We start from the raw sequence: 461373 nt of genomic DNA on the forward strand, positions 1-461373 counted from the left end.
TGACCGAGACCCGGCTTGTTGGTCGTGCGCAAATACCTTCAACAGTTATTGGACTGTATGTGCATGCCGCCGAGCATACCATGCGGCATATTGGTCAGTTACTTGTAACCATTAATGTTATCAAAGCAGAAAATAAAAGGGCGTAAATTTTACGCTCTTTCTTGTTAATGTAATGGCAATGTGATGGTAAACAAAGCGCCGTTGTTGTTCATCACACTAATCTTTCCGCCATGGGCTTCAACGTATTGTTTAACTATGGCCAGTCCTAAACCGGTACCATTACTTTTACCTTTGGTGACAAATGGCTCAAACAAAGTCCGCAGAAGTTCAGCGGGTATACCGGGGCCGTTATCTTTAACCGCAATTTGTACATGATCGGTATCTTCATCTGCGACAACACTTATGCTAACCTGCGGATTTTCGATTTGTTGATCGAGTAACACATCGGTAGCATTATTTACCAGGTTAATAATAGTACGACGAAGTTTGCTTTCATCGCCCTGCACAGTAAGATCAAATGGTGAATTTATGGTGATGTTGACGGATTCAAGCCCATCGCGTGGCGGAAGGTGGCTTATAGCAGCCTCAAGCATAGGTTTAATTAACACCGGCTGTTTCGTTACCGGGGTTTCACGAATGAAATCGAGAAAATCATCAAATATCTCTGATGCCTGTGCCGCGTAACCTTCAATCATATACAGCCAGTCGCTCGGTACTCCTTCTTCGCGCATTAGTCCGGTAATCAGGCTAAGATTTTTTATGGGCGAACGCAGGTCGTGCATCACCATCCCGATTGCCTTACCTACTGCGGATAATTTTTCTTTGCGTAACAGCTCTTCATTCAGTTCGGCATTTCGTATAGCTTGTGCTGCGTTTTGTACAAAAAGCCGCAGCAGGTACATCTTTTCAGTTTTCAGGCGGCCTTGTTTCTTCAATACTGCAAATACTGAGTAGCCGTTCATGCGGGCAATTACCAGTTCATCAAATTGCAAAACTTCTTCGGGGTGCATTGGATGATCTTTTACGCGGCTAACCAGTTCGTCCAGATTGAACTTTTCATCCATGGCACCAATAGAAAGCACCTTTTCATAACTCAGGTCATCATGTAGCTTGCCAAGCAGCGCCATGTCGGTATCAATGGTGGTAGCTAACTGATCGAGTATGTTTTTAAGCAACGATGTAAGCTGGTTTTTATTAAGCCCGATAGATGATATGGATTCGATAAGGCTTTCCAGATTGCGTAAACGGTTGTAATCAGTAACACCTTTTGTAGCAAGTTGAATAATCTCTTCGGCAGCATAAGGTTTGCAATGGTAGCCAACGTTTTGACCGGCTTGTTCTACTATCTCCTCTATAGAGCGGTCGGTAAAGGCAGTTATGAATATAATTTCGGCCTTGCTGTCAAACTTACGTATTTGCATGGCGGTTTCCAGGCCATCCCAGCCGGGCATGCGCATATCCAGAAATATAACTGCATAAGGTGTTTTATTTTCAATGGATGCCTGTACTTTTTTAAGGCCTTCCATACCGTTTGAAGCTTTATCGATAGTAAACACCGGTATATTGCTGGTGCGGGGTGCCAGTATAGGTTCAGGTTCGTCAAACAGTATGCTCGCCGCCTGATTTATAGCGGTAGTTTCGGCGGCATATTTTCGTGGTGAAAGTATTTCTTCGATATTGTCGCGCACCAGTTCCTCGTCGTCAATTATCAATACCGATGTGTTTACTTCATTTATAGCGTTCATATATAGTAGTATAATTTATTTTATAAATTCAATAAAAGTTGATGTGCCGGTGCCCGGTCCGTTGCTTGTCATTTCAATTTGTCCTGAATGGCTTTCAATTATCGACCTGCAGTTATATAATCCTAAGCCTGAGCCTGTGTTTTTAGTAGTGTATCCTCGCTCAAACAAGTGCTTTCCAACTTCTTCGTCAAAGCCTGTACCTGTATCGGTCAGTGTCAGCTGTACTTTGTTGTCTGCTTCAAACAAACGCATTGTTATTTGTTTCTTTTCGGCTTCAAAGCCTATTGCTTCAATGCTGTTTTTAAGCAGATTAAGTATCACCTGCATTAGTTTAGTACGATCACCTTTTACATAAACCGCCTCAGTTGGTAAGGATACAGATAGTGTAATGCCTTTCTTCTCAAGATTAGCCAGAACCATTGCTTCACAATCGTGTATTACTTCTTTCAGGTTAACCGGTTTCCTGTCCTGCGAGGCATGGCCCATCAGGTACTGGCGCTGTATATTTAAAATATCCTGAATGTGCGATACAATGCGTAGTTGTTCAGTTATCGACTTACGCATTTCGTCTTCAGCAGACTTTTGCGATTGCGCTATGCCTTCTATTAAATTAACCAAAGCAACCGCTTTTTGCTCACCAATGGCGCCACCTATAACCTGCTGCTGTTGTTTCAGGAACATGATAACGTTATTCAGGTTGGTTTGATTTGTGTTATCCATACTGCGATTGGTACGCGTGAGGTATGAGCCGAAGCCTACCACAGCATTACCAATATCATGTAAAACCTCAGCAGCCAGTTCATACTTACCTTGTGCCACAGCTTTATCCTGCTCTGCCTGTTTGAATGCTCTTTCCTCTGCAATTTTTTCTGTAAGGTCCTCAAGACTTACGATAATGCAGTCGGCAAACATTTTTGTAATAGTAAATTTATAGTCCTTTTCCGTAGTGTCAGGATGAGTAAAATGATACACCTTATTGAAAATGATAAGCCCGGATGGTTCAGTAAATCCCTTAACCTGTTGAGAGATACCGCTATCAATTACATCAAGCACAGGAAATAAGTTACCACCTTCTTTAACTTCATCAGGAAGCAAAGGCAAGAGTAACTTTTCACCAAGTATATTTATATTAACTATAGCGCCGTTTTCTTGAATTTCGAGTAAACCGATAGGGGCGTAGCGCATTATAGAGCGTAATTTTTGTTCAGAAGGGCTGATGCCTGTGTTCATTTTAATTTTAGTAATAGGAAATAACTTTTACGTATAAGGCAATTAAATAGTTTGTGTTCATTGTATCCGTTAAATAAAAAAAGCCGGGCATTCCCGGCTTTTAAATAAAATAGTGTTAATATTAAGCTTCCAGTACTTCGTCGAGGTTGCCAAGTGCCATAGTAAAGCCTTCTTTGAAACCAAGGCTTACAATCTTTTCAAGATCGGCCTCGCTGTCAAAGTTGATGCTTACTTCAACTGTCGAATTTTCTCCGTTTGATTTAAATTTTGCCTTCCAATGCATTGGTGGGAAATCGGGGTTTATATTACCTTCCTCATCACAAAACGTTGCAGTAGAAGCAAAGCTTTTGTTTGTTTCTACTGATTCGATATCCACACGGCACCAGTGCCTTTCACCTGCAGGGCCAACCATACAGTACAGCCATAAGCCGCCGGATACAAAGTCAAGTATCTTGGTTTCAGCCTTAAAGGGTTTGGGTGCCCACCACTGTTCTAAAATTTCTTTTTCAGTCCACGCTCTCCATACTTTCTCAACAGGAGCGTTAAAGTTACGCGTTACATGCAGTTGCTTTCCCGAAGGATCTTTGGTAATTACGGTTTCGTTTTTCATGATTATTTAGTTAAGGTCTTTTAAAATGTTATCTAATTGATCAAAACGGTCTTCCCACAACGCGCGGAAGCGCTCAAGCCAAATGTCAACCTCTTTCATTTTTTCAGGATTAAAATGATAATATATTTCACGGCCATGTTGCTCTTGCGTTACAACTTCACATTCAGCCAAAATTTGTATATGTTTTGATACCGCCTGCCTGGTTGTTTTAAAATGTTCGGCAAGCGCATTTGGTGTCATTGCCTGAAAAGCAAGCAATGAAATTATTGCCCTGCGGGTGGGGTCGGCAATGGCTTGGAAAATATCACGACGAGTCATTTGCAACTATTTGATTGCAAATATATATGCAATTAGTTGGTTGCGCAAATTTTTTAATAAAAAAGTAAAGCTTAGTAACTAAACTTTGTGAAATATTATTTTGAGGGAGATAGGTCAGAAATACAAAAGCCCCTTAGCAAAGCTAAAGGGCTCGATCAGTGGGCTACACTGATTATATCCTATTAGTTGATTATTAATCACTTGAAAGAGCTTTACCCTGACCGCCTTCGGATCATTCATATACAAATTTACTAAATTATCTAAAGCTTTGTCCCCGTAAAAAACGGTGACAGGTTTATTCAGCAACACACTCCGCACGTACTCGCTAAGTTTACGGAAACGTGTTTTTTTAAACAGGGTATTCAATAAATTGTATTCGGCCTGCTTGAATCTCGTCAGCATAACTCTTGTTAGTTTATCAGTGTCTGTTGCCGTTTTTATCATTTTAAAAAGCCGACTTCGGAGGTTTTTTGCCAGGACCGCTGCTGACTTCGGAGGCAGGGGCAAGATTCGTTTGTAATACAAACGTACATCTTGCTAACTGCTGCGCAGTAGGCAGTTTAATCCAGCTATCAGTGTTTCAATCGGCATTTTATTTATTTGTTGTGGGCTTCGCCTTTTGTTGCAGGTAAAGTTCAAGTACCTTAATGGTGATTTCTTTCAATGAAATATCAAACTCGACGCCATGAGCTTTCACCAGTTTCAGCAGTGTCTTGGGAATCCAGTTATTGAATTGCATTTCAACTACTTTTTCCTGCTTATTATCTTTGACAGGCTGCACTTCCTGAATCGGCGTCTTGGGCGCTTCCTGTTTTAATTTGTTAGCCAGCCCGCCTAATTTTTCCTGGTAATTTTCCATGACCTTTTTATAGATTTATGGAATCATACACCCGCAATTGCCGATAGTATAGAATTGTAGATTTATAGCAAAACCTCCATAATGCTATATTTATAAAATTGTATAATGCTATTGATTTACAATTCCAGCATGCTATAATTTTAGATGCATAGTATTATAGAAATGTCGTTTACTAGGTACTGATCGCGTTGACAATTTCTTCCGCAAGTGAAGTCATTTCGTCTTTGGCTTTCTGATCGCTGCCGTTAAGTACCCCCGCGGTCATTGATGAACGTGCAATGCTAACTCGATCACGGACAACGGTATTTAGCAATGGCACTTCCATCGTTCCTGACAGATTCCTGACATCGTTGGTTATTCCGGATCTGGGTTTGACCATTTTCAGTACTATACCCGCACGAGTGGCAGGCGACTTACCGATCGCTTCTTTGATCAATGCAATTGTCGATCTGATTGCCATCGCATCAAAAAAACCTGCCTTGTCGGCACCAGTATAAAATCGGATTGTAGAAATAGCTCAGGCAATTTGCTTGATAATAGGGCGGCGTATCAACGATGATCAGATCATACTGCAACTTTTGAATTTCGCCTAATTGATTCGCACTGATTATTGCCAGTTCCGGAAAATCTTCGCGAATATGGAACAAACTGCCTTGCAGGTCCGTGTCCACCAATGCTACGGCCAACTGATCATGAAAACATAAAGCGAGGTTCATTGCTAAAGTGCTTTTACCGATACCACCTTTCTGGTGCGCGATAGTGATTATTTTTGCCATGATGATAGAATTATAAATTTATCGATTTGTATAATTATAGATGCTGCATTAAAAAAATCAACTTGAAGCCAGACGCAGGTTTTCACGCAGCCTGCGGCGCAGCTTGACTTACTGCTCATGGTTAAATATCCACTCGCCGGCCAGCAATTCCAGTTACGGTAAGGTGTTCCCTTCGCGCTGCGCCAGTCAGCTTTTTCAAAATGAGCGTAAAATTGTGCTGCCTCGTTCGGCAATCCTTTTTGGTCAAAGTAAATATCAACCAGTATTTTTTGCGGTGGCATTTCATTGCCAAAGCCTTTTTGCACTATCTTTTCGGGTTCTAGTGCAACCCGTTTGACCTTGCGCTTGGGTGTTTTAAACAACATAGCGTAGCGTTTTGGCCAGACACCAATGTAATGCCCGGCCGGTTCAACATCAGGTAGTTTTATTGCGGGCCATCATCAAGGTGATGTCCTCGTAATCGTAGTAAATAGAGCCACCAATTTTTGTGAAGGGCAATATGCCGCTATCCCGTAGTGATTGAAGGAAACCGTGTGAGATACCCAGCAACTTTTTGACCTCAACGGACTTTAGCCATCTTACCGGGCGCGCCGCTTACGCATTCTTTCATAGTGCGTTTTACTTCCTGAAGTATATCATTTTTAAAATCTTCAAGGTCACCGAGGGTTAGTATCTGGTTCCGCGTAGGAACCATACCCATTGTTTTTGTTCTGTGTTCATTTGCTTTTTCCATATCTGTAAATTTTGATTGGGCATCCAAGATGTGGAGAGAAAAAGGAACCTTTTGACAACTTGTGAGTTGATGGGGAGCTATTTAAGTTTACTTGAATCCGAAAAGACTGAAAGAACAGAAAATTAATTGTGCGATCAGTGATTGCACAATTAATTTAAAGTATCTGATTTATAAATTAAAATTTGAAGGCGATGTGAAGATGGCCGTCCAGCCCTTTGTTGATAATGGTTCGCAGGATAGATACTGGCACCTCCCCGATGTTATTTTCTGCTTTTGTGATGTAATATTTTGATAAGCCGCATTTATCGGCTAATTGCTGTTGAGTCATGTTTTGCGCAGACCGCGCCTGACGAACCATAGTGGATATTTGATTAATTTCTTCAATCGTTTTGATAATAATTATTGATTGGGACGCTTTACTATCTCAAAAAACTCATTAATTACTTGGATGCTGACCTTAATGGCGACATCGCTTTTGATGATTCCTGAAGCCATAAGAAGACCGGCTTCTGTAAACACCATCGGTATTTCTCCTTTACCAATCTTGAACGAGAGATCAGCCTGTTGCTGCAAGACCTGCCATTCTTCTAGGGTGGGCAAAAACACAAAATCTGGTGGAAAGCGCTGCTTGTTTCTACTAACGCGTTGCCTTAATAATTTAAGACTAACCTGAAACAGTGATGCTACATCCTCGTCAATCATTACTCTTTGTCCCCTTAACCAATGAACCTGGTTAAGGGGCTGTTGATCTTTCCCGCTCATAAAAATTGCTTTTTAAGTTCGTCCTTGCTGGGCAAATAGAGCTTATACTCCCGGCTGAAAATTTATTCGTTGTCAAGCGGAAACGTAAACTCTACTACCGCTTTGTTGTCTTCTTTGCAAAGGATGATACCGATCGTGGGTTTTTCGTCTTTCTCCTTTATTTTGCGATCATAATAATTGACATACATTTGCATTTGACCGATATCCTGATGCGTGAGTTTACCGATTTTCAGGTCGACCAGTACAAAGCATTTCAGTAAGCGGTTGTAAAAGCCTAGATCAATATAGAAATGGTCGCCTTCCAAAGTTATGCGGCGTTGACGGCCTTCAAAAAGAAAGCCCTTTCCCAATTCCAGCATAAAGTGTTCGAGTTTATTGATGACGGCAGTTTCGAGGTCATTCTCTGAATAGCGGTGATCTTCATTAAGATCGAGAAACTCCAGTATGAGCGGGCTTTTCAAAATATCGGTTGGACGTTGAATAATCTGACCGTCTTCGGCGAGTTTTTTTAAGCCATCCTTATCACGGCTTAAGGCCAGTCGTTCATAATAAGAAGAGTTGATCTGCCGTTGCAATTCCCTAACCGACCAATTGTTACGCGAGGTCTCCAGCCCCATAAAATTTTCCTTCCTGATCGTCCCTGACCTTCGTAAAGTTACATAATGTGACCAGCTCAAATTCAGGTCGGTTGGCAAATTCCGCATCACTGTTGCGGAATTTGTTTCGGGTTTCTCAAAATTACGAGACACTGTCTCGTAATTTTGAGAAACCATATAAAATAGGCGCATGTACTGGAGGTTATTTACAGAATAACCGCGTCCAAATACAGCAGTCAAATGCTGACTTAACTTAAATATAGTATTAGTACCGTATTCAGCGTAGGACGCGCCACCTTGTTCATCTTCAACGATCATTCGGCCGATTTGAAAATAGGTCAGGACCATCGTTGAATTAACATGTTTGACTATGCTTGATCTCGCTGTTCGATCAATTCCTGGACTAATCGAAATAGCTTTTGTTGTTCTGACGGTATCATTAGCTAACTCTTTTTAAGTGGGAATTGGTGTTTGCTTTTCGGTTCGCTTTGCGCTTTGCTGCGTCCGGTTCTAATTTTTCACGCAGGACATGCATATCCTCGCTGATCTTTTTAAGCAGTACGCGGGCATAGATCTGCGTGGTAGCGATCTTAGTGTGCCCCATCATTTTACTTACGGTTTCAATAGGCACGTTATTAGCCAGCGTGATGGTGGTGGCAAAGGTGTGCCGGGCTACACCGAAGGTTAGCTTCTTTTTAATACCGACGATCTTGGCGATCTCTTTCAGATATACATTCGTCTTCTGGTTGGTAATGGTTGGAAATATCTTTCCTAGTGATACAGAACGCGGATGATCCTTATACTTATTCACGATTGCTAAGCCGACGCAAGAAGCGGTATATTGGTAGGCTCATTACTTTTTTGGCGGAACAGTTTGAGCCATTTCCCATCCTCGCCCCGAACAATATTACCCCATCCAAATTCATCAGGTCGACGAACGATAAGCCGGTATAACAGGCAAACAAAAAGTAATCACGTATGACCTGCAAGGTTTCAGAGGCAAGGTCGTAGTTAATCAGTGACTGTAGTTCGTTGGTCGACAAAAAAGCTGTCTCTACTTTCTTGTAACGGAACTTATAATTCTTGAACGGGTCAATGCTGATCCATTGCAATTTAAAAGCCAGGGTTGTCATCTTCCGCAGCCGGATAAGGTGTTTCATCACACCATTATTTTTAATGGCTGAAAGTGGTCTGCCGGCTTATGGCTTCGCAAATAGGTCTCAAAATCGATAATGAATTTGTAATCAATGTCCCGGATGCGGATGTCCGTCGTGTTCATACGGGTCACGAGAAACTTTTCAAGATAGCGGCGGGTGACCGCATAATGTTTCAATGTGCTCCAGGTTAAGGCAGCCGATGCGGTTTCATAACGATAATCCATCAGTTTGCTCAAAGTATAGGTCTCATCCGTGTCCTCACCCAGAAACATGGACTTTAATAATTGCGGGGTTACTTCTTTACCTGCGAGTTGCAACTGCTGGTAGTAGGTGGTAATAGTGAATTTAACCTGCTCCAGATAAGCATTCGTTTCTTTGGCCTCCGCTACTTTCAACTTCAGACCGCCGCGACCTTTGTCCCAATCGTCGACGTTCACATAATGCTTCAGGGCAAGCAAAACCCTGTCCTTGTTGATAGTGATGTAAGCATAAACATTCGTTTTTCCATCCCTTGCTTTTTCCTTTTAATGGTGAAGTTAACACCAAATGACTGCGCTGTTTTCATTTTTTAACAGTTTTAAGTGAATAAATAATTGATTTACAGCCCGATACAAGCCTGTGCACCTAAATCGCACGCAGGTCGCGGGAAATTGACCGATTTTCAGTCTTTCTGAGTACTTTTTGATCTATATTTAAAGCAATTAAATATCTGATATACAATTCATTAAACCTTAAATGCGCCCCAAAATTAAAAACTAATTTCATGTAGCCGGAATGGGGTTCCAAGGGGTGTATCCGTAAGTACTGAAAAGGATTGGAATAAATGAAAAAACCCTCTAAATCAATGACTTAGAGGGTTTTTAGCGGCGTTTAAATCGCTTTTTGTGCGCCCACCTGGGCTCGAACCTTTTTCTAAAATGTGCTTATTATCAGCTTATTACAAAGAAAGTCAATCTTCAGGTGCTTAGTTAGGTGCCCACTTTATTGACTATTCAAATATACGAAAATGATAAAATTTGGAAAATTTGTTGTTATATCGTAATATTGCGATATTAATTATGGGCATCACCAAAACGGACATATTCAACAAGCAGCAAAACGAGCTGGCAGTGCAGTTAAAAGCTATTGCGCATCCTGCACGTATTGCTATTTTGCAGCATATTATCGCAGCGAATGCTTGTATATGTGGTGATTTGGTTGAAGAACTCGGGCTTGCGCAGGCAACTATTTCACAACATTTGAAAGAGCTAAAAAACGCCGGGCTTATACAAGGCACTATAGAGGGTGTTAGCGTTTGTTACTGCATTGAGCCGAAAGCCTGGAAAGCACTACAACTGGAACTAAATGTACTGTTTGGTTCTTACAAAGAAAAGCAAGACAATTGCTGTTAAAATTTTTTGAGTTAATCTATCGTAATATTGCAATAAATAAAGCATGCAGCCATGAATAATATAGAAGCAATCAACTGGAAAACCTTTAAGGATACCTTATTACAGCATTCGGACCTTGACCTGCAATTCCAATATGCAGAAGGCAAACTGGTAGATCCAGCTTACCATATCACCGAGATCAAACAAGCGCCGATCACTTCCGTGGATTGCGGCGGCGTAATGAATGCCTGGACAGAAATTATCGTACAGCTTTGGGTGCCGGAGGGCGAACAGCAAGAGCAATCGATGAAAGTAGGCAAAGCTTTATCTATCGTGGATATCGTCGAGAAAATGCTGCCACTGAACCCCAACGGTACAGTAAAGATCGAGTTCGGTAACTCTGAATTTGATACCCGCCAAATGTTCCCCAATGAAATGATCGTGAGTGAAAATGCTTTAACCGTTGACCTGCGCCCGGATGCGGTGCAATGCAAGGCTATTGGTCGCGGCGGCAATTGCGGCACGAATGATAAGGGTGAGGAATGTTGTGCGCCTGCGGTCGTTGAAAAACCAAAAGTACAATTAGTGAACCTGGCTGCACCCGCTGAAGCCTGCTGCACACCGGGCGGGGGCTGCTGTTAAACAACTTCATCATGGAGATCAAAGCTGCGCAACCTTACAAAGCAGAAGTAGTTGAACTTTTAAGTTTGGCCAAACTACCTTATGCAGATCTGCCGGAAACACTGAACAATTTCTTTGTCGCCATTAACGATGGCGAAGTCATCGGGGCCGCCGGAGTGGAGATCTACGGCAGTAATGGCCTATTGCGTTCGGTGGTCATTCACCCCAATTTCCGAAAACAAGGCATCGCCGCTCAACTCTTGCAAAAAATTGAAGCTACAGCCTTAGATCAAAACATGACCAAGCTTTTTCTGCTGACAGAAACAGCTCCTGGTCATTTTGAAAACCATGGCTTTAAACGCATCAGCCGGGAAGAAGTGCCCGAACCGTTAAAAGCTTCATCCGAATTTTCCCATGTCTGCCCGGTTTCGGCAGTCGTTATGTCAAAACCACTAATTAAATTATAAATGAAAAACATATTAGTGCTCTGTACAGGAAACAGTTGCCGCAGCCAAATAGCCGAAGGTTACCTGCGTTATTTTGCAGGCGACAAAGCAACTATTTACAGCGCAGGTATCGAAACGCATGGCGTAAACCCCAAAGCTATCGAGATCATGAAACGTGATGGTATAGATATATCCGGTCATACTTCCAACAACGTAGATGAGTATGCCGACATCGCCTTCGACTACGTGATCACCGTTTGCGATAACGCGAAGGAGAATTGTCCTTACTTTCCAACCAAGGCCATTAAACTACATCAAAATTTTCCGGACCCGGCCAAAGCTACCGGTACCGATGAACAAATTATGGAGCAGTTTCGCGAAGTGCGGGAAATGATCCGGCAATACGCAAGGAATTTCGTGAACGAAAACCTAAAGGACTAATGAGTATTGACCACTGCGCGCCGACCGTTGAAAGACAACGATTAGGCTTTATTGACCGTTACCTCACCTTGTGGATCTTCCTGGCGATGGCCATTGGTGTTGGCCTTGGTTATTTTTTCCCTTCATCGGCCACTTTTATTAATTCCTTTTCGAGCGGTACGACCAATATCCCGCTGGCCATTGGCCTCATCATGATGATGTACCCGCCATTGGCCAAAGTGAAATACGAGAAAATGGGCGAAGTATTCCGTAATACTAAGGTATTGAGTGCTTCGCTCATCCTCAACTGGATTGTCGGCCCGGTGCTGATGTTCGTGTTAGCTATTACTTTACTACGGGATCATCCTGATTATATGGTCGGCCTGATACTCATTGGCCTCGCACGTTGTATTGCTATGGTTGTGGTTTGGAACGAACTCGCTGAGGGCAACCGCGAATATGCCGCTGGCCTGATCGCTTTAAACAGTATTTTCCAAGTGCTATTATACAGTGTTTATGCTTATGTATTCATTACGCTCCTGCCGCCCTTGTTCGGCTTAAAAGGTCTGGCCGTTAACATCACGATCGCAGAAATTGCCAAGTCGGTCGGCATCTATTTAGGTGTTCCATTTGCAGCGGGCGTGATCAGCCGTTATACGCTCATTAAACTGAAAGGCGAAACATGGTTCAATACCAAATATGTACCCTTCATATCGCCGATAACTTTGATCGCCCTGCTATTCACTATTATCGTCATGTTCAGCTTAAAAGGTGATCTGATCGTAAAAATACCATTCGACGTAGTGCGCATCGCTATCCCATTAGTGATCTATTTTACCATTATGTTTATTGCCAGTTTTTTTATCGGCAAGTCATTCGGTGCCGATTATTCAAGATCGACTTCTATTGCCTTTACGGCAACCGGTAACAATTTTGAGCTGGCTATCGCTGTTGCCATCGGCGTGTTCGGCATTAATTCAGGTGAAGCATTTGCCGGTGTGATCGGCCCGCTTGTGGAAGTTCCGGCGCTGATAGCATTAGTGAATTTGGCTTTTTGGTTTAGAACCAAATACTACCCAGCCTGATCCTAAAAAATAAAATGACCGACCGAAAACAGGGTATTTGATACTTCTTGACCCCATGTTCATCTATACCAAATGCAGGATAGCGTACAAAGCGCTTACTGAGATCAATATCCACAATACCACACCCTGCACCAAAGGTTTGAATCCTACTGAAGCCAATACCTGGCGAGATAAACCGGCACCGATCAGGAACAAGGTCAAGGTGAGTCCCGCCTTAGCGATCATTACCATATAGGGGCTGATTAGTTTGACGACAGGCATGTAAGTGTTGGCGATCATTGCCAGAATGAATAACCCGATGAAATAAGGAATAGCTACTTTTTTAGATTGGTTTTTGAACAGAAAGGTCGACAAAAATGCGATCGGCACGATCCACAGCGCCCTGGCTAATTTCACTGTAGTAGCTACCTCTAAAGCGTGTGCGCCGTATTTACTGGCAGCCCCGACAACAGAACTGGTATCATGAATGGCAATGGCACACCATAAACCGAACTGGGTTTGTGATAAGTTGAAGTAATGCCCGACTACCGGGAACACAAACAGCGCGATAGAGTTCAGTATAAACACACAACCTAAAGCGACAGAGATCTGTTTTTCTTCAGCCTTGATTACCGGAGAGATGGCTGCAATGGCGCTGCCACCGCAGATAGCCGTACCGTTTGAGATCAGGTAAGAAGTTTTCGTTTCGATCTTCAGCCATTTGCCGATCAGGAAACCGAACACCAAAGTACTGCTGATCGATGCGATGGTAAACAGCACGCCTTCTTTACCGGCCTGCATGGCGCTATGCACGTTCATACCGAAACCCAACCCCACAACCGATACCTGTAACAACAAGTGTGTAGCCTTATGATTTAAATGCAGGTAAGGGTGACCTGATAATTGTGCAACCGCCAAACCTAATAACAGCGCGATAGCCGGACTGACGAATGGTGTAAGGCACAAGGTCACGCAAATAATAAAGATAAATTTGCGGGTGTTTTCGTTCAGGTGAAGAAATGTATGGGTTTGAGTTAATTGATGTTGGGTATCCATGATCTTTGCTTTTGATACCCCAAAATTCCGTCTTATTTAGTGATGATTTTTATCATAAAAGGCGATGGCCGATAACTACAGGTTATGGTAATTTTGAAACCAGCTGTAATTAAATAGCTGCCCGGTATTAAATGGCGTATGATGGATATGCTCCATACTTCCCGTTAAATGAAAGTGCTCCCGGAAAATGTTTGATAATGAAGCAGGTGAATGACGTTCAACCGCTAATCCGCTGCACTTTTCCGGGCCATCGATACTAAAAGTCCCGATGATAAGTTTTCCATTAGCGTTTAAATATTTAGCTACCGCCGCCACATATTTGATTTGATCTTCTGGTTCGGTAAGAAAATGAAAAGCTGCGCGGTCATGCCAAAGGTCATATTGATCGCCGGTTACAATATTCAGTACATCGCTCACGATCCATTTAATTTCATTGGATTTATCGCCTAATCTCAATTTTGCTCTACCAATGGCTTTAGCGGAAATATCCAAAACGGTGATGTTGGTGTAGCCCAATGCCAGCAGGTGATCGGCCAATAAACTGTCCCCGCCGCCGATGTCGATGATCGCGGCATCCTTGGGAAGGTCAAAACTATTGATGATCGTTAACGAGGTTTACGGTATTGGCTCGTACCAGCTTACTTCGGTCAGTTTTTTCTGAGCATAAACGTTTTCCCAGTGTTCTTTTTTGTTTGCCATTGTTAGGATATAAAGTTTTTGATCGCCTCGCCCAGATCAAATACCTTGGTTTTTGTCCCCAACGCGTTGGCAATGATACTGCTTCCCGCAGCACTGCGGTACCCACCGGCACAATGTACTACGACAGGCTTACTTAAAGGTATATTCGCTAAACATTCCCGAAGCTCGTACAGTGGAATATGGATGGCGTTCCTGAAGACCGGCTGTGTTTTTATTTCTGCTTCATTACGGATATCGACGATAGTATATTGCTCCGGGTGCGCTGCAAAATGCGCCAAATGCAGCTCTGCCATTTGTTCATCGCCACCCGCTACAACGAATGCAGCTTCTATAAAAGCTTCGTAACCGATCTTTGCCGTTTTGCTGATCAATTGCTTTAATTTCTCCTCATTTTCCGCTACCAGGTAAAACACTTCTTCCGGCGCGATGATACTACCCAGCCAAGTCTCGAACTTGCCGCCGTCCTGGATATTGATCGATCCCGGTAGATGCCCCTTTTTAAAATCTGCTTCAGGCCTTGCATCAATAATAAACAGTTTGCTGTTTAACGTAATTGGTTTTTTGACAGGGACATCGGCTAAAGCTGTTTTTAAGCCTATGGCACCATGCTTATTTAAGGCGACATCGTAGGCGAAATACTTGGGTATAAACGGTTGGTCTGCCAATAACTCGCGCACAAATTCCGCTTCGCTAATTTCCTGTAATGACCAGTTACCTGCCTTTTCCGCACCAATGGTACTGCGGTTAGCTTCGCTCAATGCTTTGCCGCATAAGGTACCTGCCCCATGTGCCGGATAAACCCCAACCACATCATCTAAAGTCAACAATTTATCGCGTAGCGAATGATACATTAGTTTAGCCAACTCCTCGCGCTTCGCAGTTAGGTTACCCGCCTGCTCGCGCAGATCGGGCCTGCCGCAATCACCAATAAATAAAGTATCACCTGTAAATACAGCTTTGTCCTTGCCATCATGCTCCAGAACAATGCTGATACTATCTGGCGAATGCCCTGGTGTGTTCAAAGCTTTCAATTTTATTTTACCGAATACGATCTCATCACCATCATCAAATGTTTGATGGGCATATTCCGCGCCCAATAGCTTGGAAGAATAAATGACCGCGCCGGTAACCTGTTGCAATTCCAGATGTCCGCTTACAAAATCCGCATGCGGATGGGTTTCGATCACAGCGATGATGTTGGCATCATGTGCTTTTGCAAAAGACAGGTACGGCGTAATGTCTCTTGACGGGTCGATCAGCACGATCTTGTTTTCGCATTCGCTTAATACCGCGTAAGAATAATGCGATAGCCCTTTATCTTCAAATTGTTCAATTTTCATATCAATGTGGAAGTTTTTCACGTAATAAACCATAAACCCAGGTACCTGCTATGGCGCTCAACAGGGTAACTGAGGTAACTAAAATGCCGCTGCCGATCTGCGCGAATATGGGGCCTGGGCACGCACCGGTAAGCGCCCAGCCCAATCCGAAGATCAAACCACCATAAACATAGCCCCAGTTAAACTGCTTATCCGGGATGATGATCGCTTCCTGATGGATCGTTTTGATATTGAATCGTTTGATCAACAAGATGGAGATCATGGCGACTACAATAGCACTGCCGATGATGCCATACATGTGGAAGGCTTGCAGGCGGAACATTTCCTGTATGCGGAACCACGATATCACTTCGGATTTGATCAGGATGATACCGAAGCACATCCCGACCAGTAAAAATTTCAGGTTCCTCATAGCTGTAATAAATAAGGTAAGATCAACCAGGTCATTACAAAGCCGCCGATCATAAAGCAACAGGTTGCGACCAGCGAAGGCCATTGCAAAGAGGAAATACCCATAATGGCATGCCCGGATGTGCAGCCCCCTGCATAGCGGGTACCGAAGCCGACCAGGAAACCGCCGACAACGATAAATACAAATCCTTTTAAAGTTGCAAGCCCTTTGAAACCAAAAATATCCTGCGGCAGCAGCCCTGTAAAATCTTTGATGCCTTGTTGCTGTAAAGCGGCGGTAGTTTTAGGGTTGATGGCTACCGGGCCGGGGTTGGATAACAAATGCGCAGCGATGAATCCTCCCAACACTATACCGGCGATAAAAAACAAGTTCCAGGCATCTTTCTTCCAATCAAACTTAAAAAAGGAAACATTTGCAGGAATGCATGCCGCACAGATCTGCCGCAAGGTGGATGAGATGCCGAATGTTTTGTTACCCAATAGCAATAGCGCCGGGACGATGAGGCCTATTAATGGCCCTGCTACATACCAGGGCCAGGGGTGTTTAATGATATTCATAGGAGTTGGTTAAAGTGCTTATTAAAACAAAGATACCCATAGCCAGTACAAACCAGCCAAAGGCCGGTTTCAGGCGCGTATCGCTGATAAACCGCGTAAGGTAACTGCCGAGAATGATACCGGCAATGGCGAAACCCGAAAAGATGGCTAAGAACGAATAATTGATGGCTACATGCCCGGTGATATCACCCAATACCCCCAATAGCGAGCTGATGGCCATCACCATGAGCGAGGTGCCTATAGCTTTTTTCATCGGCAGACCGGCGAATAATACCAGTGAAGGGATGATCAAAAAGCCACCGCCAACCCCCACAAAACCAGTGATGAGGCCAACCGCTATGGCCTGTAAGATAAGCCTTCGGTAATTGATCTCAATTGATGCAAGTTCGATTCCTTTTGTCCGTTGTAGCATGGAAACTGATGCGGCCAGCATCAACCCGGCAAATATCAGCATCAGCAGCATACTTTTGGTTAACGCCCAATGGCCGAGGGTAAATAAATGAACTGGCATGATCGGCATTACCCATCGCCGCATTATAAATACCGCCGTTAATGAGGGTAAACCGAATAAGAATGCCGTTTTCACATCTACATTGCCCTTTTGATAATGGCTGGCCGCACCTGCGGTGCTTGCGAGCCCAACTACAAATAAAGAATATGTGGTGGCCAATACCGGATCAATAGCAAAAAAACAAACGAGAATAGGTACGGTTAAGATAGAGCCACCACCGCCTATCAAACCGAGGGATAAACCAATTAAAACCGAAGCTGCGTAACCTGCTATTTCCAAAATCTGATGATTGATGGAACAAAGCTATCCGCTTTAAGCCCGGTAATTAGTGACTTATGTTACACAGGGAAATTTAAAGTGATCTTATTGCGGGAAAGAATGATCATTTCCTTCTTTTCCATCTGTTTAAGCAGGCGTGAGATCACTTCGCGCGTAGTGCCTAACTCTTCTGCCAGTTGCTGGTGCGTGAGCTGAAACTCATGGGAATTAAATACCGCAGCCTTCTTCTTCAGCAGTTCAACAATGCGGTCGTCCAGTTTTTGAAAGGCCACTTCGTTAATTACCGTGAGTAATTCCTCAAAACGCTGGTGGTAAAGCTTAAAGATAAAATCGGCCCATTCGGGATAGCTCTTTATCCATTCGCTGGCTTTGGTAATGGGCAACATCAGTACATCGGCATCCTCTTCCACCTCCAGGTGTACTTTCGAGGTATCTTCATGTATCCCGGCCAGGAATGACATGATGCAGCTTTCGCCGGGCTTAATGTAATAAAGTAATATTTCGCGGCCATCCTCATCCTGCCGCATCACCCGCATACTGCCGGATAAAAGCACCGGCAACGAACGCACATAACTGTTTGACGACATCAGCACCGTACCGGCAGGCAACTGCTTACGCTGGCTATTTGCCTCTAATTCTAATTGCAACGCAGGGCCAAACTGTATCATTGAGTAAATTTAGCAGTCTTAAGATCTATTACCTAATACTGCTTCTTCAAATGCTAATACTAAAACCCGGTTGCATGGCCTGATGAAATACGATCCCTCGTTTTTCAAAGTGCTTACTATAGGTCTCGTAGCGTTGTTTTAAAAAGAATTCCTTGGCGTAGCCATCGTGCACCGGTAGTACGGCCTTGGGTTTAATATGATCAGCAAACTCCGCTACCGCTATCTCTGTCGTAAACGGAGCCATAACAGGCAGTATTAATAATTCAGGCTGTTGAAATTCATCATCATAAGTGCCAAAAGAATCCGCAGGATTTAAGACCCTGCCATCGATCAAGTAGGCCTGCATATCAGGCAATGGACTATCAAGAATATTTTCATGTTTTACATTGATCGCCTGCAAAGCAAAAGGACCGATATCGAACAACCCGGCCTCAACCAAGTTATAAGATAGCCCGGACTCTTTTAATTCTTTAGCGACTTCTTTGTTGGTATAAATCTTAGCGCCGCTTAATTTAACGATGGCTTTCAGTTGTTCCACGTCCAGGTGGTCGGGATGACTATGGGTAATGATGACAGCATTGACTTTAATAAATTGCTCCACTTTTACTAAGTCCTCGGCAAATGTAAACTTACCGGGATCGAATAATAACTGAAAACCGTCTTTTTCCAGTAGTAGGCAAGAGTGGATATATTTAGATATTTTCATAGCATTTGAATATGATAAATAAACCCTCAAATGATGGGAAAGTTTCCAGCCCAACCAAGCTATCAGATCCTATTGCCGTAAAGAGATCTATTATGGTAAACAGACATCACGATAACTAAATATTATCGAACATTTTTTTTGATCAATTTGATACATCTCTTATAAAAAGCTGCCTGTTCCTTTCACTTCCTGCTGGATATGCTGTAATTAGAATTTTAGACGAGGGAAAATCAGCATCGACGGCAGCTTTGCAGATAACGGGAGCAATACGCTTCATTAGAATAATAACATGATCAGGTTGAAGCGAACGCATGCGATCTGCCAACTGCCGGGCAGCATAACCCGTTGGTTTAGTCAATATTTCTTTACCCAAAGGATAAAGGTGATCCAAGACGCATCCGGACTTGTTAAAAAAGTCAAGAAAGTCGTCAGCAGAACTAAATTTACCAAAAGCCTGTTCAAAGGCCGTGCGCATTGCCCGGAATAAATTGGTGTTCTTTAAATAAAAATGTTTATCGATAGAACCAGGCGCTTCAGCAATAAACATGATGATGACTTTATTTCTCTTTTCAGTCATATCAGAGGCTTATAGGCTCTTATAGCTTTTAGCGAATCGCATAAATATTTCTGCTAACGATGAAGGTTGACCGTGTGGCAGGATAAAATAAAATGGACGCTCTATAGTCAGATCTTTGATATCAATGATCCTGCATTCGTTGTATTTTAGTTCTTTTAATATCGACTGCACAGATACAAATGCAAAACATTTGCTGTGTAGCAAATAAGACTTTATACTTTCCGTGCCCCCTAACTGCATTTCTATTTTCAGATCTGATAATTTGATATTGAAAGGCTTTAAAGCGTGAGCAATAACGTCCAACGTTCCCGAACCGGGTTCACGCAGCAACAGCGGCAATTCTTTTAATTCCTCTGGCTTGATGCTGTCCTTTTTAAAGGTATTCGTGGCGCTGCAGATCAGTACCAGTTCATCACTCAAAAATTCCTGGTAGCTCAACTGCGGATTACGGAGGATGCCCTCTACAATGCCCAAGTCGATCTCTTTATTCAGTAAGGCCTGCTCAACCTGCTCCGTATTACCTGGCACCAGGTTCACTTGTACATCTTTAAACTTTTCATGAAACCTTGCCAGTACCGGCGGGATAACGTATTGCGCAACAGTATTACTGCCACCGATACGCAACGTACCCGAATGTTTTTTGATCAGCAGGTTCATGTCAAAATCCAGCTCGTTATAAACAGCGGCCAGTCTATCCGCATAAGCGAGCAACATTTCGCCAGCAGGTGTGAGAGATATTTTTTTGTTGCCACTACGTTCTATCAGCGTGGTTTTAAACTGTTCTTCCAGTTCTTTTATATGTTTGGTCACAGCAGGCTGGCTGATAAAAAGTTCCGTAGACGCCTTGGTAAAGTTCAGCCTCTTGGCTACCGTATGAAAAACCTGTAAGCGGAAATCGAACATATTGATAAAGAGTTATTAGCTAAGTCGGAAAAGTAACAACAAAAAAGGAAAAGTAGCTGCCGTCAATACGATAACAGGTACAGCGATTTTTAGAACTTTGTCGCCAATAATTATTGTTTGGTCATCAAATTCATAATGGACGTAATGTTGAATAGTTTTCATGATCTTCTTTGTTTATGTCTCAAAGATCAATCATAAAACTAAGTCATTTTCATTGTTAAAACAGATGGTTGATAATCTAAAGTTATGAAAAACAGCTCAAACATGTAAAGCAAAAGCAAACTGATTCTGTCGATCTGTTTTTGCTATAGTTTAACAGTGAGCTTTATTCCCATCCCCACTTTTTAAATAACGCATGGCCATCGGTACTTTGTAAGAATTGAATGAATTGTTTGGCTTGCGCTGCGTGTTTGGTATTGGATGTCAGCGCTACCGGCGTACCGCGAAATAGCCGTGATGCCAAAGGAAGTTCTACAACCTGTGTAACATCTTTTAGATTCTCATGCCATGAGGCATAGGTGATCCAAGCATCGTAACTTTGATCTTTCTTCCAAGCCTCAATACCCAACGCAGTATTGGCAAAAGATCCGCCAATGTTTCGCTGTATCCCACCGATCAGGTTTTCTTTACCGGCAAGGTCTTCCCACAAGCCCAACTGACCGGCTCCATTTACATCAAGTATTTTAATGCCAGGTTTGGCAAGGTCTTTTAAACCGATAATATGTTTGGGATTACCCGGCCTTACTAAAATAGCTGCACGTCTTTTATAAAGTTCTACACGTGTTGCTGCATCAATCATTCCCGGATGGGTTTGCATGAACTGCGTAAGCATATATTCCGCGCCACCGTAGATCACATCGGAATTAGCCTGCGCTTGCGAAAGCCACTTAGACTCGGGGCCACCGGTCACTTTTACCGGAATTCCTGTTTTAACGCTGAATGCTTTAGCGCAATCCTGCATGGCAGATAAAGGGCCACCTGGGCCGTAAATGTGTAAGGTGTCTTTTTGAGCATATAAGTTGCCGCAAATGGCGGCAACCAATGCTAAACTTATCATAATCTTTTTCATCGTTATTTAATTTATTGACCGGTCATAACCGTGACCTTGTTCGTGTCTTTAATTAATATCACCATTTTATAATTTGCCATGGTTTTGCCGACCGTTTTTATAATACCCGTAGACTGTCCGCTAAATGTTCCTTTATCATCTGTTTTAAATGAATTGATGACGTAATCTGCGTTGTAAGGCTGTTGGATAGAATTGGTAAGCGCCAAGGTATAAGCGGTGTTGGGTTCAAGTTTTTTGAAGTCCTGCTGTACGAGATCAGTTAGACCCACGCTTCTTATATTCAACATGCCGGTAGGCATGATCGCGCTGGTGCTTTTTAGCTTGATCACCTGGCTTTTATCAGCTGCGTTTAGCGGCGACAGGCCTGTAGTAACTGGTGTTACCGGCCCGGCGTTAACGGCATAAAGTAAAGCTTGCGGGCACTGGCCAATAGGGATCGTTTTTACAATAGCCATTTTTAGAAGGTCCACTACCTGCACCTGATCATCATTCTCCAGGCCGACATAAGCAAATTTCCCATCGCCGGAAGGCCAAACGCCATGCGGCAATGAACCAGTAGCTATGCTATCTACCAGTATGAAGCCCTGGTTAATATTAAAAATTTTCAGGGTGTTTTCGCCACCAACGGTCACAAGCATTAAGGGCACCTTATTGGTGACAGTAAACGTAACGTGATTGGTAATAGGCCCGGTATTGAATACCTTTTCAATTTTGTTAGTGGCTGTGTTAATCAATGTTACCTTGCCGATATCTTTATGTGTCAAGGCGATCCATTTACCATCGGGGCTGCAAAATATATTCGGCGAGAAAGGGCTAACCACCGGAATACTTTTCACTACCTGATAGGTAGCTGTATTAACAATATCCAGTCGGGGGGTGAAACTTGAACAAACGTAGGCCCATTTGCCATTTGGCGTAAAAGAAACCATGCCAGGGCCGTCCGCCACCTTCACCTGTTTAATTTCCTTCATCGTTGCCGCGTCGATCACACTGATATATGCTTCACCTCTTACCGAGATCCAGGCTTGCGAGCCAGATGGGTTAAATGTAGCCTCATGCGGAGACCGACCTACATAGATCGTCTTAAGCACCTTGTTAGTGGGGGTAGATATAAAAGTAACCGAATTTGAGCCAATTGATACGGCCGCAAGTAATTGTCTTTTAGGCGAATAACCTAATCCATGTACCAATGCCTGCCCCTTGTAAAGCGGGCTTAATATCTCAGGCTGTGGCTTTCCCAATACGATATCGCCCAGAAAAGTTTGCGTTTTAGGATCTATCACTGACACAGTATTGGATATTTGGTTACCCGTGTAGACGCGGTCCTGCGCGCTTAATTTGGTCAGCGGCAATACCAGGAACAGGAACATTAATTTTTTCATAGGTGTTTGTTTTACGGGATATGACTGAATTTCTTCATTTGATCAATTTCAATCTGCTCATCCGAGATAATACTTTCGGCAAGGCGCTTTATATTTTTGTTGGTGCCGTATTGCAGTGCCACTTTAGCCATGTCAATAGCGGCTTGGTGGTGAGGGATCATTACCCAGGCAAAAGCATTGTCATCATTGCTTAGCACTTTTTCCTTTGGCATCTGCTGCATCATTACCATCATCATTTTTTGGTTGGGCTGTTGATGGGCTGTGCCCGCGCTGACGAATGTTTTAGCACTACGCAGCAATAATTCCATTTGCTGTATCTGCACCAATTGTTCAGCCCTGATACTTTTGGCCAACTGGACCATCTCCCGGTTTTTACCGTGCTCTATTTCATAGTTCGCCATATCGACTGCGCCCTGATGGTGCGGAATCATCATTGTCAGGAAATCTTTATCCGATGAGTGGGTCGGTGCTGACTTATCCATACTCACCATCATTTGATCCATCATTTGCAAATAAACATTTTTTGAGGCAGGCATTGGCATAGACATATCGTGGTGTTGCGCTTTGGCTGCATCCAAAATTGACATCAACAAAATAAAAAAACTGAGTTTTAGCATAATATAAAACGAATACTTATAAACATTGAACCAGTCTATTGTTTTGTTGGGTCTGGCGTATAACGTAAATAGGGTTTCACAATGCGATGTCCTTCAGGGAATTTTGATTCAATATCTTCTGTTTTAACACCTAAGCCAATAATCACATCCTCGCCTGCTTCCCAATTCGCTGGGGTCGCCACACTGAATTCATCCGTCAACTGAAGGGAATCGATCACCCTCAACACTTCGTTAAAGTTGCGGCCGGTGGATGCCGGATAAGTGATCATCAGTTTGACCTTCTTATCAGGCCCGATTATAAACAGAGAACGGACGGTAGCTGTCGCTGATGCATTCGGGTGGATCATGTCGTATAATTCCGAAACTTTTCGATCGTCGTCGGCGATCAGCGGGAAGTCGACATTACAGTTTTGTGTTTCATTGATATCGCTTATCCATGATAAGTGCTTATCAAGCGGATCAATGCTTAAAGCTAGCGCCTTAACATTTCTTTTATCAAACTCGCTTTTTAATAAAGCCGTTCTTCCGAGTTCAGTTGTGCAAACAGGGGTATAATCTGCGGGGTGAGAGAATAATACTCCCCAGCTGTCGCCAAGGTATTCGTAAAAATCGATCTCGCCGATGGTCGTTTGTGCGGTAAAGTTGGGAGCTAAATCCCCTAAGTGTAATGACATATCTTTAATTATTAGTCGTTATTTTGTAATGAACCCGTATTTTTTATAGATGGCTTTTGCGGTCGGGCTCACCAAAAAGTCCATAAAATCCTGCGCAGCCTGTGCGTGTGGTGCGGTTTTTAGTTGCCCGGCCACATAAGTCGCGCTGATGTTTTCACCGTCTGGTATTTCTACCATATCTGTCGGGTGGCCGATCATTTTTTGATAATAGGCTTCGGTAAACCACACCGGTGCAGCATCGCTTTGTTTGTACATAATACGCATTGGCGTTTGGCGATGGTGTATTTGCGTAAGAAAGGTTTTGCCGTTTTTAACCTTGGTATCCATGATCGTGTTTTTTAAGGGTTCACCGCCCACTTTTACATAAGCTTCCTGTATACGCTTGCCGATCCCTTCCCATTCCGGATTGGGCATGCTTACACGCACATCATTACGCCCCAGGTCTTTCAATCCCTTCACTTTTTTAGGGTTACCCTTTTGCACCATAATAGCTAAGCGGTTGTAAGCATAAGGTGCGGTCTTGCTGAAATATTCCGGCATCTGGTCGATACGGCTTTTTCCTGCGGTGTAAACATCGGGCTTAAGCGCAATACGCATATTTCCGATAACGATACTACCCCCCATGATCTGTTTAGCTAATATGCCCGGTGGCAGGGTTTCGGCAAATACACGCTGGTATTGTGGATATTCTTTTTTGAACGCGGCCAGCAGGTCGTCTATACACATGAACTGATTTCCGGCAAAGAATACCACCAGTTGCGGGTCGTTAATGTCGCCGAACAGATCGGGTACATTGTCGACTCCCGGGACGGTAAATTGCACCTTGCTTTCAGGCGGGGTATTCCAGGGTGGATCAAATCGGTGATCCTGTGCTTTTACCTGGCTACTCAAGGCTGTTATTGCTGTTATTGCAAATGTTATTTTTTGAAGATATTTCATGATGGTTTATATAAATTGAATGAGGATGCTTATTAGGGATGTACAGTAGCCCAGCCTTCGTATTGGCGGATGATGATCTCACCGTTGCCGCTCGGCACATAGGAGATGAATGGAAACAGGTCGGCTTTGTCAATTTTCCTTTCCTTGATCGTGTTATCGCACTGTGCCAGCACCACTCCCTTTGCCTGTAGGTCCTTTAAAGTTTGCTCATAGGCGCTACTTTTCATGTAAACAGCCACGCCGTCACCAAAAGCGATCAGTTCAACATGGAGTTTACCTTTTAGTCTTGGATCTTCCAGCGCGTTATTGATGTTCCTTAACGTCCCCTTGATCTTTTTATCATCGCCGGAATTGATGATGTAAAGCGCATCGTAATGCTTGAGCTTTGCGGTTGCGCCCGTAAAGGCGGCGGGATCGGTTTGTTGTGCTTTAACAGTTTTTGTGAAAGCGGTCAGCGCGAAGGCTGCTAAAATGATGATGTACTTTTTCATGGTTCTTATTTTATGATTTGATGATTGATGCTTGTTTTTGTGCGTCTTTGATGGGTTTGAACGGCCCGTATTTATGCTGCTTCTCGCTGAACTGGTCGGCGTAAGGCCCGAACGGGAAATCGATCGGTTTCTTTTTCAGGTCTTTCCAGTCATGTTGCTGATCCTTATGAGGGCGCGGCTGGGAGTTAACAAAGGCGCCAACGTTCCAGGCCTCTTCATCTGTTAATTGCGGACTATGATATGAAGCGCCATATGGCATATTGTTTTTCACAAAACCTGCAAAATTGGTCAGCCTGTACATGCCTGCGCCATCGTTATAGCTGTGCTTTCCCCATAACGGCGGATTGGCGTAGGTTTTTTTATCGGCGTTAAGCAGGCCCTCGCCATTAGCACCATGGCAGCTTTGGCATTTCATCATAAACACTTCCTTGCCCTTGGCCGGGTCTGCTGCCTGGTCCATGAATGCCAGCTTTTCTGTTGCATTTCCAAATAGTTTCTGACCTTTCTTTACGTCCTTGCCGATCCACTTCATGTAAGCCAACATGGCCTGGATCTCTTTACTGGATGGGTTAGGTACTTTACCGGCCAAACTACGCTCGAAGCATTCAGCGATGCGTTCTTCAGGCTGCTCCACCCTGCCACTCCTGTTGCTCAGTTTTGGATAACTAGCAATAAAGCTGGCATAATTATTACCGAAAAGGCGTGACCCGGCATCAAGGTGGCAGTTCTGACAATTCATCCCGTTAGTGATCTTCGCGATGCTGCCTTGAGGGCCAAAATATCTGGCGGTATGTGCTACAAGCTCCCTGCCATATTTGATCATCTCGCCATCTTTACCGGCAGGTATCGTATTATCATTTGGAGCTTTCCATGCATCAGCCGGAATAGGGCGTGGTGTCGTACCGGCAGAGACTGCGGTAGATGGAACAATAGCAGGTTGGTCGGCTCTGCCATTTCCCTGTCGGGAATCCTCATTTGGATTATGATCAATTGGGGCCACCAATGTCACGATCACCACTATTATACAAACCGCAAACAAAACACTTACGGTTATTAAGGCCTTTGATACTTTGACCAAAGCTTTGGTCACTTCTCTATTTTCGTCTTGCTGCTTCATTTTGATCGTAATTGATATACCAAAAGTACAGGCGAAAATGGCTGAAGTTATATCACAAAATATGATGATTGATAATCTGTGGTTATGGTATTTCAACAAATGAACATTTTAGAAACGGTTGAGTTTTATTATAAAAGGTCGATCATGAATAAAAAAGTTTATACCTCCTTCCTGATCATGCTTACCATGTCATTTGGGATCATGTATGCCGTTATGTACCTTAATGTCTATGAGTGGGATCACATTTATCTTAACCTGACAAGATTTTACATGACGTTACTGATGATCTGCCCGATGGCAGTTCTGATGTTGTTGATGATGCGCCATATGTATACTAATCGAAAGAAGAATTTTTTGATCCTGATATGCAGCATCGTCATTTTTGGCACTGCCTTATGGGGTGTAAGAAGCCAATTCGCTGTGGGCGATATCCAATGGATGAAGGGCATGATCCCGCATCACTCTATAGCGGTGCTGACCAGCAAGAATGCTGATCTTAAAGACCCGGAAGTGAGGAAACTGGCAGATAGTATAATTAAGGCACAGCAGGCGGAGATCATCCAAATGAAAAAAATGATCGAAAGACTTGAGCGATAGTTCAGAAAGAATTACTTCTGATAATGGTCTTCAATAGCCTGCCCAATAATATTGGCGGACTCTTGGGAGATACCGCCATTGACAATGCTCCATGAATTATCACCGTTATTGATCAATATGATCGTTCCGCGACCATTCTCCACGGCAAATGTCTCGTCCTGGTGCGTTACTTTATATTGCTGCTCGGGACCGCCGGGCACAATAGCAGATACCATAAATTCAGCCTGTATTCCCATGTTTATTTAACCATAAAGCATAGAAATTGTTCCACAAGGGGTTTATCAGGTATTAGGTAACAGATACCAGAGCAGCAGCCCGCTGACCAGTACTATTGCGAGAGTCAGCAAAAGGGATAGCACAAAAGAAGGAAAATAGGCGTTCTCCAGCAATTGTTTTTCAATACGTCGGTACCTTAAATAACTTAATAAAGCCATCAGGGCACCGATAGCGACGAGTATGATCCCGATGGTCGCGGAAAAGCCCTTCCCTGGCAGAACGATCTTGTCAGTAATAACGAGGGATAATTGCTTGACGAACAAGCTGAATTTTACGACTACAAACCCAAAACCCATTAAAGCGATACTTGTCCTGATCCAGGCCAAAAAGGTGCGTTCATTGGCCAGATGATCACCGGGATTGATCTTTTCTTTGTTCGTGTTTGCGCTTGGTATTTCCATAAGATCTAAGCAATTGAAAAGCTGATTTGTTGGCAACCGGTCGAGATTGCCTGTTCAAACAAAATGCACTGCCGATCCTTAATTATTTAACACTCCAATCAAAATCGGTCAATTATGGATAAGGCGCAAAATAACGGAACGAACAATAACGGACGACGTGCTTTCCTGAAAGGGACAGTTCCCGTCATGGCAACCGCAATCATTCCGGGAATCGCTTCAGCGAGTAACGCAGATAAAGGATCTGAACCATCCTTCCCGGGCCTAATCATCAGGGAAAAGGAACCGGTCAATTTTGAATTCCCTTTTCCGATGCTTTCAGAAGCCATTACACCAAACAATCAGTTTTTTATACGCACTCATTTCCCAATCCCGAAGCTACAGGCGAAAGAGTGGAAAATGACGATCGGTGGGCATGTTAATAAAGAGATCACGCTCACCTATGATGAGTTACGTGCTTTGCCCGCAAAAAAAGTGATGGCGACATTGGAGTGCGCCGGAAATGGGCGCGCCAATTTGGCCCCAAAGGTAAAAGGCTTGTTGTGGGAACAGGGTGCCGTAGGGAATGCAGAATGGACAGGTGTGCCACTTGCTGTGTTACTTGAAAAGGCTGGGATAAAAGAGGGAGCAGTCGAGATCATCTTGGAAGGAGCAGATAAAGGTGAAGTTTCGGAAGAACCCAAGTCTCCCGGTGCTATCCACTTCGCCAGAAGTCTACCGCTTACTAAAGCGATGCAGGCGGAGGTGATCCTTGCCTATCAAATGAACGGAAAGGACCTTAGCCCTGAGCATGGGTACCCGGTAAGGGCGATCATCCCAGGCTGGTATGGCATGGCTTCCGTAAAGTGGCTTACCAAAATAACCGCGGTGGACAAGCCATTTGATGGCTACTGGCAAACCCTGGAATATGCTTACTGGAAACGCACTGATGACCAGCCGACACTGACCGCAGTGACCGAGGTACAGGTCAAAGCAGAGATCGCCAGACCTGCGCTAAGCGAGGTGGTCCCTGCAGGTAAAACATACCGGGTGCATGGTGCGGCCTGGTGCGGAGAAAATGAAGTAGCAAAAGTCGAGGTCAGCCTTGATGAAGGCGTAACCTGGCAACCGGCAAAATTATTAGGCAAGCACGTTAAGTTCGCCTGGCGGCTTTGGGAATACAACTGGCAGGTTCCTGCGGGCGAGAACCAGTATAAGCTGATGTCAAGGGCGACCGACAGTCAGGGAAATACGCAACCTATGGAACACGATAAGGATCGCAGGACCTATATGGTCAACAAGATCGTGACCGTTAAAATAGAGGCGCGGTAAAACCGCGCCCCGTCTTTGCAGTTATTACTTTAGAAACCGTTCATACCAATGCGGCCGGCTTTTACCCAGGTCACCCAAAGCGGAGTCGGGCGTTATACCGGCATTCAGCAATTTGGGGACAGCGATCCTTTGCGCGCTGTAAATGCCCGAATGGCCACTGAATAAATAGGCCGTAAAACAAGCGATCGCAAAATAAAGCACGTGTTCCCCGCCAAACAGTTCTACTCCCATGATCGTACAAGCCAGCGGCGTATTGGTCGCGCCGGCAAACACGGCAATAAATCCCAGCGCTGCAAATAAGCCCACCGGTGCATGCAATACATTAGACAACGTGTTACCCAAGGTAGCCCCTATATAAAATAAGGGGGTTACTTCTCCGCCTTTAAATCCAGAGCCAAGCGTGACGGCCGTATAGATCATTTTCCAAAACCAACTGAGCAGGTCTGCACCTCCGGTATGGAAAGCCGACTGGATCGTAACGGCCCCGGGATACTCTGCAGCAACACCAAGGCTCAGGTAGTCAGGTTTTCCGTTGAGATAGGTCAGCGCGATAATGACCAGGCCACCCGCAACAGGGATCAGCCATTTCAACCGTATAAAATGACCTGAAACGACCTTGATCGCGTGAACTAGTGAAGAGAACAAAGCGCTGGACATCCCAAATGCCGCGGACGCTAACATCACTTTCAGCATTAACAGACCATCAAAAGGAAGATAAGCTGATAAAGGGTATGCCTCATGCCGAAAGGCGCTGATCTGGTAGGCCGTATGGTGAACTCCCCAGACTGCTACCGTGTAGTCCCCGGCGACAGCGCCGATCAGTGCAGGCAGTAATGCGTTATACTGCATACGCCCTATGGCCAAGACCTCCAGGGCGAACAGCGCACCTGTCAGCGGTGTACCGAATACGGCACCGAACCCGGCGGCAACTCCGGACGTGAGCAATAACTGCATATCCTGAACGGACAGTCGGTACCACTTTCCAAATAAATGGGCAATGCTTCCGCCAATCTGTACCGCGGTACCTTCACGACCGGCAGAACCACCGAACAAGTGTGTCAATACCGTGGTCAGTAGAATGATCGGTGACATTTGCGGCGGGACGCCCCCGCCTGGTTCGTGTATCTCCTCCATGATCAGGTTGTTGCCTTTTTCGGAAGACCTGCCGACCGAGCGATAGATCAGGTGGATCAGTACCCCGGCCAGCGGGAGCAAAAATAGAAGCCAGGGATGATGGAACCGGTAATTGATGGCCAGGTCCAGTATCCATAGAAACAAGGCGACCATACTTCCGATAGCGACAGCTACCGGAAGTATAAGCAAGCTCCACCTGATCAGTTCTTTGATGATCTGGTAGCGCTCCGAGGTGATGAGAGCTTTCATATACTGATCTGCTGCTACCGTTTAAAAGTTTCGATCCCTGCAAAACGGGCTTTGCTACCCAGTTCCTGTTCGATGCGTAAAAGCTGATTGAATTTGGAGACCCGCTCCGAGCGGCAGCCACTTCCCGTTTTGATATGCCCGGCATTGGTGGCCACCACCAGGTCAGCGATGGTCGTGTCCTCTGTCTCACCGCTTCGGTGAGAGATAAAACAGTGGTAGCCGTTCTGCTGCGCCAGTGCTACAGCTTGCAAGGTCTCTGATACCGTGCCTATCTGATTAAGCTTGATCAACACGCTGTTCCCGATACCCCGATCGATACCTTCCTGAATGATCGAAGGGTTCGTGCAAAATATATCATCGCCGACCAGTTCCACTTCGCTGCCCAGCTGATTGGTCATGATCTTCCAGCCATTCCAGTCGTTTTCGCCCAAACCGTCCTCTAAAAGCACGATAGGATAAGTTCGGATCCATTTTGCCCAGAGATCGACCATCTCTTCCGAGCTATAACGCTGCTGGTTACTCTTGTACATTTTGTAATGACCATTGTCCCACATCTCACTGGTGGCCGGGTCCAGGCAAACAGAGATATCCTCTCCGGGTTTGTACCCGGCTTTCTGAATAGCTTCCAAGATCACTTCGATGGCCTCTTCGTTGGAGCTGAGGTTGGGTGCAAAACCGCCTTCATCGCCCACACCGGTGTAATAGCCCTTATTCGACAAGAGCTTTTTTAGCGTATGAAATACTTCTTCGCCCATGCGGATACTTTCTTTAAAGTTCGGCGCATGGTGCGGAGCGATCATGAATTCCTGAAAGTCTAGGTTATTGTCCGCGTGACGTCCACCGTTGATCACGTTCATACACGGGACCGGCATCACATAGGTATCGCGCTCGATAAGCTGACGGTAAAGGGGGATCTTTTTGGATACAGCGTTCACCCGCGCAAAGGCGATCGAAGCGGCCAGAATGGCGTTAGCGCCTAACCGGGCCTTATTGGGTGTTCCGTCCAGGTCGATCAGCACCTGATCAAAGGATGCCTGATCAGCGAATGCGGAGCCGATAAGTGCACGCTTTACTTCCTGATTGATACCGGCCACTGCTTTTTCAACGCCCTTGCCCTGATAGCGGCTTTGGTCGCCGTCGCGTAGTTCCACCGCTTCTTTCTCGCCGGTGCTGGCACCCGATGGTGAGATCCCCCTTGCTGTTGAGCCATCTTCTAGAGTGATCTCCGCTTCAACGGTCGGATTACCTCTTGAATCCAAAACTTCCCTGGCCATAATGTTCTTGATGTTCATTTTATGTTGTTTTTAAAAGTTTAAATCGCATGGACAAAACCATGAACTGATGCCGGAACAATGAGCAGGGAGGTGACCTGGCTAAATGCGAGACGGGATAGAAAAGGGATTGAAGTACCGCTGATCATTCACCTACAATAATGTTCACGACAAGACCTGCAAGGTTTCATCTATGCTATAATTGTAGGCGTCATCAGCACGAGGCGGTTATTTTGAACGGAAGACACCATTTCCGTTTAAATCATAACAATCAAAACGCTATTTGTTTTTAAAAAATATGAGCATACAATAGATATGTTAGGAATGAGTTATTTTAGTGCTGGATAATTGGTCGATGTCAAATTGGACACAGTTTGTGTCCAGTTTGCTGTTGATATGATAAGGTCTGGCCAGTTATCATTTTTGAATATAAACTTGGCTCAAAATAAAGCGCCCCCTGTTTTCACCAAAAATCATCATCGATACGGAAACAGGGGGCGTCCTAAATGGGCGGGCGATAGCCCGCCGTCCGGCAATTTTTGAAAACAAGGGGGATTGCTCCCCCTTGTTGGCTTTAGTTAAATATTAGTGCCTCATTGCCTCGCGTAGCGAAATCCCGGCAAAGATTAAAGGCGGTTTGTGCCCGCTGTTTGGCGGTGCCGTCCATGATGGATTTAAACTTCGCTTCCTCGCTTTTGAAACTGCGTACATTCTGAAAATACCCGGTTACCGCATTATAAGCACCAAATACCGTTCCTGCAGTCGTATCGATCTGTTGCGTCGGGCTGGCTAAAGCGTATTCATAAACGCTGTCAACAATGTTTGTGTAATGCGTAGAAAGCTGTTCAAACCTGCTTTCGGCTAAATGTTCTAATACCTCTTTATTAGGTGCCATAGCAATCTGTATCAGCTTTCTCACTTCACGGTCTGTAATGCGGACTTTTGCCCACTGGTTAAACAAGCCTTCCATTTCCTGGCTCAACTCACGGCTGATGCCCATGAGCGTATGCGCTTGTTTTAACCGCTCGGCAGCAGACGCGGTATGCCGTATCTTAATTGCTCCTGAATGATTCCGCATAGCAGCATTAAGCGTGTTATTACATACAATTCTGATAGGCGTAAAAGCTGCGGTTATACTGCCTAAACCATCATGCGAAGTGGTCAAAAACAAGTATTGCTCTATCCAGTCCTTGACACCTACACGGATATAATCAGGCAGCTTGGCGGTTATGAATACTCGTTCGCCGTTGCCTAATGCGCCTGCGGTCTCGTACAAAATACCATCACTACCGCCGACAATGGCGTCAAAGAACGAAAACGCATCACGGTTTTGCACAACTTCATAGTCATTGCCGACTACACCTAAAACCTGCTCCGTGTCTGCCCTTACGGTGGCAAAGAAATTCGGTACTTCTATTTCAGGAATGATCATATCGTCGCTGCCTTCACCCAAATGGTTGGCAGTATCATAAGTAAACAAAGGACGTTTTTCTACAATGTAGTCCAAACCCGCATGCTGTATCGCTTCGCTGCTGGTCGGGTAGCGGTCAATGATCTGCCCTAAACCGTGCCAGGCTTTTTCCTTTACGCTCATAAAGCTGTGTTTGCCTGTTTTCTGATTGAAATTGATCTGATGTGCCATTGCTTTAATTTTTTGTAGTTCTTGTATTCATGGGTATGATCTCGGTGCGCAGCACCTGTACATTGCCAGTGCTCGTAATTTTTACGTCGCTGTTTTGCAGTTCTGCAATAGCGTCGTGTATGTTAGGGTGCGTGGTTTGAATGGCCACTTTCACCAGTATGAAAATTTTGTCTTCCATTGCCTTAATATTGATAGGTGTTCAAAAAATCACGGAATTCCATTTGAAATTGTGCGGGGTTCTCCTGCGCCAGTTGTTCGGCGTAACCTTCCCAAAATAGCTGGTCGGTCAGTTCTATAAATTGCTCGTACATGGGAGTAGCTGTTTTGATGAAACTTAAAAATGCCCCCGGCTAAACGCCGGGAGCAATACCTGTTCAGGCGTTCGGAAAAACGATGTTAGCCTCGATGTCGGCCAGTTTTTCGTGGCAGGCATCAAAAATGAACTGTGCCACCATGCGGATAAGGTTCGGCGTGTTAGTGACGAATTCGCGGCGTTTATCATCCTGAATGATGAGTTTGCAGCCTTGGTAGGGGTTGCTTTCCAGTTCGTCGTTCTCTTCCTGTAATTGCACCTCAAAATCTTCTAAGGTCTTAATTCGGGCTATCAGGGCCAAACGCTGGATAGACAAGCGGTGCAGGTCATTCACGGATTTGAGCGTTTGCTCTAAATTCAGCGCGAACTTTTTAGGCTCAAATTTTACTTCTTCCGTTTTAGCGGGTTCGGCCTGTGCTTCGGCTTTCACTTCTTCGGTGGCTGGCTGGTTTGCAGCGTTAATGGGTTGGTTATCCACTGTAGCGGTGCCACTGGGCGCAGCCTGGGCAGGCGCAGGTTCCGCAGTTTGTGAATTTTCGGCGGGCTGTTCATTGGTAGTGTTTGCATGTTCTTTGGCTTCTTTGCCTGTAAGGCTTGGGCGGTTTGTAGTTCTGTTAGCTTCGTTTGCTTTTGCTGCTGCAACTTGTACACCGTTTGCATTTTTTTCTGCTGTTTTCATCTTAGAAGATTTTAAAGGGTTAAAAAATTTGTTTTTCGTTTCCCTCTTTTCCCGAAGACTTCCCTTAAAAAGCTATTTTTCAAAAGAAAAAACGGTAAAAAAGAAAGTCAAAAAAGCGGTCGTAAGCCAGAGCGGGAGAACTATAAGTCCCGAAGGGTGGCCGCAGCGAAGCGAAGGACATTATGCGTTCGTACGTAAAGGCTGACCGAGATTGACGCCGCTTTTGTCCGTTTTCGTTGGAAAATAGCAGCTAAAAGAAGTCCCTTAAATCGAATCAGCAAGGGCAGGAATGCAGGCAAGCGAAGCTTTTCCCGGCGAAGGGTAACGGAGCGGGTAAACGAGTGAAGTCCGGAATGATGCGCCTGCAGGACGTAGCCAGTCAAACGTTATAAGCGAATGCTTTTGCAGCGCAGCAAAAATGCAGGAGCGGAATTTTAAGCAATAGACATTGGAGAAGTTAGCCTGTCAAGGATTGCAACGGCATCCTTTTCATGGAAAAGATATAGTGAAAAGCCTGGCCTTGGGGACAGCCAACGAGCTTTCAATTTATACGCTTGTATAATATCTCGCTGTTTACCCAGAGAATATCACATGACAATCCTAATTTGTAAACAGCGCAGCTATGGTCTGTATCGTCAGAAACATTTTCCCAGAGTCCAGTTTAACAAAGTCATATTTTAAGTAAAAGGCTTCCGCATCGGCGTCAAGCGGATCGACGATCACAGCCATTGCCCCGACATGCGTCAAAGAGACGTCGTAGCACTTCTTTAACGCATCAATTAAAAGGTATTCGCCAAGGCGTTGTCCTTTATAGTTTTGATCCAATGCGAGCCTTCCTAATAATATAGCAGGGAGGTTATGGTAAGAAGGCGGCATTTTCTTTTGCACTTTTTCCGGCACCAGTTCGTAGGGTATGCTGGTACTTGATAGCGTATAATAGCCGATGATGCGGTCACCATCCAGCATGACAGACACGGTACTTAAACGCCTTTTGATATCCTGGCTTGCCTGTTTGTGCAGGTAATTATCCAGCATTTCCTTGCCGCAGGTAAACTCTTTTTTGTTAAGTCCTGAATGCAGCGGTTCAATCGGATAACTCATTAAACTTCCGTTGACTGATTATTTAATTCACGGTAGCGCTCAGCAGCCTCTTGTAAGCGTTTGCCAGGTTTCGGCGGGTTCATGATTGCTTCGAAAAAAACATTCCTGTCCCTTTCTGTAGCCAGAACAGCTTCGTGCTGTTCCACAATAAATTTTGCTTTTTCCTGAACAGTGGATACCACAAAATCGGTAAGCGTACGGTAACCGCCTAATTTTGCTGCCCGTTCAAATAATGTTTTCTGATCTGTTGTCAGTTTGGTATCGAATCTTGTCTTTTCAGCTTTGATCGCTCGTTCCATAATTATTGCCTTTCAAAACAAATATACGGAAAAATTCCGTACAAATAAATAGACCTTTGCAATAATCAATCCATTTTTATTCACACCAATATCGTTAAATAACATTCACGATTTAGCTGTTAACGAGAAGGTGACTGCTTTTTTATTTTAGCGGTACGGGTGCTTTCAAGTCGCAACGCTTGTTTTCGCATATCTTCGAGAGAAAGTTTAGGTTGACGGATTTTTATCTTCATAGCTAACCGGTTCATCTCTGCAAATGACACGTTGTAATTCATTGTTAGATTGATTATATAAAACAAGATAATTAATTGATAAACATTAGCTATCTATTGATAGTGCAGTGATGTAGATTGATCAGGCAGCGTCTTTTCCATCTAAGCTCAGGAAACATCAATGCATATCATAGCGAGCAGGGCGGCCTGAGAAACTCAAGCCGCCTGCCGCTACTACTGGCCGGTGCTTGGTGGAGCGGATTTTTCTTTAATAAACTGCTGGTAAATTTGCTCAATCTTAGCTATCAGCAGTTCAACTTTATCTTTTAAGCGCTTTACAGATTCTTCATCTGGATTAAATTGGCTTTTATATCGTGCTTCCGAATATCCTGATTGCAGCAAATTGAATAGCTGAACGCCTTCCGTCGTGTCTAACTGCAAAACCCGCTTAATTTCTTCAGTAAATAACAATGTTATTCTAATCTTTCTCGACAAATTATGCACCGATAAGCGGTAACCTAATACCGCCCGAATAATAGCAATCAAACTACTTTCAGCAGCCTGATGAAGGGAGAAAAGTGCCAGTGAATAATTGTTATCTTCAATGTAGCGAAGAGCGCCTTTCATGAATTCTTTGCCTTGAACACCCCATCTGTTCCAGTCGTGCCCGGCTCTTTCCAGCCACACACTATTATCAATGGAATGCGCACCTGTTAGCTCAACATCAGGAGCTTTATAAACATTAATACTTTTGAAGAGTGTGTTGTGCCAAAAACGCTTATTGTTTGCCAACGCATCTTTGGCACTGGCCAGTTTATGTACAAAGGCGAATACTGATGCCAGGTGACGACAGTTATCCTCAATTTTGTTGGCAATCTCGTGTTCAGGCGTTTTTTCCTTGTCGTCTATCAGTATCAGTAAATAATACGTAAATGGGTTGGAGTGTGTACCCATCAGGTAAATCATACAAACAGATGGAATACGCTCAACGATCAGGTTCTTTACTTCGTCAATGCCTGACTTTTCAGCTTGATTTAATACCGGATCAAGGTCTTTTAGTGGTGCTAATTTATCATCAATGCTTTCTTTTTCCGACGCATTCCGGTTTCTGCCCCAACCTTTATGCGTGATCGTTTCTTCGGTCTCGCGCTGGTGAATGAGCCATGCTGCGGAATAAAGTTTACGGATATTATCATACACGTCAATGATCTCGCCAGCGATCAGCGTTTCGTCAGCAGCACTGTTATACAAGGCGCTGTGCAGCCATTCGTGCAGATAGTCGCGATAATCCTGCGGCGTTATTTTTTTGAAACACTTCTTCACGGCTTTATATGGGTTAGCAAGTTCTTTTGCAGACAAATTTTTTGGAAAGTATACCCATTCCTTTTTTTCCTGTTCGATCTGCTCTTCGGTCACGTCCTGTAAGCGTGGCCACCTGTCGTAATTTCTGAGTAGTAATAAATGCAGAGCTTCGATCAACTGAAGGGTTTGATCATAAATGAATAACACGTGTCCAGGCCCATGCCGATCTTTATAAAACTTGTCATTTAATACATAAAAACGCCATTCCTTTAAATCCTCCCGGTGATCTTTGGGCCACCCAGAACTGAAAAAGTCGGTAATGACTTTTAAAGGATTCATAATTTCGCTAAAACGCAGATGTTTGGGGTACTGCTCCCACGGTGCTATGTTTCCTAAATACATCGTCATGGTCTTGATGCCGCCATTGTTGCCAGCAAGACAAATGACCGCAGGAACAGCTTTCTAACCTATTCTACAGCTTTCTATCGAAGTAGCAAACTCGTATAATTTATGCTTGCTTTAGGCCGATAAAACTGGTAACTTGAAACTTCAAATTTTCATACATTTGCTTAAACAACCATTTTCGTCATGAGGACAGCTACCGATTCGCCAAAAAATATTCATCAGGGACGCAATGTGAAGCGCTTTCGCGAGATGCTCGGGTTAAAGCAAGAAGCCTTGGCCTTGGCTTTAGCGTTAGGAGATGATTGGAGCCAAAAAAGAGTATCGTTATTGGAGGGAAAAGAGCTTATTGAAGAAGATATTCTTGCGCAAGTAGCTGCTATACTTAAAGTTCCCGTTGAAGCCATCAAAAACTTTGATGAGGAAAAGGCGGTGAATATCATCTCGAATACATTTAACGATACTTCGATGTTAAATGCTGTAAATTACAACCCTACATTCAATCCTATAGACAAGTTAATTGAAGTCTACGAAGAAAACAAGAAGCTTTATGAGCAACTTCTCGCAAGCGAACGGGAAAAAGTAGAAATTCTTAAAGGTAAAGCCAATTCATAATATCATGACAGTGGAGCAGCACGAAAAGCCATACAGAGAAAGGATGTTCAGTCTTGTTGCAGACCCCGAACTAAAAGCAATGGAAACCAGGTACGAGCCGTATCTTGACATTCATGCTATTGAGGACGTCTTAGAAGGCTGCGACATTATACAAGCCCCTCTGGGTGAGGTGCCTACAGGCAAGCTAATATGGAAAGAGGGTTATGATCTGCCGTTGGAACTCAAACGAGATATCATCAACTTATACAACAAGCACTTCATTGATCAGGAAGCGGGTTAAGCTCAAACAACGTTCTCCAGGTATCTTCTACAGGTTTTTCAACTTCTGCAAAAGGCACATCATCCCATAGATGCAGTTCCTCGTTGATGAACCGATATAGCTTCCTGATTCCAACTTCGTTACTCGCAAACACATGGGTGATACCTTCTTTTTCCAGATAGTCTTCCCAATAGCCGTCTGAACTAAGGGGTTCAATATATACGTCATCATCAATATCCTGGTCGAAGGCAAACCGGAATCCGGATACTTGTGGTAAAGGGTTACCATCAGTGGGATCATCTAAAATAGTCGTTAAACGAAAATGCATCGCCGGGTAATGGCCGACACTATACATAATCTCCACTTTTGCCAACGTGCGGGCATTCAGCTCTAACACGCCATAGGTTAGCATCTCGACGAGTTTCAGCCATTGCTCGTCTGATACGCTTAATAATACATTGTGTGCCTCATCTAATGTTTTCATAATAGAGTATTTTAGATAAATAGCAACAGGTCAATGATGACCTGTTGCCTAAAAATGTTAAACACTCATTTTGCTTTTACGCGACTGTTTTTTTTTTGGCAGCTCCTCCGAGGATTGCGCATGAGACTTCAAGCTTTTTGTTGCTTTGGCACTTGTACCTAACAGCTCTTCCCGCTTGATCTTCTTCATCTGATGGTCGTAAAGATCGACGGTTTTGAACTGCGGGTTAGCTGCAATGAAATACTTTTTTTCGCCTTCACCGGTTGCAACGGTGATCTGCTGCGCATTGCCCTTTTTCAGAGAACGATATAAATCTTCTTTTGCTTTTGGATCTTCCAGTTCCTTGATACCTTTTCCGGCAATGACCTTTTCAATATCATAGCCGTAATTCTCGTGGTAATGCTTGATCTTCTTATTGCCACTTTCGGTCAGATTTTGGTCGTCCAGCGTTAGCCAGGCCTGATATTTTTGATTTTCCAGGTTCGTTAGCTGTTTATGAACAGAACGTCCCTCCATCAAGTTGAAGGCTTCTTTAGCTGTAACGCCATTTCCTTTATTAATAAAAAACGTTTGGCTGACCTCCTTTGCAGCGTCTTCGTGCCGGATATGCGCATCGAACTTATTAAAAAAGTACATGTCCTGGTTGTCGCCTGCTTTAAAATGAAGGGTGTAATCGACGGTCTTTTGATTGAACTCGTGGCTTAGGCCTAACCTGAATTCCGGCGTTTTCGCTTCCATTTCCTTGTCAAGTTCCGCATTTACCTTTTCTCCAAAACCTAAATTCAAAAGGCTTTTCTTTAAAAATTCTGAATTTTGTGTCTTCATAACTGTATGAATTAAATGGTTAATTAAATGATTATTAATTAGCGGCCAGCGTCAGCGCAGCCCGTGATGGTACAGGAAGGACTTTGATATCATCCAGATCATCTTGCCTGATTTGTAAATAAAGGTGCCGGTTACCCGAACGCTCGTAAACCTCGATGAATAGCGCCTCGTCCTCCGATAGCGAAAACCGCTTAAAAGCAAATACTTTGGTAACATCATGATCTTTGACTACAGCTGTACGGCTCCGTAAAGTGCTGTAAAGCGGGACGATCTCCTGTTCGTGGGTAGCCATCCGGTCCACGGTTTTGCGGTCACGAATATAGAAACGGACAAAATCAATCCCGTAAGGCAGGTTCGAGCGATTTCGTAGATCAAGCCGCAAATAGATCCGGTTACCCGCAAGTGAAACTTTATTGATCCAGGCCTTGATACCGCCCGTTTTCTCATGGGTTGCGACATCAGCACGTTTTCCTGATGCCAATTGCTGCGCGATAACCTCTTCGGTATTTTCCGGCCTGTTATTTACAAGTGTACGTACAAGCGTCATACCATAGCCAATCCGTCGCCCTGCCCGTCCATAAGAATAAGCTACCGGGATGCTGTAGACCTTTTTGGTGCTTTGATCCTGAACACTAAGCGTAACATTTTTAAAATTCGACGCGACTGCTTTGATCGTTAACACCCCATTGCCTTTGTCCGTAATTACGTACTTGCTGCTTTGGCTGCCGAGCACTTTAACTGGCCCTTGAAAAAATAATGCTGTTGCCTTGTCGTGGCTTACATAGGCTGTGTCCTGTGCAAACGCTATTTTCCCTATCAACGCAAGGAAAAATATAACTGTTAATCTTTTCATATTACCTCCTTAATTATCGCGGTCATTGTTGTCCTTAAGCAGAACTTCATATCCGGCTTTGACTTTGACCTTAATCTGTTTTACCTTTTTGCCGAACAGCCCTTTAGCGGCTTCAATACCGGCCCCGGCTGCTTGTGCGCCTAACGATTGATCCATGGTCATCAGCTGCATGGAGCTAACGGCGTTGCCCATTCCGTTCTTAGCAGCGTCGCGGCTGATGGACCCAGGCACATATAAACCTTCCAGACCATCCAGGTCATACACAGTGAGTGCGACCGGCAAGATGTTATTCAGGTAGCGTATACTGGCAATCTTGATTTCCAAGCGTTCGTTGTTCAGGGCACAAGTGCCGTAAACGAAGCTGCCTTTAGGAATCATTTTGCCTTTAACATAAATCCCGTCCAACAGCCGCAGTTTAACCACCGCGCCGCTGACCAACGTTTGATCTTCGTGAATCACGGCTTGAATGGTATTCCCTTCCGCATTTTCACCCTGAGCGGTTTTATTGCTTGCATACCTAACGTTGGGCCCTTCACCATATTCGTCGCTATCATCGCTTACGGCAGTTACCGCATAGACACGGTTACGATTTTTTAGGGAGCGGGCGCGAAGGACGTTATCGGAGTTGCCGGGATTTTGAATATCATTGATCTGCTGAAGCATGCGGCTGAGCTGTTTCATTTCCGGGTCTTCAGCACTGCCGCTGTTCATGGAAGCCATCATCATTTGCAGTCGCTTAACGGCTGCACCGGAATTTGGCTGCGGCTCATAACCGCCCGTTTGTACCGGTGACGAAGACTGATTGAGCTGCGTATTGATTTGCGCAAGTTTCGCCTGAATTTTGGCTTCATTAGGATCGTTCGCCGCCAGTTCGCCTGGTAACGAAGAGGTGTTTTGCAGTTCTCCTTGTGAAGCCTGCTGTTCAGCAAAGCCCATCGAACTAACGAAGTTTTGGCTTACGCTGCCCGCGGCGGAACTGTCTGAGTTCTTCGCAGATGTTTGATAGACACCCATTTTATCCTGATCACTACCATTTTTAAATTTAGCTTGAGGTAAAGTAGTGTTCAGCCCTTTGACCGCCGTCTGTTCGCCGGTCATATGGCTACTGTTCCGTCCGCCACCCAACGCCCAAAAGGCCATCGTCAGAAAAGGAAAGATCAATACTGGTATCATCATTAAGAATTTACGCTCTTTAAGAAATTCAGGAGCGTGTGCAGGCAAATTGCCTTGTTTGAGTGTTGCTTCCATGATCTAATCATTTTTTAGTTAGTGAATCTGTTAATTGTGCATCCCTTCTTCCAGAGAGATTGACGTCGGATGCCATACCGATATGTGTTGCGGGTTTATAGGATTGATGAAGGGCCGGTATTGTATAGGAATTGGTAAAAAGTCCTGCTAACAATATGACCGTTATGATCGCCACGACACTCACCAGCAGGACCTTTTGCTTACCGGCGCTATAAGCATTGAACCGTTGGCCGATTGACGCTGCTAACTTAGCCTGAAAACTTACAATAAATTCCGAGACCACTTTCGCTATTCGGTCGTTCATCGGAGTGGATGAGCTATTATCGTTACTTTGTGTTTTCATGGCTATTGATGTTGAAGGGTAGTATCCCTGTTGGCTAATGTTTCCCAATGCTGAATCAGGAATCCGTGCGGGTTGTTATCTGAACGCGCCACGTTTCGGAGATAACCCTGGGTAACCAGACTGCGGTTAATGGTTGATGTTGCGCGGATCAGCTTTTGCGTAGCAAAGCATTTAAAGTAATAAGGGTACTTATCAATGTCGAGTTGAATGCTGTCCACCACAACCTGTTGGCTGATGTTGCCGGAAATCAAGTTGTTGTAATAGCTTTTTTCCTTAAGATCGTTGTACTGATTTTTGGCGCTTTCATCGGCCAGGTACAATGCCTTTCCGATGTTGGCATTGATCACTTTTTCATCAGGGTCAAGCGTGAAAAAGTAGTGATGAAACATTTTGATGTGATCCCGTGCCTCAACCGGGATGTTATCTTTGCGGTCTGCGGCGAAGGCTTCTAAAGCTTTGCCGTTCGCTAATATGTAAATATGCCTGCTGGCGAGGTCTGCTGCCTGGTAACTTTTATAAAGGGCAAAGCAGGAGATGATCGTGCAGGCCGCTATCAGGAAGTAACTGAACAACTTCACATGCCGGAAGGCAGTTTCAATATTCTTTAGGTGTGTAAACATGGCTACGAATTTTATGGTGAACTACTTAATTTCCGTTGATGCGAGCTGCCTGATGGTTAGCGGGCTGTGACTTATTTTCCTGACCCGCATTGTTCCAGCCGCTCATAAAGTCGCCTGGTGCATTGCTTAAATTAATTGCGCCGTTGACCATTCGTTCTCCCACTTGAGAACCAGCCGCCACGGTGGTATTGGAACTGGTGATGACCAGTGCATTTACTTTTTGTAAAAGCCCATGGCCGCTGCCTGCATTGACAATGTAATTGGCTACGCTCGGAACCGTGAAGTAGCCTATGATCCCAATGATCAGGAAAATGAGGTAAGCCGTATCAGTCGAACTAAAAAAGGTATCACCCGCTGATTGTACTTGTGAAATATCCAGTTTGAGCATATTTTCCTGCACTTTACCGATAATGGCACCGAATATATTCGCGACTGGTAACCATAGGAATACATTGATGTATTTAGCCAGCCACACCGTTAACGTGCTTTGAAAACCGTCAAATACCGCAAGCCCAAAAACGATCGGCCCGAGGATAGCCAGAATGATCAGGTAAAACGTACGAATAGTGTTGATACATAGTGCTGCGGCTTCATACAATACCTGTAGTACCTCTGACATCCATTGCTTCACGGTATTACGAAAGTTATAGGACGCTTTAGCCATAGCGAATTTCATATCATTTCCAACGCTTGCTAATACACCTTCACCACTGCCATCTTTGTCTTCAGGATGGGTATACTTGTACCATTTATCCCGGTCACCATCACCGTCAGGCCCAACGTACATTTGCCACGTATCTGTCTTCTCAACGGCTTCCTGTTTGGCTTTTAATAAGGCGGCAATCGCTGCATCTGAGTTTTGCACCATTCCGCCCGTCGCATTTACGGTAGGCTGCATGATGCCGTTGATGATTGCGATGACCGTGGGAAATAACAGGATCGCCAGCCCGAGAGCGAAGGGACGCATCAGCGGGTAAAAGTCTATAGGTTCTGCCGCCGCAATTTGCCGCCATACGCGGCTGCCGATGTACCACAGTGCGCCGAATCCTGCGATGGCCCTGCCTACGCCGATCAAGCCGCTGCACATCGGCAGCATATCATTGTAAACATTATTGAGCGTTCCCTGCAATCCCTGGATGTTATCTGCAAGCCCTGCTGCATTTGAAAATAATGGGAAAAGAATCCCCGTTACCGCAATGATTGCGGTTAAAAAAGCTGTCTTTTTCATAATGTCTGAATTAGTGGTTTATACCGTAGAGCTTCTTTAATGAGAGGGCATCGCCGGTTTCCTTCGTTCGCTGCAAACTGAGCATCACACCGTTGCGGTTGAAGTATCGCAAAAACTGAAGCTTATCAGTAGAGTTCACATAAATCCGATCTATTGCCCTGATCCTTTCATCATCGGTCATCCTCAATTTAGAAGCTGTCAATACATTGGTTAGCTCATTGATATTGTCAAGGCTTTGCTTTACCAGCCCGCCATATACCTTACCCATATAGTCAAGTTCGCCTGCGGAAAACGATCCGCTTTGTTTAAAGCGGGAAAAAGCCTTCTTGTACTCACTTAGCAAACTGGCCTGCTGGGAGATGATCTCGGCAACCCTGCCGTAGTTTTTGACAGCCGGACTGATCTGAAGCAAGCCGTTTAGATACACATCATGCAGATTAAAGTTTCCTTGGGATAGCGACGAAATCGTACTGTAGCCCCTTTGATAGATCTGGTAACCTGTCTTCATATCGGAAAGGATGCTCTTCAACTGAGTTAGCTTTTCTATATTCAATAACAACTGCTGTAGTTCCTGGCCCTGAGCCTTACATACCTGAGTATGCGAGAGAGTCGCTACTGTAAATCCTGTCAGCAAAAATGCTTTGATGTGCTTTTTCATAATCCTTGATATTATCGAATACCGAATATGTATTTGCTGGTTTCGAGGTTGGTATTTTCTTGCTGTTTCTGAAGGCCATAAACCTTGATCTTGCCTGCGAAGTCTGCGATAAACCGGTAATTGCTCTGCATCGCCAGGTGAATGCTGTTCAACCGCTTTAAACGTTCATCGTCAGTCATGGTCAGTTTGCCGTTTGTGAGGAGAATTTGCAGCGCTGTGATCTGTTCATCGCAGTCTGAAAGCAGTGCCTGTTTGACTTGACCAACGTAAACCTTTTCCTTCGTTGACAGGTAAGTTGCCTGATCAAGACCTTTAACTGCTCCTAGAATATCCCTTTGCCATGTCAGGATATTACCCACCTGCGGGTTATTCTTGACTACCATATTGATGGATCTCAACTTATCATAGTAGGTCGTATGCAAACTGAACTCGTCCTTTAACGAGCCGGTGATATAACCCAAGCCGCCGTTAGCGATTTGGTAACCTTGCTTCAAATAATTGGAGTAAACCTGTAAAGCTGCTATTTGCTGAAGCAGGTATTTCTTTTGGGTTTTCTTTTGAGAGAACCATTCGGCAAAAGTCTGCGCATGTGATTGTGACAACCATAACGAAGCAGCGGCGGTCACCAGCGCATAGGTTAATAGTGCCTTGCTTTTCCGGCCGATATCATCAGCACGGCGCTTTAACTGGCTAATTGATTCCATACAATTCCTTAATTGATTTCGTATCTGCAAGGTCACGGCTTCGTTGCAAGCAGATCCGAATGTTTTGATTGTTAAACTGCTGCAAGTCGTTGTAATTGATATCCAACTGGTCACTTGCATGATTAATCAGTTCGAGCCGATCAGCATCGGACATTTGCGTTTTGAAGCTATTGATGACCATTAATATCTGATCGAGGTTCTGAACGCTGGCATCTAAGATGCCGCTGTAAACCTTCTGCATGTAATTGATTTCTTCCGGACGAAAGTGGTTGTCTTTTTGAAACAGCCCCCAGGCCCGCTTGTACTGACCCACCAAAGCAGCCTGTTTCAAGGTGACATCTTTGATCCGCTGGTAATAAGCAATGGTGGATTTGATCTTCCATAGCTCTGTATAGTAGCCGCTGTACAATTGTTTTTGTTCTTCTGTCCAGCCGGATATCTCCGTAAGTTTAACTTTAGATAGCTCGTTTTCTAACACTTTCTGTGCATTCTGCAACCAGATGGTCTTGTTCTGCATCCGCTGAACTTTAAGGTCAATGGCCTTGATCACTTTCTTGACGGTGAGTTTAATTACTTCTGCTACTACGAACTGCGCATTAGCTTTCGGCACTGTGAACAATAACATTATCAAGGCGATTAATATCGCTGGTCGTACCTTAAATTTTTTCATAAGAAGTCCCTTTCCGATTATTTATCAGATTAAAAAAGGCAAGAAATAAATTGCTATTTTATTTTCTTGTATTCGGAATCGCCGAGTTTAACGCCGTTATGGTCTGTAATATAAACCTGATTTCCAAGGTCAGTTTGCTGTAGTACCTTTGAATCTTCGTTGTAAGTGGCATCCCATTTGGCAGACTTAAATTCCTTGCTCTTTAAAACGCCATTTCTGATTTTTTGAAAACCAGATTTTCGTTCAATGTTATATGCCTGGTTAGAAGAATTGATATTTCTGATAATAAGAGTATCGTCTGTAAGCGAATATTCATTCTTGAAATGGGTTACATAAGTCCCGGACGGGTCTGACTCTTTAGCGGTCTCTGAGCATCCGTAGATGATAAATAATATCAATAATAGAATGATTAATGCTTTCATAATGATATAATTTAATTAAGCTGCTTTTTCTAATTCTTCCTGAACAATAGCCGCAATGCCTCGCTGAATACTTCCATATTTCTTAGCGTATTCTTGAACACGAGCTTTTTCCGCTGATTCCGTTGTATAAGTCCAGTATTCCTCACGGCTCACCTCTGTCCGGTAAACTTTTGACAACTGACCATTGAGGCTGATAAACACCTCTTTGTATTTTAGCTTTTCATCATTGTTCCGGTTCATGCTCATGATCAGTGCCGTTTCTTTATCCGTGATGCCCAATAACTGCTGAATTTTCGGAAAGTCATTCTGGTACTTGCGTTGGTCAAGCAGAATTTTGCAGTCGCTGTTATTGATAATAGCCTGCTTGACCACCGGCGAACTGATGATATCTTCAATATCCTGGGTAACTACCAAAGCTTCACCAAAATATTTTCGAACCGTTTTAAATAAGTATTTGATGTATTCGGCCATGCCTTCACGCGCAATAGCTTTCCATGCTTCCTCGATTAAGATCATTTTGCGGGTGGCCTTACTGAGTTTGCGCATTTTGGATACAAAGGTTTCCATAATGATCAGTGTCACTACCGGGAAAAGAATGGGGTGATCTTTGATGTTATCCAATTCAAAGACAATAAAGCGGCGATGCAATAAGTCGAGATTTTCTCTTGCATTCAACAGGTAAGCGTACTCACCACCTTTGTAATATGGTTTTAATACGAACAGCATGTTATCAATATCAAAACGTTCATCTTTTACTTTTGATTGTTTCATGGTCTCATAAAACTCTCCTGCAAGGAAATCATAGAAGCTATCAAAGCAAGGAAAGATATCAGAATTCACTTTAAGCTTTTCATAATAGTGGTACAAAGCATCGGAAATCGCAATGTATTCTGAACGTTGTACGCCTTCATCTTCCTTCTTCCACAATGCCAGGATCATGGCTTTAATGCTTTCCTTCTTTTCCGTATCCAAGTAGTCGCCCTGAGCGATATAAAAGGGATTGAAGCTGATGGGGTTGTCTTCTGAATAAGTGAAGTAATATCCTCCGACGAACTCACAAAGCCCCTGGTAACTGTGCCCTACATCGACCAATACAATGTGAGCGCCCTGTTCAAAATAGCTTCGCAAAAGGTGGTTGGTAAAAAAAGACTTTCCACTGCCCGACGGACCCAAAATAAACTTATTCCGGTTAGTCGTTATGCCTTTCTCTATCGGTTCATCACTGATGTCTACATGGACAGGTTTGCCTGACAAGCGATCGCCGAGCCTAAGCCCGCAGGCACTGATACTGGATTGGTAGTTTGTTTCAAGATTTAAAAAGCAGGTTGCCTGTTCAACAAATGTATCAAAGGTATCATTCATTGGAAAGGTAGCTTCATTGCCTGGCAATCCCGACCACCATATCTGCGGTGCTCCGTCCGTTTCCTGTTTAGGTTGCGCATCCATTTGAGCTAAAGCTGAACTTACTTTATTTTTGAGGTCTTTAAGTTCGGCTCGGTCGCTTGTCCAGGCCATCACATTAAAGTGTGCTTTAACCGGCAGCCGCTGCTGACTGATTGCTTCATTTAAAAATTCGTGAGTCGCATCCCGGCTGATCGCATTTTCACGGGAATAAGCGGATAACGATTGTAAGCGCAGCTTCTTTGCCTCCAGCTTCTTTAAGGTTTGCTGGCTGTCTTCGATAAATATGTACTGGTTATACACATGGTTGCATCTCAACAAAGTGCCGATCGGTGAGGCAAATCCAGTACTAAACTTTGTTTTGTCCGTGCTGTACTTGTCAAAGGTTATCCTCGGGCCACAAAGCGGCGGCAAGTCTTCCGCATCGCTTAAAGTAAAAAGCTGACAATAATCATTGCCAATGCGGATCTCGTCCTGAATATGAATATCCTTTAAAACCGTATTGCTGTTCTTGTTGAGCAGAAAGCAGTACTGTTCCAGTATTCCGGGTGTCTTAGGCGTACCGGACAGTCCGTCGTCATTGATGCCCCGCAATGCAATTAGGCCGCTATCTTCCAGCACCTTTACAAACTGTCCGGCATTATCTAAAAAGTCACGAAACAGCTCTTCTGATGTGGTTTGAGAAGGGACTATGCGTTTTCGCATCAATGTGCTTACCGCGCTCGTATAGTGTTTGAATTTTTCGGGCTTCTTAGTCAGGAAAACATGGCAATGATGATGCAGGTATGGACGCTCGTGGAAATGCTTTTCGCTGGAATGTGACAGAAACGTTTTAACCTGCGTTTCGCCGTTTTCCTGAAACCTGGCCTTATACTGCTCACTTATAAACCAGTCCTGCTTATGGAAGATGGTATTTTTCGGCAGCAGCTTTATTGCCTTGATCCAAGCCTCGTGAAAGCTGTGGTATTCGTCATTGGACATGGTAAAAATTTCCGGTAGGTCAACTTCATAACCAATGGTCAGGTCGCCTTGCGCTGAAAGCATACAATCGTGTTCCACCTTATAAACAGGAAATACCTGTTCCGCTTTGCTGTGTGATCTCATGATCTTCTTTTTAATTGGAGAAATACGTTTCGTGTCTTGAATTGCAGGTAACGCGGCAGATATCGCTTTGCCGATCTCTTCATCAGCCCATATTGGCCATATTTATGGCTAAGCTTAAACACCTGGAAAAACAGCAGGCTCCCCAATGCACCTACGATTATCAGGCACATGGTCACCGGTATGCTCACCAGGTACATGATTGCAAAGCCGACGAGCAGAATAACGAGGCCTGCTCCGAGGTAGCCGATGTACTGGGCCTTTAGCCCTTTAAATTCGATGGGTTTATTGATGCCCTTATTGATCTGATACAATGCCATATTGATGCAGTTAAACGCCAAAAAAAGATTTGAGTACAGTAGCGACAACTACTAGAAAAATGCAGCTACCAAACCAGCTGGATGCAACCTTTCCGGTATCATGCTCGCCGTCGTTCCACTTTTTGTAAACCTTAATAGCACCTACCAGGCCTACCAAAGCACCAATAGCATACATCAAGGTTGTACCGGTAGTAAAATAGCTTTTGACCTGCGTGGTTGCCTCCTGAATGCCGGCATTACCGTCCTGTGCATACAAGGTGAAGGCGAAAAGGATAAATGTCAATGTGCCGAAGCCTTTCTTCAACAGATGCCTCAGATCGTTATTTCTTTTTACTTGCTGTGTTTTCATGATTATTTATTTTAAAGGGTTTAAAAAATGTTACTCATTCAAGGCAGGCAGGTCATTGCTTGTCAAGTCGAAAGGCAATTTTCCGTGCGATTCGTTCAAGATGTGCTCAATTACCTGTAGATAGTTTATTTCCGACTCGTAAGGTTTATAAGAGGTAAGCAGAATGTTCAGCAATGAAATAAATTCTGATTTACTGTCAACGTCTGCGAAAGCATCAATGAGTTTGTCCGTCTCATTAAGCAGTTGTGTTTGTGGCAAAAACTCAACGGGCTTTGCTGCTGTTGTTTCAGCAACTGGTTCGTTTAAGTCTTCGTCGATGTCGGCTTCCGCGAATTGTAACTCTTCGTCGGCTACGACGGTGATGCTTTGATCTTGCTTAGCTTGACCCATCACCGTAAAAGATGAAAGGGTGCTGCTTGGGGCAAGTAGCTGACCTGATTGCTTAGCTATAAAAAGATTGGTAACCTCGCGCTGATAGTAGCGAAGGATCACATACAGGTAGTAAGATGCGCTTATGATAGCGATGGCTGCTAAATACTGCTGCCAGGAGATGGATGACAACATAACACTTTGATTTTAAAGACCATCTGCACCATGCAGCGATCTCGAAAGCAAAGGTTGGCCTATCCAAAAAACTTTTATCACACCTCATGTACAGGGTAGGATAAATTTTTTATAACAGATTGAAAAACAAGTAGTTGAAAATAGCTATAATTTTAGCTTTTGCTGAATAGAGCCATCTTCATCAAGTTTTTGGTCTATTTTACGGAGTAAGGCAAGCTTCAGCTTATCAAGTAATATTGTACGATCCTTTTTTCGCCGCGTTATATCGGTGTACTTGTGATAGTACTGGCCAAGTTCGATATGAAAAACCGTTTGAAAAAAGCTAACAACAGTTTTGATCTCCGCATTGCCATTGTTAAATACGCCAGCAGCAACCAGCGCGTAAATCAGTTCGATCAGATCGGTCTTTGAAAATGTCCAGGTGAGCGGCAATTCGAGGCTCATCTCTGGCGGGCGCTCATCATGATTATTGAGCTTTTGAAGTTCGATATTTAAAAAGTCCTGATATTTTTCGTTCGCGATAATATTGGAAAGCTTGTAGTCGTGACTGGTTGAATACACCTCGTCTTCTTCAAATTTTTCCAGTTCCACATGTACGTCAAATCCACCACGCGTAAAATACACTTCATCCATCTGAGTGGAACCGGAGCGGTAGTACTGATAAAAAGCGGCGTTATGATCGAAATAACGTTTAAGATCGGCCAGTTCAGAGTTGATATATTCTTTTAAATGATCTTCGGCTCCTGTCGGCCTTTTCATTAGGTAGTTATAAACGCTGATGAAGTAAATGTATTTACTGTAGAATTGGGGTTTTACTTCTTTGAAGAAATGGATCTCGTCTTCGATACTTTCAAAAGAATAGCTGGAGATGTAGCTTTTCAGCTTGGCCATTGCTTTTTTGCAAAGGATAATAGAAGCTTTGTATTGTTCGGCTAAAGGTTCGCCGTTCGTGGAAATTTCGTTCAATTGATTTTCTAAAGCGCTGTAGAAACGCTCGGTGATAGTGCGCATAAGGAGTTGGATTAGGTAATTAGGATTATTGCTTAATACGCAAATTAAGAATAACGTGTTACGACACGTTATTCGTTTAACTTCACCTTAAATCAATATTACGTTAATATGACGATTGGCATTATTACTTAAGAATTAATCACAACGTCTTGAACGATAGCCTTTATGTCATCTTTGATTTGTTGGTAATTACGCAGGACTTCCACCTGATCGATATCTCGAACGGTAGGGATTGGCTGATAATTCAACTCTTCATTGCGTATACTGTCATGGTCATTTTGAATTTCGTTATGAAACACTTTTAAGCTGATCTTATTGGTCGGGTCATCGGCTACCATGCCCACAAATTCACCGGAGGACAACCCAGCAATTTTAGATGCAGGTATCGCGAAGTCCAGTAGAGTAGAACGGCTCACCGAGGTATCCTGACTGTTGATGGATACACTTTCTTTTTGTTGGTTAATTTTTCCAAAGCGTTCTGACAACTGTTTGGCTGTATCGCCTGTTACCTGCCCGCAAATAATATTACCTACGATATTCATAATAACCTCTGCCTGATCACGGCCATAATCCTTTTTAAGCTGGCTATAGTCTTGAACCGCCAATGTCACCGCTACCTTATTCGACCTTGCCGTAGCGATAAGGTTGTCAATGCCGTTAAAGTAAATGGTTGGGAATTCATCGAAGATCATGCTGCATTTCTGGCGGTTCTTTTGGTTGACCAGCTTGTTAATGCGGTTGATATACAAGGACAGCACAGCACCGTTAACCTGTGATTTTTGCGGCTTATTGGCAAGGCAGACGATCTTCGGTTCGTCAGGGTTATTAATGTCTAAAGAGAAATCATTGCCACTTAACACATAATAAAGCTGCGGTGATGATAGACGCGCCAAACTGATCTTAGCGCTTGCCACCTGACCTTCTAACTGTTCATAGGCTTCATTTTGCCAGGCAGAAATAAAAGGATTGATCAATACTTCGATTTCAGGTTCTTGTAGCAATACTTCAAACAATTCCTTGTAATCCACTTGAGCTAACTCAATAACATGAGGTAAAGTACAAAAGCGGCCATCCTGGTACTTTCGCAGAAACCACATGATCGCTGTGATAAAGTTGATCGGTGATTCCACAAAAAAGTCTCCCTGCTTTTTGATCCATTCCCGATTTAAACCAAGCATGATCGTTCGGCTGGCGTCAATCGCATCTGTTATATCCAGCATGGTTTCTGGCTCCAGTGGATTCGCGCGGTGCATAATCTGTTCGAGGTTAATCACATACTGGGTCGGTTTGACCTTGTACAAGTGACCATGTTGAAGCAATGCGTTATAGGCAATCTTGGTTAGGTCATCATACTTAAAATCATAGATCAGCATGGAAAAACCTTTTTGAATATGTTGGGTGATAATGTGGCGGATAACAAAGTAGGACTTACCTGAACCCGGACTGCCACCTATCAATGTGCCACGGAAAGGGTTGATGATATTGATCCAGCTTTTACGCGCTTTACCTTTCAGGTGGTAGATAGCAGGCAAGTTAATCGAATACTCATTGTTAAGGTACCGCTCTTCCTGTGGAAATGATTCGTTGGCCTTGTTAAAAATGTCATCAGCCAGCTTCAATTTAAGCATTCTGAACAGCGCACTTAGTCCTGACAAGATCAGTAGATACCCTAACGCGGTTAAGCCGATATATAGTGATGCCCTGATTGATACCGGATAGTTGGCGTTGAGGAATACTGCACTGATAAAGTATAACAGCAAGCCAGTAAACGCATAGGTAGTGATCGTCTTAAGTTTGATTTTCTCATCTTTCTTCCCCTTGCTGCCTAACAAGGAAATCATCAAAGCGCACAGTGCTGCAAGTTTTGCATAAAGTACACTTTTGACGACTGTAATTTTCGAGACAGACAGTAGGATACTGTTAATGACCGGCTTGGTCACCCCCCAATGCTGAAATGCGGCATAGCAGGAAATATAAAAATGAAGGATAAGAATGGCCAGGCTGATAAACCGGGTAAAATCAATGATCCTTCTTAATGCTTGTTCGTTTTCACCTGTTTGCATAACTGTAAAATTTAAAGTGAATGTCCTCTGCGTTTTTTCTTGCGCTTTCTTTGCTGAAGCCTGCCGATGGCTGTCATATCTTGTTTTTCCTCCTGGTATAAGGCTTCTAGGAATGCACTGCCACTGCTGAAGTTGTTACTACCTGTAATTCCTGTGTTATCAGGCAAATGTTTATTGCCGGATAGTTCAACGTTATGGCTTGGTTTAATGCTTCCTTCTGATCGTGCAAAGAATTGTGAAAGGCTGTTTGCGCTATATTTTTTGCCTAAGTCACTGCCGTTGAACACAGCTTTAGTTTTATGATCGACAAACGTCACCCCATACAACCGGCCATCCTCACTGTGCCTAAAAATGGCTTCAATATTCTGTTCCTTAAGCTTTAACTGAAACTCGGTTTTACCAATCGGTTTGTTCAGCAGATCATCAATCGTCTGCTTTACCTGCTCTCTTAATGATTTGCGTAGCACGTCATTTAAAGCAAAGCGTCCTTCGAGCGCCTTTAACGTTGGTTTACCGTAGATACTGCTGGCCTTGATGGGAACGCCGATCTTGCTGCCTTTACCATCCAGTGCCCAGTATACCAACCCGTTTTTCTCATACATTCTGGATTCTTTTGAACCCCGGTCAGCCGTCACGTTAAAGCCGTTCAGAACCGCGTTGAATTCCGGGATACTGGTAAACTTGTATGTTCGCAATACCTCACTTACGACATTAGTGATGGCCCGTTTAGTTTCTGATTTCCCGTAAGCTACTTGTTCCAGGGATAGAGATTTTATGTTATGTTGTGCTTTGCCTTGATCTTCTGCCTTGACTAATCCATAATTCAGCTCTACCTGCTTCCGCGACTGCTCAGAGGCTTTATTAGCCAGCAAATGAAAGCTGATCCTTTCACCATCCGGTTTAATATTGGTAGAAACGAGATGCAGGTGCGGATGTCCGGCATCGTAATGCTGGTAGACAAGGTAGGGTTGCTTACCAAATCCTAAGCCTTCCATGTATTCATCGGCAATTTGCTGAAGTGTCCATTTTTCCAAACTTTCGCCAACAGCAAAATTCAATGACACGTGTAAGGCATTGACCTGTGTGCGCTCATTCCGTTTTGTCAGGTCAGTCAACCGGTTCACCTTGTCGCTGAAAGACAGGTCAAGCGGCTCCTTCAAATAACCCTGTGCCAGGATCAATTCAGCCTTGCCTGAACGCACCTTATGCTCATTGTAATTTATTGCCCCGAGGATGCTTCGTCCGGTTTTAATTTTTGCGACCATAGTTCTGAAAAGTTTTGCATGCGGTCTTTGATCTGGGCGATGGCGGGATCAACTTTGGACCTGATGATAGACATAAGCGATAACCATAAACGGTTGTCTGCGGAGCCATGTGCCGCGTTGATCTGACGGACAGCTTGGTTTAGATTATTACCGATGGCATTGAGCTCCCGGCGCAGTAAAGCCAGCTCTTCCAGCATCTCATCCATGGACTTGTCCCGGTAAGTTACGGTGATCGGTTTCTCCAGTAAAACGCACCGGATGTACTCGCTCATCTTTCTGAACCGCGTCTTTTTGAAACGCTTGTCTATCAGTAAAAATTCACCTGGTTTAAATCGCGTGGTGATCTTTCGTAACCTGTTCTCTTCTTCATTTTCCATAACTCACATCTTCTAAAAATCCGACTTCGGAGGATTTTTATAGTGCCCCCAAACTGACTTTGGAAGGGAGGGCAAGATTCCGTTGTCCGACAACGGTTTATCTTGCTGCTGATTGCTCAAAAGTGCAATCTCGTCCTTATTCAAAGTCCTCGATTAAGATTTGTTCAACATCATCAACTTATAACGGCTCACTGTAAAATGCAGACAGCCTAAGCCTGCGTTTCACTTCCTGCCGATGGTTATAGATCCATTCGGCTGCACATACTTTCCAGTTGTAGATAATGCCACCAGTCGGGGTCTTCCATCCGCGAGCATCATGCTCGTTAAAGAATATTTCAGCCAATTCGCCTTCGCCTTTTTGGTCAAAATAGATCAGCAAAACGTCCTTGTCGGGTGGCATGGTCGTCCCCATGCCGTCATGAATTTGCACAGTATTCTTGCTGCTTTTCCCGACCCCATTCGGCTGCCTTGGCACAGTGCGTTTGGCCTTGCGTTTCATGCCATCTTCATCTGATCGTTTAACTTGCCGGAGGCCATCAGCTTTTCAATTTCCTCGGAATTGTAGTAGGTGATACCACCTAATTTCTTGAAAGGGATCAAGCCCTTATCCCGAAGGTATTGCAGTTTGCTTTCGGACAGCCGAAGCATTTTTTTGATCTCAAAAGCTTTCAGCCACTGGTGGCCGGGCTGGCCGGATTGTTCCTTGAGCAATTTCTTAATGTCTACAATTAGCTGTTGTTTAAAGTCTAGCAAGTCCTGAACCGTGATGAGCTGATCACGGTTTACTTTAGGAAAGTCATGTTGGATTTCATTATGATTTGCCATAGCTTAAAATTTAGCAAAGGCAAATGTGAAGAACTGCAAAATAAATTTATCACACCTCATGTACGAGGTAGGATATTTTATATTAAAAAGTGAGCTTGAAATTTACTTAATCGGTCAGATTAGGGCGACATAAGACATTTTCATATCTTTGTTGGTATCGAATCATTGTATGACTCAAAATTAGCTGTTTTTATACCTTAATTATAAGTTTCTAGACTTGTGAGGGATCAATTAATGAAGGTCTTGAACTTGTCAATCTTCAGTCGTATTAAATCATAACTCACTTGATGAACTCTATTGGCTTTAAAAATTTTCGTCGCTTTCGCGACTTTGTTCCGATTGAGTACAATAGCATTACGTTTTTGGTTGGTAGAAATAACTCAGGAAAATCGACATTGGTTAAAGCTTTATTGCTGATCATTGACTATGTTAAGTCTAATGACACATCTACCTTTTCTTTTAATCAAAAAAACCTTGAAGAAGCCAACATATCAACTTATGGTCGAGCGAAGTCAAAACATGCGGTTGACGATTACATTACATTTCATTTTTCCCAAGGTTCTTTTGAATTCAAATTGACAGTAAGCGGGGATAATGATAACACAACAGTTGGTGTCAATGAGTTTGAAATTCGCGATATCAAAGCAGGATTCTGCTTTAACGTGCGGCCAAGGGAGTACTCAATAAGCATTTCAAACAATGTTGACCAACAAAATTTGTCGATCGATGAAGAGGATAAACTGTTAAGCGAATTAGCAGATAAAGAGAAGGAATTAGTTCTTGCCCTAAAATCTATAGCTCAGAAAACAAGCCAAGAATACATTCAAAAAAATGGTGATCTTAAATCATTAAAAAAAAGAATCTCAACAATTAAAGCAGCAAAAAAAAAGGAGCAATCACAAGGCAATTTCCAGCTTCAAACCCACTATAAAGGATCAGAAATTCAGGAAATATTGGAAGAAGCGATTCAGGACTTTTCAGCTGAGTATGATGTGCAATATCGAGAGATTCAGCGAGGTAAAAAAGCAAAAGCCACGTTTGAAGGATTCAAAGCTTTTAAGGATAACAAATTTAAGGTTGAACGCTCGGTTGATGATTTTTTGCAATTTAGAAAAGAGGTTCAGAATATTTATTTAGGCGCTTCTTTAAATAAACAGTCCGCCCTGTTTTCAATACGTGATAAATCAAACCCTTTATCGCAATCTATACACGAGTTTAAGCAATTAGGGGTTGACAAGAATCCAAGTAGCTCAGCCTACCAATTTATTTTGAAATGGATGAGTGAGGAGTACTTTGCAATAGGAGAATCCTTTGATGTGGTTATGCACGCTGGCGAGGCGTACGAATTAATAATTCGAGAAGGTGATTTGACGATACACCTTGCTGATAAAGGAATGGGGTCAATTCAAATTATGTTGCTTTTAATTAGGTTAAGCACTATCATCTTCAAGCAACAAATTGACAAACACTTGTATACAGTGATTATCGAAGAACCTGAGTTAAATCTTCATCCTGCATTTCAGAGTAAACTTTCCTTTTTATTTTATGATGTAAGCAAAAATCATGGAATTAATTTCATCATCGAAACACATTCTGAGTATATGATCCGCAAAACACAAGTGATTGTGAACGAAAATGAATTCACAGACATTGACAGTCGTAATCCTTTCTCAGTTCTATATTTTGATATGGATTCTACGCAGTGGAAAATGAATTACCGTGCAGATGGTAAATTTATCGAAGAATTTGGAAGTGGTTTCTTTGACGAAACCCGTAAACTCGTTAAAAAAATCCTTTAACTCCATGATTGTTTACTTTGATAAAGCGAACTATATTAAATATTTAAAAACAGTTGATGACGATAAAGAAGGTCCAGATACCTTGCGAATGCTCAAAAATCAATTGAGTATTCACCTTAATTTTAAGACTGAAGATTTAGATGAATATGAGCAAGTTTTACTAGAAGAATTTCAGTCGGGTGTCTCAACCCACTTCAAATTTACATTCGGTGATAATGAAATTGTTCGGCCTATTAAGAAAGAAAATTTGCCTTCAAAAAATGGCATATACTTACTCGATGACTCAAGTCTTAGCTCGTTAAAAAAACAACATACTGTAGTTGCTGGAGGCGTTGGCGAAGAAATAGACGCCTTAAAGACTTTAATAATTGACATTGATTATTCTTTTCACGCAGAGAGGGTCATTGGAAAGGATATCACGTATACAAATCATCTCAATATATTGGGTTTGCCTTTTTCAACCCTTGTCGTGGTTGATCGATATATGTTCAAAGGACCTGAGGTAGGTGGCAATCTCGGATTGTACCAATACAATCTAGATTTAATATTAAAAAATGCTTTCATAAATAAACAGGGATATTCTCGACTGATCTTTGTCTACCAAATAAACACTAAGGTAGCTAATACAAGTCCTTATTATGACGAGGGACCGGATTTGGAAAAGCTAACGACGAAAATTAAAAAAGTCACGCATAAATATTGCCCTGCACCAGAACTTTATTTTATTGGTGTTCCTTCAGGAATCATTGATGATGAACATGACAGATTTATTATTTCAAACTATCTAAGAATAAAAAGTGGAGACTCTTTAATTTATTTTGACTCATCTGGTGTTGTGACCACAAAAAGTAAAACGGTTGACTTTTACTCATTAGGAAACAAAAATTATCGGGATGTTAATACCATCATTCTAAATAAACTATCACAAATTATTGAAGAAACACTTGATAAACATCCAAAATATTCGAAAGTGCCACATGGGACACAATCAAAAGAAGTAATTAATTTTAATTAATATATGTAAAGGGCATTGGTGTTCTAATGCTATAATTTAAATGAAGAGACTAGCGCCAAAAGTAGATGTATCATTCATCTTTCAAATTACTGATAGGGTTTTATGGAATGTTTTCAAAAAAAATGAAATTGGAGATGTACTACTTCCATTTATCGTAATTAGAAGGTTAGATTGTATGTTAGAACCGGTAAACACCAAGGTTCGTGATAAATATGAGAATATTAAAAATATTGAGAATTACGAAGCTACTGACTTTCAACTAAGAAAAGCTGCAGGGGGACTACAGTTTTACAATATTTCGAAACATACGTTGGAGTCCCTCAGGGCGTTTCCAAGAAATATAGAAATTGACTTCATTAATTACTTAGATGGATTTAACCTAGAAGTTAGAGAAATATTAGAAAATTTTCAATTCGAGAAAATAATAGGAAGACTGATTAAAAACAAATTGCTTTATCAAATGATTGATGCAATTTGTCAAGTTGATTTACATTTAAATACTGTTGACAACCATACAATGGGGTATATATTCGAAGAACTTATTCGAATATCTAACGAACAAAGCAATGAAACTGCTGGTGAGCATTTTACTCCCAGAGATGTCATTGATCTTATGGTGAAAATCGCCTTTAGTACTGAAAAGCGTAGACTGACCCAGCCAGGAATGCAAGTTTCCATTTATGACCCTACAATGGGTACCGGCGGAATGGTAAATCTTGCAAAGAAATACATTTTAGAAGAACTTTGTTTTTCGTCAAAAAATAAGCCAGAGGTCAATACATATGGACAGGAAATTAATGAGCAGTCATATGCCATAGCGAAATCAGAAGCGCTGATTACTGGTGAAAATTCTGATAATATTCGTCATGGAAATACCTTTACAGAAGACCGGTTCCAAGACAAGTTCTTCGATTACATATTTGCTAATCCGCCGTATGGTGTCACTTGGAGCAAAGATGCTGAGTTCATTAGAAACGAAAGCGTAATGTATTCAGGTAGATTTTTTGCTGGATTACCGTCAATTAGTGATGGACAATTGCTCTTCATTCAACATATGATTAGCAAAATGTCTCCAGATGGATGTCGAATGGCAGTTGTTACAAATGCATCACCACTTTTTAGTGGAAACGCAGGTAGCGGCGAAAGCGATATAAGAAGATGGTTAATTACTAAGGACTTTTTGGAATGTATAATTGCCTTGCCCAAGGATTTGTTCTACAATACGGGCATAAACACTTATTTATGGTTTTTTAATAATAAAAAATCTAAGATACGAGAAGGTAAAGTACAGCTTATTAACGCAAATGTCGCTGATAATTTAGACAATAATGTAATTGGCTTTTCTAGGCCAGAAAAGAGAAGTTTAGGTAACAAACGAAATAAAATCGAACCTTTCCATATTGAGAGACTGTTGGAAATTTATTTGAAATTTGAAGAAGGTGATTACTGTAAAATTTACAACAATGATTTTTTTGGTTACTACCAAATTGTTGTTGAACAGCCTAAATATAGTGTTAATGGTGAAAAGGTGGTTGAAAAAAATGGCAGACTAAAACCAGACCCGAAAAAGAGAATAAAGGAAATCGTGCCTTTAGATACTGATATAGATGATTACGTTAACAAAGAAATTTTGCCATATTTTCCAGATGCTTACATTGACTATGATCGATCAAGAATCGGATATGAAATAAACTTTACCAAGTATTTTTATCAATTTAAACAGGTAAGGCCATCAGAAGAAATTAAAGCGGAGATTGAGGCGATTGAGTTCGGAAGTAAAAACCAGGCTGGAATTCAAGAATTGTTGAAGAATTTATTAAAAACATAATGGTAGATAGAAGTTATGTTATTTCTAATCGGTCTCCAAGATTCCGTCAAAATTGGAAACTTGTTAAATTGAAGAATGTTTCTCAGGTACTATTCAGTACAGTAGACCGTCATGAATACGAGAGTGAAAATTCTGTTTCTATTTGCCACTATCCTCAAGCTTATAAAAATGAAATAATATGCCAGTCAACTATTTTGTCAACTGGAACCTGTACTAACAACGAAAAGAGTCAGTATTCATTGGAAAGAGGGAGGATAATCTTAACAAAAGATTCAGAGAATCCTGAGGATATTGGTATTGCAACTTACATAAATGAGGATATTCCAGAGGCTGTTTGCGGATATCACTTGGCGTTGATCGTTCCTGACGAAAAACTTGTTGATCCACAATTCTTATTTTGGTATTTAAAATCACAAGAGGTAAGGTATTATTTTACTATAAATGCTAATGGCGTTACCAGATTCGGGTTAAGTAAGTCTGCAATTCAAAACGTTGTAGTTCCGCTTCCTTCGTTAGAAGAACAAAAGTCTTTAGGTATTTACCTAACAGAAAAAATAAAAAATTGCGACGAGATTCTTAAAAGTAAAGAAGCCATTATTTCATTATTAAGAGAGAAGAAATTCTCATTGATAACCGAAGCCGTAACAAACGGACTTAACAAAAATGTGCTACTGAAAGATAGCGGCCAGGAATGGCTGGGCCGGATACCTAACCATTGGAACCTTAAGAAAAATAAGTTTCTTTTTAAAATAAAGAAAAATATCGCAAGAGACCTTGGTCATGATGTATTGTCCGTCACTCAAAAAGGGATTAAAATAAAAGATATTGATAGTAATAAAGGTCAAATCTCATTTGATTACAGCAAATATCAATTAGTCGAACCAGGAGATTTTATTATGAATCATATGGATTTGCTGACCGGATATATCGATATTTCCAAATGGTTTGGTGTTACAAGTCCTGATTATAGAGTTTTTCATTTAACCGATCACAATTCTTGTAATAAATATTATTTATATCTTTTCCAGCTTTGCTACGTAAATAGAATTTTTTATGGTTTAGGCCAGGGCGTATCCCAACTTGGAAGATGGCGAATGCGCAGCCATGAATTCAACGATTTCACAGTACCATGTCCTCCACTCTCTGAGCAAGCTGAAATTGTAGAGTACCTTGATAACGTTACTAGTAACATTGATGCTTTAATAATTCAGGAATTGGCGACAATTAATTTACTAAATGAGTACCGCACTGCGATCATCAGCGAATCTTATTCACTGAATGATTAAGTTATAGCTAAAGATTGCATTAGGCTTTGAAGCTAAAGTCGTGAATAAATCCATTTTTCAATCGTTCATAGACCTCATCCATTAATATTTCTACTACTTCTATAGCCCTAGATACGTCATCCGTGGTAACAATTATAGCATTGTTACCATGGGCGATGTCGTTTCTTATCTTTAACAAAAATTTGTCTAACTCAATTGCAATTGAATAACGAGGTCTTAAATAGTCGGGAATTGGTTTAAGATTGAAACTAGCTAGTATATTATTGAGGACATCAAAGCCTACGTTGCTCTTTGTATCAACAATTGGACTGATTTGAAACGATTCACTATTGATTAGCTGTTGCAACTTAGAAATCATTGCTACTTTCTTAGAAAGCTCTGATGGGTATTTTTTAAGCTGTTTTACTCTTAATTCCAAATTATAAATTTTGAGGGAATCGCAATATTCCTCCATTCTAAGATTAAGCCTATTTATTTCCCTAACATATGTTTGAAACGTGGTTTGAATAAACCCTTCCCAAACAGAATATATGATAGGAAAAGAATAATTTAAGAAATATTGTTGGTCGTTAGCATTTAAGGAATATCGTAAATGAAATGTTTTAGTTTGTAAAAGAAGCTCTTTTCTTTCAATTATATCAGCTTGAATGTCATTTTCCAAAATGGAAACGATTCCAGTACTATTCATTACTAAAAATTCGCTTAGCTTCTTTTATTCTATTTTGAATTCTTGTGATTTGATTGTTACCACCTTTGCGAGAGAACTTTAACAAAATCGTATCTTGACGCACCTCGTTGTCAATTTTTGCCTGAATGACTTGAGGCGATTGCGTTTTATAAAATGCCAAATTTTCAGCTACCCCTAATGTAATTACATCATATAAGGAAGTGGCAAATCGACCATCCCTTTGACGAAAGATCTTACTTTTAAGTGGCGACAGCAGCCTGAAAACGTCCATAAATACATCTCGGTATCGATTATAATCAAACTCATTATTTTCAAGCGCCGACTTCATAAATTCGGTCATGTGATGCGCAATGCTTATCCGAATATTTCCGCTATTGTTGAAAAGAGATAAAAATCTTAATGCTAACTCTTCGTTATATAATTGTTCATATTGTTCGTAATCTAAATTAATTAAATCTTTAAAAATTTGCTCATTGGCTAGTTCTTTCAAAAAATCATTAAATCTTGACGAAATATCTCTATATATGCAATTTCTTATTTCTTGAGGTGTTAAAGGTGATCCGCCTGTGTTTAATCGGTTAAAGAGCTCAAACCTCATGTCATAGCTACTGTTCCATCTTAAAATTTCAACCCTACAAGTAGCCCTTTTTATATTTCTCTGTAGTGCAATTGGTAGTGTCTGGTAGTTAAATCCTTCTAATGTTTCAACGCGATCTCCAGGAGTTAACACCCAATAATTGTTTTTTCTTATACCTTCATCTGATGAATTAAGGAGCCCAAAAAAAGAAAGCACTGTTGATACTCTCTGAAGTCCATCCACTAATTCCCACACGCCATCACCATCTTCAGCGACAAATATTGGTGGAATAGGAATGCCTAGTAATATTGACTCAATAAAACGACTTCTCTGTTCTTCATGCCAGCGGAAGTATCTCTGAAATGCTGGTTTTATAATAAGTTCTTTACGTTCGTATAAACTTATAATCTCTCCAAATGACAAATCAAGTCTATCAGTATTTAGAAGGTTTCTTTGTTTTTCAATTTGGTTTTTTAAGCTCTCTGGATTCATTGGGCACAAGATTTACTAATAACTTATTTTCTATACAGTCTTTTTAAGGTAATCTGTATAATTCATGCTGCTTTGGTTTAAATTTTTTTTGATATCTCTTAAAGCCTTTAAACTGTTTCCTGAATAGTAATCTTTTAAAAGTTTGTTGACTCTAAAGTGATTAAAATGAACAGTTTCAATGTTCCAATCTTTATAAGTAATAAAAATATAATTGGTATTGGCTCTGTTTTCTATTGCGCCAGCGTAACGAACAGACTTTTGAGCGTAGGGTAAGTTACTTAAAGAAGAGTTTTTCTTCCTGTCAACTAATATTATATTTCCAAGCTTGTGCAGCCATTGCTTGTGATCATCTTCACTAATTTCCCAAGTGGTACCTTCAATTTTTTGAGGGATCAAGTGTTCCACAGATGAAATTGTTTTGTTAAAGTATAACTGAGTATGAAAGTTACTTAATAGCAAATCTAGCTTTAAAAGTAAGTAGCGAGTTTTGTTGATTTTTGTCCCAGAAAAACTTCCCCATTTTTCCTTGTCAAATAACTCGTAAAGTTTCTCTATATCAAGAGCTGTCGACGCCTTCTCATCTTGATATTCATATTTCAATATATCGCTATTTAAAAAGTCATCGGCTGCCTGTTTTGGTAAATGAACGGATTTCGTAAGATCATCCATTTTTCGTAACATCATAAAGATTCTCGACTGCAATCCTCTATGTCCTAATAGCCATGAAGCGGAACACAAATTATCTAATTTTAATATAAATTCAACAATACGATATTCACCAAAACATTCCCTGTAATGCATCAGCGGCGCAATGTATGTGCTACCAAATGTTGAAGTTAAGATATAATTGAGGTTAGAAAAAAAACTTCCAGTATCATCACTTTGAAAATTATTACTAGTAACGGCTTCAAAGTGTTTTATATACCGGCCAATAAAATCAAATGTATCACTACCTTTTTGAATGACTTTACGCTCATACATGAAATTAAATGCTTTTGTTAAACTTAAGTTGTCATCACTTCTATATTTCATTTTTATAAATACCATCGCCCATAGAAACTCATCAAATGATTTGTAAGGAGCATCGATGCTACTTTCATAAGTTTCCCATAGCTTTGCGTATTCTTTCCTTTGTTTTTCATCAGCAATTACTCTCAAGTTTTGAGCTCTAAGTATATCACTGACTTGTAATTGAAGACCTCGGCTATTTAATACAGTGAATAAATTGTAAGCATCATCTAAATTATCTGGGGTAGCTAAGTATAGTGCTAAAACTTTTAACGACAAATAGTTATAAAAATCATTTAGATACTTTTGAATTGCGTCATCGCCGTCTAAATCATCGAACTTTTTTAACCACCATTTTCTCAAAGATAAAATCGCATTAGCCATATTTTTTATCGATGTGCTCGATTCTCTATTGACCGCGATTTCATTAATAAATGCTATATTATCAGAAGTGCTACCTTTTGTAATTATATGGTTGTCGATGAAATTTTTGTCATCCCTAATTTGAAATTCGATTCGGCTTCTTTTAGGTATGCCATCAAATTGATCTTCTTCTTGAAGCATTCTTTCTTGAACTTTGTCATGTAGTTGTTTACTAGTTGAAAAATCTCTTATAACGGCCTGTAATAAATACAAGGTAATAAATCGTTGTTGTCCATCTAGAATGTCTTGGCAAACATATTCGATATCTCCTTCCTTAACATTTTTGGTGTTCCATATCATACATCCCAAAAAGTATTCTTTGTTTTTGTCGTGCTCCATTGCCGAAGTGATATCATCTAAAAGCGCTGAGATCTGATCTTCCCCCCACACGTAAGGGCGTTGATATTCTGGGATATTATAAAAGCAATGAGAAGCGAAAATTTCTTTTATATATTTTTTACCTGTGTCTAGAGTGTAGTTGGACATTGTAATAAGATTAATTTGGTTTAAAATAAACTAAATTAATCTTATCACAAAAGATGTCAATCATTTACTAATAATATTTTGAAATTACTTGTTTTTTGAAATCCTGAGCCTGAGATTGTCCATGTCTTCCTTCAGCTTCCTTTCGACAACCTTAGCGTAAATTTGAGTGGTAGTGATTTTTGTATGTCCCAAAATCTTACTCACTGTCTCGATAGGTACACCATTAGATAGAGTTACTGTCGTTGCAAATGTGTGTCTGGCAATATGGAATGTTACGTTCTTTGTTATATCGCAACGGTCAGCTATCTCTTTTAAATAACTGTTTACTTTTTGATTTGAAATTTTAGGGAATACCCGCTCATCGTACAAAGCGCGTTCATTGTCTTTGTATTTATCTAAAATCACTAATGCTTTAGGCAGTAAAGGCACTATCACAGGTATAAGCGTCTTTTCTCTACATGTCCTAATCCAACGGTCGCCATCCGCACCAGTCACAATATGTTCTGGCTCAAGGTTGCTAACGTCAACGTATGATAGGCCGGTATAGCAGCAAAAGACGAACATGTCTCTCACCATTTCTAATCGCTCAATACCAAATTTCTTTTCTTCAATAGCCTTCAATTCGACTTCTGATAGCTGCTCCCGATTGACCTTTTGAATTTTAAGTTTATAAGTCGCAAAAGGATCAGCATCTATCCAATGGAGATTTAAGGCAAGGTTGGTCATCTTCTTTAACCGAATAATGTGTTTCATGACGCCGTTGTTGTTAAGCGGCTTTTGATGATCTTTCGGTTTGTGGTTACGTAAGAAGACTTCAAAGTCTTTCACAAACTTGTAATTGAGCTCGCGCAGATAAATGTCAGTAGCCTTATAATGCTCTTCAAGGAACTTCTTTAAATACCGCTGAGTAACGTAATAATGTTTAAGCGTACTCCATTTCAAATCAGAGGTGGCCGTTTCGTTATGGTAGCTCATTAGGCTACTGAGCGTAAAGGCTTCTTCTTTCTCGCCAAGGAAAAGGCTTTTTATCGATCTGGTATTAATCAGCTTTCCCTTTAATTGCAATTCTTTATAACAGTTGCCCAACTTAAGGCGGACCTCTTCCAGATAAGCATTCAGCTCTTTAATTTCGCTTTTGGTGCCCTTGGCCGCACCTTTTCCAAAATCCCAGATATTGAGGTTAACCAATTTTTGCTTTAAGGCTATAAAGCATTTTTCCTTGTTGATGGTCACCACTACATATAGGGGTGCCTTGCCGTCCTTCTCCTTATCACTCTTGATGGTAAAGTAGATGCGGAATGACTGTGATGTTTTCATACAATAACATTTTTAATGATTAATGAATTAATTACATCCTGTATCAGCTTCGTTTCCAGGTGTTCAAAAGGTGTTCACCGCTTTTTCCTTTTTTCTAAGTTTTAATATATCTAATAGATTATTTATCAGCATGTTACATCACTTTTGAACACCTAAGGTAAAAACTAAATTCAGGTAGTCAGTTAGGTGTTCAGAAGTTTGGCTTTCTTTGGGGTTAGGAAGGGTATAATTAATGAAAAAACCCTCTAAATAAGCTATTTAGAGGGTTCTGACAGCGTTTGATGGCTGACTTTGTGCGCCCACCTGGGCTCGAACCAGGGACCAAGAGATTATGAGTCTCCTACTCTAACCAACTGAGCTATAGGCGCTTACGGTTTTTTATCTTTTGGCCGAAGCCAAATTTTTAGATCTTATTTTTCTTTTTGTTAATCAAAAATTTTCAAGGGTTACTTGCAAATTTCTGTGACTAACAATTTCCAAATTTAACCTTTTTGCGCCTATATTTTCATCGATTATGAGTCTTCTACTCTAACCGACTGAGCTATAGGCGCGGTTGAAAATCGTTGTTGATTTTCGAGGCGCAATATTACATATTTGCGCCCAATTACTCAAATGAAATATGAAAAATATCAAAAATATCATTTTTGATTATGGCAACGTCATCTTCAATATCAGTTTTGAAAAAGCACAACAGGCCTGGACAGCGCTGGGTATCAGCAACGCAGCCGATTTTTTTGGCCATCGGCAGCAAGACCCGGTTTTTGATGCCTTTGATCGCGGTGAGATCACTCCGCAGGCTTTTCGTGACCGTATTCGTGAATTAACAGGTAACCCTGAACTTACCGACGAGCAAATTAACACTGCATGGAACAGTATGTTGCTCGGTATAAATGAAGGCACCCACGAACTGCTGTTACAGATCAAAGAAAAATACCGCACATTTTTATTGAGTAATATCAATGCCATCCATTACGATCATATAATGGAGTATTTAAATAAACAGTTCGGCATTGCAGGAAACGATCATTTGTTTGAGAAAACATATTATTCCCACTTTACAGGTAAGCGTAAACCCGAACCGGCCATATTTGAGCAAGTGCTCACTGAAAATAATCTTAAACCGGAAGAAACATTATTTATTGACGACAGTCCTCAACACCTTGCGGCTGCCGAAGCTTTAGGCATACATACCTTTTTAATGAAGGCACCTGATACGTTGCAAGCTTATTTCAGCAGAAACGGCTTATTGTAGGTGCTGTTGAAAAGGGACTTTAATAATAAAATGCGTGTGTTGCTTGGGTTTGCTTTGTACCCAGATATCACCGGCTAGCGATTTTACAAGTTTCCTGACAACATACAAGCCAAGACCACTGCCCGTTGATTGCGCATGACCACGGTAATACATGTCATATATCTTACCAATTATCCGGGTAGGAATACCTTGTCCGTTATCACTAAATTTTATAACCAGGTCGTCTTTATACTTAAATATATAAATCTGTACTAACAAGTCTCCTTTGTGATAGCATACTGAATTTTCAAGCAGGTTATCAAGAATGGTGATATAGGTATGTGGTACTGATATATGCATATTGTCTATTTGTATATCATATATCAGCCTGCCGCCAATTTCGTTCAGTTGTGACTGATACTTGTTTTTCAGATCATCAAGCAACTGCGCAAAATCTACAGGCTTAATCTGATGCTCATAGGCATAGTTGCTTAATACATTTAGCTTGTTCAGCATACCATCAAGCTTATGTACTACTTCTTCGCATTTCGCAAAAAGATCTAATGCTTCTTCGTCATCGGTAACCAGCTTCGCCAGGTTAGCGAGGCCCATAATGTTAGCAAGGGGGGCTCTAAAATCATGGGACGTGCGATAAAATAGCGTACGCATTTCTTCGTTTGCGCTTGTTAACTCGGCGGTACGCAAGGCGACGGTTTGTTCAAGAGTGCGGTTAAGCTTGGTAATCTGCGCGTTTTTTATCTTAAGTTCTTTATTACTGCTCTCTATTTTTTTAAGTAGTTCGAGTTGTAACAGTTTATTGGCTACTAAATCTGCTATCGCCTTTAGAAATTTAAAGTCGATCTCTATATAACTAACGCTGTTGGTAACCGAAATACTTATTATGATTTCTTGCTGCTCAAAGTATGTTACAGGTAATGAAAATATGGCGGCCACTTTGGGGTTGCTGAATAGTATCTTTCGCAGGTGAGGCCTGCTTTCAAAATCTTCAGGCTTAGAACTAACCGGTAATCCTTTCTTTAATACCTCATCCTCATACTCCCAAAGTGTATCATTTTTGGGAACGAATGTGATGCTTTCACCACGGTATATTTCAAAACACCTTGTACTTTTTTTGTGCCGGTGGCTGAGACGGAAACGGTAAAAATCGATGATGTATTTGGCATTGTCGGATAAAGCGGAACAAACATCTTTATAGTTTTCCGCCCGGTTTAACGAAGCCGCCAGATGTGAAAGTGCTTCGTAACGCAACCGCTGGGCATTTTGCAATATTCCGGTATCCATGCGTTATTTAGGCTCCATCAGTTCGTTGTCAATCTGTATGCCCGAAATATCGGCAATGGTATTTACCATATTCGTTAGATCAGCAAGAGCCATTAACTCCTGTACTTCTTCCAGACTGTATCCTACATCCCTCAACTCTTCAAAGTCTTCATCGCTGGTTTGGCGCGGAGAAAGAGCGCAGCGGGTTATAATTTCAATAGCCTTACGATATGATGATGGGATATAGGCGCTTGTTAGGTTTTCTGTCAGCCGGATATTGTCCTTGCCGGTTAACGCAGGACCAAGGCTATCGGCAATAATACCATGGGCTTGTGCGCAATAATCGCAACCTTTGAGATTAGATATATTGTAAATAATCAGCTGTTTCAAAACGAATGGCACTTTACCGCGAAGCATGGTATTGCGCAGTTTTTCCCAATTGCCACGCAAAACGGTGGGGTTATTGCCCTGGCATTTAAACCAATTTAAAACAAACGGGATACCCATTTCTTTCATGGTTTCTTCGTAAATAGCCTTTACTTCAGGACTCGCGTCGGCGTAATCAACAATCTTAAATCTTTTCGACATCGGCTATAGCAATAAGCATAACAAAAACCGGTCGGTTAATTCCAAACTGATCAGGGTTATGTGGTAATATTTTAAGACTAATCGATTTACCTGTACAACTGCCTGATTATCCCCTGCGTTTCCGCTCTTTAATAATAAGGCTTAGCTCGCGCCCCATTTGTCCTGCTATTGCAGTATTTTCCTGGGCCCGTCTGAACAAGTAAGGCAATACGGCCTTAATTGGTCCGTAAGGTACATATTTTACAACATTATATCCAGCGTTAGCCAAATTAAAGCTCAAATTGTCGCTCATGCCCAAAAGCTGCGAAAAGTAAACATGCGGATGTTTATGCTCAATGCCATATTCATCCATCATGTCGGCAAGCCTGCGACTGCTGATTTCATTATGCGTACCTGCTACAATTGCCAGCGTGTTAATGTTCTTTACGGCATATTCAACAGCTGCATCATAATCTCTGTCTGCCGAGGCCTTGTCGGGTTGAATAGGAGAGAGGTAACCTTTTTCTTCTGCACGTTTGCGCTCTTTTTCCATATAAGCGCCGCGGACAATTTTAGCACCCAATATAAAGCCTTCCTTCATGGCGATGGCATGGTCGGCTTTTAATGATGCCAGCTTATCATGGCGATATAACTGATAGGTATTATAAATGATGATCTTTTCCTTATTGAAGCGGCGCATCATATCAAGCGCCAGCCTGTCAATAGTTTCCTGTATCCAGCTTTCCTCTGCATCTATCATTACGGGTACCTGAGCATCATACGCCTTTTGGCAGATATTAAATACGCGTTGCTGTACCTTTTGCCATTCTGTTTCTTCTTCAGATGTCAGGGTACCGCCTTCATCCAGCTTTTCCAGTAACGAAAAACGGCCTACACCCGTAACCTTAAACACAGTAAGCGGAATCGCCGGGTCGCCGGTAGCTCGTTTTATTGTGCGGATAATTTCATCGCGGGTATGGTCAAATACTTTTTCGTCCTCTTCACCCTCAACAGAATAATCAAGTATGGTGCCAACGCCACCTGCATATAAATTTTGTATGGTTGGAGTACATTCCTCAATAGTTTCGCCACCGCAAAATTGCCTGAAGATAGTTGCTTTAATTATTCCTTTTATAGGTAAGCCGATGTTTATGGCAAAGTTGGTTATGGGCGGACCAATCTTAACAAGGGAATTAACATTGATAATGCGAAAAAGCCAGTAAGCTCGCTTCAAGTCAAGATTAGACGAATGCCGGAACGCTATCTCAGTATTATCAAAAGATAGTTCACCGGCGGGCACATTGCTGCCGTTGGTGGAATTAGAGGTCATATATACCTGCAAAATTAGAAATTGCAATAACATAATAACTCATTATTGCGTCAATAGTTTATTTTTGCCACACCCATGATAGATTTTCAATTAACAGGCGAGTATATTCCCCTTATTCAGTTGCTTAAGGCAACCAACCTTGTACAAACCGGTGGCGAGGCGCAGATTGTTGTAACAGAAGGTGAAGTAAAGTACAATGGCGAGGTTGACTACCGCAAACGTCTTAAGGTTAAACGCGGAGATACAGTTGAATTCAGGGAAAACACAATCAGGGTTATTTAATTATGGATACTATTTATAGCGACGGCTATCATATATACTTTAACAATGTTGTTGATGAACTGATACGCTTCATAAAGAATGGCGGTTACAGTCGTTTTTTTGTGCTAACAGACGAAAATACTTCTGAGCATTGCTTGCCGGTTATAAAAGAGCAGCTTGACGAACTGGGTAATTACGATGTTATTGAGATAAACGCCGGCGAGGAAAGCAAGAACATTGACTTTTGTATTGGTATTTGGCGGATGCTGGTTGATTTTGAGGCCGACCGTAAAGCGCTGATGGTAAACCTTGGCGGCGGGGTGGTGACCGATATGGGGGGGTTTGCTGCCTCAACCTACAAACGTGGGATTGACTTTGTGCAGGTGCCAACTACCTTATTATCTCAGGTTGATGCCTCGGTAGGCGGTAAAACCGGTATCGATGTAGAAGGAATTAAGAACATCATCGGGACATTTACCCAGCCTAAAGCGGTATTTATTGACGTGGCTTTTTTACAAACACTTCCTGAAAGGCAGATACTTTCAGGCCTTGCCGAAATGCTGAAGCACGGGTTAATACTTGATGCCGAATACTGGCAAAAGCTAAAAGATTCCGATCTAAAACAACCTTCTGCCGAGCTGATACATCACTCAGTAGTGCTGAAAAACAAAGTAGTGCTGGAAGATCCTAAAGAAAAGAACATTCGCAAAAGCCTGAACTTTGGCCATACAATTGGCCATGCGGTAGAAACCTGGAGCTTAACGCATGACAGCAACCCGCTTACACACGGCGAGGCCATTGCCTTAGGTATGATCTGCGAAGGGTACCTGGCGCATAAGAAGTCGGGCCTGAAAGCGGAAGAGCTTGAAGAGATCGTATCTGTTATTGATAGCCTGTATCCGCGCTATTCTTTTAAGCATAGTATTTACGAAGAGCTTTACAGCATTATGCTGAAAGACAAAAAGAACTTCGATGGAAAAGTAAATTGCACGCTGCTATCAGTCATTGGACAGTTTAGTATTGATAACGTTTGTACAAAAGAGGAACTTTTTGAGGCGCTGGATTATTATGTAAACAGGTAAGATTTGGGTCAACAATGCGGTTACCTTTCTATATACCATTTGCGCAAACAGTTCAATATCCTGCAAATTATATTTGGTGAAGTGGCGGAAAATAGAAAAAAATCAAATTTTATTTTGAGGTTGTAATTTTAACGCTTACATTAGCATCGCAATAGGACAATAATGAAATTTAACAATGTATATTTTTACGGCTTCTACTTTTACTTTACCAGTGAGAGCCGGGACTAATATGCAGTAAAACACATATAAAGAAACTAAAAAGTCCCGGCCCATAAAAGGCCGGGACTTTTTGCATATAAGGGCATTATGATAACAGGAAAACCAAGAGTTGCTATACAGGGAATACGCGCTTCTTTTCACGAAGAAGCCGCCTTCAGGTACTTTGGCGAAGATATTGAAACCGTTGAGTGCAATACTTTTAAGCAAACTTTTGAAGCGCTAAAGAACGGCCAGGCCGATTATGTGGTAATGGCGATTGAAAACAGCATTGCCGGCAGTATCTTACCCAACTACTCGCTGCTATTATCATACAACTTCCCGGTAGTAGGCGAGGTTTACCTGCCCATCCAACTGCATTTGATGGCATTGCCCGGTGTGGCCTTTGAAGATGTAAAGACCGCTATGTCGCACCCTATAGCTATCCGTCAGTGTGTCGACTTTTTTGATGAGTTTCCGCACATAAAGGTGGTTGAAAGTAATGACACTGCCGCCTGCGCACGCCGCATTCGCGAAGAACAGCTGACTGATACCGTAGCTATAGCCAATACTTTGGCTGCCAAGCTTTACGGGCTGGAGATTTTAGAGCGCCGTATTGAATCAAATAAAAAGAATTTTACCCGCTTTTTAATACTCACAACCCACGATAACGCCGGTAAAGTAGAACCTAACAAAGCATCGCTTTGCTTCCAGGTAAGTAACGAGGTTGGCGCTCTGGCCAAGGTGCTTAATATACTGGCCGAAGAAGGCGTGAACATGAGCAAAATACAAAGCATGCCGGTGCTGGGCAAGCGTAACGAGTATAACTTTTATGTGGATGTTGAATGGAACGAGCAGAACCAATACGACACCAGCATACGTCAGATATTAAAATACACACACAACTTTAATATACTGGGAGAATACAAGCGATATGAGGAAAGCGTATAGTAAGATAGACCATGGACGATAGACGATAGACCATAGAAAAAGTAAATAACGAATTAATTAAATAAATAAAACATTAAAACAACCATGGACCATCGACTATGGACCATGGACTAACAAAACAAGACCATGAAATTGAATTTGAACATACAGCCGTTAAGCACCTGGTTAAATACAGGCAAAGAGCCATTGGTAATTGCAGGTCCGTGCAGTGCCGAAACTGAAGATCAACTGGTAGCCACTGCGCACCTGTTAGCAAAAACCGGAAAAGTATCAGCACTGCGTGCCGGTATCTGGAAACCGCGTACCCGTCCGGGCGAGTTTGAAGGTATTGGCAGCATTGGCCTTGAGTGGTTAAAACGCGCTAAGGAAGAAACCGGCCTGCCAACCGCTATTGAGGTTGCCACAGGCAAACACGTTGAGGAAGCGTTAAAATCAGGTGTTGACATTCTTTGGGTTGGCGCACGTTCAACCGTAAACCCATTCACTGTACAGGAAATTGCTGACGCGCTGCAAGGCGTTGATGTACCGGTGATGGTAAAAAACCCGGTAAACCCTGATCTGTCATTATGGATTGGCGCTTTAGAGCGTATTAATCGTGCCGGCATCACTAAACTGGCTGCTATACACCGTGGTTTCTCGTCTTTCGGTAACACCACTTTCCGTAACGAGCCAATGTGGGATCTGGCTATCAGCCTTAAAACACATGCACCTGAGCTACCGATCATTAACGACCCAAGCCACATTACCGGTAACCGTGACCTGATTGGTTACGTAGCTCAAAAAGCATTCGACTTAGATATGCAAGGCGTAATGATTGAGTCGCACATCGACCCAGCCGTTGCCTGGACAGACGCTAAACAACAAGTTACACCGGCTGCTTTAGCTGATATTATTGACAATATCACTTTGCGCAAGCCTGACGTAAAAAGCGCTGAAGTAAGTGACAAACTTGCCGAACTACGTGCCAAAATTGATAAGATTGACGACCTGGTGATTCAAAAAGTTGCAGAGCGTATGAACATTGCCGAGCAAATTGGTCAGTATAAAAAAGATAACGATATTACTATTTTGCAGGTAAACCGTTGGGAAGAAATTCTGCAAAAACGTATCCCTTATGCCAACGCGTTGAAATTGAGCGCCGAGTTTACAGAGAAACTGTTAGAACTGGTTCACGCTGAGTCTATCCGTCGTCAGGCAGAAATACTGAACGCAGGTCAGGAACAACCAGCTGAAAAATTAAGCCACGTTTAAGGAATGAGCCACAACATCATTCTTAAAAAAAGTAACAAAACCGTTAACGGCACGGTGCGCCTAACCGGCTCAAAAAGCGAGTGCAACCGCGCGCTTGTAATTGAGGCGTTAAGCGAAGGCCGGGTGAAGGTGCAAAACGTGTCGGACGCGGCTGATACAGTAACGTTGGCGGGAATTTTACGAAATGTGGAGCGCGGAGTGGCGAATGCGGAATTGGCCGGTTCAAACCATGGACCATGGACTATGGACCATGGACTAAACACCGTGAACATCGGACCTGCCGGTACCGCTATGCGTTTTTTAACCGCTTACTTTGCCATACAACCCGGTGAGGTAGTGCTTACCGGCAGCGCAAGGATGAAGCAACGCCCTATCGGTATTTTGGTTGATGCCTTGCGCGCACTTGGTGCCAATATTGATTACGTGGAAAACGATGGTTATCCGCCGATAAAACTTAAGGATGGTTTTGTACAGCGCACTCGCGTAATCAATATTAAGGGGAATATCAGCAGCCAGTATATAACGGCGTTGTTGCTTATTGCCGCTAAGTTGCCTCATGGCTTGGAACTGCATATTGAAGGCGACCTTACCTCGCGCCCCTATGTTGAAATGACGCTGGCTATGCTTAACCAGGCAGGTATTCAGCATAAATGGAATGGCAACGTCATCAGCATTGAGCATCAGCAGTTCAGCGAAACATCGCTGCCTGTTGAGCCCGATTGGAGCGCGGCGTCATACTGGTACGCCATAGCGGCGCTATCTGATGAGGCGGAGCTTTTTCTACCCGGACTGACACAATACAGCCTGCAGGGCGACAGCGCGATCACCGAGATAATGGCCAACTTTGGCATTACCTCGCAGTTTAAAGATGGTGGTGTGCACCTGAAAAAAGAACCAAAACCGCTTGGTCGAAAAATATTCGACATGAAGGAATGCCCTGATCTGGCGCAAACCGTTATCGTGGTATGTGCGGCGTTAGGTCATGAAGCAACCTTTACAGGGCTTGAAACCTTGAAAATAAAAGAAACCGACCGTGTAAAGGCCTTGCAAACTGAACTCGCAAAAATTGGTGTAAAGCTGATTGAAAAAGGGCAGGTGTATAAGCTTGATTGCAGCCAAAAGTTTATTCCCGAGCAACTCTTCATCAATACTTATGAAGATCACCGCATGGCCATGGCCTTTGCGCCGCTGGCACTGGTGGTTCCGCAAATAGAATTTGAAGAAGCAGCGGTTGTTGAAAAATCCTATCCGGCGTTTTGGAGCGACTTGGAAAGTGTAGGGTTTAGTACGGAATTTACCGCTTAAAAATAAAATAAAACCAAGCGTCATTGGGAGGTACGAAACAATCTAAACAATTTTTGTCATGCTGAGGAACGAAGCATCTATCGGCGAAAAGATTCTTCACTATGTTCAGAATGACAAGTTTTTTAAACTTAAAGAGATTGTTTCGTATCTCGCAATGACGGGTTAAAATATAGGATGAGGCTATCTCAATACTCACATCTAAAAATCTCATATCTAAATTATGGCAGGCAATACCTTCGGGCAAATATTCAGAATAACAACATTTGGCGAATCGCATGGCGAGGCTATCGGTGTAATTGTAGACGGTTGCCCGGCGCAACTGACGGTTGATATTGACTATATTCAGGGCGAACTGGACAAACGTAAGCCCGGTCAATCTAAAATTACCACGCAGCGTAAAGAGAGCGATACGGTAAAGATATTATCGGGTGTTTTTGAAGGAAAAACCACGGGCACGCCCATTGCCATGATTATCCCGAATGAAGACCAGCGCAGTAAGGATTATGGGCACAATGTAGATGTATTCCGTCCCTCGCATGCTGATTATACGTACTTTTCGAAATACGGTATCCGCGACCATCGTGGCGGTGGCCGCTCGTCAGCACGTGAAACGGCAGCCCGCGTAGCTGCAGGAGCGCTGGCTAAATTATTTCTTAAAGCCAATGGCATTGATGTAATTGCCCATGTTAGCAGCGTTGGCAAGATCGACGCGCCAAATGTAGAGATAAGGGACGCTGAAGAATTTATCGCGCAGCGCGAACAAAATATTGTCCGTTGTGCCGACCCTGCCACAGCTGAGGAAATGATAGCTTTTATTGATGGTGTACGCAAAGATGGCGACACCGTTGGTGGCAAAGTAAGCTGCTATATCACCAACTGCCCGGTTGGCTTGGGTGAACCGGTATTTGACAAACTGCATGCCGATCTTGGTAAAGCTATGCTGAGCATAAACGCGGTGCATGGTTTCGAGTTCGGCTCAGGCTTTTCTGGCAGTGAAATGCGTGGGTCAGAACATAATGATATCTTCCGCAAAAATGGTGATAAGGTGGAAACCATTACCAATTTTTCGGGCGGCATACAGGGCGGTATCAGCAACGGTATGCCTGTAGAATTCAGGGTTGCATTTAAACCGGTGGCAACCATAATGCATAACCAGCAAACTGTAAATAGTGTAGGAGAAGCCGCAGAAATAAGCGGTAAGGGCCGTCACGATCCTTGTGTGGTACCACGCGCCGTGCCTATTGTAGAGGCTATGGCTGCGTTGGTATTGGCTGATCATTTGTTACGGGATAGGGCAGCGAAAACTTGATTTGTCATCCCGAACTTGTTTCGGGATCCCACAGGACATTCCAATTTTACTTAACATGAGGGATGCTGAAACAAGTTCAGCATGACGGAATGGTTTTTAAAACCATATGTCCCAAGTCATGTTAGTAGATTATGATACGTGCTTTAATTTACGACCTCGATAATACCATATATCCTGTAAAATCTATTTCCGACGAGCTTTTTGCAGAACTGTTTAGCCTGATGGATGAATACGCTGATGGCGTTGACCAATCAGATATAGCTGCAGCGAAGGAAGAAGTTACCCGTCGTCCGTTCCAAAAAATAGCTGATGAATACAGCTTTGATGATGAGCTTAAACAAAAAGCTATCGAACATCTTCGTCAGCTTACATATGATAAGCCCATGCAGGCCTTTGACGATTATAAGTATGTAAAAAGCTTGCAGGTCGATAAGTTTCTGGTAACTACCGGCTTCGTAAAACTTCAAACCAGCAAGGTGAAAATGCTTGATCTTGACAACGATTTTAAACAGATCTATATTGTTGATCCCGATACTACCGACAAAACCAAAAGGCATATTTTCCTTGAGATTCTGAAAAAATATAATTACAGCAAAGATGAAGTGCTGGTAGTAGGTGATGATCCAGAATCAGAAATAAAGGAAGCAAAAGCTATCGGCATAAAAACTGTTTTATACGACCCAGAACGGCAATACACCAACAATGATGCTGATTATTTGATCAGTAATCACCGTGAGGTTGAAGAACTGTTGTTGAAATAGCTTTAAGCTGACATCAGTCGATTTATTTTAGAGTACAGTACATCAACATCAAAAGGTTTGGCTACATAATCAGTTGCGCCGCTTTCCTTGGCTATTTGTTCACCATCAGTACTGGCTGATATCACTATTACCGGCAGATGACGTGTGTTGGTATGGCCGCGAAGGTTTTTTAATATCTGGTCGCCTGATAATACGGGCATCCATAAGTCGAGCAGAAGCAGGTCCGGTTTTTCCTCTTCTATCAGCTTGTAAAGGTTCAGGCTGTTAGGTTCGGTTATGATGTTGATGTTTTCATCCTCAAGCGCCAGCTCAAGCATTTCCAGTATACCTTTGTCATCATCACAAATCAAAACTTTTTTCTTAGTCATTTTCCGCCCTTTCTTTCAGCGGCAATGTAAAGCTGAAGTTTGATCCTTTTCCTTTTTCGCTGTCAACCCATAGCGTACCACCATGGTTTTTTATAATCTGGTCGCATACGTATAAGCCAATGCCCATGCCGGGATATTTTGTTTGTATCTCGCTAACGCGATAAAAACGTTCAAATATTTTTTTCTGCTCATCGTGACTGATGCCCATGCCTTTATCAATAACTGATACTTTCAGGAAATCGCTTACCAAAGATTTGTGCAATTCAACTGTTTCAGTATTGGGTGCATATTTAATCGCGTTTGAAAGCAGGTTATTTATAACTTGTATCAGGTGCGATTCATCACCATAATAATTACCCAGCTTTGTACCCTTTATAATAATTTGATGCGTTTTGGAAGCCGACTGGATACCGTCAACCGTTTCGTTGATCATTTCATCAAAATCAAACATTTTCCGGTGCAGTTCCATATTACCGGTTTGTATGCGTGATACATCCAGCAGTTCGCTTATTAAATTGCTTAACCGCTCAACAAACTGTCCCGTTTTCGCTACTATCTCTTTAAACTTATCAGTAGCGGTATCCGGCATAAAGCGGTTCATCATTTGTATATAGCCCTTTATGGTGGTAAGTGGCGTTTTTAGCTCGTGGCTGGCAATTGATAGGAAATCGTCTTTCCGGCGTTCAATAGCGCGCCTGTCGGTGATATCTTCAATGGCTAATAATATCCTGTCCTTATATTCTCCCTCAAGTTCTATACGATGCGCGTTTAGCAACATTAGTTTGTTGCCAATATGCGGAAAATCGTGCTCAACCTCAAAATCAAGCACCGGGTTATTGGTAGGTAATACCTTTTCCAAAAGCTCTTTAAGCGCTTCGATGTTCCATTGCCCGTTACCTAACTCATATAATAATTTACCCTCAGTTTCTGCTTTGTTAACCTTAAAAGTGCGTAAAAAGTGCTCGTTCACACTAAGAACACGGTAATCACGATCTAAAACAATCAGGCTTTCGCGTACCGTTTGAACTATACTATCCATATAATCCTGGCTTGCCTTTAGTCTTTCTGTGCGCTCAATAACCTTCTTTTCAATAAGCTCGCGTTCGCGTTCAAGTTCCTGCTCAGCCTTTTTACGACGGGTTACATCATTCTGTACACCAATAAAATGTGTGGTTACGCCATCTTTATTTTTTATTGGGGATACGTACAGCTCGTTCCAAAACAGAGTGCCGTCTTTTTTATAGTTACGTATTTCAACTATGCTGTGCTTACCTGCACTTATGTCTTCACGCAGCTTTTCCCGTACTTGCTGATTGCGGTCTTCCCTCTGCAGAAAACGACAGTTATGCCCAATTATCTCTTTACGTATATAACCCGTCATCAATTCAAATGCACGGTTGCAGTAAATAATGGGATTGTCGGGTAACTGGTTGTCAGTTATTATAATACCAGAAATACTTGCATCAAGGGCTGATGTAAGTAAACTGAAGTCCTGTTGTATGTTTTCATGGGAAAAGCTGAATTCCCCGTTCTCTGTATAGCTCACTTTTTTAAATGTCGATATAGATGTTTTCTGATCGGCTCAAAATGATACTTATAACACTTTGACGATTAATATGTTTTTCCGGCTTTTAAAACGGAAAATTAATATGAGAAATTATTATTTGAAAATATTATTCCTTTAAGCTATATTTTTAAGTGTAATTAAATACTAAACTTTTAGAAGATAGATGTTGTTATTAAATTGAAAGGAGTATAAATCATGACGGAGAAAAAGGAAAAGAAAGCAGAGAAAGTAGTTACTCCGGCTGATGCAAAAAAGAAGGGTGGCCAAAAAGCCGTCAGTGTATCGGCTAATGAAAGTAATATGTCGGCAGACCAAAAAAATATGCAGCATGGCGGTGAGCAACCGGCAAGATAAATTGAGTATATGAACAGCAACGAAGATTTTGATTTTGACGAAACGACCCAGCCAGAAGAGGCTTTTCATATAGAGGTTGACCTTTATGAAATTGGTGAATATAGTAATTTGCTTGTTGTGCCTTGTAATGATACATACATCGTTATTTCAAATAACGAGCATTTATGCACATTGATAAAAACATGCGACGAACCGGAGTGCTGGGAGCAGCAGGACGGTGGGCTTGATGAAGAAGTTGTTGAGAAATTAGGTGCAGCAATAGGCGGTTACATAAGCTCGATGTAAAACATGCGCTGCTTAACAATACCTTAATCAGTTATACACAACCGTTCGGTTAAGGCAATAATAACTTAATATCCAGGTTATACCCACCGGATATTTTTGGCGTATATGAAGAACATTACGCCTAAGCGAAAAACCAGGGTTTTGTTTTTTGCTGAAATTCTTACAGAAGGGCATGATGGTGCTACACGCACCATGTTTCAGTTACTGAAGCGGATACACGCATCACAATTTGAATATCTTTTTATATGCGGAGTAGGGCCTGATGAGCTTTATGGCTTCGAATGTTTTAAGATGCCTGCATAAGGCTTATTGCCTGATATAACAATTATAACCATGCGGTATGCACTTGCCCGTTCTCATAACTCGAATGCATACTCTTATACTTCTGAAGTATTGGCTTTACGCTTTTTAAGTATCGTTAGCTCCGCTTTAATATCTATCATCAAAGTAATAGACGTATTGTCATGGTGGATTATTTACAAATTGTTAAGGCATTTAACAAAATAGATATTAACAATTACTTAATACTGTCTTATTACTTTTAGCGTCTATTAAGGCGTGATTGCTAATGAACAAATTGTATTACAAGTTTTTATACTATATCGGTACATGCTGTTTATTGTTAATATTTACTATTCAGGTACTAGCTCAAACAAATAGCTCGCAAACCGATCTTGCTGGTGAATTCGCTAAAATAAAGCGTGACTTAAATGCAGCTTTGAAAACAAATAATCGGTTAGCCGCTGCTAAATGTTATGAAAAAATAGGCGGGTTATTTTATTATCAGGCTGCTTACTCACAGGCGCTCGACAATTATTTTAAGGCTGATAAACTATTTAGGGCCGAAAATGCGCAATTAAACATCGCCATTAATCTAAACAAAATTGGAGAAACATATTACCACGGCAGGCAATATAAAGCTGCCGAAAAAATCTTCCTGCAATCATTAAACATCTATAAGTCGTTAAAAAATATACATGGCATTGCCCAAACCTATGGTTTTATTGGGCAAACGTATGAAAAGACGAACGCGCGCGATAAGGGTGTAAAGTATCAGCAGCTTGCCCTGCGTGAATATGAAAAGACGAATGACAAGAGCGGGCTTGCGAAGATTTATGAGAATCTGGGCAGCCTGCATGAAGATAAGTTGGAATTAGATACAGCACTGAAGTATTTTACCCTGGCGCTTGAACTTGATAAAGCCGGCAATAATCGAATAGCGCAAATAGAAGTAATCAACAACATTGGCGATGTGTACCGGAAATCAGGGAGATATAAACAGTCATTAATTTATACACACCAGGCAGCAAATCTTGCTAAGGAGCTAAACGACCAATACCAGCTGGGCAGTGCTTACCGTGATCTGTCGAAAGCGTTTAACCTGCTTAACCGTAACGACAGTGCTTATTATTACAGCGAGGCCGGACGAAACATCTTTTTAGAAATATATACTCAGGATAACGAAAAACAAATGGCATTGCTGCAAACGCTGTTTGAAATTGAACAGAAAGATAATGCCATTACCCGTTTTGAAAATGAAAAAATCACAAACCGGGTCATCGCCATAGCCGCTGGTGTTATCGCTGTTTTGATAGCCTTGCTCGGTTATGCCATCATCAGCAGGCAGCGTCTTAAAATAAAGAACGAACAAAAGCTGCACGAGCAAAGTCAGCTTAACCTAAAGGGAGAACTTGAGCTAAAAAGTAAAGAACTTACCAGCCATACGCTGCATTTGATACAAAAGAACCAGTTGCTTGAAGAACTCAAGAATAAGCTAAACGCCATTGTAAAAGATGATAAGCGCGATCAGCGGAAAGAACTAAAGCAACTACTGAGCCTTATCAGCATGAACCATAATCAGGACAGGAACTGGGAAGATTTCAGGATTGTATTTGAGCAGGTGCACGAGGACTTTTTCGATAGTGTGAAAAAGCATTCCTCGCACCTTAACTCGTCAGATATGCGGTTGCTGGCCCTGTTGAAAATGAACCTTAGCTCGGCTGATATTGCTACCATGCTGGGCATATCACAGGATAGTTTACGTATTTCGCGCTATCGTCTTCGAAAAAAACTCAATCTTCCTGAAGGTGAAAATCTGGGTGCTTTTGTGCAAAATCTGTAGGTGTTTTCTCTGTTAAAATTACGGTAACTATTGATTAACAAAAACTTAATGGCTGAAATGTTACATGCTAATGTATTGATTATAAGTTATTTAAATTCTTAATGTTGCTCCTTGTTGCTATTGTGTTTATGGTGTTTTAAGGCTTGTATATATTTTGTAACGGCACAAAATCGCCGTTTCCCGATGCCTCAGATAATCTTTGCGGCATCGAATCACAAAACATATTTTATGAATTTCAGATCATTACTTTTTTTAGCCTTTATTTTATGCGGAAGCACCATTGCCATGGCGCAAAGGGGCATCATAAAAGGGAAGATCACCAGCCGCGAACATAACGAAGTGCTTACCGGCGCTACCGTGCTGGTTAACGGTACTACCAGCAGTACCGCTACCGATCTTGATGGTGAATACCAGTTTTATGTAAACCCCGGCAATCTTAATCTTACCGTTAGATATCTTGGCTACCGTGATACAGTTATTAATGTTAATGTAGTGGCTAACCAGCTTACAGTTGTCAACGTAGTTATGCAAAGCAGCCAATCGGTACTGCAGGACGTTGTTATTACCGGTTACACGCAGGGACAGGCCAAAGCGCTTAACCAGCAAAAAAATGCTGATAACATTAAAAACATCATCGCTGCCGATCAGATTGGCAAGTTCCCTGACCCTAATGCGGCCGAAGCCTTGCAACGCGTACCCGGTGTAAACATCGAGCGTGATCAGGGTGAGGGCCGTTATGTGTCGGTACGTGGTTTGGCGCCGCAGTTTACTAACACCAGTGTAAACGGTGAGCAGATCCCATCGCCTGAAGCCGATGTGCGTTATGTAGCGCTTGACGCGATTCCATCAGATCAGTTGGCGTCTATCGAGGTTAGTAAAGCTTTAACTCCTGATATGGATGGTGACGCGATAGGTGGTTCAATTAACCTGATTACCCGGTCGGCACAAAGCAAAAAACCAACTATACTGGGCTTTGTAGGCGGCGGTTACAATAACCTGATGAACAAAGGCAACATGCAGGGCCAACTGCAATATGGTCAGCGCTTTGGTAAAGACGAAAAGTTTGGGGTGTTACTAAACAGCAACTATTATCAAAACAACCTTGGATCTGACGGTGTTGAGCGCGCTATTGATGACAATGAAGTTGAGCTGCGTGACTATGAGCTTACCCGTACCCGTTTAGGCTTAAGTTCAACGTTAGACTATCGCTTCAACAACCACCATGAAGCTTATTTCCGCACGTTGTACTCACGTTTTACCGACCGTGAATGGCGCCGCAGGTATGTTTTCAAACCTGAAGATGAAGAGATTGAAAAGCTAACTAAAGACAGGTTCGAATCGCAATCCGTACTGTCGTTAAACGCTGGTGCCAAGCACATCTTCAAAGGCTTTTTGCTTGATTATGAAGCACAGTACAGCTATGCCGAGCAAAATACGCCTTACGATAACGAAGCAGGTTTTGTAGCAGGTATACCAAGTACTTTAAATTTCGCTGATACCAAATTCCCTAAAATTGAGGCCGATGAAGACTATACCAACAATTCGTTGTATGAGTTTGACGAATTGGGTATGGGCAACACCATTGCAAAAGATAAAAACATCACCGCAAAGTTCAATGTAGGGGTGCCGTACAAAATAAACGGAAGCGATGGTTTGCTGAAGTTCGGCGCTAAAGTGCGCTCGAAAGACAAAAGCTACACCATTACCCAAAATACATTTGAAAATCTGGGCGGTGTGCCAAACCTCGATCAGTTTGCCGGTACTCCGGTAAAAGATAAATATATGGGCGGCAGGTATGAGATGGGTAATCCATTGGATATTCCAAAAGTGATCAACTATTTTAATGCTAACCCGGGTCAGTTCGAACTGCAGATAGCCGATAAAGCTTCTGATGAGGCATTAGAATCATACAAAGCATCTGAAGATGTACTGGCCGCTTACCTGATGGGCCGCCAGCAAATAAACAAGCTGATGGTTTTGGCGGGTGTGCGTTATGAGCGTACAAAAGTAACTTACGACTCGAAAGACGTTATTATTGCCCCTAACGGCGACCTTGAGGCAATCCGTCCTGTAACAGGCAGCAGCACTTATGATTTTGTGTTACCGCAGGTACATTTTAAATATGAGCTTGATAAATTAACTAACCTTCGCGCCGCTGTAACAGCTTCATATGCCCGTCCCAATTTCTCGGAGATCATCCCGTCACAGGAAATTAATCGGGAAGACAATTTAGCAACTATTGGAAATGCCAACCTTAAGCCTGTAAGCGCAGTAAACTACGATTTGATGGCCGAGCATTATTTCGGTTCGGTAGGTATTGTATCAGCGGGCCTGTTTTACAAACAGTTGGATAACTTTATATACCGCAGGGTAACTTTTAATTCACCTTATCCAACTACCGGCACGCCTATTATTTCAAATATCGACATCACTCAATCGCAAAACGGTAACAATGCCGATGTAATGGGTGCCGAGGTTGCTTTTCAGCGCAGGTTGTCGTTCATTCCTTTCTTAAAGGATTTCAGCCTGTACCTGAACTATACCTATACCCATTCAAAAGCAAGGCTGCAAAGCCGAGAGGCATCTGCAGATAACGCTAACCTTACCGAAGAGATTAGGCTGCCTGGCCAAGCTAACCATGTGGGTAACGGCTCATTGGCTTATGAAGGACGCAAGTTCTCTGCCCGTGTATCACTTAACTTCAACGGCAGCTACCTGTCTGAAATTGGCGGTACTAAAGAAGAGGATATCTACATCAAAAACCGTATGCAGCTTGACGCAACAGCGGGTTACGCTATAAATAATCAGTTCAGGTTGTTTGTCGAAGCGCTTAACCTAACCAATCAGCCGCTGCAGGCTTACCAGGGCAATGCCAACCAGTATATCCAACGCGAGTTTTACTCATACTGGATGCGTTTTGGGGTGAAGTTTAACTTATAACAGGTAACCATTATCAATACAACAAATGAAAAAATTAAAATATAGCGTTCTTTCGCTTTTAGTATTTGCCATGGTGGCTTGCGATAAGAAGAACGATAACGTAATTAAGCCAAATGTAGGCAGCAACTTTCCGCAGATACTTAACCTGGCGGATGAAGGCGACGGCGAGATAGAGGATGAAGATAAATTTAGCTTCAAAATTGAACTGATTGACAGGGTTGACCCTGACGGTGAAGAATTGGAAGGCCGTATTGTTCCGCTTAAACAAACCGTGCGCGTGCACTTTGAAGTTACCGATCATGAAGGTTTTTCTAATCTTGCAGACTTTATTAAGGATGCCAAAGCGTTTTATGAGATAGACGATTGCACAACGTCGGAAGATGAAAACATCGATTTGCACCTTGAGTTTGATAAAGCCACAGGTAAAGGTAGTGTTGACTTCCCGGCCGGAGTAGAAGAAATAGAGATTGAGTTTGAAACCGATCCTGATCTGTTTGACGACAAAGTACTTAATGCTGACGATCGGAAACTCGAAATCAAGCTGACTTCGGTTGACGCTAAAGACGAAAAGGTTGTTGTAAATACAGCAAACAAGTTTGAATTTGAGGTGCTTGACGATGAGTCGATATATGGTAAATACGAGCTTGACATTGATGATGCCGACCAGTTTACAAAGTTTAAAAACCTGTTTGGACTAATAAATGAAGATGTTAAGGGACTGTCTGCCGACGACGTTGAAGAGATTGAAGTTGAATTTGAGTACGGCGAGTTTAAAGCGGTTGTTGTATTAAAAGAAACCGAAGAGGTTGACGAATGCGGCGAAACGGAAACCGTTAACAAAGAGATAGAAATTGAAGGCGGTATTGAAGAGCTTGATATCAAAGCACTTGAAGGCGCTGTTGAATTTGCTGATGATATCGAACAAGAAGACGGCTCCGAGAAAGAATTTAAGTATAGTGGTGAGTTTAAAATTGTTGGCGACAAACTTGAGCTAACGCTTAAAGGTGAGTACGACGATGAAGAAACCGATGGTATAACCCTGGTACTAAACAAGTAATAATAACCAATGCATAAACAAATTATAATAATCATATCTGCAGGCGCCTTTTTTTTAGGTGCCTGCATAAACAACACATCGCAGCAGCAAAGCACTGTTGCTGCGGATAGTGTTGTAAAACCGCTTTACGTAACCGAAGCCGTAAAGTTTGACAGCGACGATCCGGCTATATGGATAAACCCAACCGATCCTGCACAATCATTGGTGATAGGAACTGATAAAGACGAGAACGGCGGTTTGTATGTGTTCGATCTGAAAGGAAAGATCATTAAAGATAAAGTAGTGCATGGTCTTAAGCGTCCTAATAATGTTGATATAGCTTATGGCCTGTTGCTTAATGGTAAACCTGTCGACATCGCGGTAGCTACCGAAAGAATAACCCATAAGCTCAGGATATTTTCATTGCCTGATATGAAGCCGGTTGATAATGGCGGCATACCTGTATTTGAGGGCGAAACAGGAGAAGGCTTCCGCGATTTAATGGGTATTGCTTTATACATCAGTCCGTCAAAAGAAATATATGCTATTGTTGGCCGTAAAACCGGTCCGCAGGATGGGGGGTACTTGTGGCAATATTTGTTGACCGACGATGGTAAAGGCAACGTGAAAGCTATGCTAAAACGTAAGTTTGGCAAATACAGCGGAAAAAAGGAAATAGAAGCAATTGCCGTTGATAACGAACTGGGTTATGTATATTATTCAGACGAGCAGTTTGGTGTGCGTAAATACTATGCCGACCCTTCAAAAGGGGACGCTGAACTTGCTGTTTTCGCTAAGGACGGCTTTAAGGAAGATCACGAAGGTATCAGCATTTATAAAACTACTGATAGTACCGGTTATGTACTGGTGTCTGATCAATCGGCCAACCAGTTTAAAGTATTTAAGCGTGAAGGTAACAACGCGTTTGTAAAAAGCATACCTATGTCAACCAACAACAGCGATGGGTCTGACGTGGTATCTGTACCATTGAACAATGATTTTAAGCACGGCCTTTTTGTAGGCATGAGCGATAACCGCACTTTCCAGTTTTACCGATGGGAAGATATCGCCGGCAAAGATATTGACATCAGGAAGTAGCTTTTACGAGCTGGCTTCGCCGCTGTCATGTTTTTCAGGACTCTTATCCAGTTTATTTAAATCTTTTTCAAATGTTTTCTCATCTTTCATATTCCTGCGAATAAGAAGGATGAGAAACATTATTGCGGCCGCAATAACAGTACCTACAATTGGATAGTTGACGTCCATGATAACAGGTTTTACACAAAGTTAAAGTAACTAATATTACTTTAATGTTATCATTGTCAGATAATTACGCTTTAACGCTTTTAGCAACCGACGAACCGCGTATAATAAGTTCAGTATGTAATATTATCGACTGGTTTTTTATATTTTCGCCGCCGTTTTTAAGCTTAGCAAGTAAAGTTGATATTACACTTTCGGCAATTTCCTCAACCGGCTGTGCAATAGTGGTTATTTGCGGTGTATGAAGTTCATATGCGTCTGAATCATCAAAAGTTACTACAGCTAAATCATCGGGAATACGGATACCCAGGTTGTTTATTACCTTCAATCCGCAGGTAGCGTCGCGGTTGGTACCAAACAGTATAGCATCAATGTTCTTTTTTGATTTTAAGAATGAAGTAATAGGCTCAACCAGGCTCTTGGTGTTTTGCGTATACGGAAGTTCCTTTATACAAGGCTTAAGGTTATTCTCTTTTAGCGCCATTTTGTAGCCCTTTATACGATCAAGCATTTGCGTTTGATTGGTGAAAAAGCTTATCAACGCAATGTTTTTGTAACCCTGACCTATCAAATGTTGTGTAGCATTATACGCGCTGAACTGGTTGTTTACAATTACATAATCAGTATCAACAAGCGGCAAATACCTGTCAAACATGATAACCGGCATATTGTCGTCCTGTAAGCTTTTTATATCCTCTTCAATTCCTTCAGGCGGAACTATAATGTAACCGTCAACATGCCTGTCGCGGAACATATTGATCATTTCCTTGGTGCGCTGTGTTTCATTATAGGTGCTGCAATAAATAATTTTATATCCGTTTTTATATGCCTTATCCTCTATAAGGCGCGCAATCGCGCCAAAGAACGGATCAGAAATATCCTCAACAATTAAACCTATAATATTTGATTTACCGGTACGTAAGCTTTTGGCAAGCGAATTGGGTTTGTAGCCAACTTCTTTAACCAATTTCATAACGCGTTCAACCAGTTCAGGACTAATACGTTTTTCCTGAGCACGGCCATTCATAATAAACGACACCGACGTTTTTGAAATATTCAGCTTCTCAGCAATATCAACTATTGATAATCTTTTTTTTGACATCCTTTATACTTGTGATAGTTTATGGTTTTAGCGTTTCACAATAGGTAGCTAAAATTTCGCTAAAATTTTAGCAATAGTAATAATTATTCCCATTTTCTGAGCAATTAAATCGATATTTTATAAGTAGTTGTGAATATTTTGTAAAACACTACACATAACTGCTAAACAAAGTCCAGACCTTAATTTCATACTATGCTCATACTTCTGTAAAAGTAGCAGCTACCATTAATAAGAAATTAATACTGATGTTGAATCCACCGTAATGATTGGTAATCAACTGATAAGATAAAAAAGCTTAAAGTGGATTGTACAGATTATTTTTTAGAAAACGTAAAAATATTTATTGGTATTAATATTTTATTAGTCATCTGTTAAGCATCCTGCCTCATCTTTGAAGTATAAATGAAGAGCTTAATAAGCACTTACACTTATCCCCTCTACAACGGCAGCTCTGCCGGTATTAATAATTGGTTTAACCGTCTCATCTGCAAACGTGAGACGGTTTTTTATTGAAGGACAGTTTTTAGAAAATAGATTTCGATACCGGCAGCTTATTTCTTTTTTGCTTTTGCAGATGCCGGTGCCATGTTTACAGGTTCAGCTTTATCAGCTATAGCAGTTCCGTTTTTCGCTGCAGACTTTTCAGCTTTCGTGATTTTTTTTGTTTTTACAGGTGTTTTTTCAGCCTTTGTTTCAACCGAAGTGTTTTCGTTGCTTTTAGCAGGCTTAATTGCTTTAGCTATTTTTTTAGCCAATTGCCCTGATTCTTTTTCTATTTTTTTATCAAGCTTTTTTGAGTTTTGCCCCAATGCCGCAGTAGCCTCCTTAAGTTTGGCTACTACATCATTTTTAATGCTTTCGCGAAGTAATTTAATTGACGATTTTGGTTTAACTTGTTTCATATCTGCTAAGTATGAAGCAAAGGTATGTTGCTGAACAGTTAATTCAATGTTATCATTATGTTAATCAGTATTATTAAAAGTTATAGTTGTTAATATTAGATTACAAGCAGTTCCATGATTTTAGTTCTCTAAATAACTTGCAAAACTTATATCATTGAAAAAAATTAACTAAAACTTTATTTATTTTCCTTTTGTTGTGTGGTTAATAGATCTTTAATCGAACTGCCATGCTTCTACCATTCGCCATAGTTTTCGCCATAGCATTTGTTGCTATTGCTTTGTTTCTGGTAATCAGAAAAAGTAAAGGTAAGGATGATTAATTGCGCATATTTTATGATATAGCTAAAAACTAAATATAATGGTATATATTCAAACAAAATTATACTATTCTATATTTAGCTTTTTAACCGGTATCACCGTTTACTGATTAATGGATCATCAAACGCAACACTTACTTGACGAACTGCAAGCCCTTAAAGCTGAAAATAATTATTTAAAAGAGCAATTACTCTCAACTTCAAATAACAGCGCTTTTTCTAACCAGTCGCCTGAAGGTATTGATCATTTCAAAACTTTAGCTGATAATTTTCCTGTAGTTATATGGACAACAAGGGCTGATGGCAGTGTAGACTATTTTAACATGCGGTTTTATGAGTATACCGGGCTTAGTGCCGAACAAGCTCTTGACTGGGGATGGACCGCAGCCGTTCATCCGGACGATCTTAATGCAGCAACTGAGGCCTGGAACCGTTCTGTTAGAAGAGGGACGGAATATGAAATTGAGTACAGGCTAAAGCGAAAAGTTGACGAATCATGGAGATGGTATCTTGCTAAAGGTATACCCGTTAAAGACAGCGAAGGGAAGATAGTAAAGTGGTTTGGGGCTAATACTGATATACATGAACAAAAAGAAGCCGAAAATAAAAAGGATGAATTTTTAAGCGTAGCAAGCCATGAATTAAAAACACCCCTTACCTCACTGAAAGCTTTCTTGCAGTTGGGTGAAAAGAAAGTTTCGCCTGATGAAAGTGCATATGTGTTTATTGAAAAAGCGCGCCAGCAATCAGACCGATTACAAATGCTTATTGCCAATCTGCTTGATATTTCGAAGATTAACGCCGGTAAGCTTATATATGATAAAGCCGAATTTGAATTTGACGTAGCTTTAAAAGAGGCAGTAGAAAATTTTCAGTTAACAGCTCCTGATCATCATATTATACTTGAGCAAGGAGCAAATGTTTTGTATAATGGAGACAGGCTACGCATAGAACAAATAATTACCAACTTTTTAAGTAATGCCGTTAAGTATTCACCCGGTAAAAATAAAGTAATCATACGCTCACAAATACATCAGGAAAATATTGTAGTATCTGTTCAGGATTTTGGTATTGGTATTGAGCCGGAAAATTTGCATAACCTTTTTAACAGGTATTATCGGGTAGATAACCGTTCAACGCAGTTTCAGGGTTTAGGACTTGGGTTATTCATTGCATCAGATATTATAAAAAGGCACAATGGCAGTTTTTGGATTGAAAGCGTACCAGGCGAAGGCTCAACTTTTTATTTTTTATTGCCCATAAACGGCAAACAAGAGCTTATTGATATTGACACTGACAACCAAACATATTATATAGGCAATTTCATCGAAATAAACTATAATCCTGAAAAGAAGCAGATTGAGTCAAACTGGTTGGGCTATCAAAATTACGATTCGGTTAAGAAAGGTTGTTTGATAATGCTCGATTTATTGGCCAAAAACAATTGTACAAAAGTGCTGAATGATAACTCCTATGTTATCGGCAACTGGTCTGAAGCGGTTGATTGGGGCAGCGATTACTGGTTTCCGGCGATGCAGGCTGCGGGCTTAAAGCATTTTGCCTGGATATATTCGCCCAGTACATTCAGCCGTATGTCGGCACAAAAAAGCATTGATGTTATTTTAGGGCAGATAACCGCCCGCTTTTTTACAGAAAAGGATGAAGCTGCTGCATGGCTAGATGCACAGTAATGGCATTATTGCCCCCTTAATTGGTCGCCATTACACCCTGCCGGCGTATTAATAAAGCCGATACATTTGTACAGTAAACATCATTTATATTTTTGATGTTAACAGTTAATTACTGCTGATACCTATTGTATGACAAAAACCTTTTATGCCGTACTGGTAAATTCGCTTACCGCGTTCTTAACTAATATGTTTGTTTGGTTTGCGGTTACCTTCTGGCTTTATCTTGAAACTAAGTCGGTGTTCGCTACATCAGTAATGGCCGGTATATATTTAGGCACGGTTGCTTTTTCCGGTTTCTTTCTTGGCTCAATAGTCGATAAGTATAAAAAGAAAGTTAGTATGGTATTGTCGAGCGTGCTGTCGCTTGTATTATATACTGTAGCTGCCGTTATCTATATCAGCACACCAGAAGAAGCATTCAAAGATCCGTCAAGTGCAGCCCTTTGGGTATTTGTTGTGTTAAATCTTTTCGGCGCGATAGCCGGCAATATCCGCACCATCGCTTTGTCAACACTGGTAACCATTTTAATACCGGAAGAAAGTCGGGATAAAGCCAATGGTATGGTTGGTACAGCCAACGGCGTTTCGTTTTTGGTTGCATCAATATTCAGCGGAATGGTTATTGGGTTCTTAGGTATTTTCTGGACGCTTATATTTGCGCTCATCCTTACTACGCTTGCGCTGATACATCTATGGTTTATTCGCATAGATGAAAAAGACATAATGCATTCAGAGGGACATAAAACACAAAAAATCGACATAAAGGGCACCATCAAGGCGGTTAAACAAGTGCCCGGGTTATTCGGGCTGATCTTTTTCAACACTTTCAATAATTTTGTAGGGGGTATTTTTATGTCACTAATGGACGCTTACGGTCTATCATTGGTCACAGTACAAGTGTGGGGCATTTTATGGGGCGTGTTAAGTCTTGGTTTTATTATTGGCGGTTTAATAGTGGCCAAAAAAGGATTAGGTGCTAATCCACTGTACACGTTGTTTATATCAAACATTGTGATGTGGACGATATGTATTTTCTTCACAATACAAGCTTCTATTATTTTACTTGCTATTGGCATGTTTGTTTACCTGTGCCTGATACCCGTTGTTGAAGCTTGTGAGCAAACAATTATGCAAAAACTTATACCGCCCGAAAGGCAGGGCAGGGTGTTTGGTTTCGCGCAAAGTATTGAGCAGGCAGCATCGCCAATTACGGCATTTGTTATTGGTCCAATAGCGCAATTTATTTTTATTCCTTTTATGACAGACGGTGCAGGCGCTGAAGCCATAGGCGCATGGTTTGGTACAGGTGCCAGTCGTGGCATAGCGCTGCTGTTTACACTGGCAGGCATTGTTGGATTGATTGTAACATTATTGGCCATGCGCAGCTTCGCTTATCGTAAGTTGTCGGCTAATTATGCATAAATCATTGTCGCAAACGCACCCCTAAGTAGTCGTTTATGCACAGCACGAATGTTTTCAATCTTTTCGACATTTGCTATTACTATGGAAATAACAGAAGAAAGAAAGACAAAACTGCTTGATGAATTAAGCGGTACCCTGCAAAGCTTTATTGATGAAGCGGCATTATTCAATAATCAAGAGTTTAATTCTGTACCCTATCCGGGTAGTTGGACGCCGGGGCAATGTGCGCAGCATATACGTATGTCGGCTTCCGGATTTAACGATGTATTGAATGGCCGGGTAACTGATACAAACAGAGAGCCCGACGCAGGTGTTGAGCAGATTAAAGCGCAGTTTCTGAATTTTGACCTTAAAATGCAGTCGCCTGATTTCGTTGTGCCTGAAGAAAAGGCTTATGATCAGGAAGAGATGATACAGGCGTTAAAAGTAATTAGAGAGAACGTTCTTAATTCAGTGCAATCGCTTGATCTTGATAAAACCTGTATCTCGTTTAAAGTTCCCGGCGCGGGCTGGTTTACCCGTTTCGAGGCCGCATCATTTGTGTTGTACCATACTCAAAGGCATGTTCATCAGCTTAAAAAAATGCAAAAAGCGTTTGAAGAAGAGGCAGTATAATAAGCGCTAATTCATTGTATTTGTGATGCGGTAAAAATTGCATCTTTGCCGCATGAGTATAAAAGTTATCGCTTTTGATGCCGATGATACCTTGTGGGTAAACGAGCCTTATTTCAGGCGTGCAGAAGAAGCTTTTTACGGCTTGTTGAACGAGTATTTGCAGCAGCATGCCCTTGAGCGCGAATTGCTTAAAACCGAGATAGCAAACCTGCAGTTGTATGGCTATGGTATTAAAGGTTTCATATTATCAATGATTGAAACCGCTATAACTGTTACCAATCGCACGGTAAACATCGAAATCATTGAAAATATATTGGCCCTGGGCCGGCAAATGCTCGACGAGCCGGTTGTATTGCTTGAAGGGGTAGAGGATGTACTGAACGCCCTTAAAGGCAGATACCGGCTTGTGGTTGCTACCAAAGGCGACCTGCTCGACCAGGAACGTAAGCTCCGCAAATCGGGCTTAGCCCACTATTTTCACCATATCGAGATCATGTCTGAAAAAGATGAAGCAAACTACCGTAAGCTTATCCGTCATTTGGATATACAGCCCGACGAACTGCTGATGGTAGGAAACTCTCTTAAGTCGGACATTATGCCGGTTTTAAATATGGGCGGATGGGCCATACATGTCCCTTATCATATCACCTGGGCTCACGAGGTTATCGAAGACAAAATTGATAACGAACGCTTCCAAAGCATAACCAACATCCGTGAAATTCTTGGGCAGCTATAATGCTGTTTGTAACAGTTTCGTAAATAATGGGGCTATTTAGACCGTTTATAAACATAAGGTATAGCTTAGCGTTTATAAAATGCTAAGTTAGCCATTCAAATAAACAAACGCCTTAAAAACGTACCGTCATGGAAAATAACAGCCGCCGAAAATTCATCCAGAATACACTTGCTGCTACAGCAGCCATAAGTGTAGGGAACTCATTTATCGCTAATGCTATAGCAGCAACGCCTGATAGTGCAGGCGCCGAAACCTTCGCATTTAAACAAGTGCCGCTTCCATATAAGTATCAGGCACTTGAGCCGCATATTGATGCGCTAACAAATGAAATTCACTATACAAAGCACCATACAGCCTATATAAAAAAGGTAAATGACCTGATAGTATCTGAAAAAATAGCATATGCTACTGAGAAAGATTTTTTTGCAAACGCGTCAAAACTTTCCGCCGGTGCCCGCAACAACGGTGGTGGCGCCTGGAACCACAACTTTTTCTGGGAGAGCATGCGCGCGCCGGGTGCAGGTACAGCACAAGGTAAGTTGTTAGATGCCATAAACGCTTCTTTCGGCTCGTTCGATAAATTCAAAGCCCAGTTTACCGATGCAGCCACCAAACGTTTCGGCTCGGGTTGGGCATGGTTAGTAAAAGATGGCAACAAGCTTATAATTGGCTCAACACCTAACCAGGATAACCCTTTGATGGATAATGCCGAAATAAAAGGAACGCCATTATTAGGCATTGACGTGTGGGAGCATGCTTATTACCTGAAATATCAAAACAGGCGTCCCGAATACATTGAGAACTGGTATAATGTTGTTAACTGGGATAAAGTAGCTGAAAGGCTAGGTTAATAGTTCTTAAATTAGATACAATTAAGCCGTTTCATGTAATAATGAAGCGGCTTTTTAGGATGATAAACAGCCTAACTGTAAGCAGTTATAATTTTTCCTGTGTGGTCGGTTTATCAGTACTTTTTTTGTTTCGAAAGCTTGGAAACTTCAGCGGACTTTGCGCGGGGCGTTCGTCGCCAAGCAGTACTCCCCATTGTTTAAATTGTTCCGAACGGTCGAAAATGATCTTTAATACAGCAATAATCGGCAGCGCCAAAAACATCGCTGATATTCCCGCCAGCGTACCCGCAAGTATAACTCCAACAATGGCTGCAAGCGCGTTTATCTTTACCTTTGAACCTACTATTCGCGGCATCAAAATATTATTATCCAGAAATTGCACAAATGCTATTGCGCCAAGCACAATAAATATTGGCAATATTTCTGTTGACGAAGCCAGTGTGATCAGCACGCCTATCACATTGCCGATTAAAGCACCCAAGTATGGGATGAGGTTTAAAAATGCGAAAATCACTCCGATAAGCAACGCGTGCTTTATTCCGAAAAGAAATAATATGCCGCCCAGTAATATTGTGATGTAGGTGATCTGTATCAGTAATCCTATCAGGTAGCTTTTGATGATGCTTTCTGCAGCGCGCATGCCTTCTTCCACATTTTTATGTTGCGGAGGATCAAACCACATAAATACAAAGCGTAACAAAAGATCCTTATATAGCAATATCAGGTAAATGTAAATTGGTATCAAGCCGAAAAATAGCAACACATCGCCAACTGAGCCGGCTGCCCCGCCAAGTATGGCACCAGTAGAGCTAAGTAGCTTGTTGCTTTGTTCATCAACAAATTTCAATTGTTCGCTTACCGAATAGTTGAACTTTTTAGCTATCCAGCCGCTCAGTTCATTTAAGTGCTTGCCTACGTTTTTTTCTATTTGCGGAAAATCAGCTACAAGCGAAGCGATTTGCGAAGAAAAAAACCATACTATTAAACCAATGGCTATAAAAAGCAATAGTATTGGTAGAAAGATGGCTATAGCTTCAGGTACCTTGTGCTTGCGGAAAAATCTTAATGCAGGCAGCAGCATCAGGCTGATAAAAAAAGCCATTAGCAAGGGCATAATAATGGTTTGGCCCCATACAAACAGTGCCCCCGCCAATATCAACCCTAATAATTCAAGCGAGCGTTTTACGGTTACAGGTAATTCAATCATAAAAAAGTTGTTATAGCCATTGGTTAGCTATTATGTTGTTATTGTACGCCATTGCGCCGCGGCAGTGTATCAACTACAAATTCTTCTGCACGGGTAGCTACTACTTCCGGCCGGCCTTTATTCATCATAAATGTAGCAATTACGCAAACCCGTTTACCTTTAAGCCGGGTAAAATCCATATTTACCCTGTTCCCTTTTGCCGCCACATTAAATTTTTGATAAGGTGGTTTACCGCCCATGGCAAGTATGGTGAGTGTATCATTTACAATATTTACTGCCGATACTACATCGCATAGTGTGTCAATTTTACCAAGCCGCTTTTGATATTGCTTTGCCGAATAGGCGTGTTGCGCTTTAACATTTAAACACGTGTGCAAAAGTATTACTGTAAGTATAAATGTTAAAGTTTTCATCATGTATCTCCGTTTTACAGAATTTAATAGCGGTAATCAGTGTCCCGATGTATAATAAGCTAACATGTTAATATATTCTATTGTTTAAAGAGTTAACATATTATCTTTAGCATTTTACTAAGTGTTAGTTTTTTACTTTTTATTTAATGTGTACAGTATTAATATTATTTTGCACATATTATTTCACCCGGATAGTTGATAAAAAAGTAAATGCCCCCTAAATACTTTTTAATTGTTGCTGTGCTATTTTGCATAACAGGCGTTCCGCTTGCAGCAAATTGTGGTATGGTTGAACAACCTCAGGACGCTTTTCCGGGCAAATACGGTTTTTTTGATGTAGTCAGACATTTTCCCGACAGCAGCCGGATTGAAAGCGCCCGTAATCTTTATAAAAATACCTGCCGTAAGCTGTCGCCGTCACAAGCAATGAAGTGTCTTGACCAGCTTACACAGCTGGCTAAAGACATCAGCGACAAGAAACTTGAGTGTGCTGTTTATGATATGCGTGCCGATTATTTTTCGGTGAATAACGGATTGAATAGTAAAAGTACAACCTATCACAAACTGGCAGTAAAATTTGCGCATGATAATGGAATGGCTGTTGAGAAAGGTATTTACCTGCATCGGATGGCTATTTACTTTTCTACATATCATCAAAATACAAAAGCTATCAATTATATACTTCGTTCGCTTGACGAGTTTAAGAAAGTGGGTTATAATAAGGTGCCCGAAATGAGTTTGTACTTGTTTCAGATAGCCGACTTTTATTATGATGTGGATGACTATGTAAATGCCCGCAGTTATGCCCTCGAAGCTTTGAAATACAAAACAAGCAGAGCAAGGCTAAGTACAAACACTATAAACACAATAGGTTTAACCTATCGAAATGTACAGCAATATGATAGCGCATTAGTGTACTTTAACAAAGCGCTTAATGTTGCCCGGGCAAAAAAAGATAGTACGTGGATAGGTATAGTCACAGGTAACATTGGTTCAGTATACTTCATGCAAAATAAATATGATGAAGCTTTGCCATATATTACTGCCGACTATAATACATCCATTAAGTATAATGAGACCTTAAACGCCGCGATAGCCTTATTGCGGCTGGTTGCCATAAACATTTCGAGGAATAAACTCACTGAGGCAGGTAGACAGCTTAAAGAAGCAGTGCGGTTGGATGGTATGGGATTAAGGAAGCCTGAATTTAAGACAGAATTATTCAGACTGCAAGCCGAATATTATGAGCGTACAGGAGACTTAAATAATGCGCTAAAATTTCGTAAAATATATGAGCAGTCAACTGATAGTGTAAAAAAAGAAGCCAATCACGATGCTATTGAACGTATAAGGCTCAAATGGGAACAGGAAAATTATCAGCAAAGTTTGATAGATATACAAAACGCTGAAAAAGCAAGTGGTATGCGGCGCAATGTTATAATTGGATTTGTGGTGCTGCTTGCTGTAATAATAGGGCTTGTTTATAACCGTATGCTTATAAAAGCAAAAAACGAAAGCGATGTATTGAGACTTGAAAATAAAAGGGTTGACAATGAACTAAAAAACGCTGAAAAGGAACTGTTGAGCTACACACATAGTATTGAGGAAAAGAATAGCATAATTAATAAGTTTAAGCAGGAAATTGAGCACCTTAATGTTCAGTTCGCGGATGATAAGCAAACTGAACAACTTAACAGTTTACTCAAAACCCATATCATGACGGATGCGAGCTGGAATGAATTTAAGCGACTTTTCAGCCGTGTACATCCGGGTTTCTTTCAGCGGGCAAAGGAGAAATATCCGGTTATTAGTGAAACCGACCAGCGTTTAATGGCGCTTATACGTTTAAAACTTGACAACCGTGCAATGGCAGGTATGTTGGGCATTACAGCCGAAGGTATAAAGAAGGCGCGCCAGCGTCTGCGCAAAAAAATCAATCTGGCGGCTGATACTACTCTGGAGACATTAATATTTGCTGTTTAATATAGCCTGTAGTTGTTTAAATCCGTTTTGTCCCGCATTTGTCCACCCCGTAATATGCCGTTTAAATGCCATTTAAAGTAGCTTTGCCTAACTTTTCTGTTTAATAGGATTATATTAAGACAGTAAAATTTGATTTAAAAGCAGTTAATCCCCTCGCTGCAGTTAATGCTGTAGTGGACTAAATTTAAGCAAATGAAACTGATCCAAAACACCCGGCAGTGTTTGAAATGCAATAGGGGTACGCTTGATTTGCGTACCAAGAGAGGTTTTTTTGTTAAAAACGTCCTCTTTTTTTTACCTATAAAGCGATATCGCTGCAATTTTTGCGACGGTAAAACCTACGTGCTTGACGGTAACTAAGGCAGAATTTTAATTGTGGTAAACCTAATATGGTAACTCTATTGTCCCCGCAGGTATAAGCAACCTGGCGGGGAACACGAGTTACTTGGTTATATCTTTAAAAAGCTGTGGGGTGGTACCATAAGTAGGTAATTTACCATCCCATTTTTCAATAAATCGACTTTGTATCAGTAACGGTGTAAGGCTTTGCTGCCTTAAGCGGTTTGCTTCAGATTCGGCGCGTGCTTTAACAAGCAAGGCAGTAGCTTCGCCTTCGGCTTTTGCCTTCAGTACTTGTGCTTCGGCAATTGCTTGTTTCGCTTCGTTTTCTGCTTTAAGACGCGCCTGTATAGACGCATTCTTTTCGTCTATCATCTGCCTTAAAGATGCCGGGGGGGTGATCGCCGATGTTAGCTGGTCATAAATAAAACCATCTTTAGCCAGATTTTTAGTAAGTATGCTTTGTATTTTATCTTCAAATTTTTCCCGGTTGCTCATAACGCTGTCTGAAGTAAAGCTGTTGGCCACAATACGATAGGCATCATAAATAGTATTGCGCATAAACTGCTGTTCAATCTCATTAAGCGGTTTACGGTATTGGCGATATATTTGTGGTACCAGGTTAGCGTTAACATGATAGTTCAGTTTTGGGTCAACCTGAAACTCAGCAGCATCTTTGGTGGTAATAACAAAAGGGTCGTAATCTACATTCTGGGTGTAAGTTGGAAATTCAACAATTTTAGTCGTCCATGTATTGTACCATACGCGCCCGGTTACAATAGTGATATTATCAACACCACGATCGGTACCATAAAGATTGATCTTTATACCCACATTACCTGCATCAATGTTTTCATATGTAATAGGCTGAATCAGCCAAACTAAAAAGACAACAATTACAACTGCGGCTATCTGAAATATCCGCTTAAGTTTAGAAGGTTCCATATATAATTACTTGTTTAGGGTTAACTGAAGATAAATGTAGCGAATAATCAATGCCACCAAAATTATGGCAAGCAGTATTTCGGCTACACCAATAAAAACTGAAAGGTCGCTTGGCTGAGATAGACGGTCGGCACCATATGTAAGCAGGAATACCGACGATGCTAATCCCAGTATGAGATAAAGCAGGAAACGTATCATAGTTAAAGTTTAAGTTAAGGTAGCTTGCCAGTATGGTAAATGTAGTATTAATGCAGGTAATAAAAAACGCTCTTAATGTGGTAAAGTGTCATTTAATATCATTTTGTAGTGGTATACTAAACCGTTTATTTGTTTTCTAATATGTAAGTTTGACGCTTAACAAAACCAATTGTAACAATGAAATTTAAATTTTTTTTGTTGTTCCTGCTTTTACTGAAATATGCCGGACTTGATGCGCAAACGGTACAACAAGTGGAAGTTGCGCCAGGTGTTATCAAACTAAACTTTGGCGTTGCTGATAAATTTAACCCTTATAATTTTTGCGATCAAAAGCCTGCGGTTGCCGCTATGAAAGCATTACCTAAAGGTAAATTACCGTTTGATATAAAAGACATTTTAATAAGTATTACCGATAGAGGAGCAGTAGTTGAGGTCCCGTTGAAAGATGACGAGCAGTTATATGGCTTTGGGTTGCAAGTAGGTTCGTTCAATCAACGAGGACTTAGGAAGAAACCAATTGTAAATGATAATCCGCTAAACGACCTGGGCTATACTCATGCGCCGATCCCTTTTTATGTATCTAATAAAGGCTACGGGATTTTAATTAATACATCGCGGTACACTACATTTTACTGCGGCAGCACCAACAAACTTAACAACGGCGCAAAAGCGTTGAGTGAATCGAATGGTGGTAATTCTGTAGAGGAACTATATAAAAATAAAGCTAATGCAAACGGATCTGTTACAGCTGATATTCCGGGTGCCAAGGGTGTAGAGGTGTATGTTTTTGAAGGCCCAGAATTGTTGCAGGTATTGCAGCGTTATAACCTGTTTTCGGGAGGTGGCGCATTGCCGGCTATGTGGGGGCTGGGTGTAAAGTATCGTGTTAAAGCCGACTTCACCCAGCAGCAGGTTGGCAAAATGGCAGCCTACTTTAGGGATAACCATATGCCGTGTGATGTGCTTGGGCTCGAGCCGAAATGGCAAACAACGGCTTATTCATGCTCATACGTTTGGAACCCAAAATACTTTCCTTCACCAAGTCAATTTATTGACACCATGAAGCAGCGCGGTTTCCATATTAACTTATGGGAACATGCCTTTGTAAATCCGGCTTCACCATTATATGAACCGTTAAAAACTAAAGCAGGTAATTACCTGGTGTGGAACGGCTTGGTACCCGACTTTGCCGATAGCTCTGCAAGCAACCTGTTTGCAAATTATCACAAACAAACATTTGTTGAAAAGGGCATATCCGGCTTTAAAATGGACGAATGTGATAATTCAAACCTAGCATATGGCAGCGCTACATGGAGTTTTCCTGAACACAGTTCTTTTCCTTCGGGAATAGATGGCGAACAAATGCATCAGATGTTTGGTGTGCTGTATCAAAAAGCGGTTTATAATATTTATAAGCAGATGAATATCCGTACGCTGCTTGATGTAAGGGCATCAAACGCGTTCGCGTCATCATATCCTGCTGCTTTGTATAGTGATACTTATGATCATGATGAATATATCAGGATGGTTACCAACTCGGGATTTTCAGGCCTGATCTGGTCGCCTGAGGTGCGCGAATCGGCGTCAATAAAAGATTTAATGCGTCGCAGTCAAACGGCCGTATTATCGGCGCAAACACTTTATAATTCATGGTATCTTACCAATCCACCCTGGTTGCAGATAAATGTTGAAAAGAACAATAAAAACGAACTGCTGGCTAATGACAAACAGATTGAGGCTGACGTGCGTACACTGCTTAACCTGCGCATGAGTTTAGTACCATACCTATACAACGCTTTTGCCGATTACCATTTCAAAGGTATACCACCTTTCAGAGCGTTGATAGTTGATTACCCGAACGATAAAAACGTTTACAATATTTCCAATGAATATATGATAGGGCAGGGCTTGCTGGCGGCGCCGTTAACCGATAAGGCAGACGAGCGTAAAGTGTACCTGCCTGAAGGTGTCTGGTATGATTTCAATACCGGACAAAAATACACCGGCGGAAAAGAATATTCCATTACCTGTAATTATACCGGTTTGCCGCTTTTTGTAAAGGAAGGTACCATATTGCCATTAGCCGAACCTGTTGAATATATTACACCATCAAGTAAGTTTGAAATTACCTGCCGTGTATACGGCAAAACAGCAAGTACTACTTTGTTTGAAGATGATGGTGTAACCTTCAACTATGAAAAAAGCACTTATAACACTGTAGCGCTTAATTATATTAACAACAAAGGCATGGCCAAACGTTCGGGAAATTATAAGCTGAAAAGATATAATATCAAAGGCTGGCAAGTTATCCAATAAGATCAGGCGATGCCGCTTGTAATATTTCAGATAGAAATCTGCTAAATCAATTTATTGACTATATTTGGTGCTCTGAACAATCAGAAACAAAACCAAAGCGATACCTGTTTTATAGCATGATCTGTCACAATTCAAGGCGGCTTTCCTGCCCTACTAAATTTCTTTCGGCACTTTCTGCCGTCATACTTATATCGGTTACAACTTTTGCGCAGCAAAAAAAAGCATGGTTTGTTGATGGCTACCATGGAGGCATTTGGGGGCATTACCCGGTTTGGAATACCCGCTTTATGGCCGACATGGTAAAAAACAATCCGCAATGGAAAATCAATATTGAAATTGAACCTGAAACCTGGGACGATGCCAGGGTGAAAGACCCTGAGGCTTATAAAGATTTTCAGGCGCTGATGGCCGATCAGTCGGCCTCGGGTATGCGTATCGAGTATGTAAACCCCGGTTATGCGCAAAGCTACACCTACAATATTTCAGGTGAAAGTATCATCCGCCAGTTTAAGTACGGTATAGAAAAGGTAATGGCGCATTTTCCTACGGCGCAATTTACTACCTACTCGTCTGAAGAACCTTGCTTTACCAGCGCTTTGCCACAAATATTAACATCATTCGGATACAAATACGCTTCGCTGAAAAACCCTAACACCTGCTGGGGCGGTTACGTGCGCGAGTTTGGTGGCGAACTTGTAAACTGGGTTGGCCCTGATGGCACAAAGCTGATAACAGTGCCACGCTATGCTACAGAAAAGCTGCTGCCGGGTTCAACATGGCAAACCAACGCATTCTATAACTCTGCCCAATATGTAAATGACGCATTTGCGTATGGTATTGAACATCCGGTAGGAATGACACTGCAGGATGCCGGCTGGAGAAATGGCTTATATCTTGGTAATGGCAGCAAATCATATCAGCCAACTGAATACACCACATGGCGCAACTATTTTGAAAACGTTGCTATAAAATCACCAAAACAAGACTGGAAACTTAGTCAGGAAGATGTGCTGGTAAGTTTGGTTTGGGGATCGCAGGTGTTGCAAAAGCTGGCTCAAAATGTAAGGCATGCTGAAAATAATATAGTGATGGCTGAAAAGATTGCCGCCATTAATAAGGTTTATCATAACGCGGCATGGCCAAAGGCGAACATTGATGAAGCATGGCGTAACTTGATGCTATCGCAACACCATGATTGCTGGATAGTGCCTTACAATGGCCGTCCGGGTAATACCTGGGCCGATAAGGTAGTGAAATGGACCGCCGTAACAAATCACGTGGCCGACAGCGTGAAATATGGCGTTGCTGAAGTTGGTAATGTGAAATACATACGTGTTTATAATACGCTTGGCATAGCACGCAGCGAGTGGGTGAGTGTTGATATTCCCGCTTCACTTGCCGGGAAACATATTATGGTGACCGACAGGGCAAATAACCCTACACCATCTCAAATAGTTAAAGACACTACATCTGCAGTGGGCAAACTTATTTTTAAGGCCGCCGTGCCATCATTAGGATATACAACTTATACCTTAGCTGAAGGTGGTTCGCCTGTCAAAGGTAATATAGTTAGCAAACTGTCTGACGGCAGGTACAAACTGCAAACTGACCTGTACACCATTATTATAAACCCCGCAAAAGGCGGTATAATTGAAAGCCTTATAGCAAAACGCATACTTAACCGTGAATTTGTTGATAAAGCGAGTGAACGCGGATTTAATGAACTGCGTGGCTATTTTGGTAAAGAAAAGGCATACCTGTCAAGCAAGGATAAGCCTGCTGAAGTAACAGTGCTTGATGACGGCGTGGCTTTGGCTAAAATACAAATCAAAGGCAGTTTGGGTGAACATAAGTTCACTCAAGTATTAACGCTTGCGCAAGGACAGAAACGTATTGATATGCAGGTAGCTATAGATTACACTGGCAACCCTGAAATTGGTGAGCCAACAGCGCCTAATACTTACAAAGCCACCGATAATCATAAAGGCTTTTATAACGACCGCGAGAAGTTGATGGTGCTGTTCCCGGCAGCGTTAAAAGATCAAAAGATATATAAAAATGCGCCTTACGATGTTACCGAAAGTAAACTGGAAAACACTTTCTTTACCCGTTGGGACAGCATTAAAAATAACGTTTTGCTTAACTGGGTTGATGTGACTGATGGTAAAGGCGCTACAGGTATAGCTGTGTTTACCGATCATACAACAAACTACGCGCATAGTAAAGATCATACACTGGGTTTAACATTGCAGTATGCCGGCGTAGGTTTGTGGGGCAGAAACTATAAGGCAGAAGGCCGTACGCTGGTCAATTATTCACTGCTGCCGCATGCCGGTAAGTGGGATAATGCTTCTGTATGGACAGAAAGCGATAAGTGGAATGAGCCGCTTAGCGTTAAGCTGCTTGACAAACAACCCGAAGTAGATGATATTGTACGCTCACTTATAAACGTACAAGGTACCGGTTACGAGGTATCATCGGTAATATTTGAAGGCAATGATATGCTGGTAAGGTTGTTTAACGCCGAATCAGACGATAAGGAAAAGAAGATCGCTTTTGACTTTAGTGCAAACAGAGCTCAGTTGGTTGAACTTAACGGCAATACAAAGCAAGATCTTGTTATAACCCAAAATGCAAAAGGTGAACCATCGGTACTGGTTTCAATGCCAAGGTTCGGCTTTCGTACAATAAAATTTATCAATCCTGCTAAAACTAATTAGCAGCTATAAATAAATGATTTTTGATTTGCATTGTTGCTTGATTTTAATGTAATATTGAAGTTTAAAACCAAGCTGATTATTAAGCCGTAAACCAATAAATGAAGTTAAAAACCCTGGCTGTTATAGCCGCTATGCAAGGCTTATTGCCTTTCTCGTTGTCTATTGTCCCTAATGAAGTTAAGGCGCAAAGCCCTGCTTCCTATGTAAACCCTTTTATCGGTGCCAGTACAAGCACTGCACAGGCAGGCGTTTATCATGGGCTTGGTAAAACATTTCCTGGTGCAACAACACCTTATGGTATGGTACAGGTTAGTCCGAATACTATAACAGGGGGCGATAATGGCTCAGGATATAGCTACGAGCATGAAAGTATTGAAGGTTTCGCTTTTACACAAATGAGCGGCATCGGCTGGTTTGGCGATCTTGGTAACTTCCTGGTGATGCCAACCACAGGCAAATTAAATACATTTTCGGGAAAGTTGGCAAACCCTGAAGAGGGTTACCGTTCGCGCTACACCAAAAGCAGCGAAAAAGCAAGTGCGGGATATTATTCCGTTATGCTTGATAAATACAAAGTAAAAGCTGAAATGACCGCCGCACCGCACAGTGGTATTCTTCGTTTTACTTTTCCTGAAAATAAGGATTCACGTATTCAAATTGACCTTGCCAGAAGGGTGGGAGGTACATCAACGTTACAATATGTTAAGGTTGTTGATGAAAATACCATACAAGGCTGGATGAAATGTACACCTGATGGCGGTGGCTGGGGTAATGGTGATGGTCATGCCGACTACACGGTGTATTTCTACGCAAAATTCAGCAAGCCTTTAAAAAGCTATGGCATATGGAGCGCTAACATTCCCGAAGGCCAAAGCCGTAAGCTTGAGGCTGTTGTAAGCGACGATTATCAGCACCTGATAGCTACTGCCGATGTATTACCTAATGTTGGAGAAAAAGAAGGCAAGCATTTAGGATTTTATACCGGTTTTGCTACCCGTAATAATGAGCAGGTACTGCTTAAAACAGGCATTTCATTTGTAAGTATTGAAGGCGCAAAAAACAATCTTGAAGCTGAAATACCAGACTGGGATTTTAACGGCGTGCAACAAAAAGCTGTAAAGCTTTGGAACGACGCTTTATCAAAAGCAACCATTACTGGTGGTACTAAAGATGAAAAGATCGTGTTTTACACAGCGCTTTATCACACCATGATTGATCCGCGTATTGTTACCGATGTAGACGGCACTTACAATGGTGGCGATAACAAACCGCATAAACCAACTACTTTTCAAAAGCGTACCATTTTTAGTGGATGGGATGTGTTCCGCAGCCAGATGCCTTTGCAAACCATCATTAACCCTACGTTGGTAAATGATATGATCAACTCGTTGGTTACGCTTGCAGACGAGAAAGATAAAAATTACCTGGAACGCTGGGAGCTATTAAATGCCTATAGTGGATGTATGCTTGGCAACCCGGCTGTATCAATGATAGCCGATGCTTACTCAAAAGGCATTCGTAACTATGATGTAGATAAAGCTTACAAATTGTCGGTAGGTTCCGTAGAAAAATTTGGCAATGGTGACTTAGGCTATAGTTATGATGGGGCGGGGATTGCGCTTACACTTGAGTATGCTTATACCGACTGGTGCGTTGGCCAAATGGCAAAATCTCTTGGTAAAAAAGACGATTACGTAAAATACAACAAACGCGGCCAGGCATACAAAAACATTTTTGATCCTGAAAAAAAATGGTTCCGTCCGCGTACAAAAGACGGCAGCTGGCAGGCTTGGCCTGATTCAGGCAGACTTACCCAGTGGTATGGCTGTTTTGAAACAAACCCATATCAGCAAGGTTGGTTTGTACCACAGGATGTTGCAGGTATGGTAAGGTTAATGGGTGGCAATGAAGCCGTAAAAGCCGATTTGATACACATGTTCGAAAAAACACCTGAAAACATGATGTGGAACGACTATTACAACCACGCCAATGAGCCGGTGCATCAGGTGCCGTTCCTGTTCAACAGGATAGGCTATCCATGGCTTACCCAAAAATGGACACGTGAGATCACACGCCGTGCATATAAAAATTCAGTTGAAGGGTTGGTTGGAAATGAGGATGTTGGACAGATGTCGGCATGGTATGTACTTGCAGCTGCGGGCATACACCCAATTTGCCCGGGTGATACCAGGCAGGAGATCACCAGTCCGTCGTTTGACAAAACTGTATTTAAAGTAGCAGGTGGTACATTTACCATCGCGGCTAAAAATAACTCTGCAAAAAATATCTATATACAAAGCGCGCGCCTTAATGGTAAGCCATATAATAAATGCTATATTGACTATAGCCAGATTGTGGCAGGTGGCTACCTTGAACTGGTAATGGGTCCGAAGCCATCGCAATGGGGCGCTAAAAAGTAATGGTCATGAAAAAAAGTTTACTCACCTTCTGCTTATTAATTGCCGTTACGTTGCAATTAACAGCTGCTACGCCAATTGATTTGTATTCACCTGATAAGCGGATAAAGGTATCTGTAGATCTGAAAAACAAGATAGCCTATTCGGTTACCTTTAACGGTAACGCGGTACTTAGTAACTCTTATCTTCAACTTAATCTTAGTAAAGAAAACCTTGGCGATAAACCGCGTTTATCAAAAAAGACGATTTCAACAGTAAATACTGTTTCATACCCTGTTGTTGCACTTAAGAACAGTAAGGTTGTAAATAATTATAACCTGCTCAGGCTTGATTTTAAAGGTGATTACAGTGTGGAGTTCAGGGCTTATAACGATGGTATTGCTTATAGATTTATTACAGCTAAAAAGGATTCTATTGAGATCAACAGCGAAAATGTTCATCTTTCGTTTGCTGATAGTGTTACCACCTCGTATCTGGAAACCGACAATTTCAAAACAGCTTATGAGATACTTTATGCGAAACGTAATCTTAAAGATGTAAACCGCAATAAAAAAAGTGTTTTGCCTATACTTTTCGGTACACCAAAATATAGGGTATTGCTATCGGAGGCAGATCTGTACGATTATCCATGCCTTTTTATAAAACCGGATGGCGACAGGGAGGTGGACGCTACTTTTCCTAAGGCACCCTTAACATTTGGCCCTGACGGTGACCGCAGTGTGAAGATTAAGAAAGAAGCTGATTACATCGCCAAAACCGCGGGCACACGCTCGTTCCCATGGCGTTTTATGGTGATAACCGATAACGACGCGAAATTGCCCGAAAACCAGATGGTGTATAAGCTATCTACACCCAATCAGCTTAAAGATACCCAATGGATAAAACCCGGACAGGTTACCTGGGAGTGGTGGCATAATGCCTATGTGTATGGTGTCGATTTCAAATCGGGCTACAATCAGGATACCTATAAATACTATATTGACTTTGCTTCGAAGTTTGGTATACCTTATATAATAATGGATGAAGGCTGGGCTAAAACTACGCTTAACCCATTTGAGCCGAATCCAACTATTAATCTACAGGAATTGATCGCTTACGGCAAAAAGAAAAATGTAAAGATCATCCTATGGTTTACCTGGCTGGCTGTCGAAAACAATTTTAACATTTTCGAGACGCTTGAAAAATGGGGAATTGCCGGCATGAAGATAGACTTTATGGACCGCAGCGACCAATGGATGGTAAACTATTATACACGGGTGGCTAAAGAAGCTGCCAAGCATCACATTTTAGTTGATTTTCACGGCGCTTTTAAACCTGCAGGTCTTGAAGTTGCTTACCCTAATGTGCTTTCGTATGAAGGCGTAGTGGGTATGGAGCAGAACATAGGCGGTGGATTTGCGACACCAAACAACAACCTGTTTTTGCCTTTTCTGCGTAATGCCGCCGGTCCGATGGACTACACACCGGGTGCTATGCGTTCAGGCCATCAAAAAGATTACCGGGCAAACTGGGTTAACGTAATGAGCATCGGCACACGTGCGCATCAAGTGGCGATGTATGTGGTGTTTGAAAGCGGCGTACAAATGCTGGCTGATAATCCTTTCAACTATCTTCGCGAGCCTGAAACTACAAGCTTTATCACGTCAGTACCGGTAACCTGGGATGAGACCCATGTGCTTGACGGATCTGCAGGCGAATACATTATAACTGCACGCCGAAAAGGTGAAAAGTGGTTTATTGGCGCCATGACAAACAGCAAATCGCGTGATTTAACTATCAAAACAGATTTCCTGAAGAAAGGAGTTAAGTATAAGATCACGCTTATTCAGGACGGGATAAACGCCGACGTGCAGGCGATGGACTTTAAACGTATTGAGAAAACTATTATCGCAGGCGAATCAATCGACATCAGGATGGTACAGGATGGTGGATGGGTAGCAAAACTTGAACCTCTCAAATAAATCATTTACATTTAGCAAATTAATTATAAACCAATTGATGAATTCAGGCAGAAAACTATTGGCAGGTATATTGGTGTGCCTATGCTCGGCTAAAACGATTAGTGCACAAACGGTAGCTCCGTTTAAAGAAGGGGACAGGGTGGTGTTTTTAGGAAACAGCATAACCGATGGCGGGCATTATCACTCATATATCTGGCTTTATTATATGACACATTTTCCTAATACACGCATTACATGCGTAAATGCGGGCATAGGTGGTGATAACGTAATACAAATGGGCGACCGCCTTGAGGATGATGTGCTTTCTAAAAATCCTACTGTATTAACTTTTACATGGGGTATGAATGATACCGGTTATTTTGAATGGTTTGCTAAAGATGCGCAGGAGACCATGAAGAAGCGTTTAGCAAAATCGTTTGCAAGCTATAATGTTACCGCCGACAAGCTTGCTAAACTTTCAAACATTCGTAAAATATTAATTTTAGGTTCACCATACGACTCTACTACCAAAAGCAACCCGAAAAACTTCTATCCGGGTAAAGCGACAGCTTTTGCAAATGTTATAAAGTTTCAGGAGCAATCTGCAAATGACAGGAAATGGGAAACCGTTGATTTCTATCACCCAATGTTAGCCATTAACAAAAAAGGTCAGGAAACTGATTCCCTGTTCAGCCTTACTCCCGGCGACCGTATTCACCCTGATAATGACGGGCACATGGTTATGGCTTATCAGTTTTTAAAATCACAAGGTTTTGCAAACAAGCCGGTTGCCGATGTAGCTATTAATGGAAACAAAATTGAGAAATCAGAAAACGCTACGGTTAGTAATGTCGTAAATAGTAAAACAGGCGTATCGTTTGATTACCTGGCCAATTCATTACCTTATCCGGTTGACACCATTTCACGTTTTTGGGGTAACAAAAAATCTCAGGCCGACGGACTTAAACTGGTTCCGTTTACGCAGGAGTTTAACCGGGAAATGCTTACTGTAAAAGGACTTAAAAAAGGTAACTACAAATTGTTGATTGACGGACAGGAGATAGGTAAATGGGATAGCAAACAATTGGCTTCAGGTATCAACCTTGCTGAGCAGATATGGACACCACAATATCAGCAAGCGCTTCAAATAAGTATTCTTAACGAAGAAAGGCTTGATATTGAGCTTCGCTTCAGAAAATATGCTTATGTAGAATTTGATCTGCTTAAAGAAAAAGGTAAGCTTTTTGCCGAAGATAAGGCCGCTTTAGATACTGTAACTAAGTATTCAAAAAACAATCCTTTTATAAACGGAAACCGTGAAAATTATACAAGAGCGCAGTATAAAGCAGTGAGAAATGCATGGCAAAAACAAATGGATGCTATTGTTAACGAGATATATACAATCAATAAGCCGCTAAAACGAAAAATTGAACTGGTTTTGGCTAATTAATGTCATTAAGCAGAGTTGATTATTTTGTTTGTACATAATTACATGAAAAAAGTAGTTTTTATAAGTTTGTTCACTTTGCTGTATTTTACAGTATCAAGGGCATCATCAGTAGATACTGCGTTGACATACAGCGCTGTAATGAAAAAGAATATCAAGGCGGTAGTAATTAAGCCTGATGGATACTCAGTATCACAAAAATATCCGGTGGTGTATCTGCTACATGGCTACGGCGGTCACCAGGATGACTGGATTAAGACAGCGCCTGTGATCAAAACGCTTGCCGATATATACAAATTCATAATTGTTTGCCCGGATGGGAATGTATCAAGCTGGTATTTTGACAGCCCTGTTGACCCTGCGTGGAAGTATGAAACCTATGTAGCAGTTGAACTTGTAAAATATATCGATGATAAATATTCAACCATACAAGACCGCTCGGGCAGAGCAATAACCGGGCTTAGTATGGGTGGCCACGGCGCATTATATCTTGCGTTCAGACATCAGGACACCTTTGGTGCGGCTGGAAGTATGAGCGGCGGGGTAGACATCCGTCCATTCCCGTTAAATTGGAATATCGCCGACCGTTTAGGTAAATACGCTGATCAGCCAAAACGCTGGGATGACAACACGGTAATTAATCTTACTAATTTACTTACGCCAAATTCTTTGGCGTTAATTATTGATTGCGGCAGTGAAGACTTTTTTTATAATGTTAATACAAAATTACATACTAAGCTTTTAGACATGAATATCCCGCATGAATTTATAAGCCGTCCGGGTGGGCATACATGGGAATATTGGGGAAACGCGATACAGTATCAGTCGCTGTTTTTTGATAAATTCTTTAAAAAAGCGGCAAATTGAGTTTTTTTGGGAATTTGTTAAGAAAATGAAGAACGCATTACTAAAATTTTTATATAGTAGCTTGGTTATTGCAAATGCGAGATTTTAAAAACATGAATACATACATTCTATAGGGTATGTACTGTGCATAAATGAGATAAAAAAAGCGCTTATACGCTGTTAAGAAAAAAAAGTTTTGGAGATTGTATTAAATAATTTACTTTTATCTTCAGTTAATAGCCAATTATAACCAATTAAAATTAATCCATAAAGAATTTATAAACAACAGTTCGTTAGGGATATCCCTTTCGCTAAATTGATTTAAGTACTTCAATAAAAGTTGAAAATAATTATAAACACGTTAATATGAAGAAAATTTACTTTCCTGTTATTGCATTTGTCTTCTTCGCTTTCATGGCATCAGGTTTGGTATCGTGTAAAAAGGGTGGGTTTTTCACACCAACTTCTACAACCAACCTTGATGAAAATACTATATTCAGGGATAGTTTAAACACTACCGCCTTTCTTGCCAATATATACTCAAATGTAGGCTTGAGCTTCAAGTACGATCGTTTTATATTCGACCCGTTTGGAAAGGCAATACCTACAGGTGGCCTTGAATCAGCATCAGATGAAGCAGAATCACCAAATCAAAACTCATCAACGGCGCTTGCGTTTGCAACTGGTACCATTAATTCATACAGTGTAACTGACGATGCCTATAGAATTCCTTATAACAATATCCGCGCTGTTAACCAGTTGTTCAGAAGTATAGTTAAAACCCCTATCGATCAGTCGTTAAAAGACCAGATGATAGCTGAGGCTCATTTTCTAAGAGCATGGTACTATTTTATCTTGCTTAAACATTATGGAGGTGTGCCTATTGTTGGCGACACGTTGTATAATTATACCGATGAAATTAACACTCAGCGTGCAACGTTTGAGCAAACAGTAGATTATATTATTTCAGAGTGTAACATTGCTGAGAAAACATTGCCACTAACACAAACAGGGTCATATTTTGGCCGTGCATCAGGTTCGGCTTGTAAAGCATTGAGGTCTCGCGTGCTTTTATACGCAGCAAGCCCGTTATTTAATCCTGATCCATCGGTTAACGCTAACTTTCCATGGAAAAATGCTGATGCTACCGTGCGCGAATCAATCGCTTATGCAAACTATAGTGCATCAAGGTGGGCGGCTGCCAAAAATGCTGCTGCTGAAATTATCCAGGCGGGTACTTTTTCTCTAAATGAAGATAATGCTAGCGACCCTGGCAAAGGATTCCGTGATCTTTTTCCTAAACGTACCGGGAATCCTGAGTACATATTTCCATGGATGTTTGGTGATAATACATATGTAGAAAATTTATTTTATCCGCCGTCGCGTTTCGGCGCTAACGGTGCATATCCTTACCAGGGCCTTGTTGATGCTTTCTTAATGAGCAACGGATTGCCTATTGATGATCCAGCTTCAGGTTACAATGCTGCTGACCCATATGCCAATCGTGACCCACGTTTAAATTACAGTATCATACATGATCAAACATTAGTAAACGTAAGAACAGTTAATGGTTTAGCTCAAGACCCAACACCAATAGACATTTATGTATTACCTAATGGTATTGGTGCAGGGCAGGATGCATTTCCAACCGGCACACGTACGGGGTATTACAATCGTAAGATGTATGATCCTACAGCAGTACCTGCTACATTGTTTTACAACTCAAAACGAGTTATACCGCTTATGCGCTATGCCGAAATTCTTTTAAATTTTGCCGAGGCAAAAAATGAATTTGACGGCCCGGGTGGTACTACTGACAGTGTGTATAGCTGTATTAAGGCAATACGTAAACGTGCTGGAATTAGTGCAGGCGCTGACCAGTTATATGGATTGAAACCAGGTATGACCAAAGAACAAATGCGCAAAGTAATCCAAAACGAGCGCCGTATCGAACTTGCGTTTGAAGAGCAACGTTTTTGGGATGTTAGGCGCTGGGGTATTGCTGAACAAACCGAAAATATTACCGCGCAAGGTATGAAGGTTACCCGTGATTCTGATACCGACACAACGCCGACATATGAAGTGGTTAATATAAAGCGCCACACATTCAGAGCGCCGGCAATGTACTTATGGCCACTGCCACAAAATGAAGTGGACAAGTCAGATAAACTGAAACAAAATCCTGGCTATTAATACAATATTGTAAAATCACTTTTATATTAAATAAAATGAAAATGTTTTATAAAGTTAATTTATTGTGTGCAGTACTGCTGTTAATGCTTTGGACTTCATGCAAAGTAGAGAAACTTGAACCTGTAAATGAAGCGGTTAAAGATGTTTCGGGCACGTGGAGTATTTTAAAAGTTACCCGCAACGGTGCAGATATTACTAACACTTATGATTTCAGTAAATTTAAATTGGTGTTTGAAGGGAATAATTACACGTTGGAAAACAAACTGCCTTTTTTGGTAAGCGACAACGGAACTTTTAATCTTGATGATAATCAGTATGCATTCTCTATATCGTTTAACCCTGCAGGAGGAAGCGCCAAAACTATCCCCTTTAATTTTCCTAACGTTAATGGTAACAGGCAGCTGAGCGTTCCATTTACCATAGTAGGCTGCAGCAATACAAATTACGTTTACACACTGCAAAGAAATTAATTACAACGATTTTATGAACTTAAATATCAGAATAAAAGGAAAAACGCTGTGGATGGTATGCGCCACCCTGGTAATAGGTATCATGGTTGCCGCGTGTGCATACTTTGTTGATGGTGTAGAACAGCCCGATTCAGCTACGGCTGGTTCAAGAATTACTGTTAAAGTAAAACTTAGGGTGCAGCCGGTAAACGTAGCTTCAGGAAATCCGCCTTGGAATTCACCTATAATTTTTGGTTTTTGCGTACCCCGCGGATGGAAAGTAAAAGAGCATGATCTGAAGCTAACATATGTATTCGATCAGGGCGATGGCAAACCACATCCTATGAGTCCGGTGCAAGACAATGCACCGGCTACCCAACCAGAAGGCTTAACTTGGGCAGAGGCATTTAAAAATCAATATGGAAATGGCGGCAATTTTGTGGATGATGTGGAGTGGGTTGTTTATCAAACCGATAACATTTTAGGTGAGAACGGCGATAGTCCAAGGACGGGTACCATTACCATTGATATGATGGTAGGCGCCGACCAGGTGAATGGTGGCGTGGATATGTTATATGCATTTACTGATGTAGCTCACGGTTTTTATGCGGATGGTGCTAACGGTGTGACATTTAATACCAGCGGATACTATGCATCAAAAACAAAAGAATGTTTTGAAATAACCGGCGGTACTTCTGGCGAAACAGTGAATTACTGTCAACCTCAACGTATTACTCCAAGTCCTGCAAAAGGCTCTTCTAATGATTTAGTATCGTTTACATTTGATAACAACCTTGTAGCAAACAGCCCGTTCCCAAGAGGGGGTAATACAAAGTTATACATGTCAATGGTAGGTTATGCTGCCGATGATACTGAGCTTCCGTTAAAATTAACACAAAACGTAGAGTTAAAGCAAACAACCGGTACAAGCGGGAAATTTTTAGGTACAATATGGCCGGCTGATGCATTTGATACATCAAACAAACCACTTGCACGCATTACCTACTATATTACTGATAATGCTACGGTAACAAGAGCCGACGATATTAATAAAGTAGGCTTGCAGGAAGATCCTTATGTTGATTTTGCTTACCTCATAAGGTGTAACTAATAACCGTTTTGTAATCCGGGAAGCAGAAGGCTTTCCGGTATGCAACCTAATTATTTAAGACAACAATTTAAATCCGACTCTATGCTTTATTGCTACTTAAAAAAATGCTTTACCGGTATAATTGTGCTGATGCTTGCATTGGTTAATACAACTTATGCATCGTTTCAGGATACTACCGCTGTAAAGGCAAGTACCCCCGGTGTAATTACCGGTAAGGTAATTGACCAGTATGCGCATCCTGTAAAAGGTGCAAAAGTAATGGTAAAAGGCACCACCGTAAATGCCATTACTGATGATGAAGGTCAATTTAGTATAAACGCGCCTGTAAATAGCGTATTAGTAGTTACCTATCCTAATTTAACTGTTAATGAGGTGAAGGTTTTAAACGACAAAGAACTTACTATACGCTTACTTGATAACTACATACAGCAACCTGATGTGGTTGATGTTTTATACGGAACCAAAAGATCATCAGAAGTACTGGGTTCAGTTTCAACTATTTATACCAATCAATTGCGTACAACACCGGGCTCATTATATACATATGCCTTGCCTGGACAACTTGCAGGTTTATACACTAATCAAATAAGCAATTTTGCAAATATCGGCGTGCCTTCTGCCTTAAGCGTTGCTGAGTTTGGTTTGCAATTTGTTCAATCGGGATCACGTAACGTATCATTAACAGATAATACTGAATTTCAATTGCGCTTAAGAGGGCAAACACCTATTACCGTTATTGACGGAGTGCAACGTGAAATATCTTCACTTGATCCGGAAAGCATCGAATCGGTTTCAGTGTTAAAAGACGCGTTGTCAACTATATTACTTGGTATAAATAGCTCGAAAGGTATTTTATTGGTTACAACCAAAAAGCCGCTTGCCGGCCGTCCGCGTATTAACTTTACCGCGCAAACCGGTTTTATGCAATCGCTTGGTATGCCAAATCCATTGCCTGCTTACCAATCTGCTTTCCTGTACAATGAGGCATTACAAAATGAAGGCTTATCGCCAATATATACTGCCCAGGATATCGATGCATTTCGTAATAATAGCGACCCTTATGGACATCCTAATCAAAATTGGTTTGATATGCTGCTTAACAAAAATTCGCGCATGACAAACTATAAGCTAAATGTTACCGGTGGTTCAAACGTAGCAAGGTATTCAGTTTCATTAAGCTATTTTAATCAGGGTGGTATATTCAAAATGGTTGATAGTATACCATACAGCACTAATGCTAACCTTGACAGGTATATGATTAACTCAAATATCAATGTAAACGTAACTAAAAACGTTACTGTTGAATTGCAGGTATTTGGTAGGGTGCAACGTGGCAATGCCCCTTATAATGGTATAAATAACCTACTGGCTAATATTTACCGTACACCTAACTATATATATCCAGCGCTTAATCAGAATAATACTTTTGGTGGTACCAGCCAATGGACAAATAACCTGCTGTCGCAAGCACAATATTCGGGTTATACCAATACTGTAAGTAACGACATTTTAACTAATCTGGATATCAACTACAACTTGGATAATACTATTAAAGGATTATCTGCCAAATTGAAAGGAAACATTGCATTCCAGTCAACTGATGCGATGGACCGCACCCTGGTTAACCAAACATATTTGTTTAGCGCCGAAGATAATAAGTATTCTACAGTTGGTAACCCTTCAGCTCAGCGTAACAGTTTTATCACTGCATCAACTGCAAGGTTCAGCTTTTGGCAAGCGTCATTAAATTATAACAGGCAGTTTGGCAAACACAATGTAAGCGGTTCGTTATTGTATGATAACCGTAGCATTGTATCAAACTTTGACCTTTCGGCTGTTACCCAAAACCGTGCTTTAAAAGCAGGGTACAATTATGAAGGAAAATATTTTATTGAAGCTGCTGGTAATATAAGCGGATACAACAGATACAATCCGGAAAATCAAAATGGCTTTTTCTATGCCGGTGGCTTAGGTTGGCAAATGGCTAAAGAAAACTTTATTAAGGATAACTTTAGCTGGATAAACAGTTGGAAATGGCGTGCAACCTTTGGCCGTACAGGTGATAATACTGTAGACAGATATTCATACTACGGTTTCAGGCAAACTTATGGCTCAAGCCTGGATTCATACATGGTGGGCTTAAACCATGCGCAAGTTTTTGTGCAAGTTGAGGATGCTTTATCTAACCCGAATATGAGTTGGGAAAAAGCCGATAAGTTTGATGTCGGTACTGACATATCTCTATTTAATGATCATTTTCAGGTTACTGCTGATTACTATCGCGATAATTACTTCGATTTGTTAATGCAACGCGGCCGTAGCATTGCGCTTATCGGTACCGGATATCCTGCCGAAAATATAGGTAAGGCCCGTTATGAAGGCGGGGAGCTTACCTTAACTTATCAGGGTAATAATGGCAACTTTAACTATTTTATTTCAGCAAACGGATCAGTACAGGCATCTAAATGGATATTTATAGATGAATTAAGCACACCAACAGAAGGCATGCGCCGTACAGGCAGGCCAGTAACCACCACATTTGGTTATGAGGCCCAAGGTTTATATCAAACCGCTGAAGAAGCCGCTGCCGGTGCGCGTGTACGAAATGAAAATAGACCGTTGCAAGCCGGTGATATAAAATATAAAGATCAAAACGGCGATGGTTTCATAGATCAGTTTGATGCTGTGCCGATAGGTAATAACAAACCACTGATTTTTTATGGTACTACATTAGGATTTAACTATAAAGGTTTTAGCGCAAGCGTGATTCTACAAGGCGTGGTAAACCGCGATATCAATGTACTTAGCCAGGTTACCTATCCTTTCCTTGGTACCAACTTCGGGTTTGGCGTACCGGCACAACCATACGGCCAGCCATATGAAAATATCTTGAACAGGTGGACACCGGAAACAGCTGCTTCAGCAACATCGCCACGCCTGGCGCTGGGTGGTACCAACAACTATCAAAGCTCAAGTTATTGGATGAAATCAGGAGATTATTTCCGTATCAAGAATGCTGAGATCGGGTATGACTTGCCATACACATGGGTTAAAAAGTTAAGTGTTGCCGGTATAAGAGTGTTTGTAAATGGTGAAAACTTATTCACTCAAGGTGGCTATCAGGGCATGGATCCTGAGGTTTTTCCAAATAATACAGGCGGTCAAAACTATCCGTATTTCATACAAAGGGTTATAAATACCGGTGTTAGCGTTAAGCTTTAATTTGATTAACATTAGAAAAGAATTATGAAGAAGCAAAAACCAATAATATTAGTGCTGCTTGCTACAGGAATGTTTCTGTTTGCTTGTAAAAAGTATGAGCCGGTTCCGGTTGACAGGGTAACTATTGATTTTATATTTGACAAAAATGACTCTGCGGGTACCAAAGCTGAAGCCTTTTTGTTAGGTGTTTACCGTGTTATGAAATTTGGTCATGGCCGTATATCAGACAGCTACCTTGATGCTGCATCTGATGATGCTGTAACATCAACTGCAGAATCAAATGATTTAACCATACTTTCTACCGGTAGCTATTCGTCAAACAGTATGCCCGGCAGTGAAGATGTATGGGATGATTTTTATATTGGCATTCGCAGGGCCAACATCTTTATTAACAATATAGATGCGGTACCTACTAACCTGAAGGAAAGCAATAATCTTTTAAGAAAATACAACTGGAAAAGCGAAGCACGCTTTCTTCGCGCATATTTTTATTTCGAATTGTTAAAACGTTACGGCGGTATTCCAATTTTAGGTGATAAGGTGTATCAACTTGACGATGATGTGGCGTTACCAAGAAACAATTTTGAAGATTGTGTAAACTATATTGTTAGCGAATGTGATGCTATTAAAGATTCAATACTTGTGGAAAGGAAAGATCAGGATAGCCACAGGGCTACCAAAAGGGCAGTACTTGCTTTAAAATCAAAAGTGCTGCTGTATGCTGCCAGTCCTTTGTATAATGAAGGAGTTACTAATCCGTTACTTGGATATGTTGGCGGCGACGTAAAAGAACGCTGGGTACGTGCAAGGAATGCAGCTGCCGAAGCTTTACTTGTAAACCGGACACTGCTTCCTGACTTCCGGAATGTGTTTCTTACCCCAAATAATGAAGAAGTTATTTTTGTGAGGGCCATTGAATCGTCAGACAATAGCGGTAACTCAGATAATATAGAAGAAGCACAAGCCCCAATAAATTTCCCGGCGCCTGTTTCCAGAGGTGCAACAAGTCCTACTCAAGAGTTTGTTGATGCCTTTACTATGAGAAATGGCTTGGCTATTTCTGATCCTCAATCAGGTTACAACGATAATAATCCTTATTTCAATCGTGATCCAAGGCTTGATTATACAGTTTTCTACAACGGCTCAACCTGGGTAGGAACAAATACTGCTACCAACAAGGTAGAAACATTTGAGGGCGGCAGAAGCAAGCCAAATGGCACCCAGATACAAACCCGTACAAGCTACTACATGCGTAAATTTATGGGTAAATGGGAAGGTGCTGAAAAGTTTGATAATCACTGGAGTGACTGGGTAGTTTTCAGAAATGCTGAATTGTATTTGAACTTTGCAGAAGCGTCAAATGAGATTGACGGGCCTAATGCACCTCTTTTAAAACAGGATTTACGCGAATTGCGTAAACGCGCGGGTATAGCTGAGAACACAGCAGGAGTAGCAGGCACTTATGGCATACGGGATAACATTAGCCAAACTGAGATGCGTGACTTGATAAGAAACGAACGCCGTACAGAACTGGCATTTGAAGAACAACGATTTTTTGATATAAGAAGGTGGAAAATAGCTGAGACAGTAATGAACCAGCCAAGGCAAGGATTATCAATAATCAAATTAGGTGAAACCTCATACGAGTATAACAGGGTAAATGTGCTGCAAACCAAGTTTGAAGCTGCACAAAATAAGATGTATTTCTACCCAATACCATATGTAGAGGTTTTAAAGAACCCTAATATGAAACAAAACCCGGGTTGGTAAACAAAAAAAATTAGCTTAATTAATTTAACTGAACAGTTATGAGAAAAATAATACTCATTTTCCTCTTTATAGTATTAGCACTGCCATTTGCCTATGCGCAAAATAAAACAATCACCGGCAGTGTACGTGATGTGGGTGGTATATTACCGGGCGCCTCGGTTGTAGAAAAAGGCTTGCCAACAAATGGTACCGTTACTGATGGCAACGGTAGGTTTAAGATAACGCTTAGAGGTACATCAAACGCTATTATAGTAAGATATATAGGCAATGTTGACCAGGAAGTAAATGTAGCTGGTAAAACCAGTGTAGACGTTATACTTGCGGCAAACAGCAAAGGTTTGGATGAAGTAGTAATTGTTGGCTACGGCAAAAGTACAAGGCCTACCAACACCGGTTCTGTGAGTTCAATTTCTGCAACTGAAATACGTACCGTACCAACTGCTAACGTACAAAACGCGCTAACAGGTAGATTACCCGGTTTCTTTTCCCAGCAGGCATCTGGCCAGCCCGGACGTGACGCTTCTGACTTTTTCATCCGTGGTGTAAGTTCATTAAACACGGATGGTAACAAGCCGCTTATCATTGTTGACGATATTGAATATACTTATGAGCAGCTTCAACAGATAAACGTTAACGAGATAGAAAATATCTCTATTTTAAAAGACGCTTCAACAACCGCGGTATATGGTGTTAAAGGTGCAAACGGTGTATTAGTTGTAACAACACGCCGAGGTAAAAGTGGTGCACCAAAATTTAACTTCCGTTTAGAAAGTGGTATCCAGGCTAATACACGTACACCAAAGTTTCTTAATGCTTATGAATCTGCTTTGCTGATTAATGAAGCACAGACAAACGATGGCTTGCAACCTATTTTTAATAATGATCAATTGGCATTATTGAACAATGACAATGATTTTGACGGATACCCGAATGTAGATTGGTATAACAGCCTGTTTAAGAAAAACACATATCAGGTTAACTCAAACCTTGATATATCAGGCGGTACCGAAACAGTTAAATACTTTATATCGGGCGGTGCGCTTGTTCAAAATGGTTTAACAAAAGATTTTGCTGATGCGCAGGATTTAGTAAATACATCTTATAATTTTAAACGTTATAATTTCCGCTCAAACCTTGATTTAAAGGCAAATAAAAACTTAACATTCAGGTTTGACCTTACATCACGTTTTTCTGATTTGAACCAGCCCCGTAATTTAAATGTGTTGGGTGAGGTATATGATTTTACCAAAATCACGCCTTTTAGTGCGCCATTTTTAAACCCTGACGGTAGGTTTGCTTATGCACGCTCACAGTTTAACCCGGGCCAATTACCTACAATTAATGCTCGTTTAGCTACTGGTGGTTATGATCATCCTCGCCGTACCGACTTTAACGTATTAGTAAGCGGTACTCAAAAGCTTGATGATTTTACTGAAGGCTTATCGGTTACAGCAAGGCTTGCTTATTCAAGCAGGGAAGAGTTTACCAAAGGTACTGTAGGAAGTGCTCAATTTCCTTATTATTACTATAATCCTGATCCTTCTATTACTAATGAAGCACAACGCTACGAATTAGGCCCTGGTGCAAAATATGTTTATGAGCCATACACTTATGTAGGTGGAACCAACATATTTACAACAAACACCAACATCCAGTTTTTTGCCAACTACGACCGTACTTTCAACAGTTCACATCACTTCACCGGTTTGGCTTTATTTAATCAAACCTCAGAAACATATTATACTTACCCGTTGCTTGCTGCAGATAGGGTAGGTGTACCACAAAAGTTCAGAGGTATATCCGGTAAGTTGGGTTATGATTACAAGCAAAAATTCTTAATTGATTTCAACGCTGCGTATAACGGTACTGATCGTTTTGCGGCCGGCAAACGTTATGGTTTCTTCCCTGCGGTAGGTGTAGGTTACCGTCTTGATCAGGAAGAATTCTTCAAAAAGGCATTACCAACGTTTAGCCTGTTCAAACTTAGAGGTTCATACGGTCTGGTGGGGTCTGATGCCGCTCCGAACAACAGATATGTTTATCTGCAATTTTATAACAGCGGTGCCGGCTACAATTTTGGTGAAACGCCAAGGTCAACAGTATCGTACTCAGAGGGTAATTTAAGTAACCCGGGTGTAATTTGGGAAAAATCGAGGAAAATGGATATAGGTTTGGATGCAAACTTCCTTAATAACAAATTCTCGTTCACATTCGATTATTTCCGCGATATCAGATATGACCAGATCATAGTACCTAAATCAGTATCACAAATACTGGGTGTAGATTTGCCTGCCTCAAACTTGGGTAAAACCCTTAACACCGGTTTCGACGGTCAGTTAACCTATACTACATCATTTGGTAAACTGCAGTTCAGTTCGGGTTTGGTGTTTTCGTATGCTAAAAACACTATCCTGAACATGGATGAGCCGCCATACGTTGCAGCTAACCGTAGATTAACAGGTTACTCTATAGGCCAGCAAATTGGTTATGTGTCTGAAGGATATTACTCTCAGGCTGAAGTTGATGCGGCAAAATCTTATTTAACCAGCAACCCTGTAGGGGGAGGTATTCCTGTTGCTGTGCCGGTATATTCCATTGATCCAACAAGTACTGACTTTATAAAAGCAGGTGATTTGAAATATAAAGACCTTAATGGTGACGGATTGATAGACCTTCGTGACCAAACGCAAATAGGCCGCCCGAATTTGCCTAATACAAACTTAGGTTTAAACCTGGGCTTTAGCTACAATGGTTTCAGCTTAAGCATATTATTCCAAAGCTCGTTTAACTACAGCTTTGCTGTATTGGGTACTGGTATCGAGCCATTCCAAAGCCAGTTCCAACCAATACACCAGGAACGCTGGACACCAGAGAATGCTGAGAATGCTAATTTCCCAAGGTTAACACGTAATCCTACTAACCTTAACAGCCCGTCAGCATATTTTTCTGATTACTGGTTGTTAAATGCTTTCTACCTGCGTTTAAAAACAGTTGACTTTGGTTATCAACTGCCAACTAAAATGTTACCTTTTAAACTTAACAACGCACGTATATATTTAAGTGCTTATAACTTGTTTACCTGGACAAACTTCCAGAAATATCAGCAAGACCCTGAAGTTGCTACTAACACTGCAGGCGATGCTTATATTAACCAAAGAGTAATTAACCTTGGTTTGCAAATAGGATTTTAAAGGCAATATAGTTCCTATAAAAAAGCACCGTGTAAGCGGTGCTTTTTTATATTTATAATTCATGTTTCCTACAATTTCAGACTTAACAGAATACTTATTCAGGGTAAAGTTTCCTATACCTGTTTACACGTTCGGTTTTTTTGTTGCACTTGCCTTTATTTCAGCATACAAGGTGTTTGTATCTGAATTTAAACGAAAAGAAAGGGAAGGATTAATACATGCTTTTCAGCGCAATGAAATAACTGGTTTAGCGCCACGGCCTTTAGAAATTGCAGTTAACGCCCTGCTGGGTTTTGTATTGAGCTATAAATTGGTTTATATTATAATTAACTATAAAGCTTTTTCTGTTGGCCATAGGGAAATTTTATTTTCTATACAAGGCAACTGGATAACAGGTATTGCCGGATCCATCATATGGGGATACTGGATATACAGGGACAGAAAAAAAGAACAGCTTTCTGTACCCCGCACAATAAAAAAGGTTGTGCATCCTTATCAACTGATGCCGTTAATTGTGTTCTCTGTTGGCTTTTGGGGCTTTATTGGCGCAAAACTGTTTCATTTGCTCGAAAACTGGAATATGTTTATTGATGATCCGGTTAGAGAGTTATTTTCAGCAAATGGATTTACGTATTATGGTGGGTTAACATTTGGGGCATTATCTTATTTATACATTGGTTTCAACAGAGGTATGAAATTAGTGCATCTTGCCGATATAGGCTCACCCGGAATGATGCTTGCGTACGGAATAGGGCGTATTGGTTGTCACTTATCAGGAGACGGCGACTGGGGAATAGTAAATCATCACCCGAAACCCGACTGGTTGCAATGGCTGCCCGATTGGGCCTGGTCATACAACTTTCCGCATAACGTTATAGAATTTGGTGTACAAATCAAAAATTGCTTTGGGAACTATTGTTATCAGTTGCCGTTTGGCGTTTATCCAACTTCATTATATGAGGCAGTAATATGCATCGGATTATTTGCTTTTTTATGGTTTATCAGGCGCAGTTTAACCATCCCCGGCCTAATGTTTAGTTTGTATTTAATTTTAAATGGGCTTGAACGATTTTTGATTGAACAGCTAAGGGTAAATAACAAATATAAAATAGGAGCTATATCTATCACACAGGCAGAAATAATCGGTTTATTGATGATGCTAGGCGGTTTAACCGGATTAGTCATCATAGGCCGCAACCTTATAATGTACCGGCAAAAAGCATCAACTAATTTATAGGTTTAATAAATCGTGTTTGCTAAATCAATTTATTTGTTAGTTTTGCTGTTATAACAACGGTTACCATTTACCGAAAATCTGTTACTTAATGTTGAGAAGAATACTTATTGCCGGCGCCATGTTAGTTGCAGGCAAACTTTACGCACAAGATGCCGATTTAGTGAAGTATGCCAATACCTTACAAGGCACCAATTCAAAGTATGAACTTTCTTATGGCAATACATACCCGCTGGTTTCGCTGCCGTTTGCCATGAACACGTGGACACCGCATACCGGCCCGAACGGTGAGGGTTGGAAGTACCAGTACTTTGTGGATGTGATACGCGGTTTCCAGCAATCACACCAATGCAGTTCATGGGTTAACGATTATGGTGTTTACAGCCTGATGCCTGTTACAGGTAAGCTTGTTGTGAAGGATAACGACAGGGCATCGAAATTCGACCATAAGAACGAGATAGCCAAACCGCACTATTACAAGGTTACTTTTGATAATAAGATAACTACCGAAATGTCGCCAACTGAGCGTGGTGCGCATTTGAAATTTACTTTTCCAAAAGGTAGTGGCTCGTACATTGTGCTCGACGGTTATACCAAAATGAGCATGGTAAAGATTCTGCCGAAAGAACGTAAAATAATCGGCTGGGTAAACAACGTGCGTTGGGCGCCTGATAATTTCAAAAACTATTTTGTAATCCAGTTTGATAAGCCGTTTAAAGCTTACGGTACCTGGGAAAACAAAAATGGCGAAATATGGGCCGGTAAGCTTGACGGCGAAGGCAGTGGCATAGGCACATACATTCAGTTTAAAGACGGCGAAACCGTACAGGTTAAAACAGCTTCATCATACATTAGTAATGATCAGGCTGAAGTAACACTGGCACGTGAGTTAGGTAAATACAAGAAGTTTGAAGACACCAAAAACGCTGCCTTTAATATATGGAATGAGTTTTTCCATAGGGTAGAGGTTGAAGGCGGTACTGAAGCCGATAAAGCAACTTTTTATTCATGCCTGTTTCGCGCAAACCTGTTTTCACACAGCTTTTTTGAGTATGACAAAAGCGGCAAGCCATATTACTATAGCCCGTACGACGGTAAGCTGCACGACGGTTATATGTATACCGACAACGGTTTTTGGGATACTTTCCGTGCACAGTTTCCTTTAAATACCATTATGCACCCTAAAATGCAGGGCCAATACGTACATGCGTTGGTTGAGGCGCAAAAGCAATGCGGATGGTTCCCGTCATGGTCGCAACCAGGCGAAACCGGTGGCATGCTTGGCAACCATGCGATATCTCTGATAACTGATGCCTGGGTTAAAGGTATTCGTACCGTCGACCCTAAAGAAACTTTGGCTGCTTATTACCACGAGGCTACCAACAAAGGTCCGTGGGGAGCAGCCAACGGCCGGCCGCATTGGAAAGAATATTATCAGGCAGGCTTTATTCCTTATCCGGAATCAGAGGGATCACTTGCACAAACGCTTGAATCGGCATATGATGATTTTTGCGGTTATCAACTGGCCAAACAAACGGGCAATGATTTCTATGCCAATGTATTTTCACGTCAGATGTATAACTACAAAAACCTTTACGATCCGTCAACCCGCTTTATGCGCGGTAAGCAGATTAACGGCGAATGGGTAAAAGATTTTGATCCGCTTGCCTGGGGTGGCCCATACACTGAAGGTAACGCATGGCATTGGCAGTGGTCGGTTTTTCATGATATACAAGGTTTGCAGAACCTGATGGGCGGCGAAAAGAATTTTGCCGATAAGATTGATTCAGTATTCAGAATGCCAAACACTATCGTCCCCGGCAAATATGGCGTGGAGATTCACGAAATGACAGAAATGAAGCTGGCCAATATGGGACAGTATGCACATGGCAACCAGCCTATACAGCACATGATCTATCTGTACAACTATGCACGCCAGCCCTGGAAGGCGCAGTACCACGTACGCCAGGTAATGGACAGGTTGTATAATGCCAGTGAAAGCGGCTTCCCCGGCGATGAAGATCAAGGGCAGATGTCATCATGGTATGTGCTGAGCGCGCTGGGTATTTACAGCGTTTGCCCGGGTACCGATCAGTATGTTATCGGCAGCCCGGTATTCAACAAAGTAACCATCACACTTGAAAACGGCAAAAAGTTCGTTATTGAAGCCAATAACAACAGCAAACAGAATGTGTATATTCAATCGGCTACGTTGAACGGTAAAACATATAATCATAACTTTATCAAACACAGCGATATCACAAATGGAGGTGTGTTGAAATTTGAGATGGGTAACAAGCCAAATACATTAAGAGGCATAGCTGACGATGATAAGCCGTTCTCGTTATCGGCCCAAACTGTAAAATAAGAGTACAATCAACCAAGTATAAATGAGAAGAAAATTACTGGCAGTTTATGCAGCTGCATTTACATGGGCGAGTTTTAGCTACGCGCAAACAGGCATCAATTATGCTGATAAAGTAAACACGCTGATAGGTAATGAAGGCAAAGGGCATGGTGTAAACGAGCGTTACCTTGAAGCAGGTTATACCTTCCCGGGCGCTTTGTATCCAATGGGACTTGTGCAGTTTACGCCGACTTTTTTTGAAGCTGATAGGGGCTTTGTTGTGAACCAGTTAAGTGGAGCGGGTTGCGACCATATGGGTAATTTCCCGTTATTACCATTACATGGCGAACTGAAAGAATCGCCAAAAGGGATGACAGGTTTTAAACCCGGTTACAAAGTACAAAAAGCAGTAGCCGGTTATTACAGCGTTAATCTTTTTGATAATATACAGGCTGGCTTAACCGTTACCAAGCGTACAGGTATGGCGCAGTTCACTTATCCTGCAAAAGATAAACGTGCTACTGTAGTAATCGGTTCAGGAACCAATGCTACCAAGCTTAGTGAAGCATACATTAAAATCACCGGTCCAGGCATGTGCGAGGGCTATGCTGATGGCGGCTCGTTTTGCGGCCCTGAGCAGCCGGTTAACTACCGAGTGTACTTCGTAGCACAATTTGACGCCGCCCCGGTAGCATCAGGTACATGGAAGGATGACAAAATATCGGCAGAAAAATCCGCTTCAGGACCGGGCACGGGCGCGTATTTTACTTTTAATGTGTCGGCAAAAAAAGTAATCCGTTACAAGTTTGCCATTTCATATGTGTCGCTGGCCAATGCCAAACTAAATCTAAAAGCTGAAAATACAGGATGGGATTTTATCACCACAAAAAACAAAGCACAAGCGGCCTGGAATAAATATTTAGGTAAGATTGAAGTATCAGGCGGGAGTGCCGATTTAACAACGCAGTTTTATACCCACCTTTATCATGCGCTGGCGCACCCTAATATTTCAAACGATGTGAACGGTGAATACATTGGTGCTGATTATAAAGTACATAAAACCAAAGGGTATGATAATTACACTTCATACAGCAATTGGGATACTTACCGTACGCAAATACAGTTAATGGCACTTTTAGCACCTAAGGAAGCAAGTGATGTTGTAAAATCGACCATAAACTTTGCTAATGCATCGGGTGGTGGTTTGCCGCGCTGGGTTATGGCCAGTACCGAAACTGGTATTATGCAAGGCGACCCGACTTCAATTGTAATTGCCAATGCCTATGCTTTCGGCGCTACAGATTTTGATGCGAAAGAAGCTTTAACCGTAATGCGACGCGGTGCAGAGGTACCCGGAACTAAATCACAGGACAGGCTGACACGTCCGCAGTTGGAACAGTATCTTGAAAAAGGTTATTGTGATGCCTCACGCAATTTGGAGTACACTTCTGCCGACTTCGCTATCGGCAAATTCGCGTTAGATGCACTTGGCGATAAAGCTACTTACAATAAATATCTTGAGCGTTCACGCTGGTGGAAAAATCTGTATGATCCGTCAACCAAGTGGCTGCGGTCACGCAATGCCGATGGCAGTTGGAAAGGTCAGAACGACGACATGCGGGAGGCCAGCTACAAAAGCTACTTCTGGATGGTGCCTTATAACCTGAGAGGAATTATTGATACCATTGGCGGTAATGAAGCTGCCGACCAGCGCCTCGACGAATATTTTTCAAAACTGAACGCCAACTATCATGAAGAGTGGTTTGCGGCAGGTAACGAGCCCGATTTCCAGGTGCCATGGACGTATAACTGGATTGGCAAACCATGGAAAACGCAGGCGCTTATCCGTCGAATTGTTAAAGAGCAGTACACCAACCGCCCCATGGGTTTACCGGGTAATGACGATTTGGGCGCTATGGGTGCATGGTATGTGTTTGCCAATATTGGTTTATTTCCGGTGGTGCCTGCTTATGGCGGTTTCTCGGTAAACAGTCCGGCTTTCCCCCTTATCAAAATTCATTTAAAAGGCGGCAAAACGCTTACCATCAAAGGCGGTTCGGAGGAAAAACCGTATGTTGCAGTACTTAAAATCAATAACAAAAGCTGGAACAACCCATGGATACCGTTGAGCGAATTTAAAAACGGCGGAACTATGACTTTTACGCTGACAGAGCAGCCTGACAAAAAATGGGGTATAACAGCTGAGCAACCTTCGTTTAAATAAAAATACAACCAATTAGTATATGAGAAATCTTTATAAAGCAATGCAGGTGGTGGTGTTCTTCCTGCTAATTGGCGGGCAATTGCATGCGCAAACTGCACAAACCAACCTTCCGTCGTGGGCGTTAGGACCATTTGTAAGGCCTGAAGGTGTTAACCCTGTTATTAATCCTGATACAGCTTCACGTTTTTACTGCCCTATGCAGAAAAAGGAAGCGCAGTGGGAACCAAGTGATACCTTTAATCCGGCCGCTGCGGTAAAGGGCGATAAGATATATGTGCTTTATCGTGCCGAAGATCATTCGGGCGAGGGGATAGGCCAGCGTACTTCACGCATCGGTATAGCTTCGAGTGCTGATGGTATCAGCATGAAAAAAAACGACGCTCCGGTTCTGTATCCGGGTGAAGACAGCCAGAAAGAATTTGAATGGCGCGGTGGCTGTGAAGACCCACGCGTAGCTGTAACAGCTGACGGCACTTATTTGATACTATATACTCAGTGGAACCAAAAAGTGCCCCGTTTAGCCGCTGCTACTTCAAAAGATCTGCTGCATTGGACGAAAGCCGGTCCTGTTTTCCAGGACGCGTACAATGGTAAGTTTTTTAACCTGGCTACCAAATCAGCATCTGTGGTTACCAAAGTTGTTAATGGTAAACAGGTAATTACTAAAATAAACGGCAAATACTTTATGTATTGGGGCGAAGAAAATGTTTATGCCGCTACCTCAACCGACCTGGTGAACTGGGAGCCGCTAATTAACGCCGACAGTACTTTGAAGAAACTGGCCTCTCCGCGTGAAGGATTTTTTGATAGTCAGCTTACCGAATGCGGTCCGCCGGCTGTTATGACCGACCGTGGAATTGTGCTGTTATACAATGGCAAAAACAACGCCACTGGTGGTGATAAAAACTACACAACCAACGCATATTGCGCAGGGCAGATACTGTTTTCAGCTACTGACCCAACAAAGATACTTCACCGTTTAGACAAGCCTTTTCTGATTCCTGAGGCATCATTTGAGAAAAGTGGCCAGTATCCTGCCGGAACTGTATTTATTGAAGGACTGGTTTACTTTAAGAACAAATGGTTCCTTTACTATGGTTGTGCCGATTCGCGTGTGGCAGTTGCTATATACGATCCTGCTAAGCGTAAATCAGTAAAAAAATAAGCTTTGATGATAGGATAAGTTCATAGGGTTTTGTTATTAATAAACCGTTTTATTTTTGTCATAACGACAATTATTATAACTTAGAGGCCTCATTAAACCACAATATCCTATGAACTTAAACATCAAAGCCGGTTTACTGCTGTTATGCAGTATGGCGTTTAATGCTGTGCATGCGCAGGAGCGTAAGGCACCGGCATATCCTTTGATTACTCACAATCCATATTTCAGTATATGGTCAACAACCGATGAATTAACAGCTTCGTCAACCAAACACTGGACCGGTACCGATCAATCGTTATTAGGCCTGATAAGCGTTGATGGTAAAGTTTACAGGTTCTTAGGTAAAGAATCACAAACTTACAGGACAATCTTGCCTGCTTCAGACGAGGCTGCTTATACTGTAAAATATTCTGAAACAAAGCCTGATGGCAACTGGATGGAAGAAGGTTACAGCGATGCGGCCTGGAAAACCGGTGCCGCGCCTTTTGGTGATAACGCGGGCGCCGCTAAAACCGTGTGGAAAAGCAACGACTTATGGGTTCGTCGTACGTTTAACTTCGCCAAACGTGATATCAACAAGTTATTTTTAAAGCTATCGCATGATGATAATGTAGAAGTTTATCTGAACGGCGAGAAGATATTTGAGCGTACAGGCTGGACTCAGGATTTTCAAATGATTCCTGCCGATAAGTTCAAGGATAAACTGAAAGAAGGCAAAAATGTTATCGCCGTGCATGTGGCAAATACAGCAGGCGGACAATGGCTTGACTTTGGTTTGGTTGAAAAGGAGAAAGAGAAAGCGCAAACCATACAGTTGGCCAAACAAAATTCAGTTGATATAAACGCTACCCAAACCATCTATAAATTTGAATGTGGTAAAGTCGACCTGAAACTGACCTTTACTTCGCCGTTACTGATGAGTGATCTGGGCATACTGGCGAGGCCGGTATCATACATCAGTTACAATGTAAAATCAAATGATGGCAAAGGTCATGAGGTAAAAGTTTACCTGGCTGCATCTACAGATATTGCGGTTAACCGTTCTATTCAGGAAGTAAAAGCTACTAAGTATTCAACTGCTAAGTTATCAATATTAAAGGCAGGTACTATCGAGCAACCAATATTGCAAAAACGTGGTGACGATTTGCGTATTGATTGGGGATACATGTACGTCGCGGTACCAAAACCATCAGGTACATTACAATTTATAACTACCGAAGGCGAAGCCGCCAATGCTTTCAGAAACGGCACAAAAACGTCAACTGCTACTAAAGGTAAAAAGCTTTCATTAAACACAGTAATACCGTTTGGTAGGGTTAGTGGTACTGCGGTTGAAAAGTTTGTAGAGATTGGTTACGATGACATTTATTCAATACAATACTTTAAACAAAACCTTCGCCCGTGGTGGAACACCTCAGGTAAAGAAACTATTGAAGGCCAGTTAACCAAGGCTGCTGCGGAGTATAAATCAGTAATGCAAAAATGCGACGCGTTCAACAAACAGATGTATGCTGACGCTCAAAAATCAGGCGGTAAAAATTACGCTGATCTGTGCGTATTGGGATACCGCCAAAGCATTGCAGCACATCAATTAGTGAAAAGTCCGCAAGGCGATTTGCTTTGGTTGTCTAAAGAAAATTTCAGCAATGGTTCTATAAATACAGTAGACGTTACTTATCCATCGGCGCCGCTTTATTTGATTTATAACCCGGGGTTATTGAAAGGTATGCTTAATGGTATTTTTTACTATAGCGAAAGCGGAAAGTTTCCTAAAGATTTTGCTGCGCATGATTTAGGTACCTATCCGCTGGCTAATGGTCAAACCTACGGTGAGGATATGCCAGTAGAAGAATCTGGAAATATGATAATTCTTACCGCCGCTATTGCGAAAGCTGAAGGTAGGGCTGATTATGCAAAAAAACACTGGGCAGTATTAAGCAAGTGGGTAAACTATCTGGTAAAAGAAGGCTTCGATCCCAAAACACAACTTTGTACCGATGACTTTGCCGGTCACCTTGCACGTAACGCCAACTTATCAGTTAAAGCCATTGTAGGTATTGCATGCTATGCTGACCTTGCTGAAAAGTTGGGTGAAACTGCTACTGCAGAAAAATATCAGGCCATTGCTAAAGACATGGCCGGCAGATGGATGCAGATGGCTAATGATGGCGATCATTACGCGCTTACGTTTGACAATAAAGGTACCTGGAGCCAGAAATATAACCTGGTTTGGGATAAGGTATTAGAGCTGAACCTATTTCCGCAGGAAGTGTATGACAAGGAAATAAAATACTATCTCACGAAACAAAACGCTTTCGGCCTGCCTTTAGATAGCCGTAAAACTTATACAAAATCCGACTGGATTTTATGGACAGCAACGTTCGCTGCTAATCCGCAGGATTTTGCAGCGTTGATTGACCCTATTCATAAATTTGCGCTTGAAACGCCATCGCGTGTACCTATGAACGACTGGCACGAAACTACCGACGGTAAAATGGTAGGCTTCCAGGCACGTAGCGTTGTGGGTGGGTACTTTATGAAACAGCTGTACGACAAAATGCACGCTAAATAAACTATACAAACGAATATATACGTTTAACACTAAGCGGCGCTTACTTAATAAGCGCCGCTTTCCTTTTGTAATGTTATTTATACAATTGATTATTTGAGCAATAAGGCCCGCTTTTTTGAATATTTATATTACTTTTAGCCCCGCTGCACGCAGCCATATTATAACCGCTAAACTGTTTAAGCTATCATGGATCAAAAACCTAAACTAACCGAGAAGCAGTACTATGTAGTATTTGCGTTTGTCACGTCGTTATTTATGCTATGGGGCATCGCCATCACTATGGGCGATGGTTTAAATAAACATTTTCAAAACGTACTTGGTGTAACAAAGTCGCAATCGGGTTTGGTACAGTTGTCCATTTTTGGCGCATATTTTATTATGGGCATACCGGCAGGTTTGTTCATGAAAAAATATGGTTATAAAAGTGGTGTGTTGCTTGGATTAGCATTATATGCTTTAGGCGCTTTTCTATTTGTTCCGGCTGCTGAGTCTGTATCGTTTGGCTTTTTCAGGATAGCTCTTTTTGTGTTAGCCTGCGGCCTGGCTACGCTTGAAACCGTTGCCCATCCATTTATTGCTTCTCTGGGTAGTCAAAAAAGCAGTGATCAGCGTGTGAATTTTGGGCAGACATTTAACGGCATTGGTGCTGTAGTAGGTCCTCTTATTGTCAGCACATTTATATTTTCGGGCGATGACAATTCACAATCCGCGGGTATGGATAAAGTGAAGCTGGTATACATAGCAATAGGATGCGTTATAACCCTGGTAGCTATTATATTTTCGTTTATTAAAGTTGATAAAAATCTTACCGATCCGCATGTAATTGCCACTGATACTTATGCTATTGCTGCCGAAGAGAAACCATCATCAAAACTTATACATCAAAAACACTTTGTATTCGCGGCCGTTGCACAGTTATTTAACGTTGCTGCACAAGGCGGTACCTGGGCGTTTTTTATAAACTACGGGCACGAAGTGTTAGGCCTTTCAGACGCAGTGGCAACCAATTATTTCTCAATTAGTATGGTGCTTATGATGCTTGGGCGTATTGTGGGTACTGCATTAATGCGCTATGTAATAGCTCCGCATAAATTACTAACTATTTTTGCCGGTGGAAGTATTTTAATGTGTGTTATAATAGCGCAGGGCTTAGGCTGGGTGTCATTTACAGCCCTTTTAATGCTTAACTTCTTCTTCAGTATCATGTTCCCAACCATATTCAGCTTAGGTTTAAAAGACTTAGGCAAGCACACCGAGCAAGGTTCATCATTCATTGTAATGGGTGTAGTTGGCGGTGCTATTTTTCCTTATTTTATGGGCAAGATCGCCAATACCGACGTGGCCGCATCATACTACCTGCCAATCATTTGTTATACGGTGATATTCTTCTTTGCATTTTTATATCCTAAGCTTAATAAGAACGCTGCGTAGTACATTGGAAGCGCTGAGGTTACAAGCTTATAATTGTTGTTAATAATTATTTATAATTGTAAACCATACACCATCCGTTTAAAAATCAGATATGCAGAAATATACCAACGCCAAAAAAGTTTTAGTAGCTACCGATTGTATAATTTTTGGCTTTGACGGATGGAACCTGAAATTGCTGCTGGTGCAACGCAACATTGAACCTGAAATAGGACGGTGGAGTTTAATGGGCGGTTTTATGGAACCTGATGAATCACCTGATGCCGCCGCTAACCGCGTACTTGAACAACGTACAGGGCTTAAAAATGTGTATATGGATCAGCTGCGGGTTTTTGGTAATCCGGACCGTGATCCTGTTGAACGGGCGTTATCCATAGCTTATTTCGCATTGATTGACATTCATCAGTATGAAAAACAGCTTAGTGATGAATACCATGCCGAGTGGTTTTTACTGGATGAAGTACCGGAACTGATTTTCGACCACAATGAAATGCTAAAGCTGGCGCATAAGCAATTAATGTATAAAGCTGCGCTGCACCCTATATTATTTCAGTTACTTCCCGAAAAATTTACTATTCCACAATTACAGGCTTTGTATGAAGGTGTATTTGAAACCAAATTTGACGACCGAAACTTCAGTCGTAAGCTGCTTTCAACCGGGTTGTTAGTTAAACTTAACGAGAAAGATAAACAATCTTCAAAAAAAGGCGCTTTTTATTATACGCTTGATAAATCACATTACATCAAAAACTTCAACGCGTTTCTGAATCTGGTGCCTAATCCCGATAAGTTTTTTTAAAGCTATTATAAAGATTTAAAACTATAATTCTTTACGCAGGCGGGCTACAGGGATATTCATTTGTTCGCGGTATTTAGCAACGGTACGGCGGGCAATGTTATAGCCATTCTCTTTCAATATTTCAGTAAGCTTTTCGTCAGCCAGCGGATGGCGTTTATCTTCTTTGCCAATATGCTCCTGCAAGATCTTTTTTACCTCTTTGTTTGATACTTCCTCGCCGCTTTCGGTTTGTATAGCTTCGCTGAAGAATGATTTTAGCAGGAATGTACCATGTTCAGTCTGCACATACTTCGAGTTGGCCACACGCGATACTGTTGAGATATCCATGCCAATTTTATCAGCGATATCTTTCAGTATCATCGGTTTAAGGTTCTTCTCGTCACCGGTTAAAAAGAAATCGTACTGGTACAGCATTATGGCGTTCATGGTTTTAAGCAGCGTTTGCTGGCGCTGCTTTATCGCATCAATAAACCATTTGGCCGAATCAAGCTTCTGCTTTACAAATTGTACTGCCTCTTTTAACTTTTTATCTTTTTGCGATGCTTTTTCGTAATGCTGAAACATCTCCTGGTATGAGCGGCTTACTTTTAACTCAGGCGCATTTTTTGAGTTAAGCGTAAGTACAAGTGTGCCGTCATTATTGGTAATATGAAAATCAGGAATTACTTGCAGCTGTTTTGTATTTACCTCATTTGAATCACCCGGTTTCGGGTTAAGTTTCAATATCTCATTAACAACCCCTCTAAGTTCTTCAGAGGTCATGTTAAGTGACTTCTCAAGCTTATCATAGTGTTTGCGGGTGAATTCGTCAAGGTAATCTTCTACAACCAGAATGGCCTTTTTGATTATCGGATCGTTAACGTCCTTTTTGCGCAGTTGTATCAATAAACATTCCTGTAAACTGCGTGCGCCAACCCCAGGAGGATCGAAGGTTTGTATCACCTTCAGCATTTCCTCAACTTCTTCGTCCTCTGCCATTACGTTTTGTGAAAACGCCAGGTCATCGGTAAGTGACATGATAGGACGGCGCAGGTATCCATCGTCATCAAGGCTGCCAATTATTTGGCGGCCAATCATAAAATCTTTGTCTGATAGAGGAAGCAGGTCGAGCTGTGCCTGAAGATTTTCAAAGAAAGAGCTTTGTATGGCGATGGGCATTTCCTTTTTATCATCCTCGTCATCGCCGTTTTGGTCGTAACGTGAGCCGTAGTCGTTGAGATTATCGTCCTGTAGGTAATCGTCTATATTGAATTCATCGGCCTCGCCACCTTCATTATCATTGCTGAAATCGTCGTCGGGGTCGCGGTCGGGATATTGTTCTTCCGGTTCGTTTAAGTTAGTAAGGCTTATATCTTCAAGCGCCGGGTTTTCTTCCAGTTCCTCTTTGATACGGGTATCTAAAGACACGGTAGGCACCTGCAACAATTTTATAAATTGAATTTGCTGCGGCGAGAGTTTTTGTAATAGTTTTTGTTGAAGATTTTGTTTTAGCATACTTAGCAGAAGCCACAAAAGTACATCATTAGTTTAACTTAAAAAAGTAAAGCATGTGCTAATGCAAGTGGCAATGTTGTTAAAATGCCAAAAGAATATATTTGTTTTAACGGTTGATTATTTTTTACTTTAAACAATCTTAAACTGTTAACGCTATGGGCTTTGTAAAGGAATTTAAAGAGTTTGCCATGCGCGGCAATGTGGTCGACCTGGCAGTGGGTGTTATCATTGGTGCTGCTTTCGGTTCAATTGTAACTTCATTAGTGAACGATGTAATTATGCCACCAATAGGGTTTATAACCGGCGGCGTAGATTTTTCAGACAAAAAGATCCTGCTTAAAGCCGCTGATGAAGCAGCTAAAACGCCGGAAGTTGCCATATTATATGGAAAATTTATAAATACGGTTATACAGTTTGTTATTGTGGCATTTTGTATATTCCTGGTAGTTAAGGCTATTAACTCGCTTAAAAAGGAAAAAGAGGTGGCACCTTCGGTACCGCCTGCGCCTACAAAAGAAGAGGTTTTACTTACCGAAATACGCGATATACTGGCAAAACAACGCGCGTAGTTATTTTTAAGTTTATGTTTGAAAAGTTGCAGGAAAACGCTAAATTTGCGCTCTTGTTTTTTAAAACGACGAATAACTATATATAGCGATGAAAAGAACTTTCCAGCCTTCTCAAAGAAAAAGAAGAAACAAACACGGTTTCCGTGAGCGTATGGCAACTGCAAACGGCCGCAGGGTATTAGCTGCAAGGCGTGCTAAAGGCAGAAAAAGGTTAACCGTGTCTGACGAGCGTCGTCACAAAGCTTAATCCCGGTATTTTCTGCTGCGGCTATATTTGAACCGTGGGCGCAAGCGTGTTCTGGTTCAAAAACTTCCGCAACTATGCATACTTTTAAAAAAGAAGAACGGTTATGTAATAAAAAGCTGATAGAACAGCTTTATCATAACGGTTCTTCTTTTTTATGTTATCCCTTCAAGGTTTCGTGGGTGCTTGCTGATCAGCCCCAGTCTTATCCTGCGCAGGTAGTTTTTTCGGTATCCAAAAAAAAATTTAAACGTGCGGTAGATCGTAACCTGGTTAAACGCCGCTCGCGCGAAGCTTATCGACTGCACAAACAGCAGCTGCTTTACGATGCCCTTTCATCTTCCCAAATAAACATCCTGCTATCTATCACCTATATAGGTAAAGAGATTGAAGGTTATAATATGTTCGAGAAAAGAATGATTAAGCTACTTAATCAGCTTAGTGCGGAGGTGCTGAAATGAAGTGGATGTTAAATGCGGTTAAAGCCGTATTAGGCTTTATCTTCTTATTACTTATCAGAATTTACCAATACTTTATTTCACCGCTAACCGGCGCTGCTTGCCGTTATACGCCTACCTGCTCGCAATATGGCGCCGAAGCTATAAAAAAGCATGGCGTTTTTAAAGGCGGTTGGTTAACTTTGAAGCGCATTGCCCGCTGCCATCCGTGGGGCGGACACGGGCATGATCCTGTACCCTGATACATTATGACAGATATTATCCTTCAAATAGAAACTGCAACTACAGCCTGTTCGGTAGCCGTTTCGGCAAACGGAAAGGTGATTGATAACAAACTTATTGATCAGCGTAATATACACGCCGAAGTGCTTACGCTATTTATTGATGAGCTTTTACAAAACTCAAGCCTTGCATATAATCAGTTGGATGCTATCGCTGTAAGTTCAGGGCCGGGTTCATATACAGGATTACGAATAGGTGTGTCAACTGCAAAGGGACTGTGTTTCGCGCTTGATAAACCGCTGATTGCCGTTGAAACGCTTGAAGCCATGGCGGCCGGAGCAGTTGATAAATACGCTGCTGAAATTGATGATGATACCTTGCTTTGTCCGATGATAGACGCCCGCCGTATGGAGGTATATACTGCTTTATTTGATCCAAAGGGCAATAGGATTACTGCAACGTCGGCAGAAATAATCGATAATAACAGCTTCGCACAACAATTAATCCAGCATAAAATTATTTTTTTTGGGGATGGCGCCGAAAAGTGTCAAAGCGTATTAGGGAATAATATTAATGCTGATGTAAAAACTGACTTTGTTAACTCTGCATCTTACATAACAATAGCAGCTTATCAAAAATTTAAAGCAGGCGAGTTTGAAGATGTAGCCTATTTCGAGCCTTTCTACCTGAAAGATTTTATAGCCGGTAAAAAAGCGCTATAATTCGCCTTTGGGTTTCTTGCCGAACATCTTATCAAAGAAACGTCCCAGGAAACCTTTTTCTTCGCCCATTGGTATACGGCTCGCATTAAGCGGACTTTCAATTGGAGGGCCGAATTTAAACGCTACACCAAAAAAAACATCACCTCCTACATAACTACTTCGATATTCTGATTGCCTGCCAGCAAGCCTTGCGGTAGGTAAAAGCCTTTCGCTGCCGATATATACCTCGGCATTAGGCGTCTTAAACATAAATTGTCCGCCTACATTAAGCATTCGCAGATCGTTATATGACGCACTTAAAGTTAAAACCAGGTTATTGTATTGTACATGATTAACTAATGCACCGGTAAAACCCTGATAAAACAATTGCTTTTGAATGATCAATGAGGGGAAAAGTTTTAAAGTATGATCGTAATTCAGCCAAAATTGCTTGGATGCACTTAGCTCGGCCACACCGTTGGTTGGGGTGATATAAGATGCTATTGTGCTATCCCCGGAGTTAATAAACTCTTTTGCAGTTTGTTTTACATTCTCTTCCCTGTCGGGGCTTTTTAACCCTGAAAACCTGCGGACGTCATTAATATCGAAACGGGCAGAACGTTTACTCCAATGTATAAAACCAAAATCTTTAACATTTGCCTGCCAGATTAAACCACTTTCATCCTTAACTGATCCGCCTAAACTAATGGATGCTCCCGGATTACGCAACGATGGGGTAAAATCTATAATATCGCGCTTACCCGGAAAGTAGCTTCTATAATAAGTCGCTCGCAAGGCTACGTCCGCATTTTCACCGGCAGGGTCAAATGCCAGATGCGATTCATGAATGGTTAAACGCTGATGCTGCACACCCATCAGGAAATTTAGTTTAGCACCAAGCGCTACACGCCTTGATACCTTCTCCCGGTATGAAAAACCAACCTGGTAATAGTTTTGATAATCGCCTTTACTGTTAATCAGATTATCATACTGCTGTGTGTTGAAGTTTGCAGCGCCGTTAAAAAGTGCAATGGTTTCATCCGTTATCAATCCTCTTGCTTCAGCTTTGTATTTAATTGAAAAGCCGATTTCCTGGTCGCCTTTCAAACTGCTGTACATTTTTAGCATCAGCAGGTAAACGCTGGCGTTAATGTTGACATGGTTGAACCTGGCTTCGCCTATGCGCAGATCTGAGTTATTATACCGTTCATCAAAAAGCCTTGTAGTTATTGATCTTTGCGCATTTCCCCTTAAAAAAGCATTGCCACCAAAGTTTGGTATAAAAAAGTTTGAAGCATACATGTTGCTCGAGTCGCGAATAAACGAGCGTTGCGAAGGGTTTTCAAATGAATCGAAAAGCGTCTCAGTATTGTATTGCGAAAATGTTTGAGCGTTGAGGGTAACAGAAATAAACAAAAAAGAGATAAAAAGTAATAATTTCTTCATTATAAGTAGCCTCATGGATCCCTTCGCCAGGTTTTATGTTTGAACACTATTTTGCTGCTATTGTTCATTTAAATTTACGGATGTGTCGGTTTTGTCACCGCTTTCACTATTTTTTCCTATACAAAAATTGGTATAGAAGCCATCGCCTGATGCCGTAAATTGGTATGATACACCTGCAACGTTTTGCCAGCCGGATGTATTACTATTGAATATGCCGAACAGATCTTTTTGCATGTCACGCTTAAAAACAGGTGTGGCATTTTTTATATCCAGGTAAAACAATATGTTGCTCCGCTGCGACATCAGGTTATCAAACCGGCTGTAATCGTCCATTTTTACCAGGAACTTACGGTTAATATAACTTTCACGATAGCTCTCAAGTTCCTGATAGCTATTGGCCAGTACCAGGTAATTATCTAAAATCATAAAAAACGGCTTTTTGAATACATCAAAGCTATCGCCGAACAAAAAGTATGGTATTTTATCGTAATTAAATCTACCGCTATTTTCGCTCATTGGCGAACTGATACTTAATAAAGCAGGTAGCAGCCTGTCGCCATTTTTTATGGATATTATACCCAATCGTTCCTGAAAGCGTGTGGTAATGATGGCAAATTCATTTGATAAATCACTGCCAATGTCGTGCCTGATATCTACACCGGTTTCATTTTGTATGGTATTGATCAGTTGTATTTCATCTGCCGATGTTTGTTTATGCCAGTTATCAAGCGCGGTAGTGTACGTTTTTATATCCGACAGGGCATAGCTGGTAAAATACGCCGTAGTTGACGGAAAAATATTTTTTAGTCGGTTTTGAACCGGTTTCTGTTTAAGAAACAAATTAAGGTATCCTTTTTGGCCATTGTTAATGGTAGTAAGGCCGTTAAACATTAACGCGTCGCTTTTATAGTTCAGGCTTAATACGGCTGTTGCAGATAGATTTCTGAACTGTTTAAACATTCCGGCATCGTAACTAAAAAAGCGCTTATATAAGGCGTTTAACTGTTTGTAATTAATGTACAAATTAGCCAGGGCATGAGTGTTTTGTTGAGCTGGCAACAAGGCAAAGCCATGCTCTTTTGTACCGGTATAAGCCGCGCTTTGGCTTGCAAGTTCTTTTGAAAAGCTTCCTGTTAGTATGTTGTGTCCTTTGTTAATTAAGTAAAAGCGTTTACGGGGTTGCTTTAAATAAATATTATAGCCGTTTTTACCATTTATTTTCAAAGGAGTAATTAGAAGGCCAGGATTTTTGATATCTGCAATGTTTTCAAAATCGTCATTGTCAAACTCTTTGGTCGGGACTATTGTAAGCAGGTAATTTATACTATCACCTTGCGCCGGATGCAGAGAAATAAACAAGTTCTGTCCTTCAAAAAAGTCGTTCAGGGCAGTGCTTTCTATCAGCGTATGGCGTAAAATATCAAAGTCTTTTAGTGATTGTGGTCCAATTACCGAAGCAGGTAGATCATTCCCGGCGAAAATATCATAAAAGCTTTTTTCGTCGGCATATTCAAGTATCAGGGCAGCAGTATTGGGTATGTTGCTCATTACCTGATTGGTACTAAGGCCGGGCGGATTTAAATTTTTGAAATAAGCAGTCGTTATATAACCTGCGGCTATAAGCAATACAAGGGTTATAATAATAAGCCGTTTCATTAATCAGTTTAAAACGTGCAATTTATATATTTTATGCTAAGCACAGCATATTGCAACATTTGGTTAATTTAGCTTTTTATCTGTTTTATGAATAAAAACATCATTATTACAGCAGCTTTATTTGGTGCGCTGGCGGTTGTGCTTGGCGCTTTTGGCGCGCATGGCTTAAAGCCGTATCTGCAACCCCAGCAGCTGGAAGTATGGCATACAGCCGTGCAATACCATTTTGTGCATGTGCTGGCTTTGCTGTTCCTTTCTACCTTTACACGTTTTAAAAACAAATTAATTGCGGCAAGCTATTATTTATTTACACTGGGTATAGTTTTCTTTTCAGGATCATTGTACCTGCTGTCTTGTCGAGATATGTTAGGCTGGGGATGGATAGGTATCCTTGGTCCTGTAACGCCAATTGGCGGGTTGTTATTTATTGCCGGATGGCTTTGCCTCGCTGCCGCCGCTATCAGAGATAAATAATCTTATCATTCGTTAAACTTCAACTAAAATGAATTGGAAAAATTTCCTTTTTATTATATTGTTTATTTCATCATGCGTTTCAAAAGGTGACCAAGATATTTATGGTTTATATACACCGGTTAATTATGTAAATACTTTTGACACTATCCAACTTAAACAAGGCGGCATTTATGAAAGAAGGATTTTTGACCGTGACAATAATCTTGCTTTCAGCATGAAAGGAAAATGGGAACGTAAGGGACAAATTATTACTTTCAAGAATTTCTTTTTAAACCTTGATAGGGATATAAAAAAATTTTCAGAACTTCTTACTGACACTTCAGGAACTATAGATGTTCAATATGATGTAAGGAATGATATAGTTGTATTCTGCGCCGGATATTATGAAGAGCAGAATTGTTATGAGAAGTTGAACGAAATAGAATAAATACTTAATGCTGGAATTTGCCGAAACACATTCAACCGGGCGGAAAACACTGTTTGTAGAAGTGATACTGCCTTTGGCTATCGCCAAAAACTACACTTACCGTGTGCCGTTTGAAATGAACGCGCTTGTTGAAACAGGCAAGCGTGTGGTGGTGCAATTCGGTAAAAGCAAGCTTTATACAGCCATTATTCTTTCTATAAGTGAACAGGCGCCCGAAAAGTATGAAGCCAAATACATACTGGAAGTGCTTGACGACCGACCGTTGGTTACTACAGCGCAGTTACAGCTTTGGCAGTGGATAGCCGATTACTACATGTGCTACATTGGCGAGGTAATGAACGCTGCGCTGCCATCGGTATTAAAACTGGCCAGCGAAACCAAGATCACTTTAAATAAAGATATTGAGTTAGATCGCAGTCAGCTGCATGATAAAGAGTTTTTGATAGCCGAAGCCCTCGACCTGCAGCCCGAGCTTACTGTAAGCGACATTGCAAAGCTGCTTGGGCAAAAAACGGTAATGCCGATACTGAAAATGATGTTCGAGAAGAACATTATCAATATCTCTGAAGAAGTTAGCGACCGTTACAAACCACGCAAGCGGACATTTATATCCCTCAATCCGGTTTACCGTAACGACGATAATCTGAAGGAGTTAATGATGATACTGGAGCGCGCTCCTAAACAGGCCGACGCGTTGCTGGCTTATATCCACCTGTCCAGAAATCAAAAGCTCATTTCAAAAAATGATATTACCGAAGCCAGCGGAGCAGGAGCAGCCGCAATAAAGGCGCTTATTGATAAGGAAATATTTATTGCGGGAGAAAAGAGCGTAAGCCGCCTGCATCATGAAAAAGAGGAAGAAACCGGCATTTTCGACTTAAGCGAACAACAGCAACATGCGCTTACAGATATTAAACGTCAGTTTGAAGATAAGGATACTGTGCTGCTGTATGGTGTTACTTCATCCGGCAAAACCCAGATATATGTTCGCTTGATTGAAGAGATGATAGCTACAGGCAGGCAGGTGCTGTATCTTTTGCCTGAAATAGCGCTGACAACGCATATCATTGAGCGGTTGCGGACATACTTCGGATCGGCTATCGGAGTGTATCACTCTAAATTTAATGATAGCCAGCGTGCCGAGGTTTGGCAGAGAGTAATGGCCGGCGAGTATAAAGTGGTGCTTGGTGCCCGCTCGGCGGTGTTTTTGCCTTATGCTGATCTGGGGCTGATTATAGTGGATGAGGAACATGAAACGTCCTACAAGCAGTTTGACCCGGCGCCTCGATACAACGCGCGCGATGTGGCTATTTACCTTGCCAATATGTACAATAGCAGGGTGTTGTTAGGTTCGGCTACTCCCTCATTCGAAAGTTACTTTAATGCCCGTATTCATAAATATGGCCTGACTGAACTTGCTGAGCGATATGGCGGAGTGGAGCTGCCGGATATTGAGGTGGTCAGCATTACTGAAGAAACAAAGAAAAAAACTATACAAGGCCACTTTACCGGGGCGCTGATGAAAGACACGCAGGAAGCGCTTTCAGCAAAGGAGCAGGTGATATTATTTCAAAATCGCAGGGGATACGCACCGTTATTAATGTGCCGTGTTTGTGCCTATACCCCCAAATGTATAAACTGCGATGTGAGTTTAACTTATCATAAAAGTAGCGGTAAACTGCATTGCCATTATTGCGGCTATAAAGAGGATTCGCCTACCATTTGCCCTGCCTGCGGCTCAACGCACCTGGAGTATAAAGGCTTAGGCACCGAAAAAATTGAGGATGACCTGAGTGTTTTATTGCCCGATGCACGCATCGCGCGGATGGATATGGATACTACACGGTCACGCAATGCGCTGCAAAACATTCTTAATGATCTGGAAGAAAAAAAGATCGATATATTGGTAGGCACTCAAATGGTAGCTAAGGGTCTTGATTTTGCTGATGTTACGGTAATAGGTATCATCAATGCAGATAGCCTGCTCAAATTTCCTGATTACCGGGCAAACGAACGCAGTTTCCAATTACTTTCGCAGGTAAGCGGCAGGGCCGGGCGAAGAGGTAAAAGGGGAAAGGTTGTTATCCAGACATATGACACAGCGCACCGTGTAATAAAACAGATTATTGAAAATAATTACCACGACCTGTATTTCACTGAAATGGAAGAGCGGAAAAGCTTTAAGTATCCGCCGTACTACCGCATAATTAATCTCGATGTAAAGCATAAAGACCCTGAAATGCTATACAATCAGGCGATTTACCTGGCAAATGAGCTCCGCAAGCATTTTGGCGACAGGGTAATTGGTCCGGAAACGCCATTAATTGGCCGCATACGTAATTACTACATCAAAACCATTATGCTTAAGTTTGAGAAAGATGGTTTGTCAATTGTTAAGGCAAAGACTATCATCAGGGATGTTATCACGCAGTTTCAAACTACTAAGCTAAGCAAGGGCAGTATTGTACAGCCTGATGTCGACCCGTATTAAACTACTTCTTTTTTATTTGTTTAACCTGTATGTACGGCATGCCAATGTTTGCTGCAATGCCGCAACTGTAGCTGTTTTTCAAAAGTTTATAATCAACTCTTACCACCATGCTGTCCTGCTGAAATTTTTCGTCAAGAAATTCAGGTTTGTAATGTGTATTGTTTATCTGGATGGCCCATCCGCAACCATCGGCGGCGGGGTTACCCAAGTCGATTATAAGGCCGTCGGCTTCAATTGTCCGTTCGTCTTTTTTACATGCTGAAAAGGCCATGCTTACCAAACAAAAAGCAGCGGCCAGATATATTTTGTACATATGAGTTTTCATGTTAATATTTATTAGGATTACGCAGTACTTTAATTTAATGCTACACAGCGCCTTAAAAAAGCAAGTGTATATGAAGTGCTTTCGGCGTTAAAAACGGGATGTTTTTTTGCATAACTTAGCATGCAAATGGCCTATAAGTATAAAGATAATTACCGTGAGCAGGGGGCGCGTAAACGACTGGTTGAGTTACTGCGAAAGAAGGGTATTGAAGACGAAAAAGTACTTGCAGCCATAGGTAAAGTACCGCGCCATTTCTTCTTCGACGAGACTTTTTACAACCAGGCATATAAAGACATCGCTTTCCCGATAGGCGAGGGGCAAACCATTTCGCAGCCATATACTGTGGCCTATCAAACCCAGTTGCTGCATATTAACAAAGGCGACAAAGTGCTGGAGATAGGTACAGGCAGCGGTTATCAAACCTGTATCCTGATGGAACTTGGCGCGCAGGTTTACACCATTGAGCGGCAGGAGAAGTTGTATGAAAGAACCATACAGGTATTGCCTTATATGGGATATAAACCCCACTTTTTTTTAGGCGACGGATCAAAGGGCATATCAGAGCAAGCTCCGTATAACAAGATCCTGGTAACTGCCGGGGCGCCTTTTGTACCCGATATATTATTGCAGCAACTAAAAATTGGTGGTTTGCTTGTTATTCCTGTAGGTAATGAAGAAACGCAGCAAATGGTTACCGTACTAAAGGTTGGTGAGCATGATTACGAAAAGGTGGTGTTAGATACTTTCAGGTTTGTGCCGCTGGTAGGTGATAAGGCTTGGTAGTTTTATTTCGAATTTCGAATGTTCCATTTCTAAATTATAATCATTTGTCATGCTGAGCGATAGCGAGGCATCTATAAGAAAGCGGACAATCACTTGCCGATAGATTCTTTACTATCGTTCAGAATGACAATTTGATTCAAGTTTTTAAATTCCTGTTAGCTAAAACTCATCCAAAGTATCTCTTTGTACAGGTTCAGGGAAATATAATTTCAAGATGGATGCATCCGGATCGATTTCGAAATTGTAACCTTCATTAAAGGTAGTGCCAGCGCTGCGGTCTTCGCAGCCGAAGTAGTAGTCGATGCGGTACTTTAACCAAATTCTGCCTTTTCTTGTATCCGGTTGATATTCGGCGTTGGTTATTTCAAAGCCCTCTATATATGGCGAGCCGCCGTCGTTGAAGTGGTACTCACGTAAAATACGCTCAATAGCCGGAAAGACATCGTTATTTTTATAAATCAACAAGCTGATAAAATTCTGAATCGAAGTTTGCTGTGTACTTAACTTTTGGTATGATTCTTCCTCGAAGGGAATATTCACTATAGGCATGGTGGCGATTAAAGATTCTTCACTGACGTTCAGAATGACAAATTTGATAAATACTAAATTCTAAACAGTAACATCCGAAATTGAACATTCGAAATTCGAAATCAAACTCACCGTTTCAACGCCCTGTCCATTTCTATTTTGCTGTCGCGCTCTTTCATAGTTTCGCGCTTGTCAAAAGTTTTCTTACCCTGTGCAAGGGCTATCTTTAACTTGGCAAAACCGCGTTCGCTAATAAACAAAGCCAGCGGAACAATAGTAAAGCCTTTTTCTTCACCCTTTACCAGCAGTTTTTTTAGTTCTTTTTTTTGTAGAAGCAATACACGGTCGCGCTTAGCCTCGTGGTTATAGAACGAGCCCATCGAGTACTCCGAGATATGCAGGTTACGAACATATAACTGCCCGTTCATAAAGGTGCAAAAAGCATCATTAAGGTTAGCTTTACCTTCCCTGATCGATTTTATCTCGGTACCAAGCAACTGGATACCTGCTGTGTACTCGTCAAGTATATGGTATTCAAAGTATGCTTTTTTGTTTTTTATGTAGATATCCTGGCTCATCACCTTCCTGCTTTAGCTGCAAATATGCAAAATTATTTATTGGTGTTTTACCACAAGCACAGGTACGTTAACCATATGGCGCACCGTATCAACTGTCGACCCGTAAAACAGGTCTTTTAAAACCCTGTGCCCGTGCGACCCCATCACAATCAGGTCGGCATTTTCCTGCTTAACAATTTTTACTATGGCTTTAGCAGGCATGCCATAACCTATTTTGGCCGAGGCTATGTAGCCTAAAGCGTTTAACTCGTTTACATATTTGTCCAGATTCTTGGTATCGCTTTGTGTTTCCTGATCCATTACCTCGGTATCATGGTACCGGGCTCCGGCTGTTTCCACCACGTGTATAAGGGTATATGTAGCCTGCTTGCCTCCCTGCATAATGCCGTGACGAATGGCATCACGGTCGTTTTTTGAAAAATCTATCGGAATAGCTACCCTGTTGTAAACAATAGAATCAAAATTATCCAGCGCCCAAGCATCACCATGCGGTACCCTCCCCGGTTTTTCCTTCAGCTTGAATACAATCGGTTTAAAAAATATGTATAATAACAGAGCACCAATGCCCGCCGCAACAGGCATAACAATGGCATATATGGCCACACGGGCTTGCGGATAGTTTTCAATCCAGCCGATAATCTGTTCGGCCACAAGCTTTACGTTTAATGCTACAATTACAAAAGCGCTTATCCAGGCAAGTATCTTAATAACATTTCCGGTAGCAAATTTGCCCATGCTGCGTTTATCAGCCGTAAAATGTATCAGCGGAATTATAGCGAAACCAAGTTGCAGGCTCAACACCACCTGACTTAATATTAACAGATTACCCAGCGCGTCGTCGCCAAAATATACAATGGTGCATACCGCCGGTACAATGGCAAGCAGGCGCGTAAGCAAACGACGCATCCATGGCGCTATGCGCAGGTTGATATGCCCCTCCATAATGATTTGCCCGGCCAGCGTACCTGTAATAGTTGAACTTTGACCTGATGCTATCAGCGCTACTGCAAACAGTATAGGCGCCGCCTTCCCGAAAATACTTTCAAGCAATTTGTAAGCATCCTGTATCTCGGCAACCTCAAAATAGCCGTTCTTGAAAAAAGCTCCTGCTGCCAGTATCAATATCGCTGCATTAACCAAAAAAGCCAGGTTTAAGGCAATTATTGTATCAATGAAATTGTATTTCAACGCAGCCTTAATACCGTCGTCACTCCGGTTTATTTTGCGGGTTTGCACCAGCGACGAATGCAGGTACAGGTTATGCGGCATCACGGTAGCACCAATTATACCAATAGCGATATATAATGAACTACCCGACAGGTTGCCCGGAATAAAACCCTTTGCCACTTCTACCACATCAGGCTGTACAATAAACATCTCTGTTAAAAATGATAAACCGACAATGAATATCATCGAAACTATAAAAGCTTCGAGCTTACGCATGCCTTTATTCATCAAAAACAACAGTAAAATGGTATCGGTAATGGTTAGTAGCACGCCCCAAATCAACGGCAAATCAAACAACAGATTTAACCCTATGGCCATACCAATGATCTCAGCAAGATCACATGCTATAATGGCCAGTTGTGCCAGGACATACAGGCAAAAATTTACAAAAGGAGGGTAGGCATTTTTTGAAGCTTGCGCCAGATCGACGCCGCGAACAATACCTAACCTTGCGCTTAACGATTGCAGCAGCAACGCAATTAAATTTGATACGAGCAGTACCCATATCAGTTTATAACCAAAAGCGCTGCCACCCGCAATATCAGTAGCCCAGTTACCCGGGTCCATATAACCGACACTTACCAAATAAGCCGGACCTATAAATGCCAGGATACGGCGCCAACCGGTTTTATTTTCGGTGTTTACCGAACTGTGTACGTCGCTTAATGATTCGCTGTGCTTAACTTCCATTTATTATTCCCGTAGTTATACTAACAATAAGGGTGTTATGTTTTAGAAAATATATTTTTGTAAATCTAATCTTAAAAATTAGACTGACCTAATTTTACTGTAAAATTTATTTTTGTATGACCGGGGTGTAAAAAAATATTATTCTGTTTGCATCGTTTAAATATATCTTTGTACTACCATGGCTACCGAATTAGATAAGATAGATCTTCAGATACTAAAAATATTACAGGAAAACGGCAGGATCACCAACCTGCAGCTTTCAAACGAAATAGGCCTGTCGCCGGCGCCAACGCTTGAGCGTGTGCGTAAGCTGGAAAATGCCGAATATATAAAGAGCTATCATGCTTTGGTAGACGAAGAAAAGCTTGGTTTAGGCATAAAAACCTTTATACAGGTATCGCTTGATTTCCATAAGAACAATACCATACAGATATTTTTAGACGAGATACAGAAAATTAAAGAGGTTACCGAATGTCATCACGTAACCGGTCAGTGTGATTTTCTGCTGAAGGTTTATGTAAGGGATATCAAATCGTATGAACAATTGATCATGGAAAAAATCAGCCGTATTAACGTGGTGAAAACATTCCACACCATGATGATCATGTCGACCAGTAAAAAAGAAGCTATTATTCCGCTGGAGTATTAATTCTTGGTTCATGGTTCATAGATGATAGTTCATTGTAAAGCTATTTAACGATAAGCATGGCGTAGCAGCTATGAACCATGAACCATTAACTATGAACAAAAATTATCCGTTTGCCTTTCTTATCATCTCCGCTACCCGCTCTTTACTGGTTTCAGCATAGCTGTACTCGTTACCGTAAAAGCTTCCCATAATGATGCTGTCGTTATGGTACTTCATTCTGCTGTTTATATGCACTTTTGCAGATGAATGTACTTCGGTTGCGCCGGTAAAGTGCACCAGGTCTGCAATGTTATGTTCATCAACACCACAGCCCGGCATTATGCTGATTCGGCCTGCTGCTTTCTCAACTAAGTGGTTGATAACGCCGGCTCCTTCTATAGCGGTAGTTTTTCCACCGGAAGTAAGTATGCGTTCGCAGCCAATTTCGATGATATCCTCAAGTGCCTTGTACTGATCGGCGCACATATCAAATGCCCGATGAAAGGTAACGCCAAGTCCCCATTGCTTAGCCATTGTAACCAATTGTGCGCAGCGTTCTTTGTCAACATGACCGTCTGGTGTAAGTATACCGATCACAATGCCATCGCAGCCGGCTTCAATGCAGTGCCTGATATCGGCCTGCATTATTTCAAACTCAAGGTTGTTATATAAAAAGTCGCCGCCACGCGGCCTGATTAACACGTACAGTTTTATATGCAACAGCTTACGGGCAAGCAATATCTGGCCGGGAGATGGAGTGGTACCACCCTCGTTCAAATTATCGCAAAGCTCAACCCGTACAGCGCCGCCTTCCTGCGCGGCCAAGGCCGAGGCTGCAGAATTTGCACAAACTTCAAGTGTAATCATAAAATCAATAGGACGGGATATCTAAATGATCAAACTATTTTTTTTAGTCGAGGATATTATTCTTTGTCTTCAGTGCTTTCGTAAAAAAACTTGCCATCAATAAGTCTGTCTTGTTTCTCAGTATCGCAAACAGCATAGCTAAAGCCTTCCTGTATGGCATATGCGCCGTATTCTCCTTTTTTATTAATAGCCAGGAAACCTACCTGTATTTCTTTGGCGGTTTCAGGCTTTTTGTTGATAATGCGCTGCACTGCTTCCTTGCAAGCGGCCTCAGGTGATAATCCCTGTCGCATTAGTTCAACCACTAAAAAGCTTCCCACATTACGAATCACTTCCTCACCAACTCCGGTCGACGTTGCACCACCAACTGCATTGTCAATATATAATCCGGCACCAATTATCGGACTATCACCCACACGGCCATGCATTTTGAAAGCCATACCGCTTGTGGTGCACGCACCCGAAATATTACCATGCTTATCAATAGCCAACATACCAATGGTGTCATGATTGAACTTATTGCCGGGCTTTCGGTCGTTCTCGATATTAATAACAGGCTTGTATTGTTTCTTTACCAGCCATTTCTTCCACGCTTTTTCAGACTCGGGTGTCAGCAGCTTTTCTTTTTTAAGGCCTTGTTCAATGGCAAATTGTGTTGCCCCCTCGCCAACCAGCAAAACATGCGGCGACTTTTCCATTACCATGCGCGCTACCGAGATTGGATGCGCTATATATTCCATAGCTGCTACCGCCCCGCAATTACCTTTTTCGTCCATTATGCAGGCGTCAAGCGTAACATGCCCGTCGCGGTCGGGGTAGCCTGCACGCCCAACAGTGTGATTTTCCATATCAGCCTCGGGTATGCGCACGCCGGCTTCAACAGCGTCGAGCGCACGCCCACCTTTCGACAGCGTTTTCCAGGCTTCCTTATTAGCTTCTATACCAAAATCCCATGTTGAGATTACTATAGGTAAACGGTTTGTGGTAGCTGTTGCAGATGTACAGCCCGACAAACCATAAACTTTAACGGAAGCGGCGCCTACGGCGGATAATTTTATAAAGTGGCGACGATTTAGCATCAATGGTAAAGATAAGGATACATGTATAAACATGTATTCACAAAGTAGTTTTAAATTTCTGAAGTATTATCTTGATCATCTGTTGATGCAAGGATTTCTTGGCAGCGTTCCAGGTCTTTCTCAAAAACTTTTATCTTTACGCCGCCTACAGCCTGGTTATAAAAGGGTTGTGCGCTTAAAACATTACCATCGGCAATAAAACAGGAGATGCCTTCAGCTTCAAGCCGCCCGCGGATTATTTCGGCCAACATAGGGTCGTAGTAACTATCAAGTGTTACTATCTTGTCGTTTTCGTGCATAATGTCGGGTTAATATAGTGCAATATACCTTGTTTTATTTAATTTCGGGCAAGCATGAACCGTATCGACCGCATATCAGCTATTTTGATACAACTGCAATCGCGCAGGGTAGTTAAGGCTGCAGATATTGCCGAAAGGTTCAATATCAGCCTGCGTACGGTTTACCGTGACGTAAAAACTTTAGAAGAAGCAGGCGTGCCGTTGATTGGGGAAGCTGGTGTAGGCTATTCAATTGTTGATGGATACCGCCTGCCACCGGTAATGTTTACCCGCGAAGAAGCCACGGCCTTTTTAACCGCCGAAAAGTTTGTGGAGAAAATGACTGACGCATCGACCATCGGGCATCATCAATCGGCCATGTACAAGATACGTGCTATACTGCGCACTGCTGAAAAAGACTTGCTGGAAGATATGGACGGCAGCATTGAGGTATTGAAAAGCCGCAGCCAGCAACGGGCCGATAATCAAGATCATATTCAAACCATACTTACTGCTATAGCGCAAAAATGCATACTTAAGCTTGATTATTTTGCCTTGCACAGCCAGATGCAAACCCTGCGCGACGTTGAGCCGGTAGGCATTTATTATCTCGACAGCTTTTGGCACCTGATAGCCTATTGCCGCATGCGGAATGATTACCGCGATTTCAGGCTTGACAGGATTCGAAGCATTAGCCTGGCTGATGAAAAGTTTACAGGCCAGCATCCAATATTAAAAGACTATATAGCCCAAACCGCCCGTGAACACAAACTGGAAACAGTGGTGATGCGGGTAGACAGATCGATACACAACTTTCTTGACTTTCAGAAATATTACAACGGCTTTGTATCTGAAAAAACAATTGGTGATTGTGTAGAAATGACGTTTTTAACCACATCGTTAGAAGGTTTCGCACGTTGGTTTATGATGTACGGCGACCAGGCGGATATCATAAGTCCGGACAGTTTGCGGAAAAGGGTAAAAACCATCGCATCAGAAATTGCAAAAAAAGATTATTAACTGTTTTAAATAAATTCGATATAAATTTTACTGCTGACATAGGGTTGTCATTCGCGCTTGTTTTGTTTGCGTTGTCGGTCCGGTAGCAGTGTTTAAAACGTGAAATTATGGAACATAAAACACGGTATTGGGTTATAGCCGTTTCGAAAAATTATTTGCAGAACGGCATAAAAGGCGGCTACATGCAGGCTAATGACGGCAAGGACGCTATTTTGGAAAAACTTGAAAAAGGCGACTGGCTGATATTTTTTTCGCCGAAGGAAGTGAATGGCAGTAATACTGCTTTACAGGCTTTCACCGGCATTGGACAGGTTGAGGATGATGATATATATCAAAGTGAACCGGGCAATAAAAGACCATACAGGCGTAAAGTGACATTTTATAAATGCGAGGATGTACCTGCTGAATCAATTGTGGATAGGCTCAGCTTTGTACAAGACAAGAAGGGCTGGGAAAAAGTGTTCAGGTTCGGATTTTTTGAGATACCGGAAGTCGATTTTGAAACAATAAAAAGAGCTATGCTGAAAGGCGAACAGGCAGAAACAATAACATTGTAATACAATAATATACCTATGAGCGATTTAACAGTAAGAACTGACATTGAATTTAATGCACCAAAAGCTGAAGTTTGGAAAGGCTTAACCGACCCCGGCATGATAAAACAATACTTTTTTGGTACCGACCTTAAAACCGAGTGGAAAGTTGGCAGCCCCGTAATTTGGAGCGGTGAATGGGACGGTAAACATTATGAAGACAAAGGCGAGGTGCTTGAAATTATCCCCGGCGAATATGTAAAATACAGCTACTGGAGCAGCATGTCGGGCACAGAAGATAAACACGAAAATTACCAGACAGTTAGCTACTTGCTTAAAGAAGAAGACGGCAAAACCATCCTAACCATCACCCAACAAGGTAGCAAGGACGAAGCAGCTAAAGAACATTCGGAAAGCAACTGGAAAGCGTTAATGGAAGAGTTGAGGAAGATGATAGAACCCCACCCGGCCTCCCCTGAAGGGGAGGAGAGATAGGCCTCTTCACATAATGATTGTCATGCTGAACGATAGTGAAGCATCTATTCTAATAGAAATGTTACCGATAGATTCTTCGCTATCGCTCAGAATGACAACCTGCTTTTTAAGTTCTCTTGAAGCATTCAGCGTAAGTTTACTTTAAAAAGTCTCCCTTTAGGGAGATTTAGAGGGCTTTAAACGTCATCCTCTGCCCGGCCAAATGATTGTTCACAAATGTACCTTTATTCCATACCAAGTTACCCGAAACAATGGTGCTTTGAACAGATGAGGTGAACTGTGTGCCTTCAAATGGGCTCCATCCGCATTGGTAAAGGATATTTCCTTTGTCAACCGTCCATGGATTGTTCAAGTCGACCAAAACTAAGTCGGCCCAATAACCTTCACGTATATAGCCACGTTTTTCAATGCGGAAACAGTCGACCACGTTATGCGCCATTTTTTGGGTTATTTGCTCGAGCGTTATTTTGCCCTGGTGATATAGCTCAAGCATGGCAGGCAAAGCATGCTGCACCAGCGGTCCGCCGGACGGCGCCTGCAAATATGGTTGTGCTTTTTCTTCAATGGTATGCGGGGCATGATCGGTTGCAATAACATCAATGCGGTCATCAAGTACTGCTTTCAGGATACCCTCGCGGTCGGCAGCAGTTTTAACAGCCGGGTTCCATTTTATCAGGTTGCCTTTTGTTTCGTAATCTGCATCGCTAAACCAAAGGTGATGCACGCAGGCTTCGGCTGTTATTTTTTTATCTTTTAGGGGGATGTTGTTATCAAACAGATGTGTTTCTTTCTCGGTAGAAATATGCAAAATGTGCAGCCTTGTACCGTGCTTTTTTGCCAGTTCAACCGCGAGCGACGACGACAGGTAGCAAGCCTCTTCATTCCTGATAACCGGGTGCATGGTTACCGGGATGTTTTCGCCGTATTGCTTTTTGGCTATGGCAAGATTATGTTTAATGGTCGCTTCATCCTCACAATGCGTAGCTATCAGCATAGGCGATTCAGCAAAAAGCTGGTCGAGCGTTACCGGGTTATCCACCAGCATATTGCCGGTTGATGAACCCATAAATACCTTTATGCCGCAAACATTACGGGCATCTGTCCGCAATACTTCATCCAGATTGTCATTCCCCGCACCCATAAAAAATGAATAATTGGCCAGCGAATTACGCGAAGCAATATCGTATTTGTCAGCCAGTAGTTGTTGGGTGAGCGTGTTTGGTACAGTATTCGGCATCTCCATAAAAGAGGTGATACCACCGGCAACAGCCGCCCGCGATTCGGTGAAAATAGTGGCCTTGTGTGTTAATCCCGGTTCGCGAAAGTGCACCTGATCGTCAATGCATCCCGGTAGCAGGTGCAGGCCTTCAGCATTTATTTCTGTATCAGCGGCAGCGTCAATCTGTGCGTCGATACGCTCAATGAAGCCATCTTTTACTAAGATATCTGTGATAAACTGCCGGCCTTCGTTAACTACCGTAGCCGATTTAATGAGGATGGAAGACATAGAGCAAAGATATTGTTATTTCGGAGTTTGGATGTTCAATTTGGGATTTAGCAACTGTTTTTATAAACCACGTCATTGCGAGGAACGAAGCAATCTCTGAACTTTTCACGCGGATATGCATGTGTAGAGATTGCTTCGTTCCTCGCAATGACGCTATAATTTAAGACCGAAAATTTGGGGATACCTCAACGCCGCTTTCAGTATAAAATTCAGTGAATCGGTTACCCAAATTTCACCATCAATGGCTTTTTTAAGTACTTCCGGTGCGGGTATTGTAATCACCTGTATATCTTCCGTTGTGTCCAAACGTTGTTCCGAATTAAACTCAGCATCAAAATAAATAAAGCCATAAGTGATTTGCTTTAACTTGGTAGGGTTGTTGGCTATTTTTCCTAAAGAAATAAGCTTATCAGCGGGAGCCTTAATACCGGTTTCTTCTTCCAACTCGTTTATAGCCGATTCAAGTATCGATTTATCTTTTTGCTGCATGCCGCCCGGCAGTTCAAGCAGTATTTCACCCAAAGCATGTTTATATTGCTTTACCAGCACTACTTCATTGTTCTTGGTAACTGCCAGCACCTGTACCACATCGCCCAGCGGCGAAAAGTAATAATCGTCAACAATATTGCCGTTTGCCAGCTGTACCTTGTGCTTTAATATCGGGAACCACGGGCTTGGCGAAACATTTTCTTCGTTTAATATTATCCAGGGTTTAATCTCTTTGTTCATGTGGCGGTAAAAATAGTCGTTTTAGCCTCACCCAACAATGTTTCTATAAATTGCAGGTTTTATGCAAACCCTCTCCAATTGGAGAGGGTAATAGCGGTGGTGAGTTTTGTAATACCCTTACAAATTAAATTATCAAAGGTTCCTAAATGCGCGTAAAGGCCCCGCCAGCAAACCGTGGCCAGGTGTTTTGCCTGCAAGGCTGGGTAGGCTTTTGCTGGCTTCGCATTTTCTTTTGGTTCGTTTTCTTTGTGGCTAAGACAAAGAAAATGAACATCCACTGGCCATAATAAAGCACATTCCAATCCTAACGGAGCTCTACACTGTTCAATCTATCACTCAAACGTCAACTAACAAGCTCTGCCTCTCCCCTAAAACTAAAACACTATCTTTGCGCCCATGGCAGCAACTTTTGAGGACTTTAAATTTAACCGGCAGATACTAAGTGCCATTGCCGATGCCGGTTATACGCAGCCAACGCCTGTACAGCAAAAAGCCATCCCGCCGATATTGAACGGGCAGGATGTGATGGGCATAGCGCAAACCGGAACAGGTAAAACCGCCGCTTATGTGCTGCCAATTTTGATGAAGCTGAAGTATGCGCAGGGTAACGATCCTCGGGGACTCATCATAGCGCCAACACGCGAGCTGGCCATGCAGATTGAAGAAAATATTAAAGCGTTTGCAGTAAATACTGATCTGCGGGTGGTAGTGGTGTATGGCGGCTTAGGCCCGAAAACACAAATTGAGCAAATAAATAAGGGCGTTGATATTATTGTAGCCACACCCGGCCGTTTTATGGATATCTATCTGGCCGGTCACATTGTTACCAAAAACCTGCAGGTATTGGTACTTGACGAAGCCGATAAAATGATGGATATGGGCTTTATGCCGCAGGTTAACCGCATACTGGAAGTTGTTCCGCGTAAACGGCAGAACCTGTTGTTCTCAGCAACCATGTCTGACAAAGTGCATAACCTATCTGCTAATTTCCTGGAGCATCCAACGGTAATAGAAGTAACACCTCAGGCCACGCCGGCAGCAACGGTTACGCAAAAGCTATATTTCGTACCCAACATCAAAACCAAAATCAACTTGCTGAAAAAGCTGTTGGATGAAGATGCCGAAATAAAAAAACTGATGATTTTCTGCAAAACACGTACTTCTGCCGAAGATGTGTTCAGATTTTTGTCACGTAAGTATAAAGAAGAGGAAGTGCGGGTGCTGCATGCTAACAAGGGGCAAAACACGCGTATAAACTCGATAAACGCTTTTAAGAACGACGAGGTAAAGATACTGGTGGCTACCGATGTGGCTGCACGCGGTATTGATGTGGCCGACGTTAGCCACGTGATCAACTTTGACGTGCCGATAGTGATTGAAGATTACGTTCACCGCATCGGTCGTACCGGGCGTGCTTTTAATAGTGGCGAAGCTATAACATTTTGTACACCTGCTGAAGTATATTACATCCGCAAGGCCGAAAAGCTGATCAAGCAAAGCATTGAGGTGGTTGATATCCCTGCTGACGTGTTCATAGAAGAAACCCCTTACGAAGAACGACAGGCGCAGGCGCGAGAGATCGATCTGCAAAAACGCCGTGAAAATCCTGAGTTTAAGGGCGCTTTCCACGAGAAAAAGTCACTTACCCAACAGCGGAAGTTTGAGAAAGAAAAGGCCAAACGTAATCCAAGGGTAGCGGCTAAACACAGTGTAAAACGTTCATCAAAAAAACGATAATCAGTATATATGAAATTCAGGCTTACGCCGCTTAATATAGGCACTGCTTTTTTTATTGTAATAGCCGTTTATGTATGGATATACGGCGCAGGCGTGGTTACAGGCCAGCAATACCAGCGTTGGACCAACATAATAGGAGGGCTGTTCCTGTTCTTTGCTTTTGTAGTGGCATTTCTTGATATAACATTCCGCAACTTTTTTAAGGACACAAAAACTTTGTGGATTGTAGAACTAAGCTTTATAACTTTAACCACCATAATTTTTTTAATTGTTAAATAGATTTTTTGATGAAAAGAGCTGAAATAAAACTCACTATAGACCTTGATGATAACAACGTTCCTGAAAACATCATGTGGGAATCAACCGACGCACAGAACAAAGAAGCGCTGCCGGTAAAATCAATGATGCTTGCCTTGTGGGATCAGAACTATAAAAATACCCTGCGTATCGACCTGTGGACCAAAGACATGCCGGTTGATGAGATGAAACGCTTTTTTTACGAAACCCTGCAAACCATGGGCGATAGCTTTTTACGCGCTACCGGCGAAAAAAACATTGTTGAAGACCTGCGCGACTACTGCGCTCACTTTGCCGAAAAAATGGAGATAACCAGATAACCGTATGCGCATCCCCTCATTAATATCGCTTTTAGGTTTTATCCTGATAGTTGTGGCAACTTACTGCCCTATGTTGTGTCCGTTAGGTTTAATGAACTGGAATGTTTTTGACTTAAATAAGCCTTATGCCATTGCCATGCTGCTTGTAGCGGTAATAGGCATCATTGGCGTGGTATTCAGCGTTACTAAAGTAGCACGCATAGCCGCATGGCTATCACTGGTGCTGGCTGTGCTATTATATGCAGCCGCGTATTTTCAGGTTAAGGATTATTTTACGTTTATACCTTTCAAAGGCATAGCTACTTTTCTTACTTCAAAAATTAAATTCAAGTGGGGATGGTATGTGTTGTTTACAGGCGCGGTACTGGCTTTAAGTTCGATTTTTATTCCGAAGAAACAAGAGGTCTATAACAAAACAACCTGATTGTTGTTAAACACCCTGTAGTTGTAAACAGGTCGTTTTTAGTGCCTTATCGCTGGTAGCAAGCCTGCATACAACTCGATTATTTTAAACATATTTGTAGCTCAAACTAAAACCCATGTTAAAATTGTCCTTTCGTAACCAGGTACTTGGCGGGTTCGCGCTGTCAATTATATTGGTATTCACGGTTGCTATATTATCCTACAAAAGCTTAAATAATTTGCAGGATGAGAATACTAAGGTTGAGCATACACAGCAGGTTATAAAAGCATCAAACAATTTACTGCAACTACTTATTGATGCCGAAACAGGTATGCGCGGTTATTGTGCTACTTCAAAAAGCCAGTTTTTAGATCCTTATAATTCGTCGGTAGCACTTATACCGAGGCAGGTTGCACAACTGCAATCGTTAATTGACGATAACGACGAACAGGTTCAAAAAGTGTCGGCACTTGCGCCGCTCATTAATAAGCAGTTAATTATCATGCGCAACAATATTGAAATCCATGATAAATATGGGCTTGAGTACATGGTTGAGCGCAATATGCTTTTGAACGGAAAGCTCAATATGGATAGCATCCGTACATTAACATCAGGGGTTATAGATACCGAGAACAGGCTGCTTGCCCAGCGTAAGGCCGCTTCTGAAGCATCGACTGAAAGGGCGGTAACAGTGATAGTGGCCGGCTCAGGTACATTTCTGGTTATTATTATTTTATTATTCTATTACATACAGGGAACATTTAACAGGCAAAAGCAAATTGAAGAAAAAATTACAATTGCTAATGTTGAACTCAACCGTGTATTGCGCGAAAACGAAACACAAAACTGGCTGCTCACCGGTGCCGGACAGCTAAATGAAAAAATGCAGGGCCAGCAAAGCGAAAAAGAACTTTGCGGCAAAATTATATCCGAACTTTGTGGATACACCAATGCCGCAATGGGTACTATTTATCTGTATAACGAACAGGATAAGGAACTGGAGTTATATGGTGCTTATGCATTTAACAACCCTGATTCACTTAAAAAACGGGTTAAACTATCAGAAGGCGTTTTAGGTCAGGCTGCTCAAGATGGCAAGGCCACTGTAGTAAAAGGCAAATTGAACCAAACACTTGCCCTTGAAACATCTTTGTTAAAAGAAGAACTGACCGAAAGCATTATTGTGCCATTCTTCTTTGATAAAAAACTGAAAGGTGTGGTTGAAGTTGCTTATCAACCAGAGCAGCAACATTTGGATGATAATATCAAAAGTTATATGCTGGCTGTTGCTGATGATATAGCAGTTTCAGTTAATACTGCACAGGCACGTACCATTATGCACGACCTGTTTGAAGAAACACAGCAGCAGGCTGAAGAACTGGAAGCGCAACAGGAAGAAATGCGTGTTACCAACGAAGAGCTGCTTAACAAAACCGAAATGCTTCAGGCATCTGAAGAAGAGCTGCGGGTACAACAGGAAGAACTGCGCACCATCAACGCTGAGCTTGAGGAAAAAGCCAGCCTTCTGGAAGAAAAGAACCAGGCCATTGAAGAAGCCCGCCAGGCTATAAATCTTAAGGTAGAAGAGCTCGAGACCACAGGCAAGTACAAGTCGGAATTTTTGGCTAATATGAGCCACGAGTTGCGCACACCGCTTAACAGTATTTTGGTGCTTGCGCGGATACTTAAAGATAACAAAGCGGCTAATCTTACCGAAGATCAGATGAAGTATGCCACCGTTATCTTCAATGCCGGTAACGATCTGCTTACGCTAATTAACGATATTCTCGACCTGTCGAAAATTGAATCGGGTAAGTTGGAAATGCAAAACGAGAATATTAACCTTACCGAAATATTGAGCGACATGGAAATGTTATTCAATGAGGTAGCTACAAATAAAAAGATAAGTTTCAGTACAATAAAAGGCAACACGCCTGATACCATATTTACTGATAAGGTTAGGGTAGAGCAGGTGCTTAAAAATCTGCTTTCAAACGCTTTTAAATTCACCAGCGAGGGCGGTAGCATATCAATAGCCACATCGGCAAATACCGCTAAACAAACTATTAGTTTCCATATAAAAGATAGTGGTATCGGTATTCCGCATGATAAACAGAAGCTGATATTTGAAGCGTTTCAGCAAGCTGATGGATCAACCAGTCGTAAATACGGCGGTACAGGTTTAGGGCTGTCAATCAGTCGTGAGCTGGCGTTCTTACTTGGTGGAAATATAAGTCTTACAAGTGAGCCGGGAGTAGGTAGTGAATTTACGCTTACCCTTCCGTTTGAAGCTAAACATGTGCTTGTTGATAACGTTGTGCCTACTGCCGAAACCTTTACGCCGCCTGCGCAGTTTTTAGCTGCGGCAAAACCTGCCGCACCGCGTACAGACCGCGAGCCACTGGTGGTGATTGTTGAAGACGACAGGAACTTTGCCGATATATTAAAGGATTACTCGCGCGACCATGGTTACAAATCCATCATTGTAAATGAAGGTACAAATGCGGTTGAAGTAATTAAAGAAAACCAGCCCGACGCGGTTATACTGGATATTATGTTGCCGGGAAAAGACGGCTGGCAGATATTAAAGGAACTTAAGCATGATGAAGCTACCTTGCACATTCCGGTGCATTTAATGTCGGCAGGAGAGGCGGCAGCTAACCGCGTTCGCCGCGAAGGTGCTATCAGCTTCCTTAAAAAGCCTATAGATACCAATGCGCTTGATAAACTGTTTGCCGATATGCAACAGGCAGGCGGCAAGTTTAAACAAATACTGCTTGTTGAAGATCATCAGGCGCAAAGCCAGGCATTAAAGGACATGATGCAGGCACAGGGTATAGCTGTTGATCAGGCTTTTGACGGCGAATCGGCTTTCAGGATGCTGCACGAGAATGATTACCAGTGTGTAATACTTGATCTTAACCTTCCCGATATTTCAGGACTTGATTTGCTGGACAAGATAAAAGCGGTTGACAAGTTTTTGGAATTGCCGGTTATCATTAATACGGCAATGGAGCTCGATAAAACATCGGTTAACAGGCTGATGCAGTATGCCAATGCCATGGTGATAAAAACCAACAAATCATCAGACAGGCTGATTGATGAGGTTAACCTTTTCCTTAACAAGATATCACAAACAAGTACACAACCGGCGGTTAGTTCAGGCCCTAAAGCCAGTGCCGTATCAAAAGGGAAAGAAGTTATAAAAGGCAAAAAAGTGCTGATTGTTGATGATGATATGCGTAACATCTTTGCCCTCAGCAGTGCACTTCAAAGCTATGATATGCAGGTTGAGATAGCCAACGACGGTGAAGAGGCTATTGTAAAGCTTGAAGAAGTACAAGGCATTGATATTGTATTAATGGACATTATGATGCCGAAAATGGATGGTTACGAAGCTACTAAGCATATCCGCAGGCAAAACAAATGGGCCAAGTTACCCGTAATAGCTTTAACAGCCAAGGCAATGAAAGACGACCGTGAGAAGTGTATAGCAGCAGGGGCTAATGATTACATCACTAAACCTGTTGACATGGATCGGCTGGTGGCGTTGATGCAATTATGGCTGGAAAGCTAAGCGTATGAAAACAGACACCCTTACAGGCATTACAACCGAACAACTGGACGAACTGATTGGCCTGATAAAAGGGGTACATGGTTTTGACTTCGGCGACTATAGCAAGGCTTCATTAAAACGACGTGTCACCCGGGTGATCAACCTGAAAAAACTTGGTTTTTACGACTTGAAACATATGCTGGTAAACGATGCTGACTTTTTTCAGCATTTTTTGGAAGAGGTTACCGTGAACGTTACCGAAATGTTTCGTGATCCTACCTTTTACAAAGGCTTATGTTCGCAGGTTGTGCCATACCTGTCAACTTATCAGCATATAAAAATATGGAGCGCGGGTTGCTCCTCGGGTGAGGAAGTTTACTCACTGGCCATACTGATGCGTGAAGCCGGCTTAAAACGAAAGTCATTTATTTACGGCACCGATATTAACACCGAGGTATTAAAAGAGGCACGCAAGGGCATATACAGCTTTAAGCGTATAAAAAGCTATGCCGAAAATTATGTGTTTGCAGGTTTCAATGGCTCGTTGACCGACCATTTTACGGTGATGTATGATGCCGCTACAATACATAATGAGTTAAAGCAGAATACGCTTTTTTCAGTGCATAACCTGGTGTCCGACGGGGTGTTTAATGAATTTCAGATGATAGTTTGCCGGAATGTTTTCATTTACTTTGAAAGCAAATTGCAGGAGCATATACTGGACCTGTTTTATAATAGTTTATGCCCGCACGGTTTTTTATGTCTCGGCTCAAAAGAAACCATACGGTCAGACGCTTTTCGAAAAAAATTTAAAGTAATAAACAGCAGAGAGAACATTTACCAAAAAATTGGCTCTTGAAAAATCTATAATACAGCATTGGCGTGATACTGATATAGTATTGCTGGGCGGTTCTGCAGGCTCATTTAAGCTGTTTTATCAGATTGTTAAAAGTATCGATCCTGATATAAATAAAGCGATAGTGATTGTAATGCATCGCAAAAAGAATTATTTCAGTGAAATTGAAAAACTTTTTTCTGAACACTCCCGTATATATCTCAAGGAAATAGCAGACAAGGATGTTATATCAAAAAACGCTGTTTATCTGGCTCCTGCAAATTACCATACGCTATTTGAAAACGAAGGTTATTTTAGTTTAGACGTTTCAGAAGCGGTTTGGTATTCAAAACCCTCTATAGATGTAACGTTTGAAAGTGCTGCTGATATTTATGGCGAACGCTGTGCCGCTATACTTGTGTCAGGAGCAAATCAGGATGGCGCAGAAGGATTGTTAAAAATAAAAAGTAATGGTGGCCTTGCCATTGTTCAAGACCCGCGCGACGCTGAAATGGCCGAAATGCCACAGTCGGCCATAGATATTAACGCCGCCGGATACATACTTAGCACAGCACAAATTTTAGAATTGATCAGATCATAATTTTTTCCGTTGACCCCCTCACCTCAAGCACAATTAACAAATGACCCCTGTTAATATTCTTATTGTTGATGACAGGCCCGAGAACATTATTGCACTCGAAGCGCTGCTAAAGCGCGATGATGTACGCCTGTTTACCACAACTTCCCCTAACGAAGCGCTTAAGCTTGCCTGGGAAAACCAGATTGCTATAGCGCTTATTGACGTTCAGATGCCCGAAATGGATGGCTTTGAACTGGCCGAAATGCTTAAATCGAACCCGCGTACCCGCAACATACTGGTGATATTTGTTACCGCAATATCAAAAGAAGCCAAGTATGTTGTTAAAGGCCTGGGAGCCGGCGCGGTTGACTACTTATACAAACCGCTCGACCCTTATATTACCGCCGCGAAGGTTGACGCGTTTATACAACTTGCACGTTCAACTGAAGAGATCAAACAAAAGAATGAGGAGCTGCAAAACTATGCAACTGTAGTTAAAAACTCAGCCGATATTGTTTGTGCTATTGATGCCAAAACGTTTCGTATAAAAAGTATTAATCCGTCGGTTGAAAAGATATTAGGTTACAAGCCGGAAGAAATGCTGAATACCAGTATTGCCGACAGGGTTATTGAAAGCGATAAGCCGTTTTTCAGGCGCAGGCTGGGTGAAATAGTAAAAGACAGCCTGAACTTTGCAGTTATTGAGTTTCAGGTAGAAACGTTTAACAAAACAGTTATCTGGGCCGAAAGCCGGGTGTCGTATCGCAACGGTACCTTGTTTATGAACATCAGCGATGTATCGCCCCAAAAGAGCTACCAGCAGCAGTTAATAAAATCAAAAGAAGCTTCGGACATTGCGCGTAAAGCCAAGGAGTCATTCCTTGCCAACATGAGCCATGAGTTGCGCACACCTATAAACGGGATCTTAGGTATCACCAACTTATTACGCAAAACCGAGGTTGATGAGCAGCAAATGAGCCTGCTGAATTTACTTGAAGTATCGTCGCAATCACTGCTGGGTGTGGTGAATGACGTACTGGATATTTCGAAAATAGAAGCCGGAAAGTTCAGCATTGTGCGTGCTCCGGCTAATTTGCATGAGATACTGAAATCGGTTTACGGCCTGTTAAAATTTAAAGCTGATGAGCAAAACATCGAGTTTATGCTTGAAGTTGCCCCGGATGTGCCTGTAAACATCATGGTTGATTCATTACGTCTTAATCAGGTGTTAATGAACCTGTTGAGTAACGCCATTAAGTTTACAAAAAAAGGCTACGTTAAACTTTCGGTAAAAGTGCTTGAACGAAAGAGTGAAGACGTTAAGCTGGAGTTTTGTGTAAGCGACAGCGGCATCGGCATAGCCAAAGATAATCTCGACCGTATTTTCGATTCATTTGAGCAGGCTAAAGATGATACTACCTTAAAATATGGTGGAACGGGACTTGGCTTAGCTATCGTTAAAAAACTTACCGAACTAAAAGGCGGCGAACTGCTGGTAAGCAGCGAAGTAGACAAAGGAAGCGAGTTTAGGTTTATTAACTGGTATACTATTGCTGCAAAACCTGTTGAAAAAACAGTTTCAAGGCCATCAGAAAAACTTTTGCCTTTTAACAATATTAGCGTACTTGTGGCAGAAGACAATACCGTAAACCAGTTTATGATATCAAAACTGCTTAAAGATTGGAATGCTGTTGTAGATATTGTTGACAACGGCCGTAAGGTACTTACAAAGCTGCAGGAGAATGATTATGATATCATTTTAATGGATACTCATATGCCTGAAATGGATGGTTATGAAGCCGCTCGAAGCATACGTATTGATTTTGCCGAGCCAAAGCGCAGTATCCCTATCATCTCGTTATCAGCCGCTACTTTAGATCATGAACAGCAGGAGGCTATTGCCGCGGGTATGAACGATGTGCTGTCAAAGCCTTTCCAGCCATATCAGCTGCATGAAAAGATTAGTCGTCTGGTAAAAAATAAGAGCCTTAAAAAGCCAGTTTAGTTTGGCCGGTTCCTATTGTGCGGGCTTCGTGTTCAAGTAACCACTGCTTGCGCCATAAGCCTCCGGCATAACCGGTAAGGCTGCCGTTGCTGCCGATAACACGGTGACAGGGCACCACAATCCACAAGTTGTTTTTGCCGTTGGCCGAAGCAATGGCCCGTATAGCAAGCGGATCATTCATCGCCCTCGACATGGCGCCGTAACTGGTGGTAGTGCCATAGGGTATTTGCAGCAGGTACTGCCAAACCCTCTGCTGAAATGCTGTTCCCGGTTGATTGATGGGGAAATCAAACACCATTCGTTTTCCCTCAAAATACTCATCAAACTGCAGCGAAACAGTTTTTAATAATTCAGTCTCAGGCTCATTCGCTTCCAGTTCTTCATCCCTGATAGAAATAGACACAATTGCTCCATCTTCCTCAATTATCCGGGCAATGCCAACAGGGGTTTTATAATATAACACAGGCATAAGGTAAAAGTAGCATTAGTGATTGGAGATCAAAAATTAGAGATTAGTCGAAACCATGCAGATATAGTTGCTAACCTCCAATCTCTACTCACTAATATCTATATTTGTAATCCATGGAATTGTATAAACAGACACTCAGCCTGCTTAAAAAAGAAATATTGCTTGAATGGCGCTCAAAATATGCTTTTAACGGCGTGTTGCTGTATGTGGTATCTACTGTGTTTGTTTGTTATATCTCCTTCAATCTAACTCCTGGCTTCAGCGGCAGCAATGGTTATAAAATAGTTTGGAACGTGCTGTTCTGGGTAATCATGCTGTTCGCCTCAGTTAATGCTATCGCCAAAAGCTTTATGCAGGAAAGTAAAAGCCGTTTGCTGTACTATTACTCCATTGCCGGTCCGCAGGCTATTATCTTGTCAAAAATTATTTATAACATATTGCTGATGGCTTTATTAAGCACATTGGCTATAATTATCTACATCATTTTCTTCAAAAACGTAGTGGGAGACCCGCTGATGTATTTCATATCTGTGCTGACAGGAAGTATCAGTTTTTCAACAGTGTTTACCATGATATCGGCCATTGCTTCAAAAGCAGGCAATAACGGTACACTGATGGCTATTCTGAGTTTTCCTGTGATTATTCCGGTGATACTGGTGCTTATCCGCCTAAGCAAAAACGCCATGGACGGTTTAGAACGCAGCCTTAACTACGGACACTTTGAGGTACTGTTTGCTATAAATGCTATTGTAGTAGCTACATCATTATTGCTTTTTCCTTACTTATGGCGCGATTAAGGGTAATCCTGCTTATACTCACTTTGTGTGTCGGGTACATGTCGTCTCGTGCGCAAGGAACAATTGCAGGCAAAATTGTCAGCGCGGTTAATAAAAGCGGACTATCAGGAGCAAGCGTCTTCCTGAACAATGCGACCCTTGGTACCACTACAGATAATAACGGAAATTTCACATTGAGAAATGTAAGACCCGGGCAATATCAGCTTGTGGTTTCAAACGTTGGTTTCGAGGAGCATATGCAAACCATTATGGTTAATAACACGCTGCTCAACCTGAACAATATCGAGCTACTGCCCAAGGTTACCGAACTGCGTCCGGTGATCATCACAACCAATGCCGACTGGAAGAAAAACTATGAGTCGTTCAAAAAAGACTTTATTGGTACTTCTGATAATGCAAAGCAATGTAAAGTTGTAAATCCAAGGGTAGTAAGCCTGGCTTATTATGGCTCAAAGCGTTTGCTTGAGGCTTATGCGGATGAGTTTTTAGTAGTAGAGAACCATGCCCTGGGTTACAGGGTAAAGTACCTGATAAAAGATTTCAAAAGCGACAAGATAGCCAACATCATATCATACCAGGGCAAAGCGCTTTTTGAAGAACTGCCCGGCAGCGACGTTCAGAAAAAGAAGTGGAAAGAGAAGCGCGACCAAGCCTATTACGGTTCGCCGCAGCATTTTTACCGGTCGTTATATGCCAATGAGCTTACCAAAAGCGGCTTTTTGGTGTATGACTTTACCCGCGACCCTAACCCTCAGCGTCCGCCTGACGATGTAATTCAGCGGAAGCTGAAACAGTTCAAAGGCAATGCCGATTCAACAAGGTTTTGGGCTGATAAGATCAATCTACCCAAATACACTAATGAGCAATTGTACCGTACGCCGCTGCAGGCTAACCAGATAGCTTTTAGCACTGAGGAGCCGGGCATATTTGCTATAACTGCCAAAAGTCATTTGCTGTACGTTATATACACCAAACGGCACGAGGAAGCCGATTTTAGGGAATTATACCGTCCGCTCGATATGGAAAACTTCGAGACAAGTGTAATTAAACTCTATAAAAAGGTCGCTTTCTTTGACATGAATGGAATTATTATCAGCGAAGCGCCTTTATATGAAGGCACATGGTCAAAAGCAAAACTTGCCGAACTGCTGCCGGTTGATTATATGCCTTAATGGTCCTTAAGTCATAGTCAGTTTATCACTACTCACTTAATCAACCATTCACCCAATCAACTAAAATAACTACATTTGTCACCTAAATAATTATGAAATTCATTTATCAATGGTGGTGGAAGGTGCTTGCAGTAGTTACTGTGTTGTACACGCTTGTCGCCGGATTTTTAGGCGGTGTGCCGCGTTTGTTTATTCTGCACGAAACTATACGCAACACCTATTTTCACGTGCCAATGTGGATGGCCATGTTCACCGTATTTACCATATCTGTTATTTATAGCATAAAATACCTTAACAGCGGTAAAGAAGAGCACGACCTGATTGCCGTTGAATGTGCCAATACAGGTGTTTTCTTTTTTGTGCTTGGATTGATAACCGGCATGATATGGGCCAAAAGCACCTGGGGTGAATATTGGAGTAACGACCCGAAGCAAAACAGCGCCGCAATAGCCTTCCTGCTATATTGCGCTTACCTGGTGTTGCGTAATGCTATTGATGAGGAACAAAAACGAGCCAAAATATCAGCTATATATAACATTTTCGCTTTCCCTATCATGATTGTGCTGATTATGGTGCTGCCCCGTATGACCGACTCGCTGCACCCGGGCAACGGCGGCAACCCGGCCTTTGGTAAACTGGATATGGATAACCGTATGCGTTTGGTTCTATATCCCGCGTTTATTGCCTGGAGCCTGATTGGCTTATGGATTGCCACGCTGCGTTACCGCATCAGGCTGATTGAATACAAACAGAACACCCTTTAATTAAGATGAAGAAACTATTCTCCCTTATAATTTTACTGCTAAGTTTCACTGTTACTATGGCGCAGGATGATGCCGGTGTTGAAATGGCCGACGTAATGCGCAGCTCGGGTAAGATCTACGTTGTGGTATCTACATTAGTCATAGTTTTTATCGGCCTGGCCATTTATTTGTTCTCAATAGACAGGCGATTAAAAAAAATCGAAAACGAAAAATAGTTCAAAAATTAAATCTATGTTGTTTAAACATTGATTTGATTTGCTTGTTAACTGGTGTAGCCCGCACACTAAGCGGTTTGCTATTTGCACATGTGCTAAAAATTGTGTCAACTTTGCACGGTTTTAACACCAGTTCGTTTACTTAAATATATTATATGGCTGACTATAATCTTAATGCCGACAATACACATTTCTTTGCCGACGTATGCAAAAACTTCGATTACGCGGCACAATTCACAAAACATGATGCCGGACTGCTCGACCAGATAAAATCGTGCAACAGCGTTTACCGCTTCCGTTTCCCAATACGTAAAGGCGACGGCTTCGAGGTAATTGACGCATGGCGCGTTGAGCACTCGCAGCACCAGTCGCCCACTAAAGGAGGTATCCGTTATAGCGAAATGGTTAACGAGGATGAAGTAATGGCGCTTGCTGCGCTGATGACTTACAAGTGCGCCATTGTTAACGTACCGTTCGGCGGAGCCAAAGGCGGTATCCGTATCAATCCTAAAAATTATACTGTACAGGAGCTTGAAAATATTACCCGCCGTTACACAGTTGAACTTGCCAAAAAGAACTTTATCGGCCCCAGTATTGACGTACCGGCACCTGACTATGGCACCGGTGAGCGTGAAATGAGCTGGATAGCCGACACCTATGCTACCATGAACCCCGGTCAGCTTGATGCAATGGGCTCGGTAACCGGTAAACCTATATCATTACATGGTATCCAGGGCCGCCGGGAAGCAACCGGAAGGGGAGTAGCTATCGCGATACGCGAATGTGTTGATGTGGCTGAAGATATGGAAAAACTGGGTCTAAGCACAGGTATCTCGGGCAAGCGCATTATTGTACAGGGCTTGGGTAATGTTGGTTATTACACTGCTAAATTTTTACAGGAATACGGCGGTATCATTGTTGGCATTTGTGAATTTGAAGGTGCTATATATAATGCTAACGGCCTTGATGTAGAATCGGTATTCCAGCAACGTAAGTCAACCGGGTCGATATTGAACTATCCGGGTGTTACAGTGTTTAAAAACTCAGCCGAAGGTTTGGAGCAACCATGTGATATATTGGTACCTGCCGCCTTAGAAAACCAAATAACCGCCGAAAACGCAGGCCGGATACAGGCAAAGATCATCGCTGAAGGCGCTAACGGGCCTACAACGCCCGAAGCTGAGTCGATATTTTATGCCAAAGGCGGGATTATTATTCCTGACATGTATGCCAATGCCGGTGGTGTAACCGTATCATATTTCGAGTGGTTAAAAAACCTGTCGCATGTGGCATTCGGCCGTATCAACCGCAGGTTTGAAGAAAACACCAACCTTAATATGGTAAACATGGTTGAAGGTATTACCGGTATTAAACTTTCACCTGTTCAACGTGCCACTATCGTTAAAGGTGCAAGTGAACTGGAACTGGTTAACTCAGGTTTGGAAGATACCATGATCCGCTCGTATCACGAAATACGTGAAACATTCAAAAACACTGAAAAGATAGATACCCTGCGTACAGCAGCCTTTGTAGGCGCGATAAATAAGATCGCGGTATCATACCAAACACTTGGTGTTTGGCCGTAAATACACCATAAATTTTAATTTATAAGCGCTGTTGTCTTTGGGCAATAGCGTTTTTTGCTTTTTAAGGGCGTTCCCTTTGGGGCAGGCTTTCCGCTCATACCCCTGCAGGCTTTAGCCACGGGCCGGTATCCGCTGCAATCCTTAATGCCATTGTCCTGACATTGATTTACGAGGGCTAAAAGATGACATGATTTTATTTGCCATTGTGAAGGAGATGCCTGAACTGCTTTTTTTGATTTTTGATTACGCTGATTTCTTACCTCTTATGTGTCATCCTGAGCGTAGCGAAGGATCTATTCGCCGCCAGATGCTTCGTTCCTCAGCATGACAAAAAAGGAAAATAGTAGAAAAAGAACCATACAATCGCTTAATGCACACTTAAAAAAAGATGCGGCATCGTAATGCCGGATGGGCAGAGGCATTGCTTTGGCAGTAACATTGGCCGGCAGTGCGCAGCCGCGAGGTTTCTTTTTGGTTGCTTTTTCTTTTCCGGCAAAAGAAAAAGTAACATCCACTGGCTTAAATAAAGTGGAAAGCCATTGCTAACGGAGCACTGTAGCCCCACCTGACAACTTACTGTAATTGAATAGCCTGTACAAACCCTCTCCAATGGAGAGGGTAGCAATGGCAGTGAGTTATCATAAACATTAATGGTTGACATGCACCGTGCTTCAGTGCAACTGAAGCACGGTGTTGACGGTGTTGACGGTGTTGACGGTGTTGACGGTGTTGACGGTGTTGACGGTGTTGACGGTGTTGACGGTGTTGACGGTGTTGACGGTGTTGACGGTGTTGACGGTGTATACCCTGTTGACGTCAACACCTGCATTTGCATTACCAATCCATAATTATCAAGAACAATTCTAAATAGTATATATCGCTAACAATAAACATTATTCGGACTACGTTTCGTATTTTTGTACCCTGATTTAGAAGGATTAAACCGTATAATGAAAAAGAGTTCAATTTTCGGAATAATTATCATAGCCATTGCCATAGCGGTGGTTATCAGTACTTATTCAAGCTCAAGCACTTATGGTACCTTTGCCGACGCGAAGCAAACCGACAGTGAATTACATATTGTAGGGCATTTAAATAAGCAAAAAGAGCTTTATTACGATGCTACCAAGGATGCCAATTATTTTTCTTTCTATATGAAAGATAATAAAGGCCAGGAGTGTAAAGTAGTGTTTTCGGGTACAAAACCTCAGGACTTTGAGCGCTCAGAGCAGATAGTGCTTACCGGCCAAATGCGCGGCAGTGAGTTCCACGCGTCAAAAATATTAATGAAATGCCCGTCTAAATACACCGAAGATAAATTAGACGTCACCGAAGTTAGCGCTAAAAAGAGCGCCAGTTTATAAAGTTTTTTAATGGATATAGCTTACAAAGGCGAACACCTTTTCCCGGGCCAGCTGGGCCAGATTTTTATTGTACTTGCGTTTGGCGCTGCACTGTTATCGTTCATCAGTTATTATTTTGCGTCAGGTAAAAGTGAAGCCGACCCTGAGCAGCGCACCTGGCTACGTATGGGCCGCATTGGCTTTTGGTTAAACACGGTGGCCATATTGGGTATGGGTACCTGCCTGTTTTATATTCTTTACAATCACTATTTCGAATACCATTATGCATGGTCGTACACCTCGCGTGATCTGCCGGTTTACTACCTTGTTTCAGGTTTCTGGAATGGGCAGGAAGGCGGCTTTTTGCTGTGGATGTTCTGGCAGGCTGTGCTGGGCAATATCCTGATATGGAAAGCAGGCTCATGGGAAAAACCGGTGCTTACTACTGTAGCTTTGTCGCAGGTGATACTTACCTCGATGGTGCTTGGTGTAGAAGTACTAGGTACCCGCATCGGCAGCTCGCCTTTCTTATTACTGCGGGATGCAATGGCCGACGCACCGATATTTAAAAACCCCGACTATCTTTCTTTTATAAAAGACGGCAAGGGCATGAACCCTTCGCTGCAAAACTACTGGATGGTTATCCATCCGCCTACACTGTTTTTGGGTATCGCGGCTATGGTTGTGCCATTTGCTTACGCGGTTGCCGGTTTATGGCAGCGCCGTTATAAAGAATGGGTAACTGTTGCCATTCCATATGCTTTGTTTGCCTGTATGATATTGGGTACAGGTATCATTATGGGATCGTTCTGGGCGTATGAGTCGCTTAACTTTGGCGGTTTCTGGGCCTGGGACCCGGTTGAAAACGCCTCGTTATTCCCGTGGTTAGTGCTGGTTGCGGCATTGCACGTACTTATAGTATTTAAAAATACAGGGCATTCATATTTTACCGCCACATTTTTGGTAATGACCAGCTTTGTTCTGGTATGGTACTCCTCATTCCTTGCGCGAAGCGGTGTATTGGGTGAATCATCAGTGCACGCCTTTACTGATTTGGGCATGTTCGGACAATTGGTATTTGGAATTATTGTTTTCCTTGTGCTTTCGGTTGTATTAATGATTGTCCGCTGGAAAGAGCTACCAATTACCAGGAAGGACGAAGAAACTTACTCCCGTGAGTTCTGGATGTTTGTGGGTGCGGTATTCTTGGGTTTATCATGTTTCCACCTTATTGTGGTTACTTCAGTACCGGTTTGGAACAAAATGTTTGGCACCAGCCTTGCGCCGCCAACTGATACTGTAAAACACTACAATATCATCCAGTCGTCGTTCGCAGTAGTGATAGCACTGTTGAGCGGCTTTACACAATTTTTGAAATACCGCAAAACTGACATAACCCGCTTCTTCATCACTACAGGTGTTTACCTGTTATTCTCAGCGTTGGTAACTGCGCTTATAGTATTTATCACGGGCTTTAACAGGCTTCACTACGTTTTTATACTGGTAATGCTGTGCTCAATTTATTCAATTGTGGCTAACGGTAAAGTTTTAGCTGACGCCCTTAAAGGTAAGTTTAAATTAGCCGGATCAGCAGTAGCACATATCGGTTTTGGGCTGATGCTGGTTGGCGCGCTCATTTCGGCAGGTACGCAAAAAGTCGTGTCTGAAAACCGCACAGGTGAACAATACAGTGCCGAATTCGCCAAAGAGAATGATCCGAAAGAAAACATCTTGTTATATAAAAATGAGCCTATTACCATGGGCGAATACCAGGTAACCTTTAGAGGCGATACCGTTGAAGGCCTAAACCATTATTTCAACGTCGACTATAAAAAAGTTGATGCTGAAGGCAAGGTAAAAGAAGAATTTACATTGCGCCCCAATGTACAGGCTAATGGTAACGGGCAAGGCTTCACGTCGTCTCCTGACACCAAACATTATCCGTTGCACGATCTGTACACGCACATTACCATGACTAATGTGTTAAATACTGAAACACCTGCTGCAAGCGGTGAAGCAGGCCATGGCGAGGCTGAAAATGACGATAAAAATTACGATCCGCCGATGACGCATGAAGTTGCCGTTGGTGATACCATTACCTACCGCGACGGTTTTATAGTGCTGAAAGGTTTGAACAGAAACGCTAAGCTGGAAAGTATCCCGCTTGCTGATGGCGATTTGGCAGTTGGCGCTCAACTTGAAGTTACTTCGCATGGCAAAATCTATAACGCCGAACCTGTGTATCTGATAAAAGGCCGCAGTGTGTTTGATTTTCCGAAGAAGATAGAGGATTTAGGCCTGAAGTTAAAATTTTCTAAGATCATCCCTGACAAAGGCAAAATGGAAATAATGGTTTACCAGCAGCCTGAGAGTAAGAAGAAATTTATTGTAATGAAGGCTATCCAGTTTCCGTACATTAACTTGTTATGGGCAGGTACAATCATTATGGTTATCGGTTTCCTGATGTCGATTTTCAGACGGAATAGCGAATTAAAAGTTCGTTAAGCAATGTCTTTGCAGTTGTATCGCGAACAGGTAGATAATAACGGATTCACTGTTATACCGGCTGTGTACACTGTCGGGGAAATTGATGCTATTTCAAAATCAATTGCGCTTGCAGGACATGTATCGCCAAACTTTCGTAAAACTGACGACCTTTTTGCTATAAGACAGCTTTTTAAGGAAGTACCTGGACTGTTACCGCTTGTTTTTAATGGGAGGTTGAAAGCATTGATCAACAATTTGTTCGGTCCTGAATATTTTCTTATAAAATCTATCTACTTCGATAAACCCGGTAACTCCAACTGGTTTGTCGCCTATCATCAGGACCTTACAATTTCTGTAGATAAAAAGGCCGATATAGAGGGCTTTTCGTCATGGACAATTAAGAGCGATCAGTTTGCTGTGCAACCGCCTGTTACAATACTTAACGATAATTTTACTATCCGGATTCATTTAGACGATACCAATGCGGATAATGGCGCATTAAAGGTTATTCCGGGTATTCATAAGAAAGGCATTTACCGGCCTGATCAAATTGATTTAACTGTTGACAAAGAAACAATTTGCAATGTTCCTGCAGGTGGTGTGATGATTATGAAGCCGTTGCTCATGCATGCATCTAATAGAACGCTAAATAACAAAAACCGGAGAGTGATACATCTTGAATTAAGCAAAGCGGAACTGCCTGATGAAATCAAATGGGCGGAAAGATTAGTACTTTAACTACTCACTTCATTCAACCACTCAATAATCACTACTTTTACCTTATGCGCATAACACTTATCGGTTCGGGCAATGTTGCTACGCATTTGGGTGCGGCGTTTAAAAACGCGGGGCATAAAATTGTGCAGGTGTATAGTCCAACGATGCAAAACGCAGCTTTGCTGGCTTATCATTTAGGTGCGGAACCAATAGACGACCTTGCTAACATTGATCCGGATACCGGCCTCTTTGTTATCGCTGTAAAGGACGATGCTATTAGCGGGATAGCTAAACAACTGTCGGTATATCAAAAGCTTATTGTGCATACTTCGGGTGCAACAAGTATATCTGCATTGGAGATTTTTACTACACAATCAGGAGTTTTCTATCCATTGCAAACCTTCAGTAAAACCCGTGAGCTGGATTTCAGGCAAGTGCCGTTATGCATTGAGGGTGCCAGTGAAGAGATAACTAATACTTTACTAACGCTTGCCCAAACAGTAAGTAATAATGTTTACAAAGTAAGTTCTGATCAACGAAAAACCTTACACCTTGCGGCGGTGTTTGCCTGTAACTTCCCTAATTATTTATATCATATTTCCCAGCAATTACTTGAGCAACATGACCTTCAGTTTGATATTATCCGCCCGCTGATTGACGAGACCGCGCAAAAGGTGCAGCAGTACCTTCCGGCCGATGTGCAAACCGGTCCGGCGGTGCGAAATGATGAAAAAACCATGGAGGCACATTTGCAGTTATTAAATGACAATGCTGAGTTTCAGGTGATTTACAAATTGCTTAGTCAGGGTATTATCAAAATGGAGAAATGGCGGCAGCAACACCGCTAAAATTGTTACTTTTGCCGAAATGAATATTTTTAAGGTAAAGATAAACTTTGAAGAGGCGGGGCACGAAACTGTGGAATTGCCTATTGCCGAAGGTGAATCGGTACTGGATGTATGCCTTGAAAACGGCATTGAACTGCAGCACAATTGCGGTGGTGTATGCGGTTGCAGCACCTGCCATGTATATGTAAACCAGGGGATGGATAACATCCAGGAAATATCAGATAAAGAAGAAGACTTTATTGACCGTGCGGTAAATCCGCGCATTAATTCGCGCCTCGGCTGCCAGTGCGTGGTACTTGATGGCGATATTGAAGTTACACTTCCCGACCAGTCGCAGTTTTTAGGACATTAACAAGCTACATAAATACATGACAGACGACAGATTTGCCCTGCCCATACACTGGAACGACTATGAGGACATTGCCATTGAACTTTATGAAAAGTTTGGTGATGACTTTAACGAGGCTAAAATATACCGCATCCGTTTTACCGACTTACTTGAATGGGTATTGACGTTGCCAAATTTTGCCGGCACGCGTGAAGAAGCAAACGAAGGCCACTTAGAGCAGATACAATCGGCCTGGGTGTACGAATGGCGCGACCATCAATAGTGCCTGCAGTTTGCGGTTTCATGTAGGTAGTTATCAGTGAAATCGGCACACAAATTGGTGTAATCGGTGTAATCAATCTTTAATCGGTGCAATCCCCTATAATGGAATCCTTTTTAAACAAGTTAAAAGACATTACCACATTTGTATTTGATGTTGATGGTGTGCTTACCGATGGTACGGTTTACGTATCAGAAGAAACGGGAGAGCAAAGCCGCCCGTTTAATATAAAAGATGGCTATGCGCTGCAACTGGCTGTTAAGGTTGGTTATAACGTTTGCGCTATATCGGGGAGCCGTTCAAAAAGCTCTATTCATCGCTTAAATAGTCTTGGTGTAACCGATGTATTTGTTGGAGCACGCGATAAAACAGAAAAGTTTAAACTTTACCTGGAAGAAAAGCGCTTGAAAGCCGCCAATGTTTTATACATGGGTGATGATATTCCCGACCTTGGTGTGATACAAATGGCGGGTTTGCCGGTTTGCCCTGCTGATGCCGCCGAAGAAATTAAAGCTGTTTGCGACTATGTGTCGCCTATCCCCGGAGGACGAGGCTGCGTGCGTGACGTTATTGAAAAGGTATTAAAGATACAGGGCAAGTGGATGAACGCCGAAGCTTATAGCTGGTAATTTAGTCAGTAGTCATTTGTCAATAGTCATTGGTAATCTTCTTTTCTCCAGCGAATGAACAACATCAAAGTAATTCTCGCTTCAAAATCTCCTCGCCGGCAGGATCTGCTCAGGCTGATGGATGTTGATTTCCGCATTGTTTTAAAGGACGTGGACGAAAGTTATCCTGCCGGATTGACACCTGAAGAAATAGCCGTTTATATCGCTGCAAAAAAAGCCGAAGCTTTTGATGAAGAGCCGGGTGATGAGGTGGTGCTTACGGCTGATACCATTGTGGCTATTGAGGGTGAAATACTGGGTAAGCCTGAATCTCCTGCCCATGCGGTTGAAATGCTGAAAAAGCTATCAGGTAAAATGCACAGGGTGGTCACTGGAGTATGCCTTTTTTATAAAGGTCAGTACAACAAGTTTTTTGATGTATCTGAAGTATTCTTTCGTCAGTTAACTGACGAAGAGATACAGTATTATGTAGAAAAATATCAGCCTCTGGACAAAGCCGGCTCATACGGCATACAGGAGTTCATCGGCCTGATCGGCATCGAGCGTATTAATGGCTCCTACACCAACGTTGTTGGCTTACCTACTGAAAAGGTGTATCAGCAATTGAAACAATTGATATAATTACGCATTTCATGTACTTTGCATAGTAATGCAAATACACTTTCCTGTAAATGTTCACATTGGCAGCTTAACTATTCCAGCACACCTGCTGTGTGAAACGCTCGCTTATTTTATCGGTTACCGTTATTATACTTATTTAAGAAAGCATACTAACGATGCCATCAGCGCCAGCCACAGGCTCATTATATTTGTAGGCGCGGCAGCCGGAGCATTTCTTGGTTCGCACCTGATTGGCATATTTGAAAATCCTGATCTTCTTAAAAATGTATCGCTGGTTTACTTTTTAGGTAATAAAACTATCGTCGGTGGTTTTTTAGGCGGATTAATTGGGGTGGAGGTCACAAAAAAACAGATCGGTGTAAAAGTATCGTCTGGCGACTTGATGGTGTACCCGTTAATATTGGCAATGATTATTGGCCGCACTGGGTGTTTTTTAGCCGGACTTGAAGATGGTACGTATGGAGTGCCTGCCAACCTGCCATGGGCTATAAATTTTGGTGATGGAATACGCAGGCACCCAACCAATTTATATGAAATATTTTTCTGGATACTGCTTTCGCTCAGTCTTGCCGAGTTTGAAAAGAAATATCGTTTTTCAAATGGTGCCCGTTTTAAAGTATTTATGGTGGGGTATCTGTTATTCCGTTTTTGCATCGAATTTATAAAACCGGCTTACTTTTTTAGTTTTGGATTATCGGTTATTCAACTGGCTTGTTTAGCCGGATTATTGTATTATTATAGAATATTTGTCCGCCCTTCATCATTAGTTGAAAGCCATGCCTGAACGTCCGTATATTTATTATGATTTTACTCTAAGCATCTGCTCAACATGCCTCAGGCGGATTGAAGCCAAAATTGTTTTTGAAAACGATAACGTTTATATGCTTAAGCGATGCCCTCAACATGGTCGGGAAAAAGTATTGATTGCTACAGATATCGAGTATTACAAAAACTGCCGTAATTATGCCAAACGCAGTGAGATGCCACTTAGGTTTAACATGCCTACGCACTACGGGTGCCCGTATGATTGCGGGCTGTGCAGCGATCATGAACAGCATTCCTGCTTAACGGTTGTTGAGGTAACCGACAGGTGTAACTTAACTTGCCCAACCTGTTATGCCATGTCATCACCACATTATGGCAGGCACCGCACGCTGGAAGAAATTGAACAAATGCTTGATGTAGTAGTGCGTAATGAAGGCCAGCCCGACGTGGTACAACTAAGTGGTGGTGAGCCTACCATTCATCCTCAATTTTTCGAGATATTGGATATTGCCAAAACAAAGCCTATCAGGCATTTGATGTTGAATACAAACGGCATTCGCATAGCTAAAGATGAAAAGTTTGTGCAGCGGCTGGCTACCTATATGCCTGATTTTGAGATATACCTGCAGTTTGATTCGTTTAAAAAAGAAGCGCTTGAGCAACTGCGCGGAGAGGATTTGCGTGAGGTAAGGCTTAAAGCCATTGAACATCTCAACAAATACAATTTGTCAACCACTTTGGTTGTTACTTTACAGAAGGGATTAAATACTGATGAGATAGGGCAAATAATAGAGTATGCCCTGAAACAACCTTGTGTAAGAGGCGTAACTTTTCAGCCTACTCAGCAGGCCGGCAGGCTGGTTAATTTTAATCCTGCTACTGACAGGTATACCATGACCGAAGTGCGGACAGCAATACTTGAGCAAACCAATATCTTTAACAAGAACGACCTTATACCTGTGCCCTGCAATCCCGACGCGTTGGTAATGGGCTACGCGCTCAAACTTAACGGAGAAGTTTTTCCGCTTACAAGGATGATTAATCCTGATGACTTGCTTGATAATTCGAAGAACACTATCGTTTATGAGCAGGACGAGCGGCTTAAATCCCACTTGTTAAACATGTTCAGCACCGGTAATTCTGTCGACAAGGCTACTGAACATTTAAAATCCATAATGTGCTGCCTGCCCGAAATAGACGCGCCTAATCTCGGGTACGATAATTTGTTCCGAATAATTATTATGAACTTTATTGATGCGCAAAATTTTGATGTACGGGCTATTAAAAAATCATGCGTACATATAGTTAATAAAGATCTAAAAATCATCCCGTTTGAAACTATGAATATTTTTTACCGTGATGATAAAGTTGAATACCTTAACCAATTAAGAAACGAAATACCGGTGTTATGAGCGAAGAACAAAAACAACCGAACGAGCAAAAGAAAAAGCCCATTTACATGAGTATAGTGGGCGCAAATCTTATAGCTGTAGTAGTATACACTGTGCTTTGTGCAGTTGGCGGAGGTGAAGGGCTTATTTTTAGCGCTTTCTTAATAGTGATTCATGCTATTGCATGCATAATTGTTGCCCCTTTCGCTAAAAAGTGGGAATGGGTACTGGCAGGAGTTCTGGTAGTGGCTGTCGGCTTTTCAACCTGCGCAGGACTGTTCAGTATTAGTGATGCGAAATTATAGACCCGGATTTAACATCTCCGCCAGCACGCCTTCCTTAAGCGAATATGTTGACATAGCTACCTGTTTGATATCAAGCTTGTCCATTACAAACCGGGTGATCAGGGAGGCCACCACAATCATATCCACTCGTATAGCATCAATACCGTCATGAGTTTTGCGTTCCTGATGTGATGAGGACACCAGCCAGTCAGTTATGTTAACAAGTTCCTGGGTGTTGAAACTGTAATTTTTAATCGTGTTCAGGTCAAATGCGTGGCCTTTGTTCATCTCTGTTAGCTCTGCAAATGTTTCATACGAGCCTGATGAGCCAATGAGCGTATCAATTTGTTTACCATCAACTGCACTGAATAAATCATCCAGGTTATTTTCAAGGTAGCGGTTCAATTCATAAATTGCTTTGTTAGGTATTGGGTCTATCTTATGAAATTTATCCATAAGACGCGCTGCGCCAATTTCAAAACTTTGTTTCCAAACAATTTGTTTATAATCGCCCAATATAAATTCAACACTTCCGCCGCCAATATCCATTATCAGTGATAACCCGTTGTTAAGGCATCCTGCCGCCTTTATGCCCTGATATATTAATTCAGCTTCACGGTCGCCGTTAATAGTTTCAATTTGTATGCCTGTAAGCTGTTGTACTTCGTTTACAAAGTCTTGACCATTAGAAGCATTGCGCAGCGCCGAAGTAGCGATAGCACGAACCTCAGCAGCATTATACCGCTCAATTTCATTTTGAAAGGCAACCATAGTATCAATGCCTCGCTTGTAAGCGTCTGCATGAATATAGCCCTTGTTTATACCACCTTCACCAAGCTTAACACCTACATGCTCATGAATAAGGATATTCAAATTATCTACTGTGCCTTCGGTAATCAGTAAATGAAAAGTGTTGGTGCCAAGATCCATAACGGCTACCCGTTGTGCACCACTTTTGGCTGTAGTTTTTGTAATTGAAGGGGCGTTTCTTTCTGGAGTCATAAATTCAATTACATAACTTATAAAGCACTTAATAGTTTGCTTAAATGTTTTTGTTTAAAGTTCCTTTATTGTTTATTAATACAGATACCTGCTGGATAATCAGCAACCAGATTACGGGTGGCAAAAGCGAAAGAATATCAAAATAATTAAGTCCCTGCGAAACATGCCCCGGCCATTGTTTTAACAAGATTAACGAGACAGCGCTTTTTAATAACGGTAGTATGATTACGAGGATAAAAAAAGTACGGTAATTACTTCCGATAGCCGGCGGATCGATGCGGAAAGAAACAGCCAGTAAGAAGATGAGTGTTATAAATAGCAGCACTGTTTGTACGTTAAGCAATATACTTAACAAGGCAGTAGGCACAATCAGCGAGGTTTGAACAGCTACCGATAAGGCAAAGCTAAACACTGCAAGTACAAGATAAACGATCATCCCTGTAAATGCCGCTTTAGCTTTAAGCGCTTTTAGTACAGATATCAAATAAACAATAACCACTATAAAGCTTATCTCAGCCAGAAACTGCAGCAAGTATAACACTGTTGGCTGAACCGGCTTATCAATTATTTGCAAAGCTGTATTTACCCCTCTTGTAATAAGATGCAGCAGTGTGAAAAAGAAAGCCAGTTGAGTAGTTGTTCTGTTTATTTTCATTCAGCGTACAATTGACGGGCAAATATAACCCTATAAAAAAGTAAAGCCCGGGTAAACCGGGCTTCTCACTATCTTTTTACAATATTGCTACCGTCACTTTATTCAAAATATTCTTTCATCCGTTCGAAAAAGCTTTTTTCGTTTTTACCCGGATTAGGTTTGAAGTTCGGCGAATTACGTAGTTTTTCAAGCAGTTCATGTTCCTCGCGGCTTAACGCTTTTGGTGTCCAGATGTTCACATGCACCAATTGGTCGCCGCGGCGATATGAATTCACCTCTGGTACACCTTTGCCTTTTAAGCGAAGAATTTTACCACCCTGGGTACCGGCATCAAGCTTTATTTTGGCCTTACCGTCAATAGTTGGCACTTCAACGCTTGTGCCCAAAGCTGCATCAACAAAGTTTACATGCAAGTCATATATCACGTTGTTACCATCTCGTTTTAGCGTTTCGTGAGGCACCTCCTCAATTAATATGATAAGATCGCCAGGTACACCGCCACGGGGGGCCGCGTTTCCTTTACCGCTCATACTTAACTGCATACCTTCACTAACACCTGCAGGAACGTTTATGGTGATGGTTTCTTCACCGCGTACAACACCGTCGCCATGGCATACATTACATTTTGAAGTGATGGTACTACCTTCACCGTTACAGGTTGGGCAGGTGCTGGTAGTTTGCATCTGGCCTAGTATGGTGTTGGTAACCCTGCGTACAGCGCCGCTGCCGCCACATGTTTTACATGTTTGGAACGATGATTTGTCTTTAGCGCCTGTACCATCACAGGTTTTACATATAATCTGTTTGTTTACCTTGATCTTCTTTTCGGCGCCATTGGCAATTTCTTCAAGCGTAAGCTTAACTTTTATACGCAAATTGCTGCCGCGGGCTACACGACGGCCACCGCCGCTTTGCCTGCCACCGCCAAAAAAGCTATCGAACGGACTGCCGCCACCGCCAAAAATATCGCCAAACTGGCTGAATATGTCATCCATATTCATGCCACCACCACCGTATCCGCCGCCATTAGCCGACTGTGCATTGGCAGCGTGGCCAAACTGGTTGTAACGCTGGCGTTTTTCGGGGTTACTTAATACCTCGTATGCTTCGGCGGCTTCCTTAAAATTTTCTTCGGCCTCTTTATCGCCCGGGTTTTTGTCCGGGTGATACTTAATGGCCATTTTGCGGTAGGCCTTCTTTATTTCGTCAGCCTCGGCATTCCGCGAAACTCCAAGTACGTCGTAATAATCTCTTTTAGACATTTTCTTTTTATTTCGGATTTCGAAATTTCGATTTCGAATTTGTTATTATTTATTTTAATCAGTTACCAGGCAAAAGCCAATATTCGAAATTGAACATTCGAAATTCGATATCAGCTTCCTACTATCACTTTAGCAAAACGTACTACCTTGTCGCCAAGGTAATAGCCTTTTTCCATCTCATCAATCACTTTACCCTTCATATCTTCTGCAGGGGCCGGTACGTTGGTAATGGCTTCGTGCAGGTCAGCATCAAACGGTTGACCAATCGCTTCCATCGGCTTAAGGCCTTTTTGCGTAAGTATGTTAGTTAATTTGCTATGTATCAACTCCACACCGGCCTTTACAGCTACAACATCTGTCGCCTGATCCATTGAACGGAAAGCGCGCTCAAAGTCATCAAGTATTGGCAGCAACGAAACAATAATTTCTTTACCGGCTGTTTGCAGCAGTTCTACGCGCTCTTTAGTAGTGCGTCTTCTAAAGTTATCAAACTCAGCGTATAAGCGCAAATATTTATCATTAGCCTGTGATAACTCTTCTTTCAGTTTATCTTCGGCCGAAGGGCCTTGTTCTGCTGCCTGTGTTTCTTCAGATTGTGCAGCAGTTGTATCATCATTTAGCACCTCTGTCGTATTTTCAGGCGCTTCTGTTTCTTCCTTCTTTTTTTTCTTAAGCATATCGTTAAATTTCATAGCTGTATAGTGCCAATCAAGTACCTTGCCATAGCTTTAAAGCCGACAAGCTGGCATAGTGAAAGTTGTTGCAACTGTAGCAGTGGCAGTTTTTATGAAAAAGTAGCAGTTGCGGCAAAGCGGACACTATATGTGCTACTGCTTATACAACCGCTATTATAAATCAACCTATCTCCACATCTTCTAAAACCCGGCCGTTCTCGCATTTTATAATACGCGATGGGAAGGTGCGAATGATGTGATAATCATGCGTAGCGATAATAACGGCGGTACCCATTTGCTGACTGATCTGTTTTAGCAGCATTACAATCTCTTCAGAAGTATCAGGATCAAGGTTGCCGGTAGGTTCGTCGGCTAAAATAATCTCCGGGTCATTTAACAATGCGCGTGCGATAACTACACGCTGCTGCTCACCGCCTGATATCTCGTGGGGCATCTTTTTTAATTTGGAACGGAGGCCAACTTTTTCAAGTACATCCAGCGTGCGTTCGTTTATCAGGTTCTTGTCTTTCCAGCCGGTTGCATGCATCACAAAATGCAGGTTTTGCTCAATGGTGCGGTCGGTAAGCAACTGAAAATCCTGGAAAACAATACCAAGCTTACGGCGTAAAAAAGGTATATCACGTTCGGGCAACTTTGCCAGATCATAACCGCAGGCATGCCCACTGCCACTGGTAAGGGCTAAATCGCCATAAATAATTTTTAGCAAACTGCTTTTACCCGAGCCGGTTTGACCGATAAGCCAAACAAAATCACCTTTGTCAATATGCAGGTCGACGTTTGAAAGTACAAGATGCTTTTGTTGAAAAACGTCAACGCCGTTAAGTTTTATAATAGAATTTCCAATCATGATTGCTGCTCTACGTCTAATTTTAGTATCTGTCCAAAGGGTAGGTCTTTTATGATATTCATAATGTAATCGGCCTTATGGCCTAATCCAACCTTGTCCAGCGATTTATCGGGTCTGTCAACCCTGAAATAAGCCAGCAGCGTGAACTTATCATCACGCAGCTGCACATAATCAGGTATTTTGGCAACGCCCTTAACTTTTATAATATACATTTTTAGTCATTGGTCATTAATCACTTATCATTGGTTTAATTTTTTAAACAAGCATCAATGACCAATGACGAGTGACTCTTTCCAAATTTATGGTTATTTTAAAGACCAGCCAAAAATTTCATTGTATCCACTCCGTCGGCATAATCAGCAAGGCCTGGTTGCTGGCTTTGCCCGAAAGACACCACCTGGCTGTTCACTTGCAAAGGCCCGGTGCTTACTACACATTGTATTTTATCTGCCTGGCTGTTTATTTTTCGTTCTGCTGAGATGATATCGTCATAATATTCATAAAATAATACCGCCAGCGGCGATGCCAGCCTTTCGTCTTCTTTCAATAATAAGAAGCCATTGTCAAGGTGCTTATCGCGGTTTACAAGGTATATTGACTTATTATAATCGTAATTGTTATGGTACTTGTTATGATTGGCAATATCATTATAAGGCTCAATAGCTTCAAAAAATGGGGTAAAATCATAACCATGAGGCACCAACAGTTTCGAAACGTTGCGGCATCCCAGGCCGAAATAATCGAAAATATCGTGGCCAAGCTCATGCAATTGCGTAGTAGTTTCCTCGCCGGTTAATACTGATATGCTGTTGCGATTTTTACGGATGATGTGCGGCACCTTGCCAAAGTAATATTCAAAATAGCGCGACGTATTATCGCTGCCGGTAGCAATCACAGCGTCGAAGTTTTGCAGCTTTTCTACAAAAGTAAACCTGTCGGCAAACGTATTGTCAATGCTTACTAACTTATTCAGCAAGTATTTAATCAGGCGGCTATCCTGTGACGACGCTTTGATAAGCGCCTTGTTGCCTGATAGCAGTACAGATAGAATATCATGAAAACCCACCAGCGGGATGTTGCCTGCTAATATTAATCCGATATTTTTAGGCTCAATATTTGCATTAACAGAATATTGCTGCAGCCATTTAGTCAGATCGTAACTGTTAAGGTTTTCAGCAATAGCGTTTATAGCTGATTCAATACTTTCAGGCGTGAACCAGGCATTGACATTTTTTTCGGTTTGAATTAGATGTTTAAGCTCTTCATCAGGATTGCGGAGGTGTTCTCCCAGCACTGAGAATGATTGGATGTATGTATCCGGATTGTAATTTGACATAGAAAAGTATATCGGTATAAACCCCGAGAGGCTTTTTTTGTTATATTTGCGCAAAGTTATTACAGAATATAAGTTTTTTATAATATGGCGATCAAAATCACCGACGAATGCATTAACTGCGGGGCCTGCGAACCAGAGTGCCCGAACAATGCTATTTATGACGCTGGTGCCGCCTGGCGTTTTTCTGACGGGACAGGGCTGAAGGGAGTAATTGATTTTGGCGATGGCAACACGCTGAACGCCGAAGAGGCACAAGCTGCTTTATCTGACGATATTTATTACATAGTACCTGATAAATGTACCGAATGTGTAGGTTTTCATGATGAACCACAGTGTGCCGCCGTTTGCCCGGTTGACTGCTGTGTTGATGATGAAGATATCCGCGAAACTGAAGAAGAACTGCTGGCCAAGAAAGACTGGCTGCATATGAACGAATAATATTTATTCATTTCAGAAAAATACACAGGAGCATCAATTGATGCTCCTTTTTTGTACCCTATAAATCTCACTCGAGGAAGATTTGAAGTAAACTTATAAAGCCCTCTCCTTTGGAGAAGGTTGGTTGAGGTCACAACCATATTTCCATTTTAACATCCGCACGTTTATAGGGTGTATCGCCTACCGGGATATCTTTAAAACCATATTTACGATACAAGGCAAGGGCAGGAGTAAGCTTACTGTTCGACCCAAGCCACACCCTTTTTGCCTTTAGCTCTTTTGCCAGTTTAAGCGACGCTTCCATAAGCGCGTGACCAACCTTGCGTCCCTGGAAACGCGGACTAACACCCATTTTTGCCAGTTCATATTCGTGCTTGCCGGTTTTGATTAGGGCGCAGGTGCCGGCAATTTGTCCGTCAACCTTAGCAAAAAGGATACGGCCACCGTCATTCAAAATATGATCTTCAGGATGATCAAGTTGTTCTAAATCGTGCTTTTCAACAGTGAAATAAGTATTGATCCACTCAATGTTTAACGACTTGAAGTATTTTTTCAGCTTTGGCTCATACTCCAGCACTGTAACGTCTGATTTACCGGCTGGGCTGAACATTTCCTTAAATCGGTGGTAATAATTTTTTTGATTTAGCTGTGTTTCAACTTCTGCTATTGCTTCAAGCAGGTGGTTATGCTGGCTTTCAAACAGCGATTTATTCAGGCTGCTTATCTTAGCCCATACGTGCTCAAATTTACCAAGCGACTCTTGCCCTTTTTTTGATAGTCGCAGAATACGCTTGCGGCTATCGGTGCTTGATTTCACCGACTCAATATAGCCAAGCGTTTCCAGTTCTTTTGCCAGATGTATTACCCCAGGATGCGTTAGTGACAGCTCTTCTGCAATTTCTGTAATACCAATCTCCTCCCGGCGGCTAATCAGGTAATACAGCACAAAGTATTTCGGCTCAAATTCAAGGCCTTCGTCCTTATATATCTGAGTTACATCTTTTGAAAAAGTTTCATACAGCCTTTTCATGCGGGCGCCAATCGCAAGTTCTTGCAAATCATCAATAACTGACATAGTGTATATATTTACGTAAGTACTTACAAATATATAGGAATGTTTTTCTATTTTTAAAAATATTTTTTAAAAATGGAATACGGGATATGCAACCTTGCTGTGGTACCTTTAAGAGCTGAGGGTAATGAAAGAAGTGAACAAGTGTCGCAGGTGTTATTTGGAGAAACTTTTGAAATTGTAGAGTGGCAGGAAAATTGGGTGAAGATTATAACAACTTATGATGACTATACAGGCTGGATAGCAAGATTACAATTTGAAATAATTACAGCTGCCGACTATCAGGAAATTTTAATTTCAAATATCATACTTACAAGTTCAGCTGTATCATGGGTTTTCAGAAAAACAGATATGGGTTTGTTATACTTGCCATTCGGTAGCTCGTTACCATTAGTTGATGGTAACGAATGCAGAGTTGGTAATCAAACATACATCATTTCTGAAGAAGAGGAACCGGAAGAAAGCATCGCCGAAACAGCCATGCAGTTTATGAATGTTCCCTATCTGTGGGGGGGGCGCACACATTTTGGTATAGATTGCTCGGGACTAACACAAGCCGTTTACAGGCACCATGGTATTAAAATAGACAGAGACGCAAGTCAGCAGGTAAAACAGGGTACGCTAATTGAAAATCTTGATGACGCAAAGGCCGGCGACCTTGCTTTCTTTGAAAATGAAAAGGGTAATATTACTCATGTGGGCATTATGCTTGGCGATGGGCTAATCATCCATGCATCAGGAAAAGTTAAGATTGATACTATAGATGAGCACGGCATCTATTCTGAGGAGCAACAGCGGCATACACACCGCTTTAATTGCATTCGCACATATGTTTAGAAGGTGACATTCCAGATGATCACCCGCTTATCATCGCTAACAGATATGAGTTGATTATCGCCGTTCCATAGCAGTTTGTTGATAGACAACACATGGCCCGGTAGCCCTTTTTCACGGCTGATGATTTTGCGCAGTTTAAAGTTTTGCGCGTCCCATATCTTGATACTTTTATCCATGCTGGCGGTAGCAAAATAGGGAAGGGAAGGGTGAAAAGCAATATGGTTTACAGCAAACAAGTGGGCCGGAATATTTTGTGTTAGATTATAGCCATTGGTATCCCATATTTTTATCTGTGCGTCACGCGCTCCTGATGCCAGATAGCTGCCATCAGGAGCGAATTGTAATGAAAAGATTGACATGGTATGCCCCTGCAAAGTGGTTATATATCCATAGTCGTCCATGTCATATATCCTGATGCTGTTATCGCGGCAGCCAAAAGCGATATGCTTTTTTTGCAGCGATATGCTTATACAACGGACAGTGTCATGCGATACCTGTATGGTGTGCAAAAGTTCCAGCGCCTCCATACTCCATACTGATACAGTGCCGTCTTCAGAAGCCACTAAAAGTTCTTTTTTACCGCTGACAGACTTAATATCAAATATTGGTTTGGTATGCTGCTTTAATATTTTGATAACTTTTTGTTGGGTAAAATCAAAAACAGCCACGTCCCCTGTACGGAGGCCTGCTATCAGATAAGGAAAATCTTCCGGACAATGTATAGCATAAACCGATGCCGGAACGGGAAACATCACCTTGATAAAACTCATGGTTTCAAGGCTCCATTCCACAACGCCTTTATCATTGCCGCCTGTAAACAAAATACCCGGCTTCTGTGAAAGCTCCGCAGTAAAAATAGGATTGCTGTGCCCGGTAAGTTCGGCTATATTTTCTACGGTAAGCATATATTGTAGTTGATAGTCGATAGACCATAGTCCATAGTAAAAGTGCTTCTATGGACTATGGTCTATTTATGTCTTCCTTCCAAATTTTTGGCAATTGTATCAAGCGTGAGGCCTTTTTCGCGCAGCAGAACCAACAAGTGAAACACCAAATCTGATGCCTCGTTTATTAAATCTGTCTCAGTTTCTGCAAGGGCGGCAATTACGGTTTCAACACCTTCTTCGCCAACCTTCTGGGCAATTTTGTTAAGGCCTTTGCCTCGTAGTTTATTAATGTACGATCCTTCCTGAGGATTTACATACCTGTCGTTCACAATACGCTCAAGCTCGAGTATAAAGTTTTGATTGTACCCGGTTTTAAAACAGCTGCGTGAACCGGTGTGACAGGTTGGCCCATCGGCTTTTACCTTTATCAGCAAGGTGTCGTTGTCACAATCAATATGCATTTCCTGTACATGCAGGTAATTTTGACTGGTTTCACCCTTCGTCCACAAGCGCTGTTTTGAGCGAGAGTAGAAGGTTACAATGTTTTCCTGTACGGTTTTATCGTATGCTTCCCGGTTCATGTAACCAAGCATCAGCACTTCAAGCGTTTGCGTGTCCTGTATTACTACAGGTATTAAACCGTCTGTTTTGTCGAAATCGATATTCATGGTTATTCAGTGCCGGTTACACCAGCCTTACTTCGATATTATTTTCTTTTAAAGTATTTTTCAAATCAGGTATCAATATCTCGCCGTAATGAAACACGGATGCTGCAAGTGCCGCGTCGACATTTGTTTTTTCAAAAACATCAACAAAATGCTGTACCGAACCTGCACCACCTGAAGCAATAACCGGGATATGCACAGCATGGTTAACTGTTTTTAACAGGGCGTTATCAAACCCGGCTTTTGTACCGTCGTGGTCCATTGAGGTTAGCAATATTTCACCAGCCCCACGGCTTTCGGCCTCCAGTATCCAGTCGAGCGTTTCCTTTTCTGTCGGTAGCCTGCCGCCGTTCAAATGTACGATGTTTTTACCGTCGATATTCCTTGTATCAACCGCTATCACTACAAACTGAACGCCAAAGGCTTTTGCCAGTTGATCAATCAACGCAGGGTTACGTACCGCTGCAGAGTTAATAGAAATCTTATCAGCACCGGCATTTAACAACGCATCTGCATCGGCAATTTCGTTAATGCCACCGCCAATGGTGAAGGGTATGTTTATTTGCCTGGCCACTGCCTTAACCAGTTCAACCATAGTTTTGCGGCGCTCAACAGTAGCGGTAATGTCCAGAAAAACCAGTTCATCAGCACCCTGTTGCGAGTAGTTCCAGGCCAGTTCAACCGGATCGCCGGCATCGCGCAAATCAACAAAGTTCACACCTTTAACAGTGCGGCCGTCCTTTACGTCTAAACAGGGGATTATACGTTTCGATAGCATTTTTTAAAGATGTCATTGCGAGCGTAGCGCGGCAATCTCTCCAGGACAAGTATTGAGGCAAGCTTAAAGAGATTGCTTCGTACCTCGCAATGACGTTTTGAGTTACATAAATTGCCCCTTAGGGCCAGGGCTTCGTTTTATATCGACATCAGCGCTTCCAGATTCCAGTGTTTTACATCTTCTACTGAAATATGCCCTTCATATATCGCTTTACCCACTACACATGATTCAACCTTCAGGCGGCTTAGTTTTTCAATATCGTCCATTGAGCTTATACCACCTGATGCAATAAGTTTTATAAAAGGGGAGTGGTCAAGCAATTTTGCATATAGTTCTACTCCCGCGCCGCCAAGTTTACCGTCTTTGTTGATATCGGTACATAAAAAGCGGAAGAAGCCGAGTGCCAGGCACTTGTCAACATAATCCATCAGTTTTATAGGGGAGCTTTCCATCCAGCCTGAATATTTTATTACTTCGTCAAGTACATCGATGGCGATAACTACCTGATCTGAACACTTATCACGTCCGCAAATTTCTTTGCTCAGGTCGAACAGAAAAGAAGGATTGGTGATGGCTTGTGTCCCAACAATAACACGATGTACGCCGGCATCAATCAACTCCTTTACCTTATCAATACTACGGATACCACCGCCATACTGTATTTTCATATCAGTATTTTTGATCACATCAAACAGGTATTGCTGGTTAGAAAAGTCGTTTTTTGCGCCGTTAAGGTCAATTATATGTATAAAATTAGTGCCGTTCGACTGGTACTTTTCAATCATTTCTTCCAAAGAAACGTCATACTCGGTTACTTGTCCGTAATCGCCTTCGCGAAGGCGGACAACTTTTTTGTCGAGAATGTCAATTGCGGGTATAATGTACATGTGTTTTATATGTTTGAAAAGTTAGTTAAAAGGGTTTCACCATAAACTCCTGATTTTTCGGGATGAAACTGCACCCCGTAAAAATTATCAAGCCAAATTGATGCCGAAAATTTGTTTGTATATGTTGTTGACGATAAAGTATATGCTTCATCGTACTCAATAAAATATGAATGTACAAAGTAAAAGTGCGAACCGGGCGGAATATTTTCAAAAAGTTTGTTGTTCTTTTCCGGAAACACCTGGTTCCAGCCGGTGTGTGGTACCTTAAATTCGGCGCTGTCTTTAAATCGCAGCGTTTTAACGGGTACTATATCTAACAGATTGGCATCGCCTTCTTCAGAATATGAAGTTAACAACTGCATACCCACGCAAATCCCCAATACAGGTTTATCAAGTACCTTTATTTTAGGCACCAGTCCGGTTTGCTCAAGCTTATGCATAGCAGCGCCCGCATGTCCAACCCCGGGGATAATATAGCGGTCATATTGTTCCAGATCAGCTTCAGTATGTACCATTCCATAGGCAATGCCCAGCCTGTCGAGCGTTGCTGTAAGCGAGAATATATTGCCTGCGCCGTATCGTATTATGCCTATCATTCGTTTTGTTTAGAGTCAGGAATTAAGAATCAGGAATCAAGAAAGAAATTTTTAACCTTGGATCTTGATTCTTAACTCTTGCATCTGCAGCTTAAAGTACTCCCTTTGTACTCGGTAAAACCATTTTATCAACGTCGCGCTTTACCGCCATTTTTATGGCTTTGGCAAAGGCTTTAAATATCGCCTCAATTTTATGGTGCTCGTTTATGCCTTCGGCTTTTATGTTAAGGTTGCATTTTGCGGCGTCGCTAAATGATTTAAAGAAGTGATAAAACATTTCTGTAGGTACATCACCCACTTTTTCGCGGTTAAACTCAGCCTCCCAAACAATCCAGTTACGGCCGCCAAAATCAATAGCAGCCTGTGCCAGGCAATCGTCCATAGGCAGGCAAAAACCGTACCGCTCAATACCTTTTTTGTTGCCTAAAGCTTCAGCGAATACTTCACCAAGGGCAATACCGGTATCTTCAATGGTGTGGTGCTCGTCGATATGCAGGTCGCCTTTGGCGTTTACCTCAAGGTCGATACTGCCATGGCGGGCAATCTGGTCGAGCATATGGTCAAAAAAATGCAGGCCTGTTGATACCTTTGCCTCGCCGGTGCCGTCAAGATTTATTTTTATATAAATGTCGGTTTCCTTTGTAGTACGGCGGTGCTCAACAACCCGCTGACCGAGTTTTAGGTATTCGTAAATATCTTTCCAGTCGGTTGTTTCAAGGGCGATGGTATCTTTTACTTCCTGCTGCCATGTGTCGTCGTTAAATTCCTTACCGCCAAGGTTGCTGTGATTATTTAGCCATAACGCTTTAGCCCCCAGATTTTTTGCCAGCAACACATCGTTCTTACGGTCGCCAATAACAAATGAATTGGCAAGGTCGTACTTACTGGTATCGAAATATTGGGTAAGCATGCCTGTACCGGGCTTACGGGTTGGCGCATTATCAGCAGGAAATGTCTTATCGATATATACTGCCGAAAACTTTACACCTTCGTTTTCAAAAGTTTTCAGTACAAAATTATGTACAGGATAAAACTTTTCTGCCGGATGTACAGGAGTACCCAAACCGTCCTGGTTGGTAACCATTACCAGTTCATAATCAAGTTCGGCTATTTTAGGCAGATATAACAAAGCGCCGGGATAAAACTCCAGTTTCTCAAATGAATCCACCTGTTCGTCGGCAGGTTCGCGCAGCATGGTACCATCACGGTCAATAAAAAGAACTTTTTGCAAACTCATTATTTGTAGTTTTTTAAAGCGTCAATCAATTTGTCATTTTCATCAGGTGTGCCTATGGTGATGCGCAGGCAGCCTTCGCACAGCTCCACCTTCGAGCGATCGCGCACAATAATGCCCTGCTCTACCAAAAAATTGTAAATATCCTTAGCACCGGTTGTTTTGACCAAAATAAAGTTAGCGTCAGAAGGGTAGATATCCAACACAAATTCAAGGTTTTTAAGCTGAAGTACCAGTTTATCGCGCTGAGCAAGCGTTTCGCGTATCCAGCCGTTAACGGTATCAATATTGTTTAACGCCTCAAGTGCCAGTTGCTGGGACGCCTCGTTAATGTTATACGGCGGCTTCACCTTATTCATCACTTCAATGATCTCTTCACTGGCAAATGCCATACCTACACGTAAAGCCGCAAGTCCCCAGGCTTTTGAAAGCGTTTGCAGTACCACAAGGTTGGCATATTCTGTCAATTCCTGTATAAAGCTTTTCTGACGACTGTAATTAATATACGCCTCATCCACAACCACAATCCCGTGGAAGTTTGCCAACAAGGTTTCAACATCCTCTCGGTTGATGGAATTACCGGTAGGGTTGTTTGGCGAACAGATGAAGATAAGCTTGGTACCCTCGTCAATAGCTTCGGCAATACCTTCAAGATTGAGTTGGTAATCTTCAGTAAGTAATACCTTACGGGTTTCAATGTCGTTGATGTTAGCCGAAACCTCGTACATGCCATATGTTGGCGGCACCAATATCACGTTATCAACACCCGGGTTACAAAATGCACGGAATATTACGTCGATAGCTTCGTCGCTGCCATTGCCTAAAAATATGTTACGCGGCGGTACACCTTTTATTTCACTAAGGCGCTTTTTTACCTTGTATTGCAGTGGGTCGGGATAACGGTTATAATCCGTATTCAGCGGCGAACCGAAGGCGTTTTCATTAGCATCTAAAAATATGCTGGCTTCACCCTTAAACTCGTCGCGTGCGGACGAATAAGGGACGAGGTTTTTGATGTTATTCCTTAATATTTTATTTATGTCGAACATAATTAATTTAATAATTGAAAGTCATTGAAAGAAAACTTCCATGATTTATTTCCCCAGTCGAATATTACCTTCCTGTCTTTTTCAAACGGCGGATATATGTGTTCGTTATCATTCAAATCATTAGTGAACAGATTGCGGCTTACTGTTTTACCTGTTTCGGGATTGTAAACAGCAGCGTTAACATTAAACAAGTTATCTGATTGTTTAATGTATTGCCAGAAGTATATCTTCTTATTGATAACATTAGGGGCAGACTTATAGCTATCAAAGCCTGTGATAGCAGTATCTAATAGATATCTCTTTTCTGTAGAAGATATTACATACTGATAAGGCCGTAGATATAAAATGCCTGGCGACGGCTGCTCGGTTTCAAAAGAATTTTTGCACTGAGTTAACATAAGATACAAATATTGGTTTGATTCAATTTCTTGCATGCCTATCCCTAAATGTATAGTATCAGTATTTTGCCCGTTTTGCTTCACTATAGCATACAAACCTTCCATTGTACCACAGTTAAACCAACCCGTGTCAATTACACTGTACGTTGAATTTAACTTGTATGATTTAAAAGCTGCTTTTTGCGCTGCTGTTTTTAAAGAATCAGCTTTACGCAAAGAATCTCCGCTATCATTCGTCAGCTCATTAGTTGCAACCCCCGAATCAACTAACGAAGGTTTTTGTGAACTTTTGCAGGCCACATGCAGCGATAAAAACAGACAAATTAAAAAATTCAGCTTTTTCATACTACTAACCATTACTCCTCACCGCCACCGCGTTCGCATGCGCATGCAAGCCTTCCAATTCAGCCAGCGTTTGCACTGCCGGACCGATATTTTTCAAGCCATCCTCAGTGATATGCTGAAAGGTTATTTTCTTAACAAACGAATCAACCGACACACCAGAATATGCCCTGGCATAGCTGCTTGTAGGCAGCGTATGGTTGGTGCCCGACGCATAGTCGCCGGCACTTTCAGGGGTGAGGTTTCCTAAAAATACCGAACCTGCATTGATAATGCTGCCGGTAATTTCCTGCCATTTATCAGTAGCCAGTATCAGGTGTTCGGGCGCATACTGGTTGCTAAAATTCATGGCTTCGCCAAGATGATCTACCACTACAATGTATGAATTGTCAATAGCTTGCTGTGCAATCTCGGCCCGCGGTAATACAGCCAGTTGCCTTTCCACCTCTTGAATTGCTTTGTTGGCAATTTCATTTGAAGTACATACCAAAACCGATTGGCTATCAATACCGTGTTCGGCTTGTGCCAGCAAGTCGGCAGCAATGTATTTCGGATGGGCTGTTTCGTCGGCAATAACCAAAACTTCTGATGGGCCTGCAGGCATGTCAATAGCTGTAGCGGTGGTTGACTGTACTATGGTTTTGGCCTTGGTAACAAACTGGTTGCCCGGACCGAATATCTTATCAACCTTAACAATGCTTTCGGTACCGTAAGCCATGGCCGCGATGGCCTGCGCCCCGCCTGACAGGAATATCCTGTCGATACCCAACATCAATGCCACCTGCGCTATAAAAGCGTTCACCTTACCGTTTTTTTGCGGCGGAGAACATACGATGATCTCTTGGCAACCCGCAATTTTAGCCGGTATGCCCAGCATTAAAAAAGTGCTTGGTAGTACAGCTGTTCCACCGGGAATGTATAGCCCAACCTTTTCAATCGCCCTAAGTTCGCGCCAGCAGGTAACACCGGGCATGGTTTCAACCTTATCCTCAGCTTTAAGCTGTGTTTGGTGAAAGGTGTAGATGTTTTTATAGGCGGTTTCCAACGCTGCCTTTTGCGCAGGCGATACAGCCGCGGCTATTTCCTCAAGCTCAGTTTTATCAAGATAAAGCTTGTCCAGTTTTACTTTGTCAAATCTGTCGGCAAAATCAAACAAGGCTCGGTCGCCATGTTGCTGAACATTGGCTATCACTTCTTCAACAACAGCACGTATCTCGTTAGCCGGGTCAACATTACGCTGCACCAGTTTCTGAATGTCCTGTTTGCTTAGTTCTGAATAGTTGTAAACAATCATAATTACCCCCCAGCCCCCTAAAGGGGGAGTTTAATTTAATATAACCCAAATTTACAATGTAAAAGTTACTCTTGCGGCGTAACTCCCCTTTAGGGGGTTTGGGGGATTAAAGTATTATCTTCTCTATCGGCATTACCACAATGCCTTGTGCGCCGGCCTGTTTCAGCTGACTAATGCGATCCCAAAAATCACGTTCGGGTATAACCGTGTGCACAGCCACCCAACCATCTTCGGCCAGGGGCACTACGCTCGGACTTTTAACACCCGGCAGCAGGGCAAGCACATCTTTAAGGTTTTCCTTTGGTGCGTTAAGCACTACATACTTAGTTTCCTTAGCACGAAGTACTGATTGTATACGTTGTATCAACTCCTGAATTAAGTCGTCATTTTCGCTGCCTTCACGGCCAATCAGCACGGCTTCGCTATTCATTACATCTGCGAAAGCTTTCAAGCCGTTACTTTTCAAAGTGCCCCCGGTTGAAACCAAATCGCAAATGGCATCACTTAAACCCAAACCTGGTGATATCTCTACCGAACCCGAAATAGTACGAATGTCCGACTCAATTTTGTGGCCGACAAGATATTTTTTTAGTATAACAGGATAGGTGGTGGCAATGGCTTTACCATTTAAGCCTGCCAAACTGCTGATGTCGCTGTGGTTAGGTATCGCAATTTTTAACGAGCATTTGCCAAAACCAAGGCGCTGTAGATAAGATACTTTTACTTCGGTTTCCTGTATTACGTTTTCACCTACAATGCCCAGGTCGGCTATGCCGTCCTGCACATATTCAGGTATATCATCATCGCGCAGAAAAAGTATTTCTAACGGAAAATTTGAAACCGGCGAGATGAGCGAGCTTTTATAGTTTTCGAAATTTAAACCGCAGTTTTTTAGCAGTTCAACAGACTTCTCGTTGAGCCGACCCGATTTCTGGATCGCTATTTTTAGTGTTTTCACAAAGTTGTATTAAGGGTAAATAAATAAACGGGGTGGTTGTTATTTCACGTAGAAACATACATTATCTTTTATCGCCGGGGTGGCGATGGTGCAGATGAAGATGATGTAGTGCTAAACCGTTCATTATTTTGTATAGTAAAACTATAGAGTATGGGCGCAAATATAGGCAGATGTTTATTAAATCAAAATTATATGTGAATTTTAAGGGTTGACGCATGGTGCCGGGCGGTTGGCGTTGTAATTAATGGCGTTGCCTTCGGCCGGCTTTACACTCATATCCCTGCAGGCCTTAGCCAGGGGCCGGTATCCGTTGCCATCCTTAACCCTGCTGGGTGAACCACTGACTTTTTGGATTTACTGATTGCGCATTGTTAAAAAGTGTGAATGCGAGAACGAAGAAATTCCTATTATTTGTCATCCTGAGCGACAGCGAAGGATCTATCGGCAATAGATCCTTCGTTCCTCAGCATGACAGGTAGCTTGAAATTAGAGATTGCCGCGCATTCGCTCGCAATGACGTGTTGGAAATATCGTATCTAACTAAGCGTTATTTACCCCATACTTCATACACCACTCCATCTTCAAATTCGTAAAGCTTTTTCAACTGATGCTGTTTCCTGATATCATCCAAGCCAATAAGCTCAGGATTCGCCATGGCGTTGAACCATATCAGGTAGTAGTGTTTGTTTTGGCTAAACTTTTTCACATCATCAGTGAAATATCTATGCGGTACCAGCTTGGCTTGCATGCCTGTAAAAAAGTAAACGGCCTCATCGGCATCTGAATATACCGGTAATCCTGATTTATATTGATGCGTATGTTTTTTCAGGAAACTGACAAATTCCGATTTGTTCCAGTCGTCGTCGGTATAACCGGGTACGCCGTACTCAAATTCGTCGTCGTAGCGTTTCAGGTCAATCAGTATATAATTATATAAAAAGCCTGACATTATTAATATCGTTACAATACTTACCCACACGCGTTGCGGGCTTTTGATGCGTGCCAATACAGTAGGCACCCAAAACGTACAACCAATCAGCATCGGGATGAACATAGGTGACAGCAACCGGCTGCTCAACTGTTCAAACCGGGAAACGGTGGCTATTATTAATATAAACAGACTATATATAATCGCAAAGGCGGCACATATAATTTGATAATTGTTTATTATGCCTTTTATAGCCAAGAAAACAAAACCTGCTATAAGCGCTATGATAATAAATACTGATAGAGCCGGGCCATAAGGACGTGCGGTTTCGTTCAGGCCAAGCCAGTCGCATATAACAGTGCCGAAGTAATAAAGGTTCTCACTAAACGATGTTACCGAAGGTTTGCGGGTGCCTGTTGCGAGTCCGGTTGATAAGCTGTTGATGAGTATGTTTACAGCCAGCGGCAGTACTCCTGCAAAGCCAAATGTCAAAGTATGTGTTATTCGTTTGCTGAAGGGAAGTGCACGGTTGATTAATATAAGCAAACCGCCGGTGGCAATTACTACCAACCCTGCGTAGCGTGTAAGGCAGCACAACGCGGCTACGATTGCCGATAACAGCAGCCATTTTAACACCGGCTTATCCAAATACTGTTTTAATGTAACTACAAACAGCATGATCAGTAATATAAAAAGTGTTTCCGACCATAAGTAAGTAAATATCTCCAGCAGGGCAGGGCTTAGTATAATTATAATTAGAATAGCCCACTTATATAATATATATGCTGGCTTGATGCGGTTAAGTATCCATCCGCATAAAAATATTGTAACGGCAAATAGTAATCCATTAATAACAGGCCCGGCCTGAACAGCGTTAACACCAAACAAAAAGCTTAGACTCAAAAACGCCGGATAAAATACAGGGAAAAAAACCAGCGGCGTGCCGTTGAAGGTAATCAGATTACCATGCTTGTAGATACTCTCGGCAGTACTGGCATACATTATCGAATCGGGAGAAATACCCACGCCGCTGTAAGCAGTGAATAGCTGTATAATATAAAAGCCCGCTATGGCGGCTATAAGTATATCGATATGTTTGAAGAAGCGAGGGATATGCATGTTAATTTAGCTCGTTACGAAAACGAAGCAATCTCTAAGCTTTTTTGTCATGCTGAGGAACGAAGCATCTATCAGGAAACAGATTCTTCACTACGTTCAGAATGACAAATTAGTCTAAGACGATCCTTAGTGATTGCTCTCGCACATGAGGTATTTTAAGCTTCAATTACGCTTTGTTAAAACATTTATTACTCAATCAAATCAAGCACTGTACTTATCGGCTGGTCACTGTCAATTAAAATGCCTTTTACACCTGCGGATGTACCCGCTTCCACATCGCGCTCACGGTCGCCGATGAAGTAAGACTTTGAAGGATCTATATTATATTTTTCAATACCTCTTAATAGTAAACCGGGCTTTGGTTTACGGCAATCGCAGTCGCCGGTGAAGTTTGGATGATGCGGGCAGTAGTAGAAATCAGTGAACTCTACGCCATGTTTGTGATAAACTTCTTTTAAATGTTTGTGCATTTTTCCGAGTTCATCTTCGGTGTACCAGCCTTTGGCAAGGCCACCCTGATTGGTAGCGACAATTAGCAGGTAGCCCTTGTCCTGCAGTGTTTTAAGCGCCTCGAAATTATCCAGTACATGAAAATCTTCAAATTTACATACGTAATCGCCCATCTCTTTATTCAATACACCGTCGCGGTCTAAAAACACTGCTTTATTCTTTTTTTGCATTTGTTTGAAATTTTTGCAAATTTAGTAATTCATAAATTTTAACCGACCTAATAAAATACTGCCAAACAGGGCGGATGATAAATATCCTGTTTGTTGGTAGAGTAAATCAGAATTCTATACTATGGTTTTTTATAAATCAAAATATAATTTTGATTTTATAATCAATCTAAATTATTTAAAGTAGTTAATAAAATTGGCGTTAAATTAATAAATTGTTAAAATTATGCCGTTTTGTTAAGCGCGTATTAACAATGTTGTAAAAATTTTGAGCATATTTTAAATGTATGTCTCATTAAGTATCTTCGTGGTTATACCCTAATAAAACGGTTTTATTTTTATTATGAATCAAACTGATAGCCCCCAGGGACTTTACCGTCCAGAATTTGAACACGACTCGTGCGGAACCGGCTTTATAACCAATATTAACGGGCATAAAGAACACAGCATTGTAGATAACGCGCTCACTATGTTGGAGAACATGGAGCATCGCGGCGCCTGCGGCTGTGACCCCGAATCGGGCGATGGTGCAGGCATTTTAATACAATTGCCTCACGAACTATTGATGGAAGAATGCTCAAACCTTGAGATCAGCCTGCCCGAACCGGGTGAGTATGGTGTGGGTATGATATTTTTTCCAAAAGACTCGACCCTTAAAAAAGCTTGCCGCGTTATTATTGATAACGCTATTGAAAAACTGGGCCTGCATAAGTTGGGTTACCGTAAGCTGGTTACCGATTCAACAGTAATAGGTGAAACCGCCCGCAGCGCCGAGCCGGATGCCGAGCAGGTATTTGTATCGCGTCCGCACCACATCACCAATATTGATGATTTCGAACGCAAGCTGTATGTACTGCGTCGTTACATTAATAAATCTGTTACCGAGCAATATCCCAAAGCAGGTGAGCATTTTTATTTCACCTCGTTTTCGGCAAAAACTATTATATACAAAGGTCAGCTTACTACTTACCAGTTGCGTAAGTATTTCTCTGATCTTTCCGATCCGCGTGTGGCCTCAGGCTTTGCGTTGATACACTCGCGTTTCTCAACCAACACTTTCCCTTCATGGAAACTGGCACAGCCGTTCCGCCTGATAGCGCATAACGGTGAGATTAATACCCTGACAGGTAACCTTAACTGGTTTTATGCCGGCTTAAAATCATTGGCTTCGTCATACTTTACCGGCGAGGAGATGGAGATGCTGCTGCCGGTGATTGATAATAACCAGTCAGACTCGGCATGCCTTGATAATATCATTGAGATATTGTTGCACACCGGCCGTTCGCTGCCGCATGTAATGATGATGCTGATACCTGAGGCATGGGACGGTAACGAGCAAATGGACCCGATTAAAAAGGCGTTCTACGAATACCACGCTACCCTGATGGAGCCATGGGATGGCCCTGCTGCTATCAGCTTTACCGACGGTAAACTGGTTGGCGCGGTGTTGGATCGTAATGGCCTTCGTCCGCTGCGTTATGCCATTACCAGCACAGGTAAGGTAATTGCCGCTTCAGAAGCCGGTGTATTGGTGATTGACGAGAGCACCGTTATCCAAAAAGGCCGCCTGCAGCCGGGTAAAATGTTGTTGATTGATACAGAACAAGGTAAGATCATCACTGATGAAGAAATTAAACACCAGGTAGCATCGCGTCAACCTTATGGCCGCTGGCTGGAAAATTATAAGATCCGCCTGAACGAACTTAGCGAACCACGTTTAGCGTTTGCTTCACTTAGTGCCGATTCGGTTTACCGTTACCAGCAGGTATTCGGTTACAGCCGCGAGGATATCGATACCATCATTAAACCGATGGCATTGGATGGCAAAGAACCTGTAGGCTCAATGGGTACTGATGTGCCGCTGGCAATATTGTCAGACAAGCCACAGCACCTGTCAAGTTACTTCAAACAATTCTTTGCGCAGGTAACCAACCCGCCTATCGACCCGATACGTGAGCGTTTGGTAATGAGCCTTGCCACCTTTATTGGTAACAACGGCAACCTGCTTGACGAGGATAAAATGCATTGCCATTGCGTAACGCTTAAACATCCGATATTAAAAAATCACCAGCTTGAAAAGCTGCGCAGTATTGATACCGGTTTGTTCCATGCCAAAACGCTGCAAACATATTTTAAGGCTGATGGCCTGCCCGGCTCACTTGAAAAAGGTATAGCAAGGCTTTGCCGTTATGCAGAAGATGCGGTAGATGACGGATTTGAAGTGTTGATCCTGTCTGACCGTGCGGTTGACTCGGAGCACGCGCCAATACCATCATTACTGGCTGTATCAGCAGTACATCACCACCTGATAAAAAGGGGGCGTCGTGGTGCGGTAGGAATCGTAGTTGAATCGGGAGATGTTTGGGAAGTACACCACTTTGCCTGCTTGCTGGCATTCGGTGCTACGGCAATCAACCCATATCTGGCTTTATCAACTATCGAAACAATAAAAGAAAACGGTAGTCTTGAAACAAGCCTTGATGTTAAGCAATTACATAAAAACTATGTAAAATCAGTTAACGACGGCCTGCTTAAGATCTTCTCAAAAATGGGTATATCGACCCTGCAGTCGTACCATGGTTCGCAGGTGTTTGAGATACTTGGTATCAACAAAGAAGTTGTTGACAAGTATTTCAGCGGAGCGGTTAGCCGCATCGGTGGTTTAGGTTTGGACGAAATAGCACGCGAGTCGCTTACCAAGCACCGCATGGGCTTCAACTCAAACAAAACCGACGAAACCCGTTTGTTGCCTGAAGGTGGTATTTACCAGTGGAAACGGAGGGGCGAGGCGCACTTGTTTAACCCGCAAACTGTACACTTGCTGCAGCATGCAACACGTACCAACAATTACGAGATCTATAAAAACTATGCTAAGGTAATTAACGAGCAGGGCGAGAAACATTTTACTATCCGTGGTCTGTTTGATTTCGCGCACCACCGTGAACCGATAAGCATAGATGAGGTTGAACCGGCAGAAAGCATCCTGAAGCGTTTTGCTACAGGTGCTATGTCATTCGGTTCTATTTCGCATGAAGCGCACAGTACGCTTGCTATCGCGATGAACCGCATTGGCGGTAAAAGCAATACCGGCGAAGGGGGTGAGGATGAGATCCGTTACACTCCGCTTGCCAATGGCGACTCAATGCGCTCGGCAATTAAGCAGGTAGCTTCGGCACGTTTTGGGGTAACATCAAATTACCTTACCAACGCGGATGAATTACAGATAAAAATGGCGCAAGGCGCAAAACCGGGCGAAGGTGGTCAGCTGCCTGGCCACAAGGTTGACGACTGGATTGCTAAAACCCGTCACTCTACACCGGGTGTAGGTTTGATCTCGCCGCCGCCGCACCACGATATTTACTCAATTGAAGATTTGGCTCAGCTGATCTTCGACCTTAAAAATGCTAACCGTGCAGCACGTATCAACGTTAAGCTGGTATCAAAAGCAGGTGTAGGTACAATAGCAGCTGGTGTTGCAAAAGCACACGCTGATGTTATTTTAATCGCCGGTTATGACGGTGGTACAGGCGCATCGCCAATAAGCTCGATAAAACACGCAGGCTTACCGTGGGAACTTGGCTTAAGCGAAGCACATCAAACACTGGTTCGCAACAAACTACGCAGCCGTGTGGTATTGCAAACAGACGGTCAGCTGAAAACCGGCCGTGACATTGCTATCGCGACATTATTGGGTGCCGAAGAATGGGGTGTTGCAACTGCGGCCCTTGTTGCAGGCGGCTGTATCATGATGCGTAAATGTCATCTGAATACATGCCCGGTTGGTGTGGCCACTCAAGACCCTGAACTGCGTAAACTGTTCAGCGGCGACCCTGAGCATGTGGTTAACCTGTTTAAGTTTTTGGTACAAGAATTCCGTGAGGTGATGGCCGAACTTGGTTTCCGCACCGTTAACGAGATGGTAGGCCGTGTTCAGTTTCTGAAAGTAAAAGATAACATCAAGAGCTGGAAAGCACGTACAGTTGATCTGTCGGGCATTTTGCATCCGGTTACCAACAGCAAAGGCGCAACGCTGTACAACAGCGAAAGCCAGGATCATGGTATGGCAAACATACTGGATTGGAAACTGCTTGAAGCCGCTAAACCTGCGCTTGAAGATAAAACACCGGTGTATGCTACGTTTGACGCTGTGAATGTCGACCGTACAATCGGTACCATGTTATCAAATGAGATCTCGAAGAAATATGGTTCGGTAGGATTACCTGATAATACCATCAACTTCAAGTTCAAGGGTTCTGCCGGACAAAGCTTTGGTGCGTTTGCAGCAAAAGGTATATCGTTTGAACTGGAAGGTGAAGCTAACGACTACGTAGGCAAAGGCCTGTCGGGTGCGCAACTGGCTATTTATCCGTCAGAAAAAGCAACCTTTAATCCGTCTGAAAATATAATCATCGGTAACGTTGCCTTATATGGTGCTACCTCGGGTGAACTGTTTGTAGGCGGTATGGCCGGCGAACGTTTCGCGGTGCGTAACTCTGGCGCAACTACCGTTGTAGAAGGTATCGGTGATCACGGTTGTGAGTACATGACCGGCGGACGTGCGCTAATCCTTGGTAAAACAGGAAGGAACTTCGCGGCAGGCATGAGTGGCGGTATAGCATGGGTATACAACCCTGATAATACTTTCGCTGAAAACTGCAACATGGAGATGGTTGACCTTGATCCGCTTAGCAATAAGGACGTTGAGGATATACTTACCCTTTTACGTAAACATGTTCAGCTTACCGGAAGCAAAGTTGCACAGGGCTTACTTGACAACTGGAACGAAGTATCAACCCAGTTTGTGAAAGTATATCCGAAAGAGTATAAAAAAGTTATTGAAAAATTAGAATACCAGACTATCGGTTAATAAGATGGGAAAACCAACAGGATTTCAGGAATTTAACAGGGAACTTCCCGCTAAAACGCCGGCAGCCGAGCGTGTTAAAAATTATAATGAGTTTGTAGGTCTGTACAGCGAAGAAAAACTTAATCAGCAGTCGGCCAGGTGTATGAACTGCGGTATACCGTTTTGTCATTCGGGTTGCCCGCTGGGTAATATCATCCCTGAGTTTAATGATGCTGTTTACCGCAAAAACTGGCAGGAGGCCTACCAGATATTATCGTCAACCAACAACTTCCCCGAGTTTACAGGAAGGATATGTCCGGCTCCATGCGAGTCGGCCTGCGTACTGGGCATAAATAAACCGGCGGTTGCTATTGAGGAGATTGAGAAGCATATCATTGAGATTGCTTACTCAAAAAACATGGTGAAACCTACCGCGCCGCTTTACAAAACTGGTAAAAAAGTAGCGGTAGTAGGTTCAGGACCTGCAGGTTTGGCCGCTGCTGCACAACTGGCAAAAGCTGGTCATGCGGTTACGGTTTTCGAGCGTGACGATCATCCGGGTGGCTTGCTGCGTTACGGTATACCCGATTTCAAACTGGAAAAATGGGTTGTTGAACGCCGTGTTAAGGTAATGGAAGAAGATGGTGTTGTATTTAAATGCAATACCGAGGTTGGCAAAGATATTTCTGCAGAAGAACTGGTGCGTAATAACGACGCCGTGGTACTTGCAGGCGGGTCAACCATTCCACGAGACCTGAACATTCCCGGTCGACACTTCAAAGGCATCCATTTCGCTATGGACTTCCTGAAACAACAAAACAAACGTGTTAGCGGCAGCCCGATAACCAACGAAAATATCCTGGCGACCGATAAAGACGTGATCGTGATTGGCGGGGGTGACACCGGCAGCGACTGTGTAGGTACTTCAAATCGTCAGGGCGCACGCTCTATCAAGCAGTTCGAAGTAATGTTTAAACCGGGAGAAAGCCGCCCAAGCAGTATGCCATGGCCAAACTTCCCTGGTCCGGCGGTGTTAAAAACTACCAGCTCACACGAGGAAGGCTGCGAGCGTTTCTGGGGCATCAACACAAAAGAATTTTTGGGTGACGAAGACGGTAACCTGCGTGCTGTAAAAGTGGTTGACCTTGAGTGGGAAGTCGACTTTTTAGGCCGCCCGGTTAAGTTTAAGGAGATTGAAGGCACCGAGCGCGAAATACCTTGTCAGCGTGTATTCCTGGCAATGGGCTTCCTGCACCCGCAGTTTCAAGGTGCTTTGGAAAGCCTTGGCGTTCAACTTGATGAGCGTAAAAACGTACAGGCTAAAGAAGGCGTTTACCGTACCAACGTTAGTAAAGTGTTTGCTGCAGGTGATATGCGCCGCGGACAGTCGCTGGTGGTATGGGCTATTTCTGAAGGCCGCGAAACCGCACGCAAAGTTGATGAGTTCCTGATGGGCCACTCGATACTGGAAAGCAAAGACGGTGTAAACCAATTTGAGCAGGCGTATTAGTGAAGGGTGAGTAGTTAAGGAGAACTAATTGTAAAACTAAATACCAGCCGGATGCATTTGCACCCGGCTTTTTTGTGGCTAATATTTCTTTAGGATCTTTATCCTTTCATATTTAAGTACTCTTGCCGGTTCACCTGCCCCCTTACCGGGATCATAATTTTCCGGATAACCTTTAACTTTATAAAATCGTCCTTTTAAGCTTAGCTGAAATAGATGTTCGCCATCAAGTAAACTATCAGCATTGATTATGCTTGTATTTTTAGGTTCAAGATAAATATATTCATATTCTGATGAATGTTTAAGAGCCCATTGCGCACAGCTACATCCAGTTGCCGCGTAGGCAACTGTTATCGTGGTGTCCTTCACGTCAAGCCGTTTATCTAAGCGTTTATAAGGAAATTTTGTTGTATCCTTTAATATTGGGGTGAAGGTTTCTGCGGATTGATTGGTTTTTGTGCCGTTTTCACATGAATACAAAAGTGTGATCAGCAATACAAGATTCAGAAGGTGTCTGTGATTTAAATACATTTCCTTTCAAATATAATTTATGTGCTGATAATTCCTGTTAACAATAACTTAATGTAACAACCTGGAGGCATTGATTAACTAAATTAGCAAACAGGATATATTTGCTGCATATTAGATTTTAGGTCTAAGAACTAATTCATCATCTATTTACAACTTGTACTATGCGTTTATTTACCGGCATTGCCCTTATTGCCACACTGATGTTTAACAACGAAGCAAAATCACAGCAAAAGTCTTTGTTTTTAGATAATTACAAATTAGCAATTAATGGTAAGGATAAGCTTATCGCTAAAATATATTCTGGTGGTATTGCCAAGGGGGCGAGGTTGGTTGAAGATACTTCAGGCTTGTTTTCTGTAAATAAAGATGGCGAAGTATTGTTAAAGAATGACGCGAAACCATCTGCTGTCAAGTACAATATTACCATTCAATATCAGGATAAAAAGCAGGAATTTGTATTGGTTACCGATAGGTTTAACTATAACAAAGTGGTAGCCCACCGTGGTGCCTGGAAGAACAATGCAGGCAGTCAGAATTCACTAACATCTCTCAGAGATGCTATAAGGCTGGGTTGCGAAGGCTCTGAATTTGATGTATGGTTATCAAAAGATGGCATTCCGGTGCTTTCGCATGACGACCATATTGGTGGCAAAAAGATTGAAGAAACCCCAGTTGCCGAATTACAGGCTATCGAACTAAAAAATGGTGACCATGTGCCTTTATTTGAAGAGTATATTCAGGAAGCTATTAAACAGAACACTACGCACCTGGTGCTTGAACTTAAGCCATCTGGCTTGGGTAAACAACGCGGCGAAGAACTGGCCGAAAAATGTATGGATATCATCCGTAAGTACAAATGCCAGGGCTGGATGCTGTACATCAGTTTTGATTATAATATCTGCAAGAAAATTATTGAACTTGACCCGTTTGCCAAAGTAGCTTACCTCAACGGCGATAAATCTCCTGTCGAACTAAAAGCTGACAAAATGTGGGGGCTTGATTATCATTTCAGTGTGATCGACAAGGATAGCAACCTGATAAACGATGCCCATAAAAACGGGATCGACGTAGATATATGGACTGTGAACGAACCCGAAAAAATGGATGCTTACCTGAAAGCCGGAGCCGATCATATCACTACTAACGAACCGGAGATACTGTTAGAAAAGGTGAAGGGAAAGTAATATCCCATATTTGTGTAGGTGTTGACGTCAACAGAGTCAACAGAGTCAACACCGTCAACAGAGTCAACAGAGTCAACACCGTCAACACCTGGTAAATTGGCCGAACAAGTTACGAAAAGCTTCTTTAGCGGATGGATGCTTCGTTCCTCAGCATGACAAAATTATAATGGATAACAAAAAAGCCCCTTTATCTGGGGCTTCTTTGCGCGTTGGTACAAATAATTTTACTTTTTCGCTTCAGGAGCTTCCAGTAGCTTATGGATCAAATCGGTTACGTCCATCATATGGTGTGCATGTTCTGATTTTTCAATACGTGCTGCAAGATCACTTAATGCTTTTTTTGATTCAGGGGTATCCATAGCGCCGATACGCTGTACAGTGAATTTTAACGCGTTTGGCAATTGTGCCTGCATGGCTATGTTAATAGCACGGTTAATATCCAACGGAACAAGCGGCTCAAATGCGTACCAAACCATCACCGGCAGGTTATGGTCTTCGGCGTCTTCGGCATGCTTGTACAACGCCTCGGCAACATCCCAGCGTTTGGCCGATTGTGTGCGCTGCATTGCTCCGGCCAGGTATAACCTAACCAATGCCGAAGTATCGCTTTTCGCCATATCTGCAAATTTGTCCATCGCTTTATCAGAAGCATTCCGGCCTTCAGATATCAGTTGTACAGCCCATGCACGTATGTATTCGCTTTGGTTCGACAGTAATTTTATCAGGTCTTTTTCATTGGTGCCTTGTGTAGCATGCAATGCCCATAATGCGCGAAGTTTACGGGTATCATCCGGATTGTCGTTCAGGATCTTTTTAAGCGCATTGTGCACTTTTTTATTAGGCCCGCGCATCTCCAGTATCAGGCGTGCCTGCCGCACATACCAGTCGTTCTTGTTAAGTTGATAGTTCACCAGCTCCATATCGGTCGCTTTTGACAGGTCAACCTGTACCCATTTGTCTTTATCGTTACTGATGCGGAAGATACGGCCGAGTACTTTGTTGTGCACATCAGGGTTAGGGCTGTGGCACTGGTTTTTGTCGTACCAGTCAATAGCCCACACCGAGCCGCTGGCATCATAACGGAAGTTTAGCCATTGCGACCAGGTATCATTTGCCATTAAAAAGTCGGGCGCATGTGTGCCCAGATAGCCTGAACCCTTACGTATCAGATGGTCGTTATTTACACGGGCGCCGTGTATGTTATTCATAAACAGGTCGCTTCGGTATTCGGCAGGCCAGTTCTCGCTGCCAAGGTAAACCATAGCTCCCGCATGCGCGTGGCCTCCACCTACAGGCCCCGAACGGAAATTACCCGCGTGCGGACCGCGTTCGCCAATCCAGTGTACGTGATCTGCCATGGTGGTAATGTCAATATAAGTATATGGGTTGGCATGTGGCCCCCACTGGCGGGTGTAACGTCCGCCCGGGAAGATGTTGTACAGATGCGGTATCACGCAGGCCGACACAAAGGCATGGCCGTAATCGTTAAAGTCGATACCCCACGGGTTGCTGGTACCTTCGGCAAATACTTCAAATTTTTTAGTCACGGGGTGATAACGCCAAACGCAGGCATTCAGCTTAACACGCAGGCTGTCGGGAGTGCCCGGTGCGCCTACGCTCGATTGTGTGAATACGCCTTGCGTGCCATACAGCCAACCATCGGGCCCCCATTGGAAGCCGTTAAGCGTTTCGTGGGTGTCTTCAAGGCCCCAGCCATCAAGCAGGGTTTGTACCGGACCAGCAGGCTTATCGGTTTTGATATCCAACGGAATAAACAGCAGGTAAGGCGCGGCGCCTACATAAACGCCGGTTGTATTTACTTCGATGCCGCTTACAAGGTTCAGGCCTTCCATAAACACGGTCTTTTTGTCAAGCGTACCATCTCCGTTGGTGTCTTCAAAGATGAATATCTTATCACGGCCCTGACCCTCAGGCGCACGAACAGGGTAGGTGTGCGATTCAACCACCCAAAGCCTTCCCCGCCAGTCCATACAAAAGGCAATGGGTTTGATAATCTGCGGTTCCGAAGCAGCTAATGTCACCTTAAATCCGGCAGGAACGGTCATTACCTTGGCTGCGCTATCGCCCGATAAACCGGCATATTTTACTACGTCGAGCGGCGGAAGTATGATGATGTCTTCCTGTTTTAGTTCATTAGGAAAGTTGGGGCGTTCGGTATAAAATAAAAAGTCGTCAAAATTGATGTGCGCCATTACATCATTGCGAATATATGGTATCTGTGATATGCCGGTCTCGTTATCAACTAAACGGATGTACATGTCTTTTCCTTTAAGCTTTTGCAGATCAACCACAACAGGCTGCAATGTAGCGCGGCCTGATCCGGTGATTTGAAAGAATACACTGTCATTATCGGCACGAACAAGTTCCACACGTGTATCATGCAGCGCGCCCCCCGAAACGCGGAACGCCGCGTATGGTTGTGTCACCTTAAACGGAACTGAGGTTAACGTACCGGTAAGTTTATGGTTTTTTGTTCCGCCGCTGCTTAAAAAGAAGCGCCCTGCAATGCCTATGCGCATGTTCGCTTCGTGCATAGGGGATGGGTCTTGCGCAATAATCGGGTCTTTAAAAGCGTCGCCTTTTGCTGTCCAATCTTGCAAGGTGCCTGTTTCAAAGTTGAGGTTAAGCGGCTTGCCATTTTTTTGCGGCAGTTGTCCTTTTATGGTGACGATGTTTTCTATAGGCCCTTCAACCACCTCGAATGAGCCAACCATGCCCGCGGCGCGGTGTCCGGGTATCGAGCAAAAATAGGTGTCGTTATTTTGCGCGACAAAGGTGATACTGGTTTTTGAACCTTTTTCAACCAGTACCTTGCTTTTTATGCCCAACTTTTCCATGGTGATATCATGCGTCATGGTTTCGCCGTTCACCAGGTTTATGCGTACACGGTCGCCTTTGTGGGCTTTAAGTATCGGGTTGCGGGTTCCGTCGGTAGCCATGTAGCCAAGCATGGTGGCTTCAAGGGTGTACTCACGGTCGGCCGGTGCAGTGCTGCCTGTTTGTGCCATAGTAGTTGCCGGCACTATGCACATACAAATCAACAAAGCTGAGAGTAATCGTTTAAAGTTCATGTAATTAGAATTATATTGTTGAGTGTGATTGCTTATTTTATTTCCTGAAGGATGATGTCCTTGTATGATACTTCGGTTTTGCCCATACCGTGTAGCTGAAGGGCAATGTGTCCGCTTTGCGGGATGCTTTTGTCGGGCTCGGTATAATCAATGGTTTGCGTGCCATTAAGCGTTATACGGATGTGGCCGTTGTTTGAATACACCTCGTAATCGTTCCACTGGCCGCGGCGCAATGCTTTTTTTATCAGGTTACTATCCGGTGCTACCAGTATCTTATCCCTGCGTGATTCATCATACAAACATCCCCAAAAGCCATCGCCAAGATCGGCCTGATAACCGGTCATTTCATACGGCGGATTACTGATGCGTTTGCTGTGGAACTGAACGCCCGAATTGATGAAACCTTCTGTACCTGATAGTTTAAATTTTAAACGAAGAATGTAATTGCTATAGGTGCCGGTAGTGCTGATGAACTCGTTATGCGGCTGCATCCTGTCGACAGAGCCGCCAATGAGCATGCCGTTACTTATGCGCCAGGTATTTACCGTATCGCCTTCCCAGCCGTTAAACGTTTTACCATCAAACAAGCGGATATTTTTGTATGGCGATACGGATATAAAGCTTGCAAGAAACAATACGGCTAACAATGGCAAAACGTATAATATCTTCATTTTGAAATGGATATTGTTCAATAAATTGGCTGCTGAGCAGATATTGGTTTAAATGATTGTGCAATCGATTGCGATAAAAGTAAGGATTTAATGAGAATAACTGCAAGCAGGTGTTGAAAAGTTTGCCTTTAGTAACGAAATTTTTAACCAACAGGCACATGTATATACAGTGAAAACATTAGCGGGGAAGTGATGTTCTGTTTACAAAACGATCATAATGAAAAGCAGGGCAAGTTTTAAAGGACATCCGCTGCACCCGATTTTGGTTGCGTTTCCAATCGCGTTCCTGATTGGCGCTTTTGTCTTCGATGTGTTGTCGGTTATCAATGATAACGAATCGTTCTGGCAAACGGGTAAATATCTTGCTATCGCCGGAATCGTATCGGCATTGGCTGCCGCTGTTCCGGGCATAATTGATTATTATGCGGTTGTGCCGCCCAAAAGCTCAGGTAAAAAGCGTGCAACTCAGCATGGACTGTTAAATTTTACCGTTGTCATATTTTTCGCAATAGCGCTTTATATACGCAGTAACAGTATAACACCTGTGCTGATACTCGAGGGCATTGGCGTTGTTCTGCTGTTCGTTTCGGGATGGCTTGGCGGTACACTGGTTTACCGTAACCAGATAGGGGTTGACCCTCGTTATGCTAATGCAGGTAAGTGGAAAGAAGCTTATTTCAATCAGGCATCAGGCAGTATTGAGGTTGCTTCTGCAGACGAATTAAAAACCGACCAGATGAAGCTGCTGCATGTAGCTGGCAAACGCATTGTATTGGCAAGAACAGAAAAGGCATACGTCGCATTTGACGACCGCTGCACCCACCGCGGGGCTTCGCTTGCAGGCGGCATGATGATTTGCGGAACGGTGCAGTGCCCATGGCATGGCTCGCAATTCGACTGTACAACCGGCGCGGTAAAGGCCGGCCCGGCTAAAGAGGGGATAAGCACTTATACCGTAAACGAAAGCAGCGGCAAGGTGTACCTGGTGCTGTAATTATTTGTCCGACGGGTTTTTCTTTCCTCCAAGCAGCATTTGCTGCATCTTTTCAATCCGGTTAAGGCGTGTTTGTTCCTGCTTTGCAGTAAGTATCCACAGCACGTATTCCTTTTTATGGGTATAGGCAAGCTTCTCGAAAATATCGATAGCAGTTGTAGTTAATGCGGCTGATAATTCGGGCGGAAGGGTAACAGTCCTTTTTTCAGGATTAATAAACTCTGCAAACTGATTTGCTTTAATCGCCGCGTTATTTGTATCAGATGGTTTAACAAGTTCTACCGGTCTGAAGCGTAATGCCGTCCAGGTATCATCAACTGCTGCGGATTGTACGGGACGCCAGCCTATCTCGTCCATAACGCCCCAGTGGCGGGTCATTTGCAGGTCGGTTGGCAGGGTGTTTTTCTTCGGATACATCACCCAGAAGATAGTATCAGGTTTCAGAAAAGGTTTTAAAGCCTTAAGGGATATTTTCAGCGCTTCGCTATTCTGGACGAATAGTTGAATACCGTTAAGTCCGGCAGTATCAACTGCGTTTATGGTAACGTCTTCAGGTACATCAAGCACGGCGGCATAATTGGCCGGAGGGTTAATTAAAGCCCAGCGGGTGCCGGGTTTCATTTGCAGGCGTTGCGATAGTTTACTCATGGCTTGTGCAATTTGGAAAAAAAGTCCCAAAGCACAATGCCCGCCGAAACTACAATGTTAAAAGAATGCTTGGTGCCAAACTGGGGTATCTCAATACACGCGTCGATATTTTTCATTACCTCATCGCTCACGCCGTTTACCTCGTTACCGAATATCAGCGCATACCTTTCACCTTGAACAGGAATGAAGCTATCGAGCATAATGCTGTTCTCGGCCTGTTCAATGGCGATGATCTTGTAGCCTGCGGCACGCAACTCATTTACCGCTTCAATGGTATCCGCATAATATTTCCAGCTGATAGATTGTGTGGCCCCCAGGGCGGTTTTTTCTATCTCACGGTGTGGCGGCTGCGCGCTGATACCGCAGAGTATCAACTGCTCAACCGCAAAACCATCAGACGTGCGAAACACCGAACCAATATTATGCATGCTGCGGATGTTATCCAACACTACGGTTACGGGCAGTTTATCCTGTACTTTAAATTCGTCAACCGTCGCCCGGTTCAGTTCATCAAGTTTTAGTTTGCGCATGGTAATTAATTACCGCAAATGTAAAACTAAAAATCAACTGCCTGCTTCAGTAAGCCAACGCCATCGCCAATAAGCGAGCTGTAAACTGATGGCGCGTACCCAATTTTATCTGTGTAGTATTGTATAAGCTCGGTGCTGAACTTATTAAAAGCATCTTTTTTAACCAAAGCAATAGCGCATCCGCCGAAGCCTGCGCCGGTCATACGCGCGCCTGCCACATCCGGGTTGGTTTTGCTGTATTCGGCTACGGCGTCAAGTTCTTTTCCGCTAACCTCATACAGGTCGCGCAGCGAATCATGCGAAGCATACATCAGCCTGCCGAATTCGTCAAGGTTATGTTGTGACAATACTTCGGCGGCAAGTTTCACACGGTCGTTTTCTTCAATAACGTGACGTGCACGATTTTTAACGACTTCGTTATCTATCAAATGCTCGTATTTATTAAAGGTATCGGCATCGATATCACAAAGGTTTACTATTTGCAGCTCCTGTTGTAAAGTTTTCAAAGCAGCCGCGCATTCCTGCACACGCTCGTTGTATTTTGATTCGGCGAGTTTACGGGGTTTATTGGTGTTGATGATGGCCAGCAGGTAATCGCCAAGGTTGGTATCAACAGGAGTATAGTCAAGGGTTGCACAGTTAAGCATCAGCGCCTTGTTCTTTTCGCCGAAGGCAACGGCAAACTGGTCCATAATGCCGCAGTTAACACCGATGAATTTATTTTCAACATTTTGCGATAACTGTACCAACTGCAGCTTGGTAAAACCGGCGTTAAACAGGTGGTTCAGCGCGAAAGCGGTAACCACTTCAATTGATGCTGATGACGAAAGGCCCGAGCCGATTGGAATATCGCCGTAAAAAAGCATATCCAGGCCCTGCAACTGATGGCCTTGTTGTATAAAGTAATTGAAAACACCCAGCGGGTAGTTGAACCAGCTTTCGCCGGTTTTAGTGTAGCTTTCCTGCACAGGTATGTCAGCCTGTTCTTTAAAATCAAGGCTGCGGAAACGAAAAACGCCCTCATTGTTCGGCGATACTAACAGGTACGTGCCAAAGGTAATAGCACATGGAAGTACAAGGCCGCCGTTATAGTCAATATGCTCACCTATAAGGTTTACACGTCCCGGAGAGAAAAATTCGTGTTCGGCGTTTTTGTTGTAAATAGTATAAAACTCCTGCTGCAGTTGCTCCTTCATAATTTAGTGTGAAAATGTTAGTAACAGCAAATATATGTAAAAAATACAGTTATTATATTTTTGTTAAAAAAACGTTGTATAAAATCTGTTACCAAGCTATTTAAGTGAAACATCAGTTTGCAAATGTTGTTTCAAAACTGATAAGTTTGACCTGTTATGAACCAATACGTAGTTACCGCTTATGATTATACCGATGCCGACGCTTTACAGCGCCGCATGAACGTGCGCCCGCATCATTTTGACGGTGCGCGTGAACTTAAAGCATCAGGTAACTTTATTGCAGGAGGAGCTATACTGAACACTGAAGGAAAGATGATAGGTTCGGTAATGATGCTGCAGTTTGAAACTGAAGAAGAACTGGAAGCCTGGAAACAGCGTGAGCCCTATATCACCCAAAAGGTTTGGGAAACCGTGGATGTAAAACCTTTCCGTTTAGCCGATATTTAACGGTAAACAAACAATTATAAACTTGATGAAAACATTATTTAAAACCGCGGCCTTCGCCGTTTGCATACTATTTACAGGCTTCCTATCAGCCTATAGCAAAAATCCGCAAAGCTATTACATTCTGAAAGTGTATCATTATAAAACGCCGCAGCAAGAGGCGGCGCTGCACCAATACCTTGAAAAAGCGTACCTGCCTGCACTCCACCGCAATGGTGTTAAACAAGCAGGTGTGTTTGGCACTTTCGGGCAAGACACTACCGACCGTCGTATTTATGTATTTATCCCGGTTGCATCTCTTGATAAAGCCGGCAGCCTTGATGAAAAGGTATCGGCAGATAAAGCTTACACTACAGCTGCAGGCAGCTATGTAAACGCTGCCTATAATGCTTCGCCATACAACCGTTTGGAAGTGATTATCCTGAAAGCCTTTTCGGGTATGCCTTCACCGGCTGTGCCTGCGCTTACCGGCAACAAGGCCGACAGGGTGTATGAACTGCGCAGCTATGAAAGTGCTACCGAAAAATATCACGAAAATAAAGTGGCCATGTTTAACGCGGGAGATGAGATAGCTATATTCAAGCGTTTAGGTTTTAATGCAGTATTTTACAGTCAGGTGGTTGCGGGTAGCCGTATGCCTAACCTGATGTACATGACCGTTCATGCCGATGCCGCGGCACGTGAAGCCAATTGGAAAGCTTTTGGTAACGACGCGGCATGGAAAACGCTGAGCGCTAAAGAAGAATATAAAAACAATGTGTCTAAAATTGATATTACCTTCCTGAAATCTGCTGAGTATTCTGATTTTTGAGGTTTAAAAACTTTCTTTCTAATTTATTCTCAACTAAAGTCATATCTTTAGCTACGAATACTTCTCAGGCGTAAATGCAGGAAACCAATACTAATTTTTCTTTTCTGGCTGATGGTGGTGAGTGCGGCGATCTGATACGTAGCATCAATTGGAGCGAAACCTCACTTGGCCCTGTAGACGAATGGCCGCAAATACTTAAAACCACTTTAGGTCTTATCCTGCATACTAAGTTCCCGATGTTTCTTTTCTGGGGACCTGAGCTTATATGTTTTTATAACGACGCTTACCGCCCAAGCCTGGGCTACAACGGTAAGCATCCTGCTGCCATGGGGCAAAAAGGGGAAGAGTGCTGGCCCGAAATATGGGATTTTATAAAGCCCTTAATTGATAATGTACTTGAAAAGGGCCAGGCCAGCTGGTATGAAGATCAGCTACTGCCCATTTATCGTAACGGCAGGCTCGAAGATGTTTATTGGACATTTAGTTACAGCCCGGTATTTGATGAAACCGGAAAGGCTGCCGGTGTTTTTGTTACCTGTAATGAAACTACCGAAAAAGTTAAAACATTAAGCCGGCTTGAAGAAAGCCGCGACGAGCTTGAATTTGCTATTGATGCAGGTGAATTAGGTACCTGGGATTATAATCCTGTAACCAATAAGTTTTTTGGCAACGCACGTCTTAAAAGCTGGTTTGGCCTACCTGCTGATGCCGAACTTGATTTAACTACAGCCTTAAACGCTATTGCTGAAAAAGACAGAGCCCGGGTTACTCAAGCTATTGAGCAGTCACTGCAAAAATCATCAGGAGGCGGTTATGATGTTTCATATACCATTATTAACCCGGTTACGCGTCAGGAGCGGTTTGTAAGGGCTAAGGGTAAAGCCTTTTTTAATGATACCGGTGATGCTTATCGCCTTAACGGCACTGTACAGGATATTACTGATGATAGCATAGCCCGGCGTCAGCTTGTTGCCAGCGAAAGCAATTTTAAGGCGATGGTTTTACAGGCGCCTGTAGCTATGTGTGTGCTTAAGGGACCGAAATTTATAGTAGAGGTTGCCAACGATCCAATATATGAGCTTTGGGGTAAAACAGCTGAACAAATGCTGAATAAACCATTGTTTGACGGATTATCAGAAGTTAAAGGGCAGGGGCTGGAAGAACTATTAATCGGGGTGCTTACAACCGGTGAGCGATTTGTTGCTAACGAACGCCCGGTGGCTTTACCACGCGGGGATGTAATGGAAATACATTACCTTAATTTTGTTTATGCACCCTTCAGGAATGAAGACGAAATAATAGGTGTTATAGCAGTAGCTACAGATGTTACTGAACAAGTACTGTCAAGTCAAAAGATTCAGGATGCCGAAGAACGCGCCCGATTGGCTATGGATGCCGTGGAAATGGGGACATATGATCTTGATTTTGTAACCTCAGGTATTATCACATCACCAAGGTTTGATCAGATATTCGGGTTAAATGTCAGTAGTACACACCGCGATTACGTTTCAGTAATACATCCGGAAGACCTTGAAACACGTCGTATTGCACATGAAGTAGCATTAAAAACAGGACGTCTTAAGTATATTGCACGTGTCATCTGGCCCGATAACTCTATCCGCTGGATGCGTGCTGTTGGTAAAGTTATATATGATGATAACGGAACCCCGCTGCGTTTATTAGGAACCGCTGTGGACATTACCGAAAGCAAACAGGCCGAAGAAGAACTGCGCGAAATAAACCAGCGGCTTGAGTTAGCGCTTGAAGCCGGTAATCTGGGATCGTATGAACTGAACATTGAAACTGGTGAGATTATTTGTAACGAGCAGTTCAAATCAGACTTTGGCTTGAAAGACCGTGAACAATTCACGTTCAGTGATTTAATAAATACCGTTGCACCTGCATTTCGTGAAAGGGTAAGGGCGGCTGTAGGTTCGGCTATCAAAAACAAAAATTCGTATAACGAGGAGTTCCAGATCATCTGCCCGGATGGAAGCGTACACTGGATAAGAGCATCGGGAAAAGTGCGTTATACCAACGAAGGCAAACCCGCGCTGATAATAGGTGTAAGCTTTGATATCACCGATCATAAAAATCTTCAGCAGCAAAAGGATGATTTCATCAGCATTGCCAGTCATGAACTTAAAACGCCTGTTACCAGCATAAAAGCCTACACCCAGGTACTCGAGCGTATGCTGAAGCAAAAAGGCGATGAGCGGGAAGCTGCCATGATAGCCAAGATGGACGCGCAGGTAAACCGCCTTACCAGCCTGATAGGTGATCTGCTGGATGTTACCAAGATCAATTCGGGTAAGCTTCAGTTTAACGACAGGGTTTTTGCCTTTAATGAATTGGTTGCTGAAGTAATTGAAGAGCTGCAGCGCACTACCGAAAAACATGTGCTTATCAACAATGTAAACTATACAGGCACTGTACATGCCGACCGCGACCGTATTGCGCAGGTTATTACCAATTTGATATCAAATGCTATCAAGTACTCACCTCTGCCCGGCAATATCATCGTTAGCTCAATATCAACTGAAAACGAAGTTCAGCTTTGCGTGCAGGATTTTGGTGTAGGTATACCTGCTGATAAGCAGGAGCTTGTTTTTGAGCAGTTTTATCGAGTTAGCGGCGATAAACAACATACCTTCCCGGGCCTTGGTTTAGGCCTTTATATCTCATCAGAAATTCTCAAACGCGAGAATGGCCGGATATGGGTAAACAGCGTTGAAGGCAAGGGCTCAACTTTTTGTTTTGCTTTGCCGGCATCACCTGTAACCCAGGCTTAATTAAATCAATATTATTCTTAATTTTCTTCTGAAAATATTCAGGTGCAGGCAACCCTTTGCTTAAAGCCGGCGTAATTGCTGTTGATTGATAATTACAACAGGCAGCAGCCATGAATAATTAATAACCGATTACAGGCCCCTTACATGACGGAAGAAAAATTACAAGCGCTTATAAGCGGTTGCATGCGGCAGGACAGGAGCAGCCAAAAACAGTTGTACAAACTGTTTTACGGTTATGCCATGAGCATTTGCCTGCGCTATTCGGCCGACAGGGATGAAGCTGCCGAGGTAATGAATCAGGGGTTCTTTAAAGTGTTTAAACATTTGGGTAAGTATGATAGCAGCCGGCCTTTTAAAATATGGCTGGGACGGATAATGACCAATACGGCAATTGACCATTACCGCATAAACGCGAAGGCCGGCTATACCGAAGATCTGGAGAAAGCCTATGACGTTAGCGACAATGTACTGCCCGACAGGCGGCTTGATTATAATGACCTTTTACGTATGGTACAGCGGTTACCACAGGCTTACCGCACGGTTTTTAACCTGTTTGCCATAGAAGGTTACACGCACGAAGAAATTGCCATGATGCTGCAAATATCAGAAGGGGCGTCAAAATCAAACCTGCATAAGGCACGGCAAAAACTGAAGGTAATGATAGCTGAAGCGAACAGAATACATGACAGAACAGACTTTAACGGCAGTATAGGTTATTCACCTATCATCGTGATGAACTACCTGGATATTAATAGTTTTTTCAGAAACAATTTAAGGTGATGGAAAGGGGTAAAGACAGGGATTTAGATGATTTTTTTAAGGATGCGATGCAAAACAACGATCAGCATATTGACTTCCGTGAGGAAGACTGGAGTGCCATGGAACAAATGCTGGATAAAGGTCGCACACGCCCTGTTGTAATATGGATGCGTATAGCCGGGGGCATTGCCGCCATACTATTACTTACTTTAGGATGGTGGTACTTAAACAATAAGCAAGCTGCCAGGAATGACAAAGCACAGATAGCCAAGGTTAAAATGCAATCGAAGCCTCAATCAGCTTCTAAAAATACTGAACCTGTCGATGAAGATAGCATTACCACAACCGAAAAACAGGTATTTGCCGGGAGAACTGCAAAAGGGGTCGCAGGCCGGGTTGTGCCGGGAAGGCATAATCCGGTCCCGGTAAATTTTGTACCTAAGCCTATGGTAAAGAAAGAAGAAGCTGTTGTGCTGAACAAAAACGATACTGCAAAAACAGCGGAAATATTGGCGCAAAACCCAGTCGCCCGGCAAAACGATACAGTAGCGAAACAACCGGAAGTATTAGCAAAAGCGGATGAGCTTGAAGAGAAGCCATCTGTAGAAAAAAAGGTTAAAGCTGAAGCGATAAAAACACAGCCTGTTTATACTTTAAGTGTACTGGCTTCGCCCGATATAAATGCGGTAAGCGCTTTCAATAACAGTAAAGTAGGCAGCAATGTAGGGTTGATGTTTTCGGCAACCTTTGGTAAAGTGTCGGTAAGTACAGGTGCGTTGTATGCGGTGAAACCTTATGCTGCAAGCCTGGCTCGCAATGTAAGTTATTATAACAAGATAAGCACCGTAAATCAGGATGTTATGGCCGACTGCCGGGTGCTGGACATCCCGCTTAATGTTGATTACCGGGTGTACAGCAAACAACGCAACAGCATTAGCTTGGGTGCAGGCTTATCGTCATACTTTATGCTGCGCGAAAATTATACGTACACCGGCGGGGTAGGGTATAACGGTACGCAGGGCAATTCATTCAGCGTAAGTAATCAAAACAGGCATATACTGGGCGTACTGAACCTTCAGGCCACATATCAGCGGCAGCTGAACCCGAAAATAGGGCTTTCAATACAGCCTTTTATGAAATTACCATTGACAGACATAGGATACGGACAGGTGCGGCTGCGCAGCGCGGGCATAGCCGCCGGACTAAACTGGAATATAGGAAAAACACCAAAGTAACACCATGAAACATCTGCTTGTAATAATAGCGCTGGTGGCCGGATTAATAAAAGACGATGCACCGGCAGGGCTCTACGCGTGCAAAAATGTACGGATAACGCTATACTCGAGCGCGCCGCTTGAGGACATTGAGGCCGAATCAAACGCCGGAAAATCGGTGTTTAATCCTGCTACCGGTGAACTGGCTTTTAACGTGGCCATACGTTCGTTCAAGTTCCCGAAGTCGCTGATGCAGGAACATTTTAATGAAAACTATATGGAAAGCGATAAGTATCCGCAAGCATCATTCAGAGGAAAGATAAATGAAAAAATAGATGTAAACGCCAACGGCAGCTTCCCGGTAACAGTGAGTGGCGTGCTTGATGTGCATGGCGTGAAGCAGAACCGTACGGTTAAAGGCACCGTCAATGTCAATAATGGTTCGGTAAGCATGTCATCAGAGTTTATGGTTCGGTGCGCAGACCATAATATCGAGATTCCAAAACTGGTATTTAAAAAAATTGCTGAAACTATAAAAATGACCGTTTCAGCCACCTATAGTCCTTTAAATAATCAAGCTAAATAATATGAAAAAGGCATTCCTGTTTTTTGTGTTGATTTTAACCCTTGGCATTGCCAGGGCCCAAACAGACACCACGGCTACCGATTCGGCAATGAACATGCTTAACGAAGGTGAAAAGGAAGAAAGTGTGATAGCTACCTTCAAGGCATCGAGGCTAATATATTCGCAAACTACCGAGACGGTTAAAAAGAATAACCTGAACTTTCTGGTGATACACCGCTTTGGTGATATCGGCGGTAGCGACGGCGGCAGCTCTACGCTGTGGGGGCTTGATAATTCGAGTGATATCTACATTGGTTTTGAATACGGCATAAGCGATAAGCTGGATGTGCAGTTCGGTCGCAGCAAGTTTGAACAAATGCTTGAGCTGGGCCTCAAATACGCCATACTAAAACAAACTGCCGATAATAGTAAACCATTTGCCTTAACGGTTGCCGGCAAAATGGGTTTAAAGCCTTATAAAGTAACTACTGAGGTGTTCGACGATTACACCAACCGGCTTTCATATATGGCACAGGCCATCATAGCCCGTAAATTTTCATCGAGGTTCTCGTTGCAAATATCGCCGACTTTTATCCGCAACAACCTGCCGTTTCCTTTTATTGAGGGAAACGAGCAGCAGTTTTTCGCACTCAGCGCGGCAGCGCGTTATAAGTTCACCAAACGTATGGGTATTGTGGTTGATTATTCGCACCCATTCTCATCATTCAGGCAAAACAGTAACAGCCCAAAGTTCTATGATCCGCTTGCCGTTGGCATCGAAATAGAAACAGGCGGGCACGTTTTTACTATTGATTTTGCCAACGCGAAAGCCATATCCGAGCTTAATTACTTAAGCGACACTGAATCGTCCTGGGGAAAAGGGCAGTTCAGGTTTGGCTTCACCATTTCACGCATGTTCTCCTTCGGCCCCAATAAAAGAAATAAAGACAAATCAAACTACTAAAACATGGAAAGAAGTGAATTTTTAGCAAAATTTGGGGTTGGTCTGGCTGCAGTATGCACCGGATGCTCCCTTGTATCGTGCGGGTCAAAAAGCAGCGACCCGAAGCCGAATGACCCGGGCAACGGCGGTGATGATGACGGCGAACTGTTCAGTATCAACCTGAATAGCGAATTGACCAGCATAGGGCAGTCAAAAATTTCTAATGGCGTTATACTGGTGCGCATAGCAGCGGGTAATAATGAAAGCGCGTTTACTGCGGTACAGGTTGCCTGTACGCACGAAGGAACGCAGATAGGCTATAACGCGGCGCAGGGAAAATTCATTTGCCCTAATCATGGCAGCCAGTTCAGCGCATCCGGTGATGTATTGCTTGGCCCGGCTACCCGCGCGTTAAAAGAATATGCTATTGATATAGATGGGAACACACTTACCGTTTCATCATAATTAAAGCCGATACTAATTGTTGTGTTAGCCTGTGCTGTAAAGCGCAGGCTTTTTTGTACTGAGCAATTATCTATTTGGTTGAAAGTCAAAGCATTTTATTCATTATTATTATATATGTAAACCAAAAGCAATTATTATCGTATATAGGTATGTTATATGCATAGCTTGGATTAAAAACTTTGTTGTAATTTTCCTGTGGATATTTGCGCCAATAAGTAAATTGCGGGATTAATGCATTTTAAGCTGTTTTTAATGAATTTAAGAATACTTACAACCTTTATAATCTTGTTTCTTGTCTTAAACTTTAACAGTGCTTCCGCCCAGGAAAGCATGGTGCGCAGTATTTCTGAAGATTATATAGCCAAGCTTATAACAGTTGCCCGTGCAAACTATCCGCGTGTAAAGTCATACAAAGCACGTGTTGATATAGCCCGCACCAACGTATCAATTGCAGCGGTTTCGATATTCGACGCGGTATCGCTTTCATACATTTATCAGCCTTCAAACTTTTCGGTGGTTGATCCAACCAATCCCGGTAGCCGCTACATCAGAGGTTTACAGGCCGGCATATTTTTAAATCTGGGCGTTATTTTGCGTACGCCGATGAACATCAGCCGGGCCAAAGCCGAAAGGCGCGTTGCCGAAAGCGAACAGGCCGAATACGATATAACCCTTGCAACCGAAGTACGTAAAAGGTATTACGTTTATATGCAGCGTGTAGCCGAACTAAAAATTCAAACCAATGCCACACAGCTAACACAAAACGCTTATAATGATGCTGAGTACCGGTACAAAAAAGGTGAGCTTACGTTTGCAGAGTTTAACCAGGCGCAAACATTGTTAACAACACAAAGCCAGACAAAAATAGGTGCCGAGGCTAACCTGTTCACCGCCAAAGCCGATCTGGAAGAACTTTTAGGAGATAAGCTGGAAAATATACAATAAATGGAGTTTGGTAATTTTATAAGGCTGCTTTTAAGGCATAAGTACATATTGATAGCAGTACCTGTGCTGGCTGTAATTATTACCTACTTTTTAGTACGTAACCAGCCGGATGTGTACAGCTCACAGGGGCAGATAGCTACCGGTATTGTCGACCAGACACAGCAGGTGCTTAACAGTCAGGACGTTCAGGAATCAAAAATCAGTCAGGAATTTAGTAACCTGATACAAATGATGCGGTCGAAAAGGATACTTGATCAGGTATCATACCGCCTGATGATCCACGACCTTACCAGCGAACGTCCATTTAAAAAGCCAAGCAAACTACTTAACGAAATTGGCGACAACGCCCGCCGTCACGCGCTGCAGGTTTATACCGACATGTATAAAAAGCGGGGTACGCTGTCATTGTTCAACCCCGACCAGAACGGGTTGAATAAACTGCTTGAGTCGATGGGGTATGATGATAAGTCGCTTTTAAAAACATTACTGATTTATCGTGCCGAGAATAGCGACTTCATTAACGTTCAGTATGATGCCGGGAACCCTGAAGAGGCGGCTTTTGTGGTTAACACGCTTTGTAAAGAATTTATTAGTTACTATACCTCAATTGTTAAAGAGAACCAGCACCGTGCGGTTACATTTTTAGGCAGATTATTACAGGAAAAGCAGGATTCGCTTAACTCTAAAACAAGGCAGCTTCAGCAATACAAAATCAACAATCGTGTACTTAGTTTGGCCGAACAGGCAAAAACTTTGTATGGCCAGCTATCAGAGTATGAAAATCAACGTGAAGAAGCTTTAAAAGACGCTGTTACCACCGGTGCGGCCATCAACCGTATTGACGATCAGTTCGATCCGCGCGACAGGCAGTACCGTGAAAGCTCTATGACCAGGCTGAACGTACAGATAACCGAGCTTGATCAGCAATTGAAAGCTGCCAACGACGCTTATATTGAAAGCGGTTTTGATGAAGCTTATAAAGAAAAAGCCGATTCGCTGCAGAGGGTATATGCAAGAAAGATACAGCAATCGTCAGATAAATATATCCTGAACCCGCTTACTACCAAGCAAAATCTTGTTCAAAGCAAAACCGACCTGCAAACACAAAATACCATTGCTAAAGCCAGTGTTGGTACCATTGACAGGGAACTATCGAGGCTAAACAGCCGTTTTGACCAACTGGTACCTCATGAAGCGGTTATAGGTTCATTTGAAAAGGACATAGAAGTTGCGCAGCAGGAATATCTTGCCCTGCTATCAAAGTATAATCAGGTTAGCATGGAAGCTAATTTTGATGTGCAGCTACGCCAGGTTGTTACAGCCATGCCGGGTTTGGCTCAGCCATCAAAAAAGATGCTGCTGGTTATTATTGGCGGTGTGGTAAGCTTTGTGTTCTGTGTAATAGTGCTATTTGTTATCTTCTTTCTTGATAATACTGTTAAAACATCAAAAGAACTGGCAAACCGTACCAAAATACCGGTGCTTGGCCATCTGAATTTGCTTAACAACAGTGTTATTGATTTTAAACGGATTTGGGATACTAACGAGGGTAACGAAAAAACTCGTCAGTTTAAAAACCTGCTGCGTTCGGTACGGTATGAAATTGACAATGAACTGAACGGTGAGGATAAGGTATTATTGGTAAACAGCCTTCAGCCAGGTGAAGGAAAAACGCTGCTTTCTGTAAGTTTGGCTTACTCGCATGCCATTATCAACCAAAAGGTGTTGCTTATTGATGGTAACTTTGAAGACTCGGGTATTACCGATACAGTGAAACCGCAGCTGTTTCTGGAAGATTTCCTTAAAGACAAACTTACGGTTGAAGAACTTAATCCATCTACATTACTGAATGTGTGGGGCAACCGTGGCGGTGATATATCCTTATTTGAAATACGTAGTGAAGAACGTGTTAAACAAAAATTTGCCGAATTGAGGAAGCATTTTGATATTATTATTATCGAGTCGTCGGCATTGAACACGCTTAACCGCTCGAAAGAATGGGTAACTGTTGCCGATAAGGTAGTAGCTGTATTTGAGTCGGGACAAAATATCACTGAAACAATAAAGCCTAACATCAACTACCTGAAAAGCATCAGGCCTAAATTTATTGGATGGGTACTTAACAAAGTGGAGGGCGAAAACGCAACAAAAAAACGAAAACGCACGTAACTGTGTATATTAAATATGGAAGCGGTTACTGTAATCTGGATCATTCTGCAAATACTTATCGGGTATAATCTTGTACTCCCTTTTATCTTATACCTGTTCTCAAACTTTAGTCGCGGCAGGGTATACCCTGCCGCTATCAATGAGGCTGATTATGCCATCATTGTAACAGCGTATGAGTACACTGATCAACTGCCTTCCGTTGTCGATTCGATATTGCGGGTGAAATACTCCAACTACCTTATCTACATTGTTGCTGATAAATGCGACGTAAGTAACCTGCATTTCAACGATGAGCGTGTAATTGTACTGCGCCCACCCGAAACGCTGGCCAGTAATATCAAATCGCATTTTTATGCCATACATAACTTTCGCCGCCAGCATGAAAGGCTGACGATAATTGATAGCGATAATTTGGTTCATCCTAATTTTCTTAACGAACTGAACAAGCTATTCGAAGCAGGTTTCAGCGCTGTGCAAGGCATCCGCGAAGCAAAAAACCTTGATACCACCTACGCCTGCCTTGATGCCGCCCGTGATATCTATTATCATTTTTATGATGGTAAGCTGCTGTTCAATTTAGGTTCATCAGCAACGCTGGCAGGTTCAGGCATGGCTTTTACCGTATCGCTTTATCGCGAGTGTCTGGAAAATAGCAATATTTCGGGAGCAGGTTTTGATAAAGTATTGCAGGCAGCCATTGTAGGCCGTAACCGCCGCATAGCCTTTACGGGCGAAGCCGTAGTGTACGACGAAAAAACCACACGCAGCGATCAATTGGTAAAACAGCGTTCACGCTGGATAAATACCTGGTTTAAGTATTTCGGTTTTGGTTTTACGCTGATAGGGAAGGGCATCATAAATTTTAGTAGAAACCAGTTCATTTTTGGATTGATCTTGTTAAGGCCCCCGCTGTTTATCTTTTTGCTGCTGTCTTTATTATGCTTGTTCATAAACCTGTTTATCAATATAACAGCGGCGTTTATCTGGCTGGCGGCTTTTGGCTTGTTTGTGCTCGGGTTTTACCTTGCACTGGCCAAATCACCTACCGATAGGCGCATTTACCAGTCGCTGGTTAGCATACCAAAGTTTATTTACTTCCAGGTACAGTCGTTAATGAAAGCACGCGGTGCCAACAAACGCTCGGTAGCTACCCGGCATTACCACAGTACCGACACTGAAATTAAACACGATAACAATGAGGGTTGAACCGGCTGAAGAGATAGTACAGGAGGACGTATTTAAGCGGCGATACCAGCGTCGTGTTGACAGGATAACCCGCATAGTTGCCCTTGTTTTGGCAGCAGTAAGTACTTATGCCTTCATTTTCAAAATAGTATTTTTTTAGTGGATAACTTTCAGCTTAAAATAGACAATACCCGCCGGGTTAACCTCGATGCCGACGGTTTTACTTTCGGGCTGAAAAAAATCTCCTTGTTAGACAGGCTGAACAAAACCAGCGGCGTTGCCATATTCCTGGTTATTGCGATAGCCATTGCCATTGGCACAGGCTTGTATGGCGTTAAGTTTACCGTGATGATACTGGCGGCCGCTATAGCTTTACCGGTTGTAGCGGGTGTGCTGCTATACCCTGAATTTGGTATGGTGGTGGTTGTAATGATGGCTTACCTGTTATTCTTGTTAACCCGTATAGGCGTTTCAGGGCCAGTAGGCGTTATTATGGACGGCCTCCAGGTACTGATGATGGTTGGCCTGGCAGTTAAGCAGCGCACCGAGCATAACTGGGATATGCTTAAAGGGCCCGTTACCACCATGATACTGGTTTGGATAGGCTACAACGTTTTCGAATTTGCCAACCCTGCGGCCGAATCGCGCCTGGCATGGGTGTACACTATCCGTACGGTGGCTATAGTATTGTTGCTATATTTTGTTTTCCTGTACAACATTCGCACCATAAAAATGGTACGCCTGCTGTTTAAAATATGGCTGGCACTGGCGTTGTTTGCCGCACTGTATGGCTATAAGCAGGAATACATAGGCTTTTCGGCGGTTGAGGATGCTTACCTGCATTCGGACCCTGCCATTGCCGACCTGCTGTTTATTGGCGGGCACTGGCGTAAGTTCTCCATCTTTTCCGACCCGGTTTCATTTGGCTACAACATGGTGATGGCCGCTATCATCGGTATATGTATCCTTGAGGGCAAATTCTCCCTTTGGAAAAAAATTGTGGTTGGCATTTGCGTGTGCATGTATCTGCACAGTATGTTATTCTCGGGCACACGGGCTGCTAACCCGTTGGTACCTGCAGCTATGGCTTTGTTTGCTGTGATAAAGTATAACAAAAAAATACTGATGCTCGCAATACTGGGCGTTTTCGGGTTGATTGTATTGATTAACATACCTACATCAAACCCAAACCTGGTACGCTTTCAAACAGCTTTCAGACCGAACAACGACGACTCGTACAACCTGCGGAAATTCAATCAAAAGCGTATTCAGCCATTTATACAAAGTCATCCGATTGGCGGCGGACTTGGTGCGACGGGTACCTGGGGCAAGCGTTTTGCTCCGGGATCATACCTGGCAAACTTCCCGCCCGATAGCGGTTACATGCGTATTGCTGTAGAACTTGGATGGATTGGACTGATCATTTTTTGTACGCTGATGTTTACCATCATGAAAACGGGCATAAACAATTATTACCGCATTAAAAACCCGGAGCTAAAAACATATTGCCTGGCCATGACGCTGGTTGTTTTTGCATACAACATAGCTAACTTTCCGCAGGAAGCGCTCGTACAATACCCGTCGAACCTGCTGTTCTCGCTGGCCGCCGCATTAATTTCGGTTACTTACCGGATTGACAGGCAGCAACGCCGGCCTGAGGAAGCGTTTAACGAAAAAGAGGTGATAAGATATCAGTAATATGGAGCCGAACGATTTTATACAAGGACGCGATATTGTAGTAGTAGGGCAGCAGCCATGGGACGTTGAGATTGGCAGCAACTGTAAAAATATCGCGCTCGAGTTTAGCAGGCATAACCGCGTGTTGTATGTCAATTCACCGCTCGATCGTATTACCCTGTTGAAGCAGAAACACGACCCGAAGGTTAAAAAACGCATAGATGTAATTAAGCATAAGGCCGATGCCATTGTAAAGCTGCAGGATAACCTCTGGAACCTTTATCCCGACAGGATGATAGAATCCATTAACTGGATAAAGAACGATGCGATATATACTTTCCTGAATAAGATCAACAACAAGCGTTTTGCAAAGTCAATAAGTGATGCTATCACGAAGCTTGGCTTTAAAGATGTTATACTGTTTAATGACAATGATATCTTCCGCTGTTTTTACCTGAAAGAACTGCTTAAGCCTGCTGTAAGCATTTATTACTCGCGCGATTATTTGCTGTATGTTGATTACTGGAAACTGCACGGTGAAAAGCTGGAACCGCAATTGATAGCAAAAAGCGATCTCTGTGTGGCTAACTCAACATATCTCGCAAGTTATTGCGGCCGTTACAATAAGAATTCGCATTACGTAGGGCAGGGGTGTGACTTGGAGATATTCACTAATAAGCAGGCTTTACCGGTACCTGATGATATGCAGAATATCAGCAAGCCGGTTATTGGTTATGTAGGCGCGCTGCAAAGTATCAGGCTGGATATCGACCTGCTGGCTTATCTTGCCGAACAACGCCCCGGCTGGAGTATTGTATTGGTTGGCCCTGAGGACAACGAATTTACCGCAAGCCGCTTGCACAGTATACCTAATATCCACTTTTTAGGCAGCAAGCCCGGCGAGATGTTACCTGCGTATATCAACGCGTTTGATGTTTGCCTGAACCCGCAGGTGGTTAACCAGGTAACCATAGGCAATTATCCACGTAAAATTGATGAGTACCTGGCCATGGGTAAGCCAACTGTTGCTACCCGAACTGAAGCCATGAGTGTATTTGCCAATCATACTTACCTCTGCGAGACTAAAGAGGATTACCTGGCTGCTATCCAAAAAGCTTTGGATGAAGATTCTCCGGTAAAGCAGCAGGACCGTATCCGTTTTGCAGCTACACATAGCTGGGAAAATAATGTCAAGGAAATTTATAAAGCGATAAATTTGACAGAGCGGTAAGTTACCCATCACGTCTTTGCGAGCGTAGCGTGGCAATCTCTAATCTTTTCATGCTGATTTGCATGTGTAGAGATTGCTTCGTACCTCGCAATGACGCGTGGTTATATTTAAAGGAAATCATACAATCCTTAAATTCTCAAATCAAGGTCCTTACTTATTATGCGACTTAAAAGTAAACAGATCATAATTATGTTTAATGTTGCGGTAGATCATCCGCGCAAAAGAAATAAACGGATTATCGCTTTGCCGGAAATCACTGCGTGTCATGGTTGAGGGTTCACTTTCAGGATTTATCTGATCGAATACGCCTTTGAAATCCTCATAAAACATGGCTTTGCCTTTGTGCTTGATGAATGATATTGCCATTAAAAACTCAGTGCGGTCGCCCTTCAAGCCTTCAGCATAGCGGCCAAACTTATGGAAAAAGCTTGTACGACGAAGGTGCGGATGGTCGCTGTACATGTGAAACTTGCGATACCCCGGATAGAACACGCTAAACTTCATTTCTGAAAAACCATTGCGGAACGGTTTAAGGTATGGGTACTTAAAATAGGCATAAAAACGTACCAAATCCACATCTTTCCGCTCGTCCATAATATCCAGCGCGTCTTTCAACCGTTCGTCAAAGCCCGGATACGGGTCAAAATCTTCCTGAACGTACAAGGTATAATTGGTTTGCACGGCGTCCTGCCCTTTGTTGATGTTGTTGCCCAGTCCACGGTTTTTTGAGGTGGTTATTAGCCTGAAATTATAAATCTCAGCCAACTCATGCAGCCTGTCGAGATGCTCGGGGCGGCTGCCGTCATCAGATACCACAATGTCGCCAAAATAAACTTCCTGCTTTACAAAAGCGTTCAGCAGTCGCTGTAACGATTGACTGCGGTTATAATGGGTTACAAGCAGCGTTATGGTATCAAACATCATACTTTCTTAAATAGGTAGGCGTACGTCCATTTCAGCAGTTTAAACTGTAAATATACCGCGCGTGCCGCAAGTGCCAGCGGGTTTTTACTTTCACGCCACGATGCCCGGCCCATGGTGCTTGGCTCGTCGGCTGAGTTTTTCTGGTAAAACAGATCGGTAAATTTATCGAAAAATATTCCTTTCCCCTTTTTCTGCAGGAAAGAAAGCGCCATGGTAAACTCTGTAAGGTCGCCCTTTATTCCTTCCGGATAACGCCCGAACTTTTGCATAAAATTGCTGCGGCGCAAATGCGGGTGATCGCTATACACATAAAACTTCAGATGATCGTTCCTGAATACTGACGGCGAGAACAACATCTGCGAAAATCCCTTGCCATACGGTTTGGTATAAGGATATTTGAAATAAGCATAAAAACGAGCAATATCCAGTTCCGGGTCTTCCTCAAAAAATTTCAGCGCGTCTTTAAAATGTGTTGCAAAAATCGGCTTGGGCTCAAAGTCTTCCTGTACATATAAGGTGTAAGGTGTTTGAACGGCATCCTGACCTTTATTTATATTGTTGCCTAATCCTTTGTTTTTTGGCGTGGTAACCAGTTGGTAATTATATTCGTTTTGAAGTGCTGTAAGCTGTTGCAGATGCTCCGGTTTACTGCCGTCATCGCTCACCACAATACCGCCAAAGCCAATGCCCTGATCGCGAAAAGTTTGCAGCAAACGCTGTAACGAACGGCTGCGGTTATAATGCGTTATCAGCAGCGTAACATCTTTAAAATATAAATTATGGTCCATGCCTGTAAATTTCCTTTAATCTTTTACGCTAAAAAACACGTATAAGGTTGTGGAATGGGTTTAAAATTAATGTTCATTTTATTTATTGCAACCATTATCCCGCAAATAATGTTTATTTAGCAAAAATATCAACGCCTCTATATGCTGCAGAAAATTCTTACCCTCATAAAAAATAAGCACTTTCTATCGCTTGCGGGTAATATCATCATGTCGGGGTTGGGGATGCTCACTACAGCGCTGATATATCGTGCGCTTAAAGACGACGACATAGTTGGGGTATGGGTATTGTTTCAAACCACAGTGTTGTTTGTTGATACTTTCCGGTCAGGATTACTAACTACGGCTTTTATTAAATTTTATTCGGGAACTACCGGTCAGCGCAGTGCCGAAGTAGTAGGGGCTACGTGGTATATCGCCATGGCCATAACCGGCGGGCTAATAATCTTAAACCTTCCTGTACTGTTCTTTTTAGATCATTTCAGCGGCGGGTATATCCTCTTTTTTAAATATTTCGGCGCGACATATATTTTATCATTACCATGGTTTATCGCAAGCTGCGTGTTGCAGGGCGAACAACGTTTCGACAGGCTGTTATACGTGCGTATGGTGAACCAGGGTAGCTTTGTGCTTTTTGTGGTGATATTGATGATCATGCAAAAAGGCAGTGTGCTGAATGTGCTCTATGCCTACCTGCTTTCACATGCACTGACAAGCCTGTACACCCTGGTAATGGGTTGGTGTAGACTGGATACTATAAAGCATCGTACCAAAGCCGCCGTATCCGAGATATTCAATTTCGGTAAGTTCAGCGTAGGTACTACGCTAAGTTCAAATATGTTCAGGTTTTCCGATCTGTTTATCATCAACGCCATGTTAGGCACCGGCGCTGTGGCTATTTACAATCTTGGACAAACGCTGATGCAACTGGTTGAGATTCCATTGAGGAGTTTCGCCGCAACAGGAATGCCTTCGCTGGCAGCGGCGTATAACCAGAACAGCCGCAGCGAAGTGATCTATATCATGAAGAAATATATCGGGTTGCTTACCGTGATACTGTTCCCTGCGGCGATAATTGCCGTTTTACTGGCTGATGTGCCAATTTACATTATGGGTGGCGGTAAATATGTAGGTACCGAAGCAGCTAACGTTTTCCGCCTGTTCATGACCTTCGCACTGTTGTACCCGGCCGACAGGTTCTTCGCGCTTACGCTGGATGTGATACACAAACCCAAAATCAACTTTTACAAAGTACTGATAATGCTTGCGGCAAACATCATTTTCGACGTGCTGGGCGTGTTGTTGTTCAAAAACATCTACGGTATTACACTGGCCACACTCGCGCCGACGCTGATTGGAACTACTATAGGATATTACGCTTTAAAGAGATACCACAATTTTTCGTTCTTCAGCGTTTATTCGTTAGGCATCTCCGAGGCGAAGGTGTATATTAATCAGTTAAAGCAAAAGTTTAAACGGTAATTACCAGATCCACCAGCCCTTTTTACCCTCTCGTTTTGACGACAAGTTAAAACGCATTTCGATATGCTTAAACGTCCACGACGAAGCGAAATAGATTACTACATAATTTACTATAAAGAGGTAGCTATAGCTTGATGGCGGCAGTTTTAATACCCTGATAAAAGCGATGTTAAACAAACTCAGTATCAGGGTATGGATCATGTAAATAGAGTAGGAGTAACGGCCCATACTGTGCAGAAGCTTTGGCTTTTTAAGCAGGCCCGACAGCCATCCTTTTTCAAAAGCGAAAATAAAAATGGTGATAAAGAACATCGCCTCATATAAAAAGCCGTATTGCTTGTAAGTTTCGCCTTGTATTACCAGCGCGAATGTTATTACCAGTGCGATAATCTCCAAAAAACTGAACAGGCTGTTTTGCATGGGGCGCAGCCAGACTTTAAAGTAATTATAAGCGTTGAAACATAATACGCCTACAAAAAATCCGGCTATGCCGCGTAAAAAGCCATAATTAAAAGTAAATAGCAAGCCGAAACTATCGGTAAAGTAGTACAACAGGCCGAAGGCTGCTACTACTACCAGGCTGTAAATGATATTACGATTAGCGGTAAGCTTGTTGCTGTTGATAAATGTAACCGACAGGCCGAATACCAGGTAAGCGATCATTTCCGCGCTTATCGACCAGCTGGCTATGTTCCAGCTAACATCAGCAACGCCGGGCAACTTAACCGAATTGATAAGGAACAGATTGCTTAAAAAAGTGGTGACGTTGTTTGAAGGATTATCCAGATTATTTACCTGCACATAACCAGATGCGAAATGTTTGGTAGCTTGTATGGCTACGAAAATAAGCAGTACGATCAGGTGCAGCGGGTACAACCGCCAAAACCTTTTTTTGTAGAACCGTGTTAATTCTTCACCGGTAGACATGTGCTGGTAGCTGTAAGCAATAACAAAGCCGCTCAGTACAAAAAAGAAATCGACAAACAGGTCGGCGTTTAGTATGAAATTGTTTTGTAAAACAGGCGTGTCAGAAAAAGTACTCATGTGGAAGAAAACAACAAGGCTGCTGAATAGTCCCCTGAAAATGTCTAAAACTTCAAAACGTTCCTTCATTAAATATTATGTGTTAAATTGCCCTCGGGTAAATGTATGTAATTCGTTAATGTAAACAGCTTGTCTTTTTATTCAATCCAAACTTTTAATGCGCATTGCCTATCTTATACTCGCCCACAATCAGCCCAATCAATTAAAACGACTGATAACCCGTTTAACGGAAAAAAATGCAGATGTGTTCGTTCATTTGGATGCAAAATCTGCTTTTCAGCCATTTGAAGCCTTGGTCAAACTGCCGGGTGTATATTTTATCAAGAACAGGGTAAAGGTTTACTGGGGATCGTTCAATATTGTTCAGGCTACCATCAACGGCTTTTATGAGATACTGGCTACAGGCGGCTATGGTTACATAAACCTGCTAAGCGGTCAGGATTATCCGCTAAAAAGTAATGAGGAGCTACTTGATTTTTTGAGCGAAAATCCGGATAAAGCTTTTATGAATTCGTTGGTTGCTCAAACACACTGGCTTGAAGCCCTGCCTCGCGTACAGGAATATCACCTCAACAATTATCCGTTTCCGGGGCGTTACCTGGTACAGAAAGCTATTAACACGCTTATGCCGCAGCGACGAATACCAAATGATCTGATTTTGGTAGGCCGTTCACAATGGTTTACAGCTTCTGTAGAATGTATAAAATATATTGTCGATTATTGGGAGAAACATCCGGCGCTGCGCCGTTTTATGAAGTTTACCTGGGCGCCCGATGAGTTTATCTTTCAAACGATACTGTATAATTCACACCTGCGTGACAGAATGGTTGATGAAGATTTGCGTTATATTGACTGGAGCGGCGGCGGCGCAAGCCCAAAACTACTTACTATGGAAGACGCACCAAAACTTATCAGTTCCAATAAGTTTTTCGCCCGTAAGTTTGACGCAATGAAAGATAGCGCCGTGCTTGACTACATCGACAACCACTTACTCAAAAAGTAATTAACCGATTAAGCTTATTTTTACAGTAAAAACGTTCTGACCGGTAAGCCTATCATAATGGTATAAAAACTCATTAGCGCATTTGGTAATAATAAGCAAACCGAAATGCTCCGTAATATTATTGATATCCGGCTGCTCGTTGTCACTTTCCTCTGCAATAAATTTTATAGTGTTTTCACCGTCAGTAAGCGCGTATAGGTTGTGCATCACATCATAAGCCAGTAGTTTTTTTTCACCCTCAGGATGCACTAGTAATTCACGGTTAAAGGGGTGGCCATCGTCAATTTTTGTAATGCTGATGTAATCGTCGTTAATATCTACGGTTAGTTTCACCGTTTCGGTGCCCGAATGTTTGCAGGCATTGGTAAATAGCTCGGTAACAACCGATTTTACTCTGAACAGAATGTCATTAAGATAGTCGGTATCTTTGATGCACTTTCCGGTATGGTCAAGCACATGTTTAACCGACGGCACTAAAGCCGGCAATGCATTCAGGAAAATAAACTCCTTAGCGCCTGTGATAATTTGCATAATTTAGGTTTTAGCCAGCTGTTGTAAAGGCCTCAAGGTTTTTGTGTATCTTAAATACTTTATCAAGCCTTATCAGCGCAAACAGGTCGTGTATATCTTTTTTCAGATGTATTAAAATAACATCCGAACTATTAGCTATTGCATGCTTTAAAGCTGAAACAAGCGCGCCCAGAAACGAACTGTCCATATAGGTGATCTTGCTCAGGTCAAGTACCACGCGTTTGCCGTACTTGTTGAGCAGGTTTACCAGTTCATCCCGAAATTTATCTGCATTGTTCAGGTTAGCTTCCATAAGGTTAACCTTAGCCAGCAGGTAATCAGGGCGTTCTTCTTGTATATCTATCATATCAGCGTTTTAGTACGTTAATAATACTGCAATCGTCAACCTGTGTGCCTATGCTTTCGGCAAATAGTTTTTCCTTTAGTTGTTTAAACTCAGTATCGGTTTTTAATAAATCACTTATCTTGTCCGCAAAAAGGTTATAATCGCTTTTTTTGCCAGAAGGGGTAGCAAAATCGATCATGCCGTCAGTAAAAATAAATAATTGGTCGTTATTTTCTAAAATAATTTGTTGTTCATTATATCCTCCGTCAGGGAAGAGTCCCAATAGCAGTCCTTCAGACGCAATGCTGCGCAGTTTACCGCTTGCCGCGCTGTAATGCAGCAATGGCAAGTCGCCTGCGCCTGAATACAAAACCGAGTGATTTTCGGTATCGATAAGTAACAGGGAAAGGCTTGATAAAATGTCTTTCAGTACATCATCCAGGCAAATAATGCTGTTTACCTTGCGCAGTATGCTTGATGTAGAAAAGTCGTTATCAAGGGCTGCAAAACGCACTGCCGAACGCACATAGCTCAAATATCCGAAAGTAAAATACCAGGCCTGCCATTTTTTACCCATGATATCGCCAAGAACAACAAAAGTATAACGGCTGTTAACCGGAATGAAGTCAATAAAATCTCCGCCGGGTATTTCCTGAAAAGGGCGGTGCCAGAAATCAATATCAAAGCCGTTAACCGTCGGACTTTTAATGGGTATGGTTTTGATGTTGAGTGATTTCGCAGCGGCTTGTACTTCCAGGGTTGATAGTTCACGCTGTTTTTGAACGTTCAACAAAATGCTGTTTAGCTTCGAAATGATAATGTCAAAAGGCGTATCCTTTATAATAAAATCTATTGCCTGCAGGTCAAGCCCCTCAAGCGCTACATCTTTATCCCTCAGGCTGCTTAAGAAAGCAAACGGTATATCGCGCAGCAACCTGTCTTGCATTAGGTGTTTTCTAAACTCAATACCGTTCATACCGGGCATCTCGTAATCTGAAAGAATTATATCGGGAGTGAAGGTTTTCAGCCGTTCTATCGCGTCAAACGCCGAATCGGCAATAACACATTCCATGCCCGCGGTTTTAAATCCTTCAACCAAAAGGGTCAGGAAAAAAGGGTTATCATCAACCAGCAGTATTTTATTAGGAGTGGCTTGTGTCATATCCCGGCAGAACGTTTATAAACCGACTTGATAAGCAAATATATGCCTGCAAGCACTATTAATAAAGAAATAAGGTCCATTATAGTTACTCCGTCGTTTTGGTTGAAGTAAAAAACGGTGTATATCTCAAAATCAGGCGGCGCAGGCATTATGATCATCGCAAAACCCAAAGTGATCATCACAATGCCAATAATTATTACTAAAACATTGGTGCTATGAGTGGCAATGTATTTTTTTGAAGTGTTGCTGTCTATCTGATTTGATGATAAGAGTATGCTGAACTCATCAAGCAGTTCAAGGCGCGATGCATTTGACGTATCGAGGCTGCGAAAGGCATCAATCTTTTCCTCTTCTTCAGTAGAAGAAGCTTCGATGGCTTTGCTGATGCGCTGGCGCAAACCGCGTGCCTTCTCGCTGTCTATATGATTATCAGCAAGCAGGGCAATCAGTTCATCAAGCTTTTGGTTTACCGCTTTATCGTCGGGCTTCATGCCATTTGTGCCTTCCTGTTCATTTTAATTATATATTTTGACGCTCAATATAAATTAATATTTTCAACAACCCATTACCTGTATTACCGTACAAGGTTAAATAACTGCATGAAAAAAGTATCCGTTATTACAGTCAACTTTAATCAAAGCCTGGTCACCGAAGACCTGTTAACGTCTATCAGCGTAACCAATACTTACAGTAATATTGAGATAATTGTGGTTGATAATGGCAGCAAGGTAAACAGCGTGCCCGAATGGACAGTTAAATACCCTGATGTTAAGTTTATACGCAGCGACGCCAACTTAGGTTTTGCAGGCGGCAATAATCTGGGAATCGCGGCAGCTACAGGTGAATACCTTTTCCTGGTGAACAACGATACCGAGTTTACCGCCGGGCTGGTTGAAACACTGGTAAAGGTGCTTGACGAACACCCTGAAATTGGTATGGTATGCCCCAAGATACGCTACTTTGATCAGCCTGAAATGCTGCAGTACATGGGTTTCACCGAAATGAATTACTACACCGCCCGCAATAATTCAATAGGGCAGTTTGAAACGGATAAAGGCCAGTACGACCATCTAACAGGCCCCACAGGCTATGCCCACGGCGCGGCTATGATGCTGAAGCGTGAATGTATTGATAAAGCCGGACTGATGTCGCCCAACTTCTTTTTATATTATGAAGAGCTTGACTGGTGCGACCGTATAAAGCGTGCCGGTTACCAGATATGGCTGGTTACCTCGGCACTTATTTATCATAAAGAGTCGGTATCGGTAGGGCGGGTGAGCGCTTTAAAAGAGTATTTCATGAACCGCAACCGTATCTTGTTCATCCGACGTAACGCACCGGCTTTTGCTAAACTGGTGTTCTGTGTGTATTTCATACTGATAGTAACGCCTCGAAACATCATCAAATATCTGAAAACCGGGCACCCTAATTTTATAAAATGGCTGTTTAAAGCCATTTGGTGGAATATTACTCAAAACAAAAACAGTACTAAGTTAGGTTACCCTCTACAGTAAATATGGAAATAGTATTCTGGATAAGTCTCTTTATAGTTTTTTACGCTTTCGCCGGATATGGCATATTGCTGTACTTCATTATAAAAATAAAACGTGCCGTAAAAGGCAAACCGAAATTACCCGAACCAGTGAACCTACCTACCTGTACGCTGGTTGTTGCTGCATATAACGAAGAGCGCTTTATTGCCGAGAAGATACAGAATAGCCTTGAGTTGAATTATCCTGAGGGTAAGCTTCAATTTATATTCGTAACCGATGGATCAACAGACGCCACACCTGAAATTGTTAAACAATTTCCGCAGGTAAAGCTGATGCACAGCCTTGCCCGTAGTGGTAAAATAGCAGCCGTGCACCGCGCCATGACGGAAGTAACTACCGATGTAGTGGTGTTTACAGATGCCAATACTTTTTTGAATAAAGATGCTATTGTAAATATTTGCCGCCATTACGCAGATAAAAAAGTAGGAGCGGTTGCAGGCGAAAAGCGTGTGCATGTTGATGAAACCGCCGACGCCACAGCAGGAGAGGGCTTTTATTGGAAGTATGAGTCGAAACTGAAAACCTGGGATTCGGAATTGTATTCCGTTGTTGGTGCTGCGGGGGAGCTGTTCAGCATACGCCGTGAACTGTACGTGCCTGTTCAGCCTGATACTATACTGGATGATTTTATGATATCCTTGCTGGTTACCATTGACGGTTACCGTGTAATTTACGAGCCGGATGCTTACGCTACCGAAACTGCTTCAGAAAACGTACAGGAGGAACTGAAACGTAAGATACGTATAGCGGCAGGAGGAATCCAATCGATACTAAGGTTAAAGCCGCTGCTTAATCCATTCCGTAATTTTATATTGAGTTTTCAGTATATCAGTCATCGCGTGTTGCGGTGGACAGTAGTGCCATTTTTAATGATCCTTGCACTCCTGCTTAATATTCTAATAGTAGCTAACGGCGGCGGACTGATTTACATGCTGCTGCTTGCCGCGCAAATACTGTTTTACGGAATGTCGTTATTAGGCTGGATACTGGAAGCCCGGGAAATAAAGGTGAAGATATTTTTTATACCTTACTATTTCTGTATGATGAATTACGCGGTGGTAAGGGGAATATTCAGATATGCCGGCGGCGGACAAAGCGCAATATGGGAAAAGGCGAAAAGGCAGTAGGAGAGATTTCGGTTACAACCAGCGCGTCATTGCGAGGAACGAAGCAATCTCTGTACTTTTTAGGCCGTTATGCATGTGTAGAGATTGCTTCGTTCCTCGCAATGACGGGTACTTCATTAGAGTTTAGCATTTAGATTTTAGAATTTATAACTAATGTCTTTAAAAGAAAACATAAAAAACAACCCGAAGCTAAAAAAGCTGGTACACTGGATGCTTATCCCAACGGGAGAGGCACGTCCGAGGCTTTGGGTAAAGTGGTTTGTAAATCCGTTTATTCATAAACGGGGCAAAGGTTCAAAAGTACGACGTTACACCCGAATGGATGTACTGCCTTTTAATCGCTTTGAACTTGGCGAAGGTTCAACTATTGAAGACTTTTGCACCATTAATAATGGCGTTGGCGACGTTTTTATAGGCAGTAACTCGCTTGTTGGTATGGGTAATGTGATAATTGGCCCGGTAACTATCGGCAACAATGTGATCTTCGCCCAAAACATAGTAGCAAGCGGCTTAAATCACGAATACCGTGACGTTAACCAGCCTATTCATGCCCAAAAAATACTGGTGGCACCGATAGTAGTGGAAGATGACTGCTGGATAGCAGCAAACTCAGTGATTACCTCAGGCGTAACAATAGGTAAGCACAGTGTAATAGCTGCCGGAGCAGTGGTTACCAAAGATATCCCGCCTTACTCAGTAGCAGTAGGTAATCCCGCCAAAGTGATAAAAAAGTTTGATTTTGAGCTTAACGATTGGGTAAGAGTTTAATAATGAAATTATATTCTTATATCGTAATAATATCAACATTTTGCCTGCCTACAATAACAAAAGGCCAAGATACTTCGAACCTTTTAAAAGAAAGCTTAGAAAGCGCTGCGAAAAATGTTTTGCAATTGAATGAACTTAATATATCAAATGACACCTTAAATATCGTGTCTGAATCTGGTTTTCTATTTTATCCTTTTGGGAAGCACAAAAGTTTTGCGCAGTTTAAGGCAGCGAACTTAAAATTTAATTACAAAGATATTTATCTTAAAAATCAATTAACAAATGAGATTGTAAGAGGATATCAACTACATGAAGGAAAAAGTTACGTTAAGTTGTTGATTGAGGATGAAGATGATGATAACCGAGTTATGATAATTAGAGGTGAAATATCAGATTCTGTAATTTTTTTAAAAAACAGGGTTCATGTTGGAATGGATAAGCAAAAATTTCTTCAGCTGTTTTTTGCCAGAACACCTAACAATAGCATAAATGTGATTAATTTAAAATCAGCTCTTGAAGGTATAATACATACCTATACTTTTAAGCAAAATAAACTTCAGTCGATTAAGTTTTATACGGATTATATGGTTTTATAATCCGTAAATTATTAAACCTTCTCCTTCTGCAATAACGCCGGTATGGTTTTTAAAATAACCCTGGCGTCATTCCAGATGCTGTGGTTTTCGGCATAGTAGTTATCCAGCATCAGGCGTTCTTCCTCGCTCATTTCACCTTTGCCGCGTTTTTCAACCTGCCACAGGCCGGTAATGCCTGCCGGAGCAGCGAAACGCAGGGCATACTTGTCGGTAGTTAACTTTTCGGCTTCATATAAAGGAAGCGGACGGTTGCCTACTATGCTCATGTCGCCCTTTATTACGTTCCAAAGCTGTGGTAACTCGTCGATACTGGTGTTGCGTATAAAGTTGCCAACCTTGGTGATACGCGGGTCGTTCTTTATCTTAAAGAAGGCAGATTCGCCGCCTGCTTTTTTCGAATCGATATACTGTTTTTCGCACCAGGTTACCTTATCGGCATGTACCGGAAACTGGCATTTGCCTGTAGGGGCGCATTGCGCGCACAGGTAGTTTGTGTTATCTTCTTCGCTTTTGGTTTGCTTGCTCTGTGCATCAATACTGTATTGGTTAAGGTGCTGAAGGTCTTTTATACGCTGGTCGGCATTCACGTACATCGACCTGAACTTATAAAACTTAAATACATGATAACCCGTACCCACACGTAACGAATAATAGAACGCCGGCCCGCGCGATTCAAGCTTAATAGCTATATAAATCAATAAGAACAGCGGCGACAGCAGCAGCAAAATAGTTCCGGCAAACAAAACATCAAAAATGCGTTTACCTACAGGTGTTTTCTTTATTGTAGGTGTTTTAGCCGTCAGATTAGTTTTTAGGTTACCCCATCTGTCGATTAAAAAGTTTACGCGTGTTTCAACATTCCGGGCGCTAAGCGGCTGCCAGAAAACGTCGAGTACCCCGGCCTCAAGCGCCAGCTTACGCAGGTTCGCGCTAAGGTGTGATACCACAAGGAAGAAAGGAACGTTGTTTAGTTTTTTCTTCTTCAGCGTTTCAAGCAAAGGCACACCTGCCGGCGCCATTACCTCGCTTTGCGATATAACAGCTACAATGTTAAGGTTTTGCTCAGTCCAGGTGTTAACAAGCTCAATAGCATTCTCAAAACGCTGCAATGTGCGCTGCTCAAGTTGCAGGCTTTCAAAAAAAGCTGCCACTTCATCGTCGCAATGTACAAGAGCTATAATTTGCCCGCTATGTTGTGCGCCGGTATCAGTCATATATAAATATTATAAAGTTCGGCCTACGCGCCTTAAAACAACTTTTATCCTCGATGCAAGTTCGGCCGGGTTAAAAGGCTTTACAATAAAGTCTTCGGCGCCCGCGTCAAGGCATTTTATACGTTTTTCCGAGCTTTCCTCGCCCGAAAGTATCATAATTGGTATCGTGTTAAAAAAGTCGCTCGATTTTACCTGGTCAATCAGTTCAAGGCCGGTAAGCTGCGGCGTGTTGTAGTCAGATAAAATAAGATTAGGGATATTGCCGTCCTGCAAAAATGCAAGCGCTTCCATGCCGTTCGAGCATATCTTTACGTCATAACTTGAGCTCAGGAATTCCTGCAGAATGATCTGCATATACGGATCGTCCTCTACTACAAGTATTTTGGTGGGGTGTGTATTACTAAAGGCCATAAGCGAAAGTACCGTTATGGGGTTTTATATTAAAATAATTATGAACAATTTTTAGCACATGTTTGCACAGTAGCTTTATTACGTAATTTGGAGTAAATATGTTTGCAAACAAAGATTTTTATGCAACAAAAAAGTTTGAATTATAGTATTAAATAAATTATTTGTTATTTTAATCACTCAACTAATATCCGGCGCGCTAAGTGAATTTGTCTCATTTTATATTTAATACTGAACAGCTTAATAGGATATTTCCATATTATATATTGCTTAACAATGAGTTAGGCATCGATGCCTGTGGCGCTGCTTATAATAACGTACTTGCAGGTATTGCCGGGCGTAAAGATTTTACAGCCATGTTTACTGTGGGCGGTAAAACACAGGTTACCTATAACGACCTGGTTGACCTTACCGGACAATTTATCAGCCTGCTGCCTTTAAACAATGGCGATATAAAATTTCAGGGGCAGCTTGAGTATCTTGAAGCCACCGGGCAGTTTTTATTTGCAGGCAATACCCTGAAGGGTATAGCGCCGCCTGATATCTCATCAAATGTAAATTCAAAAGGAATTTTAAAAGGCAAGCTTGATTTTTATGAAGATGTGCTGAACCAGATACCTGCCGATGTGGTGGTGTATGATAATCAGCACCGATATGTTTTTATCAGCCATACGGCTATAAAAGATAGGGCATTGCGTGAGCGGCTTATTGGCTTGAAGGATGAAGATTTTTGCTGGCTTACCAACCGGCCGGAAAGTTTGGCACAAGAACGCCATGCCTATTTTAACGAGGTTGTAAAAACGCGCAAGCTAAAAACCTGGGAAGAAAAAGTGCCTAATGCTGATGGAAGTGAGAGCTATCATTTGCGGAATATGTATCCGCTGCTTGATGAGGATAACCATGTAAAGTTTGTGATTGGTTATGGCTTGGATATCACCGACCGTAAACTAGCCGAAGAGAAGCTGATCATCAACGAAAAAAAATATAAAGACCTTTACAATTTTGGTACCGCGCTTATTTATACGCATGATATGCGCGGAAACCTTCGTTCGGTAAATCCGGCTATCAGCAATACACTCGGCTATACCGAAGAGGAGGTAACTAATAATAATATTCGTAACATACTTCCGGTTTACGACCGCAATAAAATACAACACGACTATCTCGACAAAGTACGCACTCAAGGCACGGTAAAAGGCATTAGCCGGGTGGTGCATAAAAACGGCAGCATTTTATATCTGCATTACCAGGGGCACCTTGCCGGCGACGACTCAAACGCGCCGTATGTTATTGGTTTTGCGCAGGATATTACCGACCGTATTAAAATTGAGAAAGAGCTTCGTGCCGCCAAAGTGACTACTGAAAGCGCCGCTCGAGCTAAAGAGATATTCCTGGCCAACATGAGCCACGAGATACGCACGCCGATGAATGGTATCCTTGGCCTGAATATGTTGCTTTCAAAAACCGAACTAAACGAACAACAGTTAGGCTATACGCGGATGATCTCCGAGTCGGTTAAAAATTTGCTTACCATAGTAAATGATATTCTTGATATCGAAAAGATAAGCTCGGGTAAGTTGGAACTAGAAAGCAAGCCGTTCAACATCAGCAACAAAATTGCGCGTACTCTGCAGTTGTTTCAGTATAAGTCAAAAGAAAAAGACCTGTCGCTGATACTAAATAACCGCCTGCCCGACGAGTTTGTGGTAATAGGCGACCAATACCGTTTTGCACAGATACTGTCGAACCTGATTAACAATTCCATCAAGTTCACCAAAAAAGGAGACATCACCGTTTCGGCATCATTGCTGTATAATGCTAATGATAAGGTATTGCTGGAGTTTTCGGTAAAAGATACAGGTATAGGTATCAGTCCAGACAGGTTGCCGGTGATATTTGATTCGTTTGTGCAGGGATCAAGCCATATGAGCCGCAAGTACGGCGGTACCGGGCTCGGGCTATCCATATGTAAAAGCCTTGTTGAAATGCAGGGCGGGCACATTAAGGTGCATAGCAAACTTAACCAGGGTACCGAGTTTATATTCAGCCTCACCTATAAAAAAGGGTTAAGCTATATGCAAAAGCAGGGTGAAGAAGATGATGTGATTGATCCGGAGTTGCTTCGTGACAGGAAGATACTGGTTGCCGAGGATGTTGAGCTTAACCAGTTTCTGGTACGGAATGTGCTCGAATCATGGGGATGTGTAGTTGATATTGTGAGCAATGGTGCCGAGGCGGTTGAAAGAGTGAAGGATGAAGATTATGATGTAGTGCTGATGGATATACAAATGCCCGAAATGGATGGCATTACTGCTACACGTCATATCAGGCAGTTTGAGCCCGAACAACACCGTGATGTGCCTATCATTGCTTTTACTGCAAACGCTCTAAAAGGTGATAGCCAGTATTATAAAGATGCGGGGATGAACGATTGTGTTATGAAGCCTTATACTGAGGAAGATCTTTTCAAAAAGATCACTGATGTTTTAAGGAAAAGCGAGGGCCCCGATATATTACATTTGGGCAACTGGCCAAAACAACCTGATCGGATTGAAGTTATAACTGCCGAACCTGAGAAAGAAGAAAACGAAGAAGTTAAGCAAACCCCTGAAAGTACCCCTATGGAAGGCAGTGAAAAACTATACGATCTGACAATGATCGAAACGATAAGCAAGAACAACGAATCGTTTGTAAATAAAATGATACTGATGTTTTGCGATGTTACAAGCCAGGATGTTGACAAACTGAAGGAGGCTGCCGCGCAAGGCAACTGGGAAACTGTATCACAACTTGCGCATAAACTTAAATCGACAGTAGGGAATATGGGTGTTGAATCACTAAAAGATGTGGTTCGTGCATTGGAACTGAAGGCCTCAGATAATCCGCAGGCGCTTGTTGAAGAGCTTGATGAAAAACTGAACAAAGTAAAAGCGCAGCTAAAAGCTGATCACCCTTCGGCGTTTGAACCGCAGGCTACAAATTAAATACCCGTTTTAAGCGTTTCCAGGTACCTTTCCAAAGGCCGCCGTCTATTTGTATGCGCCTGTCGGTCGTCCATACAATAGCATTTGAGCCCGATACGCGGTGCATTTTTCCAAAGCCCTTACCCGTTAGTTTTAATGCCAGATAGCCATCTTCGTTAGTGCCCGGCGGATGGTTAAAGCCATCAACCTGTAAGCCCTGCTCTTTACGGAAACCGGAGTTAAACCCATACACATTTACCGCCTGGCTTTTAAACTTTGTATTATAAAAGCGTGTCAGTTCGGCAAACCATTCATAAAAATAGTAAGTGATCCGGCCAGTACTACCAATAGGGATAAATGAGAATATACCATATGTAATGGCAACCTTATCGTTGTTGGCCAGCGGCTTTACCATTTCTTCAATCCAGTCTTTTGGATAAATGGTATCGGCATCAGCATTTAAAATGTACTTACCGCGGGCTTTTGCCAGTCCGCAATTACGGGCAGGGGTAATACCCTGGGTGGTTTCCAATATATAGTTTACGCCGCAGGCTTTTATCAGTTCTTCGGTTTTGTCCTTCGAGTTATTGTTTACAACTAATATCTCAACCGCGCGTGAGGTTTCGTTATGGCAAAGCGACGACAGCGTTTGAACGATATTTTCTTCTTCGTTATAGGCAGGCATTACTACCGATACTTCAGGCTCTTTATCTTTTGACAGCCGAGCATACGCAGCTCTTATTTTTTGAAAGTTAGCTTCAGAGTGGTCTTTATTAAGATATTGCTGTATGTATTTCGGTATAAAAACAGATTTCATGCCTGTATTAAGTTAGATGCTATGTTTACGGTTTTGGTGTGTATTTAGATGCGTTTAATTAATACTTATATGTGTCCACGCTATAAAAAGCACTTGCAACGGTACCCTGAACCATAAATAATTTCGCCCGGCGCCATTGTATGTGCCTGTTTGATAATTTACATTTTTTACAGCGGCATAAATGTTAGCAGGAAGTATCAGGATAAAGAATACAATAAGCGCCCAGCCGGTAATCTTTTCGTAACCCGGCGCAAGTAGGCCGATTGCAGCTACTATCTCAATAAAACCGGTAATATAAACCAAGGCTTTTTTGTACGGAACTATATTAGGCAACATCATCATCATGCCTTTTGTAAAAGCGAAATGCCCCATCGCTGTAAACAAAAGCATGCCCGACATGCCTATGCGCATGGCCAGTTTGTACCCGCCGCCCCATCCGAACAGCCACATGGCTGCAAGCCCGAGCAAAAAAGCAGTTATAAGTACAATCAGCGGTTTCATGCTATATAAATATCAATAACGCGCAATTTGTTCGTCGGGATAACACCAAAGCCAGCGTTCGCCGGGCTCGGCCGAGGCTATAACCGGGTGGCCCGTTGCATGGTAATGCGCTGTCATATGTTGCGCGGGAGATGTGTCGCAGCACAAGGTTACGCCGCAGGTTTGGCAGGTACGCAGGTGAACCCAGGTGCCGCCTACTTTCATACATTCTTCACACAGGTACTCGTCGCCTATAGTTACCTCGGTAACTTGACGGATGTGTTCGCAGGTTTCCTCTTTCATGGTTTTGGGTGGAGCAAGGCGTATGGCGAAGGGCGGTTTACTCCATCCGCCTCGCTCCACGCACCTTGCCGGTTAAACTTCCGCTAAATATTTATGTACAAAACTAATGGCCATTGAGCCTTCACCTACAGCTGAAGCCACACGGTTCATGGCTCCTGCACGTACATCGCCTGCGGCAAAAATACCGGGGCAACTGGTTTCAAGCAGGTATGGGTCGCGGTCTCGTTTCCAAACCTTGTCAAACTCGTTGTAACGGTTCAGTTCACGGCCGGTTTCAATAAAGCCCTTACCATCTTTTATTATCTCGCTACCCAGCCATTCGGTATAAGGTTTTGCGCCAATAAATATATACAAGGCGTCAGCATCAACCGTTTCTGTTTCACCGCTATCGATATTCCGGATAATCAATTGTTGCAACTGACTTGCACCTTTGGCTTCAATAATTTCGCTCTTCCCTTTTATGCAGATATTTTCTACGCCATTGATCTGGTCAATCAGATATGCCGACATGGTTGCGGAAAGATCATCCTTACGCACCAATATGCACACCTGTTTTGCAAATTTAGACAGGTACATGGCGGCCTGCCCGGCCGAGTTACCGCCGCCCACTATGTAAACGCTTTTATCTTTACACATGGCGGCTTCAGTATTGGCAGCACCGTAGTAAATGCCTGCCCCGGTAAAGTCATTTATACCCTGTGTTTCCAGCTTACGGTAGTCAACACCGGTGGTTATGATAATGGCCTTTACATTTATCTCGCTGCCGTCGTTCAGTACAATGGTGCGGTAGCCTTCTTTAATTTTTATTTGTTTTACCGTTTGCGGCGATAAAAATTCGGTACCGAAGCGTGTTGCTTGCGTAATAGCACGGCGGGTAAGGTCCGCACCGCTAAGGCCACTGGGGAAGCCGAGGTAATTTTCTATACGAGAGCTTGTGCCTGCCTGTCCGCCGGGTGAGTGACGTTCTATCAGTAAAGTTTTTAATCCTTCAGAAGCTCCGTAAACCGATGCCGCCAATCCCGCCGGACCAGCACCGATTATGGCTACGTCGTAAATATCGTTCTTCACCCGTGGGTTAAGGCCTATTTTACCTGCCACATCAATTATCGAAGGGTTTTTTATGATAGTACCGTCTTCAAAGAATATTACCGGGAAGTCTTTAGGCACCAAATGGTTCACACTGCAAAGCCTGCGGCCTTCTTCTTCGTTCATGTCGAGCCATAAATAGGGCACAAGGTTGCCCGACAAAAACTCTTTTACCTCATGCGATTTTGGCGAAAACTGGTAGCCCAGCACTTTTATCCCCTTAAAAGCGGGTTTATAACTGCCATGCCAGTCATCAAGCAGGTCGTCTATAACCGGGTACAGTTTTTCTTCAGGCGGATCCCACGGCTTGGTTAGATAGTAATCAAGCTTAACATCATTAATTGCCTTTATGGCGGCTTCGGTATCTGAATAAGCTGTAAGCAAAACCCTTTTTGCATCAGGAAAGTAATTGATTGCCCGACACAAAAAGTCAACGCCGTCCATTTGTGGCATGCGCTGGTCTGATATGAACATGGCCACCACTTCGCCTTTGTTCTTTAGTTCGAGCAAACTGTCAAGTGCTTCCTGGGCCGATGCTGTGCTTAATATTTTATACTCCTGCCTGTACCGTGCTCTAAGGTCACGGTTAATGGCACGCAATACCTGCTGATCGTCATCTATTAAAAATATAATGGGCTGATCCATATTTGTGTGAAAGTAGATGTTTAGTTATTTAGCGGCAAACATACCTCAAATTCGGTTTCGCCGGGTTTTGATTTTACTTTTATAGTGCCGTTATGCTGCCTGATAATGCGGCTCACCACATCAAGCCCCATGCCGGTACCTTTGCCCATTTCTTTGGTGGTAAAAAACGGGTCGAATATCCTCGGTTTTATTTCTTCAGGTATTCCGGGCCCGTCGTCAACTATGAGCACTTGCACAAAATCGCCGTCTCTGCGTGTTGATATGCGCAATGTGCCGCTGCCGCTGATTTCCATAGCGTCAACAGCATTATCAATCAGGTTAGTCCATACCTGGTTCATTTCGCCGGGCATTACCTTAATCTTTGGCAAGTCAGCAGCAAAATCTTCTTTTAGTGTGATGTTTCCTTTCTTTAGCTTGTAGTCAAGCATTTTTAGGGTGTTTTGTATGCCTGCATGTATGTCTATCGGTTGCTTATCGGCATCCCTGTCCATGTGGGTGAAAGTTTTTACCGAACCTACCAGTTCTGATATCCTGCGTGCCGCTTCCTGTATATCGTCAACCAGTTTGCCGGTTATCAGATTGTTGTTTATCCAGGCAAGTATTGGTGCAATGCAGTCAACGGCTATCATGCCACGTAGCTTTTCCAGATCTTCAATACTGAAACCCATATCGGCCAGTGTTTCGGCCATGCTGTAATCGGTAATTTCGTGATCTTCCAGCCAGTCCATCAGTTCATCTTCAAGGTCGGCACGCTGCATCATGCTTAACGATGGTTTTTCGGGCCTTTGAACAACCTCAGTAATGTACTGCTTAACAGGCTTTATTTCACGCATATCCATTTTTATGGCAGCTATTTCTTTAAATAACTCGGGCAGTTGTTTCAGTTGCTCTTTTAGCGATGATGTATTGCGAACTATTGCCGCCGCAGGATTATTCAACTCATGCGCCAAACCCGCCGAAAGCTTACCCAACGCCATCATTTTTTCATTTTGCTGCTGTATGGCAGTAAACTCACGCACACGGGTGGTCATAATATGCACCAGTGCCTCGGTAAGCTCATAATGTTTCTGTATGCCTTCCCTCATATTCTGCATGTGGCAAACCAGCGCAACCATATCCTCCGTACATTCGCCGTAACCAATGGTTTTTTTACCGCGTGAGAAAGGCAGGTAACCGGTAATAGTACCCGGACCAAAGTCGGCCACTTCACGTATTTTGCCGCCCTGCATCATACAAATCCTGAAACGGCCTTCCAGTATAACAAAGGTGCGATCCATAGTTTCGCCTGCTTCAAATACCCGTTCGCCGGCCTTGGCTTCCTGTATGGTGCTTGCATCTAAAAACCATTGCAACTGATCGTCAGGTACATCGCTGATGGTTTCAATGGCCTTTAGCTGCTCAACTGTGACAGTTTTATCTACTGTATTGTTCATGATAGTATGGCTAATATTGGTAAAAATAGCTTAGTTTTTTTATAATTACATCATATAAACTATTGAGCGAACTATGGGCATTACAAAAGGGCGGCTTGAAGCCTTCAGCGATGGCGTTATTGCAATCATAATAACCATTATGGTGTTGGAACTGAAAGTGCCGCACAGTACCGAACTTTCTGCTTTGCAGCCTATCATCCCTGTAATGATAAGCTATGTACTAAGCTTTATGTATGTTGGTATTTACTGGAATAATCATCACCATATGCTGCATGCGGCGCGTTCGGTTAATGGCGCTATACTTTGGGCTAACCTGCATCTGTTGTTCTGGCTGTCGTTAATACCGTTTGTTACCGCCTGGATGGGAGAGAACCATTTTGCGCAACTGCCTGTAATTATGTATGGATTTGTGCTGATAATGAACGCTATTGCTTATTCAATACTGGCCTATTTGTTAATAAAGCATCATGGGGAAAATTCATTACTGGCAGATGCGTTCGGCAATGATGGGAAAGGTAAGATTTCTATAGGTATTTATGCTTCAGCTATTGCCGCTTCATTTATTCATCCGTGGATTGGACTGGGTTTGTACTTTGTAGTGGCGGCTATATGGCTGATACCCGACAGAAGAATTGAGCGCAAGCTTACCGATCATACAAACGAAAATAATCATGCCTGAGCAAGTGGCAAGCTAAACGAGAATATCGCGCCTTCAAACTCTTCGCTTTCCACCCATATCCTGCCATTATGCAGCTGGATGATCTCGCCAGCAATATATAAGCCTATCCCGAAACCGGCTACATTTTTAATAATATCGTTATCGACACGATAAAAGCGGTTAAACAGCTTTTCCTGATCTTTTTGCTTTACGCCGATGCCTTTATCCACTACAGAAACTACCGCATGGTTATCAGCAACGTTGCATTTAACTTCTATGATTGTTTCTTTAGGTGAGTATTTCATTGCATTGCTCAAGAAATTTTCAATCACCTGACCAATCTTATATCTGTCGGCATTCACCATCAACGGGCCGCATCCTGTCACCTCAAAAAAGTGGCTGTCGCTAATGAATTGAATATCGTTCACCGTTTCTTTTACCAGTAGCTCAATATCAAACTGCTCGGGCTGAATGCTGATCTTTCCTGATTCCAGCTTTGCAAGATCAAGAAAACCGCGTATCATTTTGGTCATCTTAACAATTTGCTTGTCGGCCTTGCTAAGCGCGTTTTCCAAAAATTCGTCGCCCTGCTTTTTAACTTTTATCAGTGATATCTGTATGTATGACTTTATAGAGGTTAACGGTGTTTTCAGTTCATGGCTAACCATGGCAATGAAGTCGTTTTTACGTATTTCTTCTTCTTTACGGTCGGTAATGTCCATTATTACGCCCGAAAAATTGTTGGGCTTGTTATCGGCATCATAATAAACCTTTCCTGTTGAGCGTACCCAGCGCTGTTTGCCGTTGCGGACGTTTATAATCGGATATTCGGTATCATAACTGCCACCTTCGGTAAAAGCCCTGTCAATAGTAGCAATCACTTTGTCCCGGTAATCTTCGGCAACTGCATTTATCGATGCTTCAAACGACATTTCTTCGTCGGACTCAAAACCAAAAAGCTCTTTTGTACGTGCCGATGGAAATGTTTTCTTGGTATGTGCATTAATACTCCAGGTGCCAAGGTCGGCAGAGTCAAGGGCAAGCCTCAGGCGTTCTTCTGCCTCAACAAGTTTTTGCCGGGCCATAACCTGCGCGGTAACATCCGTAGCGGTGTTTAATATGCCCCAAACTTTTCCGTTTTTATATTTTAATGGCTGATAAGTGAAGTTGAAATAGAATATCTGTAGTTTGCCGCCTACTACCAGGTCAACACGGTCTTCGCTTGCATGGTAAGCAACGCCGGTAGAATATACCTGCTCGAGTAGTTTTTCAAATGGTTGGGAATTCAATTCCGGCAGCGCGTCATGAAAAGTTTTGCCAATCACGCTCTCATCCCGATCCCACGTTTGCAGTATTGCTTTATTAACTACAGCAATGTGCATTTCGGGCCCTACGTACAGGCCGATAGGGATAGGCGATTCGGCAATTAACGCGCGCAGCGTTTCAAGCTCATTTAGGTGTGGCAAATCCATTGGGTAGTATGTATAACAAATATACAATAGGCATTAACATTTAATATAGCTTAAAACATTTTGTGATTAATAATTTAATATATTGCTTAAAAATATGGCTGCAAACCATGAATTGTTGAATCGCGTACGGGAAGCACTTGCCGATATACCGGGCATTGAAGAAAAGGCTATGTTTGGCGGCGTATGTTTTTTGGTTGATGATAAGATGTGTGTATGCGTTCGCCGGGAAGATATTATGTGCCGTTTAAACCCTAACAGCTATCATAACGAATTAGAAAAACCGGGCGTTCAACAAATGATACATAACGGCCGGGTGATGAAGGGATATGTGTTTATAGCGCCTGAAACCATGCAAAATAAAGCGGACTTTAATTATTGGATATCATTAGCGCTTGAATATAACAAGATTGCCAAATCATCTAAAAAGAAATGACACTTCGCCCAATTGACGATTTTTTTCTTAATAAAGAAGAGCCGGTAAAAAGCTGCCTGCAGGCTTTGCGTGAGATACTGCTTAATTATAATCCGCGCATAACAGAAGAGTGGAAATATAGTATGCCATTCTATTGCTATAATGGTAAAATGTTTTGTTATTTATGGGTTGATAAACAAACATCCCAGCCGTATATCGGAGTTGTTGAAGGCGGGCGGATTGATCACCCTTTGTTGATGCAGGGCGACAGGAAACGTATGAAAGTAATTAACATTGATGCTAATTGTGACATACCTTTAAGCGAAATCAAATCTGTACTGGATATTGCGCTAACGTTCTATAAATGATCGCCCGTAACTGCCCCCATTTGGTCAGCTACGGGCGAACTAATATTACATACTGTTAAACTGGCCGTCGAGCCATGCCGCGCGTTGCGCCAGCCATGTTTTTACACGGTCGACCTCTTTAGGGTAAGTGCCCATTACTACCGGGTTTGGCCATACTTTTTGGTTTAGAATAGGCCACTTCACAAAGTTTTGCTGTTGCGACAGGTTGATGTAATTTACCGTGCTGTCTATTGAGGCATTAATACCGGCCAGTTCTTTTCCTTTTATAGCATTCCAGCGGGTTTTAACCTTTGTACGAAAGACCGGGTCCTGAAACAAACGACCAAACCATGGCCCCGACCTGATCCACCAACCTGTTGGGTTTACAGCGTCTGAGTAATCCACATTGCCTGCGGCCAGATCAAAATCCCAAAGAGGACCCATTGAAAGCTTGCCGCCGCGGTCTTTATAAAAGTAGATGCTGCTGAAACTCATGGCATCCTGATTTTTCATCAGTTCCTGTACAATGTACCAGTTAATAAACGAATCGACATTGATGTATTTAACGTAACCATTTACAGGATCTTTAAAATTGTCGCTGAACAACGTATTCTCAGTATCCTGAATGTAGCCTTTAATGTAGGCAAGCTGCGCATCTGTAATATCTTCGGGCGATTTAATGGTAAACGGAGCGTTTGCTATTTCGGTGCGGAACCATACCGCCTCGTCAAGCCTTTCATCCCACTCAAGCAAATAGCCGCCGGTTATCTTATCTGCCGAATTATCATCTTCATCAAGCTCCTTGATGTTTATCCTGTTTTCATGCACTTCTACCTGCGATGTTAACAGGTAACTGCCAAGGTATTCACCGTTCATAACCACCTCAACATGGCGTCCCTTTGGAGTGAAATCACCGCCAAGTTTAGCGCCCAGGTCAAATGCTATACTGGTACGCAGTAAGGTTTTATCCGAATAGTTGGCCAGCAGTACCCAGTTCTTCGCTTCGGGTAAACCCAAAACCGAGGCTTTGCTGTCAAACTTAAGCCGGTATGGTTTTTTGGGCATGGTCCAGGTGCTGTTACCGCGGCCTTTTATCTGCAGGGATATGTTATTCTTTGTTTGTTCAAAATCAGCATTTGGGTTTATTACCAGTGTGCCGGTAACATAATTATCTTTTGATACTACCGGTCCGCTTGTGGTAAGGTAAAAGATAGGGACACCAGTAAAGTTTTTTATTTTGAATTTATAGGTCCTTGTAGCGCCTTTAGGGGTGGTTAGCGTATAGGTTACAGGCTTGCTGAAATCAGTAACTGTGCTTCCGCTGGTAAGGGTGGTGTCGTTTCCTTTTACTATAGTGCCTTCGGCTAAAGTGGTAAAGGTGATAGCGAACTTTTTATTGTTCGATAGTATGGGCACAACGGCGCTTATCTCGTTACCGACAATTGTGGCGGTTACATTGGCTGAAACTTTGCCGGCGTTGTTTTTTGCTTCTATAACTACTGACGTGAGTGCGGCGCTGTCAGTAGGATCCTCTGTAATTGGAGGATCGACAATCTTAGATTCTTTTTTACAACTCCATACAGTTGCTGCCAGTAAAAAGCAGAGTAAGGTTCTTCTCAATAACATTTAATCAGGGTTTATAATTGATTTGTTCCAAATATAATTAATTAACATTGAATTAACATGTCAGCAGTAAAAAGCTGTTTTAAAGAATTATATTCATTAAAATATATTTTTATTTGAATTATATTCATTAATACTTCTAAATTGCAGAATGATTTTAGAAAATGAATTTTCTTTAGATAAGACGGACCTGCACATTCTTCGCCTTTTACAAGAGAATGCCCGCATGTCAAATGCTGATATGGCGCGTGAATTGGGTATGGCGCCATCAGGAGTTTTAGAGCGGGTGAAAAAACTTGAGCAGAAAAATGTGATACAGCAATATACCACACGCATTAACCCTAATGCGCTGCAGCAAAAACTATTGGCCTTCATTTTTATAAAAGCTAATGTTGGGCCCGGTTGCGATAGCGTTGTTACCGATGAACTGGCCAAAATACCTGAAGTGCAGGAGGTGCACCATGTAGCCGGCGACGATTGTTACCTGGTTAAAATACGTACTTATGATTCAGCTTCGCTGATGGAAATTATGCGAACCCGCTTTGCTGTAATACCCAATATGATGAGTACCCGTACCACCATTGTGCTGGAAACAGTGAAAGAACAGCAGCAATTAGTGATACCCGAAAAATAAATTTACATCTATGTCAGCCTCAACTAAACATCCCTCAACTTTACTGGTAGTTATCGCTTTTGCCCTTGTATATGTGGTTTGGGGATCTACCTACTTTTTTATACAAATGGGTATTAAGCACATGCCGCCGCTTGTATTGGGTGCTACCCGTTTTATACTTTCAGGCGGAATTATGCTGGCATGGTGCCTGTTTACAGGGGAAAAGGTGTGGAACCTTAAATTTAATATACACTCAGCCATTAGCGGGTTATTAATGTTATTTGGCGGTAATGGTGCCTTAATATGGGCTGAAAGAACGGTGCCAAGCGCATTAGCTGCCATATTGGTATCGGCAGCGCCGGTTTGGTTTGTATTGTTAGACAAATCGCATTGGCGCGCGAATTTTACCAATGTCTTCACCATACTTGGACTCATTATTGGCTTTGGCGGCGTGGTGCTACTTTTTAGCGACCAGCTTGACAACGCACTTGGTGAACATTCAACCGCTCATTTGTCTGATCTCGTGGTGATCATTGTCGGATCGATGCTGTGGGCAGCAGGGTCACTGTACTCAAAATACAAAGCAACAGGCAACAGCACCACGGTAAATACCGCATGGCAAATGCTTGCGGCAGGTGTAGCTTTTATTCCTTTCAGTTTAATGCATGGTGATTTCAAAGGCTTCAGCTTCGATGCTTTACCGGCGCAAACGTGGTATGCGGTTGGCTATCTTGTAATTTTTGGTTCAATAATAGCCTTTAGCGCGTATGTGTGGCTGCTTGAGGTGCGACCTGCAGCACAGGTGAGCACCTATGCCTACGTTAACCCGGTTATCGCGGTTATTTTGGGTGTGGCATTTGCCAACGAAAGTATTACCTGGCTGCAAATAGGCGGATTGGTAATAATCCTGATTAGTGTGCTGCTTATCAATCTTGACAAATACCGCAAGCCCAAACAGGCGGAACTGGCTGTAGAATAAAGTACATTTGTTAAAAGCAATTGATCATAACTATGTCAAACATCAGCCTGATAATTGAGGAACGCCCGCGCGATATTGGTAACTTTTTAGTAGGGCGTCTGTTGCCTTTCAGCAGCAAACGCATGGTAGGCCCGTTTATATTTATCGATCATATGGGGCCTGCGCAGCTCGGGCCAGGGCAAAATATTGACATAGCACCGCATCCGCATATCGGCTTATCAACGCTTACTTACCTGTTTGAAGGAAATGTGATGCACAAGGATAGCCTGGGTACCGAAATGGAAGTAAAACCCGGTCAGGTAAACTGGATGACAGCCGGTAGCGGTATAGTGCATTCTGAGCGTACGCCAGCTTATCTGCGTGACACGTCAAAAACCTTACACGGCTTGCAAATATGGGTTGCCCTGCCCAAACATCTGGAGCAAATGCAGCCTGAATTTTTCCATATAGAAGAAAACGAGTTACCCACCTGGGAGTTTAACGGCGTACAGTATAAACTGGTAGCCGGTGAAATTATGGGAAGGCAGTCGCCTGTACCTGTGTATAGCCAACTGTACTTTTTAGAATTGAAAAGCGGCAGTGGAAGCCGCTCAGTTAAAATCGGTAATGATCTTTACGGCGAGTGCGGACTGTATATTTTAGAAGGAAGTATTAAAACTGACAGTGAAACATATCAGCCTAAAGAATTACTGGTAGCTAAAAACAGCCAATTATGTGAATTCACCATGGCGCCCGATACCACTATTTACTTTTTCGGCGGCGAACCTTTTCCTGAAGAGCGTTTTATTTACTGGAATTTTGTTGCTACCTCTCGTGAAAGGATTGAGGAGGCCAAACAAAAATGGCTTGATCAGCAGTTCGGGTCTGTGCCGGGTGAAACGGATTTTATCCCGCTACCTGTTGAAGCTAAAGGATTAAAGTTCAAATAATCCTGATTTATTTCTGTGGTTAATAGGATTGTTTTTTAACTAATAAGAAACAACATAAGTTGCTACATGTAATAATACTATAACACATTCAGACAACTTTATATGAAACCTATCAATATAAACATAGGGACTGATCTTCATCTGTTAGTAGTTCCTGATAGTGAGGCACACATGGATGGTCATCCGGTTTTGACTTATATATACGATATTTTCAGGGTGGAAGGGAACGTCCCGGGACATACCATTATTGAAAATAATCTCATTGCGGCGCAAAAGCAAACCAACCCTAATTATATGGGGCATATTACTTTTGAGCAGCCGGGTAAATTATTTACTTACACAGCCGAGGAAGGTAATGCTCTTACGAGTGGGGAAGTAGAACAGGTGATTGAAGAGATAAGCCATTTCAGGGATACGCCCCGGTTGTGGGCTATTTGATTTTTTATTAGGCAAATGAGAGGTAATCGATGCTAACCCAGCGTTCGTCCATGTTTACCCTTGCCCATTTGTTCTCTTCTTTTATAATAAATAATTCCTGCCCTTTTAAATACGACCCTGCTTTTGCGAACGATGCTCCGGGTCCTGTACGCACGTTCAATGTGTCAGCAGTAACAGTTGCGCGGCGTACAGCAGTAGTATATTGTGCCGCTACCCAGTGCTGCTGGCTTGCTGATATACGGTACCAGCCATTCTTTTCCTCGTAAACGCGCAGTACCGATCCGAAGGTGGCCGGCGCTCTGTCGGCGGCTTTGGCAGTAACAGCGTTTGGCTGTGTACGGATGTTCAATGTTGAAGCTGTTACCACGGCGTATTTTAATACGTTGGTTGTTGTTGGTACATCAGGTGTACTTATTTCAGCCGACACAAGAGGCAAAAAGTTTTGTACGCAGTCGCTTACCTTGTTTCCGCCGAAAAATGCTGTACCCGGGCAAGTTTTATTGTTACCTGTGCCATTGTTGCGCCGCCCGGTATTTAAATCAAACCAATGGTGATAAACAACATTGGTATCATTAACCGGTCGGTTAAATTTAGCGCATAGTAAAGCCGTCAGCTTGATGATAGTGGCTTTTTGTGCGGCTGTCATGGCATCCTTACCGGTATCAAAATTTCCAACATTTTCTATGCAGATGGCATTTGCATTTTGCCCGGTAATGCAGGCAGGCGATTTTTCGAGTGAGCGGCCTGTAAGTATAGTTCCGTCAGGAAAAGTAGTGAAATGCTGCCCGATATCGGCCCAGCCATTATGAATCACATGGTAATCTTTCATGGCTTTTTGCATTTCGAAATGGTTATTGCTTTTAAAATTAGCGTACGAGGGACTATAGGTGTGATGTTCTTGTATGGTTAATACTGTACGTGCCACGCGAAGCGATGATAACCAGGTGGTAAATTCCTGGATATCCATTTTAGTGAATCCGAATTTTGTTGTCATGATGTAATAAGGTTGAAAATCAGAACGATCTGTAAAAAAGAAGTATAGGTGATTATGAATACTAAGATACGGAATTTCATCCGCAAAACCAATGAGGATTTCACCTCACCCGGTCAGTATTAACACCCGTCCATTTTTCTTTACAAAACCTTAATAACAGCGTTTAAAGGGCTTAATACTGGGTTAATAGTTTTGGTACTTAATCAAACTATTTACTCTATGAAGTATCCTTTACTATTTATTTCTGTTTTATTAATTGCTTTTGCAAGCTGCAAAAAACCCAATCGCGACATTTCTGATCCGCTACCTGAAGAAGAAGAGTTTTTTGTAAACGAAGATCCTGCCACCTTTGCCGAAATGGGTATGATAGACGTTGGCGGCGTTGGAGCGGCCGAAATTTCTGCATATGATTCGCTTACACAGCGTTTGCTCGTAGTTATAAACGACGAAGAAAATAACGTAAATAAAATTGAGGTAATTGACATGAGCAAACCTGCCGAAATGAAAGTTATTACTTCTATAAACGTGCAGCCTTACGGTGGCATGGTAAACAGCGTTTCGGTGTTTGACGGTAAGCTGGCAGCGGCCATAGAATCAAATGATAAACAGGCCAATGGCAAAGTTGTAGTGTTTAAAACTACTGATTACAGCGAGATTAAAGTTATTGAAGTAGGCGCGCTGCCTGATATGGTTACCTGGTCGCCAAACGGTAAGTATATTTTGACTGCAAATGAAGGCGAGCCAAATACCGATTATACCAACGATCCGAAAGGTACGGTGTCGATCATTTCGGTTGATAATAATTACGCGGTAAACACTATTGATTTTTCGGCTTTCGCCGGACAGGAGGCAGCTCTTAAAGCGAAAGGCTTTCGCGTGTTTGGTGTAGGTAATGATTTTCTGAAAGATATCGAGCCTGAGTATGTAACCATATCGTCCGACTCGAAAACAGCATGGGTTACGCTTCAGGAAAACAACGCCATAGCAAAAATTGATATCGCTAATAAAACTCTAACCGATATTTTTCCGCTGGGCTTTAAAAATTACAATACCGATGGCAACGAGATTGATCCGAGCGATGAGGATGACGCCATTACTGCCCGAAAAGTTCCTGTAAAAGGTATTTTCCTGCCTGATGCTATTGCTGTGCTTGAGGATGGCGGCAAGCCTTACCTGTTCACGGCTAACGAAGGTGACGCACGTGAGTACGACGCGTTTGAGGAAGTAAAACGTGTAAAAAATATCACGCTTGATCCAGCCGCGTTCTCTAACTGGGCTGACCTGCGTAAAGACGAAAATTTAGGCAGACTTAATATCACCACTACTTTAGGTGATACCGACGGTGATGGTGATTTCGACGAATTATATTCGTTAGGTGCACGTTCGTTCAGCGTATGGAACGGTAATACCGGCGAAATGGTGTTCGACAGTAAGAATGAACTTGATAAAAAAACCATCGCAGCTGATTTATACGACGATGGCCGTAGCGACGATAAATCAGTTGAGCCTGAAGGCTTGGCCATTGGCAAGGTAGGGCATAAAAAAGTTGCCTTTGTTGGTATGGAACGTGCAGACGCGGTGGCCGTTTACGACGTTACTAATCCAACGGCGCCAGTGTTTTTGCAGCTACTCGAAAGCGGTGACGCGCCTGAAGGTGTATTAATTATCCCGGCAAGGCAAAGCCCTACAAAAAAGACCCTGCTTGTTGTAAGCAGCGAGAACGACGGTGTAGTAAAAGTTTATACGCCAAATACTATCTGAACCTTATAATTTAATTGTTTTACTAAGCACCCCACGTGTTCCCGGGGTGCTTTTTTGTTTTATAAATAAATCAACGTTTCCCGCAGGGAAATGAATCAATTTTGTCATGCTGAAGTATGAAACATCTATTGGTCAACAGATACTTCACCACGTTCAGGATGACAAACATGCATGTGTATGTATTGCTTCATTACTTACGCAATGACATTTACCATCTTAACTAAACTGCAGCAAAAACGCTGAACCTTTACCTTCAATCGACTGTACCTGGATATTGCCTTTATGCAGCAGCATGATTTGCTTGCACAAGCTTAATCCGATACCACTGCCGGTTTTGCGGGTACTAAAGAACGGAATGAAAATTTTATCCAGCAGTTCAGGCGGCATGCCAACACCGTTATCAGCAATTTTTAATACAATTTTATTGTTAGCGATAGTTTCTGCTGATAGCGTGATCATAGGTTCCTCGCGGTCCTTCACAGCTTCGATAGCGTTTACCAGCAGGTTGATTAATACCTGCTCAATCAGGTTAACGTCAACCTCAATGGCCAGATTTAAATCACGCAAAATAATATCCAGCTCAATGTTTTTCTTTTCAAGTGTGGGAAGCATCAGGCTGTTAAGGTTCTCAAACAGGTCGCATACCAGTACCTTTTCCAGATCAAGCTTAGTGATCTTGTTCAGGTTACGATAGCTTTCAGTAAATTTCAAAAGGCCGTCGCTGCGTTTTTTTATGGTGTCGATACCCAGTTCAAGGTCTTCCATCTGGCTGCTGAAAGGGCTCTCTGCAATCTCCGGACTTTTCAAACGGTTCTTCAATGTATCGGCCAGTGAAGAAATCGGCGCTACGGAGTTCATTATCTCATGTGTCATTACGCTAAGCAGTTTTTGCCAGGCTTTTGATTCGGTTTCATCAAGCGCTTCGCTCACGTTTTGAAAAGCTATCAGTTTATACAACTTTTCTTCGCTGCGCAATATGCTGGCTGTAACCAGTATTTTAATTTGCTGCTGATTGCGGGTGATGCTTACTATCTTGGTATCCCCAGGCTTAAGGGCAATTACCTCCTGGTACAGGCTTTCCTCTCGCTTTTGCAGCGAGTGGATTGTTTTGAGATAGGGGATACCCAGCAGTTTTTTAAACGCCTCGTTTATCCAGCCGGTTTCTCCGGTTTCAAACTCATATGATACTATACCTGTATCCACCAGTTCCAGTATTTTTTGCAGATAATAATACTGCGTTTCACGCTCACGGCTGATGAGTTTGAAAGTAGTATTGATATCATTAAACCCTTTGCGCAACGGTTTAAGCTCGTTCGGGGCATGGCGCACATCAAAATAGCGTGAAAAATCACGGTAATGTACTGATTCAACAAACTGATTTACCTCATCCTGTGCCTTGCGGTTAAAACGTACTAAATCAAGAATGATATAGATAACCGCCGGGATGGTAAATATCAGGTAGATAAAAAAGGCGCTGCCTTTGGCTATCAAAAAAGTACAAGCGGCAATAGCCAGCGTAAGAAACAGGATGCGTAACAACAGCCGCCATTCGTAACGATCAAATGTCATACTTGCTCAGTCTGCGGTACAGGGCTGTACGGGTCAATCCTAATTCTTTAGCGGCACGAGTAATGTTGCCATTATGTTTCTCAATAACACGCAGTATGGCGTTCTTTTCCATAGCGCTTAGCGGAATTTCGCCGTCGGCTTCGTTGGTTGCAGGCAATGATGATTCAAGCGCCGAAAATATCAGGTCGTCGGCTTTCAGCATATGGTCATCAGCCATAATTACGGCCCGCTCAATAGAGTATTGCAGTTCGCGCACGTTACCCGGATAGTTGTATGATTTCAGTTTTTGCAGTGCCGCGGCCTCAAACTCCATAGTTGGTTTAAGATATTTTGACGCGTACTGCTTAGCAAAATGTTTAGCCAATAGTACAATATCGTTGTTTCGCCTGCGCAGCGGCGGCATGGTTATCTCTACAGTATTTATGCGGTAAATCAAGTCTTTACGGAAACGGTTCTCGTTTGCCAATTCCTGCAGTGGCACGTTGGTAGCGCATATCAGCCTGATATCGATATCAACAGGTTTGTTGGTACCAAGGCGGGTAACCTGCCTGTTTTGAAGTACCGTTAACAGTTTGGCCTGCTGCTGAAGGGTAATATTGCCTATCTCATCTAAAAACAGGGTGCCCCCGTGCGCGTCCTCAAAACGTCCGGCACGGTCTTCACGGGCATCTGTGAAGGCGCCTTTTTTGTGTCCGAACAGTTCACTTTCAAAAAGTGTATCGGTAAGCGCGCCTACATCTACTTTTATAAAAGGCTTATTGGCACGTAACGAACGCTCGTGAATGGCTTTTGCCATCAGGTCCTTACCCGTACCGTTTTCGCCAAGTATCAATATGTTGGCATCGGTAGGGGCTATTTTGTTCACTTTGTGAAAGATATCCTGCATCACTTCAGAATCACCCAATATTGAAGTTGAGCCAGCCGACCCTTTTACCGAAGCTTTAGGCGTTTTAATGCCTTCTTTTTTGTCAAGCAGGTCTTTTATGGTTTCCAGCAGTTTTTCGTTGTGCCATGGCTTAACAATAAAATCGTCGGCCCCTTCTTTTAACGATCGTACAGCCAGGTCGATATCACCGTAAGCGGTAATCATGATTACCGACACATTAGGCTTCCATTCTTTTACCTTTCTAAGCCAGTAAATACCTTCGTTACCGGTGTTAATGGCACTGTTAAAATTCATGTCGAGCAAAACCAGGTCAACCTGGTTACGCTGCAGCAGCCAGTTCAGGTTTTCGGGATTTTTTTCTGTAATGATCTCCTGCGCTTCGGTCTTCATCAGCAGTTTTACAGCAGTAAGCACGTCCGGATCGTCGTCAACAATTAAAACAGTAGCCTTTTTAAGTATCATGTGTATGATGTCGGTTTAAAGTATTAAAGTAATTAAATTTTTACCATAAATAGGCGAACACTTTATAAGTGTTCATCATTGCATTACAGGCAACAAATCAGCCGTGTTTCATAATGTATTAATAGTCAATTTATTACGATTTGACTGAGAATTTTCAACTGTATCGAAACCGAACACCCCGTGTAACAGAAGCGTACGCAAAAAATTGTTCGTTTGTATGTAATATACTGTAAATCAACGTTTTAATTCATGGCACGGGATTTTGTTATGTACTGGCAAACATATATTACATCGTGGACAGAAAAATTGAGAAAAAAAGCTGGAACAGTAAACGCATCATGACCATTACCGGCGTTTCGGCTATTATACTGCTTGTTGCCGGCAGCATCTATTTTACATCGGGCAAAAGTAAACTTAATGTTGATGTTGAACGCATCACCATCAGCGAGATAAAAAAAGGCCCTTTCCAGGAATTTATACCCGTAAATGGCGTTGTAATGCCACGCACTACCATATACCTCGACGCCGTTGAAGGCGGACGTGTTGAAAAACGTTTTGTTGAAGACGGCGCTAACATGAAAGCTGGCGAACCTATCCTTAAACTATCAAACACCGACCTTGAACTTAGCCTTGCTAACGAAGAAACTTCTGTATTCAACGTACTTACTCAAATGCAGATATCGCGTGATAACGCGCAGCAAAATACCATTACCAAACTTAACCAGATGGCCGAAGTAGAAAGCGCGCTTCGCGAAGCTGAAAGGGTATACAAACTTAACAAGCACCTGTACGAACAAAAAGCCATCGGGTCGCAAGAGTTTAAAAAGTCAGAAAACGAATATCAGTATGCTATAGCGCGTAAAAAGCTTACTACAAAGATCATGTCTCAAGACACCACTTCTACCAAAGCGCAATTAACACAGATGCAGGAATCATACGACCATATGAAAAGCACCCTTGCGCTGATGCGTAAAAAAGTGGGTGACCTGATTGTTCGTGCGCCTGTTGATGGCCAGCTTACTTCACTGGATGCCGAAATTGGACAGAACAAAACCAAAGGGCAACGTTTGGGTCAGATCGACGTCTTATCAGGATACAAAGTGCGTGTTGATATTGATGAGCATTACATCTCACGCGTGTACAACGGCCTGATGGCTGAGTACAATGTTGATAATAAGATATATCGCCTCAAAATTAAAAAGGTGTTTACTCAGGTAACCAATGGCCGTTTCCAGGTTGATATGGAGTTTATGGGCGAAATGCCAAAATCATTACGCCGCGGCCAAACATTGCAGATACGCCTTGCTTTGAGCGACGAAACACAAGCTATACTGGTGCCTAAGGGTGGCTTTTATCAGCAAACCGGCGGTAACTGGATATTTAAGCTGAACGATGATGGCAGCGTAGCTTACAAAGTTGACGTGCAGCTTGGTCGCCAAAATCCTGATTACTACGAAGTGCTTTCAGGATTGCAGCCGGGTGACAAGGTAGTAACATCAAGCTATGATACCTATGGCGACATGCAAGAGCTGGTGCTTAAGGGCGAGAAAGCTGAGAACTAGGGATGAGAATTAAGAATTAAGAGTCAGGAATCAAGAGGCTCCTTAGTATTAGAGTTGAGTAATTAGTATTTAGAATTTTAAAAATCACGATATAAACAAATCACAATGATAAAAATAACTGATCTGGAAAAGTTTTACCGCACTGAAGAGGTAGAAACCATTGCACTTAACAAATTATCCATTGAAGTAAAAACAGGCGAATTTGTGGCCATAATGGGCCCTTCGGGCTGTGGCAAGTCGACCCTGCTAAATATCATCGGACTGCTTGATGACCCAGATGGCGGCAGCTACATATTTAACGATACTGAGGTGGCGCATTTCAATGAGCGTAAACGTGCCGATTTGCGCAAGCACAATATTGGTTTCGTTTTCCAAAGCTTTAACCTGATTGACGAGTTGACCGTGTTTGAAAACGTTGAGCTTCCGCTGATTTATACCGGCGTGGCAGCAGCCGACCGTGTTAAACGTGTTGAAGAAGTGCTGGATAAAATGCAGATTATGCACCGCCGCAACCACTACCCGCAGCAACTATCGGGCGGTCAGCAGCAGCGTGTGGCCATTGCCCGTGCGGTGGTTAACAAACCCAAGCTGATACTTGCGGATGAGCCTACCGGTAACCTTGACAGTAGCAACGGTAACGAGGTAATGGAACTGCTAACCGACCTGAACGAACAAGGTACAACCATAGTAATGGTAACCCACTCTGAGCACGACGCGCGCTACAGTCACCGCATTATCCGCCTGTTAGACGGACATACCGTAATGGAAAATATCATGATATAAGATAGTCCATGGTTGATAGACAATAGACCATGGATAAAGTAAAAATCCACTATGGACCATCGACTATGGGCCATGGACTAAACAAAAACCTGTCATGTTCAAAAATTACCTTAAAATAGCCTGGCGTAACCTGTTAAAAAACAAAGGTTTCACCTTTATAAACGTTTCCGGTTTAACAATCGGTATGGCCAGCGCCGCCCTTATTTTGTTCTGGATAAACCACGAAGTAGGTTACGACCAGTTCCACGAAAAAAAAGACCGCCTGTACACTATGTACAATAAGGCCGTGTTTGACGGGCAACTGTGGTGCTGGAACACTACGCCAAAAATAATGGCTAAAACTTTAAGGGATTATCCGCAGGTTGAGGAAGCTACGCATACCACCAACTGCTTTTTTTTATTTAATGTAGGCGAAAAAAAGCTGAATGTATCAGGGATGTTTACCGATTCGGGCTTTTTAAAGATGTTTACTTTCCCTGCGCTTAAAGGTAATCCCAACACCGCTTTAAACGACATCTATTCAATTGTAGTAACACAAAAGCTGGCAAAAAAGCTTTTTGGCACTGAGGACGCACTTGGTAAAACTATCCGTTTAGACAGCGTTGACAATTTCAGGGTAACGGCAGTATTGAAAGACATACCTGATAACAGCCGGTTTAAGTTTGAGTACCTGCTGCCATGGCAGTACATGAAAAAGATCGGCCAGGATGACGAATACTGGGGTAACAATTCGGTTCAAACTTATGCCTTGTTAAAAGCTGGTGTTACCGAAGCGGCTGCGAATAAACAGATAAAAGACATTACCAGATCACACTCAGATCAAAAGGAAACAGATGTTTTTTTGCATCCGATAAAAAAGTGGCGCTTGTATTCAAAGTTTGAAAATGGGATAAATACCGGCGGACGTATTACCACCATTAGAGTTTTTGGCGTGATTGCCATTTTTATACTGGTTATCGCCTGTATCAACTTCATGAACCTTAGCACTGCCCGTAGTGAAAAACGCGCTAAAGAGGTTGGTATCCGTAAGGTATCAGGTGCGCCAAGAGGCTTTTTAATAGGTCAGTTTTTAGCTGAATCAATAATGATTTCGCTGATTGCAGGCATACTGGCGCTGATAATTGTATATGTTAGTTTGCCGGCTTTCAACCAACTCACCGAAAAGGAATTATTTATACCGTATGCCGATCCGTATTTCTGGCTTGCTTTTTTTGGTTTTGTGATACTCACCGGTGTTATAGCAGGCAGCTATCCGGCGTTTTATCTGTCATCGTTCAATCCGGTGAAAGTTTTAAAAGGTACCTTTAAGGCGGCAAACGCTTTAGTTACTCCGCGTAAAGCACTGGTGGTATTTCAATTTATGATTGCTATAGGCCTTATTATTTGTACCATCATCATAAAAAACCAGTTAAAGCACGCGCAGGACAGAGATACCGGTTATAAAAAAGATAACCTGGTGTACACCTTTATTTCCGGTGAAATTGACAAGCATTACAAGTTAATACGCGAAGAGCTGATAAGCAGCGGAGCGGCTGTATCAGTAACCAAAACCAGCGCGCCCATTACCCAGGGCTGGAGCGACAGCTGGGGGTACGACTGGCAGGGAAAAGACCCTAATGCCAAGATTGACCTAAACGTATTTAATGTTGACGGCGACTTTACCAAAACCATGGGTTTGAAGATTGTTGCCGGTCGGGACATTGATGTAAAAAACTTCCCGACTGATACTTCCGCTGTACTCCTTAATGAAGCATCTGTGAAAACCATGGGTTTTAAAGATCCGATAGGCCAAATAATTACACAAGACGGTGGAAACCGCAAATGGACCGTAGTTGGTGTGGTAAAAGATTTTATTCTGCAATCGCCTTATGAGCCTGTTAAAGGTATGATTATTCAAGGGCCGCGCATGTGGTTCAACGTTATTCACTATAAGCTTAACCCGGCAAATACAACTTCAAAAAACCTAAAACTGGCTGAGGCTGTATTTAAAAAATACAATCCGGATTATCCGTTCGACTATAAATTTATTGACGAAGACTATGCTACCAAGTTTGCCGATGAACAGCGTACTGGCACACTTGCAACACTGTTTGCCGGGTTGACCATATTTATATCGTGCCTTGGCTTATTTGGCTTAGCTACCTATATGGCACAAAACCGTGTTAAAGAAATTGGCGTGCGCAAAGTGCTTGGCGCATCAGTAGGGCGGATAACAGCGCTGCTTTCAGCCGACTTTTTGAAACTGGTGATTATATCGTTTGCTATAGCGGCACCGTTGGCTTGGTATTTTATGAAAGAATATTGGTTAAACACCTATACATATCGTATCGACATAAGTATTTGGGTATTTATAATCTCAGGATTATTAACCATAGCAATAGCGTTACTAACCATCAGCTTTCAAACAATTAAAGCGGCAATTGCTAATCCGGTTAAAAGTTTAAGAAGCGAGTAGTTGGACGATAGACCATGGACGATGGTCCATAGCTATGGCTAAATAAAAAGTAAAAGAAATCCTTCTATGGTCTATTAACTATGAACCATGGACTAAACGAAGTTATCATGATCAGGAATTACATAAAATCGGCGTATCGCAGCCTGAAGAAGAATACCGGCTTCACCGCGATCAATATCATGGGGTTGGCCCTAGGCCTTGCCGCGTGCCTGCTTATTGTTTTTTATGTGATAGACGAGCTTAGCTATGATAGGTACAACGAAAAGGCAGGCAGGATATACCGCGTAAACGAAGATCTTAAGCTTGGCGAGAATAAGTTGCAATATGCTGTGTGTATGGCGCCGCTGGCGCAAACGCTTAAAAATGATTTCCCGGAAGTTGAAAATGCTGTCAGGCTTAAAAAGGCAGGCAGCATCCATATAAAAAAGGGTACCGAAAAAATCAGGGAAGATTACATCGGCTTTGCCGATCCATCGGTATTTGACGTGTTTACGCTGCCTGTACTGTTTGGTGATGTAAAAACCGCTTTGGTTGAACCTAATAGCATTGTGCTTACCGAAAGCATGGCTAAGAAATACTTCGGTAAAACTGACGTGGTTGGCGAAAGCCTGCTGTTTGACGACCGTGAGACCATGAAGGTAACCGGTGTGATAAAGGACATACCGCAGCAGTCGCACTTCAGGTTTGATTTCCTGGTATCGATGTCGAGCCTGGCCGACAGCCGTTCGCCTGAATGGCTACGCAGCGAGTATAATACCTATGTGCTGTTCAGAAAAGGCGCCGACCCGAAGAAGCTTGAAGCCGCCTTCCCTCAGCTTTTACGCAAGTACAGCGGCGGCCAGATGCAAAGCGAACTGAAAAAAAGCTATGATGAGTTTGAAAAAGGCGGAAGCTACTTCAGGCTGAACCTGATACCGCTTACTGATATTCACCTGCACAGTAAAATGATTGGCGAACTTAGCGCCGCAGGTACTGTGGAGTATATTTACATCCTGTCGGGTATTGCACTGTTTATTCTTATCATCGCCTGTATAAACTTCATGAACCTGAGTACTGCCCGTTCATCAAACCGTGCACGCGAAGTAGGGGTGCGCAAGGTGCTTGGCTCGGCGCGTAAAAACCTGATAGCGCAATTTCTAACGGAATCAATACTGGTAACATTTGCTGCTACGCTTATCGCAATGGCCATTGTAGTACTTGTATTGCCGGGCTTCAATGTTTTGGCAGGTAAAGAGTTGTCTATCAGTTTGCAGTCGTTAAAGTGGATTGTGCCGATGCTGCTGATGGTGGCACTGGTAGTGGGCGCATTGGCTGGATCATATCCCGCGTTCTTCCTGTCGGCTTTTCAACCTGTAAGTGTGCTTAAAGGTTCGCTATCAGCAGGTTTTAAAAGCAGCAGACTGCGTAGCTTTTTGGTGGTGTTCCAGTTCTCTATATCGATCTTCCTGATCATTGGCACATTGGTGGTTTACCAGCAGCTTAATTACATACAAACCAAAAATCTGGGGTATAACCGCAACCAGGTGCTGGTGATAAACAATTCCTTTGAAATAGGCAACGGGGATAAGGTAAAGCTGCTTAAGCAGCAAATAGCGGCCTTACCGGGTATCGAAAACGCCACCATGAGCGGTTATCTGCCTACTTCGCAATGGCGCAACATGGGTATTTATTATAAAGATGCCGTACCCGATCAAAGCCGCGCCATTTTTCCGCAGGTATGGCGTGTTGATGCCGACTACATAAAAACACTCGGCATGCAACTGGTACAGGGGCGCAATTTTTCAAAGGATATGCCTACCGATACCGCCTCACTGATCATCAATGAAGCGGCTGCTAAATTTCTGGGTTTTAAAAATCCGGTTAACCAAACACTGTATCACAGCAAAGATTACCAAACGCACGGTGAGGTTTCACCTTATAAAATCATCGGGGTAGTGAAAGACTTTCACTTTAACTCGATGCGAGAAACCATAGCGCCAATGATGATGGTTTTAGGCGAAGACTGGGGCCGGGTGAGCGCACGTGTAAGCACTGCCAATATCAATAATACGCTCGATCAGGTAAAAAAAGTATGGAGCGGCATTTCACCCGACATCAAGATCGATTACTCGTTTATGGATGCTGAGTTTGATGCCATATACCGCAGCGAACAACAAATAGGACAGATATTCATTGTGTTTACATCACTGGCTATCATTATAGCTTGCCTTGGATTGTTTGGTCTTGCCGCTTATGCAGCCGAACAGCGTACAAAAGAGATAGGCATACGCAAGGTGCTAGGTGCAAGCGTATCAACCATTGTAAACCTGCTTTCAAAAGACTTTTTAAAACTGGTGCTGCTGGCCATATTGATATCATCGCCAATAGCGTGGTATTCAATGCATAGGTGGCTGCAAAATTATGCTTACCGCATTAATATCGGCTGGTGGGTGTTTGCCGCCGCCGGAATTGCCGGTATAGTTGTGGCGCTGTTAACCATAAGTTTTCAGTCAATCAAAGCGGCATTGGCTAACCCGGTAAAGAGTTTAAGAAGTGAATAATTAAATCAGATAATAAAATATTAAAATGTTCATCAGCAACTTATTAATTACCCTGCGCAGCCTGCGAAAAAACAAGGTTTACTCCCTGATAAATATTGTGGGTTTAAGTGCCGGACTGGCCGCATGCCTTTTGGTGGCAGCCATTGTTATTGATGAACTATCGTACGACAAACAATGGACAAAGGCCGACCGGATTTACCGTACCATATCAGTAAACAACAGGGTTAAAGGAAGTGACCGTTTTCCGCTGACATTTACCGGGCTTGGTCCGTCACTTAAAAAGGATTTCCCGGAGGTGGAAGATTACTGCCGCATGTCGGTAATAGGCGACAGGCTTAAAATAGGTGCTAACAGCGATGGGGTAGCGGTTAAAAACCTTATGGCCGAGGCTTCTGTATGGAACTTTCTTGATTTTAAGGTGACTGAAGGTAACCCTAAAAAGTATATTGAGGGCTATGCTAATTTAATCATCACCGAAAAATTTAAACAGGAACACTTTAAAGGACAGGATCCGGTAGGTAAGATATATTATACTATTCCGGAATGGGGCAGTCCGCAGCAATACCTGGTAACCGGGGTTGTAAAAGAGCTGCCTTTGAATACCCATTTGCGTGCTGATGTAATATCGATTACTAAATATCGTCCAACTGACGACGAACTGGCCAAAGAAGAATACGGAACTTTCAGCACCCAGTACCTGCTGTTAAAGCCCGGTACTGATGTGAATAAATTTACTGCTAAAGTAAATAACTGGTACACAAAATTTACCGCGCCAAACAAGCCGGGGTACAGTTATCTGTTTCAACCTTTTAAGGATGTGTACCTGAAGTCAGACTTTTCTGAAGCGCAGCCTGTGCATGGCAGCATGCGCAATATCTATATATTTAGCGCGGTAGCGGTGTTACTACTGGTTATTGCGTGTTTTAACTTCATGACGCTTACAACCTCACGGGTGTTCAGTCGTATGCAGGAAACAGGAGTACGTAAAGTACTTGGCGCAAGCAAACGCCAACTTATCATTCGGTACATCACCGAATCGGTATTGTTCTTCTGCCTGGCGTTTGTGCTGGCAGGGTTGCTGTACAAGGTTTTTGTGCCTTACATTGAAACCTATATGGGGCACCAATTGGTGTTCAGCGCTTATAATGCGTCGTTTATTGTAGCGGCAATTATAGCGGTTTTAGCTGTAAGCATACTTACAGGTATTTACCCGGCATGGTACCTTTCGCAGCCGCAGCCCATCACCATTTTGCGCAATCAGCTGCCATCAGGCTCTCAGCTTAACTGGCTCAAAAAAACGCTCGTTGTTGGGCAGTTTGTTATTTCTATAGGTATTATCATTGCCACGCTAGTGGTACACTATCAGCTGAATTATATCAGTAAGATTGATCTGGGGTTCGATAAAAATAACCTCGTAAAGCTGGAATACAGCTCATGGGGTAACAGCGGCGAAAGATTTAAACAGCAGCTTAAACAACTGCCGGGCATTGAAAGCGTAAGCATAACTTCATGGTCGCCGGGAATTGGGGCGGTCAACATGTCGACAGAAATTCCTGTGCCGGGGCAAACAGCTAAAATTGTAGTTAATCACATGCGAGGCGATGCCGACCTTCCAGCGGTGTTAAAAGTTAAGCTAAAAAGTGGCCGGGTGTTCAGTCCTGATCTGCGAACTGATAACATCAACGGCGATTCGTTAAATCAATTACAGTTGGATGGAGTAAAAGGCAAGATACGCGACTCGGTATTGAATAGCCGGCCTGTTATTGTTACCGAATATACAGCAAAATTGCTAAACGTAAAGCTGAACGAAAAAGCTAAATCGGTAGAAGGTATACCTGTTGGCATAATCAGTGACTTTCATAATGAATCGCTGCACTTCGGTATGAAGCCTTGTGTTATAGATGCTGATAAATCAAACAATGGCTATATACTGATACGGTTGAAACCAAATCATCCGGCAAACTCCCTAACTGCTATAAACACGCTTTTAAAAAGCATTTATCCCGACAAGCCATTTTTATACGAATGGGTAGGTGATGTTATAGACGCCCAGTATAAAAACGAGGCAAAGTTGAAGCAATTGTTCTTTTGCTTCAGTATGCTGATTGTATTTCTGTCGTGCCTGGGTTTGTTCGGGTTGATCACTTTTAATATACAGCAACGCGTTAAAGAAATAGGAATACGCAAAGTACTTGGCGCTTCGGTAGCCGGTATAGCAACCATGTTGTCAACTGATTTTGTAAAGCTGGTGATATTGGCGCTGGCAATCGCGGCACCGCTTGCAGGGTATCTGATGACGCAATGGCTGCAGGATTTTGCATACCGCATTACCCTCAACTGGTGGATTTTCGGTTTAGCCGGGCTGATAGCTATACTGATAGCTGTGATAACCATAAGCTTTCAGGCGATAAAAGCGGCACTGGCAAATCCGGTGAAAAGCTTGAGAAGCGAATAGTGAGGAGTGAGTAGCACAAATGACAAATGACTAATGACAACAACAAAATAGTAAGATTATGTTAAAGAATTTCATCACAATAGCCTGGCGCAACCTGTATAAAAAGAAACTGTTCTCGTTCATCCATATCATCGGGCTTACCATTGGTATAACGGTGTGTATGATGATATTTCTGTATATCATGAATGAGTTTAGTGTCGACAGGTTTCATAAGCAAGGAGACAATATTTACAGGGTAATGCGCCGCTTTGATGTAAACAAAAACATGGTGCCTTACCTGGCGGGTACTTATGGGCCAGCGTTGTTGAACGATTATCCGAAGGAAATAAAGCAAGCGGTACGGGTGTGCCCTACACACGGTTTGGTGCAAACAGCTGATAAAAAGTCGTTCAATGAGAAAAAGCTTTACGTAGCCGACGCCGACTTTTTTACGCTATTTACTTTCCCGCTGATAAAAGGTGATCCTAAAACGGTTTTAAAACAACCCAACAGTGTGGTGATAAGCCAGGCCACCGCCAAAAAATATTTTGGCAACGATGATCCTATCGGCAAGGTTATCGAGATTGATCAACTGTACCAGTTGAAGGTAACCGGTGTTTCCAAAAATGTGCCGTCGAACTCGCACCTCGACTTTGACCTTGTAATGCCCATTTCCAACTTTGAGCATTATGATTGGTTCAAGGTATGGGTAAATAATAATCTGTTTGTTTACGTGCGCATTGATAACCCTGCGACAGCTGCCGCGCTTGAAAAGCAGTTCCCGGCATTTATGCAGAAATATATGGGTGCTGATATGGAAAAAATGGGGGTGAAGTTCGACCTGCATTTGCGTCCGCTTAAAGAAATTTATTTTGAACCTTCATCAGAGTTTGACAACGTTCGCCACGGTGACCAGTCGGTTGTATATATTTTCCTGTCGATAGCTATTTTGATACTCGTTATTGCATGTATTAACTTCATGAACCTGTCAACCATCCGTGCGGTTGAACGCTCAAAAGAAGTAGGCATGCGCAAGGTGATGGGCGCGCTGCGCAATCATTTGATCTGGCAATTTATCGGCGAATCAGTTTTGCTTACGCTGATCTCATGCGTATTAGCCATCGGCCTGTTGCTGTTGGCTATGCCGTGGTACAACCAACTGCTTGGATACGAGCTTACCGTTTCATGGAATGCAGCTCCAATCTACCTGTTCCTGGCCGGTGTTATCTTGTTTGTAGGATTTTTAGCAGGTAGTTACCCGGCATTTTTCCTGTCGGCGTTCTCGCCAATACAGGCACTTAAGGGCAAACTGCAATTAGGTAAAAGCGGTGCATTTTTCAGGCAGGCTTTGGTGGTGGTGCAGTTCTGCATATCGGTATTTTTGATAGTAGGTACCATTGTGATCTATAACCAAATGAGCTTTGTAAAAAGCAAGGATTTGGGTTATGATAAGGAACAATCGGTAGTGATACCATTGAACAATAACGACATCTACAACAACATGCGGGCGTTTAAAAATGACCTGATGAGCAAAAGCGGTATCCAGTCGGTATCATACATGTCGGGTGAGCCGGGCGGTTTTCATGATATGCATACCTATGAAGCCGAAGGGCAACGCGATGTATTTAAATCGCGCAGCGAATTTGCTGATTTTGAATATGTAAAAACCTTAGGCCTCAAAATAGTTGCCGGTCGCGATTTCTCCCCGCAAATGGCTACCGATACCACCGATGCCGTATTGATAAATGAGACTGCCGCCAAAAAACTTGGCTTTACACCTGCCGAAGCCGTGGGTAAATGGATAAAAAACAATATGCGCGACAGCACACGCCGCAAAATAGTAGGTGTGGTGAAAGATTTTAACTTTATCTCACTTAAAGAAACCATGGACGCGCTGGTGATTTCACCAAGCGACGACAGAAGGGTAGCGGTGATCAAATTGAAACCGGGCAATGTATCATCAGGCCTGGCTGCAATTAAAGAAGCCTACGCGCGTGTAGCACCGGCTTACCCGCTTGAGTACACTTTCCTCGATCAGAAATTTGATACCCTGTACAAAAACGATCTGCGCCAGCAGACCATCCTGAGCGTATTTTCAGGACTTGCCATATTTATTGCCTGTTTGGGCTTGTTCGGGCTGGCTTCATTTACGGCTGCCAAACGTACCAAAGAGATAGGCGTACGCAAAGTACTTGGCTCATCTGTACAAAACATATTGCTGCTGCTTTCAAAAGACATGCTGAAGCCGGTAGCTGTGGCAACAATTATAGCCATGCCGTTCGCTTATTTCAGCATGCAAAAATGGCTGCAAAATTTTGCCTACCGCACACCGCTGCACTGGTGGGTGTTTGTGCTGGCGGCTGTAATAACCTTTGCCATAGCGTTATTTACCATCAGCTTCCAATCGCTTAAAGCGGCGATTGCTAACCCGGTGAAAAGTTTAAGAAGTGAGTGATTTTTAGAGTCCATAGACGATAGTCCATGGTCAATAGAAGTAGAAATCAGATAATATCCATGGTCTATCGACTATGGTCCATGGACTAAAAACCAACATAAAATGTTAAGAAACTACATAAAAACCGCATGGAGAAACCTTTGGAAAGGCAGGGTTTTCAATACCATGAACGTTATCGGACTGTCGGTAGCCATAGCCTGCTGCATAATGCTTTTCCTGACGGTGTATTTTCAGTTTACGTTTGATAGGTTTCATGTCAATATCAATAAGATACACCAGCTATCATTTTCAAGCAGTCGTGCCGAAGGTACCGAGATATCTACAGCCATGTGCGCCCCGCTTGCCCAGGCGCTTAAAGACGATTATCAGGACATACGTTACATTACCCGTATGGCTAATGGCGGCGCTACGGTAAAATACGGTGGTAAGGAGCTTGAAAAAAACATCCATTTTGTTGATACCGACTTCTTTAAGATGTTCACTTTTCCGGTTGTCAATGGCAATAAAAACAACCCGCTTGCCGATCTGAATGATCTTGTGTTAACCGAGTATGCGGCAAAAGCCATTTTTGGGAAAGAAAATCCGATAGGAAAAACAATCGAACTAAAATATGCCGACACACCGCACAACTTTGTGGTAAGTGCCGTGGTAAAAGATTTTCCTGAAAACTCGAGCATTACATTCGATATGCTATTGCGCTTTGAGGTTACGCCTGATTACCAGGAACACATGAAACACTGGGATTGGCACGATCATTCAACGTTTATTCAGTTGCATGATAATGTGAAGCCGGAAGTGTTTGGCAAGCAGTTACAAACCTTTGTAAATAAAAACTTTAAGGAAGTTATAGACGGCATGAAGAAGGACGGCGCCAAAGCCGATGCTAACGGTAATGTATATAGCCTTAACCTGCTGCCCTTTGCTAATAATCATTTCGCTACAGAAATTAACGGACTTGAAGGCGGACAGGTAAGTAAAACATATGTGTTCTCGTTAATGGCGATAGGTATTTTTATACTGGTTATTGCCTGTATCAACTTTGTTAACCTTTCGGTAGCCCGCGCGTTTACCCGTGCGCGTGAAGTGGGCGTACGTAAAACGCTTGGCGCCGGCAAATGGCAGCTGCTTGTGCAGTTTTGGGTTGAAACCTTTATGGTATGCCTGTTTGCCATGGTGGCCGGTATAATATTGGCCAACTTTATTATGCCGGGCTTTAATGCTACGTTCCGCTCAAATATGGAAATCAGCATGTTGTTTAAGGTTTCGCATATTTTGGTAATGATTGGTGTTTTGTTGTTAATTACCATGATTGCAGGCCTGTACCCGGCTTTGCTGATGATGCGTTTTAAAACGGTATCGGTACTTAAAGGCTCAGTAGGTAATGCGAAACCCGGCAAAACGCGCAATGTGCTGCTGGTAACGCAGTTTACGCTGTCAACCTTACTTATTGTTTGTACGCTGATAAGCTGGCAGCAGATAAGTTACCTGAAAAGCCGTCCGCTTGGATACAATAAAGATGAGGTGATCAGCATCCCGATAGGAAACTCCCTTAAAGGCGACCAGGCACTCGAACTGTTCCGTAATAAAATGAACGGACAACCGGGCATCACTGCCATAACCGGGGCTTATGATAACATGGGCAGCGGCAAAGACGGCTCGATGCGCACTTCTCGTATTGGGTTCGACTATAAGGGCCACACTGTGCGTACTACCATTCAGGGGGTATCGTATGATTTTTTGAAAGCTCTTGATATCAAACTGGTTGACGGTCGTGAATTTTCGCGTGCTATGGCCGGAGATAGCAATGCTATTGTAATCAACGAAAAGATGGCGGCCCAGTTAGGCAAAAATATACGTGTTGGTGATTTAGTGCCCTTGGATGAGAATAGCCCGTCACGAATAATCGGCATAGTAAAAGATTATAACTATCGCTCGTTACGCAGCGAAATTGAGCCGCTTACGCTGGTTATGCAAGGCTATGAAATAAACTACGTATTTGTTCGTGTTAAGGCGGACAACCTGATACGCGCCTTTAACCAGGTAAAAGATAAATGGCACGAAACCTTCCCGAATGTTGAGTTCACCGGATCATGGATAAATGAAAATACCGAGAGGCAATATGTGGCAGAGCAGCGCCTGTCAACCATCTTTATAAGCGGAGCCATCATTGCTATTATTATTTCATGCATTGGTTTGCTGGCCATGTCGTTTATGATTATGGTTCAGCGTACGAAGGAGATAGGCATACGCAAGGTGCTGGGTGCTAATGTTGGCGTACTGGTAATGCTATTATCGCGCGACTTTCTGAAACTGGTATTACTTGCCGCGGTAATAGCCTTCCCGCTGGCCTGGTGGCTGATGAGTAAATGGCTGGAAAGCTTTGTGTACCGCACACCAATATACTGGTGGATATTCGCCCTGGCAGGGTTTATTGCACTGGCAATAGCTTTCCTGACGGTAAGTTTCCAGTCTGTCAGAGCGGCACTTGCAAACCCGGTGAAGAGCTTAAGGAGCGAATGATCAGTTTGCAGTTTGAAGTGGGCAGTTGGCATACACAAATGAAGCCGACTATTGCCTGATACTGATGAAAAAACAATGACTAATGACCATTGACTAATGACTAACTCATGTTAAAAAACTATTTCAAAACGGCCTGGCGCAGCATAATGCGGCAAAAGGTGTTCACGATGATAAATGTTACCGGCCTTGCCATTGGTATAAGTGCCGCGTTGGTTATTTACATGATAGCGGTTTATGATTTTTCGTTTGACAGTTTTCATCCAAAGCGTGATAAGATTTACCATGTGGTAACCAATTTTACTTTCTCGGGCGTGCCGTACAAAAATGGTGGCGTTACGTCTCCGTTAGGAGGTGTTATAAAAAACGAGATAGCCGGAATAACGGAAGCCGCGCCTTTTTATATAGCTAACGACGATACCAAGATCACCGTCCCGGATGGAACGGCAACACCTTTAAATCTTAAAAAGCAGGATAAGGTAGTTTATGCCGATGCACGTTATTTCAATATATTTCAATACAAATGGCTGGCTGGTGAAGCTAAAACCGCGCTTAGCACGCCTTACAAAGTAGTGCTTACACAAAAGCAGGCGGAGTTATATTTCCCAAGGCTAACGCCTGCGCAGGTAATTGGTCGTAAGGTTATTTACAATGATACTGTGAACACAGTAGTAACCGGCGTGGTTGAAAACCTGCCCGGCAATACCGATTTTGTTTTTCATGATTTTATATCATTCAGCAGTATGGGTGTGGCTTTGTCGGCTGATCAGCAAAAGTATAACCAGCGCTGGGACAACACCACATCAGCTTCGCAGCTGTTTGTTGTGCTTGATGATAAAGCCACTGTAGCCAACATTGAAGCGCAACTTGAAAAGCTTCAAAAGAAGTACGATCCAAACAACGGAAAAGACTTTAACGGTACTCAGGATTTTAAGCTGCAGCCGCTTAAAGATATCCATTTCAACAGCGAGTATGCTACATTTAATTACCGTACAGCCAATCTGACCACACTGTATGGCTTGCTGGCCATCGCGGCATTTTTGCTGGTGCTGGGCTGTATTAACTTTATAAACCTTACCACCGCACAAGCTGTTAATCGCGCAAAAGAAATAGGCATACGCAAAACAATAGGCGGTAACCGTAAACAGATCATCGTACAGTTTTTAAGCGAAACTTTTTTGATTACCGTTTTTGCGGTGCTGGTTTCCATAGCGCTCGTACCGCTCATATTAAAATTTTTCACCGGTTTTATTCCTGAAGACATTACGGTGGGCATGCTGAAAGAAACCAGCATAATCATCTTTCTGATTTTATTATCCGTAATTGTGTGCCTGTTGTCGGGCTTTTATCCTGCTATGGTATTGTCGGGATATAAACCTGTTAGTGTGTTGAAAAATCAAACGCATGCCGGTACAGGTAAAACGCGCAATGCCTGGCTGCGCAAATCGCTAACGGTAACACAGTTTGTGATAGCGCAGTTTTTTATCATGGCTACTATACTGGTGAGCAAACAAATAAGCTACACACTTAACAAAGATCTTGGCTTTAAGCAGGATGCCGTATTATTTGTGAATACGCCATGGAGGGAAAATAATGCAGATAAAAAACAGGTATTTGTAAATAAGCTTAAAAGTTTTCCTCAAATAGAAAATATAAGCATCGGTAGCACGCCGCCGTCATCAGCCGGTTATAATACCACATCAGTTAAATACATCGATGGCAAAAAAGAAATTAAGACTGATCTTCAGCTAAAAAACGGCGACGAAAACTATATAAACGTCTACAAAATAAAGCTGCTTGCCGGACGCAATATCACCAAGAGCGATACTACGCAAATGATGATAAATGAAACCTACCTGCATACGCTAGGCTTCAAAAAACCCGAGCAGGCGATAGGCAAATTTATTGAGCATGGCGACACAAAAGATATGGTTATAGGCGTGGTAAACGATTTTTATTCGGCATCGTTACACAGCCCGATAAAACCGCTTGCCATTGTACCCGCCTGGAAATACAATAACTATGTGGTACACGTAGCCCTCAAACCTAAAACCGAAGGTGGCGGCGAGTGGAAAAAAGCCATAGCGCAAATTCAAGCCGCCTGGAAAGAGGTTTATCCCGAATACGATATTGACTATGGATTTGTTGACGAGAGCATAGCCAAGTTTTATGAAAGCGAGCAGCGCATGTCGAAACTATTGGCATGGTCAACCGGGTTATCAGTATTCATAAGCTGCTTAGGCTTGCTCGGGCTGGCCATTTACACCACCGGGCAACGTACCAAAGAGATAGGCATACGCAAGGTGCTGGGCTCAAGCGTGCGCCAGATCGTATCATTACTATCAAAAGAGCTGGTGCTTTTGGTAATACTGGCATTTGTAATTGTAACGCCGCTTGCATGGTGGGCCATGCACAAGTGGATAGAAAACTTTGCCGAACATACTGCTATCAGCTGGTGGGTATTTGCACTAGGTGGGCTGGCCATGCTGCTAACGGCTATTATAACGCTGAGCTTTCAAACGGTTAAAGCTGCTATGGCTAATCCGGTGAAGAGCCTGAGAAGTGAGTAAGTAGTCCCGTAGACCATGTACGATGGTCCATAGTCAGGACATGGATTAAATTATATAAACTACTATGGTCTATCGACTATGGGCCATGGACAAATAAAGTTGCCATGATAAAGAATTATTTCAAAACAGCATACCGCAGCCTTAAGAAGAATAAGGGATTCACCATTATTAATCTGTTGGGCCTTGCGCTGGGGTTAACCATTTTTATGCTTATATCATTATATGTGTATGATGAGCTGCGATACGACAGGTATAACGAAAAGGCCGGTCGCATTTATCGTTTTAACAGCGATTTGAAATTTGGTGGCAATACCGGTTCGTACGCGGTATCACCGGCACCGTTAGCGGCAGCCGTGAGAGCCGACTTACCGGAAGTGGAAAGTACCGTCAGGTTTAGAATGTGGGGCGGCGCCCAGGTTAAAAAGGGCAATATGAACATCCATGAACATGCCGTGGTTTTTGCCGATTCAACCCTGTTTAAAGTGTTTACCCTGCCTATGCTGTATGGTAACCCGGCCACAGCGCTGAAAGAACCCAATACGGTTGTAATAACCGAAAAGATGGCCGGAAAATACTTTGGCAAAGTAAATGTGGTTGGGCAAACGCTTACTTTGAATAACAATGAATTATACAAAGTAACAGGTGTTATAAAAGATGTTCCGCGGCAGTCGCACTTTGATTTCGATTTTTATCTTTCGATGTCAGGCTTCGAAGACAGCCGGAACGAATCGTGGTTCAGCAATAATTATAACACTTATGTTTTGTTAAAGAAAACAGCTGATGTTAAACAATTTGAAGCAAAACTACCGGAATTTCTACGTAAGCAAGCCGGTTCGCAACTGCAAAGTATCCTCCACTTAACATTTGATAAATTTGAGCAGGCGGGTAATTATTTTAAGCTTACGCTGATACCGCTGACAGACATTCACCTTAAATCGAGCCGCGTTGCCGAACTATCGGCAAACGGTAGCATGGAGTACGTATATATTTTCTCGGCGATAGCGGTGTTCATCCTGCTGATAGCTTGTGTAAACTTCATGAACCTTTCAACCGCCCGTTCATCAAACAGGGCGCGTGAAGTAGGTGTACGCAAAGTGCTTGGCTCGTCACGCAACAACCTCATCATTCAGTATCTTACCGAATCGGTACTGATAACATTTATTGGTGCGGTAATAGCTCTTATTGGCGCGCGGTTACTGCTACCACTGTTTAACCAGCTGGCCGGTAAAGAAATGGTAATAACTCCGCAGTTGCTTATTGGGGCATTGCCGCTTGTGATGGCTTTTAGTATAGTTTTAGGCTGTTTGGCGGGTGCTTACCCGGCGCTGTTCCTGTCAGGTTTTAAACCTGTGCAGGTATTAAAAGGCAAACTTGCCGTAGGGATGAAGGGGGGCACGCTCCGCAATTTTCTTGTAGTGTTTCAGTTCGCTATTTCAGTATTCCTGATAATAGGTACACTGGTGATCTATAACCAGCTTCAGTATATCCAGAACCGCAACCTGGGCTACAACCGTGATCAGGTAATGATAGTGCAAAACGTATGGATGCTTGATAAACAGTTGCCTTCATTTAAGCAGGAAATAAAACAATTGCCGGGGGTAAACAATGCCACGCTTACCGGCTATGTGCCCATGAGTGGTTACGGCAACAGCACTACTGTTTTTAAAGACCCGGTTATTGACGAAAAACGCTCGATGATGACCCAAAAATGGATGGTTGACGAAGATTACGTGAACACTTTGGGTATCAAAATGGCGGCCGGCAGGTTTTTCTCTAAAGATATGCCTACAGATTCGTCGGCGGTGGTGATAAACGAAGCCGCCGCTAAAATGCTGAACTTTGATAAGCCATTAAACAGCATGATCTACAGTCCGCAGGATGATATGGTGACAAGCGTAAAGGGGTATCGCATTATCGGTATCATGAAAGATTTCAACTTTACATCGCTTCGCGAAAATATCAGTCCGTTAGTATTGATACTTGAGCAGGATGGCGGCGGGTTGTGCATCCGCACACAAACAAAAAATATTTCGGCCACCATTGCGCAGATTGAAAACGTATGGAAAAAGTTTTCGCCCAACCAGGAGTTCAGCTATTCATTTATGGACGAAAACTTTGATTCATTTTACCGTGCCGAACAGCGTACCGGTAAGCTTTTCATCATCTTTACCATAATGGCTATATTGATTGCCTGCCTTGGTTTATTCGGTTTAACCGCTTATTCAACCGAGCAGCGTATTAAAGAGATTGGCATACGCAAAATACTGGGCGCGCATGTAAGCGGTATTGTTGGCATGCTTTCAAAAGACTTTTTAAAACCGGTTTTGGTAGCCATACTGATAGCCGTACCGCTGGCCTGGTACTTTATGCAGAAATGGCTGCAGGGCTTTGCCTACCGGCAGGATATACAATGGTGGGTGGTTGCTTTAGCCGCTTTAACTGCGATTATAATCGCGTTTGTAACTACCAGTTTTCAGGCTGTTAAAGCAGCCCTTGCCAACCCGGTAAAAAGCTTAAGAAGCGAATAAGGGTAATAGTTATTGGTGAATCGTGAGTATTAATTAGTGATTACTTAATACCATATATCATGAACTATCAACCATGGTCCATTCACCATTCACCAGCCCACTGTATCATAACCGCACACTTTTTTGTTTCGTATACGGACAGTTTTTAATGGGTATGTGTTGTAAGTCTCTGGTTTTTAGCAAGTTGTAACTTTGGTATATTTATGCGTTACATATGCCAAAATCATTCAACAATAACATGCTGTCACTGCAACATATTTCTAAATACTACCAGAACGGGCCTAACAAAGCCTATGTTATTAACGATCTGAGCCTTGATATTGAAGAAGGCGAATTTGTATCCATCATGGGGCCATCGGGTTCGGGCAAATCAACCCTGCTTAACATTATTGGTATGCTCGACGCGCCAACCGACGGGTATCATTACTTTATCGATCAGCCCGTGCATCAGCTTAAAGAAAAACAACGTTCGGCACTGTATAAACAATATATCGGTTTTGTGTTTCAGGCTTACCACCTTATTGATGAGCTTACCGTTTATGAGAACATCGAAACACCGCTTATTTATCAGGACATCAAAGGGTCTGAGCGTAAAGCGTTGGTTGCCGACATGCTCGACCGTTTTGGCATAGTTGGGAAAAAAGACCTGTTTCCGTCGCAGCTTTCGGGAGGGCAGCAGCAACTGGTAGGGGTAGCACGTGCGCTTATCAGCAAACCAAAGTTGCTTTTGGCCGATGAGCCTACCGGTAACCTTAACTCGAAACAGGGTGAAGAAATTATGGAACTTTTCCGTAAGCTAAACAAGGAAGACGGCGTAACCATTGTACAGGTAACTCACTCTGAAAAGAACGCTCAGTACGGCTCACGTATCATTAACCTGCTCGACGGCAGGATCGAGTCATCAATCACTCTATGATCTTAACACACATGCGATATTTTAAATCACTTTTATTTTTAACACTTCTGTTCTCGTCGGCAATGGCTTACAGTCAGCAAACCGATACCGTATATACGCTTAAAGACTGCCTTGATATTGCCATACGCAACAACCTTGACGTGAAACGCAGCGAATTGGATATGGAGCGAAGCAAGGTGTATTACAACCAGGCACGCGCCAACCTGCTGCCTACTATAAACGGCGAGGTAACTCATAATTTTAATAACGGACGTTTTTTTGACAACGCCACCGGTACTTACGTAAACGACCAAAGTAAGCTGGCTTTTTATTCGCTTAACAGCCGTTTAACCGTATTTAACGGACTATCGCTGATAAACAGCATCAAGCAAACCTCACTTGCTTATCAGGCCGGTAAAATGGATTATCAACAAGCTAAGAATGATATCAGCCTGAACGTGATAGCTGCTTACCTGCTGGTGCAAAGCAATACCGACCAGGTTGCACAAGCTGCTACACAGGTTGATGTATCAAAAAATCAGGTTCAGCGGCTTCAAGTGCTTAACAACGACGGTAGCGCCACACCTGCTGAATTTTATAATCTGAAAGGTCAGCTGGCGAATGATCAGTTATCGCTAATCAATGCAAACAACAGTCTTATTTCAGCCAAAATTGATTTACTGCAGTTAATGAACGCGCCGTTTGAAAGCAATGTGAAGTTTGAACGCTTGTCTGCCGATCAACTGCCCGGTAACTATAAACAACTTCAGGACGAAATATATGCTAATTCGCTACGGGACTTTGCGTCAGTGCAGGCAGCTTCACTGCGTGTTAAGAGCGCCGAGAAAGGTGTAAGCGTGGCCAAAGGCAACCTGTTTCCAACCGTGTCGCTGTCGGGTAATCTGGCTACTAACTATTCAAGTAATATAAACGATCCGTATTCGTCGCAGTTCAAAAATAACTTTGGTAACAGCTTTGGTATCACGGTATCGGTACCAATCCTGAACAACTTTTTGTACCGTAACAGGGTAGCCCTTGCTAAAATTGATCTTAGTGAAGCCCAGTATGCCGATCAAACAACAAAAGTACAGTTGAAGCAAAATGTTGACCAGGCGTATAACAATATGGTGATAGCGTACGACAGATATAAAGTACTTACCGATCAGGTTGATGCTTATGCCGAAGCCTTCCGTACCATTGAAGTACGCTTTAACGCGGGCGCGCTGAATTCAGTTGATTATACCGTAGCAAAAGGTAACCTCGACCGTGCCCGAATTAACCTGATAAATGCCCGTTACGACTACTTTGTACGCACCAAGATATTGGATTACTATCAAAACCGCCTTTCGTTTTAATAAAGACATACAAGTCCTTTTTCACAATTCATCACAAACAATCACCAGGTCCGTTAGGCAGCAGCTTAGCGGACTTCTTTGTTTGATAAGATTTGTTTGGGCGTTGCCCTACAGCACAGGCTTTCTGCTCATACGGCTGCAGGCCTTAGCCACTGGGCCGGTATCCGTTGCCATCCTTAACGCATTTGTCTGAACCTGAATTTTAAGAATTTTTGAATTTAAAGATTGAATTACTGGGTCAAAATCAAAACACGTCATTGCGAGGAACGAAGCAATCTCTACACATGCAAATAGGCCTGAAAGGTTCAGAGATTGCTTCGTTCCTCGCAATGACGTTAAGAGAGATGCAGGGGATATAATTAAAAATAGCCTGACAACCCCTAAATACCCGACAAAATCCCGGCATCAGCTGGGCCGGGTAGCACAGACAAAGCCATAGCAAAAGCTTTAAAAGGCTCAAGTGCAGCCGGCCGGTTTCTTTTTTGGTACTTTTTTCTTTTCCGGCAAAAGAAAAAAAGTACATCCACTGGCTTGCATAAAGCATTAGGCCATTCCTAACGGAGCACGGTAACCTCCCGACAATGTCACTGCAAAATGCATAGTCTGTACAAACCCTCTCCAGTGGAGAGGGTAGCGGTGACAGTGAATAAATCACTACCGTAAAATGGGTGAGGCGACAGGCACCGTGCTTCAGTTGCAAACTGAAGCACGGTGTTGACGGTGTTGACGGTGTTGACGGTGTTGACGGTGTTGACGGTGTTGACGGTGTTGACGGTGTTGACGGTGTTGACGGTGTTGACGGTGTTGACAGGTGTTTACCCTGTTGACGTCAACACCTACAGACCCTCATATCTCAAACTGATATCCAGTATCTTATTATAAGCGCTACCGTCCGCCTATGTACGAACAATGTACGTTTCCGAACAGTTTTTTCTGTTGTATAAAATATAATATATTGATGGTCAATAGTTTGTAGTTGTGGTGCCAATTTTGGCATAGTGGTATCAAATTGAAAATAATATCACAATGACAACAACTGAAAATCGCTTACAACAATTATGGGAAGGCTGCCTGCGCAACGAACGTAAAAATCAAGAGCTTCTTTACAAAATACTTTCAACTAAAATGATGGCCGTTTGTCAGCGCTACGCCGCCGACAAAGACGAAGCCCAGGACATTATGCAAGAGGGTTTTATTAAATTATTCAAGAACATGCACAACTACCGCGGCGAGGGCAGCCTTGAGGGATGGATCCGCCGTATTATGGTACACGCTGCTATTTCACGCTATCGCAAAGCAAAATCAATGGTACTGGTTGACGATTTCAGCGAGAACACTTATCAGTTAAGCCGCTCTAACAACGGTAACCGCCTTGAAGCCGCCGACCTGCTGAAAATGATACAAACACTACCTGATACCTATCGCTCGGTGTTTAACATGTATGCTATTGAAGGTTATTCGCACCAGGAAATAGGCGATACCCTTGGTATGAGCGAACTGCTGTCGCGCACAACTTTACATCGCGCCCGTACTATACTAAAAGATAAGATCAGGAAAATGAACATCGCCGAGCAGCACTGCATGGCATGTTAAAAGCAATGTTGTAAGCGAAATTTTCAATCTATCATATATAACAAAGGCCCCGTATTGCGGGGCCTTTGTTGTTAATACCTGTTGATTAGTACTCAGCCAGTACATAAAATCCAAGACCGAACATGCCTACTTTTTCCCAATCGGCCTGACTGGTTTCACGGGCAATAATTGGTCCTTTAAAAAAGCTTGCCGAGAAATGCACACCCTGTCCACGGGCGTTTTCAATCCATTCAAGTGTTACTACGAATTTGTCCTCTGCAATAATATTGTATGGCTCCAAATCGAGGGCAATCTGCTCCTGGCCTTTTTTTAGTGTTACAAAAATGTTCCTGGTGTTCAGCAACTGGTCGGGCAGGCCGTCTTTTACACTGTAAAAGTTAAGGCGCATTTTTACCGAATCCTGTGGCTCCATGGCCACATTGGCAAAAAACTTCTTTATCAGCGTAGGCGATTTTTTAATCTTGATAATGGTACCTATTTCATTACCAAGTTTGTTACTGGTAAAACCCGCATTGCCCGATTTTGAATTGGTTTGATTACCGAGTAGAGCCGTTTTCCATTTTTTAGGCTTAACCTTAACTTCTTTAAGGTTCACCACGTCAGGCTGGAGGGCTATCACTTTGCCGGTGCTGTAGCTGCCGGTTATAAACGCTTGCGGCTTGTAACCAATCATCGATAGTTTAAGTGTATCGGCAGTGCTGCCTTTCAGGTCGAGCTTAAACTTACCGTCCTGGTTAGTTACAGTACCTATGCTTTTGCCAACTATACCCACATTTACATAAGGTAGCGTTTCGCCGGTCTTAGCGTCTTTAACAGTACCTTCAACAATCTGTGCGTTCGTAGTAAAAGCGAATAACAGCCCTGCAGCGCAGGGAATTAATTTTTTATATACAGATATCATATTTTAATTTTCTTGATATGACGAAACTTACGACTTGATTGTTACTCAGAAACCATCATCCTTTATTTGTTTTTCGATTACCTTAACCTTAAAACTGCAATACATTGCGTGAAACCATAATGTGTACAATTGTTGATAATAAAAAAGCCCTCCAGAACACTAAAGGGCTTCTGAATATTATTGAAGCGTATATGCCGCGACTGATTTAGCGAAGAATGTAGGAACATAAATTGTCTTCGTACTTGGATCGTAACCTATATCGGCGGTTTGGATGTTCGCAGTATGCGTATCAAGCAATATGTCTTTAGTGCCATCAGCTTTAACATAATACAAATAACCTTGCCATGCTGTTACCAGGAAATCGCCATTTCCAATCGGTTCAATACCATCGCCGCCGTTTTCAAGCGTGGTTATTTTGGTAAGCTTCTTAGCCGGATCAACCCTGTACATAGCATCAGCTAAAACGTACAAATCATTGTCAACAGCTTTAATGCCGTTTAAGCCTTTTAATCCTTCAAGGTAAAGCATGCCTTTATTCCCATCAAGTTTAAATACTTTACCAAGCTTTGAATCGGTTACATAAATAGCGCCTTTCTTGTCAATGGTAATGTCATTTAAATTTTCAGCGCCATCAATTTTGATTTTGCTGATAACAGCGCCTTTCTTTATGTCAATAGTTACCACTTCATCCATATCAGCCACATAAAGTATATTGCCATGTTTGCCCATACCTTTCGGTGAATTAAGGCCGGTTACCCAGGCGGTATCAATAATTTTTCCTTCGGTACTTACTTTACCAATGCTGCCTACGCCGTCTTTGTCCCAGGGTTTGCCGTTGATGAGCGCTACGTACAAAATTTTACCATCCGGAAAAACAGATTCAGGGATTGCCAGTTTATTCGGTGTTTCCCACAGCTTCACTACCCGGTGTTGCTGTGCTGAAGCTGCGGAAATAGATAATGCTAATGTAATTGCTGCTGAAACTTTAAAAAGCGTTTTCATAAGGATGGTTTTAAGTGACAGGATGTAATGTTACAAATGTAATATAGCAAGCGAATGTTAAGCAAAGAATAAATAAGCAAATAAATACGTTTAAACGCATGTTTGTTTCGGCAAATAGCGATATTTATATTCAAAACCATATTTTGATTCCGGATAACAACATGGATTACAAACAACTGCTTGACGAAGTGCGGGAGCATGTTATCAGCTTTTTTAATAAGCATAACAATCCTGCGCTTACATATCATAATCTTACGCATACGCAAAATGTGGTGACTTCCACTGTGCAGATAGCCAATCATTACCAGCTTAACAACGAGGACTTTTTTATTGTTGTTTGCGCTGCCTGGTTTCACGATACGGGGTATATGATTGATGCTACAAAACATGAGGAAGGCGGCGCGCATGCTGCAGCCGATTATTTAAAACATAAACTGGTTGACAGGGCGGTTATTGATAAGGTGTCGGGCGTAATTATGGCAACACGCATGCCACAGCAACCAAACGGTTTGCTGGAAGAGATTTTGTGTGATGCCGATCTGTTCCATTTAGGTACCGAAGACTATCGTAAGAAAAGCAGGCAGTTACGCGAAGAAATTAAGCTGTTATGCCATAAGGAAATTAATAAAAGCGACTGGCGCAAAAAGACCATAGAATTGATGGAAAGTCACCGCTATTTTACTAATTATTGCCGGCTACTGCTCGATGACCAAAAAGCGAAAAACCTTGCAGAGTTAAAACAAAAGCAGGCAGACGGTGAAGCCCAAAAAGAGCCGTTGACGCAGTATGATGCCACTATTATTCCGCATGAAGAGGAAAAGAAAAAGAAAGGCGAGCGACCCGAAAGAGGCATTGAAACCATGTTCAGGATCAGCTCGGCTAACCACCAACGATTGAGCGACATGGCCGATAACAAGGCGCATATAATGATTACCGTAAATTCCATCATCTTATCAGCTATCATTAGTTTGGTTCTGCGTAAACTCGACGAATCAAGCGCGTTTATGATACCCACGTTTTTACTATTGTCGGTTAGTTTGCTCACTATAACTTTTTCCATACTGGCAACAAGGCCCTCCATACCCGACGGACGTTTTACGCTGGATAACCTGCGCAATAAAGAAGTTAACCTGCTGTTCTTTGGTAATTTTTACCGCATGTCTCTTGACGAATATAGCGCGGGTATGTTCCAGTTGATGGAAGATAAGGACTTTTTGTATGGAAACCTGATACGGGATAATTACTCGCAAGGCGTGGTACTTGGCAAAAAATACCGTTTGCTGCGCATATCGTATAACATCTTTATGTTCGGGTTAATAGTAGCGGTAGCGGCGTACATCATCGCGTCTATTATACATGGCAACGACTAAGCATTACTTTAACAACCGCGACCTTAGCTGGTTGTCATTTAACGGTAGGGTGCTTGCAGAAGCGGAGAGCGAAGCTGTGCCTTTGCTTGAGCGGATAAAGTTTTTGTCGATATTTTCGTCGAATCTCGACGAGTTTTACCGTGTGCGTATGCCTGTGATAGCTGCTTTAGAAAACATAGGCGAGGAAGCTTATATTTTGCAAAAGGCGAAAGGCACCATACTCAGTCAGCAGCGGCGTTATGGGCGTGTACTAACCAGTGAAATTATTCCGCAATTGCGAAAGAATAATGTTCATGTTTACTACAATGAGGAGATACCTGAAAAGATAGAATCCGTTTTAACAGAATATTTTTACAGCGATATACTGGCTTACCTGCAGCCAGTGTACCTTGATGGCCTAACACGCTTTTTTCCAGAGAATAACCTTCTTTACTTTATAGTTCAACTTCAGGAAAAAACAGGCTCACAAAAAAGTGTTATTGTAAACATTCCTTCAGATAAAATATCGCGCTTTTTTACAACTGATGTTGATAATGAAAAGGTTGTTGTGTTTATTGACGATATCATCCGTCTTAACCTGCAAAATCTGTTTCTTGATAATACAGTAGAAGGCTGTTACAGCTTTAAGGTGACACGCGATGCCGAGCTTGATTTGAAAGATGAATATCCCGGTGATGTTGCCGAAGAAGTGGAAAAACAGCTTAACAAACGTGATCAGGGACTTGCTACACGTTTTCTACACGCTCCCGATATTCCGTTACGAAATCTGCAGTTTTTAATTACACAGTTAGGACTTAACAACGCGGTTAGTGTAGAGGGGGGGCGTTATCATAATTTGAAGGATTTAGTCGATTTTCCGGTAACCATTCCGCAGCTTAGGGATGTAAAATGGCATGCCATACAATGGCCTGTTTTGCCAGATAAGCAAACTTTGCTTGAACACATTGACAAGCAGGATGTATTGCTGAACGTGCCATATCAATCATACAAAGGTATACAACGCTTTTTTAACGAGGCTGCAACCAACCCTGATGTTGAAGAGATATACATCACGCTTTACCGTGTAGCCAAAGAATCGAAGATTGTTAACGCGCTTATTAGCGCGGCAAAAAACGGCAAAAAGATAACGGTGATGATAGAACTGAAAGCCCGTTTTGACGAAGCTAACAATATAAAGTGGGCGCGTAAAATGAAGGCTGCCGGCGTAAAGATAATTTATAGTATTACAGCGCTTAAGGTGCACGCAAAGGTAGCTTTGGTTAAACGCAAATGCGGCGACCGCTTGAAGTATACCGGACTGCTTGCTACAGGAAACTTTAACGAGAGTACGGCAGCATTTTATACCGATCATATTTTGATGACGGCTAACCCGACGCTTACACGTGAAATGGAATTGTTGCTGATGTTCCTCACTAAACGGAAAAAGCCATTATCGCCTGATTTGATTCCATTCAAAGAATTGCTGGTTTCACAGTTTAATTTGCAGCAACGCTTTATAGAGCTTATTGACAGGGAAATTGATCATGCCAAAAATGGCATGCCTGCATCCATCACTATAAAAATGAATAACCTCGAAGAGCAGGTGTTGATCAGTAAGTTATACGAAGCATCAGAAGCAGGAGTTGGAATAAAACTGATCATTCGCGGTATCTGCTGTATTGTGCCGGGTGTCGAGGGTATGAGTAGCAGGATCACAGTTCGACGCATTGTTGATCGTTACCTGGAGCATGGCCGTGTATTTATATTCGGCAACAAAGGTAAAACAGAAGTGTATATGGGCTCGTCGGATTGGATGAACCGAAATATATATCGCCGTATTGAAGTTTGTTTCCCGGTGTATGATGAACAAATAAAAAACCAGATATTAGATATCATAGCGCTCCAACTGCAGGATAACGTTAAAGCGGTTATTGTTGATGAGCATATGCAAAATCAGCCTGTAACCGTTACAGAGCCTTTTATACAATCGCAGTTTGCTATTTATAATCAATTGAAAACAAGTGTTAATGAGCTATCAATATAAAGTGTTTAATAAATTGCCGAAAGCATTCTTAAGTGTATTGTTGCTTTCATCATTTGTGCTTTTCGCATGTATGCAAAAAAAGCAACCGGCTAAAAATCCACCGGGGTATGATTTGTCGAAACCCGTTAAATATGCATTGCCGTCAACCCTTACAGAAATATCCGGCCTTGCTTTTTATAAGGGAGATTCTAAGTGGGTTTATGCGCAGGAGGATGAAACAGGCAGGGTTTATACTTTTGATTTGAAAGATATTCATTTACTCGATACCAAGTTTGCCGGGAAAGGTGACTATGAAGACATAGCCATAACCCGCGAACAGGTAGTGATGCTGCGCAGCGATGGCACTTTATTTGTTTTTCCGTTCGCACAACTGCGCAACAGGGAAGCATCTGCCGTAAAAACATTTGTAAAACTATTACCTAAAGGGGAATACGAAGGCATGCATGCCGATGAAAAGACCGGGTTATTGTATGTGCTGTGTAAAAACTGCAAAGCAGATAAGAAAGATAAAGCTACCAGCGGCTATATCTTTAAACTTTTATCCGGCGGCAACGTACAACAGGCCGGTGAATTCAGCGTAAGAGTTGATACCGGGAAGAAGAAAGGTCGTTTTATGCCATCGGCGCTTGCTAAAAATCCGCGCACCGGCGAATGGTATATTTTATCATCAGTAAACAAGCTTTTGGTAGTTGCTGATGTTAACTGGCAGGTGAAAGATACTTATTCATTAAATAGCTCGTTATTCCCTCAACCTGAAGGGATTGCGTTTGATAAGCAAAATAATTTGTATATTTCAAACGAAGGCGGCTCAGGCAGCGGTACGATATTAAAGTTTATATTTAAAAAATAAGGCAAAAGATGTTGAAAGGCAGGTGGATATGGCTATTTTTTATGGTGTGTTGTTGCAAGTGTATAGTGGGTCAGGGGCTCGATGCGAATTTGTTAAACAGCATTAACCCGCAAAACCCGGCTTCACGCTATTGGCAGCAAACCAGTAACTCGGTTTACTGGGCAGGTTATACACTGCCGGCAGGAACGCTTATCTACGGACTTGTCAGCGGAGACCAAAATGTTAAACATGCTTCATATGATCTGCTAATCAGTATTGGTACCAACGTTTTAATAACCGACGTACTTAAAAGATCATTCAACCGTACCCGCCCGATGGACGCGCATCCGGGTATGATATTTTCAACGCCGTCAAGTGATATGTCGTTGCCATCAGGGCATACCAGTTTGGCCTTTGCTACGGCAACAACACTATCTTTGCAGTGCAAAAAATGGTATGTAACTGTTCCGGCTTATGCCTGGGCAGGTTCTGTGGCGTATTCGCGTATGTATTTGGGTAAGCATTATCCGTCAGATGTGGTAGGTGGAGCGTTAGTAGGGATTGGTTCGGGTTATGCAAGCCATTGGCTGAACCGTAAACTCTTCAAGCGCTATTACCGCAACCGCATGTATGAACAGTAAATATTTCTTGCTGCTTGTTCTCTTATTAAATATCCTCACATTAAAAGCTCAGGATACAGTAAAATACCGTATAATTTTTATTGGCGATGCCGGCGAAATGGATAAGCAGCAAGGGCAGGTATTAAGTCATGCTGTAAGCAAACTGTTGCCAGGCAAAAGCATGGTAATGTACCTGGGTGATAATATCTATCCACGAGGTATTGGCTTGCCCGGTAGCCCGGAAGAAAAACAATCACAGCAGATTTTACGGTCTCAATACCAGCCGTTCAAAGCTAAGGGCGCACCGGTTTATTTTATTCCCGGTAACCACGACTGGGATAGGATGGGACCATTAGGTCTTGCTAAGATCAAACGCCAATGGGAGTTTCTGGATGAACAGCAGGACAGTCTGCTGAAAATGGTGCCTCGCAACGGCTGCCCTGACCCAGTTGAAATAAACCTGACCGACAGCCTGACTATCATCGCGTTCGACAGTGAATGGTGGGTTTACACCTATAATAAAAGCAACTCTGATGCTGAATGCGACTGCAATACCAAAGAAGATGTTATAGCCCGGATGCAGGAGATATTCGCGCATAACAGTGGCAAAGTGATCCTGCTGGCATCGCATCATCCCTTTCAAACATATGGCACACATGGTGGCTATTATTCGCTTAAAGATCATATCTTCCCGCTAACGGCGGCCAATAAAAACCTGTACATCCCGCTGCCGGTAATTGGCTCACTGTACCCGGCCTTGCGCACGTTGTTTACAAATCCCGAGGACTTAGGCCATCCGTTGTATAAAGATATGATAAACCGTGTCGACGGTGTGTTTAAGGGCTATCCCAACCTGGTACATGTTGCAGGGCATGAGCATGGGCTTCAGTTTATAAAAAACAAGGAAGTGCAGGTAGTAAGCGGCGCAGGCGCTAAGCAAACCTATGCCAAAAAGGGTTCGCATTCCCTGTTTGCCAATGCAACGCAGGGTTATGTGACTGCTGATCTGTTATCAGGTAACCGCATGCTGTTTACCTATTACACTGTAAGCGGCGATACGGTAAAGCGTGCGTTTGAATATGTGCAGCAGTATGTTAAAGGAAACTTTAACAAGATAGCGCAGATAAAGCCTGTTGCGGGCGACAGCACAGTAGTGGCCATAAAACCTGCTTACGACAGCGTAGGCAATTTTCACAGGTTTCTGTTCGGCAAAAATTACCGCGAGGAGTGGGCTAAGCCGACAAAGCTTCCGGTTATCCGTTTATCAACCATACATGGCGGTTTAAAGCCATTGCAATTAGGGGGCGGTTTCCAGTCGAAATCGTTAAGGTTGGTTGACGCTAATGGCAAAGAATGGGTGTTGCGCAGCGTACAAAAAAGCCCTGAAAAGATTTTGCCTAACGAACTGCAGGAAACCTTCGCTAAAGATTGGGTGCAGGATGCCATGAGCGCGCAGCACCCTTATTCGGCTTTAATAGTTCCACCGCTTGCACAGGCCGCCGGAGTGCCGCATGCCAACCCGATAATAGGTGTTGTATCGGCTGATAAGAACCTGGGCAAATATGAGTCGACATTTGCCAATATGGTATGCCTTCTTGAAGAAAGGGAACCTACAGGCGAATCAAAGAACACGCCTAAAATGCTGAAGGCGTTGAATAAGGATAATGATAATACTTTCGACAGCCGCGAATACTTACGCGCCCGTATGCTCGACTTGTTATTGGGAGATTGGGACAGGCACGAAGATCAATGGCGCTGGACAGAGAAAAAACAAGGCGATAAAACTGTTTATACCGCTGTTCCGCGCGACCGTGACCAGGTAATTTATGTAAACGAGGGATTGTTTCCGGGTATAGCGGCTTTGCCCTGGGTGTCGCCGACCTTGCAGGGTTTCGATGCAAAAATACCAAGCGTTAAATGGTCGCTATACAAAACACGCTTTATGCATCCTTATCCGGCAAACAATTTAAGCTATGCCGAATGGATGAAACTGGCTAATGAATTTGTAGCCGCCGAAACAGATGCCGTGCTTGAAGCCGGCTTGAAACGTCTGCCTGCAGAAGTATATCCTATCAGGCATGATGAATTATTGCAAAAGCTTAAACAGCGTCGGGACAATATTCCTGCAGCCATGGCCCGATACTACAGGTTCATGAATAAGATAGTGGATATCCGCACATCTGACAAAAATGAACAGGTTGAAGTAAGCAGTGACACCGCCCGTTCAATGCGCGTGAAGATAACCAAAGTCAATAAGGAAGGTAAGCTTGAAAGCGTTCTGATGGATAATACCTTCAGTGCTGATATCACCAAAGAAGTAAGGATATATGTTGAAGATGGCGACGACCATGTTATCATCAACAACACAACATCACCTATAAATCTGAAAGTTATCGGCAAAAAAGGAGATAAAATATATGAGGTTGTTAACTCACGTAAAACTATACCGCTTTATAACAAAGGTAATGGTATAACGCTTCGGGGAGATACAGACAGGTTGGCAAAACATCTTTCTATGGATAGCGCCAACACAGCGTTTGTGCCTGTAAACCTGTACAACAAATTTATCCCGCTGGTTACGGCGGCTATTAATGCCGACGACGGATTTATGCTGGGTGCAGGCTTCAAATACATTCATCAGGAAGGTTTCCGTAAAGAGCCCTACAATTATTCACATCAGTTGATGATCAGTCACGCTTTTGCAACAAAAGCCTTCAACGTAAAATATAATGCCGAGTGGATCGACTTAATTGGAAAGGCTGATATAATTTTGCAGGCACTTGTTAAGGCACCCGATAATACGGCGAACTTTTTCGGGCGGGGAAACGAAACAGTTTTTGACAAGGATCGCGAATTCAGGTATTACCGCACAAGGTACAATACGTTTGAGTTTGATCCGGCTTTCAGATGGCGCCTTTCTCCGGGTACATCGGTTAGCATAGGCCCCTCGTTGCAATATTATCACCTCGACAGTGAAGAAAATAATGGAAGGCTGATTAACAATTCGCAGTTAATTGGGTCTTATGATAGCGCTACTGTGAATAAAGATAAAATTCACGCCGGCATAGTGCTTAATTATATCAGCGATAAAAGAGATAATCCTGTGCTGCCGGCATGGGGAAATGTGGTTAATATTAAAATAGAAGGATATAAAGGGCTAAACAACTACTCAAAATCATTTATACAAGTACTGCCCGAAGTGGCATTTTATAAAAGTCTTAACTCGCGCTCAACCATTGTACTGGCCGACAGGATAGGCGGCGGTATTACAATAGGAAAAACGGCTTTTTACCAGTCGTTGTTTTTAGGTGGACAGCAAAATTTGCAGGGTTACAGGCAATACCGTTTTGCAGGGCAGCACAGCGTTTACAATAACCTTGAGTTGCGCGTAAAACTTGGCGATTTTATTAGCTATATATTGCCCGGGCAGTTTGGTATAACAGGATTTTTTGACACAGGCAGAGTGTGGGAACAGGGCGAAAGCTCAGATAAATGGCACACAGGACAGGGAGGCGGTATTTATTTTGCACCGGCACGACTGGCCGTTGTACAACTGGTTGCCGGAAACTCTGACGAAGGTTGGTACCCGTACATATCCATGAAATTCAGGTTCTGAAAGGATTAAGGAAATGCACACTTCAATACTTAATATAAATGATGACCATTGCGTGGCTTGCCAGGTGGAAACCCGCCTATCGTTTAAGCCGCTGATGAATCATCTGGAAGAAAGGATAAAAACGGAGCACCCTATAAAAGCTCAGTTTTACCGTTTCTTGCTGGAAAGGCTATACAAAATTGATGGTAAAGACTTTCAAATCAGCGTCGCTGATGTTGAAAAGCATCATGAAATTATGGTGCTTATTTATACCATACTAACGCCGCTGGTTGCTAACGAAAAGGAATTTTTCTGGGCCATGAGCACAGCCGTGCCCGATAAGATATTTTTTAGTACCGACGCCTTTTACAATTTTTATACCAATCACGAACGGGCTAAAGGCGAACCTGATTTCGATAGTACAACTATAGAAAAAAAGCAGGTGCAGTTTATCTATCAGCTGATACTAAAGAAGTTCTACAACTTTACATCGGTTTTCAGGGACGAAAAGATATATACATACACCGATCCTGAAACCAGCCTGAACCGCTATTATGCCATACATGCCGATACCCGGTTTATTGATATACATGTAAAAGGTGAATTACCTGAGATTGATTTTGAACAGTTAGGCGCTCAAATGCATAAAGGCACTGAACTGGAACTGTTGCGCGATGCGTTACCGTTAACCAACTTCAGGCTTGAGGGCTTCACTATTATCACGCTTACCGATATTACCATGACACATGCTATTGATAATATACGGTCGGTATTGGTTAACCATACTTACGAGCAGGATGCATATCCTAAGATCATACAGTCGCTTAAAACACTGGTTGGGAATGCCGATGTTGAGTTTGGCCTGATGCCGTTTTTAACTGTGAATGATAAGCTGGTTTTTGATTCAGATCAATGTGTGGAAAGTGTGTTAATGGACGCGGCGAAGGAAGCCGGCATTGAAGATGAGGTGCTTTACCAAATGGTAGTTGATTATCAAAAAGATCCTAAGCCGATATTTTATACCAACATTACTGATGAGAAAGCGATGCAAAATCCATTTTTGCGCATCATCAGACATGCAGGTATTTATTCGTACACGCTCATACCTATATTTTATAACAAACAGCTTGCGGGCATACTTGAATTGCATTCGCGTAAGGAGTTAATGATAGACGAGGTGCTGCTTTCGAAACTGCGTGGTGCCATTCCTTTACTGGCGCAGCTATTTCAGTATGGCATTGATGCATTTAACGCCAAGCTTGACGCGGTACTGAAAGATAAATTTACTTCACTTCAGCCATCAGTGCAATGGAAGTTTAACGAAGTAGCATATAATTATCTGCGTAAAGTAAATGCAGGCGAAGAGATTGCTGTGATTGATACCGTTACTTTTGAAGATACTTATCCGCTGTTTGGTGCAATCGACATCCGCAACTCAACCATTGAGCGTAACATGGCCTTGCAGGATGACTTGAAAAGCCTGCTTACTACGCTGATTGATACCCTGAAAATTATAAAAGAGCATGTAGAGCTTAGTTTGGTTGACAAACTGATATATGATACCGGCGAGTGGTTGATACGTATAAACGATTATACCAACACAAATGACGAGATCATGCTTAGCAGTTTCCTGAACGCTGAAGTAGAGCCTTTATTGCAGCATGTTAAAGCCAGCAATGCAATAACCGGCCCGGCAATTGACGCTTATTTTAATGCTATTAAAGAAGAAAGCGGGCTTGCATACCGTAAAAGGAGGGAGTTGGAGGAGTCGATGCAGTTGATCAATACATCGGTTAGCCGCTATCTGGAGAACGAGCAAACTGCGCTGCAAAAGTCGTATCCATGCTATTTCAGTAAGTTTCGTACCGATGGTGTGGAGTATGATATCTACATCGGCCAGTCAATAGCGCCTGAGAGGCCATTCAGCAACCTCTATCTTAAAAATCTAAGATTGTGGCAAATACGCTCGATGGCCGAGATAGCCAGATTGACGCGCAAGCTGTCAAAAAAAATGCATAACCCGTTGTTTACTACACAGTTGATATTTATCCATTCACATCCTATAAACATTAGTTTCAGAAATGACGAGCGCCGTTTTGATGTTGAAGGAGCTTATAATATCCGTTATGAGATAGTAAAGAAACGCATAGACAAGGTGCTGGTTAAAGGCACCGCCGAGCGTCTTACCCAGCCTGACAAGATTGCATTAGTGTATTTTAATCAAAACGAAGCTGGTGAATACATACAATATATTCAATATTTACAAGAGCAGGGGTATCTGAATCATGAAGTAGAGTACCTTGAACTGGAAGAATTACAAGGGGTATCAGGCCTTAAGGCAATCCGTGTTGGTGTAAATTATCCTGAAACCATATAATTGCATGGGTGTTAACTATCGCGGAGCCTTTAGCAGCATGCATCATGTCATTATAAACAAATTATCGGGTATATTTTTTACTTGCATTGGCATATTTCTGGCGCAGCCATTATTAGCACAGCAAATAAAAAATGATAGCATTACCATTGCTATTGCACCCGAATATAATCAGGTAAGCAAGCTGCACCGCATATTTTTAGGCAACCATAACCGGCAACTTTGGGCAACGCCTGTAAAGCTCCGTATACTGCACCTGGCTACTGAAAAAGGCGGACTTAAAATACTTCAGCTTGGTGGTGGAATGCAAACCAAATCATTACGTCTGGCTGATCCGACGGGGCAGGAGTGGGTACTGCGTACACTGCAAAAATATTCCGACAGGAAGTTACCCGCCAACTTAAAAAAAACTATTGCAAGGGATATTTTGCAGGATCAAATATCATCTATGCATCCGTTTGGTGCGCTGGCAGTACCGCCGCTTGCCCAAGCGCTTGATATACCGCACGCCAACCCCGAAATTATTTATGTGCCTGATGACCCGGCACTTGGTGAATATCGAAAAGAATTTGCCAACCAGGTATTCATGTTTGAAGAGCGTGAGCCGTTGGATGCTGAAAAAACTTACAATAGTGAAAAAGTAAGGGAAAAAGTAAGGGACGATAACGATAACCGTATTGAAGAAAAGCTGGTACTGCGCGCCCGCTTGCTTGATATGTTGTTAGGTGACTGGGACAGGCACGAAGACCAATGGCGCTGGGAGAAAACGAAAGGCGAATATGGCGACCTCTATAAACCAATCCCTCGCGACCGCGACCAGGTGTTTTACAAAACCAATGGCATTTTCCCGTGGATAGTTTCGCACCAATGGCTAAGTTCGAAGTTTCAGGGGTATGGCGATCATATCCGCGATATAAAAGGTTGGAACGTTCAGGCACGTTATTTTGATCGCTACTTTTTAAACCAGTTGGATGAGAACGACTGGAAAGAACAGATTGCCTACGTACAAAACACGCTTACAGATGAACTGATAGAAAAGGCCTTAAGGCGGATGCCTGATAATATTTACAAAATATCAGGATCTGAAATTACTGCTAAGATGATATCTCGCCGTAATTTGTTGATGAAGCAAGGGCTGGAGTATTATCAGTTCATATCAAAATATGTGGAGGTACCGGCTACGGACAAACACGACAAGTTTTCTGTACAAAATAACGATGATGGCAGCATTTTAGTCACCATTAACAAAATCAAAAAAGACGGTAAGATTGACCATGAAACTTACCGCCGGACGTTTGACCCAAAGGTAACTGATGAGGTGAGGTTATATGGTTTTGACGGCAAGGATGCATTTGTAGTAACCGGCAAAACTCCTTCGCCCATTAAAGTACGTATGATAGCCGGCGGCGACAGGGACAGTATTGCTGTTGATCCTGATCTTCATAACAAGGCCAACTTGTATGTGTACGACCGCAGCGACAAAGCAAATACATTACCGTCACATTCACAGGCGAAGCTGCGCCTGTCGACGGACACCACTGTAAATAAATACGACTACGACGGTTTTAAATATGACAGGTTCGCTGTTATAACTTTAGCTAATTATGGAATAGATAAGGGTATATCACTGATAGGCGGCTTCTCGTACGAAAAGCACGGTTTTCGTAAAGAGCCCTATGCTTACAGACACGAGCTTACTGTGAATTATTCGCTGGCGCGCAAATCGTTTGTTATTGATTATGAGGGTGATTTTAAAAAAGTTTTTGGCGAAACCAACCTGATGATTGACTTCCGTTCGAACGGCCCTAATAACGTAGCCAACTTTTTTGGCTTGGGTAACAACAGTGTATTTGCCCCGCACCTTGAATTTGATGAAGATGATGAAGAACCAGAGTTTGACCGTGAGATAAGCTACTACCGCAGTCGGTACGATGTGGTTAACAGCAATATCTCGTTATACAGAAATTATGATTACTGGCGTATAAGCGCGGGCGTAGCAGGTCAATTTTACACAGCCAATCAGCACGATAACCATCACCGGTTTTTAAATGTATACGCGCAGCAAAATCCTGATGAAGATGTATATCATGACAGGTGGTATGCAGGTTTCATAGTAAACAGTTTGTATGATAACCGCGCCAAAGGCATCCTGCCAACCAAAGGTATTTACTGGAATACTACGCTGAACGGTTACACAGGCATTGGATATGCTAATAACAAATACTTGCAACTGTCAAGCGAGTTCGGGTTCACATTAACACCCGGAGCCGATTCAATATGGTCGGTAAGTAACCGCACAGGAGCCGCAACTACTTTTGGGCATGCCGAATTCTTCCAAAAGGTAAAGCTTGGCGGACAAAATAATCTTCGCGGCTTTCATACCAACCGTTTTACGGGCGAAACCATGGTGTATAACAACCTTGAATTTCGTGTAAAGGCTTTTGATTTTAATTCATACCTGCTGCCCGGCTCGGTAGGTTTAATAGGTTTTACAGATGCAGGCAGAGTATGGCTACCCGGCGAAAGTTCAGATAAGATACATATTGGCTATGGTGGCGGTGTGTACATTGTGCCTGCGCAAATGTTTTTAATACAAGCAATGGCAGGCTTTTCTCGTGAAGGCGCTATTCCGTATATTTCGATAGGGCTACAGTTTTAAAGCTGATTTTAACCTACAGGAAGTTTAAAACTAAAAGTAGTGCCTTTTGCAGCATTATTTTCTGCCCAGATTTTCCCGCCGAATTTTTCTATCAGGTCTTTACAAAAAACCAAACCCATGCCGGTTCCTGTTTCGTTAAGCGTGCCGGGGTTACTGGCTACCGTGCCTTTAAACAGCCGGTTCAATTTTTCTTCAGGCAAGCCAACACCGTTATCTTTTACTCTTAATGTTATTGTGTCATCGTTTCCTGCCTCTGCATAAAGTTCAATTACGCCACCTATTTCTGAAAACTTAATAGCGTTGGTAAGCAGATTATGTATAACTATTCTGATGCAGTTGGGGTCGGCAACTGCAGCATATCTTTCAGATACGTTATTGTGGATGTGGATCTTTTTGTGCAACAACTGATCATTAAGGTAAGCAACTTCATTTTGAACAATTTCATGCAGCACAAATTTTTTCGATTTACTTTCAGCATTATCAACCTGGCTGTTTATCCATACCAAAAGGGTATCTAAAAATCCGGAGGTATTTTCAAGCTTTTCGTTTACCCGAGGCACCATTTCAATAAATTCTTCCTGTGAAATATCTTTGTCGGTAAGCAAAACAAACATGTTTCTAAGAGTTGAAATCGGAGCGCGTAAGTCGTGGGCTAATATCCCAATAAGCCTGTCTTTTAATGTATTAAGTTGGTTTAGCTTTTCAGATTGTTCTTCTATACCGGCTTGATGTGCCAGTATTTCCCTGTTTTTTTGCTCTAACAACTTATTAGCTATGCTTTGTTTACGTTTGGCGTTATAATAAACTATCAAAAGGGTAGTTATTACCAAAATAACAACTCCGGCTATTAAAATAGTCTGTCTTTGACGCGTTATGCGTTTTTTAAGGGTGGCTTCTTTAAGTGATGCTTGTTTCTGGCTGTTCTCAAAATCTATAGCCAGGTTATATGAGATCAATTTTTGAATGCTTTCATTATTTTGGAGGCTATCAGTTAGCGCGACATACTGCCGATGCTGCTGCAAAGCTTTATCATACTGCTTAAGTCCACCTAAAGCGTAGCTAAGCTGCAAAACGGCCTCGGCCCTCAGGTCGCGGCTGCCTATGTTATCGGCCAGATTTTTCGCATTTAAGGCATAATTATGCGCCTGCTTATACTTACCTGAACGGTTATATAACATTGCCAATCCGTAGTAAGCAGAAGCCTGATTACGGGATTGGTTGTTTTTTTTAGCGGATTGCAACGAGAGGTTGAGGTAATGTAAGGCTGAATCTATGCGATTGGTATGATATTGATACATGCCAAGATCATAGTAAATTGCAGAGATGCCTTCCTGATCGTTAATGTCGTGAAAAATAGCTGAAGCTTTTTGAAGATAACTAATAGCGTTTGAATAATCCTCGCGCTCAGTGAGTACTTCACCAATATTTTGATAAGCGCTGCTTATACCTTGTTTGTCTTTAAGGCGAAACCATATATTCAGCGCCTTGTTAAAATACTCAAGTGCTTTTGGATATAGTTTTAAATGCCGCAATACTATACCAATATTGTTATAATTATCGGCAGCATCAAGTTGGTTATTATATTTTAAATTAATGTTAAGCGAACGGAAATAACAATCAAGCGCTTTGCTAAATTCACCTTTATTATCATAAGTTACGCCCATAATGGCGTAGCTTTCGGCTTCATAAACGTCTTCGTAAAGCGCTTTTCTAATTGCAATAGCACGATTAAAATAGCGCAGGGCTTTATCATATTTGCCCTGATGATCTTCTACCTGGCCAAGCCCCATATATACTTCACTTATGCCAAGGCTGTCGTTAAGCTTCCGGTATAATTGTAACGATTGATTAAAGTTTTCATAAGCGGCTGTATAATCATTAGTAAATGAGTTAACAGTAGCAATTTGAATATAAGCTTCGGCAGCGCCTTTTGAGTAGCCTATTTTTTTTGAACGATTTACAGCGAGTTTTGCGTAAAATATAGTACTGTCGGGATATGATTCAAAGTATAACTGTGCAAGCTGATTAAGACGGTTTACAGTAAGAGTATCTGTACTTTTTAACGGCTTCTCCAGTGCAGGTAACGTTTCCCTTTTTAAGTTTTCTATTTCAGGGTCCTGATCTTTCGCAAATAAATTAATATACGCGATAGTCAGAATAATTATAAGTAAAGGAAATCGTTTCAATGAGGCCGGTTTAATTGCCTCTAAATTATAATATTATAGAAGTATTTAAAATTTATTTATTGTTTATCGACCTTTCTCTTATAGCCTTAAACTCAGAACCTTGCTTCCAGCCGGGAAAGCTGGTTTCGTTACTGAGCTTAAAACCTATCCTGAACATTAGTCCGGCGGTTTGCGCCATGCCTTTTACATTCAGCGTATTAGAATACTCATCTGAAGGCTGATGATAACGCTGTTCGTTATACTCTTTAGCTTTCTCCACCCCATAATCCTTATCATGTCCAACAGCGGTAGTGCCATTATTCAGGTCGAGCGCGGGTACGCCCACTTTGGCAAAGTTAAAATGGTCCGACCGGTAGTATGATCCAGCGCCGGGTTTTTCGTCGCCCAATACTTGCCAGCCACGCTGTTTAGCGTCGGCTATAACATAGTCGTCAAGGTCGTTTTGACCTTTACCGGTAATGCCGATATCTTTTGTTTCACCAATGGCTTTCAATGCATCCATGTTTAAATTTGCAACGGTTTTATTTAGTGGATACAGTGGATGCGTTGCATAATATTCAGATCCCAGCAAACCTTGCTCTTCGGCAGTTACTGCCAAAAATACCACTGAACGTGCCGGCTTAACTTTTTGCTGGGTAAATTTTTTCGCAATAGACAGTATTGCGGCTACACCACTCGCGTTATCAATAGCACCGTTATAAATGCTGTCACCCTTAGCATCGGGTTTGCCTATACCGAAATGGTCCCAATGTGCAGAATATAATATATACTCATCAGGCTTTGAAGTACCTTTCAATGTTGCCGCTACATTATGTGATTTAGAATATTTAAGCGTGTTTTTTAAAGATATTGAAAGTGTAGTATTAAGCGGAACAGCTTTAAAACCGGGCTTTTGCGCATACGCCCGTATATCGCCGGTTATGCCTGCCGACGATAGCAGTTTTTTAGCGCTTTCTTCACTAATCCAGCCCTCCAGCTTGCAGCGGTTCATATGTTTGTCAACCTGTTGCAGGTACAGTTTTGAACCGGTAAAACTATTCTCAATAACGCTCCAGCCGTAGCTTGCAGGTTCTGTTTGATGCACAATAAGTACGCCTGCGGCGCCTTGCCTTGCGGCTTCCTCATACTTGTACGTCCAGCGGCCGTAGTAGGTCATAGTGTCCTGTTTAAATAGTTTGCGCTCGCCCGATTTAAAGCCGGGATCATTTACCAGTACCACCACGGTTTTACCTTTTACATCAAGGCCTTTATAATCGTTCCAATTATACTCGGGTGCTACAACGCCGTAGCCTGCAAACACTAAAGGGGAATTGATAAGGCTAAGCGTATCCTGCTCACGGCGTGTAGTGGCAACAAAATCGGTACCATACTTTAGTTTTATTATACCCTTGCCGCTTAGTTGCATATCGGCCGGAGCAGTTGTTATTTCAACTAACGGTACTTCCTGAAAATAACTGCCATTGTTAGCCGGCTCAAGCCCAAGTTTTTTAAATTGATTGGCAATATAGGCAATGGTTTTATCCTCGCCTTTGCTAAACGGCTTACGGCCAAGAAGCGAATCGTTAGCCAGTACCGCAATGTGCTGCCTGATGTCGGCTGCTATCCCGGTTTCAGCGCCAAGCGTATCAGTAGCTGTATTTCGATTGTTGCCTTTGCATCCGCTAAATAATGCGGCGGCAACAAGCAGGGCAGGAGCAATATATTTCATGAAGATCGGTTTTAGTCAAATATAAAAAAGAATTGTTCACAACAGCTTGCAAAGCAGTGGCACTTTTTCGAAAATAAATTGTTTATTTGTACTCCCCCACTAAAATTTGTACGACTCCGTAGCTCAGCTGGTAGAGCAAATGACTCTTAATCATTGGGTCGAGAGTTCGAATCTCTCCGGGGTCACAGCTTTTTCCAAATTCTGCGTTTTCACCAACGAAAACGCAGGATTTTTTGTTGCAAAATTCACCACAAGAAAAAAACATTTGCCCCTTTGAAGTGGGAAACTACGTCCTGCCCGGCCCTGTTTCAAAATTGTGCCTGAATGTTCCAAAATGATTTTGAACGTAAATGAAGAAGAAAACTGAATTTAATCAGTATGTATCAACTAAAGTTGTGACCGCCGTCCGCCCTCGGAACGACAGCACATCGGCTGTTTACATGCTGGGTCACAACAAAAAGCAAGTTCAATATCAGCGTTTTGCCTTTTATACTTAATCTCTGAAGCGAAATATATATATACAATTATGGATAATTCAAGAGTTTATAAAATGTCTTTCGCAAGTGTATATCCGCATTATATTACAAAAGCGGAGAGGAAAGGCCGTACCAAGGCTGAAGTAGATGAGATCATTTTCTGGTTAACCGGATATAATAAAGAAACCTTGCAAAAACATATTGAAGAAAAGACCAATTTTGAAAGCTTTTTTGATCAGGCTCCACAATTAAATCCTAATGTTTCAAAAATTACAGGTGTAATTTGCGGCTACCGCGTTGAAGAGATAGAAGACAGATTAATGCAGAAGGTGCGTTATTTAGATAAGCTGATTGATGAGTTGGCGAAAGGGAAGGCAATGGAAAAGATATTAAGAAAATAGAGTTTGGAAGTATCTGGTAGGAGATAACGTGTCAGACTCGATGGTTCACATAAGAGCAGCCTGGTTAAAAAAATATCATCTTAAGAACTTGAAGAACGACGCCTTTAGGTGATTAAGGAAGAAATAAATAAAGCAGTAAGTGCTACTTAAATAATAAAACATCTACTATGGAAATTACAAGATTAGGCTTAAAACCATCTATTAAAGGGCCGGCTGAATGGTTCACCGGTGCTGTACGTATTGATCCTTTATTTGATGCCAATGATGTTCGCCGGGGTGCGGCGGCGACGGTAACTTTTGAACCGGGTGCCCGAACTGCCTGGCACACGCATCCGCTTGGGCAAACGCTTATTATCACCTCAGGCCTTGGTTGGGTACAGCGCGAAGGACGACCTGTTGAGGAGGTGTGGCCGGGCGATGTAATTTGGTTCGAACCGAATGAAAAACATTGGCATGGCGCTTCGGCAACTAATGGTATGTCGCACATAGCCATACAGGAAAATCTAAACGGCAAAGTAGTTGAATGGATGGAGCATGTAACCGAAGAGCAGTATAAGCGTTGAATTATATAAGATATATCACAATAAAGCCGCACTAATGCATGAAGCGGCTTCGTTGCGATTGCAATAGCTGATTTAGCTATTAAATAATTTAATTCCTCATGCGGTAAAAGAAATGCTCATATACAATCTTGCCGCCTTTTACTTCATATACACAAATTTCACTGAATTTCATGCGCCCAAACTCTTTCATGGTGATATCATAGGTCATGGTGCAGGTAAAGTGAGTATCGATAACAAGAGGTTCGGATACCACTGAGCTGTGTATTTCTGAAAGCGAATTAAACCATTCCTTGTTCTTGGCAATTATGGCTTGAATACCTTCCTAAGGATTATAACCTTTTTGTAATATGCAGCCGGTGATTAGTACCCCATGTACGCAGCTCGTTTATAATGCCCCTGAGCGATTCGCCATGCTCTGTTAACGAGTATTCAACAGTAACAGGAAAAGTATTATGAATGGTACGCTTTACCAGGTCATTTGTCTCCAGGTCTTTTAGTTCTTTTGAAAGCATACGGTCGGTAATGTTAGGGATATCGCCGGCTATCTCGCTAAAGCGTTTCGTGCCAAAAAACAGGGATGCTATAATAGGCAATTTCCATTTTCCGCGCAGTATTTCAACCGCGTCGGCAACGGGTAGCATGGCCTTCATGCAAGCCATTTTGCTGTGAGGGGGTTCCTTAACTTCCTTATTCATAAACAAATATAAACAACTATACCATAGTATAGTGCTATACTTTTGTATAGTGCTTACTAAAGTATAGTATTTATGAGTACCTTTGTTATGTGTTTAAACATATAAATCAATATCTCCTGAAACATGTATAATCTTAAAATTATAACTTCTACCGTACGCCCCGGACGTAAAGGGCCAATTATTGCATCGTGGATAAAAGAGCTGGCGGAGCAGACCGGAAACTTCAAAGCTGAAGTACTTGACCTTGGCGAGATCAACCTGCCTTTGATGAATGAGGCGGTTCACCCCATACTGCAGCAATATGAACACGAGCATACCAAAAAATGGAGCGCTACCATAAACGAGGCCGATGCCTTTATATTTGTTACTGCCGAATATGACTACAGTTATCCTGCACCTTTAAAAAACGCTTTGGAATACCTGGTGCACGAATGGGCATATAAACCGGCAGGCATTGTAAGTTATTCGCTTGGGCCTTTTGCAGGTGTACGCGCGCTTGCAAACCTGAAAGCCGACCTGCTTTCACTTAAGGTAGTAAGCCTTGCCGAATCAGTTAGCATACCATCACTTAACCAGTTTATTGGCGAAGATGCTTCGTTTACACCAAACGAGATATTGCATAAGGCTGCCGACGGAATGCTTATCCAGCTTAACCGTTGGACAAAAGGGTTGGCTTCGATAAAAGCCGATGTGTAAAACAGGATTAAAGTTCATTCCCGGCGGTAAAAAAGCTATCTTTGCCAATGGGAATGAACCATACTGCATCTAACCCGGGTTTGTCAAACCAACCCTCGCATCCTATTTACAACATACATTTCGGTTTACTGTGTTTAAGTTCACTGCTGTTTTCGGCAAGCTTTAATATGCTTATCCCCGAAATGCCGGCCTACCTTAGTAAGATGGGGGGCGCTGAATATAAAGGGCTTGTTATAGCCTTTTTTACTTTAACAGCAGGTATATCCCGTCCTTTCAGCGGTAAGCTTACCGATACGCTTGGCCGGGTGCCGGTTATGGCAGTTGGCTCGATAGTGTGCTTTATTTGTGGATTTTTGTATCCTCTGCTTGGCAATGTGCTTGGTTTCCTTCTTTTAAGACTGGTGCACGGCTTTTCAACCGGGTTTAAGCCTACGGCTACCGCAGCCTATGTTGCTGACATTGTACCACAAGAGCGCTGGGGCGAGGCTTTAGGCATACACGGTATTAGTTACAGTACAGGTATGGCTATTGGTCCCGCTATTGGCAGTGCAATCGGTCAATATTATTCTATTGAAATTTTGTTCTACAGTTCATCGGCACTGGCGCTGTTATCCATACTTATCCTGATGAACATGAAGGAAACAGTGAAGAACAGGCACCGGTTTAGCTTTTCCTTACTTAAAATATCAAAAAACGACATTATAGATGTGCGGGTACTTCCTGCCGGAATCATCACGTTGCTGGCTTATCTGCCTTATGGTGTCATCCTTACTTTAGTACCTGATTGGGCCCACCATCTTGGCATTGCTAATAAGGGGCTTTTCTTTATGGTGTTCACTATCGCGTCGCTGGTAATAAGGTTTGTGGCGGGTAAGGTTTCCGACAGGTTTGGCCGTGTAAGTGTTATAAAAGTAGGGGTGATCATATTGGTAATTTCTTTATTAGTTATGGCTTACGCCGATACTGCTTACGGCTTGCTGATAGGTTCGGTTTTATATGGTATTGGTTCGGGGGTATTTTCTCCTGCAGTGAACGCCTGGACGGTTGATCTGAGTAACCCTGAGCAGCGCGGCAAAGCAATGGCTACCATGTATATCTCGCTTGAAGCCGGCATCGGGCTTGGCGCGTTTTTTTCGGGATTGTTTTTTCATGATATTCTCAGCAGGGTGCAACCCATGTTCTATGCATCGGCAGCAGTGCTGGTTCTTTCATTCTTTTACATGCAGGTTTGGAAGAAGACACCTTATTCGCGTGCTTATCATCAACACTAACAAAATCCGTTTTTGCAAAACATTTATTACCCGCAACGCCTTATTTAGGCAAAAAGGCATATGGATATTTTAAAAGGAAAAGTGGCTTTTGTTACAGGTGCCGATTCGGGCATAGGCCGCGAAATAGCAATAGCTTTTGCAAAAGAAGGCGCTGATGTTGGTATATGCTACCATTCGGACGAAGAAGGCGCAAATGAAGTGAAATCAATAGCCGACTCATTAGGCGTACAGGCAAAAGTTTACAAAATTGATGTTAGCGATGAAAATCAGGTAGAAGAGACATTGGATCAGGTTTTTTCTGATTTTAGAGGTTTAGACATTCTGGTGAATAACGCGGCCGTAAATGGTTCAAACGTCCCCGTTGCTGAAATGGATACCGAAACATTCGATACGTGTATCAAAACCAATTTGTACGGGCCGTTTTATGCATGCCGAAAGTTTTTGCGGTATTTGGATAAAGAAGGCAAAAAGGGTAAGATCATCAACATATCATCTATACACGAAGAAATAGCCACACCGGGTAATGCCGATTATAACGCTTCAAAGGGCGCTTTGCGGAATTTTACACGCTCACTTGCGCTCGAGGTGGCAGAAAAAGGTATAAACGTTAATAACATTGCACCCGGTATGATACTTACACCAATGAACCAAAAAGCCATTGATGATAAAGAAAAGCTGAAGGAAGCTACTTCACATATTCCGGCCCGCCGTGCAGGCCAGCCTGAAGAGGTAGCACAGGTTGCCTTATTTCTTGCATCGCCCGCGGCAGATTATGTAACCGGTTCAACTTATGCTATTGACGGCGGACTGATGATCAACCTGGGGCAGGGAGCGTAGTTCAGTTTGCAGTTGTTAATTGACAGTTGGTGATTGTTTTCGGGCAGTTTGAAGGATTTGGAGTATTTGTTTCGTTGTACTTTGATATATTTAAGCATGCTTATACTACAAACCGAAAGGCTTTTATTGCGTGAATTCGATCTGAACGACGCGCCTTTTATATTAGAACTGCTTAACACTGATGAATGGGTTACTAACATTGGCGACTTTAACGTAAAAACGATTGATGACGCCAAAGGCTATCTGTTAAGCAGGCCAATGGAAGGCTATAAAAAAAACGGCTATGGTATGTGGGCTGTTGTAATAAAGGAAACCGGGCAACTTATCGGGATGTGTGGGTTAATAAAGCGTGATACCCTTGATAGACCCGATATAGGCTATGCGTTGCTACCCCAGTTTACCGGTAAAGGTTATGCTTTTGAAATGGCTGAAGCCACGCTGAAATATGGTATGGAAAAATTGTATATGCAACGTATAGCTGCTATATCCATTGAAACAAATAAGCCTTCAATAAACCTGCTTAAAAAACTTGGATTTAGTTATGAAAAACAAATCCGACTATCAGAAGATGCTGACGAACTACAGCTTTACAGTATAATAAAATAACAAAGGCGGCTCGAAAAGCCGCCTTTATATTATGATCTAATCTGCTGCTCACTAACTACGCCATAGCGTACAATTCTTCACGTTGTTTTTTTACGGCTTCGCTATTAATATATTCATCATAGCTCATCAGTTTATCAATAATACCTGCAGGTGTTATCTCAATTATGCGGTTGGCTACGGTTTCTACCAGCTCATGGTCGCGCGAGGTGAATAAAACAGTGCCACGGAAATCTTTCATGCCATTGTTTAAGGCGGTGATTGATTCCAGGTCAAGGTGATTGGTAGGCTCGTCAAACAGCAATACGTTGGCATGCTGCAGCATCATCCGGCTGAACATACAACGCATTTTTTCACCACCCGAAAGCACGTTACATTTTTTTAGCACTTCTTCACCACTAAAAAGCATACGGCCTAAAAAGCCGCGGATGAACTGATCGTCCTTTTCACCCGGCGAATATTCACGCAGCCAGTCGATCAGGTTCTCGTTTTTGCCTTCAAAATACTCCGCATTTTCAATTGGAATATCAGCGGTAGTAATGGTTACACCCCATTTAAAGTTACCTTTAAAATCTTTATCACGGCCTGTTAACACCTCGTAAAAAGCGCTTGTAGCTAAGCTATTTTGCGACAGGATAGCGATCTTGTCACCCTTATTTACCATGAATGACACATTATCAAAAAGTACTTCGCCGTTTTGTACTTTGCCAAGTTTTTCTGTTTGTAATATCTGGTCGCCGGCCTCACGGCCAAGGTTATTAAATATTATGCCCGGGTACTTACGGTTTGATGGCTGTATCTCTTCCAGATTGATCTTATCTAACGCCTTTTTACGGCTGGTTGCCTGTTTTGATTTAGACGCGTTGGCGCTAAACCTGCGGATGAACTCCTGTAATTCCTTTACGCGGTCTTCCATCTTCTTGTTCTGGTCGGCACGCTGTTTCAATGCCAACTGGCTGGATTCATACCAGAAGGAGTAGTTACCGGTGTAAATGGTCATCTTACCAAAGTCAATATCCACTACGTGAGTACAAACAGCATCTAAAAAGTGCCTGTCGTGCGATACAACTAATACAGTAGCCTCATATCCGGCTAAAAAGTCTTCCAGCCAGCTAACGGTGTGGATATCCAAATCATTGGTAGGCTCATCCAGCAGTAGTATATCAGGGTTGCCAAAAAGGGCCTGGGCTAATAACACACGTACCTTTTGTTTACCGTCAAGCTCTTTTACCAGCTTATAATGTAGGTCTTCTTTTATACCAAGATTGCTTAACAAAGTAGCGGCATTGCTTTCAGCATTCCAGCCATCCATTTCGGCAAAAAGGTTTTCCAGTTCTCCGGCACGCTCACCGTCAGCATCAGTAAAATCTTCCTTCAGGTAGATGGCGTCTTTTTCCTTCATTACGGCGTACATCTCCTTATGGCCCATCAAAACAGTTTCAATAACCGGAAACTCGTCAAACTCATAGTGGTTTTGTTTCAGCACGGCCATGCGCTCGCCCGGAGTAAAACTTACCGAGCCGGTGGTAGGATCAACTTCTTTACTTAATATTTTCAGGAATGTGGATTTACCCGCGCCATTAGCACCGATAATGCCATAGCAATTACCACGGGTAAACTTCAGGTTAACATCTTCAAAAAGGGTACGCTTACCATACCTCAGGGTTAAATTTGATACTGTAATCATGCAGTGTCTATAAAATTTTTTGCAAAGGTACGCTTAATAGCTCCAACATAAAAACCAATAGTTTTAAAACGACGTAATAATGTGTTACATAGCGCAATTTGTATTTGTTAACATGATATTAATTTTTACTTTTATAAGCTGCGGTAGCACGAATACTGGTACATATTTTGCCGCTTACCCGATTGTAAACAAGAAAGCTTTTTAAATGCCGATGGGCGACGATATTTACCGCGTTATTTTAGATCATGGCATGGCCGGCGTGTGGGATTGGAATATGAGCACCGGCGAAATGTATATGAGTCCGCAATTAAAATCAGCCTTTGGTTATGCGGATGACGAATTGGAAAACCGTGTAGAGGCACTAACGGAGTTAATGTTTCCGGAAGATCTCGTGATGGTGATGGCCGAAATTGAAAAACATCTGCAAAATGGCGCTAAAGAGCCTTACCGCGCTCAGCCTCGCTTTAAGCATAAAGATGGATCAATAGTATATATCAACTGCACAGGGATGGTTACGCATTGGGATATTGATGGAAAACCACTGCGTATGGTTGGCTGCCATATCGATATCACCAAACAAAAACAAAGCGAACTCAAGCTTAAAAAAACCAAAGAATTACTTAATAAGACTAATCTTAGTGTTCGCTTGGGAGGTTGGGAGTATGATGTAGTTAATAATAAAGTAGCCTGGACCAGGGTGACAAAACAAATCATCGGCGTGCCGCTTGATTACGAGCCTGACCCCAATACAAGGCTGAATTTCTATAAAGAAGGTGAACACCGTGAGCGCATACACCAGGCAACTGCCCATGCAATAGCTACAGGTGAGGGCTTCGATATGGAAGTAATACTCGTAACGGCAAACGGGCAGGAACTTTGGACGCGTGCCATTGGTAACGCCGAATTTGAAGATGGTAAATGTGTAAAGCTGTTTGGTACCCTGCAGGATATAAACGAGCAGAAGCAAATTAAACAGGAGCTGCAAAATAGCGAAGACCGGTTTAAAAGCGCGTTTGAAAATTCCACAATAGGTATGGCCATAGTATCGCCTGAAGGGCAATGGCTTAAAGTGAACAGGCAATTGGTTGAATGCCTCGGCTATACGCAGGATGAACTCAACCAAAAAACTTTTCAGGAAATAACGCATCCCGATGATTTAGATGCAGACCTTGAACTGCTTGATAAGCTGCTTTCCGGTGAGGTAAATAATTACCAGATGGAAAAACGCTATTTTCATAAGAACGGCCAGATTATATGGGCGCTTTTGAGTGTTTCGCTGGTACGCAACGGTGAGGGGCAGCCAATGTATTTTGTTTCACACGTACAGGATATAACCGACAAGAGAAATAAAGAGGAGCAGATAAAAGAAACGCTTAAGGTTGTTGGTCAGCAAAACGAAAGGCTACTGAATTTCGCTTACATTGTATCACATAACCTTCGTACACACGCGGGCAATTTCCAATCGCTTATTGATTTGGTGAATGATCCGCATACCGATCCAAACGAACGTGAGCATTATTTACAGTTAATGCAAAACGTATCTGAACAGCTTAACGAGACCATTGTAAATTTAAATGACGTGGTTTCTATCCAAACTAAAACAAACCTTCAAAAGGTACCTGTTAACCTGAATGAGTATGTCAATAAAACGGTTAAAGTCTTGTCCCGTGAAATTGCCGAGCATAATGTAATCGTAAATAATCATATACCCGGCGATGCGGAAGTAGAATATCATCCGGCCTACCTGGAAAGTATCCTGCTTAATTTCTTTACCAATAGTATCAGGTACCGCAGCCATACAAGGCGCCCTGAGATCACCCTGAAATATGCAGTTATAGATGGAGCCGGCATACTAAGCGTAGCCGACAACGGAAAAGGCATTGATATGCAAAAACATGGTAAAAACCTGTTTGGCATGTACAAAACATTTCATGGCAACAGCGATGCGCGCGGTGTAGGATTATTCATTACAAAAAATCAGATAGAAGCTATGGGCGGCCGGATAGAAGTGCATAGCGAGGTTGACAAAGGCACAACTTTTAACGTATATATTTAATGCCCCAATGTGGAATTTTTAAGCATTTGTTCCACGCATTTCCCCAAATAAATTCTTACAGAAAAACAACTATCAGTTGTGATATATCACTTTTGGCACGATTTTGCATGATATTTAATCAAATATGCATTAGAAAAGCATAAAACACATTAGCAAAACAAAAATAAAACCTATAAAAGCTTTTGGAATAAACTTTGACTTAATTAAACAGGAGTAGTTTTTTAATCAATTATAATAACCCCCGATTATGATAGCTTTAATAATAGGTTTGGTAGTTATCAACGTGTTGTTGGTACTGTCGCGTAAATCATTTAACAGAACTTTCTAAGACAGGCTTGTCTTACCTGAATAATTCGGCAAGGGCTTGCGTTTGGTGATCTGCCAGTTTTTGCAGAGGGCCCGACGCAAGCATTTTCATCATCATGTTCAACTCGGCTGCTATAGTGAATTGTACGCTTGTATAATCGCTTTCCTGTGCCAGTTGCCATTTAAGCATCACTTTAAAAGGCGGTTGCTCGGTAGGTACAATTGTGATCTCAGTATTTTCTACACGGTTTTGTACACCCAGGCGCAGCTTTGCCATATTTTGTATACTAAAGCTTGCTTCGTCGGCTGTTGAGCGCCAGTCTTGCACCTGGGGCGGCATTAACTGCTGATGATTATTCAGGTCGCTTAAAAACTGATAAATTCCGCTAACCGGTTTATTGATATGTACAATACTTTCAAAAACTGTCATGTGCCAATAACAAAATTATTGTCCCCATGTTTCAGGATTTTGACGCCAATTTTTTAAAATTTCAACATCACCAGGCAAAACATACTGATTATCTTCAGCATATTTAATTAACGCGTTGTAGTTAGAAAGTGTAAAGAATGGACATCTTGCCTGTTTGAAATTTTCGGTTGCTACATCGAAACCGTAGCTAAAGATAGCTGCAAGTCCGCATACATCAAAGCCGGCTTCGCGCAATGCGTCAACAGCCTGCAGGCTGCTTTTTCCGGTTGAAATCAGGTCTTCAATAACCACCACACGTTTACCCGGCATTATTTCACCTTCAATAAGGTTGCCGCGGCCGTGCTCTTTGGGTTTGGCGCGAACATATATAAATGGAAGCCCAAGTTCCTGGGCAACAAGCGCCCCTTGCGGAATACCCGCGGTAGCTACACCTGCAATACAGCCAACTGCGCCAAATTCTTCCTGAATGGCGGCAGATAGCTTTTGCCTGATATATGTGCGTATGGCCGGATGGGCCAGTGTTACACGGTTATCACAATAAATAGGAGATTTCCAACCCGAAGCCCATGTAAAAGGATTGTTAGGTTGTAATTTAATTGCTTTAATTTGCAACAGGAATTCGGCTACCTGCTGTTCCGTTTCACTACTGTTAAACATGGCTCAAAAGTACAGAATTTATATCAACCAAAAGGTTATCCTGGTAACAGAAAAGGTACCTGATAACGCCGGAAGCTATCAAATGATTGATGGCCAAACGTTTAATTTAAAAACTATTTACCCAAAAATACTTAAATACAACATCGGGTTGTTTTATGTGGTGTGTAATGATGCGAAAGCTTTTATGAAGGAAATTGAGGCAAGCATCACAGTTATTGAGGCGGCCGGCGGTTTGGTTAAGAATGACGAGGGCGACTATTTATTTATATATCGTAATGATAAATGGGATCTGCCGAAGGGTAAGCTGGAAAAGGATGAAAGCAGAAAAGAAGGCGGAGTGCGCGAGGTTGAGGAAGAGTGTGGCATAACCGTAAATAAGCTTGGTAAAAAGATATGTAAAACTTACCACGTTTATACCATTAAACGTGAGCCGGTATTGAAGAAAACGCATTGGTATGCCATGAAACACCGCGGACACGAAAAGCTAAAACCTCAAAAGGAAGAGGGAATAACTGATGTACGCTGGTTTAAGAAGGAAGAGGTGGGTACCATACTGGAAAATACTTTCCCTTCAATAGTGGATGTACTGGTAAAAAGCAAGCTGATTAAAGATAGGCCAGCGCCTCTTTCGGAATAAACTGGCTTACATCTCCGTTGTGACGCAGTATTTCACGCACAATAGTTGAGCTGATAGACGAGTAGCCCGGCTTGCTTACAATGAAAATACTTTCAATTTCAGGCGCCAGGGCATGGTTCATTTGTGCTATGGCCTTTTCGTATTCAAAGTCTGACACGGTACGTATGCCACGGATCATGAAGTTGGCATCAATACTGCGGCAAAAATCAACGGTTAAGCCTTCGTAAGCGATGATGTGAATTTTAGGCTCGGTTTCAAACACAGCCCTAAGCATTTGCTGCCGCTTTTCAATACTTAAATAACTTTGCTTGCTGCTGTTTACACCAATACCGATATACACTTTATCAAACAATGCTACCGAGCGTTTTACAATATCTACGTGGGCTTTTGTTACAGGATCAAACGATCCCGGGAAAAGGGCAATGTTCATATGGATAAAGATGAGGAAAAAATGTAAAAGAAACACCTGTCATACTGAACTTGTTTCAGTATCTCTCCTGCTAAGCACCAACTGCCCGCTGTAGTATCAAACCAAACTCTTAATGACCATGGAGGATTTCTTATACTAACCCATTTATTTGTGCATACTGCAGCAGCATTATGGTTTTGCCATCTTTTATCTCGCCAGAGGTAATCATATCTAACGCTTTGGCAAAAGGCAGTTCAAGTACCTCAATATGCTCAGTTTCTTCAGCTAAGCCACCCCCTTCGCTCACTTTCATGCCTTTATCGTATTCGGCAACAAAAAAGTAAATCAACTCGGTTACAGAGCCCGGAGACATGTACGCTTCGAATACTTTTTTAACCGATGTAACCTTATAGCCGGTTTCTTCTTCAGTTTCTTTTCTGATACAGTCTTCCGGATTGTCTTTATCAAGTAAACCCGCGCATGTTTCAATTAAATAACCATCGGCATTGCCGTTAATGTAGGTTGGAATGCGGAACTGGCGGGTAAGTATTACGGTTTGTGATGTTTTGTTGTAAAGCAGAATGGTTGCGCCGTTACCGCGGTCGTAAGCCTCACGGGTAAAAGTTTCCCATTTGCCACTTTTGTCTTTATGTTCAAAAGTGAGCTTTTTTAAGGTGTACCAGTTGTTTGAAAGTATCTCGGTTTTAATATTCCTGATCTGTTCAAGCGGTTCCATATGTGTTTGTGTCAGATTTCTGGTTGATTGAAAAATGAAAATGACGAATGCCCGTACCTTCGCTGTTCGGTAAAATTTGGCTGATTACTAAGATTTTGCATCGACTGATGCTCAACTATCAGCAATCCGCCTGGTGTAAGCAGGTTTTTTTCAAACACTATCTTAGGTATTTCGGGTATCCTGTTCAAATCATACGGAGGATCGGCGAAGATGATATCGAATTGTTCCGTTTCCAGATCCATGTATTTAAATACGTCGGCTTTGAAGGTTTTGATACAATCCAGACTGTGTTTTCGTGCGATATCTTTTATGTAATTAAGCCCGTTTATGTTACGGTCGACAGAGAGCACACTTTCCGCTCCGCGGGATGCGAATTCAAAGGTAATGTTACCGGTGCCGCTAAACAGGTCGAGTACGCGGATGCCTTCAAGTTCTGTTTGATTTTGCAGGATGTTGAACAGCGCTTCTTTAGCCAGATCGGTAGTAGGGCGTACCGGAAGATTAGTGGGTGGATTTAAACGTAATCCGCGAAGTTTACCGCCAATTATCCGCATAATGTTAAAGCCGCTACCGATAAAATGTGGTGAGGCTCAACCTCGTCAGGAAGCTGTAAAAGGTTCAGATTGGTTGTTTCAACCTCGTTAAAAAAGTCGGCCAGGCGCTTAAACTCATCGTCGTTCCGGCTTATTTCACCACTAATGCAAACCCGTGTTTTTTTCGGCTGCATTTTTAGCTGCTCGGTTACAAAGGCGGCGTAGTAACTCAGTTCGTCGGGCGTGTAAAAATCGAAAGTGCTTAAAAAGCGCAGTTTACCATAGTTATAGTATAAGAATGATACTTTACTGCCGCTGATTTCAGCATATATCGTATCGTCCGACGGATTGCTTCCTGCAATCGCCTTTACCCATCCCTTAAGCCCGAATACGGTGTTCTCGACCCCATACTTTTCAATAGCATTTATAACATCGGCAGATACCTTGTAAAGCACCCGGTTTTCGCTGTCGAGTTGCTGAATAAAAACCTTTTCACCGGGTTGTACATCCAGAAAGCGGACAAAATCATTTACGTTTGCTTCACTAAAAATAGCTTCTGGTATCAGTGTATAAGCAACTGAAGGTAAGCCAACAATCACCTGGCGGTATTCGGCACTCAACAGTTCGGCTATATCTGCAGGGTTGGTAAGCTCAGCAATTGGATTTATGCCGCCCCATTCAATTAAACTATTGCTTTGTGCAACAGCATAAGCGAATGTGGAAGTGTTCAACTTTAACAATAAAGTATAACTGCCTGCCTGTTGCAGGTCAATAGCGTCATTAGTGTAATAGTAAACAGGTTCGTTCATGCAGTTAGCAAATGTAATATATTTTAACAAATCGGTATCACTGATTAAAAGGATTGCCTGATTCTCAGATTGGGTACCTGGAATCAAATGTTAAAATCAAGGTTACAGACAATTAGTTACCTTTGTAACTGTGTCTGATATCATCCGCAAAGCTTTTCCGCATGAACCCAATGCCCAGCAAACCGAGTTGTTCAGCCTGCTGCACAAGTTTTTGACAGCCGAGGATGGCGACGAATGTTTTATACTGAAAGGATATGCCGGTACCGGTAAAACCACAGTTTTAAGCGCCCTGGTAAAGGCGCTGCGCGAGTATAATTTTAAATCAGTATTGCTGGCGCCAACAGGCAGAGCTGCAAAAGTGATTACCAGTTACTCTGGCCGTAAGGCGTTTACCATACACAAACGCATCTACCGTAAAAAGTCGGCGTTGAATGTTGATGAAAGCTTTTCCATTGCTGATAACATCGCCAGCAACACCCTGTTTATTGTTGACGAAGCGTCAATGATTTCTGATGAGATAAGCGGCAACAACCGTGAAACCCTGCTGCACGATCTGGTTAACTACGTGTACAATACTAAGAATTGTAAGCTGATGCTGGTAGGTGATACCGCGCAGTTGCCGCCTGTTGGTTCGGCAGAAAGCCCCGCGCTCGATGTTAAGCTTATGAAAGCTCAGTTTGGTTTAACGGTATTTACCTATGAACTTACAGACGTGCTTCGCCAGCAAAAGGATTCGGGCATACTGTATAACGTTACCAATGTTCGTGACATGATACGTAGCGAAAATTTGCAAATGCCGCGTATTGTTACAAAAGGCTATAAAGACGTTTTTCGAATGGGAAGCGATAAGTTGGAAGAGGGGCTTAATTATGCATATAGTAAGTACGGTCATGAGAGCACGCTGATCATTTGTCGCTCAAACAAAAACGCAAACCAGTTTAACCGCGAGATACGCGGGCGCATTTTGTGGCGTGAAGAAGAGCTTACCGGCGGCGACCAGATAATGGTGGTACGTAATAATTATTTCTGGCTGCAGGATCAGGAGGAAGGAAGCACCGGTTTTATTGCCAACGGAGACATTGCCCGCATACGCAAAGTACGCGGCTTTGAGGATATGTACGGTTTCAGGTTTGCAAACGTACAGCTTGAATTTATTGATTATGCCGAAGACCCGGTGATGGAATGCAAAGTACTGCTTGATACACTCTATTCTGAAGCGCCCGCATTGCCGCCAACCGAGCAAAAGCGCTTTTACCTCGAAGCTATGAAGGATTATGAGCACATTGCAAGCAAACGTGCCCAGCACGAAGAGTTAAAGTTAAACCCGTACTATAACGCCCTGCAAATAAAGTTTGCTTACGCGGTTACCTGCCACAAAGCACAGGGCGGGCAGTGGCCTGCAGTATTTGTTGACCAGGGATATCTTACTGAAGAAATGGTAAACCTTGATTTTTTGCGCTGGTTTTATACGGCCTGTACACGTGCAACCAACGAGCTTTTCCTGGTGAATTTTAGCGAGAAGTTTTTTATTTAAATCCTCTGTATAATAAAATATCAGGTTGCCGAAGTAATCCTAATCAACCAGCGGCAAAAATATCCGGAACATTGATCCTTCATTCACTTTGCTTTTTACCTCGATCTTGCCGTTATGACGTTCGATGATCTGCTGCACAATGCTCAAGCCTAATCCGGTTGATTCTTCGCCACGTAAACCCTTGCGGCCGGCCTTTGAAAAGCGGTCAAATATCTTTGGCAGCATATCTTCAGGAATACCCAGCCCGCGGTCGCGAACTTCTATCAACGCAAAGGTGTTGGTTTTGGTAAGGCTTATCTCAATAGATGAACTTTCGTCAGAAAACTTGGCGGCATTGCTTATCAGGTTATCCATTACCCGCTGTAGCTTTAACACATCTGCGTTAACATGAACAGGATTGTAGTAGCTGGTAAATAAAACGTTATGCAAAGTTTTCGCGGTTGCTTTCCATGTATTTACAACGTCATTGAGTAACTGGTTAAGTTCGGTTTTTTGCAAATGGTAAGTCTGCTGGCTTTCATTGCGGGCAACCTCTATCAGATCGTCAATAATACCACGCGCCTTAACGCACGATTGCTTAACCAGGCTAATATTTTCCTGCGTATCATCATCGTCAGCATCAAGTTCCATTATCATAGCTATTGATTCAACAGCGGCAATGGGGTTACGCAGGTCGTGCGCTACCATGCCCAATACCTCGGTTTTGAAGTTACTGGCACGTTCAATCTCAATGTTCTTGCGGTTAATTTCAACCAATTGCAAAAAGTGGTTCGCCCGGTACGAGTAATTATACCTCGATATAAAATAAAAGCCCGTTAGCAGAATAGAACATATCAGCATGTTGTACAATATTTCCGTATCATGGCTGGTAAGCATAGTGAGCAATACGGTAAATACAATGCCTGTTATCAGGGTGATCAGCCATGTTTCGGTATATTCAAAAACGCATACAACGCCTATTACGGTAAGCGCTATCATAAAAGTAACCAGGTTATCGCTGGGTATATAAGTAGCCATGAAGCTTGACAGCATACCGCTTAAAATAATGTAGATAGAAAACATCACACCTAAAACCGACATCATCATGGTTGCCTTGCGGGTTTTTTTGTATTGATTAAACAGCAGGTAAACCCAGGCAAAAAACAGCGGACTAACAATATTATGCACCCAATTAAAAGTGTTAAACTCAGGGAAATTTTGTGCTCGGGTTAATGTATCAGGAAAGCAGGAGAGCATCAGCCTGATGGCCGCATTCATCCCCCAAAACAACAGGCAAAGCGTTTTTATACCCCGCAGATTTTGGAGCATATAATAATTTCGGAACTCGGCACGGCTTTTAACAGCAATGCTCTTCACAAAAGTATCGGTCAAAGTTTAAAAATTGGGTCGACACCAAAAATAATAATTTTTGTTATTCTGGCATATTTGGCGATTGCTTGTGCTATAAAATATTGATTAAATGAATCTTTTAGCGCCAAAAAGACACTTCAAATTAATTTTGCACGACATTTTTTCCGATTTAACACAGTGGCAATTGTTTTGATTAACAGTGAGTATTATGAACTTTAACAACTTTACAATCAAAGCCCAAGAGGCGGTACAAAAAGCCTCTGAAATAGCAGCCGGCAACCAGCAGCAGGCCATTGAAAATGCCCATCTGCTGAAAGGCTTGTTACTGGTTGATGAGAACGTTATAACTTATTTATTAAAAAAGCTGAATGTTAACCTTAACCATTTAAACGATACGCTTGATAAGCAGATAGCGTCGTTTCCAAAGGTTAGCGGCAGCAACATATATTTGTCGTCTGATGCCAATACGGCGCTGCAAAAAGCGCAGGGATACCTGAAGGAGTTTAAGGATGATTTTGTGTCGGTTGAGCATATATTGCTGGGTATCCTTGCATCTAACGATAAAACTTCAGGCGCTTTAAAGGATGCAGGCGTTAATGAAAAAGACCTTAAAAAGGCCATTACATCCTTACGTGGCGATAACAAGGTGACTGATCAGAACGCCGAAGCTACTTACAACGCGCTTAATAAATATGCCCGTAACCTGAACGAGTATGCCGAATCTGGCAAGCTCGACCCTGTTATCGGTCGCGATGAAGAGATACGCCGCGTAATGCAAATACTGTCGCGCCGTACCAAAAACAACCCGGTACTGGTGGGTGAGCCCGGTGTAGGTAAAACCGCTATAGCCGAAGGTATTGCCTTCCGTATTATAAAAGGCGATGTGCCCGAAACGCTGAAAAGTAAAACCGTTTACTCGCTTGATATGGGTGCGTTGGTTGCCGGCGCTAAATACAAAGGCGAATTTGAAGAGCGCCTGAAAGCCGTAGTAAAAGAAGTGGTGCAGAGCGACGGTGAGATCATCCTGTTTATTGATGAGATACACACATTGGTAGGTGCAGGTGGTGGCGAAGGCGCAATGGACGCGGCCAACATTTTAAAACCGGCCCTTGCCCGCGGCGAACTTATGGCCATTGGTGCTACTACGCTTAACGAGTATCAAAAATACATTGAAAAAGATAAAGCGCTTGAGCGCCGTTTCCAAAAGGTAACTGTTGACGAGCCTGATGCTGCGGATGCTATTTCGATATTGCGTGGATTGAAAGAACGTTACGAAGCGCACCACAAAGTGCACATCAAGGATGAAGCTATTATTGCTTCCGTTGAAATGTCGCAGCGTTACATCTCCGACAGGTTTTTGCCTGATAAAGCTATCGATTTGATGGACGAGGCGGCAAGTAAGCTTCGTTTGGAAATGGATTCGGTGCCCGAAGCTGTTGACGAACTTGAGCGCCGCATAATGCAACTGGAAATTGAGCGCGAGGCTATTAAACGCGAAAAAGACGAAAGGAAGGTACAGGAACTGAGTGAGGAGATCGCTAACCTGAGTGCCGACCGCGACTCTATCCGTGCGAAATGGCAGAGTGAAAAAGACCTGGTTGACAGCATTAACCAAAAGGTTGAGCAGATAGAAAACTTTAAACAGGAAGCCGACCAGGCCGAACGTGCCGGTGATTACGGTAAAGTAGCCGAATTACGCTACGGCCGTATTCGCGAAACTCAGGAAGAGGTTGAACGCCTGAAACAGGAACTGCAGAAAAATCAGGCCGACAGCCGCATGCTGAAAGAGGAGGTTACTGCCGAAGATATTGCAGGCGTTGTTTCCCGTTGGACAGGAATACCTGTTAGCCGCATGATACAAAGTGAGCGCGAAAAGCTGCTGCATCTTGAAGAAGAATTGCACAAACGTGTAGCAGGGCAGGAGGAAGCTATTGAAGCTATCAGCGATGCCATACGCCGAAGCCGTGCCGGTTTGCAGGACAAAAAAAGGCCTATTGGTTCATTTATTTTCCTTGGTACAACAGGTGTGGGTAAAACCGAGCTTGCTAAAGCATTAGCAGAATTTCTTTTTAATGATGAAAGCGCGCTGGTACGTATTGATATGAGCGAATATCAGGAACGCCATGCCGTGTCGAGACTGATAGGCGCGCCTCCGGGATATGTAGGTTATGATGAAGGTGGTCAGCTTACCGAAGCCGTACGCCGCAAACCATACAGTGTGGTATTGCTCGACGAGATTGAAAAAGCGCATCCCGATGTGTTCAACATATTGCTGCAGGTGCTTGATGATGGTCGTTTAACAGACAACAAAGGCCGTGTGGTGAACTTTAAGAACACCATCATCATCATGACATCAAATATCGGCTCAAACATCATACAGGAAAACTTCCAGGAACTGGAAGATGAGAACCGGGACAGTGTGATGGCCAAAACTAAGAATCAGTTGTTTGAACTGCTGCGTGCTACTATCAGGCCCGAGTTTTTGAACCGTATCGACGAGATCATCATGTTTACACCGCTTAGCCGTAACGAGATCGGTTCAATTGTGAAACTGCAGTTCAGGCAGGTACAGCAAACCCTTGCAGAAATGGGCATCACCATTGAAGCGTCTGAAGAGGCTCTGGATTGGCTGGCACAGCTGGGTTACGACCCGCAGTTTGGCGCGCGTCCGCTGAAACGTGTGATACAAAAACGCATCCTTAACGAACTGTCGAAACAGATACTGGCCGGTACGGTGGATAAAGACAGTACCATTAAGCTGGATATGTTCGACAACAAGTTTGTGTTTTTGAATGTCCCGCAGGAAGCGGAAGTTAAATAATATTATTAACTCCATCATATAGCATAAAGGCTGCCCTTAAAGGGTGGCCTTTTGCATTGAAATGCATTACATCATATTAGCATTTTTATAGAGTCAAACAAACAAAAACACTTATTCATCGTTGATTATAGTATAAAAAACAGCAATCAACCACTGTAAATATCACTAAACAACATTACTATGGATAACTATGAAACTTTAGTGGATGCCACTAACGACCTTTATAAAAAAGGATATACAGCAAATTTAAGTTTAGACGAAGATTCGGTTAATGATAAAGAGCGCGGTATTGAAATGCTGCCTGATGAGTTTGAAATAGATGAGTTCTATCGCTTCGAAGGGCCAAGCAATCCATCTGATATGTCTATTGTTTATGCAATCAGCTCAGCGAAATATGATTTGAAAGGCGTGCTGGTAAACGCCTACGGAGTTTATGCTGATAATGCAAATGCGGCGCTTATCGCCAAATTGCACCATGGGCAGGTAAGCGATCACCTGCATGGTGAAGACAGGCCAAAAGCGTAATTTTTATTTCGGATTTCGGATGTTCGATTTCGAATATTCAATCTGTCAATGTCATTTCGACGAGGTACGAGGAGAAATCTTCTGTAATAACTGAAAACAGATTCAGAGGATTTCTCACTATCGTTCGAAATGACATTTTTTGTGATGAAAAGATTGAATTCGGAACTATTCCCCCTTCAGGGGGCGGGGGGCTCAAGTTTTCCCAATATCATTTTCCCCCTTGCCTGTATTGCGGCGGTGCCATTCTTCATTAAAAACTCCATTTGGTTTGCAAGTTCTTCGGCTATCCAATCATAACGCTTACTTAAATGCATCAGCGCTTCGCCAGCCGAACATTTTACCGCAACAAGCACCTTTGGATCAATAAGCCAGTCGAACAGTTTTTCAATCACCGGCTCCATGTCAACACCATTAAGTTTTTCCTTTATCGCCTTATTTGCTTTTGGTGATGTCAGCCTGATCATAATATTGGCGTAATGCCGCTGACTGCTTGGGTTGTTTGCATCAGGAAAGCGCTTAATGAGGTAGGAGAGGTAATCAATATACTCTGCTGTGTTTTTAAGCAGAATATTTTCCAGTAGCCATGATGCACGAAAACTAACGTTTTTATCTTCATGGAAGGTAAGATCTATAAGGTCAGTCAGCGGAAAATGATGCTTGCGCATCAATGCTGTAAGCTCAAGCACCCTTGGCTTACCAATGGTATGTTCAATTTGCTTAAGCAACTCCTGTTTGTTCAGCATTTATGCAAAAATATAAATAGCTGTTAAACATTTTCAGCAACATGGCGTTGCAAATAATATGGAATCAGATGTAAGTAAATGCCGCATTTTTGACAGCCGCAGTAACGAAACACTTGAAGTGTACCCTATGCGCCTTGACCCTGACCTGAATATCGATAAGGAAATGAAGGAAAAACTTACCGATGTAGCAAAGCAACATAATGTTCCGCTGCAGCAGGTAGGCTGGGAAATGGTCGACTAAAGATTTTTGCCCCAGCGGTAGGCAAAACTTATTGAGCCGTACTGGTAGCCCGGCGCGGTGCTTTTTACCTCGCGCGATTTGATAAAGGCAATTGCGCTGGCCGACCACCTGTCTGAAGCGAATTGTAAGCCTAATTGCTGTACATACACAAAATGATGTATACCGAAAGTTAACGGCCCTTTATCACTCCTGAACAAACCACCCTGTATAGTTGCATTGTATCCTACAAAGTGTAATTGCGGAACGGCAAAAAAGAATAGCTCGTGCTTTTGATGTTTGCTGTCAACGCTTACCCGGCTATTTGTGCTTACCGACTCAAACAAATTACCTAATTGTCCTATTCTGAAAAGCATACCTGCGCTGGCGCCTGTAAAGGTATTGCCTAACCACGCGCTTGGGTTGGCTGTAATATCAAACCAGCTTCCGTTTGTTCGGTATAAAAGCTTTTTATAATCGGCGTTTAAATTAATACCGGGTTCGTTATTTAGCTGATGTTCCCAGCCCTTAACTTCATGCAAGCCAAACAAACTGTGAAAGCCTTTTTGTATTTCTTCACCCAATGCCAGCGGTCCTATAATACCTAACTGACCACCAAGTTTTAAAGCGCTTTCGTTTTTATAAAATTTAGTGAGCGATATACCTGCATACAAATAAGCGGTGTAAGGTCTGTCTTGTAAATTTATGTCTGCAACGTTTGATTCGTATGCATTATATATCTGCTGCCCCCCGTCAATCTCAAGCACTTTTTTCACAAGTGATGAGTCGCTGCTATGATCAAGCGCACGGGTGTACGATGCAAACTCACCGGCTGTGTAGTAGCGGTCGTTTTTCGGGTTGATGTATTGATCGTTCTCCACTTTTATGCTGATCTGGCTTTTGTAGCCCTGGGCAAAAAGTGTTATGGGAGCTGCGAAAATTATAGCGAGTAAGGTTAAGCGAAAGGTGCGTTTCATTTGTTGTGTGAAGGATATGGCATAAAATTATTTAATAATTTTCACATTAACTTTTAATGGCAGAAAATTTGGCTTTGTTGTTGCGGCAATTTATCAAACCAATAACGCCATGGCAGCAAAAAGTAAAACCAAAAAGTGGTCGGGTAAGGTTACTGAAACCAGCGACGCGCTCGACCTGGAAAAGGATGTCTTCAAATCAAAGAATCCGAAGGAGATCGCCAAGTCGTTAAAAAAATCTGCCGAGCATAGTGAAAAGCGAAAGTCGTCGCCATATCGCAGTGCCATGTCAATGCTTACATTCTATATCAATCGTGCCGGAAAGAACTTAACCGAACATGAGAAAGAGCCGCTTGAAAAAGCCAAAAATGAGTTACGGAAACTTTACGGGCGCGATGAAAAGTAACCTGCAACATTTTTTACAAAATGAACACACTGGCGTATTTGGGCAACAGGTAAAAATTATACCTTTACCAGCCTGTTAATTTTATAAAACCACATGGTTAATTTCAACCGTTTTACTTTAGATAATGGCCTTAGGGTAATTGTACACGAAGATAATACCACACCAATGGCGGTGGTTAACATATTGTATGATGTTGGCGCCCGCGACGAAAACCCCGAACAAACCGGTTTTGCCCACTTATTTGAGCACCTGATGTTTGGCGGTTCGGTAAACATCCCTGTTTACGATGAACCTTTGCAGCGTGTGGGCGGCGAAAACAATGCCTTTACCAGTAATGATATCACCAACTACTATATCACTCTGCCTTCGGCAAATATAGAAACTGCTTTTTGGCTGGAAAGCGATCGTATGCTGAACCTTGCTTTTAGTGAAAAAAGCCTGGAAGTGCAGCGTAATGTGGTGATAGAGGAGTTTAAACAACGTTATTTAAATCAGCCTTACGGTGATGTATGGCTGAAGCTGCGTCCGCTGGTGTATAAAACGCACCCATACCGCTGGGCTACTATTGGTGAAAAAAAAGAACATATTGCGGATGCGAAAATTGAAGATGTAAAAGCATTTTTTAAAAAGCATTATAACCCGCAAAACGCCATTATGGTAGTAGGCGGTGACGTAACAACCGAACAGGTTAAACAGCTTGCCGAAAAATGGTTTGGACAGATACCGGCTGGCGAGAAATACCACCGCGAATTACCGCAGGAACCTGAACAGTTGGAAGAACGCCGTGCGACAGTAACTGGTAAAGTGCCCCTAAATGATGTGTATATCGCTTTTCAGATGTGTGGCCGTACCGATGAAGGCTATTATGCTGCCGAGTTGATATCCGATATTTTATCAAGAGGTAACTCATCAAGGTTATATCGCAGCTTGGTAAAAGAGAAACAGTTGTTCAGCGAGATACATGCTTATATAACCGGCAGCCTTGATAAGGGCATGTTTGTGGTAGAAGGTAAGCCGCTGGAAAATGTTACCATTGAAGCCGCTGAAGCCGCCATTTGGGAAGAGCTTGAAAGAATAAGTACTGAACTTGTGCCCGCTGATGAACTGACCAAGGTGCAGAACAAAACAGAATCGACCATGGTGTTTGCCGAGATGGCATTGCTTGAAAAAGCCATGAACCTGGCGTTTTTTGAGCTGCTTGGTGATGCCGGACAGCTTAATAACGAAACGAAAAAGTATCTGGCTGTAACGGCTGAAGAGATACAACGACAGGCAAAAGCCATTTTCAGGAAAAATAATTCATCAACGCTTGTTTACCTGGCCGAGAAGCCGGAACCGGAATTTGCCTGAACCTGATTTTGAAATTTTGAGAATTTATAGAATAGGAAGAGATTTTACATTCTATAAATTTTATAATTTTTTTAATTCAGGTTCTGACATTAACTAATGACGAATGACAATTGACAGAACTATAGCGCCCGAATTTAAGGCCATCAATGATATTAAATTAATAAAGCCTGAGCAGTTAACACTAAATAACGGGCTGCAGGTATTTTGTTTTAACTCCGGCGGACAGGAACTGCTGCGCCTTGAGTGGATATTTGGCAACCTGCGTTTCAATCCAGAAAAGCCGCTGCTTAATCAAGCCGTGTCAACGTTGATTACTGAGGGTACCGAAACCTTAACCGCCGCCCAGATAGCTGACAGGATAGATTTTTACGGTGCGTTCTTGCAGGCCGAATACGGTTTTGATACGTCGCAGCTTACCTTGTTCAGTTTGAACAAACACCTAAGCAGCACCTTGCCTGTAGTAAAAGATGTGCTTACTAATGCCATCTTCCCGCAAAAGGAAGTGGATACTTATGTACGCAATCAGCAGCAGAAATTACAGGTAAGCCTGCGGAAAAACGATGTAGTTGCCCGGCGTTTGTTCAATAAGGCACTGCATGGCAATACGTTGTATGGTTTCTCGCCTGAGGCTGAAGATTATCAGAAATTACAGCGTGAAGACATGCTTGGGCACTATCATGAAATGTTCAGGCCGTCAAATTGTACGTTAATTATTTCAGGTAAGATAGAGAAGGAAGCGCTTGATTTGATTATTGAAATGTTTGGCGAAAACTGGCAGCTGGATAGTAACCCCGCTGACATTAGTCAGCCTGAAGTGGTCGCAGCAACCGAGCACTTTTATTATAAGGAAAAGCCCGGCGCACTGCAGTCGGCGATACGGATTGGTTTGCCGGCCGTAAACCGTACACACCCTGATTTTTCGGCCTTGCAAGTACTTAACACAGTGTTGGGCGGTTACTTTGGCTCACGACTGATGGCCAACATTCGCGAGGATAAAGGTTATACCTATGGCATTGGGTCGGGAATAAGCTCATTTAAGCACACCGGTACCTGGTTCATAGCCTCGGAAGTTGGCGCCGATGTGTGCCGCGCCGCGATAGCCGAGGTGGAAAAAGAGATTGGCCTGCTAAAAACCGAACTGATACCTGAAGACGAGCTTAACCTGGTGCGCAATTATATGCTCGGCTCACTGTTAGGTAGTTTAGAAAACGTATTTTCGCATGCCGACAAGTTTAAAAACCTGTACTTTTCGGGACTTGGTTATGAGTATTATGATAACTACATGCAAACAGTAAAAACTGTAACTGCTGAGCAATTGAAAGATCTGGCAAACAAATATCTCGATTCAGATAGATTTTATAAGGTAATCGCGGGTAAGTATTAGATGTTGACGTCAACAGAGTCAACGCCGTCAACAGTGTCAACACCGTCAACACCAGTCAACACTGTCAAAATTTTGGCAGTGGTTTAGTTGCTGTAATGCTTCGTTAAGGATGGGATTTGCTATGTAGCACGTTAGTGGATTTTTTTTTCTTTTGCCGGAAAAGAAAATGAACCAAAAAGGATCCGGGCGGCTGCACCCTGCCTTTTAAAGTTCTGCTATGGCTTTGCCAATGCTTCCCGGCCATGCTTATGCCGGAATTTTTAGGCTATTGAGGGTTCGTCAGCTCTCTTTTAATTATATTTCATGATAGACAAATTTCTGCTATACCAAAAAAACGCTTTGTCATTTCGAAAGAGCAGCGGAGGATGCGGGGAAGGAGCGAAAGAGAAATCTTCTAAGATATACATGTAGAAAATGAGATCTCCTTGTTCTTTGTCGACATGACTAATTAATGATGCACTTCCCATTTATCATCGCACCGCAATTTTCCCTGTCATAACAACAATTAGTAAACCAAATAGCTAAAATTCAAAATAAAAACCTATCTTTGCCCGGCAAATAATAACTCCTAAAATTATTTGCTATGCAGTCATACTCCTCAAAATTTGTCGCCGAAGGTTTAACTTATGATGATGTGCTGTTACTTCCGGCATACTCTGAAATATTGCCGCGCGAGGTTGACACATCTTCGTACCTTACTAAAAAAATCAAGCTTAACGTACCTTTGGTATCGGCCGCTATGGATACCGTTACAGAAGCGCAACTTGCTATTGCTATGGCCCAGGCAGGCGGTTTGGGCATGCTGCACAAAAACATGAGCATACAACGCCAGGCCGACGAGGTGCGCAAAGTAAAACGTTCTGAAAGCGGTATGATTCAGGATCCGGTTACGCTGAATGAGAATGCGGTACTGGCCGACGCTTTCAAAATAATGAAGGAGTACAAAATTGGCGGCATTCCTGTTGTGAGTACTGAAGGCAAGCTAAAAGGCATTATTACTAACCGCGACCTGCGTTTCCAAAAAGATGCCTCACGCCCCGTACAGGAAGTAATGACTAAAGATAACCTGATAACAGCACCGCAAGGCACTACGCTGTTACAGGCCGAGGAAATACTGCAAAACTATAAAATTGAAAAGCTGCCGGTTGTCGATTCTGACGGAAAACTGATAGGGCTGATCACCTTTAAAGATATACAGAAATTTAAAAACTATCCTAACGCTTGTAAAGACGAGCATGGCCGTCTTCGTGTTGGTGCTGCCGTTGGAGTTACCGCCGACACTATGGACAGGGTTGACGCGCTGGTAAAAGCCGGTGTTGATGTTATTGCCATTGATACCGCCCATGGCCATTCAAAAGGAGTTATTGATAAGCTGAAAGAAGTAAAAGCAAAATATCCCGACTTGCAGGTTATAGCCGGTAACATTGCTACCGGAGATGCCGCCCGCGCGCTGGCCGATGCCGGTGCCGACGCTGTTAAGGTAGGTATTGGCCCGGGATCGATATGTACTACCCGTATTATTGCAGGTGTGGGCGTACCTCAGTTGTATGCCGTTTATGAGTGTGCCGAAGCATTGAAAGGCACCGGCGTACCGGTAATTGCCGACGGTGGTATAAAGCACACAGGTGATATTGCGAAAGCCATTGCTGCGGGTGCAAGTTCAATAATGGCAGGCTCGCTGTTCGCGGGTGTTGAAGAGTCGCCGGGCGAAAGTATTATTTATGAAGGTCGTCGCTTTAAATCATACCGCGGCATGGGCTCGATAGAAGCTATGGAGCAGGGCTCGAAAGACCGTTATTTCCAGGATGTTGAGGATGATATCAAAAAGCTTGTTCCGGAAGGTATTGTTGGTCGTGTACCTTACAAAGGCACCCTTGCCGAGGTGGTTTACCAGTATGTAGGTGGCTTACGTGCCAGCATGGGCTACTGTGGCGCTAAAGATGTACCTGCATTGCAGCAAGCTAAGTTTGTACGCATCACGGCATCGGGCATACGCGAATCGCACCCGCATGATATTACTATCACTAAGGAAGCGCCGAACTATACAAGGTAATTTGTGTTTAACATAGCAAGAAAAGGCGCATATTGCGCCTTTTCTTATATATAAGTCATATTAAACACTACTTAATACCTACTTCAACAATACCTCTATGAAAAATATCTGCATATTTTGCGGCGCCAATTTTAATGGTGATGAAAAAATTAAAGAAACCATTACTGAGACGGCCGAATTGTTTGTTTCCAAGGGCATTACAATGATTTATGGAGGCGCGCATGCCGGTATGATGGGTATGCTTGCTGACGACATCCTCAGTAGCGGAGGAAAGGTAATAGGTGTGATACCGCAATTTTTAATGGATAAAGAGATAGCGCATACCGGCTTAACCCAATTGCATGTAGTACAAACCATGCACGCGCGTAAGCAACTGATGGTTGACCTGTGCGACGGCATAATTACCCTGCCAGGTGGCGCAGGTACGCTCGACGAGTTTTTTGAAGCTTTACATGGTTGCAGTTGGGTTTACATTACAAACCTGTAGCACTTCTAAACATCAACGGTTTTTATGATCTCTTGTTACAACATTTTGATATGATGGTGGAAAAAGGCTTCATGAAAGCCGCTAATCGCGAAATGCTGCTCACGTCAAAAAGTATAACCGGTTTGTTTGAACAAATGGCATCTTTTAATACTGATCCTCAGCAAGTATGGTTAAAAGATAACGACAAAAAAGCGGTGTAGCTTGAACACTTATGTTAAATTGTGAAAAAGTTTGTGTGTACAAGTTAATGTTAACTTTTGTTAATATTAATTCTTTTACTCACTTTTAGCAATATAATCATACCATAACCAATGGTCTATAGATTATAAACCGCTAAAATAGCTATGCATGAGAAGTTATGCTGAGGTACCTGATATTGAACTATTGAAGTTGTTATGCAGCGACGAGGATGTACTTGCTTTTAATGAGATATACAACCGTTACTGGGATAAGGCTTATGGTGCCGCATATAAGCGTACAAAATTAACAGAAGTATCTGAAGAAATAGTGCAGGATATCTTTACCGACCTCTGGCTTCGACGCAAAGAATTGCAAATTACAGCTAAACTACCTGTATATCTTTTTTCAGCTGTACGCTATAAAGTTATCAATTACATCCATAAAGAACTGTTAAAAAGCAATCACCGCAAGCTTACTTCTATTTCCAGCCCTGATCTTGATAACTCCACCGAAGAACGCGTAATTGCAGGAGACTTGCATACGCACCTGCAGTTAGAGGTAAGGCAACTGCCCGAAAAATGCCGCGAGGTTTTTGAACTAAGCCGTAATGAGTATAAAAGCAACCGTGAAATTGCCCAAAGCCTTGGCATATCTGAAAAAACAGTTGAAAATCATATCACTAAGGCTTTGCGTCGTCTGCGCACAAGTATCAATTCATTTTTTTTATAAATTTTATTTAACGGATAGGGGATGCGCCTTAGTTGAATGACTATGTGTATGTAATCCGAAGTATAATAAATAGCTCAACGGATGAAAAACCAATTGAAACATCTGCTTGAAAAGTATTTAAACGGCAACTGCACACCTGAAGAGGAAGCTGCAGTTATGGAATGGTATAATTTATATGCCAATGAAGATGATCATGTATCGTCGTTGCAGGATTTGCATAAAAATATTCTCAAAGAAAAGATGAGAAAATCTATCGATGAAAATATACTAGTTCACGAATCTCTTACTGAGAATAATGACAGGAAGCCTTTTGGGCGTTACTTCGGTTATACTATTACCGGCATAGCTGCAATGCTGCTTGTTGCATACGGCTTGGGATTTGTAAATATTAATGGTATAAAACAGCAAGCTCCTACTGTATCTAACGAAAAGATAAGCGTGTCTAACACAACTAAAGCAATTAAAGAATACATCTTAAGCGATGGTAGCCATGTTTGGCTGTACCCCGGCGCCAGCATTAAATTTAATAAGAAATTTATCGGAGATATCAGGCAGGTAACTCTTTCAGGGGAATCATTTTTTGACGTTGCCAAAGACGCTGCACACCCTTTTGTAATTCGCAGTAGCCGTATAATAACAAAGGTATGGGGTACGAGCTTTAAGGTTAGCGATATGCCTGGCCGGGTACTTGCCGGGGTACAGGTGGTAACCGGAAAGGTATCTGTAAAGCCGGTTAAAGCTACAAATCAAACCGAGGTAATGCTTCATCCTAACGAACAGGTAACCTACCGCCCTGAGTTAAAGAAATTATATATGGCCAAAGTACAACCGGCCGCTAAACTGGCCATGTGGAAAAAAGTTGACCTCAAGTTTGATAACAAGCCTTTAAGGGAAGTAATACCTGTATTAAACAAGCATTTTAACGTTGATATAAAAGTCGAAGATGCTAAACTGAATGACTACCTGCTTAATGCCGACTTTGACGGTCTTAATTTTGTTTCAATAATGCAAATATTGAACAAAACACTGAATATCAGCTACGAAATTTCTGAAACTGACATCATACTAAAAAAACAATAATTGACCAATTATTTGAATTATTTAACCTATTTCCGGAATGAAGAGTAAGCAACAAACATAGAAGCGAAATAAAAAGAACAGGAGTGCTGGTACCACTCCCATCCTTTAATTGTTAGCCCGTTTTAAACGCCTGCCAGGCAGGTGCAAGGGCTGTTTTGTCTCATTTTTTAGCTCAAAAACGAAAACTAACCAAGTTATGAAAATTTTTCTACACATACCCAAACCCTGGTATACTATTATGAAAATAACGTTGAGCCAATTAGTTATAGCAATTCTGCTTACCGGTCTTTCGTATGCCAACAGTGGCAAAGCGCAGGCCATGCTGCAAAAGCAGGTAACACTTGCTGTAAATAATTCAAGCTTAAGCAGTGTGTTAAAACAGCTGGAACAACAGGCCGATGTAAAGTTTGTATATAGCAATACGCTAGTAAAAACCGATAAAACGGTATCAATAGAAATTGTGCAGCAACCGCTTAATGAAGTGCTTAATAAATTACTTGCCGGAAGCGGAATAGCATATGAAGTTGTTAATGACCGTATAGTACTTACTCAAGCCAAGCCTGCAGGAAACGGGCAGGAGGTCGGAGAGCAAGCCTTTCCGGTAAGCGGTAAAATAGTTGATGAAACCGGCGTCCCGCTGCCTGGTGTAACTGTAAGGCTTAATAATTCTACCCAAGGCACCACTACTGACGCGAATGGCGCATTTACCATCAATGTAAATGCTGAAACAGATGTGCTTACTTTCAGCTTTATTGGTTATGAAAATCAAAGCGTAACCGTTGGTACGAACCGTTCCTTTAACGTTCAAATGAAACTTAGCCAGGCTAACAACCTGAAAGAGGTGGTAGTAATTGGTTATGGTACAACATCAAAAGCTAATTTGGCTACCGCTGTAAGTACAGTAAAAGGCAGCGAAATTAACGAACGTCCTACCACATCAAACGTACTGCAAGGCCTTGCCGGTAAGGTTTCAGGCGTAAATATCATGACAAACTCCGGCAAACCAGGCGGCGCGCCTTCAATAAAAATTCGCGGTACCGCGTCAATTCAAACTTCTAATGATCCGTTATATGTAATTGATGGTGTGGTAGGAGCCGATATTACAACTATCGATCCTACTATAATCGAGTCGATTGACATATTGAAAGACGCTGCCGCGGCGGCTATATACGGTGCCCGAGGATCAAACGGTGTTGTGTTGGTAACCACACGTAGGGGTAAACAAGGCGCATCTGATATATCTTTTAATAACACATTAGGCTTTAGCACATTGGCACGAAAGATTGACCTTATCGACGCACAGGGGCTGGCCGATCTTTTTAGAAGGAAGCCGGCTTTCCAAAATAATACTCCTTTTCCTACAACAGGCCGCATGGATGAGTTGTTTGACGGCTTTACACCTAATTACAATACCGACTGGCAGGATGAATCAACCCGTATGGGGATACTTAACAATCATTCGCTTACATTTTCGGGCGGTAAAGAAGGGTTAAGTATTATGGCTAACATTACTTACCGCAACCAAACCGGTATAATGCTTAACGCTTACGAAAAACAGCTTAAAGGCTACATGAACCTGAACTGGGATGTTAAGCCTTGGCTGCATCTCGACTTTCGTCTTAACGCGGGAGCCAGCCAGAACAATGATGTAAGCAGCGACGGTATATCTGTAGGCGCGGGTTTAAGACAGATGTATGAATTTCCATCATTTTTCCCTGTAACGTATGCCGACGGTGGCGCGTCGCAAAAAGATGATTTTCCTGGGCTTGAAGCTTCAGAGAATCCGGTAACATTATTTAACGGTATAAAAAATGTATTTGGCCGCACTTTTAATATTGCAAACCTTGGCTTAACCTTTCATTTAACTAAAGAGCTTGATTTTGTTGCAACGGCCAGCGGGCAAACCAATGCAGGGTATACGCTTTACTATGCAAATTCCGGCCTTTCGCAATTAACCGATACCGAAAATACCGCAGGTATTGCACGCCGTACGCATGTTGAAACAGGCGGGTGGCGCACCGAGGGTTATTTTAGTTACAAAAACAATTTTGCAAAACATAATCTCGAGCTGATTGGCGGCGGTAGCTGGTACTATGATGTTGCTCAATCAACCTCAGCTGAAACACGCGGATTTTTTGACGACTTCTACAGCTATAATAACCTTGCGGCAGGTACTATTATCGCAATACCAACATCGGGTTGGAATGAAAGAAAATTTAATTCGTTTTACGGCAGGGCTATATATAACTATGATGGCCGCTACCTGTTCAGCGCGTCATTACGTACCGATGGTTCATCTCCTTTTGGCGCCAAATACAAATATGGTGTGTTCCCTGCGTTTTCAGCCGGTTGGAATGTTGCCAACGAGAACTTTTTTGAATCAGCAAAAAATAGCATCAGTACTTTAAAAATACGCGGCAGTTATGGTGTTGTAGGTAATGCAGAACTGACCCCATACCAAGCCTTAGCACGTTTAATAAATAACCTGCAGTATTTTGGCGGACAGCCGCAATCAGGCGTTACGCTGTTACCTGCAATGGCCAATGAAAACCTGCGTTGGGAAAGGCAGCGCACTGTTGATATTGGTGTTGACATAGGATTGTTAAACGATCGTATCCAGTTAACAGCCGATTACTATAATAAGGTTAATGATGATCTTTTATATCCGTTGCCCGTGGCTGCGTCAACAGGGTATTCAACTATTATTTACAACATTGGTGCTATACGTAACCGTGGTTTTGAGCTTGGTATCAATACAGTTAATATCAGAACCAAAAACTTTACCTGGAGCACAAACGCCAATTTCTCTTTAAATCGTAACAAAGTAACCAAGCTACCAAACGGCGCTGTTTATAACTGGGGTACCCGTATTTTGGAAGGTCGTCCGCTTAATGAGTTTTTTGGCTACGTAAGGGAAGGCGTTTTTCAAACCGACGCTGAAGCGCAGGCCTATTATGGTTCTTCGGGAAAAGCAGGCGATATAAAGTATGCCGATTATGATGGCAGCGGTACAAAAACCGCTAATGACAGAGTTCCTCTCGGAAATGGCAATCCTAAATGGGAAGCCAACATGACCAATACTGTTAGCTATAAAGGGTTAAGTTTCTTTATTGATATGGGCGGTATGTACGGGTTATCATTACTTAACAACACCAAGCATCAGATGGAAAACCCGCTATTGCAGGTAAACACTTATTCAGAAATGGTTAACTCATGGACACCCGAACATCCAAACACAATGTTACCTGCGATAGGAAGTAACAAAGGTGTGGAAGTAGCTGACTCATACTTTGTAGAGGACGCATCATTTTTGCGGATACGCAATATCGGGCTTACCTACCGCATACAGGGCGACTGGCTGAAAAAACTGGTATTGAAAGGGATTACACTGGGTGTAAATGTGGAAAATGCATTCCTGTTTACTAAGTATTCGGGGTTTGATCCGGAGTATTCTTCGTTTGATCCAAAGCTGATTCAAGGTTTTGATAACTACCAGTATCCAAAATACAAAACCATATCATTTAGTTTGAACGCAAATTTTTAACGCTTAATGGTATCATAAGATGAAAAAATATATAGCAATCATAATATGTGCGGTATTATCAGGACTAACATCGTGCAAAAAATTTCTTGAAGAAAATCCGCGCTCAGATATCTCTCCGGGTGTGTTCTATAAAACCGAATCTCAGGCAAAGGCTGCTGTTACCGGATGTTATAAGGGGCTTGAATCACAATTCTTATCTGTTTTCTTCGGTCTTTCAATTTCCGACTGGATATCTGTTGAAACACTGCCGGGATTTGCCACTCGTACGTTGGTAAACAATGCGGAGGACATCCAATTTACTGATCTGACTAAAATTGAGGCAACTAATTCATATGTTGCCGGCCAATGGAAAGACAATTATTTGCCTATCAATAACTGTAACAGCGTAATACAAAATTTAACATCTTCAGGCGTTCTGGATGAAGCTACAAAAAGCAAAATGCTTGGCGAAGTTTATTTTCTAAGGGCCTATTATTACTTTCAATTGGTTCGATTATTTGGTGATGTGCCGCTACGAACAGTGCCTGCTACCACTCTTGAAGAGTCAAGCGCGCCTCGAAATAAGCAGGAAACCATTTACAATCAGATTGTGTCAGATCTTAAACAGGCTGAAGGTGCTGGTTTACCCACATTGCCACAGGATAACTCGGGACGTGTAACCGTAACTGCAGTTAAATCATTGCTGGCAAAAGTTTATCTCACAATGGCTGGTGCTCCCTTAAATAAAGGGACTGAATATTATCAGCTTGCGTACGATAAAGCTAAAGAAGTGATTACAAGCAATGATGCAGGGCTGATACCAAACCTTAGTGATATATTAACACCGGCTTATGAGAATAAGGTTGAAAATATATTTATGGTTCAGCGTCAAATGCCGAATGCACCAAGTATGATGCACTATTCGATGCTGCCCATACCAACGCCGCAGGTGCCACTTGGCGCTTATAACGACAGGTCGGGCGCAATGCAGATAAAGCAGGAGTTTTATAACTCATACCGTCCGAATGATATTCGGAATGATCAGCATTATCTATACGATTACGTGTATCCTGAAAATGGGAACCATTATATCATGGTTTACAAATATTGGGATGGAACGGCGATAAATACAGGCGACTCGGGCGCTAACATCCCGCTTATAAGGTATGCCGATGTATTGCTGATAGCTGCCGAAGCCAGAGCAATGATTGATGGTGGCTCGACAAGCGATGCAACCGCGATACAGGCATATAATGCCGTGCACACCCGCGCCGTGCCGGGCGACAACAAGGCAACCATTACTTTTGATGATGTTTTTCGTGAACGTTTCTGGGAGTTTTGTTTTGAAAATCAAACCTGGTTTGATATGAAGCGTACGTTGAAAACTATGGATGTGCCAAGTGGTAACATAGTAAACATGATAGGATATAAAGCGCCTGCCCACGGCCGCCCTTTTGAAGAAACCGACCTGTATTTGCCTATACCGCAGGTTGAGATAGATGCAAACCCGCGAATATTGGAACCGGCACAATAACCTCACCACAATTAAACCAAACCTCACCACAAAAAAGCCGCCCCGAAAGGGCGGCTTTTTTACTTTTTGTTAAATAAGGCTTTAATAGTTGCTTCTCCATTGCTGCCAACAGGGCAGGCAGCGCTATTTGTGTTGGCCCGATAAACGCCGGCAGGTGCAGCACCCGGCATTATCATAAATCCGGCTTTGTCAAGTTCGTGCACACGGTTATAAGCGTATTTAAGCCACTGGTTGCGGTAAGTCTCAGGCTGTGAAGCAAACCAGTTCACTTCATCGTATCCCCAAACATCATATTGTTCCGGTCCCGCCTGGCCAATGTGTGAAGTGTTGCCGTACGAGTCGAGTTCGACAAGGTAAGGCAGGCTTTCGCATTTCCATCCGGAAGGCGTAATGCCACCCGGACTGCAGCCGTAAAAAGCATCACTGTAACCGGTTTCTAAAACAGTATTATGTTCAGCCTCAGGGCCAAGCTCTTTTGGCCGTAACGGGAACGAATGAAAATCAAATAGGAGATGACCGCTTTTGTCTTTCATCCATCTGCGGGGCACATGCCCGTCGCATATAACCATATTGCGGCGGGCGTGTGTTTTGGCATAGGTGCGTACTTTGCCCAGTATATCCTTCCAACCGGCATAGTCGTTATTGATGTCTGTTTCAGCCATCAGTTCTACCTGCCCGAAATGCAGTGCCTCAATGCCGATATCAATAAACTGCTTAGCCAGCCAGTAAAACCATAGGCGTGTTTCAATCTGAGTGATATCAGGTACGCTCTGTCCATCGCTCCACTGGTTTACCCGGTTGCCATTAGGGTAGAGCATAGCATTGTAGTTGAAATTTCGTTTTTCGACCGGAAGGTTAAAAGCTCTAAAAACCCATTCGGGAATGGCTATGTCATTAACTTTTGTTGTGACGATCTCAAAAATGCAGGCCTGTGCAATGATCTGCCGGTCGCTTGCATGCAGGTCGGCTATGCGCTGTTTGGCATATTTCAGAAACGCGGGATTGTTATACTTTTCGTCTTCACCAAAGGAAAAAATAACCCTGCCGACAAATTTGGCGCCCGTGTTCAGTATCATGCGCTTATCGTCGTCGCGATAGGGAATGGCGTTTTTAAACTGGGTAAAGCTGTCGCTTTTAGCATACTCATACATTTGTATGGCATGGCTCAAGTAACTTTCAAGCACCCGTCGGGGCATGGTGCCTTTAAAAGTGTAGTTGCTTTGCGCATAGCAATCGGTGACAAACCACAGCAGCAAAACCGCTGTTAATAGTTTAATTTTCATCAGGTTTAATTGGTAAAAGCTGTTGCAAAATATCATTAAAACCGCATAGTTACCAACGCCACCGTTGTATTGTTGAAAAACCATTGCACTATACCGACAATGGCTTGTTGCCTTAATGCGATGTAAAGATTAACTTTGTATTCATTTTTATTGAAGCTACATGTCTGGAGAATTAGAACACGTTAAATGTCTTATTATAGGCTCGGGCCCGGCCGGATATACTGCGGCTATTTACGCTTCGCGCGCCGACCTTAAACCTGTGTTATATACAGGTATGCTATCGGGCGGGCAGCTTACCCAAACTACCGAGGTAGAAAACTATCCCGGCTACCCTGATGGGATTTTAGGTCCTGAGATGATGCAGAACTTTGAAAAGCAAGCATCAAGACTTGGTACTGATATCCGCTTCGGCTATGTAAGTTCGGTTGATTTTTCGAGCCTGCCACATAAGGTAGTGGTTGACGAAAGCAAGACCATTCTTGCCGATACCGTGATTATTTCTACAGGCGCTTCAGCAAAATGGTTAGGCCTTGAGTCTGAACAAAAATATAACGGCTTTGGCGTTTCAGCCTGTGCCGTTTGCGACGGTTTCTTTTTCCGGGGACAGGATGTAGCCATTGTTGGCGCGGGTGATACGGCTGCTGAGGAAGCTACTTATTTAGCCAAACTTTGCCGCAAAGTGTACATGCTTGTACGCCGCGACGAATTCCGCGCTTCAAAAGCGATGGTTCACCGCGTATTGAACACCCCGAATATCGAGGTGATTTACAATACCGAAACCAAAGAGATAGTTGGCGACGGACAGGTGGTTACGGGCGTAAAAGTGATAAACAACCAAACCAACGAAGATAAAACACTGGATGTTACCGGCTTTTTTGTGGCCATTGGTCATCACCCTAACACCGAGATTTTCCGTGGCTGGATACACATGGATGAAACGGGTTATATCATTACCAAGCCGGGTTCGTCTGAAACAAATATCGAAGGTGTTTTTGCCTGCGGCGACGCACAAGATCATATCTATCGCCAGGCGGTAACTGCGGCAGGTTCAGGCTGTATGGCTGCTATTGATGCCGAGCGTTACCTTGCCGCTAAAGAACATGTGGTAACAGCATAAACTGTTGTTAAATATATCGTGATATTGAAAGCCGCTGAAAAGCGGCTTTTGTTTTTTGCAACTATTCCGTTCAATTGGCGATAGGTGTGGCAACATTGAAAATAATCAATTAAATTAACAGCGTTTTAAAGCTAACCTCATTGTATAAATGAAAAAAAACGTTTTCAGGCTTATTGCCGCAATAGTGATCTTATCGCCGGTAATTGCAACAGCACAGGATGCTGACCCTAATCTTGGAATCATTCCGGCGCCGGTATCGGTTAGGAAAATGACCGGTGAGTTTGTCATCAGCAAAGAAACCAATTTGCTTGCTGATACTGTAGATAATAAAGCTGTACTTTTTCTGGGGGATTTTCTGAAAAATAAAGCGATGCTGGCTGTTCAGCCCAAGCATTATAGCGGCAGCGCTCCTGAAAACAGTATAATACTTACCGCCGAAGGCACAGCCAACATGCCTGCCGAAGCTTACCGCCTTACCATAACCCCCGGCAAAATAACCATAGCTGGTAAAGGTGCCGGATTGTTTTATGGCATACAATCACTTATCCAGCTTTTCCCTGCCGAGCGTGCGGGTACGGTTAGATTACCATCAGTTGTTATCGACGACTATCCGCGTTTTGGTTACCGGGGATTGATGCTTGACGTTTGCCGCCATTTTGTGAGTGTTGAATCGCTAAAAAAATATATCGACCTGCTGGCTGCGTATAAGTTCAATACCTTTCATTGGCATTTAACTGACGACCAGGGCTGGCGTATCGAAATAAAAAAATACCCTAAGCTAATTCAGGTGGGCAGCCAGCGCGCGCAAACGGTTATCGGCAATTACCACGACCGCACGCCTCAGCAATATGATAATACGCCTTACGGTGGTTATTACACGCAAGATCAGGTACGCGGAATAGTGAAATATGCCGCTGACAGGTACATCACCGTTATACCCGAAATTGAAATGCCCGGACACGCCATGGCTGCCCTTGCCGCATATCCTGAACTAAGCTGCAACCCAAGTGAAACCTATAAGGTTGCGGAAACATGGGGCGTTTTCAAAGACGTATTCTGTCCCAACGAACAAACGTTTACCTTTTTGCAGGATGTGCTTACCGAGGTAATGGACCTGTTTCCAAGTAAGTTAATTCACATAGGCGGGGATGAAGTGCCTAAGGACATTTGGAAGAAATCGGCATATGCCCAAAAACTTATAAGCCAAAATAAATTAAAAGACGAGCATGGCCTGCAAAGCTATTTTATACACCGCATTGAAAAGTTTGTGAACAGCAAAGGCCGCAACATCATCGGCTGGGATGAAATACTGGAAGGCGGGCTTGCACCAAATGCGACCGTAATGAGCTGGAGAGGCGAAGCCGGCGGCATCGAGGCCGCCCAGCAAAATCACAATGTGATTATGACGCCAGGCAGCAATGGTTTATACCTTGATCACGCTCAAGGTTTGCTGTATCAGGAACCAATGGGTATAGGCGGTTATGCACCGTTGGAGAAAACGTATAGTTATAATCCAACACCGGCAGTATTAACTCCGCAGCAACAGAAATATATTTTGGGTGTACAGGGTAATCTTTGGGCAGAATATATTCCTACGGAGAACAAACGTCAGTATATGCTTTTACCACGTTTGCTGGCAATTGCCGAGGTAGCCTGGTCGCCGTTGGCTAAGAAGAACTTTGTCGATTTTTCGGAAACACGCCTGCCGCGTCATTACGCCTGGCTCGAAAAAAATGATTTTAATTATCGTGTTCCGCCAGCCATAGGCGCTAAGGATACCATTATGTTTGCGCCGCAGGTAACGGTAAATCTGAAATCGCCGGTTGAAGGAGCAAGTGTTTATTATACTATTGATGACTATACGCCGCGTGAAACGGATAAGCTTTATTCGCTGCCGGTTACTTACAATATTCCTGCAGGACAATACCGCGAACTCAAAACCATAGTGATAACGCCAACAGGCAAGCGCAGCCGTGTTACTAAAACAACAGTGTATAACCTTGCGCCATTACCTGCCGCACAGTTTCAAGGAAATGTTCCGGGTGTGAAATATCAGTTGTATGGAGGCTCATTCGGAAATACCGGGCGTGTTGAATCGGGCGGTTTGATAGATACCGGTACGGTGAAGACGTTTAGTCCGCTGGCTTTTAAAAAGAATAACAAAAGCTTTGGTGTAATTTACAGCGGTTACATCAATGTTCCGCAAGACGGGCAGTATGGCTTCGCGACACAATCGGCAGATGGTTCGGTATTGCTTATAGATGATCAGCCTGTGGTTGATAACGATGGCCGTCATAACCTTTATGAAAAAGGCGGGGCTGTCAATTTATTAAAGGGATTTCATAAAATTACCGTAAAATATTTTAATATTGGGGCAACAAGTATCCTGCGTGTGTACATGACCCAACCGGGCCGGCCCAAAGGAGAATTGTCACCCGAATCGATTTATAACTGATTGATTAAAATATATTAATGGGCATCAAATGTACTGTTATGATGCTGGCTGCTTGCGCAATTTTAGCAGGCTGCAGCGGTAATGATGATAAAGCTGTAAAAAAGGTTGCTACCCCTAAAGCACCGCCACTGCAGGCGCCTTTCAGGTTCCACAAACTGGTAGAGGTAGCGCCGGGAAACGACTTTGACATATTAAGCTGGGGCAGGGGCGCCACTGATGTCGGCTCGTTTATCATCCTGCATTCTGATTCGGTAGCCATGAACTATACCACCACAACCGGCGACCTTGAAGGAACCGTGGTTGATGTGTATAATGCTGATATGGATGTTGACGGGAACCCAGAGTTGCTGATTGAATCGCACTCAAAAGACACCACTAAGTACACTAATATTTACTCTTTCGAGTTTAACAATAGCAGGGCTTCTAAACTGGATTTTCCTGATCTTACCAGGAAACAAAGCAAGGGCTACCGCGGACAGGATAATTTCTATATCAAAGAAGGCAAGTTTATCCGCGAGTTTCCAATTTACACAGGCGAAGGTAAAGCTGCTAAACCAAGCGGCGCCAAACGCGTACTGCAATACAGCTTGCGCAATAACAGCTTCACTGTTGAGCAGTTGAGTAAAGATTCAACAGATAAAGATGACCCTGTGATTCAACCTGTGAAGCAGGAAAACAAAGCAATGGTTAAAAAATCAGGCAAGAAAAAATCTTCATCAAAAAAGAAAAGAAGGCACAGGAGGAGAGAGTAAGCCTGTTATAAGTTAAGTGAAGTTTGCAACGGATCAGGTTGAGCTACAGCCGTTCCGGTCATCTTCATCATTTCCTTAGCGTTATAAACGGCTTCCACATCAATATCATTGTTAAAATAGAACCAGCCTTCTTCGGCATTATTGTTTTGCTTTATAGAGTCGACAATCTTTTGTAATTCCTCGTTAGTGTAGGGTGACTTATATAAAAGCGGAACGCCATGAAAGCGATAATATATAACAGGTGTATTTTGTATAACCGCATCAGGCAACTCAGGGTGACTTTGCCCGCAAAACGTAATGTGATGTTTGCCTAATGTTTCGTACACCTCCTCTCGCCACCAGCTTTCGTGCCTCAATTCAAGTACGTTGCTAAACGCCGGGTTTAAGTTGTTGATGATACGCTCAAGACGTTCTTCATCATAATGAAACCTTGGCGGCATTTGAAACAGCACCGGGCCAAGCTTTTCCAGCAGACCGTCATTTATAGTATCGTAAAAGCTTGTGATCAGGTCAACGGAGTTATGAAATTGCTTAAAATGTGTTATGGCGCGTGGCGCTTTAACCGAGAACCTGAAATCAGCCGGGCTTTTCTGATGCCAGGTTTGCAGGAACGACAATTGCGGAAAGCGGTAAAAGGTGACATTCAGCTCAAGCGTTTTAAAATGTTCGCAGTAAAAGTCGAACCATTTACGCTGAGCCAGCTTTTCCGGATAAAACTTACCTTTCCAGCCTTTATAATGAAATCCCGAGCAGCCTATATGCCAATCCATATCTTAATAATGGTTTAAGATTGCAGATTGTTTTAAAGTAGTAACCTCCATGCTAAAGTTGTTCAGCATCCCACATGGCAAGCATAAATATAGCTTTATGTAAGTGGAAACGGATTAAAAACAACAAACAATTAATCTGCACATTCGCATATCTGCACATTCACAAATCTGTATATCCGCATATTCAACCACTTGCATATCCGCACCTCCGCACATATCTTAGCATTCTATGCAATTCGTCTATCCTGCGTTTCTGTTTGCACTTGTGTCGCTTGCGGTGCCTGTAGTTGTTCACCTGTTCAATTTCAGGCGATACCAGAAGGTGCAGTTCAGCAATGTGCAATTTTTGAAAGAATTGCAGGAACAGCAGGCCTCACGTAGAAACCTAAGGGAACGACTTATATTAGCATCACGCTTACTGGCGCTTTTCTTCCTTGTGCTGGCTTTTGCAAGGCCGTTTATACCCCACGATAATAATACTGACATCGGCAAAGAAAAGGTAATAAGTATTTTTGTTGATAACTCTTATTCAATGCACAACCCGGGCGTTGATGGCACGCTGCTCGACCAGGCACGACAAAAAGCCCGCGAAATTGCTGCGGCTTATAACATAAATGATCGTTTTCAGTTGCTTACGCAAGATTTTGAAGGAAAACATCAGCGTCTTTTAAGCCGTGATGAGTTTAACAACGCTGTTGATGCTGTCCAAATAACTACGCAAAGCCGTAGCTTGCAACAAATAGTTGATAGGCAGCTGAGCTTGCTTAACGAACAACATGGGGTTCGGAAGGATATGTATATCATATCTGATTTTCAGCGCAGCATGGCCGCGCAAAAAGTACAGGCTGATACTGCTGTCGAGGTTAATCTTATACAGCTTCGTTCGCAAAGTTTACCAAATGTCGCAGTGGACTCCGTGTGGTTGTTAAGCGCCGTACATCGTGTAGGCGGCAGTGAGCGTCTGGTTGTACGGCTGCATAATTATGCTGATAAACCCGCCGTAAACATCCCAATGAAACTGTTTATCAATGGCTCGCAAAAGGCGCTGGCAAGCTTTACCATTGATGCTGGTGCTGTTGTAACAGATACGCTTGCCTTTTCAGGTTTACAGGCAGGCTGGCAGCGCGGGGAAATACAGGTGCAGGATAATCCTATTACTTTTGATAATAACTTTTGGTTCACATATAATGTAGCCAGGCAATTGCCTGTTCTGCTGATTGACGGTGGTTCAGAAGATCCGTTTTTAAAAGCGGTTTTTGCTTCTGATGCTTTTTTTAAGACCACCCGCATGCCAGAGGGCAATGTTGATTACGCCGGTATGGATGCTTACCCGTTGATTGTTTTAAGTAACATTCCGGCGCTATCACAAGGACTTGCCCGCCAATTGAGCGAATATGTTAAAGGCGGCGGTACGCTGGTGCTTTTTCCGCCTGATGATAATGCCCAGCAAGGGTATAACGCCTTTTTACAATTGTTGGGCGTAGCTACGTATGCAAACATCAATACCCAAACAGTTAAGGTGACAGGCATTAACCAGCAAAACATGCTGTTCAGGGATGTTTTTGATGCTATACCGCAAAACCCTGATATGCCTGTTGTTAAGAAGTATTATAGTATAAACCAATCAGGCGGTGAAGAGCCGATCATGCAGCTGTCGGGCAGGCGTACTTTCTGGTCGGGATATAATGCCGGAAAGGGTAGGCTCTATTTATCTGCCGTACCGTTGAATGATGATTTCAGCAATTTGCAGCGCCATGGTTTATTTGTACCAGTAATGTTCAGGATAGCTTTGCTTAGCGGGCATGATGCGCCGCTTTTTTATACACTTGGTAAAAACGAAAGCATTGAAACAGTACCGCTGCGGGCTACTGAAAAGCAGGTGATCAGCCTGAATAAGGGCAACATGAGCATTATTCCGGATGTTCGTCAGCAGAATGGATCTACACGGTTGTTTGTGGCTGATCAACTCCGAGAAGCGGGTTTGTACGATTTGAAAAAGCAGGATAGTACAGCGGCCGTCCTGGCATTTAATGACAGCCGTGCTGAATCAGACATGAAGTATCTTTCATCCTCGGAACTAAAAAATATTATACCTGGCAACGACAGCAGGGTTATAAACGAAAAGCAGCCGGCCGGCAAGGTGATTAATGAAACAAATAATGGTTTACAATTATGGAAACTTTGTATAATTTTGACGTTAATATTCCTGGCCGTTGAAATTTTGCTTGTACGATACTTTAAAACAGGCAATAAGCTTGCCGGTCAGGCATAGCACCCAAACGCTTTAAAGCAACACTGATGAATTTGATTATCAAATCAGCCCTCATTACCGACCCAAATTCCCCATTTAACAATCAAACCGCCGATATTTTAATCACTGATGGCACTATCAGCAAGGTAGGCACTATTGATGATGCCGGTGACGCTGAAATATTTAATGCAGCCGGTAAGCATGTTTCGCCTGGCTTTTTGGACCTTAACTGCAACATTGGCGAACTGGGTTTCGAAACTAAGGAAGATATAAATACCGGTACATCGGCTGCTGCCGCGGGTGGCTTTACGGCTTTGGCGCTTATGCCGAACACGCAACCTCCGGTACATTCAAAAGCCGAAGTTGAGTATCTGATTAACCGTTCGCGCGGTAATCTGGTTGATATTTATCCGCTTGGCACCATTTCACATAAACGGGAAGGAAAAGACCTTGCCGAAATGTTTGACATGTACAGCAGCGGCGCAAAAGCCTTTACCGACGGTAACCGCCCTGTGCAGGATGCCGGTTTGATGGAACGCGCCTTGTTATATGTTCAGGGTTTTGGCGCTACGGTATTTTCTTATCCCGAAGATACTGCAATAGTCGGCAAGGCAAAGGTAAATGAAGGTCATATCAGCACTTTGCTGGGCATGAAAGGCATACCGCCGCTGGCCGAAGAACTGATGGTGGCCCGCGATTTATACCTGGCTGAATACACCGATACCAAACTTCATTTCAGTACTATTACAACCAGCCGTTCGGTGGAGTTGATAAGAGAGGCGAAGAAGCGCGGTATTAAAGTAACCTGCGATGTGGCAGCACATCATCTGGTTCTTACTGATGAAGTGCTGCTGGGTTTTGATAGCCTGTACAAGGTTAAACCGCCGCTGCGCACGCAAGCAGATGTTGACGCGCTGATAGTAGGGTTAAACGATGGCACTATCGATGCCATAGTATCACAGCATACGCCGCATGAGATTGAATTTAAAGATGTAGAATTCGAAATAGCCGAATACGGTATCATTGGCTTGCAAACAGTTTTTTCATTGGCCGTACAGGCAGGTTTAAGCGCAAATATTATCGTGCAGAAGCTGGCTGTAAACCCACGGCAGATACTCTCAGTAGGTACTCCGGTGATTGCAGAAGGAAGGAAAGCTAATCTTGTGGTGTTTGATACGGCGCAGGAATGGGAATATAACAAAGCGAACAACCTGTCACGTTCATCTAATTCGCCGTTCTTATCACACAAATTAACCGGTAGGGTGTTGCTAACATGTAACAATAACCAGTTTTATAAATCTAAATAATATGATATACCCAAAAGTTCAGTCGGCTGTTAATGCCGCTCTGCAGGCTTTCAGCACACAAACAGGTTTTGACGCCGCAAGCCTTAAAAATGAGTTGCAAACGGTTTTTTCTTCGGATAAGGATTTTTTAGGTAAGGTTGAACTTTTGGACCAGGCGTTTGATGATAACCCGCGCACAGACGTATTACGCGAGGTGTTCTTTGATTTGCTGCTGATCAACTTTTTCAGTGCGGATATTAAAAAACTTGACGAGGATTACCTGGAAAGCGAAGAATGGGCACAGATAGAAGAAGATACCATTGACCGCGGTACCGAACTTCTTAACCTGCTTTTATATCTTAACGAGTGTGAGGACGAAGCGATTGAGCCGGGACTTGAAGATTATCTGAAAGAATTTTTATTGGTTGACGAGGATGAGTTTCAGGACGAGCACCGTATTTACGAGCCGGTTATAGCTAACCAGATACTGATGGAAAGCCCGGTAAGTGAAATTGCTAAAGTGGCTAAAAGTTTACCTGAAGATTCGGAACTGAAAGAAATATTCTATCCTATGATGGCATATTTCCATGATATCGATCCGTCTGCTGAGGCAAAGAAGGAAGTTGCCGGCAATGCTGTTAACCCTGAGTTTGATCTACCGGTTTACGAGATTTTAACTAACTTTAAATAAACCTTAAAAATCAATTACTATGGCTGAACTTGTTGCAGACAGTACGGTAAGAAAATCGGCTGTCACATCCGGACTTATTTTAGGTGTGGTATCAAGTGTTCTGAGCATTCTGTCATTTTACTTCACCACTACCATGACTACATCAATGTGGCTGATCATTTTCAGTCCGCTGATATTTTCTATCATTATCCCTATTGTAATAGCTATATTTCTTATCCTTGATCTTCGGAAAAAAATAGGTGGCTTTTGGTCATTCAAGCAAGCAACTACAGGAACTTTCATTATGTTCATCATTTCATCAATTGTATCCTTTTTGTTGGTGAGCCTGCTGTTCGCTAAAGTTATTGAGCCGAATATGATTGATAAATCCCGCGATTCAATGGTGAATGCGGTTACCGCGATGATGGAAAAAACCAGTCAGCCCCAGGAGAGTGTTGACAAAGCTATTGCTGATATCAATAAAAAGTTTGACGAACAGCGCGATACCGGTGCGGGTAAGATGGTGATGGGATTAGGTATAATGGTTATCATTTCCTTTATATTGGCGTTAATATTCGGCGCTATCTTCAAGAAAGAACCGCCAAGATATATCGTTCAGGATACCGACCCTACAGTGTAAAGAGACTAACAGCATAATTAAAGGCAGATAGCAATATCTGCCTTTTTACTTCTACCGCTTGATGATCTTGCGTGTTTCAAGCACTTTATTCCCTGCAATAATCTGCAGAAAGTAAACGCTTTCGGACAACCCGCTTACCTTAAGCTCGGCTTTATTTGCTCCTTTATGTTTTATACCCTCATTTCTACGCAGAACAACCTTGCCGTTCATATCAATCAATTTCAACTGTACTTCAATGGATTGTGTTAATTGATATTCGGCAAATACAGTGTCATTTGATGGGTTAGGGTACACGCCAAACTTTGATTCAGGCATTGCTACCGTATCGGGTACAAACACTTTCCGGGCTTTTACCAGGGTGGGGATAGTATCATTAAAATTAGCAGGAGCGGTTTGCGACGATGTATAGGTGCCTTGTACATTGAACCACCAGTTACTTGTACTATCGGGTAAGTTATTGCCTTTTACCCACAGGCTGTAGTAGCCCGGTGCGTCTCCGGCTGGTGTGGTATAAGTAAGCGTTTGCCCTTTTTGCGTGGCATTGAATATTCGTGATGCTACTTTAACGTGCGTGCTATTATCAAGCGATGTTTTGTTGAGTTCAAGGTGCAAATTTGTATTTGCCAACCAGCCGTCCACGTTATAGTCAAGTAGGGAAGTGGTAATAGATTTACCGGCATCAACCCAAATACGGCAAACTTCCTGCTGTGTGTTGCTTGCCGGTGGAATGCTCAAATCATTGCTGGCATCCCATTCCTGAGTAACCGTTTTGATTTCAGGGTCGAAACTTCCTGTGATACCTTCAGGGGCCATTACCAGGTAACCCCGTCCGTTCACATTAGCCGGAACAGTAACCGTAAGTTTTCCGTTAGTTACGGTAGCGGTTATATTGTGATCGGTGTAATCGGTTAATACCGTGCCATCCGGAATACTTGTTGGTGCGCTTAAAGTAACCGCCGCACTTTGGTTGCTGTTTAAAAATACCATGGATTGTTGTCCGCCGGTTTTTTGAAAAGCGTACACCCAACCGTTTGACGGGTTATATTCATTGCTAATACCGCCTGTACAGATAAACTTATGGCACCACAGCAATTTGTTAAGGTGATAATTAAGGTTGTGGTCGTCAAGCATGGTGCTGCCATAACAGTCGGCGTCGGTACTCCAGTCTTTATACGACACGATAGGTGTGCCAAAGCCAATGGTAAGCGTATAAGCATACCCTAAAAGCGAGTGTTTGGGCAGCAACGGGTTAGTGCCCGATTCGGAATTGATTTCATTAACTACAGTCACAGCCTGATTTGGAGCCGTTACCATATAACTGCGATAAATATCATACGGGCCGGGATCTACCGAGCCCGCTTCAGGGTTGATCTCATTACTTGTGCCCCAGCTTAGGTATTTGGTTTGCAAAGCCCCCATCCAGAAGCGGTTAGTGCGGCAAAGCGTTTGCAAGGTGCCTTGCAGCGAAAAATCGTAACAGGTGAAATTGCTATTACCGGCTTGCTGCATCGACTGTTGAGCCCATTGCTTAACATGCGCAGGCCCATATTTAGAGGTAAGCAGTTCGGCATAAACAAACTTGTCTTTCATAGCGCCATATTGTACAAACTCTTTCAAAAAGTCCCATGATATACCACCTGCGGCATCAAGCCGGTACCCTTGTATGCCCGTCGCCTTTATCAGCCAGTCGCCCCAGCGGCCAAGCTGCTGGGCACAGTAAACACCTGCAAAACCATGTACACCATGTTGGCCGTTAATGTGCGCAAAGTCAGGTCCGAAAGTGCCATCATTTCCTCCGGTAGGCGTACCGTCAGGATAAACCATATTCGGCTCATGCGGATCATCAGGACCGCCCGGTGCAGCGGGATATTGATTCGGGTTATGAAAGTCAAGTGTGTACTTTGGAAATCTACCGCCGCCGTTATTGCCATAGGCGTCTTTGTAGTTGTACCATAAGTAATCAGGAGCTATTGGCGTAACGTTAGCCGTTATAGATCGGTGGTTGAGTATGAAATCCTCATATGTATCTAAACCATTGGCACGCAGCATGGCTATCATACGTGTTAATTGAGTACGTGAGCCATAACGTGTTTGGTAATTGCCATTCTGCAGCTTATCGCCAAGATCATAATCATCGAATAAGCCATAACCACCATCATAAATTCCGCCGACAATAAAGCGTGGATTTGCAGCGGATCCCGAGAAACCGAGGTTACCCTTTGAAAAAGGGGGTAGCCAAACCGCGGTGAATCCACTGGAGGCAATTATATTCGCCTGTTTAGCAATCCTGTCGTAATGCCATGTCTCGGTAGGCACCATAGAGTTTGGATCGGGAGGACATGGCACGCCATGCGTTTTATCAAGCACCCAGTTGTTGCCATTATAGTGTCCGCCCAAATAAAATGCTTGTAATATGGCCTTTTGGGCTATACTGTTCAGGCAGATCAAATGAAAGCATATCAGCAGGGGAAAAGCTTTCTTTCCCGATAGTTTAACTGGCATTGGTTTACAAAATCAAAAGGCGAACGATATTATTCGTCCGCCTTCAAATATATAAAAATGCCTTATTATGAAATAGCTTGTCTATACAGCTTATTTAGGCAAAATGTGTTTAAGTATATCGTTACCGAACGCAAAAACCATAAGTGATATCAGCATAACAAAACCCACCAATTGAGCACGTTCAAGGAATTTATCACTAAGCGGCTTGCCTTTTATCATCTCGATGATCAAAAATAATGAGTGGCCACCATCAAGTGCCGGTATAGGTAACAGGTTCATCAGCGCCAAAACCATTGATAGCAAACCTGTCAGGCTCCAGAAACGGAACCAGTCGAACTGGTCGCCAAACATTACCGCGATACCGATAGGGCTTGAAACGGCCTTGCGTGGGTTAACCTCGCCGGTAAACAGTTTCCCAAGTCCTTTTGCATTATCTCTGAAAGATGTGATAGCCCGGTTAGCGCCAACCGGCAGCGAGCTAAAGAAACCATAATTAATAGTTTTCTGGTCGGGAATATCCCATTTGTACGAAAATCCAATAAGACCTTCTTTATTAACCTGTGCTTTGAGTTGTTTAAGCTCACCTTTACGCTTCACATCAAGTGCTACGGTTTTGCCTTTATTGCTGTGCAAAGCTGCTTGTAGCTGATCAAAAAATGCTATCTGATGCCCATTTACTGCTACAATGCTGTCGCCTTTAACTAAGCCGGCTTTGTGCGCATTGCCGCCTTTTACTACCGAATCTACAGCGAATTTTGTACGCGGAACTCTACTAATAAATTGTTCAATGCCATAGTCAGAAATATCATTTAGTATGCTTTTCGGAACTACTACATCAACCATCTTGCCATCGCGTTCTACATTAAGCGTTGTATTGTCAAGCAATACTTTTGAGCTAATGATATCTTCAAAACGCTCAACAGGCTTGCCGTTAATTGCGAATATCTTATCACCGGGTTTAAGACCTATCTTGCTGCCAATAGTGCCGGGTACAATGCCATATTTCAAAGCGTTATTAGGTGTGTAGGTTTCACCGTAGCGCAGTGTAAGCATCCAGAAGATAAAAATACCCACAATGATGTTCACAATTATACCGCCCAGCATAACGATAAGACGCTGCCATGCCGGTTTTGAACGGAACTCCCAGGGCTGCGGCGGACCGGCCATTTGCTCGGTATCCATTGATTCGTCTATCATACCGGCAATTTTTACATAACCACCCAAGGGTAGCCAGCCAATACCGTATTCAACGCCTTTGTAATTAAATTTAAACAGACTAAAGTTCCACGCATCAAAAAACAGGTAGAACTTTTCAACCTTGATGCCGAAAGCTCTGGCTGCAATAAAGTGCCCGAATTCGTGAAGTATAACCAGGATAGACAGACCCAGCAGTAATTGGCCTGCCATTATTAATACGCTCATCTATTATTGTATCAAGTTGTAATGCCTAACGGCAATTTCGTTACTAAATTTTGCGCAAAGATGCGTGTTTGTTTGTCAGTATTCAAATAATCATCTAATGCAGGTTGCGAAATAAATGGCATTTGCTGCATGCAAACCTCAATTATCTCACTCATGGCTAAAAAGCCTGTTTCGCCTTTTAAAAACGCCGCAACGGCAATTTCATTGGCAGCGTTAACAATGCAGGGCATATTACCGCCCTTATTTAACGCCTCAAATACCAAACCAAGATTACGAAATGTCGTAATGTCAGGTTTTTCAAACGTAACGCTTGGATAATCGGTAAAGCTGAAGCGTTTGTAATTATTTTTTATCCTTTCAGGATACCCGAGTGCGTATTGTATAGGCAGCTTCATATCAGGCAAACCCATCTGTGCTTTTACCGAGCCATCCTGAAACTGCACCAGCGAGTGTACGATGGATTGCGGATGAACGATCACCTCTATCTGATCTGCTTCTAAGCCAAACAGCCATTTTGCTTCAACCACTTCAAGGCCCTTATTCATCAGCGAAGCTGAATCGATTGTTATTTTTGCACCCATTACCCAGTTAGGATGCTTTAGCGCATCGGCAGCGGTAACGTTTGTCAATTGTGCTGCATTCTTTCCACGGAATGGCCCGCCAGATGCTGTAAGGATGATTTTCTCTATCGAGTTCTGCTCTTCACCTGCAAGACATTGAAATATGGCTGAATGCTCCGAATCAACAGGTAATATCTTTACATCATGCTGCTTTGCAAGCGCAGTTATCAGTTCACCCGCTACAACCAGTGTTTCTTTATTGGCTAACGCGATATTTTTGCCTGCTTTTATGGCAGCTATAGTGGGTTCAAGTCCGGCAAAACCAACCATTGCGGTTAACACAATGTCGATTTCAGACAAAGTAACCAACTCACTTATGGCGGCATGACCGGCATGTACCTTAATATGGTATGCTGAAAGCGCCTCTTTTACCTCACAATATTTGCTTTCATCGCAAATAGCAACATGCTGCGGCTGGTACTTTACAGCTTGCTCAATAAGCAGTTTAGCGTTATTGTTCGCCGTAAGCAATAAAACTTTAAACAGCGACGGGTTTTCACTCACTACCTCAAGCGCCTGCGTTCCTATACTTCCTGTCGAGCCTAAAATGGCTATGTTTTTTATTGTTTTCTGCATTATGAGTTCAGCGCGTCCGCTATCTTACGGTCGTTTGACAGGCGGGGTAATTTGTGTTGTCCGCCCAGTTTTCCCTGCGACCGCATATAATTAATAAAGGTACCCTTTTTAAGGCTTTTGATAACCAGCGGCTGCAAAATGTTGCCCTCTATAAGGTCAAAATAATAAATATTTTTCTTTTGCAGGGCTTTATCCACTTTCAGCGCAAATGCTTTAAGGTCGGCAGGTTCCTTCCCGAACTCAACAAACCACTCGTGATAAGGCAGCTGCCCCTGCGACGGATTAACCTGCGGCGCAACCGTAAATTCAACCACATCAACGCCTTCCTCGGCAGCTACGCTTATTAATGCATGTTCAACTTCTTCTCCAATTACGTGTTCGCCAAATGCTGATATATAGTGCTTTATGCGGCCAGATACTACAATGCGGTACGGATTTTTCGACACAAATTTAACCGTATCGCCAATGCTGTAGCCCCATAAGCCGGCATTAGTGTTAAGTATCAATGCATAGTTTTTATCCAGTTCAACTTCTTCCAAACTTATACGTGTCGGGTTATCATTAAAGTATTCATCGGCCGGAATAAACTCATAGAATATACCGGAATCTACCTGCAAAAGCAACCCTTTTTCCTTTTGCGAATCCTGAAAGGCGATGAAGCCTTCAGATGCAGGATAGGTTTCAATAGTATCTATCTTAAAGCCTACAACTTCTTCAATGCGAGCACGATATGGCTCGTAATTAACGCCGCCGTATACATACAACTTGAAGTTTGGAAAGATGTCTTTTATCTTTTTCCCACCGAATTTCGCTGACAACCTGTCGAAATACATCTGGCACCATGGCGGTATGCCCGATATCAGGCGCATATCTTCTTTAGCGGTTTCTTCAACTATGGCGTCAACCTTCGTCTCCCAGTCGTCAATACAATTTACTTTATAACTGGGCAGGCGGTTGGCCTGTAAATAACCGGGTACATGGTGGGCTACTATGCCCGAAAGTCGCCCGGTAGGTATGCCTGATTTCTCAGCAAGTTCAGGACTGCCTTGTAAAAATATCATCTTACCGTCTACAAACTTCGCGTTGCCGGTTTCGTGTATGTAGCAAAGCAATGCATTACGCGCGGCGGTAATGTGCGCAGGCATGCTTTCTTTCGAAATAGGGATGTACTTTACGCCGGATGTAGTGCCCGATGTTTTGGTAAGGTACGCGGGTTTGCCCGGCCACAGCACGTTCTCTTCACCATGCATAACACGTTCGATATAAGGTCGAAGCTCTTCGTAATCAACAACCGGAACTTGCTTTTTAAAATCTGAATAAGTCCTTATTTGAGCAAAATTATGGTCGGTACCAAATTGAGTGTCTTTTGCCTGATTGATAAGCTGCTGTAATGTTTTGTTTTGCAATGCCACAGCGTTTTTACGCTGATAATTGATTTGCCGGTTAACCCAGGCTGCGAATACTTTACTTAAAACGGATTTTAATCCCATACATTAATCGGTTTCGGCAACATCATCATCCACATCCATGTGGCTGTAAACCAGTTTACGGTAGGTAACTGCCAGCACAATATTAACAAACGGATATGTAAAAAGCATGGCAACTGAGATGATTGGGTATATTTTTGACAATGTAACCGGAAGGGCTATCAACAGCAAAATAATACCTAATATGCTTATAATTTTTAAGAGATAACCCTTTGTTAAGATAAAGCTTTGCTTAAGCGACTCAAAAGGTCCTGAATCATCATCAACAATAAATGTATTGAAGAACATAATGCGGAAAGCCAGATACAAACCGCCAATTAATCCTACAAGTGATGTAATGTCTTGCACAACCGGGTACTCATCCAGATAGTTTATTGCTATATTGAAATTCGTTACCACAAACGCCAACATAAAAACCACTGCCAGGTAGCTCAATACCATTTTTATTTTAGGGACTATTTGCGAAAACTCGAATTCATAATATTCACTGTCTATCACCGTAAATATCAATTTATATAAGCCTAAAGTTGAATAAGCCTGTATAAAAATGATGATAAACGAAATGATCATGGTAGTAGTGAAATCATCCGTATCAGCATCTGAAGTAAAAGTAAAAGCTATGGCAACTGTAAGAATTGTTAATAGAATGAATGCTACAGCCGAATAAACTATGATGGTGACAAAGTTATTCTTAAAAATGTGCCAGGATGTTTTAAGTGTTTCTATAATAGAAAACGGATGGTACATATGTGCTGTTTATGATTTTTTTAATATCACGCGCTTCCAAAAATCCTGCATAAAGCCTAAACCATAGGCAGTAAGTTGAATAAAGGCAGTTGCTATGCTCAAAAATGCGATTTTTAGCGATTTGTTTTTCCCCAGCGAATGAAAAAATATCAACAATATGTAAACACCAAGCAAAATATTACATAAATGTGCAACTGGCCATTGTAACACGTTAGCTATCAATACAAAAACTAAAAACAGTGTGAACAATGCCGGAAAAAAATGAACCGCTTTAAGCGTATCAGGAAAAAACTTATAAATATTTATCCGTGCGCGACCGAAAAAATGCGCCTGTTTATAAAATTGTAGAAAATCAGTACGGCGCTTATGATAAACTATAGCTTCCGGTATCAGCCCGATTTTAAAGCCGGCTGTATGTATGCGTATGCTATACTCGATATCCTCACCCGAACGGGTGATGATAAAACCGCCAACCGTTTCCCACACCTTGCGTGATACACCCATGTTAAAGCTGCGCGGATGAAACTGTCCGCCCATATTTTTTTTGCTGCCGCGGATGCCACCGGTAGTGAAAGGGGAGGTCATACTGTAGCTGATGGCACGCTGTATAGCGGTGAAAGAAGGATGCGCCGCATCGGGACCACCGTACATATCCAGCCAGTTAGTTTGCAGCGAGCGGTTTACTATTTCCAGGTAATCGGCAGGTATCAGGCAATCCGAATCAAAAATGATAAAGTAATCGCCTTTAGCGCGCTCAAAACCATAATTGCGTGTAAATCCCTGGCCTTCGTTGGGCTTGGTAAAATATCTCAGATCAAGCTCTCCTTCGAAACTCTTTACAATATCTGCAGCATCCAGTTTCGATCCATCTTCAATAACCAAAACCTCAAACTGCTTATAAGTTTGCAGCGTGAGCGTTTCCAGCAGTTCTTTTATTTCCTGCGGACGGTTATATAAAGGTATGATGATGGAGAAGAGCATTTTCGGATGTGCGGGTATGAAGATGTGCGGATGTGCAGATTTCTTATGATTCGTTAGTAATTTGATTTTAACTTAAAGCGTTCGGATTGCGTGGTTATTATCTGCACATCTGCATATTTACGCATCTGCACATTTTAACTACACATCTACACCACCTCTTCAATCTGATAATTATTCCTGTCGTGCGAGTTGCGTGATACCAGTTCGGCTACAAAGCCGGTTAAAAACAGTTGCGAACCCAGTATTATAGCTACCAGCGCTATATAGAACAGTGGATTATCGGTAGTGTCGCGAAAACGTTCGTTATTTGCGATATGGTACAGCTTTTCGGCCATTATCCATATGGCTATAATGGTTCCCGCTAGAAAGCTAAGTACCCCCATTGTACCGAAAAAGTGCATGGGGCGTTTGCCAAATTTGCCAACAAAAAATATCGAAAGAAGGTCTAAAAAGCCATTTACAAAGCGGCTTAATCCAAATTTGGTTTTACCGTATTTGCGGGCACGGTGTTCAACCACCTGTTCGCCAATTTTAGTAAAGCCCGCCCATTTCGCAATCACCGGAATGTAGCGGTGCATTTCGCCATATACCTCAATGTTTTTTATTACGGCTTTGCGGTATGCTTTCAATCCGCAGTTAAAATCGTGGAGGTTGTGTATGCCCGACATGCTTCGTGTAGCGGCGTTAAATAGTTTTGTTGGCAACGTTTTGCTGATAGGGTCGTAGCGTTTCGCTTTCCATCCTGAAACAAGATCATACTTTTCTTCGGTAATGCGGCGGTACAGCTCAGGTATTTCGTCGGGACTGTCCTGCAAATCTGCATCCATAGTGATCACTACATTACCCTGTGCGGCTTCAAAACCTACGTTTAGCGCTGCTGATTTACCATAGTTACGGCGGAAACGAATACCTTTCAGGTGCGTATTGTTTTGTTTCAGGCGGCATATCATATCCCACGATCCATCTTTACTGCCATCGTCCACCAAAATAACTTCGTAGCTGAATTTGTGTTCGTCCATTACACGAGCTATCCAACTGGTAAGCTCGGGCAGAGATTCCACTTCATCGTACAAAGGCACTACTACTGATATATCCATTATTAAGCGCGGTTTTTGCGCGATGCAAAAATATAAAAATTCGGCAATGGTTGTTAAAGGTGTTCAGAAGTGAGGGCTTGTTTACTCCCAAATGCCGTTCGCTTCGGTTAAAATCACCGGTGCGCCATCCGTAACTAAAATGGTGTGCTCATGCTGAGCTACGAATCCGCCTTTATCGCCTAAAAGCGTCCATTTGTCGGGCTGCTGCACTGCGTAGGTAGAACGGGTTGAAATGAATGTCTCAATTGCCACAACACTATTTTTGCGGAAACGTGTTTTATTATCGCGTTCGTAGTAGTTTAAAATATCATGCGGTTCTTCGTGCAGGCTGCGACCAACGCCATGGCCGGCAAGGTTTTTAATTACAGTAAAGCCATACTTTGCCGCTGTTTTTTCAATCAGCAAACCAATGTCGGCTATTTTTACGCCGCCTTTTATACTGCTTATGGCTTTCTCGAGTATCAGTTTTGAAGCGTCTACCAGCGGCTGGTGATTGTTAATGTCATCACCCAAAATAAACGAGCCGCCATTATCAGCCCAAAAGCCATTTAGCTCGGCTGATACATCGATATTTATCAGATCGCCCTCTTTAAAAATCTTATTTTCAGACGGTATGCCGTGTGCAACTTCGTTGTTAACTGATATGCAGGTGTAACCGGGGAAATTGTAAGTAGCTTTTGGCGCAGATTTAGCACCGGCTCGGGCAAGCATTGTTCCGCCAAAATCATCAAGCTCTTTTGCCGACATACCCGGACGGCAATACTCGCGCATAGCTTTTAAGGTACGTGCAACAAGGTCAGCAATGGCTGACATGCCTATTAGTTCTTCCTCGGTTTTTATCGACATTTAGCGTTTTTTTTGTAATAATTATGCCAGCCCAAGCACTTCGCTTGTACGAGCTCTTGTAGCGTTGGCCAGTTCCTCATTGTTAGATAATGATTGCCCGTACGATGGAATCATTTGCTTGAGCTTCGCCTGCCATGCCGCTGACTGTGCTTTGTCTTTAAAACAACGCTCAATAAGCTGTATCATAATAGGAACGGACGTTGACGCACCCGGTGAAGCGCCAAGCAGCGCTGATATACTACCATCGGCGGATGTTACCACTTCGGTGCCAAATTCAAGCTTGCCGCCTTTTTTCTCATCTTTCTTGATGATTTGTACACGCTGACCGGCAATTTCCAATTTCCAGTCGCTCATTTTTGCTTCAGGATAGTAATCTTGCAATGCTTTCAGCCTGTCGGTTGGCGATTGCAATACCTGGCCAATAAGATATTTTGTTAACGGTATCTCATTTACGCCTACAGAAAGCAATGGACGGATATTGTCAAACTTTATAGACTTAAAAAGGTCAAGCAATGAGCCTTTTTTCAAAAAGCGGGTTGAAAAACCTGCGTACGGACCAAAAAGTAATTCTTTTTTGCCGTTCACTGTACGCGTATCTAAGTGTGGTACCGACATTGGCGGCGAACCTACCGAGGCCTTACCATACACCTTGGCATTATGTTGCGCAATTACTTCAGGGTTATTGCAAACCAGCCACTGCCCGCTTACCGGGAAGCCGCCAAAGCCCTTGCTTTCGGGTATGCCTGATTTTTGCAGCAGGGGTAAAGCACCGCCACCCGCACCTACAAATACAAATTTCGCATTAAGTTTACGGGTGTTGCCATTAGCTGTATCTTTAACAGTGACAGTCCAACTGTTGTCTTTAGCGCGTTTGATGTTTTCAACCTCATGCTGAATATGCAGGCTTACACCTGGTTGCTGACGCAATTTGTCAAAAAGCATACGGCTAAGTGCGCCAAAGTTTACATCGGTGCCAATATCCATGTAAGTGCCCGATACTTTTTGGCCAGCATCACGGTTCTGCATAACAAGCGGCATCCACTGTTTTAACTGTGCATGATTTTCAGAGTAAAGCATGTCTTTAAAAAAGTGATGCTTTGCCATAGCCTGCTGGCGTTTTTTCAAATACTCAACATTTTCGGCACCCCAAACAAATGCTATGTGCGGCACTTTAGTAATAAAGCTTTTAGGAGATGAAATAAAACCCGTTTCAACCAGGTGTGCCCAAAACTCTTTGCTTATTTCAAATTGCTCGGCAATTTGTATGGCTTTTTTAATTTCTATAGAACCATCAGGTTTTTGCGGGGTATAGTTTAACTCGCAAAAAGCCGAGTGGCCGGTACCGGCGTTATTCATCGCATCGGAGCTTTCGGCAGCGATGGTATCAAGTCGTTCAAAAATCTGTATGGTCAGGTCGGGTTGTAATTCTTTCAGCATTACACCTAATGTAGCGCTCATGATACCTGCGCCAATTAATACTACATCCGCTTTATTTAGCTCCTGACTATTGTTGCTCATTTGTATAAGTGAGTGCGGCCTGCCGGCCGGTAAAAAGTTAACTGATTAAATTGAAAACGGTTTTATACGTACTGATAATTATATATCACATTTTGATTTGCTATGTGATAAAACCATTTTTATAAAATCAGGCAATTTTAATAAATTTTATAGAAGCAGTTGCGGTATAAATGTAAAAAATATACTGAAACGGTTTTCGGTATACTTATTTAAACAGATCTGAAATTTATAAAGATAATTAGGTTTTAACAGCAAAATATAATATCCGATGGTGTTTTTTTAGTTAATCAGTGGTTTGGCGGGGAGTGTATAATAGAAATGTGGTTTTTTTGCTTGTTTATCTATTGTATGGCGTTTAAAGTGGAGGTAAAAGTGAATTTTTGGCATAGTGAATTTTCTTAACAGTGGAAATTGTCACTATTTTTTATTTTGAACTGGATTTATACGTAATTTTCAAAAAAAGGATAAATATTTTGTTAAATTATTATGGATTTTATAAAAATAATTTAAATTCGCCTTCATATTGATTGACAACTGCAATTAAACCCCAACATTTTAAAAAGAAAATTAAATAGAACAATGGCAAAACTTGAGTACATCTGGCTTGACGGCTACAAACCAACCCAAAGCCTGCGCAGCAAAACAAAAATTGTTAAAAGTTTCAGTGGTAAAGTAGAAGATTTAGACAACTGGAGCTTTGATGGTTCATCAACCGAGCAGGCACCGGGCGGCTCGTCAGATTGTATCTTAAAACCGGTTTATGTTGTTCCTGATCCTCAGCGCAAAGATGGTTACCTGGTAATGTGCGAAGTATTGGATTCAACCGGCAAACCACACGAATCAAATGGTCGTGCTTTAATTGAAGACGATGATAATGATTTCTGGTTCGGTTTTGAGCAGGAATATTTCCTTTGGGACCCTGCAACCAACAAACCTCTTGGTTTCCCTGCAGGTGGCTACCCTGGCCCGCAAGGCCCTTACTACTGTTCGGTAGGTGCTAACAACGCTTTCGGTCGCGAAATTGTTGAAGAGCATTTAGACGTATGTTTAGAGGCAGGCTTAAACGTTGAAGGTATCAACGCCGAGGTTGCTGCCGGTCAGTGGGAATTCCAGATCTTCTCAAAAGGCGCTAAAGAAGCCGGTGACCAAATCTGGATCGCTCGTTACTTATTAGAAAGAATTGGCGAAAAATACGGAGTAGCTGTAAACTGGCATTGTAAACCGCTTGGTCAGCTTGACTGGAACGGTTCGGGCATGCACGCTAACTTCTCAAACTCACTATTACGTACAGCAAACAGCAAAGAGAAATTTGAGGCTGTGTGCGAGGCTTTCCGCCCTGCAGTTGCTGAGTGTATTGCTGTTTACGGTGCTGATAACGATCAACGCTTAACCGGTAAACACGAAACCGCTTCGATACATGATTTCAGCTATGGCGTGTCTGACCGTGGTGCATCTATCCGTATCCCGCTTTACGCTGTTGAGCACAACTGGAGCGGTTACCTTGAAGATCGTCGTCCTAACTCGGCTGCCGATCCATACAAAGTAGCAGCAGTTATCATCAAAACTGTAAAATCAGCAAACGTATAACCTCTTGTTGCATAATTAGTTTTTGTCCCCCGGTTGTTCAATCAGCCGGGGGATATTTTTTTGTGGCCTGTTTTAAATGTCATGCGAGGGTGAGCAACGATGTGATCTCTTTAAACTCAATTTGTCATTCTGAACGTAGTGAAGAATTTATGAGCGACAGATGCTTCGTTCCTCAGCATGACAAAAAGTGCAGAGATTTGTGTATTTTACTACCTTTAACTTATGCAATCTGATAACAAGCTTTTAGCATTCCTTACCGGTAAATCACACCATAGTCTCGCCTTGTTCAATCATTTTATAAGTGAGTTTGAAAAGACGGGTAGCGTAACGCTGCATCCGGCTAAAACCATGATAGGGATTGATAACGGCAAGAAGAGGGTTGCATGGGTAACCCAGTTCGGTAAAAGCTTTCTGCATGTGATTTTTCCGTTTCATCAGCCTTATAATGATAATCTATGCTTTCAAAAGATTGCCCAGGTGCCGGGGCAGGAACAATATAACCATCATTTCAGAATGCTGAATGCTGAAGATGTGAACGATGAGGTAAGAAGATTTATGAAATTGGCTTATGCCGAAGAAGAGCTATAACAGCTTTAAATATTGCAGGTAACTACCTGATTCAATCAACTTATGTTGAGTAACAGGCCAGTTGTACAGATATATCCAGCTTTTAATTAGTCCTTCATCGGTTTCAATGTCAACCTGTTCACGCACATACTGCTGCGGATGTGGTTCGGCAGGAGAAATGCCCTCATATTCGTCTAATATTGTCCATGCTTCCGGATTTTGTATTTGATATATGCTCCCGTGAACAAACACCTCAGATTCATTATGCAACACTGCGCCCGGATAGCTACCCAGATCATACAAATGCCCTTTAAACCTGCCGGTTTTGTAAAGCACAGCATGCTTATTCATGTAGAGGGCAAACTCATTGTCGGCAACAAGCAGGGTGCCATAAACAAACAAAAGATTGTTCTCAGCAGTCATGCCGTAATTTAACATTTCGTAGTCTATTTGGCAATAAATTGTTTAATTTGGAGCAAGGCTTTTACCTTTACATACATGAATACCGACCAACTGCTTACCTACCTGAAACAAAACAATATTCAAAAAATAAAGTTCGCTTTTGCTGATATCGACGGCGTATTACGCGGAAAGACCATCAACACGCAAAAGTTTTTGGATGGTTTGCAGGATGGATATGGTTTTTGCGATGTGGTTTTCGGTTGGGATGTGAATGATCAGGCTTATGACAATGTGAAACTTACCGGCTGGCACAGCGGTTATCCTGATAAAGATTGCCGTATCGATCTGTCGACACTGCGTAACATCCCGTGGCAAAATGACCTTACTTTTTTTCTTGCTGATTTTAGCAAGGGTGACGGTAATGATTTGCCGGCTTGTCCGCGCAGCTTGCTGAAACGTATTGTCAAACAGTGCTCAGATATGGGTTATCATGCCGAAGTTGCACAGGAGTTTGAATGGTTCAACTTTAATGAAACGCCGCACAGCCTTGAGCAAAAAGGCTATCGTGATATGGAACCGCTTACGCCTGGCATGTTCGGTTATTCAATTTTACGCACCTCTCAGTGCGACGCGTTTTATAATGATCTGTTTGATCTGTTAACGCAGTTTAATATACCTATTGAAGGGTTGCATACCGAAACCGGCCCGGGTGTTTATGAAGCCGCCATCAGCCATTGCGAAGCGCTTGAAGCTGCCGACAGGGCTGTACTGTTTAAAACAGCGGTTAAGGAGATAGCCTCGAAGCATGGCATCACGGCTACGTTTATGGCTAAGTGGAATGCCGATTTGCCCGGTTGCAGTGGCCATATTCATCAAAGCTTGTGGGACAAGGGCGAAAAGCATAACCTGTTTTTTGATAGCAGCGACGAGCACAATATGAGCGAACTGCATAAGCATTATCTGGCCGGTCAGCTATATTGTATGCCGCACCTGCTGCCTATGTATGCTCCAACTATAAACAGCTATAAACGACTTGTTGAAGGAGCTTGGGCGCCAACTACTATTACCTGGGGATTTGATAACCGTACAACGGCTATCCGCATACTTAACGACAACGAAAAATATACCCGGTTAGAAACCCGCATACCCGGATCGGACACTAACCCTTATCTCGCTATAGCGGCAGCGCTGGCTTCTGGCTTGTATGGTATAAAAAATAAACTTCCGCTTGAAATACCGGCTACACAAGGCAACGGATATACTGATACATGGAACGGTCGTTTACATGCTAACCTGCACGATGCCGCTATTGCTATGCAAAATTCGGGTGTGGCAAAAGAGCTGTTTGGCGATGACTTTGTTGATCATTACACCAATACCCGTTTATGGGAGCATCGCCAGTACGCACGCTCGGTAAGCGACTGGGAACTTAAACGCTATTTTGAAGCGATTTAAGCTGACTATTGATCTACATCTATACTATCAAAAATGACAGAAAAAGAAAAAATGATAAGCGGCGTGCCTTATCGTGCCAATGATACTGAACTTATACAGCTGCGAGCCGAAGTGCGTAAGCTTTTAGGAAAATACAATCAAACTGGTGTTAACGATGATGACACCCAGCGCATATTGCTTAAACAGATTTTAGGCAAAACAGGTGAAAACAGCTGGATTGAGCCGCCTTTTTACTGCGACTATGGCTTTAATATTATCACCGGCAACGATTTCTATATGAACTTCGATTGCGTGATATTGGACGTGGCCCCGGTTATTATTGGTGATAATGTGATGTGCGGCCCTAAGGTGCAGATACTTGCAGCCACACACAGTGTCGATTCGCACGAGCGTAATTTTTCGGGCACCGAGTTAGGATGTTCGGTCACCATTGGTAACAGGGTTTGGATAGGAGCCGGGGTAATCATCTGCCCGGGAGTTACCATTGGCGATGATGTTGTGATAGGAGCGGGTAGCGTAGTAACACGTGATGTACCGCCTAAAGTGTTTGCTGCCGGAAACCCTTGCCGAGTAATAAAATCAATATAATAACAAAGCCCTGAGTATTCAGGGCTTTGTTATTATATTTTTTGAAGAATTAATTCCACATGGTGCCATGCAGGCCTAACACTATACCCATCCATATGGCGATGATAAACCCGATAACACTAAGTACCATACCTGTCGTTTTTTTCCAGCCATCCTGATAAAGGAAATGGCGTGTAAAATAATAGTATGCACCGCCTGCTGCACCTGCCAGCGGAGTAATAACAAGCGGTTGTATCATCCAAAAGGTTCCCCAGGCAGTTGGAACAGGAGTACGTGCACTAAGTATAAAATAGCTGATAACAACCAGCCCGATACCGTAGCCTACAAAAATGTTTTTGCGTAATGTGCCCGTATGGATGGGCCTCAATGTTAAATTGTTTCCTTGTGTCATGATTATTCGATTTTAGTGATTGCTTATTTGCTTTGCATTACAAATTTATGTAAAAGTACTTTGCATTTCAAAGTCTAAATAAAAAAATAAATTTAATCTTATGTATATAACTTAATTGTATCTAAATAAAAAAGGGAAGTGCAACTTATGCACATCCCGTATCCTGATGTTGCCGATGGCTATTTTTCTATTCCGAAATGCTCAACAAGCTTATTGTATTCATCTCGCGAGATGGTAATCATACAACCATGCCTTACTGATTTTGGCATGCTGTATTTATCCCAGTCGCTAAAGAAAGTGTAGCCTGATGCCTGGTACCACGGGCCGTTCAGGTTATCGGCAATTGATAAGCCGTATGATACACCGGGATATTGCTCGTAATAAACGTACCATATTTTGTTATCGGGCGAGGGGATAAGCATAGGCGCTTCGCGGAAATTCGGACTTATTGGCGCCGAAGGTTCTGAATACGGGCCGGTTAGTGATGCTGCCCTTGCTATGCGGATGGTTTTTCCGGTAGGCCAATACAGGGTAGGGTAGGTTTCATCTTTCAATATAGCAAAATACTGATTGCCTACTTTTCGAATGAACACATCAATGGTGCCCATATCCCAGTCGAACAACCTTGTGGGATGATCCGAGAATGTTTTCAAATCTTTTGAAAGCACATACAATGTGCGCTGGCTTGCCCAGTAACGTTCGGGGTCTTCTTTACTGCCCTCTTTATGCGGCGTGTGCCATGTTAGTATATATTGTTTGGTTGATTCATCGTAATACAGCTTTGGCGCACCTAAACGTTGCAGTGCGTATCCGTAATCAGGTGTGGTTTTAAGATCGGGCGTATAGCTGCCAAATTTTTCCCAGGTGATAAGGTCGCTCGACACCCATATATTGATCTGCAATGAAGCATCACTTTGATTGCCTACAATATAATACCGTCCATCATGCCCTTTGCAAATATCCGGATGGCCTTTATAGTCGTTAAAAACGCGCTGCTGGTTGTTTAGTGATTTCCAATGCAATCCATCAAGGCTAACGGTGTAATACAATCGCCCGTAATCCTTATGTATCATATGCGCAAACAAGTATGCCTGGTTCACAGCTTCTGCAGGATTCTTCACTTGTCCGGGAGGGTCAGGCTGTTGCGCAAAGGCGGAAGAAAAACTTATAATAAGTACAATTAGTAAAGTTTGCCATGCTTTTCTGTCACGGCTTTTCAGCATAAATAGTTTCATAAGGAAATGGTTATAATTGGTTCTGCGACTAATTTATAGCAAAGTTTAATCAGAGTTTTGCCCATCCTTTCTTTTGAGACGATACGTAGAAAGATTGACACAATTCAGCAAATAGAAGATATGACTATCTTGACAAAAGATTTGATTTAAAATATCTTTTATTAACTTTCACTTCCATATCATAACTAAAGATGAAAAAATTCCTTAGCCTTATATTGCTTACAATTTCTATTACTGTTTCTGCACAAATACCTAAGCCAATGCCTAATACATTTGTTAATGATTATGCTGGTTTATTAGATACGGCAGAAATAATTAACCTGAATAAAAAGATAAATATCATTGAAAAGCGGGCAGGTATTCAACTTGCCATTGTGTTGATTGATACTTTGCCGACCAATTATGAAATAGAAGACTTTTCGTTGCTGATTGGACGTAAGTGGGGCGTTGGCAAAAATAACGATGGGCTGGTTTATGTGGCAGCAATTAGCCAAAGAAAGCAACGCCTGGAAGTAGCTCGCAACTCAGAAAAAAAATTTACTGAAACAAGGTCGCAGGAAATATTGGATGGAATAAAACCATATTTTAGAGAGAAGGACTATTATGGAGGCCTAAACAAACTGGTTGAAGAAATAGCCTATGATTTGAACGTTGACTTTCAAACTACTGCACAGCAAAGTGCTGTAAAAAATGCAGAAAAGGATGGTAAATGGTACGAATATATAGGCGGCCTGCTTGTATTTCTTGCCCCTTTTGCGGTAATATATTACATTATAAAAAGGAGACAAAGAAACAGGGCAATGCAGGAGGGATACTATTCCGGGTATGATGGAGGTGGTTATGGTTCACTTTCAGCGCCGCGCAAGTACAGTTCACGTCCTTATTCATCATCAGGTTTAGGAACTTTTCCAGCCGGTGCAGCTACCGGTTACCTGGCAAATGAACTAATGGACAAACTGAGTGAGGAAGATAAAGAAAAAGAAGAAGAGGAAGAAAAGAAACGCAGGGAACAGGAGGAATATGAAGCGCGTCATAGGGAAGATGATGAAAGCGACTATGGTAATTGGGGCGGTGGCAGCGGCAGTTCAGGCCGATCGCAAAGTTCAAACAGCGGCTTCTCAGGCGGCGGTGCTACATCCGATTGGTAATTACTGATATTTAATTGGTATTATTTGTTCTGATTGTTTTGAGACGATAAGTGGAAAGATTGACACATTTCTGCAAACTACGCTTGTGGAAAAATGCCTTACTTTGGATATTAACTGTAATTTGAACGGTTAATATCCAAGCCAATTATTTTCATTAACAATTATGAATTACAAAACAACCATTCGTCAGCGCACGGGTATAATCTTGTGTGCAATCAGTTTAGTATGTAGTATGGCTGCGTGTAAAAAAAGCGGTCAGCCACCGAATTTTGAAAAAGAAACCATCAGCGACAGTCCGGGGAAAAAGGAGAACGCCACCTATTACCTGGCAGCCAACAGTAACAGCGCAAACTTCCAGTCGCTGGTTAACTCAGCAGTAGCAGGTGATGTGATCATTTTAAGAACCGGAAGCCATTACGTAACCACGCCGATATTGCTGCCCACCGGTAAAAACAACATTACTATAAGGGGTGAGGCAGGCGCTGTTATCCGCAAAGCGCCGAATACCTTTAACGCCGCGGCAATAGAAATTACAGGCAACTACAACACCATTGATCTGGTAGACCTTGATGGCGGCAACCTGCCCGAAGCCGGTATTATTATTTACGGTCAGCATAACACCATATCAAATAGTAAGATACATAATTGCGGTAACTCAAGCGCTGTAGGTGCAGGTATACTAATACATAATACCGGCAATCCGGTTTGCGCGTTTAATACGGTGATAGGCTGCAGCGTGTATTACAACTACATGGTAGGTGTTTCGCAAAACGGGCATTCGGATGGTGTAATAAGGGATAACATCATCTATGAAAACGGCGCCGAGGGTTTAACCGTAGATATACGCAGCCATAATAACTACGTTTACAATAATACTATCAACAAAAATAATACAGCCAACCGTGGTGTAGGCGGTATCGGTATCGATTTTTCAAACGGCAACCGCATTGATAACAATACCGTATCAAACACCTATTATAAAAGCGGTATTACTTTCCAAAATAACATAGGTGGCTGCGATGGTACTATTGTGAGCAATAACAAGTTAAATAACAACGCTCAATATGGTATTTTGCAACGTTTTACGCAATATGCAAACACCAATACATCATTTGTTAATAATACTTTTTCGGGCAACGTATCCGGAACGACATTTATACAGTATTAGATTATTCTAACTTCAAAAGGGTTTACGGTGTGAACCCTTTGAAGTTACCTGTTATTTAACCACCGGCAAGGTAAAATAAAAAGTACTACCTTTACCTACAACGCTTTCAGCCCAGATATTCCCTCTGTGACGTTTAATTATCTCGCAGCACAGGTATAAGCCGATCCCAAACCCGGCAATATTTCGTGTTTCAGTGTCTTTAACACGGTAATAACGTTCAAAAAGCCGTGGCAGGTCTTCTTCGTTTATGCCAATGCCTTCATCACTAACACTTACCTGTACATGGTTATCAATGGTAACGCAGGCAACGTTGATAACAGAATTGGGCCTTGAGTATTTTACCGCGTTGCTGATGAAATTCTGTATTACATGACTTATCTTTTCCTGGTCGGCATTTACCCAGGTTTCTTCAACCGGGGCAAATACTACTTTATGGCTGGTTACCGAAACAAGCGATTCCTCTTCAACTTCCTTTACCAACCGGGCCATGTCAAACCGCTGAGGGTCTATTTGTAATTTTCCTGATTCAAGTCTCGAAACATTAAGGAAGCCGTTGATCATGCGCGTCATCTTACCCAGTTGTTTCTCAGTACGGTCGAGCATTCCTGCGGTTAGGCGATCATTATTTTCAGTAGTTCTCTTTTTTGATACCTGCACATAGCTAAGCGCTGATGTGAGCGGTGTTTTAAGCTCATGGCTAACCATGCTGATGAAATCGTTCTTACGTTGCTCGTCCTCTTTTAATTCAGTAATATCAACACCGGCGCTAATGTAACCCGCGAATGAGCCGTCACTATATCGCCGTACCGAACCATCTATAAGCAGCCACCGGTAATTCCCATTCTTTGTAAGCACACGATAACTGTCGTGCACGGGTGTTTGTGTTTCAAAAGCGGTGCGATAAACTTTCAGGTGTCTTTCCCTGTCATCAGGGTGAAGCAGGTTGGACCAGCCGTAAGCAAGCAGTTCATTCGTAGGCCGGCCTGTGAGCTTACTCCAGGTTTGATTAAAATATATGGCGTTGCTGGTCTCGTCAGACATAGCAATGTAAACGTTCATGCCCTCGGCCATGGTACGAAAACGGGCCTCGCTTTCAGCAAGTGTATTTTCAGCTGCCCTTATCTCAGTAATATCACGCGTTGTGCCGGCTACGGCTTCAACCTCGCCATGTTCGTTAATTACCGGAGTGAAAATATAGTCGTATATCCGCCGGCCAAGCGTGGCATGCGGAAACGAAACTTCTCCGCGTATAGGCTTTCGGTTAGCTACAACGTAATCAATTTCGCGTTCATGCATTTCGGCATGCCAGGGTTCATAACCGTTTTCAAGTAGGTTTCTGCCAATCGCGTTTTCCCAGGTTTTACCCCACATATTTAATAGTGCGCGATTGGCATAAGTAAACCGATAGTCCAGATCAAATACATAAACCAGGTCGGGCGTGCTTGATGTTATGGTTTCATATAAACGATTTTGCTGCTCAGCCGCGTCTTTTGCCTCATGTAATTCATTTTCGGTATGCTTACGGGCGGTAACATCATTAGCAGCGCCAAACCATTCAATTATTTTACCATTATCATCAATAATAGGTACGGCACGTGAGAACGTCCACCCCTGTGTTCCGTCGGCCTTTAGTACTTGATGTTCAAGTTGATACATGCTTTTTGTACGTATGGCTTCTGCTATAGCCGCTTTAACACGTTCCTGGTCCTGTGGATGTATGTACTTCTCCATCCAGTCGCTCATAGGTTCGCCGGTATCAAGCAAAAAACCACCACCTTGTAACTGATGCATCACGCTCCAGTCGGCACTCATACGGTAAACAACATCTGATGTAGCCGTAACCAGCGCACGAAAGCGTTCATCGCTTTGCATCAGGTCGCCGGTATGCTGCTGGCCCTGCTGCTGTTTTTCAATAGTTTCTCCGGCTGCTTTATCCATATATATGTATAACAGTCACAGTAAACCGATATGTTTTATTTATAACGATCATAGGTTTATCGAACCACAAAATACTTGTAATACTCACAAATCTACAAACGAAAACTTCAAAATGTTTTATGTGTGAATGAGGGTATTATAGGGCGGCATAGCGTTTGCATATGTTGTTGCAAATATGTGTGCACTAACAATGATTGATGATAACCCGCTCGACCATATGATCGTCCGGAGGATATGTGAGCGTGACGGCGCGTTTGACGACGTGTTATTTATACAGGACGCAAGGCAGGTACTTAAAGCTTTTCGGGATAACGGGGAAGCAATACCCCGCCATCCGGATATAATTTTACTCGATTTAAATATGCCTTTGCTGAGCGGTTGGGAATTTTTAGAGCATTTTAATGAAATTTATCCGAAACTTAGCAAGCCGGTAGATGTGTATGTGTTATCATCATCAGTTGATGAGGCGGACAGGGAAATGGCTTTGATGTATCCGTTTGTAAAGGACTTTTTTATCAAACCCATGACCAGCTCAGTTATGCGCAATCTACGCAGCCGTTACGCGGCATAAAGTGCGGATACAAGGTGTGTTGTTGTAAGCCGAGAGGTTTGTATAAAAAGGTTGGTTTTTACTACCTTTAGCCATTCCGTCAACCCGGAACATTACAATTACCACCTATGAAAATGAGATTAAAACCAATTGCAGGGCTATGCATTTTATTTTTTGTATCGACACAAGCCATAGCTACTGATATACGTATCAAAATAACCAGGAGGTACCTTAACTTTCCGATATCCCAATCGCAGGATAGAGGTATTATGCAGTTTAAGATAAACGGTAAAACCGAGCGGACCTTCAAAATACGCCTTGCAGCCGGTGAACCTGAATATTGGGTGTTTTCGGATGTTTCAAACCTGAAAGGGAAAACCATCACCATCAGTTACGATGGTAATAAGGCGGGGTTAAGCAAGATTTACCAGGACGACCGTATTGCCGGGCAAGACTCGATGTATCATGAAAAGAATCGGCCGCAGTTCCACTTTACCACAAGGCGCGGATGGATAAACGACCCTAACGGGTTGATCTTTTTTGAGGGGGAATATCATCTGTTTTATCAGCATAACCCTTACGAGAGGGAGTGGGAAAACATGTCGTGGGGGCATGCTGTAAGCAAGGATATGATGCATTGGCAGGAGTTACCCGTGGCGTTAAGCCCTGATACGATGGGCACCATGTTTTCAGGCTCAACGGTAATTGATTATAACAACACTGCCGGATTTAACAAAGGCAAAACGCCGGCTATGATAGCCACATACACTACCGATATGAAAGACAGGCAGGTGCAGTGTATGGCATACAGTTTTGACAGAGGCCGCACCTGGACAAAGTACAGTAAAAATCCACTGATCGATTCAAAAGAAAAATGGAACAGCCGCGATACCCGCGACCCGCGCGTTTTCTGGTATGCGCCTGGGGAATACTGGGTACTGGTGCTTAATGAACGTGACGGACATTCCATTTACAACTCATCAAACTTAAAAGACTGGAAATACCAAAGCCATGTAACCGGTTTTTGGGAGTGCCCCGACCTTTTTGAATTGCCTGTCGACGGCGACAAGAGCAAAACGAAATGGGTGATGTACGGCGCGTCGGGCACGTATATGATCGGTTCGTTTGATGGTAAAGTGTTTCAGCCTGAATCAGGAAAACATTATTATACTACCGGAACGCTATATGCAGCCCAAACATTCACCAACATACCTGAAAGCGACGGCAGGCGGATACAAATAGGATGGGCAAGATTATCGCATCCGGGTATGCCATTTAACGGCATGATGTTATTGCCTACTCAACTTCAACTTAAAACCACGAAGAACGGCTTGCGATTATTTAATACACCAATAAAAGAAACTGAGCCGCTGTTTGAAAAAGCCGGTGAGTGGAGTGACCTTAAAGCCGGTGAAGCAAACGAAAAGCTCGAAGCGTATAACAGTACCGACCGGCTTCGCATCCGGACAACCATTAAACTTTCGCATTCCACCGATGCCGGGCTTAGCTTGTTCGGTGAACGGTTAATTAATTATGATCTGAACTTCAACATGCTTAATGGCGTGTTTTATTCGCCTGAGGATATGACCAGCATGGAACTGACAGCGGATATTTATATCGACAGAACATCTGTAGAAGTGTTTATTGATAATGGCGCTTATTCGTATTCGATGCAACGAAGTGCTGATGCAAAAAATACCGAAGGTTTTCACTTTTGGGGCAACAATATTACTGTAAAGCATTTAGAAGTATTTAACGTGCAAACTATTTGGAATTGATATAACATACCCGACATCGTTAACCATTTTGTTCTTTTACTTTTTCCGTTTTCCCTTATTCCAAAAAATAAAAGTGCCACGGTCGGTTGAAGTAACAATATCTATCGTGCCGTTTTTATCAATATCCCCTACAGTAATATCTGAACCTGCGCCCGAGCGGTTATGCACTAATTCGGGCACAAAACGAGCACCGCCCGGCGCCTTTTTATCACGAACGGTTTTGTACACATAAACCACCGGCGGGCCATATGGGTCGGGGTCGAAGTAGCTATCCAGGTGCGACCAGTAACGCTTGCCCACTATAAAATCGGGGATGCCATCATCATCAATATCGGCATAATTGCTGCCGTGCAGTTCAGATATGGCTAACCCCCCCGGATTGTTAACGGAGTAATCATCAGCAATAAGATGGTTCACAAAAGATATTTTACCAGCCGCGTCACGCTTTTGCTCAAACCAGCCTATACCGAAACCATGGGCGTTAAGGCTCGATACTATATCATTAAGTCCGTCACCGTTTACATCGTATATCGCCATTACGCTGCCACCACCGCCAACACTGCGATGGCCGTAACGTGCAAAGGCCTGTGAATGAAACTTCCATGTACCTTCGTCCTGACCTTTTGCTGGCTGTTCCCACCAGCCGTGCGGGTTAATGATATCAGCCCGGCCGTCACTATTAATGTCACCTACGCCTATACCATGTGGCATATAGTAACCTACTGCTGATATCTGCACAGTTTTCCAAGGCTTTAAAGCGTCGGCAGCATCAAAGCGGGCGTACCACATCGCGCCGTTTTGCCCGTAAACCAATTCAGGCTTGCCATCTCCGTCAAGGTCTTTAAATACAGTTACTTCAGATACGCCGCCTTTTACCACATCATACCTGTCCCAGCGGCGGGATTCGCCTTTAGCATTAAGATATATCCTCGGCGGCCCGGCGGCACCAATAAAGATATCCTGCCAGCCATCGTTATTAAAATCAAACGAATACTCGCAGTTAACTTCAGCAAACTCACGCGACGGATTATATGTTTGCCCAAAAAACACCTCGTGATAATGGGTAAAATCAGGGCCGTAGTAAATGTATGGCCCTGCGGCTACATCCATCTTGCCATCATTATTAAAATCGGCTATCGTAGCGCTGAATGAATAAAACATATCACTTATCCGCTGCGGTGCAAAGTGCGGTGAGCTTTCTTCTTTGGGCGTATAGCGCACTGCAAGATCTTTATAGCGGATGTCTTTAAATTTTACTTCACCAGTACCTGATGCATAAAGCGCGATAGGGCCAAAACTGCCATCGGTATCTTCAGTTGCGCCGCCTGTACCATCCCCTCCATCATTTATAAACTTTCGGATTATATTAAAATCGATAATCACTTCCATCTGGTTCCAGTCACCGGGTACAATATCTGTTGACGGTCGAGCCAGTAAACCTTCCGGGCCGGCCGGGCGATTTCCTCTGCTACCGTTACGCCGCGGTGGCTGCTCATTACCCTCTTTAGGTGCAGGCGGCGCCATCCTTATGATATTGCCCGCAGGCCTTAACCGCTCGCGCGACAGCTCCTTTCCCTGTGCATCAAGTGTTATACGGTACGATGCCGCGTCGCTGTCTTTTATGGCAACTAATAATCCCTTGTAGCCGTCGGCTATCTTTTGCAGCCGTACAACAACCCCGGCCTCTGCGCCCGGTTGTGCCTTAATCAAGAGATTTATACCCACATCCTGAAACGACTTTGCCGTCGTCAATAAAGTATTTCCACCTTTGGGATTTACCGTTAGCTCGCCGTTTGCAGCCTGCCAGCGTGTAGTACCTATTGCCAACCAACCGGCAAGCGAGGATCCTTTAAACGTGTAATCAGGTACAAAACTCAGCCCGCGCCCGTTAACGTCCCACGGAAGTTCCTGCGCGTAAGCGTTAAAGCATGCAATAGCCAATAAGAGAGGCAATAGAAGTTTTTTCATTATCAGGCGATGTTATTCTTTAAATGTTCAATTATCCAGGCGGCTATCTTATCATTATCAATCCCTTTGTACTTGCCGCTCCACTGGGCAACCATATAAGTGCCTTTAAAGCCAAGGCTTTCAGCAAGCTTTATGCAGCGGTCAAAATCATACGAGATATGCTCAAGTTTTCCGTTGGTTTCAGTAAAGTCGACCGCCTTAGCCGATACAATGTGTGCGTAAGGGATGATTTTAGCAAGTGACTCGTACATGGTAGGCGCGGCGTTATAATTACCAAAATCGGGCTCGGTATAAATGCCGGGGGCACCTTTTACAACCGCAACATGTTTATCAGGGTCAGTCTCCAGGCCGAAGTGATTAGCTGTGATAATGGTGAGGCCTTTGCTTTTTGCATAGGGAACCAACTCCTTAAACGACTTAATGCTTTGCTCAACCGTTCCTTTTGGCGTCCCGGGATTTATCCTGACGCATTTTGACCCCAGAAACGATGAGGCGTCCATCCAGGTTTTTGCATGTTCAACACTTGCTTTGCGTGAGGCTTCATCAGTTGACGCCAGATCATAACCTTTTTTGTCAAAAGGCGAGCTGTCAAACTGTACATTCAATAATTCGCTTTTTGCGGCTTTTATTTTTGCTTTGATGCGCGACAGGTAATCCTTGTCAAGTGATTCAAAATGTTCGCTCCAAAACTCTATTTTTTTAATGCCGAACTTATCACGGTGATGCTGCGGAATATCAGCAAGCGTAAGTTCGTTGGTGATGTTGGCTATTTCCTGAGGTTTGGTTTGCTTAAACTGATAACGCCATAGTAAAGTTCCCATAGCCATGCGGTCAAGTTTATTTTTTAAAACAGGGAAACTCGCCAAAGCAGGAGAGGCCCAAACACTTATCATCAGCCCCGACGATTGGAATATAAAATCTCTTCTTTTCATTATTTTCTTAGTTTTTCAGGCAGGGCAAATACCACATAGCCTTTAGCTACATCGGTTTCTTTTTTGGTTTTATCTTTTAGCGGACCTGTTGAGCATACCACCAGGTATTGACGGCCGTTGGCCCAGTACATGGCCGGTATGCCGCCCGGGTCTTTACGTCCAAGATCATACTCCCATATAATTTTTCCATTATTGGCATCAAGCCCGCGCACTTTACCATCTTTGCATGTTACAAAAAGTAGCCCGCTGGCAGTTACCACCATGCCCTTGTTTTGTGTACCGTTTGGTGTGCCGCCTGGTACGCCCCACTGGTTTTCGCCCAGCGGGATGCGCCATTTTAATGTGCCTTTGTTCAGATCGTACGCGGCAATGCCGCTCCAGGGCGCGGTAAGCAGGCTGTCAACACCTTCGCCCCAGTTATTCCGTTCAACGTACTGGACTTTCGGCCCAGTGTATCCTTCAGGATAATCGCGCATCCCGCCGCGTGTTTGCGGCTGTGTTACCGGCGCTCCGCCCGATGCTACAACCGGCCCTTCAGGCAGGGTAGCAGAAGTTGAAGCAGGTTGGTTATTGCGTCCTGATGACGGAGCCAGGAAAGCGTATATAGCCGCAATAGTGGCGTCATCAACATGAGGCAGTGCCGGCATACGGCCTTTGCCCTGGCTAATTATGTTTTTAAAAGTTTCGGCGTTTACTCTTACACCAAGATCCACAAGTGAAACACCTGCGCCGACTATTCCTGCATGGTCGGCGCCATGGCAAGGCTGGCAGATTTGTTTATACAGAACTTCGCCTTTAACAGCAAGCGCATTATTACCGCCAACCTGACCCATCCGAGGTGAGGACGCATCGCGTTTTTTCAATTTATAAAAGTCGGCAAGCTCCTGAAACATTACATATACCAAACCTTTATCCGGATTGGCAGCTGTGTTGCCATAGTTTGCGCCACCAACAGCGCCGGGTGTGGCAATTACTTCATACTTGTCTGACAATGGCTGGTACATGCCTTTTCTGGCCGCCTTTACACGGGCGATAAATTTTTCGCGTGCTGCAGCAGGAATGTTAGGGTTGATATCGTTTTCAGTAACAATATGCCGTTGAAAAGGTGGTATCACTGTTGGAAAGGGCTGGGTAGGCCATGCCTGCTCATCGGGCATATCACTGGGTGACACCGGGCGCTCTTCAATGGGCCACAAAGGTTCGCCGGTAACACGGTTAAATACATACAAAAAGCCGTTTTTTGAAGCGACAGCAACCGCGTCAACTTTTTTACCTTTATGTTTAACAGTTATAAGTTGCGGGGCGGCGGTAAGGTCGTAATCCCAGATGTCGTGATGTACAGTTTGAAAATGCCACAGGTGTTTGCCTGTACGCGCGTCAAGCGCCAGTATGCAGTTGCCATATAATCCCTGGCCGGCTCTATCAGCACCATCATAGTCATAAGTTGGCGAGCCAAGCGGATAATAAGCTATCCCACGTTTTTCATCTACAGATATTTCTCCCCAGGCATTTACCGCGCCAACATACTTATATGCATCGTTAGGCCAGGTTTCATATCCCGCTTCGCCGGGATATGGGATGGTATGAAATATCCACTCCTGCTTACCTGTTATTACGTTGAAGGCCCTTAGATGGCCGGGACCTGAGAACAGATTTTCGCCTGGTGATGAACCTACTAACAGCAAATCTTTGTAAATATGTCCGGGCGTAGTAGATGCCGCCCGGCCAATTAGCCCAGGGTCGCGGTCAAGCCCCTTTTTCAAGTCAACCGAACCGTTATCGCCGAATGTTAATATCGATTTGCCTGTATTGGCATTTATCGCCTGCAACGAATTGCCTAGGCATATTAGCAGGCGCTTTTGTTTACCATCGGCGCTTTGCCAAAAGTTTACACCTCGTTGTATTATACCGCGCAGGTTGGCATGTATCCATATCTCTTTACCTGTAGTAGCGTTAACGGCAATAAGCGAGCTGTTTTTACCGAGCACATACATTACATTATCAACAATAATTGGGTTAAAACGGTATGCCTGATTATCAGCGGTAGCATACACAAAAACAGGTTGCAGTTTACTTATATTCTTTTTGTTGATCTGATTAAATACTACAAATTTAGAATGGTCCGGGCCGCCGCCAAAATCTTTCCATGCAGTATGGGTAGCAGTATCAGGCTTTTCAGGGTTGCTAAAATGGCTTGTCAAGTGAGATGCCGGCGCCATGGCGATGCATGCTACAACAGTAGCAAGTACTATTGCTGTGCGATAAGAAAAAAGGGCGTTTGGGTAAACTGTCTTCAATTTCATTGTTAAGGTTGATACAATTGGCTGCAGGCAGCAGTATTCTGCTTACTGTTATGCAGCCAAATAACACTGCAAAACCTTAATAACTCATTAAAAAAACATTAACCGTTGATGCTCATCTTTCGCAGTAAATAGTTTAAAGGAAGATATATTAGAAATGTTACAAATGTAAACTATACGTTACTTACCGAACGCTTTGCGTAAGGCCTCAGCTTCTTTAACTGTTATACGTGAAACACTGCCGTGCCTTGCGTCGGGCGGTATGACGATATCTGTTTCAATACCCCACTGTTTAAGATCAGTTGACGAAGATATTCCATAACGGTCGGCCATAGGGTAGTCATATAATAAAAGCCAACCGGCTTTCAACGGATCGGGCATTACACTTGGTCCCTCGGTAATGGTAGGCGCAATCTGCCCTTTGTTTAAATCACCATAGAAAACTTCATAAGGCCCTTCTATATTATTTGATGTAGCAAGCCGGATACCTCTGCGCTCACCTGTGGTTGCGCCAAATTCTTCTTCTTTGTGAACGAGGTAATAGGTGTTTTTATCCTTTTTAAGAGTTCCGTCTATCACCGAATAGGGTGGATTAAATAACACCCTGGCTTTTGTAAACGTTTTCCAGTCTTTGGTTTTGCAATACCATAACCTGCTTTTTTTCCAGCCGGCATCTTCAAAGCTCGATGACCAGAAAAGCATGTATTCTTTTGTGGCTTCATCATAAAAAAACTCAGGCGCCCAGATATTACGTACAAGCGCACCTGATTCATTTCGAACATCTTTCATCAGATGCAGGTAGGCTTCTGCTTTCCAGTGAATAAGATCGGTTGAGGTAGCGTAAAGGCAAGTTGGGCCATATTTCTCCCTGTCTTCTTTTTTGCCATTGCTGCCCGTTGCCACTATTCTCCATAAACCATCCGGCCCGCGGTGAAGGAAAGGGTCGCGCATGTGCTGATCCCATACCGGTTGATTACCGTTTAGTGCTGTCCAATGCCGGCCATCTGTAGATAATGCCATGTGTAGCCTGTCATCCAGCATTGGGTCGGGCAGCGGAACCTCAAATGTTTTACCGTTTTTATCAACTTCAACGCGGGTAGGATACCGTTGACGAAAGTAAGTAAGCAACCAAATGTGTTCTTTTTCCTGTGCAGATGATATCAGCGGAGCTAAAAATGACTGTAGGAAAAAGCAAATTACAAGTTTATGCAGATGTTTCATGGCAGGATGTTAAACTTCGGCAATATAAAACGTTACGTATTAATACCAAAGACCATGCTTAAAACAGGAGATTATTATACATAAACAGAGGTTTCAGCTTCGGTTTCACTTTGAAAAGTTTGTCTTAGCCATCTTTCTGCCAAATAATCTAAATGTTGAATCTTATTGGTGATTTCAGCAAATTCACCATCAGAAAAATGCGGCCTGAAATCAGACAGTCTGACCAAACTTTCATCAGACGTTATTTGATATATCCGCTCTGCCAGTTGTTCTTCGATATAAAGGTACTGCTGCATGTCAGCGCTGCTGGCGTAACGCAAAATTTTTCCGGCGCAATAGTCAAAGCAGCCATTTGGCGGTTCAAAAGGCCGTTTCCAGCATTTGCATTTGGTAATATCTGTTGCCATGTTTAAAGGATTATTTTTTTAAAAACACAAACCATGTAAGATAACTTACCAGCCAAAGAAAAAACACAAATACACCCCATCTTAAATATGTAAGTTGCCTGGCGAACTTGATATCTGCCTCCCTGCCAATTTGTTTAATATCTTCAATGGAACTGTTGTTCACAGTGGCGCCTGCTATATAGATCCTGGTGGCCAGTTCACCAAAGTACAATGATACGCTTAATAGTATCCAGCCAATTGGAAAAAGCAGGTACAAGTAAAGATAGATACCCTCCGGACGAACATAAGATGTGCTTATCATGGCCAGTATAGAACCACCGGCAATGGAAAGCGACCATGTGATCAACCTGTTTGATTCCTCATTAATCAATTTATTGGCATCATGAATCTTTTTGATAAAACTGAGTAATTCTTCCACTTTTTCTTTTTGTATTTCTTTCTCCCTTTTTTGCACGGCAGTTTTAGTGATACGTTTGGCCATACGTTCTGCAGCACTGTAAGCCAGGAAAGTTAAGGCTATGGAAAGTATCTCTTTTTTGATACTCATGTCCGGAGTGATTTATTAAGTCAAATTACTTAAAAACCTTAAGCCGGGATATCTTCACACTTGATTGTTGAGTAAAACGTTACCAAATAATAACTGCTGATTTTAGCAACACCCTGTGGAAAAAGTCCACAATTTAGTTAAATGTCTTTTTTTGTAAATTGTTGATAATCAAATAAGTGTTGATTCATGGCACGGCTGGCATAGTTATGCTATATACTGTTGCATAAGTTTAAATCTAAAACATTTAATATGAAAAAGATCATTTTGTCAGCCGCATTCGTAGCCTTATTAGGCGGATTATCACAAGTTAAAGCTCAAACAACTGCTACCGATACTGCATCGAAAACTGCAGCTACCAGTACAACAACTACTACCACTACTGCAACTACATCTCAGGATAGTACATCAACCCCTGTTAAAATTGAAGAATTACCTGCAGGCGTTGCCACAACACTAAAAAGTGATGCGGTAAAAGAATATACTCCTACAGATGCAGTGCTGGTTAAAACCGCGACTAAAGAATATTACATTGTTAACCTTAAAAAAGGTGATACAGTAAGGTTTGTTAAGCTTGACAAAGACGGCAGACCTGTAAAATAATCGCCCCTACATTTATTTATATAGTCTATTGAAAGCCGGATATATGTCCGGCTTTCTTATTTTTGCCTGAAGACTACCCTATGGCAAAAATACTTATTGTGGAGGATGATACTACCTTGCTGCAAATACTGGAAAGTTTTTTGCACAGGAAGGGTTATACTACTGAAAATGCAGGCAATGTAAAAACCGCGACTAAACTTCTTTCACAAAATACCTACGACGTTCTTTTGCTTGATTACCGTCTGCCTGATGGAAACGGTCTTGAGATACTTGCTAACAGCCGTCAAAACGGAAATGAAACGCCTGCCATTATCATGACCAGTTTTGATGATGTACGTACAGCGGTGAGGGCCATGCAGTCGGGCGCTTTCGATTATGTCATAAAGCCTGTTAATCCTGATGAATTGCTAGCCACGATTAAAAGTGCTTTAACACAACCCCAAGGCGCCGCTCATCAGCCAAAAGAGAATGGCTTTATAGCAGGCACCAGTGAAGCGTCGGACAAGTTGTACGAGTATATTGATCTTGTTGCGCCTACTGATCTGGCCGTGATCATTCAGGGTGAAAGTGGTACCGGTAAAGAACATGCCGCTAAGTTTATCCACGAAAAAAGCAAACGTGCAGAAAAGCCATTTATGGCGGTTGATTGTGGGGCGCTATCAAACGACCTTGCCGCAAGCGAACTTTTCGGGCATGTTAAAGGTGCCTTCACAGGCGCCTTGCAGGACAAAAAAGGCTTATTTGAAGTTGCCGACGGCGGCACGCTTTTTCTGGATGAGATAGGTAACCTTAACTATGAGATACAAGTAAAGTTGCTACGTGCCCTGCAGGAAAAAACCATACAGCCTATGGGAAGTACCAGGCAGATAAAAACCAATGTGCGGATAATTGCTGCTACCAATGACGACCTGATAAACAGCGTGAATAATGGCAGTTTCCGACAGGACCTGTATCACCGTCTTAATGAATTTAAAATACAGATACCACCGTTGCGTCAGCGGGATAATGACATTGTTTTATTCATCGACCACTTTATAAAACTGGCTAATGTTGAACTTGAGCGGAATGTAAAAACCATATCTGCGGAAGCGCGCAAAATATTACTGAATTACGACTGGCCGGGCAATCTGCGTGAACTTAAGAATGTAATTAAACGGATGGTGCTGCTTACAAAGGGGGAAGAAGCCGAGGTGGAAGCACTACCTGAAGAAATGCTTTTTTATACAAACGATCAGCCTCAGGCACAATCAAGCGGACTAAGATCAGTTAATGAAGCCAATGAGCGTGCGCTCATTGAGAAAACGCTGAAAGAAGTTAAATACAATAAATCAAAAGCAGCGCGTGTGCTTAATATCGACCGTAAAACGCTCTACAACAAAATGGAACGTTACGGACTTGGTGATACAGCCGATTAAGCCATCTCGGTTGAATTTGCCGTCGCCTTCAATAGCCTTGTTACCAAATTTTGCAGCTCGGTGAGCAGGGTAAGTATGTCGTCGTTTTTATCTTTGAAGCCGGTTGCCTCAACCGCATATTCGGCGGCTTTTAGTTTGGCGGCAAGTTCGGTTGCGCCAATTTGCGCGGTACGGCCAGCCATACGGTGTAATAAAAGCGTAATATAATTTGTTGCCACTCCATTTTTAAGCTCAACTTTTAGTGCGCTGATATCGCTGAAGGTATCTTCCGCAAATTTTTCGATAATAGCATTCAGTTGTGCTTCATCGCCATAAGTCATTTGCTTAACAGCAGAAAGGTTGGGTAGCAGGGCAACGTCAGTAGAATTTACTGAGTCTTTCACATTAACCAGGCTCAGCAATTCTTTCTCCCGGAATGGTTTTATCAGTACACCGTTAAAACCGGCGCTTAAAATAGCGTCGTTTTCCTGGGGAAGCGCCTGTGCCGTAAGCGCGTAAATTCTAACATCAGCCGGTACTTTTCTTCGAAGATTGGCGCAAAGCTGCTTCCCGTCCATACCCGGCATACGTATGTCTGCAAAAATAATTTTTACCTTGTCGTCCCATTCGGCATTCAGCATGTCTGTTGGAGATTGGAAACTTCTGTATGTTATATTATGCTTTTCAAATAACAAAGCGCACAAATTCAAAATAAAGCTGTCATCGTCAACCACCCAAACGGCAACATCATCAGTTTTGTCAATAGCTTTTTCTTCGATAGTATATTCCGGTTCTTCAGCTGCTGCAAACGGCAAAATAACCGTAAAGTCAGACCCTTTTCCTAATTTGGAAGTAACATGTATGTTGCCGCCTTGCTGCTCAACCAGTTCTTTACATATGGCCAGCCCAAGCCCTGTACCCGAGCGTTTTTCCCTTGCAGGCTGCCCCGTTGCCTGCTCAAACTCGTTGAATATTCTATTTATGTCTTCTTCGGTAATGCCCTTGCCTGTATCAGTTACCCTAAAAGTGTAGTTCCACTTGTCACCTTGTAGTATGCTGGCCACTGATAAAGTTACCCGCCCTTCGGTGGTAAACTTTATAGCGTTCCCCAATAAATTGTACAATACTTGTTTCAGCCTGAATGGGTCACCGGTTACAAAACGTTTGTCAGTAGTATTGAAATTGCTTATAAGTTCCAGCTGTTTCTTTTCAGTCTGCGGGCGCATCACCGATATCACCTCGTTAAGCAAAGCGGTGATATTGAATACTTCGTTAGAAAAACTGAATTTACCCGATATAATACGGTTATAATCGAGTACCTCGTTCACTATCTGCATCAGGTGGCCCGACGACTGGTAGATAGCTTCGATATCATGTTTTTGAGGTTTATCAGCATCCTTAATCAGTTCAGCATAGCCGATAATTGACTGCAGCGGCGTGCGTATTTCATGACTCATGTTTGATAGAAAACGCTGCTTGGCCTTACTATGATACTCGGCTTCGTCACGTGCTTCTTCAAGCGCTTTACGATAGCGGGCGCTTTTACTCAAATCTGTTAGAATAAAATAGAGTAATATTACTGTTAGCAGCACAAAAGCCAGCATGATATAACCTATTTTTTTTACACTGCCACTAACAATCAACCGGGCGTCATTATTATTTGTTTCAGCCTGGGCAACAACTTCGCTTTCAACCTGCTTCACAATGGCCTGTATCTGGCTAATCAATTTATCGTTGGCGTTTATCCAGATGTTTTCCCGGTTCACAAAAAGGGCACGTTGACGCAAACGGTTTTTTTCAAGCTGCATAACGGCGTTGCTCATTACACGGGTAAGGCTGTCGCGTATGGCTTCAGCAATGGTGTCCCGTTCAATATTCAGCTCCTCGTTAACCACTTTATATGCTTCTTTAGGCTCCTTTTTTTTGCCGAATAGCTTACTAAAAAAACTTCGGGTATCTTTTTCTTCTTCCGGATAAATGGTGGTAACCGTTGTTTTAGCTGTATGGGTGATGGAGCTGTCCTGAGCTGCGTTTTTATCAAGCAAGTTGTTTAATTCTTGTACCTGCAGGGTAAAAAGCTTATCGTTAATTAACTTATTGCGAACATTTAAATAGCTTAAAAATAGCTTGTCGCGTTGGCCAAGCAGCTTTTGCAGTCGTTGCAGGCGCACCAGTTGTACCGAATCACCACTATACAAGTTTTCAAGGGTATCAATAATAAGCGCCGTTTTTTTTGATTCGTAAAAAAAATCCTTCCTGGTGTTTTTCACCAGCCGCGCACGCTGAAGTTGATCTAACCTGGCAGCCTGTCGTGAAAGCTCATTAACCAGGCGGAGTTTGTTATTTGGCTCAACAATGTTCTCCACAGCAACCATCATTTGCCTGAAAGCCACTTTGCTTACCACCCATGCCAAACAAAGCGCAAAGCAGGCCAGCAGAAAAATGATTATGATCTTTCCTTTAATAAAACGTGTAAAATGATTGTTCTTTGAAGCACTCATGTTCAAAATATCAACCCCGTTAAAACCGAAGCATGAATAACATATCCGGGGGAATCAGCGGGAAAATATAGCCGCTGAGTACATAAAAAAAGCTGAATGAAGCTCAACTTACAGGATATCTAACGATAAAATACTGCGATTGTTTTATGGAAACACCATGTCACCATCAAGCCATATATTGTTCTTAAACGGATAACTTGTCCGATATCGGATATTTTTCGTCTTGTCGTTTTTTATAATTTGTTGTTTTATAGGTCTTTATGTTTGGTATGACGCTTGCAAAACAAGATGCAAATCATATCGCAACATGGATACCGTCATCGACGCTGAAATTATTCAAAAAAGGAAAAAGAAAAAGATCATCTGGCTTGTGCTGATCGTCGCGCTTTTAATTATAAGCGTATTATTAGTACGCAGCGTATTTAATTCTACCATCAGCAAAAGCCAGTTCACCACTGGTGTTGTTGAAATTAGTGATATAGAAAATACCATAAGTGCCAATGGCGAAGTGTTACCCGAGTTTGAAGAAGTGATTACCAGTCCGGTTAACGCCGCCATAAAAACCGCTCTGATGGATGCCGGTAAAAAGGTAAAGCCCGGTCAGCCTATACTGGTGCTTGATAAATCGGCTACTGAAAACGAATACATCAAATTAAACTTTCAACTTGAAACCAAGCGTAACGAAATTAGAAAGCTCAAGCTTGATCTGAATAAAAGCTTTTATGATATCCAATCGAATAACTCCATAAAACAACTGCGCATAAGCAGTTTGCAGGATGCGGTTGAGAACGCCAAGCGTCTGTTTAAAGCCGGCGGCGGCACCCGCGAAGATATTGAACAAGCCGAGCTTAATCTGAAAGTAGCCCTGCTTGAAAAGAAACAGCTTGAAAACGAAATTAAAAGCAAGCAACAAACCATGCAGGTAGAGGTGAAGGAAGCCGAGATAGCCGCTGCCATCCAGCAAAACGACCTTGCCGAACTGCAACGTAAGCTAAAGTTGGCCGACGTTTCGGCGACGCGTGAAGGAGTGGTCACCTATATTAATAAGAATACCGGCGCTTCGGTTCATGAAGGAGATGTATTGGTGCGCATTGCTGATCTCGGCAGCTTCAAAGTATCGGGCACTATCAGTGATAATTATCTTGATCAGTTGCACGTTGGTATGCCGGTTATCATAAGGGTAAATGATATTCCATTACGGGGGCATGTAGCTAATGTATATCCGTCAGTGCAAAATGGCACTGTGAGTTTTGACGTGCAGTTGGACGAGCGTAATAACAAACTCTTCCGGCCCAATATGAAGGTTGATACCTACCTGGTTACCGACGCGCACAGCAAAATAATGCGCCTGCCAAACGGTGCCGCACTTAAAGGCCTTGGTAAGCAAGATGTGTTTGTTGTGAATAAAGGAAAGGCCGTACGCCGCACGGTGACGCTGGGTATGAGTAATTTCGATTACGTAGAGATAGTAGACGGCCTGAAACCAGGCGAAGTGGTTATCACATCAGACATGAGTGAGTACAAAAATGCTAAAGAGATAACGATAGAGGAGTAGGTTATGAAAATCAAATATTTACTTGTCATCGCTGTATTACTTGTAGCCACAAGGAGTTTTTGCAATACTCCGGCTGATACCGTTCGCCTTACACTTACAGAAGTGATAGCGCTGGCCAAGGCAAACTCAATTGCCGCTAAGCAGGCTATTTCGGAAAAAGAAACTAAATATTGGGAATGGCGTCTTTTCAGGTCGAACTACCAGCCACAGTTGTCGCTTAGTGGCAATTTGCCCGGTTATAGTAAAACTACTACGCAAGTGCTGCAGCCTGATGGTTCTATTCTTTTTCAGCAGATACATAATGATAATTCGACGCTGACGCTTGATTTCAGCCAAAGCATTACAGCCACCGGTGGTACTGTTTACGGCACTACCGAGCTACAGCGCTTCACCGATTTCGACCGTGATAACGTATTGTACAACGGGGTGCCTTATGCCATTGGCTATAGCCAGCCGCTGTTTCAATATAACAGCTTAAAGTGGGACAAAAAGATCTAGCCGCTTAAATACAAAGAAAGCAGTCAGGCTTTTATAGAGGCACAGGAACAGATAGCCGTAACTGTTGAAGGATACTTTTTCGACTTGCTGCTTGCACAGGTAAGTCTTCGTGTAGCCGAAACCAATCTGACTAACACCGAGCGTATTTTGCGTATCGCCAATACACGTTTCGAATTGGGAAAAACATCAAAGAACGAATTGCTTCAGCTGCAACTGGAGTTGTTGAATGCCCGAAAATCGGTAGGAGTAGCAAGACGTAATATTGAAATATCCACCCTTACCTTACGCAGCTACATCGGGCTTGAGGGCGATAGCCAGTTAGCCCTTACTATACCCCAGGCAATAAGCCGTATGGAAGTTGATGCACAGACCGTGCTTGCCGAAGCCTTCGCCAACCGGTCGGACGCTATTGCTTTCGTACGGCGTCTTGCCGAGGCAAAGCGCGATGTGGCCAAAGCCAAAGGGCAAAGCGGTTTGATAGCTACGCTTACTGCTAACCTGGGATTCTCGAACAGCTCGCGTACCATTGCCGGGGTGTACCGTTCGCCGCAAAACCAACAGTTACTGCAGTTACAATTTGCCATACCGATACTGGACTGGGGGCGCTCGAAATCGCGCGTGAAAACGGCGCAGGCTAACGAGCAGTTTACCGAGTACGCCGTTGAGCAGGATAAGCAAACCTTCAGGCAGGAGATACTTACGCAGGTAACGCTTTTTAACATGCTGAAAGAACAGATTTCCCTAACCGCGGAAGCCGACAGTATAGCCGGCGAAAAGTACCACATTGCCCGCGAACGCTATATGCTGGGGAATCTCAGCATAACCGATCTCAGTATTGCTTTTCAGGAGAACGACCAGGCCAAGCGCGACTATGTGAATGCCCTCCGCGATTTCTGGGGCGCTTATTATCAACTACGTTATCTATCGCTTTACGACTTTGAAAAAAAACAAAAAATAACCTATTAATCACTAAATTCAATAATGATGATTTCTTTACAAAACATTGAAAAGGTATACCGTACCGATACCATACAAACACTGGCGCTGAACAACATCAGTCTTGACGTAGCTAAAGGCGAATTCCTTTCAATAATGGGCCCATCGGGTTGTGGCAAAAGTACTTTGCTAAATATTATGGGCTTGCTGGATGCGCCGTCAAAGGGCAGTGTCAGGATAGACAGTCAGCAAACCAACAGCCTTGGAGATAAACAGCTTGCCGCTTTTCGTAATAAAAAGCTTGGTTTTATTTTCCAAAGTTATCATCTGATAAATGATTTACAGGTGCTTGATAATGTGGAACTGCCACTGCTGTACCGCGATACTACCGCCAAACAACGCCGCGAACTGGCCGCTCAAGCGCTCGAAAAGGTTGGGCTAAGCAACCGGATGAAACATTTTCCAACACAGTTATCGGGTGGACAAAGGCAGCGTGTGGCGATAGCCCGCGCCATTGTTGGCAGGCCGGAAATTATACTGGCCGATGAGCCTACGGGTAACCTCGACAGCGTAATGGGTAACGAAATTATGGACATACTAACCGGACTTAATCAAAACGAAGGTACCACCATTGTAATGGTTACCCACGATGAGAATATGGCGCGCAAAACCCACAGGTTGGTGAGGTTATTTGATGGGTCGCAGGTTCAGTAATCATCTCTCAATATAAAGAACATTATGCTAAAAAATTATTTCAAAATAGCCATAGCAGTGCTAAAAAGGCGCAAGTTTTTTACCTTCATCAGCCTGTTTGGTATAAGCTTTACTATTACCATATTAATGGTGGCTACCGCTTTTATTGATAAGGTGATAAACGATACCTATCCCGACAAAAAACGCGAGCGCTCGTTATACATCACGAAAATGGAGCTTCGGGGTAAGGAGTCGATGAACGGCGGCACAATATCCTATCATTTTCTCAACCACTTTGTAGGGAGTTTAAAAACACCGGTTAAGCTGGCCATATCATCAATGTGGCAGGGCACCAACACCTATGTTAACGATAAAAAAATCGCCATAAACTATAAATATGTAAATGCCGATTACTGGGACGTTCTGGAATATGATTTTATAGAAGGCAAGCCTTTCACCAAACAGCAAATAGCCAACGTCGAACGGGTTACGGTTATCTCCGAAGATATTAAAAAGCAATATTTCGGTAACGACGACGCGCCGGTTTTAGGCAAATACATTGAAGCTGATAACGAAAAATACCGCATAAGCGGCGTGGTTAAAAGCGTACCCATAACCAGTTACCAGTTTTACAGCGATATCTATCTGCCTTATACTTTATCAAAAACTGATTATAAAGACACAGGCTATATGGGGCCTTACATGGCAATATTACTTGCACCAACCGTAAACGATGTCGACAAGATGCAGAAAGAGTTTAACCAGATGGCGAAGAAGGTACCCATTCCTGATAAGAAAATGTGGGACCACCTGAACGTGCACGCCGACCCATATGTGGAAAGCTACGTACGGTCGGGTAACGAGCAGCGGTCGGGCATGGTATATGCCATAACGGCTTTGGTTTGCTTTGTGTTGCTGGTAACCCTGCTGCCAACGCTAAACCTGGTAAATATCAACATTACCCGTATCATGGAGCGTTCATCAGAGATTGGCGTGCGTAAAGCATTTGGCGCATCGTCAAAAACGCTGGTTTATCAATTCATTGTCGAAAATATCATTCTCACGTTTATTGGTGGGGCAATAGGTATTGTGTTGTCATTCATCGCCCTTCAAATTATTAATCGTGCCGAACTGATAGCTAATCTTAACCTCAGCGTCAACTTCACGGTGTTAGGATATGCAATTTTGATATGTCTGTTCTTCGGTCTGCTATCAGGGGTGTACCCGGCGTGGCGCATGTCGAGGTTAAATGTGGTAACCGCCCTAAAGGCACAATAATTATCAATCTTAAAAAGAAATAAAATGGTAAAGCATTTATTTAAACTGATATGGAACAAAAAGAAGCAAAACTTCCTGCTGTTCTCCGAGATATTTGTCTCCTTCCTGGTAATATTTGGTGTATTCACCTTTGGCGTTTATGCCTACAAAAATTATATGGCGCCTATGAATTTTGAGTACGAAGATGTATGGGTAATCAGCTACACCAATCCGTTGAAAACAGAAAATACCGATTCGCTGGAGCTTTTTTATTCAACCGTAAAGCAAAATATAAAAGCTGTGCCTGGGGTAATCGAGGCAAGTTATCAAAGTGCAAATTTCCCGTTTTCAATGTCGATGATGACCGGTAATATTAAAGCGAATGGAAGGGACATTAACCCGGTGAACATCTATGATATAGACGACGATTATGCGAAAGTTCTGAACGCTAAAATGGTGGAGGGACGCTGGTACAATAAAAGTGATGCAGTAAACAACAAGGTGATCGTAATAAACAAAAAGCTCAAAGAAACCATTTTCGGCAGCGGCAGCGCCGTAGGTAAGTACGTTGATGGCGAAAACGCTAAAGACGGTAAACGTATAATAGGGGTGGTTGAAGACTTGAAAACCGAGGGCGATTATCAGACTGTAGGCTATGGCGCTTACAGGAGGCTCGACACGGCCGGTTTCAAATGGATAGGGACCATGCTGGTTAAAGTCAAGCCGGGCGCCGATGCCGCTTTTGAGGGGCGTTTGTATAAAACTATGGCCAACTCGCTGAAAAATTCAAACGTAGAGATCGAACATTTAAACAACAAATTAACAAGTAAAAACAAGTTCACGCTGGTACCCTTAATTATCCTTTCAATAGTAGCAGCATTTCTTATCATTAACGTGGCGCTTGGTTTGTTTGGCGTGCTTTGGTATAATATCAACAAACGTCGTGGCGAAATTGGCTTGCGCAGAGCTATAGGTGCAACGGGCGATTCGGTATCGTGGCAGTTGGTTGGCGAATCGTTGATACTGGCTACTTTTTCGCTGCTTATCGGGTCGTTTTTCGCGGTGCAGTTCCCGTTATTAAATGTGTTTGATTTACCTGCAATAGTGTATGTGATTTCGATATTGCTGGCTGTAATATTTATTTACCTGCTGGTGTTGATATGCGCGTTATATCCCGGCAAGCAGGCGGCTAATATTTACCCGGCAGTTGCCCTGCACGAAGAATAATTACGACATTAGTCCCTTGTATGATATTGATCATTGATGATGATATGGCCGTTCGCACATCGTTGCTGCTGCTTTTAAAAAGTGAGCGGTATAATGTGCTTGCGGCCGGCACACCGGTTGAGGGTTTGCTAATGGTAAAAAAGGAACGCCCTCAACTGGTTATACTCGACCTTAATTTTTCCATAGATACATCGGGAGAGGAAGGGCTCGATCTGCTGAGACGTATCAAGAATATCGACCCAACATTACCCGTAATACTGATAACCGGCTGGGGTAGCATAGAGCTTGCCGTACGTGGTATGAAACTTGGGGCTAATGACTTTATTAACAAACCCTGGAATAACGAGCATTTGCTGCAATCAGTAAAAACACTGCTCGACCTGAAAGGAAAAACCAGCCAGAAGCATACCCGCAAACAACTTGATACGCAATACAATTTCAAACACATCATAGGGGATGACCCAAAGATGCTGGAGATACTTGACACCATAGGCCGCGTAGCATCAACCGACGCTTCGATACTGATAATGGGCGAAAGCGGCACGGGTAAAGAATTGATTGCCGAGGCCATCCATCAAAACAGCAAGCGTACCAATAAGCCTTTCATTAAGGTGAATTTAGGCGGTATATCAACTTCATTGTTTGAAAGCGAAATGTTCGGCCACATGCGCGGCGCCTTTACCGACGCGCGTTTCGACCGTACAGGCCGTTTCGAAATGGCCAACAAGGGCACCATATTTCTGGATGAGATAGGCGACCTCGATCCCGGCAGCCAGGTGAAATTACTACGTGTATTGCAGGACCGTACCTATGAAGTACTGGGCAGTAGCCGCACAAAAGCTGTTGATGTGCGTGTGGTATGCGCCACTAACAAAAATCTAAACGAAATGGTAGCCCGCGGCAGTTTCAGGGAAGATTTGTTGTACCGCATCAATCTAATTACCATTTACCTGCCCGCCTTGCGTGAACGCCCGGGTGATATTCCTCTTTTGGTAAATTATTTTATTAGTAATCTTAAGGAAATATATAATCGCCCAAGCTTGACGGTAACTGATACCGCCATGAAATGGTTGCAGCAATTGCCGTTGCCGGGCAATATCCGCCAGCTAAAAAATATTGTTGAGCGTTCCGTACTTGTCAGCAAGAACGATCAGCTGGATATTGAAACCTTCAGAAACCAGATTGAAGCAACGCCAACCAAAAAAGGTAATACCCAAATACCTGATGTAGGTGATTTTACCCTCGAGCAAATGGAAATCCAGATGATAAAAAAGGCGATGGAGTATCATCAGAATAAAATTGGCAAGGCCGCCCGCTCGCTTGGGCTTACCCGAAGCTCGCTATACCGCAGGCTCGAAAAATACAACATTCCGTACGATGAAACTGAGGACTAAGTTCATCCTGTTTGTCACCATTTTGCACCTGCTTACGCTGGTGCTTACCTTCTATATTTTTAAGAATGACAAGCCGCTGTTTATCCTGTCGGAAGTATTCGTTATCATTTCGGTACTCATCGCCTGGAATTTATACCGCCAGTTGATACAACCATTGAAATTTTTAATGACAGGTATTGAAGCCATTAAAGACCAGGATTTCAACGTCGAATTTTTACCGACCGGCAAGCACGAAGTTGACCAAATGATAGGTGTGTATAATCAAATGATAGCCCGCTTACGCACCGAACGCACGATACAGGAACAGCAGCATTTTTTTCTCGAAAAGCTCATAAATACTTCGCCAACGGGTATCATTATACTTGATTTTGATGAACAGATACAACAGATAAACCCTAAGGCACTGCAGTTGCTTCAGCTTAATGAAAAGGATATCATTAAACATAAAGCAGGCGATTTGCAGGGAGATTTTTTTCAGCATATTACCTCGTTAAACACCGGCGAAACCAAAACTGTACGACTGGCGGGGCATACTACTGTTAAAATACAGCGTTCGCATTTTATTGACAGGGGCTTTCCGCGGCATTTTATAATGATAGAGGAGATGACCGCCGAGATAATAGCCGCCGAAAAGAATGCCTATGGCAAGGTAATCCGCATGATGGCACATGAGGTGAATAATACCATTGGTCCGGTGAATTCAATCATACAGTCGTCGTTGGCTACCAATGCGTTGTGGCAGGTGCCCGATACTATTGCTATACATGATGCCTTGCAGGTAGCTATGGAACGCAACTACAACTTGAACATCTTCATGCGCAATTTTGCCGATTTGGTGAAGCTGCCCGAACCCAGAACAAGCAAGACCGATCTTAACAAGCTTCTGCAGAACGTGGTAAAGCTGATGGAACTGCCTGCAAAAGAAAGACACATCGCACTCAAGTTTGATGGAACCGACCCTCCATTTTATATAACTGCTGATGAACAATTGCTGGAACAGGCACTGGTGAATATTGTAAAAAATGCCATTGAAGCTATTGATAAAAATGGTGAGATCAACCTCGTTTTAGACTATAGGAACCGTACGCTTAAAATTCAGGACACCGGTAAGGGGATCTCTGACAAAGAAAGCGAATTGTTGTTTACGCCTTTTTTTAGTACCAAAAAAGACGGGCAGGGGATAGGACTTACCCTTGTACGTGAGATACTTGTAAAGCACGGATTTTCATTCGCTCTAAAAACAATCCAACAAAATTATACTGTTTTTCTAATTAAGTTTTAAGCAACCGGTTTTTTAAATAAAATAAATAGCTATACTTGTTGTAGAATAGTATAGTACAAGTATGTTCAATAAATACCGCTTGCTTTTTATTGCGATTGTCGTTTTCGTCATAACAAATGCAGAAGCAAATTCACCTCGAACTATAAAAATTGCTTACGGCAAAACAGGTAATATTCGGTATAACCTGCAATCCAGTACAATGCAGGTGTTCCAATCGGGTAAACGCTTCATGTATGATGGTACTTTTAATGTAAAAGATGATGGCAGGATTGTAAATATCAGAGAATACAAAACAAAAACCTTCACTAAAAAAAGCATTAAAGATGCTTTTGGTGCTGGTTTCAAAAACATAATTGAATACCATTCCCCAAAACTCCCAACCATTCAGCATATTATTTATACTTACCCCGACAGGAATTATTTTTTTATAGAAGTTGTTCTGAAAGGTGATAATCTTAAATCCGGTTACCTTGCCCCGCTTACTGGAAAATTTGCAAATGTTGATTCAGCAGCACAACGCTCGCTTTTTGTGCCTTTTGATAATGATGCCTGGATACGGTATGATGCCAAAGAATTTAAGCAAGAAATTGAAAACACAAGTTCAGAGGTTAGTGCTGTGTATAGTGAGACCACGCAACATGCTATAGTTATTGGTTCGGTAGAACACGAGGTTTGGAAATCAGGGGTAAAAACTAAGGCCGGTATCTCAGAAAATGAATTAGTGGCTTTTTCAGGTTATGCAGATAAAGAGGTAACCAGAGATCAGCGCGAACATGGCTGCCTCGAAGGTTCGCAGATACGGTCGGCTAAGTTTTTAGTAGGATATTTTGCCGACTGGAGAACCGGACTGGAAGAGTATGCAAAGGCTAACCGGATTGCTGAAAAACCTTTCGTTTTTAATTGGACGCAGCCAACACCTATAGGATGGAACAGTTGGGGCGTATTGCAGCAAAATATCACTTATGACAATGCAACAAAGGTTGTTGACTTTTTTGCTGACAGCCTGAAATGTTTCAGAAACGGGAAGGACTTTTATATCGATCTTGATTCGTACTGGGACAAGATGATAAAGGGTGGTTATGAGGGAGATTTTTCAGAACTCAAACGTTTTGCCGACTACTGTGTAAAAAGAGGTCTTAAACCGGGTGTTTATTGGGCGCCGTTTACCGATTGGGGGTATGGATCAGGCGCGCAGCGCCGGGCCGAAGGAAGTACTTACACTTTTGGCGAAATGTGGACCAAAGTGAACGGTGGATACCATGATTTTGATGGCGCGCGTGCATTGGATCCAACCCATCCCGGCACGCAGCAAAGAATAAAATTGGTAATCAGCAAGCTAAAGGAATGTGGCTTCGAAATGATTAAAATAGATTTTCTTGGTCATGCGGCTATTGAAGCCGATAATTTTTATGATAAAAATTTACATACCGGCATGCAGGCTTACAAAGCAGGTATGGAGTACCTGCTGAAACAACTGGATGGAAAAATGCTTATTTACGCAGCTATTTCGCCAACTATGGCATCAGGCCGGTACGTTCACACACGTCGTATTGCCTGTGATGCTTTTAAAGCGATAAACGAAACCGAATATACACTCAACAGCTTAAACTATGGCTGGTGGCAAACATATCTTTATAATTATGTTGATGCCGATCATGTTGTATTAAATACTCAAACTCTTGGCGAGAACCGAGCACGTACGCTTTCGGCGGTTATAACCGGTACATTTATTACCGGTGACGACTTTTCAACCCCGGGTATATGGACAGCACGCGCTAAAGACCTCTTTCAAAAAGAAGAGTTATTGAAACTTGTTGCAAAAGGCAAATCATTCAGGCCATTGAATGGCAATACCGGAAAATCGGCTAATGAAGTGTTTTGGAAAATAACCGATGGTTTCTGTTATCTTGCGGTGTTTAACTTTACTGACGCGGAGAAGGCAATAAGAATTGATTTGACCAAAGCAGGGCTGTCAGCAACAAATGAGTATGCTGCTTCGGATGTTTTTTCAGGTAGTCAATATCACGTAGCGCAGAATAAAGAAGTTACCGTTTCAGCCAAAGATGCAGTATTACTAAAAATTAAACTATAATACCTGAGTAACAGCAAAGCTACCTGTGACTATTGCTGATTCCTCATAAACTGTAAACATACTTAATGAGTACCGACTTATTTAACGAAATAAGAGTTCTGGAAGACGTTAATTCCCTTTCGAAGCATGAAAAGCTGGTTCAGGGTGTAATTAACGCGATTGATCAAAAGATGATATCAAGGGGCGATATGCTGCCTTCGGTAAACCAAATGATCAAAGAGTTTAACTATGCGCGTGAAACTATTGTTAAAGCATACAAAGATCTGATTACACGGGGTATAATTGAATCGAAAAACCGCCGAGGGTATTTTGTTTCTACTGATGATACCGGTCAGCATCTTAAGGTTTGCTTATTATTATTTGCTTTCGATACTTTTCAGGAAACGTTCTATCAAAGTTTCAGAAATCATTTGGGGGAGAATGTACACCTCGACATTTTCTTTCATCACAATAACCCGCAAATATTTGAAACCATTGTTAAAAGCATAAAGGGTAAATACGGCATGTATGTAGTTGCGCCAATTCCTCAGCCCGAGTCGGTTGAATTGCTGGAAGAATTGCCGATGAACAAATTTTTAATGGTTGACAGGTTTATAAAATTGAAAGAGCCTCATTCTTACATTGTACAAGAATTTGAAAATTCTTCATACGACGCGTTTGCCGCTTTAGCCGACCGGATAAAAGAGTTTGACGAGTTTATATTCTATTTCAAGCCATCTTCTGCCGAGCCTGATGAGGTATTGAAGTCGTTCAAAACGTTTGTTAAGGACTATAAGGTAAAAGGAGTACTTAAGAATAAATATGAGCCCGGAAGTATTGAACCTGGCAAAGTTTATTTTACAATACACAATCTTGAATTATGGCAAATGCTGAAAGATACCAGGAGCAAGGGTTTAATTTTGGGTAAAGACCTGGGTATTTTATCGCATAACGATGATAACGTTAAAGAGATAATTTTTGATGGCATTACAACTTTTTCTATTGATTTTGCTGAAATGGGAAATAAAGCCGCCGAGTTTGTGCTTACCAAAACCCCTGTAAAGCATGTGATGAAAACCGAACTTTTCCGTAGAAATTCTCTTTAAGTGAACCCGACTGTTGTTTTAAGCTTTCTGCTTTTTACTTTTCTGGCTGCTTTAATATCGTTTGTTAAATCATCGGGAAGCCGTAAGGCTACCACCACCGATTTCTTTTTTGCTAACCGCACAAACGGATGGCTCATTATCGGCGCGTCATTGTTTTTTAGTAACATTAGTTCGAACCAGTTTATTGGCGAAAATGAGTCGGTTTACATCAACAACATGTCGGTAATAGGATGGGGCGTTACATCGGTAGTGGCAATGCTTATTGTTTCCGAATACTTTATACCGATATACATGAAAGCCGGCGTTATGACCACGCCCGACTTTCTGGAAAAAAGGTATGATAAAAGTACCAAGCTGTTAGTTTCGGTTGTATTTCTTTTCAGTTACATAATTAACCTGTTGCCTGCAGTGCTTTACGGTGGCGCGGTAGCTTTCAGCAGTATGTTTAATATTCCTTCGTTTTTAGGGATCAGTTACTGGCAAAGCATCTGGTTACTGGTATTTATAATTGGAATAATTGGAGGTATTTATTCAATTGTTGGTGGCTTTAAGGCGATCACTATTTCGGATACCGTACTAAGTATCTGTATGTTTATGCTGGCGCTTATCATTCCATATTTTGGACTGAGGTACTTAGGTGATGGAAGCGTTGAAATGGGATTCCAAAAAATACTCTCTTCTAAAACCGAACATCTGAACGCAATAGGCTCTGAAACGGATGCAGTTCCTTTCAGTACACTTTTTACCGGGATGCTTATAGTTAACCTGTACTACTGGGGAATGGAGCAATACATTATTCAGCAGGCCATTGCAGGCAGAAGTTTAAAGGATAGCCAAAAGGGTATTGCCTTAGCCTGTTTCGCAAAGTTGCTTTGCCCGTTACTAATCAATATCCCGGGATTAATTGCTGTACACATGTATCCATCGTTAACCAACACAGCCGAGGTTTTTCCAACGTTGGTAAAAGATGTATTGCCCGGATTTTTGGTCGGGTTAACAGCGTCGGTTTTATTAGGTGCAGCCATAACTACATATAACGCCGGCCTTAACAGCAGCAGTACATTGTTTGTATTAAACTTGTACAAGCCTTACCTTGAAAAAAAGAAAAAAGGTGACGTGTCAGAAAGGCAATTGTTGAGGGCCGGGAAGATCTTTCAAATTTGCATATCATTATTTGCTGTATTTTTTGCGCCCTTTATCATTTTTGCTCAGCATGGTTTTTATAATTACTTACAGAAGGTAGGAGTGCTATTTACCATTCCAATTTTCACCATTATTTTTCTTGGATTTATAACAAAAAGATTGCCCGCTATCGCAGCTAAAGTAGGTTTGGTGTTTTTCATAGTATGTTACCTGGCCTCTCAGCTATTAATGAATCTGAAACTTCACTTTTTGCATGTTATTGCTATCGTATTTGTTATAACAAGCGTCCTTATGCTATTAATAGGGCGGCTATATCCACAACCGCAGCCTTATGTTTTGCAATTAGACAATAAGGTTGATATCAGTCCTTGGAAAAACAGGCATTATATCAGCATGCTATTATTAATTATAATGGTTATAATCTACCTGGTATTTTCTCCTGTAATGCTTGCCGGCTAAATTTCAAGCATCGTTTAAAACAAGCCTTAAAACCTAACAACCTTTTAATCAGATTTTATAACAAAAATTTGGAATAATAATTTTATTCCGTACAATTGTAGTATAGAATAGTATAGATTATAATTGAATTAAGTATGAGGAAATTTTACTAACCACTTCTAAACGCCACTCATTGCAGTAGTTCACCGTAATGCTTATAAACCTTTTAAAACCAAGTATAACTGACTCTCGACATAGGGTCAGGTAATCTTTTATGTGATTACCGATTTCGTATTAGCCATTATGAACCAATTTTATGAATCAAAATTTCAAATTGAAAACCTTTCCAATTGAAAGAAAACCACACGATCCAAAAAAAGCATTTTTTTGGATTGCTGTTTTGCTGTTAGGTTTGCTTGCACCGGCGGCCAACGCGCAAGTCCCGAAAATTACTGTTACCGGAACTGTAACTGATTCGGTAGGCGAGAAACTTATTGGTGTAAACATCGCTGTTGAAAATAAGTCGGGAGTAGGCACAACTACTGATGTAAACGGCAAGTTTGTATTAGATGTTGAAGAGGGCTCGGTACTGCGTATCACTTACGTTGGCTTTACAGATCAACGCATTACTGTTAACGCCAACAACCGTACATTGAACATTGTGCTTCATGCAGCCGGAAAACTTGAAGAAGTTGTGGTTGTGGCCTACGGCCGTAAACAAACACGCGAAGCTATTGTAGGCTCGGTATCATCTGTTAAACCGTCTGACCTTAAAATTCCGGCGAGTAATTTAACTAATGCGTTAGCGGGTAAAGTTGCGGGTGTAATCGCTTTTCAACCAAGCGGCCAGCCGGGTGTTGATAACGCTAACTTTTTTATTCGCGGTGTAACCACTTTTGGTTACAGGCGCGAGCCGCTTATTTTGGTTGATAACGTAGAAGTAAGTACCAATGATTTTGCCAGGCTGCAGGTGGATGACATTGAAAGTTTTTCAATACTGAAAGACGCCAGCGCAGTGGCTTTATATGGTGCGCGTGGTGGTAACGGTGTTATTATTGTTAAAACCAAAGAGGGTAAGATAGGCAAGGCGCAAATTGCCGTACGGCTTGAAACAGCTTCGTCAGAGTCCGGCAAGAACTTGGAATTTGCTGATCCTATAACCTATATGCGGCTATTTAATGAGGCAACCGTTACCAGGTATTCAGGAAGAGACCGCCCTTATACAGATAATGATATTTTAAATACACAAGCTACAATAAACGGTGCCCCTGGAAGTAATCCTTATGTATATCCGGCTGTCGACTGGATGGGCTTGTTGTTTAAAAGTAGAACCAGTACCCAACGCGCTAATATAAATGTTAGCGGAGGTAGTGGTGCGGCGCGTTATTATGTAGCGGGTTCATTTTCTAATGATAATGGTTTGCTGCGCTCAGATATTCGGAATAATAATAACAACAACGTTAATTTTAAAAATTACCAGTTACGTACCAACGTAAATATCAACCTTACCAAAAATACCGAACTGGTGGTTAGGTTATCAGGTAACTTTAACGAATACAATGGTCCGCAAACCAATGATGCGTCTTTTGCAACCGATTTGTATAACCTGGTTACACATACAAGCCCGGTTGATTTCCCTGCTTATTATGAGCCCGATGTGGCCAATTTACAAACCAAGCATGTTTTGTTTGGTAACGTAGCAAAACCAAATACTAAACTCACTGAGTTTGTAAACCCATATGCTGCTTTATTAAAAGGTCATAAAAACTTTTCAGAGTCAAAAATGCTTGCCCAGTTTGAACTAAACCAGGGACTTGAATTTTTGACCAAAGGGTTGAATGCGCATGCGATTTTCAGTACCAATCGTTACGCGCGCTTCGAATCAAAGATGGAGTATTTGCCTTATTATTATGAAGTAGAATCCTACGACAGGCTGTCAAATACTTATACACTCGATTGGATAAATGATCAACCTAAACAGGCCCAAGAATATTTGAACTATACAGCAGGCGATGATAATTTAAATACTTTTTACTATGGCCAGGCTTCAATAGACTATAACCGCGATTTTGGTAATCATAATATAAGTAGCGCGCTTATTGGTACCATGCAGCAAACTGTTTATGCTAATGCAAGTGCCTTAATCAACGCTTTGCCATTCCGTAACCTTACCCTTGCAGGTAGGGCTACTTATTCTTATAAAAGGAAATATTACCTTGAGTTTAACTTTGGTTATAATGGCTCTGAGCGTTTTTCGGAAAACCACCGCTTCGGTTTCTTTCCAACAATTGGGGGCTCATGGATCATTTCAGACGAGAAGTTCTGGGGTAACCTTTCAAGTGTGCTTGAACGCGTAAAATTGAGGGCCAGCTATGGCCTTGCAGGTAACGATGCTATAAGCGACAGGCGCTTTTATTACCTTTCTGACGTAAACCTTAACGGGGGTAACCCTGCTGTATTTGGTACTAACAACGGTTACTCTCTTAATGGTGTTAGTATTAATAACTACGAAAACAGGAATGTTACATGGGAGCTTTCAAGGCAGACAAACCTTGGCCTCGAAATAAGTTTTCTTAAAGACTTTAAGCTGATTGCCGAGGTTTATAAAAATGATAAGTCGGACATCCTTCAGGCCAGGTCTGATATCCCGTCTACCATGGGTCTTGAAGCGGCTATATCAGCAAACATAGGTAAGGTATCATCAAAAGGTTTTGAACTTTCGCTTGACGGCAGGCGTGACCTTGGAAATACCTTGTGGATAGGTGCGTTAGGGAATTTTACCTATGCACAAAACAAATTTACGCAGTATGAAGAGCCTGAATATAAAGAATCATACAGATATCATGTAGGTCAGCCTGTAAACCACCTTTACGGATACGTTGCCGAGAGGTTATTTGTTGATGACGAAGAAGCCAGAAATTCACCTCAGCAGATATTCAGCGGTAACGGCATTGCGCCTATGGGTGGTGATATAAAATACCGCGACCTTAATAATGATGGTATAATTAATGGCGATGATCAAACCTACATAGGCAACCCATCAATACCGCAGATTGTATATGGTTTTGGCGTGTCATCAGGTTTTAAAAACTTCGACCTTTCTGCTTTCTTCCAGGGGCAGGCAAAAGTTTCATTCCTGATTGATGCGGCACGTACAAGTCCGTTTATTAAAAGTCCTGATGATTACTTTAATACCGGCAATACACAACTGTTACAGGCGTATGCAGATGATCACTGGTCAGAAGATAACCAAAACCTTTACGCGTTGTATCCGCGCCTTGGCCCGGATGGTGCTGTAATTGAAAATAACAGGCAAGCCAGCACCTGGTGGCTGCGCGACGGAAGCTTCCTGAGATTGAAATCACTTCAGGTTGGTTATACGCTGCCAAGAAACTTATCTGCAAAATTAAAACTGAAAACTTTAAGGATATACTTCAATGGCCTGAACCTGGTTACCTGGAGCCCTTTCAAAATGTGGGATCCTGAACTTGGTGGAAATGGCTTCGCATATCCAATTCAAAAGGTTTATAACCTCGGCCTCGACATTAAGTTGTAAACTAAGTAAACCGAACGAAAATGAGATTATCAAAATATTTACTTGTACTTGCAATTGCCGCTACAAGTGTATCCTGTAAAAAATATCTTGATGTTACCCCTGACAACGTGGGTACCATTGATTATGCTTTCAGAAACAGGAACGAAACTGAAAACTACCTGTTTAGCTGCTATGCTACGCTGCAGCAGTTTCAATACCCGCAATACAATGCAGGTTTTGTTACTTCGGGCGAAATAATATTTCCGGAACTTTTGGCCAGGGAAAAAACAGGTGTTGACCCTGTTGGACTGCGCCTGATGTACGGCAAACAAACAACCAGCGAACCGGTGATGAATTTTTGGGATGGTGAAAATGGCGGCCAAGCTATTTTTAAAGCCATCAGAAGGTGTAATACAATGCTTGAAAACATTGATAAGCCTTTTGATTTAACTGAAACCGAAAAAACACGCTGGATAGCCGAGACAAAATTTCTAAAGGCTTACTATCATTATTATTTGTTCAGGTTATACGGACCAATACCTATAATCGATAAAAACCTGCCTATTACCAGCAGTACCGAAGAAGTTAGGGTAAAAAGGGCGCCGGTAGATTCGGTTGTAAATTACATGGTAAGGTTGCTTGATGAAGCCATACCCGGCCTGCCTGTAGTAATACAAGATGAAAACCGTGAGCTTGGACGTATCACACGGCTTATTGCCATGTCGGTAAAAGCCGAGTTACTGGCTACAGCTGCAAGCCCGTTATTCAACGGTAATCCTGATTATGCATCGTTTAAAAATAAGGATGGAGAACAATTGTTCAACTCCCAATATGATGCTACCAAATGGGACAAGGCGGCGCAGGCATGTATTGATGCCATTACGCTAAGTGAAGCAAACGGACGCAGATTACATGAGTTCATCGCGCCGGGGAACATTCCGCAAAACTTACCGCAGGAGCTAAGGCGCGTACTTACCATACAAACAGCTATTACCGAAAAGTGGGAGCTTAATAACGAATTCATCTGGGCGCTTAATCCAACCTTCGGTTTTGGCAAACAGGAATACGCTATGCCGCGGATAACTTTGGCTTCTACAAAAAACCTTATTGCACAGGGCACCTTTGCGGTTCCTATTGCCCAGCAGGAACTGTTTTATACCAAAAACGGCGTACCTATCAACGAAGATAAAACCTGGGATTACGCAAACCGCTATACCCTAAGAACAGGTGATGAAGCGCATAAATACTACATACATAACGGTTATACAACCGTAAAGGGCCACTTTGACCGTGAAACAAGATTCTATGCAGACGTAGCGTTTGACGGCGGGGTGTGGTATGGCAACGGAACCAGCGGCCTTAATAATCCTGAGGATCCATTGTACGTACAGGCCAGAGGTTCTGATTCATATGCCGGTCCTAAAGACGATAGTAAAACCAACATTACAGGATACTGGCCTAAAAAGCTGGTTAACTACCTTACTGAATATAATCAGGAAATGACCTGGGTTGATTACCGCATGCCTTTAATACGTTTGGCCAGTATGTATTTGCTGTATGCCGAGTGTTTAAACGAGCAGGGAAAATCATATACCGAGGTTGTGCCATGGATTGATAAAGTAAGGGCACGTGCCGGATTACCGGGGGTGGTTGAGGCCTGGCAAATCTATTCAAATAACCCGTCGAAGTTTGCTAATCAAAGCGGATTACGTGATATTATTCATCACGAACGCCGTATTGAACTAGCATTTGAAGCGCAGGCAGGATGGGATTTAAGGAGATGGAAAGAACTTCAGGGCGTAATGGGAAATGCAATGCAGGGATGGAATATTTTTGAATCTGATCCGCAAAAATACTACCGTCCGGCAAACATATTTATCCCGGTATTCAATCTGCGTAATTATTTGTGGCCGCTAAAAGACAGAACCCTATTAGCCAACCCAAATCTTGTACAAAGCCCGCTGTGGTAAGCATAAATAATTAAATAGTTAATTATGAAAAAAATTAAATACGCTAAGTTAACACTGCTGATAGCATTGTTAATGATGACGATAATATCCTGTAAAGAAAACAAAGGGTATAATGAACCTATTTCGGGTGATAAAACCAAGCCCGGAGTAGTTACCAATGTTAAGGTTGATGATTTTAACGGCGGATCATACATCACTTACGATCTTCCAAATTCAGAAAACATTCTTTACGTGTTAGCCAAGTACAAAATAAATGATAATGTATCAAGGGAAACCAAGGCATCCTATTATAAAGATACCATTACAGTGGAAGGATTTGCGGCATCAAAAGAGTATAGTGTAACACTTTATACGGTTACCCGCGCCAACGTGATGTCTGACCCGGTTGAGGTAATCGTGCACCCAAAAACACCTGTTTACCAATTGGTAAAACCCACTGTTGCAATTTCTGAAGATTTTGGCGGTATCAATGTACAGGGATTAAATCCGCTTAAAAAAGAAATCGGTTTAATTTTGCTTGCATATGATAATTCAACCAACAGGATGGAAGTACAGGACCAGTTCTTTACAAAGGCTGACACTATCAACTATTCGGTTCGTGGCTTTGCCAATGCCAGCAGGGATTTCGGAATATATGTTACCGACAGGTGGGGCAATATTTCTGATACCATAAAGAATACCCTAACGCCTTTGTATGAAGAAATGGCCGACAAAGGTAAATTCAGCGTTTATAACTTAAACTCGGATACGCCTATTGGCTTTGGCTGGGTACTACCAAATTTATGGAACGGGAATACAGGTGGCGATGGATGGCACACCGCCTCAGGTAACAGGCCGCCCTATATTTGTACATTTGGTATAGGTAAAACCTATAAACTAAGCCGTTTTATAATATGGGAAAGAACCGGCCAGTACACTTATGGCTTGGGTAACCCAAAAGATTTCTCATTGTGGGGATCAAACGCTGCACATCCGGGCGATGCTGTTCTTCCATTACTGGCACCTGAGGGAACTGTAATAGGTGATTGGGTAAATATGGGTAACTATCACTTTCCTGATCCGCCGTCAGGTAATCCACCGGGATCAACCACCGCGGCCGACGAAGCGTTTGTAAATGCAGGTGTTAATTTTAACGTGCCGTTTAATGCACCTTCTGTACAGTTTTTACGCATTTCGGTACAAACCACCTGGGGTAATTCAGACGCTGCACACATTATTGAAATGTCTGTTTATGGCAGGCCAGAATAATTCATCCTTAATAGTTTGAACATGAAAAATATTAAATTCATAGTACTCGGCCTTTTAACCATCGCCATATATAGCTGTAAAAAATCAGAAACCAAGTTCCGCGATTTTTTTGACGGACATGAAATTGTTTATCCAGGCGCCGTGAGTGATGTTTCATTTACATCGGGTCACCTGCGTGCCGAACTTAAGTGGCCCTCCAGTCCTGATCCAAGTATCACCAAATATGTAGTGTATTGGAATAACAAGGCAGATTCGCAGGTAGTGAACATCACCGAAAAGCAGGATACCATAAAAACAATTGTAAGCGGTTTGCAGGAGTATGTGTACAGTTTTACCATTTATGCTTTTGATAAAGATGGAAACAAGTCAATCCCTAAAGAGGTAAACAATGTAAAGGTTTATGGTGATCTGTTTACTAAAAGCTTGTCAAACAGAAACTACGATGTTACCAATCCATACAGCATCGACAAAAATGGAGTGTTAACTCTGTATTTTATTTCACCCGATACCATTAATGTTACTAACGTAGGTACAACCGTCAGGTACACTAATCAACAGGGTAATATAGTTGAGAAAAATTTGCCTGCAGGCAGCAACACGCTTGTTATAACCGATTATAAAGCCGAAACCGCCATTAATTACAGGTCGTCATATATCCCTGGCAGGCAATCTATTGATACGTTTTTTGTACCTGAGTATTCGTCTTTTGCGCAAATTGACCCATATTATGCAATCGATAAATCACTGTTCCGGTCAATGTCATTACCTAATGAAGTGTATGCTGATTTCGGTACCAGTTTTGAAAAATTGTGGGATGGGAGTATTGGCCCGCAAAGCTATCCTAACATCTTTCATACCAACTCGGTTGACATGCCGCATTTCTTTACTTTTGATTTGGGACAGGTTTACAACGGTTTAGGTAAAATGGAAGAAACAGGCCGCGACTGCTGCCATAATCCTGACCAGTTTGAAGTTTGGGGCATAGCCGATATCAACAGTTCGCATACATCATTACCGGGCAACAACGCTGGCTGGAAAGATGAAATGATAGCAAACGGCTGGACGCTTTTAGCCGACATAACCAGAAATGACGACGGAAGCGCACCATATAAGTTCAACCTTATCAGCAATCCGCCGCCTGTGCGCTATATCCGTATCCGCGTAAAACATACCGCCAACGGAAACACAGTAAATAGTAACATAAGCGAACTTACTCTTTGGAATAAATTATAATATAAAGGGCGAAGCCATGGCTTCGCCCGATAATAAAATTTGATGTTACGAGGCTTAATTACATCCTTACTTTTTTGCAGTACAGTACTTCAACTGCATGCTCAGGCTCCTGCAGCCGGGCAGGCAGATTTATGGAAAGGCTTTGAACGAATAAATATCAGCATAAGCGGACATAAGGCTTATTATGTTAAACCCCGTAAGCCGCTTCAGGGCAATCCGTGGGTATGGCGGGCTTCATTTCCGGACTGGCATACCGATATAGACAGCCTGCTGCTTGTAAGGGGATTTTATGTAGCATATGTTAGTGTAGATGATCAGTTTGGCAGCCCGTATGCCATGCAGGTTTGGGATCAGTTTTATACTTACCTTATAAAAAAACAAGGTTTTGCAACCAGGGCAGCCTTAGAGGCGATTAGCCGTGGGGGTCTGTATGCTTATGCATGGGCTAAGCGAAATCCCGACAAGGTTAGCTGCATTTACGCTGAAACGCCTGTGTGTGATTTTAAAAGCTGGCCGGGCGGGAAAGGAAAAAGCCCGGGCGATAAAGATGAGTGGATTAAACTGCAAAACGCATATCACTTAAATGAAACGCAACTGCTGCAATACAACGACAACCCGATAGACAATCTTGAGGGTCTTGCATCATTTAAAGTACCTATTTTTCATTTAGTTGGTTATGATGATAAACTGGTGCCTTCGTCTGAAAATACATTTCCGCTTGTTCAGAAATATATGGCATTAGGCGGGCCGGTTACTGTTTATCCGGTTACCGATGGTCCGCAGGAAATGCAGGGTCATCATGTGCCTATAAAAAAACCGGCAGTAATAGCAGATTTTATTTATCAGAATTCATATCCGGTAAACGCACCGCTTAGTTACAAAAACTACATAAACATCAGAGGTGGCATACCCAACGCTTATAAAATAATCACACAAAAAAAGCAGGTTACAGTAGGTTTTGTGGGCGGCTCTATCACATACAATCCGGGCTGGCGCGAAAAAGTTTGCCGTTACTTAAGCGAACGTTTCCCGGATACGAAATTCCGTTTTATCAGAGCCGCTATACCTTCACTGGGTAGTTTGCCGCATGCGTTTCGCCTGCAGCAGGATTTGCTTGATTCTGGTAAGGTCGACCTGATGTTCCTTGAAGCTGCGGTAAATGATAAAGTGAATAAAACAGACAGCCTTATACAAATACGTGCGCTGGAAGGGATCGTTAGTCATGCCAGAAAGAGTAATCCGGCAATGGATATTATCATGATGTCTTTTGCTGACCCTTACAAAACTGATGATTATAACAAAGGAAAGGTGCCAACTGAAATTGCCAATCATGAACTGATTGCCGCCCACTACAATCTGCCATCAATCAATCTGGCGAAAGAAGTAGCCGATAAGATCAGGAACAATGAATTTTCATGGAACGACGATTTTAAGGATATCCACCCGTCGCCGTTTGGCCAGGAATTGTATTTTGCTACAATCAAAAGCCTGTTTCACTATGTTTTTGAAATCAAACCGCCTCAGAATATTGTAAAAGCGAAATTACCCCAACTGTTGAACACCTTCAGCTTTACTAAAGGGCGCTATTACAATATTCGAAATGCTAAAGCCGGTACAGGCTGGGTGTACTTTCCAAACTGGAAACCTTCGGATAATTTGTCAACACGCGAAGGTTTTGTAAATGTGCCTATGCTAGTTGCCGAAAGGACGGGCAGTAAGCTTACACTTCCGTTTAGCGGAACAGCTGTTGGTATGGCAGTGGTATCAGGCGGCGATGCAGGTGTTATCTCTTACTCAATTGATAATGGCCCGGTAAAAGAGATAGACCTTTACACAGAATACAGCAGCTGGCTGCATTTGCCTAATTATCTACTGTTTCAGGGTGATTTAAAAAAAGGGAGCCACACGTTAACGCTTACCATATCAGATAAGAAAAATGCCAACAGCAAGGGTAACGCATGCCGTATAGTTAACTTTTTTATAAATGATAATTAAGCTTAGTGAGCTGATTTGAATATGCATATATATTGATTAAACCTATGATAACGAAACGAATTATTGCAGCTCTTTTACTTGCCGGAAGCTTTACACAAGCTTTATTCGCGCAAAAGCAGGAGTTGAAACTATGGTATGATAAGCCGGCCGGTATGTGGGAAGAAACCTTACCGTTGGGCAACGGCCGACTGGGAATGACGCCCGATGGGGGAGTATCAACCGAAAAAATAACACTTAACGATATCACCTTATGGTCAGGCAGTCCCCAGGACGCAAATAATTACAACGCCTATAAAGTACTTCCGCAGATACGGAAGCTGATAATGGAAGGAAAAAACGACGAGGCGCAGGAATTGGTGAATAAAGAGTTTGTATGTAAAGGCCCGGGCTCGGGTGGTGCGCAGTACGGTAAATTTCAGGTGTTGGGTGAACTTCAACTGCAATTTGATTACGAAGGAAAAGAAGAGCCACAAAATTACACCCGCCAACTGTCGCTGAATACAGCTATAGCTAATAGTTCATACACAATAAATGGTGTTACTTATCGCAAAGAGTACTTTACCAGTTTTGGCGATGATGTTGATGTTATCAGGATAACTGCTGATAAACCGGGAATGTTAAACTGTAAACTAACAATTAACCGCCCGGAAAGATATGATACGAAAACTCAGAATGGTGAATTGGTAATGAGCGGGCAGCTTGATAACGGTATCGATGGTAAAGGAATGCGTTACCTTGCAAGGGTAAAGGCCGTTATCAAAGGCGGTAGTCAGGAAGCTACAGACAAAGCTATCAAAACAAGTAAAGCAAACGAGATACTGATATACATATCCGCAGGTACCGATTTTAAGGATCAAAATTTTGAAAGCAAATTGGCTAAAAACTTAAGCGCGGCAGTTAACAAGAGTTATGATGTGCAAAAGCAGCAGCATATCCGTTTGTTTCAAAAGCTTTTTTCAAGGGTAAGTGTTGATTTGGGCGAAGGTGAGAACAGTAAGCTTACGACTGATAAACGTTTGAATCTTTATTATAACAACCCTCAGGCTGATAAATCGTTACCGGCACTATTTTACCAGTATGGAAGATACCTGAGTATCAGCAGCACACGGGTTGGCTTGTTACCGCCAAACCTGCAAGGACTTTGGGCAAACCAGATAAACACGCCATGGAACGGCGATTATCATTTGGATGTGAACATCCAGATGAACCAATGGCCGGTAGAGGTCTCTAATCTTTCAGAACTAAATCTGCCCATTGCCGAACTGGTTCGCGGTATGGTTAAAAACGGGGAAAAAACCGCGAAGGCTTATTACAATGCTGATGGATGGATAGCACACGTAATCACAAACGTTTGGGGCTTTACCGAGCCTGGTGAAAGCGCTTCGTGGGGAGCGTCAAACGCGGGTTCGGGCTGGCTTTGCAATAACTTGTGGGATCACTACGCTTTTACAGGCGACAAGAAATATCTGGAAAGTATTTACCCGATACTTAAAGGCTCTGCGCAGTTTTACAACAGCGCATTAGTTAAAGAGCCGGAGCATGGCTGGCTGGTTACGTCACCTTCGGTATCACCCGAAAACAGCTTTTACTTGCCAAATGGAAAAAGCGCCAGTATATCAATGGGGCCAACTATTGATAACCAGATAGTACGAGAACTTTTTACAAATGTAATTACCGCAAGCAAAGTATTGAATAAGGATGCCGCGTTCAGGAAAATGCTTGAAGCCAAATTAAAACAACTGCCGCCGGTAGGGCAGGTGTCAAAAGACGGAAGGATTATGGAATGGCTGCAGGATTACAAGGAAACAGATCCGCAGCACCGTCACATTTCACATTTATACGGTGTTTATCCCGCTACATTGATTACAACCAATCAAACCCCGGCTTTAGCCGAAGCTGCAAAAAAATCGCTTAATGTTCGTGGTGATGATGGCCCAAGCTGGAGTATTGCTTATAAGCTGCTGTTTTGGGCACGGCTTCAGGATGGCAACCGCGCCTTCAAATTACTGCGTGAACTGTTGAAACCTACATTAAAAACTGACATTAATTATGGTGCAGGCGGTGGTGTCTATCCTAATTTACTGTCTGCAGGCCCACCGTTTCAGATTGACGGTAACTTTGGCGCCACCGCCGGTATTGCCGAAATGCTGATACAAAGCCATGACGGCTACATCGAGTTCATCCCATCAATCCCTGATGTTTGGAAAGAGCATGGTGACGTAAAAGGATTAAAAGCGAGGGGTAACTTTACTGTTAATTTCAGCTGGAAAAATGGGAAAATAGTGAGCTATACGGTTAGCTCGGCAACGCCAAAAAAAATAAAGATCAAAATAAACGGTACGGTAAAAGAAATTGTGTCAAAGAAAATATAAGCGGGAAGTAATGAAATTTAATAAGATAGCAATTAAGGGTCTGATAGGTGCTGCGGTACTGTTATTCGTACAAGGAACGTTAACACAACAATCTTTTGCTCAAACCATTATTCCCGTTCAAACACAAAATAACGCGCTTGTACTGGAAGCTAATAATGAGAAAGATCTGAGCATTATATTCTTTGGAAAGAAGCTGGCTGATGTAAACGAATACAAACTTGTTAGTAAGGCATACAAGCAAAGCGATGATTATACGGGTCTTTTAAATTCTGTTTATACGCCTTCAGGGTCGCGCAACCTGGTTGAACCTGCCATTTCTGTTACCCATGCCGACGGTAACAATTCGCTCGACCTGCGTTATGTAAGTCATAAAGAAACAAAGCTGAGTGACGATGTGTCGTTATTGAGTGTTCTGTTGAAAGATCCTGTTTATAATTTTGAGGTTACCCTTTATTATAAATCTTACTTTAAAGAGGATGTTGTTGAACAGTGGAGCGAGATAAGGCATACCGAAAAAGGGACGGTTACACTGCATAAATATGCATCGGCCAATCTGCACCTGAAAGCCGGTTCTTACTGGTTAAATCAATACCACGGCGATTGGGCGCGGGAGATGCAGCCTGAGGAAAGCAAACTTACACATGGCATAAAAACACTTGATTCAAAGTTGGGTACCCGTGCAAACCTGTTTCAGCCGTCGGTTTTTATGATCTCGCTTGATAAGCCTGCCGCCGAGGACGAGGGTAATGTATTGTATGGAGCGCTGGAATACAGCGGCAATTTTAAAATTGATTTAGAATTAGATTACCAGAACAACCTGCGGATCATTGCTGGTATAAATAATTATGCTTCGGCTTACACGCTTAAATCAGGTGAAACGTTTACAACCCCTGCATTTCTTTATACTTTTTCAGACAAAGGAAAGGGCGATGCAAGCCGTAAATTGCAACGATGGGCACGAGAACATAAATTGCTTGACGGCAAGGGAAGCAGGTTAACGCTGTTAAATAACTGGGAAGCTACTTATTTTGATTTTGACGAAAAAAAACTTGCAGAACTTATTCGTGATACCAAAAAGCTGGGGGTAGATATGTTTTTGCTGGATGATGGTTGGTTTGCCAATAAGCACCCGCGTAATGGTGATGTAGCTGGTTTAGGCGACTGGCAGGAAAATCGTACAAAGCTGCCGAACGGCATAGGTTCCTTAATAAAGGAAGCAGATGCAAACGGTGTTAAATTCGGAATATGGATTGAACCTGAAATGGTTAATCCGAAAAGCGAACTATATGAAAAGCATCCTGATTGGGTGCTTAAACAACCGGGCAGGAATGAGTATTATTTCCGCAATCAGCTGGTGTTAGACCTCGCCAATCCAAAAGTTCAGGACTTTGTATATGGTGTGGTTGACGGATTGTTCACTAAAAATCCGAAGCTGGCTTACATCAAATGGGATTGTAATGCGGTAATTTACAATGCACATTCATCGTATCTTAAAAATCAATCGCATTTTTATATCGAATATATGCGCGGGCTTTACAAGGTTCTTCAGCGCATACGGGCTAAATACCCAACAGTGCCCATGATGTTATGCTCGGGTGGCGGCGGCCGGGTTGATTATGGCGCCCTCCAATACTTTACCGAGTTTTGGCCAAGTGATAATACCGATCCGTTAGAGCGGATATTCATCCAATGGGAGTATTCATACTTTTACCCTGCAATAAGTTCATCAAACCACGTTACTGACTGGGGTAAACAGCCGATTAAATTCCGTACAGATGTTGCCATGATGGGTAAACTTGGCTTTGATATCGTGGTAAGTAAGCTGCCAGAAAATGACCTGAAGTTTTGCCAGGAAGCCATCAAAAATTATAATTCAGTAAAAGATGTTATATGGCATGGAGACCAGTACCGGTTACTAAATCCGCGTGATGGTTCAATAGCTTCTATGGCTTATATTAACGATAAAAAAACATCAGGTGTAATATTTAATTACCTGGTTAATAGCCGGTATGGTGAAAGCAGTAAGGCCCCGATTAAATTAAAGGGTCTTGATCCGGATAAAAAGTACCGTATAAAAGAGATCAATTTATATCCCGAAACTAAATCAACAATCAATGCAAATGCTGTTTACTCAGGTGATTTTCTTATGAATGTTGGCTTTAACCCGGATGTGAACAGTGGCAGAACAAGTGTTGTATTGCAGTTGGAAGAAGCAAATTGATGTATTAGTTTAGTTTTATTTTATATAAAGCAGGCACCAATCAGGTGCCTGCTTGTTGTTTATAAACTGTTAATTAATATACCTGTAAGAATGGCATCAATTAACTCCGTGCCTTTAGCTTTCCAACCTAAAGCCTGCTGCTTTTATTTGTTGAACGACGGACAGTTGAAAGAAGCGAAATACAGAAAGACTTAAAAGTGACCAACGTCACTTTTCTATCCAATATCCGTCATTCTTTACTCTGACATTTAGCAGGAATTTAGCAGCATGATAGCTGCTGATATTTCTCTCGATACCACCTGTTACCATTGCGGTGAAGAGTTTGACGATACTCCTCTGGTATTTGACGATAAGAATTTTTGCTGTGCGGGCTGCGGGGGTGTGTACCGCATATTATCGCAAAACGGGTTGTGTAATTATTATAGCTACAACCAGCATCCGGGTGCTAACCGTGCCAAACTTGACGGTCGTTTTGAGTACCTCGACGAGCCAAAAATAATTAGCGATTTGGTTGACTATACCGATGGCAGCATCACCATCGCTACCTTTTATATTCCGCATATCCATTGCAGCTCGTGTATCTGGCTGTTGGAGCAGCTCAACCGCCTTAATCCTGCCATTTATTACAGTCGGATTGATTTCCTTAAGAAACAGATAAACATCCGTTTTGATACATCCAAAATCAGCCTGAGAGAAGTAGTAGAGTTGCTATACGATATCGGATACGAGCCGTTAATCAGCTTACAAGATGTTATAAAACAACAGGTAAAAGGGGGTAAGGATAATCTGGTAAAAAAGATTGCCGTAGCTGGGTTTTGTTTCGGTAACGTAATGCTGCTGAGTTTTCCCGAATACCTGGGCTTGTCTGAATACGAAAAGGATTTCGCCCGTTTGTTCGGCATATTGAATATCCTGTTCTCTATCCCCGTGACGTTTTACAGCGGGTGGGAATATTTTACTTCGGCCTACAATAATCTAAAAAACAGAATTCTTAATATCGATTTTCCGCTGGCTTTGGGTATAGCTGTGCTGTTTTTGCGTACGGTTATCGAGATTGTCACCAACGCCGGTCCCGGCTTTGCCGATACACTTTGCGGACTGGTATTCTTCCTGCTGGTAGGCAAGTTTGTTCAGCGTAAAACATATTACCATATATCATTTGAGCGCGATTACCGGTCGTTTTTTCCGGTGGCGGTGCAGGTATTGGACGGGGAAAGGGAAAAGCCTGTGCCCCTGGCCGAGATTAGCACCGGTAATCGCATTCTTATTCGCCATAACGAAATCATTCCTGCGGATGCTATCCTGTTAAAAGGTAACGCGCTGGTTGATTTTAGCTTTGTTACCGGCGAAGCCGCCCCTGTGGAGAAAGTGCTGGGCGAGGTTATTTATGCCGGCGGCCGGCAAACAGGCGGCGCGCTCGAACTGGAAGTAATCAAACCTGTTTCGCAAAGCTACCTAACCCAATTGTGGAACAACGAGGCCTTTACACGCCAAAAACAGAACCGCATGCAAACCTTTAACGAGAAGGTAAGCAAGCACTTTAGCGTGGTGCTGCTTGTTATCGCATTCGGTTCACTGTTGTTCTGGTTACCTATCGACTGGCAGCGGGGTTTATCAGCGTTCACCGCCGTACTTATAGTAGCCTGCCCGTGCGCGCTGGCGCTGAGCACGCCGTTTACCATGTCGGCAGCGTTAGGGGTGTTTGACCGTAACCGCTTCTATCTTAAGAACACCGCCGTGGTAGAACAACTTGCACGTATTGATACCCTTGTGCTTGATAAAACAGGTACCATCACCACTGGCGATATCGACGTAGCCGGCGTACCGGTTCTAAGCAAAATGCAGCAGCGCATGGTGTACACAGCCTGCATCAATTCATCGCACCCCATGAGCAGGCGTATATGCAAGCACCTGGGTGGCAGCGGAAAACTGCCTTTTGATAGTTATGAGGAAATACCGGGCAAGGGTATATCGGCTAAAGTTAACGCGCACAGGTTACTAATTGGCAGCGCGGCTTTTACGGGCGTAGCCACAACAGGTGAAAGCGGCGCTTCGGTACATATCGTTATTGATGGGGCATACGTTGGCGCTTTCCGTTTTCAGAACGCTTATCGTGATGGGTTGAATGAGGTGACGGCATTGAAAGATAAAAAATATCAGCTATTCCTGCTATCGGGTGATAATGATAAGGAGCGTGACGCCCTGAAACAATTCTTCAGCGCGAATACCATGCACTTCAACCAGTCGCCACAGCAAAAGCTCGATTTTATACGGATACAGCAGCTGACCGGTAAAAAAGTAATGATGATGGGGGATGGCCTTAATGATGCCGGTGCGCTAAAACAAAGTGACCTCGGCGTAGCCGTAACTGATAATGTGAACAATTTTTCGCCAGGCAGCGACGCTATTTTAGACGGGCGTTCGCTTAGCAAGCTGCCTGCGTTTTTAAGCTTTTCTAAAGATACCGTTAAGGTGATTTATATGTCGTTCTTCATATCACTTACCTATAACCTTATCGGTTTATCATTCGCGTTTACGGGCAAATTATCGCCGCTTATCGCGGCCATATTAATGCCGCTAAGTACGGCTACCATTATATCATTCACCAGCATTGCCACACACGTGGCGGCACGCAGACGCAAATTATCATGAGTATTATTTTCTTTTTAATAGGATGCAGCATACTACTCGCTCTTGGGTTTTTGTGCGCGTTCTTCTGGGCGCAAAGACAGGGCCAGCACGATGACCTGTACACACCATCGGTACGCATACTGCTTGACGATGATGAACCAAAGGAAAAATGACGAAGGTCATCTTTTCAACCAACAAGTATCATGTCATAGCAATGTCAACCGAAATAATTTTACATCATTCAAATCCTGATTAATTTATGCAACCAGAAAAATTTTACTACGATAACAAAATCGTCCGAAACTTCGGTATTGCCACCATTGTGTGGGGTATTGTAGGCATGACGGTAGGGCTGCTGGTGGCCTTGCAGCTGTTTAAGCCCGGTATGAACATGGGTAACCAGTACACCACATTTGGCCGCATACGCCCGCTTCACACCAATGCGGTGATATTCGCGTTTGTGGGCAACGCTATTTTTATGGGCGTTTACTACTCGCTGCAACGCCTGCTTAAAGCGCGTATGTTTAGCGATGTATTAAGCAAAATCCACTTTTGGGGATGGCAGCTTATCATTGTCGCGGCAGCAATAACGCTGCCTTTAGGTTTAACTACCTCGCACGAGTATGCCGAGCTTGAATGGCCAATAGACATCGCTATAACGTTGATATGGGTAGTGTTTGGTATCAATATGTTCGGCACCATTATTAAACGCCGGGAAAGACACCTGTACGTAGCCATCTGGTTCTACATAGCCACGTTTGTTACCATTGCGGTGCTGCATATTGTTAACTCATTCGAACTGCCTATATCAGGCTGGAAAAGTTATTACCTGTTTGCCGGGGTACAGGACGCCCTTGTGCAATGGTGGTACGGACACAACGCCGTGGCGTTTTTCCTTACCACACCTTACCTGGGCATGATGTATTACTTTCTGCCTAAAATGGCCAACAGGCCCATCTACTCATACAAACTGAGTATCCTGCACTTTTGGGCACTGATATTTATTTATATCTGGGCCGGTCCTCACCACTTGTTGTACACCACGCTGCCTGCCTGGGCACAGTCATTAGGTGTGGCATTTTCCATTATGCTGATAGCGCCAAGCTGGGGTGGTATGATAAACGGTTTACTAACCCTTCGCGGCGCGTGGGATAAAGTTCGTGATGATGTTACGCTGAAATTTATGGTGGTTGGTTTAACTGCCTACGGTATGGCAACCTTTGAAGGGCCTATGCTTTCATTAAAACAAGTAAACGCTATAGGCCACTTTACCGACTGGATTGTAGCGCACGTACACGTAGGCGCCTTGGGCTGGAACGGTTTTTTAACCTTCGCCATACTGTACTGGCTGATACCGCGCATATACAAAACCGAGCTTTACTCAAAAAAAGCCGCCTCATTTCACTTTTGGATTGGTACCCTTGGCGTACTATTCTACGCGGTACCATTGTACTGGGCTGGCTTTACACAAGGCTTAATGCTTAAAGAGTTTACGCCTGAAGGTTTGCTGAAATATCCAAACTTTCTTGAATCTATCAGCCGTATTTTACCAATGTATGTAATGCGGTCAATTGGCGGTACACTTTACCTTGCCGGTGTAATTGTAATGGCCTGGAACCTTGCCAAAACTATGGCAAAAGGCAAACTGGTTGCATCAGAAGCTGCCGAAGCCATGCCGCTTGAACCAACTTACGTTAAACATAAAGGCGATATATGGCACAGGGTTATCGAGCGCCGCCCGATACAATTGATGGTACTGTCGCTGGTAGTAATTCTGATAGGCAGTATCATTGAGTTGATACCAACGTTCACCATATCATCAAACGTGGCCACTATAGCCAGTGTAAAACCATACACACCGCTTGAGCTTCACGGCCGTGATATTTACATCCGCGAAGGGTGCGTTAACTGCCACTCGCAAACGGTGAGGCCGTTCCGCTCGGAAACTGAGCGCTACGGCGAGTACAGCAAGGCAGGCGAGTTTGTGTACGACCACCCGTTCCTGTGGGGCTCAAAACGTACCGGGCCCGATCTGGCACGCGAAGGTGGTAAATACAGCAACGCATGGCACTATAATCACCTGCTCGACCCAAGGCTGATGTCGCCGGGAAGTATCATGCCCGAATATAGCTGGCTGATTGATCAAAAACTGGATACTGCTACTACGGCATCTAAAATAAACGCCATGCGCAGTCTTGGCGTGCCATATACGGCAGGTTACGAAAGTCAGGCCAATGCCGACCTTGACAAACAGGCGCAAGGCATCGCCGAAAATCTGGCTAAGGATAAAATCAAAGTAAAAAGTGATAAAGAGATAGTAGCCATAATTGCCTACCTGCAACGCCTGGGTACAGATATTAAAACAAATAAAACCGCAAATAAATAATAACATGTTTAAGCAATTCATACACAATATAAATGGTGACCAGGTGTACCTGATCACGTCATTGGGCATTTTCCTGTTGTTTTTTATAGTGGTTACGGTGATGCTTATCCGCATACGTAAAAACCATGCCGATTACATGAGCGCTATTCCGCTGCACGATAGTAAGCAACCTGCTAAAACTTTTGAGTTATGAAAATCTTACGCCTTACATTCTTATCGCTTTTTTTATTGAGTACTGCGCCCGTTATGGCCGATGAAGGTAGCCTGATGAGCGGCGAAACGCAGGATTATATTGCTTACGGTGCCATCATATTAATGTTACTGCTGTTTGTGGTAACCATGCTGGTGTTGTTGCGCACCTTTAAAGTGTTAAGCAGGTTACTTATTGGAAAAGAAGCCCCGGAAATAGCCGTTGATGTTCAGCATGCAACTGTGCCGGTTGCGAAGCCCAAGAACACTGTGATCAACAAGCTGCTGTCGTTAAAGCCATTATCTGAAGAGAAAGACCTGATAATTGAGCACGATTATGATGGCATACAGGAGCTTGATAATCCTACACCAGCATGGTTCATGGTATTGTTTTATGCCACGATAGTTTTCGCCGTGGGTTACCTGATGGTGTATCACGCGTTGGGTATAGGGCAGTTGCAGGATCAGGAGTATGTTACCGAAATGAAGATTGCCGAGAAGGAAAAAGAGGCTTTCCTTGCAAAATCGGCCGACAGGGTTGACGAGAACACTGTTAAGCTATCTACCGACCCTGGGGTTATTGGTGCCGGTCAGGAAATATTTGTGAAAAACTGTTCTCCATGCCATGGTGATAAAGGACAGGGTGTTGTAGGGCCAAACCTAACGGACGATTACTGGCTGCATGGTGGGAAAATAAACGAAGTATTTAAAACCATAAAATACGGCATACAGGCCAAAGGCATGCCTAACTGGGATAAACAGTTATCGCCAAAGCAAATAGCGGATGTGGCAAGCTACATTGAGTCGATACACGGTACAAACCCGCCGGGCGCGAAACAACCTGAAGGCGAAAAAATGAATGACGAGAAAACGGCTGCTAATATTGAGTAGCCGCGTGATACAGAAATTGATTTATAAGAGGATGATAAGTGCAGAAATAACAGGTCAGCCCAATACAACAACCGCAGGTAAGCGTAAATGGATGTATCCACTCATCCGCAAAGGCAAGTTTTATCAGTACCGCAGTTGGCTTAGCTATGCTTACCTGATAATATTATTTACAGGCCCGTTTATACGTATAAACGGGCATCCTTTATTGCTCATTAACGTTATTGAAAGGCGTTTTGTACTCTTCGGGCAGGTGTTTTGGCCGCAGGACTTTTTCATCTTCGTCATTATCATGCTGCTGGGCATGGTGTGTGTCATATTGTTCACCATAGCCTTTGGCCGGGTGTTTTGCGGGTGGATATGTCCCCAAACTATATTTATGGAGATGGTTTTCCGTAAAATAGAGGTTTTGATAGAAGGTTCACCCAAACAACGGCGGCTACTGGATAACAGCCCTTGGACAGCAGCGAAAGTAAAAAAGAAAGCGTCGAAGCATTTCCTGTTTATTGTACTGTCGTTTCTAATCGCCAACACATTTCTGGCCTACATTATCGGCAGCGATAGCCTTATTAAAATCATTACAGAACCGGTTTCTCTGCACCTAAGCGGTTTTATCAGCATATGGGTGTTCACGACAGTATTTTATTTAGTTTACAGCCAGATGCGTGAACTGGTTTGCACCGTGGCCTGTCCGTACGGTCGTTTACAGGATGTGCTCATAGACAAGCAAACTCTTGTAGTAGCCTACAACTATCTACGTGGCGAACCCCGCGGCAAACGTGTAAAAGCAGAAAATGCATCATCAAAAGGCGATTGTGTTGACTGCGGGCTTTGTGTTGATGTTTGCCCAACGGGGATTGATATCCGTAAAGGCACACAGCTTGAATGTATCAATTGCACCGCCTGTATCGACGCCTGTAACCAAGTAATGGAAAAAATAAACAGGCCGCTCAACCTCATCGGCTTTTATTCGGAAGAAACTATCGCCGAGAACAAAAAACCGGTGTTTACAAAGCGTATGATGGCTTACAGTGCCATTATGGTTGTGTTGCTGGGTGTGCTGATATACTTTATTGCCGCCCGTACAGCTGTCGATGTGAATATATTACGATCGGCGGGTACGCTTTACCAGGAGCAGCCAGGCGGGTATATCAGCAATATTTATAATGCCGAAATCACCAACAAAAGCAATAAAGCACAACAAATTACGCTTCAGCCCGAGCAAAAGGACGTGGTGATAAAATACATTCAGCCGGTAGGGACAATTGATGCAGAGGGCACCAACAAAGCCGTGTTTTTTATAATGATGCCTGGCAAAAGCATCCGCACTACCAAAACCACCATTAAAATTAACGTGATGCAGCAGGGTAAGGTGCTGCAAACCATTGAATCAACATTTACAGGACCGATTTATGATAACTGATGAAAAATCAAACTGGGGAAAATACCTGCTGTTAGGCATGGCCAGCTTTATGCTGTTTATTATTGTGCTGGTATTTATGATGTTCAAACAACCGGCAGACGATTTTGACCCGCGATACTATGAACATGGACTAAATTATGATACCGAATTTACAAAAGAGCGTAACGTGCTGGTTGATAAAGTTGAGCCCTTTATAAAAACAACTGTAGACGGATGCACTATCGATTTTAAAGGCAATGTTACAGGTACGATAACCTTTGCCCGCCCGTCAGACAAAAAGATGGATCGAGGGTTTATTGTGAACAACAACAGTCATTTTATAACACCTGCTAATATTGCCACAGGCAAATGGCAGCTAACCATAAACTGGAAACAAAATGGCAAAGAGTATCTGCATAAAAAAGATATTTATATACCATGAGCAACGCGCAGGTAGCTTTTTTTATAGGCTTGTTTGGCAGCATACACTGCATAGGCATGTGCGGTCCACTAGCATTCGCAGTGCCCTTTACCGGCAATTCGAACTTGCTGCTGGTGTGGGATAAGCTGATCTACCAGGCAGGCCGCGTAATAAGCTACGGCGTTTTAGGTTTGATAGCCGGATTAATTGGTAAACAATTATGGATGGCCGGTTTACAGCAGGGCATAAGTATTGCCAGCGGTGTACTTATTATAATGGCAGCGGCATCACGCTTGTTTAAATGGCGTATGGCTGTAAGCAGATTGGATGTGTTCGCGCCATTTAACCGCCTGTTGGGTTACGCGTTAAAGAACCGCATGGGGCATTTGTTTATTGGCATGCTTAACGGTTTGTTGCCCTGCGGGTTTGTGTACCTGGCATTGGTGGGTGCTATTAACACCGGGTCGGTAACATCGTCAGCCTTTTTTATGCTTTGGTTTGGCGCAGGTACTGTCCCACTTATGTTAGCAGCTACCCTTGGCGCAGGCTTGCTTACACCACTGGTGCGCACACGCATAAGCCGGGCAATGCCGTACTTTATGCTGTTCTTAGGTGTGTGGTTTATACTACGTGGCCTTGCACTGGACATTCCTTACATCAGTCCGGCGAAGAGTGCTGACACAGCAATCTGCCATTAATAAAAAAGTGTCTACTATCACTTTTCATGCTGACAAGCGTCATGGTGCAGCCTTGTTATTGTGGCCATATTTGTATAACAAAACAAATAAAACTACAAGTTATGGCAACTATAAAAACATTCGCTCCGGCCACCTTTACCACTACCCCGGTTGAAACTACCCATATAAACCTATGGGCAAAATTTATGGCATTCGCCGACAGTCAGAAGCAAAATCATACGTTATGGTTCTTCCTTGTACTGCTGGTACATGGCGTGTTTATATTACCATTGCCTGCGGTACTTACTTATTATTTTAATGCTTCCGGCTGGGTGCTAGGCGTTACCATGGTTAGCTTTTTTACCAACATTATAGCCAACATGGCCGGCGGCAGCATCCGTACTACACTAACAGTATTTGCTGCAAGTGTGGCTATCCACCTGATATTAGTGTTAATGTTTATTATATAAATTGTTATTGGTTTGATGAAAAAGCGGTTTAAAAAGCCGCTTTTTTTATTAATTGAATTTTTATCATTATGCATACTTTTCATATCCCCGTACTGGGACTTGGTTTTTCCATTGATACACCTCTTAAAGTTGCGCGTTATGGTATATCGTCGGTAGTGTCTATTGTTGACGACGAGCTTACCGAGCGAATGCGCGAATATCATTCCATACAAAATAGCTTACCGTACACGCCTATAGTTAAAAACACGCCCGATCATCGTGCCCGCCGTATCACCGCTTACTTAAACCTGCTTAACAAACTGGTGCAGCAGCAGTTTAATGAGCTGAAGCGGCAACCTTTTCGCGAGGGCAAAGATATCGACAAGTATTTCGAACTGCTGCCCGAAACATCACCATTAAAACAGTACTATTTAAAAATGCTTGAAATGAGCGAGCCGCAACGTAAAGCCCTGATGCAGGATAAACTGCGCAACAGCATGCAGCCGGGCAGTATCGACGTCAACATTATGTCGAAGGTTGATAAGGTAAATTATGATAAGCACGGGCACTCTCTTGGCGACATTTATACGGATGCGCTGGCCTCATTGCGTGGTTTCGCTTTGAGCGATGTAAAAGGGGCGTTAACACTGTCGGCGGGTATGAATCCTAAGCTTTATAGTTACCTGGAGAACTTCGACTGTTTTTTTCCTGATGCTAATGGTGTCATCCCAAAAAAGGTAATACTTAAGGTGAGCGATTTCCGCTCGGCCTTGATACAAGCGAAATTTTTAGCGAAGAAGGGAATATGGGTACATGAGTTCCGGATAGAATCGGGCTTGAACTGCGGCGGCCACGCCTTTGCCACCGACGGCTTGCTGCTTGGCCCTATACTGGAAGAGTTTAAGCTGAGACGTGAGGAGATGAAGAACGAATTGCAGGATATCTATTTCCCGGCACTGGCTGCCAAAGGCTATAAATATGTAACTATACCCACCCAAAGGGTAAGCGTACAAGGCGGCATAGGCACCGCTAAAGAGCACGAGTTTTTACGATATAACTATCAACTTGACGCCACAGGCTGGGGAAGTCCGTTTTTACTGGTGCCCGAAGCTACTAATGTTGATAACGATACGCTGCAAAATCTGGCGATTGCCGGTAAGGATGATTTCTATGTGAGTGCTGCTTCGCCGCTGGGTATATTATTCAATAATTTTCGCAAAAGTACTGCCGAGCAGCTGCGTGTGCAACGTATTGAAAAAGGCAGGCCGGGTAGCCCATGTACCAAAAAGTTCTTGATTACTAATACCGAGTTTACTGAGCAGCCTATCTGTACGGCATCGCGCCAGTATCAGCATTTAAAAATTGAACAGCTGCAAAATGCGGGTCTTGAGCCTGTTGAACTACAGCGGCAGGTTGATGCAGTTACCGAAAAAATTTGCCTGTGTGAAGGCCTGTGCACATCAGCCTACATCAAAAACGATATGCTGCACCGCCGCGACAGCAAGGCCGTTGCCATTTGCCCCGGACCAAACATCGCTTACTTTTCGGGTATCTATTCGCTGCGCGAAATGGTGAACCATATTTACGGCAAACTTAACCTGCTTACCAATGTAAGCCGCCCCAATGTGTTTATTAACGAGCTTAATTTGTATATCGATCATCTGAAAAAGGATATGGCCGCACATGCCAACACCATCGACCTGAAAAAGAAAAACTACCTGCTTAAGTTTAAAACACAGCTGACTGCCGGTATCAACTATTATAAGGAACTGATACCAACGCTTACTAACCAAACAATAGAGTATCTGGACGAAATGAAGCACCATCTGCTGGCTTGTGAAATGCGGCTCAACGCCCTGCACATATAAAAAAAGCGGCCTAAGCCGCTTTTTTGTTGTTAATTGTTTAGGGGATATAATAAGGTTTAGCCAGCCATGCTGAATAATTGTGTAGCCGGTTTTTTAGCCCATAGCCTTGCATCAAAAGCCATACAAATGTTGCGTAAATAGCGTTTGCCTAAAGGTGTTACCTCGGCGCACCACGAGTTGAGGTTGATGAGCCCGTCGTCGGCAAGTGGTTGTAAACGCTCAACGGCTTGCAAAAGCCCTGTCGAGCTATGCAAATGGTGGTTCCAGCAGGTTTTGCCGGCACACATAATGTTTAAAATATGTTGACGCAATAGCAGGTCTTCTTCTGTAAGGCCATGAAATTTTACTATCGGCAGCACGCCGGAGTTGATAAGCGAAGTATATTCCTCAACCGTTTTGGCATTTTGCGCGTAGCCATACCACGAATCGCTTATTGAAGATACCCCCAGGCCAACAAGCAATTGTGTATGCTGATGGGTGTAGCCCATAAAGTTACGGTGCAGGGTGCCTTTCTGTTCGGCTTTGTATAAGCTGTCAGTTATCAGCGTGAAATGGTCCATACCAATTTCTTTATATCCTAAAGCAGTAAGCATTTCGCGACCAGTGTTATATAGTTGCTGCTTCAGTTGTGTGCCGGGTAAGTCGGTGTCTTTATAACGGCGCTGGCCGGGTTTAATCCATGGCACATGCGCATAGCTGTAAAAGGCTATCCGCTCGGGCATTAGTGCCGATACCTTTTCAACGGTGTCAACAACGCTTTCAACTGTTTGTAAAGGCAGCCCGTAAATCAGGTCGAAATTAATAGAGGTGTAACCAATTTCCCTCGCTTTATCGGTAACCGCTTTTACCTGCTCAAAGCTTTGCATACGGTTAATAATAAACTGCACCTTCGGGTCGAAATCCTGTATACCCAAACTTAACCTCCGGAAACCTAAGTTGTACAGCGTGGTCAAATGCTCAGCAGTGGTGTTGGCGGGATGTGCCTCAAAACTGAATTCAGCATCAGCATGTATGGTAGCACCGGCTAAAATGCCTTCTATTAAATATTTTAGGTTTTCTGGCGCGAAAAAAGTAGGTGTGCCTCCGCCCAAATGTATCTCACGTATCACAGGGCGCTTACCAAAAACCTTGCGGTACATAGCCCATTCTTTTAATAGGGCGTGTATATAAGGCTCTTCAACCGAATGATTTTTTGTAATGCGGGTGTTGCAGCCGCAATAAGTGCACAGGCTTTCGCAATAGGGCAGGTGCACGTAAATACTGATGCCGTCGGTATCGTTGCTTTCTTTAAATGATAGTTGAACTGATTTTTCCCATTCACTTATTTCAAATGGTTCATCGTTCCAGTAGGGGACAGTGGGGTAGCTGGTGTATCGCGGCGCTGGTACGTTATACTTTTCAATAAGCCGCTTGCTCATTTGCATAACTTATTTATCTAAAATGGTCACTTGCTCTTTCACTTTCTGCTCGCGGCAACTGTTAGCACAGGCGCATGCCTCACCAACACATTTGTTTTGCTGCCACTGATCGAGATTCTTTATCGTTCGGTCGGCAATTTGCTGTAGGGCTTCCTTGGTAAGAAATGCCTGGTGCGGCGTTACCAGCACGTTTGGTAGGGCTATTAGTTTTTGCAGCAAAGCATCTTTCTTTACATCTTTTGAATGGTCCTGAAAGAACAAGCCTTTTTCATTCTCATACACATCAATACCTAAATAGCCCACACGGCCAAGTATAAGTGCCTTATAAACGGCCTCGGTATCAATCAGCCCGCCGCGCGATGTGTTTAATAGCATTACACCGTCTTTCATCATGGCCAGGGCTTCGCGGTTTATCAGGTGATGGGTTTGCGGAGTAAGCGGCACGTGCAGCGAAATAATGTCCGACTGCTGCAATAAGGTACTTAACGATTCTATCTGGATATTTTTAACATCATCCGGCGGAGCCAAATCATAACCCAACACTTTACAGCCCATGCCTTTAAAAATGGCGGCAGTTGCCAGGCCGATATGCCCCAGGCCTATAATACCCACCGTTTTCCCATGGAAGTTAAAGCCCATCAGGTTTTCCAGCTTAAAATCAAAATGATGGCTGTGCTCGTTTGCCTGTACTACATGGCGGTTAAGCGCGAAGGCCAGCGCCAAAGTATGTTCAGCGACAGCTTCGGGCGAGTAAACCGGGACATTAGCAATTTTTATACCCCGTGCACCTGCTGCCTCACGGTCGATATGGTCGGTACCTACCGAGCGGGTGGCGATATATTTGATACCCATATCGGCCAATTGGTTCACTACCGGTGCCGATACATCGTCGTTGGTAAACACCATTACAGCATCCTTACCCTCGGCGTACATGGTGGTCTCTAAACTTAGTGGGTTCGAGATAAGGGTGATGTCATGTTTCTTCTGGTTCGACTTTGCAAGAAATTCCTTCTCAAAGCTCTTTATACTGTAGGCCACAACTTTCATTTCAAAATAGCGTTTGTTAGCACAAAGCTACCGTGGCCGCGGATATTATAACATGAGGGTTGTCAGCCCGAAAAGTGACCTTCGTCAGTTTTTCATTTTTGTAAGCCTATTCAGATCTTTTATTGATATCTGGCTGCCTTTTTTCTCAATCAGGCCTTCTTCTTTAAAGTCGGTAAGCGTGCGGCTTACAGTTTCGGTAGCCATACCCGCCATTGAGGCCAGCTCATCGCGCGAAACCTTGAAAGTATCCGTATCTGTAAGCTGTTTATTCAGCCTTACCAATACCTGCGCCAAACGTTTTCGTACCGAATTGTAGGCCAACTCCAACAACTGCTCTTCCTTCTCTCGAATGTTGTTTGATAATATTTTGATAAACTGATGTCCAACCTCCGGATATTTATTCAGCAGGTTAAGCGTCATTTCTTTCGGTAGCAAGCATACCGCCGAGTCTTCAACGGCCTCGGCTGTTTCAGTAAAAGGCTCATCAAGCAACAAGGCGTGTATGCCCAGGTAATCATCGGCTTTAAACATGCCGGTCATTAGTTCACGGCCGTCATCGGCCAGTTTTATGGTTTTTACCACACCCTCAAGCACCAGGTAAATGCCTTGAGCGTTGTCTCCTTCGTAATATAAAACCTGTTTCTTTTTTATGTGACGTACTTTGCGCTCTGCAATAACGGCTTTTAGTTCTGCCAATCCCTTGCCTGTGCCGCTGGCCAGTTTTTCTAATTTATCAAGTGATTGATTATAAAACTCAGCCTGCTTTTCTTTCTTTTTCAAACGGGTCTCGATAGCGTTAAGCAATTCAATGTCGTCAAATGGCTTGGTCAGGTAATCGTCGGCACCCATTTCCATACCCTTGCGAAAGTCGACACGCTCGGCCTTCGCTGTTAAAAATATAAAGGGAATATGCGCTGTGTCGGTGTTTTTGCCAAGCATGTACAGCACACCGTAGCCATCAAGCTCGGGCATCATAATGTCGCACAAAATCATGTCGGGCTTGTGCTGTAGGGCAAGATCGACACCGGCTTTGCCATGATTGGCCTGCAAAACCTTGTAACCGCTCAGTTCTAAAATCTCAACTGTACTTTCACGTATATCGTCGTTATCTTCAATTATTAAGATGGTTTTCATACATTAAATAGGAAATGTTAATATAAATACAGTACCCTGGTTAACCTTGCTTTCAAATTTAATAGTGCCGTTCATCAGGCCGACATATCGCGTTACAATGTTCAAACCCAACCCAGTACCCGGAATACTGCCGGTATTATGCGCCCTGAAAAACGCCTCAAACAAATGTTTCTGGTCACTTTCAGGTATGCCAATGCCGTTGTCTTTTATAGTGATGCTTAACCCTTTTTTAGTGATTTCGGAGTTGAACTCGATAAACGTATCCTCGCCCGAATATTTGATGGCATTATTAATCAGGTTAATAATGCAGTTCTTCAGTAGGTTTTGGTCGAGTGATACAACGCTTTTGGTACCCGTATGCTGGTAAATAATATTTTGGTTTTGCTTGGCCACAAGCTGCATTTCTTCGGTTATTTCTTCCGAAAATTTTACAATATCAAAGGTGCTGTATTGCGCCTCAACTTTGCCTGCTTCAAGCTTTTCAAGCGACAAAAAATCGTTCAAAATCCCCGTAAGGTTATTTACCGAATTCTTTATTTTGCTGATATGCTTACTGATGTTGGCATTATCAAACTGTTGCGCATATTTTTCTATCAGCACGGCCGATAACTGTACAGAACTCAAAGGCGTACGGAACTCGTGTGAGGCCATTGATACAAAGCGGCTTTTCAACTGTCCTAATTCTTTCTCTTTTTCAAGCGATTGGCTCACTTCTTCTTTTGCTTGCCTTAACGCTTCAACCGTGGTTTTTAATGATCGGGTGCGTTCTTCAACCTGTTCTTCCAAGCTTGTGGCGTATTCTTTCAGCTTTTCTTCGGCTTCTTTTTCGCGGGTAAGGTCATGTATAAAGCCGGTATAAATTTTCCTGCCCGAATATTGGACTTCACTTACTGCCAAACGGAACGGGAAAACTGTGCCATCTTTTTTTAAACCCTTTACTTCTCTACCGATGCCAATAATATGGGGTACACCGGTACGCTGGTAACGATGAATATATTCATCGTGCCGTTCCCTATCGGGTGGGGGCATAAGCACCGAGATGTTTTTCCCCACAACGTCTTCAGGCGTACATTTGAACAGCCTGCATGCTGATGGGTTTATCGACTCCACAATTCCACGCTCATCAATGGTGATGATCCCGTCAATGGCGTTTTCTATAATAGCTTTTAGCAAAGCCGCATTTTCCATATTGTGAAGTTATATAAATTGATCACGATCACAAATTTCGTGTGGCGGGTGAATTGCTCATTTGATCGCGCTCAAATTTAAAAGTGATTTATGTCATTTATAATAAACGATAGGAGGTAATATTTATATGAAGAGTAATTTGCAGCCAACTAAAAACATTAGTGTAGTTGATCAAGAGTAGTTTTATTATTAAGAAAATTATTGTACACTTACATCAATTTTCAACACTTGACCCTCATGGCTATCGAAATCACAAAACTTTTTAAGAAAAAACAAGCAGTAATATTAGAGCGCTGGATGACTAACCAGTTGGCCGATGAGCGTTTACGGGAAGACCTGATGAGCAATGAAGATCTCAGAGCCGAATCAGAAGAACTGATCACGGCACTTGTAGCAAGTCTTAATGAATCTAATATTGAAAATCCTGAATCAGGAGATTTCGATCATGTTATCGAGATATTAGCAGGCATATCTATCTCGAGGGCACGGCAGGGCTATAGTCCGCGTGAAACCGGTGTATTTATTTTGAGCCTTAAGGAAGCATTAATTGAGATAGCTCAGGAAGAAGTAAAAGATCCGAAAGAATTAAATATAGCAAACCGGAAGTTAAACCGTTTATTGGATAGTTTTTCTATCATAACCTTTGAAACTTTTATAAAAGGCCGTGAAGAAGTAATTCTTCGTCAAACGGATGAAATTGCCGAGATATCAACCCCGGTTATACGTGTATGGGATGGTATACTTGCCCTGCCAATTATAGGTACGCTTGATAGCGCCCGCACGCAAGTTGTAATGGAAAGCCTGCTTACCGAAATTGTAGAATCAGGCAGCAGTGTAGCTATTCTGGATATTTCGGGTGTGCCTACGGTAGATTCATTGGTAGCACAACACTTGCTTAAAACGGTTAGCGCAACACGTTTAATGGGCGCCGAATGCATTATAAGCGGTATACGCCCCGAAATTGCGCAGACAATTGTGCATCTGGGTATTGATCTTTCAGATATTGTAACAAAAGCCAGCCTGGCAAGCGCCTTACAATATGCATTTAGAACCTTAAAAATTGAAGTAAGAAAAAGCGCTGTTAAATCTGCTGTTTAAAAAACATGGATAAGATCCCTATTTTAAGAATGGGCCAGTTTCTGCTGGTCACTATACAGGTCGATTTATATGACCGGCTCGCACTCGACCTTGAAGCCGATCTGGTAAAAATGGTTAGTAAAACCGGTGCAAGAGGTATTTTGATAGATATTTCTGCAGTTAGCATTGTTGACTCATTTATGGGCCGTATTATTGGTAATATCGGCGTAATGTCTAAACTTTTAGATGCCGAGACAGTTGTAGTGGGTATGCAGCCTGCTGTAGCTATTACACTGGTTGAGTTAGGCTTACCGTTAAAGGGTGTGTATACCGCGCTTAATGTTGAAAAGGGAATGGACCTGTTGAAAAACAAGATTCAGTTAGATGAAGAAGAAGAAATAGGTCCTGACGATGATAACAGCAACGATCTCACTGAATAAAGATACCCTCAACGTTCTGCGTGAGCAGGACGTGGTGGTGTTTCGTAACCGGGTGAAGGAGTATGCGGTCAAGATCAAAATGGGGCTAGTTAATCAAACCAAACTGATAACAGCCGCCAGTGAACTTGTGCGGAATATGCTTCGCTATGCCAACGGCGGCCAGATCATTATCGAAGTGGTTTCGCGCGGGCGCGATAACGGCATACGTCTTACTTTTAAGGATGAAGGCCCGGGTATACCTGACATAAAACTGGCCTTAACGGATGGCTATAGTACCGGAAAAAGCCTTGGATTGGGATTGCCAGGAACAAAAAGGCTGGTAAACGAGTTTGATATAAAAAGCGAAGTGGGGAAAGGTACAAGGATCACGATCATCAAATGGGCAAATGGCTGACGCGACACATAAAAGCTTTGACGCGTCGGACAGGAGTTATTACGCGATCATAAAAAAAGAAGTTCATAACCTTGCGCTTAGTACCGGGTTTCCTGAAAAAAAAATAGCCGAACTGGATATTATTGTTGCTGAGATAACATCAAACCTGCACAAATATGCCAAGGCCGGCGAACTTCTGCTATCTTACCAGGAAAAAGCCGGGCACGAATACATAGAGCTTATTAGTATTGACAGTGGTCCGGGTATGCAGGACTTAAGCCGTATGATGGCCGACGGGTATTCGTCTACTAACACCATCGGGCACGGGTTAGGGAGCATTAAACGGTTGTCTGACGAGTTTGATATTTTTTCGTCAAAAGGCTGGGGCACCATACTGGTATCAAGAGTATTTAAATTGCCGATAACAAAAGCGAAGTTAAAAGCGCCGGACATTAAGGCCATTGTTGTTGCAAAACCGGGTGAAATACACTCGGGTGACGGGTATTATGTAAAAGCCTCGGGCAACTCTGTAAAACTTATGCTGGCAGATGGCCTTGGACATGGGGTAGATGCCAATTATGCAATGAACCAGGCGGTTGCAGCCTTTCAGCAATGCCCGTTTGATTCACCCGTTGAAATTATAAGGTTTATCCACAGGGCTGTAAGAAAAACAAGAGGGCTGGTAGCAACATTTGTTGTAGTTGATACCACTCAGCGTACTTTGCGTATTGCCGGAGTCGGTAATATCTCTGCAAAATTAATAGGTCCTTTAATGTCGAAAACGCCTTTGGCTTATAACGGCATCATCGGCCATAATATACCGAATACAATGAACGATCAGTTGATGAGCATTAATGATTTTCAGCAGCTTGTATTATGTTCTGATGGTATCCGCTCACGTTGGGAATTAAATAAACTTCCCGGCTTAAACCGGTGCGATTTAAGTATCCAGGCAGCCGCTATTTATAAAGATCATTCCCGCAGGTCGGACGATATGTCGGTAGTTATCTCTAAATTCTGAAACTCATGACCACACTTACCCAAATAACGCTCGAAAATGAAATGGACCTTATTTTGGCCTATAAAAAATCGATGCGTACGGCCGAACTTTTGGGTCTAACCCTGTCAACACAAACCGCATTTTCAACAGCGGTATCAGAAGTTTGCCGCGAGGTGATAGATAAGGCCGAAGGCGGCATGGCTACGCTCGGCGCCACTGCCGATGAAGGCAGATTCTTTTTTACTGCGGTTATTTCATGCCGCACAGGTGAGTATTTCAACAGAAGCAGTGAAGGCATTGAATATGCACGGAAACTGGTGCCCATACTGGAAATAGCCGCTACTGAAGAAAAACTTAATATCACTCTAAAGCTTAGCATTCCCCGGTCAACGCGTATAGATCAGCGAAGAATTTCAGTTGTTAAGGCTGAAATTGAACAGGAAGGGCCAATAAGCGCTTATGAAGAAGTGAAGATGCGAAACAGCGAATTGCAGCGGATTAATCAGCAAAAAGAACTTGCGTTACTTTCTGCCAATTATTTAAACGAGCAAAAAACTGAATTTCTTTCAATAGCCGCACATGAGCTTAATACGCCGTTAACAGTACTACGTTCTTATGCCGAACTTGCCATGCGAATGGATAACGGACAATCAGACAAGCTTACACAAATGCTTACAAAGATATTCCGTCAATCAGGTAAGGTAGTTGCATTAGTTAAGCAATTGCTTGATATTTCAAAGCTGGAAACAGGTATAATTGAGTACGATAAAGAGCCAACAAACTGGAAAGTGTTTCAGGAGCAGATTATGGAAGACCTTCAACTGGCTGTACCTAATCATAATCTTGTTTCATCTGCCCCGGTTGATGCCGCCATATTTGCCGACCGTATACGCATTGAGCAGGTATTAAACAATGTGGTAGGTAATGCTGCAAAATACTCAGCACGGCAAGCTGATATACAAGTAAGCAGTATGGTTGAAGATAACGATTTGGTTATTAGTGTAACAGACAAGGGGATAGGCATGTCGGCGCAAACTGTGAAAAATATCTTTCAAAAGTTTTACAGAAGCGATGACACCATAAAAAAATACAGCGGACTTGGCATGGGTTTATATGTAGCCTCACGTATTGTAACCGACCATGGCGGTAACATTACAGTAACCAGCGTAGAAGGTGAAGGATCAACATTTAATATTCATTTGCCACTGCTTAATTAGCATTAATATATAAACAAAAAAGCTGCTTAAAAAGCAGCTTTTTTGTTGAAGATTTTGATTAAACATTAGCGGTTTCAAAGCCTGTTGAAGTTGCCAGTTCACGCCATGTATTCATATCGGCTTTTACATATTCTATTTTCTGGTCGGCCAATGCATAGGCATCAGCGCCTAAAAATAAATGTACCGGTGCTTCGGGTGCTTCAGCTACTTTAATCATTACTTCGGCTGCCTTTTCAGGGTCACCTGCCTGGTTGCCGTTAATGTCGTTCTGGTGAGCAGCCTGTACTTCGCGCACCTCCTTGTACTCGGCTATTTCATTTTTTGGTGTGCTTAGTGAATCCGGCATCAGAAAATTGGTGCGGAAATAGCCTGGTGATACGATAGTGGCTTTTATGCCAAATGATTTCGCTTCAGCAGCCAGCGACTCAGTGAAACCCTGTACAGCAAACTTGGTTGCACAATAGATACCAAAACCGGGGAAGTTGCCGGTGAAGCCACCTATAGAAGATATATTAAAAATATGTCCCGATTGCTGAGCCCTTAGATGTGGCATTACCCCACGTATCACGTTTAACGAGCCGAATACATTTACATCAAAGTTTTCACGTGCTTCGGCATCACTTAGCTCTTCAAGGCTGCCGGTAAGGCCATAGCCCGCATTGTTTACTACAACGTCAATTTTACCAAATTTGATAAGTGTTTGATTGATCGCATCGGTAACGCTGTCTTCGGCTTTTATGTTTACTGCCAACGGCAAGAAGCTTTCATGTTCACCAACAGCGGCTAATAAGTCGGCTTGGTTGCGTGAAGTAGCAGCTACGTTGTAGCCTTTTTGTAATAATTGTTTTACCAGACTTAACCCCAAACCCTTTGAGGCGCCGGTTACAAACCATGTTTTTTGAGTGTTCATTATTGTAAAGATTAAGTGTGTAAGTAAATATTTATCCCTGATAGGCCATTGATTTAGAAAGTTCCTCATTCAATAGAAACTCTTTCTCCAACCTGTCAAGCTTGGCCATTGCTCTTTCATAGGCATCTTCGCCTAATAAAAGATACAATGGGGGATTGTCCATTTGCGCTACATTAATAATAGCCGCCGCAGCATTTTCCGGATCGCCGCTTTGCTTACCATCCATTTGTAAATATCTTGCCTGGTTTGCACGTACAGCGGTGTAAGCATCTATAGGATGCTGGGCATAGTTTATCGAGTTTTCATTTAAAAAACTTGTACGAAACGCACCCGGAGCCACTACAGTTACCTTAACGCCGAATTCAGCAACATCCTGCGCCAGTACTTCTGAAAGCCCGACAACCGAAAACTTTGTAGCCGCGTAAACCGACCAGCCGGTTGTACCGGTAATACCAGCTATTGATGAAATGTTGATGATGTAGCCCGATTGCTGGTAGCGCATATATGGCATTACCGCACGGATCACATTTAATGTTCCGAAGACGTTGATCTCAAAATTGTCGCGGGTTTCGCGGTCGGTAAGTTCTTCAATGCTGCCGCCTATGCCGTAGCCCGCGTTGTTAATTACTACGTCTATGTGTTTAAATGTAGCTTTGGTTTGATAAAGCGCATAGCCTACGCTATCTTCATTGCCAAGGTCAACCTGCAGCGGTAAAAAGTTTGGTGTGGTTATGCCAACAGCTTCGGTAAGCGCTGCTACATTGCGCGAGGTTGCGGCTACATTATGTCCGGCCTGCAGCAGTTGCTTAACCAGGCTAAGCCCGAAACCTTTTGAAGCGCCTGTTATAAACCATGTTTTAATATTATTCTCCATAAATCTGTGTTATTTTGATAACACAAAGGTATAGAGCAATCAGGCCCGGGTATTTACAGTATTCAAACTAATGATTGCAAAATTCAAACAATCCGGAATGCGCCGGGAGTGGTTTGTGTTTGTTTTTTGAAAAAGTTGCTGAAATGGGCAGGCTCTTCAAAGCCTAAACTATAGCTGATTTCTGATACTGTCCAGTTGGTATGGCGCAGCAAAGCCCTTGCCTCGCTGGCCAGCCTGTCCATTATATGCTCGGTAGTGGTTTTGCCGGTAGTTTGACGGATAGCACGGTTAAGATGATTAACATGTACGGATAAGTGATCGGCAAAATCCTTGGCCGAACGCAGTTCAAAGCGTTGCTGAGGCGATTCTATAGGGAATTGTCGCTCAAGTAATTCGGTAAAAATTGACGTAATGCGTGAGTTAGCATCCGGGTGCTGGTACAACTTATCAGATGGCTGGATCTTCATTGCATAATGTATCAGTTCGGTAACATAATTGCGCAGCAGGTCGTACTTAAACTGATAATCTGAGTTGATCTCGGCAAGCATTTTTTCAAACAGATCAAAAACATACTTATCCTGTTCATCAGTAAGCATATATACGGGGTTTGCACCGGGGGCAAACATGGGTAACTCGTTTATGTTCTTGCGTAATGTGTCGGTAAAGAACGATTCTTTATAGATGCAAAATCTGCCCGAATGCTCGGTATTAAGGTTTTCAAAAGTATACGGAACTACAGGATTAAAGAACACTAACCCGCTGCCATCCAGTTCAATACTCTTATCGGCATAATGCACTACACCCTTGCCCCGAAATAAACTGATTTTATAAAAATCACGTCGGCTGTATTGTACCGGTTTGGCACCGGGCTGATAGCAGTCTTCGGTACGAAAAACATTGAAATGGCCAATAGCCTGTCCAAGGTTGGCAGGGAGCCAGTTAAACTTTTGTTGGTAAAAGTCTTCTATTGTTTCTGTGTTTGCCATAAAGCAAAGTTACATAATTCAAACCATAACTATCAAAGGCAATTAATAAATAGCAACGCTTTACATCGTTTTATACAGTTATTATTTAATGTACAATAATTGGTTAGGAGTATACAACACTTTTCACTATCTATATTTAAGCTAATAATTGCTATTTCTTTTATATTTGCGCAGAATGTTGAACCGCTTGCTTTCTATATTCCTGCTTGTGGCCCTGATAAGCTCAAACTTTTCAAGGTTATTTATCTATGCAGGTTTTGAAGCAAACCGCTCATACATCGCTAAAGAACTTTGCGTAAACAAAGCCCGCCCTACTTTGCACTGTAACGGCCGCTGCTATTTGATGAAAAAACTCAAACAGGCAGATGAAAAAGAAAAAAAGCAGGAACGCGAAGAAAAAAGGAATCAATACCAGGAAGCTTTACCGGTAACGTCTGCTACTCAATTGGTAGTTACATCTCCATCGAGTCAAAAAAAATATGCAGTAATGCCCGCTCCGGGATTATTACAACAGCCCACCTCTATATTCCAACCGCCTAAAGTTGTTTAACAAACTTGTGATTACCCGTGTGCCTGCGGGTAGAATGTAACGGAGTTTTTTGCTTTCAGCTGAATGTTTGTTCATTAAAACTTTATTGGCTTTAACAGGTTCTTTACCAAACCTGAAAGCTACTTATACATGAACAGCACCTCATTCCTGATTGCAGTATCTGTTACTTTAATCTATTCTTTCAATATTATACATAACTGTAGTATGCCTGTGCACAATAAGTTTTGCTTGTGTTGGCGCTACTTGTAAGATTTTAAATTCAATCGGCTTAATCTATGAAATTAATGAATATACAAACCAAAATTACCGGCCTTGTAGCAGTGCTGCTGCTGTCGCTTTCTGCTTGTTCAAAAAAGAATGACCCGACACCGGATTTTGATGAAAATAACCTGGCCCCGCTATCAGTGGAGTTTGATAACATAGTTGGCGACCGCACTTTAAGTTTTAACAATACTGCGAGTTTGTACACCAATGCTGCAGGTGAGAAGTTCTCGATATCACTTGTGCAGTACTTTATCAGCAATATTAAAGTAACCACAGCAAGTGGCCAAACATACACTGTAAACCCTGATAGCAGTTACTTTTTGATTAAGGGTGACAACGAAGCCACCCGCTTTGCCAACGTGAAAGTGCCTGAAGGCGACTATACTAAGCTAACTTTTACGCTGGGTGTCGACAGCCTGCGCAGTACCATGGATGTAAGCAAACGTACCGGCGTGCTTGACCCAGGAACAGGTATGGATGGCATGTACTGGGGTTGGAACGCCGGTTATATCTTTTTTAAGTTTGAAGGTAACTCAAGCGTAATATCTGATGATGAAAATGGGGACCCAACCGGTAAAAAACAATTCAAATATCATATTGGCGGTTTTGGTGGTTACAATGCGCCAACTATCAACAATATAAAAACTATAACCCTTGATTTGACTGCCGGCGGCATAGCAAAAGTGCGTAAAGACCGTGAAAGCAATATTCACCTGCTGGTTGATTTGATGAAGGTATTTAATGGTAAAAACTCTTTCAAAATAGCAGATCACCCTAACGTAATGTTTAGCGAATACAGCACCAGCGTTGCTACCAACCTGAGTGAGATGTTCAGACATGATCATACCGAAAATTAATGAGAAAGAAAGCATTTTGGATCGTTCTGCTCTGCTTTGCTGCTTTTTTGTACGCTTGTAAAAAAGATAAGGTGATAGAGGAGACGGTCAGCACATTTCTCGGCTTTAAAAAGCCGGCTAATTTTCCCGAGCCGGTTTACAAGCTTGAAAACAACCAGGTAACTGAAGCCGGTTTCCTGCTTGGGCGCAGCTTGTTTTATGAGCCGAGGCTATCGCGCAATAACACCATTTCATGCGGTTCGTGCCATATACAATCGTCAGCCTTTACACAACACGGGCACGATGTAAGCCATGGTATTGACGATAGGTTGGGAACCCGTAATTCGCCACCTATCATGAACCTTGCCTGGAACAAGGCTTTTATGTGGGGTGGTGGAATCTATGACCTGGATTTGCAGCCTATTGTGCCGATAACTACGCATGAAGAGATGGATGAAAACTTAAACAATGTGATGGAGAAACTAAAAACAGTATCTAAATATCCAACAATGTTTAAGGCTGCCTTCGGTACCGGGGAAATCACAACTGCCCGCTTTATGAAAGCTTTATCGCAGTTTATGCTGATGTGTATCAGTGCCAATTCAAAATATGATAAAGTGATGCGCAAAGAGGATGGTGCAAGCTTCACCGCAGATGAACAGGCAGGATATGAGCTTTTTAAAGCGAAATGCAGCAGTTGCCATAGCGAACCGTTGTTTACTGATGGCTCGTTCCGTAATAATGGCCTTGCACCGAGTACTATAAATGATAAAGGATTATATACTGCGACGCTGATAGCGACAGACCGTTATAAATTTAAAGTGCCTAGTTTACGTAATTTAACATATACCGCTCCGTATATGCACGATGGCCGTTTCTTAACTCTGAATGGCGTGTTTGATCATTATAACGCCGAAGTTCAGGCAACTGAAAACCTTGATCCGCTGCTGCAAAAAGATGGCACACTTGGTATCGCTTTAAGTGTTGATGACCGTACTAAACTAACAGCCTTTCTTAAAACCCTGGACGACCCTGACTTTATTACACGTAAAGATCTGGCAGAACAATAAACTATAAAAAGCTTACATGAAAAAAATCTTCCTTATACTACTGCTTGCCGTATTAAGCTACCCAACTATTGCCTGTGATATCTGCGGATGCGGTGTAGGTAGTTATTATCTGGGCATTTTGCCCGAATACAACAAACGCTTTATTGGCCTGCGTTATCAGCATAAAACGCTGATGACGCACTTAGGGCCGTTTGGCGAGCGTACAGCCATTACCTCAGACGAAACTTATCAAACAGCCGAAATATGGGGCGGATGGAACATCTCTAAAAAGTTCCGCATATTAGCATTTGTGCCTTACAACTTTAACGAGCGGACAGCGCAAACCGGTAATGGTACAAAGGAAGGGCTTGGTGATATTGCGGTGATGGGCTATTACAACCTGTTCAGCACCAGGCATACCGTTAGTAACAAGCTGCTGGTGCAGTCGTTATGGGTAGGGGCAGGGGTAAAAGCGCCAACCGGTAAATATGAGCCGTCTGAACGTGAGTTGTCGTCTGAGTCGCCGAATAATTTCCAGTTAGGCACTGCCAGTACAGATTTTACGCTGAACGCCGCTTATGATGTGCGTTTGATGGATTTGGGTGTTAACATCAATGCCAATTACAAGATCAATACAACCAATAAGTACGATTACCGGTACGGGAACAAGCTAACAGCAAATGCTTTGGCTTACTATAAGTTCCGTTTTTTTAAAAAACTTACTGTAGCGCCAAATGCCGGTGTGCTGTATGAAACCTCGCAGCAGGATACTGAAGACAATAAATACACAGTTGACGTATCAGGCGGGCATGTTCTGTCGCTAATTGGCGGGTTGGAAACCAACTTTGGCCGTTTTTCTGCGGGAGCAAATTATCAGGATGTTGCCTCACAACATTTGGCTAACAACAGGGTAAAAGCAGGCAACCGCCTGATGGTACATTTTTCAGTAGCTTTCTAAATGTCAAAATAAAAGCAGGATACCCGGGTTATTCTGCTTTTATTTTAACTAAGCTTCCATTCGGGCCTTTCAAAATGGCAGGTATAGCCATAAGGGTACTTTTGCAGATAATCCTGATGTTCTTCTTCGGCATTCCAGAAGTCGCCGGCAGGCACTACTTCCGTTACTATCTTACCCGGCCATTTACCTGAAGCTTCCATTTCCTCAATTAATTTTTCAGATGTTTCACGCTGGGTGTCGTCAAGATAAAATATTGCTGAGCGGTATGATGTGCCAATATCATTACCCTGCCTGTTGCGTGTAGTTGGGTCGTGTATCTGGAAAAAATACTCAAGCAGTTTGCGGTATGATAACACTTCCGGATCAAAAACTATCTCGATACCTTCAGCATGAGTACCATGGTGGCGGTAGGTTGCATTTTTTACATCTCCGCCTGTATAGCCCACAACGGTTGATACTACCCCGGGCAAGTGCCTGATGAGTTCTTCAACACCCCAAAAACATCCTCCGGCCAGTATCGCTTTTTCTGTATTCATATTTATATTAATTGACTTTATTAAAAGACAAGCTTTTTGAATTTGTTTGGAATTATCACAGCAAATACTATAACATTAACCACTGTGTTACAAACAAAGATATTAAAGCAATAATCAAATTACTATCTTGCCGTGTCAACAAACATTCACCTTTTAGCACTATTCCTGCAAATGAAAAAGCTTTTAATCATTTTATTTTTTATCAGTACGTTAACAGTAAATGCGCAACAGCAGTATATAACTGAAAAAAACATTCACTATTATTCTGAGGCAGAAACTAAAAAGGATGCTTACATACAATCACAATGTACGCTTGATATTTACTATCCTAAAGCCGTAAAAAACTTTGCTACCATTGTGTGGTTTCATGGGGGTGGCATTACAGGAGGCGCCAAAGAAATTCCGCAGCAACTAATGGATAAAGGGTATGCAGTAATTGGTGTAGGTTACCGTTTATCGCCTAAAGTAAAAGCCCCTGCTTATATTGAAGATGCGGCAGCAGCTGTTGCCTGGGCATTTAAAAATATTGAAAAATACGGTGGCAGCAATAAACTTATTTTTGTATCAGGGCATTCGGCAGGTGGTTATTTAGGGACGATGATAACGTTTGATAAAAGCTACCTTAATAAATATAATATCGATGCTAACGCTATAGCCGGACTTATTCCTTTCAGCGGACAATGCATCACGCATTTTACCGTAAGGGCCGAAAAGGGGATAGAAGCCTTACAACCTACTATTGACAAATATGCGCCGCTCTACTTCGTAAGGGCTGATGCTCCGCCAATTTTACTGATAACCGGTGACCGTGAAATGGAACTTTTTGGCCGTTATGAAGAAAACGCGTATTTGTACAGAATGCTAAAGCTGGTTGGTCATAAACACACTACCCTTTATGAACTGCAGGGTTTTGATCATGGTGGAATGGCTGTGCCAGCTTTTCCGCTTTTACTGCGTGAAGTGGCTGCTGTGAGCAAAGAGATATCAAAAAAATTATAAGTTACTGAAGTACTGCTAAATACTTTTTGATTTTTAGAATTAACACTATCCTAACATAGCTGCGGTAAATTTGCGGCGTATGTTTCGCGATTCTACCGATGAAGAACTAATTTCCTATATCAGGCAAAGCAATCAGTTTGCGCTGGAAGAGCTGTTTCACCGGTATTATAAATGTTTGTGTCAGCTATGTTCGGTGTACATAAAAGATGATGCTGCTGCCGAAGAAATAGTATCCAATATATTTATCAGATTTTGGGAAAACAGGGATGTAGTAACTGTTATTAATATCAAGAGCTATTTCTTTTCATCAGCAAAAAATGCAGCCTTAAACTATATACAGAAAAAGAAGGCGCCGCTTGATTATATAGAAGATTATTCGGCACAGGCTGAAGAACATGCCGAGCATAACACTCCGTTTAAAATCTTATCGGGCAGAGAGTCATACAAAAAAATACTTTCTCTTATTGATACATTGCCGCCTGCCCAACGCCAGGTGCTGCTGATGAGCAGGATTGATAATATGGATAAACATGAGATTTCAAATTTGCTGGGAATAACTGTGCGTACGGTAGAAACCATGCTATATCAATCCATCAAAAATCTTCGTCGTTTAATAAACAATCCTCACGATCTCACTACATGAAATTAAAGATTTGTTAATACAACCATAACAAACTTTAATACGTATTGGCCCCCAAAAATCTGTCTTTGTATGTAGAGACAGATATTAATGGAAGATCAAAGCTACAGATTAATAGTTGAGTATTTCGAAAGAACCATCAGTGACGAGGGACTGGTAAAACTGCAGGAATGGTTGGATGAGGATATTGAAAACCTGTCTCAGTTTAGTGAGACTATCCGGATACTTGAAGCCGCTAAAAGCTACCATAATCGTCCGGTTGATGCAGATAAAGTCTGGGCTAACGTACAATCAAAAATAAATAATAACAAAAAACACCACCTGCGAATAATTGGCAGCCGTAAATGGTTAACCTACGCCGCGGCCTGTTTGCTTGTGGCTTTCACTGGCTGGTTTGGTTATTCATTACTATTTAACCGTCCGGCTGAATTACAGATAGTAAGTAATGCCAACGGTAAAAAGTCGAAGATTACGCTTCCCGACGGATCTGTAGTTTATCTGGCAGGCGGCAGCAGCATGAAATTCTCAAAAGCGTTTACGGAACGTGAGCGCGCTGTTTACCTTGATGGTGAAGCTTTTTTTGATGTTGTACACAACAAGCAACGTCCCTTTGTGGTGAAGAGTGGAGAAATAACCACTGTGGTGCTGGGCACATCATTTAACGTAAACGCTTACTCAAAACTGAATAAGGTAATGGTAACCGTTCGTACGGGCAAAGTAGGGGTAATGGCAGCGGTTAACGGAAAGCAACAGTTGGTTAAGTACTTATTGCCTAATGAACAAATAAGCATCAACACACAAAGCGACATTTATGCCTTTAATAAAGCCGATGCAGCGGGAATTAGCGCGTGGATAAATAATGAGCTGTCTTATTACAACACAAGCTTAAAAGATATCGCGTCGTCTGTTGAACATCATTACGGGGTGGTAATTGAATTTACTGAACCTGAATTGGGGGATGTTAAACTTACAACAAGTTTTACAAACGAATCTATTGATGATATAGCCGAAACACTTTCAGCCATATCAGGCCTTGCCTGTACACAAAAAGGCGATCATATCTTTATTTCAAACCCAAACCAAAAAGGAGGGAAAATTATGAGATAGCGTTTACCTGTAAAAGAGCAAGCCCCGGGATTGCTGGTAACAACCCTGAGGCTTCGATAAAAATTTAAACTCACTTTCGAAATAAGTATAAATCAAGTAAATATATGAAAAAGTTATGGTTGTTGGCCATACTGTTGCTCATGCAACTGCCTTTGTGCTTTAACAACGCACAGGCACAAACGATAATTAACAAAAAAATAACGTTTGAAGCGCAGGCTATAACGCTGCGCGAAGCCTTTCAACGGCTGGAAAAACTTGCTGATATTTCTATTAGCTATAACAACTCACTGCTGAATGATAAACAAGTGGTTACTATTTCCAGAGCCGACAGGCCGTTAGATGATGTACTTGATCTGTTGTTGAAAGGCACACCTTTTACATACAAACAAACCGGCAGCCACAGCATAGTTATTGTTCAGAAAGAACAGCAGGGCAGAGGCAAAATTTCAGGTAAGGTTACTGATGAAAGCGGGGCAGTGTTGCCGGGCGCTTCTGTTAAAGTACTTCAAGCTGGTGTTTCGGTGCCAACCAAAGTTGATGGCTCATATACCCTTAACGTTGCACCCGGAACATATACCGTTGAAGTAAGCTTCATCTCTTATCAAACTCAGAAATTAGAAAATGTGACTGTGCGTGATAACGGAAACACTTCTCTTGATGTGGTACTTAAAGAAGAGGCCAACAGTTTACAGGAAGTTGTTGTAACTGCGCTGGGTATAAAACGTGAAGAAAAAGCGTTGGGTTATGCAGCTACAGTGGTAAAAGGTGAGCAGATCACCAACGCATTATCAGGCAACTGGACAGACGCATTATCAGGCAAAGTAGCAGGTTTAAACCTTATCAGGTCAAACAGCGGTCCGGCAGGTTCAAACAAGATCATCCTTCGCGGCGAGAACAACCTGACCGGCGATAACGAGGCTTTAATTGTTGTTGACGGTGTAGTAATTAACCAGGGTAGTGGAAGGCGTACAGCTAACTCGGGCGAGAACGCTTACGGTACCAGCAGTGATATTATGCCTGCCGACTATGGCAGTAACCTGAACGATATCAATCCTGAAGATATTGAGAATGTAACCGTTTTAAAAGGTCCCGGTGCAGCTGCGTTGTATGGCCAACGAGGTGCAAACGGCGCTATAATTATCACCACAAAATCGGGCAGTCGCCGCAAAGGCATAGGTATAACCGTAAACTCAAACTTATCATTTGAGGAAGTTAACCGCTGGCCCGATCTTCAATACGAATACGGACAAGGCACAGCCGGTTCGCGCTATTACTCGTTTGGCGCAGGGCCTGATGGTGCCAGCACAAGCGCTACCAGTTCGGCATACGGCCCAAAGTTTGACGGACAAATGTTCTATCAGCTCGACCCGGTAACACAGGCGCAGGGTACTGAAAGAACTCCTTGGGTGCCTTACAAAAATCAGATACGCGAGTTTTTTGAGACTGGCCAAACCTACACCAATTCAATAAGCGTTGATGGCGGTACCGACAAAACTTCGGCTCGTTTTTCAGCCACTAATGTAACTAACCATTGGATAATCCCAAATACAGGTTACACACGTAACAGTGTGGCTATGTCGGTAAACTCAAATGTTACTGATAAGCTTACTATCAGCTCAAAAGTTAATTATAATAACAAAAACAGCGATAACCTTCCGGGTGCCGGTTATGGTAACCAGTCGTTAATGTACTGGTTCATTTTTTGGCAGCCTAATGCTGATTTGAACGCGCTGAAGAATTACTGGCGCATTAATGAAGAAGGTCGCCGTATATTCTATCCTTTCAGCTCATTCCCTGAAAACCCATACGCGGTATCGTACGAGTTCATCAACCGCAGCAACCGTAACTCGGTTACAGGTAACATTATGGCAAACTATGCCTTTACAAAAGAGCTAAGCCTGCAAATACGTGCCACCCTTGATATGGGCTACGAGCAGCGTGCACAGGAAAGGCCTTTTGACGCCGGTACAAAATATCCAAAAGGATCATACCGTACGCAAAACATTTACTCGCAAGAGGCTGGCGGCGATTTCCTGCTTCGCTATAACAAAAAAATCAATAACGATTTCAACTTAACCGCAACAGCCGGCGGTAGCATGCTGCGTAATACTTATAACAGGGACGAGGTGCGTGCCGATTCACTGGTATATCCGGGTGTGTACTCAATGGCTAACAACGCCGGTCCGCTGGTTACTATGCCATTCAGGTCGAAATACGCTATTAACAGCTTTTATGGCTTGTTGTCCACAAGCTTCAAAGATTACTTATACCTCGATCTAACCGCGCGTCAGGATTGGGTGAGCACCCTTGCCACTGCTGAGCGTACCGATCAGGTAGGTTTCTTTTATCCCTCAGCAAGTTTAAGTTACCTGGTGTCTGAAGCCTTCAAACTACCGGCAGCTATTAACTATGCTAAACTACGTGTTTCATTGGCCGGTGTTGGTAGCGGTACCACAACGCCATACCAAACAACATTCAACTATGTATCGGCAGGAAGTACCTATTCGGGTGGCTTGCAAAATCCGCGTATACTGGCTAATCCCGACCTGCAGCCATTACGCACCATAACATTGGAGGTAGGTGCCGAAATGAAGTTATTTAATAACCGTTTGGGTTTTGATGTAGCACTATACACAGGTAACACAAAAAACCAGATACTTAACCGTACCGTCGATCAGTCGTCAGGATTTTCACAGGCGGTAATAAACGTTGGTAAAGTTAAAAACCAGGGTATAGAAATAGCATTGAACGGATCACCGGTAAAAACAGGTAATGGTTTTAACTGGACAATTTTTGGTACTGTAAGTGCAAACCGCAATACAATTGAGCAACTGGCTGATAGTTCGGTAGTGCTGCGTAACGGCCCTGTAGGCGGCGGCCAAATTGTTGCAACCGTTGGCGGTAGCATGGGCGATATGTATGGCAGGGGTTACCTGCGTTCGCCTGATGGCCAGATAGTTTATGATGAAGCAACCGGCTTTGCAAAACTTTCCGACGACCTGGTTTACCTGGGTAACACCATGCCTAAATGGCGCATAAGCTTAGGGCATGAGTTCAGGTACAGACAATTTCGTTTAAATGTATTGTTTGACGCGCAATTTGGTGGTGTAGCTTACTCATTATCAAACTACAAACTGGCCGAACAGGGTAAAACAACCATCACCCTGCCAGGCAGGTATAACGGTATTATTGGTAAAGGTGTAATACAAAATGCTGATGGTACTTACAGACCGAATGATGTTATTGCATCAGATATCGATGGCTACTACCGCTCACACTATGGTATTGACAACGCCGAAGGCAACACCTTCTCAACCGATTTTATCAAGTTCCGCGAAGCAAGATTTGATTACACGCTTAACCCGAATTTCACTAAAAGGTTAGGAATACAGCGTGCTACTATCGGCGTATATGGCCGCGACCTGTTCATCTGGTCGAACTGGCCAATATTTGATCCTGAATTTGGTACGCTATCAGGCAGTGACATTGTGCAGGGCTTTGAGGTAGCGCAGTTCCCGTCAACCCGCACATTTGGTTTCAACATTACAGTTGGTATTTAAAACTTGAATAATGAAAAAAAATACATATATATTTTTAATGACGATGCTGCTTATGTCTGCAGCGATATCATCATGTAAAAAAGGCTTTATTGAAATGAATACCGACCCTAACGGTACGCCTAACGCCCTGCCACAGCAATTACTGGCGCCGGCTTTGGTTAATACATTATCTACCAACATGCTGCGTAACCGTAACTTCAATAATGAGTTGATGCAGGTAACCGTTGACATGGGCGACTCGGAAGGAAGGGTCTTCCGTTATGACATCAGGCGCAGCATGGCTGATAATACCTGGAACGGATGGTATATCCAGTTGACAAACTTTAAGGATATCTATAACGTAGCCAGCCAGCCATTAAACTATAATGAAAGCTACATGGGTATATCGTTGATATGCCAGTCGTGGGTGTACTCGCTGCTTACTGATACTTATGGAGATGTACCATACTTTGAATCGAACCAGGGCCGTGAAGGCAACTTTACGCCTAAATTTGATAAGCAAAAAGACATTTACACAGATATATTTAATAACCTTGAAAGGGCTGACACCTTACTTGACGCTGCGGCCAATGTAGTGCCTTCAAGCGACCCTGTATTTAACGGCGATGCCGCGAAATGGCGGAAGTTTGGCAATAGCCTGTACCTGCGTTTACTAATGCGCTTATCAGGCAAAGCCGAGATGGCCGATTTCTGCAAAGCTAAAATCAAAGAAATAGTTGATACAAACCCGGCAGCTTATCCAATAATGGCAGGTAACGAAGATGCCGCTGTATTGCGCTGGACAGGAGCAGGCTCGCTTACCTCGCCGTTTATTGGCGGCGTGCGGGAGCAGGACTGGCGGGCTTTGGCTATTACTGAATTTTTCATCAATAACTTAAGCCGCTGGGCCGATCCGCGACTTACTACCAACAGATGGTCGATAGGTACTTATCAGGGAGGTTATGCCGGTGTGCCAAGCGGTTATGCACCGGGTGAAAACATAGAGAAGAAATCGTACTTCCTGTCAACCACATCAAAAACTACCTTGATGAACGATCCGCTGATGGGTAACATCATGAACTTCTCTGAGCTTCAGTTTATCTTAGCCGAAGCAGCAGCTAAAGGCTGGATAAGCACGCCTGCAGAAACATATTATAAAGCAGGTGTACAATCAGGCATTACTTTCTGGATACCAACTTTTACCACACCAATTGACGAGTACCTGGCTTCAGCCGACATAGCCTGGAATGAAGATGCTTCATTAAATGACAAGATGGAAATGATCCATTTGCAAAAGTATTATTCAATGTTCGGGACAGATTTCCAGCAGTGGTTTGAATACCGTCGTACAGGCCATCCGGTGTTGCCGAAGGGTAATGGCTTACGCAACAATGGTGTAATGCCTGCACGTTTGGTTTACCCTGTTTATGTGCAGTCAACCAATCCGGATAACTATAGAGCCGCGGTTGCTGCTCAAGGCCCTGATGAAATATACACACAGGTTTGGTGGCAAAAACCATAATTCTTTAAACACTGAATTTGGAAAAAATGAAAAAACTAGCATTATATATAATTGCAATACTGGCACTGGCCCAAGCTGCCTGTAAAAAAAATGATTATGCCGAAGGTGCGCTAAGCCCCATTATAGCAGTAGTCGACCTGAAGGATTTATACAAAGGATCGGACGTTAAATTAACGACTGAAAACATGGGGGGAGCACAGCAAATTGTGGGAGTAGTTATTTCGAATACCACATCAGGCAACAGCCCTGCAGGTTTGCTGGTTATACAAAACGACCGCCGGAAAGAAGTGCGTGGTATTGCCATTGAAATAGGTGACGCTGCTTCAAACTACCTTCCGGGCGATTCTGTGACTGTACAGGTTACCAACGCGACTCTCACAAGAGTGAACGGCAGCATGCGCCTTAAAGGAGTATCTGCAGATGCAGTAACCAAGGTGAGCGAGAACCACACTATAAAGGTGCGTTCGGTACCTTCATCAACGCTTATGGCTTCACCTGATAACTATGAAAACACGCTGATCACCGTTAGCAATTCAATAGTTGAACCCGAGCCGCAGCCCGGTGACACCTTTTCTGGAGATAAAACCATAAACGACGGTTTTGGTAAGATGACGGTACACGTTGAGCCAGGAGCTACTTTTGCTAATGATGAGATTCCGCCAAGTGCGAACTTTACCGGTGTGCCTGTAATAGCTAACGGTAAGCTGGTATTGTGGCCACGCACTGCGGATGATGTTTTTGAACTTCCGCTTATAAAGCCATCTCCGATAATCATAACCGGTTACCTTACCGACCCTACCGGCGTTGATGCCAACTATGAGTATATCCAGTTTATGGCAACCCGCGATATTGATTTTGCCGAAACCAGCTTTGCTGTGGTTACCACAAACAATGCCGGTAGTAATCCTGCTCCTGAAAATGGTTGGGCCCAAGGTTTGGCGCGTACCTACAAGTTCAACCTAACATCAGGCAAAGTATCAAAAGGTCAATTATTTTATGTTGGCGGCAACAAAAATATCTACGGCGCCGGTTCTACTGATATAAGTACTGCCAACTGGATAGTAAGCAGGATGTACGCAACCGTTCCGGGTGACGACTTTGGCGCGGTAACAGCCAATCTGCTGGCCAACAGCGGTAACGTTGCGGGTGTATCAGTGTTCAGCGGTATCGCGGTTACTTCTGCAAGCGTGCCTTTAGATGTAATTATGTATGGCGGTAACGGCAATGTCTATTCACCTGGTCCGCCTGAAGTAGGATATCGTATTACCAATACCGATTACTATAGCACTATCAATCCTGTTACAAGGCTCGATCAATCGTTTTACGGCGCCGGTACCAATACATCAAAACTTACGCTGCCTGCTACAAGTAATTTCAGTCAGCTTGGTGGTGTATATGATGCCGCCACCGGCCGCTGGACAAAAGGCCGTACGGTAACCAGTATTCCGCTAACCCCAACATCGCCATTAAGCACTATTGAGAGCGGCGATAACCTTACAATTATTGTTAATTAATTTCAAGTCAGTGCCTGAAAAGGCACTGACTTTTCTTTGAATAAATACCTATGGACAGAAGAAAATTTATAAAAGGTCTCGGCCTGATTACCGGTAGCGCGTTTATTTCTTTAAAAACAAACGCGTTTTCTAAGCTTACCGCCGGACAAGCCATCAAAGGCAAAGTAACCGATGGTAAAAAGGGAATTGCTAATGTTGTTGTTTCTGATGGTTTTTCGGTTGTTGTAACCGACAAAAACGGTAACTACGAGCTAACGCCCAACGAAAAGGCAAAAAGCGTTTTCATGAGTACCCCTTCGGGTTACGAGTTTAAAACAGATTACAATGTAGCCCGCCATTATTCTGATTTAGCCTCAGGCTCTCAGTTCGATTTCAAGCTTACGCCTTTAAAAAGAAATGATGATAAGCATCATTTCATCATTTGGGCCGATCCGCAGGTGAAAAATAAAAAGGATGTAAAGCAAATGATGGAAACATCCGTGCCTGATACCATTGAAACTATCCGCAGCCTGGGTAAGGATGCATTGGTACACGGTATTTGCGTAGGTGATATTGTTTGGGATAGTCACGATCTTTTTCCGGATTATAATGAAGCCGTAGCAAAAATGGGCATTCCGTTTTTCCAGGCCTTGGGTAATCATGATATGGATTACCGCATGGGCGGCGACGAAACTTCAGACGCAACATTCAAAAAAGTGTACGGGCCAACGTATTATTCGTTTAACAGAGGAAAAGCGCACTACGTAGTGCTTGATGATGTTCGTTACCTTGGCACCGAGCGTGAATATGATGGCTACATGACTGAAGATCAGCTGGCATGGCTTGAAAAAGACCTGCAATATGTACCGAAAGATCGCCTGTTGATTATCAACCTGCACATTCCTGTTTACAACCAGGTTAAAAATAACCAGTACTTTTATGCCCTTTTAAAAGGATATAAAAATGTTCACATTATGTCGGGCCATACCCATTATAATGATAACAACATTACCAATGGTATATTTGAACACAATCACGGCACGGTTTGCGGCGCCTGGTGGACTGGTCCAATTTGTACCGATGGCACCCCGCGCGGATATGCCGTTTATGAAGTAACCGGAAATAATCTCAAATGGTACTACAAGTCAACCGGACAACCGGCAAATCATCAGATAAGCATCTATACAGATAAACTTACTGATCAGGTCCGCTTGATAGCCAATGTATGGAACTATGACCAGGAGTGGAAAGTAACGTATGCTTTGGATGGTAAAAACATGGGTGAACTGCCTAAAGAAGCCGGTTTTGATCCGTTAGCAGTTACACTGTATAAAGGGGATACCTTGCCAGAGCCACGGCATTTTGTGGAGCCAGTTCAAACAAACCATTTATTTGTAGCGCACTTTAAACCGGGTGTAAAAAAGGTTACGGTAACCGCAACCGACAGGTTTGGTAATACCTATGCCAGCGAAAAGGATGTTGAATAAAATGTAATTACTAACAAAGCCGGTCATAAAGCCGGCTTTGTTAGTAATTATTATCTTGATATTCAATAATGAAGCGCGCAAGGTCAAGAATAAATAATGCTGATAAGTTAAGCTGATCTTTTTGCAGAAATTCCGGCATGCTGAGCAAGTATCTCGGCGGCTTCGTCCTTTGTCTTTTTTGTTATCAAAGACAGAAACTCAATTGGACCGCCTTCTGTACCGCATCCAAAGCATTTGAAAACGTTTTTAGCCGGCATAACCATAAACGAAAGATTGTCGTCATGTAAAGGGCAGTTGCCTTTTAACGCTTTTCTGCCTTCCTGCAAAGGAATGTAATTTTGAATAAGCGCTGCCAGGTCAGTTTCGTTTTGGATGCGTGCGATGAGTTCTTCGGACAACATAGTTAGTTAGGGTTCGTTGTACCAAATATATCGAATACAGGCTGTTTTAAGGGTTTTGTTGAAAAGTTACAGTTATTAACAATGCCTGGTTACCATTCACCAGCTACAAGATCAGGGTGTGCTTTTACCCATGCTGCAGCATTTTTATCGGCGCTTTGGCTGATGAAATTCGCAAAGGCTGTCATACGATCAGATAAGGCTAATTGATGAAAGTGTTCAGCCAGATCATCGTAAAATGTGTTATCTGCTGTTTGTTTGTTGGCAATAGTGCCCAGTTTAATAAATATTGCGGCCAACTGTTTACCTAAAAACGCAGTATTTGATTGTGTGCCGGTTCCGGTGTTGTTAGCAGCAGTAATAATTGCCTGGTTAAGTTCTTTGTTTTTGGCATCAACTACCGGTGGTTTAACGCCGGGGTCAGCCTTTAATGTGCCTCCTTTAAGTATGCTTTTCAGGTTTCCAAAGGCTTCGCCGCTGCTTTGCCCTGTTGGGCTGATTGACAGCAAACGGCAAAGGGCAAGCAGTGCCGGAGCTCGTTTATTTTGGTGAAAGGTAACTAAAGCGTACACACGTAAACTGCCGGTGTGTTTCGGTTCCTTCGCAAGAACATTGAGCACACTTTTTTCAGCCTCATTGTATTTTTTTGCACGGAAATATGCAAGTGCAAGGTTGTAATGCAGCAGATAGTTTGCCGTATCAGTGTTGATTGCTTTAAGATAACTGTCAATAGCCTTATCAGGCTTTGCGGCTTTATCATAAATATTCCCCATTAAAGCGAATGAGGAAGAAAGTACCGCAGCAGAAGCATCTTCAGTAACAACTTTTTGCAGATACGGCAATGCATCTAATCCTTTTCCTGAAACACTAAGGCTGACAGCGATCTGGTAGTTGGCTGTTGTGTTATCCGGTTCGAGAGCTAAAGCAGCCTTATATTTTTCAATTGCCGCGGTGTATTGCTTCTCCTGATTTAACTGTATCCCTTCTTTAATCAGAGCACGCGCATCCTGTGCGTTAACAGTTATACCGAAGCCAAGCAATGTAACCAACAGGATATAAGTTACAGCAGATCTCATAAAGCAATTACCGTTGATTAATTCTGCGGCGTTTGGGTTTATCAGTGTCGCCGGGGCGGCCTACTTTTCTAAATACAGGCTTTGCCGGTGCAGGCTCATCTTCTTTAATGCTAACAGATAATTCTTTTCCTTTGTAGGTAGCGCCGTTTAGTGCTTCAACAGCTTGCTCGGCGTCGGCTTTGGTAGCCATTTCCAGAAAAGCATAGCCCTTACATTTGCGTGTGGCTTTGTCGCGCACAATCTTAATAGTCTGAACATTTCCATGCAGGCTTACAAGCTGCACCAGTTCAAGCTCATCGGCATCCAGTGGGAAGCCGCCAAAAAATATTTTAGGTAGTGTTTCGATAACGCAAATGTACAATAAGATCATGTATAAATTCCAAATAATACTTACTAAATATGCAAATCATAAATACACAAAAAAGCCCCCCTTCAACCGAAAGGAGGCTTCAATCCACAATCACTAAAACAAGGCTTATTCCTGTATCAATACTTTTAATGACGCAGGGTCTTTTCCTTCGTTTCTTATTATATAAATACCGCCGCGTAATGCAGGTAAGGATATACTTAAATTGCCGGTTGCCTCAGTTATATATGTACTGTAAAGCAACTTGCCATAAAAATCGCGCAGCGTAATCTGACGTTTAGCCGCATCATTAAACTCGTAGTGTAAATTAAGCGTACCGTTGCCCTTTACCGGGTTAGGGTAAACATTCAATGTGTTTGTGTTAACGGCTTTATTGGCTGACAGTGTAGCTTTTGTTTCACTAAGTGTTGCGGGCGGAACAGTGACCGTAACGTTAAGCTTACATCCGTTCGACTTGTCAGTTACCTTAACCGTGTAAGTTCCAGCCGCAACATTGATTAGCTTTTGCGTTTTGTTGCCATTGCTCCAGGCATAAGTATAGTTGCCGCTGCCGCCTTTCACAATTACTTCCGCATTACCGGGAGTTACAATTTGTGTGGAAGTTAATTCTACATCCTTAAGTGTAACTTCTTCCATGTAAACAAATCCGTTTGGCCCTGTAACGCGCACAATATGTTTTCCGGCGTTTAGGCCGCCAAACTTTTTGTTCCTCATGCCGCTTGGGTTTACTGCTCCATCAATATAATAAGCAAACGGACCGGCAGCGTCATAAACAGTATCAACCGTTATAGTACCTTTAGTGCCGCAACCCGGGTTTGAATATTTGATCTTCACATCATGTACCAAACTGCCTGATGCATGTATTTCATCTACCTTAAAATCAACTACTCCGCTTAACTGGTTACTCAGCCAGCCAACACGTGTCATTTGCGCCTTATCGATATTGGCATTATCACCAAATAATTCAGTAAGTGGTACTTTTACCAGTTGATAATCGCCGGTGTATGATGTTACATAGCCGTTGGCTTTAAGCTTAACTCCCGGTGGATCGTTACCAAAGCGGTCTTTCACAAAAACTTCCATATCAAAGTCATCCGAGACTGGTGTTAACATTTTCAGATAGAAGTTCAGGTAACGTTTGTCGCTCAAATCGGCTAACTCAGTATTATAAGTATCCTCGTTCCAATCCCATGCCGCCGCTGTAAAATCTTCTCCACCCTTGTCAAGATGTATATCTAAACTTATCGGCTGAGCATTACCGCCGGTTGCATTTACTTTTGTAGTGGTTGCAGGGTTCACCTGTATTTGTGCGCCGGTATTTTTGGTGTCGCCGTCCCAAATAAGCAGGTTACTGGCTACTTGTTCAACTTTGTAAGTAACATATCCGATGCCCTCATTTTCGAGCGCATCTTTGGCATTGATCTTTAATTTTTTGATACCATATGCTACGCTTTCAGGTACTTTGAAGGTCCATTGATAGCGGTTAGCTGATGTCAGCGTCATAGGCTGGTTGTTAGGGCCATTAACTTCTGAAAGGTCGATGGTTACTGATTTTAGGTCATTATCCGGATCTTTAACCGTAGCTGATACAGTAACTGCGGTCGACTTGTCGGCATAACCTGACGTGCGTGTTTGTGAAATATATGAAACCACAGGCGCTTTGTACTGATTTGAGTAGGGCAGTACCCTGATATCATCCACCCACACATCAAAACCTTTTGAAGCGGTGTTGGCTGCAAAATTAAATTGCCATACCTGGTCGAGATGAACTTCTGATCCTGCCGTAAGCGCTGAGATAGGTATGCGTACCCGGCTGTATGACGTAGGACTGAAAGCTGATAAGTAACCAT

At 42.7% G+C, this 461373-nt stretch carries 421 protein-coding genes, 2 tRNA genes, 2 pseudogenes and 1 riboswitch (2 of these 426 only partly in view); of the genes and pseudogenes, 233 read left to right on the forward strand and 192 right to left on the reverse strand.

The genetic code is table 11. The features are described from left to right. Positions 1 to 146: the 3' end of a DinB family protein gene (locus EOD41_RS00705; RefSeq protein ID WP_127702871.1), read on the forward strand. It extends 379 nt beyond the left edge of the window; the window shows 146 of its 525 coding nt (coding positions 380-525); the start codon falls outside the window, past its left edge; its stop codon occupies positions 144 to 146. 18 nt (positions 147 to 164) lie between these two features. Here EOD41_RS00705 and EOD41_RS00710 read toward each other — a convergent pair whose 3' ends face one another. The 16 genes from EOD41_RS00710 to EOD41_RS00780 all read right to left on the reverse strand — a co-directional run bounded on the left by EOD41_RS00710 (position 165) and on the right by EOD41_RS00780 (position 9268). Then, positions 165 to 1745: a hybrid sensor histidine kinase/response regulator gene (locus EOD41_RS00710; protein WP_127702872.1), complete on the reverse strand. Its 1581-nt coding sequence runs from the start codon at positions 1743 to 1745 to the stop codon at positions 165 to 167. Between the two features lie 15 nt (positions 1746 to 1760). Further along, a complete protein-coding gene (locus EOD41_RS00715) occupies positions 1761 to 2975 on the reverse strand; it encodes a sensor histidine kinase (protein WP_127702873.1) in 1215 nt (404 codons plus the stop codon). 121 nt (positions 2976 to 3096) lie between these two features. Continuing rightward, positions 3097 to 3585, reverse strand: coding sequence for an SRPBCC family protein (locus EOD41_RS00720; RefSeq protein WP_127702874.1), 489 nt, complete (start codon positions 3583 to 3585; stop codon positions 3097 to 3099). A 6-nt stretch (positions 3586 to 3591) separates the two neighbouring features. Beyond that, positions 3592 to 3903: an ArsR/SmtB family transcription factor gene (locus tag EOD41_RS00725; RefSeq protein WP_127702875.1), complete on the reverse strand. Its 312-nt coding sequence runs from the start codon at positions 3901 to 3903 to the stop codon at positions 3592 to 3594. Positions 3904 to 4495: 592 nt separating this feature from the next. Then, entirely contained in the window at positions 4496 to 4762 is a 267-nt protein-coding gene (locus EOD41_RS00730) for a hypothetical protein (RefSeq protein WP_127702876.1), read from the reverse strand. Positions 4763 to 4934: 172 nt separating this feature from the next. Continuing rightward, positions 4935 to 5141 carry a hypothetical protein gene (locus tag EOD41_RS00735; protein WP_127702877.1) on the reverse strand — a complete coding sequence of 69 codons (207 nt, stop codon included), beginning with the start codon at positions 5139 to 5141 and terminating at the stop codon, positions 4935 to 4937. A gap of 85 nt (positions 5142 to 5226) precedes the next feature. Next, complete coding sequence (locus tag EOD41_RS00740) at positions 5227 to 5538, reverse strand: ParA family protein (protein ID WP_127702878.1); 312 nt, start codon at positions 5536 to 5538, stop codon at positions 5227 to 5229. Then, on the reverse strand, positions 5526 to 5903 hold the full coding sequence (locus tag EOD41_RS00745; RefSeq protein ID WP_127702879.1) for a hypothetical protein: 378 nt from the start codon (positions 5901 to 5903) through the stop codon (positions 5526 to 5528). Before EOD41_RS00745 ends, EOD41_RS00740 begins: the two co-directional genes overlap by 13 nt. A 49-nt stretch (positions 5904 to 5952) precedes the next feature. Further along, positions 5953 to 6087: a helix-turn-helix domain-containing protein gene (locus tag EOD41_RS20975; protein WP_240663121.1), complete on the reverse strand. Its 135-nt coding sequence runs from the start codon at positions 6085 to 6087 to the stop codon at positions 5953 to 5955. Between the two features lie 10 nt (positions 6088 to 6097). Continuing rightward, positions 6098 to 6271, reverse strand: coding sequence for a hypothetical protein (locus tag EOD41_RS20980; RefSeq protein ID WP_240663123.1), 174 nt, complete (start codon positions 6269 to 6271; stop codon positions 6098 to 6100). Between the two features lie 175 nt (positions 6272 to 6446). Continuing rightward, positions 6447 to 6629 carry a helix-turn-helix domain-containing protein gene (locus tag EOD41_RS00755; RefSeq protein WP_127702880.1) on the reverse strand — a complete coding sequence of 61 codons (183 nt, stop codon included), beginning with the start codon at positions 6627 to 6629 and terminating at the stop codon, positions 6447 to 6449. A 41-nt stretch (positions 6630 to 6670) separates the two neighbouring features. Beyond that, positions 6671 to 7033, reverse strand: a complete 363-nt coding sequence (locus EOD41_RS00760; protein WP_127702881.1) for an ORF6N domain-containing protein — start codon at positions 7031 to 7033, stop codon at positions 6671 to 6673. Positions 7034 to 7095: 62 nt separating this feature from the next. Next, positions 7096 to 8043 (reverse strand): PDDEXK nuclease domain-containing protein, encoded by a 948-nt coding sequence (locus tag EOD41_RS00765; RefSeq protein WP_317133177.1) that lies wholly within the window; start codon positions 8041 to 8043, stop codon positions 7096 to 7098. A gap of 25 nt (positions 8044 to 8068) precedes the next feature. Further along, the gene (locus EOD41_RS00770; protein WP_164849846.1) at positions 8069 to 8440 is read right to left on the reverse strand and encodes a site-specific integrase; all 372 of its coding nucleotides are present in this window, start codon (positions 8438 to 8440) and stop codon (positions 8069 to 8071) included. After that, positions 8433 to 8789 (reverse strand): site-specific integrase, encoded by a 357-nt coding sequence (locus EOD41_RS00775; RefSeq protein WP_127702884.1) that lies wholly within the window; start codon positions 8787 to 8789, stop codon positions 8433 to 8435. The genes EOD41_RS00770 and EOD41_RS00775 overlap by 8 nt, the downstream gene beginning before the upstream one ends. Next, positions 8789 to 9268: a phage integrase SAM-like domain-containing protein gene (locus EOD41_RS00780; protein WP_127702885.1), complete on the reverse strand. Its 480-nt coding sequence runs from the start codon at positions 9266 to 9268 to the stop codon at positions 8789 to 8791. Before EOD41_RS00780 ends, EOD41_RS00775 begins: the two co-directional genes overlap by 1 nt. Positions 9269 to 9844: 576 nt before the next feature. Between EOD41_RS00780 and EOD41_RS00785 the strand changes: the two genes are divergently transcribed. The 5 genes from EOD41_RS00785 to arsB are packed head-to-tail and all read left to right on the forward strand — an operon-like array spanning position 9845 to position 12728. Then, positions 9845 to 10177, forward strand: a complete 333-nt coding sequence (locus EOD41_RS00785; protein ID WP_078346180.1) for an ArsR/SmtB family transcription factor — start codon at positions 9845 to 9847, stop codon at positions 10175 to 10177. A gap of 51 nt (positions 10178 to 10228) precedes the next feature. Beyond that, on the forward strand, positions 10229 to 10798 hold the full coding sequence (locus EOD41_RS00790; protein WP_127702886.1) for a DUF6428 family protein: 570 nt from the start codon (positions 10229 to 10231) through the stop codon (positions 10796 to 10798). 11 nt (positions 10799 to 10809) lie between these two features. Next, positions 10810 to 11244, forward strand: coding sequence for an arsenic resistance N-acetyltransferase ArsN2 (arsN2, locus tag EOD41_RS00795; protein ID WP_127702887.1), 435 nt, complete (start codon positions 10810 to 10812; stop codon positions 11242 to 11244). After that, on the forward strand, positions 11245 to 11664 hold the full coding sequence (locus tag EOD41_RS00800) for an arsenate reductase ArsC (protein WP_127702888.1): 420 nt from the start codon (positions 11245 to 11247) through the stop codon (positions 11662 to 11664). Continuing rightward, on the forward strand, positions 11664 to 12728 hold the full coding sequence (arsB, locus tag EOD41_RS00805; RefSeq protein ID WP_127702889.1) for an ACR3 family arsenite efflux transporter: 1065 nt from the start codon (positions 11664 to 11666) through the stop codon (positions 12726 to 12728). Before EOD41_RS00800 ends, arsB begins: the two co-directional genes overlap by 1 nt. Before the next feature lie 63 nt (positions 12729 to 12791). Here the strand turns inward: arsB and EOD41_RS00810 are convergent, their stop codons facing one another. The 18 genes from EOD41_RS00810 to EOD41_RS00890 all read right to left on the reverse strand — a co-directional run bounded on the left by EOD41_RS00810 (position 12792) and on the right by EOD41_RS00890 (position 26704). Beyond that, on the reverse strand, positions 12792 to 13763 hold the full coding sequence (locus EOD41_RS00810) for a YeiH family protein (RefSeq protein WP_127702890.1): 972 nt from the start codon (positions 13761 to 13763) through the stop codon (positions 12792 to 12794). Positions 13764 to 13838: 75 nt separating this feature from the next. Then, positions 13839 to 14366, reverse strand: coding sequence for a class I SAM-dependent methyltransferase (locus tag EOD41_RS00815; protein ID WP_199502046.1), 528 nt, complete (start codon positions 14364 to 14366; stop codon positions 13839 to 13841). Between the two features lie 98 nt (positions 14367 to 14464). Beyond that, on the reverse strand, positions 14465 to 15802 hold the full coding sequence (locus EOD41_RS00820) for an MBL fold metallo-hydrolase (RefSeq protein ID WP_127702891.1): 1338 nt from the start codon (positions 15800 to 15802) through the stop codon (positions 14465 to 14467). Position 15803: 1 nt separating this feature from the next. Next, complete coding sequence (locus tag EOD41_RS00825) at positions 15804 to 16214, reverse strand: DUF6691 family protein (RefSeq protein WP_199502029.1); 411 nt, start codon at positions 16212 to 16214, stop codon at positions 15804 to 15806. Beyond that, positions 16211 to 16771 (reverse strand): YeeE/YedE family protein, encoded by a 561-nt coding sequence (locus EOD41_RS00830; RefSeq protein ID WP_117392399.1) that lies wholly within the window; start codon positions 16769 to 16771, stop codon positions 16211 to 16213. Before EOD41_RS00830 ends, EOD41_RS00825 begins: the two co-directional genes overlap by 4 nt. Further along, on the reverse strand, positions 16758 to 17561 hold the full coding sequence (locus EOD41_RS00835; protein WP_117392400.1) for a sulfite exporter TauE/SafE family protein: 804 nt from the start codon (positions 17559 to 17561) through the stop codon (positions 16758 to 16760). Before EOD41_RS00835 ends, EOD41_RS00830 begins: the two co-directional genes overlap by 14 nt. A gap of 59 nt (positions 17562 to 17620) precedes the next feature. Then, positions 17621 to 18229, reverse strand: coding sequence for a Crp/Fnr family transcriptional regulator (locus EOD41_RS00840; protein ID WP_117392401.1), 609 nt, complete (start codon positions 18227 to 18229; stop codon positions 17621 to 17623). A gap of 46 nt (positions 18230 to 18275) precedes the next feature. Next, a complete protein-coding gene (locus tag EOD41_RS00845; RefSeq protein ID WP_117392402.1) occupies positions 18276 to 18935 on the reverse strand; it encodes an MBL fold metallo-hydrolase in 660 nt (219 codons plus the stop codon). Positions 18936 to 19077: 142 nt separating this feature from the next. After that, positions 19078 to 19512 carry a hypothetical protein gene (locus EOD41_RS00850; RefSeq protein WP_127702892.1) on the reverse strand — a complete coding sequence of 145 codons (435 nt, stop codon included), beginning with the start codon at positions 19510 to 19512 and terminating at the stop codon, positions 19078 to 19080. A 9-nt stretch (positions 19513 to 19521) separates the two neighbouring features. Then, positions 19522 to 20415, reverse strand: a complete 894-nt coding sequence (locus tag EOD41_RS00855; protein WP_127702893.1) for a LysR substrate-binding domain-containing protein — start codon at positions 20413 to 20415, stop codon at positions 19522 to 19524. Positions 20416 to 20430: 15 nt separating this feature from the next. After that, complete coding sequence (locus EOD41_RS20595; protein ID WP_164849848.1) at positions 20431 to 20577, reverse strand: hypothetical protein; 147 nt, start codon at positions 20575 to 20577, stop codon at positions 20431 to 20433. 163 nt (positions 20578 to 20740) lie between these two features. Further along, a complete protein-coding gene (locus EOD41_RS00860) occupies positions 20741 to 21484 on the reverse strand; it encodes a substrate-binding domain-containing protein (RefSeq protein ID WP_127702894.1) in 744 nt (247 codons plus the stop codon). Between the two features lie 11 nt (positions 21485 to 21495). Next, positions 21496 to 22866, reverse strand: a complete 1371-nt coding sequence (locus tag EOD41_RS00865; RefSeq protein ID WP_205780465.1) for a YncE family protein — start codon at positions 22864 to 22866, stop codon at positions 21496 to 21498. Positions 22867 to 22877: 11 nt separating this feature from the next. After that, positions 22878 to 23483, reverse strand: a complete 606-nt coding sequence (locus tag EOD41_RS00870) for a DUF305 domain-containing protein (protein WP_127702895.1) — start codon at positions 23481 to 23483, stop codon at positions 22878 to 22880. 35 nt (positions 23484 to 23518) lie between these two features. Beyond that, positions 23519 to 24157 (reverse strand): peroxiredoxin, encoded by a 639-nt coding sequence (locus EOD41_RS00875; RefSeq protein WP_127702896.1) that lies wholly within the window; start codon positions 24155 to 24157, stop codon positions 23519 to 23521. Positions 24158 to 24175: 18 nt separating this feature from the next. After that, positions 24176 to 25096, reverse strand: a complete 921-nt coding sequence (locus tag EOD41_RS00880; RefSeq protein WP_127702897.1) for a molybdate ABC transporter substrate-binding protein — start codon at positions 25094 to 25096, stop codon at positions 24176 to 24178. Positions 25097 to 25128: 32 nt separating this feature from the next. Next, entirely contained in the window at positions 25129 to 25587 is a 459-nt protein-coding gene (locus tag EOD41_RS00885; protein WP_117392407.1) for a DsrE family protein, read from the reverse strand. Between the two features lie 10 nt (positions 25588 to 25597). Further along, positions 25598 to 26704 carry a c-type cytochrome gene (locus EOD41_RS00890; protein ID WP_127702898.1) on the reverse strand — a complete coding sequence of 369 codons (1107 nt, stop codon included), beginning with the start codon at positions 26702 to 26704 and terminating at the stop codon, positions 25598 to 25600. Between the two features lie 99 nt (positions 26705 to 26803). Here EOD41_RS00890 and EOD41_RS00895 point away from each other — a divergent pair, with 99 nt between their 5' ends. Then, entirely contained in the window at positions 26804 to 27301 is a 498-nt protein-coding gene (locus EOD41_RS00895) for a DUF305 domain-containing protein (RefSeq protein WP_240663125.1), read from the forward strand. 11 nt (positions 27302 to 27312) lie between these two features. Here EOD41_RS00895 and EOD41_RS00900 read toward each other — a convergent pair whose 3' ends face one another. Together EOD41_RS00900 and EOD41_RS00905 are read right to left on the reverse strand one after the other, a co-directional pair. Then, positions 27313 to 27537: a hypothetical protein gene (locus EOD41_RS00900; protein ID WP_127702899.1), complete on the reverse strand. Its 225-nt coding sequence runs from the start codon at positions 27535 to 27537 to the stop codon at positions 27313 to 27315. A gap of 45 nt (positions 27538 to 27582) precedes the next feature. Then, positions 27583 to 27978 carry a YidH family protein gene (locus tag EOD41_RS00905; protein WP_127702900.1) on the reverse strand — a complete coding sequence of 132 codons (396 nt, stop codon included), beginning with the start codon at positions 27976 to 27978 and terminating at the stop codon, positions 27583 to 27585. A 114-nt stretch (positions 27979 to 28092) separates the two neighbouring features. Between EOD41_RS00905 and EOD41_RS00910 the strand changes: the two genes are divergently transcribed. Then, positions 28093 to 29286, forward strand: coding sequence for a sulfite oxidase (locus EOD41_RS00910; RefSeq protein WP_127702901.1), 1194 nt, complete (start codon positions 28093 to 28095; stop codon positions 29284 to 29286). A 24-nt stretch (positions 29287 to 29310) separates the two neighbouring features. Here the strand turns inward: EOD41_RS00910 and EOD41_RS00915 are convergent, their stop codons facing one another. The 9 genes from EOD41_RS00915 to EOD41_RS00945 all read right to left on the reverse strand — a co-directional run bounded on the left by EOD41_RS00915 (position 29311) and on the right by EOD41_RS00945 (position 37827). Next, complete coding sequence (locus EOD41_RS00915; RefSeq protein WP_127702902.1) at positions 29311 to 30669, reverse strand: voltage-gated chloride channel family protein; 1359 nt, start codon at positions 30667 to 30669, stop codon at positions 29311 to 29313. A 14-nt stretch (positions 30670 to 30683) separates the two neighbouring features. Further along, positions 30684 to 31961: a phosphopyruvate hydratase gene (gene eno / locus EOD41_RS00920; protein WP_127702903.1), complete on the reverse strand. Its 1278-nt coding sequence runs from the start codon at positions 31959 to 31961 to the stop codon at positions 30684 to 30686. Between the two features lie 177 nt (positions 31962 to 32138). Further along, a riboswitch (Fluoride riboswitch) is annotated at positions 32139 to 32204 on the reverse strand. Between the two features lie 310 nt (positions 32205 to 32514). Next, the gene (locus EOD41_RS00925) at positions 32515 to 33582 is read right to left on the reverse strand and encodes a DUF932 domain-containing protein (RefSeq protein ID WP_127702904.1); all 1068 of its coding nucleotides are present in this window, start codon (positions 33580 to 33582) and stop codon (positions 32515 to 32517) included. Positions 33583 to 33586: 4 nt separating this feature from the next. After that, positions 33587 to 33760, reverse strand: a complete 174-nt coding sequence (locus EOD41_RS20600; protein ID WP_164849849.1) for a hypothetical protein — start codon at positions 33758 to 33760, stop codon at positions 33587 to 33589. 4 nt (positions 33761 to 33764) lie between these two features. Continuing rightward, positions 33765 to 33893 (reverse strand): hypothetical protein, encoded by a 129-nt coding sequence (locus tag EOD41_RS21135; protein WP_262707637.1) that lies wholly within the window; start codon positions 33891 to 33893, stop codon positions 33765 to 33767. Positions 33894 to 33956: 63 nt separating this feature from the next. Beyond that, positions 33957 to 34574: a hypothetical protein gene (locus EOD41_RS00930; protein ID WP_127702905.1), complete on the reverse strand. Its 618-nt coding sequence runs from the start codon at positions 34572 to 34574 to the stop codon at positions 33957 to 33959. Positions 34575 to 35174: 600 nt separating this feature from the next. After that, entirely contained in the window at positions 35175 to 35675 is a 501-nt protein-coding gene (locus EOD41_RS00935; protein WP_127702906.1) for a GNAT family N-acetyltransferase, read from the reverse strand. Then, the gene (locus EOD41_RS00940) at positions 35675 to 35974 is read right to left on the reverse strand and encodes a type II toxin-antitoxin system TacA family antitoxin (protein WP_127702907.1); all 300 of its coding nucleotides are present in this window, start codon (positions 35972 to 35974) and stop codon (positions 35675 to 35677) included. Before EOD41_RS00940 ends, EOD41_RS00935 begins: the two co-directional genes overlap by 1 nt. 446 nt (positions 35975 to 36420) lie before the next feature. Then, positions 36421 to 37827: a HEPN domain-containing protein gene (locus EOD41_RS00945; protein WP_164849850.1), complete on the reverse strand. Its 1407-nt coding sequence runs from the start codon at positions 37825 to 37827 to the stop codon at positions 36421 to 36423. 249 nt (positions 37828 to 38076) lie between these two features. Between EOD41_RS00945 and EOD41_RS00950 the strand changes: the two genes are divergently transcribed. Both EOD41_RS00950 and EOD41_RS00955 read left to right on the forward strand, forming a co-directional pair. Next, positions 38077 to 38505 (forward strand): helix-turn-helix domain-containing protein, encoded by a 429-nt coding sequence (locus tag EOD41_RS00950; protein WP_127702909.1) that lies wholly within the window; start codon positions 38077 to 38079, stop codon positions 38503 to 38505. Between the two features lie 4 nt (positions 38506 to 38509). Beyond that, positions 38510 to 38785, forward strand: a complete 276-nt coding sequence (locus tag EOD41_RS00955) for a hypothetical protein (protein ID WP_127702910.1) — start codon at positions 38510 to 38512, stop codon at positions 38783 to 38785. Here the strand turns inward: EOD41_RS00955 and EOD41_RS00960 are convergent. The 21 genes from EOD41_RS00960 to EOD41_RS01060 all read right to left on the reverse strand — a co-directional run bounded on the left by EOD41_RS00960 (position 38763) and on the right by EOD41_RS01060 (position 56095). Next, complete coding sequence (locus tag EOD41_RS00960) at positions 38763 to 39248, reverse strand: hypothetical protein (RefSeq protein WP_127702911.1); 486 nt, start codon at positions 39246 to 39248, stop codon at positions 38763 to 38765. The two genes, EOD41_RS00955 and EOD41_RS00960, sit on opposite strands and share 23 nt — an antisense overlap. Before the next feature lie 57 nt (positions 39249 to 39305). Further along, the gene (locus EOD41_RS00965) at positions 39306 to 40073 is read right to left on the reverse strand and encodes a hypothetical protein (protein WP_127702912.1); all 768 of its coding nucleotides are present in this window, start codon (positions 40071 to 40073) and stop codon (positions 39306 to 39308) included. Positions 40074 to 40107: 34 nt separating this feature from the next. Beyond that, positions 40108 to 40926, reverse strand: coding sequence for a DUF4138 domain-containing protein (locus tag EOD41_RS00970; RefSeq protein ID WP_127702913.1), 819 nt, complete (start codon positions 40924 to 40926; stop codon positions 40108 to 40110). 9 nt (positions 40927 to 40935) lie between these two features. Continuing rightward, positions 40936 to 42174: a conjugative transposon protein TraM gene (traM, locus tag EOD41_RS00975; protein WP_127702914.1), complete on the reverse strand. Its 1239-nt coding sequence runs from the start codon at positions 42172 to 42174 to the stop codon at positions 40936 to 40938. Positions 42175 to 42181: 7 nt separating this feature from the next. Then, the gene (locus tag EOD41_RS00980) at positions 42182 to 42517 is read right to left on the reverse strand and encodes a hypothetical protein (RefSeq protein ID WP_127702915.1); all 336 of its coding nucleotides are present in this window, start codon (positions 42515 to 42517) and stop codon (positions 42182 to 42184) included. A 2-nt stretch (positions 42518 to 42519) separates the two neighbouring features. Continuing rightward, entirely contained in the window at positions 42520 to 43137 is a 618-nt protein-coding gene (gene traK / locus EOD41_RS00985) for a conjugative transposon protein TraK (RefSeq protein ID WP_127702916.1), read from the reverse strand. Between the two features lie 25 nt (positions 43138 to 43162). Beyond that, positions 43163 to 44365, reverse strand: coding sequence for a conjugative transposon protein TraJ (gene traJ / locus EOD41_RS00990; RefSeq protein WP_127702917.1), 1203 nt, complete (start codon positions 44363 to 44365; stop codon positions 43163 to 43165). A gap of 10 nt (positions 44366 to 44375) precedes the next feature. Further along, a complete protein-coding gene (locus tag EOD41_RS00995) occupies positions 44376 to 45023 on the reverse strand; it encodes a TerB family tellurite resistance protein (RefSeq protein ID WP_232336538.1) in 648 nt (215 codons plus the stop codon). Positions 45024 to 45034: 11 nt separating this feature from the next. Further along, the gene (locus EOD41_RS01000; RefSeq protein WP_127702918.1) at positions 45035 to 45727 is read right to left on the reverse strand and encodes a hypothetical protein; all 693 of its coding nucleotides are present in this window, start codon (positions 45725 to 45727) and stop codon (positions 45035 to 45037) included. Next, positions 45714 to 46397, reverse strand: coding sequence for a conjugal transfer protein TraI (locus EOD41_RS01005; RefSeq protein ID WP_127702919.1), 684 nt, complete (start codon positions 46395 to 46397; stop codon positions 45714 to 45716). The genes EOD41_RS01000 and EOD41_RS01005 overlap by 14 nt, the downstream gene beginning before the upstream one ends. Positions 46398 to 46450: 53 nt before the next feature. Continuing rightward, on the reverse strand, positions 46451 to 46819 hold the full coding sequence (locus tag EOD41_RS01010) for a hypothetical protein (protein ID WP_127702920.1): 369 nt from the start codon (positions 46817 to 46819) through the stop codon (positions 46451 to 46453). 15 nt (positions 46820 to 46834) lie between these two features. Next, positions 46835 to 49324: a TraG family conjugative transposon ATPase gene (locus EOD41_RS01015; protein ID WP_127702921.1), complete on the reverse strand. Its 2490-nt coding sequence runs from the start codon at positions 49322 to 49324 to the stop codon at positions 46835 to 46837. Beyond that, on the reverse strand, positions 49321 to 49641 hold the full coding sequence (locus tag EOD41_RS01020; protein ID WP_127702922.1) for a DUF4133 domain-containing protein: 321 nt from the start codon (positions 49639 to 49641) through the stop codon (positions 49321 to 49323). Before EOD41_RS01020 ends, EOD41_RS01015 begins: the two co-directional genes overlap by 4 nt. Before the next feature lie 10 nt (positions 49642 to 49651). After that, on the reverse strand, positions 49652 to 49990 hold the full coding sequence (locus EOD41_RS01025) for a DUF4134 domain-containing protein (protein ID WP_117381996.1): 339 nt from the start codon (positions 49988 to 49990) through the stop codon (positions 49652 to 49654). A 30-nt stretch (positions 49991 to 50020) separates the two neighbouring features. Then, on the reverse strand, positions 50021 to 50554 hold the full coding sequence (locus tag EOD41_RS01030; RefSeq protein ID WP_127702923.1) for a hypothetical protein: 534 nt from the start codon (positions 50552 to 50554) through the stop codon (positions 50021 to 50023). 144 nt (positions 50555 to 50698) lie between these two features. Further along, positions 50699 to 51565 (reverse strand): RteC domain-containing protein, encoded by an 867-nt coding sequence (locus EOD41_RS01035; RefSeq protein WP_127702924.1) that lies wholly within the window; start codon positions 51563 to 51565, stop codon positions 50699 to 50701. Between the two features lie 128 nt (positions 51566 to 51693). Next, complete coding sequence (mobC, locus tag EOD41_RS01040; protein ID WP_127702925.1) at positions 51694 to 53628, reverse strand: conjugal transfer protein MobC; 1935 nt, start codon at positions 53626 to 53628, stop codon at positions 51694 to 51696. Between the two features lie 11 nt (positions 53629 to 53639). Continuing rightward, positions 53640 to 54893 (reverse strand): relaxase/mobilization nuclease domain-containing protein, encoded by a 1254-nt coding sequence (locus EOD41_RS01045; RefSeq protein ID WP_127702926.1) that lies wholly within the window; start codon positions 54891 to 54893, stop codon positions 53640 to 53642. After that, positions 54848 to 55270, reverse strand: a complete 423-nt coding sequence (locus EOD41_RS01050) for a plasmid mobilization protein (RefSeq protein ID WP_127702927.1) — start codon at positions 55268 to 55270, stop codon at positions 54848 to 54850. The genes EOD41_RS01045 and EOD41_RS01050 overlap by 46 nt, the downstream gene beginning before the upstream one ends. A gap of 178 nt (positions 55271 to 55448) precedes the next feature. Continuing rightward, entirely contained in the window at positions 55449 to 55769 is a 321-nt protein-coding gene (locus EOD41_RS01055) for a hypothetical protein (RefSeq protein WP_127702928.1), read from the reverse strand. After that, positions 55766 to 56095: a helix-turn-helix domain-containing protein gene (locus EOD41_RS01060; protein WP_117381989.1), complete on the reverse strand. Its 330-nt coding sequence runs from the start codon at positions 56093 to 56095 to the stop codon at positions 55766 to 55768. Before EOD41_RS01060 ends, EOD41_RS01055 begins: the two co-directional genes overlap by 4 nt. A gap of 287 nt (positions 56096 to 56382) precedes the next feature. On the opposite strand from EOD41_RS01060, the gene EOD41_RS01065 reads away from it, so the two are divergent. Genes EOD41_RS01065 through EOD41_RS01080 form a run of 4 tightly spaced genes read left to right on the forward strand, consistent with a single transcriptional unit; the run spans position 56383 to position 62023 of the window. Next, positions 56383 to 57894, forward strand: a complete 1512-nt coding sequence (locus EOD41_RS01065) for an AAA family ATPase (protein WP_127702929.1) — start codon at positions 56383 to 56385, stop codon at positions 57892 to 57894. Positions 57895 to 57898: 4 nt separating this feature from the next. Further along, complete coding sequence (locus EOD41_RS01070) at positions 57899 to 58909, forward strand: hypothetical protein (protein ID WP_127702930.1); 1011 nt, start codon at positions 57899 to 57901, stop codon at positions 58907 to 58909. 40 nt (positions 58910 to 58949) lie between these two features. After that, on the forward strand, positions 58950 to 60737 hold the full coding sequence (locus EOD41_RS01075) for a type I restriction-modification system subunit M (protein ID WP_127702931.1): 1788 nt from the start codon (positions 58950 to 58952) through the stop codon (positions 60735 to 60737). Then, entirely contained in the window at positions 60737 to 62023 is a 1287-nt protein-coding gene (locus EOD41_RS01080; protein WP_127702932.1) for a restriction endonuclease subunit S, read from the forward strand. Before EOD41_RS01075 ends, EOD41_RS01080 begins: the two co-directional genes overlap by 1 nt. A 19-nt stretch (positions 62024 to 62042) precedes the next feature. Here EOD41_RS01080 and EOD41_RS01085 read toward each other — a convergent pair whose 3' ends face one another. From EOD41_RS01085 to EOD41_RS01105, 5 genes are all read right to left on the reverse strand, one after another. Next, complete coding sequence (locus EOD41_RS01085) at positions 62043 to 62711, reverse strand: MAE_28990/MAE_18760 family HEPN-like nuclease (protein WP_127702933.1); 669 nt, start codon at positions 62709 to 62711, stop codon at positions 62043 to 62045. Next, positions 62704 to 63780, reverse strand: a complete 1077-nt coding sequence (locus EOD41_RS01090) for a DUF262 domain-containing protein (protein WP_127702934.1) — start codon at positions 63778 to 63780, stop codon at positions 62704 to 62706. The genes EOD41_RS01085 and EOD41_RS01090 overlap by 8 nt, the downstream gene beginning before the upstream one ends. A 30-nt stretch (positions 63781 to 63810) precedes the next feature. Next, the gene (locus EOD41_RS01095; protein WP_127702935.1) at positions 63811 to 65697 is read right to left on the reverse strand and encodes a DUF262 domain-containing protein; all 1887 of its coding nucleotides are present in this window, start codon (positions 65695 to 65697) and stop codon (positions 63811 to 63813) included. An 84-nt stretch (positions 65698 to 65781) separates the two neighbouring features. After that, complete coding sequence (locus EOD41_RS01100) at positions 65782 to 67014, reverse strand: site-specific integrase (RefSeq protein WP_127702936.1); 1233 nt, start codon at positions 67012 to 67014, stop codon at positions 65782 to 65784. Positions 67015 to 67308: 294 nt separating this feature from the next. Beyond that, positions 67309 to 67382, reverse strand: a tRNA-Ile gene (locus tag EOD41_RS01105). Positions 67383 to 67633: 251 nt separating this feature from the next. On the opposite strand from EOD41_RS01105, the gene EOD41_RS01110 reads away from it, so the two are divergent. Continuing rightward, positions 67634 to 68266 carry an HAD family hydrolase gene (locus EOD41_RS01110; protein WP_127702937.1) on the forward strand — a complete coding sequence of 211 codons (633 nt, stop codon included), beginning with the start codon at positions 67634 to 67636 and terminating at the stop codon, positions 68264 to 68266. Here EOD41_RS01110 and EOD41_RS01115 read toward each other — a convergent pair. From EOD41_RS01115 to EOD41_RS01125, 3 genes are all read right to left on the reverse strand, one after another. After that, a complete protein-coding gene (locus tag EOD41_RS01115; RefSeq protein WP_127702938.1) occupies positions 68258 to 69547 on the reverse strand; it encodes a sensor histidine kinase in 1290 nt (429 codons plus the stop codon). The genes EOD41_RS01110 and EOD41_RS01115 overlap by 9 nt on opposite strands. Positions 69548 to 69550: 3 nt before the next feature. Then, the gene (locus EOD41_RS01120; RefSeq protein ID WP_127702939.1) at positions 69551 to 70114 is read right to left on the reverse strand and encodes a carboxymuconolactone decarboxylase family protein; all 564 of its coding nucleotides are present in this window, start codon (positions 70112 to 70114) and stop codon (positions 69551 to 69553) included. A gap of 106 nt (positions 70115 to 70220) precedes the next feature. After that, positions 70221 to 71423 carry a proline dehydrogenase family protein gene (locus EOD41_RS01125; RefSeq protein WP_127702940.1) on the reverse strand — a complete coding sequence of 401 codons (1203 nt, stop codon included), beginning with the start codon at positions 71421 to 71423 and terminating at the stop codon, positions 70221 to 70223. A 75-nt stretch (positions 71424 to 71498) separates the two neighbouring features. On the opposite strand from EOD41_RS01125, the gene EOD41_RS01130 reads away from it, so the two are divergent. The 7 genes from EOD41_RS01130 to EOD41_RS01160 all read left to right on the forward strand — a co-directional run bounded on the left by EOD41_RS01130 (position 71499) and on the right by EOD41_RS01160 (position 78538). Beyond that, positions 71499 to 71705 (forward strand): RNA-binding S4 domain-containing protein, encoded by a 207-nt coding sequence (locus tag EOD41_RS01130; protein ID WP_127702941.1) that lies wholly within the window; start codon positions 71499 to 71501, stop codon positions 71703 to 71705. Between the two features lie 2 nt (positions 71706 to 71707). Next, a complete protein-coding gene (gene aroB, locus EOD41_RS01135) occupies positions 71708 to 72766 on the forward strand; it encodes a 3-dehydroquinate synthase (protein WP_127702942.1) in 1059 nt (352 codons plus the stop codon). Between the two features lie 306 nt (positions 72767 to 73072). Beyond that, positions 73073 to 73912, forward strand: coding sequence for a prephenate dehydratase (locus EOD41_RS01140; RefSeq protein ID WP_127702943.1), 840 nt, complete (start codon positions 73073 to 73075; stop codon positions 73910 to 73912). Between the two features lie 126 nt (positions 73913 to 74038). Beyond that, on the forward strand, positions 74039 to 75163 hold the full coding sequence (locus tag EOD41_RS01145; RefSeq protein ID WP_127702944.1) for a chorismate mutase: 1125 nt from the start codon (positions 74039 to 74041) through the stop codon (positions 75161 to 75163). A 3-nt stretch (positions 75164 to 75166) separates the two neighbouring features. Continuing rightward, positions 75167 to 76468: a 3-phosphoshikimate 1-carboxyvinyltransferase gene (aroA, locus tag EOD41_RS01150; protein ID WP_127702945.1), complete on the forward strand. Its 1302-nt coding sequence runs from the start codon at positions 75167 to 75169 to the stop codon at positions 76466 to 76468. 220 nt (positions 76469 to 76688) lie between these two features. Then, the gene (gene aroC / locus EOD41_RS01155; RefSeq protein ID WP_127702946.1) at positions 76689 to 77777 is read left to right on the forward strand and encodes a chorismate synthase; all 1089 of its coding nucleotides are present in this window, start codon (positions 76689 to 76691) and stop codon (positions 77775 to 77777) included. A gap of 131 nt (positions 77778 to 77908) precedes the next feature. After that, positions 77909 to 78538 (forward strand): HAD family hydrolase, encoded by a 630-nt coding sequence (locus EOD41_RS01160; RefSeq protein ID WP_127702947.1) that lies wholly within the window; start codon positions 77909 to 77911, stop codon positions 78536 to 78538. 2 nt (positions 78539 to 78540) lie between these two features. Here the strand turns inward: EOD41_RS01160 and EOD41_RS01165 are convergent, their stop codons facing one another. Both EOD41_RS01165 and EOD41_RS01170 read right to left on the reverse strand, forming a co-directional pair. Then, positions 78541 to 78906: a response regulator gene (locus tag EOD41_RS01165; protein ID WP_127702948.1), complete on the reverse strand. Its 366-nt coding sequence runs from the start codon at positions 78904 to 78906 to the stop codon at positions 78541 to 78543. After that, positions 78899 to 80452 carry a PAS domain-containing sensor histidine kinase gene (locus tag EOD41_RS01170; RefSeq protein WP_127702949.1) on the reverse strand — a complete coding sequence of 518 codons (1554 nt, stop codon included), beginning with the start codon at positions 80450 to 80452 and terminating at the stop codon, positions 78899 to 78901. Before EOD41_RS01170 ends, EOD41_RS01165 begins: the two co-directional genes overlap by 8 nt. Positions 80453 to 80668: 216 nt before the next feature. On the opposite strand from EOD41_RS01170, the gene EOD41_RS20605 reads away from it, so the two are divergent. The 7 genes from EOD41_RS20605 (at position 80669) to EOD41_RS01200 (ending at position 88308) form a co-directional block, all read left to right on the forward strand. Next, positions 80669 to 80827, forward strand: coding sequence for a hypothetical protein (locus EOD41_RS20605; RefSeq protein WP_164849851.1), 159 nt, complete (start codon positions 80669 to 80671; stop codon positions 80825 to 80827). A gap of 9 nt (positions 80828 to 80836) precedes the next feature. After that, positions 80837 to 81112, forward strand: coding sequence for a hypothetical protein (locus tag EOD41_RS01175; protein ID WP_127702950.1), 276 nt, complete (start codon positions 80837 to 80839; stop codon positions 81110 to 81112). A gap of 105 nt (positions 81113 to 81217) precedes the next feature. Continuing rightward, positions 81218 to 81415 carry a hypothetical protein gene (locus tag EOD41_RS01180; RefSeq protein WP_127702951.1) on the forward strand — a complete coding sequence of 66 codons (198 nt, stop codon included), beginning with the start codon at positions 81218 to 81220 and terminating at the stop codon, positions 81413 to 81415. 415 nt (positions 81416 to 81830) lie between these two features. Next, positions 81831 to 83234 carry a tetratricopeptide repeat protein gene (locus EOD41_RS01185; RefSeq protein ID WP_164849852.1) on the forward strand — a complete coding sequence of 468 codons (1404 nt, stop codon included), beginning with the start codon at positions 81831 to 81833 and terminating at the stop codon, positions 83232 to 83234. 228 nt (positions 83235 to 83462) lie between these two features. Beyond that, positions 83463 to 86174, forward strand: a complete 2712-nt coding sequence (locus EOD41_RS01190; RefSeq protein ID WP_164849853.1) for a TonB-dependent receptor — start codon at positions 83463 to 83465, stop codon at positions 86172 to 86174. A 25-nt stretch (positions 86175 to 86199) separates the two neighbouring features. After that, positions 86200 to 87231, forward strand: coding sequence for a hypothetical protein (locus EOD41_RS01195; RefSeq protein ID WP_127702954.1), 1032 nt, complete (start codon positions 86200 to 86202; stop codon positions 87229 to 87231). A 9-nt stretch (positions 87232 to 87240) separates the two neighbouring features. Continuing rightward, complete coding sequence (locus tag EOD41_RS01200; protein WP_127702955.1) at positions 87241 to 88308, forward strand: phytase; 1068 nt, start codon at positions 87241 to 87243, stop codon at positions 88306 to 88308. A 3-nt stretch (positions 88309 to 88311) separates the two neighbouring features. On the opposite strand, the gene EOD41_RS20610 is transcribed toward EOD41_RS01200, so the two are convergent. From EOD41_RS20610 to EOD41_RS01210, 3 genes are all read right to left on the reverse strand, one after another. Further along, positions 88312 to 88476, reverse strand: coding sequence for a hypothetical protein (locus tag EOD41_RS20610; RefSeq protein ID WP_164849854.1), 165 nt, complete (start codon positions 88474 to 88476; stop codon positions 88312 to 88314). Between the two features lie 64 nt (positions 88477 to 88540). Beyond that, positions 88541 to 89575 (reverse strand): LacI family DNA-binding transcriptional regulator, encoded by a 1035-nt coding sequence (locus EOD41_RS01205; protein ID WP_127702956.1) that lies wholly within the window; start codon positions 89573 to 89575, stop codon positions 88541 to 88543. Between the two features lie 551 nt (positions 89576 to 90126). Continuing rightward, the gene (locus EOD41_RS01210; RefSeq protein WP_127702957.1) at positions 90127 to 90477 is read right to left on the reverse strand and encodes a hypothetical protein; all 351 of its coding nucleotides are present in this window, start codon (positions 90475 to 90477) and stop codon (positions 90127 to 90129) included. Between the two features lie 430 nt (positions 90478 to 90907). Between EOD41_RS01210 and EOD41_RS01215 the strand changes: the two genes are divergently transcribed. The 5 genes from EOD41_RS01215 to EOD41_RS01235 all read left to right on the forward strand — a co-directional run bounded on the left by EOD41_RS01215 (position 90908) and on the right by EOD41_RS01235 (position 96109). Further along, complete coding sequence (locus tag EOD41_RS01215) at positions 90908 to 92485, forward strand: sensor histidine kinase (RefSeq protein ID WP_127702958.1); 1578 nt, start codon at positions 90908 to 90910, stop codon at positions 92483 to 92485. Positions 92486 to 92614: 129 nt separating this feature from the next. After that, positions 92615 to 93907, forward strand: coding sequence for an MFS transporter (locus EOD41_RS01220; RefSeq protein ID WP_127702959.1), 1293 nt, complete (start codon positions 92615 to 92617; stop codon positions 93905 to 93907). Positions 93908 to 93988: 81 nt separating this feature from the next. Continuing rightward, the gene (locus tag EOD41_RS01225; protein ID WP_164849855.1) at positions 93989 to 94522 is read left to right on the forward strand and encodes a DinB family protein; all 534 of its coding nucleotides are present in this window, start codon (positions 93989 to 93991) and stop codon (positions 94520 to 94522) included. Between the two features lie 52 nt (positions 94523 to 94574). Next, positions 94575 to 95258, forward strand: a complete 684-nt coding sequence (locus EOD41_RS01230) for an HAD family hydrolase (RefSeq protein WP_127702961.1) — start codon at positions 94575 to 94577, stop codon at positions 95256 to 95258. 128 nt (positions 95259 to 95386) lie between these two features. Further along, entirely contained in the window at positions 95387 to 96109 is a 723-nt protein-coding gene (locus tag EOD41_RS01235) for a superoxide dismutase (RefSeq protein WP_127702962.1), read from the forward strand. 85 nt (positions 96110 to 96194) lie between these two features. Here the strand turns inward: EOD41_RS01235 and EOD41_RS01240 are convergent, their stop codons facing one another. Beyond that, on the reverse strand, positions 96195 to 97316 hold the full coding sequence (locus tag EOD41_RS01240; RefSeq protein WP_127702963.1) for an AI-2E family transporter: 1122 nt from the start codon (positions 97314 to 97316) through the stop codon (positions 96195 to 96197). A gap of 38 nt (positions 97317 to 97354) precedes the next feature. Next, positions 97355 to 97732, reverse strand: a complete 378-nt coding sequence (locus EOD41_RS01245; RefSeq protein ID WP_127702964.1) for a hypothetical protein — start codon at positions 97730 to 97732, stop codon at positions 97355 to 97357. A gap of 207 nt (positions 97733 to 97939) precedes the next feature. On the opposite strand from EOD41_RS01245, the gene EOD41_RS01250 reads away from it, so the two are divergent. Beyond that, positions 97940 to 99712, forward strand: a complete 1773-nt coding sequence (locus EOD41_RS01250; RefSeq protein ID WP_127702965.1) for a tetratricopeptide repeat protein — start codon at positions 97940 to 97942, stop codon at positions 99710 to 99712. Positions 99713 to 100153: 441 nt separating this feature from the next. Here EOD41_RS01250 and EOD41_RS01255 read toward each other — a convergent pair whose 3' ends face one another. Together EOD41_RS01255 and EOD41_RS01260 are read right to left on the reverse strand one after the other, a co-directional pair. Further along, on the reverse strand, positions 100154 to 100996 hold the full coding sequence (locus tag EOD41_RS01255) for an SPFH domain-containing protein (RefSeq protein ID WP_127702966.1): 843 nt from the start codon (positions 100994 to 100996) through the stop codon (positions 100154 to 100156). Positions 100997 to 101002: 6 nt separating this feature from the next. Beyond that, complete coding sequence (locus tag EOD41_RS01260; protein ID WP_127702967.1) at positions 101003 to 101194, reverse strand: hypothetical protein; 192 nt, start codon at positions 101192 to 101194, stop codon at positions 101003 to 101005. A gap of 177 nt (positions 101195 to 101371) precedes the next feature. Between EOD41_RS01260 and EOD41_RS01265 the strand changes: the two genes are divergently transcribed. From EOD41_RS01265 to EOD41_RS01355, 19 genes are all read left to right on the forward strand, one after another. Continuing rightward, complete coding sequence (locus EOD41_RS01265; RefSeq protein ID WP_127702968.1) at positions 101372 to 103510, forward strand: glycoside hydrolase family 31 protein; 2139 nt, start codon at positions 101372 to 101374, stop codon at positions 103508 to 103510. A gap of 116 nt (positions 103511 to 103626) precedes the next feature. Beyond that, the gene (locus EOD41_RS01270) at positions 103627 to 106230 is read left to right on the forward strand and encodes a glycoside hydrolase family 38 C-terminal domain-containing protein (RefSeq protein WP_127702969.1); all 2604 of its coding nucleotides are present in this window, start codon (positions 103627 to 103629) and stop codon (positions 106228 to 106230) included. Between the two features lie 98 nt (positions 106231 to 106328). After that, the gene (locus tag EOD41_RS01275) at positions 106329 to 108650 is read left to right on the forward strand and encodes a GH92 family glycosyl hydrolase (RefSeq protein WP_205780466.1); all 2322 of its coding nucleotides are present in this window, start codon (positions 106329 to 106331) and stop codon (positions 108648 to 108650) included. Between the two features lie 5 nt (positions 108651 to 108655). After that, entirely contained in the window at positions 108656 to 110608 is a 1953-nt protein-coding gene (locus EOD41_RS01280; protein WP_127702970.1) for a glycoside hydrolase family 97 protein, read from the forward strand. 37 nt (positions 110609 to 110645) lie between these two features. Then, positions 110646 to 112037, forward strand: coding sequence for an SGNH/GDSL hydrolase family protein (locus EOD41_RS01285; protein ID WP_127702971.1), 1392 nt, complete (start codon positions 110646 to 110648; stop codon positions 112035 to 112037). Between the two features lie 42 nt (positions 112038 to 112079). Further along, positions 112080 to 112901 carry an alpha/beta hydrolase gene (locus tag EOD41_RS01290; protein WP_127702972.1) on the forward strand — a complete coding sequence of 274 codons (822 nt, stop codon included), beginning with the start codon at positions 112080 to 112082 and terminating at the stop codon, positions 112899 to 112901. A 345-nt stretch (positions 112902 to 113246) separates the two neighbouring features. Beyond that, positions 113247 to 115073: a RagB/SusD family nutrient uptake outer membrane protein gene (locus EOD41_RS01295; RefSeq protein ID WP_127702973.1), complete on the forward strand. Its 1827-nt coding sequence runs from the start codon at positions 113247 to 113249 to the stop codon at positions 115071 to 115073. 35 nt (positions 115074 to 115108) lie between these two features. Beyond that, complete coding sequence (locus tag EOD41_RS01300; RefSeq protein ID WP_127702974.1) at positions 115109 to 115543, forward strand: DUF5004 domain-containing protein; 435 nt, start codon at positions 115109 to 115111, stop codon at positions 115541 to 115543. A gap of 13 nt (positions 115544 to 115556) precedes the next feature. Next, on the forward strand, positions 115557 to 116633 hold the full coding sequence (locus tag EOD41_RS01305; protein WP_127702975.1) for a DUF4961 domain-containing protein: 1077 nt from the start codon (positions 115557 to 115559) through the stop codon (positions 116631 to 116633). 81 nt (positions 116634 to 116714) lie between these two features. Then, positions 116715 to 119855 (forward strand): SusC/RagA family TonB-linked outer membrane protein, encoded by a 3141-nt coding sequence (locus tag EOD41_RS01310; RefSeq protein WP_164849856.1) that lies wholly within the window; start codon positions 116715 to 116717, stop codon positions 119853 to 119855. Positions 119856 to 119879: 24 nt separating this feature from the next. Beyond that, positions 119880 to 121625: a RagB/SusD family nutrient uptake outer membrane protein gene (locus EOD41_RS01315; protein WP_127702977.1), complete on the forward strand. Its 1746-nt coding sequence runs from the start codon at positions 119880 to 119882 to the stop codon at positions 121623 to 121625. A gap of 38 nt (positions 121626 to 121663) precedes the next feature. Further along, on the forward strand, positions 121664 to 124816 hold the full coding sequence (locus EOD41_RS01320; protein WP_127702978.1) for a SusC/RagA family TonB-linked outer membrane protein: 3153 nt from the start codon (positions 121664 to 121666) through the stop codon (positions 124814 to 124816). 61 nt (positions 124817 to 124877) lie between these two features. Next, entirely contained in the window at positions 124878 to 126053 is a 1176-nt protein-coding gene (locus tag EOD41_RS01325; protein WP_127702979.1) for a prolipoprotein diacylglyceryl transferase, read from the forward strand. Between the two features lie 88 nt (positions 126054 to 126141). Then, complete coding sequence (locus EOD41_RS01330; protein ID WP_127702980.1) at positions 126142 to 128418, forward strand: GH92 family glycosyl hydrolase; 2277 nt, start codon at positions 126142 to 126144, stop codon at positions 128416 to 128418. Positions 128419 to 128440: 22 nt separating this feature from the next. Further along, positions 128441 to 130621, forward strand: coding sequence for a GH92 family glycosyl hydrolase (locus EOD41_RS01335; RefSeq protein WP_127702981.1), 2181 nt, complete (start codon positions 128441 to 128443; stop codon positions 130619 to 130621). Positions 130622 to 130640: 19 nt separating this feature from the next. Beyond that, complete coding sequence (locus EOD41_RS01340) at positions 130641 to 131786, forward strand: glycoside hydrolase family 130 protein (RefSeq protein WP_205780467.1); 1146 nt, start codon at positions 130641 to 130643, stop codon at positions 131784 to 131786. Between the two features lie 109 nt (positions 131787 to 131895). After that, entirely contained in the window at positions 131896 to 134358 is a 2463-nt protein-coding gene (locus EOD41_RS01345) for a glutaminase family protein (protein WP_127702982.1), read from the forward strand. Positions 134359 to 134544: 186 nt separating this feature from the next. After that, the gene (gene fucP / locus EOD41_RS01350; RefSeq protein ID WP_127702983.1) at positions 134545 to 135789 is read left to right on the forward strand and encodes an L-fucose:H+ symporter permease; all 1245 of its coding nucleotides are present in this window, start codon (positions 134545 to 134547) and stop codon (positions 135787 to 135789) included. Positions 135790 to 135880: 91 nt separating this feature from the next. Beyond that, a complete protein-coding gene (locus EOD41_RS01355) occupies positions 135881 to 136585 on the forward strand; it encodes an NUDIX hydrolase (protein WP_127702984.1) in 705 nt (234 codons plus the stop codon). A 21-nt stretch (positions 136586 to 136606) separates the two neighbouring features. Here the strand turns inward: EOD41_RS01355 and rpoN are convergent, their stop codons facing one another. Next, entirely contained in the window at positions 136607 to 138079 is a 1473-nt protein-coding gene (gene rpoN / locus EOD41_RS01360; RefSeq protein WP_127702985.1) for an RNA polymerase factor sigma-54, read from the reverse strand. A 155-nt stretch (positions 138080 to 138234) separates the two neighbouring features. Here rpoN and mscL point away from each other — a divergent pair, with 155 nt between their 5' ends. From mscL to tsaB, 5 genes are all read left to right on the forward strand, one after another. Continuing rightward, on the forward strand, positions 138235 to 138648 hold the full coding sequence (mscL, locus tag EOD41_RS01365; protein ID WP_127702986.1) for a large-conductance mechanosensitive channel protein MscL: 414 nt from the start codon (positions 138235 to 138237) through the stop codon (positions 138646 to 138648). A gap of 88 nt (positions 138649 to 138736) precedes the next feature. Beyond that, positions 138737 to 138895, forward strand: coding sequence for a 50S ribosomal protein L34 (rpmH, locus tag EOD41_RS01370; protein WP_127702987.1), 159 nt, complete (start codon positions 138737 to 138739; stop codon positions 138893 to 138895). 74 nt (positions 138896 to 138969) lie between these two features. Further along, positions 138970 to 139353 (forward strand): ribonuclease P protein component, encoded by a 384-nt coding sequence (rnpA, locus tag EOD41_RS01375; protein ID WP_127702988.1) that lies wholly within the window; start codon positions 138970 to 138972, stop codon positions 139351 to 139353. Continuing rightward, positions 139350 to 139592 (forward strand): membrane protein insertion efficiency factor YidD, encoded by a 243-nt coding sequence (gene yidD / locus EOD41_RS01380; protein ID WP_394342454.1) that lies wholly within the window; start codon positions 139350 to 139352, stop codon positions 139590 to 139592. Before rnpA ends, yidD begins: the two co-directional genes overlap by 4 nt. 6 nt (positions 139593 to 139598) lie before the next feature. Next, the gene (gene tsaB / locus EOD41_RS01385; protein WP_127702989.1) at positions 139599 to 140294 is read left to right on the forward strand and encodes a tRNA (adenosine(37)-N6)-threonylcarbamoyltransferase complex dimerization subunit type 1 TsaB; all 696 of its coding nucleotides are present in this window, start codon (positions 139599 to 139601) and stop codon (positions 140292 to 140294) included. Here the strand turns inward: tsaB and EOD41_RS01390 are convergent. After that, positions 140289 to 141719 (reverse strand): DUF5723 family protein, encoded by a 1431-nt coding sequence (locus EOD41_RS01390; RefSeq protein ID WP_127702990.1) that lies wholly within the window; start codon positions 141717 to 141719, stop codon positions 140289 to 140291. The genes tsaB and EOD41_RS01390 overlap by 6 nt on opposite strands. A 57-nt stretch (positions 141720 to 141776) precedes the next feature. Next, a complete protein-coding gene (locus EOD41_RS01395; protein WP_127702991.1) occupies positions 141777 to 143375 on the reverse strand; it encodes a hypothetical protein in 1599 nt (532 codons plus the stop codon). 87 nt (positions 143376 to 143462) lie between these two features. Between EOD41_RS01395 and EOD41_RS01400 the strand changes: the two genes are divergently transcribed. From EOD41_RS01400 to priA, 3 genes are read left to right on the forward strand one after another with little or no spacing between them, the layout of a single operon-like run. Beyond that, on the forward strand, positions 143463 to 143849 hold the full coding sequence (locus EOD41_RS01400; protein ID WP_127702992.1) for a DUF423 domain-containing protein: 387 nt from the start codon (positions 143463 to 143465) through the stop codon (positions 143847 to 143849). A gap of 28 nt (positions 143850 to 143877) precedes the next feature. Continuing rightward, a complete protein-coding gene (locus tag EOD41_RS01405; protein WP_127702993.1) occupies positions 143878 to 144276 on the forward strand; it encodes a hypothetical protein in 399 nt (132 codons plus the stop codon). Positions 144277 to 144283: 7 nt separating this feature from the next. Next, positions 144284 to 146767: a replication restart helicase PriA gene (gene priA, locus EOD41_RS01410; protein WP_127702994.1), complete on the forward strand. Its 2484-nt coding sequence runs from the start codon at positions 144284 to 144286 to the stop codon at positions 146765 to 146767. Between the two features lies 1 nt (position 146768). Here the strand turns inward: priA and EOD41_RS01415 are convergent, their stop codons facing one another. Continuing rightward, positions 146769 to 147092, reverse strand: coding sequence for a hypothetical protein (locus EOD41_RS01415; protein WP_127702995.1), 324 nt, complete (start codon positions 147090 to 147092; stop codon positions 146769 to 146771). Positions 147093 to 147218: 126 nt separating this feature from the next. Here EOD41_RS01415 and EOD41_RS01420 point away from each other — a divergent pair, with 126 nt between their 5' ends. Further along, a complete protein-coding gene (locus EOD41_RS01420) occupies positions 147219 to 147875 on the forward strand; it encodes a protein-L-isoaspartate(D-aspartate) O-methyltransferase (RefSeq protein ID WP_127702996.1) in 657 nt (218 codons plus the stop codon). 159 nt (positions 147876 to 148034) lie between these two features. On the opposite strand, the gene EOD41_RS01425 is transcribed toward EOD41_RS01420, so the two are convergent. From EOD41_RS01425 to EOD41_RS01435, 3 genes are all read right to left on the reverse strand, one after another. Next, a complete protein-coding gene (locus EOD41_RS01425) occupies positions 148035 to 148424 on the reverse strand; it encodes a hypothetical protein (RefSeq protein ID WP_127702997.1) in 390 nt (129 codons plus the stop codon). Between the two features lie 107 nt (positions 148425 to 148531). After that, positions 148532 to 148981, reverse strand: coding sequence for an SsrA-binding protein SmpB (gene smpB, locus EOD41_RS01430; protein WP_127702998.1), 450 nt, complete (start codon positions 148979 to 148981; stop codon positions 148532 to 148534). 36 nt (positions 148982 to 149017) lie between these two features. Beyond that, positions 149018 to 150898: an Nramp family divalent metal transporter gene (locus tag EOD41_RS01435; RefSeq protein WP_127702999.1), complete on the reverse strand. Its 1881-nt coding sequence runs from the start codon at positions 150896 to 150898 to the stop codon at positions 149018 to 149020. A 178-nt stretch (positions 150899 to 151076) separates the two neighbouring features. Here EOD41_RS01435 and EOD41_RS01440 point away from each other — a divergent pair, with 178 nt between their 5' ends. Then, positions 151077 to 151547: an Lrp/AsnC family transcriptional regulator gene (locus EOD41_RS01440; RefSeq protein ID WP_127703000.1), complete on the forward strand. Its 471-nt coding sequence runs from the start codon at positions 151077 to 151079 to the stop codon at positions 151545 to 151547. A 102-nt stretch (positions 151548 to 151649) separates the two neighbouring features. On the opposite strand, the gene EOD41_RS01445 is transcribed toward EOD41_RS01440, so the two are convergent. From EOD41_RS01445 to EOD41_RS01455, 3 genes are read right to left on the reverse strand one after another with little or no spacing between them, the layout of a single operon-like run. Continuing rightward, positions 151650 to 152393, reverse strand: coding sequence for a copper homeostasis protein CutC (locus EOD41_RS01445; protein ID WP_127703001.1), 744 nt, complete (start codon positions 152391 to 152393; stop codon positions 151650 to 151652). A gap of 56 nt (positions 152394 to 152449) precedes the next feature. Then, positions 152450 to 153472 carry a N(4)-(beta-N-acetylglucosaminyl)-L-asparaginase gene (locus EOD41_RS01450; RefSeq protein WP_127703002.1) on the reverse strand — a complete coding sequence of 341 codons (1023 nt, stop codon included), beginning with the start codon at positions 153470 to 153472 and terminating at the stop codon, positions 152450 to 152452. A gap of 50 nt (positions 153473 to 153522) precedes the next feature. Beyond that, complete coding sequence (locus EOD41_RS01455; RefSeq protein WP_127703003.1) at positions 153523 to 153771, reverse strand: putative signal transducing protein; 249 nt, start codon at positions 153769 to 153771, stop codon at positions 153523 to 153525. A gap of 54 nt (positions 153772 to 153825) precedes the next feature. Between EOD41_RS01455 and EOD41_RS01460 the strand changes: the two genes are divergently transcribed. The 3 genes from EOD41_RS01460 (at position 153826) to EOD41_RS01470 (ending at position 155798) form a co-directional block, all read left to right on the forward strand. Beyond that, the gene (locus EOD41_RS01460) at positions 153826 to 154770 is read left to right on the forward strand and encodes a helix-turn-helix transcriptional regulator (RefSeq protein ID WP_127703004.1); all 945 of its coding nucleotides are present in this window, start codon (positions 153826 to 153828) and stop codon (positions 154768 to 154770) included. A gap of 107 nt (positions 154771 to 154877) precedes the next feature. Beyond that, positions 154878 to 155327: an EVE domain-containing protein gene (locus tag EOD41_RS01465; protein WP_127703005.1), complete on the forward strand. Its 450-nt coding sequence runs from the start codon at positions 154878 to 154880 to the stop codon at positions 155325 to 155327. Between the two features lie 15 nt (positions 155328 to 155342). After that, positions 155343 to 155798 (forward strand): SRPBCC family protein, encoded by a 456-nt coding sequence (locus tag EOD41_RS01470; protein ID WP_127703006.1) that lies wholly within the window; start codon positions 155343 to 155345, stop codon positions 155796 to 155798. 166 nt (positions 155799 to 155964) lie between these two features. Here the strand turns inward: EOD41_RS01470 and EOD41_RS01475 are convergent, their stop codons facing one another. Together EOD41_RS01475 and EOD41_RS01480 are read right to left on the reverse strand one after the other, a co-directional pair. Further along, positions 155965 to 157305, reverse strand: coding sequence for a dihydroorotase (locus EOD41_RS01475; protein WP_127703007.1), 1341 nt, complete (start codon positions 157303 to 157305; stop codon positions 155965 to 155967). A gap of 153 nt (positions 157306 to 157458) precedes the next feature. Continuing rightward, positions 157459 to 158034, reverse strand: a complete 576-nt coding sequence (locus EOD41_RS01480) for an NUDIX hydrolase (RefSeq protein ID WP_127703008.1) — start codon at positions 158032 to 158034, stop codon at positions 157459 to 157461. Positions 158035 to 158430: 396 nt separating this feature from the next. Here EOD41_RS01480 and EOD41_RS01485 point away from each other — a divergent pair, with 396 nt between their 5' ends. The 8 genes from EOD41_RS01485 (at position 158431) to EOD41_RS01520 (ending at position 167767) form a co-directional block, all read left to right on the forward strand. Next, positions 158431 to 159771 (forward strand): DEAD/DEAH box helicase, encoded by a 1341-nt coding sequence (locus EOD41_RS01485; protein ID WP_127703009.1) that lies wholly within the window; start codon positions 158431 to 158433, stop codon positions 159769 to 159771. 9 nt (positions 159772 to 159780) lie between these two features. After that, a complete protein-coding gene (locus EOD41_RS01490; RefSeq protein WP_127703010.1) occupies positions 159781 to 160050 on the forward strand; it encodes a hypothetical protein in 270 nt (89 codons plus the stop codon). Between the two features lie 8 nt (positions 160051 to 160058). Then, positions 160059 to 160388 carry a gliding motility protein GldC gene (gldC, locus tag EOD41_RS01495; RefSeq protein ID WP_127703011.1) on the forward strand — a complete coding sequence of 110 codons (330 nt, stop codon included), beginning with the start codon at positions 160059 to 160061 and terminating at the stop codon, positions 160386 to 160388. A gap of 4 nt (positions 160389 to 160392) precedes the next feature. Beyond that, positions 160393 to 160812 (forward strand): hypothetical protein, encoded by a 420-nt coding sequence (locus tag EOD41_RS01500; protein ID WP_127703012.1) that lies wholly within the window; start codon positions 160393 to 160395, stop codon positions 160810 to 160812. A gap of 115 nt (positions 160813 to 160927) precedes the next feature. Further along, a complete protein-coding gene (locus EOD41_RS01505) occupies positions 160928 to 164368 on the forward strand; it encodes a response regulator (RefSeq protein ID WP_127703013.1) in 3441 nt (1146 codons plus the stop codon). A gap of 4 nt (positions 164369 to 164372) precedes the next feature. Then, positions 164373 to 165206 carry a CheR family methyltransferase gene (locus tag EOD41_RS01510; protein WP_127703014.1) on the forward strand — a complete coding sequence of 278 codons (834 nt, stop codon included), beginning with the start codon at positions 164373 to 164375 and terminating at the stop codon, positions 165204 to 165206. Continuing rightward, entirely contained in the window at positions 165196 to 165783 is a 588-nt protein-coding gene (locus EOD41_RS01515) for a chemotaxis protein CheB (protein WP_127703015.1), read from the forward strand. The genes EOD41_RS01510 and EOD41_RS01515 overlap by 11 nt, the downstream gene beginning before the upstream one ends. Before the next feature lie 40 nt (positions 165784 to 165823). Beyond that, on the forward strand, positions 165824 to 167767 hold the full coding sequence (locus EOD41_RS01520; protein ID WP_127703016.1) for a hybrid sensor histidine kinase/response regulator: 1944 nt from the start codon (positions 165824 to 165826) through the stop codon (positions 167765 to 167767). Here EOD41_RS01520 and EOD41_RS01525 read toward each other — a convergent pair. After that, complete coding sequence (locus EOD41_RS01525; protein ID WP_127703017.1) at positions 167751 to 168236, reverse strand: methylated-DNA--[protein]-cysteine S-methyltransferase; 486 nt, start codon at positions 168234 to 168236, stop codon at positions 167751 to 167753. The two genes, EOD41_RS01520 and EOD41_RS01525, sit on opposite strands and share 17 nt — an antisense overlap. 113 nt (positions 168237 to 168349) lie before the next feature. Between EOD41_RS01525 and EOD41_RS01530 the strand changes: the two genes are divergently transcribed. The 5 genes from EOD41_RS01530 to EOD41_RS01550 all read left to right on the forward strand — a co-directional run bounded on the left by EOD41_RS01530 (position 168350) and on the right by EOD41_RS01550 (position 172770). Then, positions 168350 to 169033 (forward strand): heme exporter protein CcmB, encoded by a 684-nt coding sequence (locus EOD41_RS01530; RefSeq protein ID WP_127703018.1) that lies wholly within the window; start codon positions 168350 to 168352, stop codon positions 169031 to 169033. Further along, entirely contained in the window at positions 169021 to 170205 is a 1185-nt protein-coding gene (locus EOD41_RS01535) for a carboxypeptidase-like regulatory domain-containing protein (RefSeq protein WP_127703019.1), read from the forward strand. Before EOD41_RS01530 ends, EOD41_RS01535 begins: the two co-directional genes overlap by 13 nt. A 92-nt stretch (positions 170206 to 170297) precedes the next feature. Beyond that, entirely contained in the window at positions 170298 to 170969 is a 672-nt protein-coding gene (ccsA, locus tag EOD41_RS01540) for a cytochrome c biogenesis protein CcsA (RefSeq protein WP_394342455.1), read from the forward strand. A 5-nt stretch (positions 170970 to 170974) separates the two neighbouring features. Continuing rightward, complete coding sequence (locus tag EOD41_RS01545; RefSeq protein ID WP_127703020.1) at positions 170975 to 171184, forward strand: CcmD family protein; 210 nt, start codon at positions 170975 to 170977, stop codon at positions 171182 to 171184. Positions 171185 to 171339: 155 nt separating this feature from the next. Beyond that, entirely contained in the window at positions 171340 to 172770 is a 1431-nt protein-coding gene (locus tag EOD41_RS01550) for a Glu/Leu/Phe/Val family dehydrogenase (RefSeq protein ID WP_127703021.1), read from the forward strand. A 293-nt stretch (positions 172771 to 173063) separates the two neighbouring features. Here EOD41_RS01550 and EOD41_RS20615 read toward each other — a convergent pair whose 3' ends face one another. Beyond that, a complete protein-coding gene (locus tag EOD41_RS20615; protein WP_164849857.1) occupies positions 173064 to 173285 on the reverse strand; it encodes a hypothetical protein in 222 nt (73 codons plus the stop codon). A gap of 135 nt (positions 173286 to 173420) precedes the next feature. Here EOD41_RS20615 and EOD41_RS20620 point away from each other — a divergent pair, with 135 nt between their 5' ends. From EOD41_RS20620 to EOD41_RS01610, 12 genes are all read left to right on the forward strand, one after another. Continuing rightward, positions 173421 to 173618: a hypothetical protein gene (locus tag EOD41_RS20620; protein ID WP_164849858.1), complete on the forward strand. Its 198-nt coding sequence runs from the start codon at positions 173421 to 173423 to the stop codon at positions 173616 to 173618. A gap of 102 nt (positions 173619 to 173720) precedes the next feature. Further along, positions 173721 to 174134, forward strand: coding sequence for a cytochrome c maturation protein CcmE domain-containing protein (locus EOD41_RS01560; protein ID WP_127703023.1), 414 nt, complete (start codon positions 173721 to 173723; stop codon positions 174132 to 174134). A 9-nt stretch (positions 174135 to 174143) separates the two neighbouring features. Then, on the forward strand, positions 174144 to 176618 hold the full coding sequence (ccsA, locus tag EOD41_RS01565; RefSeq protein ID WP_127703024.1) for a cytochrome c biogenesis protein CcsA: 2475 nt from the start codon (positions 174144 to 174146) through the stop codon (positions 176616 to 176618). A 3-nt stretch (positions 176619 to 176621) separates the two neighbouring features. Then, complete coding sequence (locus EOD41_RS01570; protein ID WP_127703025.1) at positions 176622 to 177338, forward strand: phytanoyl-CoA dioxygenase family protein; 717 nt, start codon at positions 176622 to 176624, stop codon at positions 177336 to 177338. A gap of 44 nt (positions 177339 to 177382) precedes the next feature. Beyond that, on the forward strand, positions 177383 to 178165 hold the full coding sequence (locus EOD41_RS01575) for a Rossmann-like and DUF2520 domain-containing protein (protein WP_127703026.1): 783 nt from the start codon (positions 177383 to 177385) through the stop codon (positions 178163 to 178165). Between the two features lie 19 nt (positions 178166 to 178184). Beyond that, entirely contained in the window at positions 178185 to 178517 is a 333-nt protein-coding gene (locus EOD41_RS01580; protein WP_127703027.1) for a 2Fe-2S iron-sulfur cluster-binding protein, read from the forward strand. 16 nt (positions 178518 to 178533) lie between these two features. Continuing rightward, the gene (gene iscX / locus EOD41_RS01585) at positions 178534 to 178776 is read left to right on the forward strand and encodes a Fe-S cluster assembly protein IscX (protein ID WP_127703028.1); all 243 of its coding nucleotides are present in this window, start codon (positions 178534 to 178536) and stop codon (positions 178774 to 178776) included. 101 nt (positions 178777 to 178877) lie between these two features. Further along, on the forward strand, positions 178878 to 179402 hold the full coding sequence (locus tag EOD41_RS01590) for a KdsC family phosphatase (RefSeq protein ID WP_205780468.1): 525 nt from the start codon (positions 178878 to 178880) through the stop codon (positions 179400 to 179402). A 54-nt stretch (positions 179403 to 179456) separates the two neighbouring features. Beyond that, on the forward strand, positions 179457 to 180023 hold the full coding sequence (locus tag EOD41_RS01595; protein WP_127703029.1) for a Maf family nucleotide pyrophosphatase: 567 nt from the start codon (positions 179457 to 179459) through the stop codon (positions 180021 to 180023). Between the two features lie 28 nt (positions 180024 to 180051). Then, positions 180052 to 180807: a prolipoprotein diacylglyceryl transferase gene (locus EOD41_RS01600; RefSeq protein WP_205780469.1), complete on the forward strand. Its 756-nt coding sequence runs from the start codon at positions 180052 to 180054 to the stop codon at positions 180805 to 180807. Beyond that, positions 180800 to 182200: a radical SAM protein gene (locus EOD41_RS01605; protein WP_127703030.1), complete on the forward strand. Its 1401-nt coding sequence runs from the start codon at positions 180800 to 180802 to the stop codon at positions 182198 to 182200. Before EOD41_RS01600 ends, EOD41_RS01605 begins: the two co-directional genes overlap by 8 nt. After that, complete coding sequence (locus tag EOD41_RS01610) at positions 182197 to 182484, forward strand: hypothetical protein (protein WP_127703031.1); 288 nt, start codon at positions 182197 to 182199, stop codon at positions 182482 to 182484. The genes EOD41_RS01605 and EOD41_RS01610 overlap by 4 nt, the downstream gene beginning before the upstream one ends. On the opposite strand, the gene EOD41_RS01615 is transcribed toward EOD41_RS01610, so the two are convergent. The 7 genes from EOD41_RS01615 to EOD41_RS01645 all read right to left on the reverse strand — a co-directional run bounded on the left by EOD41_RS01615 (position 182479) and on the right by EOD41_RS01645 (position 188260). Next, entirely contained in the window at positions 182479 to 183465 is a 987-nt protein-coding gene (locus EOD41_RS01615; protein ID WP_127703032.1) for a Ppx/GppA phosphatase family protein, read from the reverse strand. The genes EOD41_RS01610 and EOD41_RS01615 overlap by 6 nt on opposite strands. A gap of 40 nt (positions 183466 to 183505) precedes the next feature. Next, entirely contained in the window at positions 183506 to 184120 is a 615-nt protein-coding gene (locus EOD41_RS01620) for a hypothetical protein (protein WP_127703033.1), read from the reverse strand. A gap of 98 nt (positions 184121 to 184218) precedes the next feature. Continuing rightward, the gene (dnaJ, locus tag EOD41_RS01625) at positions 184219 to 185382 is read right to left on the reverse strand and encodes a molecular chaperone DnaJ (protein WP_127703034.1); all 1164 of its coding nucleotides are present in this window, start codon (positions 185380 to 185382) and stop codon (positions 184219 to 184221) included. A 110-nt stretch (positions 185383 to 185492) separates the two neighbouring features. After that, complete coding sequence (locus EOD41_RS01630; protein ID WP_240663127.1) at positions 185493 to 186074, reverse strand: nucleotide exchange factor GrpE; 582 nt, start codon at positions 186072 to 186074, stop codon at positions 185493 to 185495. A 163-nt stretch (positions 186075 to 186237) separates the two neighbouring features. Further along, positions 186238 to 186924, reverse strand: a complete 687-nt coding sequence (locus EOD41_RS01635; RefSeq protein ID WP_127703035.1) for a cell division ATP-binding protein FtsE — start codon at positions 186922 to 186924, stop codon at positions 186238 to 186240. Continuing rightward, positions 186921 to 187136, reverse strand: a complete 216-nt coding sequence (locus EOD41_RS01640) for a fructose-6-phosphate aldolase (protein ID WP_127703036.1) — start codon at positions 187134 to 187136, stop codon at positions 186921 to 186923. The genes EOD41_RS01635 and EOD41_RS01640 overlap by 4 nt, the downstream gene beginning before the upstream one ends. A gap of 98 nt (positions 187137 to 187234) precedes the next feature. Next, complete coding sequence (locus tag EOD41_RS01645; RefSeq protein WP_127703037.1) at positions 187235 to 188260, reverse strand: acyl-CoA reductase; 1026 nt, start codon at positions 188258 to 188260, stop codon at positions 187235 to 187237. A gap of 84 nt (positions 188261 to 188344) precedes the next feature. Between EOD41_RS01645 and EOD41_RS01650 the strand changes: the two genes are divergently transcribed. Beyond that, the gene (locus tag EOD41_RS01650; protein ID WP_127703038.1) at positions 188345 to 188698 is read left to right on the forward strand and encodes a 4Fe-4S dicluster domain-containing protein; all 354 of its coding nucleotides are present in this window, start codon (positions 188345 to 188347) and stop codon (positions 188696 to 188698) included. Positions 188699 to 188828: 130 nt separating this feature from the next. On the opposite strand, the gene EOD41_RS01655 is transcribed toward EOD41_RS01650, so the two are convergent. Then, positions 188829 to 189773 carry a bifunctional helix-turn-helix transcriptional regulator/GNAT family N-acetyltransferase gene (locus EOD41_RS01655; protein WP_127703039.1) on the reverse strand — a complete coding sequence of 315 codons (945 nt, stop codon included), beginning with the start codon at positions 189771 to 189773 and terminating at the stop codon, positions 188829 to 188831. Positions 189774 to 189845: 72 nt separating this feature from the next. Between EOD41_RS01655 and EOD41_RS01660 the strand changes: the two genes are divergently transcribed. Further along, the gene (locus EOD41_RS01660) at positions 189846 to 190607 is read left to right on the forward strand and encodes a C40 family peptidase (protein WP_127703040.1); all 762 of its coding nucleotides are present in this window, start codon (positions 189846 to 189848) and stop codon (positions 190605 to 190607) included. On the opposite strand, the gene EOD41_RS01665 is transcribed toward EOD41_RS01660, so the two are convergent. The 12 genes from EOD41_RS01665 to EOD41_RS01720 form a co-directional block, all read right to left on the reverse strand. Continuing rightward, positions 190604 to 191512 carry a WD40 repeat domain-containing protein gene (locus EOD41_RS01665; RefSeq protein WP_127703041.1) on the reverse strand — a complete coding sequence of 303 codons (909 nt, stop codon included), beginning with the start codon at positions 191510 to 191512 and terminating at the stop codon, positions 190604 to 190606. The genes EOD41_RS01660 and EOD41_RS01665 overlap by 4 nt on opposite strands. Positions 191513 to 191574: 62 nt before the next feature. Beyond that, entirely contained in the window at positions 191575 to 192162 is a 588-nt protein-coding gene (hisIE, locus tag EOD41_RS01670; RefSeq protein ID WP_127703042.1) for a bifunctional phosphoribosyl-AMP cyclohydrolase/phosphoribosyl-ATP diphosphatase HisIE, read from the reverse strand. A 16-nt stretch (positions 192163 to 192178) separates the two neighbouring features. Then, on the reverse strand, positions 192179 to 192937 hold the full coding sequence (gene hisF / locus EOD41_RS01675) for an imidazole glycerol phosphate synthase subunit HisF (RefSeq protein ID WP_127703043.1): 759 nt from the start codon (positions 192935 to 192937) through the stop codon (positions 192179 to 192181). Positions 192938 to 193074: 137 nt separating this feature from the next. Beyond that, a complete protein-coding gene (locus EOD41_RS01680; protein ID WP_127703044.1) occupies positions 193075 to 193824 on the reverse strand; it encodes a 1-(5-phosphoribosyl)-5-[(5-phosphoribosylamino)methylideneamino]imidazole-4-carboxamide isomerase in 750 nt (249 codons plus the stop codon). 5 nt (positions 193825 to 193829) lie between these two features. Continuing rightward, positions 193830 to 194420 carry an imidazole glycerol phosphate synthase subunit HisH gene (hisH, locus tag EOD41_RS01685; RefSeq protein ID WP_127703045.1) on the reverse strand — a complete coding sequence of 197 codons (591 nt, stop codon included), beginning with the start codon at positions 194418 to 194420 and terminating at the stop codon, positions 193830 to 193832. Between the two features lie 91 nt (positions 194421 to 194511). Then, on the reverse strand, positions 194512 to 195657 hold the full coding sequence (gene hisB, locus EOD41_RS01690; RefSeq protein WP_205780470.1) for a bifunctional histidinol-phosphatase/imidazoleglycerol-phosphate dehydratase HisB: 1146 nt from the start codon (positions 195655 to 195657) through the stop codon (positions 194512 to 194514). Next, positions 195657 to 196703 carry a histidinol-phosphate transaminase gene (hisC, locus tag EOD41_RS01695; RefSeq protein WP_127703046.1) on the reverse strand — a complete coding sequence of 349 codons (1047 nt, stop codon included), beginning with the start codon at positions 196701 to 196703 and terminating at the stop codon, positions 195657 to 195659. Before hisC ends, hisB begins: the two co-directional genes overlap by 1 nt. A gap of 2 nt (positions 196704 to 196705) precedes the next feature. Next, positions 196706 to 197446, reverse strand: a complete 741-nt coding sequence (locus EOD41_RS01700) for a hypothetical protein (protein WP_127703047.1) — start codon at positions 197444 to 197446, stop codon at positions 196706 to 196708. 4 nt (positions 197447 to 197450) lie between these two features. Continuing rightward, complete coding sequence (hisD, locus tag EOD41_RS01705) at positions 197451 to 198737, reverse strand: histidinol dehydrogenase (RefSeq protein WP_205780471.1); 1287 nt, start codon at positions 198735 to 198737, stop codon at positions 197451 to 197453. Between the two features lie 106 nt (positions 198738 to 198843). Further along, positions 198844 to 199695, reverse strand: coding sequence for an ATP phosphoribosyltransferase (gene hisG / locus EOD41_RS01710; RefSeq protein ID WP_127703049.1), 852 nt, complete (start codon positions 199693 to 199695; stop codon positions 198844 to 198846). Between the two features lie 547 nt (positions 199696 to 200242). Then, entirely contained in the window at positions 200243 to 201742 is a 1500-nt protein-coding gene (locus EOD41_RS01715; protein ID WP_127703050.1) for a hypothetical protein, read from the reverse strand. Positions 201743 to 201930: 188 nt separating this feature from the next. Continuing rightward, complete coding sequence (locus EOD41_RS01720) at positions 201931 to 202422, reverse strand: D-glycero-alpha-D-manno-heptose-1,7-bisphosphate 7-phosphatase (protein ID WP_127703051.1); 492 nt, start codon at positions 202420 to 202422, stop codon at positions 201931 to 201933. A gap of 340 nt (positions 202423 to 202762) precedes the next feature. Between EOD41_RS01720 and gltB the strand changes: the two genes are divergently transcribed. Next, the gene (gene gltB, locus EOD41_RS01725; RefSeq protein WP_127703052.1) at positions 202763 to 207286 is read left to right on the forward strand and encodes a glutamate synthase large subunit; all 4524 of its coding nucleotides are present in this window, start codon (positions 202763 to 202765) and stop codon (positions 207284 to 207286) included. A 4-nt stretch (positions 207287 to 207290) separates the two neighbouring features. Further along, entirely contained in the window at positions 207291 to 208775 is a 1485-nt protein-coding gene (locus EOD41_RS01730) for a glutamate synthase subunit beta (protein ID WP_127703053.1), read from the forward strand. A 78-nt stretch (positions 208776 to 208853) separates the two neighbouring features. Here EOD41_RS01730 and EOD41_RS01735 read toward each other — a convergent pair whose 3' ends face one another. Further along, positions 208854 to 209267, reverse strand: coding sequence for a hypothetical protein (locus EOD41_RS01735; protein ID WP_127703054.1), 414 nt, complete (start codon positions 209265 to 209267; stop codon positions 208854 to 208856). Between the two features lie 197 nt (positions 209268 to 209464). On the opposite strand from EOD41_RS01735, the gene EOD41_RS01740 reads away from it, so the two are divergent. Next, entirely contained in the window at positions 209465 to 210487 is a 1023-nt protein-coding gene (locus tag EOD41_RS01740; RefSeq protein WP_127703055.1) for a glycerophosphodiester phosphodiesterase, read from the forward strand. A 224-nt stretch (positions 210488 to 210711) separates the two neighbouring features. Here the strand turns inward: EOD41_RS01740 and EOD41_RS01745 are convergent, their stop codons facing one another. Continuing rightward, a complete protein-coding gene (locus EOD41_RS01745; protein WP_127703056.1) occupies positions 210712 to 213579 on the reverse strand; it encodes a PVC-type heme-binding CxxCH protein in 2868 nt (955 codons plus the stop codon). A 32-nt stretch (positions 213580 to 213611) separates the two neighbouring features. Further along, positions 213612 to 214250 carry a 3-keto-disaccharide hydrolase gene (locus tag EOD41_RS01750; protein WP_127703057.1) on the reverse strand — a complete coding sequence of 213 codons (639 nt, stop codon included), beginning with the start codon at positions 214248 to 214250 and terminating at the stop codon, positions 213612 to 213614. Positions 214251 to 214467: 217 nt separating this feature from the next. Here EOD41_RS01750 and EOD41_RS01755 point away from each other — a divergent pair, with 217 nt between their 5' ends. After that, positions 214468 to 215244 carry a DUF2231 domain-containing protein gene (locus tag EOD41_RS01755; protein ID WP_127703058.1) on the forward strand — a complete coding sequence of 259 codons (777 nt, stop codon included), beginning with the start codon at positions 214468 to 214470 and terminating at the stop codon, positions 215242 to 215244. Here the strand turns inward: EOD41_RS01755 and EOD41_RS01760 are convergent, their stop codons facing one another. From EOD41_RS01760 to EOD41_RS01770, 3 genes are read right to left on the reverse strand one after another with little or no spacing between them, the layout of a single operon-like run. Beyond that, positions 215245 to 215892 carry a YdeI/OmpD-associated family protein gene (locus tag EOD41_RS01760; protein WP_127703059.1) on the reverse strand — a complete coding sequence of 216 codons (648 nt, stop codon included), beginning with the start codon at positions 215890 to 215892 and terminating at the stop codon, positions 215245 to 215247. Further along, a complete protein-coding gene (locus tag EOD41_RS01765; protein WP_127703060.1) occupies positions 215889 to 216422 on the reverse strand; it encodes an RNA methyltransferase in 534 nt (177 codons plus the stop codon). Before EOD41_RS01765 ends, EOD41_RS01760 begins: the two co-directional genes overlap by 4 nt. 26 nt (positions 216423 to 216448) lie before the next feature. After that, positions 216449 to 217618, reverse strand: a complete 1170-nt coding sequence (locus tag EOD41_RS01770; RefSeq protein WP_127703061.1) for a galactokinase — start codon at positions 217616 to 217618, stop codon at positions 216449 to 216451. Positions 217619 to 217774: 156 nt separating this feature from the next. Between EOD41_RS01770 and EOD41_RS01775 the strand changes: the two genes are divergently transcribed. From EOD41_RS01775 to EOD41_RS01835, 14 genes are all read left to right on the forward strand, one after another. After that, on the forward strand, positions 217775 to 218065 hold the full coding sequence (locus tag EOD41_RS01775) for a YciI family protein (protein WP_127703062.1): 291 nt from the start codon (positions 217775 to 217777) through the stop codon (positions 218063 to 218065). A 25-nt stretch (positions 218066 to 218090) separates the two neighbouring features. Beyond that, a complete protein-coding gene (locus EOD41_RS01780; RefSeq protein WP_127703063.1) occupies positions 218091 to 218873 on the forward strand; it encodes an NIPSNAP family protein in 783 nt (260 codons plus the stop codon). 74 nt (positions 218874 to 218947) lie between these two features. Next, positions 218948 to 221665: a PAS domain-containing protein gene (locus EOD41_RS01785; RefSeq protein ID WP_127703064.1), complete on the forward strand. Its 2718-nt coding sequence runs from the start codon at positions 218948 to 218950 to the stop codon at positions 221663 to 221665. A gap of 144 nt (positions 221666 to 221809) precedes the next feature. Next, a complete protein-coding gene (locus tag EOD41_RS01790; protein ID WP_127703065.1) occupies positions 221810 to 222445 on the forward strand; it encodes an RNA polymerase sigma factor in 636 nt (211 codons plus the stop codon). Then, on the forward strand, positions 222445 to 223659 hold the full coding sequence (locus EOD41_RS01795) for a hypothetical protein (protein WP_127703066.1): 1215 nt from the start codon (positions 222445 to 222447) through the stop codon (positions 223657 to 223659). Before EOD41_RS01790 ends, EOD41_RS01795 begins: the two co-directional genes overlap by 1 nt. A gap of 4 nt (positions 223660 to 223663) precedes the next feature. Then, positions 223664 to 224224 (forward strand): YceI family protein, encoded by a 561-nt coding sequence (locus tag EOD41_RS01800; RefSeq protein ID WP_127703067.1) that lies wholly within the window; start codon positions 223664 to 223666, stop codon positions 224222 to 224224. Between the two features lies 1 nt (position 224225). Then, positions 224226 to 225167 (forward strand): DUF5777 family beta-barrel protein, encoded by a 942-nt coding sequence (locus EOD41_RS01805; protein WP_127703068.1) that lies wholly within the window; start codon positions 224226 to 224228, stop codon positions 225165 to 225167. 3 nt (positions 225168 to 225170) lie between these two features. Continuing rightward, positions 225171 to 225611, forward strand: coding sequence for a QcrA and Rieske domain-containing protein (locus EOD41_RS01810; protein WP_127703069.1), 441 nt, complete (start codon positions 225171 to 225173; stop codon positions 225609 to 225611). Between the two features lie 252 nt (positions 225612 to 225863). Continuing rightward, positions 225864 to 226556, forward strand: coding sequence for a TolC family protein (locus tag EOD41_RS01815; RefSeq protein WP_164849859.1), 693 nt, complete (start codon positions 225864 to 225866; stop codon positions 226554 to 226556). Beyond that, complete coding sequence (locus EOD41_RS01820; protein WP_127703071.1) at positions 226557 to 228725, forward strand: GumC family protein; 2169 nt, start codon at positions 226557 to 226559, stop codon at positions 228723 to 228725. A 15-nt stretch (positions 228726 to 228740) separates the two neighbouring features. Next, positions 228741 to 229931 (forward strand): glycosyltransferase, encoded by a 1191-nt coding sequence (locus EOD41_RS01825; protein WP_127703072.1) that lies wholly within the window; start codon positions 228741 to 228743, stop codon positions 229929 to 229931. Continuing rightward, complete coding sequence (locus EOD41_RS20625) at positions 229921 to 230070, forward strand: hypothetical protein (protein ID WP_164849860.1); 150 nt, start codon at positions 229921 to 229923, stop codon at positions 230068 to 230070. Before EOD41_RS01825 ends, EOD41_RS20625 begins: the two co-directional genes overlap by 11 nt. Next, a complete protein-coding gene (locus tag EOD41_RS01830; RefSeq protein ID WP_127703073.1) occupies positions 230070 to 231608 on the forward strand; it encodes an O-antigen ligase family protein in 1539 nt (512 codons plus the stop codon). Before EOD41_RS20625 ends, EOD41_RS01830 begins: the two co-directional genes overlap by 1 nt. Before the next feature lies 1 nt (position 231609). After that, on the forward strand, positions 231610 to 232818 hold the full coding sequence (locus EOD41_RS01835; RefSeq protein WP_127703074.1) for a glycosyltransferase: 1209 nt from the start codon (positions 231610 to 231612) through the stop codon (positions 232816 to 232818). Positions 232819 to 232968: 150 nt separating this feature from the next. Here the strand turns inward: EOD41_RS01835 and EOD41_RS01840 are convergent, their stop codons facing one another. Both EOD41_RS01840 and EOD41_RS01845 read right to left on the reverse strand, forming a co-directional pair. Continuing rightward, positions 232969 to 233742: a glycosyltransferase family 2 protein gene (locus EOD41_RS01840; RefSeq protein WP_127703075.1), complete on the reverse strand. Its 774-nt coding sequence runs from the start codon at positions 233740 to 233742 to the stop codon at positions 232969 to 232971. Then, positions 233739 to 234530, reverse strand: a complete 792-nt coding sequence (locus EOD41_RS01845; protein ID WP_127703076.1) for a glycosyltransferase — start codon at positions 234528 to 234530, stop codon at positions 233739 to 233741. The genes EOD41_RS01840 and EOD41_RS01845 overlap by 4 nt, the downstream gene beginning before the upstream one ends. 141 nt (positions 234531 to 234671) lie before the next feature. Between EOD41_RS01845 and EOD41_RS01850 the strand changes: the two genes are divergently transcribed. Next, complete coding sequence (locus EOD41_RS01850) at positions 234672 to 236009, forward strand: oligosaccharide flippase family protein (protein WP_127703077.1); 1338 nt, start codon at positions 234672 to 234674, stop codon at positions 236007 to 236009. Here the strand turns inward: EOD41_RS01850 and EOD41_RS01855 are convergent, their stop codons facing one another. After that, positions 236010 to 237122, reverse strand: a complete 1113-nt coding sequence (locus EOD41_RS01855) for an acyltransferase family protein (RefSeq protein WP_127703078.1) — start codon at positions 237120 to 237122, stop codon at positions 236010 to 236012. 88 nt (positions 237123 to 237210) lie between these two features. Between EOD41_RS01855 and EOD41_RS01860 the strand changes: the two genes are divergently transcribed. After that, positions 237211 to 238056, forward strand: a complete 846-nt coding sequence (locus tag EOD41_RS01860) for a beta-1,6-N-acetylglucosaminyltransferase (protein ID WP_127703079.1) — start codon at positions 237211 to 237213, stop codon at positions 238054 to 238056. On the opposite strand, the gene EOD41_RS01865 is transcribed toward EOD41_RS01860, so the two are convergent. The 4 genes from EOD41_RS01865 to EOD41_RS01880 are packed head-to-tail and all read right to left on the reverse strand — an operon-like array spanning position 238057 to position 240565. Further along, positions 238057 to 238587 carry an ATP-binding protein gene (locus EOD41_RS01865; RefSeq protein ID WP_127703080.1) on the reverse strand — a complete coding sequence of 177 codons (531 nt, stop codon included), beginning with the start codon at positions 238585 to 238587 and terminating at the stop codon, positions 238057 to 238059. A 10-nt stretch (positions 238588 to 238597) separates the two neighbouring features. Next, a complete protein-coding gene (locus tag EOD41_RS01870; RefSeq protein WP_127703081.1) occupies positions 238598 to 238933 on the reverse strand; it encodes an STAS domain-containing protein in 336 nt (111 codons plus the stop codon). Position 238934: 1 nt separating this feature from the next. Beyond that, positions 238935 to 240074 (reverse strand): fused response regulator/phosphatase, encoded by a 1140-nt coding sequence (locus EOD41_RS01875; RefSeq protein WP_127703082.1) that lies wholly within the window; start codon positions 240072 to 240074, stop codon positions 238935 to 238937. Next, positions 240071 to 240565: a hypothetical protein gene (locus EOD41_RS01880; protein WP_127703083.1), complete on the reverse strand. Its 495-nt coding sequence runs from the start codon at positions 240563 to 240565 to the stop codon at positions 240071 to 240073. Before EOD41_RS01880 ends, EOD41_RS01875 begins: the two co-directional genes overlap by 4 nt. 108 nt (positions 240566 to 240673) lie before the next feature. On the opposite strand from EOD41_RS01880, the gene EOD41_RS01885 reads away from it, so the two are divergent. From EOD41_RS01885 to EOD41_RS01900, 5 genes are read left to right on the forward strand one after another with little or no spacing between them, the layout of a single operon-like run. Next, positions 240674 to 241588 (forward strand): glycosyltransferase family 2 protein, encoded by a 915-nt coding sequence (locus EOD41_RS01885; protein ID WP_127703084.1) that lies wholly within the window; start codon positions 240674 to 240676, stop codon positions 241586 to 241588. A gap of 2 nt (positions 241589 to 241590) precedes the next feature. Then, complete coding sequence (locus tag EOD41_RS01890) at positions 241591 to 242754, forward strand: glycosyltransferase family 2 protein (RefSeq protein ID WP_127703085.1); 1164 nt, start codon at positions 241591 to 241593, stop codon at positions 242752 to 242754. Beyond that, a complete protein-coding gene (locus tag EOD41_RS20630; protein WP_164849861.1) occupies positions 242730 to 242888 on the forward strand; it encodes a hypothetical protein in 159 nt (52 codons plus the stop codon). The genes EOD41_RS01890 and EOD41_RS20630 overlap by 25 nt, the downstream gene beginning before the upstream one ends. Positions 242889 to 242907: 19 nt before the next feature. Continuing rightward, positions 242908 to 243522 carry an acyltransferase gene (locus tag EOD41_RS21190; protein WP_127703086.1) on the forward strand — a complete coding sequence of 205 codons (615 nt, stop codon included), beginning with the start codon at positions 242908 to 242910 and terminating at the stop codon, positions 243520 to 243522. A gap of 2 nt (positions 243523 to 243524) precedes the next feature. After that, complete coding sequence (locus EOD41_RS01900; RefSeq protein ID WP_127703087.1) at positions 243525 to 244118, forward strand: hypothetical protein; 594 nt, start codon at positions 243525 to 243527, stop codon at positions 244116 to 244118. An 11-nt stretch (positions 244119 to 244129) separates the two neighbouring features. Here EOD41_RS01900 and EOD41_RS01905 read toward each other — a convergent pair whose 3' ends face one another. Both EOD41_RS01905 and EOD41_RS01910 read right to left on the reverse strand, forming a co-directional pair. Then, positions 244130 to 245332 carry a sugar transferase gene (locus EOD41_RS01905; RefSeq protein ID WP_164849862.1) on the reverse strand — a complete coding sequence of 401 codons (1203 nt, stop codon included), beginning with the start codon at positions 245330 to 245332 and terminating at the stop codon, positions 244130 to 244132. A 9-nt stretch (positions 245333 to 245341) separates the two neighbouring features. After that, positions 245342 to 245743, reverse strand: coding sequence for a response regulator (locus tag EOD41_RS01910; protein WP_127703088.1), 402 nt, complete (start codon positions 245741 to 245743; stop codon positions 245342 to 245344). 206 nt (positions 245744 to 245949) lie between these two features. Here EOD41_RS01910 and EOD41_RS01915 point away from each other — a divergent pair, with 206 nt between their 5' ends. Then, positions 245950 to 248724: a PAS domain-containing hybrid sensor histidine kinase/response regulator gene (locus tag EOD41_RS01915; protein ID WP_127703089.1), complete on the forward strand. Its 2775-nt coding sequence runs from the start codon at positions 245950 to 245952 to the stop codon at positions 248722 to 248724. Here EOD41_RS01915 and EOD41_RS01920 read toward each other — a convergent pair. From EOD41_RS01920 to EOD41_RS01940, 5 genes are read right to left on the reverse strand one after another with little or no spacing between them, the layout of a single operon-like run. Then, entirely contained in the window at positions 248714 to 249520 is an 807-nt protein-coding gene (locus EOD41_RS01920) for a glycosyltransferase family 2 protein (protein WP_127703090.1), read from the reverse strand. The two genes, EOD41_RS01915 and EOD41_RS01920, sit on opposite strands and share 11 nt — an antisense overlap. 54 nt (positions 249521 to 249574) lie before the next feature. Beyond that, on the reverse strand, positions 249575 to 250021 hold the full coding sequence (locus tag EOD41_RS01925; RefSeq protein ID WP_127703091.1) for a DoxX family protein: 447 nt from the start codon (positions 250019 to 250021) through the stop codon (positions 249575 to 249577). 12 nt (positions 250022 to 250033) lie between these two features. Beyond that, positions 250034 to 250363 carry a UBP-type zinc finger domain-containing protein gene (locus EOD41_RS01930; RefSeq protein WP_240663129.1) on the reverse strand — a complete coding sequence of 110 codons (330 nt, stop codon included), beginning with the start codon at positions 250361 to 250363 and terminating at the stop codon, positions 250034 to 250036. Between the two features lie 12 nt (positions 250364 to 250375). Beyond that, complete coding sequence (locus EOD41_RS01935; RefSeq protein ID WP_127703092.1) at positions 250376 to 252034, reverse strand: response regulator; 1659 nt, start codon at positions 252032 to 252034, stop codon at positions 250376 to 250378. Positions 252035 to 252054: 20 nt separating this feature from the next. Further along, entirely contained in the window at positions 252055 to 253467 is a 1413-nt protein-coding gene (locus EOD41_RS01940) for an ATP-binding protein (protein WP_127703093.1), read from the reverse strand. Positions 253468 to 253540: 73 nt separating this feature from the next. Here EOD41_RS01940 and EOD41_RS01945 point away from each other — a divergent pair, with 73 nt between their 5' ends. Beyond that, positions 253541 to 254146: a TMEM175 family protein gene (locus EOD41_RS01945; RefSeq protein ID WP_240663131.1), complete on the forward strand. Its 606-nt coding sequence runs from the start codon at positions 253541 to 253543 to the stop codon at positions 254144 to 254146. Here EOD41_RS01945 and EOD41_RS01950 read toward each other — a convergent pair. After that, a complete protein-coding gene (locus tag EOD41_RS01950) occupies positions 254137 to 255597 on the reverse strand; it encodes a PAS domain-containing sensor histidine kinase (RefSeq protein WP_127703094.1) in 1461 nt (486 codons plus the stop codon). The genes EOD41_RS01945 and EOD41_RS01950 overlap by 10 nt on opposite strands. Positions 255598 to 255691: 94 nt before the next feature. On the opposite strand from EOD41_RS01950, the gene EOD41_RS01955 reads away from it, so the two are divergent. Together EOD41_RS01955 and EOD41_RS01960 are read left to right on the forward strand one after the other, a co-directional pair. Continuing rightward, the gene (locus EOD41_RS01955; protein WP_127703095.1) at positions 255692 to 256030 is read left to right on the forward strand and encodes a TfoX/Sxy family protein; all 339 of its coding nucleotides are present in this window, start codon (positions 255692 to 255694) and stop codon (positions 256028 to 256030) included. Next, the gene (locus tag EOD41_RS01960; RefSeq protein ID WP_127703096.1) at positions 256027 to 256377 is read left to right on the forward strand and encodes a DUF1801 domain-containing protein; all 351 of its coding nucleotides are present in this window, start codon (positions 256027 to 256029) and stop codon (positions 256375 to 256377) included. Before EOD41_RS01955 ends, EOD41_RS01960 begins: the two co-directional genes overlap by 4 nt. 45 nt (positions 256378 to 256422) lie before the next feature. Here the strand turns inward: EOD41_RS01960 and EOD41_RS01965 are convergent, their stop codons facing one another. Then, a complete protein-coding gene (locus EOD41_RS01965; RefSeq protein WP_127703097.1) occupies positions 256423 to 257982 on the reverse strand; it encodes a CotH kinase family protein in 1560 nt (519 codons plus the stop codon). Between the two features lie 148 nt (positions 257983 to 258130). Between EOD41_RS01965 and EOD41_RS01970 the strand changes: the two genes are divergently transcribed. The 4 genes from EOD41_RS01970 to EOD41_RS01985 all read left to right on the forward strand — a co-directional run bounded on the left by EOD41_RS01970 (position 258131) and on the right by EOD41_RS01985 (position 260938). Then, positions 258131 to 258613: an Lrp/AsnC family transcriptional regulator gene (locus EOD41_RS01970; RefSeq protein WP_164849863.1), complete on the forward strand. Its 483-nt coding sequence runs from the start codon at positions 258131 to 258133 to the stop codon at positions 258611 to 258613. A gap of 10 nt (positions 258614 to 258623) precedes the next feature. Further along, positions 258624 to 259571 (forward strand): EamA family transporter, encoded by a 948-nt coding sequence (locus EOD41_RS01975; RefSeq protein WP_127703098.1) that lies wholly within the window; start codon positions 258624 to 258626, stop codon positions 259569 to 259571. 32 nt (positions 259572 to 259603) lie between these two features. Then, entirely contained in the window at positions 259604 to 260500 is an 897-nt protein-coding gene (locus EOD41_RS01980) for a pirin family protein (RefSeq protein WP_127703099.1), read from the forward strand. 102 nt (positions 260501 to 260602) lie between these two features. Further along, positions 260603 to 260938: a hypothetical protein gene (locus EOD41_RS01985; RefSeq protein WP_127703100.1), complete on the forward strand. Its 336-nt coding sequence runs from the start codon at positions 260603 to 260605 to the stop codon at positions 260936 to 260938. A gap of 7 nt (positions 260939 to 260945) precedes the next feature. Here EOD41_RS01985 and EOD41_RS01990 read toward each other — a convergent pair whose 3' ends face one another. After that, positions 260946 to 261932, reverse strand: coding sequence for an SH3 domain-containing protein (locus tag EOD41_RS01990; protein WP_127703101.1), 987 nt, complete (start codon positions 261930 to 261932; stop codon positions 260946 to 260948). Positions 261933 to 262151: 219 nt separating this feature from the next. Here EOD41_RS01990 and EOD41_RS01995 point away from each other — a divergent pair, with 219 nt between their 5' ends. Continuing rightward, the gene (locus tag EOD41_RS01995; RefSeq protein WP_127703102.1) at positions 262152 to 263693 is read left to right on the forward strand and encodes a choice-of-anchor I family protein; all 1542 of its coding nucleotides are present in this window, start codon (positions 262152 to 262154) and stop codon (positions 263691 to 263693) included. A gap of 216 nt (positions 263694 to 263909) precedes the next feature. Here EOD41_RS01995 and EOD41_RS02000 read toward each other — a convergent pair whose 3' ends face one another. Together EOD41_RS02000 and EOD41_RS02005 are read right to left on the reverse strand one after the other, a co-directional pair. Continuing rightward, positions 263910 to 265262, reverse strand: a complete 1353-nt coding sequence (locus tag EOD41_RS02000) for a sensor histidine kinase (protein ID WP_127703103.1) — start codon at positions 265260 to 265262, stop codon at positions 263910 to 263912. Beyond that, on the reverse strand, positions 265252 to 266610 hold the full coding sequence (locus EOD41_RS02005) for a sigma-54-dependent transcriptional regulator (protein WP_127703104.1): 1359 nt from the start codon (positions 266608 to 266610) through the stop codon (positions 265252 to 265254). Before EOD41_RS02005 ends, EOD41_RS02000 begins: the two co-directional genes overlap by 11 nt. 293 nt (positions 266611 to 266903) lie before the next feature. Between EOD41_RS02005 and EOD41_RS02010 the strand changes: the two genes are divergently transcribed. The 13 genes from EOD41_RS02010 to EOD41_RS02065 all read left to right on the forward strand — a co-directional run bounded on the left by EOD41_RS02010 (position 266904) and on the right by EOD41_RS02065 (position 290297). Then, positions 266904 to 268172 (forward strand): efflux RND transporter periplasmic adaptor subunit, encoded by a 1269-nt coding sequence (locus tag EOD41_RS02010; RefSeq protein ID WP_127703105.1) that lies wholly within the window; start codon positions 266904 to 266906, stop codon positions 268170 to 268172. A gap of 105 nt (positions 268173 to 268277) precedes the next feature. Then, positions 268278 to 268955: an ABC transporter ATP-binding protein gene (locus EOD41_RS02015; RefSeq protein ID WP_127703106.1), complete on the forward strand. Its 678-nt coding sequence runs from the start codon at positions 268278 to 268280 to the stop codon at positions 268953 to 268955. Positions 268956 to 269049: 94 nt separating this feature from the next. After that, the gene (locus tag EOD41_RS02020; RefSeq protein ID WP_127703107.1) at positions 269050 to 271410 is read left to right on the forward strand and encodes an ABC transporter permease; all 2361 of its coding nucleotides are present in this window, start codon (positions 269050 to 269052) and stop codon (positions 271408 to 271410) included. Positions 271411 to 271490: 80 nt separating this feature from the next. Further along, positions 271491 to 273950, forward strand: a complete 2460-nt coding sequence (locus EOD41_RS02025; protein ID WP_240663132.1) for an ABC transporter permease — start codon at positions 271491 to 271493, stop codon at positions 273948 to 273950. A gap of 25 nt (positions 273951 to 273975) precedes the next feature. Beyond that, positions 273976 to 276405, forward strand: coding sequence for an ABC transporter permease (locus tag EOD41_RS02030; protein WP_127703108.1), 2430 nt, complete (start codon positions 273976 to 273978; stop codon positions 276403 to 276405). A gap of 58 nt (positions 276406 to 276463) precedes the next feature. Further along, positions 276464 to 278839, forward strand: a complete 2376-nt coding sequence (locus EOD41_RS02035) for an ABC transporter permease (protein ID WP_127703109.1) — start codon at positions 276464 to 276466, stop codon at positions 278837 to 278839. A 102-nt stretch (positions 278840 to 278941) separates the two neighbouring features. Then, positions 278942 to 281359 (forward strand): ABC transporter permease, encoded by a 2418-nt coding sequence (locus EOD41_RS02040; RefSeq protein ID WP_127703110.1) that lies wholly within the window; start codon positions 278942 to 278944, stop codon positions 281357 to 281359. A 107-nt stretch (positions 281360 to 281466) separates the two neighbouring features. Next, positions 281467 to 283926 (forward strand): ABC transporter permease, encoded by a 2460-nt coding sequence (locus EOD41_RS02045; RefSeq protein WP_127703111.1) that lies wholly within the window; start codon positions 281467 to 281469, stop codon positions 283924 to 283926. A gap of 104 nt (positions 283927 to 284030) precedes the next feature. Then, positions 284031 to 286454 (forward strand): ABC transporter permease, encoded by a 2424-nt coding sequence (locus tag EOD41_RS02050; protein WP_127703112.1) that lies wholly within the window; start codon positions 284031 to 284033, stop codon positions 286452 to 286454. Positions 286455 to 286692: 238 nt separating this feature from the next. Continuing rightward, entirely contained in the window at positions 286693 to 287370 is a 678-nt protein-coding gene (locus EOD41_RS02055; protein ID WP_127703543.1) for an ABC transporter ATP-binding protein, read from the forward strand. 11 nt (positions 287371 to 287381) lie between these two features. Further along, entirely contained in the window at positions 287382 to 288704 is a 1323-nt protein-coding gene (locus tag EOD41_RS02060; protein ID WP_127703113.1) for a TolC family protein, read from the forward strand. A gap of 668 nt (positions 288705 to 289372) precedes the next feature. Next, positions 289373 to 289531, forward strand: coding sequence for a hypothetical protein (locus EOD41_RS20635; RefSeq protein ID WP_164849835.1), 159 nt, complete (start codon positions 289373 to 289375; stop codon positions 289529 to 289531). Between the two features lie 199 nt (positions 289532 to 289730). Further along, a complete protein-coding gene (locus EOD41_RS02065) occupies positions 289731 to 290297 on the forward strand; it encodes an RNA polymerase sigma factor (protein ID WP_127703114.1) in 567 nt (188 codons plus the stop codon). An 85-nt stretch (positions 290298 to 290382) separates the two neighbouring features. Here the strand turns inward: EOD41_RS02065 and EOD41_RS02070 are convergent, their stop codons facing one another. Next, positions 290383 to 291198, reverse strand: coding sequence for a carboxypeptidase-like regulatory domain-containing protein (locus EOD41_RS02070; protein ID WP_127703115.1), 816 nt, complete (start codon positions 291196 to 291198; stop codon positions 290383 to 290385). 177 nt (positions 291199 to 291375) lie between these two features. Then, a complete protein-coding gene (locus tag EOD41_RS02075) occupies positions 291376 to 292200 on the reverse strand; it encodes an NHL repeat-containing protein (protein ID WP_127703116.1) in 825 nt (274 codons plus the stop codon). Between the two features lie 161 nt (positions 292201 to 292361). On the opposite strand from EOD41_RS02075, the gene EOD41_RS02080 reads away from it, so the two are divergent. The 7 genes from EOD41_RS02080 to EOD41_RS02110 all read left to right on the forward strand — a co-directional run bounded on the left by EOD41_RS02080 (position 292362) and on the right by EOD41_RS02110 (position 305670). Next, positions 292362 to 293570: a Pycsar system effector family protein gene (locus tag EOD41_RS02080; protein WP_127703117.1), complete on the forward strand. Its 1209-nt coding sequence runs from the start codon at positions 292362 to 292364 to the stop codon at positions 293568 to 293570. Continuing rightward, the gene (gene ppk1, locus EOD41_RS02085; RefSeq protein WP_127703118.1) at positions 293557 to 295593 is read left to right on the forward strand and encodes a polyphosphate kinase 1; all 2037 of its coding nucleotides are present in this window, start codon (positions 293557 to 293559) and stop codon (positions 295591 to 295593) included. The genes EOD41_RS02080 and ppk1 overlap by 14 nt, the downstream gene beginning before the upstream one ends. 70 nt (positions 295594 to 295663) lie before the next feature. Then, positions 295664 to 296443 (forward strand): SdiA-regulated domain-containing protein, encoded by a 780-nt coding sequence (locus EOD41_RS02090; RefSeq protein WP_240663133.1) that lies wholly within the window; start codon positions 295664 to 295666, stop codon positions 296441 to 296443. Positions 296444 to 296451: 8 nt separating this feature from the next. After that, positions 296452 to 297063 (forward strand): phosphatase PAP2 family protein, encoded by a 612-nt coding sequence (locus EOD41_RS02095; RefSeq protein ID WP_127703120.1) that lies wholly within the window; start codon positions 296452 to 296454, stop codon positions 297061 to 297063. Next, a complete protein-coding gene (locus EOD41_RS02100) occupies positions 297053 to 300658 on the forward strand; it encodes a BamA/TamA family outer membrane protein (protein ID WP_127703121.1) in 3606 nt (1201 codons plus the stop codon). The genes EOD41_RS02095 and EOD41_RS02100 overlap by 11 nt, the downstream gene beginning before the upstream one ends. Before the next feature lie 13 nt (positions 300659 to 300671). Then, a complete protein-coding gene (locus EOD41_RS02105; protein ID WP_127703122.1) occupies positions 300672 to 303014 on the forward strand; it encodes a GAF domain-containing protein in 2343 nt (780 codons plus the stop codon). A gap of 37 nt (positions 303015 to 303051) precedes the next feature. Next, positions 303052 to 305670: a BamA/TamA family outer membrane protein gene (locus EOD41_RS02110; protein WP_127703123.1), complete on the forward strand. Its 2619-nt coding sequence runs from the start codon at positions 303052 to 303054 to the stop codon at positions 305668 to 305670. Between the two features lie 8 nt (positions 305671 to 305678). Here EOD41_RS02110 and EOD41_RS02115 read toward each other — a convergent pair whose 3' ends face one another. Then, the gene (locus EOD41_RS02115) at positions 305679 to 307856 is read right to left on the reverse strand and encodes a tetratricopeptide repeat-containing sensor histidine kinase (protein ID WP_127703124.1); all 2178 of its coding nucleotides are present in this window, start codon (positions 307854 to 307856) and stop codon (positions 305679 to 305681) included. Positions 307857 to 307908: 52 nt separating this feature from the next. Then, positions 307909 to 309564, reverse strand: coding sequence for a M28 family metallopeptidase (locus EOD41_RS02120; RefSeq protein ID WP_127703125.1), 1656 nt, complete (start codon positions 309562 to 309564; stop codon positions 307909 to 307911). 112 nt (positions 309565 to 309676) lie between these two features. Here EOD41_RS02120 and EOD41_RS02125 point away from each other — a divergent pair. The 4 genes from EOD41_RS02125 (at position 309677) to EOD41_RS02135 (ending at position 311004) form a co-directional block, all read left to right on the forward strand. Further along, a tRNA-Lys gene (locus tag EOD41_RS02125) sits at positions 309677 to 309749 on the forward strand. A gap of 165 nt (positions 309750 to 309914) precedes the next feature. After that, entirely contained in the window at positions 309915 to 310061 is a 147-nt protein-coding gene (locus tag EOD41_RS20640; protein ID WP_164849864.1) for a hypothetical protein, read from the forward strand. A 29-nt stretch (positions 310062 to 310090) separates the two neighbouring features. Next, entirely contained in the window at positions 310091 to 310441 is a 351-nt protein-coding gene (locus tag EOD41_RS02130; protein ID WP_127703126.1) for a DUF2200 domain-containing protein, read from the forward strand. Between the two features lie 167 nt (positions 310442 to 310608). Further along, a complete protein-coding gene (locus EOD41_RS02135; RefSeq protein WP_127703127.1) occupies positions 310609 to 311004 on the forward strand; it encodes a (R)-mandelonitrile lyase in 396 nt (131 codons plus the stop codon). 88 nt (positions 311005 to 311092) lie between these two features. Here EOD41_RS02135 and EOD41_RS20645 read toward each other — a convergent pair whose 3' ends face one another. Both EOD41_RS20645 and EOD41_RS02140 read right to left on the reverse strand, forming a co-directional pair. Then, positions 311093 to 311320, reverse strand: coding sequence for a SnoaL-like domain-containing protein (locus EOD41_RS20645; RefSeq protein WP_317133178.1), 228 nt, complete (start codon positions 311318 to 311320; stop codon positions 311093 to 311095). A 13-nt stretch (positions 311321 to 311333) separates the two neighbouring features. After that, positions 311334 to 311699, reverse strand: coding sequence for a winged helix-turn-helix transcriptional regulator (locus EOD41_RS02140; RefSeq protein WP_127703128.1), 366 nt, complete (start codon positions 311697 to 311699; stop codon positions 311334 to 311336). A 123-nt stretch (positions 311700 to 311822) separates the two neighbouring features. On the opposite strand from EOD41_RS02140, the gene EOD41_RS02145 reads away from it, so the two are divergent. The 4 genes from EOD41_RS02145 to EOD41_RS02160 all read left to right on the forward strand — a co-directional run bounded on the left by EOD41_RS02145 (position 311823) and on the right by EOD41_RS02160 (position 315109). Then, entirely contained in the window at positions 311823 to 312395 is a 573-nt protein-coding gene (locus EOD41_RS02145; protein ID WP_127703129.1) for an NADPH-dependent FMN reductase, read from the forward strand. A gap of 53 nt (positions 312396 to 312448) precedes the next feature. Then, on the forward strand, positions 312449 to 313666 hold the full coding sequence (locus EOD41_RS02150) for an MFS transporter (protein ID WP_205780472.1): 1218 nt from the start codon (positions 312449 to 312451) through the stop codon (positions 313664 to 313666). A 60-nt stretch (positions 313667 to 313726) separates the two neighbouring features. Beyond that, on the forward strand, positions 313727 to 314503 hold the full coding sequence (locus EOD41_RS02155) for an SDR family NAD(P)-dependent oxidoreductase (protein ID WP_127703130.1): 777 nt from the start codon (positions 313727 to 313729) through the stop codon (positions 314501 to 314503). A gap of 96 nt (positions 314504 to 314599) precedes the next feature. Beyond that, on the forward strand, positions 314600 to 315109 hold the full coding sequence (locus EOD41_RS02160) for a GNAT family N-acetyltransferase (protein ID WP_127703131.1): 510 nt from the start codon (positions 314600 to 314602) through the stop codon (positions 315107 to 315109). 55 nt (positions 315110 to 315164) lie between these two features. Here EOD41_RS02160 and EOD41_RS02165 read toward each other — a convergent pair whose 3' ends face one another. After that, the gene (locus tag EOD41_RS02165; RefSeq protein ID WP_127703132.1) at positions 315165 to 316793 is read right to left on the reverse strand and encodes an ABC-F family ATP-binding cassette domain-containing protein; all 1629 of its coding nucleotides are present in this window, start codon (positions 316791 to 316793) and stop codon (positions 315165 to 315167) included. Positions 316794 to 317004: 211 nt separating this feature from the next. Here EOD41_RS02165 and EOD41_RS02170 point away from each other — a divergent pair, with 211 nt between their 5' ends. Then, positions 317005 to 318849, forward strand: coding sequence for a PAS domain-containing sensor histidine kinase (locus tag EOD41_RS02170; RefSeq protein WP_164849866.1), 1845 nt, complete (start codon positions 317005 to 317007; stop codon positions 318847 to 318849). A 340-nt stretch (positions 318850 to 319189) separates the two neighbouring features. Here the strand turns inward: EOD41_RS02170 and EOD41_RS02175 are convergent, their stop codons facing one another. Together EOD41_RS02175 and pyrE are read right to left on the reverse strand one after the other, a co-directional pair. Further along, on the reverse strand, positions 319190 to 319585 hold the full coding sequence (locus tag EOD41_RS02175) for an SRPBCC family protein (RefSeq protein WP_127703134.1): 396 nt from the start codon (positions 319583 to 319585) through the stop codon (positions 319190 to 319192). 15 nt (positions 319586 to 319600) lie between these two features. Then, on the reverse strand, positions 319601 to 320242 hold the full coding sequence (gene pyrE / locus EOD41_RS02180; RefSeq protein ID WP_127703135.1) for an orotate phosphoribosyltransferase: 642 nt from the start codon (positions 320240 to 320242) through the stop codon (positions 319601 to 319603). On the opposite strand from pyrE, the gene EOD41_RS02185 reads away from it, so the two are divergent. Then, positions 320241 to 320879: an NUDIX hydrolase gene (locus EOD41_RS02185; protein ID WP_127703136.1), complete on the forward strand. Its 639-nt coding sequence runs from the start codon at positions 320241 to 320243 to the stop codon at positions 320877 to 320879. The two genes, pyrE and EOD41_RS02185, sit on opposite strands and share 2 nt — an antisense overlap. On the opposite strand, the gene coaD is transcribed toward EOD41_RS02185, so the two are convergent. The 4 genes from coaD to EOD41_RS02205 all read right to left on the reverse strand — a co-directional run bounded on the left by coaD (position 320848) and on the right by EOD41_RS02205 (position 323366). Next, positions 320848 to 321309, reverse strand: coding sequence for a pantetheine-phosphate adenylyltransferase (coaD, locus tag EOD41_RS02190; RefSeq protein WP_127703137.1), 462 nt, complete (start codon positions 321307 to 321309; stop codon positions 320848 to 320850). The two genes, EOD41_RS02185 and coaD, sit on opposite strands and share 32 nt — an antisense overlap. A gap of 130 nt (positions 321310 to 321439) precedes the next feature. Continuing rightward, complete coding sequence (nudK, locus tag EOD41_RS02195; RefSeq protein WP_127703138.1) at positions 321440 to 322024, reverse strand: GDP-mannose pyrophosphatase NudK; 585 nt, start codon at positions 322022 to 322024, stop codon at positions 321440 to 321442. 11 nt (positions 322025 to 322035) lie between these two features. Further along, a complete protein-coding gene (gene rsmD / locus EOD41_RS02200; protein ID WP_127703139.1) occupies positions 322036 to 322578 on the reverse strand; it encodes a 16S rRNA (guanine(966)-N(2))-methyltransferase RsmD in 543 nt (180 codons plus the stop codon). Further along, the gene (locus EOD41_RS02205) at positions 322569 to 323366 is read right to left on the reverse strand and encodes a DUF3822 family protein (RefSeq protein WP_127703140.1); all 798 of its coding nucleotides are present in this window, start codon (positions 323364 to 323366) and stop codon (positions 322569 to 322571) included. Before EOD41_RS02205 ends, rsmD begins: the two co-directional genes overlap by 10 nt. A gap of 130 nt (positions 323367 to 323496) precedes the next feature. Between EOD41_RS02205 and EOD41_RS02210 the strand changes: the two genes are divergently transcribed. Continuing rightward, positions 323497 to 324900: an ATP-dependent DNA helicase gene (locus EOD41_RS02210; RefSeq protein WP_127703141.1), complete on the forward strand. Its 1404-nt coding sequence runs from the start codon at positions 323497 to 323499 to the stop codon at positions 324898 to 324900. A 39-nt stretch (positions 324901 to 324939) separates the two neighbouring features. Here the strand turns inward: EOD41_RS02210 and EOD41_RS02215 are convergent, their stop codons facing one another. Then, positions 324940 to 326271 (reverse strand): sensor histidine kinase, encoded by a 1332-nt coding sequence (locus EOD41_RS02215; RefSeq protein WP_127703142.1) that lies wholly within the window; start codon positions 326269 to 326271, stop codon positions 324940 to 324942. A 187-nt stretch (positions 326272 to 326458) separates the two neighbouring features. On the opposite strand from EOD41_RS02215, the gene clpB reads away from it, so the two are divergent. Both clpB and EOD41_RS02225 read left to right on the forward strand, forming a co-directional pair. Beyond that, on the forward strand, positions 326459 to 329071 hold the full coding sequence (clpB, locus tag EOD41_RS02220; protein ID WP_127703143.1) for an ATP-dependent chaperone ClpB: 2613 nt from the start codon (positions 326459 to 326461) through the stop codon (positions 329069 to 329071). 180 nt (positions 329072 to 329251) lie between these two features. Continuing rightward, entirely contained in the window at positions 329252 to 329596 is a 345-nt protein-coding gene (locus EOD41_RS02225) for a phosphoribosylpyrophosphate synthetase (protein ID WP_127703144.1), read from the forward strand. 176 nt (positions 329597 to 329772) lie between these two features. On the opposite strand, the gene EOD41_RS02230 is transcribed toward EOD41_RS02225, so the two are convergent. Further along, entirely contained in the window at positions 329773 to 330339 is a 567-nt protein-coding gene (locus tag EOD41_RS02230) for a hypothetical protein (protein ID WP_127703145.1), read from the reverse strand. A gap of 58 nt (positions 330340 to 330397) precedes the next feature. On the opposite strand from EOD41_RS02230, the gene EOD41_RS02235 reads away from it, so the two are divergent. After that, the gene (locus EOD41_RS02235) at positions 330398 to 330580 is read left to right on the forward strand and encodes a hypothetical protein (RefSeq protein WP_127703146.1); all 183 of its coding nucleotides are present in this window, start codon (positions 330398 to 330400) and stop codon (positions 330578 to 330580) included. On the opposite strand, the gene EOD41_RS02240 is transcribed toward EOD41_RS02235, so the two are convergent. Further along, on the reverse strand, positions 330577 to 331533 hold the full coding sequence (locus EOD41_RS02240; RefSeq protein WP_127703147.1) for a lipid A deacylase LpxR family protein: 957 nt from the start codon (positions 331531 to 331533) through the stop codon (positions 330577 to 330579). The two genes, EOD41_RS02235 and EOD41_RS02240, sit on opposite strands and share 4 nt — an antisense overlap. 109 nt (positions 331534 to 331642) lie before the next feature. Here EOD41_RS02240 and EOD41_RS02245 point away from each other — a divergent pair, with 109 nt between their 5' ends. The 9 genes and pseudogenes from EOD41_RS02245 (at position 331643) to EOD41_RS02285 (ending at position 344256) form a co-directional block, all read left to right on the forward strand. Then, positions 331643 to 331936 (forward strand): DUF3175 domain-containing protein, encoded by a 294-nt coding sequence (locus tag EOD41_RS02245; RefSeq protein WP_127703148.1) that lies wholly within the window; start codon positions 331643 to 331645, stop codon positions 331934 to 331936. Positions 331937 to 332029: 93 nt separating this feature from the next. Then, a complete protein-coding gene (locus tag EOD41_RS02250) occupies positions 332030 to 333286 on the forward strand; it encodes a M16 family metallopeptidase (protein ID WP_127703149.1) in 1257 nt (418 codons plus the stop codon). Between the two features lie 103 nt (positions 333287 to 333389). Continuing rightward, complete coding sequence (locus EOD41_RS02255; protein WP_127703150.1) at positions 333390 to 334670, forward strand: M16 family metallopeptidase; 1281 nt, start codon at positions 333390 to 333392, stop codon at positions 334668 to 334670. 583 nt (positions 334671 to 335253) lie between these two features. Then, positions 335254 to 336723 (forward strand): IMP dehydrogenase, encoded by a 1470-nt coding sequence (gene guaB, locus EOD41_RS02260; protein ID WP_127703151.1) that lies wholly within the window; start codon positions 335254 to 335256, stop codon positions 336721 to 336723. 97 nt (positions 336724 to 336820) lie between these two features. Further along, a pseudogene (locus tag EOD41_RS02265) lies at positions 336821 to 337410 on the forward strand (LOG family protein). Between the two features lie 148 nt (positions 337411 to 337558). Then, positions 337559 to 338119, forward strand: a complete 561-nt coding sequence (locus tag EOD41_RS02270) for an RNA polymerase sigma-70 factor (RefSeq protein WP_127703152.1) — start codon at positions 337559 to 337561, stop codon at positions 338117 to 338119. Positions 338120 to 338200: 81 nt separating this feature from the next. Then, positions 338201 to 339199 (forward strand): FecR family protein, encoded by a 999-nt coding sequence (locus EOD41_RS02275; protein WP_127703153.1) that lies wholly within the window; start codon positions 338201 to 338203, stop codon positions 339197 to 339199. A gap of 238 nt (positions 339200 to 339437) precedes the next feature. Continuing rightward, the gene (locus tag EOD41_RS02280; protein ID WP_164849867.1) at positions 339438 to 342743 is read left to right on the forward strand and encodes a TonB-dependent receptor; all 3306 of its coding nucleotides are present in this window, start codon (positions 339438 to 339440) and stop codon (positions 342741 to 342743) included. 19 nt (positions 342744 to 342762) lie between these two features. Then, complete coding sequence (locus EOD41_RS02285) at positions 342763 to 344256, forward strand: RagB/SusD family nutrient uptake outer membrane protein (protein ID WP_127703155.1); 1494 nt, start codon at positions 342763 to 342765, stop codon at positions 344254 to 344256. 59 nt (positions 344257 to 344315) lie between these two features. Here EOD41_RS02285 and EOD41_RS02290 read toward each other — a convergent pair whose 3' ends face one another. Beyond that, entirely contained in the window at positions 344316 to 345539 is a 1224-nt protein-coding gene (locus tag EOD41_RS02290) for a hypothetical protein (protein ID WP_127703156.1), read from the reverse strand. 160 nt (positions 345540 to 345699) lie between these two features. Between EOD41_RS02290 and trxB the strand changes: the two genes are divergently transcribed. The 3 genes from trxB to EOD41_RS02305 all read left to right on the forward strand — a co-directional run bounded on the left by trxB (position 345700) and on the right by EOD41_RS02305 (position 349863). Beyond that, positions 345700 to 346656: a thioredoxin-disulfide reductase gene (gene trxB, locus EOD41_RS02295; RefSeq protein ID WP_127703157.1), complete on the forward strand. Its 957-nt coding sequence runs from the start codon at positions 345700 to 345702 to the stop codon at positions 346654 to 346656. A 148-nt stretch (positions 346657 to 346804) separates the two neighbouring features. After that, positions 346805 to 349111 (forward strand): family 20 glycosylhydrolase, encoded by a 2307-nt coding sequence (locus EOD41_RS02300; RefSeq protein ID WP_127703158.1) that lies wholly within the window; start codon positions 346805 to 346807, stop codon positions 349109 to 349111. 17 nt (positions 349112 to 349128) lie between these two features. Then, positions 349129 to 349863: a hypothetical protein gene (locus EOD41_RS02305; RefSeq protein ID WP_127703159.1), complete on the forward strand. Its 735-nt coding sequence runs from the start codon at positions 349129 to 349131 to the stop codon at positions 349861 to 349863. A 5-nt stretch (positions 349864 to 349868) separates the two neighbouring features. Here EOD41_RS02305 and EOD41_RS02310 read toward each other — a convergent pair whose 3' ends face one another. Beyond that, entirely contained in the window at positions 349869 to 350633 is a 765-nt protein-coding gene (locus EOD41_RS02310; protein WP_127703160.1) for a DUF72 domain-containing protein, read from the reverse strand. Positions 350634 to 350862: 229 nt separating this feature from the next. On the opposite strand from EOD41_RS02310, the gene EOD41_RS02315 reads away from it, so the two are divergent. From EOD41_RS02315 to EOD41_RS02330, 4 genes are read left to right on the forward strand one after another with little or no spacing between them, the layout of a single operon-like run. Next, positions 350863 to 352905, forward strand: coding sequence for a BatA domain-containing protein (locus EOD41_RS02315; RefSeq protein ID WP_127703161.1), 2043 nt, complete (start codon positions 350863 to 350865; stop codon positions 352903 to 352905). Positions 352906 to 352931: 26 nt separating this feature from the next. Next, entirely contained in the window at positions 352932 to 354191 is a 1260-nt protein-coding gene (locus EOD41_RS02320) for a dihydroorotase (RefSeq protein ID WP_205780473.1), read from the forward strand. Position 354192: 1 nt separating this feature from the next. Continuing rightward, positions 354193 to 354861 (forward strand): hypothetical protein, encoded by a 669-nt coding sequence (locus tag EOD41_RS02325; RefSeq protein WP_127703163.1) that lies wholly within the window; start codon positions 354193 to 354195, stop codon positions 354859 to 354861. Positions 354862 to 354880: 19 nt separating this feature from the next. Beyond that, positions 354881 to 355480, forward strand: a complete 600-nt coding sequence (locus tag EOD41_RS02330) for a DUF4199 domain-containing protein (protein ID WP_127703164.1) — start codon at positions 354881 to 354883, stop codon at positions 355478 to 355480. 51 nt (positions 355481 to 355531) lie between these two features. On the opposite strand, the gene EOD41_RS02335 is transcribed toward EOD41_RS02330, so the two are convergent. The 9 genes from EOD41_RS02335 to EOD41_RS02375 form a co-directional block, all read right to left on the reverse strand. Beyond that, entirely contained in the window at positions 355532 to 357982 is a 2451-nt protein-coding gene (locus EOD41_RS02335; protein WP_127703165.1) for a T9SS type A sorting domain-containing protein, read from the reverse strand. Positions 357983 to 358072: 90 nt separating this feature from the next. Next, positions 358073 to 359404: an RIP metalloprotease RseP gene (gene rseP / locus EOD41_RS02340; protein ID WP_127703166.1), complete on the reverse strand. Its 1332-nt coding sequence runs from the start codon at positions 359402 to 359404 to the stop codon at positions 358073 to 358075. Positions 359405 to 359415: 11 nt separating this feature from the next. Further along, positions 359416 to 360600, reverse strand: a complete 1185-nt coding sequence (locus EOD41_RS02345; protein ID WP_127703167.1) for a 1-deoxy-D-xylulose-5-phosphate reductoisomerase — start codon at positions 360598 to 360600, stop codon at positions 359416 to 359418. After that, positions 360600 to 362090, reverse strand: a complete 1491-nt coding sequence (locus tag EOD41_RS02350) for a GH3 auxin-responsive promoter family protein (RefSeq protein ID WP_127703168.1) — start codon at positions 362088 to 362090, stop codon at positions 360600 to 360602. The genes EOD41_RS02345 and EOD41_RS02350 overlap by 1 nt, the downstream gene beginning before the upstream one ends. A 3-nt stretch (positions 362091 to 362093) precedes the next feature. Continuing rightward, complete coding sequence (locus tag EOD41_RS02355; protein WP_127703169.1) at positions 362094 to 362834, reverse strand: hypothetical protein; 741 nt, start codon at positions 362832 to 362834, stop codon at positions 362094 to 362096. A gap of 9 nt (positions 362835 to 362843) precedes the next feature. Further along, on the reverse strand, positions 362844 to 363815 hold the full coding sequence (locus EOD41_RS02360) for a glycosyltransferase (protein ID WP_127703170.1): 972 nt from the start codon (positions 363813 to 363815) through the stop codon (positions 362844 to 362846). Positions 363816 to 363961: 146 nt separating this feature from the next. Next, the gene (locus tag EOD41_RS02365) at positions 363962 to 364912 is read right to left on the reverse strand and encodes a glycosyltransferase family 2 protein (RefSeq protein WP_127703171.1); all 951 of its coding nucleotides are present in this window, start codon (positions 364910 to 364912) and stop codon (positions 363962 to 363964) included. Positions 364913 to 364993: 81 nt separating this feature from the next. Beyond that, positions 364994 to 365758 carry a type I methionyl aminopeptidase gene (map, locus tag EOD41_RS02370; RefSeq protein WP_127703172.1) on the reverse strand — a complete coding sequence of 255 codons (765 nt, stop codon included), beginning with the start codon at positions 365756 to 365758 and terminating at the stop codon, positions 364994 to 364996. 21 nt (positions 365759 to 365779) lie between these two features. Beyond that, positions 365780 to 367276, reverse strand: a complete 1497-nt coding sequence (locus tag EOD41_RS02375) for a malate:quinone oxidoreductase (protein ID WP_127703173.1) — start codon at positions 367274 to 367276, stop codon at positions 365780 to 365782. 579 nt (positions 367277 to 367855) lie between these two features. Between EOD41_RS02375 and EOD41_RS02380 the strand changes: the two genes are divergently transcribed. Together EOD41_RS02380 and EOD41_RS02385 are read left to right on the forward strand one after the other, a co-directional pair. Beyond that, positions 367856 to 368863, forward strand: coding sequence for a glutamine synthetase beta-grasp domain-containing protein (locus tag EOD41_RS02380; protein WP_127703174.1), 1008 nt, complete (start codon positions 367856 to 367858; stop codon positions 368861 to 368863). Positions 368864 to 369085: 222 nt separating this feature from the next. Further along, positions 369086 to 369451 carry a DUF5655 domain-containing protein gene (locus EOD41_RS02385; RefSeq protein ID WP_127703175.1) on the forward strand — a complete coding sequence of 122 codons (366 nt, stop codon included), beginning with the start codon at positions 369086 to 369088 and terminating at the stop codon, positions 369449 to 369451. Here EOD41_RS02385 and EOD41_RS02390 read toward each other — a convergent pair. Next, the gene (locus EOD41_RS02390) at positions 369446 to 369868 is read right to left on the reverse strand and encodes a gamma-glutamylcyclotransferase family protein (protein ID WP_127703176.1); all 423 of its coding nucleotides are present in this window, start codon (positions 369866 to 369868) and stop codon (positions 369446 to 369448) included. The genes EOD41_RS02385 and EOD41_RS02390 overlap by 6 nt on opposite strands. Positions 369869 to 369928: 60 nt before the next feature. Between EOD41_RS02390 and EOD41_RS02395 the strand changes: the two genes are divergently transcribed. Together EOD41_RS02395 and EOD41_RS02400 are read left to right on the forward strand one after the other, a co-directional pair. After that, positions 369929 to 371287: a glutamine synthetase family protein gene (locus tag EOD41_RS02395; protein WP_127703177.1), complete on the forward strand. Its 1359-nt coding sequence runs from the start codon at positions 369929 to 369931 to the stop codon at positions 371285 to 371287. A gap of 33 nt (positions 371288 to 371320) precedes the next feature. After that, positions 371321 to 371875, forward strand: coding sequence for a sugar O-acetyltransferase (locus EOD41_RS02400; RefSeq protein WP_127703178.1), 555 nt, complete (start codon positions 371321 to 371323; stop codon positions 371873 to 371875). Positions 371876 to 371924: 49 nt separating this feature from the next. Here the strand turns inward: EOD41_RS02400 and EOD41_RS02405 are convergent, their stop codons facing one another. Both EOD41_RS02405 and EOD41_RS02410 read right to left on the reverse strand, forming a co-directional pair. Then, positions 371925 to 372266, reverse strand: coding sequence for a potassium transporter KefB (locus EOD41_RS02405; protein ID WP_127703179.1), 342 nt, complete (start codon positions 372264 to 372266; stop codon positions 371925 to 371927). Between the two features lie 179 nt (positions 372267 to 372445). After that, positions 372446 to 373501 carry a glycoside hydrolase family 43 protein gene (locus EOD41_RS02410; protein ID WP_205780474.1) on the reverse strand — a complete coding sequence of 352 codons (1056 nt, stop codon included), beginning with the start codon at positions 373499 to 373501 and terminating at the stop codon, positions 372446 to 372448. 191 nt (positions 373502 to 373692) lie between these two features. Between EOD41_RS02410 and EOD41_RS02415 the strand changes: the two genes are divergently transcribed. Both EOD41_RS02415 and EOD41_RS02420 read left to right on the forward strand, forming a co-directional pair. Continuing rightward, complete coding sequence (locus EOD41_RS02415) at positions 373693 to 374649, forward strand: TPM domain-containing protein (protein WP_127703180.1); 957 nt, start codon at positions 373693 to 373695, stop codon at positions 374647 to 374649. Between the two features lie 163 nt (positions 374650 to 374812). Next, complete coding sequence (locus tag EOD41_RS02420) at positions 374813 to 375817, forward strand: right-handed parallel beta-helix repeat-containing protein (protein WP_127703181.1); 1005 nt, start codon at positions 374813 to 374815, stop codon at positions 375815 to 375817. A 51-nt stretch (positions 375818 to 375868) separates the two neighbouring features. Here the strand turns inward: EOD41_RS02420 and EOD41_RS02425 are convergent, their stop codons facing one another. After that, a complete protein-coding gene (locus EOD41_RS02425; protein WP_240663136.1) occupies positions 375869 to 377755 on the reverse strand; it encodes a PAS domain-containing sensor histidine kinase in 1887 nt (628 codons plus the stop codon). Between the two features lie 190 nt (positions 377756 to 377945). On the opposite strand from EOD41_RS02425, the gene EOD41_RS02430 reads away from it, so the two are divergent. Both EOD41_RS02430 and EOD41_RS02435 read left to right on the forward strand, forming a co-directional pair. Continuing rightward, positions 377946 to 378326 carry a response regulator gene (locus EOD41_RS02430; protein ID WP_164849868.1) on the forward strand — a complete coding sequence of 127 codons (381 nt, stop codon included), beginning with the start codon at positions 377946 to 377948 and terminating at the stop codon, positions 378324 to 378326. Between the two features lie 107 nt (positions 378327 to 378433). Continuing rightward, on the forward strand, positions 378434 to 380083 hold the full coding sequence (locus EOD41_RS02435) for a glycoside hydrolase family 32 protein (RefSeq protein ID WP_127703183.1): 1650 nt from the start codon (positions 378434 to 378436) through the stop codon (positions 380081 to 380083). Positions 380084 to 380119: 36 nt separating this feature from the next. On the opposite strand, the gene EOD41_RS02440 is transcribed toward EOD41_RS02435, so the two are convergent. From EOD41_RS02440 to EOD41_RS02465, 6 genes are all read right to left on the reverse strand, one after another. Next, the gene (locus EOD41_RS02440) at positions 380120 to 382051 is read right to left on the reverse strand and encodes an FG-GAP-like repeat-containing protein (protein ID WP_127703184.1); all 1932 of its coding nucleotides are present in this window, start codon (positions 382049 to 382051) and stop codon (positions 380120 to 380122) included. 2 nt (positions 382052 to 382053) lie between these two features. Then, positions 382054 to 382983, reverse strand: a complete 930-nt coding sequence (locus EOD41_RS02445) for a sugar phosphate isomerase/epimerase family protein (protein WP_127703185.1) — start codon at positions 382981 to 382983, stop codon at positions 382054 to 382056. After that, entirely contained in the window at positions 382983 to 385286 is a 2304-nt protein-coding gene (locus EOD41_RS02450) for an outer membrane protein assembly factor BamB family protein (RefSeq protein WP_127703186.1), read from the reverse strand. Before EOD41_RS02450 ends, EOD41_RS02445 begins: the two co-directional genes overlap by 1 nt. Positions 385287 to 385463: 177 nt before the next feature. Beyond that, positions 385464 to 386504 carry a glycoside hydrolase family 43 protein gene (locus tag EOD41_RS02455; protein WP_240663152.1) on the reverse strand — a complete coding sequence of 347 codons (1041 nt, stop codon included), beginning with the start codon at positions 386502 to 386504 and terminating at the stop codon, positions 385464 to 385466. 74 nt (positions 386505 to 386578) lie between these two features. Then, positions 386579 to 386911: a hypothetical protein gene (locus tag EOD41_RS02460; protein ID WP_127703187.1), complete on the reverse strand. Its 333-nt coding sequence runs from the start codon at positions 386909 to 386911 to the stop codon at positions 386579 to 386581. Between the two features lie 10 nt (positions 386912 to 386921). Then, a complete protein-coding gene (locus tag EOD41_RS02465) occupies positions 386922 to 387458 on the reverse strand; it encodes a hypothetical protein (RefSeq protein WP_127703188.1) in 537 nt (178 codons plus the stop codon). A gap of 249 nt (positions 387459 to 387707) precedes the next feature. On the opposite strand from EOD41_RS02465, the gene EOD41_RS02470 reads away from it, so the two are divergent. Then, entirely contained in the window at positions 387708 to 388058 is a 351-nt protein-coding gene (locus EOD41_RS02470) for a hypothetical protein (protein ID WP_127703189.1), read from the forward strand. Positions 388059 to 388138: 80 nt separating this feature from the next. Next, the gene (locus tag EOD41_RS02475; RefSeq protein WP_127703190.1) at positions 388139 to 389473 is read left to right on the forward strand and encodes a sigma-54-dependent transcriptional regulator; all 1335 of its coding nucleotides are present in this window, start codon (positions 388139 to 388141) and stop codon (positions 389471 to 389473) included. Here the strand turns inward: EOD41_RS02475 and EOD41_RS02480 are convergent. After that, on the reverse strand, positions 389470 to 391953 hold the full coding sequence (locus tag EOD41_RS02480; protein WP_127703191.1) for a hybrid sensor histidine kinase/response regulator: 2484 nt from the start codon (positions 391951 to 391953) through the stop codon (positions 389470 to 389472). The two genes, EOD41_RS02475 and EOD41_RS02480, sit on opposite strands and share 4 nt — an antisense overlap. A gap of 307 nt (positions 391954 to 392260) precedes the next feature. Between EOD41_RS02480 and EOD41_RS02485 the strand changes: the two genes are divergently transcribed. From EOD41_RS02485 to EOD41_RS02615, 29 genes and pseudogenes are all read left to right on the forward strand, one after another. Then, the gene (locus EOD41_RS02485; RefSeq protein ID WP_127703192.1) at positions 392261 to 393508 is read left to right on the forward strand and encodes an efflux RND transporter periplasmic adaptor subunit; all 1248 of its coding nucleotides are present in this window, start codon (positions 392261 to 392263) and stop codon (positions 393506 to 393508) included. A 3-nt stretch (positions 393509 to 393511) separates the two neighbouring features. Then, entirely contained in the window at positions 393512 to 394006 is a 495-nt protein-coding gene (locus EOD41_RS20885; RefSeq protein ID WP_205780475.1) for a hypothetical protein, read from the forward strand. A gap of 18 nt (positions 394007 to 394024) precedes the next feature. Further along, positions 394025 to 394294, forward strand: a pseudogene (locus EOD41_RS21145) (TolC family protein); the annotation flags it as partial. A 6-nt stretch (positions 394295 to 394300) separates the two neighbouring features. Continuing rightward, positions 394301 to 394972 (forward strand): TolC family protein, encoded by a 672-nt coding sequence (locus EOD41_RS20890; RefSeq protein WP_394342458.1) that lies wholly within the window; start codon positions 394301 to 394303, stop codon positions 394970 to 394972. Between the two features lie 15 nt (positions 394973 to 394987). Beyond that, entirely contained in the window at positions 394988 to 395656 is a 669-nt protein-coding gene (locus tag EOD41_RS02495) for an ABC transporter ATP-binding protein (protein WP_317133176.1), read from the forward strand. Positions 395657 to 395680: 24 nt separating this feature from the next. Beyond that, the gene (locus EOD41_RS02500) at positions 395681 to 396913 is read left to right on the forward strand and encodes an ABC transporter permease (RefSeq protein ID WP_127703193.1); all 1233 of its coding nucleotides are present in this window, start codon (positions 395681 to 395683) and stop codon (positions 396911 to 396913) included. Between the two features lie 24 nt (positions 396914 to 396937). Further along, positions 396938 to 398119, forward strand: a complete 1182-nt coding sequence (locus EOD41_RS02505) for an ABC transporter permease (protein ID WP_127703194.1) — start codon at positions 396938 to 396940, stop codon at positions 398117 to 398119. Between the two features lie 20 nt (positions 398120 to 398139). Beyond that, on the forward strand, positions 398140 to 399513 hold the full coding sequence (locus EOD41_RS02510) for a sigma-54-dependent transcriptional regulator (protein WP_127703195.1): 1374 nt from the start codon (positions 398140 to 398142) through the stop codon (positions 399511 to 399513). Beyond that, complete coding sequence (locus EOD41_RS02515; protein WP_127703196.1) at positions 399497 to 400795, forward strand: sensor histidine kinase; 1299 nt, start codon at positions 399497 to 399499, stop codon at positions 400793 to 400795. Before EOD41_RS02510 ends, EOD41_RS02515 begins: the two co-directional genes overlap by 17 nt. A gap of 199 nt (positions 400796 to 400994) precedes the next feature. After that, positions 400995 to 402887: an alpha-amylase family protein gene (locus EOD41_RS02520; protein WP_205780476.1), complete on the forward strand. Its 1893-nt coding sequence runs from the start codon at positions 400995 to 400997 to the stop codon at positions 402885 to 402887. A gap of 65 nt (positions 402888 to 402952) precedes the next feature. Further along, positions 402953 to 403972, forward strand: coding sequence for a GntR family transcriptional regulator (locus tag EOD41_RS02525; RefSeq protein ID WP_127703197.1), 1020 nt, complete (start codon positions 402953 to 402955; stop codon positions 403970 to 403972). Then, positions 403973 to 405574, forward strand: coding sequence for a solute:sodium symporter family transporter (locus EOD41_RS02530; protein WP_127703198.1), 1602 nt, complete (start codon positions 403973 to 403975; stop codon positions 405572 to 405574). A gap of 295 nt (positions 405575 to 405869) precedes the next feature. Beyond that, positions 405870 to 409109: a SusC/RagA family TonB-linked outer membrane protein gene (locus tag EOD41_RS02535; protein WP_127703199.1), complete on the forward strand. Its 3240-nt coding sequence runs from the start codon at positions 405870 to 405872 to the stop codon at positions 409107 to 409109. Between the two features lie 20 nt (positions 409110 to 409129). Continuing rightward, a complete protein-coding gene (locus EOD41_RS02540) occupies positions 409130 to 411058 on the forward strand; it encodes a RagB/SusD family nutrient uptake outer membrane protein (protein ID WP_127703200.1) in 1929 nt (642 codons plus the stop codon). A 24-nt stretch (positions 411059 to 411082) separates the two neighbouring features. After that, a complete protein-coding gene (locus EOD41_RS02545; protein WP_127703201.1) occupies positions 411083 to 412306 on the forward strand; it encodes a DUF5000 domain-containing lipoprotein in 1224 nt (407 codons plus the stop codon). Between the two features lie 21 nt (positions 412307 to 412327). Then, entirely contained in the window at positions 412328 to 413539 is a 1212-nt protein-coding gene (locus tag EOD41_RS02550) for a DUF4998 domain-containing protein (protein WP_127703202.1), read from the forward strand. Between the two features lie 42 nt (positions 413540 to 413581). After that, the gene (locus tag EOD41_RS02555; protein WP_127703203.1) at positions 413582 to 415534 is read left to right on the forward strand and encodes an SGNH/GDSL hydrolase family protein; all 1953 of its coding nucleotides are present in this window, start codon (positions 413582 to 413584) and stop codon (positions 415532 to 415534) included. Positions 415535 to 415578: 44 nt separating this feature from the next. After that, a complete protein-coding gene (locus EOD41_RS02560; protein WP_127703204.1) occupies positions 415579 to 417906 on the forward strand; it encodes a glycoside hydrolase family 95 protein in 2328 nt (775 codons plus the stop codon). Between the two features lie 10 nt (positions 417907 to 417916). Next, positions 417917 to 420127 carry an alpha-galactosidase gene (locus tag EOD41_RS02565; protein ID WP_127703205.1) on the forward strand — a complete coding sequence of 737 codons (2211 nt, stop codon included), beginning with the start codon at positions 417917 to 417919 and terminating at the stop codon, positions 420125 to 420127. A gap of 267 nt (positions 420128 to 420394) precedes the next feature. Beyond that, on the forward strand, positions 420395 to 422779 hold the full coding sequence (locus tag EOD41_RS02570) for a heavy metal translocating P-type ATPase (protein WP_127703206.1): 2385 nt from the start codon (positions 420395 to 420397) through the stop codon (positions 422777 to 422779). Beyond that, positions 422776 to 422931 carry a cbb3-type cytochrome oxidase assembly protein CcoS gene (gene ccoS, locus EOD41_RS02575; protein WP_127703207.1) on the forward strand — a complete coding sequence of 52 codons (156 nt, stop codon included), beginning with the start codon at positions 422776 to 422778 and terminating at the stop codon, positions 422929 to 422931. The genes EOD41_RS02570 and ccoS overlap by 4 nt, the downstream gene beginning before the upstream one ends. Before the next feature lie 86 nt (positions 422932 to 423017). Further along, on the forward strand, positions 423018 to 425144 hold the full coding sequence (ccoN, locus tag EOD41_RS02580) for a cytochrome-c oxidase, cbb3-type subunit I (RefSeq protein WP_127703208.1): 2127 nt from the start codon (positions 423018 to 423020) through the stop codon (positions 425142 to 425144). Positions 425145 to 425148: 4 nt separating this feature from the next. Beyond that, positions 425149 to 425337 carry a hypothetical protein gene (locus EOD41_RS02585; protein ID WP_127703209.1) on the forward strand — a complete coding sequence of 63 codons (189 nt, stop codon included), beginning with the start codon at positions 425149 to 425151 and terminating at the stop codon, positions 425335 to 425337. Next, positions 425334 to 426224 (forward strand): cbb3-type cytochrome c oxidase N-terminal domain-containing protein, encoded by an 891-nt coding sequence (locus tag EOD41_RS02590; protein ID WP_127703210.1) that lies wholly within the window; start codon positions 425334 to 425336, stop codon positions 426222 to 426224. Before EOD41_RS02585 ends, EOD41_RS02590 begins: the two co-directional genes overlap by 4 nt. 31 nt (positions 426225 to 426255) lie before the next feature. Then, positions 426256 to 427644, forward strand: a complete 1389-nt coding sequence (ccoG, locus tag EOD41_RS02595; RefSeq protein ID WP_127703211.1) for a cytochrome c oxidase accessory protein CcoG — start codon at positions 426256 to 426258, stop codon at positions 427642 to 427644. After that, the gene (locus EOD41_RS02600) at positions 427634 to 428065 is read left to right on the forward strand and encodes a FixH family protein (RefSeq protein WP_127703212.1); all 432 of its coding nucleotides are present in this window, start codon (positions 427634 to 427636) and stop codon (positions 428063 to 428065) included. Before ccoG ends, EOD41_RS02600 begins: the two co-directional genes overlap by 11 nt. Further along, complete coding sequence (locus EOD41_RS02605) at positions 428062 to 428742, forward strand: sulfite exporter TauE/SafE family protein (RefSeq protein ID WP_127703213.1); 681 nt, start codon at positions 428062 to 428064, stop codon at positions 428740 to 428742. Before EOD41_RS02600 ends, EOD41_RS02605 begins: the two co-directional genes overlap by 4 nt. A 101-nt stretch (positions 428743 to 428843) precedes the next feature. After that, complete coding sequence (locus EOD41_RS02610; protein ID WP_127703214.1) at positions 428844 to 429191, forward strand: hypothetical protein; 348 nt, start codon at positions 428844 to 428846, stop codon at positions 429189 to 429191. Between the two features lie 68 nt (positions 429192 to 429259). Continuing rightward, on the forward strand, positions 429260 to 431038 hold the full coding sequence (locus tag EOD41_RS02615; protein WP_127703215.1) for a hypothetical protein: 1779 nt from the start codon (positions 429260 to 429262) through the stop codon (positions 431036 to 431038). Positions 431039 to 431094: 56 nt separating this feature from the next. Here EOD41_RS02615 and hemN read toward each other — a convergent pair whose 3' ends face one another. The 4 genes from hemN to EOD41_RS02635 form a co-directional block, all read right to left on the reverse strand. Further along, a complete protein-coding gene (gene hemN / locus EOD41_RS02620) occupies positions 431095 to 432456 on the reverse strand; it encodes an oxygen-independent coproporphyrinogen III oxidase (protein WP_127703216.1) in 1362 nt (453 codons plus the stop codon). A 9-nt stretch (positions 432457 to 432465) separates the two neighbouring features. After that, positions 432466 to 433503 (reverse strand): 2-hydroxyacid dehydrogenase, encoded by a 1038-nt coding sequence (locus EOD41_RS02625; RefSeq protein ID WP_127703217.1) that lies wholly within the window; start codon positions 433501 to 433503, stop codon positions 432466 to 432468. An 84-nt stretch (positions 433504 to 433587) separates the two neighbouring features. Beyond that, on the reverse strand, positions 433588 to 434637 hold the full coding sequence (locus EOD41_RS02630) for a response regulator (RefSeq protein ID WP_127703218.1): 1050 nt from the start codon (positions 434635 to 434637) through the stop codon (positions 433588 to 433590). A gap of 3 nt (positions 434638 to 434640) precedes the next feature. Then, on the reverse strand, positions 434641 to 435825 hold the full coding sequence (locus EOD41_RS02635; RefSeq protein ID WP_127703219.1) for a PAS domain-containing sensor histidine kinase: 1185 nt from the start codon (positions 435823 to 435825) through the stop codon (positions 434641 to 434643). A 237-nt stretch (positions 435826 to 436062) separates the two neighbouring features. Here EOD41_RS02635 and EOD41_RS02640 point away from each other — a divergent pair, with 237 nt between their 5' ends. The 5 genes from EOD41_RS02640 to EOD41_RS02660 are packed head-to-tail and all read left to right on the forward strand — an operon-like array spanning position 436063 to position 439932. Beyond that, the gene (locus EOD41_RS02640; RefSeq protein WP_127703220.1) at positions 436063 to 436923 is read left to right on the forward strand and encodes an STAS domain-containing protein; all 861 of its coding nucleotides are present in this window, start codon (positions 436063 to 436065) and stop codon (positions 436921 to 436923) included. A 5-nt stretch (positions 436924 to 436928) separates the two neighbouring features. Next, entirely contained in the window at positions 436929 to 437342 is a 414-nt protein-coding gene (locus EOD41_RS02645) for an STAS domain-containing protein (RefSeq protein ID WP_127703221.1), read from the forward strand. Then, positions 437314 to 437736, forward strand: a complete 423-nt coding sequence (locus EOD41_RS02650) for an anti-sigma regulatory factor (RefSeq protein ID WP_127703222.1) — start codon at positions 437314 to 437316, stop codon at positions 437734 to 437736. Before EOD41_RS02645 ends, EOD41_RS02650 begins: the two co-directional genes overlap by 29 nt. Further along, entirely contained in the window at positions 437729 to 438736 is a 1008-nt protein-coding gene (locus EOD41_RS02655; RefSeq protein WP_127703223.1) for a SpoIIE family protein phosphatase, read from the forward strand. The genes EOD41_RS02650 and EOD41_RS02655 overlap by 8 nt, the downstream gene beginning before the upstream one ends. Before the next feature lie 5 nt (positions 438737 to 438741). Beyond that, the gene (locus EOD41_RS02660) at positions 438742 to 439932 is read left to right on the forward strand and encodes a sensor histidine kinase (RefSeq protein ID WP_127703224.1); all 1191 of its coding nucleotides are present in this window, start codon (positions 438742 to 438744) and stop codon (positions 439930 to 439932) included. A gap of 58 nt (positions 439933 to 439990) precedes the next feature. On the opposite strand, the gene EOD41_RS02665 is transcribed toward EOD41_RS02660, so the two are convergent. The 3 genes from EOD41_RS02665 to EOD41_RS02675 all read right to left on the reverse strand — a co-directional run bounded on the left by EOD41_RS02665 (position 439991) and on the right by EOD41_RS02675 (position 442702). Continuing rightward, positions 439991 to 440842 carry an SDR family NAD(P)-dependent oxidoreductase gene (locus EOD41_RS02665; RefSeq protein WP_127703225.1) on the reverse strand — a complete coding sequence of 284 codons (852 nt, stop codon included), beginning with the start codon at positions 440840 to 440842 and terminating at the stop codon, positions 439991 to 439993. A 31-nt stretch (positions 440843 to 440873) separates the two neighbouring features. Next, positions 440874 to 441716 carry an SDR family NAD(P)-dependent oxidoreductase gene (locus tag EOD41_RS02670; RefSeq protein WP_127703226.1) on the reverse strand — a complete coding sequence of 281 codons (843 nt, stop codon included), beginning with the start codon at positions 441714 to 441716 and terminating at the stop codon, positions 440874 to 440876. An 83-nt stretch (positions 441717 to 441799) separates the two neighbouring features. Further along, positions 441800 to 442702: a helix-turn-helix domain-containing protein gene (locus EOD41_RS02675; protein WP_127703227.1), complete on the reverse strand. Its 903-nt coding sequence runs from the start codon at positions 442700 to 442702 to the stop codon at positions 441800 to 441802. Between the two features lie 175 nt (positions 442703 to 442877). On the opposite strand from EOD41_RS02675, the gene EOD41_RS02680 reads away from it, so the two are divergent. The 4 genes from EOD41_RS02680 to EOD41_RS02695 all read left to right on the forward strand — a co-directional run bounded on the left by EOD41_RS02680 (position 442878) and on the right by EOD41_RS02695 (position 446359). Beyond that, a complete protein-coding gene (locus tag EOD41_RS02680) occupies positions 442878 to 443252 on the forward strand; it encodes a hypothetical protein (protein WP_127703228.1) in 375 nt (124 codons plus the stop codon). Between the two features lie 275 nt (positions 443253 to 443527). Then, positions 443528 to 444373: an MbnP family protein gene (locus EOD41_RS02685; protein ID WP_127703229.1), complete on the forward strand. Its 846-nt coding sequence runs from the start codon at positions 443528 to 443530 to the stop codon at positions 444371 to 444373. Beyond that, the gene (locus tag EOD41_RS02690; protein ID WP_127703230.1) at positions 444373 to 445422 is read left to right on the forward strand and encodes a cytochrome-c peroxidase; all 1050 of its coding nucleotides are present in this window, start codon (positions 444373 to 444375) and stop codon (positions 445420 to 445422) included. Before EOD41_RS02685 ends, EOD41_RS02690 begins: the two co-directional genes overlap by 1 nt. A 16-nt stretch (positions 445423 to 445438) precedes the next feature. Beyond that, a complete protein-coding gene (locus EOD41_RS02695; protein WP_127703231.1) occupies positions 445439 to 446359 on the forward strand; it encodes a transporter family protein in 921 nt (306 codons plus the stop codon). A gap of 44 nt (positions 446360 to 446403) precedes the next feature. On the opposite strand, the gene msrA is transcribed toward EOD41_RS02695, so the two are convergent. Then, positions 446404 to 446895, reverse strand: coding sequence for a peptide-methionine (S)-S-oxide reductase MsrA (msrA, locus tag EOD41_RS02700; RefSeq protein WP_127703232.1), 492 nt, complete (start codon positions 446893 to 446895; stop codon positions 446404 to 446406). Between the two features lie 171 nt (positions 446896 to 447066). Between msrA and EOD41_RS02705 the strand changes: the two genes are divergently transcribed. The 7 genes from EOD41_RS02705 (at position 447067) to EOD41_RS02735 (ending at position 457682) form a co-directional block, all read left to right on the forward strand. Further along, positions 447067 to 447894: an alpha/beta hydrolase gene (locus tag EOD41_RS02705; RefSeq protein ID WP_127703233.1), complete on the forward strand. Its 828-nt coding sequence runs from the start codon at positions 447067 to 447069 to the stop codon at positions 447892 to 447894. Between the two features lie 79 nt (positions 447895 to 447973). Further along, a complete protein-coding gene (locus EOD41_RS02710) occupies positions 447974 to 448537 on the forward strand; it encodes an RNA polymerase sigma factor (protein WP_127703234.1) in 564 nt (187 codons plus the stop codon). Positions 448538 to 448624: 87 nt separating this feature from the next. Continuing rightward, positions 448625 to 449641 carry a FecR family protein gene (locus tag EOD41_RS02715; RefSeq protein WP_127703235.1) on the forward strand — a complete coding sequence of 339 codons (1017 nt, stop codon included), beginning with the start codon at positions 448625 to 448627 and terminating at the stop codon, positions 449639 to 449641. A gap of 104 nt (positions 449642 to 449745) precedes the next feature. Beyond that, positions 449746 to 453201 (forward strand): SusC/RagA family TonB-linked outer membrane protein, encoded by a 3456-nt coding sequence (locus EOD41_RS02720; RefSeq protein ID WP_240663154.1) that lies wholly within the window; start codon positions 449746 to 449748, stop codon positions 453199 to 453201. 10 nt (positions 453202 to 453211) lie between these two features. Further along, positions 453212 to 454702 (forward strand): SusD/RagB family nutrient-binding outer membrane lipoprotein, encoded by a 1491-nt coding sequence (locus tag EOD41_RS02725; RefSeq protein ID WP_127703236.1) that lies wholly within the window; start codon positions 453212 to 453214, stop codon positions 454700 to 454702. 26 nt (positions 454703 to 454728) lie between these two features. Further along, complete coding sequence (locus EOD41_RS02730) at positions 454729 to 456216, forward strand: DUF5689 domain-containing protein (protein ID WP_127703237.1); 1488 nt, start codon at positions 454729 to 454731, stop codon at positions 456214 to 456216. A 50-nt stretch (positions 456217 to 456266) separates the two neighbouring features. Then, positions 456267 to 457682, forward strand: coding sequence for a calcineurin-like phosphoesterase C-terminal domain-containing protein (locus EOD41_RS02735; protein WP_127703238.1), 1416 nt, complete (start codon positions 456267 to 456269; stop codon positions 457680 to 457682). 107 nt (positions 457683 to 457789) lie between these two features. Here the strand turns inward: EOD41_RS02735 and EOD41_RS02740 are convergent, their stop codons facing one another. The 4 genes from EOD41_RS02740 to EOD41_RS02755 all read right to left on the reverse strand — a co-directional run. Then, the gene (locus tag EOD41_RS02740; protein WP_127703239.1) at positions 457790 to 458083 is read right to left on the reverse strand and encodes a CHC2 zinc finger domain-containing protein; all 294 of its coding nucleotides are present in this window, start codon (positions 458081 to 458083) and stop codon (positions 457790 to 457792) included. An 89-nt stretch (positions 458084 to 458172) separates the two neighbouring features. Then, positions 458173 to 459156, reverse strand: a complete 984-nt coding sequence (locus EOD41_RS02745) for a tetratricopeptide repeat protein (protein WP_127703240.1) — start codon at positions 459154 to 459156, stop codon at positions 458173 to 458175. Between the two features lie 7 nt (positions 459157 to 459163). Further along, positions 459164 to 459526, reverse strand: coding sequence for an RNA recognition motif domain-containing protein (locus tag EOD41_RS02750; protein WP_127703241.1), 363 nt, complete (start codon positions 459524 to 459526; stop codon positions 459164 to 459166). A 105-nt stretch (positions 459527 to 459631) separates the two neighbouring features. Then, a protein-coding gene (locus tag EOD41_RS02755; protein WP_127703242.1) for a glycoside hydrolase family 44 protein crosses the window boundary here: on the reverse strand, positions 459632 to 461373 show its end. The gene runs 2260 nt beyond the window's last position; the window shows 1742 of its 4002 coding nt (coding positions 2261-4002); its start codon lies beyond the right edge, outside the window; its stop codon occupies positions 459632 to 459634.

Source organism: Mucilaginibacter limnophilus, assembly GCF_004005815.1.
GTDB lineage: Bacteria > Bacteroidota > Bacteroidia > Sphingobacteriales > Sphingobacteriaceae > Mucilaginibacter > Mucilaginibacter limnophilus.

Coding starts and splice junctions, on each gene's coding strand:
- EOD41_RS00710 (WP_127702872.1), bottom strand. CDS start 1,745: ATGAACGCTATAAATGAAGTAAACACATCGGTATTGATAATTGACGAC.
- EOD41_RS00715 (WP_127702873.1), bottom strand. CDS start 2,975: ATGAACACAGGCATCAGCCCTTCTGAACAAAAATTACGCTCTATAATG.
- EOD41_RS00720 (WP_127702874.1), bottom strand. CDS start 3,585: ATGAAAAACGAAACCGTAATTACCAAAGATCCTTCGGGAAAGCAACTG.
- EOD41_RS00725 (WP_127702875.1), bottom strand. CDS start 3,903: ATGACTCGTCGTGATATTTTCCAAGCCATTGCCGACCCCACCCGCAGG.
- EOD41_RS00730 (WP_127702876.1), bottom strand. CDS start 4,762: ATGGAAAATTACCAGGAAAAATTAGGCGGGCTGGCTAACAAATTAAAA.
- EOD41_RS00735 (WP_127702877.1), bottom strand. CDS start 5,141: ATGGTCAAACCCAGATCCGGAATAACCAACGATGTCAGGAATCTGTCA.
- EOD41_RS00740 (WP_127702878.1), bottom strand. CDS start 5,538: ATGGCAAAAATAATCACTATCGCGCACCAGAAAGGTGGTATCGGTAAA.
- EOD41_RS00745 (WP_127702879.1), bottom strand. CDS start 5,903: ATGTTGTTTAAAACACCCAAGCGCAAGGTCAAACGGGTTGCACTAGAA.
- EOD41_RS20980 (WP_240663123.1), bottom strand. CDS start 6,271: ATGGAAAAAGCAAATGAACACAGAACAAAAACAATGGGTATGGTTCCT.
- EOD41_RS00755 (WP_127702880.1), bottom strand. CDS start 6,629: ATGGTTCGTCAGGCGCGGTCTGCGCAAAACATGACTCAACAGCAATTA.
- EOD41_RS00760 (WP_127702881.1), bottom strand. CDS start 7,033: ATGAGCGGGAAAGATCAACAGCCCCTTAACCAGGTTCATTGGTTAAGG.
- EOD41_RS00775 (WP_127702884.1), bottom strand. CDS start 8,789: ATGAAACACCTTATCCGGCTGCGGAAGATGACAACCCTGGCTTTTAAA.
- EOD41_RS00785 (WP_078346180.1), top strand. CDS start 9,845: ATGGGCATCACCAAAACGGACATATTCAACAAGCAGCAAAACGAGCTG.
- EOD41_RS00790 (WP_127702886.1), top strand. CDS start 10,229: ATGAATAATATAGAAGCAATCAACTGGAAAACCTTTAAGGATACCTTA.
- arsN2 (WP_127702887.1), top strand. CDS start 10,810: ATGGAGATCAAAGCTGCGCAACCTTACAAAGCAGAAGTAGTTGAACTT.
- EOD41_RS00800 (WP_127702888.1), top strand. CDS start 11,245: ATGAAAAACATATTAGTGCTCTGTACAGGAAACAGTTGCCGCAGCCAA.
- arsB (WP_127702889.1), top strand. CDS start 11,664: ATGAGTATTGACCACTGCGCGCCGACCGTTGAAAGACAACGATTAGGC.
- EOD41_RS00810 (WP_127702890.1), bottom strand. CDS start 13,763: ATGGATACCCAACATCAATTAACTCAAACCCATACATTTCTTCACCTG.
- EOD41_RS00820 (WP_127702891.1), bottom strand. CDS start 15,802: ATGAAAATTGAACAATTTGAAGATAAAGGGCTATCGCATTATTCTTAC.
- EOD41_RS00825 (WP_199502029.1), bottom strand. CDS start 16,214: ATGAGGAACCTGAAATTTTTACTGGTCGGGATGTGCTTCGGTATCATC.
- EOD41_RS00830 (WP_117392399.1), bottom strand. CDS start 16,771: ATGAATATCATTAAACACCCCTGGCCCTGGTATGTAGCAGGGCCATTA.
- EOD41_RS00840 (WP_117392401.1), bottom strand. CDS start 18,229: ATGATACAGTTTGGCCCTGCGTTGCAATTAGAATTAGAGGCAAATAGC.
- EOD41_RS00845 (WP_117392402.1), bottom strand. CDS start 18,935: ATGAAAATATCTAAATATATCCACTCTTGCCTACTACTGGAAAAAGAC.
- EOD41_RS00850 (WP_127702892.1), bottom strand. CDS start 19,512: ATGACTGAAAAGAGAAATAAAGTCATCATCATGTTTATTGCTGAAGCG.
- EOD41_RS00855 (WP_127702893.1), bottom strand. CDS start 20,415: ATGTTCGATTTCCGCTTACAGGTTTTTCATACGGTAGCCAAGAGGCTG.
- EOD41_RS20595 (WP_164849848.1), bottom strand. CDS start 20,577: ATGAAAACTATTCAACATTACGTCCATTATGAATTTGATGACCAAACA.
- EOD41_RS00860 (WP_127702894.1), bottom strand. CDS start 21,484: ATGAAAAAGATTATGATAAGTTTAGCATTGGTTGCCGCCATTTGCGGC.
- EOD41_RS00865 (WP_205780465.1), bottom strand. CDS start 22,866: ATGAAAAAATTAATGTTCCTGTTCCTGGTATTGCCGCTGACCAAATTA.
- EOD41_RS00870 (WP_127702895.1), bottom strand. CDS start 23,483: ATGCTAAAACTCAGTTTTTTTATTTTGTTGATGTCAATTTTGGATGCA.
- EOD41_RS00875 (WP_127702896.1), bottom strand. CDS start 24,157: ATGTCATTACACTTAGGGGATTTAGCTCCCAACTTTACCGCACAAACG.
- EOD41_RS00880 (WP_127702897.1), bottom strand. CDS start 25,096: ATGAAATATCTTCAAAAAATAACATTTGCAATAACAGCAATAACAGCC.
- EOD41_RS00885 (WP_117392407.1), bottom strand. CDS start 25,587: ATGAAAAAGTACATCATCATTTTAGCAGCCTTCGCGCTGACCGCTTTC.
- EOD41_RS00890 (WP_127702898.1), bottom strand. CDS start 26,704: ATGAAGCAGCAAGACGAAAATAGAGAAGTGACCAAAGCTTTGGTCAAA.
- EOD41_RS00895 (WP_240663125.1), top strand. CDS start 26,804: ATGAACATTTTAGAAACGGTTGAGTTTTATTATAAAAGGTCGATCATG.
- EOD41_RS00900 (WP_127702899.1), bottom strand. CDS start 27,537: ATGGGAATACAGGCTGAATTTATGGTATCTGCTATTGTGCCCGGCGGT.
- EOD41_RS00905 (WP_127702900.1), bottom strand. CDS start 27,978: ATGGAAATACCAAGCGCAAACACGAACAAAGAAAAGATCAATCCCGGT.
- EOD41_RS00910 (WP_127702901.1), top strand. CDS start 28,093: ATGGATAAGGCGCAAAATAACGGAACGAACAATAACGGACGACGTGCT.
- EOD41_RS00915 (WP_127702902.1), bottom strand. CDS start 30,669: ATGAAAGCTCTCATCACCTCGGAGCGCTACCAGATCATCAAAGAACTG.
- eno (WP_127702903.1), bottom strand. CDS start 31,961: ATGAACATCAAGAACATTATGGCCAGGGAAGTTTTGGATTCAAGAGGT.
- EOD41_RS00925 (WP_127702904.1), bottom strand. CDS start 33,582: ATGGCACATCAGATCAATTTCAATCAGAAAACAGGCAAACACAGCTTT.
- EOD41_RS20600 (WP_164849849.1), bottom strand. CDS start 33,760: ATGGAAGACAAAATTTTCATACTGGTGAAAGTGGCCATTCAAACCACG.
- EOD41_RS21135 (WP_262707637.1), bottom strand. CDS start 33,893: ATGTACGAGCAATTTATAGAACTGACCGACCAGCTATTTTGGGAAGGT.
- EOD41_RS00930 (WP_127702905.1), bottom strand. CDS start 34,574: ATGAAAACAGCAGAAAAAAATGCAAACGGTGTACAAGTTGCAGCAGCA.
- EOD41_RS00935 (WP_127702906.1), bottom strand. CDS start 35,675: ATGAGTTATCCGATTGAACCGCTGCATTCAGGACTTAACAAAAAAGAG.
- EOD41_RS00940 (WP_127702907.1), bottom strand. CDS start 35,974: ATGGAACGAGCGATCAAAGCTGAAAAGACAAGATTCGATACCAAACTG.
- EOD41_RS00945 (WP_164849850.1), bottom strand. CDS start 37,827: ATGAATCCTTTAAAAGTCATTACCGACTTTTTCAGTTCTGGGTGGCCC.
- EOD41_RS00950 (WP_127702909.1), top strand. CDS start 38,077: ATGAGGACAGCTACCGATTCGCCAAAAAATATTCATCAGGGACGCAAT.
- EOD41_RS00955 (WP_127702910.1), top strand. CDS start 38,510: ATGACAGTGGAGCAGCACGAAAAGCCATACAGAGAAAGGATGTTCAGT.
- EOD41_RS00960 (WP_127702911.1), bottom strand. CDS start 39,248: ATGAAAACATTAGATGAGGCACACAATGTATTATTAAGCGTATCAGAC.
- EOD41_RS00965 (WP_127702912.1), bottom strand. CDS start 40,073: ATGAAGACACAAAATTCAGAATTTTTAAAGAAAAGCCTTTTGAATTTA.
- EOD41_RS00970 (WP_127702913.1), bottom strand. CDS start 40,926: ATGAAAAGATTAACAGTTATATTTTTCCTTGCGTTGATAGGGAAAATA.
- traM (WP_127702914.1), bottom strand. CDS start 42,174: ATGGAAGCAACACTCAAACAAGGCAATTTGCCTGCACACGCTCCTGAA.
- EOD41_RS00980 (WP_127702915.1), bottom strand. CDS start 42,517: ATGAAAACACAAAGTAACGATAATAGCTCATCCACTCCGATGAACGAC.
- traK (WP_127702916.1), bottom strand. CDS start 43,137: ATGTTTACACACCTAAAGAATATTGAAACTGCCTTCCGGCATGTGAAG.
- traJ (WP_127702917.1), bottom strand. CDS start 44,365: ATGAAAAAGACAGCTTTTTTAACCGCAATCATTGCGGTAACGGGGATT.
- EOD41_RS00995 (WP_232336538.1), bottom strand. CDS start 45,023: ATGAAAAAGCACATCAAAGCATTTTTGCTGACAGGATTTACAGTAGCG.
- EOD41_RS01000 (WP_127702918.1), bottom strand. CDS start 45,727: ATGGAATCAATTAGCCAGTTAAAGCGCCGTGCTGATGATATCGGCCGG.
- EOD41_RS01005 (WP_127702919.1), bottom strand. CDS start 46,397: ATGAAAAAATTTAAGGTACGACCAGCGATATTAATCGCCTTGATAATG.
- EOD41_RS01010 (WP_127702920.1), bottom strand. CDS start 46,819: ATGAAAGCATTAATCATTCTATTATTGATATTATTTATCATCTACGGA.
- EOD41_RS01015 (WP_127702921.1), bottom strand. CDS start 49,324: ATGAGATCACACAGCAAAGCGGAACAGGTATTTCCTGTTTATAAGGTG.
- EOD41_RS01020 (WP_127702922.1), bottom strand. CDS start 49,641: ATGGCATTGTATCAGATCAATAAGGGCATCAATAAACCCATCGAATTT.
- EOD41_RS01025 (WP_117381996.1), bottom strand. CDS start 49,990: ATGAAAACACAGCAAGTAAAAAGAAATAACGATCTGAGGCATCTGTTG.
- EOD41_RS01030 (WP_127702923.1), bottom strand. CDS start 50,554: ATGTTGTCATCCATCTCCTGGCAGCAGTATTTAGCAGCCATCGCTATC.
- EOD41_RS01035 (WP_127702924.1), bottom strand. CDS start 51,565: ATGCGCACTATCACCGAGCGTTTCTACAGCGCTTTAGAAAATCAATTG.
- mobC (WP_127702925.1), bottom strand. CDS start 53,628: ATGCAAACAGGTGAAAACGAACAAGCATTAAGAAGGATCATTGATTTT.
- EOD41_RS01045 (WP_127702926.1), bottom strand. CDS start 54,893: ATGGTCGCAAAAATTAAAACCGGACGAAGCATCCTCGGGGCAATAAAT.
- EOD41_RS01050 (WP_127702927.1), bottom strand. CDS start 55,270: ATGGAAAATGAAGAAGAGAACAGGTTACGAAAGATCACCACGCGATTT.
- EOD41_RS01055 (WP_127702928.1), bottom strand. CDS start 55,769: ATGAAACGCAAGGCCAAACGCACTGTGCCAAGGCAGCCGAATGGGGTC.
- EOD41_RS01060 (WP_117381989.1), bottom strand. CDS start 56,095: ATGGCAAATCATAATGAAATCCAACATGACTTTCCTAAAGTAAACCGT.
- EOD41_RS01065 (WP_127702929.1), top strand. CDS start 56,383: ATGAACTCTATTGGCTTTAAAAATTTTCGTCGCTTTCGCGACTTTGTT.
- EOD41_RS01070 (WP_127702930.1), top strand. CDS start 57,899: ATGATTGTTTACTTTGATAAAGCGAACTATATTAAATATTTAAAAACA.
- EOD41_RS01075 (WP_127702931.1), top strand. CDS start 58,950: ATGAAGAGACTAGCGCCAAAAGTAGATGTATCATTCATCTTTCAAATT.
- EOD41_RS01080 (WP_127702932.1), top strand. CDS start 60,737: ATGGTAGATAGAAGTTATGTTATTTCTAATCGGTCTCCAAGATTCCGT.
- EOD41_RS01085 (WP_127702933.1), bottom strand. CDS start 62,711: ATGAATAGTACTGGAATCGTTTCCATTTTGGAAAATGACATTCAAGCT.
- EOD41_RS01090 (WP_127702934.1), bottom strand. CDS start 63,780: ATGAATCCAGAGAGCTTAAAAAACCAAATTGAAAAACAAAGAAACCTT.
- EOD41_RS01095 (WP_127702935.1), bottom strand. CDS start 65,697: ATGTCCAACTACACTCTAGACACAGGTAAAAAATATATAAAAGAAATT.
- EOD41_RS01100 (WP_127702936.1), bottom strand. CDS start 67,014: ATGAAAACATCACAGTCATTCCGCATCTACTTTACCATCAAGAGTGAT.
- EOD41_RS01110 (WP_127702937.1), top strand. CDS start 67,634: ATGAAAAATATCAAAAATATCATTTTTGATTATGGCAACGTCATCTTC.
- EOD41_RS01115 (WP_127702938.1), bottom strand. CDS start 69,547: ATGGATACCGGAATATTGCAAAATGCCCAGCGGTTGCGTTACGAAGCA.
- EOD41_RS01120 (WP_127702939.1), bottom strand. CDS start 70,114: ATGTCGAAAAGATTTAAGATTGTTGATTACGCCGACGCGAGTCCTGAA.
- EOD41_RS01125 (WP_127702940.1), bottom strand. CDS start 71,423: ATGACCTCTAATTCCACCAACGGCAGCAATGTGCCCGCCGGTGAACTA.
- EOD41_RS01130 (WP_127702941.1), top strand. CDS start 71,499: ATGATAGATTTTCAATTAACAGGCGAGTATATTCCCCTTATTCAGTTG.
- aroB (WP_127702942.1), top strand. CDS start 71,708: ATGGATACTATTTATAGCGACGGCTATCATATATACTTTAACAATGTT.
- EOD41_RS01140 (WP_127702943.1), top strand. CDS start 73,073: ATGATAACAGGAAAACCAAGAGTTGCTATACAGGGAATACGCGCTTCT.
- EOD41_RS01145 (WP_127702944.1), top strand. CDS start 74,039: ATGAAATTGAATTTGAACATACAGCCGTTAAGCACCTGGTTAAATACA.
- aroA (WP_127702945.1), top strand. CDS start 75,167: ATGAGCCACAACATCATTCTTAAAAAAAGTAACAAAACCGTTAACGGC.
- aroC (WP_127702946.1), top strand. CDS start 76,689: ATGGCAGGCAATACCTTCGGGCAAATATTCAGAATAACAACATTTGGC.
- EOD41_RS01160 (WP_127702947.1), top strand. CDS start 77,909: ATGATACGTGCTTTAATTTACGACCTCGATAATACCATATATCCTGTA.
- EOD41_RS01165 (WP_127702948.1), bottom strand. CDS start 78,906: ATGACTAAGAAAAAAGTTTTGATTTGTGATGATGACAAAGGTATACTG.
- EOD41_RS20605 (WP_164849851.1), top strand. CDS start 80,669: ATGACGGAGAAAAAGGAAAAGAAAGCAGAGAAAGTAGTTACTCCGGCT.
- EOD41_RS01175 (WP_127702950.1), top strand. CDS start 80,837: ATGAACAGCAACGAAGATTTTGATTTTGACGAAACGACCCAGCCAGAA.
- EOD41_RS01180 (WP_127702951.1), top strand. CDS start 81,218: ATGAAGAACATTACGCCTAAGCGAAAAACCAGGGTTTTGTTTTTTGCT.
- EOD41_RS01190 (WP_164849853.1), top strand. CDS start 83,463: ATGAATTTCAGATCATTACTTTTTTTAGCCTTTATTTTATGCGGAAGC.
- EOD41_RS01195 (WP_127702954.1), top strand. CDS start 86,200: ATGAAAAAATTAAAATATAGCGTTCTTTCGCTTTTAGTATTTGCCATG.
- EOD41_RS01200 (WP_127702955.1), top strand. CDS start 87,241: ATGCATAAACAAATTATAATAATCATATCTGCAGGCGCCTTTTTTTTA.
- EOD41_RS20610 (WP_164849854.1), bottom strand. CDS start 88,476: ATGGACGTCAACTATCCAATTGTAGGTACTGTTATTGCGGCCGCAATA.
- EOD41_RS01205 (WP_127702956.1), bottom strand. CDS start 89,575: ATGTCAAAAAAAAGATTATCAATAGTTGATATTGCTGAGAAGCTGAAT.
- EOD41_RS01210 (WP_127702957.1), bottom strand. CDS start 90,477: ATGAAACAAGTTAAACCAAAATCGTCAATTAAATTACTTCGCGAAAGC.
- EOD41_RS01215 (WP_127702958.1), top strand. CDS start 90,908: ATGGATCATCAAACGCAACACTTACTTGACGAACTGCAAGCCCTTAAA.
- EOD41_RS01220 (WP_127702959.1), top strand. CDS start 92,615: ATGACAAAAACCTTTTATGCCGTACTGGTAAATTCGCTTACCGCGTTC.
- EOD41_RS01225 (WP_164849855.1), top strand. CDS start 93,989: ATGGAAATAACAGAAGAAAGAAAGACAAAACTGCTTGATGAATTAAGC.
- EOD41_RS01230 (WP_127702961.1), top strand. CDS start 94,575: ATGAGTATAAAAGTTATCGCTTTTGATGCCGATGATACCTTGTGGGTA.
- EOD41_RS01235 (WP_127702962.1), top strand. CDS start 95,387: ATGGAAAATAACAGCCGCCGAAAATTCATCCAGAATACACTTGCTGCT.
- EOD41_RS01240 (WP_127702963.1), bottom strand. CDS start 97,316: ATGATTGAATTACCTGTAACCGTAAAACGCTCGCTTGAATTATTAGGG.
- EOD41_RS01245 (WP_127702964.1), bottom strand. CDS start 97,732: ATGATGAAAACTTTAACATTTATACTTACAGTAATACTTTTGCACACG.
- EOD41_RS01250 (WP_127702965.1), top strand. CDS start 97,940: ATGCCCCCTAAATACTTTTTAATTGTTGCTGTGCTATTTTGCATAACA.
- EOD41_RS01255 (WP_127702966.1), bottom strand. CDS start 100,996: ATGGAACCTTCTAAACTTAAGCGGATATTTCAGATAGCCGCAGTTGTA.
- EOD41_RS01260 (WP_127702967.1), bottom strand. CDS start 101,194: ATGATACGTTTCCTGCTTTATCTCATACTGGGATTAGCATCGTCGGTA.
- EOD41_RS01265 (WP_127702968.1), top strand. CDS start 101,372: ATGAAATTTAAATTTTTTTTGTTGTTCCTGCTTTTACTGAAATATGCC.
- EOD41_RS01270 (WP_127702969.1), top strand. CDS start 103,627: ATGATCTGTCACAATTCAAGGCGGCTTTCCTGCCCTACTAAATTTCTT.
- EOD41_RS01275 (WP_205780466.1), top strand. CDS start 106,329: ATGAAGTTAAAAACCCTGGCTGTTATAGCCGCTATGCAAGGCTTATTG.
- EOD41_RS01280 (WP_127702970.1), top strand. CDS start 108,656: ATGAAAAAAAGTTTACTCACCTTCTGCTTATTAATTGCCGTTACGTTG.
- EOD41_RS01285 (WP_127702971.1), top strand. CDS start 110,646: ATGAATTCAGGCAGAAAACTATTGGCAGGTATATTGGTGTGCCTATGC.
- EOD41_RS01290 (WP_127702972.1), top strand. CDS start 112,080: ATGAAAAAAGTAGTTTTTATAAGTTTGTTCACTTTGCTGTATTTTACA.
- EOD41_RS01295 (WP_127702973.1), top strand. CDS start 113,247: ATGAAGAAAATTTACTTTCCTGTTATTGCATTTGTCTTCTTCGCTTTC.
- EOD41_RS01300 (WP_127702974.1), top strand. CDS start 115,109: ATGAAAATGTTTTATAAAGTTAATTTATTGTGTGCAGTACTGCTGTTA.
- EOD41_RS01305 (WP_127702975.1), top strand. CDS start 115,557: ATGAACTTAAATATCAGAATAAAAGGAAAAACGCTGTGGATGGTATGC.
- EOD41_RS01310 (WP_164849856.1), top strand. CDS start 116,715: ATGCTTTATTGCTACTTAAAAAAATGCTTTACCGGTATAATTGTGCTG.
- EOD41_RS01315 (WP_127702977.1), top strand. CDS start 119,880: ATGAAGAAGCAAAAACCAATAATATTAGTGCTGCTTGCTACAGGAATG.
- EOD41_RS01320 (WP_127702978.1), top strand. CDS start 121,664: ATGAGAAAAATAATACTCATTTTCCTCTTTATAGTATTAGCACTGCCA.
- EOD41_RS01325 (WP_127702979.1), top strand. CDS start 124,878: ATGTTTCCTACAATTTCAGACTTAACAGAATACTTATTCAGGGTAAAG.
- EOD41_RS01330 (WP_127702980.1), top strand. CDS start 126,142: ATGTTGAGAAGAATACTTATTGCCGGCGCCATGTTAGTTGCAGGCAAA.
- EOD41_RS01335 (WP_127702981.1), top strand. CDS start 128,441: ATGAGAAGAAAATTACTGGCAGTTTATGCAGCTGCATTTACATGGGCG.
- EOD41_RS01340 (WP_205780467.1), top strand. CDS start 130,641: ATGAGAAATCTTTATAAAGCAATGCAGGTGGTGGTGTTCTTCCTGCTA.
- EOD41_RS01345 (WP_127702982.1), top strand. CDS start 131,896: ATGAACTTAAACATCAAAGCCGGTTTACTGCTGTTATGCAGTATGGCG.
- fucP (WP_127702983.1), top strand. CDS start 134,545: ATGGATCAAAAACCTAAACTAACCGAGAAGCAGTACTATGTAGTATTT.
- EOD41_RS01355 (WP_127702984.1), top strand. CDS start 135,881: ATGCAGAAATATACCAACGCCAAAAAAGTTTTAGTAGCTACCGATTGT.
- rpoN (WP_127702985.1), bottom strand. CDS start 138,079: ATGCTAAAACAAAATCTTCAACAAAAACTATTACAAAAACTCTCGCCG.
- mscL (WP_127702986.1), top strand. CDS start 138,235: ATGGGCTTTGTAAAGGAATTTAAAGAGTTTGCCATGCGCGGCAATGTG.
- rpmH (WP_127702987.1), top strand. CDS start 138,737: ATGAAAAGAACTTTCCAGCCTTCTCAAAGAAAAAGAAGAAACAAACAC.
- rnpA (WP_127702988.1), top strand. CDS start 138,970: ATGCATACTTTTAAAAAAGAAGAACGGTTATGTAATAAAAAGCTGATA.
- yidD (WP_394342454.1), top strand. CDS start 139,350: ATGAAGTGGATGTTAAATGCGGTTAAAGCCGTATTAGGCTTTATCTTC.
- tsaB (WP_127702989.1), top strand. CDS start 139,599: ATGACAGATATTATCCTTCAAATAGAAACTGCAACTACAGCCTGTTCG.
- EOD41_RS01390 (WP_127702990.1), bottom strand. CDS start 141,719: ATGAAGAAATTATTACTTTTTATCTCTTTTTTGTTTATTTCTGTTACC.
- EOD41_RS01395 (WP_127702991.1), bottom strand. CDS start 143,375: ATGAAACGGCTTATTATTATAACCCTTGTATTGCTTATAGCCGCAGGT.
- EOD41_RS01400 (WP_127702992.1), top strand. CDS start 143,463: ATGAATAAAAACATCATTATTACAGCAGCTTTATTTGGTGCGCTGGCG.
- EOD41_RS01405 (WP_127702993.1), top strand. CDS start 143,878: ATGAATTGGAAAAATTTCCTTTTTATTATATTGTTTATTTCATCATGC.
- priA (WP_127702994.1), top strand. CDS start 144,284: ATGCTGGAATTTGCCGAAACACATTCAACCGGGCGGAAAACACTGTTT.
- EOD41_RS01415 (WP_127702995.1), bottom strand. CDS start 147,092: ATGAAAACTCATATGTACAAAATATATCTGGCCGCTGCTTTTTGTTTG.
- EOD41_RS01420 (WP_127702996.1), top strand. CDS start 147,219: ATGGCCTATAAGTATAAAGATAATTACCGTGAGCAGGGGGCGCGTAAA.
- EOD41_RS01425 (WP_127702997.1), bottom strand. CDS start 148,424: ATGCCTATAGTGAATATTCCCTTCGAGGAAGAATCATACCAAAAGTTA.
- smpB (WP_127702998.1), bottom strand. CDS start 148,981: ATGAGCCAGGATATCTACATAAAAAACAAAAAAGCATACTTTGAATAC.
- EOD41_RS01435 (WP_127702999.1), bottom strand. CDS start 150,898: ATGGAAGTTAAGCACAGCGAATCATTAAGCGACGTACACAGTTCGGTA.
- EOD41_RS01440 (WP_127703000.1), top strand. CDS start 151,077: ATGGCTACCGAATTAGATAAGATAGATCTTCAGATACTAAAAATATTA.
- EOD41_RS01445 (WP_127703001.1), bottom strand. CDS start 152,393: ATGATTACACTTGAAGTTTGTGCAAATTCTGCAGCCTCGGCCTTGGCC.
- EOD41_RS01450 (WP_127703002.1), bottom strand. CDS start 153,472: ATGCTAAATCGTCGCCACTTTATAAAATTATCCGCCGTAGGCGCCGCT.
- EOD41_RS01455 (WP_127703003.1), bottom strand. CDS start 153,771: ATGCACGAAAACGACAAGATAGTAACACTTGATAGTTACTACGACCCT.
- EOD41_RS01460 (WP_127703004.1), top strand. CDS start 153,826: ATGAACCGTATCGACCGCATATCAGCTATTTTGATACAACTGCAATCG.
- EOD41_RS01465 (WP_127703005.1), top strand. CDS start 154,878: ATGGAACATAAAACACGGTATTGGGTTATAGCCGTTTCGAAAAATTAT.
- EOD41_RS01470 (WP_127703006.1), top strand. CDS start 155,343: ATGAGCGATTTAACAGTAAGAACTGACATTGAATTTAATGCACCAAAA.
- EOD41_RS01475 (WP_127703007.1), bottom strand. CDS start 157,305: ATGTCTTCCATCCTCATTAAATCGGCTACGGTAGTTAACGAAGGCCGG.
- EOD41_RS01480 (WP_127703008.1), bottom strand. CDS start 158,034: ATGAACAAAGAGATTAAACCCTGGATAATATTAAACGAAGAAAATGTT.
- EOD41_RS01485 (WP_127703009.1), top strand. CDS start 158,431: ATGGCAGCAACTTTTGAGGACTTTAAATTTAACCGGCAGATACTAAGT.
- EOD41_RS01490 (WP_127703010.1), top strand. CDS start 159,781: ATGAAATTCAGGCTTACGCCGCTTAATATAGGCACTGCTTTTTTTATT.
- gldC (WP_127703011.1), top strand. CDS start 160,059: ATGAAAAGAGCTGAAATAAAACTCACTATAGACCTTGATGATAACAAC.
- EOD41_RS01500 (WP_127703012.1), top strand. CDS start 160,393: ATGCGCATCCCCTCATTAATATCGCTTTTAGGTTTTATCCTGATAGTT.
- EOD41_RS01505 (WP_127703013.1), top strand. CDS start 160,928: ATGTTAAAATTGTCCTTTCGTAACCAGGTACTTGGCGGGTTCGCGCTG.
- EOD41_RS01510 (WP_127703014.1), top strand. CDS start 164,373: ATGAAAACAGACACCCTTACAGGCATTACAACCGAACAACTGGACGAA.
- EOD41_RS01520 (WP_127703016.1), top strand. CDS start 165,824: ATGACCCCTGTTAATATTCTTATTGTTGATGACAGGCCCGAGAACATT.
- EOD41_RS01525 (WP_127703017.1), bottom strand. CDS start 168,236: ATGCCTGTGTTATATTATAAAACCCCTGTTGGCATTGCCCGGATAATT.
- EOD41_RS01530 (WP_127703018.1), top strand. CDS start 168,350: ATGGAATTGTATAAACAGACACTCAGCCTGCTTAAAAAAGAAATATTG.
- EOD41_RS01535 (WP_127703019.1), top strand. CDS start 169,021: ATGGCGCGATTAAGGGTAATCCTGCTTATACTCACTTTGTGTGTCGGG.
- ccsA (WP_394342455.1), top strand. CDS start 170,298: ATGAAATTCATTTATCAATGGTGGTGGAAGGTGCTTGCAGTAGTTACT.
- EOD41_RS01545 (WP_127703020.1), top strand. CDS start 170,975: ATGAAGAAACTATTCTCCCTTATAATTTTACTGCTAAGTTTCACTGTT.
- EOD41_RS01550 (WP_127703021.1), top strand. CDS start 171,340: ATGGCTGACTATAATCTTAATGCCGACAATACACATTTCTTTGCCGAC.
- EOD41_RS20620 (WP_164849858.1), top strand. CDS start 173,421: ATGGTTGACATGCACCGTGCTTCAGTGCAACTGAAGCACGGTGTTGAC.
- EOD41_RS01560 (WP_127703023.1), top strand. CDS start 173,721: ATGAAAAAGAGTTCAATTTTCGGAATAATTATCATAGCCATTGCCATA.
- ccsA (WP_127703024.1), top strand. CDS start 174,144: ATGGATATAGCTTACAAAGGCGAACACCTTTTCCCGGGCCAGCTGGGC.
- EOD41_RS01570 (WP_127703025.1), top strand. CDS start 176,622: ATGTCTTTGCAGTTGTATCGCGAACAGGTAGATAATAACGGATTCACT.
- EOD41_RS01575 (WP_127703026.1), top strand. CDS start 177,383: ATGCGCATAACACTTATCGGTTCGGGCAATGTTGCTACGCATTTGGGT.
- EOD41_RS01580 (WP_127703027.1), top strand. CDS start 178,185: ATGAATATTTTTAAGGTAAAGATAAACTTTGAAGAGGCGGGGCACGAA.
- iscX (WP_127703028.1), top strand. CDS start 178,534: ATGACAGACGACAGATTTGCCCTGCCCATACACTGGAACGACTATGAG.
- EOD41_RS01590 (WP_205780468.1), top strand. CDS start 178,878: ATGGAATCCTTTTTAAACAAGTTAAAAGACATTACCACATTTGTATTT.
- EOD41_RS01595 (WP_127703029.1), top strand. CDS start 179,457: ATGAACAACATCAAAGTAATTCTCGCTTCAAAATCTCCTCGCCGGCAG.
- EOD41_RS01600 (WP_205780469.1), top strand. CDS start 180,052: ATGCAAATACACTTTCCTGTAAATGTTCACATTGGCAGCTTAACTATT.
- EOD41_RS01605 (WP_127703030.1), top strand. CDS start 180,800: ATGCCTGAACGTCCGTATATTTATTATGATTTTACTCTAAGCATCTGC.
- EOD41_RS01610 (WP_127703031.1), top strand. CDS start 182,197: ATGAGCGAAGAACAAAAACAACCGAACGAGCAAAAGAAAAAGCCCATT.
- EOD41_RS01615 (WP_127703032.1), bottom strand. CDS start 183,465: ATGACTCCAGAAAGAAACGCCCCTTCAATTACAAAAACTACAGCCAAA.
- EOD41_RS01620 (WP_127703033.1), bottom strand. CDS start 184,120: ATGAAAATAAACAGAACAACTACTCAACTGGCTTTCTTTTTCACACTG.
- dnaJ (WP_127703034.1), bottom strand. CDS start 185,382: ATGTCTAAAAGAGATTATTACGACGTACTTGGAGTTTCGCGGAATGCC.
- EOD41_RS01630 (WP_240663127.1), bottom strand. CDS start 186,074: ATGAAATTTAACGATATGCTTAAGAAAAAAAAGAAGGAAGAAACAGAA.
- EOD41_RS01635 (WP_127703035.1), bottom strand. CDS start 186,924: ATGATTGGAAATTCTATTATAAAACTTAACGGCGTTGACGTTTTTCAA.
- EOD41_RS01640 (WP_127703036.1), bottom strand. CDS start 187,136: ATGTATATTATAAAAGTTAAGGGCGTTGCCAAAATACCTGATTATGTG.
- EOD41_RS01645 (WP_127703037.1), bottom strand. CDS start 188,260: ATGTCAAATTACAATCCGGATACATACATCCAATCATTCTCAGTGCTG.
- EOD41_RS01650 (WP_127703038.1), top strand. CDS start 188,345: ATGGCGATCAAAATCACCGACGAATGCATTAACTGCGGGGCCTGCGAA.
- EOD41_RS01655 (WP_127703039.1), bottom strand. CDS start 189,773: ATGTCAGTTATTGATGATTTGCAAGAACTTGCGATTGGCGCCCGCATG.
- EOD41_RS01660 (WP_127703040.1), top strand. CDS start 189,846: ATGGAATACGGGATATGCAACCTTGCTGTGGTACCTTTAAGAGCTGAG.
- EOD41_RS01665 (WP_127703041.1), bottom strand. CDS start 191,512: ATGCTTACCGTAGAAAATATAGCCGAACTTACCGGGCACAGCAATCCT.
- hisIE (WP_127703042.1), bottom strand. CDS start 192,162: ATGAATATCGATTTCGACAAAACAGACGGTTTAATACCTGTAGTAATA.
- hisF (WP_127703043.1), bottom strand. CDS start 192,937: ATGCTATCGAAACGTATAATCCCCTGTTTAGACGTAAAGGACGGCCGC.
- EOD41_RS01680 (WP_127703044.1), bottom strand. CDS start 193,824: ATGTACATTATACCCGCAATTGACATTCTCGACAAAAAAGTTGTCCGC.
- hisH (WP_127703045.1), bottom strand. CDS start 194,420: ATGATAGGCATAATACGATACGGCGCAGGCAATATATTCTCGCTTACA.
- hisB (WP_205780470.1), bottom strand. CDS start 195,657: ATGAGTTTGCAAAAAGTTCTTTTTATTGACCGTGATGGTACCATGCTG.
- hisC (WP_127703046.1), bottom strand. CDS start 196,703: ATGTTCGACATAAATAAAATATTAAGGAATAACATCAAAAACCTCGTC.
- EOD41_RS01700 (WP_127703047.1), bottom strand. CDS start 197,446: ATGAAAAAGCTGAATTTTTTAATTTGTCTGTTTTTATCGCTGCATGTG.
- hisD (WP_205780471.1), bottom strand. CDS start 198,737: ATGATTGTTTACAACTATTCAGAACTAAGCAAACAGGACATTCAGAAA.
- EOD41_RS01715 (WP_127703050.1), bottom strand. CDS start 201,742: ATGCATATCCCTCGCTTCTTCAAACATATCGATATACTTATAGCCGCC.
- EOD41_RS01720 (WP_127703051.1), bottom strand. CDS start 202,422: ATGCAAAAAAAGAATAAAGCAGTGTTTTTAGACCGCGACGGTGTATTG.
- gltB (WP_127703052.1), top strand. CDS start 202,763: ATGAATCAAACTGATAGCCCCCAGGGACTTTACCGTCCAGAATTTGAA.
- EOD41_RS01730 (WP_127703053.1), top strand. CDS start 207,291: ATGGGAAAACCAACAGGATTTCAGGAATTTAACAGGGAACTTCCCGCT.
- EOD41_RS01740 (WP_127703055.1), top strand. CDS start 209,465: ATGCGTTTATTTACCGGCATTGCCCTTATTGCCACACTGATGTTTAAC.
- EOD41_RS01745 (WP_127703056.1), bottom strand. CDS start 213,579: ATGAACTTTAAACGATTACTCTCAGCTTTGTTGATTTGTATGTGCATA.
- EOD41_RS01750 (WP_127703057.1), bottom strand. CDS start 214,250: ATGAAGATATTATACGTTTTGCCATTGTTAGCCGTATTGTTTCTTGCA.
- EOD41_RS01755 (WP_127703058.1), top strand. CDS start 214,468: ATGAAAAGCAGGGCAAGTTTTAAAGGACATCCGCTGCACCCGATTTTG.
- EOD41_RS01760 (WP_127703059.1), bottom strand. CDS start 215,892: ATGAGTAAACTATCGCAACGCCTGCAAATGAAACCCGGCACCCGCTGG.
- EOD41_RS01765 (WP_127703060.1), bottom strand. CDS start 216,422: ATGCGCAAACTAAAACTTGATGAACTGAACCGGGCGACGGTTGACGAA.
- EOD41_RS01770 (WP_127703061.1), bottom strand. CDS start 217,618: ATGAAGGAGCAACTGCAGCAGGAGTTTTATACTATTTACAACAAAAAC.
- EOD41_RS01775 (WP_127703062.1), top strand. CDS start 217,775: ATGAACCAATACGTAGTTACCGCTTATGATTATACCGATGCCGACGCT.
- EOD41_RS01780 (WP_127703063.1), top strand. CDS start 218,091: ATGAAAACATTATTTAAAACCGCGGCCTTCGCCGTTTGCATACTATTT.
- EOD41_RS01785 (WP_127703064.1), top strand. CDS start 218,948: ATGCAGGAAACCAATACTAATTTTTCTTTTCTGGCTGATGGTGGTGAG.
- EOD41_RS01790 (WP_127703065.1), top strand. CDS start 221,810: ATGACGGAAGAAAAATTACAAGCGCTTATAAGCGGTTGCATGCGGCAG.
- EOD41_RS01795 (WP_127703066.1), top strand. CDS start 222,445: ATGGAAAGGGGTAAAGACAGGGATTTAGATGATTTTTTTAAGGATGCG.
- EOD41_RS01800 (WP_127703067.1), top strand. CDS start 223,664: ATGAAACATCTGCTTGTAATAATAGCGCTGGTGGCCGGATTAATAAAA.
- EOD41_RS01805 (WP_127703068.1), top strand. CDS start 224,226: ATGAAAAAGGCATTCCTGTTTTTTGTGTTGATTTTAACCCTTGGCATT.
- EOD41_RS01810 (WP_127703069.1), top strand. CDS start 225,171: ATGGAAAGAAGTGAATTTTTAGCAAAATTTGGGGTTGGTCTGGCTGCA.
- EOD41_RS01815 (WP_164849859.1), top strand. CDS start 225,864: ATGAATTTAAGAATACTTACAACCTTTATAATCTTGTTTCTTGTCTTA.
- EOD41_RS01820 (WP_127703071.1), top strand. CDS start 226,557: ATGGAGTTTGGTAATTTTATAAGGCTGCTTTTAAGGCATAAGTACATA.
- EOD41_RS01825 (WP_127703072.1), top strand. CDS start 228,741: ATGGAAGCGGTTACTGTAATCTGGATCATTCTGCAAATACTTATCGGG.
- EOD41_RS20625 (WP_164849860.1), top strand. CDS start 229,921: ATGAGGGTTGAACCGGCTGAAGAGATAGTACAGGAGGACGTATTTAAG.
- EOD41_RS01835 (WP_127703074.1), top strand. CDS start 231,610: ATGGAGCCGAACGATTTTATACAAGGACGCGATATTGTAGTAGTAGGG.
- EOD41_RS01840 (WP_127703075.1), bottom strand. CDS start 233,742: ATGATGTTTGATACCATAACGCTGCTTGTAACCCATTATAACCGCAGT.
- EOD41_RS01845 (WP_127703076.1), bottom strand. CDS start 234,530: ATGGACCATAATTTATATTTTAAAGATGTTACGCTGCTGATAACGCAT.
- EOD41_RS01850 (WP_127703077.1), top strand. CDS start 234,672: ATGCTGCAGAAAATTCTTACCCTCATAAAAAATAAGCACTTTCTATCG.
- EOD41_RS01855 (WP_127703078.1), bottom strand. CDS start 237,122: ATGAAGGAACGTTTTGAAGTTTTAGACATTTTCAGGGGACTATTCAGC.
- EOD41_RS01860 (WP_127703079.1), top strand. CDS start 237,211: ATGCGCATTGCCTATCTTATACTCGCCCACAATCAGCCCAATCAATTA.
- EOD41_RS01865 (WP_127703080.1), bottom strand. CDS start 238,587: ATGCAAATTATCACAGGCGCTAAGGAGTTTATTTTCCTGAATGCATTG.
- EOD41_RS01870 (WP_127703081.1), bottom strand. CDS start 238,933: ATGATAGATATACAAGAAGAACGCCCTGATTACCTGCTGGCTAAGGTT.
- EOD41_RS01875 (WP_127703082.1), bottom strand. CDS start 240,074: ATGACACAAGCCACTCCTAATAAAATACTGCTGGTTGATGATAACCCT.
- EOD41_RS01880 (WP_127703083.1), bottom strand. CDS start 240,565: ATGAAGCCCGACGATAAAGCGGTAAACCAAAAGCTTGATGAACTGATT.
- EOD41_RS01885 (WP_127703084.1), top strand. CDS start 240,674: ATGAAAAAAGTATCCGTTATTACAGTCAACTTTAATCAAAGCCTGGTC.
- EOD41_RS01890 (WP_127703085.1), top strand. CDS start 241,591: ATGGAAATAGTATTCTGGATAAGTCTCTTTATAGTTTTTTACGCTTTC.
- EOD41_RS20630 (WP_164849861.1), top strand. CDS start 242,730: ATGGGAAAAGGCGAAAAGGCAGTAGGAGAGATTTCGGTTACAACCAGC.
- EOD41_RS21190 (WP_127703086.1), top strand. CDS start 242,908: ATGTCTTTAAAAGAAAACATAAAAAACAACCCGAAGCTAAAAAAGCTG.
- EOD41_RS01900 (WP_127703087.1), top strand. CDS start 243,525: ATGAAATTATATTCTTATATCGTAATAATATCAACATTTTGCCTGCCT.
- EOD41_RS01905 (WP_164849862.1), bottom strand. CDS start 245,332: ATGACTGATACCGGCGCACAACATAGCGGGCAAATTATAGCTCTTGTA.
- EOD41_RS01910 (WP_127703088.1), bottom strand. CDS start 245,743: ATGGCCTTTAGTAATACACACCCCACCAAAATACTTGTAGTAGAGGAC.
- EOD41_RS01920 (WP_127703090.1), bottom strand. CDS start 249,520: ATGAAATCTGTTTTTATACCGAAATACATACAGCAATATCTTAATAAA.
- EOD41_RS01925 (WP_127703091.1), bottom strand. CDS start 250,021: ATGAAACCGCTGATTGTACTTATAACTGCTTTTTTGCTCGGGCTTGCA.
- EOD41_RS01935 (WP_127703092.1), bottom strand. CDS start 252,034: ATGGATCAGCCCATTATATTTTTAATAGATGACGATCAGCAGGTATTG.
- EOD41_RS01940 (WP_127703093.1), bottom strand. CDS start 253,467: ATGAACAATACAGTAGATAAAACTGTCACAGTTGAGCAGCTAAAGGCC.
- EOD41_RS01945 (WP_240663131.1), top strand. CDS start 253,541: ATGGGCATTACAAAAGGGCGGCTTGAAGCCTTCAGCGATGGCGTTATT.
- EOD41_RS01950 (WP_127703094.1), bottom strand. CDS start 255,597: ATGGATTTGCCACACCTAAATGAGCTTGAAACGCTGCGCGCGTTAATT.
- EOD41_RS01955 (WP_127703095.1), top strand. CDS start 255,692: ATGGCTGCAAACCATGAATTGTTGAATCGCGTACGGGAAGCACTTGCC.
- EOD41_RS01960 (WP_127703096.1), top strand. CDS start 256,027: ATGACACTTCGCCCAATTGACGATTTTTTTCTTAATAAAGAAGAGCCG.
- EOD41_RS01965 (WP_127703097.1), bottom strand. CDS start 257,982: ATGTTATTGAGAAGAACCTTACTCTGCTTTTTACTGGCAGCAACTGTA.
- EOD41_RS01970 (WP_164849863.1), top strand. CDS start 258,131: ATGATTTTAGAAAATGAATTTTCTTTAGATAAGACGGACCTGCACATT.
- EOD41_RS01975 (WP_127703098.1), top strand. CDS start 258,624: ATGTCAGCCTCAACTAAACATCCCTCAACTTTACTGGTAGTTATCGCT.
- EOD41_RS01980 (WP_127703099.1), top strand. CDS start 259,604: ATGTCAAACATCAGCCTGATAATTGAGGAACGCCCGCGCGATATTGGT.
- EOD41_RS01985 (WP_127703100.1), top strand. CDS start 260,603: ATGAAACCTATCAATATAAACATAGGGACTGATCTTCATCTGTTAGTA.
- EOD41_RS01990 (WP_127703101.1), bottom strand. CDS start 261,932: ATGACAACAAAATTCGGATTCACTAAAATGGATATCCAGGAATTTACC.
- EOD41_RS01995 (WP_127703102.1), top strand. CDS start 262,152: ATGAAGTATCCTTTACTATTTATTTCTGTTTTATTAATTGCTTTTGCA.
- EOD41_RS02000 (WP_127703103.1), bottom strand. CDS start 265,262: ATGACATTTGATCGTTACGAATGGCGGCTGTTGTTACGCATCCTGTTT.
- EOD41_RS02005 (WP_127703104.1), bottom strand. CDS start 266,610: ATGATACTTAAAAAGGCTACTGTTTTAATTGTTGACGACGATCCGGAC.
- EOD41_RS02015 (WP_127703106.1), top strand. CDS start 268,278: ATGATAAAAATAACTGATCTGGAAAAGTTTTACCGCACTGAAGAGGTA.
- EOD41_RS02020 (WP_127703107.1), top strand. CDS start 269,050: ATGTTCAAAAATTACCTTAAAATAGCCTGGCGTAACCTGTTAAAAAAC.
- EOD41_RS02025 (WP_240663132.1), top strand. CDS start 271,491: ATGAACCATGGACTAAACGAAGTTATCATGATCAGGAATTACATAAAA.
- EOD41_RS02030 (WP_127703108.1), top strand. CDS start 273,976: ATGTTCATCAGCAACTTATTAATTACCCTGCGCAGCCTGCGAAAAAAC.
- EOD41_RS02035 (WP_127703109.1), top strand. CDS start 276,464: ATGTTAAAGAATTTCATCACAATAGCCTGGCGCAACCTGTATAAAAAG.
- EOD41_RS02040 (WP_127703110.1), top strand. CDS start 278,942: ATGTTAAGAAACTACATAAAAACCGCATGGAGAAACCTTTGGAAAGGC.
- EOD41_RS02045 (WP_127703111.1), top strand. CDS start 281,467: ATGTTAAAAAACTATTTCAAAACGGCCTGGCGCAGCATAATGCGGCAA.
- EOD41_RS02050 (WP_127703112.1), top strand. CDS start 284,031: ATGATAAAGAATTATTTCAAAACAGCATACCGCAGCCTTAAGAAGAAT.
- EOD41_RS02055 (WP_127703543.1), top strand. CDS start 286,693: ATGCTGTCACTGCAACATATTTCTAAATACTACCAGAACGGGCCTAAC.
- EOD41_RS02060 (WP_127703113.1), top strand. CDS start 287,382: ATGCGATATTTTAAATCACTTTTATTTTTAACACTTCTGTTCTCGTCG.
- EOD41_RS02065 (WP_127703114.1), top strand. CDS start 289,731: ATGACAACAACTGAAAATCGCTTACAACAATTATGGGAAGGCTGCCTG.
- EOD41_RS02070 (WP_127703115.1), bottom strand. CDS start 291,198: ATGATATCTGTATATAAAAAATTAATTCCCTGCGCTGCAGGGCTGTTA.
- EOD41_RS02075 (WP_127703116.1), bottom strand. CDS start 292,200: ATGAAAACGCTTTTTAAAGTTTCAGCAGCAATTACATTAGCATTATCT.
- EOD41_RS02080 (WP_127703117.1), top strand. CDS start 292,362: ATGGATTACAAACAACTGCTTGACGAAGTGCGGGAGCATGTTATCAGC.
- ppk1 (WP_127703118.1), top strand. CDS start 293,557: ATGGCAACGACTAAGCATTACTTTAACAACCGCGACCTTAGCTGGTTG.
- EOD41_RS02090 (WP_240663133.1), top strand. CDS start 295,664: ATGCAAAAAAAGCAACCGGCTAAAAATCCACCGGGGTATGATTTGTCG.
- EOD41_RS02095 (WP_127703120.1), top strand. CDS start 296,452: ATGTTGAAAGGCAGGTGGATATGGCTATTTTTTATGGTGTGTTGTTGC.
- EOD41_RS02100 (WP_127703121.1), top strand. CDS start 297,053: ATGAACAGTAAATATTTCTTGCTGCTTGTTCTCTTATTAAATATCCTC.
- EOD41_RS02105 (WP_127703122.1), top strand. CDS start 300,672: ATGCACACTTCAATACTTAATATAAATGATGACCATTGCGTGGCTTGC.
- EOD41_RS02110 (WP_127703123.1), top strand. CDS start 303,052: ATGCATCATGTCATTATAAACAAATTATCGGGTATATTTTTTACTTGC.
- EOD41_RS02120 (WP_127703125.1), bottom strand. CDS start 309,564: ATGAAATATATTGCTCCTGCCCTGCTTGTTGCCGCCGCATTATTTAGC.
- EOD41_RS20640 (WP_164849864.1), top strand. CDS start 309,915: ATGAAGAAGAAAACTGAATTTAATCAGTATGTATCAACTAAAGTTGTG.
- EOD41_RS02130 (WP_127703126.1), top strand. CDS start 310,091: ATGGATAATTCAAGAGTTTATAAAATGTCTTTCGCAAGTGTATATCCG.
- EOD41_RS02135 (WP_127703127.1), top strand. CDS start 310,609: ATGGAAATTACAAGATTAGGCTTAAAACCATCTATTAAAGGGCCGGCT.
- EOD41_RS02140 (WP_127703128.1), bottom strand. CDS start 311,699: ATGAATAAGGAAGTTAAGGAACCCCCTCACAGCAAAATGGCTTGCATG.
- EOD41_RS02145 (WP_127703129.1), top strand. CDS start 311,823: ATGTATAATCTTAAAATTATAACTTCTACCGTACGCCCCGGACGTAAA.
- EOD41_RS02150 (WP_205780472.1), top strand. CDS start 312,449: ATGAACCATACTGCATCTAACCCGGGTTTGTCAAACCAACCCTCGCAT.
- EOD41_RS02155 (WP_127703130.1), top strand. CDS start 313,727: ATGGATATTTTAAAAGGAAAAGTGGCTTTTGTTACAGGTGCCGATTCG.
- EOD41_RS02160 (WP_127703131.1), top strand. CDS start 314,600: ATGCTTATACTACAAACCGAAAGGCTTTTATTGCGTGAATTCGATCTG.
- EOD41_RS02165 (WP_127703132.1), bottom strand. CDS start 316,793: ATGATTACAGTATCAAATTTAACCCTGAGGTATGGTAAGCGTACCCTT.
- EOD41_RS02170 (WP_164849866.1), top strand. CDS start 317,005: ATGGGCGACGATATTTACCGCGTTATTTTAGATCATGGCATGGCCGGC.
- EOD41_RS02175 (WP_127703134.1), bottom strand. CDS start 319,585: ATGACAGTTTTTGAAAGTATTGTACATATCAATAAACCGGTTAGCGGA.
- EOD41_RS02185 (WP_127703136.1), top strand. CDS start 320,241: ATGGCTCAAAAGTACAGAATTTATATCAACCAAAAGGTTATCCTGGTA.
- pyrE (WP_127703135.1), bottom strand. CDS start 320,242: ATGTTTAACAGTAGTGAAACGGAACAGCAGGTAGCCGAATTCCTGTTG.
- coaD (WP_127703137.1), bottom strand. CDS start 321,309: ATGAACATTGCCCTTTTCCCGGGATCGTTTGATCCTGTAACAAAAGCC.
- nudK (WP_127703138.1), bottom strand. CDS start 322,024: ATGGAACCGCTTGAACAGATCAGGAATATTAAAACCGAGATACTTTCA.
- rsmD (WP_127703139.1), bottom strand. CDS start 322,578: ATGCGGATAATTGGCGGTAAACTTCGCGGATTACGTTTAAATCCACCC.
- EOD41_RS02205 (WP_127703140.1), bottom strand. CDS start 323,366: ATGAACGAACCTGTTTACTATTACACTAATGACGCTATTGACCTGCAA.
- clpB (WP_127703143.1), top strand. CDS start 326,459: ATGAACTTTAACAACTTTACAATCAAAGCCCAAGAGGCGGTACAAAAA.
- EOD41_RS02225 (WP_127703144.1), top strand. CDS start 329,252: ATGGATAACTATGAAACTTTAGTGGATGCCACTAACGACCTTTATAAA.
- EOD41_RS02230 (WP_127703145.1), bottom strand. CDS start 330,339: ATGCTGAACAAACAGGAGTTGCTTAAGCAAATTGAACATACCATTGGT.
- EOD41_RS02235 (WP_127703146.1), top strand. CDS start 330,398: ATGGAATCAGATGTAAGTAAATGCCGCATTTTTGACAGCCGCAGTAAC.
- EOD41_RS02240 (WP_127703147.1), bottom strand. CDS start 331,533: ATGAAACGCACCTTTCGCTTAACCTTACTCGCTATAATTTTCGCAGCT.
- EOD41_RS02245 (WP_127703148.1), top strand. CDS start 331,643: ATGGCAGCAAAAAGTAAAACCAAAAAGTGGTCGGGTAAGGTTACTGAA.
- EOD41_RS02250 (WP_127703149.1), top strand. CDS start 332,030: ATGGTTAATTTCAACCGTTTTACTTTAGATAATGGCCTTAGGGTAATT.
- EOD41_RS02255 (WP_127703150.1), top strand. CDS start 333,390: ATGACAATTGACAGAACTATAGCGCCCGAATTTAAGGCCATCAATGAT.
- guaB (WP_127703151.1), top strand. CDS start 335,254: ATGCAGTCATACTCCTCAAAATTTGTCGCCGAAGGTTTAACTTATGAT.
- EOD41_RS02270 (WP_127703152.1), top strand. CDS start 337,559: ATGAGAAGTTATGCTGAGGTACCTGATATTGAACTATTGAAGTTGTTA.
- EOD41_RS02275 (WP_127703153.1), top strand. CDS start 338,201: ATGAAAAACCAATTGAAACATCTGCTTGAAAAGTATTTAAACGGCAAC.
- EOD41_RS02280 (WP_164849867.1), top strand. CDS start 339,438: ATGAAAATAACGTTGAGCCAATTAGTTATAGCAATTCTGCTTACCGGT.
- EOD41_RS02285 (WP_127703155.1), top strand. CDS start 342,763: ATGAAAAAATATATAGCAATCATAATATGTGCGGTATTATCAGGACTA.
- EOD41_RS02290 (WP_127703156.1), bottom strand. CDS start 345,539: ATGAAAATTAAACTATTAACAGCGGTTTTGCTGCTGTGGTTTGTCACC.
- trxB (WP_127703157.1), top strand. CDS start 345,700: ATGTCTGGAGAATTAGAACACGTTAAATGTCTTATTATAGGCTCGGGC.
- EOD41_RS02300 (WP_127703158.1), top strand. CDS start 346,805: ATGAAAAAAAACGTTTTCAGGCTTATTGCCGCAATAGTGATCTTATCG.
- EOD41_RS02305 (WP_127703159.1), top strand. CDS start 349,129: ATGGGCATCAAATGTACTGTTATGATGCTGGCTGCTTGCGCAATTTTA.
- EOD41_RS02310 (WP_127703160.1), bottom strand. CDS start 350,633: ATGGATTGGCATATAGGCTGCTCGGGATTTCATTATAAAGGCTGGAAA.
- EOD41_RS02315 (WP_127703161.1), top strand. CDS start 350,863: ATGCAATTCGTCTATCCTGCGTTTCTGTTTGCACTTGTGTCGCTTGCG.
- EOD41_RS02320 (WP_205780473.1), top strand. CDS start 352,932: ATGAATTTGATTATCAAATCAGCCCTCATTACCGACCCAAATTCCCCA.
- EOD41_RS02325 (WP_127703163.1), top strand. CDS start 354,193: ATGATATACCCAAAAGTTCAGTCGGCTGTTAATGCCGCTCTGCAGGCT.
- EOD41_RS02330 (WP_127703164.1), top strand. CDS start 354,881: ATGGCTGAACTTGTTGCAGACAGTACGGTAAGAAAATCGGCTGTCACA.
- EOD41_RS02335 (WP_127703165.1), bottom strand. CDS start 357,982: ATGCCAGTTAAACTATCGGGAAAGAAAGCTTTTCCCCTGCTGATATGC.
- rseP (WP_127703166.1), bottom strand. CDS start 359,404: ATGAGCGTATTAATAATGGCAGGCCAATTACTGCTGGGTCTGTCTATC.
- EOD41_RS02345 (WP_127703167.1), bottom strand. CDS start 360,600: ATGCAGAAAACAATAAAAAACATAGCCATTTTAGGCTCGACAGGAAGT.
- EOD41_RS02350 (WP_127703168.1), bottom strand. CDS start 362,090: ATGGGATTAAAATCCGTTTTAAGTAAAGTATTCGCAGCCTGGGTTAAC.
- EOD41_RS02355 (WP_127703169.1), bottom strand. CDS start 362,834: ATGTACCATCCGTTTTCTATTATAGAAACACTTAAAACATCCTGGCAC.
- EOD41_RS02360 (WP_127703170.1), bottom strand. CDS start 363,815: ATGCTCTTCTCCATCATCATACCTTTATATAACCGTCCGCAGGAAATA.
- EOD41_RS02365 (WP_127703171.1), bottom strand. CDS start 364,912: ATGGATATATCAGTAGTAGTGCCTTTGTACGATGAAGTGGAATCTCTG.
- map (WP_127703172.1), bottom strand. CDS start 365,758: ATGTCGATAAAAACCGAGGAAGAACTAATAGGCATGTCAGCCATTGCT.
- EOD41_RS02375 (WP_127703173.1), bottom strand. CDS start 367,276: ATGAGCAACAATAGTCAGGAGCTAAATAAAGCGGATGTAGTATTAATT.
- EOD41_RS02380 (WP_127703174.1), top strand. CDS start 367,856: ATGGCAAAACTTGAGTACATCTGGCTTGACGGCTACAAACCAACCCAA.
- EOD41_RS02385 (WP_127703175.1), top strand. CDS start 369,086: ATGCAATCTGATAACAAGCTTTTAGCATTCCTTACCGGTAAATCACAC.
- EOD41_RS02390 (WP_127703176.1), bottom strand. CDS start 369,868: ATGTTAAATTACGGCATGACTGCTGAGAACAATCTTTTGTTTGTTTAT.
- EOD41_RS02395 (WP_127703177.1), top strand. CDS start 369,929: ATGAATACCGACCAACTGCTTACCTACCTGAAACAAAACAATATTCAA.
- EOD41_RS02400 (WP_127703178.1), top strand. CDS start 371,321: ATGACAGAAAAAGAAAAAATGATAAGCGGCGTGCCTTATCGTGCCAAT.
- EOD41_RS02405 (WP_127703179.1), bottom strand. CDS start 372,266: ATGACACAAGGAAACAATTTAACATTGAGGCCCATCCATACGGGCACA.
- EOD41_RS02410 (WP_205780474.1), bottom strand. CDS start 373,501: ATGAAACTATTTATGCTGAAAAGCCGTGACAGAAAAGCATGGCAAACT.
- EOD41_RS02415 (WP_127703180.1), top strand. CDS start 373,693: ATGAAAAAATTCCTTAGCCTTATATTGCTTACAATTTCTATTACTGTT.
- EOD41_RS02420 (WP_127703181.1), top strand. CDS start 374,813: ATGAATTACAAAACAACCATTCGTCAGCGCACGGGTATAATCTTGTGT.
- EOD41_RS02425 (WP_240663136.1), bottom strand. CDS start 377,755: ATGGATAAAGCAGCCGGAGAAACTATTGAAAAACAGCAGCAGGGCCAG.
- EOD41_RS02430 (WP_164849868.1), top strand. CDS start 377,946: ATGATTGATGATAACCCGCTCGACCATATGATCGTCCGGAGGATATGT.
- EOD41_RS02435 (WP_127703183.1), top strand. CDS start 378,434: ATGAAAATGAGATTAAAACCAATTGCAGGGCTATGCATTTTATTTTTT.
- EOD41_RS02440 (WP_127703184.1), bottom strand. CDS start 382,051: ATGAAAAAACTTCTATTGCCTCTCTTATTGGCTATTGCATGCTTTAAC.
- EOD41_RS02445 (WP_127703185.1), bottom strand. CDS start 382,983: ATGAAAAGAAGAGATTTTATATTCCAATCGTCGGGGCTGATGATAAGT.
- EOD41_RS02450 (WP_127703186.1), bottom strand. CDS start 385,286: ATGAAATTGAAGACAGTTTACCCAAACGCCCTTTTTTCTTATCGCACA.
- EOD41_RS02455 (WP_240663152.1), bottom strand. CDS start 386,504: ATGAAACATCTGCATAAACTTGTAATTTGCTTTTTCCTACAGTCATTT.
- EOD41_RS02460 (WP_127703187.1), bottom strand. CDS start 386,911: ATGGCAACAGATATTACCAAATGCAAATGCTGGAAACGGCCTTTTGAA.
- EOD41_RS02465 (WP_127703188.1), bottom strand. CDS start 387,458: ATGAGTATCAAAAAAGAGATACTTTCCATAGCCTTAACTTTCCTGGCT.
- EOD41_RS02470 (WP_127703189.1), top strand. CDS start 387,708: ATGAAAAAGATCATTTTGTCAGCCGCATTCGTAGCCTTATTAGGCGGA.
- EOD41_RS02475 (WP_127703190.1), top strand. CDS start 388,139: ATGGCAAAAATACTTATTGTGGAGGATGATACTACCTTGCTGCAAATA.
- EOD41_RS02480 (WP_127703191.1), bottom strand. CDS start 391,953: ATGAGTGCTTCAAAGAACAATCATTTTACACGTTTTATTAAAGGAAAG.
- EOD41_RS02485 (WP_127703192.1), top strand. CDS start 392,261: ATGGATACCGTCATCGACGCTGAAATTATTCAAAAAAGGAAAAAGAAA.
- EOD41_RS20885 (WP_205780475.1), top strand. CDS start 393,512: ATGAAAATCAAATATTTACTTGTCATCGCTGTATTACTTGTAGCCACA.
- EOD41_RS02495 (WP_317133176.1), top strand. CDS start 394,988: ATGATGATTTCTTTACAAAACATTGAAAAGGTATACCGTACCGATACC.
- EOD41_RS02500 (WP_127703193.1), top strand. CDS start 395,681: ATGCTAAAAAATTATTTCAAAATAGCCATAGCAGTGCTAAAAAGGCGC.
- EOD41_RS02505 (WP_127703194.1), top strand. CDS start 396,938: ATGGTAAAGCATTTATTTAAACTGATATGGAACAAAAAGAAGCAAAAC.
- EOD41_RS02510 (WP_127703195.1), top strand. CDS start 398,140: ATGATATTGATCATTGATGATGATATGGCCGTTCGCACATCGTTGCTG.
- EOD41_RS02515 (WP_127703196.1), top strand. CDS start 399,497: ATGAAACTGAGGACTAAGTTCATCCTGTTTGTCACCATTTTGCACCTG.
- EOD41_RS02520 (WP_205780476.1), top strand. CDS start 400,995: ATGCAGGTGTTCCAATCGGGTAAACGCTTCATGTATGATGGTACTTTT.
- EOD41_RS02525 (WP_127703197.1), top strand. CDS start 402,953: ATGAGTACCGACTTATTTAACGAAATAAGAGTTCTGGAAGACGTTAAT.
- EOD41_RS02535 (WP_127703199.1), top strand. CDS start 405,870: ATGAATCAAAATTTCAAATTGAAAACCTTTCCAATTGAAAGAAAACCA.
- EOD41_RS02540 (WP_127703200.1), top strand. CDS start 409,130: ATGAGATTATCAAAATATTTACTTGTACTTGCAATTGCCGCTACAAGT.
- EOD41_RS02545 (WP_127703201.1), top strand. CDS start 411,083: ATGAAAAAAATTAAATACGCTAAGTTAACACTGCTGATAGCATTGTTA.
- EOD41_RS02550 (WP_127703202.1), top strand. CDS start 412,328: ATGAAAAATATTAAATTCATAGTACTCGGCCTTTTAACCATCGCCATA.
- EOD41_RS02555 (WP_127703203.1), top strand. CDS start 413,582: ATGTTACGAGGCTTAATTACATCCTTACTTTTTTGCAGTACAGTACTT.
- EOD41_RS02560 (WP_127703204.1), top strand. CDS start 415,579: ATGATAACGAAACGAATTATTGCAGCTCTTTTACTTGCCGGAAGCTTT.
- EOD41_RS02565 (WP_127703205.1), top strand. CDS start 417,917: ATGAAATTTAATAAGATAGCAATTAAGGGTCTGATAGGTGCTGCGGTA.
- EOD41_RS02570 (WP_127703206.1), top strand. CDS start 420,395: ATGATAGCTGCTGATATTTCTCTCGATACCACCTGTTACCATTGCGGT.
- ccoS (WP_127703207.1), top strand. CDS start 422,776: ATGAGTATTATTTTCTTTTTAATAGGATGCAGCATACTACTCGCTCTT.
- ccoN (WP_127703208.1), top strand. CDS start 423,018: ATGCAACCAGAAAAATTTTACTACGATAACAAAATCGTCCGAAACTTC.
- EOD41_RS02585 (WP_127703209.1), top strand. CDS start 425,149: ATGTTTAAGCAATTCATACACAATATAAATGGTGACCAGGTGTACCTG.
- EOD41_RS02590 (WP_127703210.1), top strand. CDS start 425,334: ATGAAAATCTTACGCCTTACATTCTTATCGCTTTTTTTATTGAGTACT.
- ccoG (WP_127703211.1), top strand. CDS start 426,256: ATGATAAGTGCAGAAATAACAGGTCAGCCCAATACAACAACCGCAGGT.
- EOD41_RS02600 (WP_127703212.1), top strand. CDS start 427,634: ATGATAACTGATGAAAAATCAAACTGGGGAAAATACCTGCTGTTAGGC.
- EOD41_RS02605 (WP_127703213.1), top strand. CDS start 428,062: ATGAGCAACGCGCAGGTAGCTTTTTTTATAGGCTTGTTTGGCAGCATA.
- EOD41_RS02610 (WP_127703214.1), top strand. CDS start 428,844: ATGGCAACTATAAAAACATTCGCTCCGGCCACCTTTACCACTACCCCG.
- EOD41_RS02615 (WP_127703215.1), top strand. CDS start 429,260: ATGCATACTTTTCATATCCCCGTACTGGGACTTGGTTTTTCCATTGAT.
- hemN (WP_127703216.1), bottom strand. CDS start 432,456: ATGAGCAAGCGGCTTATTGAAAAGTATAACGTACCAGCGCCGCGATAC.
- EOD41_RS02625 (WP_127703217.1), bottom strand. CDS start 433,503: ATGAAAGTTGTGGCCTACAGTATAAAGAGCTTTGAGAAGGAATTTCTT.
- EOD41_RS02630 (WP_127703218.1), bottom strand. CDS start 434,637: ATGAAAACCATCTTAATAATTGAAGATAACGACGATATACGTGAAAGT.
- EOD41_RS02635 (WP_127703219.1), bottom strand. CDS start 435,825: ATGGAAAATGCGGCTTTGCTAAAAGCTATTATAGAAAACGCCATTGAC.
- EOD41_RS02640 (WP_127703220.1), top strand. CDS start 436,063: ATGGCTATCGAAATCACAAAACTTTTTAAGAAAAAACAAGCAGTAATA.
- EOD41_RS02645 (WP_127703221.1), top strand. CDS start 436,929: ATGGATAAGATCCCTATTTTAAGAATGGGCCAGTTTCTGCTGGTCACT.
- EOD41_RS02650 (WP_127703222.1), top strand. CDS start 437,314: ATGATAACAGCAACGATCTCACTGAATAAAGATACCCTCAACGTTCTG.
- EOD41_RS02655 (WP_127703223.1), top strand. CDS start 437,729: ATGGCTGACGCGACACATAAAAGCTTTGACGCGTCGGACAGGAGTTAT.
- EOD41_RS02660 (WP_127703224.1), top strand. CDS start 438,742: ATGACCACACTTACCCAAATAACGCTCGAAAATGAAATGGACCTTATT.
- EOD41_RS02665 (WP_127703225.1), bottom strand. CDS start 440,842: ATGAACACTCAAAAAACATGGTTTGTAACCGGCGCCTCAAAGGGTTTG.
- EOD41_RS02670 (WP_127703226.1), bottom strand. CDS start 441,716: ATGGAGAATAATATTAAAACATGGTTTATAACAGGCGCTTCAAAAGGT.
- EOD41_RS02675 (WP_127703227.1), bottom strand. CDS start 442,702: ATGGCAAACACAGAAACAATAGAAGACTTTTACCAACAAAAGTTTAAC.
- EOD41_RS02680 (WP_127703228.1), top strand. CDS start 442,878: ATGTTGAACCGCTTGCTTTCTATATTCCTGCTTGTGGCCCTGATAAGC.
- EOD41_RS02685 (WP_127703229.1), top strand. CDS start 443,528: ATGAAATTAATGAATATACAAACCAAAATTACCGGCCTTGTAGCAGTG.
- EOD41_RS02690 (WP_127703230.1), top strand. CDS start 444,373: ATGAGAAAGAAAGCATTTTGGATCGTTCTGCTCTGCTTTGCTGCTTTT.
- EOD41_RS02695 (WP_127703231.1), top strand. CDS start 445,439: ATGAAAAAAATCTTCCTTATACTACTGCTTGCCGTATTAAGCTACCCA.
- msrA (WP_127703232.1), bottom strand. CDS start 446,895: ATGAATACAGAAAAAGCGATACTGGCCGGAGGATGTTTTTGGGGTGTT.
- EOD41_RS02705 (WP_127703233.1), top strand. CDS start 447,067: ATGAAAAAGCTTTTAATCATTTTATTTTTTATCAGTACGTTAACAGTA.
- EOD41_RS02710 (WP_127703234.1), top strand. CDS start 447,974: ATGTTTCGCGATTCTACCGATGAAGAACTAATTTCCTATATCAGGCAA.
- EOD41_RS02715 (WP_127703235.1), top strand. CDS start 448,625: ATGGAAGATCAAAGCTACAGATTAATAGTTGAGTATTTCGAAAGAACC.
- EOD41_RS02720 (WP_240663154.1), top strand. CDS start 449,746: ATGAAAAAGTTATGGTTGTTGGCCATACTGTTGCTCATGCAACTGCCT.
- EOD41_RS02725 (WP_127703236.1), top strand. CDS start 453,212: ATGAAAAAAAATACATATATATTTTTAATGACGATGCTGCTTATGTCT.
- EOD41_RS02730 (WP_127703237.1), top strand. CDS start 454,729: ATGAAAAAACTAGCATTATATATAATTGCAATACTGGCACTGGCCCAA.
- EOD41_RS02735 (WP_127703238.1), top strand. CDS start 456,267: ATGGACAGAAGAAAATTTATAAAAGGTCTCGGCCTGATTACCGGTAGC.
- EOD41_RS02740 (WP_127703239.1), bottom strand. CDS start 458,083: ATGTTGTCCGAAGAACTCATCGCACGCATCCAAAACGAAACTGACCTG.
- EOD41_RS02745 (WP_127703240.1), bottom strand. CDS start 459,156: ATGAGATCTGCTGTAACTTATATCCTGTTGGTTACATTGCTTGGCTTC.
- EOD41_RS02750 (WP_127703241.1), bottom strand. CDS start 459,526: ATGATCTTATTGTACATTTGCGTTATCGAAACACTACCTAAAATATTT.